The organism is Maritimibacter dapengensis (assembly GCF_019218265.1).
GTDB lineage: Bacteria > Pseudomonadota > Alphaproteobacteria > Rhodobacterales > Rhodobacteraceae > Maritimibacter > Maritimibacter dapengensis.
This window is the reverse complement of record NZ_JAHUZE010000003.1, coordinates 1-453,910: the sequence shown is the minus strand read 5'-3', so window position 1 is coordinate 453,910 and position 453,910 is coordinate 1. Positions and strand designations below refer to the sequence as shown.

The 453,910-nt window shown below is 61.0% G+C and carries 438 protein-coding genes, 4 tRNA genes, 2 pseudogenes and 1 riboswitch; of the genes and pseudogenes, 241 read left to right on the top strand and 203 right to left on the bottom strand.

Annotated features, from left to right (window positions below):
- The 8 genes from cysQ to KJP28_RS14385 all read left to right on the top strand — a co-directional run bounded on the left by cysQ (position 1) and on the right by KJP28_RS14385 (position 9,246).
- Positions 1-798, top strand: coding sequence for a 3'(2'),5'-bisphosphate nucleotidase CysQ (cysQ, locus tag KJP28_RS14420; RefSeq protein WP_218393314.1), 798 nt, complete (start codon positions 1-3; stop codon positions 796-798).
- 1 nt (position 799) lies between these two features.
- On the top strand, positions 800-1,600 hold the full coding sequence (locus KJP28_RS14415; protein WP_218393313.1) for a 3-deoxy-manno-octulosonate cytidylyltransferase: 801 nt from the start codon (positions 800-802) through the stop codon (positions 1,598-1,600).
- Entirely contained in the window at positions 1,597-2,814 is a 1,218-nt protein-coding gene (locus KJP28_RS14410) for a glycosyltransferase family 2 protein (RefSeq protein ID WP_218393312.1), read from the top strand. The genes KJP28_RS14415 and KJP28_RS14410 overlap by 4 nt, the downstream gene beginning before the upstream one ends.
- Before the next feature lie 132 nt (positions 2,815-2,946).
- Positions 2,947-3,828 (top strand): UTP--glucose-1-phosphate uridylyltransferase, encoded by an 882-nt coding sequence (locus tag KJP28_RS14405; RefSeq protein ID WP_218393311.1) that lies wholly within the window; start codon positions 2,947-2,949, stop codon positions 3,826-3,828.
- A gap of 9 nt (positions 3,829-3,837) precedes the next feature.
- Positions 3,838-5,049, top strand: coding sequence for a glycosyltransferase family 4 protein (locus tag KJP28_RS14400; RefSeq protein WP_218393310.1), 1,212 nt, complete (start codon positions 3,838-3,840; stop codon positions 5,047-5,049).
- Positions 5,050-5,116: 67 nt separating this feature from the next.
- Positions 5,117-6,097, top strand: coding sequence for a glycosyltransferase family 2 protein (locus KJP28_RS14395; protein ID WP_218393309.1), 981 nt, complete (start codon positions 5,117-5,119; stop codon positions 6,095-6,097).
- On the top strand, positions 6,094-7,791 hold the full coding sequence (locus KJP28_RS14390) for a beta-1,6-N-acetylglucosaminyltransferase (RefSeq protein WP_218393308.1): 1,698 nt from the start codon (positions 6,094-6,096) through the stop codon (positions 7,789-7,791). The genes KJP28_RS14395 and KJP28_RS14390 overlap by 4 nt, the downstream gene beginning before the upstream one ends.
- A 171-nt stretch (positions 7,792-7,962) precedes the next feature.
- Complete coding sequence (locus KJP28_RS14385) at positions 7,963-9,246, top strand: nodulation protein NodH (protein ID WP_218393307.1); 1,284 nt, start codon at positions 7,963-7,965, stop codon at positions 9,244-9,246.
- On the opposite strand, the gene KJP28_RS14380 is transcribed toward KJP28_RS14385, so the two are convergent.
- The 5 genes from KJP28_RS14380 to KJP28_RS14360 all read right to left on the bottom strand — a co-directional run bounded on the left by KJP28_RS14380 (position 9,243) and on the right by KJP28_RS14360 (position 14,400).
- Positions 9,243-9,707 (bottom strand): PTS sugar transporter subunit IIA, encoded by a 465-nt coding sequence (locus tag KJP28_RS14380; RefSeq protein ID WP_218393306.1) that lies wholly within the window; start codon positions 9,705-9,707, stop codon positions 9,243-9,245. The genes KJP28_RS14385 and KJP28_RS14380 overlap by 4 nt on opposite strands.
- 45 nt (positions 9,708-9,752) lie before the next feature.
- Complete coding sequence (gene hpf / locus KJP28_RS14375; RefSeq protein ID WP_218393305.1) at positions 9,753-10,328, bottom strand: ribosome hibernation-promoting factor, HPF/YfiA family; 576 nt, start codon at positions 10,326-10,328, stop codon at positions 9,753-9,755.
- 238 nt (positions 10,329-10,566) lie between these two features.
- Positions 10,567-11,178 (bottom strand): ribonuclease D, encoded by a 612-nt coding sequence (locus KJP28_RS14370; RefSeq protein WP_218393304.1) that lies wholly within the window; start codon positions 11,176-11,178, stop codon positions 10,567-10,569.
- Between the two features lie 107 nt (positions 11,179-11,285).
- Positions 11,286-13,253, bottom strand: a complete 1,968-nt coding sequence (locus tag KJP28_RS14365) for a bifunctional 2',3'-cyclic-nucleotide 2'-phosphodiesterase/3'-nucleotidase (protein WP_218393303.1) — start codon at positions 13,251-13,253, stop codon at positions 11,286-11,288.
- A gap of 76 nt (positions 13,254-13,329) precedes the next feature.
- Positions 13,330-14,400 (bottom strand): glycosyl transferase family protein, encoded by a 1,071-nt coding sequence (locus tag KJP28_RS14360; protein WP_218393302.1) that lies wholly within the window; start codon positions 14,398-14,400, stop codon positions 13,330-13,332.
- Between the two features lie 62 nt (positions 14,401-14,462).
- On the opposite strand from KJP28_RS14360, the gene cysG reads away from it, so the two are divergent.
- The gene (gene cysG / locus KJP28_RS14355) at positions 14,463-15,887 is read left to right on the top strand and encodes a siroheme synthase CysG (RefSeq protein ID WP_218393301.1); all 1,425 of its coding nucleotides are present in this window, start codon (positions 14,463-14,465) and stop codon (positions 15,885-15,887) included.
- Between the two features lie 58 nt (positions 15,888-15,945).
- Here the strand turns inward: cysG and infB are convergent, their stop codons facing one another.
- From infB to pip, 6 genes are all read right to left on the bottom strand, one after another.
- Positions 15,946-18,426 (bottom strand): translation initiation factor IF-2, encoded by a 2,481-nt coding sequence (gene infB, locus KJP28_RS14350; protein WP_218393300.1) that lies wholly within the window; start codon positions 18,424-18,426, stop codon positions 15,946-15,948.
- Entirely contained in the window at positions 18,423-19,061 is a 639-nt protein-coding gene (locus KJP28_RS14345) for an RNA-binding protein (RefSeq protein WP_218393299.1), read from the bottom strand. The genes infB and KJP28_RS14345 overlap by 4 nt, the downstream gene beginning before the upstream one ends.
- 21 nt (positions 19,062-19,082) lie before the next feature.
- On the bottom strand, positions 19,083-20,771 hold the full coding sequence (gene nusA, locus KJP28_RS14340; protein ID WP_218393298.1) for a transcription termination factor NusA: 1,689 nt from the start codon (positions 20,769-20,771) through the stop codon (positions 19,083-19,085).
- A 3-nt stretch (positions 20,772-20,774) separates the two neighbouring features.
- Entirely contained in the window at positions 20,775-21,362 is a 588-nt protein-coding gene (gene rimP / locus KJP28_RS14335) for a ribosome maturation factor RimP (protein ID WP_218393297.1), read from the bottom strand.
- Positions 21,363-21,499: 137 nt separating this feature from the next.
- Positions 21,500-22,084, bottom strand: a complete 585-nt coding sequence (locus KJP28_RS14330) for a class I SAM-dependent methyltransferase (protein ID WP_218393296.1) — start codon at positions 22,082-22,084, stop codon at positions 21,500-21,502.
- Between the two features lie 26 nt (positions 22,085-22,110).
- Complete coding sequence (gene pip, locus KJP28_RS14325; RefSeq protein WP_218393295.1) at positions 22,111-23,100, bottom strand: prolyl aminopeptidase; 990 nt, start codon at positions 23,098-23,100, stop codon at positions 22,111-22,113.
- 54 nt (positions 23,101-23,154) lie between these two features.
- Between pip and ubiG the strand changes: the two genes are divergently transcribed.
- Complete coding sequence (gene ubiG, locus KJP28_RS14320) at positions 23,155-23,901, top strand: bifunctional 2-polyprenyl-6-hydroxyphenol methylase/3-demethylubiquinol 3-O-methyltransferase UbiG (RefSeq protein WP_218393294.1); 747 nt, start codon at positions 23,155-23,157, stop codon at positions 23,899-23,901.
- A 3-nt stretch (positions 23,902-23,904) separates the two neighbouring features.
- Here ubiG and KJP28_RS14315 read toward each other — a convergent pair whose 3' ends face one another.
- On the bottom strand, positions 23,905-24,645 hold the full coding sequence (locus KJP28_RS14315) for a COG3904 family protein (protein WP_218393293.1): 741 nt from the start codon (positions 24,643-24,645) through the stop codon (positions 23,905-23,907).
- 2 nt (positions 24,646-24,647) lie between these two features.
- The gene (locus KJP28_RS14310; protein WP_255552400.1) at positions 24,648-25,940 is read right to left on the bottom strand and encodes a hypothetical protein; all 1,293 of its coding nucleotides are present in this window, start codon (positions 25,938-25,940) and stop codon (positions 24,648-24,650) included.
- A gap of 140 nt (positions 25,941-26,080) precedes the next feature.
- Here KJP28_RS14310 and KJP28_RS14305 point away from each other — a divergent pair, with 140 nt between their 5' ends.
- Together KJP28_RS14305 and KJP28_RS14300 are read left to right on the top strand one after the other, a co-directional pair.
- A complete protein-coding gene (locus tag KJP28_RS14305; protein WP_218393292.1) occupies positions 26,081-26,293 on the top strand; it encodes a hypervirulence associated TUDOR domain-containing protein in 213 nt (70 codons plus the stop codon).
- Positions 26,290-27,255, top strand: coding sequence for a DNA topoisomerase IB (locus tag KJP28_RS14300; RefSeq protein ID WP_218393291.1), 966 nt, complete (start codon positions 26,290-26,292; stop codon positions 27,253-27,255). Before KJP28_RS14305 ends, KJP28_RS14300 begins: the two co-directional genes overlap by 4 nt.
- Here KJP28_RS14300 and KJP28_RS14295 read toward each other — a convergent pair.
- Genes KJP28_RS14295 through KJP28_RS14280 form a run of 4 tightly spaced genes read right to left on the bottom strand, consistent with a single transcriptional unit; the run spans position 27,252 to position 29,526 of the window.
- Positions 27,252-27,698, bottom strand: coding sequence for a MarR family winged helix-turn-helix transcriptional regulator (locus KJP28_RS14295; RefSeq protein ID WP_218393290.1), 447 nt, complete (start codon positions 27,696-27,698; stop codon positions 27,252-27,254). The genes KJP28_RS14300 and KJP28_RS14295 overlap by 4 nt on opposite strands.
- Complete coding sequence (locus KJP28_RS14290; RefSeq protein ID WP_218393289.1) at positions 27,695-28,516, bottom strand: carbon-nitrogen hydrolase family protein; 822 nt, start codon at positions 28,514-28,516, stop codon at positions 27,695-27,697. The genes KJP28_RS14295 and KJP28_RS14290 overlap by 4 nt, the downstream gene beginning before the upstream one ends.
- Positions 28,516-28,770: a glutaredoxin 3 gene (grxC, locus tag KJP28_RS14285; RefSeq protein ID WP_218393288.1), complete on the bottom strand. Its 255-nt coding sequence runs from the start codon at positions 28,768-28,770 to the stop codon at positions 28,516-28,518. The genes KJP28_RS14290 and grxC overlap by 1 nt, the downstream gene beginning before the upstream one ends.
- Positions 28,771-28,809: 39 nt before the next feature.
- On the bottom strand, positions 28,810-29,526 hold the full coding sequence (locus tag KJP28_RS14280) for a ComF family protein (RefSeq protein ID WP_218393287.1): 717 nt from the start codon (positions 29,524-29,526) through the stop codon (positions 28,810-28,812).
- 30 nt (positions 29,527-29,556) lie between these two features.
- On the opposite strand from KJP28_RS14280, the gene KJP28_RS14275 reads away from it, so the two are divergent.
- Both KJP28_RS14275 and hemH read left to right on the top strand, forming a co-directional pair.
- Complete coding sequence (locus KJP28_RS14275; RefSeq protein ID WP_218393286.1) at positions 29,557-30,372, top strand: methyltransferase domain-containing protein; 816 nt, start codon at positions 29,557-29,559, stop codon at positions 30,370-30,372.
- Positions 30,373-30,399: 27 nt separating this feature from the next.
- Positions 30,400-31,440 carry a ferrochelatase gene (gene hemH / locus KJP28_RS14270; RefSeq protein ID WP_218393285.1) on the top strand — a complete coding sequence of 347 codons (1,041 nt, stop codon included), beginning with the start codon at positions 30,400-30,402 and terminating at the stop codon, positions 31,438-31,440.
- Between the two features lie 3 nt (positions 31,441-31,443).
- Here hemH and KJP28_RS14265 read toward each other — a convergent pair whose 3' ends face one another.
- Positions 31,444-32,364: a hypothetical protein gene (locus KJP28_RS14265; protein ID WP_218393284.1), complete on the bottom strand. Its 921-nt coding sequence runs from the start codon at positions 32,362-32,364 to the stop codon at positions 31,444-31,446.
- Positions 32,365-32,460: 96 nt separating this feature from the next.
- On the opposite strand from KJP28_RS14265, the gene hslV reads away from it, so the two are divergent.
- Positions 32,461-33,018: an ATP-dependent protease subunit HslV gene (gene hslV / locus KJP28_RS14260; protein WP_218393283.1), complete on the top strand. Its 558-nt coding sequence runs from the start codon at positions 32,461-32,463 to the stop codon at positions 33,016-33,018.
- Positions 33,019-33,027: 9 nt separating this feature from the next.
- On the top strand, positions 33,028-34,338 hold the full coding sequence (gene hslU, locus KJP28_RS14255; protein ID WP_218393282.1) for an ATP-dependent protease ATPase subunit HslU: 1,311 nt from the start codon (positions 33,028-33,030) through the stop codon (positions 34,336-34,338).
- 45 nt (positions 34,339-34,383) lie between these two features.
- Here hslU and KJP28_RS14250 read toward each other — a convergent pair whose 3' ends face one another.
- The 3 genes from KJP28_RS14250 to KJP28_RS14240 are packed head-to-tail and all read right to left on the bottom strand — an operon-like array spanning position 34,384 to position 36,677.
- A complete protein-coding gene (locus KJP28_RS14250; protein ID WP_218393281.1) occupies positions 34,384-34,971 on the bottom strand; it encodes a Smr/MutS family protein in 588 nt (195 codons plus the stop codon).
- Position 34,972: 1 nt separating this feature from the next.
- Entirely contained in the window at positions 34,973-36,013 is a 1,041-nt protein-coding gene (mltA, locus tag KJP28_RS14245; RefSeq protein ID WP_218393280.1) for a murein transglycosylase A, read from the bottom strand.
- Between the two features lies 1 nt (position 36,014).
- A complete protein-coding gene (locus tag KJP28_RS14240) occupies positions 36,015-36,677 on the bottom strand; it encodes a Tim44/TimA family putative adaptor protein (protein WP_218393279.1) in 663 nt (220 codons plus the stop codon).
- 105 nt (positions 36,678-36,782) lie between these two features.
- On the opposite strand from KJP28_RS14240, the gene KJP28_RS14235 reads away from it, so the two are divergent.
- Entirely contained in the window at positions 36,783-37,280 is a 498-nt protein-coding gene (locus tag KJP28_RS14235; protein WP_218393278.1) for an FxsA family protein, read from the top strand.
- Here KJP28_RS14235 and idi read toward each other — a convergent pair.
- Positions 37,260-37,781, bottom strand: a complete 522-nt coding sequence (idi, locus tag KJP28_RS14230) for an isopentenyl-diphosphate Delta-isomerase (RefSeq protein ID WP_218393277.1) — start codon at positions 37,779-37,781, stop codon at positions 37,260-37,262. The genes KJP28_RS14235 and idi overlap by 21 nt on opposite strands.
- Positions 37,782-37,883: 102 nt before the next feature.
- On the opposite strand from idi, the gene secB reads away from it, so the two are divergent.
- On the top strand, positions 37,884-38,375 hold the full coding sequence (gene secB / locus KJP28_RS14225; RefSeq protein WP_218393276.1) for a protein-export chaperone SecB: 492 nt from the start codon (positions 37,884-37,886) through the stop codon (positions 38,373-38,375).
- Positions 38,376-38,388: 13 nt separating this feature from the next.
- Here the strand turns inward: secB and dnaQ are convergent, their stop codons facing one another.
- Genes dnaQ through KJP28_RS14205 form a run of 4 tightly spaced genes read right to left on the bottom strand, consistent with a single transcriptional unit; the run spans position 38,389 to position 41,090 of the window.
- Positions 38,389-39,081, bottom strand: coding sequence for a DNA polymerase III subunit epsilon (gene dnaQ, locus KJP28_RS14220; RefSeq protein WP_218393275.1), 693 nt, complete (start codon positions 39,079-39,081; stop codon positions 38,389-38,391).
- A complete protein-coding gene (gene coaE / locus KJP28_RS14215) occupies positions 39,074-39,664 on the bottom strand; it encodes a dephospho-CoA kinase (RefSeq protein ID WP_218393274.1) in 591 nt (196 codons plus the stop codon). Before coaE ends, dnaQ begins: the two co-directional genes overlap by 8 nt.
- Positions 39,661-40,494, bottom strand: coding sequence for a shikimate dehydrogenase family protein (locus KJP28_RS14210; protein WP_218393273.1), 834 nt, complete (start codon positions 40,492-40,494; stop codon positions 39,661-39,663). The genes coaE and KJP28_RS14210 overlap by 4 nt, the downstream gene beginning before the upstream one ends.
- The gene (locus KJP28_RS14205) at positions 40,491-41,090 is read right to left on the bottom strand and encodes a Maf family protein (protein WP_218393272.1); all 600 of its coding nucleotides are present in this window, start codon (positions 41,088-41,090) and stop codon (positions 40,491-40,493) included. The genes KJP28_RS14210 and KJP28_RS14205 overlap by 4 nt, the downstream gene beginning before the upstream one ends.
- A gap of 533 nt (positions 41,091-41,623) precedes the next feature.
- On the opposite strand from KJP28_RS14205, the gene rho reads away from it, so the two are divergent.
- From rho to KJP28_RS14175, 6 genes are read left to right on the top strand one after another with little or no spacing between them, the layout of a single operon-like run.
- Positions 41,624-42,892 carry a transcription termination factor Rho gene (gene rho, locus KJP28_RS14200; protein ID WP_218393271.1) on the top strand — a complete coding sequence of 423 codons (1,269 nt, stop codon included), beginning with the start codon at positions 41,624-41,626 and terminating at the stop codon, positions 42,890-42,892.
- Positions 42,893-42,919: 27 nt separating this feature from the next.
- Positions 42,920-44,191 carry a tRNA uridine-5-carboxymethylaminomethyl(34) synthesis GTPase MnmE gene (gene mnmE, locus KJP28_RS14195; protein WP_218393270.1) on the top strand — a complete coding sequence of 424 codons (1,272 nt, stop codon included), beginning with the start codon at positions 42,920-42,922 and terminating at the stop codon, positions 44,189-44,191.
- 14 nt (positions 44,192-44,205) lie between these two features.
- Entirely contained in the window at positions 44,206-46,080 is a 1,875-nt protein-coding gene (mnmG, locus tag KJP28_RS14190; RefSeq protein WP_218393269.1) for a tRNA uridine-5-carboxymethylaminomethyl(34) synthesis enzyme MnmG, read from the top strand.
- A complete protein-coding gene (gene rsmG, locus KJP28_RS14185; protein WP_218393268.1) occupies positions 46,077-46,697 on the top strand; it encodes a 16S rRNA (guanine(527)-N(7))-methyltransferase RsmG in 621 nt (206 codons plus the stop codon). Before mnmG ends, rsmG begins: the two co-directional genes overlap by 4 nt.
- Entirely contained in the window at positions 46,690-47,469 is a 780-nt protein-coding gene (locus KJP28_RS14180) for a ParA family protein (RefSeq protein WP_418887933.1), read from the top strand. Before rsmG ends, KJP28_RS14180 begins: the two co-directional genes overlap by 8 nt.
- Positions 47,470-47,478: 9 nt before the next feature.
- A complete protein-coding gene (locus KJP28_RS14175; RefSeq protein WP_218393266.1) occupies positions 47,479-48,387 on the top strand; it encodes a ParB/RepB/Spo0J family partition protein in 909 nt (302 codons plus the stop codon).
- Here the strand turns inward: KJP28_RS14175 and hemW are convergent.
- From hemW to rph, 3 genes are read right to left on the bottom strand one after another with little or no spacing between them, the layout of a single operon-like run.
- Complete coding sequence (hemW, locus tag KJP28_RS14170) at positions 48,363-49,541, bottom strand: radical SAM family heme chaperone HemW (protein ID WP_218393265.1); 1,179 nt, start codon at positions 49,539-49,541, stop codon at positions 48,363-48,365. The two genes, KJP28_RS14175 and hemW, sit on opposite strands and share 25 nt — an antisense overlap.
- Complete coding sequence (rdgB, locus tag KJP28_RS14165; protein WP_218393264.1) at positions 49,531-50,145, bottom strand: RdgB/HAM1 family non-canonical purine NTP pyrophosphatase; 615 nt, start codon at positions 50,143-50,145, stop codon at positions 49,531-49,533. The genes hemW and rdgB overlap by 11 nt, the downstream gene beginning before the upstream one ends.
- Positions 50,142-50,855: a ribonuclease PH gene (rph, locus tag KJP28_RS14160; protein ID WP_218393263.1), complete on the bottom strand. Its 714-nt coding sequence runs from the start codon at positions 50,853-50,855 to the stop codon at positions 50,142-50,144. The genes rdgB and rph overlap by 4 nt, the downstream gene beginning before the upstream one ends.
- A gap of 73 nt (positions 50,856-50,928) precedes the next feature.
- On the opposite strand from rph, the gene hrcA reads away from it, so the two are divergent.
- The gene (hrcA, locus tag KJP28_RS14155; RefSeq protein ID WP_218393262.1) at positions 50,929-51,993 is read left to right on the top strand and encodes a heat-inducible transcriptional repressor HrcA; all 1,065 of its coding nucleotides are present in this window, start codon (positions 50,929-50,931) and stop codon (positions 51,991-51,993) included.
- Between the two features lie 11 nt (positions 51,994-52,004).
- Complete coding sequence (locus KJP28_RS14150) at positions 52,005-52,619, top strand: nucleotide exchange factor GrpE (protein WP_218393261.1); 615 nt, start codon at positions 52,005-52,007, stop codon at positions 52,617-52,619.
- Here KJP28_RS14150 and mutS read toward each other — a convergent pair.
- Together mutS and galE are read right to left on the bottom strand one after the other, a co-directional pair.
- Positions 52,606-55,230 carry a DNA mismatch repair protein MutS gene (mutS, locus tag KJP28_RS14145; protein WP_218393467.1) on the bottom strand — a complete coding sequence of 875 codons (2,625 nt, stop codon included), beginning with the start codon at positions 55,228-55,230 and terminating at the stop codon, positions 52,606-52,608. The two genes, KJP28_RS14150 and mutS, sit on opposite strands and share 14 nt — an antisense overlap.
- An 81-nt stretch (positions 55,231-55,311) precedes the next feature.
- Positions 55,312-56,322: a UDP-glucose 4-epimerase GalE gene (gene galE, locus KJP28_RS14140; protein WP_218393260.1), complete on the bottom strand. Its 1,011-nt coding sequence runs from the start codon at positions 56,320-56,322 to the stop codon at positions 55,312-55,314.
- Positions 56,323-56,548: 226 nt separating this feature from the next.
- Between galE and KJP28_RS14135 the strand changes: the two genes are divergently transcribed.
- The 5 genes from KJP28_RS14135 to KJP28_RS14115 all read left to right on the top strand — a co-directional run bounded on the left by KJP28_RS14135 (position 56,549) and on the right by KJP28_RS14115 (position 61,850).
- The gene (locus tag KJP28_RS14135; protein ID WP_218393259.1) at positions 56,549-58,807 is read left to right on the top strand and encodes an NADP-dependent malic enzyme; all 2,259 of its coding nucleotides are present in this window, start codon (positions 56,549-56,551) and stop codon (positions 58,805-58,807) included.
- Positions 58,807-59,673, top strand: a complete 867-nt coding sequence (locus KJP28_RS14130; protein WP_218393258.1) for a ribokinase — start codon at positions 58,807-58,809, stop codon at positions 59,671-59,673. The genes KJP28_RS14135 and KJP28_RS14130 overlap by 1 nt, the downstream gene beginning before the upstream one ends.
- Positions 59,674-59,695: 22 nt before the next feature.
- Entirely contained in the window at positions 59,696-60,604 is a 909-nt protein-coding gene (locus KJP28_RS14125; RefSeq protein WP_218393257.1) for a D-amino acid aminotransferase, read from the top strand.
- Positions 60,601-61,314, top strand: a complete 714-nt coding sequence (locus tag KJP28_RS14120) for a sulfotransferase-like domain-containing protein (RefSeq protein ID WP_218393256.1) — start codon at positions 60,601-60,603, stop codon at positions 61,312-61,314. The genes KJP28_RS14125 and KJP28_RS14120 overlap by 4 nt, the downstream gene beginning before the upstream one ends.
- 122 nt (positions 61,315-61,436) lie before the next feature.
- Complete coding sequence (locus KJP28_RS14115; protein ID WP_218393255.1) at positions 61,437-61,850, top strand: DUF7282 domain-containing protein; 414 nt, start codon at positions 61,437-61,439, stop codon at positions 61,848-61,850.
- A gap of 48 nt (positions 61,851-61,898) precedes the next feature.
- On the opposite strand, the gene KJP28_RS14110 is transcribed toward KJP28_RS14115, so the two are convergent.
- The 5 genes from KJP28_RS14110 to KJP28_RS14090 form a co-directional block, all read right to left on the bottom strand.
- Positions 61,899-62,318: a DUF1810 domain-containing protein gene (locus tag KJP28_RS14110; RefSeq protein WP_218393254.1), complete on the bottom strand. Its 420-nt coding sequence runs from the start codon at positions 62,316-62,318 to the stop codon at positions 61,899-61,901.
- Between the two features lie 59 nt (positions 62,319-62,377).
- Positions 62,378-62,656: a GNAT family N-acetyltransferase gene (locus KJP28_RS14105; protein WP_255552398.1), complete on the bottom strand. Its 279-nt coding sequence runs from the start codon at positions 62,654-62,656 to the stop codon at positions 62,378-62,380.
- Positions 62,657-62,661: 5 nt separating this feature from the next.
- Positions 62,662-62,823: a hypothetical protein gene (locus tag KJP28_RS14100; protein WP_218393253.1), complete on the bottom strand. Its 162-nt coding sequence runs from the start codon at positions 62,821-62,823 to the stop codon at positions 62,662-62,664.
- Positions 62,820-64,043, bottom strand: a complete 1,224-nt coding sequence (locus KJP28_RS14095) for an argininosuccinate synthase (protein WP_218393252.1) — start codon at positions 64,041-64,043, stop codon at positions 62,820-62,822. Before KJP28_RS14095 ends, KJP28_RS14100 begins: the two co-directional genes overlap by 4 nt.
- A gap of 83 nt (positions 64,044-64,126) precedes the next feature.
- A complete protein-coding gene (locus KJP28_RS14090; RefSeq protein WP_218393251.1) occupies positions 64,127-64,441 on the bottom strand; it encodes an Hpt domain-containing protein in 315 nt (104 codons plus the stop codon).
- Positions 64,442-64,592: 151 nt separating this feature from the next.
- Between KJP28_RS14090 and KJP28_RS14085 the strand changes: the two genes are divergently transcribed.
- A complete protein-coding gene (locus KJP28_RS14085) occupies positions 64,593-65,876 on the top strand; it encodes a PP2C family protein-serine/threonine phosphatase (RefSeq protein ID WP_336245342.1) in 1,284 nt (427 codons plus the stop codon).
- On the opposite strand, the gene KJP28_RS14080 is transcribed toward KJP28_RS14085, so the two are convergent.
- Positions 65,849-66,298, bottom strand: coding sequence for an NUDIX hydrolase (locus KJP28_RS14080; RefSeq protein ID WP_336245341.1), 450 nt, complete (start codon positions 66,296-66,298; stop codon positions 65,849-65,851). The genes KJP28_RS14085 and KJP28_RS14080 overlap by 28 nt on opposite strands.
- Positions 66,299-66,371: 73 nt before the next feature.
- On the opposite strand from KJP28_RS14080, the gene hslO reads away from it, so the two are divergent.
- From hslO to KJP28_RS14055, 5 genes and pseudogenes are all read left to right on the top strand, one after another.
- On the top strand, positions 66,372-67,349 hold the full coding sequence (hslO, locus tag KJP28_RS14075; RefSeq protein WP_218393249.1) for an Hsp33 family molecular chaperone HslO: 978 nt from the start codon (positions 66,372-66,374) through the stop codon (positions 67,347-67,349).
- Positions 67,327-67,950, top strand: coding sequence for a CoA pyrophosphatase (locus tag KJP28_RS14070; RefSeq protein WP_218393248.1), 624 nt, complete (start codon positions 67,327-67,329; stop codon positions 67,948-67,950). Before hslO ends, KJP28_RS14070 begins: the two co-directional genes overlap by 23 nt.
- Complete coding sequence (locus KJP28_RS14065) at positions 67,950-69,113, top strand: CCA tRNA nucleotidyltransferase (RefSeq protein WP_218393247.1); 1,164 nt, start codon at positions 67,950-67,952, stop codon at positions 69,111-69,113. Before KJP28_RS14070 ends, KJP28_RS14065 begins: the two co-directional genes overlap by 1 nt.
- On the top strand, positions 69,110-70,318 hold the full coding sequence (locus KJP28_RS14060; RefSeq protein ID WP_218393246.1) for a class I SAM-dependent RNA methyltransferase: 1,209 nt from the start codon (positions 69,110-69,112) through the stop codon (positions 70,316-70,318). Before KJP28_RS14065 ends, KJP28_RS14060 begins: the two co-directional genes overlap by 4 nt.
- A gap of 82 nt (positions 70,319-70,400) precedes the next feature.
- Positions 70,401-70,883: pseudogene (locus KJP28_RS14055) on the top strand (L,D-transpeptidase family protein); the annotation flags it as partial.
- Positions 70,884-71,197: 314 nt separating this feature from the next.
- On the opposite strand, the gene dalA reads toward KJP28_RS14055, so the two are convergent.
- Positions 71,198-71,710 carry a divisome-associated lipoprotein DalA gene (gene dalA / locus KJP28_RS14050; RefSeq protein ID WP_218393245.1) on the bottom strand — a complete coding sequence of 171 codons (513 nt, stop codon included), beginning with the start codon at positions 71,708-71,710 and terminating at the stop codon, positions 71,198-71,200.
- Positions 71,711-71,881: 171 nt separating this feature from the next.
- Between dalA and KJP28_RS14045 the strand changes: the two genes are divergently transcribed.
- From KJP28_RS14045 to KJP28_RS14035, 3 genes are all read left to right on the top strand, one after another.
- Positions 71,882-72,484: a L,D-transpeptidase gene (locus tag KJP28_RS14045; protein WP_218393244.1), complete on the top strand. Its 603-nt coding sequence runs from the start codon at positions 71,882-71,884 to the stop codon at positions 72,482-72,484.
- A 127-nt stretch (positions 72,485-72,611) separates the two neighbouring features.
- Positions 72,612-72,818, top strand: a complete 207-nt coding sequence (locus tag KJP28_RS14040; protein ID WP_218393243.1) for a hypothetical protein — start codon at positions 72,612-72,614, stop codon at positions 72,816-72,818.
- 156 nt (positions 72,819-72,974) lie between these two features.
- Positions 72,975-73,181, top strand: a complete 207-nt coding sequence (locus tag KJP28_RS14035; RefSeq protein ID WP_218393242.1) for a hypothetical protein — start codon at positions 72,975-72,977, stop codon at positions 73,179-73,181.
- A gap of 141 nt (positions 73,182-73,322) precedes the next feature.
- Here the strand turns inward: KJP28_RS14035 and trxA are convergent, their stop codons facing one another.
- The 8 genes from trxA to regB form a co-directional block, all read right to left on the bottom strand.
- Entirely contained in the window at positions 73,323-73,643 is a 321-nt protein-coding gene (gene trxA, locus KJP28_RS14030; protein WP_218393241.1) for a thioredoxin, read from the bottom strand.
- Positions 73,644-73,678: 35 nt separating this feature from the next.
- Positions 73,679-77,023, bottom strand: coding sequence for a double-strand break repair helicase AddA (gene addA / locus KJP28_RS14025; RefSeq protein WP_218393240.1), 3,345 nt, complete (start codon positions 77,021-77,023; stop codon positions 73,679-73,681).
- Positions 77,020-79,974, bottom strand: coding sequence for a double-strand break repair protein AddB (addB, locus tag KJP28_RS14020; RefSeq protein WP_218393239.1), 2,955 nt, complete (start codon positions 79,972-79,974; stop codon positions 77,020-77,022). Before addB ends, addA begins: the two co-directional genes overlap by 4 nt.
- Positions 79,967-80,662, bottom strand: a complete 696-nt coding sequence (locus KJP28_RS14015) for a nucleotidyltransferase family protein (protein WP_218393238.1) — start codon at positions 80,660-80,662, stop codon at positions 79,967-79,969. The genes addB and KJP28_RS14015 overlap by 8 nt, the downstream gene beginning before the upstream one ends.
- Entirely contained in the window at positions 80,638-81,720 is a 1,083-nt protein-coding gene (locus KJP28_RS14010; RefSeq protein ID WP_255552397.1) for an aminoglycoside phosphotransferase family protein, read from the bottom strand. Before KJP28_RS14010 ends, KJP28_RS14015 begins: the two co-directional genes overlap by 25 nt.
- Positions 81,660-82,145 (bottom strand): tRNA (adenosine(37)-N6)-threonylcarbamoyltransferase complex ATPase subunit type 1 TsaE, encoded by a 486-nt coding sequence (gene tsaE / locus KJP28_RS14005; RefSeq protein WP_418887932.1) that lies wholly within the window; start codon positions 82,143-82,145, stop codon positions 81,660-81,662. Before tsaE ends, KJP28_RS14010 begins: the two co-directional genes overlap by 61 nt.
- Positions 82,146-82,210: 65 nt before the next feature.
- On the bottom strand, positions 82,211-83,797 hold the full coding sequence (locus KJP28_RS14000; RefSeq protein ID WP_218393236.1) for a PAS-domain containing protein: 1,587 nt from the start codon (positions 83,795-83,797) through the stop codon (positions 82,211-82,213).
- An 85-nt stretch (positions 83,798-83,882) separates the two neighbouring features.
- A complete protein-coding gene (gene regB / locus KJP28_RS13995) occupies positions 83,883-85,265 on the bottom strand; it encodes a sensor histidine kinase RegB (RefSeq protein ID WP_218393235.1) in 1,383 nt (460 codons plus the stop codon).
- A 93-nt stretch (positions 85,266-85,358) separates the two neighbouring features.
- Between regB and KJP28_RS13990 the strand changes: the two genes are divergently transcribed.
- The 3 genes from KJP28_RS13990 to KJP28_RS13980 all read left to right on the top strand — a co-directional run bounded on the left by KJP28_RS13990 (position 85,359) and on the right by KJP28_RS13980 (position 87,022).
- Positions 85,359-85,997, top strand: a complete 639-nt coding sequence (locus KJP28_RS13990) for an SCO family protein (RefSeq protein WP_218393234.1) — start codon at positions 85,359-85,361, stop codon at positions 85,995-85,997.
- Positions 85,998-86,084: 87 nt separating this feature from the next.
- On the top strand, positions 86,085-86,639 hold the full coding sequence (locus KJP28_RS13985; RefSeq protein ID WP_218393233.1) for an ActR/PrrA/RegA family redox response regulator transcription factor: 555 nt from the start codon (positions 86,085-86,087) through the stop codon (positions 86,637-86,639).
- 89 nt (positions 86,640-86,728) lie between these two features.
- A complete protein-coding gene (locus KJP28_RS13980; protein WP_218393232.1) occupies positions 86,729-87,022 on the top strand; it encodes a hypothetical protein in 294 nt (97 codons plus the stop codon).
- A gap of 402 nt (positions 87,023-87,424) precedes the next feature.
- On the opposite strand, the gene KJP28_RS13975 is transcribed toward KJP28_RS13980, so the two are convergent.
- From KJP28_RS13975 to KJP28_RS13950, 6 genes are all read right to left on the bottom strand, one after another.
- Positions 87,425-87,760, bottom strand: coding sequence for a hypothetical protein (locus KJP28_RS13975; protein ID WP_218393231.1), 336 nt, complete (start codon positions 87,758-87,760; stop codon positions 87,425-87,427).
- A complete protein-coding gene (locus KJP28_RS13970) occupies positions 87,757-88,050 on the bottom strand; it encodes a hypothetical protein (protein ID WP_218393230.1) in 294 nt (97 codons plus the stop codon). Before KJP28_RS13970 ends, KJP28_RS13975 begins: the two co-directional genes overlap by 4 nt.
- Positions 88,050-88,259 (bottom strand): hypothetical protein, encoded by a 210-nt coding sequence (locus tag KJP28_RS13965; RefSeq protein WP_218393229.1) that lies wholly within the window; start codon positions 88,257-88,259, stop codon positions 88,050-88,052. Before KJP28_RS13965 ends, KJP28_RS13970 begins: the two co-directional genes overlap by 1 nt.
- Before the next feature lie 39 nt (positions 88,260-88,298).
- Positions 88,299-88,979, bottom strand: a complete 681-nt coding sequence (locus tag KJP28_RS13960) for a DUF1007 family protein (RefSeq protein WP_336245340.1) — start codon at positions 88,977-88,979, stop codon at positions 88,299-88,301.
- Between the two features lie 39 nt (positions 88,980-89,018).
- Positions 89,019-89,975: a nickel/cobalt transporter gene (locus KJP28_RS13955; protein WP_218393228.1), complete on the bottom strand. Its 957-nt coding sequence runs from the start codon at positions 89,973-89,975 to the stop codon at positions 89,019-89,021.
- 61 nt (positions 89,976-90,036) lie between these two features.
- A complete protein-coding gene (locus KJP28_RS13950) occupies positions 90,037-90,999 on the bottom strand; it encodes a zinc ABC transporter substrate-binding protein (RefSeq protein ID WP_218393227.1) in 963 nt (320 codons plus the stop codon).
- Between the two features lie 86 nt (positions 91,000-91,085).
- Between KJP28_RS13950 and KJP28_RS13945 the strand changes: the two genes are divergently transcribed.
- The 3 genes from KJP28_RS13945 to KJP28_RS13935 are packed head-to-tail and all read left to right on the top strand — an operon-like array spanning position 91,086 to position 93,114.
- The gene (locus KJP28_RS13945) at positions 91,086-91,577 is read left to right on the top strand and encodes a Fur family transcriptional regulator (RefSeq protein WP_255552396.1); all 492 of its coding nucleotides are present in this window, start codon (positions 91,086-91,088) and stop codon (positions 91,575-91,577) included.
- On the top strand, positions 91,574-92,299 hold the full coding sequence (locus KJP28_RS13940; protein ID WP_218393225.1) for an ATP-binding cassette domain-containing protein: 726 nt from the start codon (positions 91,574-91,576) through the stop codon (positions 92,297-92,299). The genes KJP28_RS13945 and KJP28_RS13940 overlap by 4 nt, the downstream gene beginning before the upstream one ends.
- Positions 92,300-92,316: 17 nt before the next feature.
- Positions 92,317-93,114: a metal ABC transporter permease gene (locus tag KJP28_RS13935; RefSeq protein ID WP_218393461.1), complete on the top strand. Its 798-nt coding sequence runs from the start codon at positions 92,317-92,319 to the stop codon at positions 93,112-93,114.
- A 79-nt stretch (positions 93,115-93,193) separates the two neighbouring features.
- Here KJP28_RS13935 and KJP28_RS13930 read toward each other — a convergent pair whose 3' ends face one another.
- The 5 genes from KJP28_RS13930 to dctP (KJP28_RS13910) are packed head-to-tail and all read right to left on the bottom strand — an operon-like array spanning position 93,194 to position 99,705.
- Positions 93,194-94,741 (bottom strand): indolepyruvate oxidoreductase subunit beta family protein, encoded by a 1,548-nt coding sequence (locus tag KJP28_RS13930; protein WP_218393224.1) that lies wholly within the window; start codon positions 94,739-94,741, stop codon positions 93,194-93,196.
- Positions 94,738-96,888, bottom strand: coding sequence for a thiamine pyrophosphate-dependent enzyme (locus KJP28_RS13925; RefSeq protein ID WP_218393223.1), 2,151 nt, complete (start codon positions 96,886-96,888; stop codon positions 94,738-94,740). Before KJP28_RS13925 ends, KJP28_RS13930 begins: the two co-directional genes overlap by 4 nt.
- 16 nt (positions 96,889-96,904) lie before the next feature.
- A complete protein-coding gene (locus KJP28_RS13920) occupies positions 96,905-98,224 on the bottom strand; it encodes a TRAP transporter large permease (protein WP_218393222.1) in 1,320 nt (439 codons plus the stop codon).
- Positions 98,225-98,226: 2 nt separating this feature from the next.
- On the bottom strand, positions 98,227-98,724 hold the full coding sequence (locus tag KJP28_RS13915; protein WP_218393221.1) for a TRAP transporter small permease: 498 nt from the start codon (positions 98,722-98,724) through the stop codon (positions 98,227-98,229).
- Positions 98,725-98,727: 3 nt separating this feature from the next.
- Positions 98,728-99,705 (bottom strand): TRAP transporter substrate-binding protein DctP, encoded by a 978-nt coding sequence (gene dctP / locus KJP28_RS13910; RefSeq protein WP_218393220.1) that lies wholly within the window; start codon positions 99,703-99,705, stop codon positions 98,728-98,730.
- A 190-nt stretch (positions 99,706-99,895) separates the two neighbouring features.
- On the opposite strand from dctP (KJP28_RS13910), the gene KJP28_RS13905 reads away from it, so the two are divergent.
- From KJP28_RS13905 to KJP28_RS13890, 4 genes are all read left to right on the top strand, one after another.
- Positions 99,896-100,807, top strand: coding sequence for a LysR family transcriptional regulator (locus KJP28_RS13905; RefSeq protein WP_218393219.1), 912 nt, complete (start codon positions 99,896-99,898; stop codon positions 100,805-100,807).
- Between the two features lie 111 nt (positions 100,808-100,918).
- Complete coding sequence (locus tag KJP28_RS13900; RefSeq protein ID WP_218393218.1) at positions 100,919-102,370, top strand: aminomethyl transferase family protein; 1,452 nt, start codon at positions 100,919-100,921, stop codon at positions 102,368-102,370.
- Positions 102,371-102,425: 55 nt separating this feature from the next.
- A complete protein-coding gene (locus KJP28_RS13895) occupies positions 102,426-103,841 on the top strand; it encodes a phenylacetate--CoA ligase family protein (protein ID WP_218393217.1) in 1,416 nt (471 codons plus the stop codon).
- Entirely contained in the window at positions 103,838-104,254 is a 417-nt protein-coding gene (locus tag KJP28_RS13890; protein ID WP_218393216.1) for an acyl-CoA thioesterase, read from the top strand. Before KJP28_RS13895 ends, KJP28_RS13890 begins: the two co-directional genes overlap by 4 nt.
- Positions 104,255-104,263: 9 nt before the next feature.
- Here KJP28_RS13890 and KJP28_RS13885 read toward each other — a convergent pair whose 3' ends face one another.
- The 8 genes from KJP28_RS13885 to KJP28_RS13850 form a co-directional block, all read right to left on the bottom strand.
- A complete protein-coding gene (locus KJP28_RS13885; protein ID WP_255552395.1) occupies positions 104,264-104,839 on the bottom strand; it encodes a MarR family winged helix-turn-helix transcriptional regulator in 576 nt (191 codons plus the stop codon).
- An 18-nt stretch (positions 104,840-104,857) separates the two neighbouring features.
- Positions 104,858-105,571 carry an ABC transporter ATP-binding protein gene (locus KJP28_RS13880; protein WP_218393215.1) on the bottom strand — a complete coding sequence of 238 codons (714 nt, stop codon included), beginning with the start codon at positions 105,569-105,571 and terminating at the stop codon, positions 104,858-104,860.
- A complete protein-coding gene (locus KJP28_RS13875; protein ID WP_218393214.1) occupies positions 105,564-106,316 on the bottom strand; it encodes an ABC transporter ATP-binding protein in 753 nt (250 codons plus the stop codon). The genes KJP28_RS13880 and KJP28_RS13875 overlap by 8 nt, the downstream gene beginning before the upstream one ends.
- Positions 106,313-107,266 carry a branched-chain amino acid ABC transporter permease gene (locus tag KJP28_RS13870; protein WP_218393213.1) on the bottom strand — a complete coding sequence of 318 codons (954 nt, stop codon included), beginning with the start codon at positions 107,264-107,266 and terminating at the stop codon, positions 106,313-106,315. The genes KJP28_RS13875 and KJP28_RS13870 overlap by 4 nt, the downstream gene beginning before the upstream one ends.
- Positions 107,263-108,126, bottom strand: coding sequence for a branched-chain amino acid ABC transporter permease (locus KJP28_RS13865; RefSeq protein ID WP_218393212.1), 864 nt, complete (start codon positions 108,124-108,126; stop codon positions 107,263-107,265). The genes KJP28_RS13870 and KJP28_RS13865 overlap by 4 nt, the downstream gene beginning before the upstream one ends.
- Positions 108,127-108,198: 72 nt before the next feature.
- Entirely contained in the window at positions 108,199-109,368 is a 1,170-nt protein-coding gene (locus KJP28_RS13860; RefSeq protein WP_218393211.1) for an ABC transporter substrate-binding protein, read from the bottom strand.
- A gap of 257 nt (positions 109,369-109,625) precedes the next feature.
- Positions 109,626-110,978, bottom strand: coding sequence for an aminotransferase class III-fold pyridoxal phosphate-dependent enzyme (locus KJP28_RS13855; protein ID WP_218393210.1), 1,353 nt, complete (start codon positions 110,976-110,978; stop codon positions 109,626-109,628).
- A 13-nt stretch (positions 110,979-110,991) separates the two neighbouring features.
- Positions 110,992-111,759, bottom strand: coding sequence for an IclR family transcriptional regulator (locus KJP28_RS13850; RefSeq protein WP_218393209.1), 768 nt, complete (start codon positions 111,757-111,759; stop codon positions 110,992-110,994).
- Positions 111,760-111,889: 130 nt separating this feature from the next.
- Between KJP28_RS13850 and KJP28_RS13845 the strand changes: the two genes are divergently transcribed.
- From KJP28_RS13845 to KJP28_RS13825, 5 genes are read left to right on the top strand one after another with little or no spacing between them, the layout of a single operon-like run.
- Positions 111,890-112,828, top strand: coding sequence for a tripartite tricarboxylate transporter substrate-binding protein (locus tag KJP28_RS13845; protein WP_218393208.1), 939 nt, complete (start codon positions 111,890-111,892; stop codon positions 112,826-112,828).
- A 52-nt stretch (positions 112,829-112,880) separates the two neighbouring features.
- Positions 112,881-113,423 (top strand): tripartite tricarboxylate transporter TctB family protein, encoded by a 543-nt coding sequence (locus KJP28_RS13840; protein WP_218393207.1) that lies wholly within the window; start codon positions 112,881-112,883, stop codon positions 113,421-113,423.
- Between the two features lie 9 nt (positions 113,424-113,432).
- Positions 113,433-114,956 (top strand): tripartite tricarboxylate transporter permease, encoded by a 1,524-nt coding sequence (locus tag KJP28_RS13835; protein ID WP_218393206.1) that lies wholly within the window; start codon positions 113,433-113,435, stop codon positions 114,954-114,956.
- Positions 114,957-114,965: 9 nt separating this feature from the next.
- Positions 114,966-116,450 (top strand): aldehyde dehydrogenase, encoded by a 1,485-nt coding sequence (locus tag KJP28_RS13830; RefSeq protein WP_418887931.1) that lies wholly within the window; start codon positions 114,966-114,968, stop codon positions 116,448-116,450.
- On the top strand, positions 116,447-117,685 hold the full coding sequence (locus KJP28_RS13825; protein ID WP_218393205.1) for a Tm-1-like ATP-binding domain-containing protein: 1,239 nt from the start codon (positions 116,447-116,449) through the stop codon (positions 117,683-117,685). The genes KJP28_RS13830 and KJP28_RS13825 overlap by 4 nt, the downstream gene beginning before the upstream one ends.
- Positions 117,686-117,797: 112 nt before the next feature.
- On the opposite strand, the gene KJP28_RS13820 is transcribed toward KJP28_RS13825, so the two are convergent.
- Positions 117,798-117,873, bottom strand: a tRNA-Lys gene (locus tag KJP28_RS13820).
- A gap of 152 nt (positions 117,874-118,025) precedes the next feature.
- Here KJP28_RS13820 and dapF point away from each other — a divergent pair.
- From dapF to KJP28_RS13805, 3 genes are read left to right on the top strand one after another with little or no spacing between them, the layout of a single operon-like run.
- Complete coding sequence (gene dapF / locus KJP28_RS13815) at positions 118,026-118,859, top strand: diaminopimelate epimerase (RefSeq protein WP_218393204.1); 834 nt, start codon at positions 118,026-118,028, stop codon at positions 118,857-118,859.
- Positions 118,859-120,121: a tRNA (N(6)-L-threonylcarbamoyladenosine(37)-C(2))-methylthiotransferase MtaB gene (gene mtaB / locus KJP28_RS13810; protein ID WP_218393203.1), complete on the top strand. Its 1,263-nt coding sequence runs from the start codon at positions 118,859-118,861 to the stop codon at positions 120,119-120,121. Before dapF ends, mtaB begins: the two co-directional genes overlap by 1 nt.
- Entirely contained in the window at positions 120,099-120,764 is a 666-nt protein-coding gene (locus KJP28_RS13805) for an FMN-binding negative transcriptional regulator (protein ID WP_336245339.1), read from the top strand. Before mtaB ends, KJP28_RS13805 begins: the two co-directional genes overlap by 23 nt.
- A 9-nt stretch (positions 120,765-120,773) precedes the next feature.
- On the opposite strand, the gene KJP28_RS13800 is transcribed toward KJP28_RS13805, so the two are convergent.
- Positions 120,774-122,609: a feruloyl-CoA synthase gene (locus KJP28_RS13800; protein WP_218393202.1), complete on the bottom strand. Its 1,836-nt coding sequence runs from the start codon at positions 122,607-122,609 to the stop codon at positions 120,774-120,776.
- A 113-nt stretch (positions 122,610-122,722) separates the two neighbouring features.
- On the opposite strand from KJP28_RS13800, the gene KJP28_RS13795 reads away from it, so the two are divergent.
- The 12 genes from KJP28_RS13795 to KJP28_RS13740 all read left to right on the top strand — a co-directional run bounded on the left by KJP28_RS13795 (position 122,723) and on the right by KJP28_RS13740 (position 133,625).
- Entirely contained in the window at positions 122,723-123,505 is a 783-nt protein-coding gene (locus KJP28_RS13795) for a crotonase/enoyl-CoA hydratase family protein (RefSeq protein WP_255552394.1), read from the top strand.
- Positions 123,505-123,981, top strand: coding sequence for a MarR family winged helix-turn-helix transcriptional regulator (locus KJP28_RS13790; protein WP_218393200.1), 477 nt, complete (start codon positions 123,505-123,507; stop codon positions 123,979-123,981). The genes KJP28_RS13795 and KJP28_RS13790 overlap by 1 nt, the downstream gene beginning before the upstream one ends.
- A complete protein-coding gene (locus tag KJP28_RS13785) occupies positions 123,971-124,858 on the top strand; it encodes an amidohydrolase family protein (protein ID WP_218393199.1) in 888 nt (295 codons plus the stop codon). The genes KJP28_RS13790 and KJP28_RS13785 overlap by 11 nt, the downstream gene beginning before the upstream one ends.
- A gap of 24 nt (positions 124,859-124,882) precedes the next feature.
- Positions 124,883-125,971 (top strand): TRAP transporter substrate-binding protein DctP, encoded by a 1,089-nt coding sequence (gene dctP / locus KJP28_RS13780; RefSeq protein ID WP_218393198.1) that lies wholly within the window; start codon positions 124,883-124,885, stop codon positions 125,969-125,971.
- 54 nt (positions 125,972-126,025) lie between these two features.
- Complete coding sequence (locus KJP28_RS13775) at positions 126,026-126,541, top strand: TRAP transporter small permease (RefSeq protein WP_218393197.1); 516 nt, start codon at positions 126,026-126,028, stop codon at positions 126,539-126,541.
- The gene (locus KJP28_RS13770; protein WP_218393196.1) at positions 126,541-127,839 is read left to right on the top strand and encodes a TRAP transporter large permease; all 1,299 of its coding nucleotides are present in this window, start codon (positions 126,541-126,543) and stop codon (positions 127,837-127,839) included. Before KJP28_RS13775 ends, KJP28_RS13770 begins: the two co-directional genes overlap by 1 nt.
- A 239-nt stretch (positions 127,840-128,078) precedes the next feature.
- Positions 128,079-129,332: an imelysin family protein gene (locus tag KJP28_RS13765; protein ID WP_218393195.1), complete on the top strand. Its 1,254-nt coding sequence runs from the start codon at positions 128,079-128,081 to the stop codon at positions 129,330-129,332.
- Positions 129,333-129,348: 16 nt separating this feature from the next.
- On the top strand, positions 129,349-129,615 hold the full coding sequence (locus KJP28_RS13760; RefSeq protein WP_218393194.1) for a (2Fe-2S)-binding protein: 267 nt from the start codon (positions 129,349-129,351) through the stop codon (positions 129,613-129,615).
- On the top strand, positions 129,590-130,075 hold the full coding sequence (bfr, locus tag KJP28_RS13755; protein ID WP_218393193.1) for a bacterioferritin: 486 nt from the start codon (positions 129,590-129,592) through the stop codon (positions 130,073-130,075). Before KJP28_RS13760 ends, bfr begins: the two co-directional genes overlap by 26 nt.
- Complete coding sequence (locus tag KJP28_RS13750) at positions 130,035-131,585, top strand: di-heme oxidoreductase family protein (protein ID WP_255552393.1); 1,551 nt, start codon at positions 130,035-130,037, stop codon at positions 131,583-131,585. The genes bfr and KJP28_RS13750 overlap by 41 nt, the downstream gene beginning before the upstream one ends.
- Entirely contained in the window at positions 131,585-132,562 is a 978-nt protein-coding gene (locus KJP28_RS13745; RefSeq protein WP_218393192.1) for an imelysin family protein, read from the top strand. Before KJP28_RS13750 ends, KJP28_RS13745 begins: the two co-directional genes overlap by 1 nt.
- A 1-nt stretch (position 132,563) precedes the next feature.
- Positions 132,564-133,625, top strand: a complete 1,062-nt coding sequence (locus tag KJP28_RS13740; RefSeq protein WP_218393191.1) for a DUF1513 domain-containing protein — start codon at positions 132,564-132,566, stop codon at positions 133,623-133,625.
- A 27-nt stretch (positions 133,626-133,652) separates the two neighbouring features.
- On the opposite strand, the gene KJP28_RS13735 is transcribed toward KJP28_RS13740, so the two are convergent.
- Complete coding sequence (locus KJP28_RS13735) at positions 133,653-134,663, bottom strand: GDP-mannose 4,6-dehydratase (RefSeq protein ID WP_218393190.1); 1,011 nt, start codon at positions 134,661-134,663, stop codon at positions 133,653-133,655.
- Between the two features lie 38 nt (positions 134,664-134,701).
- A complete protein-coding gene (locus KJP28_RS13730) occupies positions 134,702-135,868 on the bottom strand; it encodes a nucleotide sugar dehydrogenase (RefSeq protein WP_218393189.1) in 1,167 nt (388 codons plus the stop codon).
- Between the two features lie 444 nt (positions 135,869-136,312).
- Here KJP28_RS13730 and KJP28_RS13725 point away from each other — a divergent pair, with 444 nt between their 5' ends.
- Positions 136,313-137,365: an AI-2E family transporter gene (locus tag KJP28_RS13725; RefSeq protein ID WP_218393188.1), complete on the top strand. Its 1,053-nt coding sequence runs from the start codon at positions 136,313-136,315 to the stop codon at positions 137,363-137,365.
- Between the two features lie 24 nt (positions 137,366-137,389).
- Here KJP28_RS13725 and KJP28_RS13720 read toward each other — a convergent pair whose 3' ends face one another.
- The 3 genes from KJP28_RS13720 to KJP28_RS13710 are packed head-to-tail and all read right to left on the bottom strand — an operon-like array spanning position 137,390 to position 140,252.
- A complete protein-coding gene (locus tag KJP28_RS13720) occupies positions 137,390-138,202 on the bottom strand; it encodes an SDR family NAD(P)-dependent oxidoreductase (protein WP_218393187.1) in 813 nt (270 codons plus the stop codon).
- Positions 138,203-138,213: 11 nt separating this feature from the next.
- A complete protein-coding gene (locus KJP28_RS13715) occupies positions 138,214-139,125 on the bottom strand; it encodes an acyl-CoA dehydrogenase family protein (protein ID WP_218393186.1) in 912 nt (303 codons plus the stop codon).
- Complete coding sequence (locus KJP28_RS13710; RefSeq protein WP_218393185.1) at positions 139,122-140,252, bottom strand: acyl-CoA dehydrogenase family protein; 1,131 nt, start codon at positions 140,250-140,252, stop codon at positions 139,122-139,124. Before KJP28_RS13710 ends, KJP28_RS13715 begins: the two co-directional genes overlap by 4 nt.
- A 205-nt stretch (positions 140,253-140,457) precedes the next feature.
- Here KJP28_RS13710 and KJP28_RS13705 point away from each other — a divergent pair, with 205 nt between their 5' ends.
- Genes KJP28_RS13705 through KJP28_RS13685 form a run of 5 tightly spaced genes read left to right on the top strand, consistent with a single transcriptional unit; the run spans position 140,458 to position 145,693 of the window.
- Complete coding sequence (locus tag KJP28_RS13705) at positions 140,458-141,600, top strand: acyl-CoA dehydrogenase family protein (RefSeq protein WP_218393184.1); 1,143 nt, start codon at positions 140,458-140,460, stop codon at positions 141,598-141,600.
- Positions 141,601-141,602: 2 nt separating this feature from the next.
- Complete coding sequence (locus tag KJP28_RS13700; protein ID WP_218393183.1) at positions 141,603-142,520, top strand: acyl-CoA dehydrogenase family protein; 918 nt, start codon at positions 141,603-141,605, stop codon at positions 142,518-142,520.
- On the top strand, positions 142,517-143,302 hold the full coding sequence (locus KJP28_RS13695; protein ID WP_255552392.1) for an enoyl-CoA hydratase/isomerase family protein: 786 nt from the start codon (positions 142,517-142,519) through the stop codon (positions 143,300-143,302). The genes KJP28_RS13700 and KJP28_RS13695 overlap by 4 nt, the downstream gene beginning before the upstream one ends.
- 29 nt (positions 143,303-143,331) lie before the next feature.
- Positions 143,332-144,873 carry an AMP-binding protein gene (locus KJP28_RS13690; protein ID WP_255552391.1) on the top strand — a complete coding sequence of 514 codons (1,542 nt, stop codon included), beginning with the start codon at positions 143,332-143,334 and terminating at the stop codon, positions 144,871-144,873.
- Positions 144,874-144,901: 28 nt separating this feature from the next.
- The gene (locus KJP28_RS13685) at positions 144,902-145,693 is read left to right on the top strand and encodes an IclR family transcriptional regulator (protein WP_218393180.1); all 792 of its coding nucleotides are present in this window, start codon (positions 144,902-144,904) and stop codon (positions 145,691-145,693) included.
- On the opposite strand, the gene KJP28_RS13680 is transcribed toward KJP28_RS13685, so the two are convergent.
- From KJP28_RS13680 to KJP28_RS20005, 6 genes are all read right to left on the bottom strand, one after another.
- Complete coding sequence (locus KJP28_RS13680) at positions 145,674-146,300, bottom strand: TetR/AcrR family transcriptional regulator (RefSeq protein WP_218393179.1); 627 nt, start codon at positions 146,298-146,300, stop codon at positions 145,674-145,676. The genes KJP28_RS13685 and KJP28_RS13680 overlap by 20 nt on opposite strands.
- 55 nt (positions 146,301-146,355) lie before the next feature.
- On the bottom strand, positions 146,356-147,831 hold the full coding sequence (locus KJP28_RS13675) for a TRAP transporter large permease (RefSeq protein ID WP_218393178.1): 1,476 nt from the start codon (positions 147,829-147,831) through the stop codon (positions 146,356-146,358).
- Positions 147,828-148,316: a TRAP transporter small permease subunit gene (locus tag KJP28_RS13670; protein ID WP_255552389.1), complete on the bottom strand. Its 489-nt coding sequence runs from the start codon at positions 148,314-148,316 to the stop codon at positions 147,828-147,830. The genes KJP28_RS13675 and KJP28_RS13670 overlap by 4 nt, the downstream gene beginning before the upstream one ends.
- Before the next feature lie 160 nt (positions 148,317-148,476).
- Positions 148,477-149,697: a C4-dicarboxylate TRAP transporter substrate-binding protein gene (locus KJP28_RS13665; RefSeq protein WP_255552388.1), complete on the bottom strand. Its 1,221-nt coding sequence runs from the start codon at positions 149,695-149,697 to the stop codon at positions 148,477-148,479.
- A gap of 236 nt (positions 149,698-149,933) precedes the next feature.
- Entirely contained in the window at positions 149,934-151,556 is a 1,623-nt protein-coding gene (locus KJP28_RS13660) for a thiamine pyrophosphate-binding protein (RefSeq protein ID WP_218393176.1), read from the bottom strand.
- 218 nt (positions 151,557-151,774) lie between these two features.
- Positions 151,775-152,491 (bottom strand): VPLPA-CTERM sorting domain-containing protein, encoded by a 717-nt coding sequence (locus KJP28_RS20005; protein WP_255552387.1) that lies wholly within the window; start codon positions 152,489-152,491, stop codon positions 151,775-151,777.
- A gap of 411 nt (positions 152,492-152,902) precedes the next feature.
- Here KJP28_RS20005 and KJP28_RS13650 point away from each other — a divergent pair, with 411 nt between their 5' ends.
- The 9 genes from KJP28_RS13650 to KJP28_RS13610 all read left to right on the top strand — a co-directional run bounded on the left by KJP28_RS13650 (position 152,903) and on the right by KJP28_RS13610 (position 162,080).
- Positions 152,903-153,223: a hypothetical protein gene (locus KJP28_RS13650; RefSeq protein ID WP_218393175.1), complete on the top strand. Its 321-nt coding sequence runs from the start codon at positions 152,903-152,905 to the stop codon at positions 153,221-153,223.
- Between the two features lie 201 nt (positions 153,224-153,424).
- The gene (locus KJP28_RS13645) at positions 153,425-154,369 is read left to right on the top strand and encodes a hypothetical protein (protein ID WP_218393174.1); all 945 of its coding nucleotides are present in this window, start codon (positions 153,425-153,427) and stop codon (positions 154,367-154,369) included.
- Entirely contained in the window at positions 154,366-155,631 is a 1,266-nt protein-coding gene (locus KJP28_RS13640) for a 2-hydroxyacyl-CoA dehydratase (RefSeq protein ID WP_218393173.1), read from the top strand. The genes KJP28_RS13645 and KJP28_RS13640 overlap by 4 nt, the downstream gene beginning before the upstream one ends.
- Before the next feature lie 56 nt (positions 155,632-155,687).
- On the top strand, positions 155,688-156,821 hold the full coding sequence (locus KJP28_RS13635; RefSeq protein WP_218393172.1) for a CaiB/BaiF CoA transferase family protein: 1,134 nt from the start codon (positions 155,688-155,690) through the stop codon (positions 156,819-156,821).
- A gap of 36 nt (positions 156,822-156,857) precedes the next feature.
- Positions 156,858-157,871, top strand: a complete 1,014-nt coding sequence (gene dctP / locus KJP28_RS13630) for a TRAP transporter substrate-binding protein DctP (protein ID WP_218393171.1) — start codon at positions 156,858-156,860, stop codon at positions 157,869-157,871.
- A gap of 62 nt (positions 157,872-157,933) precedes the next feature.
- On the top strand, positions 157,934-158,449 hold the full coding sequence (locus KJP28_RS13625) for a TRAP transporter small permease (RefSeq protein WP_218393170.1): 516 nt from the start codon (positions 157,934-157,936) through the stop codon (positions 158,447-158,449).
- 3 nt (positions 158,450-158,452) lie between these two features.
- Positions 158,453-159,730 carry a TRAP transporter large permease gene (locus KJP28_RS13620; RefSeq protein ID WP_218393169.1) on the top strand — a complete coding sequence of 426 codons (1,278 nt, stop codon included), beginning with the start codon at positions 158,453-158,455 and terminating at the stop codon, positions 159,728-159,730.
- Positions 159,703-160,908 carry a cytochrome P450 gene (locus tag KJP28_RS13615; RefSeq protein WP_218393168.1) on the top strand — a complete coding sequence of 402 codons (1,206 nt, stop codon included), beginning with the start codon at positions 159,703-159,705 and terminating at the stop codon, positions 160,906-160,908. Before KJP28_RS13620 ends, KJP28_RS13615 begins: the two co-directional genes overlap by 28 nt.
- On the top strand, positions 160,905-162,080 hold the full coding sequence (locus KJP28_RS13610; protein WP_218393167.1) for a cytochrome P450: 1,176 nt from the start codon (positions 160,905-160,907) through the stop codon (positions 162,078-162,080). The genes KJP28_RS13615 and KJP28_RS13610 overlap by 4 nt, the downstream gene beginning before the upstream one ends.
- Positions 162,081-162,710: 630 nt before the next feature.
- On the opposite strand, the gene KJP28_RS13605 is transcribed toward KJP28_RS13610, so the two are convergent.
- The 3 genes from KJP28_RS13605 to KJP28_RS13595 form a co-directional block, all read right to left on the bottom strand.
- Positions 162,711-164,903, bottom strand: a complete 2,193-nt coding sequence (locus KJP28_RS13605; RefSeq protein ID WP_218393166.1) for a TRAP transporter permease — start codon at positions 164,901-164,903, stop codon at positions 162,711-162,713.
- Positions 164,904-164,980: 77 nt separating this feature from the next.
- Positions 164,981-165,955: a TAXI family TRAP transporter solute-binding subunit gene (locus tag KJP28_RS13600; RefSeq protein ID WP_218393165.1), complete on the bottom strand. Its 975-nt coding sequence runs from the start codon at positions 165,953-165,955 to the stop codon at positions 164,981-164,983.
- Between the two features lie 162 nt (positions 165,956-166,117).
- On the bottom strand, positions 166,118-167,032 hold the full coding sequence (locus KJP28_RS13595) for a LysR family transcriptional regulator (RefSeq protein WP_218393164.1): 915 nt from the start codon (positions 167,030-167,032) through the stop codon (positions 166,118-166,120).
- A gap of 118 nt (positions 167,033-167,150) precedes the next feature.
- On the opposite strand from KJP28_RS13595, the gene KJP28_RS13590 reads away from it, so the two are divergent.
- The 12 genes and pseudogenes from KJP28_RS13590 to KJP28_RS13535 all read left to right on the top strand — a co-directional run bounded on the left by KJP28_RS13590 (position 167,151) and on the right by KJP28_RS13535 (position 178,928).
- The gene (locus tag KJP28_RS13590; RefSeq protein WP_218393163.1) at positions 167,151-168,299 is read left to right on the top strand and encodes a tartrate dehydrogenase; all 1,149 of its coding nucleotides are present in this window, start codon (positions 167,151-167,153) and stop codon (positions 168,297-168,299) included.
- 10 nt (positions 168,300-168,309) lie between these two features.
- Entirely contained in the window at positions 168,310-169,572 is a 1,263-nt protein-coding gene (locus KJP28_RS13585; protein ID WP_218393162.1) for a glycerate kinase type-2 family protein, read from the top strand.
- A gap of 271 nt (positions 169,573-169,843) precedes the next feature.
- Positions 169,844-170,008, top strand: a pseudogene (locus KJP28_RS13580) (5-deoxy-glucuronate isomerase); the annotation flags it as partial.
- A gap of 333 nt (positions 170,009-170,341) precedes the next feature.
- Entirely contained in the window at positions 170,342-170,875 is a 534-nt protein-coding gene (locus tag KJP28_RS13575) for a hypothetical protein (protein WP_218393160.1), read from the top strand.
- A gap of 42 nt (positions 170,876-170,917) precedes the next feature.
- Complete coding sequence (locus KJP28_RS13570; protein WP_218393159.1) at positions 170,918-171,661, top strand: GntR family transcriptional regulator; 744 nt, start codon at positions 170,918-170,920, stop codon at positions 171,659-171,661.
- Positions 171,662-171,746: 85 nt separating this feature from the next.
- The gene (locus KJP28_RS13565; protein ID WP_218393158.1) at positions 171,747-173,015 is read left to right on the top strand and encodes an aminomethyl transferase family protein; all 1,269 of its coding nucleotides are present in this window, start codon (positions 171,747-171,749) and stop codon (positions 173,013-173,015) included.
- Positions 173,016-173,103: 88 nt separating this feature from the next.
- Positions 173,104-174,273: an ABC transporter substrate-binding protein gene (locus KJP28_RS13560; protein WP_255552386.1), complete on the top strand. Its 1,170-nt coding sequence runs from the start codon at positions 173,104-173,106 to the stop codon at positions 174,271-174,273.
- A 15-nt stretch (positions 174,274-174,288) separates the two neighbouring features.
- On the top strand, positions 174,289-175,161 hold the full coding sequence (locus KJP28_RS13555) for a branched-chain amino acid ABC transporter permease (protein ID WP_218393157.1): 873 nt from the start codon (positions 174,289-174,291) through the stop codon (positions 175,159-175,161).
- A 7-nt stretch (positions 175,162-175,168) separates the two neighbouring features.
- The gene (locus KJP28_RS13550) at positions 175,169-176,128 is read left to right on the top strand and encodes a branched-chain amino acid ABC transporter permease (protein ID WP_218393156.1); all 960 of its coding nucleotides are present in this window, start codon (positions 175,169-175,171) and stop codon (positions 176,126-176,128) included.
- On the top strand, positions 176,125-176,874 hold the full coding sequence (locus KJP28_RS13545; RefSeq protein WP_218393155.1) for an ABC transporter ATP-binding protein: 750 nt from the start codon (positions 176,125-176,127) through the stop codon (positions 176,872-176,874). The genes KJP28_RS13550 and KJP28_RS13545 overlap by 4 nt, the downstream gene beginning before the upstream one ends.
- Positions 176,871-177,575, top strand: coding sequence for an ABC transporter ATP-binding protein (locus tag KJP28_RS13540; protein WP_218393153.1), 705 nt, complete (start codon positions 176,871-176,873; stop codon positions 177,573-177,575). Before KJP28_RS13545 ends, KJP28_RS13540 begins: the two co-directional genes overlap by 4 nt.
- Before the next feature lie 45 nt (positions 177,576-177,620).
- Positions 177,621-178,928, top strand: coding sequence for a hypothetical protein (locus KJP28_RS13535; protein ID WP_218393151.1), 1,308 nt, complete (start codon positions 177,621-177,623; stop codon positions 178,926-178,928).
- 67 nt (positions 178,929-178,995) lie between these two features.
- Here KJP28_RS13535 and KJP28_RS13530 read toward each other — a convergent pair whose 3' ends face one another.
- The 5 genes from KJP28_RS13530 to KJP28_RS13510 form a co-directional block, all read right to left on the bottom strand.
- A complete protein-coding gene (locus KJP28_RS13530; protein WP_218393150.1) occupies positions 178,996-179,703 on the bottom strand; it encodes a GntR family transcriptional regulator in 708 nt (235 codons plus the stop codon).
- A 41-nt stretch (positions 179,704-179,744) separates the two neighbouring features.
- A complete protein-coding gene (locus KJP28_RS13525) occupies positions 179,745-180,239 on the bottom strand; it encodes a flavin reductase (RefSeq protein ID WP_218393148.1) in 495 nt (164 codons plus the stop codon).
- Positions 180,240-180,329: 90 nt separating this feature from the next.
- A complete protein-coding gene (locus KJP28_RS13520) occupies positions 180,330-181,121 on the bottom strand; it encodes an alpha/beta fold hydrolase (protein WP_218393147.1) in 792 nt (263 codons plus the stop codon).
- Between the two features lie 24 nt (positions 181,122-181,145).
- A complete protein-coding gene (locus KJP28_RS13515; RefSeq protein ID WP_218393146.1) occupies positions 181,146-181,895 on the bottom strand; it encodes an acyl-CoA dehydrogenase family protein in 750 nt (249 codons plus the stop codon).
- Positions 181,883-182,404 carry an acyl-CoA dehydrogenase family protein gene (locus tag KJP28_RS13510; RefSeq protein ID WP_218393145.1) on the bottom strand — a complete coding sequence of 174 codons (522 nt, stop codon included), beginning with the start codon at positions 182,402-182,404 and terminating at the stop codon, positions 181,883-181,885. Before KJP28_RS13510 ends, KJP28_RS13515 begins: the two co-directional genes overlap by 13 nt.
- A 544-nt stretch (positions 182,405-182,948) precedes the next feature.
- On the opposite strand from KJP28_RS13510, the gene ribB reads away from it, so the two are divergent.
- Genes ribB through KJP28_RS13495 form a run of 3 tightly spaced genes read left to right on the top strand, consistent with a single transcriptional unit; the run spans position 182,949 to position 186,494 of the window.
- Positions 182,949-184,073 carry a 3,4-dihydroxy-2-butanone-4-phosphate synthase gene (ribB, locus tag KJP28_RS13505; protein WP_218393143.1) on the top strand — a complete coding sequence of 375 codons (1,125 nt, stop codon included), beginning with the start codon at positions 182,949-182,951 and terminating at the stop codon, positions 184,071-184,073.
- 23 nt (positions 184,074-184,096) lie between these two features.
- Positions 184,097-185,932, top strand: coding sequence for a feruloyl-CoA synthase (locus KJP28_RS13500; protein ID WP_218393142.1), 1,836 nt, complete (start codon positions 184,097-184,099; stop codon positions 185,930-185,932).
- 55 nt (positions 185,933-185,987) lie between these two features.
- On the top strand, positions 185,988-186,494 hold the full coding sequence (locus KJP28_RS13495; protein ID WP_255552385.1) for a glutathione S-transferase N-terminal domain-containing protein: 507 nt from the start codon (positions 185,988-185,990) through the stop codon (positions 186,492-186,494).
- Positions 186,495-186,592: 98 nt separating this feature from the next.
- Here KJP28_RS13495 and KJP28_RS13490 read toward each other — a convergent pair whose 3' ends face one another.
- The 3 genes from KJP28_RS13490 to KJP28_RS13480 form a co-directional block, all read right to left on the bottom strand.
- Positions 186,593-187,789 (bottom strand): thiolase family protein, encoded by a 1,197-nt coding sequence (locus KJP28_RS13490; protein ID WP_218393141.1) that lies wholly within the window; start codon positions 187,787-187,789, stop codon positions 186,593-186,595.
- Positions 187,790-188,066: 277 nt separating this feature from the next.
- The gene (tpa, locus tag KJP28_RS13485; RefSeq protein ID WP_218393140.1) at positions 188,067-189,446 is read right to left on the bottom strand and encodes a hypotaurine--pyruvate aminotransferase Tpa; all 1,380 of its coding nucleotides are present in this window, start codon (positions 189,444-189,446) and stop codon (positions 188,067-188,069) included.
- A 37-nt stretch (positions 189,447-189,483) separates the two neighbouring features.
- Entirely contained in the window at positions 189,484-191,931 is a 2,448-nt protein-coding gene (locus KJP28_RS13480) for a GcvT family protein (RefSeq protein WP_218393139.1), read from the bottom strand.
- A 208-nt stretch (positions 191,932-192,139) separates the two neighbouring features.
- On the opposite strand from KJP28_RS13480, the gene KJP28_RS13475 reads away from it, so the two are divergent.
- From KJP28_RS13475 to KJP28_RS13455, 5 genes are all read left to right on the top strand, one after another.
- Complete coding sequence (locus tag KJP28_RS13475) at positions 192,140-192,694, top strand: helix-turn-helix domain-containing protein (RefSeq protein WP_218393138.1); 555 nt, start codon at positions 192,140-192,142, stop codon at positions 192,692-192,694.
- A gap of 164 nt (positions 192,695-192,858) precedes the next feature.
- Positions 192,859-194,178: an NAD(P)/FAD-dependent oxidoreductase gene (locus KJP28_RS13470; protein ID WP_218393137.1), complete on the top strand. Its 1,320-nt coding sequence runs from the start codon at positions 192,859-192,861 to the stop codon at positions 194,176-194,178.
- 11 nt (positions 194,179-194,189) lie between these two features.
- Positions 194,190-195,059 carry a dihydrodipicolinate synthase family protein gene (locus KJP28_RS13465; RefSeq protein ID WP_255552383.1) on the top strand — a complete coding sequence of 290 codons (870 nt, stop codon included), beginning with the start codon at positions 194,190-194,192 and terminating at the stop codon, positions 195,057-195,059.
- An 8-nt stretch (positions 195,060-195,067) separates the two neighbouring features.
- Positions 195,068-196,540, top strand: a complete 1,473-nt coding sequence (locus KJP28_RS13460; RefSeq protein ID WP_218393134.1) for an aldehyde dehydrogenase — start codon at positions 195,068-195,070, stop codon at positions 196,538-196,540.
- Entirely contained in the window at positions 196,537-197,559 is a 1,023-nt protein-coding gene (locus KJP28_RS13455; RefSeq protein WP_218393133.1) for an alcohol dehydrogenase catalytic domain-containing protein, read from the top strand. The genes KJP28_RS13460 and KJP28_RS13455 overlap by 4 nt, the downstream gene beginning before the upstream one ends.
- Here the strand turns inward: KJP28_RS13455 and KJP28_RS13450 are convergent.
- Positions 197,556-198,500 carry a LysR substrate-binding domain-containing protein gene (locus KJP28_RS13450; RefSeq protein ID WP_218393132.1) on the bottom strand — a complete coding sequence of 315 codons (945 nt, stop codon included), beginning with the start codon at positions 198,498-198,500 and terminating at the stop codon, positions 197,556-197,558. The genes KJP28_RS13455 and KJP28_RS13450 overlap by 4 nt on opposite strands.
- 216 nt (positions 198,501-198,716) lie before the next feature.
- Between KJP28_RS13450 and KJP28_RS13445 the strand changes: the two genes are divergently transcribed.
- The 5 genes from KJP28_RS13445 (at position 198,717) to KJP28_RS13425 (ending at position 203,260) form a co-directional block, all read left to right on the top strand.
- Positions 198,717-199,571 carry a glycine betaine ABC transporter substrate-binding protein gene (locus KJP28_RS13445; protein WP_218393131.1) on the top strand — a complete coding sequence of 285 codons (855 nt, stop codon included), beginning with the start codon at positions 198,717-198,719 and terminating at the stop codon, positions 199,569-199,571.
- 83 nt (positions 199,572-199,654) lie between these two features.
- Positions 199,655-200,722, top strand: coding sequence for a quaternary amine ABC transporter ATP-binding protein (locus KJP28_RS13440; protein ID WP_218393129.1), 1,068 nt, complete (start codon positions 199,655-199,657; stop codon positions 200,720-200,722).
- Positions 200,723-200,731: 9 nt separating this feature from the next.
- Entirely contained in the window at positions 200,732-201,559 is an 828-nt protein-coding gene (locus tag KJP28_RS13435; RefSeq protein WP_218393128.1) for an ABC transporter permease, read from the top strand.
- Complete coding sequence (locus KJP28_RS13430; RefSeq protein ID WP_218393127.1) at positions 201,559-202,386, top strand: ABC transporter permease; 828 nt, start codon at positions 201,559-201,561, stop codon at positions 202,384-202,386. Before KJP28_RS13435 ends, KJP28_RS13430 begins: the two co-directional genes overlap by 1 nt.
- A 46-nt stretch (positions 202,387-202,432) precedes the next feature.
- Positions 202,433-203,260, top strand: coding sequence for an SDR family NAD(P)-dependent oxidoreductase (locus tag KJP28_RS13425; protein ID WP_218393126.1), 828 nt, complete (start codon positions 202,433-202,435; stop codon positions 203,258-203,260).
- A 14-nt stretch (positions 203,261-203,274) separates the two neighbouring features.
- Here KJP28_RS13425 and KJP28_RS13420 read toward each other — a convergent pair whose 3' ends face one another.
- The 6 genes from KJP28_RS13420 to KJP28_RS13395 all read right to left on the bottom strand — a co-directional run bounded on the left by KJP28_RS13420 (position 203,275) and on the right by KJP28_RS13395 (position 207,621).
- Positions 203,275-203,427 (bottom strand): hypothetical protein, encoded by a 153-nt coding sequence (locus KJP28_RS13420; RefSeq protein WP_218393478.1) that lies wholly within the window; start codon positions 203,425-203,427, stop codon positions 203,275-203,277.
- Positions 203,409-203,600, bottom strand: a complete 192-nt coding sequence (locus KJP28_RS20135; protein ID WP_418887937.1) for an Arm DNA-binding domain-containing protein — start codon at positions 203,598-203,600, stop codon at positions 203,409-203,411. Before KJP28_RS20135 ends, KJP28_RS13420 begins: the two co-directional genes overlap by 19 nt.
- Positions 203,601-203,832: 232 nt before the next feature.
- Positions 203,833-203,908: transfer RNA gene (locus KJP28_RS13410), tRNA-Thr, on the bottom strand.
- 120 nt (positions 203,909-204,028) lie between these two features.
- Positions 204,029-205,552: a heme biosynthesis protein HemY gene (locus KJP28_RS13405; protein ID WP_218393124.1), complete on the bottom strand. Its 1,524-nt coding sequence runs from the start codon at positions 205,550-205,552 to the stop codon at positions 204,029-204,031.
- Between the two features lie 10 nt (positions 205,553-205,562).
- Positions 205,563-206,873 carry a COG4223 family protein gene (locus tag KJP28_RS13400; protein ID WP_218393123.1) on the bottom strand — a complete coding sequence of 437 codons (1,311 nt, stop codon included), beginning with the start codon at positions 206,871-206,873 and terminating at the stop codon, positions 205,563-205,565.
- Positions 206,874-206,958: 85 nt separating this feature from the next.
- Positions 206,959-207,621, bottom strand: a complete 663-nt coding sequence (locus KJP28_RS13395) for a uroporphyrinogen-III synthase (RefSeq protein ID WP_218393122.1) — start codon at positions 207,619-207,621, stop codon at positions 206,959-206,961.
- Between the two features lie 72 nt (positions 207,622-207,693).
- On the opposite strand from KJP28_RS13395, the gene tsaD reads away from it, so the two are divergent.
- From tsaD to KJP28_RS13370, 5 genes are read left to right on the top strand one after another with little or no spacing between them, the layout of a single operon-like run.
- Positions 207,694-208,785, top strand: coding sequence for a tRNA (adenosine(37)-N6)-threonylcarbamoyltransferase complex transferase subunit TsaD (tsaD, locus tag KJP28_RS13390; RefSeq protein ID WP_218393121.1), 1,092 nt, complete (start codon positions 207,694-207,696; stop codon positions 208,783-208,785).
- A complete protein-coding gene (locus KJP28_RS13385; protein ID WP_218393120.1) occupies positions 208,782-209,726 on the top strand; it encodes an NAD(P)H-dependent glycerol-3-phosphate dehydrogenase in 945 nt (314 codons plus the stop codon). Before tsaD ends, KJP28_RS13385 begins: the two co-directional genes overlap by 4 nt.
- Complete coding sequence (locus tag KJP28_RS13380; RefSeq protein ID WP_218393119.1) at positions 209,727-209,996, top strand: YciI family protein; 270 nt, start codon at positions 209,727-209,729, stop codon at positions 209,994-209,996.
- The gene (locus KJP28_RS13375; protein ID WP_218393117.1) at positions 209,996-210,415 is read left to right on the top strand and encodes an EVE domain-containing protein; all 420 of its coding nucleotides are present in this window, start codon (positions 209,996-209,998) and stop codon (positions 210,413-210,415) included. Before KJP28_RS13380 ends, KJP28_RS13375 begins: the two co-directional genes overlap by 1 nt.
- A 53-nt stretch (positions 210,416-210,468) precedes the next feature.
- The gene (locus KJP28_RS13370) at positions 210,469-210,861 is read left to right on the top strand and encodes a DUF1761 domain-containing protein (protein WP_218393116.1); all 393 of its coding nucleotides are present in this window, start codon (positions 210,469-210,471) and stop codon (positions 210,859-210,861) included.
- A gap of 255 nt (positions 210,862-211,116) precedes the next feature.
- Here the strand turns inward: KJP28_RS13370 and KJP28_RS13365 are convergent, their stop codons facing one another.
- Complete coding sequence (locus tag KJP28_RS13365; RefSeq protein WP_218393115.1) at positions 211,117-211,458, bottom strand: DUF2853 family protein; 342 nt, start codon at positions 211,456-211,458, stop codon at positions 211,117-211,119.
- Positions 211,459-211,640: 182 nt separating this feature from the next.
- Here KJP28_RS13365 and lysM point away from each other — a divergent pair, with 182 nt between their 5' ends.
- Complete coding sequence (lysM, locus tag KJP28_RS13360; RefSeq protein ID WP_218393114.1) at positions 211,641-212,054, top strand: peptidoglycan-binding protein LysM; 414 nt, start codon at positions 211,641-211,643, stop codon at positions 212,052-212,054.
- A gap of 48 nt (positions 212,055-212,102) precedes the next feature.
- Here lysM and KJP28_RS13355 read toward each other — a convergent pair whose 3' ends face one another.
- The 4 genes from KJP28_RS13355 to ahcY all read right to left on the bottom strand — a co-directional run bounded on the left by KJP28_RS13355 (position 212,103) and on the right by ahcY (position 216,536).
- Positions 212,103-213,041: an alpha/beta fold hydrolase gene (locus tag KJP28_RS13355; RefSeq protein ID WP_218393112.1), complete on the bottom strand. Its 939-nt coding sequence runs from the start codon at positions 213,039-213,041 to the stop codon at positions 212,103-212,105.
- A 39-nt stretch (positions 213,042-213,080) separates the two neighbouring features.
- Positions 213,081-214,061 carry a ketopantoate reductase family protein gene (locus tag KJP28_RS13350; protein ID WP_218393110.1) on the bottom strand — a complete coding sequence of 327 codons (981 nt, stop codon included), beginning with the start codon at positions 214,059-214,061 and terminating at the stop codon, positions 213,081-213,083.
- Positions 214,062-214,160: 99 nt separating this feature from the next.
- Positions 214,161-214,868, bottom strand: a complete 708-nt coding sequence (locus KJP28_RS13345; RefSeq protein ID WP_218393109.1) for a hypothetical protein — start codon at positions 214,866-214,868, stop codon at positions 214,161-214,163.
- Positions 214,869-215,147: 279 nt separating this feature from the next.
- A complete protein-coding gene (ahcY, locus tag KJP28_RS13340; protein WP_218393108.1) occupies positions 215,148-216,536 on the bottom strand; it encodes an adenosylhomocysteinase in 1,389 nt (462 codons plus the stop codon).
- Positions 216,537-216,722: 186 nt separating this feature from the next.
- Here ahcY and KJP28_RS13335 point away from each other — a divergent pair, with 186 nt between their 5' ends.
- The 5 genes from KJP28_RS13335 to KJP28_RS19995 all read left to right on the top strand — a co-directional run bounded on the left by KJP28_RS13335 (position 216,723) and on the right by KJP28_RS19995 (position 220,064).
- Positions 216,723-217,646, top strand: coding sequence for a class I SAM-dependent methyltransferase (locus KJP28_RS13335; protein WP_218393106.1), 924 nt, complete (start codon positions 216,723-216,725; stop codon positions 217,644-217,646).
- A 54-nt stretch (positions 217,647-217,700) separates the two neighbouring features.
- Positions 217,701-218,381, top strand: a complete 681-nt coding sequence (locus tag KJP28_RS13330; protein WP_218393104.1) for an FkbM family methyltransferase — start codon at positions 217,701-217,703, stop codon at positions 218,379-218,381.
- The gene (locus KJP28_RS13325) at positions 218,381-218,965 is read left to right on the top strand and encodes an HD domain-containing protein (RefSeq protein ID WP_218393102.1); all 585 of its coding nucleotides are present in this window, start codon (positions 218,381-218,383) and stop codon (positions 218,963-218,965) included. Before KJP28_RS13330 ends, KJP28_RS13325 begins: the two co-directional genes overlap by 1 nt.
- Before the next feature lie 665 nt (positions 218,966-219,630).
- Positions 219,631-219,873, top strand: a complete 243-nt coding sequence (locus KJP28_RS20000; protein ID WP_255552417.1) for a CoA transferase — start codon at positions 219,631-219,633, stop codon at positions 219,871-219,873.
- Complete coding sequence (locus KJP28_RS19995) at positions 219,861-220,064, top strand: CoA transferase (RefSeq protein ID WP_255552416.1); 204 nt, start codon at positions 219,861-219,863, stop codon at positions 220,062-220,064. The genes KJP28_RS20000 and KJP28_RS19995 overlap by 13 nt, the downstream gene beginning before the upstream one ends.
- A 22-nt stretch (positions 220,065-220,086) precedes the next feature.
- On the opposite strand, the gene KJP28_RS13315 is transcribed toward KJP28_RS19995, so the two are convergent.
- Positions 220,087-220,746 carry a FadR/GntR family transcriptional regulator gene (locus KJP28_RS13315; protein WP_218393101.1) on the bottom strand — a complete coding sequence of 220 codons (660 nt, stop codon included), beginning with the start codon at positions 220,744-220,746 and terminating at the stop codon, positions 220,087-220,089.
- A 122-nt stretch (positions 220,747-220,868) separates the two neighbouring features.
- Here KJP28_RS13315 and KJP28_RS13310 point away from each other — a divergent pair, with 122 nt between their 5' ends.
- The 6 genes from KJP28_RS13310 to KJP28_RS13285 are packed head-to-tail and all read left to right on the top strand — an operon-like array spanning position 220,869 to position 227,048.
- On the top strand, positions 220,869-221,882 hold the full coding sequence (locus KJP28_RS13310) for an ornithine cyclodeaminase family protein (protein WP_218393099.1): 1,014 nt from the start codon (positions 220,869-220,871) through the stop codon (positions 221,880-221,882).
- Positions 221,883-221,893: 11 nt separating this feature from the next.
- Positions 221,894-223,375, top strand: coding sequence for an NAD-dependent succinate-semialdehyde dehydrogenase (locus KJP28_RS13305; protein ID WP_218393098.1), 1,482 nt, complete (start codon positions 221,894-221,896; stop codon positions 223,373-223,375).
- Positions 223,375-224,394, top strand: a complete 1,020-nt coding sequence (locus KJP28_RS13300) for a dihydrodipicolinate synthase family protein (RefSeq protein WP_218393097.1) — start codon at positions 223,375-223,377, stop codon at positions 224,392-224,394. The genes KJP28_RS13305 and KJP28_RS13300 overlap by 1 nt, the downstream gene beginning before the upstream one ends.
- A gap of 36 nt (positions 224,395-224,430) precedes the next feature.
- The gene (locus tag KJP28_RS13295) at positions 224,431-225,411 is read left to right on the top strand and encodes an ABC transporter substrate-binding protein (RefSeq protein ID WP_218393096.1); all 981 of its coding nucleotides are present in this window, start codon (positions 224,431-224,433) and stop codon (positions 225,409-225,411) included.
- Positions 225,412-225,422: 11 nt separating this feature from the next.
- Entirely contained in the window at positions 225,423-226,232 is an 810-nt protein-coding gene (locus KJP28_RS13290) for an ABC transporter ATP-binding protein (protein ID WP_218393095.1), read from the top strand.
- 3 nt (positions 226,233-226,235) lie between these two features.
- Complete coding sequence (locus KJP28_RS13285) at positions 226,236-227,048, top strand: ABC transporter permease (protein WP_218393094.1); 813 nt, start codon at positions 226,236-226,238, stop codon at positions 227,046-227,048.
- 252 nt (positions 227,049-227,300) lie between these two features.
- Here the strand turns inward: KJP28_RS13285 and KJP28_RS13280 are convergent.
- The 4 genes from KJP28_RS13280 to KJP28_RS13265 all read right to left on the bottom strand — a co-directional run bounded on the left by KJP28_RS13280 (position 227,301) and on the right by KJP28_RS13265 (position 229,096).
- Positions 227,301-227,377: transfer RNA gene (locus KJP28_RS13280), tRNA-Pro, on the bottom strand.
- A 44-nt stretch (positions 227,378-227,421) separates the two neighbouring features.
- The gene (locus KJP28_RS13275; protein ID WP_218393092.1) at positions 227,422-228,369 is read right to left on the bottom strand and encodes a DMT family transporter; all 948 of its coding nucleotides are present in this window, start codon (positions 228,367-228,369) and stop codon (positions 227,422-227,424) included.
- A gap of 62 nt (positions 228,370-228,431) precedes the next feature.
- Complete coding sequence (locus tag KJP28_RS13270; protein ID WP_218393091.1) at positions 228,432-228,776, bottom strand: antibiotic biosynthesis monooxygenase family protein; 345 nt, start codon at positions 228,774-228,776, stop codon at positions 228,432-228,434.
- Positions 228,773-229,096, bottom strand: coding sequence for an NIPSNAP family protein (locus KJP28_RS13265; RefSeq protein ID WP_218393090.1), 324 nt, complete (start codon positions 229,094-229,096; stop codon positions 228,773-228,775). Before KJP28_RS13265 ends, KJP28_RS13270 begins: the two co-directional genes overlap by 4 nt.
- Positions 229,097-229,207: 111 nt before the next feature.
- On the opposite strand from KJP28_RS13265, the gene KJP28_RS13260 reads away from it, so the two are divergent.
- Positions 229,208-229,891, top strand: coding sequence for an ArsR/SmtB family transcription factor (locus KJP28_RS13260; protein WP_218393088.1), 684 nt, complete (start codon positions 229,208-229,210; stop codon positions 229,889-229,891).
- Here the strand turns inward: KJP28_RS13260 and leuB are convergent.
- Complete coding sequence (leuB, locus tag KJP28_RS13255; protein ID WP_218393086.1) at positions 229,888-230,991, bottom strand: 3-isopropylmalate dehydrogenase; 1,104 nt, start codon at positions 230,989-230,991, stop codon at positions 229,888-229,890. The two genes, KJP28_RS13260 and leuB, sit on opposite strands and share 4 nt — an antisense overlap.
- A 58-nt stretch (positions 230,992-231,049) precedes the next feature.
- Positions 231,050-231,946, bottom strand: coding sequence for a LysR family transcriptional regulator (locus KJP28_RS13250; RefSeq protein WP_218393085.1), 897 nt, complete (start codon positions 231,944-231,946; stop codon positions 231,050-231,052).
- A gap of 90 nt (positions 231,947-232,036) precedes the next feature.
- Between KJP28_RS13250 and KJP28_RS13245 the strand changes: the two genes are divergently transcribed.
- The gene (locus KJP28_RS13245) at positions 232,037-232,927 is read left to right on the top strand and encodes an NAD-dependent epimerase/dehydratase family protein (protein WP_218393084.1); all 891 of its coding nucleotides are present in this window, start codon (positions 232,037-232,039) and stop codon (positions 232,925-232,927) included.
- A 3-nt stretch (positions 232,928-232,930) separates the two neighbouring features.
- Here the strand turns inward: KJP28_RS13245 and KJP28_RS13240 are convergent, their stop codons facing one another.
- Together KJP28_RS13240 and KJP28_RS13235 are read right to left on the bottom strand one after the other, a co-directional pair.
- Complete coding sequence (locus tag KJP28_RS13240) at positions 232,931-234,010, bottom strand: endonuclease/exonuclease/phosphatase family protein (RefSeq protein WP_218393083.1); 1,080 nt, start codon at positions 234,008-234,010, stop codon at positions 232,931-232,933.
- Complete coding sequence (locus KJP28_RS13235; protein WP_218393082.1) at positions 234,010-234,849, bottom strand: hypothetical protein; 840 nt, start codon at positions 234,847-234,849, stop codon at positions 234,010-234,012. Before KJP28_RS13235 ends, KJP28_RS13240 begins: the two co-directional genes overlap by 1 nt.
- Before the next feature lie 397 nt (positions 234,850-235,246).
- Here KJP28_RS13235 and KJP28_RS13230 point away from each other — a divergent pair, with 397 nt between their 5' ends.
- Positions 235,247-236,461, top strand: coding sequence for an MFS transporter (locus KJP28_RS13230; RefSeq protein ID WP_218393080.1), 1,215 nt, complete (start codon positions 235,247-235,249; stop codon positions 236,459-236,461).
- 54 nt (positions 236,462-236,515) lie between these two features.
- On the opposite strand, the gene leuD is transcribed toward KJP28_RS13230, so the two are convergent.
- Positions 236,516-237,121 carry a 3-isopropylmalate dehydratase small subunit gene (leuD, locus tag KJP28_RS13225; RefSeq protein ID WP_218393079.1) on the bottom strand — a complete coding sequence of 202 codons (606 nt, stop codon included), beginning with the start codon at positions 237,119-237,121 and terminating at the stop codon, positions 236,516-236,518.
- Between the two features lie 123 nt (positions 237,122-237,244).
- The gene (gene leuC, locus KJP28_RS13220) at positions 237,245-238,651 is read right to left on the bottom strand and encodes a 3-isopropylmalate dehydratase large subunit (protein ID WP_218393078.1); all 1,407 of its coding nucleotides are present in this window, start codon (positions 238,649-238,651) and stop codon (positions 237,245-237,247) included.
- Positions 238,652-238,931: 280 nt separating this feature from the next.
- Between leuC and KJP28_RS13215 the strand changes: the two genes are divergently transcribed.
- The 11 genes from KJP28_RS13215 to rpe all read left to right on the top strand — a co-directional run bounded on the left by KJP28_RS13215 (position 238,932) and on the right by rpe (position 252,739).
- The gene (locus KJP28_RS13215; RefSeq protein WP_218393077.1) at positions 238,932-240,386 is read left to right on the top strand and encodes a mechanosensitive ion channel family protein; all 1,455 of its coding nucleotides are present in this window, start codon (positions 238,932-238,934) and stop codon (positions 240,384-240,386) included.
- Between the two features lie 131 nt (positions 240,387-240,517).
- Entirely contained in the window at positions 240,518-240,883 is a 366-nt protein-coding gene (gene rsfS / locus KJP28_RS13210; RefSeq protein WP_218393076.1) for a ribosome silencing factor, read from the top strand.
- On the top strand, positions 240,883-241,353 hold the full coding sequence (gene rlmH / locus KJP28_RS13205) for a 23S rRNA (pseudouridine(1915)-N(3))-methyltransferase RlmH (RefSeq protein ID WP_218393075.1): 471 nt from the start codon (positions 240,883-240,885) through the stop codon (positions 241,351-241,353). The genes rsfS and rlmH overlap by 1 nt, the downstream gene beginning before the upstream one ends.
- 181 nt (positions 241,354-241,534) lie before the next feature.
- The gene (locus KJP28_RS13200) at positions 241,535-243,415 is read left to right on the top strand and encodes a cation:proton antiporter domain-containing protein (protein WP_218393074.1); all 1,881 of its coding nucleotides are present in this window, start codon (positions 241,535-241,537) and stop codon (positions 243,413-243,415) included.
- A 359-nt stretch (positions 243,416-243,774) separates the two neighbouring features.
- Complete coding sequence (gene gpmI, locus KJP28_RS13195; RefSeq protein WP_218393073.1) at positions 243,775-245,295, top strand: 2,3-bisphosphoglycerate-independent phosphoglycerate mutase; 1,521 nt, start codon at positions 243,775-243,777, stop codon at positions 245,293-245,295.
- On the top strand, positions 245,292-246,425 hold the full coding sequence (locus tag KJP28_RS13190; protein WP_218393072.1) for a murein hydrolase activator EnvC family protein: 1,134 nt from the start codon (positions 245,292-245,294) through the stop codon (positions 246,423-246,425). The genes gpmI and KJP28_RS13190 overlap by 4 nt, the downstream gene beginning before the upstream one ends.
- Before the next feature lie 47 nt (positions 246,426-246,472).
- Complete coding sequence (locus KJP28_RS13185; protein ID WP_218393071.1) at positions 246,473-247,807, top strand: S41 family peptidase; 1,335 nt, start codon at positions 246,473-246,475, stop codon at positions 247,805-247,807.
- 119 nt (positions 247,808-247,926) lie between these two features.
- Complete coding sequence (locus KJP28_RS13180) at positions 247,927-248,424, top strand: RNA pyrophosphohydrolase (RefSeq protein ID WP_218393070.1); 498 nt, start codon at positions 247,927-247,929, stop codon at positions 248,422-248,424.
- Between the two features lie 81 nt (positions 248,425-248,505).
- A complete protein-coding gene (locus KJP28_RS13175; RefSeq protein ID WP_218393069.1) occupies positions 248,506-249,003 on the top strand; it encodes a hypothetical protein in 498 nt (165 codons plus the stop codon).
- 65 nt (positions 249,004-249,068) lie between these two features.
- Positions 249,069-251,984 (top strand): error-prone DNA polymerase, encoded by a 2,916-nt coding sequence (locus KJP28_RS13170; protein ID WP_218393068.1) that lies wholly within the window; start codon positions 249,069-249,071, stop codon positions 251,982-251,984.
- Positions 251,985-252,064: 80 nt separating this feature from the next.
- Positions 252,065-252,739 carry a ribulose-phosphate 3-epimerase gene (gene rpe, locus KJP28_RS13165; RefSeq protein ID WP_218393067.1) on the top strand — a complete coding sequence of 225 codons (675 nt, stop codon included), beginning with the start codon at positions 252,065-252,067 and terminating at the stop codon, positions 252,737-252,739.
- Here rpe and KJP28_RS13160 read toward each other — a convergent pair.
- The 5 genes from KJP28_RS13160 to KJP28_RS13140 all read right to left on the bottom strand — a co-directional run bounded on the left by KJP28_RS13160 (position 252,736) and on the right by KJP28_RS13140 (position 258,276).
- On the bottom strand, positions 252,736-253,899 hold the full coding sequence (locus KJP28_RS13160; protein WP_218393066.1) for a lytic murein transglycosylase: 1,164 nt from the start codon (positions 253,897-253,899) through the stop codon (positions 252,736-252,738). The two genes, rpe and KJP28_RS13160, sit on opposite strands and share 4 nt — an antisense overlap.
- Positions 253,900-253,926: 27 nt before the next feature.
- A complete protein-coding gene (rnr, locus tag KJP28_RS13155) occupies positions 253,927-256,182 on the bottom strand; it encodes a ribonuclease R (RefSeq protein WP_218393065.1) in 2,256 nt (751 codons plus the stop codon).
- 46 nt (positions 256,183-256,228) lie between these two features.
- Positions 256,229-256,789, bottom strand: coding sequence for a TIGR04282 family arsenosugar biosynthesis glycosyltransferase (locus KJP28_RS13150; RefSeq protein WP_218393064.1), 561 nt, complete (start codon positions 256,787-256,789; stop codon positions 256,229-256,231).
- A gap of 105 nt (positions 256,790-256,894) precedes the next feature.
- Positions 256,895-258,040 (bottom strand): succinyl-diaminopimelate desuccinylase, encoded by a 1,146-nt coding sequence (gene dapE, locus KJP28_RS13145; RefSeq protein WP_218393063.1) that lies wholly within the window; start codon positions 258,038-258,040, stop codon positions 256,895-256,897.
- Positions 258,041-258,075: 35 nt separating this feature from the next.
- A complete protein-coding gene (locus tag KJP28_RS13140; protein ID WP_218393062.1) occupies positions 258,076-258,276 on the bottom strand; it encodes a hypothetical protein in 201 nt (66 codons plus the stop codon).
- A gap of 38 nt (positions 258,277-258,314) precedes the next feature.
- Here KJP28_RS13140 and KJP28_RS13135 point away from each other — a divergent pair, with 38 nt between their 5' ends.
- From KJP28_RS13135 to KJP28_RS13125, 3 genes are all read left to right on the top strand, one after another.
- Positions 258,315-259,889 carry a Hint domain-containing protein gene (locus tag KJP28_RS13135; protein ID WP_218393061.1) on the top strand — a complete coding sequence of 525 codons (1,575 nt, stop codon included), beginning with the start codon at positions 258,315-258,317 and terminating at the stop codon, positions 259,887-259,889.
- A complete protein-coding gene (locus KJP28_RS13130; protein WP_218393060.1) occupies positions 259,886-260,974 on the top strand; it encodes a Hint domain-containing protein in 1,089 nt (362 codons plus the stop codon). Before KJP28_RS13135 ends, KJP28_RS13130 begins: the two co-directional genes overlap by 4 nt.
- Positions 260,975-261,037: 63 nt before the next feature.
- Positions 261,038-261,634 carry a hypothetical protein gene (locus tag KJP28_RS13125; protein ID WP_218393059.1) on the top strand — a complete coding sequence of 199 codons (597 nt, stop codon included), beginning with the start codon at positions 261,038-261,040 and terminating at the stop codon, positions 261,632-261,634.
- Positions 261,635-261,660: 26 nt separating this feature from the next.
- Here the strand turns inward: KJP28_RS13125 and KJP28_RS13120 are convergent, their stop codons facing one another.
- Genes KJP28_RS13120 through KJP28_RS13110 form a run of 3 tightly spaced genes read right to left on the bottom strand, consistent with a single transcriptional unit; the run spans position 261,661 to position 264,078 of the window.
- Entirely contained in the window at positions 261,661-262,665 is a 1,005-nt protein-coding gene (locus KJP28_RS13120; RefSeq protein WP_218393058.1) for a TIGR00341 family protein, read from the bottom strand.
- Positions 262,658-262,996 carry a hypothetical protein gene (locus KJP28_RS13115; RefSeq protein WP_218393057.1) on the bottom strand — a complete coding sequence of 113 codons (339 nt, stop codon included), beginning with the start codon at positions 262,994-262,996 and terminating at the stop codon, positions 262,658-262,660. The genes KJP28_RS13120 and KJP28_RS13115 overlap by 8 nt, the downstream gene beginning before the upstream one ends.
- 53 nt (positions 262,997-263,049) lie before the next feature.
- Entirely contained in the window at positions 263,050-264,078 is a 1,029-nt protein-coding gene (locus KJP28_RS13110) for a sodium:calcium antiporter (RefSeq protein WP_218393056.1), read from the bottom strand.
- An 84-nt stretch (positions 264,079-264,162) separates the two neighbouring features.
- Between KJP28_RS13110 and KJP28_RS13105 the strand changes: the two genes are divergently transcribed.
- Entirely contained in the window at positions 264,163-264,843 is a 681-nt protein-coding gene (locus KJP28_RS13105; protein ID WP_218393055.1) for a DUF4336 domain-containing protein, read from the top strand.
- A gap of 24 nt (positions 264,844-264,867) precedes the next feature.
- Here the strand turns inward: KJP28_RS13105 and KJP28_RS13100 are convergent, their stop codons facing one another.
- The 3 genes from KJP28_RS13100 to dapD all read right to left on the bottom strand — a co-directional run bounded on the left by KJP28_RS13100 (position 264,868) and on the right by dapD (position 267,116).
- Positions 264,868-265,122, bottom strand: coding sequence for a GlsB/YeaQ/YmgE family stress response membrane protein (locus KJP28_RS13100; RefSeq protein ID WP_218393054.1), 255 nt, complete (start codon positions 265,120-265,122; stop codon positions 264,868-264,870).
- A gap of 84 nt (positions 265,123-265,206) precedes the next feature.
- Positions 265,207-266,154 (bottom strand): calcium/sodium antiporter, encoded by a 948-nt coding sequence (locus KJP28_RS13095; protein ID WP_218393053.1) that lies wholly within the window; start codon positions 266,152-266,154, stop codon positions 265,207-265,209.
- Positions 266,155-266,288: 134 nt separating this feature from the next.
- Positions 266,289-267,116, bottom strand: a complete 828-nt coding sequence (gene dapD / locus KJP28_RS13090) for a 2,3,4,5-tetrahydropyridine-2,6-dicarboxylate N-succinyltransferase (protein WP_218393052.1) — start codon at positions 267,114-267,116, stop codon at positions 266,289-266,291.
- Between the two features lie 92 nt (positions 267,117-267,208).
- Here dapD and KJP28_RS13085 point away from each other — a divergent pair, with 92 nt between their 5' ends.
- Together KJP28_RS13085 and KJP28_RS13080 are read left to right on the top strand one after the other, a co-directional pair.
- The gene (locus KJP28_RS13085; RefSeq protein ID WP_218393051.1) at positions 267,209-268,057 is read left to right on the top strand and encodes an LOG family protein; all 849 of its coding nucleotides are present in this window, start codon (positions 267,209-267,211) and stop codon (positions 268,055-268,057) included.
- Positions 268,038-268,835, top strand: coding sequence for a phosphotransferase family protein (locus KJP28_RS13080; RefSeq protein WP_218393050.1), 798 nt, complete (start codon positions 268,038-268,040; stop codon positions 268,833-268,835). Before KJP28_RS13085 ends, KJP28_RS13080 begins: the two co-directional genes overlap by 20 nt.
- Positions 268,836-268,837: 2 nt before the next feature.
- Here the strand turns inward: KJP28_RS13080 and ubiB are convergent, their stop codons facing one another.
- Complete coding sequence (ubiB, locus tag KJP28_RS13075; protein WP_218393049.1) at positions 268,838-270,367, bottom strand: 2-polyprenylphenol 6-hydroxylase; 1,530 nt, start codon at positions 270,365-270,367, stop codon at positions 268,838-268,840.
- Positions 270,367-271,116 (bottom strand): bifunctional demethylmenaquinone methyltransferase/2-methoxy-6-polyprenyl-1,4-benzoquinol methylase UbiE, encoded by a 750-nt coding sequence (gene ubiE, locus KJP28_RS13070; RefSeq protein WP_218393048.1) that lies wholly within the window; start codon positions 271,114-271,116, stop codon positions 270,367-270,369. Before ubiE ends, ubiB begins: the two co-directional genes overlap by 1 nt.
- Before the next feature lie 188 nt (positions 271,117-271,304).
- On the opposite strand from ubiE, the gene KJP28_RS13065 reads away from it, so the two are divergent.
- From KJP28_RS13065 to KJP28_RS13050, 4 genes are all read left to right on the top strand, one after another.
- Positions 271,305-271,511 carry a hypothetical protein gene (locus tag KJP28_RS13065; RefSeq protein WP_218393047.1) on the top strand — a complete coding sequence of 69 codons (207 nt, stop codon included), beginning with the start codon at positions 271,305-271,307 and terminating at the stop codon, positions 271,509-271,511.
- The gene (locus KJP28_RS13060) at positions 271,512-271,967 is read left to right on the top strand and encodes a hypothetical protein (RefSeq protein ID WP_218393046.1); all 456 of its coding nucleotides are present in this window, start codon (positions 271,512-271,514) and stop codon (positions 271,965-271,967) included. It begins immediately after the preceding gene.
- Positions 271,968-272,819, top strand: coding sequence for a bifunctional DNA-formamidopyrimidine glycosylase/DNA-(apurinic or apyrimidinic site) lyase (gene mutM / locus KJP28_RS13055; RefSeq protein WP_218393045.1), 852 nt, complete (start codon positions 271,968-271,970; stop codon positions 272,817-272,819).
- A gap of 76 nt (positions 272,820-272,895) precedes the next feature.
- Positions 272,896-273,672 carry an enoyl-CoA hydratase gene (locus KJP28_RS13050; protein ID WP_218393044.1) on the top strand — a complete coding sequence of 259 codons (777 nt, stop codon included), beginning with the start codon at positions 272,896-272,898 and terminating at the stop codon, positions 273,670-273,672.
- Positions 273,673-273,675: 3 nt separating this feature from the next.
- Here KJP28_RS13050 and KJP28_RS13045 read toward each other — a convergent pair whose 3' ends face one another.
- Positions 273,676-275,706 carry a DEAD/DEAH box helicase gene (locus KJP28_RS13045; protein ID WP_218393043.1) on the bottom strand — a complete coding sequence of 677 codons (2,031 nt, stop codon included), beginning with the start codon at positions 275,704-275,706 and terminating at the stop codon, positions 273,676-273,678.
- A 281-nt stretch (positions 275,707-275,987) separates the two neighbouring features.
- Here KJP28_RS13045 and rpsT point away from each other — a divergent pair, with 281 nt between their 5' ends.
- The 7 genes from rpsT to gyrB all read left to right on the top strand — a co-directional run bounded on the left by rpsT (position 275,988) and on the right by gyrB (position 284,211).
- Complete coding sequence (gene rpsT / locus KJP28_RS13040; RefSeq protein ID WP_218393042.1) at positions 275,988-276,251, top strand: 30S ribosomal protein S20; 264 nt, start codon at positions 275,988-275,990, stop codon at positions 276,249-276,251.
- Positions 276,252-276,788: 537 nt separating this feature from the next.
- The gene (gene dnaA, locus KJP28_RS13035; protein ID WP_218393041.1) at positions 276,789-278,165 is read left to right on the top strand and encodes a chromosomal replication initiator protein DnaA; all 1,377 of its coding nucleotides are present in this window, start codon (positions 276,789-276,791) and stop codon (positions 278,163-278,165) included.
- A 105-nt stretch (positions 278,166-278,270) separates the two neighbouring features.
- Positions 278,271-279,389: a DNA polymerase III subunit beta gene (gene dnaN / locus KJP28_RS13030; RefSeq protein WP_218393040.1), complete on the top strand. Its 1,119-nt coding sequence runs from the start codon at positions 278,271-278,273 to the stop codon at positions 279,387-279,389.
- A 67-nt stretch (positions 279,390-279,456) separates the two neighbouring features.
- Positions 279,457-280,572, top strand: coding sequence for a DNA replication/repair protein RecF (gene recF, locus KJP28_RS13025; protein WP_218393039.1), 1,116 nt, complete (start codon positions 279,457-279,459; stop codon positions 280,570-280,572).
- Positions 280,569-280,985, top strand: coding sequence for a VOC family protein (locus KJP28_RS13020; protein WP_218393038.1), 417 nt, complete (start codon positions 280,569-280,571; stop codon positions 280,983-280,985). The genes recF and KJP28_RS13020 overlap by 4 nt, the downstream gene beginning before the upstream one ends.
- Entirely contained in the window at positions 280,982-281,602 is a 621-nt protein-coding gene (locus KJP28_RS13015) for a LysE family translocator (protein ID WP_218393037.1), read from the top strand. The genes KJP28_RS13020 and KJP28_RS13015 overlap by 4 nt, the downstream gene beginning before the upstream one ends.
- A 191-nt stretch (positions 281,603-281,793) precedes the next feature.
- Positions 281,794-284,211: a DNA topoisomerase (ATP-hydrolyzing) subunit B gene (gene gyrB / locus KJP28_RS13010; RefSeq protein WP_218393036.1), complete on the top strand. Its 2,418-nt coding sequence runs from the start codon at positions 281,794-281,796 to the stop codon at positions 284,209-284,211.
- Positions 284,212-284,296: 85 nt separating this feature from the next.
- Here gyrB and KJP28_RS13005 read toward each other — a convergent pair whose 3' ends face one another.
- The 4 genes from KJP28_RS13005 to KJP28_RS12990 form a co-directional block, all read right to left on the bottom strand.
- Positions 284,297-286,840, bottom strand: a complete 2,544-nt coding sequence (locus KJP28_RS13005) for a hybrid sensor histidine kinase/response regulator (protein WP_218393035.1) — start codon at positions 286,838-286,840, stop codon at positions 284,297-284,299.
- Positions 286,841-286,877: 37 nt separating this feature from the next.
- Positions 286,878-287,402 carry a putative pterin-binding protein gene (locus KJP28_RS13000; RefSeq protein WP_218393034.1) on the bottom strand — a complete coding sequence of 175 codons (525 nt, stop codon included), beginning with the start codon at positions 287,400-287,402 and terminating at the stop codon, positions 286,878-286,880.
- Positions 287,403-287,507: 105 nt separating this feature from the next.
- The gene (locus KJP28_RS12995) at positions 287,508-288,395 is read right to left on the bottom strand and encodes a UTP--glucose-1-phosphate uridylyltransferase (RefSeq protein ID WP_218393033.1); all 888 of its coding nucleotides are present in this window, start codon (positions 288,393-288,395) and stop codon (positions 287,508-287,510) included.
- Positions 288,396-288,419: 24 nt separating this feature from the next.
- A complete protein-coding gene (locus tag KJP28_RS12990; protein ID WP_218393032.1) occupies positions 288,420-289,772 on the bottom strand; it encodes a WecB/TagA/CpsF family glycosyltransferase in 1,353 nt (450 codons plus the stop codon).
- A 283-nt stretch (positions 289,773-290,055) separates the two neighbouring features.
- On the opposite strand from KJP28_RS12990, the gene KJP28_RS12985 reads away from it, so the two are divergent.
- From KJP28_RS12985 to KJP28_RS12975, 3 genes are all read left to right on the top strand, one after another.
- The gene (locus tag KJP28_RS12985) at positions 290,056-290,667 is read left to right on the top strand and encodes a response regulator transcription factor (RefSeq protein ID WP_218393031.1); all 612 of its coding nucleotides are present in this window, start codon (positions 290,056-290,058) and stop codon (positions 290,665-290,667) included.
- 112 nt (positions 290,668-290,779) lie between these two features.
- A complete protein-coding gene (locus KJP28_RS12980; protein WP_255552382.1) occupies positions 290,780-292,237 on the top strand; it encodes a GumC domain-containing protein in 1,458 nt (485 codons plus the stop codon).
- Positions 292,234-293,499 carry an O-antigen ligase family protein gene (locus KJP28_RS12975; RefSeq protein WP_218393030.1) on the top strand — a complete coding sequence of 422 codons (1,266 nt, stop codon included), beginning with the start codon at positions 292,234-292,236 and terminating at the stop codon, positions 293,497-293,499. The genes KJP28_RS12980 and KJP28_RS12975 overlap by 4 nt, the downstream gene beginning before the upstream one ends.
- A 56-nt stretch (positions 293,500-293,555) precedes the next feature.
- Here the strand turns inward: KJP28_RS12975 and KJP28_RS12970 are convergent, their stop codons facing one another.
- From KJP28_RS12970 to KJP28_RS12955, 4 genes are read right to left on the bottom strand one after another with little or no spacing between them, the layout of a single operon-like run.
- On the bottom strand, positions 293,556-294,560 hold the full coding sequence (locus tag KJP28_RS12970; RefSeq protein ID WP_218393029.1) for a glycosyltransferase family 4 protein: 1,005 nt from the start codon (positions 294,558-294,560) through the stop codon (positions 293,556-293,558).
- Positions 294,561-294,577: 17 nt separating this feature from the next.
- Positions 294,578-295,564: a glycosyltransferase family 2 protein gene (locus KJP28_RS12965; protein WP_218393028.1), complete on the bottom strand. Its 987-nt coding sequence runs from the start codon at positions 295,562-295,564 to the stop codon at positions 294,578-294,580.
- 12 nt (positions 295,565-295,576) lie between these two features.
- Positions 295,577-296,494 carry a glycosyltransferase family 2 protein gene (locus KJP28_RS12960; RefSeq protein WP_218393027.1) on the bottom strand — a complete coding sequence of 306 codons (918 nt, stop codon included), beginning with the start codon at positions 296,492-296,494 and terminating at the stop codon, positions 295,577-295,579.
- A gap of 3 nt (positions 296,495-296,497) precedes the next feature.
- Positions 296,498-297,733 (bottom strand): oligosaccharide flippase family protein, encoded by a 1,236-nt coding sequence (locus KJP28_RS12955; RefSeq protein ID WP_218393026.1) that lies wholly within the window; start codon positions 297,731-297,733, stop codon positions 296,498-296,500.
- Between the two features lie 197 nt (positions 297,734-297,930).
- Between KJP28_RS12955 and KJP28_RS12950 the strand changes: the two genes are divergently transcribed.
- The gene (locus KJP28_RS12950; protein WP_218393025.1) at positions 297,931-299,157 is read left to right on the top strand and encodes a polysaccharide biosynthesis/export family protein; all 1,227 of its coding nucleotides are present in this window, start codon (positions 297,931-297,933) and stop codon (positions 299,155-299,157) included.
- 237 nt (positions 299,158-299,394) lie between these two features.
- On the opposite strand, the gene rfbA is transcribed toward KJP28_RS12950, so the two are convergent.
- The 4 genes from rfbA to rfbC (KJP28_RS12930) are packed head-to-tail and all read right to left on the bottom strand — an operon-like array spanning position 299,395 to position 302,709.
- On the bottom strand, positions 299,395-300,273 hold the full coding sequence (gene rfbA / locus KJP28_RS12945) for a glucose-1-phosphate thymidylyltransferase RfbA (RefSeq protein ID WP_218393024.1): 879 nt from the start codon (positions 300,271-300,273) through the stop codon (positions 299,395-299,397).
- Positions 300,270-301,118, bottom strand: a complete 849-nt coding sequence (gene rfbD / locus KJP28_RS12940) for a dTDP-4-dehydrorhamnose reductase (protein ID WP_218393023.1) — start codon at positions 301,116-301,118, stop codon at positions 300,270-300,272. Before rfbD ends, rfbA begins: the two co-directional genes overlap by 4 nt.
- Positions 301,115-302,155 carry a dTDP-glucose 4,6-dehydratase gene (rfbB, locus tag KJP28_RS12935; RefSeq protein WP_218393022.1) on the bottom strand — a complete coding sequence of 347 codons (1,041 nt, stop codon included), beginning with the start codon at positions 302,153-302,155 and terminating at the stop codon, positions 301,115-301,117. Before rfbB ends, rfbD begins: the two co-directional genes overlap by 4 nt.
- Positions 302,152-302,709: a dTDP-4-dehydrorhamnose 3,5-epimerase gene (gene rfbC / locus KJP28_RS12930; RefSeq protein WP_218393021.1), complete on the bottom strand. Its 558-nt coding sequence runs from the start codon at positions 302,707-302,709 to the stop codon at positions 302,152-302,154. The genes rfbB and rfbC (KJP28_RS12930) overlap by 4 nt, the downstream gene beginning before the upstream one ends.
- 410 nt (positions 302,710-303,119) lie before the next feature.
- On the opposite strand from rfbC (KJP28_RS12930), the gene KJP28_RS12925 reads away from it, so the two are divergent.
- The 10 genes from KJP28_RS12925 to KJP28_RS12880 all read left to right on the top strand — a co-directional run bounded on the left by KJP28_RS12925 (position 303,120) and on the right by KJP28_RS12880 (position 316,684).
- A complete protein-coding gene (locus KJP28_RS12925) occupies positions 303,120-303,341 on the top strand; it encodes a hypothetical protein (protein WP_218393020.1) in 222 nt (73 codons plus the stop codon).
- Positions 303,342-303,879: 538 nt separating this feature from the next.
- On the top strand, positions 303,880-304,830 hold the full coding sequence (locus KJP28_RS12920; RefSeq protein WP_336245338.1) for a glycosyltransferase family 2 protein: 951 nt from the start codon (positions 303,880-303,882) through the stop codon (positions 304,828-304,830).
- A gap of 169 nt (positions 304,831-304,999) precedes the next feature.
- Complete coding sequence (locus KJP28_RS12915) at positions 305,000-306,766, top strand: type I secretion system permease/ATPase (protein WP_218393019.1); 1,767 nt, start codon at positions 305,000-305,002, stop codon at positions 306,764-306,766.
- A gap of 4 nt (positions 306,767-306,770) precedes the next feature.
- Positions 306,771-308,084, top strand: coding sequence for an HlyD family type I secretion periplasmic adaptor subunit (locus KJP28_RS12910; protein WP_218393018.1), 1,314 nt, complete (start codon positions 306,771-306,773; stop codon positions 308,082-308,084).
- Between the two features lie 261 nt (positions 308,085-308,345).
- Positions 308,346-309,782 (top strand): efflux transporter outer membrane subunit, encoded by a 1,437-nt coding sequence (locus KJP28_RS12905; RefSeq protein ID WP_218393017.1) that lies wholly within the window; start codon positions 308,346-308,348, stop codon positions 309,780-309,782.
- Between the two features lie 227 nt (positions 309,783-310,009).
- The gene (locus KJP28_RS12900) at positions 310,010-312,070 is read left to right on the top strand and encodes a right-handed parallel beta-helix repeat-containing protein (RefSeq protein WP_218393016.1); all 2,061 of its coding nucleotides are present in this window, start codon (positions 310,010-310,012) and stop codon (positions 312,068-312,070) included.
- A gap of 206 nt (positions 312,071-312,276) precedes the next feature.
- Positions 312,277-313,782, top strand: a complete 1,506-nt coding sequence (locus tag KJP28_RS12895; protein WP_218393015.1) for an O-antigen ligase family protein — start codon at positions 312,277-312,279, stop codon at positions 313,780-313,782.
- 382 nt (positions 313,783-314,164) lie between these two features.
- On the top strand, positions 314,165-315,388 hold the full coding sequence (locus KJP28_RS12890; protein WP_218393014.1) for a hypothetical protein: 1,224 nt from the start codon (positions 314,165-314,167) through the stop codon (positions 315,386-315,388).
- 52 nt (positions 315,389-315,440) lie between these two features.
- Positions 315,441-315,983: a DapH/DapD/GlmU-related protein gene (locus tag KJP28_RS20130; RefSeq protein ID WP_218393013.1), complete on the top strand. Its 543-nt coding sequence runs from the start codon at positions 315,441-315,443 to the stop codon at positions 315,981-315,983.
- A gap of 8 nt (positions 315,984-315,991) precedes the next feature.
- The gene (locus KJP28_RS12880) at positions 315,992-316,684 is read left to right on the top strand and encodes an SGNH/GDSL hydrolase family protein (protein ID WP_218393012.1); all 693 of its coding nucleotides are present in this window, start codon (positions 315,992-315,994) and stop codon (positions 316,682-316,684) included.
- 46 nt (positions 316,685-316,730) lie between these two features.
- On the opposite strand, the gene KJP28_RS12875 is transcribed toward KJP28_RS12880, so the two are convergent.
- The 7 genes from KJP28_RS12875 to KJP28_RS12845 form a co-directional block, all read right to left on the bottom strand.
- Complete coding sequence (locus KJP28_RS12875; protein ID WP_218393011.1) at positions 316,731-317,648, bottom strand: hypothetical protein; 918 nt, start codon at positions 317,646-317,648, stop codon at positions 316,731-316,733.
- Positions 317,645-319,081, bottom strand: coding sequence for an oligosaccharide flippase family protein (locus tag KJP28_RS12870; protein WP_218393010.1), 1,437 nt, complete (start codon positions 319,079-319,081; stop codon positions 317,645-317,647). The genes KJP28_RS12875 and KJP28_RS12870 overlap by 4 nt, the downstream gene beginning before the upstream one ends.
- A gap of 166 nt (positions 319,082-319,247) precedes the next feature.
- Positions 319,248-320,807, bottom strand: a complete 1,560-nt coding sequence (gene xrtD, locus KJP28_RS12865) for a VPLPA-CTERM-specific exosortase XrtD (protein WP_255552380.1) — start codon at positions 320,805-320,807, stop codon at positions 319,248-319,250.
- 196 nt (positions 320,808-321,003) lie between these two features.
- On the bottom strand, positions 321,004-322,266 hold the full coding sequence (locus tag KJP28_RS12860) for a hypothetical protein (protein WP_218393008.1): 1,263 nt from the start codon (positions 322,264-322,266) through the stop codon (positions 321,004-321,006).
- Positions 322,267-322,425: 159 nt separating this feature from the next.
- Complete coding sequence (locus KJP28_RS12855; protein WP_218393007.1) at positions 322,426-323,034, bottom strand: polysaccharide biosynthesis/export family protein; 609 nt, start codon at positions 323,032-323,034, stop codon at positions 322,426-322,428.
- 118 nt (positions 323,035-323,152) lie between these two features.
- A complete protein-coding gene (locus KJP28_RS12850; RefSeq protein WP_218393006.1) occupies positions 323,153-325,606 on the bottom strand; it encodes a tetratricopeptide repeat protein in 2,454 nt (817 codons plus the stop codon).
- A gap of 77 nt (positions 325,607-325,683) precedes the next feature.
- Positions 325,684-326,298, bottom strand: a complete 615-nt coding sequence (locus tag KJP28_RS12845; RefSeq protein ID WP_336245348.1) for a sugar transferase — start codon at positions 326,296-326,298, stop codon at positions 325,684-325,686.
- 643 nt (positions 326,299-326,941) lie between these two features.
- Here KJP28_RS12845 and KJP28_RS12840 point away from each other — a divergent pair.
- The 6 genes from KJP28_RS12840 to KJP28_RS12815 all read left to right on the top strand — a co-directional run bounded on the left by KJP28_RS12840 (position 326,942) and on the right by KJP28_RS12815 (position 332,858).
- Positions 326,942-327,850 carry an ExeA family protein gene (locus tag KJP28_RS12840; protein ID WP_218393004.1) on the top strand — a complete coding sequence of 303 codons (909 nt, stop codon included), beginning with the start codon at positions 326,942-326,944 and terminating at the stop codon, positions 327,848-327,850.
- Between the two features lie 85 nt (positions 327,851-327,935).
- On the top strand, positions 327,936-329,468 hold the full coding sequence (locus KJP28_RS12835) for a GumC family protein (protein ID WP_218393003.1): 1,533 nt from the start codon (positions 327,936-327,938) through the stop codon (positions 329,466-329,468).
- A 35-nt stretch (positions 329,469-329,503) separates the two neighbouring features.
- Positions 329,504-330,328, top strand: coding sequence for a CpsD/CapB family tyrosine-protein kinase (locus tag KJP28_RS12830; RefSeq protein ID WP_218393002.1), 825 nt, complete (start codon positions 329,504-329,506; stop codon positions 330,326-330,328).
- Entirely contained in the window at positions 330,309-331,193 is an 885-nt protein-coding gene (locus KJP28_RS12825; protein WP_218393001.1) for a glycosyltransferase family 2 protein, read from the top strand. Before KJP28_RS12830 ends, KJP28_RS12825 begins: the two co-directional genes overlap by 20 nt.
- 351 nt (positions 331,194-331,544) lie before the next feature.
- Positions 331,545-332,132: a VPLPA-CTERM sorting domain-containing protein gene (locus KJP28_RS12820; protein ID WP_218393000.1), complete on the top strand. Its 588-nt coding sequence runs from the start codon at positions 331,545-331,547 to the stop codon at positions 332,130-332,132.
- Between the two features lie 168 nt (positions 332,133-332,300).
- Positions 332,301-332,858, top strand: a complete 558-nt coding sequence (locus tag KJP28_RS12815; RefSeq protein ID WP_218392999.1) for a VPLPA-CTERM sorting domain-containing protein — start codon at positions 332,301-332,303, stop codon at positions 332,856-332,858.
- A 76-nt stretch (positions 332,859-332,934) separates the two neighbouring features.
- Here the strand turns inward: KJP28_RS12815 and KJP28_RS12810 are convergent, their stop codons facing one another.
- On the bottom strand, positions 332,935-333,387 hold the full coding sequence (locus tag KJP28_RS12810) for a rhomboid family intramembrane serine protease (RefSeq protein WP_418887936.1): 453 nt from the start codon (positions 333,385-333,387) through the stop codon (positions 332,935-332,937).
- Positions 333,388-333,919: 532 nt separating this feature from the next.
- On the opposite strand from KJP28_RS12810, the gene KJP28_RS12805 reads away from it, so the two are divergent.
- The 7 genes from KJP28_RS12805 (at position 333,920) to KJP28_RS19990 (ending at position 340,123) form a co-directional block, all read left to right on the top strand.
- Complete coding sequence (locus KJP28_RS12805; RefSeq protein WP_218392997.1) at positions 333,920-334,654, top strand: polysaccharide deacetylase family protein; 735 nt, start codon at positions 333,920-333,922, stop codon at positions 334,652-334,654.
- An 89-nt stretch (positions 334,655-334,743) separates the two neighbouring features.
- Positions 334,744-335,124 carry a UDP-N-acetylglucosamine--LPS N-acetylglucosamine transferase gene (locus KJP28_RS12800; RefSeq protein ID WP_336245337.1) on the top strand — a complete coding sequence of 127 codons (381 nt, stop codon included), beginning with the start codon at positions 334,744-334,746 and terminating at the stop codon, positions 335,122-335,124.
- On the top strand, positions 335,121-335,645 hold the full coding sequence (locus KJP28_RS12795; RefSeq protein ID WP_218392995.1) for a glycosyltransferase: 525 nt from the start codon (positions 335,121-335,123) through the stop codon (positions 335,643-335,645). The genes KJP28_RS12800 and KJP28_RS12795 overlap by 4 nt, the downstream gene beginning before the upstream one ends.
- Before the next feature lie 69 nt (positions 335,646-335,714).
- On the top strand, positions 335,715-337,052 hold the full coding sequence (locus tag KJP28_RS12790) for a nucleotide sugar dehydrogenase (protein WP_218392994.1): 1,338 nt from the start codon (positions 335,715-335,717) through the stop codon (positions 337,050-337,052).
- Positions 337,053-337,062: 10 nt separating this feature from the next.
- Positions 337,063-338,178 (top strand): NAD(P)/FAD-dependent oxidoreductase, encoded by a 1,116-nt coding sequence (locus KJP28_RS12785; protein ID WP_218392993.1) that lies wholly within the window; start codon positions 337,063-337,065, stop codon positions 338,176-338,178.
- Between the two features lie 117 nt (positions 338,179-338,295).
- Positions 338,296-339,198 (top strand): sugar phosphate nucleotidyltransferase, encoded by a 903-nt coding sequence (locus KJP28_RS12780; protein WP_336245347.1) that lies wholly within the window; start codon positions 338,296-338,298, stop codon positions 339,196-339,198.
- Positions 339,125-340,123, top strand: a complete 999-nt coding sequence (locus tag KJP28_RS19990) for an NAD-dependent epimerase/dehydratase family protein (RefSeq protein ID WP_336245346.1) — start codon at positions 339,125-339,127, stop codon at positions 340,121-340,123. The genes KJP28_RS12780 and KJP28_RS19990 overlap by 74 nt, the downstream gene beginning before the upstream one ends.
- An 11-nt stretch (positions 340,124-340,134) precedes the next feature.
- Here KJP28_RS19990 and KJP28_RS12775 read toward each other — a convergent pair whose 3' ends face one another.
- The 5 genes from KJP28_RS12775 to KJP28_RS12755 form a co-directional block, all read right to left on the bottom strand.
- Positions 340,135-341,280: a glycosyltransferase gene (locus KJP28_RS12775; protein ID WP_218392991.1), complete on the bottom strand. Its 1,146-nt coding sequence runs from the start codon at positions 341,278-341,280 to the stop codon at positions 340,135-340,137.
- A gap of 23 nt (positions 341,281-341,303) precedes the next feature.
- On the bottom strand, positions 341,304-342,626 hold the full coding sequence (locus KJP28_RS12770) for a protoporphyrinogen/coproporphyrinogen oxidase (protein WP_218392990.1): 1,323 nt from the start codon (positions 342,624-342,626) through the stop codon (positions 341,304-341,306).
- Positions 342,623-343,567 carry an NAD-dependent epimerase/dehydratase family protein gene (locus KJP28_RS12765; RefSeq protein WP_218392989.1) on the bottom strand — a complete coding sequence of 315 codons (945 nt, stop codon included), beginning with the start codon at positions 343,565-343,567 and terminating at the stop codon, positions 342,623-342,625. The genes KJP28_RS12770 and KJP28_RS12765 overlap by 4 nt, the downstream gene beginning before the upstream one ends.
- A gap of 46 nt (positions 343,568-343,613) precedes the next feature.
- Complete coding sequence (gene rfbC, locus KJP28_RS12760) at positions 343,614-344,141, bottom strand: dTDP-4-dehydrorhamnose 3,5-epimerase (protein ID WP_218392988.1); 528 nt, start codon at positions 344,139-344,141, stop codon at positions 343,614-343,616.
- Positions 344,142-344,259: 118 nt separating this feature from the next.
- A complete protein-coding gene (locus KJP28_RS12755) occupies positions 344,260-345,243 on the bottom strand; it encodes an acyltransferase family protein (RefSeq protein ID WP_218392987.1) in 984 nt (327 codons plus the stop codon).
- 355 nt (positions 345,244-345,598) lie between these two features.
- On the opposite strand from KJP28_RS12755, the gene KJP28_RS12750 reads away from it, so the two are divergent.
- Positions 345,599-347,032: a GMC oxidoreductase gene (locus KJP28_RS12750; protein ID WP_218392986.1), complete on the top strand. Its 1,434-nt coding sequence runs from the start codon at positions 345,599-345,601 to the stop codon at positions 347,030-347,032.
- Between the two features lie 58 nt (positions 347,033-347,090).
- Here KJP28_RS12750 and KJP28_RS12745 read toward each other — a convergent pair whose 3' ends face one another.
- The 5 genes from KJP28_RS12745 to KJP28_RS12725 form a co-directional block, all read right to left on the bottom strand.
- Entirely contained in the window at positions 347,091-347,825 is a 735-nt protein-coding gene (locus KJP28_RS12745; RefSeq protein WP_218392985.1) for a sulfotransferase family 2 domain-containing protein, read from the bottom strand.
- A gap of 272 nt (positions 347,826-348,097) precedes the next feature.
- Entirely contained in the window at positions 348,098-349,330 is a 1,233-nt protein-coding gene (fahA, locus tag KJP28_RS12740; protein WP_218392984.1) for a fumarylacetoacetase, read from the bottom strand.
- Between the two features lie 12 nt (positions 349,331-349,342).
- On the bottom strand, positions 349,343-349,972 hold the full coding sequence (gene maiA, locus KJP28_RS12735; RefSeq protein ID WP_218392983.1) for a maleylacetoacetate isomerase: 630 nt from the start codon (positions 349,970-349,972) through the stop codon (positions 349,343-349,345).
- On the bottom strand, positions 349,969-351,321 hold the full coding sequence (gene hmgA / locus KJP28_RS12730; RefSeq protein ID WP_218392982.1) for a homogentisate 1,2-dioxygenase: 1,353 nt from the start codon (positions 351,319-351,321) through the stop codon (positions 349,969-349,971). The genes maiA and hmgA overlap by 4 nt, the downstream gene beginning before the upstream one ends.
- Positions 351,322-351,345: 24 nt before the next feature.
- Positions 351,346-352,296, bottom strand: coding sequence for an MBL fold metallo-hydrolase (locus tag KJP28_RS12725; protein ID WP_218392981.1), 951 nt, complete (start codon positions 352,294-352,296; stop codon positions 351,346-351,348).
- A 160-nt stretch (positions 352,297-352,456) separates the two neighbouring features.
- Here KJP28_RS12725 and KJP28_RS12720 point away from each other — a divergent pair, with 160 nt between their 5' ends.
- The 4 genes from KJP28_RS12720 (at position 352,457) to KJP28_RS12705 (ending at position 355,427) form a co-directional block, all read left to right on the top strand.
- A complete protein-coding gene (locus KJP28_RS12720; protein WP_218392980.1) occupies positions 352,457-352,888 on the top strand; it encodes a MarR family winged helix-turn-helix transcriptional regulator in 432 nt (143 codons plus the stop codon).
- A gap of 162 nt (positions 352,889-353,050) precedes the next feature.
- Positions 353,051-354,673 (top strand): FAD-dependent oxidoreductase, encoded by a 1,623-nt coding sequence (locus KJP28_RS12715; protein WP_218392979.1) that lies wholly within the window; start codon positions 353,051-353,053, stop codon positions 354,671-354,673.
- A gap of 11 nt (positions 354,674-354,684) precedes the next feature.
- Complete coding sequence (locus KJP28_RS12710) at positions 354,685-354,876, top strand: DUF2783 domain-containing protein (protein WP_218392978.1); 192 nt, start codon at positions 354,685-354,687, stop codon at positions 354,874-354,876.
- 11 nt (positions 354,877-354,887) lie between these two features.
- A complete protein-coding gene (locus KJP28_RS12705) occupies positions 354,888-355,427 on the top strand; it encodes a VOC family protein (RefSeq protein WP_218392977.1) in 540 nt (179 codons plus the stop codon).
- A gap of 9 nt (positions 355,428-355,436) precedes the next feature.
- Here the strand turns inward: KJP28_RS12705 and KJP28_RS12700 are convergent, their stop codons facing one another.
- Positions 355,437-356,321: a LysR family transcriptional regulator gene (locus tag KJP28_RS12700; protein ID WP_255552379.1), complete on the bottom strand. Its 885-nt coding sequence runs from the start codon at positions 356,319-356,321 to the stop codon at positions 355,437-355,439.
- A gap of 163 nt (positions 356,322-356,484) precedes the next feature.
- On the opposite strand from KJP28_RS12700, the gene KJP28_RS12695 reads away from it, so the two are divergent.
- Both KJP28_RS12695 and KJP28_RS12690 read left to right on the top strand, forming a co-directional pair.
- On the top strand, positions 356,485-357,180 hold the full coding sequence (locus KJP28_RS12695; protein ID WP_218392975.1) for a DUF4386 domain-containing protein: 696 nt from the start codon (positions 356,485-356,487) through the stop codon (positions 357,178-357,180).
- A gap of 35 nt (positions 357,181-357,215) precedes the next feature.
- Positions 357,216-357,869: an NAD(P)-dependent oxidoreductase gene (locus KJP28_RS12690; RefSeq protein ID WP_218392974.1), complete on the top strand. Its 654-nt coding sequence runs from the start codon at positions 357,216-357,218 to the stop codon at positions 357,867-357,869.
- Here KJP28_RS12690 and KJP28_RS12685 read toward each other — a convergent pair.
- The 4 genes from KJP28_RS12685 to KJP28_RS12670 all read right to left on the bottom strand — a co-directional run bounded on the left by KJP28_RS12685 (position 357,866) and on the right by KJP28_RS12670 (position 361,664).
- Positions 357,866-358,702, bottom strand: a complete 837-nt coding sequence (locus KJP28_RS12685) for a DUF305 domain-containing protein (protein ID WP_218392973.1) — start codon at positions 358,700-358,702, stop codon at positions 357,866-357,868. The two genes, KJP28_RS12690 and KJP28_RS12685, sit on opposite strands and share 4 nt — an antisense overlap.
- 153 nt (positions 358,703-358,855) lie before the next feature.
- Complete coding sequence (gene adh, locus KJP28_RS12680) at positions 358,856-360,379, bottom strand: aldehyde dehydrogenase (protein WP_218392972.1); 1,524 nt, start codon at positions 360,377-360,379, stop codon at positions 358,856-358,858.
- 136 nt (positions 360,380-360,515) lie between these two features.
- Complete coding sequence (locus KJP28_RS12675; protein ID WP_218392971.1) at positions 360,516-361,478, bottom strand: helix-turn-helix domain-containing protein; 963 nt, start codon at positions 361,476-361,478, stop codon at positions 360,516-360,518.
- Between the two features lie 21 nt (positions 361,479-361,499).
- Entirely contained in the window at positions 361,500-361,664 is a 165-nt protein-coding gene (locus KJP28_RS12670; protein WP_218392970.1) for a hypothetical protein, read from the bottom strand.
- Positions 361,665-361,703: 39 nt separating this feature from the next.
- On the opposite strand from KJP28_RS12670, the gene KJP28_RS12665 reads away from it, so the two are divergent.
- The 13 genes from KJP28_RS12665 to KJP28_RS12605 all read left to right on the top strand — a co-directional run bounded on the left by KJP28_RS12665 (position 361,704) and on the right by KJP28_RS12605 (position 378,303).
- On the top strand, positions 361,704-362,288 hold the full coding sequence (locus KJP28_RS12665) for an ANTAR domain-containing response regulator (RefSeq protein ID WP_218392969.1): 585 nt from the start codon (positions 361,704-361,706) through the stop codon (positions 362,286-362,288).
- Positions 362,285-363,487 (top strand): CmpA/NrtA family ABC transporter substrate-binding protein, encoded by a 1,203-nt coding sequence (locus tag KJP28_RS12660; RefSeq protein ID WP_218392968.1) that lies wholly within the window; start codon positions 362,285-362,287, stop codon positions 363,485-363,487. Before KJP28_RS12665 ends, KJP28_RS12660 begins: the two co-directional genes overlap by 4 nt.
- 244 nt (positions 363,488-363,731) lie before the next feature.
- The gene (locus KJP28_RS12655) at positions 363,732-365,099 is read left to right on the top strand and encodes a CmpA/NrtA family ABC transporter substrate-binding protein (protein ID WP_218392967.1); all 1,368 of its coding nucleotides are present in this window, start codon (positions 363,732-363,734) and stop codon (positions 365,097-365,099) included.
- 109 nt (positions 365,100-365,208) lie between these two features.
- Complete coding sequence (locus KJP28_RS12650; RefSeq protein ID WP_218392966.1) at positions 365,209-366,294, top strand: ABC transporter permease; 1,086 nt, start codon at positions 365,209-365,211, stop codon at positions 366,292-366,294.
- Positions 366,295-366,299: 5 nt separating this feature from the next.
- Entirely contained in the window at positions 366,300-367,997 is a 1,698-nt protein-coding gene (locus tag KJP28_RS12645) for an ABC transporter ATP-binding protein (RefSeq protein ID WP_218392965.1), read from the top strand.
- 82 nt (positions 367,998-368,079) lie between these two features.
- Entirely contained in the window at positions 368,080-369,024 is a 945-nt protein-coding gene (locus tag KJP28_RS12640) for a GAF domain-containing protein (protein WP_255552378.1), read from the top strand.
- Positions 369,025-369,044: 20 nt separating this feature from the next.
- The gene (gene nirB / locus KJP28_RS12635; protein ID WP_218392964.1) at positions 369,045-371,471 is read left to right on the top strand and encodes a nitrite reductase large subunit NirB; all 2,427 of its coding nucleotides are present in this window, start codon (positions 369,045-369,047) and stop codon (positions 371,469-371,471) included.
- 112 nt (positions 371,472-371,583) lie between these two features.
- Entirely contained in the window at positions 371,584-371,916 is a 333-nt protein-coding gene (nirD, locus tag KJP28_RS12630) for a nitrite reductase small subunit NirD (protein ID WP_218392963.1), read from the top strand.
- The gene (locus KJP28_RS12625) at positions 371,916-374,543 is read left to right on the top strand and encodes a molybdopterin-dependent oxidoreductase (RefSeq protein ID WP_218392962.1); all 2,628 of its coding nucleotides are present in this window, start codon (positions 371,916-371,918) and stop codon (positions 374,541-374,543) included. Before nirD ends, KJP28_RS12625 begins: the two co-directional genes overlap by 1 nt.
- 155 nt (positions 374,544-374,698) lie before the next feature.
- Entirely contained in the window at positions 374,699-375,703 is a 1,005-nt protein-coding gene (locus KJP28_RS12620; RefSeq protein ID WP_218392961.1) for an ABC transporter substrate-binding protein, read from the top strand.
- A 61-nt stretch (positions 375,704-375,764) separates the two neighbouring features.
- The gene (locus KJP28_RS12615; protein ID WP_218392960.1) at positions 375,765-376,550 is read left to right on the top strand and encodes an ABC transporter ATP-binding protein; all 786 of its coding nucleotides are present in this window, start codon (positions 375,765-375,767) and stop codon (positions 376,548-376,550) included.
- Between the two features lie 103 nt (positions 376,551-376,653).
- Positions 376,654-377,379, top strand: a complete 726-nt coding sequence (locus tag KJP28_RS12610) for an ABC transporter permease (RefSeq protein ID WP_255552409.1) — start codon at positions 376,654-376,656, stop codon at positions 377,377-377,379.
- 87 nt (positions 377,380-377,466) lie between these two features.
- The gene (locus KJP28_RS12605) at positions 377,467-378,303 is read left to right on the top strand and encodes an arsenate reductase/protein-tyrosine-phosphatase family protein (protein WP_218392958.1); all 837 of its coding nucleotides are present in this window, start codon (positions 377,467-377,469) and stop codon (positions 378,301-378,303) included.
- 65 nt (positions 378,304-378,368) lie between these two features.
- Here the strand turns inward: KJP28_RS12605 and KJP28_RS12600 are convergent, their stop codons facing one another.
- The 3 genes from KJP28_RS12600 to KJP28_RS12590 all read right to left on the bottom strand — a co-directional run bounded on the left by KJP28_RS12600 (position 378,369) and on the right by KJP28_RS12590 (position 381,512).
- Positions 378,369-379,766 (bottom strand): TRAP transporter large permease, encoded by a 1,398-nt coding sequence (locus KJP28_RS12600; protein ID WP_218392957.1) that lies wholly within the window; start codon positions 379,764-379,766, stop codon positions 378,369-378,371.
- A gap of 3 nt (positions 379,767-379,769) precedes the next feature.
- Entirely contained in the window at positions 379,770-380,420 is a 651-nt protein-coding gene (locus KJP28_RS12595; RefSeq protein WP_218392956.1) for a TRAP transporter small permease, read from the bottom strand.
- Between the two features lie 81 nt (positions 380,421-380,501).
- Complete coding sequence (locus tag KJP28_RS12590; protein ID WP_218392955.1) at positions 380,502-381,512, bottom strand: DctP family TRAP transporter solute-binding subunit; 1,011 nt, start codon at positions 381,510-381,512, stop codon at positions 380,502-380,504.
- A gap of 311 nt (positions 381,513-381,823) precedes the next feature.
- Between KJP28_RS12590 and KJP28_RS12585 the strand changes: the two genes are divergently transcribed.
- From KJP28_RS12585 to KJP28_RS12575, 3 genes are read left to right on the top strand one after another with little or no spacing between them, the layout of a single operon-like run.
- The gene (locus tag KJP28_RS12585) at positions 381,824-382,159 is read left to right on the top strand and encodes an ArsR/SmtB family transcription factor (protein WP_255552377.1); all 336 of its coding nucleotides are present in this window, start codon (positions 381,824-381,826) and stop codon (positions 382,157-382,159) included.
- Complete coding sequence (locus tag KJP28_RS12580; RefSeq protein WP_218392953.1) at positions 382,152-382,574, top strand: SRPBCC family protein; 423 nt, start codon at positions 382,152-382,154, stop codon at positions 382,572-382,574. The genes KJP28_RS12585 and KJP28_RS12580 overlap by 8 nt, the downstream gene beginning before the upstream one ends.
- A gap of 11 nt (positions 382,575-382,585) precedes the next feature.
- Positions 382,586-382,963, top strand: coding sequence for a DUF1761 domain-containing protein (locus KJP28_RS12575; RefSeq protein WP_218392952.1), 378 nt, complete (start codon positions 382,586-382,588; stop codon positions 382,961-382,963).
- Here the strand turns inward: KJP28_RS12575 and KJP28_RS12570 are convergent.
- The 7 genes from KJP28_RS12570 to KJP28_RS12540 form a co-directional block, all read right to left on the bottom strand.
- Complete coding sequence (locus KJP28_RS12570) at positions 382,960-384,186, bottom strand: sigma-54-dependent transcriptional regulator (RefSeq protein WP_218392951.1); 1,227 nt, start codon at positions 384,184-384,186, stop codon at positions 382,960-382,962. The genes KJP28_RS12575 and KJP28_RS12570 overlap by 4 nt on opposite strands.
- Positions 384,183-385,910 (bottom strand): sensor histidine kinase, encoded by a 1,728-nt coding sequence (locus KJP28_RS12565; RefSeq protein WP_218392950.1) that lies wholly within the window; start codon positions 385,908-385,910, stop codon positions 384,183-384,185. Before KJP28_RS12565 ends, KJP28_RS12570 begins: the two co-directional genes overlap by 4 nt.
- Before the next feature lie 62 nt (positions 385,911-385,972).
- Entirely contained in the window at positions 385,973-386,710 is a 738-nt protein-coding gene (locus KJP28_RS12560) for a proteasome-type protease (protein ID WP_218392949.1), read from the bottom strand.
- A gap of 10 nt (positions 386,711-386,720) precedes the next feature.
- Positions 386,721-387,518, bottom strand: coding sequence for a transglutaminase family protein (locus KJP28_RS12555; RefSeq protein WP_218392948.1), 798 nt, complete (start codon positions 387,516-387,518; stop codon positions 386,721-386,723).
- An 8-nt stretch (positions 387,519-387,526) separates the two neighbouring features.
- Entirely contained in the window at positions 387,527-388,465 is a 939-nt protein-coding gene (locus KJP28_RS12550; RefSeq protein ID WP_218392947.1) for an alpha-E domain-containing protein, read from the bottom strand.
- Complete coding sequence (locus KJP28_RS12545; protein ID WP_218392946.1) at positions 388,465-389,889, bottom strand: circularly permuted type 2 ATP-grasp protein; 1,425 nt, start codon at positions 389,887-389,889, stop codon at positions 388,465-388,467. The genes KJP28_RS12550 and KJP28_RS12545 overlap by 1 nt, the downstream gene beginning before the upstream one ends.
- Positions 389,890-390,204: 315 nt before the next feature.
- Complete coding sequence (locus KJP28_RS12540; protein ID WP_218392945.1) at positions 390,205-391,155, bottom strand: L-threonylcarbamoyladenylate synthase; 951 nt, start codon at positions 391,153-391,155, stop codon at positions 390,205-390,207.
- 100 nt (positions 391,156-391,255) lie between these two features.
- On the opposite strand from KJP28_RS12540, the gene KJP28_RS12535 reads away from it, so the two are divergent.
- The 5 genes from KJP28_RS12535 (at position 391,256) to KJP28_RS12515 (ending at position 395,350) form a co-directional block, all read left to right on the top strand.
- On the top strand, positions 391,256-392,971 hold the full coding sequence (locus tag KJP28_RS12535; protein ID WP_218392944.1) for an acyl-CoA dehydrogenase: 1,716 nt from the start codon (positions 391,256-391,258) through the stop codon (positions 392,969-392,971).
- Positions 392,968-394,002, top strand: coding sequence for an MBL fold metallo-hydrolase (locus KJP28_RS12530; protein WP_336245336.1), 1,035 nt, complete (start codon positions 392,968-392,970; stop codon positions 394,000-394,002). The genes KJP28_RS12535 and KJP28_RS12530 overlap by 4 nt, the downstream gene beginning before the upstream one ends.
- An 8-nt stretch (positions 394,003-394,010) precedes the next feature.
- A complete protein-coding gene (locus tag KJP28_RS12525) occupies positions 394,011-394,469 on the top strand; it encodes a DUF6173 family protein (protein WP_255552376.1) in 459 nt (152 codons plus the stop codon).
- An 84-nt stretch (positions 394,470-394,553) separates the two neighbouring features.
- Positions 394,554-394,688: an aa3-type cytochrome c oxidase subunit IV gene (locus KJP28_RS12520; protein ID WP_218392943.1), complete on the top strand. Its 135-nt coding sequence runs from the start codon at positions 394,554-394,556 to the stop codon at positions 394,686-394,688.
- A 65-nt stretch (positions 394,689-394,753) separates the two neighbouring features.
- Positions 394,754-395,350, top strand: a complete 597-nt coding sequence (locus KJP28_RS12515; protein ID WP_218392942.1) for a hypothetical protein — start codon at positions 394,754-394,756, stop codon at positions 395,348-395,350.
- A gap of 60 nt (positions 395,351-395,410) precedes the next feature.
- On the opposite strand, the gene KJP28_RS12510 is transcribed toward KJP28_RS12515, so the two are convergent.
- Both KJP28_RS12510 and greA read right to left on the bottom strand, forming a co-directional pair.
- Positions 395,411-396,424, bottom strand: coding sequence for a hypothetical protein (locus KJP28_RS12510; protein WP_218392941.1), 1,014 nt, complete (start codon positions 396,422-396,424; stop codon positions 395,411-395,413).
- 23 nt (positions 396,425-396,447) lie between these two features.
- Positions 396,448-396,918 carry a transcription elongation factor GreA gene (greA, locus tag KJP28_RS12505; protein WP_218392940.1) on the bottom strand — a complete coding sequence of 157 codons (471 nt, stop codon included), beginning with the start codon at positions 396,916-396,918 and terminating at the stop codon, positions 396,448-396,450.
- Between the two features lie 131 nt (positions 396,919-397,049).
- Here greA and KJP28_RS12500 point away from each other — a divergent pair, with 131 nt between their 5' ends.
- The 4 genes from KJP28_RS12500 to KJP28_RS12485 all read left to right on the top strand — a co-directional run bounded on the left by KJP28_RS12500 (position 397,050) and on the right by KJP28_RS12485 (position 402,395).
- Positions 397,050-398,024: a phosphatase PAP2 family protein gene (locus KJP28_RS12500; protein WP_218392939.1), complete on the top strand. Its 975-nt coding sequence runs from the start codon at positions 397,050-397,052 to the stop codon at positions 398,022-398,024.
- Positions 398,025-398,071: 47 nt separating this feature from the next.
- Positions 398,072-399,727 carry an electron transfer flavoprotein-ubiquinone oxidoreductase gene (locus tag KJP28_RS12495; RefSeq protein WP_218392938.1) on the top strand — a complete coding sequence of 552 codons (1,656 nt, stop codon included), beginning with the start codon at positions 398,072-398,074 and terminating at the stop codon, positions 399,725-399,727.
- 114 nt (positions 399,728-399,841) lie between these two features.
- Positions 399,842-401,578: a tetratricopeptide repeat protein gene (locus KJP28_RS12490; protein WP_218392937.1), complete on the top strand. Its 1,737-nt coding sequence runs from the start codon at positions 399,842-399,844 to the stop codon at positions 401,576-401,578.
- Positions 401,553-402,395: a 4-(cytidine 5'-diphospho)-2-C-methyl-D-erythritol kinase gene (locus tag KJP28_RS12485; RefSeq protein ID WP_218392936.1), complete on the top strand. Its 843-nt coding sequence runs from the start codon at positions 401,553-401,555 to the stop codon at positions 402,393-402,395. The genes KJP28_RS12490 and KJP28_RS12485 overlap by 26 nt, the downstream gene beginning before the upstream one ends.
- Here the strand turns inward: KJP28_RS12485 and KJP28_RS12480 are convergent.
- Positions 402,388-403,383: a polyprenyl synthetase family protein gene (locus tag KJP28_RS12480; protein WP_218392935.1), complete on the bottom strand. Its 996-nt coding sequence runs from the start codon at positions 403,381-403,383 to the stop codon at positions 402,388-402,390. The two genes, KJP28_RS12485 and KJP28_RS12480, sit on opposite strands and share 8 nt — an antisense overlap.
- Before the next feature lie 82 nt (positions 403,384-403,465).
- Between KJP28_RS12480 and KJP28_RS12475 the strand changes: the two genes are divergently transcribed.
- From KJP28_RS12475 to KJP28_RS12465, 3 genes are all read left to right on the top strand, one after another.
- Complete coding sequence (locus KJP28_RS12475; protein WP_218392934.1) at positions 403,466-403,684, top strand: putative signal transducing protein; 219 nt, start codon at positions 403,466-403,468, stop codon at positions 403,682-403,684.
- A 2-nt stretch (positions 403,685-403,686) separates the two neighbouring features.
- On the top strand, positions 403,687-404,448 hold the full coding sequence (locus KJP28_RS12470; RefSeq protein WP_218392933.1) for a tRNA1(Val) (adenine(37)-N6)-methyltransferase: 762 nt from the start codon (positions 403,687-403,689) through the stop codon (positions 404,446-404,448).
- Positions 404,449-404,611: 163 nt separating this feature from the next.
- Positions 404,612-404,779, top strand: a complete 168-nt coding sequence (locus KJP28_RS12465; RefSeq protein WP_218392932.1) for a YdcH family protein — start codon at positions 404,612-404,614, stop codon at positions 404,777-404,779.
- A gap of 14 nt (positions 404,780-404,793) precedes the next feature.
- On the opposite strand, the gene yddG is transcribed toward KJP28_RS12465, so the two are convergent.
- The 5 genes from yddG to KJP28_RS12440 all read right to left on the bottom strand — a co-directional run bounded on the left by yddG (position 404,794) and on the right by KJP28_RS12440 (position 409,589).
- Positions 404,794-405,669, bottom strand: coding sequence for an aromatic amino acid exporter YddG (gene yddG / locus KJP28_RS12460; protein ID WP_218392931.1), 876 nt, complete (start codon positions 405,667-405,669; stop codon positions 404,794-404,796).
- Between the two features lie 68 nt (positions 405,670-405,737).
- Positions 405,738-406,460 (bottom strand): acetoacetyl-CoA reductase, encoded by a 723-nt coding sequence (gene phbB, locus KJP28_RS12455; RefSeq protein WP_218392930.1) that lies wholly within the window; start codon positions 406,458-406,460, stop codon positions 405,738-405,740.
- Between the two features lie 69 nt (positions 406,461-406,529).
- Positions 406,530-407,366 carry a patatin-like phospholipase family protein gene (locus KJP28_RS12450; protein WP_218392929.1) on the bottom strand — a complete coding sequence of 279 codons (837 nt, stop codon included), beginning with the start codon at positions 407,364-407,366 and terminating at the stop codon, positions 406,530-406,532.
- A 56-nt stretch (positions 407,367-407,422) separates the two neighbouring features.
- Positions 407,423-408,598, bottom strand: a complete 1,176-nt coding sequence (locus KJP28_RS12445; RefSeq protein ID WP_218392928.1) for an acetyl-CoA C-acetyltransferase — start codon at positions 408,596-408,598, stop codon at positions 407,423-407,425.
- A gap of 151 nt (positions 408,599-408,749) precedes the next feature.
- Entirely contained in the window at positions 408,750-409,589 is an 840-nt protein-coding gene (locus tag KJP28_RS12440) for an EAL domain-containing protein (protein ID WP_218392927.1), read from the bottom strand.
- 97 nt (positions 409,590-409,686) lie between these two features.
- Here KJP28_RS12440 and KJP28_RS12435 point away from each other — a divergent pair, with 97 nt between their 5' ends.
- From KJP28_RS12435 to KJP28_RS12410, 6 genes are all read left to right on the top strand, one after another.
- A complete protein-coding gene (locus KJP28_RS12435; RefSeq protein ID WP_218392926.1) occupies positions 409,687-410,241 on the top strand; it encodes a DNA-3-methyladenine glycosylase I in 555 nt (184 codons plus the stop codon).
- 50 nt (positions 410,242-410,291) lie between these two features.
- Entirely contained in the window at positions 410,292-411,227 is a 936-nt protein-coding gene (locus tag KJP28_RS12430) for a histone deacetylase family protein (RefSeq protein WP_218392925.1), read from the top strand.
- Entirely contained in the window at positions 411,224-411,466 is a 243-nt protein-coding gene (locus KJP28_RS12425; RefSeq protein ID WP_218392924.1) for an exodeoxyribonuclease VII small subunit, read from the top strand. The genes KJP28_RS12430 and KJP28_RS12425 overlap by 4 nt, the downstream gene beginning before the upstream one ends.
- A complete protein-coding gene (locus tag KJP28_RS12420; protein WP_218392923.1) occupies positions 411,467-412,327 on the top strand; it encodes a polyprenyl synthetase family protein in 861 nt (286 codons plus the stop codon). It abuts the gene before it with no gap.
- An 18-nt stretch (positions 412,328-412,345) separates the two neighbouring features.
- The gene (dxs, locus tag KJP28_RS12415) at positions 412,346-414,277 is read left to right on the top strand and encodes a 1-deoxy-D-xylulose-5-phosphate synthase (RefSeq protein ID WP_218392922.1); all 1,932 of its coding nucleotides are present in this window, start codon (positions 412,346-412,348) and stop codon (positions 414,275-414,277) included.
- 119 nt (positions 414,278-414,396) lie between these two features.
- Positions 414,397-414,582: a hypothetical protein gene (locus KJP28_RS12410; RefSeq protein ID WP_218392921.1), complete on the top strand. Its 186-nt coding sequence runs from the start codon at positions 414,397-414,399 to the stop codon at positions 414,580-414,582.
- A 38-nt stretch (positions 414,583-414,620) separates the two neighbouring features.
- Here the strand turns inward: KJP28_RS12410 and KJP28_RS12405 are convergent, their stop codons facing one another.
- Positions 414,621-415,502, bottom strand: coding sequence for an SDR family oxidoreductase (locus tag KJP28_RS12405; protein ID WP_218392920.1), 882 nt, complete (start codon positions 415,500-415,502; stop codon positions 414,621-414,623).
- 9 nt (positions 415,503-415,511) lie between these two features.
- Positions 415,512-417,065, bottom strand: coding sequence for an ATP-binding cassette domain-containing protein (locus KJP28_RS12400; protein WP_218392919.1), 1,554 nt, complete (start codon positions 417,063-417,065; stop codon positions 415,512-415,514).
- Positions 417,066-417,224: 159 nt separating this feature from the next.
- Between KJP28_RS12400 and ade the strand changes: the two genes are divergently transcribed.
- From ade to KJP28_RS12385, 3 genes are all read left to right on the top strand, one after another.
- A complete protein-coding gene (ade, locus tag KJP28_RS12395; protein ID WP_218392918.1) occupies positions 417,225-419,024 on the top strand; it encodes an adenine deaminase in 1,800 nt (599 codons plus the stop codon).
- Entirely contained in the window at positions 419,024-420,508 is a 1,485-nt protein-coding gene (locus KJP28_RS12390; RefSeq protein WP_218392917.1) for an AMP nucleosidase, read from the top strand. Before ade ends, KJP28_RS12390 begins: the two co-directional genes overlap by 1 nt.
- Positions 420,509-420,667: 159 nt before the next feature.
- The gene (locus KJP28_RS12385; RefSeq protein WP_218392916.1) at positions 420,668-420,955 is read left to right on the top strand and encodes an HU family DNA-binding protein; all 288 of its coding nucleotides are present in this window, start codon (positions 420,668-420,670) and stop codon (positions 420,953-420,955) included.
- Between the two features lie 59 nt (positions 420,956-421,014).
- Here KJP28_RS12385 and KJP28_RS12380 read toward each other — a convergent pair whose 3' ends face one another.
- Entirely contained in the window at positions 421,015-421,584 is a 570-nt protein-coding gene (locus tag KJP28_RS12380) for a YdeI/OmpD-associated family protein (protein ID WP_218392915.1), read from the bottom strand.
- A 91-nt stretch (positions 421,585-421,675) separates the two neighbouring features.
- Between KJP28_RS12380 and KJP28_RS12375 the strand changes: the two genes are divergently transcribed.
- On the top strand, positions 421,676-422,575 hold the full coding sequence (locus tag KJP28_RS12375) for a DMT family transporter (protein ID WP_218392914.1): 900 nt from the start codon (positions 421,676-421,678) through the stop codon (positions 422,573-422,575).
- A gap of 132 nt (positions 422,576-422,707) precedes the next feature.
- On the opposite strand, the gene KJP28_RS12370 is transcribed toward KJP28_RS12375, so the two are convergent.
- A complete protein-coding gene (locus tag KJP28_RS12370) occupies positions 422,708-423,337 on the bottom strand; it encodes a glutathione S-transferase family protein (RefSeq protein WP_218392913.1) in 630 nt (209 codons plus the stop codon).
- Positions 423,338-423,411: 74 nt separating this feature from the next.
- Between KJP28_RS12370 and KJP28_RS12365 the strand changes: the two genes are divergently transcribed.
- The 3 genes from KJP28_RS12365 to KJP28_RS12355 are packed head-to-tail and all read left to right on the top strand — an operon-like array spanning position 423,412 to position 425,278.
- Positions 423,412-424,098, top strand: coding sequence for a helix-turn-helix transcriptional regulator (locus KJP28_RS12365; RefSeq protein ID WP_218392912.1), 687 nt, complete (start codon positions 423,412-423,414; stop codon positions 424,096-424,098).
- A 59-nt stretch (positions 424,099-424,157) separates the two neighbouring features.
- Entirely contained in the window at positions 424,158-424,853 is a 696-nt protein-coding gene (locus KJP28_RS12360) for a cytochrome c biogenesis CcdA family protein (protein WP_218392911.1), read from the top strand.
- An 11-nt stretch (positions 424,854-424,864) separates the two neighbouring features.
- Entirely contained in the window at positions 424,865-425,278 is a 414-nt protein-coding gene (locus KJP28_RS12355) for a thioredoxin family protein (protein WP_218392910.1), read from the top strand.
- On the opposite strand, the gene KJP28_RS12350 is transcribed toward KJP28_RS12355, so the two are convergent.
- Complete coding sequence (locus KJP28_RS12350) at positions 425,275-426,207, bottom strand: AEC family transporter (RefSeq protein WP_218392909.1); 933 nt, start codon at positions 426,205-426,207, stop codon at positions 425,275-425,277. The genes KJP28_RS12355 and KJP28_RS12350 overlap by 4 nt on opposite strands.
- On the bottom strand, positions 426,207-427,310 hold the full coding sequence (aroC, locus tag KJP28_RS12345) for a chorismate synthase (protein WP_218392908.1): 1,104 nt from the start codon (positions 427,308-427,310) through the stop codon (positions 426,207-426,209). The genes KJP28_RS12350 and aroC overlap by 1 nt, the downstream gene beginning before the upstream one ends.
- Before the next feature lie 198 nt (positions 427,311-427,508).
- Positions 427,509-427,611: riboswitch (TPP riboswitch) on the top strand.
- A gap of 49 nt (positions 427,612-427,660) precedes the next feature.
- Between aroC and thiB the strand changes: the two genes are divergently transcribed.
- Genes thiB through KJP28_RS12330 form a run of 3 tightly spaced genes read left to right on the top strand, consistent with a single transcriptional unit; the run spans position 427,661 to position 430,885 of the window.
- Complete coding sequence (gene thiB, locus KJP28_RS12340) at positions 427,661-428,650, top strand: thiamine ABC transporter substrate binding subunit (RefSeq protein WP_218392907.1); 990 nt, start codon at positions 427,661-427,663, stop codon at positions 428,648-428,650.
- Positions 428,626-430,200 carry a thiamine/thiamine pyrophosphate ABC transporter permease ThiP gene (locus tag KJP28_RS12335; RefSeq protein WP_418887930.1) on the top strand — a complete coding sequence of 525 codons (1,575 nt, stop codon included), beginning with the start codon at positions 428,626-428,628 and terminating at the stop codon, positions 430,198-430,200. The genes thiB and KJP28_RS12335 overlap by 25 nt, the downstream gene beginning before the upstream one ends.
- The gene (locus KJP28_RS12330) at positions 430,187-430,885 is read left to right on the top strand and encodes a thiamine ABC transporter ATP-binding protein (RefSeq protein WP_218392906.1); all 699 of its coding nucleotides are present in this window, start codon (positions 430,187-430,189) and stop codon (positions 430,883-430,885) included. The genes KJP28_RS12335 and KJP28_RS12330 overlap by 14 nt, the downstream gene beginning before the upstream one ends.
- Positions 430,886-430,940: 55 nt before the next feature.
- Here the strand turns inward: KJP28_RS12330 and KJP28_RS12325 are convergent, their stop codons facing one another.
- The 7 genes from KJP28_RS12325 to KJP28_RS12295 all read right to left on the bottom strand — a co-directional run bounded on the left by KJP28_RS12325 (position 430,941) and on the right by KJP28_RS12295 (position 436,318).
- Positions 430,941-432,038, bottom strand: a complete 1,098-nt coding sequence (locus KJP28_RS12325; RefSeq protein WP_418887929.1) for a cytochrome c1 — start codon at positions 432,036-432,038, stop codon at positions 430,941-430,943.
- 17 nt (positions 432,039-432,055) lie between these two features.
- Complete coding sequence (gene petB / locus KJP28_RS12320; RefSeq protein ID WP_218392905.1) at positions 432,056-433,378, bottom strand: cytochrome b; 1,323 nt, start codon at positions 433,376-433,378, stop codon at positions 432,056-432,058.
- Positions 433,379-433,389: 11 nt separating this feature from the next.
- A complete protein-coding gene (gene petA / locus KJP28_RS12315; RefSeq protein WP_218392904.1) occupies positions 433,390-433,953 on the bottom strand; it encodes a ubiquinol-cytochrome c reductase iron-sulfur subunit in 564 nt (187 codons plus the stop codon).
- Positions 433,954-434,193: 240 nt separating this feature from the next.
- Complete coding sequence (locus KJP28_RS12310) at positions 434,194-434,799, bottom strand: glutathione S-transferase (protein WP_218393447.1); 606 nt, start codon at positions 434,797-434,799, stop codon at positions 434,194-434,196.
- 4 nt (positions 434,800-434,803) lie between these two features.
- The gene (locus tag KJP28_RS12305) at positions 434,804-435,085 is read right to left on the bottom strand and encodes a hypothetical protein (protein ID WP_218392903.1); all 282 of its coding nucleotides are present in this window, start codon (positions 435,083-435,085) and stop codon (positions 434,804-434,806) included.
- A 106-nt stretch (positions 435,086-435,191) separates the two neighbouring features.
- Entirely contained in the window at positions 435,192-435,830 is a 639-nt protein-coding gene (locus KJP28_RS12300; protein WP_218392902.1) for a winged helix-turn-helix domain-containing protein, read from the bottom strand.
- Positions 435,827-436,318, bottom strand: coding sequence for a MarR family winged helix-turn-helix transcriptional regulator (locus tag KJP28_RS12295; protein ID WP_218392901.1), 492 nt, complete (start codon positions 436,316-436,318; stop codon positions 435,827-435,829). Before KJP28_RS12295 ends, KJP28_RS12300 begins: the two co-directional genes overlap by 4 nt.
- Positions 436,319-436,492: 174 nt before the next feature.
- Between KJP28_RS12295 and KJP28_RS12290 the strand changes: the two genes are divergently transcribed.
- Entirely contained in the window at positions 436,493-437,359 is an 867-nt protein-coding gene (locus KJP28_RS12290; RefSeq protein ID WP_218392900.1) for a branched-chain amino acid aminotransferase, read from the top strand.
- A 105-nt stretch (positions 437,360-437,464) separates the two neighbouring features.
- Here the strand turns inward: KJP28_RS12290 and KJP28_RS12285 are convergent, their stop codons facing one another.
- Positions 437,465-437,818 (bottom strand): DUF2200 domain-containing protein, encoded by a 354-nt coding sequence (locus KJP28_RS12285; protein WP_218392899.1) that lies wholly within the window; start codon positions 437,816-437,818, stop codon positions 437,465-437,467.
- A gap of 134 nt (positions 437,819-437,952) precedes the next feature.
- Here KJP28_RS12285 and KJP28_RS12280 point away from each other — a divergent pair, with 134 nt between their 5' ends.
- On the top strand, positions 437,953-438,384 hold the full coding sequence (locus KJP28_RS12280) for a hypothetical protein (RefSeq protein WP_218392898.1): 432 nt from the start codon (positions 437,953-437,955) through the stop codon (positions 438,382-438,384).
- A 101-nt stretch (positions 438,385-438,485) separates the two neighbouring features.
- Here the strand turns inward: KJP28_RS12280 and KJP28_RS12275 are convergent, their stop codons facing one another.
- The 9 genes from KJP28_RS12275 to KJP28_RS12235 all read right to left on the bottom strand — a co-directional run bounded on the left by KJP28_RS12275 (position 438,486) and on the right by KJP28_RS12235 (position 450,423).
- The gene (locus KJP28_RS12275; protein ID WP_218392897.1) at positions 438,486-439,529 is read right to left on the bottom strand and encodes a cytochrome-c peroxidase; all 1,044 of its coding nucleotides are present in this window, start codon (positions 439,527-439,529) and stop codon (positions 438,486-438,488) included.
- Positions 439,530-439,621: 92 nt separating this feature from the next.
- The gene (queG, locus tag KJP28_RS12270) at positions 439,622-440,656 is read right to left on the bottom strand and encodes a tRNA epoxyqueuosine(34) reductase QueG (RefSeq protein WP_218392896.1); all 1,035 of its coding nucleotides are present in this window, start codon (positions 440,654-440,656) and stop codon (positions 439,622-439,624) included.
- Between the two features lie 24 nt (positions 440,657-440,680).
- Positions 440,681-441,346, bottom strand: coding sequence for an FtsZ-binding protein FzlA (gene fzlA / locus KJP28_RS12265; RefSeq protein WP_218392895.1), 666 nt, complete (start codon positions 441,344-441,346; stop codon positions 440,681-440,683).
- 52 nt (positions 441,347-441,398) lie between these two features.
- Positions 441,399-442,127 carry a monofunctional biosynthetic peptidoglycan transglycosylase gene (gene mtgA / locus KJP28_RS12260; protein WP_218392894.1) on the bottom strand — a complete coding sequence of 243 codons (729 nt, stop codon included), beginning with the start codon at positions 442,125-442,127 and terminating at the stop codon, positions 441,399-441,401.
- 32 nt (positions 442,128-442,159) lie between these two features.
- On the bottom strand, positions 442,160-442,678 hold the full coding sequence (locus KJP28_RS12255; RefSeq protein ID WP_218392893.1) for a DUF1269 domain-containing protein: 519 nt from the start codon (positions 442,676-442,678) through the stop codon (positions 442,160-442,162).
- Positions 442,679-442,917: 239 nt separating this feature from the next.
- A complete protein-coding gene (locus tag KJP28_RS12250) occupies positions 442,918-443,445 on the bottom strand; it encodes a dihydrofolate reductase family protein (RefSeq protein WP_218392892.1) in 528 nt (175 codons plus the stop codon).
- A 190-nt stretch (positions 443,446-443,635) separates the two neighbouring features.
- A complete protein-coding gene (gltB, locus tag KJP28_RS12245) occupies positions 443,636-448,174 on the bottom strand; it encodes a glutamate synthase large subunit (RefSeq protein WP_218392891.1) in 4,539 nt (1,512 codons plus the stop codon).
- A 35-nt stretch (positions 448,175-448,209) separates the two neighbouring features.
- Positions 448,210-448,914: a hypothetical protein gene (locus KJP28_RS12240; RefSeq protein WP_218392890.1), complete on the bottom strand. Its 705-nt coding sequence runs from the start codon at positions 448,912-448,914 to the stop codon at positions 448,210-448,212.
- A gap of 72 nt (positions 448,915-448,986) precedes the next feature.
- Entirely contained in the window at positions 448,987-450,423 is a 1,437-nt protein-coding gene (locus tag KJP28_RS12235; protein WP_218392889.1) for an NAD(P)-dependent oxidoreductase, read from the bottom strand.
- Positions 450,424-450,635: 212 nt separating this feature from the next.
- Between KJP28_RS12235 and KJP28_RS12230 the strand changes: the two genes are divergently transcribed.
- A complete protein-coding gene (locus tag KJP28_RS12230; RefSeq protein WP_218392888.1) occupies positions 450,636-451,439 on the top strand; it encodes an undecaprenyl-diphosphate phosphatase in 804 nt (267 codons plus the stop codon).
- Positions 451,440-451,489: 50 nt separating this feature from the next.
- Here KJP28_RS12230 and KJP28_RS12225 read toward each other — a convergent pair whose 3' ends face one another.
- The gene (locus tag KJP28_RS12225; protein WP_218392887.1) at positions 451,490-452,470 is read right to left on the bottom strand and encodes a complex I NDUFA9 subunit family protein; all 981 of its coding nucleotides are present in this window, start codon (positions 452,468-452,470) and stop codon (positions 451,490-451,492) included.
- A gap of 140 nt (positions 452,471-452,610) precedes the next feature.
- Here KJP28_RS12225 and KJP28_RS12220 point away from each other — a divergent pair.
- Together KJP28_RS12220 and KJP28_RS12215 are read left to right on the top strand one after the other, a co-directional pair.
- Positions 452,611-452,697 (top strand) — tRNA-Leu (locus KJP28_RS12220).
- A gap of 84 nt (positions 452,698-452,781) precedes the next feature.
- A complete protein-coding gene (locus KJP28_RS12215; protein WP_218392886.1) occupies positions 452,782-453,798 on the top strand; it encodes a hypothetical protein in 1,017 nt (338 codons plus the stop codon).
- Positions 453,799-453,910: the final 112 nt, after the last annotated feature.

The window sequence follows — 453,910 nt, the reverse complement described above, 5'->3', positions numbered from 1 at the left end:
TTGAATTACGAAGTGCTCATGGGCGTGTTGCGCCGTCTGGCGATCGAAGCTGGCGAAAAGATCATGGAAATCTATAACGCCGACGATTTCGAAGTGCGGTCGAAATCCGACGACAGCCCTGTGACCGAGGCCGATGAAGCCGCTGACGCTCTGATCCATGCCGGATTGCGCGACGCCTTCCCGGACATGGTGATCGTGACCGAGGAACAAGCCGACAGTCACAAGGATTTCGCGGACGAATTCCTGATCGTCGATCCGCTCGACGGGACAAAGGAGTTCGTGAACAGGCGTGGTGATTTCACGGTGAACATTGCGTTCGTGAAGGACGGCACGCCGATCCGCGGTGTGGTCTATGCCCCGGCGCAGTCGCGGATGTTCTACACGATGGAGGACGGCTCTTCAGTAGAGGAAACCGGTGATTTCCACCCGGACCGCCCAGGCAAGTGTCACCCGATCCGTGTGTCCCATCCAGATAATGACGCGCTTATGGTCGTGGCGTCGAAATCGCACCGCGATCAGGCGACCGATGACTATATCGGCAAATATTCCGTGAAAGACATGAAGAGTGCTGGTTCGTCGCTCAAGTTCTGTCTCGTCGCCACGGGCGAGGCAGACATCTATCCGCGCCTTGGCCGAACGATGGAATGGGACACGGCGGCTGGTCAGGCCGTGCTGCATGGCGCCGGCGGCAAGGTCGTGCGTTTCGATGATCATGAGCCGCTGACGTATGGGAAGAACATCTATGAAAATCCGTTCTTCATCGCCTACGCGCCCGGCGTGGACCTAAAACACGCCTGAGATGCCCGTTCTACTCGTCATTCCGGCGCGTTATGCTTCAACCCGCTATCCGGGCAAGGCGCTGGCACGGCTTGTGGGGGCGACCGGCGAGGCGAGATCACTTACCCGCAGAAGTTGGGATGCTGCGCAACAGGTGGCTGGCGTCGAAAAGGTGGTCATCGCAACCGATGATGCCCGCATCCGAGACGCCGCGCAGGGTTTCGGGGCCGACGTGGTCATGACATCTCCCGATTGCGCCAATGGGACCGAACGCTGCGCCGAAGCGCTGGATGCGCTTGGTGCGCGCTATGAGATCGTTGTCAATCTTCAAGGCGACGCGCCGCTGACGCCGCCCTGGTTCATCGAGGATCTGATTGCCGCGCTCAAGGCGCACCCGACGGCAGAAGTCGCCACACCGGTCCTTCGCTGTTCCGGCCGCGCGCTGGATGGATTTCGTGAAGATCGCCGCGCGGGACGAGTAGGAGCAACGACTGCGGTCATGGGGATCGAGAGCCAGGCACTATACTTCTCGAAAGAAGTCATTCCCTACACCACTGAAAACTTCGCACCGGATGCCGTGACACCGGTTTTTCACCACGTCGGCGTTTACGCCTATCGCCCCTCGGCGCTTGCTGCCTATCCGCGCTGGGTGCCCGGACCGCTCGAAAAGTTCGAGGGGTTGGAGCAGTTGCGATTTCTGGAGCGCCAGCAGCCGATGCTGTGCGTCGAGGTTGACGCCCGCGGGCGGAGCTTTTGGGAGTTGAACAATCCCGAAGACGTGCCGCGCATCGAAGCCATGCTCGCCGAAATGGGTATCGAATGACCGGGCCCCTTCGGGTTTCGATCATAGTCGTCAGCCGGGGACGCCCCGCACTCCTCGCGCGTTGTCTTGCTGGCATCAGCCAGCTTTGGCACGACGCTTTCGAGGTCGTGGTGGTCGCGGATCCGGCAGGTTGCGCTGCGGTGGATGCTTGGGCAGACAGGATCAAATGCGTGCCGTTCGACGAGCCGAACATCTCGTCAGCCCGCAATCTTGGCATCCAACACGCGGCAGGTGAGATTGTTGCGTTCATTGACGATGACGCTGTACCGGAGCCGAGCTGGTTGTCCTTTCTCACCGCGCCGTTCGACGATCCCGAAGTGGTGCAGACCGGCGGTTACGTGCGTGGACGCAATGGTATCAGCTTCCAATGGCGGGGCCGGGTGGTGGACCGGACTGGCGTCGCAAGGCCGCTCGTGGAGAAGGGTGACTTGCCGTATCAGCCTCGGGTCGGCGGTGGCGAAGCGGCAAAGACAGAAGGCACCAACATGGCCCTGCGCCGAAACGTGATTGCGGGCATTGGAGGATTCGACCCCGCATTTCGTTTCTTTCTCGACGAAACGGATGTGAACCTGCGTCTCGCGGATGCCCGCACTATGCTGGTGCCTTTGGCGCAAGTGCACCACGGCTTTGCCGCCTCACCCACGCGCAAGGCAGGCCGCGCCCCGTTGGACCTTTCGGAAATCGCCGCGTCATCGGCCGTATTCCTGCGCAAGCATGCGCCCGATTTGATAGATTTCGGCCGAAATAGAGCCTTTTTGGAGCAAAGATCCCGGCTTATCCGGTATCTGAATGACGGCCGGTTGGAACCTCGCGACGTGGGACGATTGATGCGGGGTTTCGAGCGCGGCTTCGCAGACGGGTTATCTCGTGTTCTTTCCGACCTGGTGCCAATCAAGGCGGCTTCTGCGCCTTTCCTACCGTTCGATACCTCCGCCACGGGTTCCTCGACACTGATCGCCGGGAGACGATGGTCGCGCAGCGATCTTGAGGCACAGGCACGCGAACGGGTCGCGCGCGGTGAAGTAATAACTGTTCTGGAGCTATCCGCGACTGCGCGCCCCCATCAGGTCAAATTCCACTCTGACGGGTTTTGGGAGCAACGCGGTGGAGTGTTCGGTCCATCAGACCGTGCCGACCCCTTGGTTTGCGCCACAAGCTTTGCCCGACGCGTCGCGCGTGAACGTGCAATGATCGGGCAAGTGCGCGGATTTTAGGCAGCGCGCGCAATAACTGGGTGACGTTTGGCCGCGCACAAAATATCACTGTGCCCAAAACCACCTAATGTTAACGGGGAAGCCTGCGGTTGTTACCCCGGTCCGTGACAGAAAAAATTGTAGGTACGCGATATGACAAAAAAAGTGACAAAAGCGATATTTCCTGTGGCCGGGCTCGGAACACGGTTTCTACCCGCTACGAAATCCATTCCCAAGGAAATCATGACGCTCGTCGATCGTCCTCTGATCCAATACGCGATCGACGAGGCGCGCGAAGCCGGGATCGAGGAGTTCATTTTCGTCACGTCGCGCGGGAAAGGTGCGCTCGAAGACTATTTCGACAACGCTCCGGTGCTCGAAGCTGACCTGGTGGCCAAGGGGAAGGACGAATTGCTCGATGTCCTGCGCTCGACCAATATGGGCTCGGGCGCCATCGCCTATATCCGGCAGCACAAGGCGCTTGGCCTTGGTCATGCGATCTATTGTGCGAACCGGCTGATCGGGGACGAACCTTTCGCCGTGCTTCTGCCGGACGATATTATCACGGGCGACAAGCCGTGTTTGAAACAGATGGTCGATGCGCATGAAGAGACCGGTGGCTCCATGGTCGCGGCAATGGAGGTTGCCCCTGAGAAGGCATATGCCTACGGCGTGCTCGACCCGGAAGAGCAGGTTGGCAATCTCATCAAAGTGAAGGGAATGGTCGAGAAGCCGCAGACCGGCAAACAGCCTTCGAATTATGCCGTGATCGGGCGTTACATCCTGACCCCGGAGGTCCTCGCGAACCTTGGAAAATTTCGAAAGGGTGCAGGCGGCGAAATTCAGTTGACCGACGCGATCGCAGACGAAATTACTCAGGGCCGGCCCGTTCATGGCGTTCTTTTCGACGGTGAACGCTTCGACTGCGGCTCGAAGTCCGGCTATCTGCAAGCGACGGTTCACTTTGGGCTGGAGCGCAAGGAACTGCGCACAGAGCTGATGGAGTATCTCCAAACGGTGGTCGAGAAGGGCTAGGGGCCCGGGATGACCGAGGCCGCGCGCCTGATCGACTTGTCGCGCCTGGTCTCTCGCGTCGGTCGACCAACGTGGACAGGGATCGACCGGGTCGAGGCCGCATATCTCAAACGTTTTCTTAGCGAAAATGCACCGCTCTTTGCCTTAGTGCGTTCTTCCTTCGGGTTCACGTTGTTCGACCGCGAGGGTGTCGGACATCTGGCGCAGAGAATTCTCGGTGACGTGCCGTGGGGTGAGCCGGACATATTGACGAAGGTTTTCATGCGGCCCGGAACCGGTCGTCGTGGCGCGGAGGCCGACCTACGCCGGTTCGCGATTGCAAGAACCGGGCGGCGCACGCTCGGTCAGACGTTTGCAAAACATCTTCCGCGCGGAACGATCTGGTTCAATGTCGGTCACTCGAACCTTGTGGCGAGCGTGTTCGACAACATTCACGAGTCCTGCGATGGACACTGCGTGGTGCTTGTTCACGATACGATACCGCTCGACCATCCGCATTGGCAGCGGGAAGGGACCGTCAGCAGTTTCGAAGCGCGGATGAGACAGGTCGCTGCAAAGGCGGACCTTGTGATCCACACGTCCAATGCGACCCGCGGCGTGACCGAAGCGCAATTCGAACGCTTCGGTCGTGTGCCGCCCGGTGAAGTCGCCCGGCTGGGTATTGAACGACCAACCCCGGACAAAGCGCAAATACCTATCGGTTTAAGGTTGGATAGACCCTATTTCGTAGCTCTCGGCACGATCGAGCCGAGAAAAAACCATGCAATGCTACTCAATGCATGGGCAGCGATGCGTGACACCATGAGGCCCGATGCGATTCCACAGTTGTTCATTGTCGGTGCGCGGGGTTGGAACAACGCGAAGGTGTTCGCCCGTCTCGATCTCGAACCGTCCAATGTCGTTGAACTCGGGCCGCTTTCGGATGGGGCGACGGCATCGTTGATTGCAGGCGCGCACGGTCTCCTCATGCCCAGCTTCGTCGAGGGGTTCGGTCTTCCTCCAGGTGAGGCGCTCAGCTTGGGGACGAAAGTCCTGGCCTCAGACCTGCCGGTCTATCGTGAAGTATTTGGAAACAATGTCATTTACCTTGATCCAGAGGCTTTGTATCCTTGGGTGAACGAAATACAGAAAATCGCGCGGAAAGAACGCGAAGCGTTGGTGGTGACGGGCAAGCTCCCAACTTGGGAGGCTCATTTCAATATTGTCTTAAACTGCCTATGATATCGGGATTGAGCGCCGAGGCGTCGAAAGGGCAGATTTGGGCATTGCGCGGACATACAGGCTTCGGATGCTTCGCAAGAGATGGCGCATCCGCGCGTTCCGCAAGCGACGCGAGATGAAGTCTGTCGTCAACCGCACGGAAACAATCAAACCCAACGACATTCTGGTTTTCTGCACGGCGAGGAACGAGCGAATACGGCTCCCCTATTTCCTGCGTTACTACCGAAACATGGGCGTGAACCATTTCGTATTTGTCGAAAACGACAGCGATGACGGGACGCGCGAGTATCTTGCCGAGCAAGAGGACGTGTCGCTCTGGACTTCGAAGGCGGGCTATAAAAGGGCTCGTTTCGGTGTCGATTGGCTCAACTGGCTGATGCGGCGCTACGCGCACGGTCATTGGTGCCTGACAGTGGACCCGGACGAGTTTCTGGTATTCCCGTTTTGCGACACGCGCGGACTTCGCGCCCTCACCGACTGGCTCGATGCTTCGTCGATCAAGAGCTTCGGCGCCATGCTCCTGGATATGTACCCCAAGGGCCCGATGTCGTCGCAACCGTATTCCGCAGGTCAGGACCCCTTCGAGATCGCGAGCTGGTTCGATGCCGGGAATTACATGATCGAGAAGAACACGAAATTCGGAAACCTGTGGATACAGGGCGGTCCGCGCGCCCGCATGTTTTTTCCGGACAATCCGGCCCGCGCACCGGCACTCAACAAAATCCCACTGGTCAAATGGCAACGCAGTTACACCTACGTTTCCTCGACTCACAACTTGCTCCCGCGCGGATTGAATCTGGTTTACGACGAATGGGGGGGAGAAAAGGCATCAGGATGTCTCCTCCACGCAAAATTTCTCGACACGTTCGCCCCCAAGGCTGCCGAGGAGCTGGAGAGGCGCCAGCATTACGCGGCCAGCCACGAGTACCGGGCGTACGCCGAGAAACTGGATAGCGACCCCGACCTCTGGTGCAAATGGTCCGAGAAATACATTAACTGGAGGCAGCTTGAGATTCTCGGGCTCATGTCCAAAGGAAACTGGGCGTGAGCGTCGGTTTCGCGATGCTCGTCCACACCTCGCTGGACCGGGCTGCAGAGGTGGCGCGGCACTGGGCGGTCAACAAGTGTCCGGTCGTGATACATGTCGACAAGAAGGTGGATCGACGGGCCTACAAGTCCTTCACAGCCCAGCTTGGTGATCTTCCGAACGTCAAGTTCTGCAAACGCTTCAGTTGTGAATGGGGCACTTGGTCGCTCGTGGCCGCGAGTCAGACAGCATCCGAGGTGCTCCTCGCCGAGTTTCCCGAGGTTCGCCATGTGTATCTCGCGTCAGGATCATGCCTTCCGCTTCGACCAATCGACGAACTCAAGGAATACCTTGCTGCGCGCCCTATGACGAATTTCATCGAAAGCGTCACGACCGAAGATGTCCCATGGACCGTAGGCGGGTTGGATATCGAACGGTTCATTTTTCGTTTTCCGTTTTCTTGGAAAAGGCATCGCCGCGCGTTCGACGGCTACGTCAGATTCCAACGCCGGATGAACTTCAAACGCAAAGTGCCCGAGGGATTGGTACCGCATCTTGGTAGCCAGTGGTGGTGCCTCACCAGACAAACGCTGACCGCAATCCTGGAGGACCCAGATCGTCAGAAATATGATCGGTATTTCTCAAAGGTCTGGATACCTGACGAAAGCTACTTCCAGACCCTGACCAGGCTCTATTCCACCAATATCGAAAGCCGATCGCTCACGCTGTCGAAGTTCGATTTCCAAGGCAAGCCGCACATTTTCTACGACGATCACATGCAGCTCCTGCGACGGTCGGATTGTTTCGTTGCTCGGAAAATCTGGCCGCATGCCGAGAAGCTATACAACGGGTTTCTGTCGGATGATGGTTCGATTTTTACGGGAGCGGAGCCCAACCCCGGCAAAATTGACCGGGTGTTCTCGAAGGCCGTTGAACGACGAACGAAGGGGCGCCCGGGGCTTTACATGCAAAGCCGCTTTCCAAATGAAAACTGGGAGAACGGGCTGACCTCGTCACAATACTCGATCTTCGAAGGGTTCACTGAATTGTTCGAGGACTTCGAAGAATGGCTTGGCCGGGTGACGCAGACGAGGGTTCATGGCCATCTATATGGACCGGAACGAGCGGAGTACTCTGGTCGGCAGAAGGTGTTTGCCGGTGCCATGGTCGATAGCGCGGATCTCCGCGACTACAACCCCCGCGCTTTTCTGACCAACTTGATCTGGAACACGCGTGGCGAAAGGCAGTGTTTCATGTTCGGCCCTGCTGACAATCAGGATATCTCCTGGGATGTGGCCAAGGACCCGAACGCTCAGATCAGCGTCATCAGTGGTGCATGGGCAGTGCCACTTTTCTATTCCAATGCGAATTTTTCGGACATTCGCCGCGAGGCGGCGCGGCTACAGCGTATCGAAACGCAGCATATCGAGGTCCTGCGGTCCGTCTGGACGAAAGCCCGTGTTCGTGTTTGGACCTTGGCAGACTTTATTGAGAACCCGATGGAGCCGCTTCAGACCATTATCGACGAGATTGGCGCCCGTCAGGCAAACCGGCTGACGGAGGCACCGCGCATGGTGTCGCTCGATGGGTTCGGACAGTTTCTTCAGAACCTCAAGAACCAGGGTATGCAGCCCTATCTGATGGGCGATTTCCCCGTGGATAACTCGGATCGGCAGAGCCGCCATAAACCGCGCAAACCTTATCTGGTCAAGTAGGACATCATGGATCGGCAGTTCGACTATTTCGTAATCCTCGCGGAAATGCGAACCGGGTCCAATTTCCTCGAGTCGAACCTCAAGCAGTTTCCCGGCATCTCCTGTTTCGGCGAAGCGTTCAATCCCTGGCTGCTGGTCGATCCGGACCGCACAGAACTGTTCGGTATCACGATGGCGCAGCGTGATGCCGACCCCATCGCGCTTATCGAGGCGATGAAGGCAAATGCCGACGGAATCCCCGGTTTCCGCCTTTTCCACGACCACGATCCTCGTGTCTTCGATCTGGTAATGGAGGATCGGCGGTGCGCGAAGATTGTCCTGACACGGAACCTCGTCGACGCATGGGTGAGCCAACGGATCGCATGGTCGACGAAACAATGGCAGCTTGGCGATGATGTAGACCGAAAGACATGGCGCGTGAAGTTCGATCCAAAGGACTTCAAGCACTTCTATTTCACCGTCAAGGAACGACAACAGAATATTGCTCGGAGACTTCAAATCAGCGGGCAGGCCGGATTTCATATCGACTATGAAGATATCCAAGATATTCGCGTGGTGAATGGGCTAGCGGCATACCTCGGAGAAACCGAGAAGCTCGAGCGCCTTTCGGGCCAGTTCAAAAAGCAGAATCCTGAGCCGCTGGCCGACAAAGTTCGGAATTTCGAGGAGGTCGAGAAGACGGTCAATGACATCGACCGGTACGACCTTGGTCGTTTGCCCAACTTCGAACCGAAACGCGGGCCGACCGTGCCAAGCTATGTGACTGCCAGAGAAGCCGGTCTGTGTTTCATGCCCATACCTGGGGCTATGGATCAGGAAATCAGGGACTGGCTTGGTGCGGTGGACGGTGTCCAACGGGACGAGTTGACGACCGGCTTTACGCAAAAAGACCTTCGCCAATGGAAAAACCGAAACAAAGGGAGCCGTAGCTTCACCGTGTTGCGCCATCCTGCGGAAAGGTCTCACTCGGTGTTCTGTCGCTACGTGCTCAATCAAACACCCTGGACAATGTGGGAGTTGCGGCACGGGCTGATCGAAAAATACGGGTTGGATATTCCGTGGGATACGCCTATCGGCGAGGAGTACGACCGACCGCGCCATCGGGCAGCGTTCCTGAAATTCCTGGAGTTTGTCGCCGGAACACTGGGAGGTTCGAGTGCGCATCCGGTTGAACCCATCTGGGCGACGCAGGATGTGCTCTTGCGTGGTTTTTCAGGTTTCGTCGCGCCGGACCATGTCCTGCGGGAAGCCCAGGTTCAAGAAGGTCTCGCATTTCTCTCGAAAGAAATCGGAATTGACCCGCCGCCGTTGGGTGAAGCTGTGAAGGACGAGCCGTATTCACTTGCGTCGATATATGACGAGGAAGTGGAGAAAGCCGTGAGAAATTGCTACGCGCGCGACTATATGGCTTTCGGATTTCGGAAATGGGGCCGCGAAGGCAACGAGGCGGGCTAGGCCGCGCGGATTGCCTGCGCGTCCGTCAAGATGGTGTGAAGGGTCTCGGGGTCGTTGTTCGCCCGCAATTTCGAAGCGACCGACTGGTCGCGCATCGTGCGTGAAACCAATGCGAGCGCTTTCAAGTGATCGACACCGGCTCCGTCAGGAGCAAAAAGCGCAAAGACGAGATCCACAGGCTGCCGATCCACCGAGTCGAAATCGACGGGTTTTTCAAGGCGCAGGAACGCCCCGACCACCCTGTCCAACCCCTCGATCCGCGCGTGCGGGAGTGCAATCCCCTTGCCAACGCCAGTTGGTCCGAGACTTTCACGCTCCTGCAATGCCGTGAAGGCCGCGTTGGCATCAATGCCGTAGGTCCCGGCGACGATGTCGCCGAGATCCTGAAACAGGCGCTTTTTGGAAGATACCGTGGCCACCACCTTTACAGCGGCGGGCCGAAGAATTTCCGATAGATCCATCAGTTCAACTACTACCCGACCTTAGGTCTTTCGCGCCCGCCCCACTCAGGCTTGGTTTCCCGGGTCGATCCAGCCGATATTGCCGTCTTCGCGGCGATATACGACGTTCACGCCCTTTGACTTTTCGTTCCGAAAGACAAGCACTGGCGCATGAGCCAGTTCCATCTGCATGACCGCTTCGCCGACAGAAAGCGCCGGGATCCGTGTTTCCATCTCTGCGATGATCATCGGTTCCATGCTTTCCGGTTCCGACTCGTCGGGCCCGTCTTCAGACGCGAGGATATACGAGGCTCCTTCAAAAACATCAACCGGGTTGGACCGTTCCTTGTGGTGATCTTTCAACCTGCGCTTGTATCGGCGCAGTTGTTTTTCCATCTTTTCAGCACATTGATCGAAAGCCGCGTGGATATCGTGCGCATGCGCACTGGCCTGCGCAGTCAATCCCGTGGACAGATGCACGATCGTTTCACAGGAGAACTCCCCAGCGTTTTTCGAGAATATGACGTGCGCATCCGTCGGGCGCTCGGCGTATTTTTCCACGACAGTCCCCAAGCCGTCTTTCACATAGACCTGGAGCGCCTCGCCGATGTCGATCTGTTTGCCGCTGATTTGATACTGCATCTTTCCTCCTTATGGATAGATGGTCCCTGACTCACGCCGCGGGATGCGACGGGGCCGGAAAAAGGGACGGATAACAGGAGTTTATGCTAAGCGCCACGCCCGGTTTCCCGTGGCGGCCGACGTGTTGTCCACCTTTCGGTGAACGCCACGAAGCGGATTGGCGTGCTTCATGCATCTTGGATATTGAGCGCCTGAACCTGTGACTTGTCAATGGGATCGGATCAAAGCGACCGATCGCTCAATGTGCGAAGATGTCGATTTCCGGCCAACCGGCCAGATCAAGCTGCGCGCGCGTTGGAAGGAACGCGAAACACGCCTCAGCCATCTCGGCTCGCCCTTCGCGTGCGAGTCTCGCGTCCAGTTTGTCTTTCAGACGGTGCAAATATAGCACATCCGACGCCGCATAATCGAGCTGCGCCTCAGTCAGAACACTCGCGCCCCAGTCCGATTGCTGCTGCATCTTCGATATGTCAATGCGAAGAATTTCATCGAGCAGGTTCTTGAGTCCGTGACGATCAGTGTAGGTGCGAACCAGTTTCGAGGCGATCTTGGTACAATAGACCGGCGCGGTGAGGACGCCGAAGGCATTGAGCAGAGCAGCGATGTCGAACCGGCCGAAGTGAAAAATCTTGAGCACTTCTGGGTTGGTAAGCATCTTTTCCAGATTCGGCGCGGAGGTCTGTCCCTTCGCGATTTGAACGACATGGGCGTTACCGTCTCCGCCCGACATCTGAACCACACACAGCCGGTCGCGGTGCGGGTTGAGTCCCATCGTTTCGCAGTCGATCGCCACGACTGGCCCCATGTCGAGATCGTCTGGTAGATCGCCCTTGTAGAAATGGTTCGCCATATGCGCCTCCGCTTTTCGTTGGTGATAGTGCGACCTTGAGTGAGGTTCAACGAAGGAAACGGCGTGTGTGAGAGGCGCCGGGCGCCTCTCACGCAGGCATTGATTTGTCAGAGCGTGATGCGGAACCGCGCGAATCCATCTGGGCCGTCACCGGCCGGCTCGATCGTGACGCCCTCGACCGCATCTGCGTATGCCGTCGCCGCCGGTCCGGTATCGAACAAGACTGTGGTCCCTTCCATCGACGCGAAGGTCCAGTTCGCATCCGCTTTGGGGTCGATCGTCCCCTTGTCCACGATATAGCGCACAATCACGTCGCGGTTGGTGTCCGGACCTTCAAAAATGATGTTCTCCGGGTTCGCTCCTGGGAAACTGCCGCCACCACCCGCGCGATAGTTATTGGTGGCGACGATGAACTCCATATCGTCCGTCACGGGCGCGCCTTCGAACATCAGGTCCACGATCCGGCCACCCTCCGACACTTCGGCGCCGTCAGAGTCAAACATCGACGGTTTGCTCAGGTCGATCTTGTAGGTCACGCCGTCGATCACGTCGAAATTGTAGGATGGGAAATCGGGATTCAGCAGAACCTGGTCAGGCTCGCCCGGTGTGATCTGGTTAAACATGCCGGCCGACCGTTCGAGCCAGCCTTTGACTTCCGCCCCCGTCACCTTCACCGCACGCACGGTGTTTGGATAGAGATACAGGTCAGCTACGTTCTTGATCGCCACCGGGCCGACCGGCACGTCGGTGTAATACTCGGGCCCACCACGCCCACCGGCCTTGAACGGCGCGGCAGCAGAAATGATGGGAAGCCCCTCGTACTCGGTCCCTTGCATCATCTGTTCAATGTACCAAAGCTGAGCGTTCGACACGATTTGCACGCTGGGGTCGTCAGCCACCAAAGCGAAATAGCTGTGTAGCGGCGCGGCGGTTTCGCCGACGGCCCGGCGTACATATTCAAGTGTCGCCTGATGTTCGGCCTCGACGCTTGCGAGCACAGCGGGCACATCCTCGACCAGCGCCGTGACCGAGCGATCTTCGTTCCGCTTCGAAATCGGCCGTGCCTCGGTCTCGGCCGAAAGGACGCGCCATTCGTTACCGTCTTTCTCGAGCAGAAGGTCGATCACACCCAGATGCGACCCCCAGAAGCCGCCCATCACCGCCGGCTTGCCGTGGATGGTGCCTGCTTCGGCGTCGAGCCCGACGAAATCGGCGTAGGTGGGCGACGGAAAGACGAGGTGACTGTGGCCCGTCATCAACGCGTCAATTCCGTCGACCTCAGCAAGTGGAACGCTGGCGTTTTCCATACCGTCCTCGCGCTGGGCTGATCCGATCCCGGAATGGCTGAGTGCGATGATAAGATCAGCGCCTTCTTCGCGCATTTGCGGGACCCAGGCCTCGGCGGTCGTGACAATGTCACGCGCTTCAACGTTGCCTTCCAGATGCCGACGGTCCCAAGTCATGATCTGTGGCGGCACGAAGCCGATCAGGCCAACCTTGACCACATGGGTTTCGCCGTTTCCATCGGTCACTTCACGGTCGAGAATGACATACGGCTTAAGTAGCGTCTTGTCGTCGCGAGGACTGCCGCCCATTTCACTGACGACGTTGGCGCAGACCACAGGGAATTCGGCCCCGGCCAGCGACTTCATCAGGAAATCCAGCCCGTAATTGAACTCGTGGTTGCCGAGGGTCGAGGCGTCGAAGCCCACCGTGTTCATCGCGGTGATGACCGGGTGCATGTCACCCTCTTTCATACCGCGCTCGTAGGCCATGTAATCGCCCATCGGGTTGCCTTGCAGGAAGTCGCCATTGTCCACGAGCATCGAATTGGTCGCTTCCGCACGGATTTCTTCGATGATCGACGCAGTACGCGACAACCCGACCGTGTCGATGGGTTTGTCGCTGTAATAATCGTAGGGATAGACGTGAACGTGCAGGTCCGTCGTCTCCATAATGCGTAAATGCGCCTGAGCACCCGCGGCGCGGGCCGAAAAAGGGTGAAGAGCGATCAGGGTTGCACCCGCTGTACCACCCATGAATCCCCGGCGGCTGATCTTGAAGTCCCGTGACATGTCGTCCTCCTGTTGGCGTTTTGCCAATAGCTAGGCATGGAACACGACATCCGGGCGACAGATTTTGTCCATCAGGTCAAAACAGGCGGGTTTTGTCCCGGTCACCCCAAAGTGTTTCGGCCAATTCGCGGGCGGCCTGCGAATTTTCCGCGCGCTGCATGGTCGCAATTGTCACGGCAAGGGTCGAGATCGCTGCCTCGCGCGCATAAACGTCCGAATCGCGCCCCTCCCACACGTCGAGCAGGCGGTCGGGGTTCATCTCGCTATCCGCCGGAGCATGGCCGTCGTCGAGCGTGGCGGGCCATGTTTCGATTTCGGGTTCGGAATCGGCATGTGTCGTCCAGACCGGGCAGGGCTTGTTTGGGCGCATCTCGATCTCGCCCCCGTCCCCGCGAAACACCGCCATGTTGGGTATGTTCAGGATACGCGCGGCCCCTGAATGAATGTCGAGAAAACCACGATGAAATATCCCCTGCATGACACTCGGCGCGTTGAACGGGTTGAGCAGTCGGGTGAAGCTGTTGACCGGAGATCGAAGACCCAAGACGGGCTTCAACTCGATCAGGTCGCGCAGCATCGGGTTCAGGACTTCCAGCGGAAGGTAGGTGAACCCGCTCTCCACCTGTTGCGCGCCTTCTTCGAAGCTTTCCGCGATGGGTAGCCCGAACCGCGCGAGCACGTCGCGGGTGTATATCCGCCCGGGCGTGTGCCCCTCCGCCCCGTGCATCACCACTTTGGTTCCCGACTGCACAAGGGCGGAAACCGACAAGAGAAACCACGGAAGTTGCACACGCTTGCCTGCGTAACACGACCAGTCGAGATCGACCGGCGGGATTTCGATTTTCGGAAATGTGTCACGCGTACCCGTAGCGAAGCCCGCAATTTCCTCGGGTGTTTCCTCCTTCAGCCGAAGCAGCATGAGGTAAGCGCCGATCTGTTCCGGCAAAGCCTCGCCCCGCAGGATCATCGCCATCGAATCGCGGGCCTCTTCGAAGGTGAAGGGCCGCTGCTTGGTCTTGCCACGGGCAAGTATCGCGACATACGGCGCGAAAGGGTGCGGGTTCTCGGCGGTAAAGGGGCGTTGGATGTTCATGTCTCCCATCATAAGCTTGATCCAAGCGGGCGTGTAGGCCAAGAAAACATGCATGTTTCCGCATTTGACAACGCACAGCCAAAGCAGGACATGGGCGACAAAGACAGGGGCATATCATGGATTTTCTTCCCATCTTTCTTGAAGTCGCCGGCAAGCGGATTGTCGTGGACGGCGGCAATACCGTGGCTGCTCGCCGGGTCGAACGTGCGCTGAATGCAGGTGCGTTCGTCACCGTATTCGACCCTGAACCGGGCGACGAGGTCCGTGCCTTTTTTGAGCACGAGAACCTGACGCATATCGCGCGTCTCCCGTATGATGCCGATTTCGCCGAATGCATCATTGCCTATGGCGCATCGGAAGTGCCGGAACGCGATGCGCTCCTCCATCGCGCAGCCAAGGCCGCGGGCGCTCTTGTGAACGTTGCGGATGAGAAGACTTATTGCGACTTCATCACCCCTTCTGTGGTGGAACGGGAACCCATCACGATAGCCATATCGACAGGAGGCGCCGCCCCGGTGATCGCCCGCATTCTGCGCGCTCGGATGGAGGCGATGCTGCCCGCAGCCTATGGCCGTCTCGCGTTGTTTCTCGCGCGCTTCCGTGGGCGAATCTACGAAGCGGTGCCCAATGGCCGGAACCGGAGGCGCTTCTGGGAAAACCTGATTGAAGGGCCGGTTGGGGACGCCTTCCTTGCGGGTGAAGAAGCGCTGGCTGAAGAGCGGCTGGAAGAAGACCTCGCCCGCGGTTCCGCTGATCTGAAACATGGCGAAGTCTGGTTGGTGGGCGCGGGGCCTGGGGATCCGGACCTTCTGACCTTCAAAGCGCTTCGCATGATGCAGCACGCGGACGTGGTGCTTTACGACAGGCTGGTTGGCGATGGGATCATCGACCTCGTGCGCCGGGATGCCGAGCGGATCTATGTGGGCAAGAAGCCCCGGGAACATACTCTAACACAGCGTGAAATAACCGAATTAATGATTGAACGCGCCAGCAGGGGCGAGCGCGTTCTGCGACTCAAGGGGGGTGATCCCTTCATATTCGGGCGCGGTGGCGAAGAACTTGAAGATGTGGCTGCCCACGGCATCCCGGTCGAGGTCGTGCCAGGGATCACAGCCGCGGCAGGCTGTGGCGCGGCGGCGGGTATCCCGCTCACGCACCGCGACCACGCACAAAGCTGCGTCTTTATCACCGCTCATGGCGCGGGCGGCGTATTGGATCACGATTGGACCCGCTATGCCCGCAAGGGTCAGACGGTGCTTGTTTACATGGGTCTCAACGCGCTGGGCGAAGTCGCGCAAAAGGCGCTGTCACAGGGTGTCGATCCGGACATGCCGGTGGCCGTGATCGACAATGGCACCCGGCTCGATCAACGCGTCATAATCGGTCGGCTGGACGAAATCGAAGCCAAGGTGGTGGAGGCCGACCTCCCCGGTCCTGCACTCATTGTGATCGGCCATGTCGTCAGCCTTTACGGAAAACTCGGCGTGAAGGGCTCCCGCTCCGAATACGAGATGGAGCTCAAGGCAGGGCATACGCTCTGAGCGAAAACGACAAAGGGCGGCCCGACGGCCGCCCTGTGCATCACTAACGTAACCCGGATCAGTCCAGCTGACGCTCGACTTCTTCGCGTTCAAAGATCTCGATCACGTCGGCCGGGCGAATGTCGTCGTAGTTCTCGAACGCCATCCCGCATTCTTGACCCGACTGAACCTCGGGAACTTCGTCCTTGAAGCGCTTGAGTGTCTTCAGCGTACCTTCGTGGATCACCACGTTGTCGCGCAGGAGACGCACGCCGGCAGAGCGGCGCGCAACACCTTCGGTGACGAGACAACCGGCGACCTTGCCAACGTTGGAGACCTTGAAGACCTCTTTGATCTCGGCATAGCCGATGAAGTTCTCGCGCACTTCGGCGGACAACAGGCCGGAGGCCGCCGCTTTTACGTCGTCCACAAGGTCATAAATCACGCTGTAATAGCGGATTTCCACGCCCTTCTGGTTGGCCGAGTTTCGCGCGGGCGCGTTGGCCCGGACGTTGAAACCGATGACCGGCGCGCCCGACGCTTCGGCGAGACCGATGTCGGTTTCCGTGATCGCGCCCACACCGTAGTGCAGCACGCGCACGCGCACCTCGTCGTTACCGATTTTCTCCATCGCCTGAACGATCGCTTCAGCCGAACCCTGCACGTCGGCTTTGACGAGGATCGGCAACTCCGCCACATCCTTGTCTTCCTTGGCCTTCTGCATCATCTGTTCGAGCGTCGTGGCGGCACCGGCGGCGGCGCGTTTGTCCTTGGCGGCCTGTTCGCGGTATTCCGCAATTTCGCGCGCCTGCGCCTCGGTCTCGACCACGTTCAGAACGTCACCCGCTTCGGGTGTCCCATTCAGACCGAGCACCTCGACCGGCACCGAGGGACCGGCTTCCTTCACGCGTTCGCCCCGATCATTCTCCATCGCACGGACCTTGCCCCATTGTTCGCCAACGACGAAGATGTCGCCCTGACGCAACGTGCCGTTTTGCACGAGCACGGTCGCGACTGGGCCGCGGCCCACGTCGAGCTGAGCTTCGATCACCGCACCTTGGGCGGCCCGCTTCGGGTTCGCCTTGAGTTCGAGGATTTCCGACTGAAGCGCGATGGCTTCGAGCAACTCGTCCAGACCCTGACCAGTGTGCGCCGAGACTTCGACGTCCTGCACTTCGCCCGACAGGCCTTCGACGATCACTTCGTGCTGAAGCAGGTCGGTGCGCACCTTGTCGGGGTTAGCATCGGGCTTGTCACACTTGTTGATCGCCACGATCATCGGCACTTCCGCGGCCTTGGCGTGGTTGATGGCCTCGATCGTCTGCGGCATGACCGCGTCATCCGCTGCCACCACAAGCACGACGATGTCCGTCACTTGCGCGCCGCGGGCCCGCATTGACGTAAAAGCGGCGTGGCCTGGCGTATCGAGGAAGGACAAGACTGCCCCGCTGTCGGTCGTCACCTGGTAGGCACCAATATGCTGCGTAATGCCGCCAGCTTCACCCGCCGTGACTTTGGCGTTGCGGATCGCATCAAGAAGCGAGGTCTTGCCGTGGTCGACGTGGCCCATGATCGTGATGACCGGCGGACGGGATACGAGATCCTCTTCCTTGTCATCCACGGTGTCGATCACCTGTTCCACGTCCGCGTCCGAGACGCGCACCATGTTGTGGCCGAATTCCTCGACGATCAGTTCTGCGGTGTCCTGGTCGATTGTCTGGTTTTGCGTGACCATCATGCCCATCTGCATGAGCGCCTTGACTACGTCAGCGGCACGTTCGGCCATACGGTTGGCCAGTTCCTGCACCAGAATCGCGTCCGGCACCTGGACGTCGCGCACGACCTTCTCGCGCGGTTCAGCGTTGCCCATCGCCTTCTGGCGCATACGCTCCTGCTTGCGCTTCATCGCGGCCATCGAGCGTTGCCGCCCGCCTTCGCCGCCCGAAAGCGCCTGATTCACGGTCAGCTTGCCGCCCCGGCGGCCATCACCGCCTTTGCCTTTGCCGCGGTTCCGGTCGTCAACCGTCGTCTTGTCGCGTTCCGGCTTCCGCGCCTGGGTCTTGGCGCTGCGGGCTTCGGCAGCCTGCGCAGCGGCGGGGTCAGCCTCAGGCGCAGGCTTGGCCTTGGCCGCTGCCGCTTCCTTGGCTTTGCGTTCGTCGTCTTCGGACTTCTTACGGGCGGCTTCGGCGCGCTCTTGTTCCTCGCGCTCCTTCTCCTCCTGCTCGCGGCGACGACGGTCACGCTCTTCTTCGCGCGCTTTCTCTTCTTCCTGACGCTTCTGTGCTTCCTCGGCTTCGTTCGCCTTGGCCGCTGCCAGCGCCTTCATCCGACGTTCCAGCTCGGCATCCGAGATACCGGCAGGACGCTTGGACGGATCCGTCGCAGGAGAGCCCGCACCCGCGCCGCCGCCCGCGCCCGCACCGGGCTTGGGTTTGACGACCCGCTTGCGCTTGGTCTCGACCACCACGTTCTTGGTGCGCCCATGGCTGAAGCTCTGCTTCACGGAGCCAGAATGGCCCCCTTTCAGCCCAAGAGGCTTTTTGCCGTCCGTATCGCTCATCTAGTCTTCGTACCTTTCCGGCGGGCCTTCCCACCGTCCACTTCGTCGCGCAAGCTGGCAAGCTTCGCGGCTTCCTCTACAACACGTTTCGTGAGTCCGCCACCCGCGAGTGCGGCATGTATCACATGATCGCGACCGAATGCCAAACCCAATTCATCTGCGGTCAGGCAGCTATACAGGCTGTTTTGACCCCGCGGCGGGCGCAATTTCGATTTTCCGCGTTCAGACCCGTCCGAGGCTTGCAAAAGAACATGCGCCTCGTCCTTGGCGAGCCAATCCTTGACCTTCTCGTATCCGGCCACAGCTCCGCCCGCTTTACGGGCTAAAGAGATAAGGTGGATTACGCGATCTGCAAGGCCTGCCTCCACGCGATCCGCCAAATCATCGCTCACCGTAACCTGCGCCTTGGCTGCGCGGGCGAAGCCGCCTTTCTTGGCAGCTTGCGCGAACGCGGCGCGGGTCGGGGTGATCCACAGCCCCCGTCCGGGCAGCTTGTTAAGGAGATCCGGCACCACAGACCCGTCAGGGCCGACGACGAACCGGATCATTCCTTCCGCAGGGCGCACCTCTCCCGTCCCGACGCAGCGGCGCTCTGGCCCTGCGGCTCGATCCTTGGGTGCACCCCCGCGCGTCACGCGCCACTCCAGGGCCTGGGATCAGGCCCCGGCCTCCTCGGTAATTTCGCCGTCTTCGCCCTCTTCTTCGTCGGTGACGAGATCAGCGGGATCGACCCAGCCAAGCTGGATGCGCGCGGTCATGATCATGTTCTGGGCTTCCTCGAGGCCGACATCGAAGGGCTCCAGAACCCCGTCGTCCTTGACCCGCTCACCGTCAACGGTGGTCCAACCACCCGCCAACTCCCAGTCAGCGCAGGTCGCGAAATCCTCCAGTGTGAACACGCCGTCTTTGGCCAGCGCTTCAATCATCTGGGGTGACAAGCCTTCGAACGACACAAGGCTGTCCTGCACACCCATTTCGCGGGCGGCTTCAAGTGCTTTGCGGTTCTGTTCTTCGATGAAGTCGCGTGCACGGGCTTGCAGCTCGTTCGCCGTGTCCTCGTCCACCCCGTCGATCACTAGAAGCTCGTCGAGCTCCACATAGGCGACCTCTTCTAGGTTGGTGAAGCCTTCGGAGACCAGAAGCTGCGCGAAGAACTCGTCCAGATCGAGCGTTTCCATGAAAAGCTTCGTGCGTTCGGCGAACTCGGCCTGGCGGCGCTGGCTTTCTTCTTCTTCGGTCAGGATGTCGATGTCGAGGTTGGTGAGTTGCGATGCAAGACGCACGTTCTGACCACGGCGGCCGATGGCGAGCGAAAGCTGTTCATCCGGCACCACGACCTCGATCGAACCGGCGTCTTCGTCCAGAACCACCTTGGACACTTCCGCTGGCTGAAGCGCGTTCACCAGGAAGGTCGGCACGTCTTCGTTCCACGGGATAATGTCGATCTTCTCGCCTTGCAGTTCGTTCACGACGGCCTGCACGCGCGAGCCGCGCATACCAACGCAGGCACCGACCGGGTCAATCGACCCGTCATAGGAAATCACGGCGATCTTTGCGCGCGAACCGGGGTCACGGGCCACGGCCTTGATCTCGATAATGCCGTCGTAGATTTCCGGCACTTCCATCTTGAACAGTTCTGCCATGAACTCCGGTGCGGTGCGCGAAAGGAAGATCTGCGGTCCACGCGTCTCGCGACGCACGTCCTTGACGTAGCAGCGGATGCGGTCGTTCGGACGGTAGCTTTCACGGCCGATCTTCTCATTCCGGCGCAGGATCGCTTCGCCCGCACCTACGTCGACGATAACGTTGCCGTATTCTTCACGTTTGACGACACCGTTGATGATGGTGCCCGCACGATCCTTGAATTCCTCGTACTGGCGATCACGTTCGGCCTCGCGGACCTTCTGCAGGATAACCTGCTTGGCCGACTGCGCAGCGATCCGACCCATATCGACCGGCGGCACGGTTTCGCGGAACTCGTCGCCGATCTGCGGTTCCTTCACTTCGTTCAGGTCCAGAAGCTGGCCTTCGCGGTACCAATATTCCTCACGCCCGGACTTGGCCGGCTCGAAATAAGGCTTGGCCTGAGCCACGGTCATCTCGGCTTGGTAATTCTCCAGCTCTTCCTCGTCCACGACAGTGCGAACCCGAGTGAAGGTCGCGCGCCCGGTCTTACGGTCAATGGCGACACGGATGTCCATCTCTGCGCCGTAACGCGACTTCGCCGCACGGGCGAGGCTTTCTTCCATCGCTTCGATCACGAGGCTCGGGTCGATCATCTTTTCCCGCGCGACGGCTTCCGCAGTCTGCAGGAGTTCGAGTTGGTTGGCAGAGGTAATGGCCATCTATCAGTCCTCCTCGGACGCTTCTTCGTCCGTTTCGATTTCATCGTATTTGGTTTCGTCGATGATGCCCGCGTCTTTGCGCTGTTTGAGCATCTCGGCAATCAGATCATCCGTGAGGACGAGCTTGGCATCCGCAAGCAGGTCGAAGGTCAGGCCAATTGTCACCAGAGCACCGTCTTCTTCGATCTCGATCAGGACTTCGCCGTCTTCTGTTCCGCGAACAATACCCTTGAACCGTTTGCGGCCGTCGATCAGCTCGCTGGTTTCGAGCTTGGCCGACCAACCCTCCCAGGTATCGAAATCCTTGAAACGGGTCAGCGGGCGGTCGATGCCGGGGCTCGACACTTCGAGCGTGTACTCCCCGTCGATCGGATCCTCGACGTCCAGCGTCGCGCCCAGCGCGGTGTTGATCTCGGCCAAGTCATCAACCTCGATCCCGCCATCGGGCTTTTCCGCCATGATCTGCAAGGTCTGGCTCTTGCCCGCCATGAGACGCAAGCGCACGAGCTCATAGCCCAAATCCTCGATCACGGGACGGACGAGATCGGCAAGCCGGCGGTCGATCGCGGTGCGGGCGACAAGATCGGTCATGAAATCCTTTCGGACACAAAAAAACGGGCCAGCGGCCCGTCGGTGATTTCCGGTGGAGCGTCGGGTGTGGACCCCAGCGCCTCCGCTGTTGAGGCGGGATATAGGGAAAGGTGGGTGAGTCTGCAAGGAGAATGTTGTCACACCATTTTCTGCGCAATCAGGAACAAAGCGGACCTTGGGTTCTTCTCCCACTCTTCGACGATCTCAAGCCCGGCTTCGGTTATGTAGCGGCGGATGTCGTCACCTTTGATGAATGAGAGATGCGGGACCAGTCCAAGTGCCTGTCCGACGGGCGCAATCAACCGGAGTATCGCGATGTTTCCCGTGCGCACTGTGGAGGACACGAAATATCCACCCGGCTTAAGGCTCGCGGCGATCTTTTTGACCGTTGCCGCCGGGTCGGGCAATAGGTGCAGGACCGACAAAGCCAGCACCATATCGTACCTTGCCGGTGTCGTCTCGACTTCGTCGAAATTGCCATGGACGTAACGCATGTTCGCCGGCACATCGCCCAGCGCGCGTCCGCGTTCGATCATCTCGGACGATATGTCCATCGCTGTGTAACTGCCGACCAGGGGCGCGTGCTTGCGCCCGGTATTACCCGACCCGCAGCCGATCTCGAGCACATCCATGTCGGAGCGCAGGTACTTTCGCGTCAGGTCGAGCTTATGTTCGTAAGCGTCGGGATCACCGATCGGCGAGGCAATGTAGCGCTTGGACAACTTGTCCCATATCGCGCCCTGATCCTTCACAGGCCCAAAGTCGCGCGTTGGCGTGACAGCTTGTCGGTGGTGCGAACCAGTTCGGCCGCAATCCCGGGTTCACTTACCGCGTGGCCCGCGCGCGGAATCATACGGAACTCCGAGGTCGGCCAGGCCTGATGCAGCGCCCAGGCCGATTGCGGCGGACAGATCATGTCGTGGCGACCTTGAACGATTGTGCTTGGGATATGCGCGATCCGGCCCATGTTGGACAGGATCTGCTGTTCATCGCTCAGGAACGCCCGGTTTTGGAAATAGTGGTTTTCGAGCCGCGCAAAGGCGAGGGCGTAATCGGCCGGGCTGTCGATCATCGCGCCGTCGTTTTCGATACTTGCCAGAGCGTTTTCCCACGCAGCCCAAATCCGGGCGTGTTTCAACTCTTCGGCGCGGTTTCCTGAAAACAATCGCTGATGATAGGCTTCGATGAGGTTGCCGTGCTCGTTTTCTGGGATCGGTTCCTTGAAACGCGCCCATAGGTCCGGCCAGAACTGCCCCGCGCCACCACCATAGAACCAGTCGAATTCGCGTTCGGTTGCAAGGAATACGCCCCTGAGCACCAGCCATGCAGCCCGACCCGGATGGGTCTGAGCGTATATGAGGGCAAGAGTGGCACCCCAGCTACCGCCGAATACGATCCAACGATCAATCCCCAGCGTAGTGCGAATAAGCTCGATGTCCTCGATCAAATGCCACGTCGTATTGTACGTGACACTGGCATGAGGGCGCGAACGACCGCAGCCGCGCTGGTCAAACAAAATGATACGGTAACGTTGCGGGTTGAAGAACCGGCGCATGGCAGGGGAACAACCTCCGCCAGGTCCGCCGTGGAACACAATGACGGGAATACCGTCTTCGGCACCGCATTGTTCGACATAGACGGAGTGACCATCTCCGACATCGAGCATCCTGCGGTCCCAAGGTTCTATCGGAGGATAGAGCTTGGCCCCTGCGCTGTTTTTTCCTGCGGCGTGTTCCATCTAGACCTAATATAGGGGGCAGGCACAGGCTTGCCAGAATGAAAGAGGAATACCATGACCACCGCAGAAACGACAGTCGATCCCAGCGAAGTCGCAAAGTTCGAAGCGATGGCAGCAGAATGGTGGGACCCAACCGGGAAATTCAAGCCCCTGCACATGATGAATCCCGTCCGGCTGGACTACATCACGTCGCAGATCGCAGCGGAGTTTGGCCGTGATCTGTCCGACGACAAACCCTTCGCCGGTCTCAGGCTGCTCGACATCGGATGCGGCGGTGGACTTTTGTCTGAACCTATGACGCGGCTTGGGGCCGACGTCGTTGGTGCGGATGCGGCAGCGGGCAACATACCTGTCGCGCAGGTCCATGCGGAGCAATCGGGACTGGCCATCGACTACCGCCACACCACCGCCGAAGTACTCGCGGCGGACGGAGAGCAATTCGACGTGGTCCTGAACATGGAGGTGGTCGAACATGTGGCCGATCCCCAGTCCTATCTCACCGCCTGCCAGGAACTTCTGAAACCGGGCGGACTGATGGTCGCCTCGACGATCAACCGGAACCCCAAGAGTTTTATGGTCGCTATTGTAGGCGCCGAGCATGTGATGCGCTGGCTGCCAAAGGGCACGCATGAGTGGGACAAGTTCATAACGCCGGACGAGTTGGAAGACCTCGCCACCCGCGCAGGGCTTCGGATGGTCGATCGCAAAGGTTTTGTTTTCAATCCGATCTTGTGGAGTTGGTCGATTTCGTCCCGAGACCTGTCGGTGAACTACGTGACCGCAAGCGTGAAGCCGAAATAGACTTTATTCCGTGACGAAAGAATACTCCGTCAGTTCCTCACGCGAGAGCATGTAGATCTGTTCCGGAGGTGTGCGCAAAGCATGTTCCATCACGCCCAACCCGATCCCCATGCGCGCGAGGTGCGCCATGACTTCGGCCTGACCGCGCTGCACGTCTTCGACCGCCATGAACGCGGGCAGGATCGCACTTTCCCCGAAATAATGCTGATGCACGCCGAGTTTCGCGGTTTGCGCGACCGTTCGTGCAACACCGCCAGCAAAGATGTAGGGACAGGCTGAAAGGCAGACGGCGCTTTCCTCCAAAGTGGTGGACATTCCAGAGGCGCGGATCACGTCTCCGATCTCGAGCGCATCAGAAACGGACCCGCCAGTGCTGTTGAGCCGTATCGTCTCGACCCGCTGGCCCGCATTGGCGCGGGTGGCCAGCTCCCCGGTAATCCGATCGCCGTCCCCAACCGCGATTTGTCCGGTCAGGGTTACGGTCGTGCCTTCACCGCTGATTTCCAACCGTTCCGGCATCGGCGCATTGGACGGTGCCCCATCGGGCGACGTGGTCGGGGCGCGGTCCGGTGAATAGGGCCGTGTGGCGGGGCCGGACGGCACCTGACGGGTAAGCGGGTCGATCCGCGGCATTGCGTCGGCGAGGTCGATCACGATCAAAGCGGCGGCGATGGCAACCTGTGCCCCGACGATTCCCAGTATCGCACGCTTGATACCGGTTGGTTGCGCATCAGTCGTGTCCATGACTATTCCGCCGCCCTGAGCACGCGGTCTTCTTTTTCACCATCGTCCGGCGGTGTCGGATCAGGATGATGGTCGGTCAAGTCGAGCCGTCGCGCTGCCTCCAGTGCTGCCCGCATCTCGGACACCGTCATGCGATCCTCTATGGATTGTGCGCCCATGCCCTGCCGGATCGCCGCCTGAGTGACCATGAGCACAAAGACCAGAACGGCGGGCAACAGGTCGATCGCGATCGCTCCAGCCCAAGACGGAACAAAATTGCCAGCATAGCGGATGACTGCATCGGCGGCAGACAAAGGCGTGTATTCGATCTCCTCGCTGTCAGGCAACGCCTGCACCTCGTTCGCCGCCGCTTCAAGCGTGCTCGCGCGGTCAGCCAGAAGGCCCATCACCGAATCGATTGTCGATTGTTGCGCGGCACGTCCAGTATCTGAGCTTGCGTCGAGATCGGGCAGCACGACCGAGTCTCGCAAGTCAGCCGCAGCTCGCGAAACCAAAGGTGCGACATTGAGCTGTCTGAGCTCTGAGATGATGCCCTGCAAACGAACTGCTTCTTCCGCGAAACGAACCGAACGGTCTTCGACCGCACCCGGTTCGACCGTCAGCGCGCGCATCCTCGACAAGATCGCGTTGCCTTGGGAAAACGCGTCGTTCACAGCACTGTCCTGCTCGGCGATTTGCGTCTCTAGACCAGCCAATTCGTCGGATTTCTGGGTAAGCACGCGGAACACCGCGCCGCGACCGGCAAGTCCCGAAAGATCGCCAGTCGCCTCTTGTGCCGACAGGTCTTGAAAGGTTTCGCGCGCCCGTGCCACGTCGCGTTCGAGCGACTGACCGGCGATGGTCTTGGAATGGGCGCGTTCCAGAGCCGTTTGATAAGATTGCGTGGTATGTGCCAGATGCTGCTCGACCGCCGCGGCCCCAGCGAGGGCGGCAGCGTTCAGCCAAGACGACATGGCGACAATTGCAACAGATCCCAGCGCCATCGACAGCATCAGACCGATCCGCGACGCGGCGGACCGCATCGCCGGCAAGAGGCGCAGCATGTATGACCAGAACACGAAGATACCCACAGAGACGGCGAGCGAATAGGAAAGTGCGGCAAAGGTCGTCCAGGCACCGATGTCATCGAGAAGCGATCTGACGCCCAAGTAGGTATAAATTCCCGAAGCCGCCGCCAGGACTCCTAGCGCTAGGCCGGTGAAGCTGTCCAACCACGTCAGGTGGCGTCCCAGCTCTCTGGCATAAACCACCCCCTCGCGCTCACGTCCCGGCGCACGGTCCTCTTGCTTGGTCAAATCGAGCCCTCTCAGCTGTCTGTTCACAAATAGATAAGAGCGAATCGGAGGTATCCCAAGTCACGAGCTTGTTTGGGGCTTCTTCCGAACGGCAGGAACCCCGACGCAGCATTCGACGTTTCACGCCGGGAGGATAAGAAATGAGCGTTAAGACCGGCGATAAAGTAGAATGGGATTGGGGCAACGGCACCGCGTGCGGCACAGTCCGGAGTACATACACGAAAAAGATCACCCGGAAACTGAAAGGCTCGGAATTGACGCGTGAGGGTTCTGATGATAACCCGGCGCTCTATATCGAACAGGATGACGGGGACGGCGTCTTGAAGCTCGCATCCGAGGTGCGCCGCACATGATCGACGGGCTTATTTACTATCCCGATTCCCGGCCTGGCATCTCACGCCATCGACACGGTCGCGGCTTTACTTATCGCGGGCCGGACGGCACGACCATCGCACGCGGCCCGGAACGCAAACGTCTCGAAGCGATGGCGGTCCCTCCTGCCTACGAACGCGTATGGATGTCACCTCGCAAGAATGGACATCTCCTCGCCACTGGTTATGACGCCCGAGAGCGCAAACAGTACCGTTATCACCCTGAATGGACGGAAGCCCGGTCGCGCACCAAGTTCGACGATCTCGCATCGTTCGGTCGCTGCCTGCCCGCGATCCGCCGTCGGGTTGCGCGTGACTTGGCTGACGACGCGGGGGAACGTGATTTTGCCCTCGCCGCCTGCGTCGCGCTCGTCGACAAACTGGCGATCCGGGTGGGCGACAAGAGCTATGCCACTGAAAACGGATCGTATGGCGCAACCACGCTCCAAAGACGTCATGTACGCGCGACCAAAGACGGCATATCGCTTAGCTTCACCGCGAAGGGCGGACAAAAGGTCCGCGAAAAGGTGGACGATAAACGTCTCATGAAAGCTCTCGAAGCGTGCCGCGACTTGCCCGGTGCTGACCTTTTGACGTGGCTCGACGATGACGGCGTTGCGCACGGCGTCTCGTCTCATGCCCTCAACGCCTATCTTTCTGAGGCGTCAATGTGCGACGGGGTCACAGCCAAGACCTTTCGCACCTGGGCGGGGACCTTGGCTGCTTTTCGACTGGTCGAAGCAGGCGAAGCAAACACCATAAAGTCCATGTCAGAAGCAGCGGCGGAACGGTTGAACAACACCGTCACCGTCGCGCGCAATAGCTACATCCACCCGGATGTGATTGACCTTGCGGGCGTGGAGGCGCCCAAACTGCCGAAACCGGCACGTCTACCGGGTCTGGTCGCAGGCGAAGGCGCGCTCCTTGCGTTTCTCGAACGCTAGCCCAACTCGTCGAACTTCGTGCGCACTTCGCGTAGCACCGGGAGAACCGAACGCACCTTTTCGGAACCGATCTGCTCCACCACATCTCCTATGATTGGAGTAATCGCGGCAAGCGCCGCATCACGCGCCTTGCGTCCAGCCGGTGAAATAGTGACTTGTTTGCGCCTCGCATCATCCCAATCCGGGTGAATGTGAACATGGCCGGCCCATTCGAGTTTGTTCAATGTATTGGTCATCGCGCCTCTTGTGACGTGGAACGATTTGGCCAGTTGTGCCGGCGACCGAGGCTCTCCGGCTCGTGCCAGATGGTTGAGGACCGAAAAATGGCTCAACTCCATACCCTTAGGCAACGCTTTCGACAGCGCCGTGCGGGCCAATTGGTCGGCCATGAACATCTCTGAGAACAAGGCCACCGGCAGGCTGTCTTTTGGATTGTCGTTCATGCGGGACCGTCGAACTCCCGGTCATGTGCAAGGGAGGGAATGCGTTGGCGCGACCTTTCCACGTCTGCAAGGTCAAGATCAACCAAAGTTATTCCAGGATCGGTTCCGCCATCCGCAATGACTTCGCCCCAGGGTGAAACAACGAGAGAATGACCGTACGTCGCCCGCTTCGGCGTATTCTGCCCGGATTGGGCCGGCGCAATAACGAAACAGCCGTTTTCGATTGCACGGGCCCGGAGCAACACCTCCCAGTGTGATCGGCCCGTTACAGGCGAGAATGCTGAGGGGACGGTCAGAAAGCGCGCACCCGCCTTGGCAAGCGCTCGATACAAATGCGGGAAACGGATATCGTAACAGATACTCAGGCCAACGTCGGTTCCGTCGACCTTTGCTAGGACGGACTTGGATCCCGGACGATAGCCCGCGCTCTCACGGTAGCTTTCGGTTTCGGAGACATCGACGTCGAACATATGAATCTTGTCGTATCGCGCCGCCACGTTACCAAGCGGGTCGATAAGCAAGGATCTGTTTACGAACCTCCCGCGCGTGTCGTCCGGCTTCAAGGCGAGTGAGCCGATCAAAAGCCATATGCCCGCCTTTTCTGCTTCGGTCCGCAAGCATTCCAACGTCTCGTCGTGAGCTTCGGTCCTGAGCACTTCGTGCTGCCGGATGCCGCTGGTGGACACGCAGTTGGTTACTTCTGGAGTAAGCACGAATGTTGCGCCCGCGGAAGCGGCCTGTCGAACGAGTCCCACCGTTGCAGGAAGGTTCTTTGCAGGATCATCACCTGAACAAAGCTGTACGACACCTACGCGCATCAGGGCACGAGCATGGAGTCGAGTTTCCCGGCACGGTCGAGTTCATAGAGCTCGTCGCAGCCGCCAATGTGGGTCTCACCAATCCAGATCTGGGGCACCGTGTGGCGGCCGGACTTGTGCATCATTTCCTGCCGCAACGCTGAATCGCGACCCACATCAATTTCATCGAACTCGACCTCTTTGGCCTTGAGCAGACGTTTCGCGGCCGCACAAAACCCGCAGAACTGCGTGGTATAGATCGTAACTGTTGTCATAAGATATCCTCGCTGGGCGATACGCCCGTTGTGGGACATCTAGGTATCCTTCGCAACGCGCGCCAGTGTCACAATATTGACTTCCGATGCTCCGGCAGATCGTGCTGCCTCCGTTGCGGACGCCAATGTTGCGCCCGATGTCATGACGTCGTCAACGATCAGAACGTTTTTGCCGTCTAGCACGAGGCTCTTGCTGGGATGGGGACGAAACGCTTCCTGCATGTTCGCGAACCGGGAATCCAGATCCTTTCCTTCCTGTGTTTCACCGCTTTTGACCCTGACCAAGGCGTTTGGCGCAAAGGTAAGGCCTTTCGATCGCGCTATCGCACGACCGAGTTCTGCAGCCTGATTGTATTTGCGGCGAAACATCCTCGTCCAATGTGAGGGAACCGGGACGACAACCGAAGAGGACGCGATCAAGGGCTCGGCCGCTCGGGCCATCCACTCTGCTGCGGCGGGAACGATGTCGAGCCTGTCTGCGTGTTTCAGAGCGAGTACGAGTTTCCGGCCCTTCCCGCTATAAACAAGCGCCGTTCGGCCCTTCGACCACGGTCGTGCAATGGCGATACAGTCATCGCAATAGTCCACTTCCCCGTCAGTTTCGCCGGGCAACGACACCCCACATTTGTCGCAGACATGCCCAAGCACGAATTGCGTTTCACGCCAGCACGGGCCGCACAACCCGCCGTCGCCTTCAACGATCTCTCCGCAACTGGCGCATTGAGCCGGGTAGATGGCCCGGACGAGCGATTGCATTTCACGCGCCTCCTCTTATGGTCACGCGCCATGACCCAGCGCCTGACCGACCCTGACCGACTTTCCCTGACCCGCGCCCGTGCCACGGAGGACGGCATGTTCCTGCAGGAAGAAGCGGCATTCGAGGCTCAGGATCGCTTAGCTGAGGTTAACAAACGGTTTACAAGACCGGCCGTCGTGACGGCTTTTCCAGAAATCTGGAGGCGCTTTTTCAGTGGGGCGCGGATTGTGGCGGACACCGAGACGCTCGATTTGACTCCGGGTGCGCATGACCTGGTCATCCATGGTCTGTCGCTCCATTGGGCGAACGATCCCGTGGGACAACTCATCCAGTGTTTCCGGGCGCTGGAACCGGACGGGTTCTTTCTGGGCGTGATGTTCGGGGGAGAAACGCTTTCCGAACTGCGTGCCGTGCTGGCCGAGACCGAAATCGCGCTTTCCGGCGGACTGTCGCCCCGGCTCTTGCCAATGGGCGAATTGCGCGACTTGGGTGCGCTCCTCCAAAGAGCGGGCTTCGCGCAACCGGTGGCCGACAATTCCAAACGAACCGTCACATATTCAGATGCACTGGCGCTGCTTCACGATCTTCGGAAAATGGGCGAAGGCAACGCGCTCGCCACCCGCTCGAGCCGAACCCCACGCGCTCTGTTTCCAGCCGCAGCCGCGCGATACGCCGAAGCGTTTCAGGACGCGGAAGGGCGGATACCTGCGACATTCGACCTTGTATTTCTCGCAGGTTGGGCTCCGCATGAAAGCCAGCAGAAACCGCTTCGACCCGGGTCTGCCAAGGCCCGGCTTGCCGATGCGCTACGGGTCGATGAAACCAAGTTGAAAGACGGGCCGTAACAGGCGAAGCCAAGCCAGGGACAGAGAATGAAAACTGATCACATGCCCGAAGACCATCCGCAGGTCCCGATGCCGAAGACCGGCGTACTGTTCTCCAACCTCGGGACGCCCGACAATTACGACTACTGGTCGATGCGCCGTTACCTGAACGAGTTCCTGTCGGACAAGCGCGTCATCGACTATCCGGCGTGGAAGTGGCAGCCGATCCTGCAAGGCCCGATCCTGACGATCCGCCCGTTCCGTTCCGGCGCGAACTACAAGACGATCTGGAACCACGACAAGGGCGAGAGCCCGCTGATGACGATCACCCGAAACCAGGTGGCAAAGCTCGACGCCGTCCTCACCGAACGCTTCGGCGAACAGGTCATGGTCGATTTCTGCATGCGGTATGGCAACCCATCAACCCGCTCCAAGGTAGATGCGATGGTGGCAGCCGGCTGTACCCGCATCCTGTTCTTCCCGCTCTACCCGCATTATTCCGCTACAACCTCGGGCACCGCGAACGACCAGTTTTTCCGAGCGTTGATGGCGCAAACCCGGCAACCCGCAGTGCGAACCGCGCCCGAGTATTTCGACCGCGCCGACTATATCGACGCGCTCGCAAAATCGGTCGAGCGTGTCTATCCGAGCGAAGTCGACGCGCCCGAACGCCTGATCTGCTCCTATCACGGGATGCCGGAGCGCTACCTGATGGAGGGCGACCCCTATCATTGCCAATGCCAGAAAACGACACGGCTATTGACCGAGCGACTGGGTTGGTCGGCAAGCCGCATCCAGACTACGTTCCAATCGGTGTTCGGACCCGAAGAATGGCTGAAACCCTACACGGTCGAAGAAGTCGCGCGCCTCGCCAAGGAAGAAGGCGTGAAGCGCATCGCGGTCATGGCGCCTGCATTCTCGGCCGATTGCATCGAAACGCTAGAAGAAATTCAGGGCGAGATCTGCGAGGCGTTCGAAGAGGCGGGGGGCGAGAGTTTCACTTACATTCCCTGCCTCAACGATGATGACGCGCATATTACGGCATTGACCAGCGTGGTGACAGAAAACCTCAACGGTTGGCTGGATTAGAGACTAAACCATCCAACCATGGTCACGACACGTGGCGAGGATCTTCGCCTCGGCTTCACCCTCGACATCCGCCTTGATCGAATTGAGTTGGAGGAACCAAAAAAGGTACCTGGCGTAGTCCGGCGTCACCTCTTGTGCCCTGCGCCACGCCTCCGATGCCCCGAGTTTCGCGACGCGCTGCATTTGGTGATGGAAATCACTCTCGCCGTAAAGGACTGCTGGTTTTTGGAAGAAGAACCCTGACAATGCTGCGGCCGAGTTTTGCGTCACCACCAGATCGCAGGATCGAAGCGCGTCATCCATCCCACCGGTCTGGATTTTTACACGAGAGTCGGCGGCGGCAGTCTCCTCAAGCGCTTTTCGTTCAGCCTTGGAATACGTTTCGCCGGGGTGAAGCCCCAGAAGAATACGCAGGTCCCCCGCGCGCTCTTGCACGTCGCGGACCATGTCGAGCGGCGACATGGTCTGAAACGAGCGATGGTCCGCAAGCCTACCTTGCAGTGCGACGTAAACCATGCCGCTCTGTTCCGCGATTTCCGGGCCACGCTTGAAGAGCCAGCGTCGCCACTTCTCGAACCATTGTTGCGCGACAACCGTGTCTATTCCGCCCGGATCAAAAGGTTTTCGGGCGACCTCGAACTCCCACCTCTTGGCGGTCTTCTCGATCCTCCAGAATGGAAAATAATAGGCTTTGCGCATGGTCAGCGCCTTGGAGTGGAACGGGTCATCCATCAGAAAAAGCGAGTAGCCGTTCCGCGCTCCCGATTTCATCCGCTCTTCAAACGAATTTCGGCGCAGTTCGACGCGATATCCGGCCTCCTTGAACGCTTTGCTGACCCTCGCGCAGAAGCCGAATGTCCCCTGGCGCGCCTGCCAGAGCATCGTTTCGTCCAGATAGATCCGCAGGATTTTCGCCTCGCTCATGCGCCGGACCCTAGCCGTGCGCCGCGCCGGGTCAAGCGCGGTGGTTGTCGCGGCATCACCGGGGGTCCATATAAGCGAAAAGCCAAAGGAGGCATCATGGCCGAGAACGAATTCCCGGGTTGGCACGGCACCACGATTTGCGGCGTGCGCAAGGGTGGTGAAGTGGTGATTGCAGGCGACGGGCAGGTAAGCCTGGGCGACACCGTAATCAAAGGTTCGGCCCGTAAGGTCCGTAGACTTTCGCCGGGCGGGTACGACATTGTCTCAGGTTTCGCAGGTTCGACGGCCGATGCCTTCACCTTGCTTGAACGGCTTGAAACCAAGCTTGAGCAAACGCCTGGCCAGCTGGCTCGTGCCTGTGTCGAACTGGCCAAGGATTGGCGCACCGACAAATACCTTCAGAAACTCGAGGCCATGCTGATCGTGACGGATGGAACGGATCTGTTCGTCGTGACCGGTGCAGGCGACGTGCTCGAGCCGGAACATGACGTGGCCGCGATCGGATCGGGCGGGAACTATGCCCTCGCCGCGGCGCGCGCCATGATCGACACCGACAAGAACGCCGAGACGATCGCTCGCGAAGCGATGGCGATTGCCTCTGACATTTGCGTTTACACCAACGGCAACCTGACCGTTGAAAAAATCTCCAAATAAGAGGCGGATATGACCGACCTGACCCCCCGCGAGATCGTGAGTGAGCTCGACCGTTTCATCATCGGCCAACGTGACGCAAAACGCGCGGTCGCCGTGGCGCTGCGCAACCGATGGCGGCGCAAGCAGCTGTCCGACGATCTGCGCGACGAAGTCTACCCGAAGAATATTCTGATGATCGGGCCGACGGGCGTCGGCAAGACCGAGATTTCCCGGCGACTTGCCAAACTCGCCCGCGCTCCGTTCATTAAAGTTGAAGCCACCAAATTCACCGAGGTGGGTTACGTTGGACGCGATGTCGAGCAGATCGTCCGAGATCTGGTGGATAGTGCGATCATCCAGACGCGCGAATATATGCGGGACGAGGTCAAATCCGCGGCCGAGCACAATGCCGAGGAACGCGTGATCTCGGCTCTGGCAGGCGACGGTGCTCGCGACGGGACGCGCGAGATGTTCCGAAAGAAGCTTCGAAGTGGCGAGCTCGATGACACCATGATCGAGCTTGACGTTCAGGATCAATCGGGCGGCGGTCTGCCGATGATGGACATTCCCGGCCAGCCCGGAATGTCGATGGGCGCGATGAATCTGGGCGACATTTTCGGAAAAGCCTTCGGTGGTCGAACCGTGCGGAAGAAGATGAGCGTGGCGGAAAGCTACGACATTCTTATGGGTGAAGAAGCCGACAAGCTTTTGGACGACGAGAGCGTGAACAAGGCGGCGTTGGAAAGTGTCGAACAGAACGGCATCGTATTTCTCGATGAAATCGACAAGGTGTGTGCGCGCTCCGATGCGCGTGGTGGTGATGTAAGTCGCGAAGGCGTTCAGCGCGACCTGCTCCCTTTGATCGAGGGCACGACGGTCTCGACGAAGCATGGTCCGGTCAAGACCGACCACATATTGTTCATCGCCTCTGGCGCTTTTCACATCGCCAAGCCCTCGGACCTCTTGCCGGAACTTCAAGGCCGGTTACCGATCAGGGTCGAGTTGCGCGCGCTGACCGAAGACGACTTTGTTGCGATTCTGACAGAAACCGACAACGCGCTGACCCGCCAGTATTCCGCGCTCATGGGGACCGAAGAAGTGACCGTGACGTTCACTGAAGACGGGATCAAGGCGCTCGCCCGGATCGCTGCCGAGGTGAACACGTCGGTCGAGAACATCGGCGCTCGGAGGCTGTACACCGTCATGGAAAGAGTCTTCGAGGAACTCAGCTTCAACGCCCCCGACAAGGCGGGCGAGGAAATCACTGTAGACGCAGGTTTTGTCGAGGCGAATCTCGGCGAGTTGATGCAAAGCGCGGATGTCAGCCGCTACATGCTTTGACCTGCCTAAGGAGAAAGTCGCGCTTAGGCCCCCGTCCCGTACGTTTCAGCGCTGCCGCCTCAAGTAAACGTAGTACGCACCCATGCCACCGTGTTTCGCATGCGCTTCCGTATATTGCAGCACATGTGGCCTGAGAGGCGGGGTTCTCAGCCAGTGGGGGACCTGATGACGTAACGCGCCGTGGCGTTCGGGGATTGGTCCAGTGTCGTGGCGCGGTTTGCCCTTTCCGGTGATGACCAGGACGAACCGCCGACCATCCGCTACTGCCTCGAGGATGAAACCGATCAGCGCCGGGTGCGCCTGCGCCAACGTCATGCCGTGCAGGTCGATCCTCGCCTCCGGCTTCATCTGCCCACGCTTCATTCTTTGGAACCGTTTTCGATCCATCACCACCGGTTGGGCGGCGACCTGCTCGTTGATCGGGGCCGCGGTGTCATGCGCGGGAGGAGCAACCTTGGCCTTCTGCCCGATTCTGAAACGTGGTGAACTCGTAACCGTTATAGGCTGGATAAGAGCCTTTTCTGCACTTTCCGTCGCGGGCTGCGTTGGATGAAGCGGTGTTGCGTCTTGCACGACCTTCTCCCACAAGGCCCGCTCCTCATCACTCAAATTACGAGGCGTTCGACGGGCCAAACTAGTCCTCCTCCGGTGCGATCGCATACGCACGTTGTATCGGGAGCAGTACGACCATTCGTCCGGCGTCTTTGATCCGCCCGGCTTCCTTTCCAGCCAGGTCACCCGTGCCCCAGAAAATATCAGCGCGCTGCGCCCCTTTGATCCGCGATCCTGTGTCCTGCGCGACCATGAGGCGGGAGAATGGTTGTGCACCTTCTTTTTCGATCCAAACCGGTGCGCCCAAAGGGGTGAACGCTGGATCAACGGCGAGCGTCCGATGCGCAGTGATTGCCCGGTTCATCGCGCCGACCGGGCCACTTTCGGGCTGCAAATGCTCGCGTTTCACGAAGAAGACGTAGGAGGGGTTGTGCGACAGGAGACCGCGGCCTTCCGTCGGATTGCGCCGCACCCAATTCTTGATGACCGCCGCCGAGACCTGGTGCTTGTCATATACGCCACGGCGCACAAGTTCATCGCCGAGCGATTTGAACGTGTGGCCATTGTGCCCACCGAAGCCCAGACGCAGCGACGATCCATCAGGCAGCCTGATCCGCCCTGAACCCTGAATTTGCAGAAATTGGAGATCGACCGGGTCTTCGACCCAGGCAATTTCCAGCCCACGTCCGGCAAGGATTCCATCCTCTTCGATCTGCTGACGGGTATAGTTCCGCGCCCCCGACGCGACCTCGCGTGGCATACGGTAGACTGGGACGTTGAACCGGTAGCTTCGCGAAAGCGAGCCAGGGATTTCCGGCTCGTAATATGCGGTGAAAAGGGGTTGCTGTCCGTCCTCGATCAGGACCGGACGAAAGAAAAGTTCAAAAAAATTCTTCGGAGGTCCCTGGAACCCAAAGCCCAGCGCACAGACTGGCCGCCATTGAGGATCGTCCAACAATTCGCAGGTGTGCAGAAAAGCCTCGAGCGCGGCATGGTGGTCGTCTTGTTGCCAACCGTTCAGGTCTTCGAACGGGAGAATTGCGATCTCGGCTTCGTCCAATTCGGCGCGGGCGGGCCCTGCGAACGCGATGACCGCGGCGACGAGACACGCGACCGCGCGCATCTCAACCGCCCGTTGCGACCAGTTGCCAGTTCGGGTTGTCCGATCCCATGATACGGGCGAAAGTCCAGATGTCTTTCTGCTTCTTCACCTCGTTCGGGCTTCCCTCGACAATCTCGCCGCTCTTGTCACGCACGACCGAGGTCAGTTCTCCCACGAATTTGACGGTGATTTCGCCTTCACTGGTTTCCGGATCGAACTCGGCCTCTACGAGCTTCATCTCGCGGACGCCGACAAAATTCGCATCAATAGTCAGCCCCTGTTTCTCGCGCTCTTCGACCACTGTCGCGAAGCTTTCATAGACTTCGGTCGACAGGAAGGGCTGGATCGCAGCCATCTCGCCGGCTTCGAATTTCATCAGGATCATCTCGTATGCGCCACGTGCGCCCCCCAGAAACTCGCTGACCGAGAAACTCGGCTCGGCGGATTTCATCTGAGCCAACGCCTCGGCATTGTCGCTTCCGTCTTCAACGTGGTCTGTGATGTCGGTATCCGGGCCACCTTCAATCACCTCGAACCGGTCGCGGTTCTTGATGCGCGTCGCTTCGTCGCGTGTCACCACGGGTTTTTCGAACCCTTCGCGCGTTCCCAGCACGTCACGCAGGCGCAGGATCAGGAAAATTGCGATCGCGGCGAGGACGATCAGTTGGATGACGGGAGTTGACATTCTTACCTCTTTTCGGGACGCGGTTTGAAACGGGCGCCGTTGAGCCATATGTAGGCATTGGCTCGGGCCAAGTCCACTGGCCCGCAATACTTGAATGAGGATGCCATGTGGCTTCTGTTTGCGTTCATCGCGGTTCCGCTCATTGAAATCGGCCTGTTCATTCAGGTCGGTGGTTGGCTCGGCCTGTGGCCGACACTGCTGATCGTTCTGGTTACGGCGATCATCGGTTCCTGGATGGTTCGTCAACAGGGTGCGTTGGCTTTGGGTCAGGTGCGTGACAGCTTCAACCAGCTTTCCGATCCGTCCGAGCCGTTAGCGCATGGCGCAATGATCCTTTTTTCAGGCGCACTCCTGCTTACTCCCGGCTTTTTCACCGACACCGTCGGGTTCTTGCTTTTGATACCGGCTTTCCGCGCCTTCGCGTTTCGCGAAATCAAGAAGCGGATCAAAGTGCAGAGCTATTCCAGTTTCACGGTTCACGAGACCCATCGCCCGCATCGACCTGGCGAGGATGTGATTGACGGTGAGTTCGAAGATGTGACGCCCGACAAAAAGCCGACACATACGCCGGTCCAGGGCCCGTCAGGCTGGACCAAACACTGACAACTTGTGGTCTGCGAGGTAAATGCGCAGCCAGGGCGTAAAGCGTTCCGGATGCGTTGCAACTTCTCGCTCAAGTTCCGCCAGCTCGATCCAGCGCACGCCATCAACCTCATCAGGGTTTAGTGTCAGCGCCGGGCGTTTGTCGGTCTGAACCAGAAACAGGTCCACGACCTCGTGTTCAATCATCCCTCCGCCGACCTCGGCTCGGTATTCGATCTGATCTCTCCAGATCGGTGAGACTCCCGAGATTCCAAGTTCTTCGGCCAATCGCCGCACCGCGCAGTCTTCAGGCGTTTCGTTCCATGATGGGTGGGTGCAACAGGTGTTCGCCCAGAGGCCCGGCGTATGATATTTTCCGGCCGCACGCTGCTGTATCAGGATCTCGTCGTCGTGAACCAGAAACACCGACACCGCCCTGTGGCGCAGCCCATTGAGGTGAGCAGCAATTTTTTCGACCGGCCTCAGTTCGCCGTCGATCCAGGCGGGTATCATGTCTTTCATTCTTCGCTGATAGCCTGCGACGATCGGCGAGGAAAGGGTGGGCGTTGAGGCCCGTCAGCCTAGCTGATAGAAAGTCGCGAGATTTCATTCAGGAGGCCGGAAATGGCGGACGAAAACGGCGCGGGCGCCGCACAGCAACAACCCCAGATCGGGATGAAGATCCTCGGTCAGTATATTCGCGATATGTCCTTCGAGAACATCCTCGTTCAAAAGGGTGTCACGGGCGAAGTTCAGCCAGAGCTGAAGGTTGAAGTCGCAATGGATGCCAAGAAACGCACGGCTGAAAATCAGTATGAAGTGCTGACGAAATACAAGGTTACATCGACGAACAAAGACGGTGGTGCGCAACTCTTCATTCTCGAGCTGGAATACGCCGGCTTGTTTCTTATCGAGAATGTGCCGGACGATCAGCTTCACCCATTCCTGCTCATTGAATGTCCGCGTCAGCTTTTCCCCTTCGCGCGCCGTATCGTATCGGACGTGACCCGGGATGGCGGCTTTCCCCCGGTCAATCTCGACAACGTCGACTTCGTGGCCCTCTACCGTCAGGAGCTCGCGCGTCGGCAGCAGGCTGAAGCAACGCCGACGAATTGACCTTTTTCCAGGATCACGCCCTTTTCCAAAGGGCGTTTTCCCCCAGCTTCTCGACGAAAGCCTCGTGAGCTGACGTTTCGGTTTCGGTAAGCCGAGGCGGAAGGGCATCTGGCCTAGGGCGCGGGCGCCAATTGCTGTCAGCCACGCCAGACGTGGCTGACCGTTCAACGCCACCACCGAGCACAAGATCAGGCTGACGCCCGCCGATCAACTCCAGGTACACTTCTGCGAGGATCTCGCTGTCAAGCAACGCCCCGTGCAACTCACGGTGCGAATTGTCTATCCCGAAACGGCGACACAGCGCGTCGAGAGAATTGCCCGCTCCGGGAAACTTCTTTCGCGCAATCATGAGTGTGTCGATCGCCTGATCGTCGGGTATCAAACGTCGTTTGCACCACCCGAGTTCGGCATTGAGAAACGGCACATCAAATTTCGCGTTGTGAATGACCAGCTTCGACGTTCCGATGAATTCGAGAAACGCGTCGGCGATCTCTTCGAACACCGGAAAGTCCCGTAGAAACTCTTCGGACAGCCCGTGAACCTGAAACGCGCCATCGGGCATGTCACGTTTCGGGTTTATGTATTGGTGATACGTGCGACCGGTCGGCATGTGGTTCATCAACTCGACACAGCCGATTTCCACCATACGGTCGCCTGTCATTGGATCGAAACCCGTGGTTTCCGTATCCATCACGATTTCACGCATTCAATTTACCTCGAATATCCTCGAGCACTGATCGCACGGCATCCCGGGCTTTCTCAAGTGTCACCGTCTCGATCACGTAATCTGCGCGATCGCGTTTCTCGGCGTCCGGCATTTGTTTGGACAAGATGGTTTCGAACGTCGCCTCGTCCATAGTGCCACGGTCGAGCACGCGCGCGCGCTGTACGTCAGACGGCGCTGTGACAACGACGACTGCATTCATACCCGCCGCGCCGCCGCCTTCGAAAAGCAACGGAATGTCCAATAGCACGATGTCTGCGTCGGTTTCGGTCAAGAACGCCTGACGATCCTGTGCAACAAGTGGGTGAACCACGGCTTCGATCTGGGCGAGAGCAGCGCTATCCCGTGCGATCCAGTCCTTCAACGCCTGCCGATTTACGGCTCCATCCACGACCGCCTCGGGGCAGAGTTCACGGATCGGTGCGACCGCCGCGCCGCCGCGTGCATATAGCCGATGCACCGCAGCGTCAGCATCCCAGACCGGTACACCTTCTTCCGCGAACATCTGCGCTGTGGTGGATTTACCCATGCCGATGGAGCCGGTCAGGCCGAGAATGAAGGTCATGTCATCAACGCCTGCCGGATATTGTCATCGACGGGTGGACGTTGCCCGAACCAGCGCTCGAAACTTGGAGCCGCCTGATAGAGGAGCATTCCGACCCCATCGGCCACGCGACAGCCATACGCCGCCGATTGGCGCAAGAACCGGGTGTCAGGAGGATTGATGGTCAGGTCACAAGCGACCGCCCCCGGAGCGAGCCCGTCCATTGGCACGCGGAATTCGGACATTCCCTCACGCCCCAAAGGAGTTGCGTTGACGACAAGCCCGGCACCATCCGCAAGATTGCCTGCTTTCAACCAATCGAACACCTTGATCCTGGACCCGAATTCATGCCGGAGCATTTCAGCTTTCGGTCGGTTCCGCGACGCTATCCTGATCTCTTCGACCCCGACCTCCATCAAAGCCGTGACCACGACCCGCGCAGCACGACCGGCGCCATAGATTGCAGCGGGGCCCGCCTTGGGATTCCAGTCCGGTACCGATTGACGCAGATTCTCGATGAAGCCGTACCCATCAGTATTGTCGCCGTGAAACTTTCCGTCCTTACGAAAAATGATGGTGTTGACGCCCGACATGAGCGCAGCGCGGTCGGTGATGATGTCGACAACGTCCATGATCTGATGCTGATAGGCGGGCGCGACATGCAGCCCCATGAAACCGGCTTTCGGCAAGGCCGCGATGACCTGCTCCAAGTCTTCGGGCATCACTTCGAGAAGCAGGTAACGTCCGTGCACTCCGGTCGCAGTGAACCAGGCCCGGAATACGCTCGGCAACACGCTGGTTTCGCCCGGCGGAACCAGCACGGCCGCAAGTGGCCTGCCTGCTTCGTTCATATCGCCACCTCTTCTCTTGCGATGAGATAGGACAACAGTTCAATGAGCGGTAAGCCAAGTACATCAAAGTAAGACCCCGAAACTTGGGCGAAAAGCCGCACACCCTCTTCCTCGAGTTTGTAGGCACCGACCGAATGCCGAATGGAATCCCAGTTTCGTGACACGTAATCCTCGATGTAGGACTGGCTCAAAGCGCGCATCGTCATGCGTACGACGCCGACATGTCGCCACAATGGCTCGTTCTGGTGATAGATCACCGCAGCTGACAAAAGCTGATGAGTCTCTCCTGATAACCGAGAAAGCTGATCGCATGCTTCGTCGGGGGTCGCAGGTTTCGCCAGCACGTTCTTTCCAAGCGCTGCGACCTGATCACACCCCAATACCAGCGACTCAGGGTTCTTCGTTCCGCCTTTGCGCGCCTTGTATTCCGCGAGGGTGTCGGCCATGTCCCGCGGACTTGCGCCTTCTGCCTCCATCCCCGCCCGAATCGACTCTTCATCGACTCGCGCGGGCACGACCGAGAACGTAAGCCCTGCATTCCGAAGAAGCGTGGCACGAATTTCGGACCCGGAGGCAAGGATCAGGTCTGCAGGCATGTTGGCAACCTTGTGGAAAATCTCTGTTTGTTCCGGCGTGCGCGATTGTGCACCCGATGGGAGAAAAAGTGAATCCCAGCCCGTTCGCAGCTTTCCGACATTTCATCCCTCACCGACGCCACATGTGAACTCTGAATCATGTGGGTCGTGGACAGTTCTCTTTGTGCCCAAAAAGTTGCATTGCATAATCCACACACTTCATTTCTGTTAAATATTTGATTTTGATAGGAAATTTAGATACTATCTGGATTTATCGCCCGCCTTTCCCAGCCTCTGGAAGTGTGTGGACAGCTCAGGGAACAACTCGGTAATCCCCACAATCCACAAGCCCTACAATCTTCAAAAACCTTTTCTAAATATCATTTTTATTTTTTGTGAGGATCAGCGCGTATCCAAGAACGCCTTGCTAAGAAGGGCCAGATTGACTTGTGAAAGACTGCGCCCTATATCGTTGCGCCAAGCGGTCGTCCGACCGAAGTCTTTCCACGAACAATATAGACAAGGCGCTTTGACGCCGATTTCTGGTGATACCAATGACTGAACGTTTGAACCTGTCTGACCTGAAATCGCAGAGTCCGAAGGACCTCCTTGCGATGGCCGAAGGCCTTGAGGTCGAGAACGCATCGACCATGCGCAAAGGCGAAATGATGTTCCAGATCCTTCAGGCACGCGCCGAGGACGGCTGGGAAATCGGCGGAGATGGCGTTCTCGAAGTTCTGCAGGACGGCTTCGGCTTTCTGCGTTCCCCCGAAGCGAACTATCTTCCCGGCCCGGACGATATCTACATGTCGCCCGACATGATCCGAAAACATTCGTTGCGCACCGGCGATACGGTCGAGGGCGTGATCGCCGCACCGGGCGAAAACGAAAACTACTTCGCGATTACCAAGGTCGAGAAGATCAACTTCACCGATCCGGAAACAGCCAAGCACAAAGTGGCTTTCGACAACCTGACGCCGCTGCACCCGGACGAGCGGCTGAAGATGGAGCTGGATGATCCGACGTCCAAGGATCGCTCGGCCCGGATCATCGACCTTGTGGCACCTATCGGTAAAGGCCAGCGTTCTCTGATCGTCGCGCCGCCACGCACGGGTAAGACCGTGCTCTTGCAGAACATCGCCCAGTCAATCTCGCTCAACCACCCCGAGGTCTATCTCATCGTTCTCCTGATCGACGAGCGGCCAGAGGAAGTCACCGACATGAAACGGTCGGTAAAAGGCGAGGTCGTGGCATCGACCTTCGACGAACCGGCTTCGCGCCACGTCGCGGTGTCAGAAATGGTCATCGAGAAGGCCAAGCGTCTTGTTGAACACAAGCGCGATGTCGTCATCTTGCTCGACTCGATCACCCGACTGGGTCGTGCTTTTAACACGACCGTACCCTCGTCAGGCAAAGTGCTCACGGGTGGCGTAGACGCCAACGCGCTCCAGCGCCCGAAGCGGTTCTTTGGTGCTGCACGGAATATCGAAGAAGGCGGGTCACTGACGATCATTGCGACCGCCCTGATCGACACGGGCTCGCGCATGGACGAAGTGATCTTCGAGGAGTTCAAGGGCACTGGTAACTCCGAGCTCGTTCTCGACCGCAAAGTTTCGGACAAGCGCATTTTCCCGGCTATCGACATTCTCAAGTCGGGAACTCGAAAAGAAGAGCTGTTGGTCGACTCGAAAGATCTGCAAAAAACCTACGTGCTCCGTCGCATCCTCAATCCAATGGGGACTACAGATGCGATCGAGTTCCTGATCTCGAAGCTCAAGCAGACCAAGAACAACGACGAGTTCTTCGACTCGATGAATGCTTAATCCCTGTTTTAAAACAACAGGTTAAACATGGATACGATTTTTGCACTCGCTACATCACGTGGCAAGTCCGGCGTTGCCGTCATCCGGGTATCCGGTCCAGACGCACTGATTGCGGGTCGTCGGATCGCGGGGTCTTTGCCATCACCGCGCGTATCCGCAGTGCGGACGTTGGAAGGTGAAGACGGCCCGATCGACGAAGCGTTGATCCTGACTTTTTCTGCCCCTCATAGCTTCACCGGTGAAGACGTGGTGGAATTTCAGGTTCATGGCTCGACGGCCGTGGTGAATACCCTTCTCGACACATTGGGGCGGATCGACGGATTGCGCCACGCGGAGCCAGGAGAGTTCACCCGACGAGCGTTGGAGAATGAGCGCCTTGACCTGGCACAGGTCGAAGGCCTTGCCGATCTGATCGACTCCGAGACAGAGGCTCAACGTCGCCAGGCGCTGCGCGTGTTATCCGGGGCATTGGGACAAAAAGCTGAATCCTGGCGCACCGATTTGATCCGGGCTGCGGCTCTGCTCGAGGCGACCATCGACTTCGCCGATGAAGAGGTGCCGGTCGATGTTTCGCCGGACGTGTTCGACCTGATCGACCGGACTCGTTCGAGCCTAGAATCCGAGGTTGAAGGCGCCAAGATTTCCGAACGCATCCGCGAGGGGTTCGAAGTCGCCATTGTCGGAGCACCCAATGCTGGCAAGTCAACGCTGCTGAATGCGCTGGCAGGGCGCGAGGCAGCGATCACGTCAGACATCGCCGGCACGACGCGCGATGTGATAGAGGTGCGGATGGACCTTGAGGGCTTGCCGGTTACGATGCTGGACACGGCAGGACTTCGCGACAGCACGGACAAGATCGAGCGCCTGGGCGTAGAGCGTGCCAAGGAACGCGCGCTTGGCGCCGACCTCAGGATCTTTCTTTTGTCCGGTGAGCCTCTGGATCTCGAGCCGCTTGACGATGACATCCTGGTTGAAGGTAAGGCGGATATTACGGGCCGTGGTGTATCTGGAAAGACAGGGGAGGGTATCGACTTCCTTGTGAGCCAGGTAACCAAGATCTTGTCCGAGAGGGCTGCTGGGTCCGGTACAGCAATCCGCGCAAGGCATCGCCACGCGATAATACATGCGCGAGAGGCTTTGGAAAAAGCCCGAATCGAGGTAGAGAGCGGCTCTGATCGCTCGGAGATTGCGGCCGAAGAATTGTGGTCCGCGATACGCGCGTTGGATTCGCTGGTCGGGCGGGTCGATGTCGAGAACGTCTTGGATGAAATATTCGCCAGTTTCTGCTTAGGGAAATAGGCGAAAGGTTGGGAGTGTTTCACGTGAAACATTCATACGATGTCATTGTCGTCGGTGGAGGTCACGCCGGTGCAGAAGCCGCCCTGGCGTCAGCGCGGAGTGGAGCGCAGACCGCGCTTGTGACTCTTCGGCGCAGCGACCTTGGCGTGATGTCTTGCAACCCTGCAATCGGTGGGCTGGGCAAAGGTCATTTGGTGCGCGAGGTCGACGCGCTTGACGGCGCAATGGGGCAGGCGGCAGATCGGGCGGGAATTCAGTTCCGCCTGCTCAATCGGTCCAAGGGACCAGCCGTGCAGGGTCCACGTGCGCAGGCAGACCGCAAGCTATACCGTGCAGCGATGGCAGAAATCGTCGCATCGACCGAGAACCTCGAGATCGTCGAAGGCGAAGCGACAGAACTCGTAATGCATGGTGATCAGGTCACCGGGCTTCGCCTAGGGGATGGATCGGAGCTGATCGCGCGTGCTGTGGTGCTCACGACTGGCACATTTCTACGCGGCATTATTCACATCGGTGAAGAAAGGCGTGAAGGCGGACGTATGGGTGACCGACCGTCGATACGCTTGGCGGAGCAAATCGATTCGTTCCAATTGCCGCTTGGCCGGCTCAAGACAGGAACGCCACCAAGGCTTGATGGTCGCACGATTCGATGGGATGCGCTTGACTTGCAGCCGGCGGATGAAGAGCCGGAGATGTTCTCGTTCTTGAACAAAAGGCCGTTTGTCCGCCAGATCGCTTGCGGTATCACCCACACGAATACCCGGACCCATGACATCATCTCGGCCAATTTAACCAAGTCCGCCATGTATGGCGGGCACATCGATGGTGTCGGTCCGCGGTACTGTCCGTCGATCGAAGACAAAGTGGTTCGCTTTGCCGAGAAGGAATCCCACCAGGTCTTCCTCGAGCCCGAAGGATTGGACGATCACACGGTGTATCCCAACGGGATTTCGACGTCGTTGCCTGTCGACGTGCAGGAGGCCTATGTACGCTCGATATTTGGATTGGAGGATGTAAAAATTCTCCAACCAGGGTACGCGATTGAGTACGACTACGTCGATCCTCGAGCGCTGCGGCAAACTTTCGAACTTCGCAACGTGCCGGGCCTATATCTAGCGGGTCAGATCAACGGGACCACGGGATATGAGGAAGCGGCGGCGCAAGGTCTGGTTTCTGGTCTGAATGCAGCTAGGGCAGCACTCGGGCGGGAGCCCGTAATCTTCTCGCGGGCGACATCGTACATCGGTGTCATGATCGACGATCTCGTGACGCGGGGTGTGACCGAGCCCTACCGTATGTTTACGTCTCGCGCCGAGTTTCGCCTTGCCTTGCGGGCTGACAATGCGGACCAACGGCTGACCCCGCTTGCCATAGAGCTTGGCGCGATCTCCGCGAAACGCCAGGAAGCTTTCAATCGGAAAATGGAACGGCTTTCGGCCGCAACACATGCCTTGACCGCTCAAACCTTTACGCCGCAGCAGGTGAATGCAGTCGGGGGGAATGTGCGTGAAGATGGGACGCGTCGCTCGGCATACGACCTCTTGTCTATTCCGGGGCTGACTTTCGATCACATTGAAAAGTTGGACGACTCCTTTGCGACGATCCAAGCGGGAACGCGGGCTCAAGTAGCGAAAGATGCTTTATACGCGAAGTATATCGAACGGCAGAAACGCGAAGTCGAAGCCATGCAACGCGACGAAGGCCAAGCCATTCCCGAGTCATTTGACTATAGTTCGCTGGATGGACTGACAAAGGAGCTGGCAGGCAAGCTAGCGCAAACCCGGCCCGAAACTTTGGCACAGGCAGGCAGGATCGAGGGGATGACGCCCGCGGCATTGACCTTGATCCTTGCAAAAGTTCGTCAGGCGCAACGCGCCAAGAGCGCATGACAGCGGAATTTTTTGCGGACCAGGTCGATGTTTCACGTGAAACACTGGAGCGGCTCGAGATCTACGCGCGACTTATCGAGCGGTGGAATCCGAAAATTAATCTGGTGTCGCGCAGAACCCTGGACGATCTCTGGAACCGTCATTTCCTCGATTCCGCGCAGGTCTTTGATGCCGCGCCGCTAAACGCTTCGACGTGGGCTGATCTTGGGACAGGGGGCGGATTTCCTGGCCTTATCGTTGCGATCATGGCGGCAGATGTGAGACCCGACTTGCGAGTGACTTGCGTCGAAAGCGACTCGCGAAAGGCGACGTTTCTGCGCACGGTTCTCAGAGAAACCGGCGTTTCGGCGACGGTCCTGAACAAACGGATTGAGGCGGTCGAGCCACTCGCTGCCGATGTCGTCAGCGCACGGGCACTCGCTCCATTACCCAGGTTGTTGGATTTTGCGGACAGACATCTTGCCGAGAATGGGACAGCCCTGTTTTCTAAAGGTGAGGGCTACGAGAAAGAGTTCCAGGATGCGCTTGAAACGTGGCGTTTTCAGGTCGATAAGATACCGAGCCGGACGAATTCAGAAGCCGTCATTTTGAGAGTTGGAGAGATCGAGCGTGCCTGATCCCAAGATCATCGCTGTTACCAATCAAAAGGGCGGTGTCGGCAAGACGACCACGGCCATCAACCTTGCTGCGGCTCTGGCGATGGCCGGTCAGAAGGTCTTGATCGTCGACCTCGATCCGCAGGGAAACGCGTCGACCGGGCTCGGCATCGAGCCGCAGGACCGGCTGATGACGACCTATGATTTGCTGCTGGAAGAGGCACCTCTACAAGATGTAGTTCGAGAAACAGGCATCGAAGGCTTGATGATTGCGCCAGCGACCACCGATCTCTCCTCTGCCGACATCGAACTGGTGGCCAATGAGAAGCGGTCGCATCTGCTCCATGATTCCCTTCGAGCGGTCGATGCGCAGGCGCTTTCGTTCGATTATGTTCTGATAGACTGCCCGCCGTCGCTGAACCTCTTGACGGTCAACGCATTGGTGGCCAGCCACTCGGTATTGATCCCGCTCCAATCCGAGTTTTTTGCGCTCGAGGGTTTGAGTCAACTCATGTTGACGATCCGCGAAGTTCGCGAAGCGGCCAATCCGCGTTTGCGGATCGAGGGTGTGGTGCTGACCATGCACGACAGCAGGAACAACCTTGCCCAGCAGGTAGAAGCGGACGCGCGGGAAACCTTGGGCGAACTGGTGTTCAAGACGGTCGTGCCGCGCAATGTACGGGTCAGCGAAGCCCCGTCTTTCGCGCTGCCGGTGATATCTTATGACCCGACATCGAAAGGCAGCCAGGCTTATGTTGCGTTGGCACAGGAATTGACCGCGAAGGCGGGATGAGGAGGCAGAATGGCTGAAGCAAAAAAACCGAATCGGGGCCTTGGGCGCGGCCTGTCCGCGCTGATGGCGGATGTTCAGACCGAGCCGGGACAGAGCGCTGAAACGGGTGCACCACGCAAGCCGGACATGATGATCCCAATTGAAAGGGTCAGTGCGAATCCGGATCAGCCGCGGCGGAGGTTCTCTCAGGACGCGCTGAATGAACTCGCGGATTCGATCAAGGAAAAGGGTATAATTCAGCCGCTGATCGTAAGGCCTCACCCCGAAAAAACAGATAGTTACGAGATCGTTGCGGGCGAGCGTCGGTGGAGGGCGGCGCAGCAGGCGCGGCTGCACGAAGTGCCAGCGCTGGTGCGCGAATACGATGATACAGAAGCCTACGAGGTCGCCATCATCGAAAATATCCAGCGTGCAGATCTGAACGCGGTGGAAGAGGCAGCTGGATACAAAGAGCTCATGGAGAAGTTCGGCCACACACAGGAAAAGCTGGCCGAGGCCCTGGGGAAATCGAGATCCCACATCGCCAACATGATGCGGCTTCTGAACTTGCCGAGGGAAGTTCTTGAATACGTGCGCGAAGGACAGCTATCGGCGGGCGCAGCGCGGGCGCTTATCACAGCGGATGATCCGAAGAAACTTGCCAAATACGCGGTTGGTCAGAACCTTTCTGTGCGCGAAATAGAAAGGCTGGTGAAGACCGGGGTTCCCGGTGGATCAGGCTCTAACTCGTCCAAAAACTCAAAGAAGTCCGAGAAGGATGCTGACACGGTGGCATTGGAGCGAACATTGTCGGCGGCGCTCGGCATGAAGGTTTCGATCGATCACAAAGCTGGCGGGGAGGCCGGGGCTGTGACAGTGCGATACGGCAATTTCGATGAGCTGGACGATATCTGTCAGCGGCTGGGAGCGGATGTTTGATCCGGCAATAGATCGGAAATGACTGCGTTCAGCACCGCTCTTCCGTCTCGGGTGGCGATAAGGTGGTCTCTGTCCGATCTTAACAACCCAATTTCAGTTAAGTCTTTGATTTTATTATCATCAATTGGCAGGCCCGCGATGATAGAGTAGCGTTCCAGGTCAAGCCCTCTCGTCGTCCTTAGCCCCATCATCAGGTATTCCGCTGCCTGATCTTGACGACTGAGGCGGCTTCGACCCGCTTCGCCTCGGCCTGCGGTGATGTCGGCAAGCCATTTGTTCGGGGACAGCTCGGTCCAGGTGGCATATCGAATGTCATCCAACGTAAGTCGGCCGTGCGCGCCGGGGCCAATTCCGGCGTAATCGCCTGCGGACCAGTAAATGAAGTTGTGCCGGCTTTCTTCGCCTGGGCGTGCGTGGTTCGAAACCTCGTAAGCCGGCAGGCCAGCAGCTTCGGTCAGATCCTGCGTCAGAAAAAACATGTCCGCGCCCAGATCATCGTCAGGCAGACCCTTCAGACGACCACGCGCGAAGCGATCTCCAAATGCCGTGCCATCTTCGATGGTGAGTTGGTAGAGCGACAAGTGGTCCGGGTCGAACGACAACGCACGCTCCAACTCGCCTTTCCAATCCGCGAGCGTCTGGTTCTGCCGTGCATAGATCAAGTCAAAATTGATGCGATCGAAGTTCTGGCGTGCGACATCGAGCGCGCGTAATGCAGTTTCCACGTCATGGAGTCGCCCGAGCGCCTTAAGATCGCGATCGTTGAGAGCTTGGAACCCCATCGACACACGATTCACGCCGCTGGCGCGGTATCCTGCAAAACGATCGGCTTCGATCGACGAAGGATTCGCCTCGAGCGTGATTTCAATGTCATTGGCGGCGGTCCAGTGGGAAACAGCACGGTCAATGATCGCCTCAACCAACCGAGGCTCCATCAAAGACGGCGTGCCTCCTCCGAAATAGACACTGTTCAGCACCCGGTCGGGTGTTTCGGCCGCGACGCGGTCGATTTCAGCCAAGTAAGCGGCAAGCCAGCTGTCTTGGTCGATCGATGACGAAACATGGCTGTTGAAGTCGCAATATGGGCATTTGGCAGCGCAGAATGGCCAGTGGACATATAGCCCGAAGCCCCCGAGCCGCCATTCAGCGGTCAAAACAGCCCTCGACCAATTTGGCAAAGGCCACGGCCCGATGGCTCATCGCGTGTTTCTCGGACGGGTCCATTTCGCCGAAGGTGATGTCGTGTCCATCGGGAATGAAAATCGGATCATAGCCGAACCCCTGATTGCCCCGCATCGGCCAGGTCAGACGACCAGAAACGCGGCCCTCGAAAATTTCGTCGTGCCCGTCAGGCCATGCAATGCATAGGGTGCAGTTGAATGATGCTGTGCGCGGCTCTGGTGCGCCGCGTTGGTCGAGCAAGTCCCATGTCTTCTGCATCGCCATCGGAAAATCACGGCCATTCGGGGTCTCGGCCCAATCAGCGGTATAGACACCGGGTGCGCCGTCGAGCGCATCGACCATGATTCCACTGTCATCAGAAAGGGCAGGGAGACCGGTTTCCCTCGCCGCGAAATGTGCCTTGATCCGTGCGTTCCCGGCAAAGGTGTCTTCGGTTTCGTCCGGTTCTGCCAATCCATATTCGCCCGCCGATCTGCAGGTCACGCCGAAGGGCGCCACGAGCGCCGAGATTTCACGCAGCTTGCCTGCGTTGTGGCTGGCGATCACCAGTGTTTCGGCGTCGAACTTTCGGGTCATGCGCAGGCGGCCCTTTGTGCGGCGACAAGCTCGGCCACGCCTTTTTCGGCCAGTCCCATAAGCTCGTCCATTTGTGCACGGGAAAAGGTCGAGCCTTCAGCACTCATTTGCACCTCGATCAAACGGCCCGTGCCGGTCATCACGAAATTCCCGTCAACGCCTGCTTCGCTATCCTCTGGATAGTCGAGATCCAGCACCGGTTGACCGGCGTAAATGCCGCAAGACACGGCAGACACAGGATCAAGCAGCGGGTCAGAAACGATGTCGCCCGCCTTCATCAGCTTGTTCACCGCGAGCCGAAGCGCGACCCAGCCGCCGGTGATCGACGCGCAACGCGTGCCGCCGTCAGCCTGAATCACGTCGCAATCCACGGTGATCTGGCGTTCGCCAAGAGCCTGCCGGTCCACGCCCGCTCGTAGCGAACGACCAATAAGCCGTTGAATTTCAACCGTTCTTCCGCCCTGCTTACCAGCAGTAGCTTCACGGCGCATGCGCGACGATGTTGAGCGGGGAAGCATCCCGTATTCCGCTGTCACCCAGCCTTGGCCTGCGTTGCGCAGCCACGGCGGGACGCGTTCCTCGAGCGAGGCGGTGCAGAGTACATGCGTGTCGCCCATCTTGATCAAACATGATCCTTCGGCGTGTTTGGTCACATCCGTTTCGATTGAAACCGACCGCATTTCATCTACATTTCTCCCAGAGGGGCGCATGGACGTGTCCTTCCTTGTTTTTCGCGCTTTGCGTCTCATGCGACGTGCGAAAAAGCAAGGGCAGGGAGAATGGATGACTGGTGGCTCACCGCAAATGGACGCGCTGAACGATCGCTCGCGGGAAGTCTTTCGCAAGCTGGTTGAGGCGTATCTGGAAACCGGCGACCCCGTAGGGTCGCGGACCTTGACCCGTGGCATGAACGAAAAGGTCTCGGCGGCTACGATCCGGAACGTGATGCAGGATCTCGAATACATGGGGCTTCTGGACAGCCCGCACGTATCTGCGGGGCGTATCCCGACCGAATTGGGGCTGCGAATGTTCGTAGATGGGTTCCTCGAGGTAGGAAACCTGACGCAGGACGACCGGGGAAAGATTGAAGAAACGCTTGGGTCCAATGCCGCAGACGTGCCGGGTCTGTTGAACTCCGTCGGCAAAGCCTTGTCGGGGATCACCTCCGGGGCGAGCCTCGTTCTGACGCCCAAGCATGAAGCGCCGATCAAGCATATCGAATTCGTCAACCTGGCACCCGACCGGGCGCTCGTGGTATTGGTCTTTGCGGATGGGCACGTCGAGAACCGGGTGTTTACGCCTCCACCGGGGCAGACACCCAGTTCGATGCGCGAGGCCGCGAATTTCCTCAATGCGCTGGCCGAGGGACGAACGCTTTCCGAACTCCGCGACGTGATGAAACGCGAGATTGCGGCACGGCGTCAGCAGATCGACACGCTTGCACGTGACCTTGTCGAAAGCGGATTGGCGCTCTGGGATACCGAGGGGTCCGGTCCGGACCGGTTGATCGTACGGGGTCGTTCGAATCTGCTCACCGACCCGGCGGACGAGGCCGAGCTTGAGCGCATCAAAAGGCTGTTCGACGACCTCGAACGTAAGCAGGACATCGCCGAATTCCTCGAACTCGCCGAAGATGGCGAGGGTGTGCGCATTTTTATCGGGTCCGAGAACAAACTTTTCTCACTTTCGGGTTCCTCTCTGGTGGTTTCTCCATATATGAACGCTGACCGAAAGATCGTCGGTGCGGTCGGGGTGATTGGCCCCACGCGGCTCAACTATGGGCGGATCGTGCCGATTGTGGATTACACGGCGCAACTGGTCGGGAAACTGATCTCGGACCGGGGCTGAAGAGGACGATAATGGCAGATCCGAAGAAAGAGCCGATTGACGATATCGAAGCGGCAATCGAGGAAATCATGGGCGACCAGGGACAGGGCGATAGCGACGAAAAGCTCCAGAGCCTGGATGAAATGGCCGAGGAAGAAGTCGATCACGACGCGGCCGATGCTGAAGAAATCGCCGCGCTCAGAACCGAGCGCGATGAGTTACGCGACAAGTTCATGCGCGCGCTGGCGGATGCCGAGAACGTGCGCAAACGGGCCGACCGCGACCGTCGCGAAGCCGAGAACTATGGCGGCTCCAAACTCGCGCGCGACATGCTCCCTGTCTATGACAACATGAAACGGGCGCTGGATGCGATTGACGACGAACTGCGCGAAAAGGCGACTGGCCTGACCGAGGGCATCGAACTGACCATGCGGTCACTTCTCGACATTTTCTCGAAGCACGGGATCACCATTCTGACCCCGGAAGTCGGCGACAAATTCGACCCGGAACACCACGAAGCCATGTTCGAGGCTCCGGTCCCGAACACCACCAAAGGCCACATTATTCAGGTGATGGCCGAAGGCTTCCTTTTGCACGACCGCTTGTTGCGACCGGCGCAGGTCGGCGTTTCGTCTAATCCCGGCTGAGATCCTTCAACTGGTAGATCAGATCGAGCGCCTCGCGAGGCGTAAGCTCGTCGGGGTGAACCTCGGCGAGCTTTTCCTTGAGCGGTGAGGGCCCGGCGGGTGCAGGGGCTTGCTGGGGTGTGACCGCCGAGAAGAGAGGCAAATCGTCGATGAGCGCCTTTTGCGCGGTGCCGCCTTCTCGCTCACCCTTTTCCAATGCGTCAAGCACGACTCGCGCGCGGGCGATCACGCTTTCGGGTAGGCCGGCGAGTTTGGCGACTTGCACTCCATAGGACCGATCCGCTGCGCCCTTGATGACTTCGTGCAGGAAGATCACCTCGCCGTTCCATTCCTTGACCGCAATCGTCGCATTGTCGACACCGGAAAGCTTGTCGGCAAGTTGGGTCAGTTCGTGGTAATGGGTGGCGAAGAGCGCGCGACAAACGTTGGTTTCGTGCAGGTGCTCGAGCGTTGCCCAAGCGATGGACAGACCGTCATACGTCGCGGTGCCGCGCCCGATCTCATCGAGGATAACCAAAGCACGGTCGTCTGCCTGGTTCAGGATGGCCGCGGTCTCCACCATCTCGACCATAAACGTGGAACGGCCACGCGCGAGATCGTCGGACGCGCCCACGCGTGAGAATAACTGACTGACAATCCCGATACGGGCCTCCGTCGCGGGCACGAAGCTCCCGGATTGCGTGAGAAGTGCGATCAACGCGTTCTGGCGGAGGAATGTAGATTTACCCGCCATGTTCGGTCCGGTCAGCAGCCAGATATCGGCACCGTCAGAACCATCGGACAAAGTGCAGTCGTTGGCGATGAACGGCTCGCCGCCTTGGCTGCGAAGGGCGCGTTCCACGACTGGATGACGCCCGCCCGTGATCTCGAATGCACGGCTGTCCTCGACCTTCGGTCGCACCCAGTTCTCGGTCACGGCAAGATCGGCAAACCCCACGTTGAGATCGAGCTCAGCCAACGATCGCGCGGCTTCCCCCAATGGTCCTGCGCGGTCAAGAATGGCGCCTTTCAGGCTGTTATAGAGACGTTTCTCGATCTCGAGCGCCCGGTTTCCAGCATTCAAGATCTTGGTCTCCATCTCCGACAATTCCACGGTCGTGAACCGTACCGCACTGGCTGTGGTCTGCCGATGAATGAAGGTTTCCGAAAGCGGGGCCGAGAGCATTTTTTCTGCGTGGGTCGCGGTGGTTTCGATGAAATAGCCCAGCACGTTGTTGTGCTTGATCTTCAGCGAACTGATCCCGGTTTGCGCAGCATAATCCGATTGCATCCCAGCGATAACGCCGCGCCCCTGGTCCCGCAGCTTGCGCGCTTCGTCCAGCTCGTCGTCGTGACCTTCGGCAATGTACCCACCGTCTCGGGCAAGCAATGGCGGTTCGGCAATCAATGCACGGTCCAAAAGGTCCAGCAGCGCGTCGTGTCCGCTCAAACTGGCCGCGGAGCGGGTCAACACCTCCGGCGCTTCCTGCTCACGGAACCGGTCGGCGATTTCCTGAGCAGCGCCGAGCCCATCGCGGATCGCAGTCAGGTCTCGAGGACCGCCGCGGTCAAGCGCGAGGCGCGATAGGGCACGGTCTATGTCTGGCACTTTCCGAAGGGCGTCGCGCAGGTCGGTCCGAAACCTCGTGTCTTCGACGAGGTAGGTCACCGCGTCGTGCCGTGCGATGATCGTCGCGAGATCACAGGAGGGGCTTGAGAGTCGACGCTCGAGAAGCCGTCCGCCGCCGGCCGTCACGGTGCGGTCGATGGTCGACAGCAACGATCCGTCGCGCCCGCCAGCGAGTGCATGGGTAATCTCAAGGTTTCGGCGGGTTGCAGCGTCGATCTGCATAGTTCCGCCCGGCTTTTCCTGAACCGGAGGACGCAAGAGCGGCAGGTTTCCTTTTTGCGTGATATTGAGGTACTCGACGATTGCACCCATGGCACCCAACGGAGCGCGCCCGAAACTGCCGAAGGCCTCGAGCGTGCCGACCTCGAACAATTCACATAGGCGCTTCTCGGCGGACGTGCTGTCAAAGGCCGCTCGGCCCAAGGGGGTAATCGAAGCGCCCATATCAGAGACTATTTCGGCTAAACTCGCTTCCTCCGCATCGCTCACCACCACCTCGCGCGGGGCAATGCGCGCAAGCTCTGGACCAAACCTGGCGCGCGAGCAGGCCATGACGCGAAACGCGCCGGTCGAGATATCAACCCAGGCCAGCGCGCCTTCGTCACGGACCTCGGCATAAGCGGCGAGAAAATTGTGCCGCCGCGCATCAAGCAACGAATCCTCGGTGAGCGTCCCGGGTGTAACGAGCCGCACCACGTCACGTTTGACGACCGATTTCGAGCCGCGTTTTTTCGCTTCTGCCGGATCTTCCATTTGTTCGCAAACAGCGACGCGAAACCCCTTGCGGATCAGGGTCAGAAGGTAGCCTTCGGCGGCATGAACCGGGACGCCACACATTGGAATGTCTTCGCCAAGGTGCTTGCCCCTTTTGGTCAGCGCGATGTCGAGCGCTTGTGCCGCCGCCACAGCGTCATCGAAGAACAGCTCATAGAAATCGCCCATCCGATAGAACAGGAGCGCATCCGGGTACCCGGATTTGATCTCCGTATATTGCGCCATCATCGGCGTGACGGTGTTCGGTTTGTTCACGAATGCCCCCAGGCGATTTTCACCGAATCTAACGGTGGACGAGCCGGGGTTAAACTAGGAATTCCGCAGTCGGCTGACCCAGTTCCATGATGTTTGGCACATGTCGTCCAGCCCACGCTGGGCCTCGAACCCAAGGTAGTCGCGCGCGGATGCAGGATCGGCATAAAAGCAATCAATATCGCCCGGACGGCGCGGTGCGATCTTGAAGGGTAGCGTCTCGCCGCATGCTTTCTCGTATGATCGAAGCATATCGAACACGGAATACCCCGTGCCTGTCCCGAGATTCAGAACATGCGTAGCGTCCTCGTCGATCAGCTTGGCGACGGATTGAACGTGACCTCGGGCGAGGTCGACGACATGGATGTAATCACGCACGCCCGTTCCATCCGGCGTGTCGTAATCGTCCCCGAATACATTGAGGTGCGGAAGTTCACCCGTTGCGACCTTCGCAATGTAAGGCATCAGGTTGTTGGGAATGTCATTGGGGTCTTCGCCGATAAGCGCGGAGTCGTGAGCGCCCGCCGGATTGAAATACCGAAGAACGCCATAGCTCCAACGATCGTCCGACTCCTTCAGTTGGCGGAGCAAGGTTTCGCAGGTCACTTTCGATTGCGCGTACGGTGAAACCGGCGCAAGGCGGTGATCTTCGGTATAGGGAAGCGATTGCGGTTCACCGTAGACGGTCGCGGTGGATGAGAAGACCACCCTGAAAACGCCCGCGTCTCTCATTGCCATCAGGAGGTTTGAAAAGCCGGTGCAGTTCGTCTCGAAGTAATCCAGCGGTTTCTCGACGCTTTCGCCCACAGCTTTCTTGGCCGCGAAATGGATCACGGCGTCGAATTCCTGCTGCGCGAAGACGCTCGCCAGGAATGACTTGTCCAGAACGTCGCCTTCGTGGATTTTCACAGGCCCGTCGGTGATCTGCGCGAGTCGGTCCGCAACGTCCCGGCGAGAGTTCGAGAAGTTGTCGATGATGACGACGTCATAGCCGGCCGCTTTCAGCTCCACATAGGTGTGTGAGCCGATATAACCCGCGCCCCCGGTCAGAAGGATCGTCTTCGCCATCTCGTTCCCCGAATGATTCGTCAGCAATGTATGGCGATGTGGCGTCGGATTCACCCCGGGAATGCTGTTCACGACCGAGAACTGCTGTGAAATGATATTGCTCATTCTAACTCAAAACTTTAGGGATGTTGCTCCGAGCCTTGGCATTGCGCAAGCCAGACGCAGCAACGTGGTTGTGTGATCAATGCTGCAAAGTTAAGGACGCCGAGACCACGGAGGACAGGACATGGCAGGCAAACCCCGGATCACGCGCGAAGAGGCGTTGGCGTTCCACATCGAGCCCCGACCGGGTAAATTCGACGTTTCGCCAAGCGTCCCGATGACCACACAGCGCGATTTGTCGTTGGCCTATTCCCCCGGCGTGGCGGTTCCGTGTGAGGCGATCCACGAGAACCCGGAAACCGCCTATGACTACACGAACAAGGGCAATCTCGTCGCCGTTGTGTCGAACGGCACCGCAGTGCTGGGTCTCGGCAATCTCGGGGCGCTGGCGTCAAAGCCGGTGATGGAGGGAAAGGCGGTTCTGTTCAAACGCTTCGCCGACGTCAACTCGATCGACATCGAGCTCGACACGGAGGACCCGGACGAGATCATCAATGCGGTGCGGCTGATGGGGCCGACCTTCGGGGGGATCAACCTCGAAGACATCAAGGCGCCGGAATGTTTCATCATCGAGCAGCGGCTCAAGGAAGAGATGGACATTCCCGTATTTCACGACGACCAGCACGGGACCGCGGTCATCTGTGCTGCCGGGTTGATCAATGCACTCCATATCTCGGGCAAGAAGATCGAGGATTGCCGCATCGTTCTGAACGGTGCCGGGGCCGCCGGGATCGCCTGTATCGAACTGCTCAAGGCGATGGGGGCGAAGCACGACAACTGTATCGTCTGCGACACCAAGGGTGTGATCTATCAAGGCCGCAAGGAGGGCATGAACCAGTGGAAATCGGCGCATGCCGCCAACACCGATCTGCGCACACTCGAAGAGGCGATGGACGGCGCAGATGTGTTCCTTGGCGTTTCCGTCAAAGGCGCCGTGACACAGGAGATGGTCAAGTCGATGGGGCCGGATGCCGTGATCTTCGCCATGGCGAACCCGGACCCGGAAATCACGCCGGAAGAGGTGCACGAGGTCCGCGAGGACGTGATCGTTGCGACTGGGCGCTCGGATTACCCGAACCAGGTGAACAACGTCCTCGGCTTCCCTTATCTCTTTCGCGGGGCGCTCGATATCCACGCTCGTGCCATCAACGACGAGATGAAAATTGCCTGCGCCGAGGCGCTTGCAGCACTCGCGCGTGAGGATGTGCCCGATGAAGTCGCCATTGCCTATGGCAAGAAACTGACATTTGGGCGGGATTACATCATCCCGACGCCGTTCGACCCGCGCCTGATCCACACCATTCCGCCAGCGGTGGCAAAGGCGGGGGCGGACAGCGGGGTCGCGCGTCGGCCGATCATCGACATGCCGGGTTACGAGAATACGCTCAAGGCCCGGATGGACCCGACTGCCTCGATCATCCGGTCGCTCAACGCCCGCGCACGAGCTGCGCAGGCAACCATGATTTTCGCGGAAGGCGACGATCCCCACGTCCTGCGCGCTGCCGTGGCGTATCAGCGCAACGGGTTCGGCAAGGCATTGGTCGTTGGCCGCGAGTCGGATGTGAAAGAAAAGCTCGAAGGGGCCGGTTTGGGCGATGCGGTGACGGAGTTGGAGGTGATCAACGCCGCCAACACCCATCACCTCGCCAGCTACAAGACGTTTCTCTACGAACGGCTTCAGCGAAGCGGCTTCGATCGCCACGACATTCATCGGCTCGCGGCCCGTGACCGCCACGTCTTCGCGTCCCTGATGTTGGCGCATGGGCATGGCGATGCCCTTGTCACAGGGGCGACCCGAAAATCTGCGCATGTGATGGAGTTGATCAACCACGTCTTCGACGCGGGGCCGGAACATGGTGCTGCCGGGGTTACGGCGCTCCTGCACAAAGGGCGGATCGTGCTTGTCGCCGATACACTGGTGCACGAGTGGCCCGAGACCGAAGACCTCGCGAATATCGCGCAGGGCGCGGCGGCGGTCGCGAGGGATCTCGGGCTCGAGCCGCGCGTGGCGTTCGTGTCGTTCTCGACCTTCGGATACCCGCGATCAGAGCGCGCGGAGAAAATGCACCTGGCGCCCGCGATCTTGGAAGCGCGCGGCGTGGACTTCGAATTCGACGGTGAAATGGCCGCAGATGTGGCGCTGAACCCTGACGTATTGGCACAATACCCGTTCTGTCGCCTGTCCGCCCCGGCAAATATCCTTGTTGTGCCCGCCCGTCACTCGGCCTCGATCAGCGTCAAGATGATGCAGGAACTGGCCGGAGCAACGGTGATCGGCCCGATCCTGACGGGTGTGGACAAGCCGATCCAGATCGCCTCTACCACCTCGACCGCGAACGACATACTGAACATGGCGGTTCTGGCGGCCTGCAAGGTGAAGTGATGACGATCTATAACTTCGGGTCAATCAATGTGGATCACGTCTACCGCGTGCCGCATTTGCCCGTGGCTGGGGAAACGCTCACTGCCACTTCGCTAACCAGTGGTTTGGGCGGTAAGGGGGCGAACCAATCCGTCGCAGCGCGGCGCATGGGGTCCGAAGTCGTGCACATCGGCATGGTCGGGCCGGACGGTGCAGGGCGCGACGCGTTGGAGCGGTTCGGTGTCAATGTCCGGTTCACCGGGACTGATGGCAGTGTCACGGGTCATGCCAATATCTATGTCGACGACGCGGGCGAGAACCAGATCGTCGTCATGCCCGGCGCGAACCATCAACAGTCTCTAACTCTACTGAAAACGGCTTTGCTCGAGGCCAGCGAAGGAGATTTGTTCCTGCTTCAGAACGAGGCAAATCTGACGGCTGACGCAGCAAGGCTGGCGCGCGAGGCCGGATGTTTCTTGATCTATTCCGCCGCGCCGTTCAAAGCCGAAAAGGCCGAAGCGATGCTGCCGCTTGTCGACCTGCTCGTCGTGAACCAGATCGAGGCCGATCAGATCGCCGGGCATCTGGGAGTCTCGATCGAAGAGATGGACGTGCCCAACATCCTCATCACCCGCGGCGCGAAGGGCGCGGAATGGCGAGGAACCGAGCGATACGAACAACCGGCTTTTCCGGTCGATCCGGTCGACACAACCGGCGCAGGGGATTGCTTTATCGGAGCCGTGGCGTCGGGGCTGGACCAGGATCTGACGATTGCGGATGCGTTGCGGCTCGGCGCTGCCGCGTCCGCCATCCAGGTCACGCGCCCCGGCACGGCGGATGCGATTCCGACGCGGGCCGAGGTAGACGCTTTTCTGTCGGGGTCGTAGCGTGGCGCCAAAGGAGCGCCCTATGACCGAAGAACAGACCACCCACGACGCCGAACATGACCCACGCAACGATAACCTTAAATTCTGGCTGAATGGACGGATCGTTGGCGACGATGAGGCGGTCGTTTCGATCTATGACAGCGGCTTTATGCTCGGTGACGGTGTCTGGGAAGGACTCCGGCTGTACGATGGGCGCTGGGCATTCGTGGATGAACATCTCGACCGGCTGTTCGAGGCGGCCAAGGCGATCGACCTCGATGTCGGCATGACGCGCGCCGAAATCCTCGCAGCGCTCGAAGACACCCGAATGGCGAACGGCATGGAAACCGACGCCCATGCTCGCCTGATGGTCACGCGCGGACGCAAATCGCGGCCCTTTCAGCATCCGTCGCTCTCACGCTCGGGGCCGACCGTGGCAATCATCATGGAACATTCAGTCCCCGCGCTGGGCCGTCCCATCCGACTGGCCACTGTGCCGCACATTCGCGGGCTGCCGATGTCGCAGGACCCCAAGCTCAACAGCCATTCCAAGTTGAATTGCATCCTCGCCTGTATCGCGGCGGACAAAGCCGGGGCCGATGAGGCGCTCATGCTCGATGTCCATGGCTTCGTGAACACCACCAACGCCTGCAATTTTTTCATAGTGCGCGGAGGTGAGGTTTGGACCTCGACCGGCGACTACTGCATGAACGGGATCACGCGGGCCAAGGTCATTTCGCTTTGCCGGGAGAACGGCATCCCGGTGTTCGAGAAGAACTTCTCCTTGGTCGAGACTTACGGCGCGGACGAAGCGTTCCTGACCGGCACATTCGGCGCGCAGACACCGGTCAGCGAGATTGACGGGCGCAAAATCGGGACGGGCGAGATCGGACCGATGACCGAACATATCCGAAGCCTCTATAAGTCTCTAATCCAGCGGAATACGCTGTGAAAATCGCTGCTTGGTCAGGACCGCGCAACATCTCGACTGCGATGATGTATGCGTTTTCCAATCGGCGCGATTGCACGGGAGTGGACGAGCCGTTCTACGCCGCCTACCTTGACGCAACCGGACTCGAGCACCCGATGCGGGACGCGATATTGGCGAGCCAACCGCAAGATCCGGCGCAAGTGATCGCCAATCTCAAAGCGCCGGACGCGTCGCCGCATGTTTACCACAAGCACATGGCGCAACATATGATCCCGCAGGTGCCTCGTGACTGGTTCGACGGCTTCCGCCACCTCATTCTGATCCGACACCCCGCCCGAGTGGTCGCAAGCTTTTCGGCGAAGTTCGACGATCCAACGCTCGCAGACATAGGATTCACGCAACAAGCGGAGCTGTTCCAGCAATTGACCGATGACGGACACGAACCGTTGGTCGTGGACAGCGTCGACCTGCGTCGGAATCCCGAAGCTATGCTCCGCCGCATCTGCGAGGCTTTTTGCCTCAGTTGGGACTCCGCCATGCTCCAATGGGAACCGGGACCAAAGTCCGTCGACGGCGTTTGGGCGTCGCATTGGTACGACAGCGCCCACAAGTCCACTGGGTTTGCAGGACCAGAAGGAAATCTGCCGGTCCTCGCCGGGCGACAGGCGGACCTTGTGGCGCAAGCGCTTCCATATTATGAGCGACTTTTTGACCACCGATTAGTGACTTAGCAGATACTCACGCCGCTGTGATCAACCGTGAAGGCGCCGGGAAAAACTTTCTCATCAGCATTTACGTGCCTTCTTTCGACTGCGCGGGACAAGACGCAGTTTGCAACAGAAGGAGTTTGGAAATGAAATTCGCATTCGCAACTATCGCAGCTACCGCCGTCGCCACGACCGCCTTTGCGGCGAGCCACTCCATGGCGCCCGCCGTGGAAGCCTCGGATCAATCCGTCGAGAACGGCGTTGTATCCGCAGATATGGTCAACGCGCCTGCAAACGGCTGGTTGGTCGTACACCGCACAGACGCGGAAATGGCACCTGGGCCGGTCGTCGGCTATGCGCCGCTGCGCATGGGCGAAAACACCGACGTCGCTGCGATCCTGCAAGAAGAAGTCGCGGCCGGTGACATGCTGATGCTGATGATCCACTCGGAAGAAGGCGGCACTGCCACGGGCGTGTTCGAATATACACTGGGCGCGACCGAAGACGGCCCGATCAAGCCTGACGGCGAGTTGGTGATGACGACGATCACTGCACAATAAAGTTGTGCTGGTAACGAGTGAACGGGGCGGCCGCGAGGCCGCCCTTTTTTATGCGATTTCGTCCAGCGTTTGAGGGCAGCGTTCGCCACCGTAGAACGCGTTGAGCACATTCCCGAAAACCTCGTGCGCACCGGGCACCTCTGCGAACAGAGTCATGGACGAGCGGAGTTTCTTTGCATCGACATTGCCAAGCACATCTTCAGCGCGCTTTCCGACATGATCCAGCATGAGCGTTGATACCTCGACCAACCGCGGGCCAAGCGTGGGTTCTTCGAGGTAATCCTTGGCTTCACCCAGATCGTGCAGACCGAAGAGTTGCGACATGTTGGATTGGCCAAGGCTCGCGAGTTGGGGAAAGATGAACCACATCCAGTGGGTCGTTTTTCGCCCGGCCTTGAGCTCTGCGATCACGTCTGACCATACACCGTCCTGCGCTTCGATGAACATTTCCGCTTCGTCGGGGTCCATTTCGCCTCCTGCATTTGGCCCAAGTTTAGGCGAGCCAAATCTGACCGCAACCAATCGGCTCAGGCGTCACGAACCATCTCGACTTCGCCGTCCATCATGCGCCCCGTGCGGCGAAAACCACAGGCAGAATAGAATCCTTCTGCGCTGCCGGGCGCGTCAACGAAAGACAGGTTCACGCGAGGAAGACCCCACTCGCGGGCGACTGTGCGCGCGATTTCGATGGCTTGCCGGCCATATCCACGGCCCTGATAGGCCTCGCCAATCATCAGCCGCCAGATAAAGGCCGCGCCAAGATCGTCGCCTGGTTCGTTGTCGGGATACTCGCCGGGATGGACCATCGCGATCAGGCCGACGAGCGTGTCCCCAGCCCAAAGGCTCCAGACTCGTATGCCTGTTGCGCGAGCGTGATCTCATTCGGGGCCACGAAGCGCTGCTGATCCTCCGCCACCTTGAGCGCGAACAGGTCGCGCAGGTGGTCGCGGTGGATCGGGCGGCGTTCGATCATTTCAATCGGCGGTTCCGCGTCGCAAGGAGTTTGAGCCGAAGTGCGTTGAGCTGGATGAACCCCGCCGCGTCCTTCTGGTCATACGCGCCCGCGTCGTCTTCGAACGTGACATGCGCTTCGGAGTAAAGCGAATGATCCGACCAGCGTCCCACGCAGAACACCGAACCCTTGAACAGCTGTAGGCGAACGGTGCCGGTCACGTGCTCCTGGCTCTTGTCGATCAGGGCCTGAAGCATCTCACGCTCGGGCGAGAACCAGAAACCGTTGTAAATAATTTCCGCGTAGCGCGGCATCAGGCTGTCTTTCAGGTGTCCCGCGCCGCTGTCGAGCGTGATCTGTTCGATTCCGCGATGCGCTTCCAGCAGGATCGTGCCGCCGGGCGTTTCATAGATCCCGCGGGATTTCATGCCGACGAAGCGGTTTTCCACGAAGTCGAGCCGCCCGATCCCATGTTTCTTACCAAGCTCATTCAGCTTGGTGAGCATCTCGGCAGGCGTCACGGCTTTCCCGTCAATCGCCACCGCGTCGCCCTTGTCAAAGGTAACTTCGATGTATTCCGGCTCATCCGGCGCGGTCACCGGGTTGTCGGTGCGCTGGAACACATAGTCGGGCGCCATTTCTGCCGGGTCTTCCAGCACTTTGCCTTCGGATGAGGTGTGCAAGAGGTTCGCGTCGACCGAGAACGGTGCTTCGCCGCGTTTGTCCCTGGCAATCGGAATCTGGTTCTTTTCCGCAAAGTCGATGAGCTTGGTGCGCGACGTCAGGTCCCATTCCCGCCACGGTGCGATCACCTTGATCTCGGGATTGAGCGCATAGCAGGCCAGCTCGAATCGAACCTGATCGTTCCCCTTGCCGGTCGCACCATGCGCCACGGCATCGGCCCCGGTCGCCTCGGCAATCTCGACCAGCCGCTTGGAAATCAGCGGACGGGCGATGGAAGTGCCGAGCAGGTACTGACCTTCGTAAACGGTATTGGCACGGAACATCGGGTTGACGTAATCGCGCACGAATTCCTCACGCAGGTCCTCGATGAAGATGTTTTCAGGCTTGATGCCAAGCATGATCGCCTTTTCGCGCGCCGGCTCGAGCTCTTCGCCCTGTCCGAGATCTGCGGTGAAAGTCACGACCTCGCAGCCGTATTCGGTCTGCAACCATTTCAGAATGATCGAGGTATCGAGGCCACCGGAATAGGCGAGCACGACTTTTTTCGGCGCGGACATGGAAAACTCCGTTCGTTCACTGTCCGGCGCGGTTTATCGGCAGGTGCGAAGCTGGGCAAGAGCGGGAGCCCGAAAAGCCCCGCCTAAGCTGGCGCACCGGTCGCGAAATCCGCCTTGGACGCAATGTAGCAGTCGATTATCGGACCAAGCGTTACGTCTTTGCCGGCTGCCGCGATGCTTTCACCCTCGGCGCACAGGGTCGCAAACCTACTGAACCCCAGATTGAGCGCCGAGGATTTCAGGGAATGCAGATCTTTTTCCAGTTCGGATGCGACCGAAGCGGTGCGTAGTCTGTCGATCACCTCCTCGACCTCTTCCAAAAACATCTCGGCGACCTCTGTGAAATCATTCTCCCCAATTTCCGATTTGAGCTCGTTGACGCGGGACCAGTCGATCATAGGCACCTCCTTCGCTCATGTTGGCGGCACGGGCTTAAAACTCGGTTACCTACTCCCGGAAAGCTCAAGTTTTACGTTTAAACCGGCATTAATCGGCGACTGTCACAAGTAGCGCACGGGCGGTTGGTCCCGAGCAAGACGGGGGGCGTTCGTGCCGCTGCTTTCGAAGAACATCAAACCTGATGATGCGGGCCCCTCCGGCAACGTGATCCGACGCGTGCTTGTGGTCGATGATAGCCGCGCCCAGCGCCGCCTTCTTGTCGCGACGTTGACGAAGCTAGGCTTCGACGTGATCGAGGCCGAGAGCGGCGAAGCAGCCTTGGCCATTGCCCGAAGCACCGAAATCGAGCTGGTTATTTCCGATTGGATGATGCCGGGTATGGATGGGCTGACGCTGTGCCAAAAGTTCCGCGCTTTACCGCGTGAGACTTATGGATACTTCATCCTGCTGACGTCCAAGAACGAAAAGGGTGCAGTGGCGCAGGGGCTCGACATCGGAGCAGACGACTTTCTGACCAAACCAATCAATTCCGAAGAACTCAGGGCGAGAATCGCCGCGGGCGAACGCATCCTCAGGATGGAGCGGGAGTTGAACGAAAAGAACCGGCTGGTCGTCGCAACGTTGGAGGAGATTTCATTACTCTACGATGCACTGAATCGTGACCTGATAGAAGCTCGCAAGATGCAGCAGTCACTCGTGCGCGACAGGCTTCGGACCTTCGGCACCGCCGAGGTTGCGCTTCTCCTGAAACCATCGGGGCATGTTGGCGGCGATTTGGTCGGCGCGTTCGAACTTCCAGACAATCGGATCGGCATATTCGCCATCGACGTCTCCGGGCATGGCATTGCATCTGCTTTGCTGTCCGCGCGGATTGCCGGCTACCTGTCGGACGCGGCCCCGGCGCAGAACGTCGCCCTTATCCAACAGCCAGAGGGCGGGTTTCGCGTCAGACCGACAGCGGAAGTCGCCGACATGCTGAACAAAATCATGCTCTCTGACATGAAATCGGATCTCTATTTCACAATGACGCTCGCCTATGTGTGTCTATCGACAGGCGAAACCGAAATCACGCAGTGCGGGCATCCGAACCCAGTCGTGCTTCACGCAGATGAATCGGTCAGTTTCCATGGGAATGGCGGGCTCCCAATCGGGCTCGTAACCGATGCTTCCTATGAGAGTTTCTCGCTGGTCTTGGAGCCACAGGATCGTTTGATCCTTTACTCCGATGGTTTCACGGAATGCCCTGACAGGTCTGGACAGGAACTCGAAGAAACCGGGTTCGCGGCCATCGTCGCGAAAAGCGCAGCTTTGCCTGCGCAAGAGATGATCGAGGCGATGGTCTGGGATCTCGACAGTTTCGCGGGAGGGGATGGTTTGATGGACGATCTGTCTTGCGCCGTCGTGACCTATCGCGAACCAGACGCCAGAACGTGATTGGCGACGAACTGGGCGTCTCCATCGTTCCCAAGCTGCACAAGCGCGAGGTCGGCATCCATCCATACGGCCTCATGAAGCGGTTCGGTGGGCTCGTGCAGTTGTCGGACGGGATCCGCAATATAGATATGGCAGACCTTTTCGGCCCAAAGTTCGTATTCCGGCATATAGGTAAAACGGCGGAAAAAGCCGAGCCGACGAGGTTGCGCAATGCGCCATCCGGTCTCTTCAAGCACTTCGCGGTGCAGTGCCGCGAGGACGGATTCTCCGGGGTCTATGCCGCCACCCGGAAGCTGGAATTCCGGGGTCGGTTCTGCCTGATGGGTCAATAGCAGCCGGCCGCGTCGCGGCAGGATTGCATAGGCACCCGGTCTTGGGCGGTAGCTTTGACCCTTCACGATCGGTTCACCAAATCGGCGCACGGCTCGACCTCGCTCTGTTGCCCCCCCTATATCGGTGCGGTATGCCACGCCAGAACAGCAAGGAAAACCGACCATGAGCCTAGGCTCTCAAATCGCATGGGATGACACGATCCTTCCCTTTCAACTCGATGCAAGCGATGTCCGCGGTCGCGTCGCACGTCTTGATGGCGTGCTCGACGAAGTGCTTGTGCAGCACAACTACCCGCCAGCAGTCGAGGCACTAGTGGCCGAGGCGACGCTCCTGACCGCGCTGATCGGCCAGACGATCAAGCTGCGTTGGAAGCTGTCACTTCAGGTGCGCGGCGATGGGCCCGCGCGTCTGATCGCAACGGATTACTACGCACCCGAGCGCGCAGGTGAGCCCGGACGCGTGCGGGCCTACGCAAGCTTCGATGAGGAGCGGCTCGACCCTGAGGGTGCACCGTTCGCGCAGATCGGACGCGGGTATTTCGCCATCCTGATTGACCAGGGCAAAGGCACGACGCCCTATTCCGGGCTCACGCCCATTGCCGGGCAAAGCCTGTCCGATTGCGCTCAGAGTTATTTCGCCCAGTCCGAGCAATTGCCGACACGGTTCATCCTGTCGTTTCTCAAGGAATCCGGCATGTGGCGCGCTGGCGGCGTAATGCTCCAGCATATGCCCAAGGCGTCGCCCCTGATGAAAGACGGCGGATCGGGTGAAGAGGGGCTACTGACCGCCGAAGACATATTCTCGGACGACAATGAGCGTGAGAATTGGAGCCGCGCGAACATCCTTCTCGACAGCGTGGAACAGGACGAAATGATTGGTCCCGAAGTTCAGCCGACCGAACTGCTCGTGCGCCTGTTCCATGAGGAGCGACCGCGCGTGTTCGATCCTCAATCCGTGGAATTCGGCTGCACCTGTTCATCCGAAAAGGTGATCCAGAGCTTGTCGATCTATTCGGAAAAAGACATCGCGACGATGACCACGGATGAAGGAATCGTAACGGCGGATTGCCAGTTCTGCGGCGCGCATTACGAATTCGATCCAAAGGTTCTGGGTAAGGATGCACCGGGTGGCGGTGACTGACGCGGACAAGGCACAGGCCGCGCTCGAACGCGCGGTGCGGGGTGGCCGGGGAAGCGGGTCGTCCGATTTCGACCTTAATCCCCAGTTCCGTCCAAAGGTACAGACGCTTCGGCCAGCGGGCGTGCTCGTCCCGTTCTATCGGGATACGCGGGGCGGTCTGTCGCTTATCCTGACCCAGCGGTCCTCGGCGCTGAAGCATCATCCAGGTCAGATCGCTTTTCCAGGGGGCAAGGTCGACCCGGTCGATACCGATGAGATCGCCGCCGCAATGCGAGAGGCTGATGAAGAGATCGGACTTGCGCCGGACAACGTTGAAATCATAGGTACTTTGCCGCCTCATGAAACGATCACGGCGTTCAACGTGACGCCGGTCGTTGGTCTGGTTCGAGAGCCATTTGTTTGGCGTCCCGAGCGCGGCGAAGTGGCCGAGATCTTCTCTGTCCCGTTCGACCACGTCATGAACCCCGAAAGGTATGTCGTTGAAGGTCGATACTACCGGGGCGTGAAGCGCCACTATTTCACCGTGCCGTGGGGACCATATTACATTTGGGGCGCGACGGCCCGGATGCTCAGGGTCTTGGCCGATCGGGTGGCGTCATGATGTCGCCCGGGCGAATCGAGGCGGATTGGATCGAGGCGCCGGTTTCCCAAGCTGTGTGTGCGATGCTGACCGAAGCCGGATATGAGGCACATTTCGTCGGAGGCTGTGTGCGCAATGCCCTGATGGACAAGCCGGTAACGGATCTGGACATCACAACGAACGCGCGACCGGAAATGGTCACTAAGCTAGCCGAAAAGGCAGGGTTTCACCCGGTCCCGACGGGTATCGAGCACGGCACGATCACGGTTGTGGCCGAAGATACTCCGTTCGAGATCACTACGTGGCGGCGCGACGTGGACACCGATGGTCGAAGGGCCGTCGTGGTGTTTGCAGACCGTCTGGAAGATGACGCTCATCGGCGCGATTTTACAATGAACGCGCTCTATGCGGAACCTGACGGCACGCTGGTCGACCCGCTTGGCGGATACACGGACCTCAAGGCCCGGCGCGTGCGGTTCATCGACGATGCACATGCAAGAATACGTGAGGATTTCCTTCGTATCCTTCGTTTTTTTCGGTTTCACGCTTGGTATGGCAATGAGGACGAGGGTCTTGACCCTGACGCTCTGGCTGCGATCGCCGAGCTGTCCGAGGGGATCAAAACACTCAGCCGGGAACGGATTGGGGCCGAGATGCTCAAGTTGCTCGCCGCACCCGATCCCGCACCAGCCGTCGCCGCAATGGAACATACCGGGGCACTGGGTCAGGTAATGACGGGCTTGACGACCGTGGCGCTTGCCCCCCTTGTGCATTTCGAGGAGGAGGCAGGTGCGAAACCCGCCGCGCTGCGGCGCCTCGCGGTTCTGGGCGGCACAGACCACCGGGAAGCGTTGCGCCTGTCCAAGGTGGACGACCGACAACTCGGGCTCTTGCTTGCCCACCGTGGTGATCCCCAACCTCCGGCCGCGCTGGGCTACCGTCTGGGCCGTGATACGGCGCTCGACGTGGTTTTGTTGAACGCGGCCCTACTGGAATCCCCACTGCCGCCCAACCTCACCGCCGAGATCGCGCGGGGGGCCGAAGCGCGATTTCCGCTTTCCGCCGCCGACCTCATGCCGCGCCATGAAGGCGCCGCGCTGGGCGCAACGCTCAAACGGCTGGAGGCCGATTGGATCGCGTCAGATTTCGCGTTGGATCGGCAATCTCTGATGGATCGGGCATGAGCATCTTCGTCGAGAGACTCGGGCATCAGGGCGACGGGATCGCGGCAGGTCCGGTCTTCGTGCCACGCACCCTGCCGGGCGAGGAAGTCGACGGCAGCGTGCATGACGGCCGTATTGCCGAGCCGAAAGTGCTCACTCCTTCTCCGGATAGGGTGAAAGCGCCCTGTCGCCACTACAAATCCTGCGGCGGATGTGCGTTGCAACACGCCAGCGACGAATTCGTGGCGAATTGGAAGGTGTCTGTGGTCGAGGCGGCGCTGGCGGCGCGAGGGCTCGCGACCGACGTCCGGGGCATAGCGACATCGCCGCCACAGAGTCGACGGCGCGCGACTCTCACGGCACGCCGGACCAAGAAAGGTGCGCTGGTCGGGTTTCACGCCCCGCGGTCAGATGTCCTGACTGAGATCCCCGATTGCCATTTGCTTTCCCCGGCCTTGCTTGCCGGGATCGAAACCGCGCGGGCACTCACCATCGCCGGAGGGTCGCGGAAGGGCGAATTGCGGCTGACGTTAACGGAATCCGTCGCGGGACTTGATATCGCGGTCACCGGGGGCAAGCCGCTCGACCTGACGTTGGAGACCGCTCTTGCGCAGATCGTCGGGGAGCATGGACTTGCGCGCCTCACTTGGAACGGCGAGGTCATTGCGATGACGGGAGCGCCAGCGCAAAAGTTCGGCACTGCGCCCGTCACGGTGCCACCCGGCGCGTTTCTACAGGCGACCCGTGAAGGTGAAGCCGCGTTACTTGCCGCCGTGCGCGAAGCGGTCGGCGATGCAAAACGGGTGATAGACCTTTTTGCAGGCGCGGGGACGTTCACCCTCCCACTCGCCGCAGCGGCCGAGGTGCATGCGGTCGAGGGCGACGCGGCGATGCTTGCCGCGCTGGATGCCGGATGGCGTCATTCGAGCGGTCTCCATAGCGTCACGACCGAGACCCGGGATCTGTTCCGACGCCCGCTCCTCTCCGACGAGCTTTCCGCCGACGCCGTGGTCATAGACCCACCTCGCGCAGGTGCCGAGGCCCAGGTACGTGAAATCGCGAAGAGCGGTGTTCCGCGCATCGCGGCCGTGTCGTGCAATCCCGTGACTTTCGCGCGCGACGCAGAAATATTAACGACTGCCGGATACGATCTGTCGTGGTTGGTCGTGGTGGACCAATTCCGCTGGTCTGCGCATGTCGAGTTGGCGGCGACGTTCACGCGCTGAAAGCCTTCTCAGCCTGTGGAAAATAGAGTAAATGGAAGCAGGCAGTTCAATGAGAATGGGACATATGATGACCCGCGGAATTATGGCAGTCTTGGCTGTGGTGACGGCATTCGGGCTTGCGGCCTGTTCGTCGAAGTTCAAGACATACAACGGGCCGGAAGTAACCGAAATCTTCGTCTTCAAGGGTACGCGCAAGATGTACTTGATGCACCATGACAGGGCGCTGGCCACGTATGATATCGACCTTGGCTTCGCCCCGGATGGTCACAAGGAACAGAAGGGCGATGGCCGGACGCCCGAAGGCACGTATTACATCGACCGCCGCAATCCCGATTCCGCCTATCATCTGTCGGTGGGCATCAATTATCCCAACACCGAAGATCGGGAACGGGCGAAAGAGGCGGGTGTCAGCCCCGGCGGTGATATCTTCATTCATGGTGGGCCAACCAAGTCGTCGGACCGAAACAAAAAGGATTGGACGGCGGGATGCATCGCCGTCACCAACAAGGAGATCGAGGATATCTATGCGATGGTGCGGAATGGCACGCCAATCCACATCATTCCTTCCTCGACCCCGATTCCCGTGATGGAAGGTGGCGAATCCACCGTTTTGGTTGCGGGAATGGCACCAGAAGTCGAAGGCACACTGGCTCCGGTTCCGGCGACGGGCGAGTCCGCGATCGTCACGGACGAACTTCCTTCGATAGACGATGTTCTGGCGGCAGAGGCCGGCTCTGCAACCGGCACGGTCGTTATCGGAGAAGACGTCGACCTGATCGGTGAGGGCGAGCCCGTCGAGTGACCGCATTTGGATCGGCGGAAAAGACAAAGGGGCGCCCGGCGCCCCTTTTTGAATTTCGGTTCGACCAGTTCGCAGGCTCAACCACCCATGAGCAGCGTCCACCAGATCTTGCCGTTTTCTTCCTGATACCAGGCGAGACCCATGTTGGTCGCGCGGCGATCCAGAATGATGGCACGGGTGTCGGGCTGGCTCATCCAGGCCGAGAGGGTCTCGAGATCGGTCTCGAAGGTTTCGGAAATCGTTTCGCCGATCATCATCCCGCCGTAACCCGCGCGACGGACCCGGTCGATTGGCGACGAACCGTCCGAACCGAAGTGCCAGGGACGGTTCTGCACCGACATGTCCCGCGCATGGGTGGCGGCGGCGGCGGTCAACTGGCTGTTCAACTGCACCGGGGCGACCCCGGCCGCCCGGCGAAGTTCATTGACGGAATCGAGGACGCGATAAGGAATGCGGCTCTCGTCGCTAGCCGAGATGCGATTCACCGTCGGCATGGGCCGACCGTCAGCGCCCATGCGCATCGGCTGGGTCGAGCTGCAAGCCACGAGGGCCAGCATGAGGGTGACGAGAAGTGCGCTTCGGGTGATCATGTTCGTTCGTCCGGCAGTGATCCTGATGACGGGGTCGTCCTAGCCGTTCTCATCCCGACATTCAATTTCGGATGCGCAAAAATCGGCGCGTTGACATTGGATTGATTTGCGATCGGCGGTGCTCCGCCATATACGAAGCCGTGAATTCCAGAAAACCTGAGGTCTCGAGCAATGACAGGCTCATTCGACTACAAATTCAGCCGCCGGGGGTTTCTCGCATCCAGCGTGGCCGCTCTCGGCACGGCGTCGGCCGCTCCGGCCCTCGCGCAGACCGAAAACTCGACCGAGGTCGAGCGCGATCTGTCCGAAGTTGTGCGGCGCAATATCTCCAGCTTCCGGTCGCTCGACTGGCGGCCCTATTTCTCCAATCTCGACAACGGCGCGATCCTGGTCGATATCACCTCGCGCGCCTTGCACTATTGGAACAATGACGGGGTCTACAAGCTGTACCCGACTTCGGTCCCGCTGACCGAGGATTTGACCCGCAAGGGGCGTACCAGCGTCGTGCAAAAAGTCGAAGGCCCGTCCTGGCGTCCGACCCCGGCGATGCGCAAGCGCAATCCCGAATGGCCAGAGTTCATCGGCCCTGGCCCGGATAACCCCTTGGGTTCGCACGCACTTTATCTCAGCTGGACGTATTATCGCATCCACGGCACCCACGACACCCGCAAGATCGGGCGGCGTTCGTCGAACGGCTGTATCGGCCTTTACAACGAGCATATCTCACAGCTTTTTGCCCTCGCGAATGTGGGAACACAGGTGTTGCTTATCTGACACCCCGGACCTGTTTCGCCCTAAACCAGTTGCATTTTTTCGGTGTTCCTGTTTTCTGCGAAACTACGAGGTACAGAACTACCCTTGTTCCGGCGTGTAGGCGTCGGAAGGACAATTGGAGATTGAAATGAAAAAAGTCATGCTGGTTGCTGCCGTTGCAGCTCTCGCCGCTACCGCCGCTCAAGCCGGTGCCCTGGTCGACCCGATCGTCGAGCCGGAAATCATCGTGGAACAGTCGTCGTCGTCCTCGAACGCCGGCATCATCGTTCCGCTGATCTTCCTCGCCCTCGTGGGCGTGGGCGTGTTCTGCGCAGTGAACACCACCATCTGCTAAGGTTTCTTTTCGGACACAGTTCCGAAAAATTCCGGGACCCCGCCGTCAGGCGGGGTCTTTTCTTTTGCAAATCCCTAAAATTCCTGATTTTCTCGGTCTTATCCAAGCGCAACCGAAACATTCCCGGATAATCCGGGGGGACATTGGAGAACCGAAATGAAAAAAGTCATGATCGTTGCTGCCGTTGCAGCTCTCGCCGCCACTGCCGCTCAGGCTGGTGCACTCGTCGACCCGATCGTCGAGCCGGAAATCATCGTGGAACAGTCGTCGTCGTCGTCGAACGCCGGCATCATCGTTCCGCTGATCTTCCTCGCTCTCGTGGGCGTGGGCGTGTTCTGCGCGGTGAACACCACCATCTGCTAAGGATCGCTTCCGGGGCCACCCCGGTTCGATCGGAGACCCCGGCCAATCGGCCGGGGTTTCTTTTTGCGCATCAGAATGACGCAAAGAAAAACGCCCGGGCCAATCGGTCCGGGCGTTCAAGTTGATCCTGCAGGATAAGCGTCAGATCGATTCGTCGATCCAGCTTTGCAGCGCCGCTTTCGGGGCCGCGCCCACCTTGTTCGAGATCGGCTGACCGTCCTTGAACATGAACAGCGCCGGGATGCCACGAACGCCAAGCTGCGCCGGCGAATTCGGGTTCTCGTCCACGTTGACCTTGGCGATCTTCACCTTGTCACCGTATTCGGCAGACAGTTCTTCCAGAGCGGGTCCGATCATCTTACACGGGCCGCACCACTCTGCCCAGAAGTCCACCACGACGGGGACATCGGATTTAAGCACTTCCGCTTCGAAAGTGTCGTCGGTGACAGCGACGGTCGACATGAGGAGTTCTCCTTGAATGATAGCTGATGAGGAAACTAGGTAGCGACATCATCCGCGTCAAGGCGACCAAATGCGCGCAGGGCCAACCCTTCGGGCACCTGCATCAGCGTCGCGGTCTTTGTCCAAAGGACGGCCGAGACGATTTCGTGGTCCGGATACAAGGCCGCCAATGCAACTTCGTAAGCGCCGAGTTGTCGCAATATGCCCTCCGGGATGTCTTCAGCTCTTTCGGGAACGTTCGGATTCGACTTGAAATCTATGGCGATGACGCGATCTGACTCGATGACCAGCCGGTCAATCACGCCATGCATGCGGGTGTGTCCGGCAATATCGACCGGCGCCGAAATTCCGACTTCGGCCAAGGTCCGGTCCTCAAACAGATGTGATAGGTGCTCGGCTTCCAGCACGGAACGCGCCTCGAGGATAAGATCTTCCAACTCGTCCTCCCGCGCCGCATCTTCGCCGAAAGCGAGCAAAGCGGATGCATGATGGTCCCATTCGCTTGTGGGGTAGCTTGGCAGAAACTCGAGCAATCTGTGCAACTGCCGTCCTCGTCTCATGGCGGCGTCACCGTCCAAAGTCGCTCCAGCGCCTGTAATGACCTTGTCACCACCCAGTTGTGACGGGATCAGAGGCTTCGGCTGTTTGGCCCGTCCCTGCTCTGGCAGTTCCAGCCAATCGGGCAAGGCCGTCACGAGGTCCGCATCCGCTACAATGTCGTGGCGCTCCGGTGCAGGCCACGACCCTCTGCTGTATCGTTGGCCGGTGCCCAAAGGTGTTTCGGTCGCCTCTGGCTCCAGCTTTCCAAACCCTGATCCGATAATGCCGTGCCAGGAATCTTCGGCCTCTTTCCCATTGTCTCCCGCCCCGGCCACGATGAGCCAGCTTTCTGCACGGGTCATCGCGACATAAAGCAGACGCGCTCTCTCTTCGCGCTCGCGGTCCTTGGCGGCATCCAGTCCCGGCAACAGGATCTGGGGCGTTTCGTCTGCCTTCGGCTTCCAGACTGCATGCCCATCGAAGTCAAAAATCTCGCCCCGGCCACGAATATCGCGCTTGGCGGTATCTGGCAGGATTACGACGGGCGCTTCCAAACCCTTGGAACCGTGCACTGTCATGACACGAACTTCTTTGGCATCCGTGTCCATCTGTCTCTTGATCTCTACGTCATCGGCCGCAAGCCACGTCAGAAACCCAGTCAATGAGGGCACTTCCATTCGCTCGTAGGCAAGTGCCTGCGCCAGCAGTGCGTCTATCCCGTCCTCCGCTTCCGCGCCAAGCCGTCCCGTAAGCAGCCGACGACCGTCATGACGCGTCAGAACCCGGTCGATCAGGTCATAGGGTCGCAGATAATCCGCGTTGTCCCTCAGGTCGGAGAGCATATTCAGGGCGGCCGAGGGCCCGGCGTCCCGCAATGCCCGGAAAAGGTACCTCTTGCGACCGCGTGCAAGTCGATACAATTCGTTTTCGGACCAGCCTATCAGGGGCGAACGCAAGACCGCGGCGAGCGAAAGATCGTCCTCCGGCGTGGCAAGCACATTCAACAGCGCGGTCAGATCCTTGACGGCCAACTCGCCACCGATTTTCAACCTGTCTGCACCGGCGACAGCGATACCCCGGGATTTGCACGCTCGAATGATGTGATGGAACAGCTCCGACCTGCGCTGCACCAGAACGATGATGTCGCCGGGAGTGACTGGCGCAAAGCCGATTTCCTTGGGGACCTGTTCGAACTCGAGCATCCGGCTGATTTCATCCGCCACCGCTTTCGCCAGCACGACGTTGTGGTCGGTCGGGGCGGCCTCGTCTACCGGTTCGTGCCACGGCTTCGCTTCCGGCTCTTCGGTCTTCTCCAAGAACGGCCACAGGTCGACCCGCCCGGCCTTGTCGCCAAAAAAGGCAAGATGATCCGGTTTTGCGTCACCCAACCCGGGCGTCGCTTCCAAGGCCGTATCCACCAAGGAAAGGATCGCCGGCGATGAACGGAAGGAATGCTTTAGGGGGAGTTCCTTCAGCGGGCTTTGAACTGCCAGAAGCTTTTCGCGGAACCAGTCCCTCATCCGCAGGAACTCTGCCGGGTCCGCGCCTTGGAACGAGTAGATGGATTGCTTCGGGTCGCCCACGACGAAGAGCGACCAGGTCCTTCCCGCATGGCTGCCTTCACCGGACATGAATTCCTCGGCAAGGCGTGCGATGACTTGCCATTGGGCCGGGCTTGTGTCCTGACTTTCGTCGACAAGAATGTGGTCGATGCCGCCGTCCAACCGGAAGAGCACCCATTGGGCCAGGTCGGAATGCGTCAGCAGGCGCGCGGTGAATTGAATGAGGTCGTCGAAGTCGAGCCATCCGCGTTCTGCCTTTCGGCTTTCCACAAGCTGGACGAAACGACGCGCGAATCGATGAAGCGCCAATGTGCGCTCGGCTGCGCCCAACGTTTTCAAGCGGTCGAACGCGTCGGCAGCATCTTCTGCAAGGTCGCGGTAGCGCTCCGCGTCGTCCCCCATCTTGGCAATCGCGTCCTTGGTGAGGAGCGTCTTCTTAGGTGTGCCGGACTTGATGAGCACGGCGTCGAACAGTAACTGCAAGTCAGAGATACCGGGCTCGTCGAGGTCGATCTCGGCAAGCAGCGCCGCCTGTGACTGCATGGTCGAAGACAAGCCTGAAAGAATTGGCACGGCGCGTTCGAACAGGGTTTTTACGTCCGACGTGAAAACGCCTGCGATCAACTCGGCTTGCGTGTCCCTGGGGCCAAGCCCGAACCATCCCGCCACGGTTTCGTATGAAACCTCATCAACGAATGCGAGCCGGTTTGAGGAGACTTCGGCGAGGGAGGCATCCAGCTCCGCTCCCGTAAAGTGCCGCAAGAACGCTTCGACACGTTCACGATCTCCACCGAGCGCCATCTCTTCGACCACTTCGTTTCGAAGAAGAACGCCCGATCGTTCGTCCATCTCTTGGAAATCCGGGCTAACCCCTGCTTCCATCGGAAACCTGCGAAGGATCGACGCACAGAAAGCGTGGATGGTCTGGATTTTCAGCCCACCGGGCGTCTCGACCGCTCTGGCAAAAAGGCGTCGTGCTTCCTTCAGGTCCGGTTCGCCGGAAACACCGAGCGCGGCCAACTGTGTCCTGAGGCGCGTATCTTCGAGCATCGCCCATTCGCCAAGGCGTTTGAACAATCTGTTCTGCATCTCGCTGGCCGCAGCCTTGGTGTAGGTGAGACAGAGCACATTTTGTGGCACGACGCCTGAGAGGAGGAGCCGGGCGACCCTGTCGGTCAATACCTTGGTCTTGCCCGAGCCTGCATTCGCCGAGAGCCAGGTGTTGGTGTCAGGATCCGCGGCGTCAATCTGGGCCTGCGTTGCATCGTCGAATTTCATCCCCCGACATCCTCCGCGTGCGCCGCGTCGCTGTGGTCCCATTCCCCGAACCTGGCGAGATGGTCGAAGTCGCCAGCGAACTGGGCGCTGCTTCGGAAAACGACACGGCGGGACTCGTATCCGCGGCTCCGAACACCAAATTCGGCAATGATAGAGACAAATTCCTCTTCAATGCGATCCAGCGTATCAATGTCGACCGGAACTTCGGTGGTTTTCGCGTCAGAACCCAGACCGATATAGGCGACCATGGACGTCGCGGCGCGACCGACGTTTTCGAAACCACCGTGCCGCGCGACCATCGCTTCCAGCAGAAGCTGCTTGTCGTAGGCCAGCTGCTGCTTTTTTGTCGGCACCGAACCGGTCTTGTAATCGTAAATGGCAAGGCTTCCATCGTTCAGCCGGTCGATCCTGTCCGCGCGCCCGTGCAGGATGAACCCGTTCGGGCCGATCTGTGCTCGCCCTTTCTGCTCCGTGAAGATTGTTCTCGCCGCGTTCATGCGGGTCGCCTCATCAGCCAGAAATGCGTCGGCCGCCCTTTCGAGCTTCGCTAGCCACATCAATCGCGCAGCAGGCCAGGGTGCCTTTTCCTCGAATACGTCGCGCGCGGTCTGCAATAGGCGCGAACGCTGCTCGACGGGCGTTTCACCTTCGACCCGTTCGTTTACGAACCGTTCCAGCGCATCGTGAATTGCAGTTCCGCGCAGGGCGGCATCAGGCTCCTGATGCAACGGGTCAAGCGGCCTGAGACAAAGAATCCGGCTTGCATAAACCGCATATGGATCGCGGATCAACTTCGCGACTTCGGTGAAGCTCAGATCGGGCGGGCGATCAGCCACAGGCGGTCTTGGTGCAGGTCTCTTCGCTTGCGGCTTGCGATGCACATGTTCCTGCGGCGCATCCAGACGCCGCGCGAGCGTGAGCCAGGCGTTTCCGCGATCACGCATCCCCTGCAACGCAGCCATGCCTTCGTTCGACATGCCCTGCAAAAGGTAAGTGATCCGATTCATCCAACGTGACGGAACGGTTTCGGCTTCATCGTCACGGGTCGCCCGTGTCAGGACGACTTCCGGCGCACCGATGGCCTGTTGGAAGTCATGCGCGGAAAGGCCGATCTCCCGGTCCGGGAGCAAGAGCCCGACTTTGTCCCTCATGTCGCGGTTCATCCAAGGGTCTGCGCCAGGTTTCTCGGGCCAGACACCTTCGTTCAGGCTGGCGAGGATCGCGAGATCTAGCCCCTGAACGCGGGCCTCCAGTGTCCCCCAAATTCGGATCAAAGGGTGCGGTTCATTCGGGTCGCGCACTTCTCCTCGGTTCAGAACGCCGGTGAACAGGCTATGGAAGTCCGCGACCGACATATCACCACCGTGTTCCGCCTCGCGCATCAATTCACCCGAAATGTGTGCGGCCTCTCTCCCGGCTTCTCTCTCCCACAATCCACCGCTGCCACTGGCCGCGGATCCAGCGGCGATCTTTTCGGCAATGTCGATCACGTGTGTGACGTGATCGGTCAAGGCATCCGAGCTTGAATCGGCGAGTTCAGCTAGAATAGAGACGATCCATTTGACCCAAGGCCCACGATCCTCCTTGTGCTTTGCCCAATCGAACAGGTTTCGCTCATTTGGAAAGGGCATGTTCTTGCGCAACGCTTCAAGCTCGAGGTCGCGTGTCAGACGAAGGTGATCGCCACGGTCTGCACCCGAATGGGTCAGGGGGTGCTTGAGAAGGGTCAGCAGATCGACACCTGACAAGGTTCTTCCCCGCATGTCAGAAACGTGGCGCAGCAATCTGCCTGGAGCGGACAACGGGAGAGGGCGACCAGCCGAATCGTCGGGTCGAATGCCCCAGCGATCGAGCGCGGCCGTCACTTGTCGCGTGAGAACGCGATCCGGCGTGATGAGGGCCGCCGTCCGACCTGCATCAGCGGCCTGCCTCAGGATCAGCGCGATGGATGCAGCTTCGGCACGCGGCGATGGCGCCTCGATAAGGGTCAGTCCCTTCGTTGCCTGTTCGACGCCTTCGAATGCCGGCCCTTCCTCTTGCCATTGGTCCGTGACCGGTGCGGGGCGCAGGGCAAGTGACACCAATGCGTTGCGACGCGGCGCGGGTGCGTCGACGGAATGCCACGTTCGAATGTCGCTGTGTGTCAGACCGATCGCGTCCATCAACGACCGGTAACGAAATTGCGGATGATCGGACGCGGTAAGCGTGGTCTTCATCGAATTCCAGACAGATCGCGGCAAATCGAAATCGAAGCCGGGCAGGATCAAAGCACCCTGCGGCAGCATGGCGACCGCCTCCATGAACATGCGAGTCGCGCCACGGGATCCGGTCGAACCTGCAACAATGACCGGGTTGGTCGGCGGCGTCTCGCCCCAATTGTCGACCAGCCGCTGGATCACCATTCGCTGACGTGCCTCCAGATCCGGCGGCTCATCGCCGTCCGCACCGAAGAAGCGCTCGACGACCTGAACGAACGCCAGACTCCGTCTCCAATGGTCGGCATGTCCCGAAACGTCGAGCTCTCTCAAATCCGACGGGTGGACGCCCTCGCCCTGCATTTCGTCCATGAGCCGCGCAAGGCTGTCGGCCAGAGGATAGATCGCTGCGCGCGGGGCAAGGTCGGGCTGACTTTCGAGCAGCCGCGAGACAAGCGCCGAAATTTCAAGTCGACGTCTGAGCGGTGAGACTGCGGGCGGCAGGTCGGCCATGGACGCATCCTGACCAAGATCCGTTATGAGCCGGATCCGGGGCAACAAACTCGCTTCGCCCTCATCGAAGAGGGCAGCCATACGCCGTGCCATCCGCGTCGTGTTCACAAACAGCGTGACGCGGGACATCGCTTCGGGTGGTTGATCCGACAGTCGCTTGCGCAGGCCATCGACGACAGCTTTGGGAAAGTCAACGCCGGGTGCTTGAGCGAACACGCGGGGGATCGGGCTGGGGTCAAACATCTCCGGCAGATTGAAGGAGCGATTCTGCCAGCGCAATCCCTTCCGGTCGACCGACGTCGCACCAGCCACCCTTATGCACGATTCCGAACAGGCGGTCGTGCGTGAGCATCTGGTCCCACAAGAGGTTCAGGGAGAAGACGTCCTCTCGGATCGCGTCCAACCCGTCCGTCTTGATGATCTGCGCACCGGAATAGATAAGCCCGGGTCCCCGCGACAGGCGACCGTCGCCGTCACGCAGGAAATCCCCCGGCCCGGTGTGGCCATTCGCATCCTGCGGCTCGAGCAGCATGAGAAGCGCATCCATCTCTTGTGGGTTCCAGGCCTGCGCCAAACGGGTCAGTGGATTCTGGCCTGTCCAGACCGCGTCGGAATTCAGGGTGAAGACCGGATCCGAGCCAAGAAGGGTTCTTGCCTGCCGCAGGCCACCGCCAGTTTCAAGGATGCGTTCGGGTTCGAGTGACAGCGCCACGCCCTTGGGGGCAAGGTGCGCAGCAAGGACATCGGGTTTAAAGTGGAGATTGGCTACGACGGTCTTAATCCCTGCTGCACGGATGAGGTCGAGCGCATGGTCGATCAACGGTTGCCCGCCGACCTCGAGCATCGGTTTGGGCCGGTCTTGCGTCAGGCTCCCCATCCGCGTTCCGAAACCGGCGGCGAAAATCATCACAGCGTCGGGACGGTCGCGCATTTCGCTCTCAATTCGTTTAGGATCGCTTCGGTGGGTTCTGGCAGGTGCATGCGCACCGTTCGGTCCAGGTCGGCCAGGTTTTCGTGCGACACATCGCCAAGCAGGTTCGACCAGACCGTCGGGATCAGGTCGACATATCGCGGCTTTCCGAAATGCATGGATAGTCGGGCAAAGACGCCAAGAATGCGAAGATTGCGCTGGGCCGAAACCGTGGCGCAGGCCTGTTCGAAATCGACACGGTCCAAGTTTCGGGCTTCAGCATATCGACGGATCATCGCGGCGCGGGTCTCCGGTGCCACTTCGCGGCGTACGTCATGGGCCAGCGACATGAGATCATATGCTGGGTGTCCCAAACCCGCATCCTGGAAATCGAGAAGCCCGACTTTCGCATGAGAAGGTTCCCGATCCGGAAGCCAGATGAGGTTCTCTGCATGATAGTCACGCAGGACGAGAACAGGCGACCACGGTGCCAGACAAGCGAACGCGTTCGAGAGCGCATTTGCGATGGCCGCCTTTCCTGCCGTAGAGCGCCGCCCGGTCGCGCCATAGGCGTACCAGTCCGACGCGAGCCCTGCGGTCTCGACCATCTTAGCGGGCCCATAATTCGGCGCGTGTTCTGGGTGGTTTGCGCTATGCAGCGCGATCAAGGCATCGGTGGCTGCAAGATAGAGTGGCTGCTCTGCCAATGGGTCCCGGCGCAGGACGGATGAGAAAAGATCGTCGCCAAGATCCTCGATCAGAAGAAGCCCGTTCTTACGGTCCTCTGCAAAAATGCGGGGCGCAGACAATCCGATGCCGCAAAGATGCCGGGCAAGTTCGACAAATGGCCCTACACTCTCGTTCTTGTCTGTCGGGGCATCCATCAACACCGCGGGTTGGCCACGCAGATCGAGCCGCTCATATCTTCGGTTCGATGCGTCACCGGCCAGCATATGCCGCGTCGCGTCGCCCCAGCCAATTCGCTCCAGAAAGCCGGTGATGATCGTGCCCCGGCCGCTCATGCGTGGGCCTTTCTCAGAGCGGCTTCCAGGATTGTCGTCCACTTCGGATCCTGCCATGTGAGCGTCATAACGCGCCTTTCCGGAAAAACGTCGACATCTTCCGGTTCGAGGGTGAGCGAGAGAGCATTCGAGGGCGCCAGATCGCCAAGCCGGTCGGGCCACTCGACGAGGCAGATTGCGGTGTCGAACGCGTCCATCAAGCCAAGTTCCTCGACTTCGTCGGTATGCGTAAGGCGATAAAGATCCGCGTGCCAGATCTCGGTTTCACCAGAATGGTACGTTTGAACGAGCGTGAAGGTGGGCGAGGGGACGTCCTCGACGAAGCAGCCGGATCGTTTCAGATGAGTCTGTATGAGGCTGCGTGCGAAATGCGACTTGCCTGCTCCGACCGGACCGGACAAGAGCACGACATCGCCGGGAGCCATCAACTCGCCCAGACAGGCGGCGAATTCGGAGGTGCCCTCCGGGCTGTCAAATGTCACGGAACGTATCGCCGGCGAATTCATGTGATCTTTGTAGCCCGCCGACCCAGCAGGACAAGCCCAGATCAGCCGGAACGTTCCTGCAACAGCCCTTCGTGTGGCAAGCCTTCTTCCCGGTTTCCCCGCACGATGCGCCTGAACTCCACCAACGTATTGTTGTTGGGCATAGGAACGACTCGTATTCTGAGCGCACGGCCGTCGGTCAGTGATACGTTCGTGCTCCAAGCCTCTCGTGGGCCGAGTTGGGTGATGAAGGCACGAACATCCTGCCAGGCTGTCGTCGGGGTGCTTTCGGCGGTCCAACGTGTCGTCGCATCGAGAATGGACGCCTTACCCCCGAAGCCATTCGGATCGTAGCCCCACAAATCCGCATATGCGCGGTTGAAGACCGATAGCATACCTGAGCTCGAAAACGTCGCCGTGGCATTCAGATTGGCGTCGAGCACCGCCTGCATGGTCTCGATTTCCGCGCGGAAACGTCTTGCGTGAGAGATCTCGGTTGAAATGTCTTCGAACAGGAACGCGACCGCGCCATCGGGGTGTGGTCGCCCGGTGACCCGGTAGGTCTGCCCGCCCACAAGTGTCCAGTTCTGTTCATAGGTTCCGTTTCGCGCCTGCGTGATAAGCTCTGCTACCTGCTGACGCCAGGTTTTGTAGTCCTTCGGTTCTGGCATCATCTGCAACTCACGCAGTCGATCGAGAAAGGACGAAAGCGTCGGCTTGGCGCACAGGAAATCGACCGGAAGAGCGGTGAGATCCAGCAAGGCAGGATTGAACATCGCCAGTTCCCGTTCGCGATTGAAAATCGCGAGTCCGATGGGGAGGGTCGCAAAGGTCTTGGTCAGTGTCGTGACGAATTCGTTCAAAGAGCCCTCCACGCGAACGATTTCGTCTGCCGGTAACGCCGTGCAAAGCTGGCCGTCCGAAAATGGGCGGCGGTCCACCTCGTACCAATACCGTTGTTCCGCATCCGGGGGTGACAATGCGATCCGTACGCGGTTCTCCCCGTCATTCGATGTATTGCCTGAGAGCGGGATGTCGAAAATCCGGCGCGGTGGCCAGTTGGTGGTCTCTTCGGGACCGTCAATTGCATCCAGAAGGTCCAGATAGGCCTTGTTGCACCAGGAAATATTCCCGTTGGCGGCCTCGTGCCAAATTGCAAAAGGCGTTCGCTCGGTGGCCGCCCGAAGGGTTTCCAGCTCTCGGTCCATCGCGGCGAGCGCGTGTTGATCAAGCGCAAGCGTCATCTGAGAAGTGCCGGTCGACCTGAGCGTGATCCGGGCGATACCATCGTGCCATTCCGCATGAAGCTGGCTCGTTCCGTCTTTCGAAGGTCTGTCCATCACGCCCGTTTCGGCCAGATCCCCGATCCATTCATTCAACCGGGGAAACCGGGGTTCGAGCAGGAACACGAGACGCGACCAATCGCTGCCGCGCGCGGGTCCGCTGGCGAGCAGGTCGCGCGCCGCCGGAGTTGCATCGCACAACGTTTCGTCATCGAAAATGAACGTTATGGAGGTCCGTTCTTCCGCCGTCTGGTCGCGCATCGCGGAAATGTGCCGTGTCTCGAGGTGTCCCATCACGACAAGGATCGAATAGGCGACCAGAAAGGCGGCGAGCACGAGAGTGATGGCGAGCAGAGGTGTTATCATCGAGGCCAGGTTCTTTGTTCCCTGAAACCCTAACGCCGCGTTGGTTAACGAAGTTTTAATGTGCCACGATCAGGCGTGGTTCGTGTCAATGCTCGGAAAACCGCAGGTTCTCGCCAAGCGCGGGAAGCCGTTCTGTCGCCTCTATCCCCGCATTCCCGCGAGGCCACGTGACCTCGACAATGGCCCCGCTACGTTCGCCGGGCTGCGAACGCCCCGTGTAGGGCTCTGTCCCGTTCGTGAAGGTGAGCGTCGCACCCGTGCGTTCAAGGAGCGTCTTCGCGATGAACAGGCCAAGTCCCATGCCTTCGTATTCCGGGCGGCTCCTGTCGGGCGACGATCGGCGCCGCCGTATGAACGGGTCCCCGATTCTGCCGATCAGGTGCGGCGGGTATCCCGGACCGTCGTCCATGATTTTCGCCGTCATCGCTCGATCGCTCGCGCTCAACTCGACCCAGACCGTCGTGGCGGCGAAATCGACGGCGTTCTGTATCAGGTTTCTCAACCCGTGAATGACTTCGGGCTGGCGCACGATCATGGGGGCCTCGCCTTTCGTCACGTCGATGGAAACTGTCTTGCCGCGGTCCCTATGTGGCTCGGCGGCTTCTTCCACGACGGCAATGAAGGGCGCCTGGTGCAAGTGAAGGTCGTCCTTACCGGCACGACCCATGTCGCGAAGGATATCCCGACAGCGGTCCGCCTGGTCTCGGATCAGTTCGGCGTCTTCCCGCAAGTCGGAGCCGGACTCAAGCTCTCTCGCCATTTCCGTAGAGACCAGCTTGATCGTTGCAAGGGGCGTTCCGAGTTCATGTGCCGCGGCGGCGACAACCCCGCCGAGGTCAGTCAGCTTCTGTTCCCGCGCCAGCGCCATCTGCGCGGCGAGCAGGGCCTGGCTCATGCTTTCGGTTTCCGTGGAAATCCGTCGGGTGTAGGCGGCAATGAACCCGATGGCGACGACGATTGCGACCCAGGATCCGAAAATGAAGACGTCCGGCAGGAGCATTTCGGTGCCGTCAGCGCGCAGGAGCGGCAGATATACGTCAGCCGAGAAGCTGGTCAGAGCAACCGCGACCGCACCCGCGAGCAGAGCCGATCGCAGCGAGAGAGCCGTGGCAGCGACCGTCACAGGTGCGGCTATCAACACCGCGAATGGATTGTTCAATCCGCCTGTGAGGATGATGAGCAAACCAAGCTGCGCGGTATCGAAAAGAAGCATCAGAATAGCTTCGCGTTCATCAAGCCGCTTGTTCTCGGGATAGATGAAGTGAAGCGCGATGTTCAGAATGATCGACAACCCGATAACCGCGGCACAAAAGCCCAGCTCGACCCTCAGATCGAAGACGCGGTCGGCCACGCCGATAGCCCCGGCCTGACCGGCGATGGCAACCCAGCGGAGTGTCGTCAGCGTGCGAAGCCGAATCCAGCTTCGCCGCTGGTCCTCGTCAAACAATGCCGCGCCTGTCTCTGGCATGTTCGCACCTTTGTGAGCATGTGGGACAAATTCTCACCTTGTTAGACCCTGGCAGATGGTCGATCAATGCGCGGAAATTTCGAGGAGCGCGACATGGATAGAACTGTGGCAATCATTGGGGCCGTCGTTTTGGCGGCTGTGGTGGCGGGTGGTGCCGTCTGGGTTTACCAGAACGGGCGCAACAACCAGTTCGCTCAGTGCAGCTCCAGTACAGTGGCGTCCGGGGCCGCCGCGATAGGCGGTCCGTTCGAACTTGTGCGGGAAGACGGCGAGACGGTGACGGATCAGGACGTCTTCACAAAGCCGACGCTTCTCTATTTCGGCTACACGTTCTGTCCCGACGTCTGCCCTTTGGACAACACCCGCAACGCCGAAGCGCTGGATATGATACAGAGCGATGGCTACGACGCGCAGATGGCCTTCATCACAATCGACCCGGAACGCGACACCGTCGAGCAAGTGGCTGATTTCACATCCTATATCCACGACGACATGATCGGTCTCACGGGGTCTCCCGAGCAGGTCAAAGCGGCGTCGCAGGCATACAAGACGTACTACAAGAAAGAAGAAAACGGGGACCCGGAATACTATCTGGTCGATCACTCCACCTTCACGTACCTGGTGCTGCCCGAAGTCGGTTTTGTCGAGTTCTTCAAGCGCGACGACAGCCCGCAGAGCATTCGCGAAACGGTCGAGTGTTACGCGGATGCGGCCGGATACGGTAGCAGTTAGATTTCCTGCCTTTGACATACATCAATTTGACCGGGCACAGGTTGATGCATAAAGCTTCGTGAATGCGAACAGGCAGGAGGGCACGCCATGAGCGAGGCCGTTGAACTGGATATTGGCGAAGACAAGTCTTTGTTGCTTCTTGACGATGATGAACCATTCCTGAAGCGACTTGCCCGCGCGATGGAGAAACGCGGCTTTTCGGTTGAAACAGCGGATAGCGTGGCCGCCGGCCGCGCGATCGCGACGGCACGTCCGCCGGCTTACGCGGTTGTCGATCTGCGACTCGGGGACGGCAACGGGCTCGATGTCGTCGAGGCGATTCACGAGAGGCGTCAAGATGCGCGGGTGGTAGTTCTGACCGGATACGGCGCAATCGCGACGGCCGTGGCGGCTGTGAAAATCGGGGCCAATGACTACCTGTCGAAACCGGCGGATGCCGACGACATTACCAAGGCGCTTCTCAATCGTGGCGATGAACTTCCGCCGCCTCCGGAGAACCCGATGAGCGCGGATCGAGTGCGTTGGGAGCACATTCAGCGGGTGTATGAACAATGCGACCGTAACGTGTCCGAGACCGCCCGGCGACTCAATATGCACCGGCGCACGCTGCAGCGGATTCTGGCCAAACGCTCGCCCAAATGACGCGTATGTTTCGCGTATGGAATACGTATGGAAAGCGTACATACGTAGGTCTGGTTGTCGCCGCCGCATTATCGGGATGCGGTAACGACATGACCGGCAACCGTGCGGCGGGAAATGCCCGTCAGGGCGTGACTTTTGTGCCGGATGCGCAAGGCCTGGCAATCTCAGGGCGCAGCGAGAGGATCGACTTCGGACGATCGCCGCGCGGCGTCATTCCGATCATGGATCGCGAGGTCGGGAATCGACAGGAGCTCGGGGTCGCCGGCTGTCCTGCGGGCGTGGTCAGGCAAGTTGCGTGGGGCGATCTCGTTCTGACATTCGGTCGCGAGCGTTTCGTCGGCTGGAAGAAGGGCTCTGAGCAATCAGGCTCGGTCTGCGCATAATTCTTCAAACAGGTCAGTGGCCGCGGCGCGCTCGCCGCTTTCAGACACAAGGGCAAGGGCGGATAGGCACGCCGAAGCAATTCCGCGCCGCGTCACCCCGCCAGTCAGCAGGCAAGGGCCGAGACGAAGGTGATCGCTCCATCGCAGCGTTTTACTTGGCCGGTCATCCTCCAAACGTTCTGGTTCCGGCTCGCTCCAAAGCTGTTTGGACGTAGGTCGATGGGGGTGCGACCCATCACATTGACGCAAAAAGCCCGCCGCAAGGGCGGGCCTAGTTGTCATGACAGCATCCGGCAGAACCGTCCGTTCGGTTCGCTCTGACTCATCAAAGAGCAGGCTGGATCGTTGCCAGCCCCCGACGCAATCCCAGTGCCGACACATTGCATCGAGACGACTGCGGCTTCAACCTGTGCGTCGTTCCTCCGCCTGCCGGCGCTCCCAATCCATAAGCTGAGCGTGTGTGATGTCCGGTGTCCCGTGCGCGCGCATCGTGGCCCGTGTCGTTTCACGGATCATGCTGGCGTTTGCCGAGGTCAACTCGCCGCGCGACTCATTCTCGTTCGCGAGGTCCAAGCTGTACAGCCAAAGGCCATGCATCGCGCGATCCTGAACGCTCATCGCATGCAACGCCAACTCCCATGAGTCCTTTCGCGGGAGGCCAAGCGGCGCGGGAACGGCGGGTAGGGCAGGTGCCAGGCTTGCGGCGGCAGCACTTGCAATGAAGGTACGGCGTTTCATGTCGGAATCTCTAAATCGTAGATTTTGCGCAGTTCATGGGGCGGCGGGTTCACGTCGATGATTTCGATCAGCGTGTAGCCTTCGTAAGCTGCATTGGCACGGAGCATACAGAGGCACCTGAGATCGTAGGCAAACCAGAACTCGCCATCGCTTGAGAAATCGTCGCGGTCGGCATTCGCGACCGCCATGCCAGCCGCTTCGTTCGCGTCCCCGTCTGAAAACGCCAGCAGATCGTCGGCGGCCTTGCGCAGCACAGGTGTGATGGTGACTGTTTCGCGCCGATCGCTCATCAGTAGCCCTCCATCATGGCAACTTCGAGTTGCCCAATCCGGTCCACAAAGTAGCACAGAAGACAGGCCACGTCCTTTGCGGGATCGGTTGTACGATGCTCGAAGACCTGCCCGCAGGCATCGCAGCTTCCATCGAACGTCTGGTACATGAGCGCCCGCTTGAAAAACGGCGCGGTGTGGCGTTTGTCAGGAAAGGTGAGTTTGGTCATCTCGGCCTCGCTCGATGTTCTGGGCCTGTCTGGGCTTCCTCAGTTATCGCACCGGAGTGTGAACCTGTCGGCGAAAAGAATGCCAATATCCGGAACCTCGATCACTTCGAACGGATCTTCCGTTCTGTCGATGGCGTCGAGCGCCTCGCCGTATTCCGCCTGTGCCGCTTTTCGGTCGGCTTCCTCGCGCTCGAACGTGCAGTTCGCGCCCGTGACGGCGGGAGGCTTCGGCACGTCGTAGGCCACGAAATACGTCGGGTCATAGGCGCGGGCGGTTACGCGATGTGACGTTATCGGAAATGGGGTTTCGATCGGGCGGACATGCGACGTGATAACGCGATTGTCCTCGAACCGGGCTTGATGGTGCACGGCACTTCCCAAGGAAACCGCTCCATTGTCGAGGGAAAGTACGAAGTGTCCGGGAAATCCAGCGTCCCAATCGACGTCATGCCCGGCTAGGGCATCGAGTTCGGTCTGTTCCGGCAACCCGTCGCCGTCCGCGTCGAGCCTATATTCCTCGATCATCAGCATCGAATAGAAGGCGTCATAGGCCCAGTCGATCTGGACGGCCGTTGCCATCCCGTCTTCGATCACCAGCGTGAATGCGGTGTCGATGAAGATATGGGGATGTGCGAGGCTCGGGCCAGGCGAGCAGGCGACGAAGAGGCATGGCAACAACGTTTTTCGCATGGACAAGGCATAGGGTGGAAGCAGCAGCACGGCAACATATGCCGCTGCGCGCCGGCCGCATTCCGCGCGTCAGATGTAGAGAACGAGCATGCCCACCGATGCGGCGACGACGATCAGACCGGCGGTGAGCTGCGCGACGGGCGACACGAGGGGTGAGATGCGGGCGCTCGTGCCGACCACAGACAGGAGTGAATGGGCACCAAACCCGGAACCAGCGACGATCAGGTTGAAGCTGGCGGTCCCCAAACCCATTGCGAATGTCGCGAGGATGGCGGCGGGCAAAAGCCCGAGGCTCCAGGCGATGACCAGGAGGAACAAGGCACCGGTGCAGGGGCGTATCGCGATGCTTCCGACGAGCGCCGCCATTTCGCGCAGGCTCATCCGGTCGCGAACCTGCTCGAGCGTGGGGCCGTGGGCATGACCGCAACCGCAATCCAAATCGTCGTGGTGATGTCCCTTGTGGCTGTGGTCGTGTTCCGTCGGCGTTGCGGGCATCGACGCGAGGGCATGCCAAAGGCTGCGCGCACCGCGCAGGACGAGGTATGCGCCGATCAGACCGATCGCGCCGTAGCTGGCGGGTGCAAGGATGTCCTCGGTGACGGACACGAGGTAGGAACTGGTGAAGGACAGGAGGCCCGCGCCGATCAGGACGAGGACGATCGCTGTCATGGACTGTGCGAGGCTTGAGATCACTGTCAGTGCTGTCAGCCGACGCAAGGATTCGCGATTGGCGAGGGCCGCGCCGCCGAGAAGGAATTTGCCGTGGCCAGGACCGATTGCGTGAACGAACCCGTAGGCAAAGGTCAGTGAGCACAAAGTTAGAAGTGCCCAGGGGTCTCCGGCCCGGATGGCGCGAAGGCTGTCCGCCATCGCATTCTGAACGTCGCGCTGAACGTCTGAGGCCCAAGCCAATAGGGCAGGCGCATCGAAGAGACGCGTCGCTGTCGCAATGACGACAGCAGCCACGATGACGATCAGAAGGAAACGAGCAAGACGCATGAGGTAAGTGGTATCAAGTAGCTCCAAGGGGCCGCAATGGCGCACGTGCACAAGAGGGAGCGCCGGCCATCCGACGCTCCGGAATGGGTCACTCGAGGCAGCCGGCAAAGGTTGCCGACAGGTTCGCGATCAGCTGAGGGTAAAGGTTCGGGCCGAGTTCCAGCTCGGTGCCGAGCGGATCCATGATGCCGATTTTGGCATCCGCTCCCCTAAACACCGTCTCAACGAGATCCCGGTTGAACTGCGGTTCCGCGAAGGCACAGGTGGCACCGAGTTCCTTGATCTTGTCGTGAACCTCTTCGATTCGTGCGGGGCCGGGATCAGTCGCGTCACCCAGCGTGATCGAGCCTGCCGCCGGGATATCGAAACGGTTCTCGAAATACTGGTAGGCGTCGTGAAAAACGATGAAGTTGGTATCCCGAAAAGGCTCTAACTCACCCGAAATCCGGTCAATTAACGCGGAAAGCTCTGCGCGGCCTGCTTCGGCATTGGCTCGGTAGGTGTCGGCATTGCCCGGGTCGTGCTCGGACAGCTCCGCGGCGATGACCGACAGCCAGACGCGGGCGTTCTCGGGATCGAGCCACGCGTGGGGGTCGGAACCACTGTGGTCATGGTCGTCGTGACCTTCTTCGGCATGATCGTCATGATGATCGTCATGGCCCTCTTCGTCGTGGTCTTGGCTGTGTTTTTCGAACGTCGCGCCTTCGCGGAAAGGAAGTTCGATTGCGCCGTCGACTTCGGCAAGCTCGACCTTCTGCGCATTGGCTGCGAGAGCTTCCAGCGGGCCTTCGAGCCAGGGTTCCAGCCCTTCGCCGATCCAGAACACCACGTCTGCCTTATCCAGCGAAGCGGCTTCGGAAGGCCTCAGAGAGTAGCCGTGCGGTGATGCTCCAGGCTGGACAAGCAAAACCGGCGAACCTACGCCATCCATCACTTTCGCCACGAGCGAGTGCACAGGGGGAATGTCGGCGACGACAACAGGAACGTCTGCATTGGCCGCGGTGTTGAGGCCGAGGACCGACACAGTCCCGAGAATGAGGCTTCTTGTCATGGGATGCTCCATGTTAGATTATAACATTCTGGACAGATAGATGATATATTATTACGTTGCAACCCGAAGAAGTGGAGATGCAAGACATGACGATTCCTGCTGTGGGTTTCACGGATCATGATCACACCACCTGTGTCGCCGAAACGCTGGCGGATGCCGAACAGCATTGCGCGGAACACGAACTCAGGTTCACGGAGATACGCAGGCGGGTTCTGGAAATACTGCTGGACGATCACAAGGCTCTCGGTGCCTATGAAATCCTTGACCGGTTGAAGAACGAGGGGCGGGCGGCACAGCCCCCGGTTGCCTATCGTGCGCTCGATTTTCTCGTGACCCACGGATTCGCGCACAAGATCGAGCGGCTGAACGCCTATATTGCCTGTGCCGATCCGCGCCATGCACATTCTCCCGCTTTCATGATCTGTCGGGTCTGTGGGTCGGTCGCGGAAGCCGTCGCGGCACCGTCCAGGGGTTTGCTTGGTGCCGCCGCGCGTGATGCGGGCTTTCAGATCGAACAGACCGTGGTCGAGGCTTTCGGCGTCTGCCCGGCCTGCGCCGAGGCGGAGCGCGCGCAATGAACCTGTTCCAGATGAAAGGCGTGGGCATCAGTTTCGGCGGAAACCGGATTCTGGGTCACGTGACGCTTTCGATGGAACCGGGCGAGATCGTGACAGTCGTCGGTCCGAACGGGTCCGGGAAATCCACGCTTCTGCGCATTCTCGTCGGTGCGCTGCCCGTCGATGAGGGCGAGGTGATCCGCAAGCAGGGATTGCGGATCGGCTACGTGCCGCAGCGGCTTCAACTCGACCCGACGCTGCCGATGACGGTGTCCCGGATGATGCGTCTGAGGCGCAAGGTGAGTCGGGCGGATGTTTCCGATGCACTGGAGCAAGCAGGTATTCCGACGCTGGCAAACCGCCAGATGTCCGAGCTTTCGGGCGGACAGTTCCAACGGGTGATGCTGGCCCGTGCGTTGCTCGGTCGTCCCGAGCTTCTGATCCTCGACGAGGCGACGGCGGGGCTCGATCAACCTGGAACCGCGTCGTTTTATCGCCAGATCGAACAGGTTCGGCAGGACATGGGCTGCGGCGTTCTCATGGTGAGCCACGATCTTCATGTCGTGATGAGCGCGAGCGACCGGGTGATATGCCTCAACGGCCATATCTGCTGCGAGGGCGAGCCCAGTCACGTGGCCAGTGCGCCCGAATACCGTGCGCTATTCGGCGAAGGCACGAAAGGCGCGCTCGCGCTCTATGCCCATCATCACGATCATAACCACACACACGAGGCTGCCGAGTGAGCTTTCTGGACGATTTCATGATCCGCGCGATCCTTGCGGGCGTCGGTGTCGCCCTGGCCGCGGCACCGCTGGGCTGTTTCGTCGTCTGGCGGCGCATGGCCTATTTCGGGGACGCTACGGCTCATGCCGCGATCCTGGGTGTCGCGCTGTCGCTCACCTTCTCGGTGTCGATTTTCGCCGGTGTGCTGGTCGTGTCTCTCGCCATGGCGCTCACCGTTTCATCTTTGACCGGGCGGGGCTTCGCGATGGACACGATGCTGGGCGTGCTCGCCCATTCCGCTCTCGCTTTCGGGCTGGTGGCGGCATCGTTCTTGTCGGGTATCCGCATCGATCTCATGGCTTATCTTTTCGGGGACATCCTTGCCGTCATGCCCGATGACCTTGCGGTGATCTGGGGTGGTGCGGCGATCGTCGTGGGACTCGTGGTGTGGCGCTGGTCCGCGCTCCTGACCGGAACTCTGAACCCCGACCTTGCCTACGCCGAAGGTGTCGACCCGAAACGCGAGCAACTGGTGCTGACCATCGCGCTCGCCATCGTCGTCGCGGTGGCGATCAAGGTGGTCGGCGCGCTTCTTATCACGGCGATGTTGATCATCCCTGCAGCAACCGCGCGATCCTTCAGCCGCACCCCCGAGGTCATGGCGATTCTGGCCGCTGCGATCGGTGCGGGGTCCGTTTTCGGCGGCATTCGGGCGTCTTACCATTTCGATACGCCGACCGGTCCAACCATAGTCTGCATCACCGCAATTCTTTTCGTGCTATCGGTCTCGCTTTCTCGCCTCGGGCGAAATTCGACTGCCCGGAACGATGCCTGACCGGCCCTGCATGGGGGTCTCGCCGCTCTAGGCGAAGAGAAAAACGACCTGTCGTTTGCTCCGTCGTGTCCTGCGACGCTCAACCGGCGTCGAGAAAACTGTCCACGGTTTTAAGCGCATCGCGCAGAGGTTGGTCTGAAGGGTCCGACAGGGCTGCGGTGCGGAGCCGGCGCAGCCATTCGGCGGCGTCCGCACGACCCTCGAGCTTGCGCGCGCCCTGCATGGCCAGATCGAACTTGGATAGTCCCCGAGCATGGGTGTCAGAATAGCCCTTGATCAATCGCCGACAGGCGAGGACCTCGACCGCCAAATCATAGTCGCGTGGCAGCAGGTGGCGGGCATAGGAGAGCCACGCCTCGCGGTGTTCCCGCTCCTGTGCGTCCCGTAGCGTGAAGCGCCGGATAGGCTTCAACCCGCCAAGCATATAGAGCGCGACAAATGCAACGATCCCGTCGCTGCGATAGCGCCGCCCCTTGTTCACCCGCCGGTCGATCCACGCGAAGAGCTTTGGCGACGCTTCGACCTTGCGGCCTAGTGCAGCAGGGAACATCCCGACCACTTCCTCGGCGCGGGGGTGCATGTATTCGGTCGTGCGTAGAAGGGCAGTGTCACTCGGATCCGCATGGTCGCGCACACGGGCGAACCGCGCCGCGCGGGTCTTGAGGTCCGCGACGCGGATCAGGTCGTCGTAACACAGTGCGTTCGCAAGATACTTGGCAAACGTGGTGGAATAGAGCCACATATGATCCGCATCATCGCCCGCTACGGCCTCTTCGACGGTGGTCAGGTAGTCGCCTGCAAGTCGTTCGTCCTGAAACTCGGCCACTTTGCGCAGTCCGGCCTTGGCCATTTCGGCAACCGGCCCAGGAAGAGCCTCGACGCGCGTCAGAAGCCGCTGCCATTCGGCGCGTTTTTTCTCGGGTCCACGCACTTCCGCGCGTTTGGCCACAGGCGCGTTCGCGGCCTCGTCTACACCGGTTTGCGCCGCCTCCCGCGCCTTGTGAAAGGCATCGAGCGACGCCGCGACCCCGCGCCCTGACGCTTCGATCACGGACACGTAGCTCTCAACCGGAAAGGGCAGTGCTCCAGAACCGGCAAGCGCGCCGAAAAGGCTGGCCGAGACATGGCTTTTCGACCGTTTGGCAAAGTCGTGCATGTCAAAGGCAACCGTACGTTTCGCGGACGCGCGGGTCAGCTCGAGCACACGTTCTCTGTCGGCCCGACCGTCACCCGGGATAAGCTTTTCAGAGGTGGCATAGACCCTATGGGTCGAGGTGATGACCGTGGTACGGCCGGCCGAGACGAACCCGCGCTCGACCGCGCGCCCCGCTTCCATCATCTCGGACGCCACGACCACATCCACGTCTCCCGGCGCGGGCATCAGGGCCAGCACCGGGGTGGTTTCGGTCGCGGGCATCATCTCGACATAGTAAATCGTGGAACCGGTCCGTTGGGCCAGACCCGGCACGGACGTGGATTGCGCGTAGTATCCGTTGGCTTCGGCCAAGGCGACGATCCAGTTGGTCAGCACACCCCCGCCTTGTCCGCCGACGGCATGAACCGAGAGTTTCAACAACCCCTCGGCGTGGGTAAAGCTGCCTACGGGCAGGATGAATTGATCGTTCATGCCGCGACCTCCTCGAACATCAGCCGCTTGGCGGCGCGGCGGTTCTGCAGCCAAACGATGATCCGGCGTGTCATGCGGTCGCGCGCGGCTTCCCACCGGCCCGGATTCTCGATGACGTCGGCTTGATAGAACGATGGGCACAGCACGGCGGCATCCGCCACCTCGCCACAATTGCCGCAGCCCACGCAGCTTTCGTCAATCGACGCGACCGGATCATCGCGCAGTGGATCGTCCAGTTCCTTGAGTGTCAGAGACGGACAGCCCGATAGCCGCATACAGGCGTGGTCGCCGGTGCAGACATCTTCATCCACCCCGAATTTCGGGCGCAGGACCCGTCGCCCCTCGGCAATCGCCCTTGCCTTTTCGGGCCGCTCACGGCGCTGACGGTTGAGCATGCATTCGGACGAGGCGATGATGACCTTGGGGCCTTCGGCATCGGTGGTCAGCGCCTCGCGCAATGTGTCGCGCACCTTGGCGACGTCATAGGTACGGTCAATGGTGCGAACCCAGTTGACGCCGATTCCGCGCACGGCCCCTTCAATGGAATTGCCGGTCTGTTTGGTCGGGTTCTTCGAGCGGGACGAGGGAATGTCCTGCCCCCCTGTCGCCGCGGCATAGTAATTGTCGACGATGACGATCACGTTGTCGGACTTGTTGAACACGGCGTTGCCCACGGACGAAGCAAGCCCGTTGTGCCAAAACCCCCCGTCGCCCATCACCGAGATCGCCCTGCGTTCGCCGCCGCCATCGAAGGCGGCATTGGAGGCAGGGCCGAGACCGAACCCCATCGTGGTGCCGCCAAGATCGAAGGGCGGCAGGACGGAGAACAGATGACAGCCGATGTCGCAGGCGATCTGGTGCGGGCCGATTTCCTCGTCGATCAGCTTCATCCCTGCGAAAATCGGACGCTCGGGGCACCCCGTGCAGAACCCCGGCGGGCGGGCGGGCACCGCGTCGGCAATCTCCGGCACTTCGGTTTCGCTCCGGTTCGGCGCACGAAGCGCGGGCGAGAGCATGTCGGGCGCATGATCGGCGAGGAACCCGCGCAGACCCTCCAACATCACAGGCGCCTGATACTCCCCGGCCATTGGCAGGTAGCCTTTGCCATAGGCGCGTGTTGGCAGGTCGCTTCGATGCAGCATCCCGCCGAGCGCCTGTTCGATGTAATTGGGCTGGCCTTCCTCGACCACCAGCACCGCGTCCTTGCCTTCGCAGAACCGCAGAAACTCCGGCTCGGCCAAGGGATAGGTCACGTTGAGGCAGTAGATTTCCACGTCCGAATTGCCATAGGCATCGGCCAGTTCCAGACGCTCCAACGCGCGGTTCAGGGTGTTATAGAGACCGCCCTGCACCACCACGCCGATCTTGGCGTTTTTTGGTCCCATGCGCTCGTTCAGCCCGTTGTCCATGATGTGCTCGATCGCACGTGGCCAGCGGCTTTCGACTTTTTCATGTTCATGCGCATAGGCGAACGGGGGCAGGGCCAGGCGGCTGGGATCGCGGCGCGGGGCCGACAGTGCCTCGCGCACGGACAAGGGCGGGCGTTGGTTGTCCCGGGCCTCGAACGTGCCGTGGACGTGACAGGCGCGGATGCGGAGTTCCAGTATGACGGGGGTATTGGTGGCCTCCGACAGTTCGAAACCGTCGCGCACCGCCTTGGTCATGGACACCAGATTTGGGCGCGGATCCAGAAGCCAGACCTGCGACTTCATTGCGAAGGCATGGCTGCGTTCCTGCATGATGGCCGAGCCTTCGCCGTAATCCTCGCCCACGATCAACATCGCCCCACCGGTGACCCCGCCCGACGCCAGGTTGGCCAGGGCATCCGAGGCCACGTTCACCCCGACTGGCCCCTTGAACGCCACGGCGCCGCGGATCGGGTAGTGCACGCTGGCGGCGAGCATCGCGGTCGCGGCGGCTTCGGATGCGTTGGCCTCGAACCGAACGTCAAGCTCGCCAAGAATGTCCTGCGCATCCGCCAGCACATCCATCAGGTGTGAAATCGGCGCACCCTGATAGCCGCCCACATATCCCACACCGCACTCCAAGAGCGCCTTGGTGATGCCGAGAATCCCCTCACCGCGAAAGGTCTCGCCTTCCCCGATCCACAGGTCCTGGACTTCTTTTGCGAAGGAACGTTCAGCCATATCAGTCTCTAATTCGTCAGTTTGCGAGGAGCAGCTTGGGTAGCCACAGCGCGATCTCGGGCCAGATCACGATCAGCACCAGGACCGCCATTTGAATGCCGAGGAACGGAAGCGTTGCCATGGTTATGGTGCCGAAGGATATCTCTTTCGGTGCCACGCCTTTCATCACGAAAAGCAGGAGCCCGAAGGGTGGCGTGATGAGCGCGATCTCGAGGCTCAGAAGATACACCAGCCCCAGCCAGATGAGATCGACCCCGACCGAATTTGCCAGCGGCAGAAAGAACGGCAGCGTAATCATCATCATGGACACCTGGTCGATGAAGCAGCCCAGAAGCAGCAGGACGACCAGCACCAGAAGGATGACTTCGAGCGGCGTGAGTTCGAATGCGGTTATGACCGACAGCAGGCCAGACGCCGCGCCGGAAAAGGCGAGGATCTGCGAGAAGGTAATCGACCCAACGATAATGAACAGGATCATTGCCGAGATCTTGGCGGTCTCCATCATCGTCTTGCCGATCACGCCAATGCTCAGACGGCGATAGGCGAGGCCGGCGATCACCGTCGCGGCCACACCGATGGCGGCGCTTTCGGTTGGTGTGGCGATTCCCGCCAGTAGGCTCCCGACCACGGCCACAAAAATCAGAAACAGCGGCAACACGTCGCGCAGGAACGGCCAGGCGCGTTGGAAGAAGCCACCCCCGTCCGGCGCCACGTCCTCCTTCACGTCGTCGCCGGCCAGGGCACGGATCAGGATGTATCCGACAAAGAGCACCGCCATGATGAGCGCTGGGACAATCCCCGCCACCAACAACGCGGCGATCGAGATCTTGGCGAGCGACCCCAGAAGCACCGCCAAGGCAGACGGCGGAATGAGGATGGCGATCCCGCCGACCGCCACCATCGGGCCGATGGCCAGCCGCGGGGCATAGCCGGACTTCAACATCTGCGGCAAGAGTGAGCTTCCCAGCATCGCCGTGTTCGCCATAGACGACCCCGACAGAGCGGCAAAAAGCGTACCCGCCACGACCGAGACAATCGGCATCCGTCCGGGCACCTTTCGGATCAGCCGCTCGACCGCATGGATCGCGGCCCCTGCCATGCCGGAATGGAGCATGAGTTCGCCCATGAGAATGAACATGGGTATGGGCGCGAGCGAGTAGTTCTGAAGCGATTGCACGCCGTTGCGCACCACCTGCCCCAACCCCATCGTGCCGCCGAGAAACAGGTAGGCTCCGACAACATTCACACCGAGGAACACGAAGGCGACCGGAAGCCCGATGACCATCAGGAACACGACCAGCCCGACGAGAAGCGAAAGCGCCCAATACCATTCCATGGTCAAATCCCCACGGTTTCGCGCCTGTCTCGCACGCCCAGCGTGCGCAGCGCGAATTCGACGGTCAGGGTGACGAAGGCGAAGGGTGCGACGGTCAGCACCCACCATTCGGGAATGACGAAACTGCGGATCATCAGGCTCCCGCGTGTGGCCGAGCCTGTAACCTCCTGCCATGCGTAGACAGCAAGAACCGCGCAGATGAGGGTGCCGAGCAGATTGGCGATACGGTTCAATGCCGCGCCCATCCGCATGGGCAGCATTGTCACAGCCACATCCACGCGCACGTGGGCGCCGAGCGACAGGAGCCACGGCGCAATCAGAAATGCCGACCCCATCAGCGCAAGTTCGACGAAATCGACCTGCCAGTAAAACAGCTTCGATCCGATCTGACGGGCGATCACATCCCCCACCGTGGTCACCACGGTGAGGGCAATGAGCGCCGCGCCAATCATGGCCGCACCTTTCAGCACGGCATCGAAGATACGCAGAAACACCGCCACGGTTTAGCTGGCGCTCTCAGGAGCAAGAAGCTCTTTCAGCTTTGCGGCGTTGTCGGGTGCGAGCTCTTCGATTTCCGCCCAGCCTGCGTCAGACGCGCGGCGCAGAAACTCGTCCCGCTCCTCGCCTGTCAATTCCAGGGCCTCGATCCCGGCTTCGGCCTGTCTGGCAAGGTCCTCCACGGACAGGTCCGCCATCTCCTGCCCCTGACCTTCGATCCAGACGGCAGCTTCGTTCAGACAGGATTGCGCGGCTTCGGACAGGCCGTTCCACTTGTCCAGGTTCACCAGCACGTTGCCGTCCGACAGGTAAAAGCCAGGTTCGACCCGGTATTTCAGATGCTCTTGAAGTCCGAAATCGAAGATGCCCAGGCTCGTCCAGCCAAGCCCCTGAACGACACCGCGTTCGACCGCAGTGTACATCTCCGACGGAGGAGTCTGGACGAGTTGCGCGCCGAGCGTATCGAAGAAGGCGCGGTAGACGGGGGCGATCCGCAGGCTCTTGCCGGAGAGGTCGAGCGGATCGGCCTCCTCGGTCAGATACAGGTAGAACGGCACGTCCTCGTGAGTCCGTGCGAGATAGACCGCGTTCATCCGTTCCTGGTGGATCTGGTTCAACAGCTCGTGGCCACCGTTCTCGCGCTGTTCGGCGACGGTGTTGGTGGACAGCTTGATCGCGGCGGCTTCGGGTACGATCGAGGCGTAGAACGACTGCGAACTGTATCCCACATCCACGACACCGCGCCGCACGGCTTCGCCCAGTTCGAAGGTGGGCACCGCTTCGGGACCCCCGACGAAATCGAGCTGAACGCTATCGGTGCAGGTTTCGTTCACGTGGTCCACAAATCCTGTCAGCGGGATGTTTTGTGGTGTGTTTTGCGGAAAGGCGGTGACGACGCGCAGCGTGGCAACCTCTGCGGTTGCCGTCTGACTGGCGACGACCAGAACGGCTCCGGCCAGAGCCGGTGCAAGTTTGTTGAACATGGTTTTCCTCCCAATGGTGGGACTCATGATTTTTCGTTCTGACGGCAACTCCTCCTAAGTCGCCGGCAAGACCATCAAGCCCCGATCTTTCTCCGGTTTCCTGTTGTTTTTGGCCCGGATGCGCTCAAGTCTTTCCTTGACGGGTTGATTGCGCAACTGCTTATCTCGTTAAAAGCCATGCAATAACGTTATGACTCTCAACAATCGTCACCTTTCGGCCTTCGTCACAGTCGCGCAGGTCCGCTCGCTCGGACGGGCTGCCGAACACCTGCATATCACGCAGCCTGCCCTATCGCGGATCATCCGCAATCTTGAGGAAAACGTGGGAGCGCAGCTGTTCGAACGGCACCCCTTGGGCATGACGCTTACCCCCCATGGTCAGGCGCTTCTGCCGCGCGCCGAGCTGTTGCTCGCGGATTGGGGATCGGCGCTGGAAGAGCTTCGGTCGATCTCGGGCGCGACCACGGGCACGCTCAGGATCGGCTGTGTGGCAGGGGCGGTCGATCCGCTTCTGCGGCGCGCCATGGACGAGATGTTCAAAGCGCATCCCAACATCCATCTCAGGATCACGGACGCCATCGAGGACCGTTTGATCGACGATCTTCTGGCTGGGAAGATCGACCTCGCCATTGCGGGGACGGTGTCGGGGACCAGCCAGTTCGATCTGGAGCAAGAATACATCACAAGCGACTGGTGGCAGGTCTATGTGAACCGCGACCATCCGCTGTGCGATCACGCCCGTCCCACGCTTGCGGACTTGTCGCGTTATCGCTGGGTCATGGTCACCGAGGACAGCATCGCGCATTACAAGCTGCGCGAGGTCTATCACGCCCAATCCGCACCCGCGCCGGAGTTGGCGGTGCAGACCCGTTCACTCACCGTGGCGATCAATGCGCTTCTTGCCGGGCCCCTGGTCACCTTGATGCCGGAATCGCTTCTCACCCATCAGGTGGACCTCGGCCTGATCCGGAAACTCGATGTTCCCGCGCTCGCGTGGAAGCGGGACCTCTACATTTACCGCCGCCGTCGCGGGTCTTTGACCTTTGCAGCGCGGGCGTTTCTCGACCTGTTACGCGCGGTCGGGGCGCAGGCTGGAAAATGACGTGTTGACATTGCAACTCGATCCCGACATTGTCACGGCGTTGACATCGCAACAAGCTTGTGTCGGTCTATCCGGACACGGCCGCGATGCCGGGCCAAGAGGGAGGAAACCATGGCACAAGATGAAAAAGGGCAATCGCTCTCCGATCTTCTCGAAACGATTCCCAACGTCACCGACCACCTGTTCAAGAACGCGCCTAAAGCGGCGCTGACGATCTACAGCCAGATGATGCCGGGCGATGGTGTACGCCCCGAGTTCACGACATGGCGCGATGAGCAATGGGCATGGCGCAACACCATCGCGGTGCATGACCAGAGCTATCACATGAACTCGACCCATGTGCGCGGCCCAGATGCGCTCGCCTTCACGCAGTACCTGTCGGTGAACAGCTTCAAGAATTTCGAAATCGGCGCAGCCAAGCAGCTTGTCTGTTGCTCGCCCGAGGGCTACCTCATCGGCGACGCGATACTCTACCGGATGGGCGAAGACGATTACATGGTGGTCGGCAACCCCGCCACCAACGAATGGGTCGAATACAACGCGCAGGTGCTCGACTTCGATGTAACCACCGAAAGCGACCCGATGTGGACCCTGAACCGGGGCAAACGGCGCGAATTCTACCGCTTCCAGGTCGAAGGCCCGAAAGCATGGGAGCTGCTCGAAGAGCTGAACGGCGGCCCTCTGCCGGAGATCAAGTTCTTCAAATCCGCCGAAATCAAGCTGGGCGACTTCACTGCCCGCGGCATGCGCCATTCGATGGGCGGTATGCCGGGTCTGGAAATTTCCGGGCCTTGGGACGACTACCGCGACGTGAAGCGGCTCATCATGAAAGAGGGCAAGAAATACGGCCTTCGCATGGTCGGCTCCATCGCGTATTTCACGACCGTTATCGAATCCGGCTGGTGGGCGGTTCCGGTGTCCGCCGTTTACACCGGCCAAGGCACCAAGGGCTACCGCGATTGGATGTCGGCGAAGAATGCTTCGATGCGGATGTCGCTCGGCGGCTCGCTTTATTCCGAGAATATCGAGGACTACTACCTCACGCCCTATGACGTGAATTACGGCCATATCATCAAGTTCGACCACGACTTCATCGGTCGCGATGCGCTGGAAGCCATGGCTGACAAGAAACACCGTCGCAAGGTGACGCTGGTGTGGAACGCCGAAGACGTGATGGGCGTGCAGCAGTCGATGCTCGAGGACACGGGCGAGGTGAACCCGTTGCCGATCACCATGCCGCTCTCGGCCATTGCGCGGATGCATTATGACCGTGTCGAGGACAAGGACGGCAACATGATCGGCATGGCTACCTATCCTGGCTACACCACCAACGAACGCGCGATGATGTCCTTGGCGTCCGTCGATCTCGACTTCGCCGAACCCGGGACCGAGGTGGTGCTGGTCTGGGGCGAGGATGGCGGCGGCGACCGTTCGGCCGGCAATATCGAGCCGCACCGTCAGGTGAAAATCCGCGCCACGGTCGCTCCCAGTCCGATATCGAAAGCGGCGCAAAGCTACCGCTCGGATATCGGTATCAAACGCGGCTCGCTCGAAGACGCTTAAGCCACGTTCCCCCGGCGGTGCATTCATCGCCGGGGCTTTTCTAGGGAGGGAAAAGATGACGCATACCAGCGCCCGCGCGGAGGAGACGCGCAAGACGTGGAAAGCGGTGCTCTCGAAATATCACGAAGACCGCTCGAGCCCGCTCACCGCCGATTACTGGTCGGACAAAGACACGTGGTCCCGCGACCGGATCGAAGCGGTTCAGAACGAGAAAATTGCCGCAGTTGCGCCGTTTCTGTACGAAAACAGCGCCTTTTACCGCCGCCGTTTCGACACGCTCGGTGTCGCGCCTACGGATCTGACGGACACCGCGAGCCTTGTCGCCAACTGGCCCATCGTCACCAAGCAGGAGATGATGGAGGACGCGACCGAAAACCCGCCCTTCGGCACCTATACCACCTGCTCGGATGACGACTGGAACGATCGCGGCTGGATGCTTTTCTCCTCATCCGGTTCGACCGGCACGCCGCGGGTGTTCCGCTATACCCATTTCGACCGCACCATGTGGGAACAGGCCAACGCCCGCGCACTCTACTCCGGTGGGCTGCGCCAAGGTGACAGCGCGATACCCATGGTCGGTTTCGGCCCGCATGTGTTCGCCTGGGGCGTGCAATACACCTTGGCCAAGATGGGCCTGCCGGTGGTGCCCGGTGGAGGCGTGGACGGTCACGCCCGCGCCTCGTTCATCGACAGGTTCAAACCTACGGTACTGGTGTGCACCCCGTCCTACGCGCTTTATCTCGGGCGCGTGATGCAGGATATGGGGATGGATCCCGCAAAGACTTCGGTGAAATGGATGGTCACGGGGGGCGAGCCGTTCTCGGGTGTCTCGGGCACGCTCGAACGGTTGCAGGATCTCTGGGCTGCGAAAGCCGTCGAGTTCTACGGTTGCACCGAAGCGTCGCCCCATTGCGGTGGTTACTCCTGCCCGGAATATCAGGAGGGCGATGAACCCTTCATCCACCTGATGGAGGACATCCAGTTCTGGGAAACCGTGGACGCCGACACGCTGGACCCCGTGGCCGCTGGCGAAAAAGGGCTTTCGGTCTGTACCAATCTCAATTCCGAAAGCTCGGCGCAGCTTCGGTTCCTTGTCGGCGATTACACGCGCCTGTCGTATGAGCCCTGTGCCTGTGGTCGGAATCACGTGAAGGGACTCGGCTGCATGACGGGGCGTTCGGACGACCTCATCAACCTGCGGGGGATCAAGTTCTTCCCCGTCCAGATCGAAGAGGCCGTGCGCGCCGTGTCCGGCACCGGAGACGAATTCCAGATCCGCCTCACCACCAAGGACGACGGCTTGGACGTCATGACCGTCCTGGTCGAACACGACAGCGACGTGTCCGATCAGGTGGCCCGCGAAATCCGCTCGCGGTGTGAGGTGCGCTGCGCGGTCGAGACCGTTGCGCCGAACACGCTCCCCAAATCCGAGATGAAGGCGAAACGCGTCTTCGACGAGAGGAACAAATGATGCTGTCCAGCACCCTGACCCGCCGCGTGGAATGGGGCGATTGCGACCCTGCCGGAATCGTCTTCAATCCTCAGTTTTTCCGCTGGTTCGATCATGGCACCGCTATGCTCTACGAAGCCGCAGGTTGGCCGAAGCAAGAGATGCTGGCCCATTTTGGCGCCGCCGGTTGCCCGCTGGTCGATACCCGTGCGGTGTTCAAAGCGCCCTGTCGATACGGCGATGATGTGGAAATCACGACCGCGTTTTCCGAGATCAAGGACCGGAGTTTCGACATCACCCATACACTGACCAAGGATGGCAAGATCTGTGTCGAAGGCACGGAAACCCGCGTCTGGACCGTGAAAGACCCTGAACGCGGGATCAAATCCGCGCCGATTCCGGCCGAGCTCGTGGCCCGTTTCAAAGGCGAGTGAAGGGGCGCGTCAGAGGTTGTCCACGTTCCTACGCATCACGCGGATGACGCGCAGGAAAGCCTCCAGATCGTCGGGGTCCGCTCCGTCGATCAACTGGCGTTCGCGCTCCAACGCGGCGGCAAGAATGGTGTCGTGCATCTCGTATCCCGCTTCACTCAGCGTCCAGATGCGGCGGCGCGGATCGTTTTCCATCGCCTCGAAGGTCACAAGCGCCATGTCGCTCAGTTTCGACAGAGATCGGCTTGTGGCCCCTTTGTCGAGGGACACGACATTGCAGATCCGTGCCGCCGGAATGCCCGGTTCGATGGAGAGCATCGAAATAACGCGCCAATCCACGATCCCGATTCCGTAGTCGCGCAGGTATTGAGCCGAGGCCCCCGACGACAGGGCGTTGTTTACGGAAGACAGGAAGTAGGGGATGTAGGTGTTGATATCCAACACCGTGTGCCCGTCATCCAGCACTTTGGTCGGGCTTGAAATCCGCGCCTCGGGGCATGTCTTGCCCGTGCTGGTCTTGTCGTCCTTCGCCATGTCTTCGGCCCCATAGCCATGTTTCGTGCCGAACTGCGTTGTGACGCGCGGCAAGTCAAGGGTAATGGGCGGCTACGTCGCGCCCATTCCTACGCCCACATGCCGTTCGATCCGCGTCGGATCGCGGCGCAATTCCTCGGTGTTCGCGTCCTCGACGATCTCGCCTGCGTCCAGAATGACCACCCGCTCGGCGAATTCCAGCGCCAGCTCGGTGTGTTGTTCGACCAGAAGCACCGTGTGTTTCCCGTCCGCCGCAATCCGCTCGAACGTTTCCATCAGCATGTCGCAGATCACCGGAGCCAGCCCTTCGAGTGGTTCGTCCAGCATCAAGAGCGAAGGGCGCCCCAGAAGCGTGCGCGCAATGGCGAGCATCTGTTGCTCGCCGCCGGAAAGCTGCCCGCCCCCGTTGGTGCGCCGATCCGCGAGCCTGGGAAACAGTTCGTACGCCTCTTCGAGCCGCGCATCCTCGCGTAGCCCTGCAATCAGGTTTTCCTCGACCGAAAGGCTCGGGAAGATATCGCGCGTCTGGGGCACCAGCCCGAGGCCGGCCGAGACCCGTCTGTGAGCGGCCAGTCCGCTCACGTCCTGTCCGTTCGTGCAGATGGTTCCGGAATGCAGCCGCGTCAGCCCCATGACGGTCGCCAGAAGCGTGGTCTTGCCCACCCCGTTACGTCCGATTATGGCCAAGCGCTCGCCCTGCGCCACGGTCAGGTCGAGGCCATGCAACACGGTCGTGTCACCGTACCCAGCCACTACACCTTTCAGGTTGAGAACCGGCTCAGTCATGATGGCGCGCCCCCAGGTAGAGGTCTCGGACCCGTTCGTCGGCGGCAATCTCATTCGGTGCGCCTTGGGTCAGGATACGCCCGTTCACCAGAACGATGATGGATCGCGCGACGCGGAAAACGAGCTTCATGTCGTGTTCGATGATGAGCACGGCCAGATCATCGGGCAGCCGCTCGATCGCGTCGGTGATCAGATGGCTGTCCGATGACGGCACACCGGCGGCAGGTTCGTCGAGTATAAGAACACGGGGTTTCAGCATCAGCGTCATCGCCATTTCCACCAGCCGTTGCTGACCATAGGCCAGATCAGACACCCGTTTGTCGCCGAGCGCCTCCAGCCGGAAGGCGGCAAGTTGCGCGTCAATTTCGCGTTCAACCTCGGCCCAGCTGTCGGCTCGTTTGAACCATGCCCGCGCTCGTCCGTCCCGCTCCTGCGCGGCAAGGCGCAGGTTGTCACGCACCGTCAGGTCGCGGAACAGCGTGGTGATCTGAAAGGTCTTGGCGATCCCCGCCTTGACACGATCCGCCTCGCCCAGTGGGCGGATGTCCTGCCCATCGAGCGTGATCTCTCCCGCGTTCGGCGTCAGTTTGCCAGTGATAAGGCTGGAGAACGTCGTCTTCCCCGCCCCGTTGGGACCGATCAGCGCGACCCGAGCACCCGGCGCGAGGTCGACATTGATGTCATCGGCGACGATGATCCCGCCAAAGGATTTTTGCAGCCCCCGGACCTGCAACCCCGCGCTCATCGCTGCCTCCCAAGCCGCAAGAGCGCCTGTGGCAGTCGGATCATCCCGCCCGGAAGGAAGAACACGACGCCCAGCACCATGAACCCGATGAAGAAGAGCCAGTTGTATGGGTCCGCGCTCGCCGCGACATGGTGCACGGTCATGAACAGAACGACGCCCACGATCGCCCCCCAGAGCCGTCCGGTCCCGCCAAGGATCAGCATGATCAGAGCTTCGGCGGAGAGGGTGAAGGAATAGACCTCGAGGCTCACGAGTTGTGTCACTTGAGCTGCCAGTGCGCCCGCGATGCCTGCGATGCCCCCGCCCAGAGTATAGGCCAACACCTGACGCCGATAGACAGGCGCACCGATGGCCAGCATTCGCTCAGGGCTTTCGTGTATTCCCCTCAGCGACAGGCCCAAAGGCGCCGCTGCCAGTCGCTTGAGCGCGAGGAAGACGATGAACACGACGATCGCGACATACCAATAAGCGGTGATCCCGATGAAATCGAACTCGAACAATCCCAGCACCGGCTCCATGCGAATACCACGCAGACCGTCCGCACCGCCGGTCACGTCCCGTGCCTTGTTGGCGACCTCCTGACAAATCTGCGCAACCGCGATGGTCAGCATGATGAGCGTCAAACCCTTGGTCCGAAGCAGCACAAGCCCCGACAGGAATGCCAATGCCGCCCCGGCGACCATGCCGATCAAAAGTCCGGGCAGGGGCGCCGCTGTCACATGAACGGCAAAGAGCCCTGCAGCATATGCGCCGGTCCCGTAGAGCGCCGCCTGTCCCAGCGTGGCGATGCCAGCAAACCCCAACACCAGATCAATGGACAGCACGAACAGCACCATGATCAGAATGCGGGTCACGAAGGCGAGGTTGTACGGAAATGCGAAGAACGCGATCACCAGGAGCGCGATCAGCAGCGCCTCGACAGCAAAGGGAATACGCATGAGCCGCGTCATGCCAACCTCCCCCATAGCCCTTTGGGCCGAAGCGCCAGAAACAGGATGATGCAGGCGAAGTAGAAAATCGTGCCGAACTCGGGCACCAGATAACGCGACGCGGTCTCGATCAATCCGAGCCCGAGCGCGGCCAGGAAACTCCTGCCGATGGACCCCATGCCACCGACCGCCACGACGACGAGAAACAGCACCATGTATCGCAGCGGGTAGTAGGCCTCGATGGGTAACATCTCGGCTCCCAGAATTCCGCCAAGCGCGGCAAGCCCGGCACCCAGACAGAAGGTTGCGGTGTAGATCAGACCGGTGTTGATCCCGATGGCCCCTGCCGTCGCTCGGTTATCGACAGCAGCCCGCAGCTTGATCCCGAAGCGCGTGCGTTCGATCAACAGCCACAGGCCAACGATCACCACTGCCCCCACGCCGATCACGATGACCCGATGCAAGGGCAACGTGCGGAAGCCAAGATCAACGGATTGCGCCAGCACCGTGGGCAGCGGCAACGCGAGCAACGACGAACCCTGAAGCCGGTTCACGGTCGCGATCATCAGGAAGGTCAGCCCTATGGTCGCCAGCACCTGCTGCAAATCTCCAAACCCGTAAATCCGTCGGTAGATCAACCGCTCCAGTGGCCAGGCGAGCGCCACGGTCGCCACGATCCCGAGCAAGGCCGCCGGCACATATCCGATGCCCGCCTCGCTCATCAGCACGTGCGCCACGACACCGCCGACCATGGCGAACCCGCCGTGAGCAAGGTTGATGACCCGCATCAGGCCCATCGTCACCGACAGACCGACCGAAATCATGAACAGGATCATGCCGTAGGCGACCCCGTCGATCAGAATATTGAGAAAGAGAGACATGCCGCCCCTTCAGTCCTGCCTGCACGCGCGTCGGGCACGCGGGATATCATTCCCCCGCGTGCCCTGCGTTTGTTACTTGCCCCAGCCGAGATCGCCCACGGTGGCGATCACGCCCTTCTCGCGGTTGACCAGAAGCCCGCTTTCTTCGTCGCGTTCCACTTCGCGGATATATACGTTCTGCACGACGGTCCGCGTTTCCGGGTCCATGACCAGCGGGCCACGCGGGCTTTCCCACTCCAGTCCCTTGGCGGCCTCAATCGCGGCCGGTCCATCGGTGCCGGCAGCTTCAACCATTTCGTAGATCAGGTGCGTGCCGTCATAGGCTCCGATGGTCGCCCAATTGGTTACGCTATCCGGGTGCATCTCGGTGTTCTTCGCAATGAACGCGCGGTTCAGGTCGCTGTCGTGGTCGGCGGAATAATGATAGGCCGTGGTCAACCCGATTGCCGCATCCCCGAACGCCTGAAGGTTCGATTCCTCGGTCTCAGCCGTGCCCAGGAACATGATTCCCTCGTCGCGCAGACCGTTTTCGTTGTAGGTCTTTGTGAAGCCGAAGGTCGGAGGCCCACCGGGCAGGAACGTGAACAGAGCGTCAGGCGCCTGATCGCGGATCGACTGGATGAAGGGGGTGAAGTCCGTGGTGCTCATCGGCATACGGATCGAATCCTTGATCTCGCCGCCAGCCTCCTGGAATGCAGCGACGAATGCGTTCTCGGCGTCGATTCCGGGGCCATAGTCACTGACCGCAGTCACCACCGACCGAATCCCCTGGTCATAGGCCCATTCCGCCATTGGCATCGACACCTGCCACAGCGTGTAGGAGGTGCGCAGGTAGTAGTCCGACTGCGCGTTGATCGCGCTGGTCGCGGCGTTGAAGATCACGAGCGGTGTCTCGGATTGATCGAGCAGCGGCGCAACCGCCATCGCATTCGGCGTGAATACGTAACCCGCCAGATAGTCGACCCGATCCTTGATGAGCAGTTCTTGTGTCAGACTGCGCGCCTGATCCGGGTTCGGCCCGCCCGAATCCTTGTAGATGAATTCGATTTCATGCTCGCCTGCGGTTGTGCCATGCTCGGCCTGGTAGACCTGAATGGCTTCCTGGAATTGTTTGCCGTAGAGCGCGAAGGGGCCGGAAAAGGGCGCGACCACGCCCACTTTGATGGTATCTGCCTGGGCACCAAGGCTGGTTCCAAGCAAAAGCATAGCGGCGGCCGAAAGGCCGGAAATAGTACGTTTCATGATGTCCTCCCTGCGCCGGAACTCTGGCTCCGGCTTGAGAAACAGGATTCCCGCGCTGAGTTGCAATGTCAACAACTAATTGACATCGCAACACGCGCAGCGCACGGCAGATATCTGACACGAACCCGGTTGGGCAAACGGATGCAAGCGGTCGCAGGAAGCTGCTCTGCGCGCTCATTCAAAAGAGCGGCAAACGAAAGGCGACGAATTGATTGAGCGAACCAAAGCCTGCTCGAAAGCTTGGACGGGCCTTCACGTCAGATAGAGGCAAGGCCCGCGTCGACGGCAGAAAGGATCGTGTCGATCTGGTCGGCTTCGATGACGAGAGGAGGAGAGAAGATGACGTTGTTGCCCGAAACCCGGAGCATCGCGCCCGACTCGTAGGCGGTCTGATGCATCTTTCCGATGGTGGCCTTGTCGATGGGTGTTTTGGCTTGCCGATCCGATACGAGTTCGAGTGCGCACATCAACCCGTGACCTCCGCGCACATCGCCGATGACGTCATATCTTCGGCCGAGATCCTGAAGCCCTTCGAACAATTGTGCGCCCCGCGCAGAGGCGTTGTCTTTGACGTTCAAGCGTTCAGTTTCCTTCAGGCAAGCGATCGCAGCGGCGGCCCCGACAGGATGACCTGAATAGGTGTAACCCGAGCCGATATTCGCCTCGCCGGACGTGTCGTTTTCAAAGACCTCCGCGACCTTTTCGGAAATCAATACCGCACCGAAGGGGAAATAGCCGTTGGTGATCGCTTTCGCGGTCGACATGAGATCCGGCTGCACCCCCCAATGACGCGAGCCCGACCAGTCGCCGGTGCGCCCGAAGGCGGTGATGACCTCGTCCGCGATCAGAAGGATGCCGTACTTGTCGCAGAGCGCACGGACTCCGGGCATGAAGCTATGGTGCGGAGGGATGACGCCCCCAGCACCCAAGACCGGCTCCATGATGAAGGCGGCAATGGTGGAGGCGTCCTGAAACTTGATCTCGTCTTCGATGGCGGCGAGGCAAAGCTGCGCCAGCCGTTCGGGGTCGGTTTCGTTGAACGGATTGTGGTACGTGTAGGGTGCCGGCACATGGAAACAGCCGGGCATGAGCGGTTCGTACTGCGTGCGGAAATTGGCGTTGCCGTTGACGGACGCACCCAGCGTGTGGGTGCCGTGATAGCCTTTCTTCAGCGAAAGATATTTCACGCGACCGGCTTCGCCCCGGATCTTGTGGTATTGTCGTGCGAGGCGCAGGGCGACTTCGACGCTGTCAGAGCCGCCGGAGGTGTAGAACGCGCGCGTCAGGCCGTCTTCGGCGAAGAAGTCACGCAGCATTTCGGCCAGTTCGATCACGTTGTCGTTCGAGGTGCCACGGAAGATCGAGTAATAGGGCAGCCGGTCGAGCTGGTGCGCGATGGCATCTTTCACCGGCTGGCAGGAATAGCCGAGGTTCACGTTCCACAGGCCGCCCACGGCATCCACCATGCGGTGCCCGTCGACATCGGTGATCTCGACCCCTTCACCGCCGGTGATGATCGCGGGCGGGTTTGCTTGACTGTCCGCCGGATGCGCCATCGGGTGCCAGAGGTGGCGTGCATTGTGTTCCTTGAGGAAATTGGCGTCTTTCATCTTCGTCTCCGGTTCAGGCGGGATAGGTCTCGGGAAAGCTGCCACCAAGAGCAGCCGTGATGCGGGCCATGCCCGCACGCAAGGCGTCGGCATGTCGGATTTCTGTTTCAGCTGTCAGGCGACCAGCGGGCACCGCGATGGCAAGCGCGCCGGTGACCTGACCTTCCGGCCCGAAGATCGGCACCGCTTGGCTGGCCACTTCGACGTCGAACCCTTTTTCGACCCGTGCGCAGCCGGTGCGCGCGGTTTGCGCGATGAGCTCGGACAACGTGCCGGGGTCGGTGACCGTGGTTTCGGTAAACGGCGTCAGCGGTCCATGAAGAACGTCATTTCGCAACGCATCGGGCGCAAATGCGAGCACGGCGAGGCCGGATGATGTGGCGTGAAGAGGAAGCACTTCGCCTTCGTCGAAATGCACCTGTGTGCCGTGACGCCCCGGATCCTTGTGGTAGATCGGGGATAAGAAAGCGCCTTGCAGAAGCGAAAAGTGAACGAGTTCGCCCACATCTTCGGCCATCGCTTCGACGATTGGGCGCACCAGGGAGCGCGTCGGGGTTGTCGCCTCGCGCACCGCCGTAAGGCGCAGGATCGCGGGGCCAAGTCGGTAGGCGCGAGTCGTGGAATTCTGCTCGACGAATCCGTTTTCAGCCAATTCGGTCAGGTGGCGATGCACCGTCGCCTTGTCACGGCCCGACAGGCGCACGAAGTCCGACAACCCCAGTTCAGGCTGCGAACGTGAGAAGAAATTGAGCATCTCCAACGCTTTGGTGATCGTTCCCATGGCATTTTCCGTTTCAAGCGCAATGAATCTGCGCCGCTTTCGAATCCAATCGTTGACAGAAAGAGAATCTATCTGCAAGAATTTTGATACCACGGGTTCAAATAATGAACCTACAACAGGGAGACACGTGATGAAAAAGTTTCTGGCCAGCACCGTCCTCGCGACGGCTGCCGCCCTGCCCATGGCCGCGCAAGCGGAATACCCCGAAAAGCCCGTCGAATTCGTGGTGCCGTTCCCGCCCGGCGACCTTGAAGACGTGCTGACCCGCATGATCGCGGACGAGTTCCAATCGACCTACGGCGTGCCCGCCGCGGTCGTGAACAAGCCAGGTGGCGGCGGTGGCCCCTTCCCTGGTGCTGCGGAAGTCGCAAGCGCGGATGCGGATGGCTACACCATCGGGTCGTTCGTGATCGCCGTGCCGATCGTCGGCCCCGAGGTCGGCATTCCTGCGCTGTCTCCGAACCCGTTCGATCCCATCGGTATCTTCCTGACGTATCCCTTCGTGATCGCGGCGTCGGGCGACGCTCCCTACAGCAGCGTCGAGGAATTGGCTGCCTATGCGCAGAACAACGACGTGGCGCTCGGCCATTTCGGCGCGCCTTTGGTCCCGACGCAGGTGACGCTGGCACTCGCCAAGGATCAGGGCTTTTCCTTCGGCTCAGACGCCGCCTTCGATGCACTGGATTGCAACACGCTCGCTTCGGGCGATGCGGACGTGATCAACACGACGCTTCAACTGATCCTGCCCTGCCTCGACGAGGTGAATATCCTCGCTTCGATCGGCGCGGACCGCATTCCGCTGACCCCGGACGCGCCGACCGTGGGCGAGATCGCGCCTTCGCTGGACGTGTCGCTCTGGAACGGCCTGTTCGTTCACAAGGATACGCCGCAGGAGGCGCGCGACAAGATCGCGGAGATCGCCGAGAAGGTCGTGAATTCGGACGCGGCGAAGAAGCTCGCCGAGGAAACCGGCGCGCTGGTTTACTGGCAGGACGCGGCGGCTTCAGCCGACCAGATCGCCAAGGACACCGAGACGCTCGGGACCATCAGCGGCATGTTGGCCGAGTAAGAAAAGACGCCCCGGCGCGCTCATGCGCCGGGGTTTTTTGATGGGGGCAGATGTGAGCCGTTCTCAAACCTTTCAGGATTTGTTCAAACGATACCGCCGACCCGGCGATTTCGTCATATCGCTCATGTCGTTCGTGTTCGCTCTGGTGCTGCTGGCAACGATGCCCGAGCAGGTCGAATGGGTCGACGGCGTGGCGCTTTATGCCCAACCTGCGTTCTGGCCGACGGTCGCGGTGATCGCGATGGTGGTCTTTTCGGGGCTTCATCTGTTCGGCGCGATGGTGTCGGAGCGCATCCGGGGCCGCACGCAGGAGATCCTCTACTGGTTGCGGTCATTGGAATTTGCGGTGTGGTTCATCGCCTATGTCATGGTCGTGCCGGTGATCGGATACCTGCCCTCCACCCTGCTCTTCACCGCCGCACTGACCTTTCGGCTGGGATACCGGAACTGGCGGTACTTCGCGGGCGCGGCCGTGTTCTCGGTTGCGGTGGTCGTGATCTTCAAGGGCTTCCTGCAAGTGAAGATCCCGGCGGGGGACATCTACTCGCTCCTACCGGCGGGTGATTTTCGCCTGTTCGCGATGATTTGGCTTTGAGGGCGTATCATGGGTGATTTCGTCTCCGGCCTAGGGCTTCTGGCCGATCCCGCCGTCCTGTTCGCACTGTTGATCGGTTCCGTCGGCGGTGTCGTCATCGGCGCGATCCCCGGTGTCGGCGCGGCGGTTGCCATTGCTATCTTGTTGCCCGCGACGTTCGCGCTGGAACCGCTGGTCGGTCTGACGATGCTGCTCGGCATCTACGGGTCGTCGATGTATGGCGGTTCGCTTCCGGCGATCCTCATCAACACCCCCGGAACCGCCGTGAATGCGCTCACGACCTATGACGGCTACCCGATGACGAAACGGGGCGAGGCGCTTCGCGCGCTCGGTCTGGCCTACGGCGCGTCTTTCGTGGGCGGGGTTCTGTCCATCGTCGCGTTGATCCTTTTGTCGCCCGTTCTGGCGAAGGTCGCGCCGCTGTTCGGCAGTCGAGAAATCTTTCTCGCCGCCCTGCTTGGCATCGTGCTCGTCGTCATCGCGCATCGCGGCCAGACGCTGGTCGCCGGGTCGCTCGCCGCCTTCGGCATTCTCATCAACACTGTGGGGTTGGAGCCGGTGCGCTACACCCAGCGCTTCACCTTCGGGCAGGACTGGCTTTCGTCCGGCGTCGATCTGATCGTCGTGGTGCTTGGTCTGTTCGCCCTGTCGCAAGCATTCGTCCTGCTGACCGATCCGGAGCGCGCGCCCACCACGCAGCGCGTGAGCGGCAACATGTGGGCCGCGATCCTGGGGGTGTTCAAGTTCAAGCGCATCGCCGCGTCCGGCGGGGGGTTCGGCGTGCTCATGGGGATCATCCCCGGCGTGGGCGAGTTCACCGCGCAGTTCTTGAGCTACACTTACGCGCAGAAGACGTCGAAAGACCCGGATGCCTTCGGCAAGGGCTCGCCCGAGGGCCTCGTCGCCTCAGAGAGCGCCAACAACGCCGTTCCGGCCGCCGCAATGATCCCCCTGCTCGCGCTGGGCATACCCGGCGAGGCACTGACGGCCATGATGTTGTCGGTGTTCTATGTTCACAACGTCGTGCCGGGACCGGGGCTGTTCCAGAACCAGATGGATTTCGTCTACGCGCTCTATGTCGCAATGATCCTGCTTAACGTGCTGGTCGTCGTATTCATGCTGTTCGCGTCGAACCTGCTGATCCAGATCATCCGCATCCCGACCCGCTTTCTTGGCGTCATGATCCTGACGCTCAGCTTCGTGGGCGTCTATTCGCTGCGCAATTCGGTGATCGATTGCGCCATTGCGGCAGGGTTCGGTGTGCTTGGCCTCGTGCTCAAGCGTCAGAACCTTCCGGTCGTGCCGATCGTGCTCGGCATGGTACTGGGCGGTATCATGGAGGTGAAGCTGCGGGCGGCCATGGCGCGGGTCGATACGCCTTTGGACTTTGTTAGCCGACCCATCGCCGCCATTCTCGCCATCGTCATCGTGCTCCTGATCATCGGACATTTCGTCGGGCTGATCCGTGAGAAACGCGTGGGGCTGGCCGAGGACGCGCACGATCACGACATTCACGACAGCCAGACACGCTGAGGAGGAGCCATGCTGGACCAGACCCGGATCGAAGCGCTCAGGGACGCCCCGGTGCCGCCCGCCACTCTCCTGATCGATGGCGAGCCGCGCAATGCGTCCGACGGCGCGACAATGGAGGTTATTTCCCCACTCGACGGCCAGGTTCTGACCACGATCCCGGCCGGAACCAAGGCGGATGTGGACGATGCGGTCACCGCTGCACGCCGGGCGTTCGATGACGGGCGCTGGTCAGAGTTGCCTCCGGCGGCACGAAAGGCGGTGCTGCTGAAATGGGCCGCGCTGGTCGAGGAACACGCGCTGGAACTTGCGGTGCTGGGTGTGCGCGACAACGGGACCGAGATCGGAATGGCGTTGAAGGCCGAGCCTTTGTCGGCAGCCGGCACGATCCGCTATTACGCCGAGGGACTGGACAAGATCTACGGCGAAATCGCGCCCACGGACCCAAGTGTTCTCGCGCTTGTGCATCGAGAGCCGGTGGGCGTGGTCGGGGCGATCGTTCCGTGGAATTTCCCGTTGATGATCGGCGCGTGGAAGCTGGCACCTGCGCTGGCCGCTGGCAATTCGGTGGTGTTGAAGCCGGCCGAAACCGCTTCGCTCACGCTGATCCGGCTGGCGGAACTGGCGCTGACAGCGGGACTGCCGCCTGGCGTTTTGAACGTGGTGACCGGTGCTGGCGCCGTGGTAGGCGAGGCGCTGGGTTTGTCGATGGACGTCGATGTGCTGGTCTTCACCGGATCGGGGGGCGTAGGTCGACGTCTGCTTGAGTATTCCGCGCGTTCGAACCTCAAACGGGTCTATCTGGAACTGGGCGGCAAGAGCCCCAACATCATCTTCGGCGATTGCCCCGATCTGGACGAGGCGGTCAAAGTCTCGGCCCACGGGATTTTCCGCAACTCGGGACAGGTCTGCGTGGCGGGGAGCCGTATTCTGGTCGAGCGGGGGATCCATGACGAGTTCGTCGCCAAACTGGCAGAATTCACGAAGACCATGAAAGTGGGCGACCCGCTGGACCCGACGACCAACGCAGGTGCCGTTAATTCTCTGCGCCAGTTGGAGCAAAACCTGGGGTTCGTGGCCGAGGCACGCGAGGCCGGGCGCATCGTCATCGGGGGAGAACGCATACTTGAGGATACCGGCGGATATTTCATGGAGCCGACCATCGTGACGGGCGTGACCCCCGAGGATCGCATCGCACGTGACGAGGTGTTCGGTCCGGTCGCGGCGATCATTCCGTTCGACAGCGAGGACGAGGCCATCGCAATCGCCAATGGCACGGATTACGGGCTGGCCGCGGCTATCTGGACCGCGAACCTTGGCCGAGCCCATCGAATGGTCCGCGCCGTCAAGGCGGGTGTGGTCCACGTGAACACCTACGGCGGATCGGACAACACGGTGCCGCTGGGCGGCGTCAAACAATCCGGCAACGGGCATGACAAATCTCTCCATGCCTTCGACAAATACCTCGACCTTAAGACGGCCTGGATCAAGTTATGAGTGATACGCGCACAATTCTGGTCGTTGGCACCTATGACACCAAGGACGACGAGTTGAACTATATCGCCGACGTCATAAGGGGGCAGGGTGGGCGCGTTCTGACCATGGACGTGAGCGTATTGGGCGACCCGTCAAAGCCGGCAGATTACTCGAAACATGATGTGGCCGAAGCCGGGGGGCATTCGATTCAGGAGGCCATCGACGGAGGTGACGAAAACCTCGCCATGCAGATCATGGCCAAAGGGGCCGCGACGTTGGCTGCGCGCCTCCACCATGAGGGCGCTCTTGACGGGGTCCTGGTTCTCGGTGGCACGATGGGGACCGATCTTGCCCTCGACGTTTGTTCAGCGTTGCCGCTTGGCGTGCCGAAATACATTGTTTCGACGGTCTCCTTCTCGCCGCTCATTCCGCCTGAACGTCTGCCCGCCGACGTTCAGATGATCCTCTGGGCTGGAGGTCTCTACGGCCTCAACTCTGTTTGCAGAGCCTCTCTTTCGCAGGCAGCCGGAGCCGTTCTCGGGGCCGCCCGCGCGGTCGAGCCCCCCAAGCGTGACCGCCCTCTGATCGGGATGACCAGTTTCGGCAAGACGGTGCTGCGCTACATGGTGGCACTGAAGCCCGCGCTCGAATCGCGCGGCTTCGAGGTTGCGGTATTTCATGCCACCGGAATGGGTGGTCGAGCGTTCGAGAGCCTCGCCGAAGAAGGGGCTTTCGCCGCAGTGCTGGACTTTGCTCCCCAGGAGTTGGGCAACCACATCATGGGGTCGTCCATCAGTGCCGGGGCAACCCGGATGACGGGAGCGGGGAAATCCGGCACTCCACAAATCGTGTCGATCGGCTGCTACGACCTCGTCGATTTCGTCGGCTGGCAAGAGGTACCGCCCAAACTGAATGGGCAAGAGGTGCACGCCCACAATCGTCTTTTGTCCTCCGTCATGATGACTCCCGACCAACGCTGTGAGATGGCTCGCGCGATGGCGGGCCAATTGGCGCAAGCTCTTGGTCCGACCACGCTCCTGCTGCCTATGCACGGGGGCAACGAATGGGACCGGCCCGGCGGTCCGCTGTCCGACCCGGAAGGGCTCGTCGTCTTCATAGAGGAATTGCGAAACGTCTGCCCCGAAAATGCGGAGCTGATCGAGTTGGAGGCCCATATCAATGACGAAGGCTTCGCGCGGGCGGCGCTCCGCCAGATAGACGATTGGATCCAGCAGGGAGTTCTGAACGTCCAATGACGCAAACCGAAGGGTCGTCTGGGTAGCCGTGGAGTGGCCCCATCTGGAGGTCAGATTTCTGGTGTCAACGCATCGTGGGCGTCTGGCCCATCGGGTAACGCTTTGATGTAAGTGGTGAGCCGTGCAGGATTCGAACCTGCGACCCACTGATTAAAAGTCAGTTGCTCTACCAACTGAGCTAACGGCCCACTGTGGCGCGCTAGGTATCGCCGCCCTTTGCGCTGGTCAAGCCCCTTATCCAGCAAAAACACAGGAATCTTTCCAAGGCGTTGCATGGCTCTGTCGCGGCTTATGCGGAGTCTTCTGGAAAAGCGGGACCATGGGGCGTATATGCCGCCCCATGAGCACCGTGCGCGACCAGACGGGCCTTGCCTTCATGAAATGGCATGGGGCCGGAAATGACTTCGTGATCTTCGATTCACGGGGGCGGGATGCCGTGACCACGGAAGCGCTCGCACGGAGGCTGGGGAACAGGCACCGGGGCGTGGGCTTCGACCAATTGGCCGAAATTCGTGACAGCGATACGGCCGACGTCGAACTCGACTTCTGGAACAGTGACGGAAGCCGGGCGGGGGCTTGCGGCAACGCGACCCGATGTGTTGCCCGGTACCTGTTCGACGAGTCCGGGCGCGATGCACTGACGATCCGCACTGAGCGGGGCGTACTCGAGGCGCGGCTGATCGACGGCGACGTGCATGTGAACATGGGCCAACCTCAGACCATGTGGGACGAGGTGCCTCTGTCAAAACCGATGGATACCGAACATCTTCCGCTCGACGGCGACCCGATGGCGGTCGGCATGGGGAACCCGCATGCGGTGTTCTTCGTCGATGACGTGAGCGCGGTAGACGTGGCCGAGCGTGGCCGCGCGGTGGAGTTTGATCCGCTCTTTCCCCAGCGGACGAACGTGGAATTCGCCGAGGTGCGCGCGCGGGATGAGATACGTATGAGGGTGTGGGAGCGGGGCACGGGCATCACGCTGGCCTGCGGGTCGGGCGCCTGCGCGACTGCCGTTGCGGCGGCGACCCGTGGTCTGACGGAACGCAGCGTACGGATGGAAGTCGATGGAGGGTGGCTCGCGCTCGACTGGCGTGATGACGGCGTGTGGATGACCGGTCCGACTGCGCATGTGTTTGATGCGGTGTTGACCGAGGCGTTTCTGGAGTCCCTGTGATGGACGCGAAAGCTCCTATATTTGCGACGCTCGGCTGTCGTCTGAACGCCTATGAAACCGAGGCGATGAAGACCCTCGCCGAAGGTGCAGGGGTAGAGGGTGCCGTGGTTGTAAACACCTGTGCCGTGACCGCCGAGGCGGTGCGCAAGGCACGGCAGGAAATCCGGCGGCTGCGACGCGAAAACCCGGAAGCCAGGGTGATCGTCACCGGCTGTGCCGCGCAGACCGAGCCTGAAACATTCGCGAGTATGGACGAGGTCGATCTCGTGGTCGGCAACGCCGAGAAAATGGAGCCTGCGACCTGGTCGAAGCTTGGGCCGAATTTCATTGGCGAGACCGAGCGCGTACAGGTGGACGACATCATGTCCGTCACCGAGACCGCCGGTCACCTGATCGACGGGTTCGGTACGCGGTCCCGTGCCTATGTACAGGTTCAGAACGGCTGCGATCACCGCTGCACATTCTGCATCATCCCCTATGGTCGGGGCAATTCGCGCAGCGTGCCTGCGGGTGTTGTGGTCGATCAGATAAAGCGGCTGGTCGACAAGGGGTTCAACGAGGTCGTGCTGACCGGGGTCGATCTCACAAGCTGGGGCGCGGACCTGCCGGGTGAGCCGCGGCTTGGCGACCTTGTCATGCGGATCCTGCGGCTGGTGCCGGACCTTCCGCGTCTGCGGATTTCCAGCATCGACAGCATCGAGGCGGACGACAACCTGATGCTCGCTATCGCGACCGAGCCGCGCCTGATGCCGCATCTGCACCTGAGCTTGCAGCACGGCGACGATCTGATCCTCAAACGGATGAAGCGGCGGCATCTGCGCGACGATGCGATTGCGTTTACAGAAGAAGCGCGGAAGCTTCGCTCCGACATCACCTTCGGAGCCGACATCATCGCGGGCTTCCCGACCGAGACGGATGCGCATTTCGAGAACTCGCTGCGCCTTGTCGAAGAGTGCCACCTGACGTGGCTGCACGTTTTCCCTTATTCCGTGCGCGAGGGTACGCCCGCCGCGCGTATTCCGCAGAAGGTGAATGGCGCTGTCATCAAGGAACGTGCGGCTCGTCTGCGGGACGCAGGTAACAGGGCCGTGGCGCGCCATCTGGCGGCGCAGCACGGTCGGGCGCACAAGGTGCTCATGGAGAACCCGCGTATGGGCCGCACCGAGCAGTTCGCAGAGGTCACTTTCGCGGTCGATCAGGTCGAGGGTGCGATTGTGGATGCGGTGATTACGGGGCACGATGGCGTTCAACTCACCGCTTGAGGCCACTGCCATGCACACCTATCCGCTGTTCGACAAAGCCACGCGTGAGCAGAACGTGGCCTTCGCCCGGTCGCGCGGGTTCGGGACTCTGGCCGTGAACCATGAGACCGGCCCGCTCCTGTCCCTTTTGCCGTTTCTGATGGATGCGGAGGGCCGGGTGGCAGAGATGCACCTTGCGCGATCGAACCCTATCCTGAAACTCCTGTCAGAGCCGCAGCCCGCCGTTCTGTCCGCGACTGGCCCGGATGGTTACGTCTCGCCCGATTGGTACGGCGTGGATGATCAAGTGCCGACGTGGAACTACGTTGCCGTGCATTTTCGGGGTCGGCTCGAGCGCCGCCCATCCGACGCGCTTCGGACGCAGATCGACGGTCGTTCCGCACATTTCGAAGCGAAGATCGCGGGCAAAGCGCCGTGGACGTCTGACAAGATGAGCGAAGGTTTGGTCGACCGGATGATGCGCGGCATCGTCCTCGTCCGCCTGAATATCGACGCAGTCGAAGGCACCTGGAAGCTGGGCCAGAACAAGCCCGATCTGGCGCGACGCGGCGCTGCCGACCGTATCGAGGACGGCAGCGGCACCGAGCTTGCGCTGCTTGCCGAGCTCATGCGCTCGGTTCCCGACCGCGCGACCGAAGGCTGAGGCGCAGCGTCAGGTGCGCTTCGACTGGATCACCCGTGGATCGTCGGAATAGATCGCCCGTGCAAGATCCGCCCGTTCGCGAAGGACCGCCCGCTGGTTGACCGACCCTTTGTCCGTCACCTCGCCCTTGTCCATGTCGAGCGGCTCGACCATCACCATCGCAAGCGGAACGCGCATGGAGGACCCGGTCGCCTTGGCGTTGTAGCTGCCGAGGCGTTCCGCGATCACGTCGCGCAGAGCTGGGTCGGTGAAAAGATCGGCATCTGCCATATCCTTGCCACCCGGCACGAGTTTCTCGATCTCGGGACGGAACGGCACCAGGAGTGCGCCCAGTTTCTCTTCCCCGTCCCCGGTCAGAACCACGTCACGTGCCAGACCGCCCAACGCATCGGTGAGCTTGGCCCGGACAGCGCCGACCGACACCCAGGTACCGGTCTGAAGCTTGAAGTTTTCCGCCACGCGCCCGTCGAAGAAGAACCCCTTGGACGCGTCGCCCTCGATCGCGTAACGCAGGGCGTCGCCCAGCTTGTAGAAGCCTTCCTCGTCGAACGCTTCTTCGGTCAGCTTTTCGTTGCGCCAATAACCGGGCGTGACGTTCACGCCCTTCACCCGTGCTTCCAATTTGCCCTCGTTCGGCACAAGCTTGAGCGTTTGTCCTTTGGCCGGAACGCCGATGTTGCCGGGGCTGTCCTGCGGTTCGCATTGGAACAACGCAAATGGCGCGGTTTCTGTCGCGCCGAGACCTGTCGCGAGCAGGATTTCCTCACCCGTGGTTTGGATCGCGAGTTTCTTCAGGTCGTCCCATGTGTGCTGCGCCATTGCCGCGCCCGCGTAATACATCAGCTTCATCTCTGCGAAGAAGAACTTGGCGAACTCCGGGTCTTTCTCCATCTCGTGCAGGATCATCTCGAACCCCGCAGGCACGTTGAAATACCAGTTCGTCTGGATTTCACGCAGATTGCGGATCGTCTCTCCGATCATGTCCTTGGTCGGCCGACCGGCGTCGATGTGGAAGGTGCCCCCGTTGTAGAGCACGATGTTGAACATCAGGTTGCCCGCCGCGACGTGGTTCCAGGGCGCCCAATCGAGCACCATCGGCGGCTCATCCCGCAGGTATGCGTAGCAATCCGTGACCATCTCGATATTCGCGCAGAGCATGAGTTGGGTCTGGATCACGGCCTTCGGCGTGCCGGTGGTTCCGGAGGTGAACAGGAACTTGGCCACAGTATCTGGTGTGATGGCCGCGTTGGCCTGGTCCACGGCATCCGTCACCGGCGTTGCGTTCAGGTCGTCCCACGATATGGCGAGTCCGGGGCCGTCCACGCCGAGGCGGGGAAGGTTGGGGAACACGACTTCGATGGCCGCAACGAATGGCTCCATGTGGTCGCAGAACACGGCACCCGGCGTGATCTGTTCGTTTACGCCCTTCAGCTTTGCGTAATCTGTCGAGACCAGCGCATAGGCCGGGGCGATTGCGGCCGAGGGGATGCCAACGTATTGCGCGCCCAGCGCCATGAGCGCGTGCGCGATGGAGTTGCCGGATAGAATCACCAACGGCCGTTCGGTGGAAAGGTCGAGATCCAGCAATGCCTGGCCGATCGAGCGGACGCGTTCACGCAGCGCGCCGTAGGTGACTTCGTGCCACTCGGTTTCTCCGACGCCCCGCTCCGCCATCCAGACACGGTCCGGCGTTTCGGCAGCCCAATGATCGATTCTGTCAGTGATTTTCGCCGGATAGTCGCCAAGCGGCGCGTCCTGCCATACGAGCGTCGTGCCGTCGTCCCGCGTCTCGGTTTTGATCACGGGGTCCCAGAGCGCCACGGGGCGCATTGGTGCGTTTGCCATTTCTTCCTCCCTTGGTGCCGGGTCCGACACCATCGAGAAAATAGTTTACGCGGAAACTAAATACGTCAATAGTGAATCTGCGACTCGCCGGTATGAGTCGCGAGGGAGGACAATTGGAAAGCTTTACCTACCTGACCTACGAGGTCCGGGGAGACGTCGCGATACTGGGCCTGAACCGCCCCAAAAAACGCAACGCCATATCGGACGCCTTCGTCGAAGAACTCGCGACGCTCATCCGCCGCGCCGAGAGCGAAGCGAAGGCGGGTGTGATCCATGGCCATGGTCCGCATTTCTGCGCCGGGCTCGACCTTGCCGAACATGTCAAGAAAACGCCGTTCGAGGGTGTTCACGGCTCACGCCGCTGGCATGAGGTGTTTGGATGGATACAGAAAGGCAAGCTGCCGTGGTTCGCCGCGCTTCATGGTGCGGTCGTGGGCGGGGGTCTCGAGCTCGCCTCTTCCGTTCAGGTCCGCGTGGCCGACCGCAGCGCGTTTTTCGGCCTGCCCGAAGGTCAGCGCGGCATCTTCGTGGGTGGCGGCGCCTCAGTCCGTTCGGCGCAATTGATGGGCGTGGCGCGTATGCAGGACATGATGCTGACTGGGCGCACGGTGGACGCCGATACGGCGGAACGCTGGAACATCGTGCAATACGTTGTCGACGAGGGCGCGGCGCTCGACAAAGCTGTCGAACTGGCCGCCCACGCCGCAACCAATGCCGAAATTTCCAACTATGCGATCATCAACGCTCTTCCCCGGATTCAGGATATGGGGTCGGACGACGGCCTGTTCGTGGAGAGCTTCATAGCCTCGTTCACGGCAACCAGCCCCGAGGCCGAAGAGCGGCTCAACGCGTTCCTCAACAAGAAGGTGGGCAAGGTCGCCCGTCCGGAGGGCTGATGCAGGACACGCTGACGGAAACCACGGACGAAACGACCGTTCGCATGGGCGAGATCCAGAACTCGCTCGGTTTCCTTTTGCGGGTCGCTCAGATCCAGACCTTCGAGCGGTTCTTCGAAACGCTCGGAGACTACGGGTTGAAGCCCGGTGAATTCACGGTTCTCTGGGTCATAGGTCTGAACCCCGGCCTGCGTCAGGGCACCATCGCCGCCACGCTCTCGATCAAGCCCGCACACATGACCAAGCTCATCGGGCGGCTGGCGAAACAGGGTCTGGTTGCAAGAACCACGCCGGCAGACGACCGACGTGCCGTGCGCCTGACGCTGACGGATCAGGGCCGAACGTTCGTGGCCGAAAACAAGTCCGCGTTTCTCGCGCAGAACGCGTTCGAACGAAACCAGATGTCGCCCGAGGAGATGGAAACGCTCATCGGGCTGCTTCGGAAACTGACAGGACGAGAAGCCGATGCCTCTTAATATCGACGAACTCATCGCCATCGACATTCACACCCATGCCGAGGAGCCGTGCAAGCACGGCGAAGAGCGTGACGACGGCTATATGGAATTCCAGGCCGGCATGGCGCGGTATTTCAATAACCCCGCCGGGGCGGACGGGATGCTGCCGTCGCCGGGCCAGACCGCCGCATACTTCCGCGAACGTAAAATCGGCGCTGTGATCTTTCCGGTCGATGCAGAACGCGAAACCGGTTTCCGGCGTTATTCGAACGAGGAAGTTGCCGAAATCGCCGCGGAGAACGACGACATCCTTATCCCCTTCGCGTCGATCGACCCGTGGAAGGGCAAGATGGCCGCCCGCGAAGCGCGTCGCCTGATCCGTGATTTCGGGGTGCGAGGGTTCAAGTTCCACCCGACCATGCAGGGCTTCTGGCCCAATGACCGAATGGCCTATCCGTTCTACGAGGTACTGGAAGAAGAAGGCGTCATCTCGCTGTTTCATACCGGACAGACCGGTGTGGGTTCGGGGATGCACGGTGGCATGGGGATGCGGCTGAAGTACTCGCACCCGATGTCCATCGACGATGTCGCAGTGGATTTCCCCGATCTCAAGATCATCATGGCCCACCCCTCGTTCCCTTGGCAGGAAGAGGCGCTGGCCGTCGCTCAGCACAAGCCGAACGTCTATATCGACCTGTCCGGCTGGTCGCCGAAGTATTTTCCCGAGATTCTCATCAAGTATGCGAATTCGATGCTGAAGAAAAAGATGCTGTTCGGCTCGGATTGGCCGGCGATCACGCCGGATCGCTGGTTGGCCGATTTCGAGAAAGCCCCATTCAAGGATGAGGTACGTCCGCTCATCCTCAAGGAAAACGCCAAGCGTCTCCTTGATCTATAGGACGTTCAATTGGGAGGAAAAAACATGAAACTCTGGACAATCACCGGCACGGCCTTCGCCGCCGCGCTTTCGTTCACCGCAGTCGCCCAGGCGCAGTCGTTCGTGGCCGCTCCGGCTGCACCGCCGGCTCACCCGGCGAACTATATGTATCAGCAATTCGCCACCTTCCTCGACGAGGAAACGGGCGGCGAAATGTCCGCGAACATCGTCGGGCCGGAAGTCGTTTCGCTTCCGCAGATGAAAGACGCACTTCAGACCGGGCTTGCCGCCGTCGGCAACTCGCTCCCGCTCTACTTCGCGGCGGACTTCCCGGAAACCGGCGTGGCCGGCGACCTCGCACTCGCCGGTCGCAGCCCGCATGCGATGGGCTGGGCGATGACCGAGTTCGTGGTCAACTGCGCACCCTGCCAGGAAGAATACAAAGCCTTCGGCGGCGTGTTCCTCGGCTCCGGCTCGTCGGACGTTTACGTGCTGATGACGACCAAGCCGGTCGAAAGCATCGAAGACCTGCAAGGCATGCGCCTGCGGTCGGGCGGCGCCCCCTATTCGCGCTGGGCTGAAAACTTCGGTGCGACCCCGGTGAACCTGCCGGTCGGTCAGACCTTTGAAGCGCTGAGCCAAGGGACCATCGACGGCACCATGGCGTCTATCGCCGACATGCTGTCTTACCGCCTTGTGGACGTTGCGACCAACGTGCTCCGTGTGCCGCTGGGCACCTACCACGTGACGTCGAACTTCACCGTGGCCGCGGACTCATGGGCGGACATGTCCCCCGAGCAGCGTGAGATGTTCGCGAAAGCGGCCAACCGCGGCAACCCGCAGCTCACCGACCGCTGGGGTTACCAGATGCCGGAAGAGGCGAACGCTGCCGTGGCCGAGGCCGGGATCACCGACATGGAGCCGTCGGAAGAGTTCCTCGCCGCCTCCAACGCCTTCGCGGATCAGGACGTGCAGTCGCGCATCGACGCCAACCCGCTTGCCGCCGATTTCGCGGCACTCATCGAAAAGTGGGACGGCATCGTCGAAGAAGTCGGGACCGACCCCGAAGCACTCGCTGCCCGCGCTTGGGACGAGATCTGGGCGAACGTCGATTTCTCGACCTACGGTATGTAAGACCATCGCCCCGGCCCCCGAAGAGGGCCGGGGCTTTCCAGCTTCAGGTGCCTTATGGGTAAGCTCATCACGACCGCCATGTGGACCGCAAGGATCATGGGCTATATCGGCGCATTCGCCGTTGTTGCCATGATGCTTCACATCACGCTCGACGTGATCCTGCGCAACCTGTTCAACATCTCGATGAACACGGTGCCCGAAATCGTCGCCCGCTATTACATGACCGCGCTCGCCTTCCTTCCCTTGGGATGGCTCGAGTTGAAACGGCAGATGATCTCTGTCGAGCTGATCGACTTCGTGCTGACCGACCATCTGCGCCGCATCTCCGATACCTCGGTGATGGCGATTGCCGCGGTGATCTACGGCTTCCTCGCCTGGACCAACTGGGACAAGGCGATCTCGGAAACCCGCGTCGGTACTCTGGTGGAAATCGCGACCTACAAAATGCCGGTCTGGCATAGTTTCTATTTCGCGCCGATCGGCTTCACCCTTGCGGCCTTCGTCTCGGTATTGCTCGCTTTCGGGTATCTCGTTCCGAACCTGGGCGCCAAATTGGAAGAGGCAGAATAATGAGCGTCGAGATCGGTATCTGGGGCGTCGTCGCGCTCGGCATCCTGCTCATCATGCGGCTCCCGGTGGCGTTGGCGCTGATCCTCGTTTCGTTCTCGGGGATCTGGGCCATGATCGGGTTGAAACCGGCGCTGGGTATCCTCGAGAATACACCCTACAGCTTCGTCGCCTCCTGGACGATGAGCGCGGTGCCGATGTTCCTGCTGATGGGCTTCGTCGCGTTCCATACGGGGCTGACAGCGGGGCTGTTCGACGCGGCCAAGGTGTTTCTCGCCCGATTGCCCGGCGGGCTCGCGATTTCGTCAATCTTCGCCTGTTCCGGCTTCGCGGCCCTCTCCGGCTCGTCGATTGCGACGGCGGCCGCCATGGGCCGGATCGCGATCCCTGAAATGGTGACCGCAGGCTACCGCCCGTCAATTGCCTCAGGCGCCATCGCGGCAGGCGGCACCATCGGCGCGCTCATTCCACCTTCGATCCTGATGATCATCTACGGGATCATCGCGGAAACCTCGGTGACGCAGGTATTTCTCGGCGGCGTCTCGATCGGGATTGCCACGGCCATCGCCTATACCATCGTCGTGCTGATCATCAGCCTCCTGCGGCCCGACATCATCCCGCGCAGCGCCGACGTGGAAAAAGGCGAAGGCATGAAGGTCTTCGTCTCGCTCCTTCCCGTGCTCGTCCTGATCCTCATCGTGTTCGGGGGGCTGTTCTCGGGCCTCTTCACCGCGACGGAGGCGGGTGCCATCGGCGCGTTCGGCACCTTCGTCGTCGCCGGGGCCACCGGAAAACTGACCCGAAGCGCGATCTCCCGTTCGCTGATCGAAACCGTGACGACCACCGGCTCGCTGCTCATTATCGGCTTCGCGGCCACCATGTTCACCCGCTTCCTCGGGCTTTCCGGGCTACAGAGCTTCATCGCGCAGGCCGTCGCGAATGCGGATCTGAGCTATGTGATGCTGATGCTGATCATCGTCGCGATCTACCTCGCGCTCGGCACTTTCATGGAGCCATTCGGCGCTATGCTCGTGACGCTGCCTGTGTTCCTGCCGGTCCTCGAAGCCCAGCAAATCAACCTCGTCTGGTTCGGCGTGCTGGTGGTGAAACTGCTCGAGATTGGGATGATCACACCGCCGGTCGGGCTCAACGTCTTTGTCATCAAGAACGTGGCGAGCAAATATGTCTCTGTCGTTCAGGTGTTCAAAGGCGTGATCCCATTCATTCTGTCGGACATCGCCGTCGTCGCCGTGGTTATTGCGTTCCCGGCGCTCGTTCTGTGGCTCCCTTCCTTCCTGTGACCTCTTTCCGGTCGTGAAAATATCCTGGGGTGAGACGCGCCCCCCGGGGCGCGGCGAGGGGCAACGCCCCTCTTATTCAAGGAAAATGCATGGGCGGCTTCGGGCCGCCCATTCCGCTTTAAAGCCCCCATTTGTTTGGAACGATTCCAAATCCGACTAAATTTGTCGGATTGACATTCCATACTAAATCTATCAGGAAACGTGGGACATTCGAAAACAAAGACTCCAAAGGGATGGATATGAAACGGACAACTCTTACGGCATCGGCACTTATCCTCGCCGCTGTTCCCGCGTTTGCCGCGACCAAGGGCGAGGTGTTGACCACCTATGCCGACATTGCGCACGCAGGTTACGAGGACAGCCTGACCACTGCGCAGACGCTCAATGAAGCCGTTGACGCTCTGATCGCCAACCCGTCTGAAGAGACGCTGGCAGCCGCCCGTGAAGCATGGGTTGCCGCGCGCGAGCCTTATCAGCAAACGGAAGTCTACCGCTTTGGCAACGCGATCGTCGATGACTGGGAAGGCAAAGTGAACGCCTGGCCGCTGGACGAGGGCCTGATCGATTACACCGAGAACCAGGAACCGACCGACGAAAACCCGTTCGCCACACTCAACGTGATCGCGAACCCGAACCCGACCGTGGGTGGCATCGAGATTGACGCCTCGACCATCGACGCTTCGCTCATCGGCGAAGAGATCAATGAGATCGACGGCATCGAATCGAACGTGGCACGCGGATATCACGCCGTCGAATTCCTGCTCTGGGGTCAGGATCTGAACGGCACAGAAGCTGGCGCGGGCGAACGCCCCTACACCGACTTCGTCGAAGGCGAGGACTGCACCGGCGGCAACTGCGATCGTCGCGTGGATTATCTCGAAGCTGCAATGGATCTTCTGATCGCTGACCTCGAAGAAATGGTCGGTTACTGGGCCGAAGGCGGCGAAGCCCGCGAAGCCGTGATGGAAGACGAGGACGCAGGCATTACCGCGATCCTGACCGGCATGGGTTCACTCTCCTACGGTGAACAGGCTGGCGAACGTATGCGCCTTGGCCTCCTCCTGAACGACCCGGAGGAAGAGCACGATTGCTTCTCGGACAATACCCATCGGTCGCACTACAACGACGGTTTGGGCGTTCAAAACGTTTATCTGGGCTCCTACACCCGGGTTGACGGCTCCACCGTCGAAGGGCCATCGCTGTCCGACCTCGTCGCGGAATCGAACGCCGATCTCGATGCGGAGATGAAGAGCAAGCTGGACACCACGATGGGCGCCATGACCGCGCTGTCCGATGCCGCCGAAGGTGGCATGGCCGTGGACCAGATGCTCGCGCCGGGTAACGAGGAAGGCGAAAAGTTGATGATGGACGCCATTAACGGCCTCGTCGACCAGACCGCCACCATCGAGCGCATCGTTGCCGACCTCGGTCTGTCCGCAATCGACTTTGAAGGGTCCGACAGCCTGGACAACCCGGACGCTGTTTTCCAGTAAGTTTGGAGCAAAGAAGATGATCGTCTGCCACTGCCAAAACATCACCGACCGCGACATTCATGCCGCCATCGACTGGATGCGGGCAGCGGATGAACAGACGATCATCACACCCGGGCGCATTTATCATGCGCTCGGAAAAAAAGCGGACTGTGGCGGCTGCATGTCCCACTTCGTTGCGACCATGCGTTCGAATGATAAGGTAGAAGTTCCAGCAGAGTTGCGGAATCTCCGCGACCGCCAGAAGAAGGACCATCGACATGAAGGGCAACGACAAGGTTATTGAGTGCCTCAACACGGCACTCCGCATGGAACTTACCGCAGTCAGCCAGTATTGGTTGCACTATCGTCTTCAGGAGGACTGGGGGCTCAAGAAGATGGCCGAAAAGTCGCGCGAAGAAAGCATCGAGGAGATGCAGCACGCCGACAAGCTCATTGAGCGAATCATCTTTCTCGAGGGTCATCCGAACCTGCAGAAGCTCGACCCGCTCAGAATTGGCGAAACGCCGAAAGAAACGCTGGAAGCCGACCTTGCCGCCGAACAGGAAGCCGCAGCTTTTTACCGCGAAGCCCGCGATGTCTGTAACGACGCAAAAGACTATGTCTCGCAGAAGGTCTTCGAAGATCTGCTGGCCGACGAAGAAGGTCACATCGACTTCCTCGAAACCCAGCTCGACCTTTACGCGCGTCTCGGCGATGTGGGCTATGCCCAGATCAATGCCGCAACGATGGACGAAGGCGAGTAACCTTGCGCGCGTGGTGGCGCTCGTCGCCGCCACACCCGCGTTTTCCGGCTCGCTCCCTGCCGATGGTCATCTGAACGTCATCCCGCGAACGGCCGAGGAAATCGCACGTATCGAAGCGGTGACGCGCCCGACCGACGATTTCAGCACCCCTGAACAATTCGAACTCTTGCCCGCAGGCGCAGCGACGTCGCTTGCGCCGGTGACGGAGCAGTCCTTTACCCATCCGTCGGCGAACATGAACCTGGCGCGCCGGCTCGATTTCGTCGCGGGCCATTCGCTTTTTGAGAAGATCTGGGTGCAGGCACCGACGGTCACTCGGGCAAGTGACGGCCTCGGCCCGCTCTACAATGCCCGCGGTTGCCAGAATTGCCATATCCGCAATGGGCGGGGGCATTTGCCCGAAGGCCCCGACGACAACGCGGTGTCGTTCGTCATGGCGCTTGCGGTTCTGGCAGAAACAGACCCTGATACAGCCGAAATCGAGGATTACGTCGCGCGAGACCCTGAGCCGACATACGGTCGGCAGATCCAGGATTTCGCGGCCGCCGGCCTCCCGGCAGAGGCGCAGATACGTATCGACTGGGACGAGGTCGATGTGCCGCTTGCGGGGGGCGAGGTCGTAACCTTGCGAAAGCCGATTTATTCCCTGACCGGGCTTGCATACGGCCCTCTGCGCGAAGACGTGATGATGTCACCCCGAATTGCGCCGCAGATGGTCGGACTGGGGTTGCTCGAAGCGATCCCGGAGGCGGACATACTTTCCAACGTCGACGAGGACGACGCTGATGGAGACGGCATTTCGGGGCGCGCGAATTTCGAGTATTCCCCGGAACATGGCCGCGTCATGCTGGGCCGGTTCGGGCGCAAGGCCTCATCAGTCACGGTGATGCACGAAAGTGCTGCGGCCTTTTCCACGGATGTCGGCATTTCAAATATGCTGTTTCCCGCAGCCGCAGGAGATTGCACCCCGGCGCAAGCCGAGTGCCTCGCCGCACCTCAAGGCGATGACGAGATACACGACGGGCTCGAGATCAACGTCGCCGGAATGGAAGCGCTCGCCTTCCACGCTCGTAATCTTGCCGTGCCAGCACGTCGCGCACCCGACGCGCCGGAAGTTCTGCGTGGCAAACAGGTCTTCTACGAAGCCGGTTGTGTTGCCTGCCACACCCCCAAATTCGTGACCCATCGGCTTGCCGACCGGCCCGAGCAGAGCTTTCAGCTGATCTGGCCTTACACCGACATGCTCCTGCATGACATGGGCGATGGGCTTGCGGACGGGTATGTCGAAGGCCGTGCAACAGGTCGTGAATGGCGCACCGCGCCGCTGTGGGGTATCGGACTTACAGAAACCGTGTCGGGTGTCGCAGCCTATTTGCACGACGGTCGCGCTCGCAGTCTTCTGGAAGCCGTGCTCTGGCATGGCGGCGAAGCTCGGGCCAGCCGCGATGCCATCGTCGCCCGACCGAAACCTGACCGCGACGCGCTCGTGGCATTCCTGGAGTCCCTTTGATGCGATATGCCCTCGTCCTTGCCCTTGTCGCCTCACCTGCCCTCGCAGGGCCGCAAGAGGCCATCGAGAACCATATCCTGCCCAACCTGACCGCTTTCACGGAAGCGGCCGGGGCGCTCGATGATGTGGCGCAGGCGAACTGCGAGGCGGACGCGCTCAAGGGTCCGTATAACGCTGCGTTCGACGCATGGATGCGCATCGCGGATATTCGATTGGGGCCGTCGGAGCAGGGCGTGCTGACGATTTCCTTCTGGCCAGACACCAAGGGGCACACTCAACGAACGTTGAAACGCCTGATCGAAGCCGAAGATCCGGTGGTTGAAAACCAGAAGGACTTCGCGGAGATTTCGGTTGCGGCGCGCGGGTTTTTCGCGCTCGAGCGGATGCTCTATGACGAGGATTATTCCGATTATGGAGAAGCGAGCTATGCCTGCGCCCTGACCCGTGCCATGACACATGATCTGGCACAGCAGGCTGCTGCGCTGGAGAATGCGTGGCGCGAGGATTTTGTCCCTGTGATCCTGAATCCCGGAGTCGAAGGCAACACGACATACCTCGACGAAACCGAGGTGGTGCGCGCGATCTATACACAGGTGATGTCATCCCTCGAAGTGACCGCCGATACGCGGTTGGGACGACCATTGGGCGAGCCTACGCGCCCGAGACCGAGCCGGGCCGAAGCGTGGCGGTCTGAAAGGAGCCTCGCGAACACCATGATCGTCACGCAATCGGCATACGATCTCGCGGTGGAACTGGCGGATTGGGAGTTGCCTGAAACCGCCGCCGCAATGGAACAGGTTCATGCGGCCGCGGAAAAGATCGAAGATCCGGGATTTCAGAATATCGACGACCTTTCCAGTCGGTTTGACCTCGAAATCCTGCAACAGGCGATCGACGGTGTGGAGAACGCGCTCGAAGCCGAGCTGGGTGTGAGATTAGGTATCCAGCCGGGATTCAATTCGACGGATGGCGACTGACATGACAACGCGACGCGGCTTCATCGGAGGATTGCTTGCGGCCAGCACCGCCCCCCGGCTGGGATGGGCGAGCGTCGGCTCGCCGGCCTTTCTTGCGGCGGCGCGTGAACCGGATGGAAGTTACGCGCTCCATGGCCTGACTTCTGCAGGGATAGAGACGTTTTCTATTCCGCTCCCGGACCGGGGACATGCGGCCTGTGGTCATCCGACACGCGCCGAGGCGATCGGGTTCGCGCGTCGGCCGGGTCGCTTCGCGCTGGTGCTCGATTGTGCGACCGGGCAGGTGATCCATCAACTCGGCCCGCCGGACGGACGCGTTTTCCAGGGGCATGGCGCTTATTCTGGTGATGGTTCACTTCTGTTCACCTGCGAGCAGGAGGAGCAGGGTAGCATTGGACACATCGGCGTGTGGGAGACGGATGGTTACCGGCGGATCGACAGTTTTGCGACCACCGGGATCGGGCCCCATGAAATTCGGCTCATGCCGGATGGTCGATCGCTCGTCATTGCGAACGGCGGGATCGAGACGGTCGGGCGCGAGAAGGTCAATCTCGACCGAATGCGACCGTCGCTGGTCTATACCGATCTGTCCGGACGGGTGATGGATAGGGTCGAGTTGGAACCGAGCCTTGCTCGCAACTCGATCCGACACCTCGCCATCCGGCAGGACGGGCTGGTTGGCTTTGCCATGCAATGGCAGGGCGAACTGGGGGCGACCGTGCCGCTCCTCGGTCTGCATCGCGTGGGCGAGATGCCGACATTGGCCGCTGCGCCATCCGAGGATGAGCGTGCGATGGAGGGCTATGCTGGAAGCGTGGCTTTTGCCGGAACGGGCGCGGAAATCGCCATCACATCACCGCGAGGCGGACGGCTGCACAGGTTCAGCGCGAGCGGCGAATTCATAGCCGCGTTTCGGCGTTCAGATGTCTGTGGTCTTGCCGCACTGGGCGACGGCTACCTTGCTTCGGATGGGTTGGGCGGATTGATCGCACTGGACAATGACCGCCCGCGCGTGCTGTCGCGTGCGCCTTGCTCGTGGGACAACCATCTGATTGCGATCTGAGGGGTCTTTTTTGGACCTCTTGAGGGTCTAGACTGCGTAGTAGTCTCGATACCATTCGACCAACGCGCTAACGCCATCCTTCACGCCCGTCCTGGGGGTGTATCCGGTCAGTGCAGTCAAAAGCCCGGCATCGGCCCATGTCGCTGGAACGTCGCCAGGTTGCATCGGGAGGAGGTTCCTGACGAATTTCTTGCCGGTCGCCTCCTCGATCGCGTCGATGAAGTCGGTGAGTTGCACCGGATCGGAATTGCCGATGTTGACAACGCGGAAGGGCGCGACGGGCGACAGGCTGTCGCCCTCGGGCACGACGCCGTCCTCGGGACGGATCGGGACGACGTCCATCAACAGCCGGATCGCGTGCACCAGGTCAACGACATAGGTGAAGTCGCGTTTCATGTCGCCGAAGTTGTAGACGTCGATCGGCCTGTCTTCGAGGATGGCCTTGGTGAACTTGGACGGCGCCATGTCAGGCCGCCCCCAAGGGCCATAGACAGTGAAAAACCGGAACATTGTTATCGGCAGGTTGAACAGGTGGGCATAGCTGTGCGCCATGCTTTCGGTCGATTTCTTGGTCGCGGCGTAAAACGACATCTGGTGATCGGCTTTGTCGGTTTCCCGGTAAGGCATCGTTTCGTTCGCCCCGTAAGCTGACGAGGTCGATGCGAGAAGCATGTGGCGGGGCGGATGGGCGCGAGCGGCTTCGAGCAGCTCGAAAGTGCCGACGATGTTACTTTCCAGATAGGCGCGGGGGTTCTCGATCGAATATCGCACGCCAGCCTGTGCGGCGAGGTGGATCACCACATCTGGCCTCTCCTCCTCGAAAAGGCTCATGAGCAGCCCCGGAGTCTCGACCATGTCATGCACTGAGCGGTATTGGTCCGACCCGACAAGCCGCGCTTCACGCGCCTCTTTCAGCGACACGTCGTAGTAATCCGACATGCAGTCGAGACCGACGACGCGCCAGCCTTCGTCGAGGAGAGCTTGAGCTACGTACGAGCCAATGAAACCTGCTGCGCCTGTGACGAGTGCTGTGGGCATCTACAAAGTCCTTTTCGAAAACAAGGCGTTGGCTGGTCCTAGTCTGCGCCGAACAGGTCGCGTGTGAACACCTTGTCCGACACGTCGTGCAGGTCGTCGGTAATACGGTTGGCAACGATCAGATCGCTTTCGGCTTTGAAGGCTTCGATGTCGTTCACGACGCGCGAATGGAAAAAATGGTCTTCCTCCATCACCGGCTCATGGACGATGACTTCGATCCCCTTGGCTTTGATGCGTTTCATGATCCCCTGAATGGACGATTGTCGGAAGTTGTCGGACCCGGCTTTCATCACAAGTCGATACACGCCGACGACCTTCGGTCCCCTCATGAGGATCTGATCGGACAGGAAATCCTTGCGGGTGCGGTTGGCGTCGACGATCGCACGGATGAGGTTTTGAGGCACATGGTTATAATTTGCGAGAAGCTGTTTGGTATCCTTTGGCAGGCAATAACCGCCGTAGCCGAAGGACGGGTTGTTGTAATGCGCCCCGATCCGGGGATCGAGCGAAACGCCTTGGATGATCTCCCGAGAATCCATGCCGCCCGAGAGCGCATAACTATCGAGTTCGTTGAAGAAAGCGACACGCATGGCGAGGTATGTGTTTGCAAAAAGCTTGATCGCTTCGGCTTCGCGTGGGCCTGTAAAGAGGAGTTCCACGTCTTTGCTCACTGCACCCTCGACCATCAATTCGGCGTATTGGCGTGCTCTATCTGTGCGTTCACCGACGATGATACGGGAGGGATGCAGGTTGTCATACAGCGCTCGCCCCTCGCGCAGGAACTCGGGCGCGAAGACGATGTTCTGCGAGCCGGTCTTCGCGCGAATATCCTCGATATAGCCAACAGGAATGGTCGACTTGACGACGATCAGGGCCTCGGAATTGACTTCCAGAACCTGCGAAATCACCGTTTCGACCGAGGACGTGTCGAAATAGTTGAGGTTCGGGTCATAATTCGTTGGAGTGGCGACGACCACGAGATCCGCCTCTTCGTAAGCACTCATGGCATCCGTCGTCGCAGTCAGGTCGAGTGCGACTTCGCCAAAAAACTTTTCGAGGTCTGCGTCAACGATCGGGCTCTTCTTCGCGTTCACGAGTTCCACACGTTCAGGTAGGATATCGACGGCAATGACCTTGTGGTTCTGGGCCAAGAGGGCGGCGTTAGACAGCCCGACGTAACCGATACCCGCTACTGCGATCTTCATTGTAATGTTTCTTTCGTCCCAAGAGCCGTTACGGACCGTGCACGATCCGCTCGACCTATTTGCGGTTTCTCGAGTGCCAAATCGACCAAACGCTTTGCGCGACGTTGTTTTAGTGCCTGTTGGCGGGTTTTCCAACATCAAGACTTCCAGGACCTGGAGGTCGGATTAGAGCCAACGGATAGGTTCTTCTTGAGCCGCCGTGTGTTCCGGGGCCAACATCAGGCGGAACTGGTTACCGCCGGGAGGCGTTGCCATAGCTAGAGATACAGGCCGGGGATGGGAGTCGAAGGCCATGCAAGTGCTTAGCCCGGCGCTGTCCCTGTCACGGGGTGCGACGGAGACAGACATTTTGAGAAGCGCCGGATGGTGAGCCGACCTGATATTCCGTCTTCGGCAAAAGAACCTGTTGGGTTCAGGCTTTCTCCTCCGGAGTGGGCCATCGTCGTGCTGGCTCTGCTTGCTTTGATTACGGCCCTCGCCTTGGCACGGGAGTTTCTGGTCCCGGTGCTCATGGCCTTTCTCCTTGCGCTGGTATTTTCGCCGATGTGCCGCTGGCTTCGCCGCCGGGGCATCCCCGAGCCCGTTTCAGCGACCGTCATCGTCGCGGCGCTGATTGGGGGTTTGGCGGCTGCGATTACGGCATTCGCGATGCCGATTTCGGATTGGGTGCAGCATGCGCCGGATCACATGCGGGAAATCGAGGAGAAGCTTCAGTCATGGTCAGGCGTTGCCGAAGCCGTTTCGGATGCAGGCAAGGAAATTGAGAACGCCGCAGATGCCGCGTCCGGCAGTGAAGGTGCGACGGAAGTGGTCGTCAGGGAGGGCGGCCCAATGTCGCGGATCGCGTTCGAAGCGCCGTTGGTCGCCGCACAGACCGCTTTGGTTCTCATCGTGCTCTTTTTCGTCCTCGCCTCTGGCAATCTATTCTACGAGCGGCTCGTGCGGGTCATGCCGACGTTCGCAGACAAGCGGCGGGCCCTGACCATCGTGTATGATGTCGAGCGCGAGGTTTCGCGATACCTGCTTTCGATCACGATCATCAATGCGGGCCTTGGTGTAGCCGTTGCGATTGCGCTTTCCCTGCTCGGAATGCCCAGCCCTCTTATCTTCGGGTTACTGGCCTTCGCGTTGAACTACGTTCCCTTCATTGGTGCCTTGGTCGGGGCCGCTCTCGTTTTCTCGGTCGGTCTGGTCTCCCAGGATACGTCGTTCGATGCAATCCTCGCCGCGCTTACCTATTGGGGGCTGACGGCAATCGAAGGGCAATTCATCACGCCAATGCTGGTCGGCAAACATCTGCGGCTCAATACCGTCGTGATCATCATTTCAGTCGCATTCTGGGCCTGGCTCTGGTCGGTCATGGGAATGCTTATGGCGGTTCCCCTGTTGGTTACCTTCCGGGTCTTTTGCAAACATGTGCCTCAGCTTTGGGCTATCGAGGAGTTTTTGTCCGGCCCGGAAATCGAGAGGCGCTCCGAGGATCAGGACGAGGCCTGAGGGCAGCCAAGCCCGAAGATCGGGTCAGGTCCGCCTTTTCCCGGAGTGCGTCCAGTCCGCGGGTTGATCGTTCCGCTCCGACGAAAGCGCGGATTCGGTCAGGAACTTGGTTGAACTCCATCCGCCGTCAACTGCCAGAACCTGTCCGTTGATCCAACCGGAGGCAGGCGAAGACAGGAACCATACTGCTTCCGCTACATCCTCGGCTGTGCCCCATCGGGCGGCGGGGGTCATGTCGTAATTCATCCGGCGGAACGCCTCGACCTCAAGACGATGTTCCGTCATCGGCGTAGGTATCACACCCGGTGCGACCGCGTTCGACCGAATACCAGCGGACCCGTATTGCGCCGCCATGTGCAGCGTCAGCCCGTTCAGCCCGGCCTTGGCAGCGGAATAAGCCCCACCGCGCAATCCTCCCACAAGCGCGTAGGTGGACGAGACATTGACGATGGTTGCGGTATCTCCGAAGGCCGTCAGTGCCTCGCGTGCAAGCCGAAAAGGCGCACGCAGCATGAGGCCCAGGAACCTGTCCAGCGTTTCGTCATCGGTGGAATGGACCGGCTCAGGGCTGCCCACGCCCGCGTTGTTAACGAGGTGGTCGAGGCGCCCGGTTTTTTTCGTCGCGTGTTTTACGATCTCGAGGGGCGCCGCGTCATCGGTGATGTCTGCGGCAAAGGGAAGGAAGTCCGCGCTATGGCTTCGGGTCTTGGCGCTGACCGCGTCGAGTTTGCCTTGATCGCGCCCGACACCGACCACCGTGATCCCTTGCGACAGAAACTTGAGCGTCGTCGCGAGGCCGATTCCGCTGGATGCGCCGGTGATGATCGCGGTGGGCATGATCTGTCCTTTCAGTAGGGGGCGAGGGGGGCCTTGTGTTCGAGCATATCGTCGGGTCCGAGAAACGCGCGCAGGATGTGCGCTCTCTTGAGGAACAGGTGAGCATCGGCCTCGGCAGAGAAGCCGATCCCGCCATGTATCTGGATCGCGCCTCGGGCCGTTTCCACCGTGGTACGTGGCGCGAGCCGGGCGAGGGCTGAGCACAGGAATCCCGCGTCGGGTGACGCGTCACGTGTCGCGATCGCGGCCATATCGAGAAGCGCGGACACTTTCTCGATCCCGATGCTCATGTCGGCGGCCCGGTGCTTGATTGCCTGAAAGCTGGCGATCGGGCGTCCGAATTGCTCGCGGTCCCGGGCGTAGGCCAAGGCAAGGTCGCGTGCGCCTATCGCGACACCCAATAGCTGCGCCGATGTCAAAACCTGCGCGACGAGGTGCGTCGCGGCATCGGCCCGTCGCGCATTTTGTGAAGGCGGTGCCTTTGCGAAGGCATAAGTGCCACCGAGTGCCGGGGTCGTTTCCGTCGCCTTGGCGGGTGCGAGCGTCAGACCGTTTCCGACGCGTATCAGCGCCTGTGCGGTGTCTGGTTGAGGCAGCCAAAGCCACGCATCTTCTTGCGAAAAACCGAGCGCAGCGGTCGCAGTCGGGTCGATGCGCCGCGCGATGGCGGTGGCGAGGGCTGCTGGCGGGGCGAGGTGGCGGCCCAAGGCGACATGCAGATGCGCCTCTTCGACCAGAGTGAAGCCGGCACCACCTTCGGTGTCGGGTCGGGCAAGATCGAAGGCGCCGAATTCGTCCAACGCCGCGAGGCTGTCATCAGACCCATCCCGCAGCCGCGCGACAGGATAATGCGTGTCCAGCATGGTCTGCGCTGCGTCGAGGATTTGGCGCAGATCGTCGCTCGGTGTTAGATCGAAGCTCATGCCCGTGGCTCCCGCGGCATTGCAAGGATACGCTCTGCAATGATGTTGCGTTGTATTTCGGCCGTACCGCCCGCGATCGTCTCGGAAAAGCTTTCGAGATAGTCGTGCGACCAGCGCGGGTCGGCGAGGGCAGCGGGCCCGAGTATGTCCATTGCGGCGCGGTGGATCTCTTGTGCGAGCTCGGCGAAGGCCAGGCGAACGAGAGAGCCATCGAAGGGCGTGTCCGGCTCACGCAGCGCTGTGCGCCACGTCATCGCGCGCAAGGCGGCGGCTTCGGCCCGGAGGTCTGAAAGACGCGCGGATGTGGCAGAACCTGCGGGCGCATCGGCCAGCCGGATCAGGTCTTCCACCTTCACCGACAATTCAACCTGGAGTGCGAGCGCGGCGGTCCGCCGCTCGAACGCGAGCGTGGTCATGGCGACCGACCACCCATCATTCAGATCGCCGACGACTTCGGTAAGAGGGATGCGGACATTGTCGTAGAACACTTCAGCGAAATGCGTGACGCCCGCGATATTCTTGATCGGGCGCACGGTGATACCGGGTAGGCTCATGTCGCAAATGACCCAAGAGAGCCCGTGGTGACGGGATGCGCCCGGGTCTGTGCGGATCAAGAGCTCCTGGTAGTCCGCGATGTCGGCATAGCTCGACCAGATCTTCTGCCCGTTCACAACGAGTTCGTCGCCCTCAACGCGGCCCGTGGCGCGCAAGGCGGCAAGGTCCGACCCCGCGCCTGGTTCAGAAAAGCCCTGACACCAGATCGAGCGGCCTCCGAGAATCCGAGGCAAGTGGAACGCCTTCTGAGCATCCGTGCCGCGTGCGATCAGGGTAGGGCCTGCGTGGTTCAACGCGACAAAGGTGCAATCGAGGGTCGAGGGTGCTCGGGCGCGGACGTATTCCTCATACCAGAGCATGAGCCGGGCCGGGGGAAGGCCTTGTCCGCCGTAAGCCTCTGGCCAGGCGAGCCCGGACCATCCGCCCTTGTGGCAGCGCGCGAGCCAGTCGGTCGCGTATGTGCGTGAGACAGGACCGTCGTACGGGGCGGGTTCAGCGGGGCGGTTCGCGCAAAGCCAGTCGCGGGCGCGGGCACGAAACGCCTCGTCTTGCTGCGTCGCTGTCAGGTCCATGCGCTCCCCCCCATCATCGCTGTTCCATATTGTGATATGGCAATCCGGATCGGCCTTCCGACCCTTTGGCCACCGATTGCTGCCAAGCTACACCTATGAAATTGGCGTGGTCAAGCTGTGCAGTGTTGACAGTGCCAAACACCAGCGCCATTTTCTGATAGTGTGCGGCACGACGTGGTGTCTCACAATATGGGAGGAATGCAGTATGGATTTCGCGTGGACCGAGGAGAGCGACGCGTTCCGCATGACAGTGCGCCGCTTCCTCGACCGCGAATTGCCGGTCGACTGGTCTGATATAGCACGCCACGGACCCGGTTCGCACGAACAGACCGAGTTCAGCCTGTCCTTTTGCCCGAAGCTGGCAGAAGCCGGTCTGCTGGTCCCGCATTGGCCCGAGGAATGGGGCGGCAGGGATCGTCCGACGTGGGAGCACTTTATTCTCGGTGAAGAGATGTGGGCGGCGGGTGAGCCGCGCGGCGGGCAATACATGAACGTCAACTGGATCGGCCCGGTTATTATGCGATTTGGATCGGACGATCAGAAACAGAGGTATCTGCCTCAGATGGCGGAAGGCAGAGCGATCTGGTGTCAGGGTTTTTCCGAGCCGGGGGCGGGGTCGGATCTTGCGTCGCTGCGCACAAAGGCGGTCCGGGATGGGGCCGACTACGTCATCAACGGGCAAAAGATCTGGACTTCATACGCCGGTCTTGCCGAGACCTGTTTCCTACTGGCACGAACCGGCGAGGGACGTTCGGGCATCGCGGTATTTCTTGTCCCAATGGATACGGCCGGTATCGAAGTCCGCGCGATCCCCAGCCTGATCGGACATGGCGATATCCACGAGGTTTTCTTTACCGATGTCCGAGTGCCGGAAACCTGCCGTTTGGGCGAAGAGGGCGAAGGATGGACAATCGTGTCTTACGCCCTCTCTAACGAAAGGGTCGGGATTCCGCGGTATGAGATGTCGGCGCGCGAACTCGACGCGATGGTGGCCGAGTTGCAGGGACGAGGTGGTTTCGGCAATGCTGTGATCCGAAGCCGTGCGGCCGAAGCGGCTGCGGCCTGCGAGGCGGCCCGGATGCTGGTCTACCGTGTCGTCGATGAACGCGCCCGTGGCGTGGCGCCCGGAACGGCTGCAAACCTCGCGCGTGTCGCTGTGGTGGAGGCCGATCACAAGGTGACTGATTTCGGGATGGATTTTCTGCCGGATTGTTTTTCGGGATCGGAGCATTCCCGATTTCTGTCGCACCATGAACGCGCCATCGTGACCGGCATCGCCGCGGGCGCTGCGGAAATCCAGCTCAATATCGTGGCGCGGCGGCACCTCGATCTTCCGAAAGGCCTTTGACCATGCGGCTCGCACCCAATCAGGATCAGACGATCTTTGCCGGTGTCCTGGCGCGGCTGCTCGAAGACGACGGCATTGCCGGGTTCCATACGGTAGCGAACTGGTCGCGCTACGAGTACGGTGAAGCACTCGATGACCGGCTTGGGGAAGCGGGTTTCTTCGAAGCCGCGCGTGAGGCGGACCTTGGCCCGGTTGCCGCGGCGATGATGGTGCATGAGATCGCGAAAGCGCCGGTGGTGATCGAATGCGCGGCCTCGGCACTTGTGAGACCATTCCTCGGGGTAGAGGTTCCTCGGCCACTCGCAGTCGTGGTGGATGATGCACCGGGTGCGATCCGTTTTCTTCCGCAAGCGAAGACGCTCTTGTCGATCAGCGACCAAGGTCTTCGGGTCGCTCCGGTCGAGGGGCAGTGCCGCGCGGTCGAAAGCCTTTTCGCCTATCCGATGGGTTGTCTAGACGTGTCGCCGGATTGGACCGCGCTCGACACCGACCCGGTCGAGGTCAGGACGCTGTGGCAAATCGCACTCGCCTCTGAGCTTGCCGGTGTGCTTTCAGGCGGCTTGGCGGCGGTGCTCGCATATGTGCGTGACCGGGAACAATTCGGGCAGGCGCTGGGCAGCTTTCAGGGCGTGCAGCATCGGCTGGCGCAGGACGCGGTCTGGATCGAGTCCGCACAGCTTCTAGCGCTCAGGGCGGCGTCGAGCCGCGATCCTGCCGATGCCGCACTGGCGCTGGGGGCGGTTCAGGAACGGGCTACGCGGATCGGCTACGATCTGCACCAGTTCACCGGTGCAATGGGCTTGACGCTGGAACATCCGCTGCACCGCTGGACGTATCGCGCCCGTTCCCTGCGCTCAGAGATGGGGGGCGCGTCGCAGGCGTTTCTCGACTATGCTGATGCGAAGTGGGGAGGCCGATGAACGACACGCCGAAATTTGAGACGCTGCGGCTCGAACGATCCGGGCGGCGGCTGACCATTACAATGAATCGGCCCGATGTGCTCAATGCCTTCGGCGGACAAATGCACCGAGAGATCGTCGAAGCGTTCGCCTACGCGCGGGACGACGAAAACTCGGACGTGGTGGTCATGACCGGCGAGGGGCGCGCGTTTTCGGCAGGGGGCGACATCGAGGGCATGGCCCGCGTCATGGAAGACCCCGCGCTGTTCGATCAGGAGATGGATGAGGCGCAGGCACTTATCCTCACGTTGTTGGACATTGAAAAGCCCGTGGTCGCCCGGATCAACGGCCCCGCCATCGGGCTCGGGGCAACGATCGCGCTTTTCTGTGACGTCAGTTTCGCAGCAGAAAGTGCCAGGATCGGTGATCCTCATGTCTCGATCGGACTTGTCGCGGGAGACGGAGGAGCGGTGATCTGGCCAGCTTTGATCGGGCTCAATCGCGCCAAGGAATTTCTGCTGACCGGCGACATCCTGAACGCCAAGGTTGCGGCTGAGATCGGCTTGGTGAACCATGTGCTGCCGGATAGCGAACTCGACGCCGCAGTGGACGGATTCTGCGAACGGATCGTCAGCGGAGCGAGACCGGCAATCCGGGGAACAAAACGGCTCTTGAATATGGAATTGCGTCGTCTCGCGGAAGCGTTGATGGCGCCGGGCCTCGTGCTGGAAGCCGAGACCGTGCGCAGCGAGGAACACCGCGCACGGGTCGAGGCATTCCTTGCGAAATCCGCAAAGTCATGACGGACGCGCCGGGCAGGTTGGCGAGACGGATGGACGCGCTTGCCGTTGCCGGACGTCACCGGGCCGAGCGACGCCCCACGCTGGGTGAGATTGCGCTGGCGCTCGCGGAAGAAGCTCCCGAGCAAGAGGTCCTGCGTCAAGGCGAGCGACGACTGACTCGTCGTGAGATGGTCGATATGGCCCGCGCTCTGGCCGGGGCGCTTGACCGGCTTGGGCTGACGCCGGGTGCAGCGATCGCGTTCCAGCTTCCGAATTGGTGGGAGGCGACGATCATCAACCTCGCGGCTGCCCTTACCGGGTACCGGGTGGTGCCACTCTTGCCGATGTACCGCCGGGCCGAGTTGAACGCGATTCTTCCGGTCTGCGGTGTCGAGGCAATTTTTATTCCGGCAGATGGCAAGATCGACCATGCTGCGCTTGTCGCATCGCTCGACGCGCCGCCAAAGTTCGTTCTGTCGGTGCGTGGCGAGGGTGCCAGAGATTTCTCGCAGCTTGTGCGTGCGACTCCTGCCGAACCGAGACTGCCGGATAGCCGCGACGCGAAGCTGATCATTTTCACCTCGGGAAGCACCGGCCAGCCCAAGGGGGTCATCCACACCCATGACAGCATGGACGCCGTCGTGCGGCGCACGGCGCATTTCTGGGACATGGGCGCAGACGATGTGCTCTACGTTCCGTCCCCCATCGGACATATCGGTGGTTCGATTTATGCGTTCGAGTTTCCGTGGATTACCGGGTGCCGAACGATCCTCGAAGACCACTGGGATCCGAACCTGGCCGCCGCCCGGATCGAGGAGGAGGGGGTCACGTTCATGGCGGGGGCCACGCCTTTTCTGGCGGGGCTCTTGTCGGCGACGAAGGCGTCAGGGCGAACGCTCGAGTCTCTCGATCGTTTCGTATGCGGTGGGGCCGCAGTGCCGCCGGAGCTGGTCCGCGCGGCGCTGGAGGCCTGGCCGGGTACCATCGTGTCGCGGGCCTATGGCTCGACCGAGATCCCGCTGGCCTGCCCCGGTATCCGCGACCGGGCTTCTGCCGAGGCCCATGCTGATACCGACGGCGAATTGGCGTTAGATATTCGGCTCGACGACGGGGAAATCCTTTTGCGCGGGCCCCAGATGTTCCCTGGATACTTGGACCCCGCACACGACCTCGGGGCTTTCACCGATGATGGGTTCTTCCGTATGGGCGACCTCGGTCAACTCGTCGATGATCGGTTTGTCGTCGTCACCGGCCGGAAGAAGGACATCATCATCCGAAAGGGCGAAAACATCAGCCCGCTCGAAATAGAGAACGCGATCCTCGCCCACCCGGATGTTCATGCGGTCGCGGTCGTAGGGGCACCGGACCCCGCGCGCGGCGAAATGGTGGTCGCCTTCGTCGTTGCGAGGCCTGACTTTTCCATGACGGCGATGACCGAGTATCTGGACCAGGCGGGTATGGCGCGCCAGAAGTTTCCAGAGCACCTGGAACATGTCGAGGCGCTTCCGATGAATGCGATTGGAAAAGTTCAGAAGCCGGACCTCCGAAAACGCGCGGCGGAGTTGGTGGCGGCGCGTGCTCAGAGCATGTAGCTTGGCCGAAACCACAAGAGGACGGGGCATGAAGGACGAGAATCAGGATGGAACGCAGGCGATCCGACGCGCGGCCTCGATCCTGAAGCAGATCGCGCATGTTTCAGGTGACGCGCCGCGCAACCTGCGCTCGATCTCGGAGGCCGTGGGGTTGCCACGCTCGACCACGCACCGGATTCTCAAGAGCCTCGCAGACACAGGTCTGGCAGCCTACGATCCCGCGTTGCGGCGCTACGAAGTCGGGATGCTGAGCTACGAACTGGGGCTTGCGGTCAGCGACCGTGTTCTCGAGCTCTCGCCCTGGACCGCCTGTGTTGACCGGGTGGCCGAGCGGTCGAACGTGACGACCTACCTCATGCGGCGCTCGGGGTTCGAAGCCGTTTGTGTTCATAAAGCGGAAAGCCGGGCTGTGATCCGGGTGATCCCTGTCGAAGTTGGTCAACGAAGATACCTTGGTGTTGGCGCGGGTGCGACTGCCTTGCTTGCGGGTCTTCCGGATGAAACATCGGACAGGGTTATCGAAACCATCGCACCGGAATTGGTGTCTTTCGAAAACCTTGACGCGGATACCGTCAGGGCGGCCGTGGCGGAGGCGCGCGAGACCGGGTTCTCGGAAAGTCGCGGGCGGGCGTACCGCTCGATCTACGGACTGGGAACGGTGGTGCGTTCTCTTGGCGATGAACCAGAGCTTGCCATTTCCATAGCGGTCCACGCCGAGGGTGTGGATGCAACCCGGATCGAGACCTGGAAGACGATCATGAGGGAAGAAATCGACGAGACGGAATCCCGGTTGGACTCGGTCAACGGATCTGCGCAGTAAGCACCGGGGCGAGCAACAGGGTGGCGAGGTCTGAGGCTTCATCGCCAAGCGCCTTCGTTCGGTCTTCCACGATTGCTTGTATCGACATCCCGCTGATCGCCCCGGAAATGACGCGTGCTGCCTGTTCGACGTCGGTGCCATGGGCAAGTTCGTCCGCGTCTTCGGCCTGTCGAAGATAGATGATCAGATTGTCGCGATATGCAGCCTGAAGCCGCACGACACCGGGCCGAAGATCCGGCATGGATCCGGTGCTTTCGATAATGAGGTGGTAGAGCGCGATCGCGCTTTCGGGCATGTCGCGCACGGCCTCGAGCTGGAGCGTGATGCGCTCTGCCAGGGCCGCGGCTCCGCGTCGAGCGCCCACACGTGTTTCGACGTGCCGGAGAAAGCGTTCCTCGATACCGTCCAGTACGGCAATCAAAAGGGCCGTCTTCGTCCCGAACCGTTGCACGGGCAGGTTCGGGCTATATCCCGCGTCAACGCCGATCTGCGCGAGCTTCGCGCCGCTGATTCCGTTTCGGCTGATGAGCGTCGTCGCGGCGCGCAGCATCCTGCGGTCGGAGGCTTCGCGCCGCTCCTTCTTTGGTCCGAGTTCTGTTGCCGTCATGGTCGCCTCGCTTCGTCCGGGCATTTGCACGTGACATAGGTCGTGGTGCAAGACGTCATCGGCCCGTGCTCGCGCCCGGCAACCAGGTGACAAGGTCGGGGATTAGGATCATCAGGATCACGACGCCAATCGCAGTGAGCGCGAAGGGCAGGACTCCTAGAAACACGGTTCCGAGCGAGATGGGTTTGCCGAGATTGGCCTCGGGATCTGATGCGATGCGATGGACGATGAAGGTCAGGATGCCAAGTGGCGGGGTCAGAAGTCCGACTTCGGCCATGACCACGAGGAAAACGCCGAACCAAAGCGGATCGACCCCGACCGAGGCGAGCGGTGCGAGCAGGACCGGGATGGTCAGGAGCATCATCGCCAGCGTGTCCATGAACATGCCGAGTATCAGGTAGGCGCCGATCAGGATGAACAGAAGCTCCACGCGGCCGAGCCCCATCTCGGCGATACCGCTCGCGATGAAGTTCGGAACCTGGCTCAATGCCATAGCGCGTGTCAGGACTGCGACGCCGACGATCAGCAGGAAGACCGAGGCTGTGCCGGTCAAGGTGCCGATAAGCGCCTCGCGCAGCATGGCGAGGATTTCGCGCACGTGGGTCCGCAGACGAAGCTGGTGGATAACGCCAAGGATCAGGGCCGCGATCATACCGCAGACGCCGGCCTCGGTGGCGGTGAAGATTCCGGCGAACAGGCCGCCGATCACGATGATGATCACGATGGCGATGGGCAGCCCCTCGATCAGCGCGCGCCAGCGCATCGGCCATGTCACGTCCGATAGATCCGCGCGCGGGGCAAGGCCGGGGCGCAGGAGCGCATGGACCACGATCATTACCCCAAAGGCGAGCGCGAGGATTACGCCCGGCACTACGCCCGCGAGCAATTGCTGACCGACAGGAAGCGACGCGGCTCCGGCATAGACCACAAGCAAAAGGCTCGGTGGAATGATCTGACCCAGCGTACCGGCGGCGGCCACGCTGCCCACGGCGAGTTGCGGGTGATAGCCGGACCTGAGCATCTCCGGGATCGAGACACGCCCGAGCGCATAGGTGATGCCGATGGTGCTCCCGGAACTCGCAGCCAGCGCTGCGCCCGCGAAGTTGGTCGCGACGGCCAGCCCGCCGGGCATCCATCCAAGCCACATGCGCGCGGCGCCGAAAGCCGATGTCGTCAGCCCCGATTTCCACAGGATCATGCCCATGAGAATGAACATCGGAATGACCGAGAGCGACCATGACGCGGTCGCGTCGAAGGCGACGCTTTCCATCGTGGAGCGCACCACGCGACCACCCGAAAGAGCGTACAGCCCGATCACCGCCGCGCCGAGCATTGCGACGCCCACCGGGATTCCCATGAGCAGAAGCACGATGGAAAGCAGTATGACCAGGATGCCGACGATCTCTTTCGGCAGGTCCGCCCCGAGCATGCCCCAGAGCGACCCTGCCGCCACGAACAGCCCGATCACGAAGATCGCGACGCCAATCCGGGAGCCTGTACGCAGGGGTATGGTGTTGGTCTCGCTTGTCATGCCGCTTCGCCTGCCGAACCGGTCAGGTCCTGGGGCAAATGGCCTGCGAGATAACGGAAACTCGTCGCCGCCGTTTGCAGGGCGAGTGCCAGAATGCCGAGGGGAGCCGCGAACTTGAACATCCAGATTGCGACAGGTGGGCTTGATGCTGTCGTCTGTCGATATTCAGCGGCCTCCATCGCCTCAGATAGCCCGTGCCAGGCGAGGACGATGAGAAGTATCGTGGCAATCGCGCCGAAGATGCCTTCGACGATCCGCCGCATCGTCGGGGGTAATGTGTCGAGAAGAATCGTCACTTTGATATGTTCCTGCCGGTATTCCGTGAACGCGAAGGCAAGAAGCGTCAGCGTCGGCATCCACCAATTCTCGGTATATTCCAGCGTGCCGGTGAAAGGCCTGTTGAACGCCGCGCGTCCGATCACGTCGACCAGCACGTTGAGCGCAAGAAGCACCAGCGCAATTCCCGCGATGATAGCGAGCACCATTGCAATCCTGTCGATTAGACGAATTGCGCGCGGTACGGGGCGCGGGGAGCTATGGCTGGAGTGATCGACGTGGGTCATCTCGGTCGAGTGTCGCGCGGGCGGGACGCGCGGGCAAGTAAAGGTTGCCCGCCCCGCGAAACGCGGGACGAGCGGGGAGGCTTCATTTCATCAACTCGGGCGTGACCTCGGAATTGAACTTCTCATAGAAGCTCGAAAGGTCGACGTCCGACAGGCCCGCGAAGGCTTCGAGAATGGCTTCCGGCGTGCGTTCGGCCACCTCGTAGCCATCTGCCACAAGCGCCTCGGTCCAGTAGTCGATGCGAGCTTGATATTCGTCGACGAAGGCCTGCGGATCAGACACGGCGTCCGGCGCGGTGTCCGCCAGTCCGGCCACGTAATTGGCCCGCTGCTCACGCACGATTGGTTCAAGGGTAGAGACATCATTTGTGTTGATCTCCTCACCCGCCGCGATCAGGTCGCCGGCCTTTGCCTCGATCTCCATGTAGCCCATCCAGATGTCATAGGCCGCTTTCACGTTGGCTTGAGTGATGAAATCCTGAAGCTCTTTCGGGAAATCGTTCCAGACTTCGAGGTTCATCACCCAGGTCGATGCCTGAAGCTGCGCCATCGTCACCGGCACGAATTCCGGCGCGACGTCCTTCAGGACAAGACCATCGGCATACTGGTTCGGGTTGATGACCATGCAATCGAACACGCCACGCTGGAGACCCTCATACGCCTCCCCCCAGGCAATCGAGACAGGCGTCATGCCCAGCGCCTCGGCCGATTGCGACCAGACGGCGCCGATCGCCCTTGCACGCTTGCCCTCAGCCTCTTCCGGCGACGAAATCGGCGTGTTGCACAAGAGGTTGTAGGCGGGCGTCGCGGTGGCCTGGAGCACTTTGACGTTGTGGCGTGCGTATTCTTCCGTGAGTGGTTCGAAGGTCAGCACAGTTTCCAGAGCAGTCGCCCCGCCAGCGGCGACGTCATGGACGGTGGAGCCGGACAGGGCTGCGCCCATACCGAACAGCCAGGAGCCGACAGGCAATTCCTGCGGCATGTAGGATGGGATGATGAGGCCAATATCCGCAACGCCATCACCGACGCCCGACAACGTGTCCAACGCGCCCAGAAGGGACGAGGACCAGTAGTTCTCGAACGTGATCTTGCCGCCTGTGAATTCAGTGATCGACTCCTCCCAAGCGACCATCGCCTTGCCGAAATTGGCATCCTGATTGCCCGAGAAATCGGCAAGCTTGAGTGTCATGGGCTCGAGATTGTCGAGCCATTCCTGCGCATGTGCCTGAGCCCCCGCCAACATGGTTGCGCCGGCAAGCAACGCGGCTGCGGACATGCGCGTCCGTATCGTGTTGAGTTTCATTTTTTCCTCCCTGCGCCGTGTCCGGCGTTTTTTTTGGCGCAGCATGACGCTGCGATTGTGAAAAGTTAACATCTCCTACTTTGTGGGACAAGATAAGTAATCAATACACACTGCTTAGTCTTGGAGATTCAGAGATTCTTGCGGATAAATCAACGATTATTCGAAAAGTCGGTGCCATTTTCAGCCCATTCTGTGAGACGCTATTGTTTTAGCTGTCCCGTATTGTGGGAAATACGCTACCACATCGCCACATGATCCGGGTCGAGTCTCACGTCGATCAGGAAAGGCCGTGTTCGGTCCCGGGCTTCGATCTTTCGCGACAGCGCGTCCAGATCGGCGGCAGTCGTAATCGTGACTCCGTCGCCGCCAAGCGCGCGGGCAAGAGGCAGAAACTCGGGCCAGTCGAAGAGGGTGATGGCCGGGTCGAGCTGCTTGTCCCGGAACTGGATGTGCTCGGCGCCATAGCTGCCGTCGTTGAATAGCACGATGATCAGATCCAGATCGGCCCGCACCGCTGAATGAAACTCGCCAAGGTTGCCGAGCATGAAACCACCGTCACCGTTGAACAGGATCGTAGGCCGGGATGGGTTCGCCACGCCTGCGCCGATGGCGGTGGCGAGGCCCAGACCGATCGCTCCGTAACTCGCCGACGTGACCATGTCGCGCGGACCGGGTGCGGTGAGGAAGCCGTAACTCTTGACCATCCACCGCCCGGCATCCGTCACGATTGTTCGATCCGCGGGCAGTATTTCATTCAGACGCGATAGCGTGCTCAGAAAATCGACCGTGCCCTCACGGGGCTTGGTCTGTTTCGGCGTTGGGGGTTTGTCGAGGCCGCGTGCCGGTATGTCGGCTGTAAACCCCGATCCGGGAACTTCGGCCTCATCGAGCCAATGGTGGAACGTATTCGCAACCGACGCGGGCTGTCCGAGGATCGACACGTCAGCGACAACTCCGGTCCCAAGATCCTGCGCGCGATCCATGACTTGTATCACGCGCTTTCCCTCCACGAAGCCACCGTCGCCCGTCGTATGAAAATTGAGCGAAGCACCGAATGCGATGAGGCAATCCGCGCTCATGAGCACCTCGGTCGCCTGTGGTGTAGACACCGTGCCGCAAACGCCGAGTACGTGGTCTTCATCCCGAAACAGGTTTTTCGCCCGCATCGTCGTGGCCAAAGGCGCATCGAGCCTGCGGGCGAGACGGAGAAGGGATGCACGAGACGCGTCGTCTATCGCACCGCGTCCTGCAAGAAGCACGGGCCTGCGTGCCGCCGCGATTATGCCGATTGCGTTGTCGAGTGCAGGCCCTTCAATCACCGTAGGTCCAAGATCGGGCAAATCCCAGCGATGGTCTTGGGGATCGACGTCCTGCCATTGAAAATCCGCAGGCATATTGAACGCGATGGGGCGGCGTTCGGCTTTCGCGCGTCGCACGGCGCGGGCGAGATCCTCAAGAGCAGTTTCTGGTTCGCGTAACTGCTCGAAACCTGCGCCGGCCGCAAGCACGACCATTTTCTGGTCCGTGTTCTGGAGGTTTTCGCGATCATTGGTCGGGGTGTCCCCGCACATCAGAACGATAGGCGTATTGGAGCGAACTCCCTCGGTCAAAGCCGTGACGCAGTTGGTGAGGGCGGGGCCATGTGTGACGGTCGCGAACCCCACGTCGCCGGTCACCATCCCGTAACCGATCGCCATAAGAACAGCGCCGTTTTCGTTCGCCGCGCTTGTGTAGCGCGTACCATCAAGGCGCGAGAAAGCGTCGACGAAATAAGCGTTCGCATCACCCAAGACTCCGAAGAGGTCTTTCACACCATGGTCACGAAGGGCCATCGCAAGGGCGGCATGAAGTTTCGGCATGTTCTGACTGCGCTCCTTTGACTAACTCATGAGTTAGTGAAATAGCAGTGCAGATTCAACTACGCATTTTTGAAGCGGTCCGACGGCGCGGGCGAAACGAATTTTCTTTTTGTTGCAGGAAGGTTTCTCGAGACATGAAAAAAGCCTGCAACACCGGGTGTGCTGCAGGCTCCTGATACGTGATAAAAAAGGTGCGACCTGAAAAATGCCCCCTTAGGTCAATTGGATTTGCGACGCCGTGACGCAAAACCCAGCCCGCCGAGCGCCATGATGAGCAATCCACCTGCCGCAGGGATCGGAACCGGCGCGATCGTCACGAGGTTCTGATACTTTTTCTCGTAGCGGCCAGGCGTGCTCTCGAGGAACGTGAGGCGGTATGCCTTGTCCCCCGTGAAGCTCGCTGCTTCGGCCAGATAGTCGTTCGCGAGTGACATGACGCCCGAATCGGCGGTCACGGCGAAGGTGCCACTTCCTGCGTCGGCATCGTCATCATAAACCATGTTCCAGAGCGCGACCTGGAACGCGGCGGCCTGTTTGCCATCCGAAGTGTCGACACTTGCGAAATTGGCGTCGAAGACAGATTGGATCCGCGACTTCGTCACGCCGAAGCTGTTGCTGAACGGCGCATCGGTCGTCGTGTACGGACGGCCAGCAGTCGAAGACGTCGACAGGTAGCTGCCGATGTCGAGGCACCACGCCATGAAATCGCCGAGCGTGCTCGGTGTAGAGACATCGGACATGTTGAAGCCGTAGGCATATGCCCGGGTCCCTTGGCTTACGGGAGCCGTCGAGAATGTCACGATTTCCCGGTCGCCGGGCGCGACATCCGTTCCGTTGTAGACCAATGAGATCGGTGCCGCAGAAGCGGAACCGGCAAGTAATGTGATTCCCATCGTCGCGATGATGGTGTGTAAATTCGTTTTGTTGCCGAACATGGCAAACCCCTTTCCTCAAACCCACCGCATTGTGGACACATTCTTGCCATTTTCAGAACCACCAGAATTCGAAACTCACTGTTTCGCTGCGAACGGCGTTTGTCGCCCAAACTGACGAACGACGATGCGAAAAACGGTCGATTTGTAGAGGATTCCGGCACAATCCGGGACGACGCGACATCGTTCGCGAGAAGTTCCCCGCAGAATCGACAACAGATCGGCGCGTAGTCCCGTCACCCTCGCAACACTGCGCAGACGACCAACAGCCAGTCCGTCCACCAGGATGCGGACATGGTGCGCCGAGCTGTCTGCCCCGACTTCGGCAAACTCACATCATCTTTTTGCCCAAGGCCAGAGGTAGGTCTTCACCATGCCTAGCCGAATTGATGAGTCCGAGAGGGGGGTTGGCCGATGAGAAATACGCAGTCCGCTCTCAGGGTGTTCCTGAAGCACGAATCCGGCATTGTGACCGTTGACCTGTCGGTGTTCCTGGGCGATTCGATTGCGCTCGCCATGGTGGTGACCGGCGTCGCACCACGCGGGTCGCGCATCGCGGCGAATGAAAATGCGGCACCGAAAGGGGCGGCACAAGAATTTCCGAAGGCCGGAGGGGCGACCCGGGGCATGATCCCCTACGGACATTGGTTGTTCAATGACATGCGGAACCATCTTCAGCAGGTCCCATTGTCCGCCGTCAAAGTTCCGTCTCTCGCGCCGTGGACGTTCATCTAGGCGCAATAGGCGCAACTCTGTCTCACCTCGTCGACGATTACTCGATATCCGCAACTGTTTCCGAACAGGGCGTTCCGCCAAAGTGCCGGGGTGCAACCTGATCCGTTCTGCATGACCTGTCACGGACGACACCGGTTACTGGCGGGGCGTTGACGGGTCATGGTGGTTCATTTAGTGAACGATCTGGTGAGGGAGGAAATCGTGCGCATCGGTGTTTTCGGCTTCGGCGTTCCATACGGCGTCCTTGCGGCGATCGGACTTCGACCGGTCGATATAACGCTGAACAGCGCGGAACCGGGCACACCGGTCGATCGGTATCTCGAACCCTTCCTTGACCCTTTCGCCAAATCGGTGCTGCGCGGCATGTCGACCGGCGCGTTCGATGATATGGCCGCAATCATTTTTCTGCGCGAAAGTCCGGGGGCGATGATTTCCTGCCAATACGCATTCGAACTGCGGCGGCGTGGCGTCATACCCACGACTGCGCCAGCGCCGATCATGCTCAACATCTTACCTGCCGATCATCCGGCGGCGGATAGGTTCAACCGGGCGGAACTGTCCCGGTTGGCCGATACGCTGGGCCGACTTGGGTGGGTGGCAGATGCGGCGGTCGGGTCGATGGCCGAGGAATTGGACGCCTTGATCGCGGCGCAAACCAACGGCGAAATCACCAGTGCTGCTGCGTTCGAGGCGCGGGCCGCGCTGTCCACGGGTGAAGACACGGCGATCTCGACGCGTGCGCGCGAAGGTGAACGGATTGCCTTACTGGGCGCTCCCCTCGGCAACGCGACGCTCCATGCCGCGCTGGACGGGATCGGCGTGCTCGCGTTGGACCAGCAGGCGCTTGATCAGGCGGAAGCCGCGCGGGGCAATGGCTTGGATGCGGCGCTTGCGGCGCAGGCTGCGAACCCTTTCGCCGCACGTCAACCCAAGCCGATCTTCGGGCAGGCCATCGGAAACACATTGGTCACTCATCGCATCGACCGCGTGGTCTGGCAGGTGGATCCGAACGACGATCTGTGGGGATGGTTGATGCCGCAAGTGCGCGACCTGTGTTTGTCGCGGGGTGTCGGGTTTACCGATCTGGGCTTCCTGCCGCGTTGGCCAGAAAGGGCCGATCTGCCGATTGGGGAGGGCATCGGATGACCTATGAACCGCTTTCCATTTCCGCCGACGCGATGGCGTATCAGCGCGACTGGGTCAAATCCCTTCGTTTTCAGATCGAGGGCGGCGCCAGATACGCGTTCGTCAATGCCGATACGCCGCACGAGGTTTTTCATGCGATGGAAATGCCGGTCGTCGTGAACCAGTGGTGGTCATCGGTGATCGCGGCCAAGCAACTTTCAAGCCATACGCTCGACCGGGGGGCGGCGATGGGGTTTCACGACAGCCTCGCGAAATACTCGGCAATGGGCGTGATTTCGGCTCTGGACGGCGACCCGGATAAGCAACCGTGGGGCGGCTTGCCGGACCCGGCGATCTTGTGCGCGCGCCAGTCTTCCGACGACCAGCAGCGTCTGTTCCAATTGTATGCGGACAAAGCCGATGCGCCCCTCGCCCTGCTTCACTGTCCTGCCCCGCCTGAGAACCTGAACCCCTGGTGGGACCTGGCACGGGACGATTGGGAGAGGCTTTATGGCACCGAGCGGCTTGACCTCATGCAGTCGCAAATCAGGGACCTTATCGGCCAGGTCGAGGAGATCACCGGGCGGGATTTCGACCACGAGGCTTTTGGCGCTTACATGGAAGAAATCGAGACGCAGGAGCTGATCTTCGAAGAGGCGAGCAGGATGATCGCTGGGGCCGAGCGGATGCCTGTGCGCATTGGTGAGCAGATCCCGAACGTGATGATCCCGCAGTGGCACCGAGGTTCGGATTGGGCCGTCGCCCATGCCGGGAGGTTTCGCGACGCTGTGGGCGAACGGATCGAGGCCGGACGGGCGGTGGTGGACGACGAACGCGTGCGCATGATGTGGATCGGCGCAGGGCTGTGGTTCGACACCAGGTTCTACACCGCGTTCGAGGACGAATTTGGGGCGGTCTTTGCGTGGTCGATGTATCTCCCCTTCGCTGCCGACGGTTATGTCCGTCGCTCAAAGGGCGACTATCTGCGCGCGCTCGCCGCTCGCGTCGTGACGATGAACGAGCAGTTGCACCAAGCGCCCTGGGCGAATGCGTGGCTGGTAAAACAGGCGCGTGATTACCGGATCGACCTCGCGGTCGTTCTGGTGCCCGAGGCTGACCGTCAGTCCGGCTATGCCACCAACTTCATCACCGAAGACCTGCGGGAAGCCGGGGTCGAGGTGGTCGAAATACATGCCGACATGGTGGATGCGCGCAAGTGGGACGGAGCACGGGCCAAGGCCGATGTCGCGGACGGAATTCGCCGCGTTCTGGGTGCGACATAATGTCATTGACTCGCGGATAATAGTTCACAAAGATACATAAATAGGGAGGACGAGTCATGGCGCGCGCGCTTGAGGGCTACACTGTTGTCGACTTCAGCCACGTCGTGGCCGGTCCGCTCGCAACCCATTTTCTCGCTCTGAACGGTGCACGGGTCATCAAGGTCGAGACACCGACGGGCGATCTCTTGCGTAACTATTCCCCCAACCGTGACGAGTGGGGAATGGCGCCCGCATTCCGGGGCATCAACATCGGCAAGGAAAGCGTGTCCCTGGACCTGAAGTCCGACGAGGGGTTGAGCACAGCAAAGCGGCTGATCGAAGATGCAGACATCGTGGTCGAGAACTTCCGCCCCGGCGTGATGGATCGACTCGGGCTTGGATACGATGCGGCGAAAGCGCTGAACCCCGGCGTGATCTACTGCTCAATCTCGGGGTTCGGCCAGACCGGCGAGATGCGCGACGTGGCCGCAATCGACCAGATCGTTCAGAGCTTGTCCGGTCTGATGCGTCTGTCGGGCGAAGAGGGCGATCCGGCGATGCGGGTCGGCTTTCCCATCGTCGATACCTATTCCGGCCTTCTGGCCGCTTTTGCGATCCAGACCGCTGTCATTCAGAAGGAGCGCGGTCTGGTCGAAAGCCAGAACGTCGATGTCGCGATGCTGGATGCGACGTTGGTCATGCTTTCATCGGTGGTCAATCCGCTGGTCATGGCCGGGCAAAGACACAAACGCACCGGGAATAGGGGTTTCAGCCGCGCGCCGACCGCCGACACATTCGCCTGCAAGACCGGCGAGATCACTGTCGGGGCGGTTGAGGATCACCACGTCGTAAAGATGCTCGAAGTGCTGGGGGTGACGCATCTGTTGAACGATGCACGCTTTGCGACGCGGATCGACCGGCTCACCAACGCCGATGCGATGCGGGTAGAACTGGCCGCGGCCTTCGACACGCGTGGTGCCGTCGAATGGGAGGCCGCGTTTCGCGAAGCGGGCCTCTCTGCGGCGCGGGTCATGGATATCGAAGAGACGGTTGCGATGCCGCATCTGGCAGGCCGGGATCTGTTTCTCGACATTGCAGGCGAGCGAGTGCTGAACGCAGGCTTTCGGATGGAGACCGGGGGGCCCGGGACCGAAAGGGGCGCGCCGGAACTGGGCGCGCAGAACGAGAAAATACCAAAAGTGGCGGTCTGAAACCGCCAAATATCAACGACCTTCAGGGAGGAGAATATGAAGGACTTCATCAAGACCACGGTGCTTGGCGCCCTCATGGCAACGGCGGGATCCGCCGTCATGGCCGAAACGGAAATGCGGCTGTCGGTTGAAACCCCGCCGGGCCACGTCCGAAACCTCGCAGCAGAACGTTGGGCCGACGCCATTTCCGAAGCTTCTGGCGGCGAATTGACCGTCGAGGTTTTCCCGGCGGCACAGCTTTACAAGTCCGCCGACGCGATCCGCGCGCTCGCATCAGGCGCGTTGGACATGTCGATTCAGGCCAACGTGACCATGAGCCAGTTCGAGCCGAACCTGTCGTTCTCGATCCTCCCGGTTTTCTTCGGGCGCACGGCCGAAGAGGCGAGTGCCATCCTCGAGGGGCCGATTGCGGATGAGACGGGCGAGATGCTCGCCGCCAAGGGCATTCATGTGCCGGGTGCCGCGTTCCTGTTCGCGCCGCAACACACGGCTTTCACCACCGAAACGCCGGTCGAGAGCTATGACGACCTCACCGGCCTGAAACTTGCCACACCGCCGTCGCCGGTTGTCGTGGGCGTGCTCAAGGAAATGGGCGGCGCACCGCAAGCCGCGCGCCGGTCGGAAATTCCGCTGCTTCTGAGCCAAGGCCAGATCGACGGGATGGGCGGCGTGACCGAGCTGACCATCATCGGCGGCAAACTCTGGGAGTCGGGCATCAAGAACGTTTTTGCCGACAACGCCGGCTGGGGCTTTTACATGCCCGTCGTGTCGCAGCGCACCATGGACAAGCTGACCGAGGAGCAGCAGGCCATCATCCGCGACACCTGGGTCGAAGTGCATGACTGGGCCGCTGCCCACGCCGCCGGAGAACTGGAGACGGCACGCGAAACGCTGGCCGAGAACGGCGTGACGGTGGTGGATGCAGACCCCGACATGGTGGCCGAGAAGCGTCAGGCCCTGCTGGACCTGCAGGACAAGATCGTGGCCGACGGCGGCATGGACGCCGAGTTCATCGGACGTGTGACCGAGGCGCTCGACGGCTCGATGTAATGCGAGTTTCGCGTCGCCCCTGACCTTCGGGGCGGCGCGACCAAACACCTGACAGGTATCGAATGATCCCCCGCATTCTCAACGTATGGTCTCGGGTCGAGACCTTCCTGATCGGCATTCTGCTTATCATCGCGCTCGTGGTTTTCCTCGGTGGCGGTCTTTTGCGGATCGTCGCACCCGGCTATGCGATCGACTGGGCGACGGAAGTTTCGATCTACTTCATCATCTGGGCCACAGTTCTGGCCGGGGCCGCCATCGTGCAGGAGGATCGCCACCTGCACACCGAGGTGTTCATTGCTGCCCTAAGCCCGCAACTACGCCGGATCCTCGGCTGGGCCATGTCGATCCTGTCCATCGCCTTCATCGCCGTGATGCTGGTCTATGGCTGGCAAGCCTATGAGTTTTCGAACCTGTTGGATGAACGCTCCGGCTCGTCATTGCGAGCGCCCCAGGGGTTTGCGGTATTCCTACCGCTTCCAATCGGAATGGCGCTGATCCTCGTTCGCTGCGCATTGATGCTGATGAACGGTCAGCGCCCGTTCGGCCATCTCTCAAGTACGCCGGAACGGGGAGAGTAACCGATGGATGCTTTTATCGGACTCGGGGGAATGCTCTTCCTCATGGCGCTCGGCGCACCGATCTTCGTCGCACTGGGCGCAACGGCGATGATCATGATCGCTATCGAGGGCCGCCCCTTGATGGACGCTGCTGCGCATACGGTTTCGGGACTGAACTCACCAACATTCGTCGCGGTGCCGTTCTTTGTCCTCGCTGCCACCTTTATGCAAAAGGGGGGTATCGCGCGGATCATCATCGACGCTGCCGAGACATGGGTCGGTCATTTCAAAGGTGGCCTCGGGCTGGTCGCCGTGATCGCGACGACGCTGTTCGCTGCCATTTCCGGTTCGTCCGTCGTAACCGCGATGGCGATGGGGACTTTCCTGATCCCGGCTATGGTCGCACGCAACTATGACCGGCCTTTCGCTTTGGGTCTTGTCGGCGCATCGGGAACGATGGGCATCCTCATTCCACCGTCGCTTTCGATGATCCTTTACGGCCTGATCGCCGAGGAAAGCGTGCCGCGCCTGTTCATCGCCGGGGTCGTACCCGGCTTGATACAGGCAATACTACTTGCCGCGTGGGTCATGTTCTATTCGCGCCGCAAAGGCTACGCTTCAGGCGAAAGGGCGACGCGAGAAGAGTTCATCCGCAAGAACATCAGGGCGATCCCGGCCATCTCGATCCCGCTGTTCGTCTTTGTGGGCATCTACTCAGGCTATACGACCGTGACCGAGAGCGCAGGAGTGGCGGCCGTGGCGAGTATGCTGGTCGCGGTCTTCGTCTACCGGGAGGTGTCGTTGAAGGACGTTTTCGCGATGACCGCGGAGGGCATGAAAGCCGCATCGGCCGTTTCGTTCATCGTCATGTTCGCGCTCCTGTTCGCGCATTGGATCACGGGGTCCGGGGTCCCGACAAAGCTGGTCGAGTTCGCCATCGGGCAAGACCTCAAGCCCTGGCAATTCCTGCTCGCCCTCAACATCATGATGCTGATCCTCGGTATGTTCCTCGATGCTATCGCGGTCATGCTCATCGTGACGCCGATCATCCTGCCGGTCCTCGCACCCCTGGGTATCGACCCGGTTCACTTCGGCATCGTGCTGATCGTGAACATGGAGATTGCATTCCTTACACCGCCAATCGGCCTGAACCTGTTCGTTCTGTCGTCGATTTCGAAGGCGCCGATGTCGGAGGCCATGCGCGGCATGATCCCCTTCGTCCTGATCATGGCGTGCTTCCTCATCCTTATCACCTACGTTCCGGAGATCACTCTATGGCTGCCGAACAGATTGATGAACTGAGGTCCGTGTGGGACCCGCACGATCAGGAGACGATCGACAATTACCCGGCGGTCTGGCGCGAATTGCGTGAAACCCATCCTGTCGCCTACAGCGATAAATGGGGCGGGTTCTTCACGGTGATGCGGTACAAGGACATCCAGACGGTTGAAAAGGATCATGAGACGTTCACGGCAACCAAACTGTCCATCGTGCCCGCCTCGCCCAAACTCGGCTTGCCGCGTTTGCCGCTGCAGAAAGACCCACCAGAGAGCGAACGCTATCGCAAGGCGATGAACCCGTCGTTCAAGGCCAACAAGGTCGCGACCTTCGCGCCGCAGCTGCGCGATCTGGTGGACCGGCTATTTGCCGAGGCGAAGGCCGAGGATCCGGGCAACGTCAATTTCCCCGAACAGATCGGCGAGCCGATGAGCCAGGGCTCGCTTGGCCTGCTCGTAGGGTTCGACACGGAGGAATCGCTCGAGATCGGGCGGCTATCGGCCACCTACGTTCACGCGATCCAGAACCGCGACATGGGCACCGCCGCGCGGATGTCGAAAGGCGTCGACGCTTTCGCGACCAAGCTGGCGAAAAGCCGGATGGAAGAGCCGCGCGACCCGGACGAAGACATGGTGTCCTCGATCATGGCCTATCCCGGGAAAGGCGAGCCGTTCGATGAGCGCGAACTTGCGGGGATGGTGCGGCTGCTGCTCGTGGGCGGTCACATCGCGTCGCGCTGCCTGATGAATTCACTCGCCTGGCATCTGGCCACCAACCCCGAGCACGTGCGGCTCCTGCGCAACGAACCGGAGGTGAAAGCCACCTTCCGCGATGAAATCCTGCGGTTCTATCCGGCGAACCAGAGCCTTGCCCGCGTGGCGACCATGGACACTGTCCTGAACGGCACGTTCATTCCCAAGGGCACGCCCGTCGCGATGAACTATGCCTCGGCCAACCGCGACCCGCGGATGTTCGACGATCCCGAGACATTCGACCCACGCCGAAGCCCGAACCGCCACATCACTTTTGGGTATTCCACCCATATGTGCATGGGGCAAGCGATGGCGAAACTGCAACTCGAAGTGATGATCGAAGCGCTGATCGTCCAGCCGGGGCTGGCTGTCGTCGGTACCCCAACATGGGGGCGCTGGACCGAGTTCGGCATCAACACCCTTACACTCGACCTGCGAGGCGACGCATGACCCACAAGGTGGATTTCACGGTTCCTGAGATTGAGGATTTCGACAGCCCGCACGCGCTGTTCGCCGAGCTTCGCAACCATTGCCCGGTCGCGTGGAGCGACGACATGGGCGGGTTTTGGGCGGTGACGAAACACGCGGATGCACGGCACGTTCTAGAAAACTGGGAGATGTTCACGACCACGATCCAGAACGTGGTGCCGCGTGTGGCGACGACCCAGCGCCGGCCCCCGCTGCACCTCGACCCGCCACACAACAAACCCTATCGCAACGCGATCCAGCGTCACCTGACCCCGATGAAACTAAGCGACTGGGAAAAACGGATGAAGCCGATGGTGGCCCGGTTCCTCGACCCTTGGATCGAGGCGGGCGGCGATATCTGCAAGGATTTCTCGTTCCATTTGCCCATCGCAATGCTGGCCGATTTCTTCAATCTCGATGCAGACAAGGCCGAATTGATCCGCGTGGTCGGAGCGGAATTCAACATGGCGCTGCAACGAATGGATTTCGATCTGTTGCGGGCGAAGTCGGACGAGCTTTATGACATCGCTGCCGATCTGATCGCGGACCGCCATGCCACTCCGCGCGACCCGGAGACTGATCCGGCGGCGAGCCTTCTCGCAGTGCGCGTCGAGGGTGAGCCACTGCCCGACGACATGATTCTTGGCGCGCTGCGTCAATTCCTGCTGGTGGGCATCATTGCGCCCACGACTTTCATCGGCTCGATGGCGGTGCACCTTGCACGACACCCGGAACATCACGCAGAGCTGACAGCAAACCCCGATCTCGTACCCGAGGCGCTTGAGGAACTCTTGCGTCTCTACACCCCGTATCGGGGGTTTGCGCGCACGGCGCGGGAGGATACCGAGATTTCGGGCTGTCCGATTTCCAAGGGCGATCCGGTGGCCATCGTGTTCACCTCGGCCAATCGCGATGCGGAGGTCTTTCCCGACCCCGATTCCTATCGACTGGACCGAGAAGCCCGCGACCTGCTGACCTTCGGACGCGGTCCGCATATGTGCCCCGGCGCACCGCTTGCGCGCGTTCTGCTTCGCGAGACGCTTTTGCAACTGACACAGAAATCCGTGCGATTGGAGCAACGCGGTGAGATCGAGATGACCAACTGGCCGGAGTACGGCCCGCTGAGCGTCTCGTTCGACGTAAAGAAACGCTGAAGCGGGACTGTCGCGCGGCCCCAACGGTCAGGAGCGTCGCACAACTCAAAGCCATGGCGAGCGGTATCGCGTGTTTCGTGTGCCATGAGTGTTGGCGCGGCGTTCCGGCTTTGATGACAGCCAACTATTCTCATGAACCCCGAAGTGGTGCGCTGAAGGGACTAGATTGGTATCTGTAATTTGTTGAAATAGTTTATTAAATTCAGGATGTTTTCAAAGCATACCCCCAAACTTACCCCCATAGTGATATCCTATATTTTTCAGAAACTCAGCAGACGCGTGCAACTTTTGCTGGAACTCGACACGAGAACCACTCTTCTGAATCAATTCGCGCACATTGCCGCCCTTTCTCAAGTTGTCTGATTTGAGCGCCAATTCTTAACCGGACTTAGGTCCATCGGACCCACGATGTCGTGGACGGCAGGGAACAACGCAGAACATTGCGGGATCGTTTGGTCGAAAAGACGGTTGCGAGGATCGCGCCCGCCGCCTTTGCGTCTCTCACGTCGGTCCGGCCGTGCGGAGACTGTGCCTAAGGTTTGCTTGTCTAGTAGCATAGGCTATTGAAAAGGAGGGCCTTTAGGGCAGTCGGAGGCCCACAAACGGGCGGGATTTCCGACGCACCATTTTTCAGTCTGTGCCGGGTGAAACACCGGCAGACAAACCCACCTTTCTCTGCACTACAAGAAGCGCAGAGGCGATCCCGGCCCCGACCAGATCGGTCGTCCAACCGGCATATATCATGGCAAGGCCTGAGACCAAGAGCGCGACACGCGCCGCCCATCCTGCACGTCCGAAGAACCAACCCTGAACGGCCGCAGACAACAGGAAGACTCCGGCGACCGCTGTGACAGTCACGTGGGCGATGTCGATCCAGCTTCCATCGAGAAGCATGGCAGGTGAGAAGAAGAACATGTAGGGCACGACAAAGGCGGCCAGTCCAATCTTGAAGCTTTCTACGCTGGTGCGTATTGGATCAGAACCTGCGAGCGCAGAACCGGCGTAGGCGGCGAGCGCCACGGGCGGGGTGATCGCCGACATCACGGCGAAGTAGAAGATGAACAGGTGAGCGGTGAGCGGCTCAACCCCAAGGTTGATGACACCGGGCGCGATAACGCTGGCCGCAACCGCATAGGCCGCGGTCGTGGGCATCCCCATGCCAAGGATGATCGACACGACCATCGCAAAGAAGAGCGCCAAAAACTGGCTCTGATCCGCCAGCGTCAAAAGTACGGTCGAGAACCGGGAGCCGATGCCTGTCAGCGCAATCACACCCACGATGATCCCCGCCGTGGCGCATACCGCGACCAGTTGCAGGACCATCCGCGCCCCGTTGTCGAGCGCATTGAAAAGCTGCTTCGGCCCCATCGCGTGCGGCGTGAGCCACGACACGACCGCCGCCGTCGCCATGGCCAGCGTGCCGCAGCGGATCACCGAATACCCCATGAACAGCGCCCCGATCAGCACCACGATAGGGCTAAACAGGTAGATCTGCTTGATGAGAACGTCGAGTTTGGGCAGGAGCTCGCGCGGGAGCCCTTTCATGTTGGCCTTCTGGGCCGCCATGTCGACCATGAAATAGACCGACACGAAGTAGATGATCGCGGGGATGATCGCGGCATAGACGATGTCCATGTAGGCGATGCCTGTGATCTCGGCCATGATAAAGGCACCGGCGCCCATGATCGGCGGCATGATCTGACCGCCGGTTGAGGCGGCCGCTTCGACCGAGGCCGAGGTTTGCGGCTTATAGCCCACCTTCTTCATCATCGGGATGGTCAGCGATCCGGTCGCCACGACATTGCCCGCCGAGGTGCCGTTGATCATGCCCATGAGGCCCGAGGCGAAGATCGCCACTTTCGCAGGGCCGCCGCGCCGGTGGCCCGCGGCCGCGAAGGCGAGATTGACGAAGTACTCTCCGACCCGCGTGGTTTGCAGGAACGCCGCGAAGATGACGAAGAGGATGATATAAGTCGACGAAATCGCGATGGGCGCGGACAACACGCCGTTGTCCGTGAAGATGTACGAGAAAAAGCGTTTCGGATCATAGCCGCGATGCTCGAATATCCCCGGCAGCCACGGCCCGAGAAAGGCGTACGCCACGAAGACGCCCGCGATGATCACGAGGGCAAGGCCCGCAAGACGCCGTGTCAGTTCGATGATCAGAAGAACGCCCGTGACGGCGGCCCACATATCGCCTGGCAGGGCCATGGGCATCCCCGCGCGCAGCTGAAGCTGGCGGGCGAAGAAGATGAGATAGGCGGTCGCGGCCAGTGCGGCCAGCGCCAGCAGCGTATCGCCAAGGTCATAGACCTGCCGTTTGGGCCCGGGCGCGAACCAGGCGGCGGCGATCACCAGAGCGGACCCGCCCGCAAGCGGGATGCCGAAGGTGCTCATGGCCCAGGCGGGGGGCAATGCCTCGCCAAACACGCGTCCGTTGATCCAGATGGCAACCACACAAAGCAGGCCGTAAAGGATGCCTGCGCCGCCGACAGCGACCGCACCTTTGGCCCACAGGGGCCGCCCGCCATGGCGATCCCCATGATAGCTGTGCGCCGAGAACAGGAGGAACCCAAGGATCAGGCCGCCCCCGACGTGGCTGAGCCGATAGCTCCAGGTTTCCAGCGGATAGACGTTCATCACCATCAGGTGAAAGACTGAATATCCGACGGCGAGCCACGCGATGACGTGGCCGCGAAGACCCGCAAAGTCGCGTTGGTTCGCTGAGATCGGATCGGTATCGACATTCGCGCGGGCCGTTTCCTTTTCGATCTCGGACAGATCGGACGCGCCCGACGCGGCGTTGCTCGGCTGCTGGGTCATGGAAACCTACTTCTCAAGAGAGTTCAGGTGCGGACACGGCCAGCGCAAGGGCCAGCCGTGCCGCGGGTGTGGCTAGGTTACTTGAGGTTGTCGGGGATCTGATGTCCGTTTTCCTCGAACCACTTCACGGCCCCCGGATGGAACGGGATCACCTGATTTTTCAGCACGTTTTCGGCCAGCGTTTCCTTGGCCGCCGCGTGGTTGGTCACCATGCGGTCATGGTTTTCCATGGCTAGCGCGGTGATTTCATAGGCAAGGCTGTCCGGCATGTCCTGATGCGCGATGGCGAAGTTCCAAAGCGACACGGTCTGCAGGTCGGCGGGCTGATCCTCATAGGTGTTGGCCGGGATCGTGAACGGCGCCATGGCGGGCACGATCTCCATCATCGCGTCGAGCGTTTCCTGATCCATCGAGATGAAGCGCACGTCGTTTTCGACCGCAAGCTGGGCATAGGCGCCCGTCGGCAGACCGGCGGCATAAACGAAGGCGTCGATCAGGCCGTCCTTCAGCTGCCCTGCGGTGTCCGACCCACCGGCGTTCGAGATTTTCACGCCGTCATAGCCTTCGGCGTTCTCGAAAAAGCGGGTCCAGTAGGTGGCTGAGGTGCCGCCCGCCGGGCCGACGCCCACGCGTTTGCCTGCCATGTCTTGAAAGCTCTCGATATCCGAGCTGGCCAGCACGGCGGCTTGCAGCGGGGTCTGGTACATCGGGAACAGGGCGCGCACGTTTTCATGCGGCACGCCGGGCATGAGGGGGCTTTCGCCCTTCCGTGCTTCGTCCGCCGGTCCGAGCGTCACGAAGCCAAGCTGATGCTCGCCGGTTTCGACAAGCGTCACGTTCTGGACGGGGCCGCCGGTGATCTCGGCACCCGCGTTCACGCCGAGCGCTTCGGTGATCATCGCGCCGAAGCCCGAGCCATAACCAAAGTACGTGCCGCCCTGCGACCCGGTGCCGATAGTGATCGACGAGGGCCAGCCGTCACGGTCCTGAGCCGTGGCGGCAACGGCGCTGACGGCAAGCGCGCCAGCCGCGAGAATTACGTTCATTTTCATCGTGCTTTCCTCCTCCGTTAGCCTTCCTGCGGGCATTTCCAAGCCAGCAAGGAAGTGACGTTCAAACATGAGCAGCGGAGCGGATTTCGCTCAATGCATGTGAGATTATATTCAAGATTGATATAATTTATCATGCGCCGCCGGATGCGTGATCCGCCTCGGTCAGGCCGACGCTTCTATCTCGTCAAGGTGCCGTTCCAGCACGTCAAGCACCTGATCGCGCCTTGGGTCACGCGCCCCCTGCGGCCAAGCGGCGGCCAGGATCAGTTTCGAACGGGTGACGCCTTCGCGCGTGACAAGCGGCACGAAGACGACGCCTGCCACACGCAGCCGTTCCGTCCAGCGCGGGACGATGGCAAGCCCGGCGCCCGAGGCGACAAGGTTGACGATCGTGTGCTTTTCCTCGGCCATCTGGGCAATGCGCGCGGTCAGCCCGGCATCCATGAACAGCTTGATGGTCAGGTCGTGCGAATGGGGGCGCGAGCGACGGTCCGGCACGATCAGATCCTGATCATCGAGGTCTTCGATGCGGATCGCGGATTGCGAGGCAAGTGGATGGGTTTCCGGCAAGGCGACGACCGCCGTTTCGAAAAACAGGGTGCGGAAGATGATCTTGGGGTCGCGCACGTCGGGCGGCCTGCAAATCACGAGGTCAAGGCTTCCGCTCAAGAGCTTGGGCAAAAGGTGAATCGTTTTCTGCTCGATCAGCTGCACTTCGATCTCGGGCGCTTCGGCCCTGAGGTGGGCCAAGAGCTGGGGCATCAGACCCGCGGCGGCGCTGTCGATGACGCCGACACGCAAGGGATGTCCTGCGGTCAGCCGAACCGCGCGCGCCTTTTCTTCGAACGCGTCGGACAGGGCGACAAGGTGGCGGGCGTCCTCCAGTATCGTCTGGCCTGCTTCGGTCAGCGACACGGCCCGCGTCGTGCGGTGGAAAAGGGGCGTATTCAGCCGCGCCTCAAGGGCCTTGATCTGCCTGCCCAGCGAGGCCGGAAGCATGTCGAGCGCGCGCGCCGCACGGCCGAAATGCAGCGTGTCCGCTGCTGCCAGAAAGCACCTGAGTTGGTCGGTATCCATGCCGCACCTCGGAATTATACGAGATTTGTATATAATCGGCTGCGAATTGAGAAGCGCCTTGATCCTTCTTTAGACGTTTGGGCAAAGCGAACGTAAAATAACCGTCGGGAGGACGAACATGTCGAAGGTCTACAGAGCGCCGGCCGATGGCACATCCGGGCAGGCGGGCGAGGCGACGCGCGATACCTCGGCCAGCAAGACCTACAAGATCGCAGCCATTCCCGCAGACGGGATCGGGCCCGAGGTGATCGCAGCCGGATTGCAGGCCCTCGAAGCCCTCGCGCGGCGCGATGGCGGTTTCACCATCGACGTGACCGAGTTTGACTGGTCGTCGGAACGTTACAAAAAGCTGGGCGCCCTGATGCCCGAAGACGGCCGCGACCAGCTGAAAAATTTCGACGCGATCTTCTTCGGGGCCGTCGGCGCGCCGGATGTACCGGATCACGTCACGCTTTGGGGTCTGCGTCTGCCGATCTGTCAGGGCTTCGACCAATACGCCAACGTGCGCCCGACCAAGATCCTTCCCGGCATTTCCTCGCCTCTCGCAGGCGTCGGGCCGGGCGATCTGGATTGGGTCATCGTGCGCGAGAACTCCGAAGGGGAGTACTCGGGCGTCGGCGGGCGTGCGCACCGCGGGATGCCCGAAGAGGTTGCAACCGAGGTGTCAATCTTCACCCGGACCGGCGTCGAACGGATCATGCGCTACGCCTTCGCCCTGGCGCAGTCGCGTCCGCGCAAGTTCCTGACCGTCGTGACCAAGTCCAACGCGCAGCGTCACGGCATGGTCATGTGGGACGAAATCGCAGCCGAAGTGTCGCAGGATTTCCCCGATGTGACCTGGGACAAGATGCTGGTCGACGCCATGACCGTGCGCATGGTCAAGGATCCGAAGTCGCTGGATACCATCGTCGCCACCAACCTGCACGCCGACATCCTGTCGGACCTTGCTGGGGCGCTGGCGGGTTCGCTTGGGGTGGCACCGACGGGCAATATCGACCCCGAACGGCGCTTTCCCTCGATGTTCGAGCCGATCCACGGGTCTGCCTTCGATATCACCGGCAAAGGGATAGCCAACCCGGTCGCGACCTTCTGGACCGCTAGTCAGATGCTTGATCATCTGGGCGAGGCAGACGCGGCGACGCGTCTCATGCGAGCTGTCGAAAAGGTTTGTGCCGACGGGGTTCTGACACCAGATGTCGGTGGGACGGCCACGACGCAACAGGTGACTGACGCGGTCTGCGAAGCCATACGTGGCGAAAACATCTGACTCGACTACAATGAGCCGTGAGAAAGCGCAGGAACTTCTCCTGACAATGTTTCGGGCCGCCGTGTCGGCAGCCGATCCCCGAGATGTACTGAAGCACTACCTGCCGGAGGTGCCGACGGGCCGCGTTATCGTCGTAGGCGCCGGGAAAGCATCCGCTGCGATGGCCCAAACGGTCGAAGACCTTTGGCCTGATGCAGATGTGACAGGCGCGGTGGTCGTACCCTACGGTCACGTAGTCCAGACCCAGCGCATCTGCATCATGGAGGCTGCACATCCGGTCCCGGATCGTGCTGGCCTTGAGGCAGCAAAGACCCTTTTGGATATCGCCTCTTCAGCGACAGCCGAGGACGTCGTGCTCGCGCTCATCTCGGGTGGTGGATCTTCACTCCTCCCATGTCCCAAAGCTCCATTGACCTTTGAGGACGAAGTCCACGTCAACCGACTGTTACTGAGATCCGGCTTGGCCATTGACGACATGAACAAGGTGCGTCGTCGAATTTCCGCGATTAAAGGCGGCGGACTTGCGCGTGCAGCAACCCCAGCAAAGGTCGTGACTTTGGCCATTTCGGATGTGCCTGGCGACAATCCAGCAGCGATTGCCTCTGGTCCAACGGTGCCGGACCCCTCGGCATCCGAGGACTTGTCGTCCCTGGCAAAAGCTCTGGGGCAAGACTTGCCTACAAAGGTGAAAGACATCCTCAGCCAGACGAATGTAAGCGACACCATTGGTAGTGTCGATTTCCGTCTGATCGCCGCGCCACAAAAGTCACTCGAAACCGCTGCGTTACTCGCGAAGAAGTCGGGTGTTCTTCCGATCCTGTTGGGAGACGCGCTGGAGGGAGAGGCGCGCGACCTTGGGGCATTTATGGCCGGGATCGCCCGATCGGTCTCAACACACGGCACGCCGGGGCATCCGCCCGCGGTACTTATCTCAGGTGGCGAAACAACCGTCACGATTGGTGACGAGACGCCGGGACGGGGCGGCCGCAACACCGAGTTCCTTTTGTCTTTGGCTCTTGAGCTGAATGGAACGGAGGCTGTCTACGCAATTGCGGGTGATACCGACGGCATCGACGGGACCGAGGATGCGGCAGGTGCGATCATCGGTCCAAACACTCTTCGGGACATGCGACGCGCGGGCATCGATCCTGTAGCGGCTCTCGCGGACCACAACAGCTATGCTGCATTCGCCGCGATTGGCGCACTCGTCAAAACTGGCCCGACCCTTACAAATGTAAACGACTTTCGGGCGATCCTTGTCGAGTGTGCTTGACCATGGTTCAAACCTAGGCTTTGGGCGGATTGTATGACGTGTTTTCTTCGGGTACCTCGGTTGCACCCGAGTACTTCCAACCGAAATCACAGAAACTGGTTTTCGTCAGGCATATGTATACGACAGCTAGTATTACTTCCTAATCAAATCCGCAGAACGTATACGATCCGGAGTAGAGGGTTCTTGCGCCTGCTACAGCTGTTATCAAGAAAAGCGTCAGCTCAACCGATCACGACACCGTCTATTTGGAATGCCTACTCCGGATGAACTGCGCGGCTACCACCCCTGCGGCGCACCCTACAAGTTCGAAATGCTCTACTTCAAAACCATGGCTGGCCCGCTGCGCAAATGGCGCCCTATCCCCGTCCCAGCCGTGAATTGGATGATGGACCGCGAGGTAGTGCACGGTGGGGTCGCGGCAAAAAACGACAAGTGACCCGTTATGCTCTGTAGGTCGCGTGCCTCCCGACACGAGGGATCGTCGCTGCGATTGCAAATCTCCCCGCCGATCAAGGCTGCAACATCACCGACAGCTTGCCATTCGACGACACGGGCACTGATTGATTTTTGGTGCATGTAGTTTCGTTGCCGAATCCGTGGTCTTGTCGACCGTCCAGACCGAGGACTCCGCGGCGACCGCAAATGACTTTGAATTGGGCAATGCGGTTTATGGCGGGCGAAAAATTCGAAGGTCGTGGTTAACGATGGCATTCCCGTCAATTGCATGAAGGTTAGTACGGGGAACAAGCCCGAGGTTGGATCGTCGTTCATGAAGGGCCGGCGCGGCACCGATCTTGCTGGCGTGCTATATGCAAACCTTGTGCGACGAGATGTGTCACGCAATGGCCGGCAAGATCACCGACATCAACTACTCATCCCACCTTCGTTCAATGTGGCCAACCCCGAAATTAGGTGTTCGAGCAGATGTAAGCTGATTGGGGCGATCTTCTATTTCATACCCGCCGATATGGGCAAAGTGCCGATTATTGAACATGACGTTGTGCGCATCAGCCTTGCGCATCGAGCAAACAGCTATGGGCCCTTGCGTCGGAACGTAAGACAGGCAGGTTCTGGCCCGCGCCATCCGTGCGTGTATCCAACACCATTTCCTTTTCGCCAGCAAAAAACCGTGGGTTTCCCAGCCTCTCCCCGCTCCAACCACTCACAAAAGATAGAGTTGGTCATGGAATCTGATGGCTTCTTTGAAGTGCCGAAGTCAGCAAGTATCCGTATACGCATCGTGCATGTTTTTGCTCTTTGTGGCGCTGAGCTGCAAAAAACGTATACGTTTTTCTTTCTCTGAAGCGTTCTATGCTGTAACGAAGATCATAGGGAGAGCAAAAGAGTGAACGAATCAGACAGCACAAACTCACAGACCCTCGCAGCATTTCTTGGTTTGCGGGGCCTTATCGTTGACGGCACGCTTGCCCCTGGGTCTCGTGTCAATGAGCCGCTCATTGTGGAGCGTTTTGGTGTCTCGCGAACACCAGCGCGCGCCGCTTTGGCTCAACTGGCCGAAGAGGGGCTGCTCGCGAAGCGAGAAAAAAGCGGTTACGAGGTAAAATCGTATACCGAGCAGGATGTTTTCCAGGCTATCGAAATCCGCGGCTTGCTCGAGGGTATGGCGGCGCGTATCGCCGCAAGTCGTGACGTTTCCGCTTCGACAATACAGCAGATGGACAGTGTTGTGTTGCAACTCGATGATGTCGTCGCCCGCCTGACGACCGATAGCGAGCAGACCGAATATGTCCATCTGAACAACGAATTTCACAGGCTCTTGCAGGAAGCGTCGGACAGCGAAATGCTCAAGATGTCGCTCGACCGTATCAAAGCGTTACCCTTTGGTTCACCTAATGCATTCGTCGAAAGCCTGACCCTGAATCACGTCGCGGTGAAGAAGGTTCTTATCATGGCGCAGGAGCAACATCGCGCCATTGTTGATTGTATCCGTTCCGGCGATGCCACTCGCGCCGAACGACTGGCACATGAACACTCATTCTGTGCGGCGCGATACTTGCAACTCCTGCGCGCCAAGGACGAGCCCATACCCTGGATTACTGAAAAGGCGAAGCGCGCCAGACGTAAATAAACATCGAAATCTCTAATTCTTCTGACGCTCCGAATTCTCGGCAGTGAACGGAGAGCTTGTACCTGAAAGACACGGAGGACGAACTATGACCGCAATCAATAGGCTTCGGCAAACGCCGGAAGGCTACTTCACCACGCGCTGGGGCCAGCCGGAATACACCGACTGGCAGGACGAAAGCATGTCGTGGAAGGAAGGCTGCTACATCGGTGACTGGTCGTTCCTGTGGGAGCGGCGGTTCCGGGGTCCGGATGCGCTCAAGCTGTTCGCGGATACGTCCGTCAACAACTTCGAAAAGTTCGAGCTGAACCAGTCCAAGCACGTCATTCACACCGACAAGAACGGCAAGCTGATTGCCGAGGGCGTGCTGACCCGTCTGGGCGAGGACGAGTTCATGCATTTCGGGCGCGGTACCTTCTGGGTCGACTACAAGATGCGTCATGGCGACTACAACGCCACCTCGGAAGCGGACGATTGGTTCAACTTTCAGGTGCAGGGGCCGGACGCGATCCACGTCGTCGAAAAAGCCTGCGGGCAAAAGATGCGCGACGTGAAGTTCATGTACAACGGCCACATCAAGATCGCCGGCTGCGACGTGGTCGCGCTACGTCAGGGCATGGCGGGCGAACTTGGGTTCGAACTTCAGGGCGACATCAAGAAAAGCCAAGACGTTTACGATGCCATCATCGAAGCCGGTAAAGAGTTCGGTATTCGCAAGCTTGGCGGACGTGCGGCGTTCATCAACCATCTCGAGGCGTGCTTCCCGACCATCGTCACCGACTACCTACCCGCGATCTTCGAGCCGGACATGGCCGGGTATCTGGACGAGTTCCGCTCGGCCATGCCCGCCTTCGCCTCGACCTTCAACGTCGCGGGCAGCTTTGAGGGCAAGAAGGTGTCCGATTGGTATCGCTCGCCCGTCGAACTGGGCTGGGCCAACCGCATCCATCTGGGTCACGACTTCATCGGGCGCGACGCACTGGCCGAGGAAAAGGCGAACCCGCGCCGCGTCATTCGCACGCTGGTCTGGAACGCGGATGACATTGGCAAGGTGTTTGCGTCCCTCTTCGGCAAAGATCAGCCCTACGACTGGATGGAGATCCCCCGCGATCAGCGCGGCTTCATGTACTGCGACCGCGTGCTGAAGAACGGGCACGACATCGGGACGACCACGTCGCGCGGCTACTCCTATTTCTTCCGCGAAATGCTGTCGCTGGCGACCATCGACGTGGCCGAGGCCGAGATCGGGAACGAAGTCTCGGTCCTGTGGGGCGCCCCCGGCAACCCGCAGATCGAGATCCGCGCGACCGTGCAGCCGGCGCCTTACAAGCAGGACAACCGGCGCGCGTCTTACTGAGTTTCTTCGGCCTGGTCATGACGCCAGGCCGGATCAACGGGGCAGGCCCTTCGCGGGCTGCCCGACCTCATAAAACTGGGAGGAACCAATGACGACCAAACGACTATTGGCAGCCACGCTCGTCGCTGCTCTGACAATCCTGCCGGCCCTTGCCGAGACCGTGAAGGTCGGCGTGGTCGGCCCGTTCTCGGGGCCCTTCTCCGGCTCGTTCGGGGAACCGTTCCGGCAGGGGATCGAAACCTATGTCGCGATGAACGGCCAGCCCGCCGACGGGATCGAGGTGGAGTTCATCTACCGCGACCTGCAATCGCCCGATCCGGGCCGCGCCCGTGCGCTGGCGCAGGAACTGGTGGCGCGTGACGGGGTGCAATACCTTGCGGGCTTCGTGTTCACGCCGAACGCCATCGCCGCGGCTGGCATCTCGGCGCAGGCTAAGATCCCCACGGTGATTTTCAACGCTTCCGCCTCGACGGTCGTGTCGCAGTCGCCTTACTATGTGCGCACCTCGAACACGCTACCGCAGGTGTCGGTGCCGACCGCGCAGAACGCGCTGGACAAGGGCTACAAGACCGTCGTGACGGCGGTGAGCGATTATGGCCCAGGCGTCGATGCGGAAACCAGCTTTGTCAAAGCCTTCACCGAGGGCGGCGGCGAGGTGCTGGAATCGATCCGGATGCCGCTGTCGACCACCGACTTCGGCCCCTACCTTCAATCGATCCAACTAAAAAAACCCGACGCGTTGTTCGTGTTCCTGCCCTACGGGCCGCCCACCTTCAGTTTCGTGAACGCCTACCGCGACAACGGTCTGGACGATGCGGGCATTGCCTTTGTCGGCACGTCCGAGACGCAGGAAGTGGACCTTCAGTCGCTGGGCGTGGCCGCGATCGGGCTTGAGACTGGGTATTTCTATTCGGCCGCGCACGAGTCCGCCGAGAACGACGCGTTCAAGGCGAAACTCGCAGAGCTTTACCCCGACGCCGAACCGAACCCGGCTACCGTGTCGGCCTTCGACGGCACCCATGCGCTTTATGAAATGATACGCGCGACCGGGGGCGAAGCCGATCCTGACGGGGCCATCGCGGCCATCGCCGGGGCAAGCTGGGAAAGCCCGCGTGGACCGATCAGCATCGACGCCGAGACGCGCGACATCGTTCAGAACGTCTATATCCGCGTCGTCGAGCAGGAAGAGAACGGTCGTCTCGTGAACCGCGAGATCAAGACCTATGAGGCGCAGCCCGACTACGGCGCGGCGCAATAAGACGGGGGCGGCCGCATGTATTCCCTTATCGCAAGCATCCTGATCGACGGAATCGCATACGGGTTGGTTCTGTTCATGGTGTCGGTCGGTTTGACGGTCACACTCGGCCTGATGCGCTTCGTGAACCTTGCTCACGGGACCTTCGCGATGATCGGGGGATATGCGGCCGCAACCGCCATCACGGCGCTGGGTCTGCCTTATGGTCTGGCGCTGATTTGTGCCGCACTTGCGGCAGGCGCGATTGCCTACGGGCTTGAGATCGCGCTGATCCGGCGCCTTTATCACCGGCCCGAACTGGATCAGGTTCTTCTGACCATCGGGCTGGTGTTCATGGGCATCGCGCTGTCGGGCATGATGTTCGGCAATTCGCTGGTGCCCGTCCGGCTGCCTGAGTTTCTGAGGGGTGCCACCGACCTTGGGTTCCGGCAGGTGCCGACCCAACGCTTCGTGCCGCTGGTTATGGGTCTGGCGACCCTGATCGGTATCTGGCTTTTGTTCGAGCGGACGCGGTTCGGCATCCGCCTGCGCGCCACGGTCGACAACCCGCGCGCGGCGGGCGAACTGGGGATCAACACCCGGCGCATTTATGCCGCCGCTTTCGCCATCGGGGCCGCGCTGGCCGGGCTGGGCGGTGTGGCCGGGGCCGAGCTTTTGCCGGTCGAGCCATACTATCCGCTGAAATACCTCGTGCTGTTCCTCGCCGTCGTCGCGGTGGGCGGGCCAGGTAACATGCTGGGCAGCTTCGTGGCCGCGCTTTTACTGGGCATCGTCGAGACGGCGGGCAAATACCTTGCCCCCGACTTCGCCACCATCGCGCTTTACGCGCTCATGCTTCTCGTACTCAGCTGGCGGCCCGAGGGTCTGTTCCGGCGGACGTCCAAGACCTGAGGCCGTCATGACGAACCTTCACCGATCCATCGGCGCCGCGGCGGTGATCCCGCTTGCCGCCGTCGCTTTGGCCCTGATCTTTCCCAACCAGCAGGCGTTTCTGGCGCAGATCGCGATCACCGCGCTGGTCGTCCTGTCGCTCGACCTTGTCGTGGGCTTCGCCGGGCTTGCCACGCTGGGCCATGCGGCGATGTACGGGGCGGGGGCCTATGGCGCTGCGCTTTATGCGCTGCATGTCTGGGCCGAGCCGCTGACCGGCCTGATCGTCGGCGGGCTGGCGGGGGCGACCATCGCGTTCCTCTCGGCGCTGATGCTGATGCGGGCGCATGGCCTGACCTTCCTGATGATGACCGTCGCGATCACGCAGATCCTGTATGAGATCGTGAACAAGTCCCGCGCCGTGACCGGAGGGGATGACGGGCTCTATGGCATCGTGATGCAGCCGCTTTTGGGGGTGTTCGAGTTCGATTTCTACGGACGGCTCGCGTTCTGGTATGCCGCCGTCGTCCTATGGCTCGTGTTCCTCCTCCTTCGTCACATCGTCGCCTCGCCTTTCGGGCTGACCGCGCGGGCGGTGCGTGATGACGGCGACCGGGTCGCCACGCTCGGCGGCAACATCTTTGGCCACCGGGTCGCGCTTTACACGCTGTCGGGCGCAATCGCCGGGCTGGCCGGGGCGCTGTCGGCGCAGACCGTGCAGGTCGTGGGCCTTCATTCGCTCAGCGTCACCTTCTCGGCCGATATCCTTGTCATGCTGGTGATGGGCGGGGCCGGGCGGCTTTGGGGCGGCCTGCTCGGCGCGCTCGTCTTTATGATGATCCACCACTACGCCGCCGAGATCGACCCGGTCCGCTGGATGCTGTTCGTCGGCGCGATCCTCGTCGTGATCGTCCTCTTCCTGCCCAAGGGCCTGTTCGGCGGGCTCGAGGCGCTGGTGAACCGCCTGCGTGGGAGGGCCCCGGCATGAGCGCACTTCTTGAAACCCGGAGCCTGTCCAAATCCTTCGGCGGTCTGAACGTCACCAACAACGTCGATCTGGCAATCTCGTCCGGCGACCGCGTGGCGCTGATCGGGCCGAACGGGGCGGGCAAAACAACGCTCGTCAACCTGATGAGCGGCGCGTTGCCCGTCTCCTCGGGCGAGGTTCTGATCGGGGGCGACACCGTCACGCACATGTCGCAGCAGGACCGCGCCCATCGCGGCCTGATCCGCACGTTCCAGATCACCCGGCTGTTCGAAAGCATGACCGTGGCCGACATTCTTTGTGTCGCAGCGGTGCAAAAGCACAAGGCCGGGCTGAAGCTGCGCTGGGGCCGCGCGCGCACCGATCTGGTCGAGCGCGACGTCGAGCGTGTGCTCAGGGACATCAAGATGCAGGATCGGCGCGATAGTCCCGTGACGCTTCTGGCCTATGGCGAGCAGCGGCTGGTCGAGCTGGGTGTCGCCCTTGTCATGCAGCCGCGCGTTCTGCTTTTGGATGAACCCGCGGCGGGCGTGCCGCAAAGCGAAAGCCACATCATCATGGACGCGATCGAACGGCTGCCCAGCGATCTGGGCGTGGTGTTCATCGAACATGACATGGACCTCGTGTTCCGCTTCGCCGAACGCATCGTCGTTCTGGTGAACGGCGGCGTGTTCGCCACCGGCACACCGGACGAAATCGCGGCGAATGACGATGTGCGGGCCATCTATCTGGGTGAGGCGGACGAATGACGGACAATATCGCATGGAACGCCGTTCACGCAGGTTACGGGCGCACCGTCGCGGTCGAGGATATCTCGGTCAGTGTCGCCCCCGGTGAAAAGCTGGGCATCCTTGGGCGCAACGGGGCGGGCAAGACCACGATCCTGCGCGCGATGATGGGGGACGCCAAGGTGCATCGCGGCACGGTCCAGGTGGGCGGGGCCGATGTGACCCAGCGCCCCGCGTTCCAGCGCAACAAGCTTGGCGTCGCCGTGGTGCCGCAGACCCGCGATGTGTTCCGCTCGCTGACGGTGCGCGAGAACCTGCTTTCGGCCAGCGCGGATGCCGGGCGGCTGGATCATGCCGTCGCGGTGTTCCCGCGTCTCGGCGAGCGGATGCGCAACCTTGGCGCCGACCTGTCGGGCGGCGAGCAGCAGATGCTGTCGATCGCGCGGGCGATCATGACCGCCCCGCGCTTTTTGATGTTGGACGAGCCGCTCGAAGGCCTGTCGCCCACCGTCGCCCACGCGGTGATGGACGCGGTGCGCCGCATGGTGACGGACGAGGGGCTGGGCTGCGTGCTTGTCGAGCAGCATGTGCGCACGGTGCTGGAGTTCTGCGACCGCGTCATGGTCATCGAACGCGGGCGCTGCGCCTTCCTCGGCACACCGGATGAGCTGGAAGCCGAAGGTACGATCCTGTCGCGCGCCGTCGGGATCGCGGCGCACTAGTTCCCTTTTCGAAACATAGACCTAGCACGAACGAGAGATTTTCACATGTCCAGCAAGATCGACGCCCGCCTCGCGCATCCGTTCTACACCGACCACGTCTTTTATCACGCGCACGGAAAGGGGCTGACCATTCCCACGGTGCGGGCCTGGGCGTTCAACGGTTGGCGGCAAGAGGGTCTGTCATGGCACGAGGGCTGTTATATCCACGCAGGCCTGTCTGGGTCCGGGCCATTGCGGATCAAGGGGCCGCAGGCCAAGGAATACCTGCAGTCCATCGTCGTCAACAGCCTTGAAAAGTTCCCCGTGGGGTCGATGAAACACGCGGTGCAGTGCAATGCGGATGGCCTGATCACGGCGCACGGCATTCTTTCGCGTCTCGGGGAGGATGAGTTCGAATCCTGGGCCGGCGGCCCGCCCGGGCCCGTGGTGCCGAAGTCGGTCGACTACGACGTTGAGATTACGGATACGGACAAGTACCTGTTTCAGGTCGCCGGGCCGAAGTCACTCGAGGTCCTTGAGAAGGTGACCGGCGAGGATCTGCGCGATCTGAAATTTCTGCGATTCCGGAACACGGCCGTCGCGGGCCACACGACAGAGGTGGCGCGGCTTGGGATGGTCGGAAGCCTCGCGTTCGAATTGCGCGGACCCATGGCGGACGCAGCGGACGTCTATGATGCCGTCTACGAGGTGGGCAAAGCGTTCGGAATGGAGCGGCTTGGTTGGGGCACCTATCTGGTCAACCACATCGAAGGCGGCTTCCCGCAACATACATGGACCTTCATTTCGGCAATGCCCGAAGAGATCTGGCCGCGCGCGCGGCGGCGCTGGGAAGTCTCGGGGTCGGTGGACCCTGCAGAGCTACGCCCTCGCCTGCGCACGCCCGTCGAAGTGCGTTGGGACAACATGGTAAAGTTCGACCATGACTTTACCGGGCGCGATGCCGTGGCGGCCGAGATCGAGAACCCCAGACGCCGGACCGTTACTTTGCGCTGGAACCACGACGATGTGCTGGACCTCTATGCCTCGCTGGTGCGGGAGCCGGAGCCGTACAAGACCATCGACTTTCCCTATGCGCCGCAACGCTGGCCCATGGCTCATGCGGACCATGTGACAAAGGGCGGTCGTCAGATCGGCTGGTCATCGGGCACCGTCTACAGCCCGTTTTATCGCGAATACCTGTCCCATGGCTGTCTCGACATATCCGAGACGGAGATCGGGGAAACCGTTTCGGTCCATTGGGGCGATCATGGCGGCCCGATCAAGGAAATCCGCGCAACGGTCGAGCGCTTTCCCTACTACGACGGCGTTCGCAACAGCGAGGTCGATCTGCAAACCGGCGCGCCCAAGGGTTGAGCGGGATGTGACAGGACACAGGGCGGGCTTTGACGGGCCTGCCCGCCGCCGCCGCATGGGTCATCGGTTAGGCTGACTTGGCAAGGCTCTCGGCAACCATGTCGCGGATTTCGACGTAGGCGTGGCGGATAGCGGCTTTCATCTGTAATTCGGCCAGTTCCGGGTCGGCTGTCCAGTCGCCACGCAGGAAAAAATCGGACTGGTCCCGCAGCCAGCGTGCGCCATGTTCCGAACGGAAATACAGCCCGTAAATCCGGTGCATCTGGCACGACAGCCGCCGGTTGATATAGGTCAGGTTGGGGCTCCGGGTCGCTTCCGTCAGGATGTCGAAGATGATCGCTGACACGCGGAGCCATTCGTCAAGCTCCGTGCCGGCAGACATTTCCCGCGAGTACCTTTCGAGCAGGCTCTTCTCATCGTCAGTGATATTCTCCGCCGCCTTGCGCACAATTTTAGGGCCGACGAAACGCCAGACGAGGAAGTGATCTTCGATCGCGGCAAGATCGATCTTGGACAGCACGTAACCGGCGCGAGGCATCGTCTGGATGATGCCTTCCATGTCGAGCCGTGCCAGCGCCTCGCGGACCGGGGTGCGCCCGAAGCCCACTCGTTCGATCAGTTCCTTTTCGTTGAACCGCGACCCCGCCTCGATCTCGCCGTCAAGGATCAGTTTGCGGATATGCTCGTAGCATTGCTCGGCAAGGCTGATTTTGGTGGTCTCAAGGTTCATCTGGGCGAAGCTTTCTGTCGGGTCCGGCCCTAAAATCCGCGACATTGCGCAAGACTTCAAGGGAGGAGCCCGATGGGGCCCGGCGGTCAGTGCGCGGCAAAGGCCCCGAAGGCCCGGTTCAGGTACAAAAGCGGCGCGCGCGTCTGATCCGCCACGTTCACGGCGACGATTTCGACGATGAAGATGATGTGGGAGCCAAAAGCCTTGGCCTCGACCACCCTGCCTTCGAATCCGGCGACCGCCGTCCGCAGGAGCGGCGCGCCGGTGACCGGGCCTTCGTCCCACATGTCGGGGCGGAACTTGTCATCCGCCTTGCTTGCAAACAGGGCGGCGGTGTCGTTGTCGGCGCTTTCGCACAGGTTCACGCCGACGATGCCGGAGGCTTGAATGAGCTGCCCGGTGCTGCTGCCCCGATTGAGGCAGACGATCAGGGACGCGGGCGTGTCCGACAAGGAACAGACGGCAGTGGCCGTGCAGCCGCGGCGGGTGCCGTCAAGTTCGGTCGTGATGATGTTCACGGACGCGGCCAGACGGCTCATCGCGTCACGAAACAGGGCGGGGTCGATGTCGGGCGTGGTCACGGCACAGTCCTTTGATCGGAGTGGTCTGCCCGGTACAGGGGAGGCGGGGCAGGGTGGCCGGGGCGCAACGCGCGCACCCCGGCCCTTGGCTTAGCCGATATGGGCTTTCACTTCGGCCACGAACGCATCGGGGACCGAGTTCTGAAGGTCGTGAATCCCGCCCTCCAGAATACTGACCTTGCCGTTCGGCACGCGCGATTTGAAATGCTCGGGGTAGCCTTGGTTCAGGATCTCTTCCTCGGTTCCGAACAGAAGCAGGGTCGGGATCTCGGACGTCTGCGCGAAGGCCCGAAGCTCGGGCGCGTCGTAGGAATGGTCAGACTTCGCCATCATGACGAAACGCCGCCGCATCTGTTCGCGAAAAAACGCCTCGTCCGCCCAAGGTTTGTTGGGATGGGGCGGCGGGGCCGGGTAGCCGGACATATCCGGAATGGGCATCCCGCCGACCAACGCCTCGATCATCTGAAGCCCGCTGGGGTCGATCAACTCGTCCGGGCCGGTGAACAGCATCGGCGCCTCGAGAATGATCGACTTGATCCGATCAGGATACTGCGAGGCGAGCCAATAAGCATTGGTCCCGCCCATCGACGTGCCCAGCAGGTGGTAGCTGTCGATCCCCATTTCCTGAATGGCCGCCGCCAGAACGATGGCCACGTCGCGTTGGCGCATCCGGCCCTCCAGCGGCGTGGTTTCGCCCCAGCCCGGCGGGTCCAGCTCGATGACGCGATAGGATTTGGCAAGCTCGTCCTTGGCCGTCGACATCTCAAGCCCCGCAGAGCCCGGAAGGCTGATCAGAACTTCGCCTTCGCCAGCCTCGATATAGGGGACCTTGTAGCCGAAGGCCTCGACCACGCCGCGCGTGAAATTTTCACCCAAACTCATGTCATGTGTTCCTTTCGTGGGCGATCAGGCTGCGGGAGCCGACGGCATGGGACCGAAGTCGAACAGGCCGAGCCAGATGTGGTCGTCCGGCGCGCCCATCAGTTCGAAGCCGACGTTCACGTAGTTCTGGTCGTTCGCGAAGAAATGCTGACACCCGGCAAGCGTGTCGCGGATGATCCGCTGAAGCCGGCCTTCGCGCAGGGCATCGCCGCCACCGCGCTGGAACGCCCATTCGGCAATGTCGCGCGTCACGTCGTGGGCGTGGATGTTGACCGCGCGCAGCATGGTGCTTTGGCGGGTCGACAGTTGCTCGCCCTTGCGAAGGGTGTTGTCCACGCTTTCCATCACGTCGTCGACCAGCGCACGGGCCGCCGCCGCTTTCATCGCATGTTGGGCGTATTCGATGCGGAACGGGTCTTTTTCCCCAATGGATTTCGCGCCCGGCACCGGCGGCTTTTTGTTGCCCACGGTCTTCATCTCGTCCAGCAGGCGCTCGGCGGTGCCGATGGCGAAACCCAGGTGCATGGTCGGGATCAACACGTTCATACCGCCCGACACGGCGCGGCCACCCCGTTTCGGCGGCGACATCACGTCGACCTCATGGTTCAGTGGGATCAGGTGATCCTTGACCTCGATGTCCACGCTGCCGGTCGCTTGCAGACCGATGGTGTCCCAGTTGCCGCGATCCGTGACCGCCGAGATCGGGATCAGGAAAAAGCCCATACCGAAGGGCGGCGGGACCGGGTTGCCGTCGATAACCTTCATCGCGGGCATGAAGACGTGCGTTGCGTGCTTGATCGCGCTGGCATAGCGGTACCGACCCGACCCGACACGACCCAGCCGTCGTCCGTCTTGACCGCGGTGCCCTGACCGTTGCTGACCGCGCTGAAGGAAATCCGTTTGCCGCCCGAGAACAGCTCTTCGGACACGTCTTCGGGCAGGTATGACACCATCAGACCGGCGCAGGCGAAGATTGTGTTCACCCAGGCGAGCGAGCCGTCGTAATAGGCGACGCGGCTCAGGAACGATTGCGCTTCGCCGGGAAAAAGCCCTTTGCCGCCCAGTTCCTTGGGGATGTAGGCCTGCGGCATCCCGGTCGAGAACAGAAGATCGACGGCTTTGTCCGTCAGTTTTCCAAGTTCTTCCGAGGGTGCGGCTTCTTCTTCCAGAGCGCCGCTGATCTCTTCGACCTTCGCTAGGATGTCATCGACGATCTTCTGATGGTCCTGCTTTTCGCGCGCGAGATCGGCCGACAGCGCGTCTGCGCTAACGGAAATATTCATTTGGTATTCCTCCCAGTTGTCCTGTCCGGCGGCGCGATCTCCTCATCGGTGCCGGACTTCGTTTCTGATATATCATAAAGATGATTCCAGCAAAGAGAATTTTTTGTGAGGGCGACTCGCTGGGTGTGGCGCGCGCCGCTACGAGGCGGCGAAATTTGGTGGGGGCTTTGGCGCATACGCGTCTGAGGATCACCTCATCGGCAGGGCCTGCAACAGCTATAGAGCGATATATTATTGATGTATTTTAAGACTTCGATCTGCATGCAGACGGCGCCTCGCATCGTGAGCGGGGTCGAGCCGGGGGCCGCAGGCTGGCGAGCGGAGCGTTAACCGACAGCCTCCCTTCATAGCGCCAGCGAAGTTCATTCTGGACGAAACGCAGCTAAAGATATATCAACGACTCCGGAGAACGATAATCGAATTGTGCTCGGGGAGGGGCTGATTGCGATGAACCACATACAGATGACATACATGAATGGTCGCGCGCCGCGCCGCATAGCCGTGGACGGTCTGCCGCGCCGCCCCGTGATTCTGGCCGCCTGACATGTACATGGGCACCGACACCTTTTCCCCGCTCGCCTCGGCTGAGGAAATCATCGAAGAGGCGCGCAAGGGCCGGATGTTCGTTCTCGTCGATGACGAGGACCGCGAAAACGAGGGCGACCTTGTCATCCCGGCTGCGAAAGCGACCCCGGAGGCGATCAACTTCATGGCCACACACGGCCGCGGTCTGATCTGCCTCGCCATGACGGCGGCGCGGTGCGACTCGCTGGGGCTGGCTCCGATGCCGCAGACTCACGCCTTGCCGTTCGAGACCGCGTTCACCGTGTCGATCGAGGCGCGCCACGGCGTGACCACGGGGATTTCCGCCGCCGACCGTGCCTGCACCATTCAGGCCGCCATCGACCCGCAGAACGGGGCCGAGGCCATTTCGTCGCCTGGTCACGTCTTTCCGCTGCGCGCGCGCGACGGCGGCGTTCTGGTGCGCGCGGGGCATACCGAAGCCTCTGTCGACATCGCGAAGCTTGCCGGGTTGGAGCCGTCCGGCGTGATCTGCGAGATCATGAACGACGACGGAACGATGGCGCGGCTGGACGATCTGATCCCGTTCGCCCGCAAACACGGGCTGAAGATCGGCACGATTCGCGACCTGATCGAATACCGGCTTCAGAACGATCACCTCGTGACCTGCACCGCCGAGACTGAGATGGAACTTGAGGTGGGCGGCACATGGACCGTCAAGAGCTTCCACGACGCGGCCTCGGGCCTGACGCACGTCGCGCTTCAGAAGGGGCAGGTGCGCGAGGGTGCGCCGACGCTGGTGCGGATGCACCACCTGTCCATCGTCAGGGACCTGCTGGGACAGGGCGACGCCGGTTCGGCCGTTCTGCGCCGCGCGATGGAGCAGATCTCACAGGCTGGGTCCGGCGTCGTCGTCCTCTTGGTTCCCGACGGCCCGGACGAGGTCCAAGCCGAGGTCCGCCTTGGCCGCCCTGTCGCGATGGACGCGCGGGCCTATGGCACCGGCGCGCAGATTCTTGCGGCGCTCGGGGTGCGGGACATGCGGCTTCTGACCAACACGCACCACGAAGTGCCGGGTATTCAGGGCTATGGACTTACCATCCTTGAAGACGTGAAACTCACAGCGGGTCACGGCGCTTCGACGTGACCGCGCATTTGGGGGAGAGAGCAATGAACGACATGACAGCGGCCGAGGGCGGCCTTTTTGCTGGGCCGAACGTGGTCTCGCGCACCGCCGAGGACGGCACGATTTATCTGAGCAGCGGCTACACGCTTCCGGCGGCTTCGGAGCGGGTGTCCGACTGGCTCGTCGACGGGGCAGACGCGCACCCCGACCGCGTGTTTCTGGCCGAGCGGATGGGCGACGGTTGGCGTAGCGTGACCTATGCACAGGCGCTTGCCCGTGCCGAAACGCTTGGCGCGTGGCTGCTTGAACAGGCCAAGGGCAAGGATGGCCCGGTTCTGGCCCTGTCCGAAAACGCGGTCGATCTGGGGCTTCTGACACTGGCAAGTTTTCATGTCGGCATCCCCATCGCCACCATCTCGACGGCCTATTCGTTGATCTCATCCGACCACGCGAAGCTGAAGGCGATGGTCACGCTATTGGACCCGGCGGTGGTGTTTGTATCCTCGACCGCTGCTTACGCCAAAGCGCTTGCCGCCATCGCGCCGCACCATTCCGGTGTGCTTCTTGCCTCCAAGACCGACGGTGATCTGGACGCCACGCTGTTCGAGAATGCCAGCCGCGACGACAAGGACGCGGTGGCCCGTGCGAACGCGGCGATCGGGCCTGACACGCTTGCCCGACTGCTGTTCACGTCGGGTTCGACCGGGACGCCCAAGGCGGTGATCAACACGCATGGGATGCTGACCTCAAACCAGGAAGCGCATCGGGAAATCTGGGTCTACCAGCGCGAAAAACCGCCCGTGATCGTCGATTGGCTACCGTGGAGCCATACCTTCGGCGCCAACTTCGCCTTCAACATGGTGCTGCGCAATGGCGGTTCGCTCTACATCGACGACGGCAAGCCCGCGCCGGGGATCATCGCGCGCACCATCGCGAACATCAAAGACGTGCGGCCCAACATGGCGCTGAACGTGCCGCGCGGTTTTGAAATCCTGACCGAAGCGATGGACGAGGATGCCGAGCTGCGTGAAGCGTTCTATGCGATGGACGTATGCCTCTGCGCGGCGGCAGCCCTTCCGGCGTCGACCTGGACCAAGCTGCGCCGCCAATCGACCGAGACGACCGGGCGCGAATTGCCGGTCGCGACCGCTTGGGGGTCGACAGAAACGGCACCGCTCGCCACCCACTGCCATTTCCCCGTGGACAGCGTTGCCAACATCGGCCTGCCGGTGCCGGGCGTGACGCTGAAGCTGGTGCCGAACGGGACCAAGCTCGAAGTACGGGTCAAGGGGCCGAACATCACGCCGGGTTATTTCAAGAACCCCGAAAAGACGCGCGAGGCGTTCGACGACGAAGGCTTTTACATGATGGGGGATGCGCTGCGGCTGGCCGACCCGGATGATCCGTCCAAGGGTCTGTTCTTCGATGGCCGCGTCGTCGAGGACTTCAAGCTGACGACGGGAACATGGGTATCGGTCGGCAGCCTGCGGGTGACGGCGATCGACCACCTCAGCCCCTGCGTGCAGGACATCGTGGTGGCCGGTCACAACCGCGACGAGGTCGGCTTTCTTCTGATCCCGAACGAACCTGCCTGCCGCCGCATCGCCGGTCTGGCCGAGGGCGCGCCGCTGGCCGATGTGCTCGCGGCGGACGCGGTGCGCGCGCAGGTGCGCGAGGGTTTGAAGGCACTCAAATCCGCGCAATCCGGGTCTTCGATGCACGCCAGACGCGCCAGGTTCCTTGTCGCGCCGCCCAACCCGGACACCGGCGAAATCACCGACAAAGCCTATCTCAACCAGCGGCAAATCCTTGAGAACCGCGGGGCCGAGGTCGAGCTTCTGTTCTCCGAAGACGAGGGGAATATCTACCCGGCGGCCTGAATTACTGCGACGGATCATCACCCAAACACCGCCGCGCCGGATGGTGCGGCGCCGAATGAGCGGGCCGCCGTCCTTCCTCGTGTGGCCCGTTCCCCGCGCGGTGCGCGCCCTGCAAGGCCGCACCGCGCAACGCATAACCCTGACCGTGGCCCTGTGCGGCTGCACCTTAAAAGGAAACGAAAAGATGAGCGACGATTTCAAACCTGTTCTTTATTTGAAAGAAAACTGCCCCTTCTGTCTGAAGGTCCGTATCTTCGTGCTGGAATCGGGCAGCGCGGATCAGGTGACGGTGCGCGATTTCACCGAAGGTACCGAGGGCGAAACGTCGGTCAAACCCGAGCTGTCGGCCCACCTCGACAAGGTGTCCTTTCCCGCCGCGCAGATGGCGCCGGGCATCTTCATCAATGAATCTGACGACATCATCGCCAAGCTCGAGGCGCTTTCGGGCAAGCCCGCCGCTCAGATGACGGTTTACCAGAACTATGTGAACGGGGCCTTCAGTCTGGCCATGACCCTGTGGCGCGAAAACGTTGAGTTGAAACAAGCCGCCGCTTCGGCCTGACCCGGCGAAACTGCGTCAACCGGATCACGGGTCTGACGCACCCCGTGTTGTTGTCGGTCTCCGCCGGACCCCTTAGGAACCGGCGGACACCACTGCCGTCAACGAACCTTCAGGATCACGGCCATAGCGCTGTCTCCGGCAGCGCAGCCTTGGAATAACCCGGTTCCTCCGCCGCGGATCTCAAGCTCTTCTATCATTTCGATCAGGGCGCGCAGGCCGGTCGGGCCCTGCGGATGGCCCCAGACGAGGGACGAACCGAAGTTGTTCATCTTTTTCCAGTCGAGGTCGAAGGCACGCGCGAAGGCGATGTCGTTAACGGCAAAGGGATTGTGCGACTTGATTACGTCAATGTCGTCGATGGTGAGTGCAGCCAGATCCAATGCCCGATGCGCGGCGCGGATCGGGGCTGCGGGCATATGGGCCACGTCGTCGCGACCTTGCGCCACCGCCAGCACTTCGATGATCGGCGCGCCCGGCTTTCCCAGATCGCGCGCACGGTCCTCGGTCGCGCAGACGACAAGGGCCGCCGAGCCATCGGCCGGATGCGTTTGCCCGGCGAACGTCACCGACCCTTCAGGCATCACCGGCTTGAGCGAAGCCATCTTTTCGGGCGACGAGGGATATATGCCCTCGTCACCGTTCAAAGTTTTGATCGTCTTGCGAAACCCCGCGTCGGGCACGGCGAACGCGGCCGCCATGTAGCGTTTCTGGAACGCGCGGTCGTCCTTAAGCGCATCTTCGTATTGGGTCGCCCGATAGGCGGCCACCTCATGCTGTTCCTCGGTTGTGATCCCGACCTTCCGCGCGACGTTGTCGGCCGTGTCCACCATCGCACATTTGGCAAAGGGATCGCGATTGAAGCTTTCCATCACGATGTTTTCGCCGATGCCGGTGCCGCCCGGCTTGTCCGGGGCCGGGTAATAGGCATGGGGTCCGTTCGATGTCCGATCGCCACTGGCGATCAAAGCGGTCTGAACCCCAGATGTCGCCATTTCACCCATCGCGGTCGACAGAAGGCGGGCGCCGGTCGCGCAGGCCTGGTTCACCGTCGGTCCTGCAAGGTGGGTCGCCCCGATCATCGCCGTGAACCACGGCGTGCCGTAGAAGCTGCGGTATTGCGGCACCGTAAGGCCATAGGCTGCGAAATCGAACGCTTCGACGCCGATGTCACGTTCGGCAAGCGCCGACTTCGTTACATGAGCCGCAAACTCGATGGAATGGAGATGGGCGAAAGAGCCCTGCCAACGGGCGAAGGGGGTGGACCAGTAGGCACCGTAGGGGATGAAAGCGCTCATGAGCGTTTCCTTTGCGTCCTCGGCCGTCCCGCAAATCAAGCGCGCAGGACGCTCGGCTCGACAGGACGAAGAAAGCGCCTGGCTCAAGGGCCGGGCGCGTCAGTCATCTTTCCCGCCGACAACGAACCTCAATCGTCGCAATGTGGAGAGAATCGATTCCTGCTCTATAGTGCCATTTGTGCAGTATATTGCAACTATTTGTGGCCGAAGACAGGCCCGATGACGCATGTTTGGTTTTCTCGTAGGACGGTCTTTTTGGCGAGGCCAACGGCGCACATTACCCGAAGACAGCCGTCAGGGCCGCGTCGATCGCGCCGGTGATGCGGTCGATCTCGGCGGCGGTCACGGTCAGGGCAGGGGACAGGCAGAGCGTGTTGTTGTAACCCGGAAGCGAACGGTTGGTCGCCCCGATGATGACACCCTGCGACAGGCAATGCGCCACGACGGCCTGAACCCGCGCTTCGTCCATCGGCTCTTTCGTGTCGCGATCCACCACAAGCTCGGCCCCGCAGAACAGACCCATACCGCGCACGTCCCCGATCACCGGATGACGGTCCATCAGGTCGCGAAGGTTGGCCAGACACCGCGCGCCCATCGCTTTCGTGTTCTCGAGCAGCCCTTCGTCCTCGATGATCCGCATGTTCTCAAGCGCGGCGACGGGGCCGGACGTGCAGCCGCCGAAGGTCGAAATATCGCGGAAATGCCCAAGCGGGTCGGCGGCGTCGTCCTTGAACAGATCGAACACGGCTTGCGTCGTGACCGTACAGGCGATGGCGGCGTACCCCGACGCCACGCCTTTCGCCATGGTCACGAAATCCGGTTCGATCCCGAAGTTCTGATACCCGAACCACGTCCCGGTGCGGCCAAGACCGCAGACCACTTCGTCGATGTGGAGAAGAATGTCGTACGTGCGGCAAATCTCCTGCACGCGCGGCCAGTAGCCTTCGGGCGGCACGATCACGCCGCCGCCTGCGGTGACGGGTTCGAGCACGAGGCATCCCACCGTCTCGGGCCCTTCGCGCAGGATGACCTCTTCGATGGCATCCGCCGCGCGGCGTCCATAGTCGGCCGTATCCCACTGGGCGCGGTATTCCAGGCAATGCGGCACCTCGACGAAGCCTTCGGGGAACGGGCCGTACTGCTCGGCGCGTTGCTTCTGACCCGATGTGGCCAGCGTGCCGATGGTGGTGCCGTGATAGTCGCGTTCGCGGTAGAGGATCTTGGACTTCTTGCCCGCGTGATGACGGTGCGAGATCTGGCGCACCATCTTATAGACCTTCTCGTTCGCCTCGGACCCCGAGTTGGAATAATAGGCCCGGCTGAGACCCGGCATTTTTTCGATCAGCCGTTCGGCGAACAGCGCGCCCGGCACGGTCCCGGCGGCGCCTGCGAAATAGTTCAGCTTCACTAGCTGATCGCGCACCGCATCGGCGATGCTTTCGCGCCCGTAGCCCACGTTCACGGTCCAGACCCCGCCCGAAACCGCATCCAGAAATTCGCGCCCCGTCGCATCCCACAGGGTCAGCCCCTTGCCCTCGACATAGACGCGGGGATCGGTCGTCTCATACGGCTTGTGCTGGCTCAGGTGGTGCCAGACATGCGCGCGGTCGGCGGCGACTATGGCGGAAAGATCGTTGCGTGTGTCGGTCTGTGTCATGGTCGTCTCCACGTCTGAAAGGGGCGAGGGCCGGGCGTCAGGCCCGCACGCGGGTCGATTTCGGGTCGTACATGGGCGCAAGGCTGACCTCGGCGGCAACGGTGCGCCCCGCCACGTCGATGCTGTAGGACGAGGCAAGCATGTCGGCCCTCGTCTCGCCCGGCGCGCAGGGCACGTAGCCCAGCCCGATCGCGCCCCCAAGCGCGTGACCGTAGTTGCCCGAGGTCAGGAAGCTCACGATCTTGCCGTCGCGCAGGATCGGCTCGTTATGAAACAAGAGCGGTTCGGGGTCGGTCAGCTTGAATTGCAGCATCCGGCGGTCCAGCCCCGTTTCGCGTTTGCTGAGAACCGCGTCCCGGCCGATGAAATCGCCCTTGTCCGTCTTGACCGCGAACCCAAGCCCGGCTTCGAGCACGTGATCCTCGTCGGTGATGTCGTGGCCGAAGTGACGAAAGCCCTTTTCGATCCGGCAGCTGTCCATGGCATGAAGCCCGCACAGCTTAAGGCCGACATCGGCCCCCGCGTCCGCGATCGCTTCAAAGACATGCGCGGCCTGATCGGTCGACACGTAAAGCTCCCACCCCAGTTCGCCCACGTAGGTCACGCGGTGGGCGCGGGCCAGACCCATGCCGATCTCGATCTCGCGGGCCATGCCAAAGGGATGCGCGTCGTTCGACAGATCGTTCGGGGACACCCGCGCGAGCAGATCGCGCGCCCGCGGCCCCATGATCGGGATCACCGCTTCGCTGGCGGTGACGTCCGTGATCGTCACCCATTCGTCGCCCAGATGACGCCGCAACCAGACCAGATCGCGTTGCAGCGTGGCACCGGGCACGACAAGGAAGAACACGGTTTCCGACAGGCGCGTCACCGTCAGATCGCACTCGATCCCGCCCCGGCCATTGAGCATCTGGGTATAGACGATCCGCCCCGCCGCCACGTCCATATCGTTGGCACAAAGCCGTTGCAGGAAGGCGAGCGCATCGCGCCCCTCGACCCGGATCTTGCCGAAGCTGGTCATATCGAGCAGCCCGACACCTTCGCGCATGGCCATATGCTCGGCCCGCTGGTTGTCGAACCAGTTCTGGCGTTTCCAGCTGTATTCGTACTCCGGCGTCTGGCCCTCGTTTGCGAACCAGTTCGCCCGCTCCCATCCCGCGACCTCACCGAAGACAGCGCCCCGTGCCTTGAGGTGGTCATGAAGCGGCGAGCGGCGGATCCCGCGCGAGGTGGCCATCTGACGATAGGGGAAATGGTCGGCATAAAGCAGGCCCAGCGTCTCGCTGACCCGTTCCTTCAGATAGCGGCGGTTCATCTGGAACGGTTGCGCCCGGCGAATATCGACCTCCCACAGATCGAAAGGCGGTTCGCCGTCGTGCATCCACTGCGCCAGCGCCATGCCGGCGCCCCCCGACGAGACGATCCCGATCGAATTGTACCCGGCGGCCATCCAGTATCCGGCAAGATTGGGCGCTTCGCCCAGATAATACCGGTCGTCCGGCGTGAAGCTTTCGGGACCGTTGAAGAAGGTGTGAATACCGACCTCGCCCAAGAGCGGCATCCGCGACACGGCCTTTTCAAGGATCGGCTCGAAGTGGTCGAAATCTTCGGGAAGCTGGTCGAAACAGAAATCCTCGGGGATCCCGTTCATGCCCCACGGCTTCGCCTTGGGCTCGAACGCGCCAAGCAGCAGCTTGCCCGCGTCCTCCTTGTAATACGCACACTCGTCCGGCACGCGCAGAACCGGAAGCTGGGCGAGGCCGGGGATGTTTTCCGTCACGATATAGAAATGCTCGCAGGCATGAAGCGGCAGGGTCACGCCGTTCTGGGCGGCAAAATCGCGACCCCACATGCCGCCGCAGTTCACGACGTTGTCGGTCGCGATCTGGCCCTTGTCTTCGCCTGCTTCCCATTCCACGCCAGTCACGCGGCCATCCTTGGTGACGACCTTGGACACCTTGACGTTCTCGATGATCTTCGCGCCCAGCATCCGCGCGCCCTTGGCCAGTGCCAGCGCGATGTTGCCGGGGTCGGCCTGACCGTCGTTGGGCAGGTGCACCCCGGCGACGACATCGGAAATCTCAAGATGCGGATACCGCTCAAGCACCTCGGCGGGCGACATTTCGTTCACGTCGATGCCGAAGGCGCGGGCCAGTGCGGCCTGCCGGAAAATCTCTTCGCGCCGCTCTTCGGTCAACGCGACGGTGATCGAGCCGCACTGGCGAAACCCGGTGGCCAGCCCGGTTTCCTCTTCCAGCTTGCCGTAAAGGTCGGTCGAATACTTGGCGAGCCGCGTCATGTTCTGGCTCGCCCGCAACTGGCCGACAAGCCCGGCGGCGTGCCATGTGGTGCCGGAGGTCAACTGTTTGCGTTCCAACAGAACGATGTCCGTCCAGCCAAGCTTGGCAAGGTGATAGGCAACGGAGCAGCCTGAGATACCACCGCCGATAATGACGACGCGGGCTTTGCTGGGAAGTTCGGTCATGGGCACGTCCTCTCGGGCCGGTGTGTTAGGTCTGGCAAGCGCAGGGCGACTCGCGCAACTTTCACAGTGCTAGCCACACAAAAATGAAAAATCTAATGATTTTTTCATTTATGAATGAAATGCACTATGAATTTATGGCTGGAATCGTCGTTCCACGTTGAATTTTTCCGGCAATATCGGCAGCTTGGGCAAAAAATGGGGTAACGCCGTGGCACATCACGTTGGCGAAGACATCCGGTCGTTGCGCAAGACCCGCGCAATGACGCTGGCCCAGCTTGCGGGCGCGGCGGGGCGCTCGGTCGGCTGGCTCAGTCAGGTCGAGCGCGGGCGAACGACGCCATCGGTGCGCGATCTGGAACAGCTTGCCGATCTGTTGGACGTCAACATCAGCTTCTTCTTCCGCTCGTCCCGGCGTGCCCCCGAGGAACAGGGCCTTGTCCTGAGGGCGGCGGATCGGCCCACCATCGGCTCGGACGAAACCGGACTGGTCGAGGAGTTGTTGTCACCGACCCTCTCAGGCAGCTTCGAGATGATCCGCTCGGTGTTCGCGCCGGGAGCGTCCAGCGGCGATCCGCGCAAGGCCCGGCCAACCGAGGACGGCGGCGTGCTGATCTCGGGCGCGCTGACGATGTGGATCGGAGAGACCGAGGTTCACCTGTCCCCCGGCGACAGTTTTCAGTTCGCGGGCGCACCCTATGCCTGGCGCAACGACGGGTCCGAGCCTGCCGTCGTGATCTGGGTCGTGTCACCGCCGATCTACTGACCCGCCGGCACATTTCATAGATAAACCTGATCTTTGGGCGGCCAAAATGCTTTAATAGGCGGAATTTTTATAAGCTGGGTTTATGGATGAGGTGATTTTTCCAGCATGGGGCGACGGGCCGGGCCGATGTAGTGTCGGGGGAGTAACGAAAGCCTGGTGCGCCCATGAAAATCATGCCTGTCCATATGGAGCCGACCAAGTCGGGGTGGTTCGCCGCCCTCGGTCCACGCCCGCCCGCAAACGTCCTTAGCGCCGATCTTGACTGCGATCACCTTGTCATCGGTGGCGGCTGGATGGGCCTTCACTGCGCGCGCCGGCTAGGCGAACTCGACCCCGAGGCGCGGGTGGTGCTGGTGGACGCGGGCCGGATCGGAGACGGGGCGGCCGGACGCTGCGCTGGGTTCGCCATCGACCTTGCCCACAACCCCCGCAACAAGCACTTCGCGGAAGACCAAAAGGGCAACGAGGAAGAGTATCACGTCAACGTCGAAGGCATCGACTATCTGCGCGACGCGGTCGAACGTCTGGGCGTGGACTGCGACTGGGACCCGTCGGGGAAATACCACGCCGCCGCCACGCCGCGCGGAAACGACTGCCTCAAGGAAATGTCGACCGCGCTGACCCAGATCGGAAAGCCGCACACCTGGCTGGACCGCGAAGAGATTCAGGCGCGCACCGGGTCCAGGCATTACTTTGCGGCGATCCACACCCCCGGCACCGTGCTGATGCAACCCGCGAAGTATCTGGTCAACATGGTCGCGGCGCTGCCCGAGAACGTCACCGTTTACGAAAAGACGCAAGTGACCGACATCGACTACCGCCCGCAGCAGCACGTCTGCCGGACCTCCGGCGGCGAGATCAGGGCGCGCAAGGTGTTCCTGTGCAACGCGGCCTACCTGACCAAGAGCGGTTTTTACGACAAGACGGCGATCCCGGTGTACACCTATGCGTCGATGACCCGGCAGCTGACGCCAGCCGAACTCGCGCAGGTCGGGGCGAGCGGCCCGTTCGGCGTGATCCCGGCGGAAAGCTTCGGCACGACGATGCGCCTGACGAACGACAACCGGCTTTTCCTGCGCAACGTCTATTCCTATGCCCGCGGCTTCCGCTCGGGCCAGAGCGACGTGGATTACGCCAAGACGCATCACGAAGAGGCGTTCCGCCGCCGGTATCCCGACCTTGCCTCGATCGGGTACGAGAACAGCTGGGGCGGGCTTCTGACCATGGCCGAGAACGGCGGCATGGTGTTCGGCCAGCTGGCCGACCGGGTCTATGGCGCCGCCTTCTGCAACGGCACCGGGGTCGCGCGCGGCACGGGCTTCGGCAAGGCACTGGCCGAGCTGGGGCTGGGCCACAGTTCGCGCTCCATCGACATTCTGAACGCCCGTACCAAACCCAACCGCGGCTACCCTGCGTGGCTGACCGAAATCGGCGTGCGCGCCACAACCAAATGGCGGTTCTTGCGGGCCGGCAAAGAAACCTGAAGGAGCTTAACATGGCCAATCTCGCTGGTATCAACCTTGCGATGCAGACCCCGTTCCGCGCGGACGGCTCGATTGATTTTGCGGAATGGGATCGCCTGATCGACGCCTACATCGACGCCGGTATCCACGGGCTGGTGTTGGGCGCGGGCACCGGGCAGCATCCGTACCTGACGGAGGCGGAAGCCAACGAGCTTTACGAAAAGGGGATCAAGCGCATCGATGGCCAGTGCAACGTGATCTGCCAGACCTCGGCGCTGAACATGGATGAGGTCGTGCGCCGCTCGCGCCACGCCGAAAGCATCGGGGCCGATGCGCTCATGATCCTGCCGCCCTACCTCGAAGGCCCGGACGACGACGACGGCATCTTCGAGTTTTACCGCACCATCGACGCGGCGGTCGGGGTCGATATCGTGGGCTACAACATCCCGCAGGCGACCGGCCTTTCGGTGTCGCCCGAACTGCTCAAGCGTCTGTCGCAGCTTGAAAACTACAATTACATCAAGGATAGCGGCGGCGATCTTTCCGTTCATCAGGCCTATCTGCAAACCGACTGCAAGGTTCTGAACGGCGCCGATCCCACGACGGTCTACGCCATGATGGCGGGCACCGTCGGCACGATCTGGGGCGCGGCGAACTATATGCCGTACGAAGCGGTGCGCCTTTACGACCTCGTGACCGCCAAGGATTACGACGCCGCGCTCGAACTGTGGGGCAAGATGCTGCCCTCGCTTCTGTACGTCTGGTCGCATCGCTACGTGCAATGCGTGCTGGCCGCCGCTCATCATCGGGGGTTCGGCCACGGCTACGTGCGGGCGCCGCTGCAACAGATCAGCGACGAGATGCGCGCCGAGATGCTGGCCACGCTCGCCCCGCTGTCGTGAGTCGCGCCATGTCCGAGTATCACAAGATTGCCGAAAAGCTGTTCCTGCCGTCCAAGATCCTGATCGGCGGGGAATGGCGCGATGCCGCCTCTGGCGCGACCTTCGCCACGGTCGACCCGGCCACCGGGCGCACGCTGGCCCAGCTGCCCGCCTGTGCCGCCGAAGACGTGGATGCGGCGGTCGCTTCGGCCCGCGCGGCGTTTCGCGCGGGCGTGTGGTCGGACCTGCATCCGAGCGCGCGCAAGGCCGTGCTCGCACGGCTTGCCGACCTGATCGAAGACAACGTGACCGAGCTTGCGGTGATGGAGGCGCTAGACGCCGGCAAGCCGATCACCGACTGCCTGACCATCGACGTGCCGGAAACCGCGAACTGCATCCGTTGGCACGGCGAAGCTCAGGACAAGCTTTATGACCAGATCGCCCCCAGCGCGCCCGATGCGCTTGGCCTGATCGTGCGCGAGCCGATCGGGGTCGTCGCCGCCGTTCTGCCGTGGAACTTCCCGCTGATGATGATGGCGTGGAAGATCGGCCCCGCGCTTGCCACCGGCAACAGCGTGATCGTGAAACCCGCCGAAGAAACCAGCCTGACCGCGCTGCGGCTGGGCGAGCTTGCGATTGAGGCCGGGGTGCCGCCCGGCGTTCTGAACATCGTCACCGGCATGGGCCCGGACGTGGGCGAGCCCTTGGGCCGTCATCCCGATGTCGACGCGTTGACCTTTACCGGATCGACCGAAACCGGGCGTCGGTTCCTGACCTACGCGGCAGAGTCGAACATGAAGGAAGTCTGCCTTGAGATGGGCGGTAAAAGCGCGGCGGTCGTGCTGGAAGGTGCCCGCGACATTCCCAAGATCGCGGAGATTCAGGCGGGCGCGATTTTCTGGAACATGGGCGAAAACTGCACCGCGAACAGCCGGATCATCGCGCATCATTCGGTGTACGACGAACTGATCGACGAGCTTGCGAAACAGGCGAAGACGTGGGTGATCGGTGATCCGCTCGACCCGAAAACCCAGAACGGCCCGCTGGTCAGCGACGCCCATTTCGCCAAGGTGTCCGGGCTGGTCGAGACCGGAAAGGCGCAAGGCGCGCGGCTGGTCACCGGGGGCGAGCCGGGCGAGGGGCTGTCGTTCCAGCCCACGATCTTTGCCGACGTGACGCCGGACTTGACCATCTTCCGCGAAGAGATTTTCGGGCCAGTCGTGACCGTCACCCGCGCCGACAGCGACGATCACGCGGTCGAGCTTGCCAACGACAGCGCCTATGGGCTGGCGGCGACGCTTTACACCTCGGACGTGCGGACCGCGCACCGGCTAGCCCGCCGTCTGCACGCGGGAACGGTCTCGGTGAACAGCTACAGCGAGGGCGAGATTTCGACGCCGTTCGGCGGGATGAAGGAATCCGGGTTCGGCGGCCGCGACAACGGCATTCACGCGCATGAGCAGTACACCGAGCTCAAGACAATCTGGTTCGATCTCGCATGACCCGGATGACCGCCGTTCAGATCCGCGAAGGCGACACCGATTTCGCCGTCTGCGAGGTTGCGAAACCCGACTGCGCGCCGGGGGCTGCCGTCGTGCGGATGGAGGCGGCCATGGTCGCCTCCTACATGGGGGCGCTGCCTTCGGGCGCCTGGACCACACCGCCGCGCCCGTTCACGCCCGGTCAATGCGCCATCGGCATCGTCGATGCGGCGCAGGGCGATCTTGAACCCGGCCAGCGCGTGTATTTCGACGCCTTCACCGGAAGCCGCTCGGCGGACGATCCCGCGCCGGATCACGGCTTTCTCGGGTGTTTCGGGCTGGGCGAGGGAGCCAAGGGGCCGATGGCCGACTGGCCCAACGGCAGCTTTGCCGAATTCGTCCACGCCCCCACCGCCTATTTCACGCCCCTGCCGAATTGGTCCATAGAGCCTGCGCTTTTGTGCCGGATCGGCTGGCTCGGCACCGCGCTGCGGGGCCTGCGCGAAGCCGGGTTCCGGCCCGGGATGCGGATCGCGATCAATGGCGCCAGCGGCGTCGTCGGGGCGAGCGCTGCGGTCCTTGCCCTTGCGATGGGGGCTTCGCGCATCGAAGTGGTCGGCCGAAACCCGGACCGGCTTGCCGCGCTCGTGGCTTTGGACCCTGCGCGGATCGTGGCCAGCACCGATGGCAACGGCTCGGCGCTCGATCTTGTTCTCGACTGCGCCTCGGGGGACGCCGGGGCCATCAGCACGACCCTGATCGGACGCCTTCGCCGGTTCGCGAAAGCGGCCTTCGTCGGCGGGTTGTCGTCGCCGCTCATGCTCGACGCCGGGGCGCTCATGCGCAACAGCAACGCGGTGATCGGATCTTACTGGTTCACGAAGGCTGATCTGGATCAGGTGATCGCCATGATCGACAGCGGGGTTCTGGACATGTCGGTCTTTACCGCGCGGCCCTTCGCGCTTGGCGATGTGGCGCAGGCCATCGACCACGCCGCCGGCCACGCCGGGGGCCTTGTCCACACCGCGCTGGTCCCTTAGGCCGAGCCGTCCCCATCGGCCACCCGCGCCTGAATTTCGGCCCCCTGCGCCACGATCCAGTCGCGAAACCGCTTGGCGGTCGCGGTGAGCGTGGTCGACTTGGGCGTGACGAGGTAGAACGCGCGGTCGGTCCTGATCTGAATGCCTGTCGGGTTGATGAGCGAGCCATCGTTCAGAAACCCGTCGGTCATCCCCATCCACCCCAGCCCGATCCCCTGCCCGGCCACCGCCGCCTGTAGCAGCGTCTGCTGGTCCGAGAAGGTCATCCGCGCATGGACGTTCAGCGCAGGCGCCCCGGCCTCGGCAAAAAAGGTCTTCCAGTCGTCGCGCGACCGGAACCGTTCGCGCAGGAACAAAAGGTTGCGCCCCTTCAGCTCGTCCAGCGACACGCCCGACGTGCGGCCCTCGAAAAAGTCCGGCGCGCAAAGCGGAAAATACACCTCGTCGAAAAGCCGCCACGCCGTCAGATCCTCCCAGTCCCCGTGACCCAGCCGGATCGCGAAGTCGGCATTCTCTGCGGCGGGATTGATGTCCCGGCTCATGATCTTGAGGCTGAGGTCCACGTCCGGCAGCGCCGCCGAAAGCACGGGGTGGCGCGGCAGAAGGAAATGCGCGGCTGCCGAGGACGAAACGCACAGCGTGACCAGATGCTCGTTCGCGCGCTGCGCGATCTGGGCAAGCCCCACCTGTATTTCGGCAAACCCGCGCTCGACCGCACGGAACAGGATCTTGCCCTCTTCGGTCAGGGCCACGGCGCGCCCCCGGCGTTCGAAAAGCCGCGTGCCGATATGCTTTTCAAGGTTCTTGACCTGATACGAAATCGACGGCTGCGTGACGTTCAGCTCCGTCGCTGCATTCCCGAAGCTTCCCAGCCTTGCCGCGGCCTCGAACGCGATCAAGGCGCCGGGCGACGAAATCTGACGTCTCAGTGTTTCGGACATGCTGTCCCCCTTAGGTCTTACATAGATTTCATCAATGAAGCGAAACGGTGCGTCGCACATATTCCTTATCCAACAAGATACAGATCAGAACAAGACGCACATTACCCATAAATTCAGTTTATGGGTTGTCGCCTTTTTTCGACGCCGGCCAAACGCCCTCGCGTGATACCGTGCAGAACAAGAACAAAAGCGCCGCAAACTGCATGGAGGTTGAAAATGCGTGGACTGCTGAAAACTTTGATGGCCAGCGCGATGGCTCTGGGTCTGGCGACGCCGCTGGTCGCACAGGACGATGTCATCAAGATGGGCACCTTGTTGTGGGAAGACCTGACGCCGATTACCGGGGTCACCAAGCGTGTTCTCGAAGATCGCGGATACACGGTCGAAGTGACCGAGTTCTCCGAGTGGGGCATCGCCTATGCCGCGCTCGCCAAAGGCGACATCGAGGTTCTGACCTCGCACGTCGACTACGTCGCACATGACTACTGGGACCGAAACAAGAATCGGCTCGAAAAGATCTCGCCGGTGTCGCATGGGCTGTATCAGGCGATCGCAGTACCGAGATACGTGACGATAGACTCCATCGAAGAGCTGAACGAGAACGCCGATAAGTTCGACGGCAAGATCGTAGGGCTCGAGCCAGGTTCGGGCCTGATGCGAGAAGCGGCCGAAGTGGTCGAGGAATACGAGCTCGATCTCAAACTGATCGAAGGTAGCACCGCGGGCATGACCGCCGCACTCAAGTCCGCCGTGGACCGCGAAGAATGGATCGCGGTCACGCTGTGGGAGCCGTCGTGGATGGTGCAAAAGTATAACACCAAGTTCTTGGCCGACCCCAAAGGCATCTTCGCGCCGCCCCAGACTTACTACTGGATCGCCCAGAACGGGTTCTCGGACACGAAGCCCGGCGCGCGCGAGGCAATCGCCTCGGTCTTTCTGCCACTGCAGGACATCACGGCCATGAACGCTGCGGTGAAAGACGGCCAGACCATGGATGAGGCCGTGTCCGACTGGCTCGACGAACATGCCGATCTACTGTCGCGCTGGGAAACCATCAAGTCCTACGACTGACACGATTGGGAGGGCCGCTGTCCGGTGGCCCTCCTGCCCAATACGATCCGGTAAAAGCCAGACGAGACACGACGGGGACGACCATGGAAAACGCAGAAGTTCTGATCGATTGTCAATCGGTCTGGAAAGTCTTTGGCGACCGGAACGCCGAAGCCATCGAAGCGATCACTTCACAGGGCTTATCCAAACGCGACGTGTTGCGCGACTACGGCTGTGTCGTCGGGGTTTCGGACGCGAGCCTTCAGGTTCGCCGGGGCGAGATTTTCTGCATCATGGGCTTGTCGGGGAGCGGCAAATCGACCCTGATCCGGCTTCTCAACCGCCTGATCGAACCCAGCCTTGGCACGGTTCTGGTCAAGGGCCAGGACATTTCCAAGATGGACGCCGCCGCGCTGCGCCGCACCCGCGCCGAGCATATCGGCATGGTGTTCCAAAGCGTCGCCCTGCTGCCCCAGCGCAATGTGCTTGAGAACGCGGCCTTCGGGCTTGAGGTGCAGGGCATCCCCCGGGACGAGCGCAACCGAGCCGCCGCCGCAGCGCTTGCCAAGGTCGGGCTTTCGGACTGGACCAAGCACTATCCGTCCGAGCTTTCGGGCGGAATGCAGCAGCGCGTCGGGCTGGCCCGTGCGCTGGCCGCCGACCCCGAGATCATTCTGATGGACGAACCCTTCTCGGCGCTCGATCCGCTGATCCGGCGGCAGTTGCAGGACGAGTTTCGCCAGCTGACCAAAGAGCTGGGCAAATCCGCCGTCTTCATTACCCACGATCTGGACGAAGCCATCCGCATCGGTGACCGGATCGCGATTATGAAGGATGGCGCGCTTATTCAGGTCGGCACCGCCGAGGACATCGTGATGGACCCGGCGGATCAATATGTCGCCGATTTCGTCGCCGGAATTTCGCGCCTGCATCTGATCAAGGCTCATTCGGTGATGGTGCCGGTCGCCGATTGGGACGGACCCGTCGACGACTTGCCGCGCTGCGACCCCGAGGCCGACATCGACGCCCTGATCGCCCAGATCACCGAGACGTCTGCCGACGCACTTGCGGTCGAAGAGGACGGGCGCGTGGTCGGCGTGGTGTCGGTGCGCAACCTGCTTTTGGGTGTACGCGGCGAGGCTGGCGCGGACCCCATCGGCGCGGAGGCTTGAGCCGCAACCATGGAAGATTTCGTTGATAGCTTCGACAGGCAGGTGGACGACATCCTGTACTGGCTCACCGACAACGCGGCCTTTCTGTTCGACGCGGCCCGCTACGCGCTCGAGGGTCTTTATGACGGTGTGCTCTGGGCTCTGATCGCCGCGCCGTTCTATGCGGTCGCGGTGGTTCTCGGCCTTGCCGCGTGGCGGATGATCGGCCTTGTGCCGGGGATCGTCACCGCCCTTGCTCTTGCGGCCTGCTACGCCATGGGGCTTTGGGCCGAAACGATGGAGACGCTGGCACTCGTCTTCGCCGCAAGCGTGATCGCGCTGGCCATCAGCCTTCCGGTGGGGATCCTCGCGGGTTTCTTTCCGCGGCTCGACCGGGCGCTTATGCCGACGCTCGACCTGATCCAGACGATGCCACCTTACATCTACCTTCTTCCCGCGATCGCCCTTCTGGGGTACGGCCCTGCGACAGCGCTTGCCGCGACAGTAATCGTCGCCATGCCCCCAGCGATCCGGCTGACATCGCTCGGCATCCGAGAGACGCCGCATGAGTTCGTCGAACTCGGGCAGGCGTCTGGCGTCACCAATCTTCAGATGTTCTTCAAGATCCGACTGCCCTTTGCGGTCCCGTCGATCATGGCGGGGATTAACCAAAGCCTGATGATGGCCTTCGGCATGGTCGTAATCGCCGGGATCGTCGGATCGGGCGGCTTGGGCGAAACGATCTATGGCGCGATCCGCACGCTGGACATTTCGACCTCGATCAACGCCTCCATCGCCATCGTGGTGCTGACCATGGTGCTCGACCGCATAACGCAATCGGCCGCTAGGAAAAAATGATGCGTTTCGATCCCGGTGCCTTCATCGCCCCCGTCGTCGACTGGCTGAACGCCAATTTCCACCCGATCCTCGCCGTGATCTCTGATGTGATTGAAGCGGTGCTGGGCGGGATCGAATGGCTGTTCCTGCTGCCGCCGCCCTTCGTTCTGATCGCGTTGGTCGCCGTCGCGGGCTATGCCCTTGGCGGCGTGAAAACGACCATTCTAGCGGCGCTCTGCCTTACCTATTGCTGGGTCATGGACCTCTGGGACGCCTCGATGCAGACCATCGCGCTGGTGCTGGTAGCCGTGACCATCTCCGTCGGCATCGCGTTTCCGCTTGGGATTTACGCGGCGCGTCACCGCCGGGTCGAGGCGGTGCTACGCCCCATACTCGACGTGATGCAGACCGTACCGCCCTGGGTCTATCTGATCCCGGCCGTGATCATCTTCAGCCTCGGGACCGTGCCCGCCGTCATCGCGACCATCGTCTACGGGGTGCCGCCGATGCTGCGCCTGACGACACTCGCGTTCCGCGGCGTGCCGACGGACCTCAAGGAACTAGGCCAAGCGATCGGGGCCAAGCCGCGCACGATCCTGTTCAAGATCGAACTTCCCGCAGCGACCCCCACGCTTGTCGTCGGGCTCAACCAGTGCATCCTTCTGTCGCTGGCCATGGTCGTTCTGGCCGGGCTGGTCGGTGCAGGGGGGCTGGGCGCCGAGGTGACGCGGGGTCTGACCCGGATGGAGATGGGCCTTGGCCTGCGCGCCGGGCTGGCAATTGTTGCGGTTGCCCTTCTGCTCGACCGTCTGTCGCGCGGCGCGCTTCAGGGCCGTCGCAAGGCCTGAGGCCGAAATGCCATTCGGGGCAACGACACGACGCGAAAGGGCGCACATGAAAGTCTGGTTCATCACGGGTGTCTCGCGCGGTCTGGGCAACGCCATCGCGGTCGCCGCGCTGGCCGCCGGCGACCAGGTGATCGGCACCGTGCGCAAAGGCTCTGCGGCATTTGAGAATGCCGGGGATCGGCTGCATCTTCTGACCGTAGACCTTGCCAAGCCGGGGGCGGCCGAAGCAGCGGCCCGTCAGGCGCTGTCGGTCCATGGCAAAATCGACGTCGTGGTAAACAACGCCGGGTTCGGCGTCATCGGTGCGCTGGATGATCTGACCGACGATCAGCTCGAAGTGCTGTTCGAGGTGGACGTGTTCGCGGGTATCCAAATCTGCCGCACGCTCTTGCCCCACATGCGCGCGCAGGGGGCTGGCCGCATCCTGAACATCACATCCGTCGCGGGCCGCGCGCCCGGTGCCGCCACCGCCGCCTACGCCGCCGCGAAAGCTGCGGTCGAGGGGTTTTCGGCCGCCCTCGCCGCCGAGCTGGACGGCACGGACATTCACGTGACCGCTATCGCGCCGGGCCAGTTCCGCACCGACTTTCTGGACAACGCGACAATGCCCGAAGATAGGCAGGTTGGTGCGGATCAAGGGGGCGCCACAGCAAAAGCTCTGTCGTCACTGCGCCAGATTAACCAAAGGCAACTGGGCGACCCCACCCGCGCCGCATCGGTGATCGTTCGGCTTGCCCAGGCCGCAAATCCGCCCACGCACCTGCTTCTGGGGACCGATGCCCTGAACCGTGTGCTGCAACAGCGCGATCGGATGGACGCCGAGATGAAGGCGTGGGAGGCGCAGACACGTAGCACAGACTTCGGCGAAGACTGAACCGCCTGACGGTGTCACACCTGCTGTGCTTTTCGCCACAGCGAATCCCAAGCGCTCTTCAGAAGTTGGAACTTCTCACCCTGCACCGCGACAAGATCGTGCAGCGCACGGGCGGCTCCGTCCGGGTTTGTGGCTTCGACGGCCTCAATTAAGCGGCCGTTCTGCAAGGGACTGACCCATCGGCCTCGTACCCGCAACTGCTTTGGCTGATACGCGCTGTAGCACGCTTTCTTCGCGCACGAGCGAGCCCCACATCCGGATACTTTCCGATCGACAAATGCGTCTCGCGACCGTCAATCCGATACTTGAACGGCCAAAGTTTTGAGCCTTTGGGGTTCACCAACAGGTATCAGCGGGCGGAATCTCCTTTTTTGTATGGAGTATCCTTTCATTTCAGATTTCGAATCCGGGTGTCATGCAGTGCCATTCGAGCAGCCTAAGCTCGGTCAAGCTACCCCGACACAAGCCGGATACCACCGGATTTTCCAGGACCATAGGGGACAGAAAAACACTGAAGTCCCACTACAAACAGGGCCTTTTTGGCTTTCAAAAATCCAGACTGAACCCCGAAGTGGTGCCGCTGAAGGGACTCGAACCCCCGACCCCATCATTACGAATGACGTGCTCTACCAGCTGAGCTACAGCGGCACACCGCTTCGGTGCGCGGTGATTATCACTCCCGGTGCGGGGTGTGTAGCCCTTTTTTGCACTAATCCCGATCACACACGAAGCGCGGCGCCCTTGCGCAATTCGCGACGAACTGGCGTGCTAGCCGGTTGTTTTTGCGGGCTCTTCCTCGTCGGCGTCCGAAGCTTCGCCTTCGATCACGTCGTCGGAGGCTTCAGCGACCTCCGGGATTGGCTCGGCGGGATCTTCTTCAGCACTTACCACCGTCTCTGGCTCAGGCGCGATATCTGGCGCGCCGACAAGAAGTGCGTCCATCCCTGCGCCGCCCGGCATTCTTACGTCGGACGCTTCGGGTTCGCGCCAGGCCAGCGTGTCGAAGGCACCGCAATTCCCGCAGATCGGCGTCCAGTCACCATGGATGTGATTGCACTTGTCGCAGACCCACTGAGGACCGCGCGGTGCAACAACGGCTTTGGCCAGCAATGCGCGGATGTCGCTGTCGGGGGCGCCCTGTCCCCTTTCGATCGCCGCTTCGAGCGTCAGAACCCTCTGGGTCGGATGCTCTGTCGCAAGATCGCCCAGGGCTGCTTTGGCTTTGTCCCACTCCTGGGCGGCGACATGCAGTTCGGCAAGAAGCATCTTCGTTTCCGGATGGTCCGGATGCGCTTTCGTCAGTGTCCGGAAACGCTTGATGCGTTCGGCGCTGCTCTCATCCGGTTTGATCTCGGCGTAAGCGGCTGCGAGGTCGGGATGCGGCGATGCCTTCCAGGCCTTCGACAGAACACGGGCGGCATAGCGCGGGTTTTCTTGCTCCAGGTACGCGCGCGCAGCCAGAATCGCGGCCGGGATGAGGTCCGGCGATTTCTGGTTGGCTTCGATGGCGGCTTCTCTGGCCCGGATCGAGTTTCCTTCCTCGAACACGCCCTTGGCTTCCTGCAAGGCCAGTACCGCGTCACGGCGCTTCCCGACGTCCTTTGGCAAGGCGCCGTGACGAACCTTCGTGCCCAAAGTCTCTCGCGCACCATGCCAGTCGTTCTGCGTCGCCTGCAATGCCAGCAGCACGTCGCCGGTTTCGGCATGTTGCGGTTTCAAGGCGAAGGCCTTCTCCGCCAGTTTCATCGCTGTCTCGGTGTCGCCTTCCTCGAGCTTTTGCTTCATGAGTCCGCGGACCCCGACGAACTTGGTGCGCTCGTCCGTGAGCAAACGTTTGTAGACCTCCGTGGCCTTCTTTCGGTCGCCGGCCATCTCTGCGGCTTGGGCGGTGATCAAATTTGTGAGTTCGGGTCGGCGGAGATAACGCTCCGCCCGCGCGGCATTGGTCATCGCGGTACGTTCTTCGCCCGAGGCGAGCGCCATCATACCTTCGGCCAACGCTGCGTAACCCTTGCGTTCGCGGTTGCGGTCGAAATGGCGCGAAATCGCGGTTTCATCGCCATTCAGGAAGCGCACAGTTGCCACGATCAAGCCGACAAGCTTTAGGAGAACCCAGAGCGCAAAGACAAGTACGATGAGTGCGATGACGGCCTGCAAGGCTCCGAGGTTGAACTCGGTAGCGCCCACATCAATGCGGATACCGCCATCGGTTTCTAGCAAATACGCTGCACCGACCGTGGCCGCACCGATCAGAACGACAAATAGAATGATCTTGAAAAGGGACCAAATCATGTGTGCGTCCTCATTGATTCAAAGTTTGGCTGAGTTCCGACCCGGCCGATAGCGCGCTCTGCCGGGTTTCGGCTGCGGCGATGAAATCCGCGAGTGCAGGTTGAGCGGCCTCGGGCATCGCAGCGAGTTCGTCCAGCGTCTCTGCGATGCGGCCATTGGCGAGGGCGAATTCGGCGCGGGACAGGATCGCATCCGGGTCGTCGCCTTCCTGCGGTTCGAGTGACCGGGTGCCGAGTTGCGTGCGTAGAAAGGCCTCACCGCGCCCGATCTCGCCAGCGTCCACCATGCCTCGTATCGCATCATCCAGTGCTTCTCGCGCGGCTGCCGGGAATGCGGATTGCAACTCGCCCAAGGTCGGAACACCTTCGGACGCGACGGAAGCGAGGCCTTCGGGCGCCTCTGTCCCGGTGGAGGTCGTCAGGTCGAACAGGGCGTCTTCAAAGGGTTGGCCGCTGTCGAGTGCCGCCATGATCCTGCTCATAGCAGCGCGTGCAGATGCCGCCTGCGCGGCTTCGGCCGCATTCACTTCGAGCGTCTGGGCTTCTTCCTGCTCGGCCTGCAATGCAGCAAGCTCGGCGTCGAGCATTTCCCGAATTTCCGCAAGCTCGCGTTCATACGCCTGGGCAGCAGCCTCGGCAGCTTCGGCGCTGTCCCCAGTTGGCATCTTTTCAAGGTCGCTGACGCGACCCGCCAAGTCGTCCAGACGTCCGTTCAATTCCTCGATCCGGCTCTGCGTTGCGACGATGTCGGCGCGGATCTGACCACCAAGATCGTCCAGTGACGTGTCGCCCTGTAGCGCGCCGAGCGCTTCGCTATTGGACGAGACCTGGTCCTGAAGTGCGGCGATGTCGGACGACTGCGCGTCCAACGCCTGCGCCACAGGGTCTTCTGCATCGCTGCCGGTCATATCGAATGGCCAACCGCCGGACACATATTGGGCGGCACCGAAACCGATCGCGCCCGCGATTACACCACCTAGTACGAAGCCAATGAAGGCGCCGCTTCCGCCCCGTCCCTCAGACGCGACCGGAACGGGCATCGGTGCGTCCTGCACGACGGTTTCACGCTCACGTTCTTCGCCGGTTTCATCCGAGTGGGTCTCTTCGACGCTGTCCGAGGCCGCGTCCTTTGGTGCGTTGGATGGCGAACTCTCGGCGTCTTCGGGTTCGTGCGCGTGGTCGGCATCGTCGTTGGACGGATCGCTGTCGTCTGTTTCCGTATCGTCCATCACCACCGCATCTTCGATCGCGTCCTGCGCGACAGAATCCTTGTCATCCTCCTGGGATTTCGCCGACTTGTCGGTTTTCGGTGATTTCGCCACGGCACACCTCTCGAATCTCAACGCGCCGCGTTTTGCGGCTTACGCCTTTGACCTTAACGAGGGGCCGAATGGGCCTCAAGGCAACTTACCCGACCTTCGCGACGTCAACCTGACGCAGCATTTCTTCCCGCGTCGGCTCGGCACATGTCACGCAATCACCGCCAGTCTCATCAAACCAGGCTTTCGCAACCGCAGGGCTGAAGGCGATCACTCGCACACCGGGGGAAATCGTCTTGATCTGTCGCCCGACAAGCTGTGCGCTTCGCGGCGACCACAGGGGCAAGATGACGGCCTCCCCGTTTTCGATCAGGGCCTTCGCATCTTCGGTGAGGTCCTGCGCGCGCTGTTCGTAGATGACAACGGAATCAGTGCCTATTCCAGCCGAACTCAGACGATGCGCGATGTCACCGCGCGTCTCGCGCCCGCAAAGGTGCAGGAGCGGTCCACGGGCGGTGACCCGGGACACCAGATCATCAGCGTCACGCGCTACGAGGCGCACATCCGCCTGGCAAGCGGCCGCTGTTTCCTGCCCGACCACGTAGGCCGGTACACCGTGTAGATCAGGCAGAAAGGGAATGGCATTGGCCGAGGTGAGGATAACGCCGGCATACCCGGACAATCGTATCGACGCGTCCGTGCCCACGATCTGCAGAACCGGAGAGACGACGACCGGACCGTCGTAGAGCCGTGCAATCCGCTCGGACGCTACGATGGGCCGCGTCAGGACGAGCGTCGGGGTCCGGGTCATTGGGCCTCACGGGATTGTCTGGAACCGTTCCTGTTGGTATCCCGACGTGACCCCCACCGCAACCGGCGTGCCATGTCCGATACGATCACCATACTTGGGCTGGAAAGCTCGTGCGACGATACGGCGGCAGCCGTTGTCCGGGCCGGAGATAAAACCGAAATCCTGGCTTCGGTCGTCGCGGGGCAAACCGATCTGCACGCTGAATTTGGCGGCGTGGTTCCGGAAATCGCGGCGCGTGCCCATGTCGAGAAGCTCGATCTCTGCGTGGAAGAGGCGTTGGCGCAGTCGGGCATGACATTGTCGGACCTCGACGCCATCGCTGTCACCGCCGGCCCGGGTTTGATCGGAGGCGTTCTCGCGGGTGTGATGATGGCCAAAGGCCTGTCGGCCGCAACCGGCCTTCCGCTTATCGGGGTCAATCACCTTGCCGGCCATGCGCTCACCCCGCGGCTAACGGATGGGGCGGCCTATCCTTACCTCATGCTGTTGGTGTCAGGCGGACATTGCCAGTTTCTGATCGTGAAGGGGCCGGAGGACTTCACGCGGCTCGGTGGCACGATCGACGACGCGCCGGGTGAAGCGTTTGACAAGACCGCACGCCTGCTTGCGCTTCCGCAGCCCGGCGGCCCTGCGGTCGAGACCGAAGCCGCCATGGGCGATCCGAAGCGCTTTCGCCTGCCACGCCCGCTCCTCGATCGTCCCGGATGCGACATGTCTTTCTCCGGACTGAAGACTGCGCTTCTGCGTGAGCGCGACAAGATCGTGACCGTAAAAGGCGGGATCACCGTGCAGGACCGGGCCGACCTCTGCGCCGGCTTCCAGGCTGCCGTGGCGGACGTGCTGGCCGAGAAATCCCGCCGCGCACTTGCAGAATACATGGCGCTTTCGCCTGCCGAGCCACTTCTTGCCGTGGCGGGTGGCGTCGCCGCGAATATCGCCATTCGCGCGGCGTTAGAGACTGTTTGTGGCGAGGCTGGTGCCGAGTTTCTCGCCCCCCCGCTCGCCCTTTGCACCGACAACGCCGCCATGATCGCGTGGGCCGGGATCGAACGGTATCGCGCTGGACATACCGACGACTTGACGCTTGCCGCCCGTCCCCGATGGCCGCTGGACAATGCCGCCCAGCCGATGTTGGGTTCAGGCAAGAAGGGAGCAAAGGCATGAGCGTTTCGGTCCTCGGCGCAGGTGCATTCGGCACGGCGCTCGCCATCGCCATCGCGCGGAGCGGCACGCCAGTCACACTCTGGGCGCGTGACCCCGGCGACATGGCCGAGACGCGCGAAAACACGCGACGGCTTCCGGGCTTTGCCTTTCCAGACGCATTGACGGTCACGGACGACCTGGATGCGGCTCTGTCCGACATCGTGCTGATCGCGGTGCCGATGCAGAAGCTCGCGGGGTTCCTGACGGATCATGCCAACAAACTGTCCGGTCGCACGCTCGTCGCGACCTGCAAAGGGATCGACCTGACGACCGGAGAAGGCCCCGCCGAGATCATCGAGCGGACCTGTCCGAACGCGACGTCCGCGCTGCTCTCCGGCCCGAGTTTCGCGGTCGACGTCGCGGCCGGTCTCCCAACCGCGCTCACCATCGCGGCCGCAGACCCCGAGCCGCTTCAAACCGCGCTCTCCGGGTCCAACCTGCGGCTTTATCGGGCCACCGACATGACGGGTGTCGAGATCGGCGGCGCGATGAAGAACGTGATCGCCATTGCCTGCGGTCTCGCCATCGGGGCCGGGTTGGGTGAAAGCGCACGCGCCGCCCTCATGACCCGCGGATTTGCCGAAATGAACCGCTTCGCCGTCGCTCGTGGCGCCGAGCCGGACACGCTTCAGGGCCTCTCGGGGTTCGGAGACCTGTCTTTGACCTGCACGTCCGAGAAGTCGCGCAACTATGCCTACGGCCTTCATCTCGGCCGGGGCGAGGTTCAGCCCGAAGGCGTGACGATCGAAGGGCAAGCGACGGCGAAAGCAGTCTCTATTGCCGCGCAAAACGCCAAAATCGACATGCCCATTACCGATATGGTCGTCGCCGTGATGGCGGGACATATCACCATCAACGAGGCGAGCGACCTGCTCCTCGCCCGCCCCCTCAAGGAGGAATGAATGTTCGCACTGATCTGCACCGACAAGCCCGGGCACTTTGAAACCCGCAAGGAAAACCGGGACGCTCATCTGGACTACGTTTCAGAGACGGGGCTGGTGCTTCAGGCTGGGCCGTTCCTCGACGTGAATGGCGATATGTGCGGCTCGCTCGTGATCCTGTCCGTCACGACCCGCGAAGCTGCGCAGGAGTGGGCGGATGGCGATCCCTATGCCAAAGCTGGCCTGTTCTCGGACGTCCGTATCGAAGAATGGAAAAAGGTCGTCGGCTGATGGCATATTGGCTCTTCAAATCCGAACCGAACACCTGGGGCTGGGACGATCAGCTTGCCAAGGGTGAAGCGGGCGAGGAATGGGACGGTGTACGCAACTACCAGGCCCGCAACAACATGCGCGAGATGAAGCTGGGCGATCAGGGGTTCTTCTACCACTCGGTCAATGAAAAGCGCATCGTCGGGATCGTCGAGGTCTGCGCCGAGATCCACCCCGACAGCACCACGGATGACGAGCGCTGGGAATGCGTGGACATCAAGGCGGTGCGCGCAATCGAAAACCCGGTGACGCTCGACATGATCAAGGACGAGCCGCGCCTCGCGGACATGGTCTTGGTGAACAATTCCCGGCTTTCGGTGCAGCCCGTGACCGAAGCCGAGTGGAACGTCGTTCTCGAGCTGGCGGGTGAAAAAGACTAGGCCAAATTGTCGCACCCCTCCATATTGTCCCTATCGTTTCAGGAGGGACTAACATGGGTATTCTCGCAATTCTGGTCGCCGCGGCCGGGTCGTGGATCTTCGGCGCGGTCTGGTACATGGCGCTGTCCAAACCGTGGATGAAGGCCGCCGAGGTCAAAACGGGGACTGACGGCAAGCCGCTGGGTGGCGCGCTTCCGTTCATCATCTCATTCATCGTGATGATCATCGTCGCCGGCTTCATGCGCCATATATTCGCGATGGCGGGCATCGACACGGTTGGCAAGGGGCTGACGTCGGGGCTTGGGATCGGACTTTTCTTCATCGCGCCCTGGACACTCATCAACAATGCCTATGCCGGGCGGCCCTATCTGTTGTCGGTGATCGACGGCGGATACTCGGTCTTCGGCTGCGCGATCATCGGCATCGTGCTTACGCTTTTCGGCTAAAAAATATGGAGGGCCCGACCACCCCGACCGGACCCTCCATCCACCCCACGCGCTCCCTCAGCACCGCACGTGTCTCTTGAATAAGGGTCCGACCGTCCTGGTCGTCGGGAAATTCATATCTCGCGTGAACGAGTCGCTCAACAAGCGAGTGATTAAGATTCTCGGCAAATTGCGTTGACTGGTCGCGAACGCGGTCGACCGCCAAACGACAAGGGGCGCCCCGACGGGCGCCCCATCTTGCAAACCGAACGCGCGTTACTTGTAGACCGACTCTTTGCCGAAATGCTTGACCAGCATGTAATAGACAACGGTGCGGTATTTGTTCCGTTCGGAACGGCCATAGGTTTCGATCACCGCATTGATCGCGTCCATCAACTGAGGCCCGTCCGCGAGGCCGAGCTTCTTGACGAGGAAGTTGTTTTTCACCGTCTCGAGTTCGCTTTGCTGAGATCCCGCCACCGTCGATGCGTCAGCGTCATAGATGGAGGGTCCGCATCCGATTGTCACTTTCGTCAGCAGGTCCATGTCCGGCGACATGCCACACTTACTTTTTAGATCGTCGGCATATTGCGCGATCAGATCGTCACGTTTGCCCATGTAATAGCTCCCATTTCTGTCCACGGGCCTCCGGCCCCGAGGCAAGCCTAAGGTCAGGGAGGCCAAAAACAAGAAAAAACATGGCTGCCAGGCAGGCGAAGTTGTCGCGCCATAATTGAGACTTGTCCAACCCTCGGCCACGGCGCAACATGGGGCCGGACTTATTCGCATTGGAGAGTATCATGGGTCTTTGGAATTTCGTGAAGGGTGCTGGCAAATCACTGTTCGGCGGTGAGGACGCGAAAAACGAAGAAGCTTTGAAGAAGGAAGTCGAAGAGCTCGGCGTCTCGACCGAAGGGCTCGATATCAAGGTCGATGGAGACAAGGTGACGGTCAAAGGCGGGTCGATGTCGACCGCCGAGAAAGAAAAGGTGATCCTGGCTGTCGGGAACGTCGACGGTATCGCCGAGGTCGAGGCCGATGTGGAGACGGAGACGCTTTTCCATACGGTCGAAAAAGGCGACACGCTTTGGGCAATCGCGCAGAAAACCCTGGGCGATGGCAACCGCTACAACGAAATCTTCGAGGCGAACAAGCCGATGCTCAAGCATCCGGACAAGATCTATCCCGGACAGGTGCTTCGGATCGAGACCTGAGGTACGCCTCACGCTCAAGCGGCGCTGCCCGGGGTCCGGGCAGCGTTTTCATTCGGCGAGAAATGCCGCGATCCGTTGCGCCGTTTCGGGATCATTGAGAATGTCGAGATGACCGAGGCCTTGCATCAACTCATAGCTTCCCGCATCCGAAACCCCTGACATCACCGGCTCGTATTGATCGGCTCGAAATGCCTCGTCCAGTTCGCCAGCGAGCAACAGGAAAGGCGGAAGCGCAGCGATGTCTTCAAGATACTTGGCGCGTGGGGCGAAGCCGGTATTGAGCCGGTAGGAATAAGACTGCGTCGCCCATTGCCCCTGTTCGCTGTTCAGAACCTCTTGCGGCAGATTGAATTCGATCACCTTGAGGCCGTTCAGGGCCCGGATACCTGCCGTATTCAACATGGACAGACCGATGATGCGGCGAATTTGCGGTTCCGCCCAGTGGCTGTCGTCACGTGCAGTCGGTGCGTTGTAGCGGAGGAAGGGCGCGATCAGGACGGCCTTGTTCATCAGGTCGCGGTATGGGCCGCCGGCGAGCCGGATGGTCAGCCCACCCCCAGAGCTGTGTCCAACGAAGTCTGCGCGCTCGGCCCCGATGTGCGCCGCGAGGTCCGCCATGTCGTCCTCGAGTTGTCGAATGTAGCGGATGTCGCCGCGTGGGTTCGCGAACGGTCCGTGGCCCCGCAAGTCCGGGATGACCACGCGCCGTCCTGTGCGATCCGCTACTGCGCGACCGAGCGTTTCATAAGCTGCGCCATGCCAACCCGAACCGTGGATCAAGACGATCGGCGGTTCGTCTCCGGGCAGATCGCGAAAGGCAAGCGTCGCGCCATCGCGCGCGGTGAATTCGGTGAGGGGAACCACGGGCGGCGGTCCTCCGGTCTGAAAACCGAGGCTCTCGCCTTCCACGATGCCATCAGGTTTCTGGCTCAGGATCAGAACGCCTGCGATGATGAGGAACACGCCGCCGGAAATTGCCGCGGCCATCAGAATTTTTGCAATCAAAATGAAATCCCGTGGTTGTAGCTAGCCGTTACTCTTGTCGATCTCGGCGTAAATGTCCGCAACAGAGACGGATCCCACCTTCTGCCCCTCCTGCGCCATGCGTGCCCCGATACGTGTGAGCGCGGCGTTTACCGGTGTCGGCACGTCATGAAGACGACCCAGCAGGACGATCTCGCCATTGAGCCAATCGGTCTCGACACTGCCGGTCCCACGGACGAGGCTTTGCGCGGTCGATGTGCCGACCGCCTCGACACCGGGGACGCGCGTCCAGTTCATATGCGCCTTCCGATCGGGGTGATCCATTCCTACGTCTTCCCAAGACACCCCGGCCTTTCTGAACACGGCAATCGCTTCAGCTTTCGCCGCCTCACGCAATTCCTCGCCTTCGGGCGCATTGTGACCCAGGGCGGCCCCTATGATATTCGACAGGTTCATGATGAGCTTGCCGTGTTTCGACGCCATGACGTCATTGCGGGTGAAGGCCGCGAACCCGGCTTTTGTCAACGCACCGGCGAGTTCGTCATCGGCGCTGTCCGCACCGGAAGGGTAACGACCGATGTAGAAAAGGCCCAACTTGGGTTGGCTTTGGACGGCGACCTCTCCGGGTTGCACGAATATTGCGGGCATCATGACCGTCACGCCATGAACGTTTGCGAAGTATCGCAGCGCGCGCGGCTCGTTTCCGACGCCGTTCTGCAGGCAGAAGATCGGCTGCGTTACGACACCGGCCGCGCGCAGGTCTTCGAGCGCAGCAGCGGTATGCTGGCCTTTCATGGCGAGCAGGATCGCGTCGTCCGGTCCGATACGCGCCTCCCGCGGGGTCGCGACCACGTCGAGCGGTTGCGTGAACGTTTCCGTCGGGGTGCGCAGCGTAAGACCGTGTTCGCGGATGGCGCTTAGTTGCGCACCTCTCGCAATTGCCGTTGTTTCATGGCCGGATCGCGTGAGTGCGGCGGCAATCCCGCCTCCAATCGCACCGGTCCCGTATATGATGATCCGCATTTGCACCCCCCGATTTCGCGCGATCCTGCGCGGGGGTGCTCGAACATGCAAGAGGCGCGCCCCGAAGGACGCGCCTCATCGCCAAAGTACGATCGCAGATCACTGCGTGGTCGTCTCTTCGGTCTCTTCTTCGGCGGGCTCTTCCATGGTGTCACCTTCAGCAGCCGGTTCTTCCATGGTATCGTCTTCCGCGGCTTCCTCTTCCATGGCGCCTTCTTCCATGGTGCCTTCTTCCTCGGTCATAGCACCTTCTTCAGGTGCTGCGTCGTCCGAAGCCGTGGCGTCGGAGCCAGAAGCATCCATGCCTTCTTCAGGCGCTTCCGCGACGAGCAGGTCCGAAATCGGCGTTTCGTCCGGCAGGCCCTCGACATTGGATTCGTCGAATTCAGGCGTTTCCTTCAAGGTCTCCTTGTCGGTCGCCAGTTCGAAGCCCATACCGTCGTCGGTCAGTTCGAAGTCGGACAGGGGCAGGGCGACGGTGTATTCACCAAGGCCGAGGAAGCCACCGATACCGATCACGGCTTCAGGCTCGGAGCCGGTATCGATCACATAGTCGATCTCACCGATGCGGTTGCCTTCCGGATCGTAGGCCACGAAGCCGACAACGTCGCCGACAGTCATCTCTTCAAGCGACGTAAAGGACGGAGCCGGGGCCATTTCGGTCTCGGTGCCGGTCGCTTCGCCAGTCATTTCACCTGTTTCGGGTGCCTCGACCGTGCCGGTTTCAGCATTCGTGTCCTGTGCAATCGCACCGCCTGCAATAAGGGCAGCGATGCCCGCACTCATCATAAATTTCTTAAGTTCCATAGCGTGCCTCCTTTTTACACGATTTGGGTAGGCAACGGCGGCGTGAGCGTTCCGTTCCCGCTGCATCGCGGCGGAATCGGTTGCGTGGCGGATTTCAGCCCGCAAGACACGACCCATTGAGCGGTTTCTGGCGCATAACCAGAGCGGCGGGAACCTTCGCGAGCCCAGAATAAAGGACTGTTTTATATATAAAAATTTAGGCGCCGCGCTTTTCCGCGCGGCGCCCTGTCTCAAGTTCCGATCGAATGACGGGCTTTTTCGACGCCCGCGAGTGATCAGTCAGTAGCGGTAGTGCTCAGGCTTGTAAGGCCCCTCCGGCGTGACACCGATATAGGCGGCCTGTTCCGGGGTGAGTTTCGAGAGTTTCACACCGATCCGGTCGAGGTGAAGCAACGCTACCTTCTCGTCCAGATGCTTGGGTAGGATATAGACCTCGTTCCCGTAATTTTCGCCGCGCTGCCACAGCTCGATCTGGGCGAGCACCTGGTTCGTGAAGGACGCCGACATGACGAAGGACGGATGGCCGGTCGCATTGCCCAGGTTCAACAGGCGACCTTCGGACAGGAGGATGATGCGATTGCCCGAGGGCATCTCGATCATGTCGACCTGTTCTTTGATGTTCGTCCACTTGTGGTTCTTCAGTGCGGCAACCTGAATTTCGTTGTCGAAATGACCGATGTTGCCGACGATCGCCATATCCTTCATCGCGCGCATGTGCTCGATGCGGATGATGTCCTTGTTGCCAGTCGTAGTGATGAAGATGTCGGCGCTGTCGACCACGTCTTCGAGCGTGACGACCTCGAACCCGTCCATCGCCGCCTGAAGCGCGCAGATCGGGTCGATTTCGGTCACTTTCACCCGTGCTCCCGCGCCCCGCAGCGATGCCGCCGAGCCTTTGCCCACGTCGCCGTAGCCGCAGACCACGGCGACCTTGCCGGCCATCATGGTGTCCGTGGCGCGCCGAATACCGTCAACCAGCGATTCCTTGCAGCCATACTTGTTGTCGAACTTTGACTTGGTGACGCTGTCGTTCACGTTGATCGCCGGGAAGGGAAGCCGCCCCTCACGCTGAAGCTCATACAGGCGGTGGACGCCGGTGGTGGTTTCTTCCGACACGCCCTTGATCGCGTCGCGTACCTTGGTGAACCAGCCGGGGCTTTCCTTCATCCGCTTGGCGATCTGCTTCTTGATGACTTCTTCTTCTTCCGACTGCGGGGCCGGGATGATGTCTTCGCCCGCCTCGGCACGCGCGCCCAGCAGGACATAGAGCGTCGCATCGCCACCATCGTCGAGGATCATGTTGGGGCCCTCGTCGAACTGGAAACTCTTGTCGAGGTAATCCCAGTGCTCTTCGAGCGTCTGGCCCTTGACCGCGAAGACCGGAATATCCGCCGCTGCAATCGCCGCCGCCGCGTGATCCTGCGTTGAAAAGATGTTGCAGGACGCCCAGCGCACATCGGCCCCCAATGCCACGAGCGTTTCGATCAGAACCGCGGTCTGGATCGTCATGTGAAGCGAACCGACGATACGCGCGCCCTTGAGCGGTTTCTCTTCACCAAACTCGGCGCGACACGCCATCAGCCCCGGCATTTCCGTCTCGGCGATATCGAGTTCCTTGCGCCCGTAATCGGCGAGTGAAATGTCCTTCACAATGTAATCGTTTGCCAAGGTCTGTGCCCTTCGTTGTTGGGAAATTCGGTTCGGCGATACCATTGCGTTCTCATGACTGCAACATTCTAGGATTCACGGCAGCATTCAGAGGTATGAGACGCAATATTTCGGCTCGATGGTTTCTTTGCTCCTCGAACTGGTGTTTACAGAGCGGGTATTTCACATTCTTGCGGAGGTTTGATTTTGAAACAACTTGATGATTTGTCTGACGAAACGATCCGCTCGGACGATTGGTATTACAAGATCGAACTTCGCCCGGATGTCATGACCGGTGGTCGCGTCCGGGGCACGAGTTCGATGACCAGGCAGATCGTGCGCAACATCGACCTCGAAGGCCAACGGTGCCTGGATATCGGCATGCAGGAAGGCCTTCTGTCTGTCCTGATGGCTCGTCAGGGTGCCGCCAATGTGTCTGGCTACGACAGGTTGAACCTGACCGATCGACTCGCGCTGGTACAGGAGGCATATGACGTTTCATTTGATTACTACCATTCGCTCGAGCTTACGGATCTTGCCGACCGCTTGCGCGCACAGGACGTTCCCCTGTTCGATGTGGGCGTATTCGCGGGTGTCCTCTATCACATGGTCGATCCGCTCGCCGGGCTCGCAGCGGCGCGTGCGCATGTGCGGGAGGGCGGTATCATGCTCCTCGAGACTTCAGTGACCGCGACCGGAGACTATGCCGCCCAGTTCAATGCCGGAGGCCGATTTTACGGGGGATCCAACTATTTCCAGATCTCTCTGGGGTGCTTCGATTACTTCGCTCGGATGCTTCGCATGAAGCCGATCGATCTCCTTTTCAAGGCGCCAAGCAAAGACAACATCAGCCGCGTTTGCATCGTTTGTCGCGTGACCGACCAAGCGATCCCGAACGAGGGTGATACCTGGATGGATGGACCTTGGGTCGCGCAGGATTTCCGTGTCGCGGGGTTGGATTTCGCAAACAACCGATCGGATCTTGCACCCGTGGGGTATACGCCCATCAACCCGGATCTCGTATATCGGAAAGGAACCGATTGCGTCGACGTCTGGGAAACCTTCGAGGCATCGAAACCGCACCGCGGCAAGGCCTCGGAAGGCGAATTGTATCTGTCCGATACCGAATGATCCGCTCCCATCATCCCGATTGACAGCCATTGCCGTATCAGGCCTTTTGCATCCATGTCTGAGCAGGTTTTCGAAAACGAGTATGGGCGCTATTCGGTGCCGGAACAGCTGGATACACGACCCGCTGTGAGGAGGATCAAGGCCGGCGAAGTGTATGAGCCGAAAACGATCGCCTTCATGCGCGATGCGGTCGGAACCGGGGATATCATTCATGCCGGCACGTTCTTCGGCGATTTTCTCCCCGGCCTGTCGTCGGCCCTCGCGCCCGATGCTCGTATCTGGGCGTTCGAACCGAACCCGGCAAGCTACCGCCACGCCACCGAAACTATCCAGCTTAACGATCTGACCAATGTAAGCCTGACGAATGCGGCACTATCAAACCGCTCCGGTTCGATCCATTTCCGGACCCATGACGAAGCGGGCGCGGCTCTGGGCGGGCATTCGCATTTCGTTGACGGTTCCGGACTGGGCGTCGAAGAAGTCGCCTCGGTGATGCTCGATTTCGCCGTTCCGCTCGACAGGCCTGTTTCGGTCCTTCAGTTGGACATCGAGGGGCATGAGATCGAGGCCCTGTGGGGCGCTTACCATATCATCAACCGCTGGAAACCCATTCTCGTCCTCGAAGAATTCGACCGGCCGCGATGGATCCGAAAGCAATTCCCGCGCGTGAAGTATGAACGCCGCGGCCGGCTTCACGGCAACGTCGTTTATCTGCCCGAGGGGCGCGAACTCTGATGGCACGCGCATGGCAAAGGATGCTGTCGGGCCGACGTCTCGATCTGCTCGACCCGACGCCGGTCGATATCGAAGTCGAGGATATCGCGCACGGGCTGGCCTTCGTTGCCCGGTGGAATGGCCAGACCCATGGCGATTTTCCCTACAGCGTTGCCGAACACTCGATCCTGGTCGAAGAGCTCTTTTCCCGGATGAACCCGAGCGCGCCAGTGAAGTGGCGTCTGGCTGCCTTGTTGCACGATGGCCCCGAATACGTGATCGGAGACATGATATCGCCGGTGAAGGCTGCCGTGGGACCCGGCTATGGTGAACTTGACGAAAGATTGCAGGCGGCCATCCACATGCGTTTCGGGCTGCCCGCAAAAGTCCCCGCGACCGTGAAGAAAGCGATCAAGAAAGCCGATCGCGTGTCGGCCTGGCTCGAAGCGACGCAGATCGCGGGATTTTCCATCGTGGAATCGGACAGGTTCTTCGGCCATCCCGACGAAGGCCTGATCTCCGACATCCAGATCGAACCCCGTCCTCCGGTCAAAGTCCGCCGGGATTTCGTCCAACGTTTCGAAACGCTTCTCGGGGATGTGTAGCCGGGTCCGTGCAGAGAGAATGGCCGACGTCGCTCTGACGAGCCGCGCCCACGGGTTTCCCAGACGTTCCCCGGACTCCCACAGACCTCCCGGCACCGCGCATATCCTACACGACCCATCCGGAGCTGCCTGAAATCCTATACCCTGCATGTTATCTCAAAACTGAAAGCGTGCGCTCTCCGGCAGCACACATGCCGCAGGGCCACGCTCTACGCTGCGTACCATGTGCCTGACATGGCGCTTAGGGAACCAATGCTCCTGTTGGATTCAGGAGTTTTCGTTATCTCGGAAGCCATTTCCATTAATACCCAGAGGTAATACGGCGTGTCGTAGGTGGACCGTTTTTTGTAAGGTCGCATCCCGCCGAACGTGTGTTTGTTTTCCACCGAAACTTGCGCCATCCATAGACTGACAAGCAACTCGAACTGCCGCAGTGTTGCGACTGAATCTCTGTCTTTCCTTTTCATAGTCATTCTAAACCTCCGATCTTTCACAGTCCGGTGGTCCAATTCAACGAGACTGTAACAAGGGCCGTCAGTCACTCCTGCAAAATCCAAAACGGTTCCGGCAATCGTTCCAAAACCCAGAACCAACCTTTAGAAATGTTATGATTTTAAGATACTCCGCCTTCCCTATGGTATGAGGTGGGAGGAAATGTCGTGACTATGCACAAGCCATTGTCTGGAAATCGCGTCGTTGCGATGAGCCATATTGTGATGGGGCCGTCGGCGGGGATGTTACTAGCCTTCCTCGGGGCGGAAGTGATCAAGGTTGAACCACCAGAGTATGACAAGACGAGGCACGTGACCGGTATGGGATCGGAGTTTTATCCGACCTTCAATCGCGGCAAAAAGTCCGTCCCGCATGATGTCAAAGGCCCCAACTCCTTGCTGCTCTGCACAACTTAATCTCTACGGCCGATGTCTTCGTCGAGAACTTTCGTGACCAGACGCTCGACCTGCTTGGCTTGTCCGCCGCCGCACTGCGCGAAGAGCATCCGCGCCTACGGCGCCGGGTCTTGCAAAACCAATTGGCGACCGGTGTGACGCCCAAGGCGCGCACCAGAGCGCTTGGTGTCGCGATCAACTGTTCTTTCTGAGGCGCCAGCTCTCGTTGACGCCCTATCTCAGCCCGAACAATTGCTCCCGGACCGACGTCAGGTGCTCTCGCATTGCGTTCTCGGCGCTTTCGGGGTCGCCGTTTCGGATTGCGGCAACGATGGCCTCATGCTGGCGGTTGGTGGCGGAGGGCGCGGTCTCTTGGCCGAACACGGCGTTCAGCCGGGTGTCGAGCCCGCTGCGACCCTGGCCGCGCAGCGTATCGTGCAGCAAAAGCAACAGCGGATTGCGGGTCGCCGTCGCGATCAGGCGGTGAAGCCGTTCGTCCAGCCGTTTCCATTGTGCGTATGACGCCGCCGTTTCCATTTCGGTCAGGCATTTCTCCATCGCCGACAGGTCCGCGGGCCGCGCATTGATCGCGGCCTGACCGGCGAGCATCGGTTCCAGCAGGCGCCGGGCATCCATGATGTCGCCAAGGCTGACGTCCGCCGCCCATTCGGGCGCGGTCGGGTCGATTTCGCGCTCGCCGATAAAGGTGCCCTTGCCGACGTGTCGCCAGATCAGCCCCTCGTCCTCCACGCGCTTCAGAAGCGTGCGCAGACGCCCCCGCGACACGTCGAGCGCCTCGGCCAGCTTTGGTTCGGGCGGAAGCTGGTTATTTCCGCGTTCGGCCTCGCCTTCGATGAAGGCGCGCAGCCGGGAAAGATCGTCGATACCGTCCAAGAGGCCTCCTGTGATTGCCCGTTTTTAACGGGTGCCGCCGCTTCGCTCAATCAATATCAATCATTTTATTGACATGCATCAATAATGCATTTACCACGCTTCGACATGGGAATGAGGGTGGTATGAGCGGAACAAGCGCGGAATTGACCTTGGGCACCCGGTTCGTCGGCGGCGACGCTGTCGAGCGGGCGTTCGATTGGGGGCAGGCCATCGAAGCCTTGCGCGCGGCCTATGCGGGCGAGGTGACCGAGGCGATGTTTCCTGACCGGACCATGGCGCGGGGCGAGGGGCTTTGGCTGCGCACCCTCAGCGGTATCGCGCCCGACGGCGGGATGATGGGTGCCAAGATGATCGCCGCGAACTTCCGCGCGGGCCGGGTGAGCTATCTGATCCCGCTCTTCGATCAGCAATCGGTCGAACTGCGTGCGCTCTTGGACGGGAACGCGATCACCGGGTTTCGCACGGCGGCGACCACCGCGCTGGCGCTCGACGCCCTCGGCCGTCCGGGCGCGGTCAGGGTCGGGCTGCTCGGCACCGGGTTCGAGGCACAAAACCATCTGCGCGCGCTTGCCGCCCTGCGGGACATCGTCCGGGTCGAGGTGTTCAGTCCGTCACCGGACAGTCGGGCGCGGTTCATTGCAGCGGTGGCGGATCTGGGTCTGGACGTGGCAGGGCGCGACAATGCGAATGCCGTGGTCGCCGCCGCCCCCGACATGCTGATCTGCGCCGCGCGGGCGCGGGACGAACAACCGCTCTTCGACGGCGCGCGCCTTGCGCCCGGCATGACGGTCGCCTCCATCGGATCGACCCTGCCGGAGCAGCGCGAGGTCGACGTGACGACGCTCAGCCGTGCCGCGCGGATCGTGGCGGACATGCCGAACGAGGTGGCGCATGACACGGGCGACCTGATCGCCGCGAAGGCCGACGGTGCTGACCTGACAGACCGGATTGTCGCGCTGGCCGATGTGATCGGCGGGCGCATCAAGGGGCGCGAAAGCGCGGATGAAATCGTGCTCTACAAATCGGTCGGCGGGGCCATTCAGGACCTGGCCGTCGCGGCAATGTGCTTTCACAGGGCCGAAGCGATGGGTCTGGGCGTGATGCTGCCGGACACCATCCGACCGGTTCTGAAATGAGGGCGGGGCGAATGACGGGCAGAGATATCCTTTCTGATACCGGGCTCTGGCGCGATGCGGCCTATGTGAACGGCGCGTGGGTGTCGGACGGCAAGGCGGGGACCATGGACCTGTGCAATCCGGCGACCGGGGCCATGCTCGCCAAGCTGCCGCAGTTCGATGCCGGGCAGGTGCGGGGCGCGGTGGATGCGGCGGACGCGGCGTTCGGGCCGTGGCGGCTGCGACCGGCCAAGGACCGCGCGAAGCTCTTGCGCGGCTGGTTCGATCTGATGACCGAGCACGCCGAGGATCTGGCGCGGCTCATCGTGCTGGAAGAGGGCAAGCCGTTTGCCGAAGCCAAGGGCGAGGTCGCCTATGCCGCGTCCTTCGTCGAATGGTTCGCGGAAGAGGCCAAGCGCATCCGGGGCGACGTGATGGCCGCGCCCGAGGCCGGGCGGCGGATCGTCGTCCTGAAGGAACCCGTGGGCGTCTGCGCCGCGATCACGCCGTGGAACTTTCCGGCGGCGATGATAACGCGCAAGGCTGCGCCGGCGCTGGCGGCGGGCTGCACGATGGTCGTGAAGCCTGCCGGCCAAACGCCGCTGACCGCGCTGGCGCTTGCGGAACTCGCGGACCGGGCGGGCATCCCGGCGGGGGTCTTCAACGTGGTGCTGGGGCGGGCGAGGGTTGTGGGCGGCGAACTGACAGCCAACCCCAAGGTGCGTAAGATCACCTTCACCGGGTCGACCGAGGTCGGGCGGCTGCTGCTCGAGCAATCCGCCGCGACGATCAAGAAGGCGTCGATGGAACTGGGCGGCAACGCGCCGCTTCTGGTCTTTGACGATGCCGATCTGGACGAGGCCGTCGACGGGTTCATCGCCACGAAATACCGCAACACCGGACAGGCCTGCATCAGCGCGAACCGGGCCTATGTGCAGGCCGGTATCCACGATGCTTTCGTCGCACGGCTTGCGGAAAAGGTCGGCGCACTGAAGGTGGGCGAGGGGTTCGAGGACGGCGTCCAGCAAGGCCCGCTGATCGACGCGGCGGCGGTCGAGAAAGTCAAGGATCACATCGCAGACGCCGTGGCCCATGGGGCGCAGGTCGTCTGCGGCGGGGCCACGCACAATCGCGGGCCACTGTTCTTTCAGCCGACCGTGCTGTCGGGCGTCACGCAGGCGATGAAGATCACGCGGGAAGAGACGTTCGGCCCCATAGCGCCGGTCGTGAAATTCGAGACCGAGGGCGAGGCCGTCGCGATGGCCAACGACACCGAGTTTGGGCTGGCCGCCTATCTGTTCGCCCGCGACGGCGCGCGGCTCTGGCGCGTGTCGGCGGCGCTTGAGGCCGGGATGATCGGGGTCAACACCGGCCTCATCTCGAACGAGGTCGCGCCGTTCGGCGGGATCAAGCAGTCGGGGATCGGCCGCGAAGGTTCGGTCTACGGCATCGATGAATTCATGGAACAGAAATACCTGGCCTGGGCCGGGGCAGGAGAGGCGGAGCTGGTCTGATGGCACGATATACGAAGGATGAGGCGCGCAAATGGGTGCGCGAGACGCTGGTGGGCGCGGTCAACTGCACGATCCCGTCGTTCTCGAATGACCTCACCCGGATCAACGAGGCCGCGATCCGGCACGACACCCGGCTTGCCATCGAACACGGCTTTGTTGGTTCGCTCGCCGTGTCCGAAGTGTCGATCACGCTGCCGGAGTACATCGACTTCATGCGGATCATGAAGGCCGAGGCGGGCGACGATCTGGTCATCGTGCATCACGCAAGCTGGAACACGCTGGAGCAGAACATCGAGGCCGTCCAGTTGGCCGAGGAGGCGGGTGCGGAGTTCGTGCTCCTGTCCTATCCGCCCGCGTTCTATCCCGAGAGCGAGGATGACATCTACGATTACACGCGCGCGATCTGCGATGCGACGAACCTCGCCGTGATGCTGTTTCCGATGTTCCTGTGGGGCTTCAACACGCGGGTTCACCCCTCGGATATTCCGACCAGCGTGATGCGGCGGCTCATCGACGATTGCCCCAACGTGGCGGCGATCAAGGCCGAAGGGGGCTTTCCGTCGATCCAGAGCGTGATCGAATGTCACCGCCTGTTCGGGGACGAGGTGGTGATCTCGATGCCGATCGAGGGCGAGTTGATCCCGCTGTCGCAGGTCATGCCGCTGCAATTGTCGGCCACGTCCGATCACGAATACTGGGGGCCGCTCATCCCGCAGGTGATGCAGCATCTGCAGAGCGGCGAATACGACGCGGCGACCGAGATTTACTGGCGGATGCACCCGGCGCGAAAGGCCAAGGGGATGGTCGCGCAGCAGATGCACGGCGGGTTCTTCATCAACCGCTACGTCTGGAAGTTTCAGGGCTGGCTTCAGGGCTACAACGGCGGGCCGCTTCGGATGCCGACCCAGCGCATCCACGATCCGCAGATGAACGCGCTGCGCAAAGGGCTGATCGACGCCGGGTTGTCCCCGTCGATGGAGCCGTTCCGCGACTTTTTCATCGGACGTCATCCGATGTGACCGCGCCCGACACGGCGCATTTTCAGGGAGAGAGAGATGAAACGACTGATCGCAACGCTGGCCATGGCCGCGGGCCTTGCCGCCCCCGCGCTGGCCGAGGACGTGGTGAAGTTCGGCAGCCTCAGGGTGCCGGTGCAGGTCTATGCCGGGATGGGAAAAGGCTTCTTCGAGGCCGAGGGGATCACGGTGGAACCGACGTTCTTCAAGTCAGGGTCCGAGATCGCGCCTGCGGTCGCCACGGGTCAGGTCGATGCGGCCATCACCACCTCGGGCGCGGCGCTGTTCAACGCGCTGGCGCGGGGGGCGGAGTTCACAATCGTCGCCGAGGCACTGAACATCGAACCGGGCGCGCCGGGCGGTGATCCGACCGCTATCATGGTGCGCAGCGACGCCGGGATCGATAGCGGCGCGGACCTTGCCGGCAAGAAGATCGCGGTGACCGCGCCGGGGCAGATCCTCGACATGATCGTGAACGAATACATCGTGCAGTCGGGCGTAAACCCGGAGGACGTGACCAAGGTGGGCATGGCCCCGCCCGACATGGTGCCTGCGCTGACCAACGGATCGGTCGACGCCGCGATCATGATCGACCCGTTCCAGTCCATCGCGCTTGGCGGCGGCACCGTCACGCGGCTTGTCCGCGCGTCCGAGGTGATGCCGGGCACCTCGCAGGCCTTCATGGTCTATTCGAACGGGATGATGGAGCGCGAAGACGTCGCCGTGCGGTTCCTGCGCGCCTACAAGGCCACGAACGACTGGATCCGCGAAGCGCTCGCCACGCCCGAGGGGCGCACCGAACTTGCCGGATACTATCAGCAATACGTCCCCGCGAAGGACGCGAGCGTATATGAGAAGATCGCGATGGGCACGGCGTCCGAAAGCCTCGCCGTGAACGTGGACGGCGATTATGGCCTGCGCTGGCAGATGCAGACGCTCATCGACGCTGGGCTTATCCCGCAGGCGCCCGATCTGGACGCGCATCTGAACACCGCGCTTCTCGAACAGGCGATGAACTAGGTCCGGGCGTGATGACAGGCAAGATCGAAGTGGACGGGGTCGCCAAGGTGTTCGGCGACCCCCAGCGGGGCTTCCGGGCCATCGACAAGGTGGACCTGACGATTGCGGACGGCGAATTCGTCTGCATCGTCGGCCCGTCGGGCTGTGGTAAATCGACCCTTATCCGCATGTTCGCCGGGCTGGAGCATCCCTCGGAGGGGCAGATCCAGATCGCGCATGACAATCCAGACCGGCCCGTGACCGCGATGATCTTTCAGCAGGAAAGCGCGTTTCCGTGGCTGACCGTGGCCGACAACGCGGCCTATGGCCTGCGCGCGTCGGGCACGTGGAAGGGCGCCGAAAGCCAGGAGCGGGTGGATTACTTCCTGCAAAAGACCGGGCTTTATTCCTTCCGCGGTTTTCGCCCCGACCAGTTGTCGGGCGGGATGAAACAGCGCCTCTCCATTGCGCGCGCTTTCGCGACCAATCCCGAAGTGCTGCTGATGGACGAACCCTTCGCCGCGCTCGACGAGCAGAACAAGCTCATCATGCAGGAAGAGCTTGCGACGTTGTGGGAGGAGTTCCGCTCTACAGTCGTCTTTATCACGCACGGGTTGGACGAAGCGGTGCTTCTGGGCGACCGCGTCGTGGTCATGTCGTCGGCGCCGGGGCGGTTCATTCACAGCCTCGACATCGACCTGCCGCGTCCGCGCAAATCGGCCGAGATCCGGCGCACGCCGGAGTTCGGGGCGCTCACCGCCGAGCTTTGGGACATTCTGGGGCATGAGGTGCGCACCGCGCGCCAGCAGGAAGCCGACCGTATTCAGGCGGCGGGGAGGTAAGCCATGGCCACCATCGAAACCATCGACGTCAGCCGCGCGCCGCGCAAGGGCACGCGGCGGGTGCTGGGGATGCCGATCGGGCTGATCTCGCCCATCGTGCTTCTGGGACTGTGGGAAATCGCCGCGCGGACCGGGGCGATCAACGTCACGTTCTTTCCCGCGCCCTCCACCATCCTTGCCACAGGGTTCGCGCAGGCACAGACCGCGCAGTTCTGGGGCGACCTTGGCATCAGCCTGCAACGCATCGCGGTGGGTCTGGTTATGGGCGCGGTGCCGGGCGTTCTGGTCGGGTTGGCCATGGGCCTGTTCCGCCCCGTGCGCGAGGCGCTGAACCCGCTGATCGCCGCGCTGTTCCCGATCCCGAAAATCGCGCTTCTGCCGCTCCTGCTTCTGATCTTCGGTATCGGTGAGACGTCGAAATACGTCACCATCGCGATCAACGTCTTTTTCCTAATGACGATCAACACATTCGCGGGTGTGGTCAGCACGCCGAAGATATATTTCGAGGTTGCGCAGAACCTGAAAGCTTCGCGCCTCAAGACCTATCTCACCGTGGCGCTGCCCGGTGCGCTTCCGGGCATCTTCACGGGGCTGCGCATCTGCATGGGCACGGCGCTGATCCTGCTGGTGGCGGTCGAGTTCTCGACGGCAGACAGCGGCGTCGGCTATCGCATCTGGTGGGCGTGGACGGTGTTCTGGGTCGACACGATGTATGTCGGCTTCCTCGTCATCGCGATCCTCGGGCTGGGCTTCTCCTACGCCGTCGATTTCCTCGAACGGCTGGTGATCCCGTGGCATCGCAAGCACGAGCGGTGATCGCCCTCTGGACGGGATTGTGCCGCGTCCGTCCAAGGGCTGCCGTTGGCGGAGCAAGACAAGACGCTCCGCGCCACTGCCCGCCACGGTGCCCCTGACGGCGTGACACCTGACACAGCCGACAACGCGCCCGCATCGTGATCCGGGCGCGCTTCCTGTTCATATTGACTAGATCGAACAAAATCCCGATCCAAACTGTCGCAGTCGGAGCCCAGAAAACAAAAAAAGACGCCCGAAGGCGCCTTGTTTTATTGGTCGGAGTGAGAGGATTCGAACCTCCGACCCCTGCCTCCCGAAGACAGTGCTCTACCAGGCTGAGCTACACTCCGACCGTGGCGGGCGGGATAGCCCAAGCGGGTCGGCTTGGCAAGCGTTATCCGCGTGCTTTTTGGCGGCGCAGAAACACGGATATGCGGAAACTTGCAGCGGTCATGCCGCGCGACCGGGTGCGCAGCACCGGGGTTTGCGATTTCGCGCCTAGACGGGTTTCGCGGAACACGATGTAGAGGCCGGACAGGATGATGATTCCCGCGCCTATCACGGTTGCACGCTCGACCTCTTCACCGAACAGGAAATAGCCAAAGATGCTGGCCCAGATGATCTGCGAATACTGCATCGGGGCGACGATGGCCGCGTCTCCGTTCCGGTAGGCAGCGATCAGGACAAGTCCGGCGGTGAAGCCGAGCGCCGAGATCACCACGACCCCCCCGAGATCGACGAGCGGCATCGGCACATAGACGAAGCACATCAGGATGCCCATGACGATAAACGCGGCCACCATCGGATAGAGCATGAGCACCACGGGGCGCTCATCCTGCCCGATCTTGCGAACGATGATCGAGGCCATCGCGTTCGACACCGCAGACGTGATCCCGGCGAGATGGCCGAGGGTCAACTCCGTCGCGCCGGGTTGCAGGACGATGAGCACGCCGATCAGGCCGAGGAGCACCGCGCCAAGCCGATGCACGCCGACCTTTTCGCCAAGAATGGGGATGGACAGGAGCGTGATGAGAAGCGGGGTGGCGAACAGCAGCACATAGGTCTGCGCCAGCGGCAGCACCGAAAACGCGTAGAAGGCGGTAAAACCCGTGATCGTGGCAAACCCGGTGCGGATCGCAAGCCACCACGGATGCACAGGCCGCAGATTCCCGTGACTCGCGTCCTTGATCAGCATGAACATCACCAGCGGGAACGAGAACAGCGTGGTGAAAAAGATCAGCTGGAACGGCGAATATGTCCCGCCGAGGAATTTGATGACCACGTCATGGGTCGCAAATATCGCGAACGCCAAAAGCGCGTAGAGGGGTCCTGCGAGGTTCATGGGTGCTCCGTTTTCAATTGAACGTAACACCCAAGTTTTCGCGATGTTCAACCCGCGAAATGTTAACCATTCAGTTCCCGGCTGTCGGCTGGCGCTTGGTCACGGTCATTCATGCCGTAGTCCCGCAAAACATGCGCGATGCGTAAACGATAATCAGCGAAGAGACCATTTCGGCCCGCCGCCTGTGCGCCCCGGTGTCGGGTCGTGTTGCGCCACTCGGTCACCGCCTCCTCGTTCTCGAACACTGAAAACGAAAGCAACTTGCCGGGCGTCGTCAGGCTCTCGAACCGTTCGACCGAAATGAAGCCGGGTATCTTCTCGACCTCGGAGCGCATCTTTGCGGCCAAGTCGAGGTAGTCGGCTGTGCGACCTTCGGCCGGGGTCACTTCGAAAATCACTGCGATCATGTCGGGTCTCCATGCGGGGCGCTGGCGAGCTTGAGAAACGTTCGGTCCTCTCGCCGGATGAAACGTCGTGCCTGCGCGAATTCGTAATTCTCGCGCCCCAGCGGATCAGCTGCAAGTGCGGCGCGGTAACCTTCGTAGGCAGCAAGGGACGGGAGCGTGTAGACGCCATAAGCCAGCGTGGATGAGCCTTCGTGTGGCGCGTAATAACCTATGAGGTCGGCACCGCACCGCGGGATGCACCGGCCCCAGGTGCGGGCGTATGTCTCGAAATCGGCCTTCTGGGACGGTTCGATCTCGTACCGGATGAAACAGGTTATCATGGGCGGGGCTCCTTTCTCGGTGACGATGCCACACGCTGCAATCGCAATGCTTCGGCGGCGGCCGAACGATCCGCGCTTGACCGGGGAGGGCGGCCCGGCGACGCTCATGACATGAAAGAGGGCCCCGACATTTCCCGCCTCGGCGCGCTGATCGGCGATCCCGCGCGCGCCAATATCCTGACCGCGCTTTTGGCGGGTCGAGCGCTCACGGCGTCCGAGCTTGCGAACGAGGCCGGTGTCACCGCGCAGACGGCGTCTGGCCATCTCAAACTCATGGAGGACGCTGGGCTTTTGTGGCGTCGAAGACAGGGGCGGCACCATTACTTTGCGCTGGCGGGCGATGAGGTCGGCTACATGCTGGAAAGCCTCTTGGGCTTTGCCGCCGGAATGGGTCACCTGCGCACCCGGACCGGACCGCGCGACGACGCGATGCGCGAGGCGCGGGTGTGCTACGACCACCTTGCGGGCGCGGCGGGCGTGCGGATGTTCGACAGCCTCGTGACTACCGGCGCGATCCGGGCCGAGCGTGAGGATTTGCGTCTGACCGATGCAGGTCGCGGGCAAATAGCCGTGCTGGGTATCGACCCCGCTTCGGTTGATACCAGCAAGCGTCCGGTATGTCGCGCCTGCCTCGATTGGTCCGAGCGGCGCACGCATCTTGCAGGAGCGTTGGGCGCTGCCCTGCTCGACCGGATCTACGACCTGAAATGGGCGAACCGCGCACCCGAAGGTCGCGCGGTTCTGTTTACGAGCAAAGGGCGGACGGCATTCGAAGCCGCCTTCCCGCTGGGTTAGAGCGAAGCGTCCAGCGCCGCGAGTATCGCGTCGCCCATATCCGACGTCGAAACCGGCGTCACGCCTTCATCGCCCAAAAGGTCGGCGGTCCGTTTGCCATCTGCCAGCACCGTCTCGACGGCGGCTTCCAGACGATCCGCTTCTTCGCCAAGATCGAAGGAATAGCGCAGCGCCATGGCGAAGCTGGTGATACAGGCGATCGGGTTCGCCTTGCCCTGACCTGCGATGTCCGGGGCCGACCCGTGCACGGGCTCATAAAGCGCTTTCGGGCGACCGTTTTCCATCGGTGCGCCCAGTGACGCGGACGGCAACATCCCGAGCGACCCGGTCAGCATCGCGGCCACGTCCGACAGGATGTCGCCAAAGAGGTTGTCGGTCACGATCACGTCGAACTGCTTGGGCCAGCGGGTGAGCTGCATGGCGCCAGCGTCGGCATACATATGCGAAAGCTCGACCTCGGGGTAATCGCGTGCCACTTCCGTCACGATTTCGCGCCAGAGAATGCCGGATTCCATCACGTTGGCCTTTTCCATCGAGCACAGGCGCTTGTCCCGCTTCATCGCAAGCTCGAACGCCGACCGCGCCACGCGGTCGATCTCGCTTTCCGTGTAGCGCTGGGTGTTGATCCCCACACGCTCGTTGCCTTCTTCGAAGATCCCTCGCGGCTCGCCGAAGTAAACACCCGAGGTCAGCTCACGCACGATCATGATGTCCAGACCGGCAATCACCTCTTCCTTGAGCGACGAAAAATGCGCCAGCGCGTCAAAGCACTGCGCCGGCCGCAGGTTCGAGAACAGGTCCATTTCCTTGCGCAAACGCAGAAGGCCGCGCTCGGGCTTCACCGAGAAGTCCAGATCGTCATATTTCGGGCCACCCACGGCACCGAGCAAGACCGCGTCGACCTCCTGAGCCTTCGCCATCGTCTCATCGGCCAGCGGCACGCCGTGCTTGTCATAGGCAGCGCCGCCCACGAGGTCTTCGGACACGTCGAACGACAGGTCGCGTTTGTCGGCGTACCAGTCGATGATGCGGCGCACTTCGGCCATGACTTCGGGGCCGATCCCGTCGCCGGGGAGGATGAGGATGGAGCCAACGCTCATGGTCACTGTCCTTGCTGAATGAATGTTGGCGAGGGCGTAGCCTGACCAAGCGGCAGGGTCAAGAAACGGCGCGGGGCAGTTCCTCGACCAGCATGTCCCAGACGCGGGCGACACGCGGCACCTTTCGCATCGCTTCGTGCGCCGTGAGCCAGATCGGAAGCGCGGGCAATTCCATGTCCGGGAACAACCGTTCGACCGCAGGATTGGTGTGTGCGGTCGCGACCTGGGCGATCCCAATGCCGCACCCAGCCGCGATCAGCCGCCAGTTCCCTGCCTGATCGTCGGTGCGCGTGGCAAAGAAATTGCGATCCACCGGCCACCCAAGCTCGCGCATGCCTCTGAGCATGAGGTCCGAGCGGTCGTATCCGACCCAGTCCATCTCGAGCATCTCCGTGACCGTGTCGGGTCGCCCCACGCGATCGAGATAGGAGGTCGCGGCATAGATGCCGAGCGGCAGATCCACGACATGCCGCGTCACCATGTCGAGTTGATCCGGGCGATACATGCGCAACGCAATGTCGGCTTCGCGGAAAAGCAGGTTGTCGGTGCTGTCCGTCGCCTCAAGTTCGATCTGTATCCCCGGTTCATCGGCGCGCAAACGGGCGAGGATCGGAGGCAGCACGAAATGCGACACGATCACGCTCGCGGTCAGCCGCACGGTCCCGGTGGGCACGCGATCCTGCCCGGCGGCGATCATGTTGATCTGTCCCGCGGCGTCCCGCATCGTCTGCGCCGAGGGCAGCACGGCATGACCTATTTCGGTCAGGGTCAACCCCTTCGCATGTCTTTGGAACAGCTCGACCCCAAGCGTTTCCTCGACCTCCCTGATCTGCCGTCCGACAGTGGGCTGGCTGGAGCCGAGCACGCGGGCCGCGCCGGAAAGCGATCCTTGTTCCGCGACCGCAAGGAAGGCGCGGATCAGTGTCCAGTCGACGGATGTAATCATTTTGTCCATTCAATCCTGAATACCAGACCTACGGTTTGAGGCAATTCCGGTATGCATTTGAACACTTATGTTCTGTTCATGACATTCATGGAGACACCAATGACCCGAACCGTTCTTATTCTCGGTGCATCCGGCAAGATCGGCACCCACGCCGCGCGCGTATTCGCCGCCGCGGGCTGGCACGTGCGCCGCTTCGACCGCGCCCGTGACGATATGCTCGAAGCTGCACAGGGCTGCGACGTCATCGTCAACGGGATGAACCCGCCGAATTATCACAATTGGGAAGAGATCATTCCCCTCATCACGACACAGGTCATCGCCGCCGCTCGTGCTTCACACGCCACGGTGATCGTGCCCGGCAACGTCTACAATTTCGGAGACACACCGGGCGAATGGTCCGAGCAGACACCGCATCGTCCCGTGTCCAGGAAGGGCCGCGTGCGCACCGAGATGGAAGAGACCTATCGTGCATCGGGTGTGAAGACGATCATCCTGCGTGCGGGCAATTTCATCGACCCGGACAGCGCCGACGATGTGGCGTCGCTCATGATCCTGAACGGGATCGCGCGTGGGAAGATCACCTATCCCGGCAGCCCGGACGTGAAACAGCCGTGGTGCTACCTGCCCGACTGGGCCCGCGCCGCCGTGATGCTGGCAGAACGACGCGACCAGCTTGATACATTCGAAGACATCCCCTTCCCGGGCCATGTCTTTACGCTTGCCGAATTGCGACAGGCCGTCGAAATGCAGCTCGGTCACGACGTGCGCGTCACGCGGTTTCCGTGGTGGGCGATGACGCTTGCAAGCCCGGTTTGGGAACTTGCCCGTGAGTTGCGCGAAATGCGCTATCTGTGGGAAACGCCGCACACGCTTTCGTCCCGTCGACTGGCCGAGGTTCTGCCGGACTTCGAGCCGACGCCATTTCACGCCGTCGTGCGTGGGATGTTGCCCGAAGCCGAGGCGCAAGTCGCATCCCCTGCGCCCGCCTGAGCGTTACGGGAGCAGAACGTCGACCCAGACGAGCCTGTGGCGGCTCGCCGTCGCCACGACCTTCGCCATCGGGTCGGCGGACAGGGGCCAGAACACGCCTGAATCCACCAGCGTCAGGCCCGCATCCGGCAGAACATAATCTACACGAAGGTTTCCCGGCTCAGGATCGTCGAAATCGGCGGTGTCCAGAGCCGGGTTGCCCTTGTGCTCGGGATTGGAGGCTTCGGTGCCTCCAGCGCTCACCGGCTGCGGATCGCGCAGTCTCGGATCATCCAGAAGAGCCTGCATCGCGTCGTGCCAACCATCGCCATCGGACGGATCTATGTTCGATACGCCCGCAAGAACGACGGGGCGTTGTGGCGGGTCGAACGGCAGGTCGCCGTCAAGGAACATGCGCCAGAATCGTGCTTCGTCGGCCCCGCGCCGACCGTTGAGGTCCTCTGGCCCATCGAACACCGGCGTATTGCCATGCCAGACCATGAGGTCGATTTCTCGTCCGCCAAGGTCGACCGGAACAACCCAATGCCCCACCGATGACAGGCGTTGCACGGCACGTGCTTCGGCGGATGGAAACGGTCCGCCCGGAGCTTCGGGAGCGAGGTTGTCGGGGAGATCGGCCCAGAGGAAGCCAGAGAAACTCCGGGCGGCCCCCAACGGACGCTTCGAGAGGACGGCCATTCCGCCCTGACCCGTGAACCGGCCATATCCGAAGGCATCCTCCGGTCCGTCATCATATCCGTCGCCGTTCAAATCGACGCCCGAAGGGACACCCGTGTTGGGCTGAGGTGCGTAGGCATAGGGATAGTCATGGCCCAGCTCGGCCAGGAGTTTCGTGAACGCGCCTAGTGCGTGGCTTTCAAGGTCGTGATCGAAACCGGCGAGGTGAACGATGTCTGGCGCGATGTGCGCAATCACATTGGCGACTGCGACCACCTGTGCGTCTCGGTCGAGAATATCGGCGAGCAGGACCCCCGGCCCGTCCCGGGTCAATTCCGTGTGGAAGGTCGCGATGCGGATCGGGTCGGCTCGTCCAGTCGTGCCGGCCAAAGCCAGAACGACCACGATCAACGCCCCCCAGCGCATCAGGCCGGTTGTAATCCAGGCGCGTCGGCTTTCGCCGAGTTGCGCGCTCGCTGTTCGCAGATGAGCGTGGCCACCCTTTGCATTGCGATGCCGCGCATAAACAGGGATGCGGGGAGGAAGGCCCAGGCAGAGATCGTCCAGATCATCGTCTGATCGTTGGTGATGACCACCGACCCGAACATCCCCGAAGCCGCCTTGATGATCGCGGGCGTGATGAACGGTAGCAAGAAGCCAAGCGCCACGTTGAACCGGGCGTCACGCTCCAACCGATCGACCACATCGCCTCCGGCCGTCGGATCGAACATCGGCAAGTTGACCCAGACGTTGAACCCACCGCGACGTTTTGGCCAGCCAGTCACGCGCAGCGAGATGATGAAGATCGCCAGCGAGACCAGCGAGATCAGGTAAGACATGCCCGCTGCCATCCGAAGCGTTATGATTTCCTGCGCGGTCGCGCCTTCGGGAAGCATGAGCACGATCAACCGCACGGGCGAGTAGGGGAAATCAATCGCATTTCCGATAAGGGAGCCAATGGCGGCGACGAAATGCGCATATGTCGACGCCTCCGGATTGCCGCGCGCAACGGTGGAGAGCAGGATCACGGTGATGAACAATGAAAAGAAGCGAATGCGGTTGAACGGCGGCGCTTCACGGAACTCGACCAGACCGGGATACGTCGAGGCGTACTCGAACGTCGTCAAGGCAAAACCGAAAATCGCGGCGAGCGCGACGATCTGCGATGTTTCCTGGTGAATTCCTGGGAGCATCAGCGATGGGGTGATGATCAGCAAGACCACCATGAACGCACGGATGAGTGCCCCGACGACACGAGAAGTCAATGCCCTATTCCCTCGTACTGGCCGCGCGGGATTCGATGCCCCGTCGCTTGTTCCATTCCGGGTCCGTCAAATGTGACGGCCTGCCTTATCATTGCCATAATCTTGCCCAAATCTATGCCTCGCATCAAGCAACGCATTGACCCAACGAAAGTTTTTGGGCGGTTTTGGGTTGGGAGTGGTGCTTTTGTGCACCGATCCGGCGGCAGAAATTTGGCGGGCTTGTGTGACTCCACTATGGGTCGCTGTTAATGCAGAAAACCCAACAAAATATAGGTTTTGGTCGTTGACGAACACGCAACGATAAGCGGGTTGAGCGGTCCGTGTTTGCGCGTGTACGCGTGTCAACTTGCCGAAAAACCGGTTTTGTCTCGAAGTTCGGCCATTTAAGGGCAGTCAGATGTTAACGTTTTTGGCAAAAAATTTACGCTGGCTCGCGACCGGACTTCTGCTCACGTTCGCGTCGTCTTTCGGCCAGACATGGTTCATTTCCCTCTTCGCGGGAGAAATCCGCGAGACCCACGGGCTGACCAACGGCGGATGGGGTGGGCTCTACACGATCGCCACGCTCGCCTCCGCAGCACTCCTGTTCTCGCGTGGTGCGCTGGTCGACACGATGCGGCTTTCGCGCCTGTCGCTCGGCGTGAGTCTACTGTTCGCGCTGGCCTGTGTCGGCATGGCTGTCTCGCCGAACGTGGTCGTTCTGGGCTGTGCCGTGTTCCTGCTAAGGTTCTGTGGACAAGGCATGTTTTCGCACATGGCCGTCACCTCGATGGGCCGCTGGTTCATCGCAACGCGGGGACGCGCAGTCGCCATCGCATCGCTCGGGCATCCGGTGGGCGAGGCGCTTCTCCCGATGGTCTTCGTCGCCCTTATCGGCACGCTCGGCTGGCGCGTGTCATGGGGCATCGCGGCGGCGGCGCTTCTGCTGATCGTCATCCCGCTTCTCGCGGTTCTCCTCGCGCAAGACCGCCAGCCACAGGGCGAGGCAGCGGCCCCGGAAGCCAGCGCCGGTCTGGGTGGCAAGCACTGGCTGCGCCGGGACCTTGTGCGCCATTGGTTGTTCTATGCGATCCTGCCGCTTTTCCTCACCCCGCCGTTCATCGGAACCGTGATCTTCTTTCAGCAGGTGAACGTCGCTGAGACGAAAGGCTGGACGCTGGCGCAGATGGCACCGGGCTACGTGATCTGGGCCGCTGTTTCAGTAACCTTCGCGCTCATCGCAGGCTGGGCCAGCGACCGTTTCGGGCCGGAGCGGCTACTTCCCATCCTGCTGATCCCGATGGGGCTGTCTCTGTTCCTGCTGGCCCCGGCCGAGACCCACACGACATGGTTCGCCGTGCTGGGTATCATGGCGATGACACAGGGTGCCGCGCAGAGTTTTCTGGGGGCGTTTCTGCCGAGGGTCTATGGCACGCGGCACCTCGGCGCGGTGCGGTCCCTTCAGACCGTCATCATGGTCATTTCGACCGCGATCGGGCCGGGGATCACGGGCGTTCTGATCGACGCGGGCGTGGACTTTCCGACGCAGGGCATCGGGTTCGGCATCTGGTGTCTGGTGCTGAGCGCAGCGATGCTACCGGTCGTGGCGAAGCTGCGCCGCGAGCTGACATAGCCAACAAAAAAAGGGCGGAGCCGCGGCCCCGCCCTTTGGTTCCTTTCCCAGGTCTCAGACCCAGGGGCGTTCCTGAGCGGCTTTCGCTTCGAACGCGTCAATGGAAGGTTTCTTCTCCATCGTCAGACCGATGTCGTCCAACCCGTTCATCAGGCAATGCTTCTTGAAGCTGTCCACTTCGAACGAGAAGCTTTCGCCGTCCGATGTCGTTACCGTCTGTGCCTCGAGGTCGACGATCATGCGGGCGTTAGAGCCTTTTTCGGCGTCTTTCATCAGCACGTCCACGGCGTCTTGCGGCAGGACGATCGGCAGGATGCCGTTCTTGAAGCAGTTGTTGTAGAAAATGTCCGCGAAGCTCGTCGAGATGATCGACTTGATGCCGAAATCCGCAAGCGCCCAGGGCGCGTGTTCGCGTGACGAGCCGCAGCCGAAATTGTCACCGGCGACGAGGATCTGCGCGTCGCGGTATTGCGGCTGGTTCAGCACGAAATCGGGGATCTCGTTGCCTTGGCGGTCATAGCGCATCTCGTCGAAGAGATTCACGCCGAGCCCGGTGCGTTTGATGGTCTTCAGGAAGCCTTTCGGGATGATCATATCGGTGTCGATATTCACAAGCGGCATGGGGGCGGCGATGCCGGTCAGGGTCTCAAACTTATCCATTGGGTCATACCATATGTTGAAGTGTTAACGACGGGGGGCCGAGCCTGAGCCACGTATGGCCGACGTATGGAATACGTATGGAACCCATACATACGTCGATAAGGAAAACGGCCCCCTGCGGCATCAGTTAAAGGTGCGAACGTCGGTCAGGTGACCGGTCACCGCAGCCGCCGCCGCCATGGCGGGGGACATGAGGTGGGTGCGGCCCTGATAGCCTTGACGCCCCTCGAAGTTGCGGTTCGATGTCGATGCGCAACGTTCGCCCGGCGCGAGTTGGTCGGGGTTCATGGCGAGGCACATGGAGCACCCGGCGAGACGCCATTCGAACCCGGCTTTCTCGAAGATCTCGGCGAGACCCTCTTCCTCGGCTTGAGCGCGCACGAGGCCGGAGCCCGGCACGATCATGGCGCGGACACCGTCGGCGACCTTCTTGCCGTCGACGATCTTTGCGACTTCGCGGAGGTCCTCGATCCGGCCATTGGTGCAGGAGCCGATGAACACGGTGTCGATCTTGATCTCGTTCAGCGGCGTGCCGGCTTCGAGCCCCATGTATTCGAGCGCGCGCTGGGCTGCGCCGACCTTGCCGCCCTTGAAGCTGTCGGGTGACGGGACGAGGGCCGAGATCGGCAGCACGTCTTCGGGCGAGGTGCCCCAGGTGACGACCGGCTCGATCTCTTCGCCCTTGAGCGTCACGACCTTGTCCCACTGGGCGTCATCGTCGGAAAAGAGCGTTTTCCACCAGTTCATCGCGGCTTCCCACTGAGCGCCTTTCGGAGCATGGGGGCGGCCGTTGACGTAAGCGAACGTCTTTTCATCCGGCGCGATGAGGCCGGCGCGTGCGCCGCCTTCGATGGCCATGTTGCAGACGGTCATGCGGCCTTCCATCGAAAGATCGCGGATCGCTTCGCCGCAATACTCGATGACATAGCCGGTGCCGCCGGCGGTGCCGGTTTCACCGATCACCGCAAGGGTGATGTCCTTGGCGGTCACGCCCGGCTTCAGTTTGCCGGTGATCTCGACCTTCATGTTCTTGGACTTCTTCTGGATCAGCGTCTGGGTGGCGAGCACGTGCTCCACTTCGGAGGTGCCGATGCCGTGGGCCAGCGCACCGAACGCGCCGTGCGTCGCGGTGTGGCTGTCGCCACAGACCACGGTCATGCCCGGCAGGGTCCAGCCCTGTTCCGGGCCGACGATGTGAACGATACCCTGACGCACGTCGGAGACCGGGTAGTAGTGCACGCCGAAGTCCTTGGCGTTCTTGTCGAGGGCTTCGACCTGAATGCGGCTTTCCTCGTTCTCGATCACGCCGTTGATGCGGTCGAGCGTGGTGGGCACGTTGTGGTCCGGCACCGCGATGGTCTTGTCGGGCGCGTGGACCTTGCGGCCCGCCATGCGCAGACCTTCGAAGGCTTGCGGCGAGGTCACTTCGTGGACGAGGTGGCGGTCGATATAGAGCAGGCAGGTGCCGTCGTCGGCTTCGTGGGCGACGTGGGCGTCCCAGATTTTATCGTAAAGTGTTTTCCCGGCCATGGGTTTTCTCCTAGGGGAAATGTTCGGTTTTCAGGTGATTGGACGTGCGAAAAGGCGCGCGCCGATCAAAGTCGGGCGAGGATCGTCAGGGTCGCGCCGAAAAACCGCCAGGGCAGGCGGGCGCGGTCATCCATATCGAAAACGCGTGTCATGGCGGGTCACATACGCTTTGGCGCTGAGTCTCGCAAGGGTTTCGCGCTCTGGTGAGTGAGGTGCTTGTGAACGCATCGGACTGGACCGAGGCCCGGCAATTCGCCAAACTCCTGATAAAGGAGACGAAATGGCGTCACACGACCAGACGGCAGCAGGACCGGGCAGCGAACAGGGGCAAGCGGCGGCGGATGGGTCCGCAGGCGCAACCACGGCGGGGCAGAACGCGACCGGCGCGGGCGACGCGATCCCGCGTGCTGCACAGGCGCCCGCACCCGAGGACGTGGCGCTCGACCTCTTCGATCAGGCACAGACGTTCGTCGAAGGCCTGCTTCGCCCCTGGAACGCCTATCAGGTTGGAATCGCGCTACTTATCGCGCTGATCGCGTTCGTGGTCGGGCGCATTGCAGCGCCTGTGTTCCGCGATTGGCTGGCACGGCGCGAAGGCTGGCCGAAATGGCGAATTCGACTGGGCCTCATGCTGCATCGGCGGATGAAGCTTATCATGTTCGTCGCACTGATCTGGCCGGTAATCTGGGTGATGCGGGAGGTGACGTGGCCGTCACGATCCTATCTGCTCACGATCATCGGGCAGCTCGCGTTGGCGTGGCTCATCATCGCGCTTCTGGCTCGGGTGATTGCCAACAAGTTCCTGCGGGGTCTGGTTCGCACCGCTGGCTGGATCTGGGTCACGGTTTCGATACTGAACCTCGAGGAAGAGGCCGTCGCACTGCTCGACGGTATCGCGATCAACGCAGGTGCGATGCGGTTGTCGCTCTGGATGGTGGTGCAGGCCGTCGCGGTGCTGGGCGCACTTTTCTTCGCCGCGAGGTTCATCTCGCGCAATTCCGCGACGCGTATCCACAAGAACGAGGATATCAGCCCGTCGATGCAGGTGCTGGTCATCAAGTTCCTGCAACTGCTGCTCTATGGCGCGGCGATTTTCATCGGGTTGCGCGTGGTGGGCGTGGACCTGACCGGGCTTGCGGTTCTGTCTGGTGCAATTGGCGTGGGTCTTGGCTTCGGCTTGCAGAAGGTGGTGTCCAACCTCGTCTCGGGCGTCATCATCCTGTTGGACAAGTCGATCAAGCCCGGCGACGTCATCAGCCTTGGCGATACCTTCGGCTGGATCGAACAGCTTGGCGCGCGCTATGTCTCGGTCGTCACGCGGGACGGCAAGGAATATCTGATCCCGAACGAAGACCTGATTACCGGGCAGGTGGTCAACTGGTCCCACACGAACGCCTTCGTGCGGCTCGATATCTTCTTCGGCACCGCTTACGGCGACGATCCCCACAAGGTGAGAAAAGTCGCAATCGAAGCGGCGGCGAGCGTGGACCGGGTGCTGTCGTTCCGCCCGCCGGTCTGTCACATCATCGGCTTCGGGGACTCGTCGGTCGATTACATCCTGCGCTTCTGGATCGACGACCCGACCGGCGGTTTGACGAACATTCGTGGCAACGTGTACCTCGCGCTCTGGGACGCATTTCAGGCCAACGACATTTCCATTCCCTTCCCGCAGAGGGAGGTGCGCCATCTCAACGATCCGCGAAAAGTGGCCGAACCAATCGAAACCGAGAATTGAAAATCAAGAAAACGGTGATACTTTTAACCTATCCCGGCGTTGGGGAATAGCAGCGCGCAGCGAAGGAGGACTATGTCCTGTCTCATCATCCAGACGTGGCCGACATCTCGGCCGCAGGATCGGGCCGCCGTATGACGAGCGGACCCAAATACACAACGAGCGAATTGCTCGACCGTATCCTCACATCACTCGACGACGACAAGGCCGAAGACATCGTGTCCATCGACCTGGCTGGCAAGTCCAGCATGGCCGATTACATGGTGGTCTGTTCCGGGCGTTCGACGCGGCAGGTTTCGGCGATTTCCGAAAAGCTGACCGATGCGCTCAAGCAGGAGCTCGGCGTGATCTGCAAGGTCGAGGGCAAGGACCAGGGCGATTGGGTGCTGATCGACACAGGCGACGTGATCGTCCATGTGTTCCGCCCCGAAGTGCGCGAGTTCTACCAGATCGAGAAGATGTGGATGACACCGCAGACGGCCGCTGACGCGAAAGCCTGATGCGCGTACATATCGTCGCGGTGGGGCGGCTGCGCACCGGCCCTGAGCGCGACCTGATCGACGATTATGCGACCCGGTTCGATCGCACCGGGCGCGCGCTGGGTCTCGGACCCCTGAACATCCACGAAGTCGAAGACAAGAAAGGCGGCGGAATGGCCGCCGAAGCCGCGTTGTTGGAGCGCGCGCTGCCCGACGGGGCCGTGCGCGTCGCGCTGGACGAGCGCGGCAAGCTGATGACCAGCCCCGAGTTCGCCGACCAGCTTGGCGGCTGGCGGGATCAGGGGCGCGGCGACGTCGCCTTCATCATTGGTGGTGCGGACGGGATCGACCCGAGCCTGCGCGCATCGGTCGATGCCAAGCTGTCGTTCGGCAAGATGGTCTGGCCCCACATGCTTGCCCGCGTGATGCTTGCCGAACAGCTTTACCGCGCCGCTTCGATACTGGCCGGAAGCCCCTATCACCGGGTCTAGCGGTCGCGCGGTGTCCAGTCTTCGGGCGGAACAAGGCTTGGCGTCGAAATTGGGCTGAAATCGAGACTATTCTAGCCAAAGTCGACAATTAGTCGCGTTACAACAGGCAGGTCTTCGCAGGGCCCTGCTTTACAAGCCCGCACATTTCGCCAAGCTGAACATGCGCGACGGGGGACATTTCATGACCGATTTTCTGCTGCTGGCTTTCACCTTTCTCATCGCCGGAGTGCTGGCCGTGCCCATCGCTTCGCGGCTCGGGCTTGGGTCGGTGCTGGGCTATCTGATCGCGGGAATCGTGATTTCGCCGATCCTCGCATGGCTGCATGTCGACGTCGTGCAGATCCAGCATTTCGCGGAATTCGGCGTGGTGATGATGCTGTTTCTAGTGGGTTTGGAGCTGGAACCCAAGGCGCTCTGGTCGATGCGCGCGCGGCTTCTGGGGCTTGGCGGGGGACAGGTCGGGCTGACCGCGCTCGCCGTGATGGGGGTCGCCATGATCTTCGGTCAGCCCTGGACCGTCGCGCTCGCCGTGGGGCTGGTTCTGGCGCTGTCCTCCACCGCGATCGTGCTTCAGACGTTGGGCGAGAAGGGGCTGATGAAGAGCGACGGGGGGCAGGCGAGTTTCTCGGTGCTCCTGTTTCAGGACATCGCGGTGATCCCGATGCTGGCGCTCATCCCGCTGCTTGCAATGCCCGAGCTGGTCGAGACGATGTCGCATGGCGCGGGGGGCGAGGGCGATCATGGCGGCGGCATGAGCCTCGTCGACGGGCTGCCGGGCTGGGGTGTGGCGCTGGTCACCGTCGGGGCGATCGGCGTGGTGCTGGCGGCGGGCATCTACCTCGTCGGCCCGGTGTTCCGGTTCATCGCGGCGGCACAGCTTCGCGAATTGTTCGTGGCGACGGCGCTGATGTTCGTGATCGGCATCGCGCTTCTCATGTCGCTCGTCGGGCTTTCGCCTGCGTTAGGGACGTTTCTTGCCGGCGTCGTGCTGGCCAACAGCGAATACCGCCACGAGTTGGAGAGCGATATCGACCCGTTCCGGGGGCTGCTTCTGGGGCTTTTTTTCATGACGGTGGGAGCGGGGATCAACTTCGCGCTGCTTTGGGATGATTTCGCCCTCATCTTCGGGCTGACCATCGGGCTCATCCTGCTCAAGACACTCGTCCTCTTTGCTCTCTCCGTCGTGTTCAGGGTCGGTGGGTCCGACCGCTGGCTCTTCGCGCTCGGTCTGGCGCAGGCGGGCGAGTTCGGTTTCGTGCTCCTCTCGTTCACCGTGGCGAATGCGGTGTTACCGCAGGCGCTTGCCGATCAACTCCTTCTCGTCGTTGCGCTGTCGATGCTGCTCACGCCGGCGCTCTTCATCCTCTACGAACGGGTGATGGCGCCTAAGTTCGTGGGCGCGGAGGACCGCGACATGGACGCGATCGACGAAAAAAGCGGGATCATCATCGCGGGTCACGGGCGTTTTGGTGGGATTGTTGCGCGCATGATGCGCGGCGCGGGGCTGTCTCCCACCGTGATCGACTTTTCCGCCAGACAACTCGAGATGCTCAAGCGGTTTCAGGTGCAGGCCTATTACGGTGACGCGACCCGTCCCGACCTGCTCCATGCCGCCGGGATCGACGAGGCGAAGCTCTTCGTGATCGCCATCGACGACAAGGATCAGATCACTGAACTGGTGCGCTACATGGTCAAGCACCACCCGGATGTGCATGTCATCGCGCGTGCGGTGGACCGGCCCCATGTCTATGACCTGTGGTGGGCGGGGTGCCGTGACATCATTCGCGAGACCTATGACAGCTCGCTGCGGATGGGCCGTTCTGCGTTCGAAGCGCTGGGGTATTCGCGCGAACAATCCGAAGACGTCGCCAATATGTTCGCGAAGATGGACCGCGAGGCGATGCTGATCGCGGCGGAGCATTACGATCCCACCGTCCCCATCCTCGAAAACCAGGCCTATATCGAAGGGCTACAGGCGGCGCGCGGCGATATCGAAGCAGAGTTTCTGTCTCGGGCGCAAGCGGTCCTGTCTGAAGGCAAGCGCGGGTCGGGCGCGTCCTAGGGGGCGCTGCCCCCATCGGAGCATTTGCACGCAAATCCTCCGATTCCCCCGAGGTATTTCTGGAACGATGAAACAGGATCAGGTCCGGGATCCGCCCCTCGCCCCGAAAGACGAGGGGTTTCACCGTTCGCGATCATCGGCTCCTCAGCCTGTACCGCCCCTGGAATGTGGCGCATCAACCTCAACCAGACGTGAACGGGAGCCATTTCATCGTTCCGAAAATACCTCGGAGTGGGTCCGGGGGAGGTAGAACCTCCCCCGGTTGGTCGTGGCGCGCAAGCGCCGCGAAACCTCTTGGCCGCATTGCGCGTGCCGGGCGCGGGGTCTAGAACGGGTGCAGGCAAGAGCGAGGCTGACCCATGACCACCCCGAAACCCGTCGTCCTTTGCATTCTCGATGGCTGGGGGCTGCGCGTCGAGAGCTCCTTCAACGCGGTCGCGTTGGCCGAGACGCCGGCTTTCGACGAGCTGATGATGGTGTGTCCCAACGCCCAGCTCATCACGCATGGGAACGATGTGGGGCTGCCCGCCGGGCAGATGGGCAATTCGGAAGTCGGGCATACGAATATCGGGGCCGGGCGCGTCGTGGCGATGGATCTGGGACAGATCGACCTCGCCATCGAGGATCGGTCGTTCTTCCAGAACGCGGCGCTCATGGCATTCATCGATGATCTGAAGTCCTCGGGCGGGACGGCGCATCTCATGGGGCTGGTCAGCCCCGGCGGCGTTCACAGCCATCAGGATCACGTCGTCGCGGCGGCCAAGGCGATCCGGCAGGCGGGCGTGCCGGTGGTCGTCCATGTCATCACGGACGGGCGCGATGTGCCGCCGAAGTCGGCGCGCGAGCAGGTGGCGAAATTCGTCTCTGATCTGCCCGAAGACGTCTCTGTCGCGAGCGTTTCTGGGCGCTATTTCGCGATGGATCGCGACAATCGCTGGGATCGGGTGCAGCGCGCCTATGATGCGAGTGTCAAGGCCATGGGCGAGACGGCCGACAGCGCCGACGCCGCCATTGCGCAGGCCTACGAGCGCGGCGAGACGGACGAGTTCATCCAGCCCACCGTCATCGACGGCCACACGGGGCTGCATGACGGGGACGGTGTGTTCTTCATCAACTTTCGCGCCGACCGCGCGCGGGAAATCCTCAGGGCGATTGGCGAGGCCGGATTTGCAGAGTTCGATCTGGGCGTGAGGCCGAAGCTCGCCGCACTTCTGGGCATGGTCGAGTATTCCACGGGTCACAACGACTACATGACCACGTGCTTTCCCTCCGAGGACATCGAGAACACGCTCTCGGCCTGGGTCGCCAAGCAGGGCAAGACGCAGTTTCATATCGCCGAGACCGAGAAATATCCGCATGTCACCTTCTTCCTCGCAGGCGGCAAGGAAGAGCCGGAGGACGGCGAGGTGCGCTACATGGCGGCGAGCCCCAAGGTGGCGACCTACGACCTTCAGCCGGAGATGAGTGCGCCCGAGGTCGGGGCGCATCTGGTCGAGGCGATTTACGAAGGTTACGACCTGATCGTGGTGAATTTTGCCAATCCCGACATGGTTGGACACACCGGCGATCTGGAAGCGGCGATTGCCGCAGTGGAAGCGGTGGACGAACAGGTGCTTGCGGCGATGTATGCCGTGAAGGATATGGGCGGCGCGATGATCGTGACCGCAGATCATGGCAATTGCGAACAGATGTGGGATCCTGTGACCAACGGCCCGCATACGGCACACACCACGAACCCGGTTCCGGTGGCTCTGTTCAATGGGCCCGAGGGAGCGAAGATCAAGGACGGTCGCCTTGCCGATCTCGCGCCTTCGCTTCTCGATCTCATGGAGATCGACAAGCCAGCGGAGATGACCGGCGAAAGCCTGATCGTCCGGTGAAACGTCTCGCGCTCATCTTCGCATTGCTCGCCGCGCCCGCGTTCGCCCAATCGGACCCAACCGAGACCGCGCGTGTGGCGATGGAAGAGCTCGAGGCGGCGTCCGAGGCGCTTCAATCGGCTGAGCGGTCGAGCGACCGGGTCAAGGCGCTGACCCAGACGGTTCAGGCATATGAATCCGGGCTGGCGGCGCTGCGGGAGGGCTTGCGGCAGGCGCGGGTGCGAGAAGCGGCGATTCAGGGCGTTTTCGAGGCCGAAAGCGAGCGGCTCGCACGGTTGCTCGGCGTGCTGCAAAGCATCGAGGCGGCACCTGAACCGCATCTCCTCCTGCATCCGGAAGGTCCGATCGGGACGGCGCGCACGGGCATGATCCTGTCCGAAGTGACGCCGGGTCTCAACCGTGAGGCGCAACGCCTTCGGGCGGCGCTTCAGGAGGTCGCGCTTCTTCGGGCGTTGCAGGAGTCCGCCGTCGGGACACTCGAGGAGGGGTTAAGGGGCGCGCAGGAAGCGCGGACTGCCCTGAGCCAGGCGATTTCGAACCGCACGGATCTTCCGAAACGGTTCATCGCCGATGAGGATGCGATGGCCAACCTCGTCGCCACGGCGGATACGCTCGAGAGTTTTGCGAGCGGGTTGATGTCGGCGACGGTCGAGGACACCAGCATTTCCATCGCGCAACCTGACTTTACCGAGGCGCGGGGCACTCTGGAACTGCCGGTTCTGGGCCGTGTGGTGCGGGCCGTGAACGAGGCCGATAGCGCCGGTGTGCGCCGTCCGGGCTGGGTCATCGCTACACGGCCGCTGACCCTGGTCACACTTCCGTGGCCTGCCACGATCCGCTATCTGGGACCTTTGTTGGACTACGGACTCGTGGCGGTGGTGGAGCCGGGCGAGGATTATCTCATGGTGCTTGCGGGCCTTGGCGAGCTTTATGGCGAGGTCGGGGACGTCCTGCCGGGAGGTGCGGCGATCGGGCTCATGGATGGTCCTGACGCACAGGACGATCAAGCGGTTTTGATTTCAAACCCGAGCGCGTCTGGCGCAGAAGCATCTGAGAGCCTGTATCTGGAGCTGCGCCATGAGGGAGAGCCTGTGGACCCCGCCCAGTGGTTTGCTGTAACGGTTGATTGATCGGAACGATCCGCACGATACGCGACGAAAAGAGAGAGCAGACGACGATGAAAAAATTCTTGATGGCCGCCGCTGTCGGCACGATTTCAGGGGCCGTTCTGACGACCCAGGTCGCGGGTCCTTTGCTCGCACAGGACAGTGGCAGTGCCTCGGTCTACCAGCAACTCGACCTGTTCGGTGACGTGTTCGAGCGGATCCGGTCGCAATATGTCGAGGATGTGGATGAGTCCGAGTTGATCGAAGCGGCGATCAACGGAATGCTCACCGCGCTCGATCCGCACAACTCCTACCTTCCGCCCGAGGATGCGGATGCGATGCGCGTGCAGACGCGAGGGTCGTTCGGGGGTCTTGGTATCGAGGTCACGCAGGAAGAAGGTTTCGTCAAGGTCGTGACGCCGATGGACGATACGCCGGCGGACGAGGCGGGTGTCGAGGCCGGCGATTTTATCACGCATGTGGATGGCGAGAGCCTTCTCGGGTTGACGCTTGACGAAGCGGTTGAGCTGATGCGGGGGCCGATCGGTTCTGAGATCATCATCACCGTGGTGCGGGAAGATGTCGATGAACCGTTCGATATCTCGATTATCCGCGACACGATCAAGCTGACCGCCGCAACGGTTCGGCAGGTGGGCGATACCGTCGTCATCCGGGTGACGAAGTTTACCGACCAGACGTATCCGAACGTCGAGGATGGGTTCAGAGAGACCGTCGAAACGATGGGCGGGCTGGAAAACATCGAGGGCGTGGTGCTCGATTTGCGCAACAATCCCGGCGGGTTGCTGCAACAGGCCGTGGCGGTTTCGGATGCCTTCCTCGAAAGCGGTGAGATCGTGTCGACGCGTGGACGGGACCCGCAGGAAAGCGACCGGATGAACGCTTCGGCGGGTGATATTTCCGAAGGCAAGCCGCTGGTCGTGCTTATCAACGGCGGTTCGGCGTCCGCGTCGGAAATCGTTGCCGGTGCGCTTCAGGATCATCGCCGGGCGGTGGTCGTGGGCACCAAGAGTTTCGGCAAGGGTTCGGTTCAGACCGTCATGCCGCTTCGGGGCGACGGCGCGATGCGTCTGACCACGGCGCGGTATTACACGCCGTCGGGACGCTCGATCCAGGCGCTTGGCGTGTCGCCCGATATCGTGGTGGAGCAGCCGCCGCGCGACCCTGAGGCCGAAGAGGACGAGACCGAGGACACTCCGCGTAACCCGCGCACTGAGGCCGATCTGCGCGGATCGCTGGACAACGACAGCCTGACCGAAGACCAGATCCGCCAGATCGAGGAAGAGCGGGCGGAAGCCGAAGAAGCTGCGCAGTTGCGCAACGAGGATTTCCAGCTTTCCTATGCGGTGGACCTGATCCACGGCCTGTCGTCGCTCCGCTCGGAGTGATCCGCGATAGGTGAGACGAAACGAAGGCCCGTGGCGAAAGCTGCGGGCCTTTTCATTTCGCGCGGCGGCTCTGGCCTTTGGCAGACCGGCGTGTAGGGTGGCCGCAAAAGGAGTGCGCCATGTCCCCGGAAGAGATCGAAAAGCTGCCGTACCGCCCCTGCGTCGGCGTGATGCTGGTCAACGCGGCGGGCGAGGTGTTCGCCGGACAGCGGATCGACGCACCGAAACTCGGCACTGACGCGACCGCGTGGCAGATGCCGCAGGGCGGTGTCGACCCCGGCGAGGATGCTCGCGACGCGGCGTTGCGCGAATTGTGGGAGGAAACGGGGGTGACTGCCGATCTGGTCGAGATCGAGGCGGAACACCCGGATTGGCTCGCCTACAATCTGCCGCATGACATCGTGCCGAAGATCTGGAAGGGGCGGTTTCGCGGGCAGGAGCAGAAATGGTTCCTGATGCGGTTCAAGGGCAGCGACGATCAGGTGAACATCGAGACCGATCACCCGGAGTTTTCGCAATGGCGCTGGATCGACGCGGACGAGATCATCGAACGGATCGTGCCTTTCAAGCGCGACATCTACCGCGCCGTGATTGCAGAGTTTCGCGACAGGTTGTGACGCTCGGCTGACCTTCGCCGTTTTCATCGGGTCGTGCAGGTGAGGCGAGACAAGTGGGCTGCAATGTCTCAGGAATACATCATGTTGAGCAGAATTATCGGATTGATCGCGGTCTGTGCCGCCTCCCCCGCGCTGGCGCTGTCGTGCCTGCCGTTCGGACCCGTTCAGGCGTTCGAGGAAGCGGATGCGGCGGAAGATGTTTACACGGTGGTGCATGGGTCGTTGGCCTTCGACCAAGCCAAGGCGCCGGAGAGCTACGAGCAATCGCGCGAGCAGACCGGGCTTGGGAGCGAATCCGAGCCGGTGACGATCCCCGCGCGTGTGGCGGGCGAGGCGTTGACCCGTGAGGGGTTCGCGGGGCCTTGGGCGGCGGATGTGACGCTCGAGATCAGCTGCGTCGGGCCGTGGTGCGGCATGGTCGCGCCGGGCGACGATGTGCTGATGTTTCTGAAACGGGCTGGCGAGAGCTATGTGCTTGAAGTCGGAGCCTGCCGCTCGATGGCGTTCGGGGATGCGCGCGATGAGGATTTGCGCGCGATGGAGGCCTGTCTTGCAGGCGATTGCCCCTCGACGGAGTGAGGGCCGGTCGGCTGTTTTCTTCGACTCCACATGAGAACAAAAGGTGAATATAATGCTGATTCACCATGTTCGTCGAACTCTGCATAACCTCCAATTTCACCTTTCTGACCGGCGGTTCGCACGCCGAGGAATACGTGGACCGTGCCGCGCTCATGGGGATGAGTGCGCTGTCGATTGCGGACGAGAATTCGGTCGCCGGGATCGTGCGGGCCCATACGGCGGCGCGTGAAATCGGCAAGATGATCGCGGCGCGGGATCGATTTGAGGCGGAGCAGGGTCTGATTGGGCCGGAAAAGCCCGCCCATATCCCCGCCGCGCCCTCGGCCCCGATCCGAAACGTTCCACGTCTGATCCCCGGCGCGCGGCTGGTCACGGAGGAGGGTGTCGAGATCACCGCGCTGCCCCGCACGCGGGCCGCCTGGGGGCGGTTGTCCCGCCTGATCTCCAAGGGGCGGCTTCGGGTCGAGAAAGGCACCTGCCTGATCCGTATCGCGGATGTGGTCGAGGCGCTGGGCGAGATGGAGATGCTTTTGCATCCGCCCGACCGCCCCGCCGACATTCCCGGCTGGCAGGATCAAATAAAGCCGCTTTTTCGCAAGAATAGGGTCGATTTCAGTCTTGTCATGGCCCCCCGCTATGACGGGCGCGACCCGGCCCGGTTCGCCCGGGTCACGCATCTGGCGGCATCGCTGGGCCTGCCCACGGTCGCCTCGGCCGAGCCGCTCATGCATCACGGGCGCAGGCGCAAGATGCTCGACGTGCTGACCGCCATTCGCACCGGGCGGCGGGTCGAGGCGCTGGGGCGGCTGGCCCAGCCCAATGCCGAGCGCCGATTGCGGTCAGAGGCCGAGATGCTGAGGTTGTTTCGGGGATACGAGGACGCTGTGCATCGCACGGGCGAGATCGCGGCGCGCACCAGCTTTTCGCTGAATGAGTTGCGATACGAATACCCGTCCGAGATCAGCGGGGACGAAACGCCAGATCAGCGGCTTTCCCGGCTTGCCCGCAAGGGGCTGCGTGACCGCTATCCGGCGGGGGCACCAGAGCGGGTGACGAAAATGCTGGAGCATGAGCTCGCGCTGATCGCCAAGTTGAAATACGAGCCCTATTTCCTGACCGTGAGCGATATCGTCGCCTTCGCCCGGTCGCGCGGCATCCTGTGCCAGGGTCGGGGGTCGGCGGCGAACTCGGTTGTATGCTATGCGCTGGGTGTGACCAGCGTTTCGCCTGAAATAGGGACGATGGTGTTCGAGCGCTTCGTGTCCGAGGCGCGGGACGAGCCGCCGGATATCGACGTGGATTTCGAGCATGAGCGGCGCGAGGAGGTGATCCAGCATATCTATGAGCGCTATGGGCGGCACCGCGCCGGGCTGTGCGCCACGGTGATCCATTATCGCGGCAAGCGGGCGATCCGCGAGGTGGGCCGTGCGATGGGGCTGACCGAAGACACGATTTCCAGCCTGTCGAGCCAGGTCTGGGGCTGGGGCGGATCAGGGATGCGGGCGGCGCGGCTGGCCGAGATCGGATTGGACCCAACAGACCCTAAACTTGCCCAAATCATGGATTTGGTGGACGAGATACAAGGCTTTCCCCGGCACCTGTCCCAGCATGTCGGGGGGTTCATCATCACCGAAGGGCGGCTGGATGAACTGGTCCCGATCGAGAACGCGACGATGGAGGATCGCACCGTCATTTGCTGGGACAAGGACGACATCGACAGCCTGGGCATCCTCAAGGTCGATGTGCTGGCGCTGGGTATGCTGACCTGTGTGCGCAAGGCGTTCGAGCTGATCGACCAGCATCATAGCGACGACTACACGCTCGCCACGCTGCCGCCCGAGGATCCGGCGGTTTACGATATGCTCTGCCGGGCCGACAGCCTCGGGGTGTTCCAGGTCGAAAGCCGGGCGCAGATGAATTTCCTGCCACGGATGAAGCCGCGCAATTTCTATGACCTCGTGATCCAGGTGGCGATCATCCGGCCCGGTCCCATTCAGGGCGACATGGTGCATCCGTTCATCCGGCGGCGAAATGGCGAGGAAAGCGTGGAGTTTCCCTCGGACGCGCTGGGCGAGGTGCTGGGCAAGACGCTGGGCGTGCCATTGTTTCAGGAACAGGCCATGCAGATCGCCATCATCGGGGCCGGTTTCACGCCGGAGGAGGCCGACCAGCTTCGCCGCTCGCTCGCCACGTTCAAGAAACACGGGCGGGTCAGCGATTTTCGCACGCGGTTCATCCGGGGGATGCGGGCGAATGGCTATGACCTCGACTTCGCGGAGCGGTGTTTCAGCCAGATCGAGGGGTTCGGGTCATACGGGTTTCCCGAAAGCCATGCGGCGAGTTTCGCGCTGCTTGTCTATGCCTCGTCCTGGATCAAGCGGCACCATCCCGGCATTTTCGCCTGTGCGTTGCTCAATTCGCAGCCGATGGGGTTCTACGCCCCGGCGCAGATCGTGCGCGATGCGCGTGAACACGGGGTCGAGGTGCGGCCTGTCGCGATCAATGCGAGTTACTGGGACAACGTGATGGAGCCGGATGGTCGCGGGGGGCTCGCGCTCCGGCTCGGGCTTCGGCAGATCCGGGGGCTGGCCGAGGACGAGGCGCGGTGGATTACGGCGGCGCGGGGGAACGGGTACCTGACGCTGGAGGACGTGTGGCGGCGGGCGGGAACCAAGCCCGCGCTGCTGACCCGGTTGGCCGAGGCGGATGTTTTTGCCGAGATCGGGCTGAGCCGGCGTGACGCGATGTGGGAGGCGCGGGCGATCAAGGGGGATGCGCCCCTGCCGCTTTTCGCGGGCGATATGGACGGCGAGGGGATCGAGGAGCCCGCCGTCACCCTGCCCGAAATGAGCGAGGGCGAGGCGGTGGTCGAGGATTACGCGGCACTTCGCCTGACGCTTCGGGCGCATCCCATCGCGCTTATTCGCCATATGCTGACGCCGGGGATGGGAGTGGGCAGCGCGGAGGGCCGGGGCGGGTGAGGCGTAGGCGCCGACCGAGACGGTGGACCCCCGGTCAAACCCACGCTAATAGGCTCCTAGCTGCCAGCCGAGGACCTGCCATGACCCGTTCGATCAAGATCGCCCCTTCCATCCTCTCAGCCGATTTCGCCAATTTCGGGGCCGAGATCCGCGCCATCGAGGATCAGGGCGCGGATTGGGTGCATGTGGACGTGATGGACGGGCATTTCGTGCCGAACCTCACCTTCGGCCCGCCCGCCGTGAAGGCGTTTCGCCCGCATGTGACGACGGTGATGGACGTGCATCTGATGATTGCGCCGGTTGACCCCTATATCGAAGCCTATGCCGAGGCTGGAGCCGACGTGCTCACCGCCCATATCGAGGCCGGGCCACACCCGCACAGGACGTTGCAGGCCATTCGCGCCGCCGGGATGAAGGCGGGTATCGCGTTGAACCCCGGAACGCCGGCGGAAAGCGTGGAGCATTTGCTGGATCTCACCGACCTGATCTGCGTGATGACCGTGAACCCCGGCTTCGGGGGGCAGAAGTTCATCGATATGACCGCCAAGATCGCCCGCTTGCGCGAGATGATCGGGGATCGCGATGTGCTGATCGAGATTGACGGTGGTGTAGACCCCACGACTGCGCCACTCGCGGTCGATGCCGGTGCGGATGTGCTGGTTGCCGGAAGCGCGGTCTTCAAGGGCGGCTCGGTGGACTGCCCCGACGTCTACGGTGCGAACATGCGCGCGATCCGCGAGGCCGTCGCAGGCTAACGCCCCATGTGGCGGAGGCGTTCAAGGAGGTTCACGGTCATGAATCCGTCGGGATCAAGACCCTGTTCCTGCTGAAAAGCACGCGCCGCGCGTGTCGTGTTCGGCCCGCGAATGCCGTCGGCCCCATGCGTATCGAAGCCAAGTTTGCTAAGTCGGACCTGAAGCTCGCTCACCTCGTCGCGCGACAGCATCGGGTCATCGAGCGGCCATGACGCATTGAACACGCCCCCGCCAACGATCCTGTCGGACAGATGCCCGATACCGATCGCATAAGCTTCGGAACGATTGTAGCGCATGATGACGTGGAAATTGCGAAGCACCAGAAGCGCGACGCCCTGTGCTCCGCCCGGCAGGAGGATCGACCCGGAACCGTAATCGGGCAGGCGACCGCCGCCCGGGAGCGTCACGCCCAGATTGTGGAGTTCCTTCGTGGTCAGCAAGTAATCCAGCCCCGAGAGCCCGAAATCGAAATCGTCCGGCAAAACGATCTCGCACCCCCAAGGCTGCCCCTGCCGCCAGCCATGTTTGCGCAGGAAATTGGCGATCGAGGCAAGGGCGTCGTCAGGGGCGGTGCCCCATATATCCGCGCGCTGGTCGCCATCGTGATCGACCGCGAAATCCAGGAAACTGGTCGGCATGAATTGCCCATGCCCCATGGCGCCCGACCATGAGCCGGTCATGTTCGCGGCGTCGATATGGCCGGCTTGCAGGATACGGAGCGCACCAATCAACTCGTCTTCGAAGAAGCTCGCACGTCGGCCCCAGAACGCCAGCGAGGCGAGGGCGGAAATGACGTGGTAGTCGCCCATGTTGGTGCCGAAACCGGTTTCCACCCCCCAGATCGCCGCGATAATGACCGGTTCGACGCCAAAACGACGCTCGATCTCGATGAAGAGACTGCGGTTCCGACGAAGCGCCTGCCGCCCGTTTCTGATGCGGTCTTCGGTCGCGACGATGTCGAGGTATTCCCAGATCGGAACGATGAATTCCGTCTGGTTCGACTGGCGCTCGACGACCTCTTTTTGAAACTCGGCCTGTGCGAGGACGCTATCGAACAAGTCCGGTGCGATCATGCGACCCATGGCGCGGGGTTTAAGGCTCTGCTCGATCCATGTGCGGAAGCTTTGCTCCACACCGTTGGTCCCGTTCTCCGGGGGCATGACGGACTCCAACTGACAGGCCGGACCTCACTTCCGGGTGCGCCGCACTTTCTTGCGGGTCTTTGCCGCTTTTTTTCCTTCGCGCGAAGGCTTCCTCTTTACGCCGGAGCCACGGGCGCCGCGACCTGTCGTTTTGATAGTTTTTCCGTCCACTTCAAGGAGTTGGAAGGTGAGACCGCCAGTCACAGGTATCGCCTCGTCGATGCGGACGAGGACCGGCTGGCCGACGGTCAGGGTCGTGCCCGAACGCTCCCCTTCAAGCGATTGTTCGCGCTCGTTGAATCGAAAATATTCGGTGCCGATTGTGGAGATCGGGACCAGCCCGTCCGCCCCGGTTTCGTCGAGTTTGACAAAGATGCCGAAGCGCTGAACCCCTGCGATCTTGCCGGTGAACTCGTTGCCCACCCGTTCGGACAGGAAAGCGGCGAGGTAGCGGTCTGTCGTGTCGCGTTCGGCCTCCATCGAGCGGCGCTCGGTCTGCGAGATATGCGTGGCCGTCGCTTCGAGTTGGTCGATGTCTTCGGGGGAGAGCCCGTCATCGCCCCAGCCATGCCCGGAAATCAGTGCGCGATGCACGATCAAATCCGAATAGCGGCGGATCGGCGAGGTGAAATGCGCGTAATCCTTCAACGCGAGGCCGAAATGCCCGAAGTTCTGCGGGAAGTAATAGGCCTGTGTCATCGACCGGAGCGTCGTCATGTTGATGAGCTCGTCGAATTCGCTTCCCTCGGCCTGCCCGAGCAATTGGTTCAGGTGGCGGGTCTTGAGCACTTGGCCCTTGGCGAGCGTGAAGCCGGACGCCTGGGCGACTTCGCGGAGGGCTTCGAGTTTCTCGGCGCTTGGCTCTTCGTGGACCCGGTAGAGAAGCGGCCGCCCAAGGCGCTTGAGCTCCTCGGCTGCGGCCACGTTGGCGAGCACCATCATCTCTTCTATCAGCCGGTGGGCGTCGAGCCGTTCGGCCACGTTCACGCTTTCGACCTGCCCATCGTCAGACAGCACGATCTTGCGCTCCGGCAGGTCGAGATCGAGCGGTTGGCGGGCTTCGCGGGCCCGTTTCAGGGCGAAATAGGAACTGTAGAGCGGTGAAATCACCTCTTCCATGAGAGGTGCGCATTTTTCGTTCGGGGCACCATCCTGCGCCGCCTGCACTTCGCGGTAGTTCAGCGAGGCGTGGCTTTTCATCAGGCCGCGGATGAAGGAATGAGACCGCTTTTCACCATCGGCCCCGATCACGATACGCGCGGCGAGCACGGCGCGCGGCACGCCTTCGTGCAGCGAGCAGAGATCGCCCGACAGCCGGTCCGGCAACATCGGCACCACGCGGTCGGGGAAATAGCTGGAATTCCCCCGCTTGCGTGCCTCGCGGTCCAGCGCCGATCCGGGCGTGACGTAATGGGCGACATCGGCGATGGCGACCCAGATCACGAACCCACCGGGGTTCTTGGGGTTCTCGTCGGCATGGGCATAGACCGCGTCGTCGTGGTCGCGCGCGTCCGCCGGGTCGATGGTGACGAGCGGCAGGTGGCGAAGATCTTCTCGCCCCGCGAGGCCTGCCGGTTTCATCCGGTCCGCTTCGTCAATCACCTCGTCGGGGAAGTCGTCGGGAATGCCATGCTGATGAATCGCGATGAGCGAGACGGCACGGGGCGCGGAGGGGTCGCCAAGGCGGGCCACGACCTGCGCCTTGGGCAGCCCCATGCGCGCCTTTGGTCCGGTTTGCTTGGCCTCGACCAGTTCGCCGTCCTTCGCGCCATTACTGGCCCCGGCAGGCACCATCCATTCCTTGTCCGCGCCCTTGTCGATCGGAACAATGCGGCTGCTGTCGGAACCCTGGCGGAAAATGCCCAGGATGCGGCGCGCGTTCTGCCCGATGCGGCGGATCAGGCGCGCTTCGTATTCATACTCGTCCGTGTTGACCTCGGCCATCCGGCACAGGATGCGGTCGCCCTTGCCCAGCGCCGGATCGCCCGATTTAGGGACGAAAAGCACGCGAGGCGCGTCGCCCTCGCCCTGCCATTCGATCGGATCGGCAAAGACATCACCGTCCGGCGTGATCTCGGACACTTCGAGCACCGAGACGGGGGGGAGCTTGTCGGGGTCGCGGTAGGTTTTCTTGCGCTTTTCGAGGTGACCTTCATCCTCCAGTTCCCGCAGGAGCCGCTTGAGGTCGATACGGTCAGCCCCCTTGATCCCGAACGCACGCGAAATATCGCGTTTCGAGGTCTGGGTCGGGTTCTCGGAAATCCAGGCGAGGATTTCCTCTTTCGTCGGAATACGTGCCATGGGTTTGGCGTATCACGGGGCGCAGGGCGCGTCAGTCGAAAACACCTTACAAGTCTGCAACCGTATCGACGTCGGCGCGTTCCGGCAGAAAGGCCGGGTCGTGCAGCGTGCGGAGTGTGTCTGCGAGGGCGTGTTCGGTGGACCAGCGCGCATCGGCGAACAGGTCTGTCGGGAACGGGCGGCGGGTGTCGAGGCCGACAGCCCAGAAGCCGCCATCGGGTGCCGGGCCGATGACCCGGCGATGGCGTGACAGGAGGCGGAAACCGGCGGCGATGTCGGTGCGCGAGACACCCTGGATGTCGCTCCCGATGATGAGGACCAGTCCGCGTGGAGCGGTCGCCAGCACGTGCGCCATGCGGTCGCCAAGATCGCCCGGACCTTGTGAGAGGCGGGGCAGGTCGGGAAGAAGTGGCGAGGTCAGGTCGGAATCAGGCGCGACCGCGAGGGCGGTTGTCCAGCGAGGCGAGACAAGGTCGCGGGCCATGCGGGCGAGTTGACGTCTTAGCCACCACGCGGCCGGAACGGAGCCGATCCCGGTCGCGAGGCGTGCCTTCACGCGCCCGGGGCGCGGTGACTTCGTCATGATGACGAGTGTGGCGCGGGTCATGTTTCGCAATGTGTGGGTTCGGATTGGAGTGGAGCTGCTGCGCAACGGCGCGGTGCGACACGCTTCTCCGAGGTGGGCCCGGCCAAGTTGCCAAGAGCAGCGTATTCAGGCGAAATAGTCACGAATGATCCGGCGATAGATCGTGGCGAGTTGACCGATTTGCGCGATCTCCACACGTTCATCCACCTGGTGCATCGTCTTGCCGACAAGTCCGAATTCGACGACCGGGCAATGGTCTTTCACGAAGCGCGCATCGGAGGTTCCGCCGGAGGTCGACATCTCGGGCTTAAGGCCGGTTTCGGCCTCGACCGCAGCGGCGACGAGATCCGACAAATGGCCCGGCGGGGTGAGAAAGCTTTCACCGGAAACCTTGGTTTCCATCTCGATCGCGATATCCGTTTCACCCGCGACCGTGTCGGTTTCCTGCTGCAACCAAGCGACGATCCCGACTGCGGTGTGTGCGTCGTTGAAGCGGATGTTCACCGTGGCGCGGGCCTCTGACGGGATCACGTTGGTGGCCGGGTTGCCGACATCCATCGTCGTGACAGCCAGGGTCGTAGGGTCGAAATGCGCAGTGCCTTCGTCAAGTACATGCGCGTCGAGGCGGGAAACCAGCCGGGCCAGGGCCGGGACCGGGTTTTTGGCGCGATGCGGATAGGCCGCGTGCCCCTGCACACCGCGGGCGGTGAAGAAGGCGGTCAGCGATCCGCGCCGCCCGATCTTCATCATTTCGCCCATGCGGTCAGGGGAGGTCGGCTCACCCACGATACAGGCATCCATCGCCTCGCCTTGTGCCTCCATCCAATCGAGCAGGGCGCGGGTGCCGTCGGTCGCGTCGCCTTCCTCGTCCCCGGTGATGGCGAGGATCAGGGCACAATCGGAAGCAAGGTCGGGCGCGCTGTCGATCGCAGCGGCCACCCATGCGGCGACGCCGGATTTCATGTCGGTTGCGCCCCGCCCCCAGAGGAACCCGTCTTTCTCTTCGGCACCGAAGGGCTGAACCGTCCAGGCGCCCGTGTCGCCCACCGGCACGACGTCAGTATGGCCATTGAACCCGAGCGTCCGCGCTGCGTCTTTGGGTCCGAAGCGGGCGAACAGGTTCGCGATGCCGTTTCGATCGACGCGCGTGCAGGTGAAGCCGGCCTGTTCCAGCAGACCTTGCAGATAAACGAGTGCGCCAGCTTCTTCGGGCGTGACTGACGGGCATTGGATCAGCCTGCGCGTGATCTCTACCGGGTCCGTGCTGCTCATGACATCTTCTCCCTGATTGCCCATGTGATACTGTGCTACCCGGTGCGCCGCAAATGTGACTTGTCTGCGACAGCCGCAACGCTTGGCGAATTTGTTTGTACTGACGCGTTAACAAAAGCGATTTTCTGTTTCATAAAGAAGGCAATAACAAAACCCGAGGCAGGGTTTCGAACCGCCAGAGGCAAAAAATTGTCCACGGTTCGGTCGAGCGGATACCTTGAAATGGCGCGCGCCATTGGTTCCGTCCTGTCTCAGAGGGGCAGAGGCAGGACATATGGCGACAGCGAGCGAGCTGCCGATCGATGCGGGTGCGTCGGCCATGGAAATGGCCGAAACGATCTTCGGCGCGGGGATCAGCGTTGAATCGGCGTCCTATACCGGGGATTTCCGGTCGTCGGGCATTTATACCAACGGCGACAGTGTCGCGCCGGGGGTCACGCCTGCGGATTCGGGCGTCATGCTGTCGACCGGGCGACTTACCAGCTTCACGAACTCCGGCGGTGATCCCAACAGGTCCGGCAGCACGTCGTCGAACACCAGCGGTCAGAACAACGAGGCGGGGTTCAACGCGCTCGCGGGCACCAACACTTACGATGCTTCCTATCTCGACGTCGACATCATCCCGGACGGCGACACGGTTTCGCTCCAGTTCGTGTTCTCGTCGGAAGAATATCCGGAATATGCAGGGTCCATCTACAACGACCTTGTCGGTATCTGGGTGAACGGTGCCCCGGCGGAGCTGACCATCGGGGATGGGAGTTCTTCGGTCGGGAACCTCAACGACGCCACGAACGAAAACCTGTACGTCGACAACACAGGCGACGATTACAACACCGAGATGGATGGTTTTACTGTCACCATGACGGTGAAGCTGACCGTCAATCCTGGCGAGGTGAACTCGATCCGCATCGGTATCGCGGATGTCGGCGATAGCTCTTACGATTCCACGCTTCTGATTGCAGCGGAATCCGGTCAGTCCGTCGTCTTGGCGAATGACGACAGTTTTGATATCGCGCCGGGGTTCACCAAGGTCGTGGACGTGATCTCGAACGACGAGGCGCCGAGCGGTTCGACCATCACGATCACCCACATCAACGGGGTCGAAGTCGTCGCGGGCGATACGGTCAACCTGACCACCGGTCAGAGTGTGACGCTCAATGCCGACGGGACGTTCACGGTGGTCGCGGACAGCGACATCGAGGCGGTCAATTTCTCGTACACGATAGATGCTGACGGAATATCCGACTCCGCTTTCGTCACGTTGAACTCGATCCCCTGTTTCGTGGCGGGAACCCGGATCGCGACCCCGACCGGTTGCGTACCGGTCGAGACGTTGCGGCCCGGTGATCTTGTCGAAACCCACGATGACGGGCCGCGTCCGTTGCGTTGGATCGGTGCGCGACAGGTCGCGGCGACCGGGCATTTCGCGCCAATCCGTATCCGGGCGAACACGTTCGGGCAGCACGGAGAGCTTCGGGTTTCGCCTTTGCACAGAATCCTGATCCGCGATGCTGTGGCCCAGCTGTTGTTCGACGAGCCCGAAGTGCTGGTCGCGGCGCGGGACCTTGTGAACGACGGCAGTGTTCGGCCTCTGGAAGGTGGGCGGGTCACTTACGTTCATCTGCTCTTCGACCGGCATCAGGTGGTCTATTCCGAGGGTCTGGCGACCGAGAGTTTTTTGCCGGGACCGCAGACACTCGCCAGTTTCGAGCGCGAGATGGTCGAGGAGATTTGCACCCTTTTTCCGGAACTGGACCGGGAAACGATGGATGGTTATCCGCCCGCGGCACGCCCCATGTTGAAGCAATTCGAGGCGCGACTCCTGCTCAGTCGGAGGGTAGCCGCATGAGCTGGATCGGCATGACGGACCACGACCGGAACCTTTTCAACCCGGCCGGCATTGGCGCGCCTGTCGACAATTCGGTGAATGCGGGCCACGACATCCTGACGCAAGGCACGCTTGTGGCCGAGACGCAGTTCATCGCGACCGCTGGCTCGAACCAGACCGTTCTGCATTATCGCCGCGACAAGGAGTGGCTTCGCGAGTTGATCATGGAGCTCACAGCCGATGGGCGGTTGAGGATGTTTTTCCGGCAGGGCGGTGCGACTTTCGATGCGGAGATCGACTTTCCTGCACCGGAGCGGGACACCCGGATTAGGCTCTATTACAGCTGGAATGGACCAGAGCGCTGGGCAAGGCTCGCCGTCAAGATCGTCGAGACCGGCGCGTTTTACATCAAGAAGGTGCGAGATCCGCTGCCTATGCCGATGCTCGATGCGCTTACGATCATGCGGAACGGCAAGGCGACGGCGATTGCGTCGAATACCGTCTTTGTCGCCATTTCGAATGAGATCGAGCCAGTGGGGTTGTCAGCGGGGATCACCGCTGGAACACCGGTCGAGACACCTTCCGGGGCCGTTCCCGTCGAGCGGCTCAGGTTGGGCGATCACGTGCGGACGGCAACATCGGGCGTTCGCCCGGTTCGGTGGATTACCAAGCGCACGGTCCCTGCGCTCGGTGCGTTCCGGCCGGTGCGTTTGCGGGCCCCGTTCTTCGGTCTGTCGCAGGACATTCTGGTCGCACCGGATCACCGGATCCGGGTCGATGGCGCCGATGCGGAATACATGCTTGGCACCGACGAAGTGCTGCTCGAAGCCCGGCGGCTGATCGGGAGCCATGCGGCGCTTGCCGAACCTGGTCTCAAGATGGTCACGTACTACCATGTTCTGCTGGATCGGCACGAGTGCCTTCTGCACGATTCCCTGTGGTCGGAAAGTCTCTATGTCGGTCAAATCGGGGGTGATCGGGACCGATTGAACGCAACTGCGCTGGCCGAGATGCCGGCGTCGGCGGTGCCCACGCACCAAGGGTTCGCACGTCAACGCTTGTCGGATGTGGAAGCGCGGTCTCTCGCCGCCGTTCTGCATCGCTGAGGCGTAACTGGACAGCCGCGGGTCCCGCTGCCAGAGTACACGAAAGTCATTCTGGAGACATTCATGCGTTCTGTACTTCCGGGCCTCGCTCTTGCCCTCACCCTGCCGCTGGCAGGTTGCTTCGATGCCGATGTGACGGCGGATTTCACCGATCGTGAAGCGGTGACCCTGGACGCTGTCCTGACAATTGAAGCCGAGGGCTACCAGATGATCGCGGGCATGGGCCAGGATCCGTGCGAGGAGGGCGTCAGCAAGGTGAACGATGACGGGTCCTATACCTGCACGATGACCGATCAGAGGACGCTGGAGCAACTGCTTGCCGCGATGAACGACCCTGAGGACGAGTTGGGGATCGGGGACGGTATCACGGTTACGGAACTGAACGACGGGAACCTGTCGGTGTCTTTCGACCTCACCGCCATGACGAGCGATCTGCCGCCCCCGGAAGAGCGTGCGCAGGTGGCGGCCATGTTCGGGGCGGCGTTCGATGGTCATGCGATCACGATGAGCGTCGTGGCCGAAGAGATCATCGCGACAAATGGCGAGATCAGTGCGGACGGCACGACGGCCAAGCTCGTGATACCGTTGACCGAGATGTTCTCGGCGGGGGTGCCGAACGTTCCGAATGCGTTCGATGTGGAACTCGTTCCCGGCGGCTAGGGTTTCGGCCTGATCGTGAAATCAGGTCAACCGAACCACGCCCATCCGTTCTGCGAGGCGTAGACGGCAAGCGCCATCACCGCGACGAGGGCCATGGAAGCGCCGAGAGAGACGCGCATGGATGTGGCGTAATTGTCGGATTCCCATGAGCGCGGTCGGATGCCCTTGATCCAGAACACGACGAGCGCGGCGAGGTTTATCGCAGCGATGTTGATGATGACCGTCGAGATGGCCCGAATTGCGCCGAAATAGTCACCATTTCCGAGGAGCAGGCCGAACGCAGATAACGGGGGCAAGAGCGCGGCGGCGACCATGACGCCGACGAGCCCCGAGGTCTGACCACCCGCGACCATGAGGGCGGCAGCGGCCCCTGATGCCAAGGGCAGGGCTACCGTCATCAGCGACAACGAATGCGAATAATCGAGAAGGTCGCTTTCCCCGTTGAAAGGCACGACAAAGGACAATGCGATCCCTGCGACGACCGCCAGCGCGAGACCCGCGCCCAACGCCCGAAGCGCGACCAGCATGAGCTGCACGGTCCCGATGGTCTGCGCGAAGGCAAAAGCGAGGATCGGACCGAGAAGCGGAGCGATCACCATTGCGCCTATGACCACGGCGACCTGATCCTGAATCATTCCGATGGCCGCGACGATCGTGGCGAGGAAGGTCAGGACGAGATAATCGACAGTCAGTGCTGTGCCCTGCCGAATGTCGGAATAGATCTCTTCGCGCGCGTTGGCCTGTTCGGCCTGGGCGACGCGTTCGGTCTCGTCCTCATCCTCGATCTCTGGCAGGCTCGCTTCGGTCGGGAGTGCATGGAGCGACCAGTTCTCGCGGCCCTCCATTTCCTTTGATATGCCGTCGAGCACGTCCTGCAGGTCGACATGGTCCAGAAACGCGACAATCGCCTGCCTGCCGTCGTCGCCCGAGGGGTAGCAATACCAATGTTCGGGGGGCAGCTCGTCGAGTTTGCCGGTGATCCGTTCGACGTCGTCCTTGGGGACGATGATCTGCAAGACGCGGTCAGCCATCGTCGCCCTCGAAGAACGGGGTCATCTGGGCGACGATCACCGAGTTTTCCGCAAGCGCGCGGGCCATGAGTTCGCGTTCTTCGTCCGAGATGTCGTGGCCGTCGTCGAGCCTTTCGTCGAGCGTGCCGAATCCGGTCACGTCGAGCGGGGCGAGGTCGGCCTGTTTCAGGATTGCGACGGTCTCGCGCACGGCTTCGGCTTCGTCGACACCCGAGGCGTAGCACATGAGCGCGGCGCCAGTGCTGTCTTTGGGCAGGCCGTCATCTGCGGAGCGGCCCACTTCCACGAGCAGGGTGTAGACCTGTTGTTTGTTCTTTTTCTTCTCGGCCATTGCGCGTCTCCTTTGCGCCAACGGGTGCGCGGAGGCGGCGGTGAAGTCAAGGCTCATGCCGCGACCTCGACGGCGACAGCGGTGGCGTAGATCCCGATCATCAGGGCGCTTTCGATGCCGATGCGCGCAGGGCCTTCGCGTTGGCGCAGGATCAGGCCGCCGAGCAGGATCGCGGTCATCAGCATGCCAGTGGCGAGCCAATAGAGATCGTTCATGCCGACCGCGTGGTAGATCGAGCCTTCGCGGTAGGCCGCGTCGGAGAACACGAGGAACAGGGTATCGAAGGTATTGCCGCCGATGATCCCGCCCACTGCGAGCTGAAGCGCGCCGCGCCGGACCGCGACGAGCGTGGTGACGAGTTCGGGGAGGGACGTGACGACGGCGGTGATGAGCGACCCGACCAGCGAGGACGACAGGCCGAAGCGGGTGATGAATTGCCCCCCCGTCTGGCTGATGACCCACCCGGCGGAGGCCATGATGACCACCAGCATCGCGAATACGGTCGCCGGTCCGCGGGCGGAGCGATGCAATTCGGCCTCGTCCTCGGGCTCGTCGCGCCGGGTTTCGCGAGTTTCGACCGGCGTCCACATCGGCGCTTCGGACACCGTGGTCGAAAGCCGCACGCCGGCGAGGTAGGCGAGGAACAGCGCGACCGAGATCGGGTGGATGCCGAAATAGGCGATATCCGGTCCGGCAATGGCCGCGATGGGGAGCGACAAGAGGATCAGAAGCATCACCGCCTGGAACAGGTTGGCGGGTTCTGCGGCGGCATGTTCGAGATTGGCGCGGCGGTAAATCAGGTCGGCAATCGCCAGAAACAGGGTCTGTGCAGCGATGCCGCCGACCGCGTTCGAGAAGGCGAAACTCGCGTCGCCCGAAGCTGCCCCGGTCACCGAAACGACGATGCCGGACAGCGATGTCGCACCGCCGAGGATGATGCCGCCCGCCATGGCCTCGCCCATCCGGGTGCGGTCGGCGATGGTGTCGGCAAGTTTGGTCGCGCGGATGGAGGCGATGACCACGACGAGACCGGCGACGGCGAAAATGGCGAACAGCGGGAGGGCGGCGAGGCGGTCGAACATAGCTCACTAACTTTCTGCGCCTCTACGGGGTTCCGCTGGACCCCCGCGCCGGGGCTTTCTAGGGTCTTCGCAAAGGGGGGCGGGATGGAGCCGTTCGGCGAAGGTCTATGGATTTGCGATGGGATGCCGATGGAGAGTTTCGGCCTTTCCTATCCCGTGCGAATGGCCGTGTTCCGTCTGGGCGACGGGCTGGCGCTCTGGTCGCCGGTGCAATTCACGGAGGAGCGTCGGGCTGCTGTCGCGGCGCTGGGCAATGTGACGCATATTCTGTGTCCCAATTCCTTTCACCACATACATGCAGGCGATTGGCACGACGCGTTTCCGGACGCCGCTTTGTGGGGCGCCGAAGGGCTTGCCGAAAAGCGCCGCGATCTTGATTTTGCTGGCGTTCTGGGTGTTGACCCATTGCCCGGCGCTGATGATGACCTCGACACGGTGGTGTTCGACATGCGTTTTACGAAAGAGGTCGTGCTCTTTCATCGGCGGAGCCGCACCGTCATTGTCTGCGACCTTCTTCAACAGGTTCCGCAAGACATGCTTTCGGGTCTGAGGCTGTTCATTGCGCGGCTTGATCTGATGGTGGGTGACGCGCCACAGGTGCCACGCAAGTTCCGGCTCGCCATGCGCAATATGCCGTCCGTAAAAGAAGCCGCACGCGTGATGCTCGCATGGCCCGCTGAACGTATCCTGATGGCACACGGCACGCCGGTGGCGGCGAACGGGGCGGCTGTCCTTGCAAGCGCGTTTCGCTGGCTTAGGCTCTGACCGCCCCGCTGCATGTCTCTTCGATCAGGTCGAGCGGCGAATGGCCCGAGCGAGGAAAATGAGAATGCAGGCACCGATGAAGCCGATGACAAGTTGACCGATCCAGCCGCCCAAGGTCGAGCCGACGATGGCCATGAGGATCGCGTTCAAGAGAAGCGCGCCGACGATGCCGAGAATGATGTTCATGAGAATCCCCATATTGGATTTCATGAACTGTTCCGCGAGCCACCCGGCGATCCCGCCGATGATGATGGCCGCAAGCCAACCGATACCAGTCATTTCAAAACTCCCGTCAATTTGGTCCGGGTCCGCCCCGGCGTGGTGGGTCAACGTGGAATTCGTGGCACGGTTCCCGAAACGATTTCAGACACTACGTGACAGGACAGCGAGATAACCGGCATATCCTACAAGGAGCACGAGGCCTTCTATACGGGTGATACGGGCGCCGGTTACTGCGAACACGACCAGGGCGGCCGTTGCAGCGAGCATGATCCAGATATCGAAACGCACGATCTCGGACGGGACGGTCAGGGGCTGCACCATCGCGGTTATGCCGAGAATGCCGAGCAAGTTGAAAATGTTCGACCCGATGATGTTGCCGAGGGCCACGTCGCCCTGGCCTCTGCGCATCGCGACCACGCTGGTGGCCAGTTCTGGCATCGATGTTCCCACCGCGATCAAGGTGAGGCCGATCAGAGATTCCGACAGGCCAGCCGCCTGGGCTATTCCGATCCCGCCCGAAACCAGAACTTTGGCAGACAGAATTGTGCCCACGAGGCCGGCGACGGTGAAGACCAACGCCTTGGGGGTCGAGAGCGGGGCGGGCAATTCCGCTTCGCGCGTATAGACAGCGGCGGCGGCCGTGCGGCGGCGCTCCGTGATGAGCGTGTAAGCGAGATAGGCGGCAAGCGCCAGAAACAGCACCACGCCGGTGCCGCGCGTCATCTCGCCTGTGAGGAAAACCGCGAGGACAGCGAGGCTGGCCACGGCCAGCGTTGTGCCGTCTCGGCGCAAGGCGGCCCGGTCGACCAAAATCACGCCCATAGCGGCGGCGAGGCCGAGGATCAGGAGAATATTTCCGATATTCGAGCCGATGACATTTCCGATCGCGATCCCCGGCGATCCGGCAGCGGCGGCTTGCAGTGAGGTCATGAGTTCCGGCGCGGATGTTCCGAAACCGACCAGTGTCAGGCCGATGACCATTGGCGACAGACCTGCGGCCCAGGCAATTGCGACGGAACCGCGAACCAGCAAGTCGCCGGCAAGGATCAGGCCAAAAAGGCCCAGGACGATAAGGATGACGTCATGCATGGGGGGGGTGCCCGGGAAACCAGCGCGGGATGCGCCAACTTCAAATGACCCTGCCGTGCCGGTTTTCAATGGGTCGCAAGAAAAAGCCCCGGCCCAATTCCGGGCCGGGGCGGCAAAGTGCCGAATCTGCTGGATCAGTCGCGGAGAAGCTCGTTGATGCCGGTCTTGGAGCGGGTTTTCTCGTCCACGCGTTTCACGATTACCGCACAATAGAGGTTCACGCCGCCGGTCGAGGGCATGGAGCCTGCAACGACCACCGAGTAAGGCGGCACTTCGCCCATGAAGACCTCGCCGGTTTCGCGATCGACGATCTTGGTGGATTGGCCGATGAAGACGCCCATGCCGAGGACCGAGCCCTCGCGGACAATGCAGCCTTCGACGACTTCCGAGCGCGCCCCGATGAAGCAATTGTCCTCGATGATGGTCGGGCCCGCCTGCATGGGTTCCAGCACGCCGCCGATCCCGACGCCGCCCGACAGGTGGACGCCCTTGCCGATCTGGGCGCAGGAGCCGACGGTGGCCCACGTGTCGACCATGGTGCCTTCGTCCACGTAAGCGCCGAGGTTCACGAACGAGGGCATCAGCACCACGCCGGGGGCGATGTAAGCAGATTTGCGCACGATTGCATTGGGCACGGCGCGGAAGCCGGCTGCGCCGAACTGGTTTTCACCCCAGCCTGCGAATTTGCTGTCGACCTTGTCCCACCAGCCGGAGCCCTGCGGGCCGCCCGGTTGAAACTCCATGTCCTTGATGCGGAAACCCAGAAGCACGGCTTTCTTGGCCCATTGGTTCACGTGCCAGTCGCCGTTTGCCTGCCGCTCCGCCACGCGGAGTTTGCCGGAATCCAGCGCGTTCAGCGTGTCTTCGATGGCTTCGCGGGTTTCGCCGCCGGTGGAGGGCGTGATCGTATCGCGGGCGTCCCACGCGGCTTCGATGGCGACTTCTAGCTGTTCGTTGGACATGGTCTCTCCCAAAATCGGCGTTTTCGTCTCGTTCGGCGCAAGGCTATAAGGGCTGTGACAATCCCGCGCAATGCGCAGAAAAGGACGAGCAGATGACAGAACACAAGCGCGCGCACCCGTTTCGACATTCGGTCGAGGATCGGGAAGCGAGCCACCACATTCCCGACACGCCGCAAACACGCTCGCCGACCTATGCGTTGGCGTTCGACGATACGGACTTTCTTCAGCGTGAGGAGTTGCGCCCGGTGCGGCTTCAATTGGAGCTTTTGAAGCCCGAGCTGGTGATGAACGAAGCCGGGATCAAATCGACGGTCGTCATGTTCGGCGGTGCGCGCATCCCCGCGCCGCGCCAGAAGGACAGCGCCCGGACCGAGACGCTTCGCGATCTGTCGAAATATTACGACGAAGCGCGCAAGTTCGCGCGGCTGCTGACAGAGGAGGGGCTGAAGACCCCCGAGCTTGAGAAAGTCGTCGTCACGGGCGGTGGACCGGGCGTGATGGAAGCTGGAAGCCGCGGCGCGTTGGATGCCGGTGGCGTGTCCATCGGGCTTAACATCGTGTTGCCGCACGAGCAGGCGCCGAATGAATTCGTGACGCCGGAGCTTTGCTTCAACTTCCATTATTTCGCGATCCGGAAGATGCATTTCCTGATGCGGGCCGAGGCGATTGCCGTGTTTCCCGGCGGGTTCGGGACGCTTGACGAATTGTTCGAGAGCCTGACGTTGATCCAGACCGGACGGATGAAGCAGATTCCCATTCTGCTGTTTGGGCGCGAATTCTGGGAAACCATCGTGAACTGGGATGCGTTGGCTGATGCCGGAACGATTTCGCCTGACGATCTGAAACTGTTCCGGTTCGTGGAAACGGCCGAGGAGGCGATGGCAGCAATGGAGAACTGGGCCGGAAAAGGGGAGAAGCGCGGTGTCATCCCCGGACGCTGAATTCAGGCATTTTTGGATCGCGCGAGGCGCGGTCGATGGTGCCGAGACGTGGGAGCTTTTGACTGGCGGCAACACGAACGAGACGTGGCGTGTTGGCAGTCGGATCGTGAAGCGGTTTCGGGAGGGCGGCGAGACGCCGATCTTCGGCAATGACGTGAGGTCGGAGCGGTTGGCGCTCAAGGCGCTGAAGGGCACCGGGCTGGCCCCGGAACTCGTGGATGCGAAAGGCGATACGGTCGTCTACGAGCGCGTCATCGGGCACGGGTGGCGTCCCGAAGACGGGGTCGAGATGGTGGCCGAGGCGCTTCGTGCGCTCCATGCGCAGCCGATCCCCGACGAATTGAGCCATGTGGACCTGCGCAAGGATGCGATGGCGCGGCAGACGCTTTCAATGAACGGGAAAGTGCCGCGCGTGCCTGCAGAGTTGCCGCCGGAAAAGCAGGTGTTCCTGCATGGCGATGCGACTGCGGCGAATGTGCTGGTCGACGAGAGCGGAGTGACCTTCATCGACTGGCAATGCCCGGCCTACGGCGATGCGGCGAGCGATCTGGCGGTGTTCCTGTCACCCGCGATGCAGTTCATGTCTGGCAACGAGCCGCTGGACGCGGCGCAGGTCGACGCGTTTCTCGAAGCGTATGGGGAAGAGGACGTCACGGCGCGCTATCGTGCGCTTGCGCCGCTCTATTCCGCGCGGATGCGGGCGTATTGCCAATGGCGCGCCGCGCGGGGCGATCAGGGATACGGGCGTGCTGCCGCGCTCGAACAGACGGCGAACTGACGTCAGAGGAAAGCGGTTATGGCGACGCCGATCAGGGCCATCGTGCCGCCGAGCGCGAAATAACCCATTGCGCGGAGCGGGCGGGCGCGGTCGAGGTCCTTCGGTGGTTCTGCCTGCCGGATCAGGGCGGCTTCGGCAAGGCCGGGCAAGCGCGGGCCGAAACGGGACAGCACCTTGAGCGTTTTCAACAGGTCGTCGGCCACCGCGCGCGGGCCAATCGCGCCGGCGATATAACCTTCGACAACGGGTTGGGCGACCTGCCAGATGTTGATGTGCGGGTTGAGCGAGCGCGCCACGCCCTCGACGATTACCATGGTGCGTTGCAAGTGGATCAGTTCGGTTCGGGTCTGCATCCCGAATTTCTCGGTCACCTCGAACAGGTAGGCGAGCAGTCGGCCCATGGAGATACGCGTCGCATCCATGCCGAAGATCGGTTCGCCCACGGCACGGAGCGCACGGGCGAATTCGTCGACGTCCTTGTCTGCCGGGACGTAACCTGCTTCGAAATGAACTTCGGCCACGCGCTTGTAGTCGCGCTTGATGAAGCCGTAGAGGATCTCGGCATAGACACGGCGGGTGTATTCGTCGATCCGGCCCATGATGCCGAAGTCGATGGCGACGATGTTGCCGTTGCTGGTGAATTTCAGGTTGCCGTGGTGCATGTCGCCGTGAAATAGGCCGTCGCGAAGTGCGTGGCTGAGGAAGAGACGCAGCACGCGGTTCCCGAGGTCTTCGAGATCGAGGCCTGAATTCGCGAGTTTTTCCTCCTCGTTTGCGGCGATGCCTTCGGCCCAATCCATCGTCATGACCCGGCGCGAGGACAGGTGCCAGCGGATCTCGGGCACGACGAAGCCGGCGTCGTTCCTGGTGTTCTCGGCGAACTCGGAAGCGGAGGATGCTTCCTGGCGGAGGTCCAGCTCGCCCATCACGACGTTCTCAAAGTGGTTAACCACGTCCTGAGGCCGCAAGCGGCGGGTCTGGGGCAGGAGGAATTCGATCACCTTCGCGGTGAAGTGGAATGCGTCGAGATCGGTGCGGAAGGCGCGTTCGATCCGGGGGCGCAGCACCTTCACCGCGACTTTCTCGCCCGTGTCCCGAAGATGCGCGGCGTGGACCTGGGCGATGGAAGCGGCGGCTATGGAATCGGAGAAGTCCGAGAATACATCGTCGACCTTGATGCCGAGCTCGCGTTCGATCGTTGCGCGCGCGACCGAGGTCGGGAATGGGTCGAGCTTGTCCTGAAGGTAGGTGAGTTGTTCGGCCATCTCCTGCCCCACGACATCGGGGCGGGTCGACAGGATCTGACCGAATTTCACATAGGCCGGGCCCAGTGCGGTGACGGCGCGTGTGACCGGCGGGAGGGACTTGTCGCCCTTCTTGCCGAGCCAAGCGAACGCCCAGCTTACGGCGCGGCTGGTCACACGCACCAGAACGGGTGCGTTCATCGCGTCGAGGATTTCTCCGAGCGCGCCGGTCCGCGCAAAGGTCGCGCCGGTGCGGATCAGCCGCCAGATGTTGATCGGGCCGCGCATCAGATTTTCCAGCCGGAATGGAGCGCCGCGATACCCATGGTGAGATTGCGATACTTCACGTTGTCGAATCCGGCAGTGCGGATCATCTGGGCGAAGGTTTCCTGATCCGGGAACTTGCGGATCGACTCGACGAGGTATTGGTAGCTTTCGCTGTCATTGGCGATGACTTTGCCCATGCGCGGGATGACGTTGAAGGAATAGAGGTCGTAGACCTTCTGCATCATGTCGTTGGGAATCTGGGAGAATTCCAGGACCATCAGCCGGCCTCCGGGGCGCAGCACCCGGTAGGCTTCGGACAGCGCTTCGGGGATGCGGGTCACGTTCCGGATGCCGAAGCTGATCGTATATGTGTCGAACGTATTGTCGGGAAAGGGCAATGCCATCGCATCGCCCACGACCCACTCGAGGCTACCGGCCATCTGTTCTGCTTCGGCGCGCTTGCGGCCCTCGATGAGCATGGACTCGGTCATGTCAAGCACTGTCGCGTGTGCGCCCGGTGCGCGTTTCAGGAAGCGGAAGGACACATCACCCGTGCCTCCGGCGACATCGAGGAGTTTTTGACCGGGACGCGGCGCAAGCCAATCCATCATGGCGTCCTTCCAGACGCGGTGGATGCCGAGCGACATGGCGTCGTTCATCACATCGTATTTCGAAGCGACATTGGTGAAAACGCCATGGACCATTCCGGCCTTCTGGTCTTCGTCCACGGTCTGAAACCCGAAATGTGTGGTTTTCTGCTCGTCCGTCATGGTCCTGCCTACGCTCGTCTTCGACCTTTTGGTCAAACAGGGGGATATATTGCCGGAGCGCAAAGGACAAATCCTCATTGTGCCGCAGGGCGTTGCCCCGTCGGAAGTGACGTGGAGATTGCGCCAAACTTTCGACAGGTTCCTGTGGGAGGAGGCGTCTGAACCAAAACAACCCGGACAGGACGTTCATGAATTTCGATTTGCTCGAGGGCACCGGTGTCGATGGGCCGGGTTTCAACCCACTGTTTATGGTCGTGAGTTTTGCTGTCGCTGTCCTGCTCGCGGCGGCGCTTTTGAAAATCGTCCTCAGGCGGGTGGGGATCGGGCGCGCGAAAACCGTTCGGCTCGACCCGATGACGGAGCCGTCCCGCATACCGACGGTCGGTCAGGACTAGATGGAGATTGGTGCGACCACGCGGACTTACCGCGCGGCGTCGGGGATCAAGCTCTTGACGCTTTTCGGGGCTGCTGCGGTTCTGTGGCTGGTCCGGCCCGATCTGCCGGGTGAAGTGGCGCGTGGTGTCGGCAGTGTTCCGGGGTTTCTTCGGGTTCCCGGACTTGCACTTTCGGGGCCGAACGCATGGTACATCTTTTCGGCGGTCGCCTTCGTCGCGTTTCTCTATGTTCATTACATCTGGACCTATCGGGTCGAGCTTGACGGGACGCAGATCACCTTTTCCCGCCCGGGCTTCCGAATGGCCCGGCATGACCTTCGCAAACTTGATCGGATCGAGGATGGTGGGCCGCATGGGCTTCGCCTATATTTCGAGGATGGTCGCAAGGGCGATCTGATGAAGCAGGTCAGGGGGATGCAGGACATGATCAATCGTTTGCGGGCGCATCTCGTCTGAATGCCCGAACTTCCCGAGGTTGAAACGGTGCGCCGGGGGATGGAACCGGCGATGACAGGTGTGCGGATCGCGCGGGCTGAAACGCGGCGCGAGGGGTTGCGCTGGCCGTTTCCGTCCGGGTTGGCGGACCGCTTGACCGGCGCGCGGGTGGAACGTCTTCGTCGTCGTTCGAAATTCATCCTTGGCGATCTGGACACGGGTGAGACGTTTCTCCTCCACCTCGGGATGTCCGGGCGTATCCTGATTTCAGGCGATCCGCTCGGGCAGTTCGTGCATGACCATCCGGCGACCGAAAAACACGATCATGTCGTGCTCGACATGGAGAACGGGGCGCGGGTGACGTTGAACGACGCGCGGCGGTTCGGGGCGCTGGACCTGATGACGACCGGCACAGAAGACGAGCATATGCTTTTAAAGCGGCTGGGGCCGGAGCCGTTGGGGAACAGGTTCGACGAGGCCTATCTCGTCGCGGCGCTCAAGGGGCGGAACACGCCGATCAAGGCGGCACTACTGGACCAGCGAATCGTTGCAGGGCTGGGCAATATCTATGTCTGCGAGGCGCTACATCGGGCCGGTGTCCATCCGGCGCGGAAGGCGGGTCGGATTTCTTCCAGCCGCGTCGCGGCGCTTGTTCCGATCATCCGGGAGGTGTTGACGGAAGCAATTGCCGCTGGCGGTTCGTCGCTTCGTGATTACCGGCAAGCCGATGGAGAGCTTGGATATTTTCAACATACGTTCCGGGTCTACGGTCGCGAAGGCGAGACTTGCCGAAAGCCGGATTGCGGCGGTGTCGTCGCGCGGATCGTGCAATCGGGGCGGTCGTCGTTCTATTGTCCCGCATGTCAAAGATGACTTGAACCGCGACGAACAAAGTGGGTAGGCAGGGCTTCGTGACATCTCTGAACGACGCCGGGAAGGGCAGGCATTCATGGCTTACGACAACATCATTGTCGAAATCGAAGAACACATCTGCACGGTGCGGCTGAACCGCCCGGATGCGCTTAACGCTCTGAACCTCGAATTGCTTCGGGAGTTGGGCAAGGCGCTGGGCGAAGCGCAGAAGAACGACAAGGTGCGCTGCATCATCATCGCGGGGTCGGAAAAGGCGTTTGCGGCCGGGGCGGACATTAAGATGATGTCGGAGAAGAGTTTCACCGACGTTTTCCTTGGCGATCTGTTCACGCCGGAAGAGGCGGCGGTCATGCGCATTCGCAAGCCGATCATCGCGGCGGTGTCCGGCTATGCGCTGGGCGGCGGTTGCGAGCTGGCGATGATGTGCGATTTCATCATCGCGTCCGACACGGCCAAGTTCGGTCAGCCCGAAGTGAACCTCGGGGTCATGGCCGGGATGGGCGGCACGCAGCGTCTGACACGGCTGGTGGGTCGGGCGAAGTCGATGGACATGAACTTGACGGGTCGTTTCATGGACGCGGAGGAAGCCGAGCGCGCCGGGCTCGTGAGCCGCGTCGTGCCCTGCAAGGAGCTGATGAAGGAAGCGACCGGGGCGGCGAAGAAGATCGCCGAGAAGTCGATGATTTCCGTAATGGCGATCAAGGAAGCGGTGCACCGCGCCGATCAGATGCCTTTGACCGAAGCGGTGCTGTTCGAGCGCCGGCTGTTTCACTCGATGTTCGCGACCGAGGATCAGAAAGAGGGTATGGCGGCCTTCGTCGAAAAACGCGAGCCGCAGTTCCGGGATAAGTAACCTTCAGCCTTTGCGCTTGGGTTTATCGAAGCCGCCCTGCCGGGGCGGCTTTCCTTTTGCGCCCTTTGGCCCTTTCGCTCCGCCGGGTTTGCGGAAGCTTTTTGAGGTGTCCAACGCGCCGGGTTTGCCCTTGGGTTTCGGCGCGGGTTTCGGGGCGGGCTTGGATGCGGGTTTCGCAGCGGCGCCTTTGGGCTTGCCCCCCTTCGGGCCGTTACCCTTTGGTTTGTCCCATTTCGGCTTGGCATCCTTGCCGCCCGGCTTGCCTTTGGGCTTGTATGGAGCGGTGACGCCTTCGGCCTCTTGGGTCCGGCGCTTGTCGTCGAATTTCTTTTTCGCCCCGCCGTGGTCGCGTGGCTTGCGCTCGCCCCGGTCTTCACGGGGATTGCCGCCCTTGCGATGAGGCTTGCCGGAGGGTCCGTCACGGCGCGGACCACGATCCTGCCGCGGCTGCGGGGCGAGGTCGGGGGCGGCGTCGAGGACACGGGCCTTCACGCCCTCGTCCAGCTCGCCATCCGCGCCGAGATTGCCGAGGAAACCATCAAGGCTCGCCTCGGTGAGTTCCACGAAGGTCTCGCTGTCCTGAACACGGATTGCGCCAATGGCCGATTTGTCGAGATTCCCCGCGCGGCAGAGAAGCGGCAGAAGCCAACGTGCTTCTGCGTTGTCGCCGCGCCCGACCGACAGTGCGATCCAGCGAGACGGGCCGAAAGGCGCGCGTTCCTTGCGCTCGGGTCTGGTGTCCGGGGGTAGCAGGTCTTCGGGCGCGCCCTGCCCGGATTGATAGAGCCGCAGATAGGCTGCCGCGATGGTTTCGGCGTCATAGCGCTCCAGCAGTTTCGTGGCGAAGCTGCGCTGCGCCTCGGTCGGTTCCTCGGTCCATGCTGGATCTGCGAGCAGGCGCTCTTCGTCCCGCACGGCGATATCGTCGGCAGAGGGTGGCGTCGTCCACTCGGCGGTGATCTTGGCCCATTTCAGAAGTCGCTCGGCTTTCTTGGTCGCCTTCGGGGGCACGATGAGTGCCGAGATCCCCTTTCGCCCAGCGCGGCCCGTGCGCCCGGAGCGGTGCAGGAGACCTTCGGTGTTAGAGGGCAGGTCGGCGTGAATCACGAGGTCGAGGTTCGGCAGGTCGATGCCGCGTGCGGCCACGTCGGTCGCCACACAGACATGCGCGCGTCCGTCGCGCATCGCCTGCAATGCATGGGTGCGTTCGTTCTGGCTGAGTTCGCCCGAGAGCGACACGACGGCGAGGCCTCGGTTCGACAGCCGCGCCGTCAGGTGGGCGACGGCGGCGCGGGTGTTGGCGAAGACGATGGCGTTCTCGGCGTCGTGGAAGCGCAGGAGGTTGAAGATCGCGTTTTCGGAATCGCGGTCGGCAACGCGCAGCGCCTGGTAGGCGATGTCGGTGTGCTGTTTCGCATCGCCGACCGTGTTCACGCGCTTGGCGTCGCGTTGGAATTCGCCCGCGAGTTTTGCGATCATCGGCGGCACCGTGGCCGAGAACATCAGCGTCCGGCGATCTTCGGGTGCTTCACCAAGCATGAATTCGAGATCTTCGCGGAAGCCGAGGTCGAGCATCTCGTCGGCTTCATCGAGCACCACGGCACGCAAAGCGTCCATGTCGAGCGAGCCGCGCTGGATATGGTCGCGCAGGCGGCCAGGTGTGCCGACGACGATATGCGCGCCACGTTCGAGCGCGCGGCGTTCGTCTCGCATATCCATGCCGCCCACGCAGGAGGCGAGCCGTGCGCCGGTTTTGCCGTAGAGCCAGCCAAGCTCGCGCTTCACCTGAAGTGCCAGTTCGCGTGTAGGCGCGACGATGAGCGCGAGGGGTGCGGCGGCGGGTCCGAAGCCGTCATCGCCCGACAGAAGCGTCGGTGCAATGGCGAGGCCGAAACCCACAGTCTTGCCGGATCCGGTCTGCGCGGACACGAGCAGGTCTTCGTCCACGAGTGCGGGATCCGACACGGCCTCCTGCACGGGGGTCAAAGTCTCGTATCCGCGCTCGGCCAGCGCTTCGGAAATCAGGGGGTGCATGGGGTCGTCCAAATCTGCGGCGCGGAGCGCGCCATGGGGCGCAGATTCTCTGCGCTGAGATCGGGCCGTTTAACGCGCCGGACGCGCTTTGTATATGGGGAATACGTGGTTACAGGCGATTGCGCGCCATTTATGGCTTCACAAGCCAAGCGATTCCCCTTATACGCCGCGCATCATGCGTGTGAGACCCGCTTAGGTCGGACTGTGCCGGTACTGAACCCGGTCGGGTCGTTTCGATCACGCAACCGAATTTGAAACAACCCGATGAAGGGAAACACACCATGGCGAATACGCCCCAGTCCAAGAAGCGCGCCCGTCAGAACGAGCGCCGTTTTGCTGTCAACAAAGCCCGCCGTTCGCGCATCCGCACCCATCTCCGCAAGGTCGAAGAAGCCATCGCTTCGGGCGACAAGGATGCAGCGCAGGCCGCGCTCAAGGAATGCCAGCCGGAGCTGATGCGCGGCGTCACCAAAGGCGTTTACCACAAGAACACCGCAGCGCGGAAAATGTCGCGTCTGTCGGCGCGGGTCAAAGCGCTGGCCTGATCAAGACGATTCTTTTCGATGAAGGGCGCGGATGTTTCTCCGCGCCCTTTTTCGTGCCCTACGACCGCGTAGGGATGATGCGCCGCTGCCACAATTCACACGCCTCAGGTCTGTGGCGTCCGGTCGCACGATTCGGCTCGCTGCCCAAAAACTCAGGGAAATAATCGGTTTTGTGAAACGCGACCGGGATTCGTTTTCCCATTGTCGGAGTCAAGCGCATTGATGAGTTGAAGTGCGGTCGCGCACCTTTCTATTTTGGTCCTGCGATTCACATCGCTGACTTGGGACGGAGCACAGACGAAGGACGGGGTGGGGACCTCAAATTCGTCGTGCTGCAAAGGAAAATCAGGGGAAAACCCCTTATCTGTATCGCGCGACCGGGTGCAATCCATGCACCGGGCAGTGCTCGATATGCCGTTGAAGTTCAGTCAAATGAGTCGTGACCCGGTGCGCTTGTATCGGGTGGGTTCCGGAAATCTTGCGGTCCGGGGTTTGATTGTGATTGCGCGACGTAGATCGAGAGACAGGTAATAAACGATGGCAGATAGCATGTGGGGACAGGTTCGCGAAAAGCTCGAGCATTCGGTTGGGCAGAACAATTACCGGAACTGGATCGAACCTCTGGAATTCGCGGAGATCGACGGGGGAGTCGCGACGTTCCTCGTGCCCACGACCTTCATGGCAAACTGGGTCGAGCGGAATTTCGGAGACCAGATTCTGCGCCAGATGACACATGCGGGGGCCCGCGTCACGCGTCTGGACTTCCAGGTTCCGAAGTCCGGGCCGCGCACCAGGCAAGCCGCCCCGTCTGAACCGACCGCAAGTTCGACCGGCAATCCGCGCCCTGTTGCGCAGTCCGATCAAGCCGAGGATCTTCCCGGCGCGCCGCTCGACAAGCGTTTCACCTTCGACAGTTTCGTGGTCGGCAAGCCGAACGAGCTTGCCCACGCCGCTGCCCGCCGGGTGGCCGAGGGCGGGCCGGTTACGTTCAATCCGCTGTTTCTTTACGGCGGCGTCGGGCTGGGCAAGACGCACCTCATGCACGCGATCGCATGGGAGATTCAGGAGCGGAACCCGGAGCTTCGGGTCGTCTACCTCTCGGCCGAACAGTTCATGTATCGCTTCATTCAGGCGCTGCGCGACAAGACGATGATGGATTTCAAGCATCTGTTCCGCTCGGTCGACGTGCTGATGGTGGACGACGTGCAGTTCATCGCGGGCAAGGATTCGACGCAGGAAGAGTTTTTCCACACCTTCAACGCGCTGGTGGACCAGAACAAGCAGATCATCATCTCCGCCGACCGCGCGCCGGGCGAGATCAAGGATCTGGAGGAGCGGATCAAGAGCCGCCTGCAATGCGGGTTGGTCGTCGACCTTCACCCGACCGATTACGAGCTTAGGCTCGGCGTCCTTCAATCCAAGGTCGCGGCCTACAAGGATGCCTATCCTGACCTCACCATTGCGGACGGTGTGCTGGAGTTCCTTGCGCATCGGATCACCACGAACGTGCGCGTTCTCGAGGGCGCGCTGATGCGGCTATTCGCCTTCGCGTCGCTGGTCGGGGGCGAAATCACCCTGGAGCGCGCTCAGGAGTGTCTGACAGACGTGCTGCGTGCGTCGGACCGCAAGGTCACGGTCGAGGAAATACAGCGCAAGGTCGCCGAGCATTATGGTATCCGGTTTTCGGACATGATCGGTCCGAAGCGCCTTCGTTCCATCGCGCGGCCGCGGCAGGTGGCGATGAAACTGTCGAAGGATCTGACCACCCGTTCCTATCCCGATATCGGACGGCGTTTCGGCGGACGTGACCATTCGACGGTGATGCACGCCGTGAAGCGGGTCGAGGAGCTTGTCACTACCGACCAGCAGATCGCGGAAGACCTTGAGCTGCTTCGCAAGGCGCTGGAGCACTAAGCACCTCTTGACCCCCCGTGGTTTCCCAAAGAAAGTGCCAAAAAACCTTGAGACGGATGGTGGACCCGCTATGGTCGCCGTCCCGATTGGTGTCAGGAGTGGGACATGAAGATTTCCGTTGAACGTGCCACGCTGCTCAAAGCAGTGGGACAGGCGCAGTCCGTCGTCGAGCGTCGCAACACCATCCCGATCCTCGCCAATGTTCTGATCGAAGCCGAAGGCGATACGGTGAGCTTCCGTGCCACGGATCTTGATATCGAGGTTGTGGACAAGGCCTCAGCGATGGTCGAACGCGCCGGCGCTACGACCGTGAGCGCGGTGACGTTGCATGAGATCGTGCGCAAATTGCCCGATGGGGCGATGGTTCAACTCACTGACGATGGGGCCGCCGGGCGGCTCACGGTCGAGGCGGGGCGTTCCAACTTCTCGCTCGCGACGCTGCCCAAGGAAGATTTCCCGGTCATGGCCTCGTCGGAATACGATGCCAATTTCTCGGCCAAGGCGCCGGTCTTGCGGCGGCTGTTCGACAAGTCGAAATTCGCGATTTCGACGGAAGAGACCCGCTACTACCTCAACGGCGTCTACATGCATGTGTCGGATGCCGACGGCGGCAAGGTGCTTCGCTGCGTCGCGACCGATGGTCACCGGCTGGCCCGGATCGACGCCGAGCTTCCTGCGGGGGCCGAGAACCTGCCGGGCGTGATCGTGCCGCGCAAGACGGTGGGTGAGCTTCGCAAGCTGCTCGACGACGACGACACCGAGGTCGCTGTAAGCGTGTCGGAAACCAAGGTGCGGTTCGCGACGCCGGATATTACGCTGACCTCGAAGGTCATCGACGGCACGTTCCCGGATTACACGCGGGTCATTCCGCAGGGCAATACCAAGAAGATGGAAGTCGACGCTTCCGAGTTCGCGCAGGCCGTGGACCGCGTTGCGACGGTTTCATCCGAACGTTCGCGTGCCGTGAAACTGGCGCTGGGCGAAGACAAGCTGGTGCTTTCGGTCAATGCGCCGGATGCCGGTGCGGCCGAGGAGGAGTTGGTCGTGGCCTATGGCGACGAGCCGCTCGAGATCGGGTTCAACGCAAAGTACCTGTTGGAAATCGCGAGCCAGGTGGATCGCGAGAATGCTGTTTTCATGTTCGACAGTTCGGGCCAGCCGGTGTTGATGCGTGAAGGCAACGACACGTCCGCGGTCTACGTCGTCATGCCGATGCGCGTGTGACACGGGTCGGCGCGGAAACTTTCTTGCCTCCGGCGGGGATATTTCCGGACCGGAAACCGGGGCGGTGATGACCGGCCTCTACCTGAAATCCCTCACGCTCAGTCATTTCCGCTCGCACCGTCGCGCGGAGCTGACGCTTGACGGGCGGCCCGTCGCCATTTTCGGGGCCAACGGAGCGGGCAAAACCAATATCCTTGAAGCCGTGAGCCTTATGTCCCCCGGTCGGGGCCTTCGCGGGGCGGCGGCGGAAGATATGGGGCGCAAGCCGGAGGGCGTTGGTTGGAAGCTCAGCGGCGTGCTGCAATCGCTTCACCAGGTGCATGAGGTGGTCACATGGGCCGAACCGGGTGCTTCGCGGCAGGTGACGATCGACGACAAGGCGGCGGCGCAGGTGGCGCTGGGCCGGATCGCGCGGATGACCTGGCTGGTCCCGGTGATGGACCGGCTTTGGATCGAGGGCGCGGATGGACGCCGGAAGTTCCTCGACCGGCTTGCGATGAGTTTCGAGCCGAACCATGCGCAGGCGGTTCTGACCTATGAAAAGGCAATGAGAGAGCGGAACAGGCTCTTGAAAGATCAGCAGCGGGACGCGCATTGGTACGCCGCGCTCGAAGCGCAGATGGCCAAAGCGGGGGGTGATATCCAAGCCAACCGCGCGCGGACCGTGGCGCTTATCATCGGCGCGCAGATGCAGGCGGAGACCGCATTTCCGGCTGCCGAGTTGCAGTTGCTTCATGCCGAGGGGGCCGCGGACGGTCCCGAGGGCGAAGAGGCGCTGGCAGATGCTTTTGCCGAAAGCCGTCCGCGTGACCTGATGGCCGGCCGGACATTGGTCGGCCCGCATCGTGCCGATCTGGCCGCGGTCTATGCCGAAAAGGGGATGCCCGCGAAGGAATGTTCGACGGGGGAGCAGAAGGCGCTGCTCGTCTCGCTCATCCTGGCCCACGGTCGCGCGCTGTCGCAGGATTTCGGGGCGCCGCCGATGTTGCTTCTGGACGAGGTGTCGGCGCATCTGGACGCCGACCGTCGCGCCGCGCTTTATGACGAGATCGTTGCGCTGGGCGCGCAGGCGTTCATGACGGGAACTGGCCCGGAGCTGTTTACAGAGCTCGGCGACCGGGCCATGCATATTCACGTGTCGGAGGATGCGGGGCAGAGCCGTATCGAGGAGGTGGACCCATGAAGACCAATCGCGTGACGCTCATTACCCTTGCGGTCGCGGACCCGAAGCGTGCCCGTGCCTATTACGAGGCGCTGGGATGGGAGCTTGAGGAAGATGTGGGCGAGGCCGTGTTTTATGCCATGGATGGCATGAAGTTCGGGTTTTTCACGCTCGAGGGGCTGGCGGCGGAGACCGGGCGCCCTGTCGAGGCGCTCAAGACCGGGGCGATGACGCTTGCCCAGAATTTCGCCTCGCCGGAGGGTGTGGACGCGATGTTCGCGAAAGCGGTCGAAGCCGGGGCGGAGGCGGTTCGCGAGCCGTTCAAGACGGATTGGGGCGGGTATTCGTCCTATGTCGCGGACCCCGACGGGCATCTTTGGGAATTCGCGCACAATCCATTCTGGACGCTCGACGGGGATGGGCGGATCGCGTGACGCTCTCGCTTGGTGATGCGGGGCTTTATGCCTTCGCGCTTCTGGTTCTTTTCCTGACACCGGGGCCTGTGTGGATGGCGCTCCTGGCGCGCGCCATGTCGGGGGGCTTTCGCGCGGCCTGGCCGCTGGCGCTGGGCGTCACGGTGGGAGACGCACTGTGGCCGCTGCTCGCGATCCTCGGGATGAGCTGGGTGGCGACGGAGTTCGAGGGTCTCACCGTCGTCTTGAAGTTCGTGGCCTCGGCATTCTTTCTGTGGCTTGGCTGGACCATCATTCGCCATGCGGACAAGCAGATCGCGGCGGACAGCCGCTTGACGCGACCCGGTATGTGGGCGGGGTTCATGGCGGGCGTGGTCGTGATCCTGGCAAACCCGAAGGCGATCCTTTTCTACATGGGGATGTTGCCGGGGTTCTTCGATCTTACTGCGCTGACTTGGCCGGATATCGGCGTGATCGTCGCACTTTCGATGGCTGTGCCGCTGTTTGGTAATGTCATCATGGCGGCGTTTATCGGGAGATTGCGGGCTCTCCTCACGTCACCCACGGCGCTGAAGCGGCTGAACATCTCGGCGGGTGCGCTGCTGATCGTCGTTGCGGCGATCATTCCGTTTACCTGATACGAAGTCCGCATATTCCTTCGAAAAAGCGCCGTACGGCACACCGGTGATGGGCGCGTCTTGCGGGTTGCTGTGCGGCAAACACGATTTCGTCTGTGCTTGCGCGGAGGCCCGCGAAATATGGTGTCATTCGCGTGACATTCCCCCCCGAAAAAGATAGAAACAGGCAACAAAAATACAGGAAGGCTCGCATGGCCGACGACGCGCAGAACAATTCCGAATATGGTGCAGATTCCATCAAGGTTCTCAAGGGCTTGGAGGCGGTTCGCAAGCGCCCGGGCATGTATATCGGTGACACCGACGATGGCAGCGGTCTGCATCACATGGTCTACGAGGTCGTGGACAATGGGATCGACGAGGCGCTGGCAGGCCATGCGGACTTCGTGAGCGTCACGTTGCACCGCGATAATTCGGTCTCGGTTCGCGACAACGGGCGCGGGATTCCGGTCGACATGCACCCCGAGGAAGGGGTTTCGGCGGCTGAGGTCATCATGACCCAGCTTCATGCGGGCGGTAAGTTCGACTCCAACAGCTACAAGGTGTCCGGGGGTCTGCACGGCGTGGGCGTGTCGGTCGTGAACGCGTTGTCGGATTGGCTGGAGCTGACCGTCTGGCGCAATGACAAGAAACACTCGGCCCGGTTCGAACGGGGCGAGACGGCCAAGCATCTCGAAGTGCTCGAGGACACGCCGGGTGAAAGCGGCACCGAGGTTCGATTCCTTGCTTCGACGGACACGTTCTCGAACCTCGATTACAACTTCAAAACACTTGAGAACCGGCTTCGCGAACTTGCGTTCCTGAACTCGGGTGTGCGGATTATCCTGCGCGACGAGCGCCCCGAAGAGCCGCTGGAAGCCGAGCTCTTCTACGAGGGGGGCGTCAAGGAATTCGTCAAATATCTCGACCGGCACAAGCAGCCGATGCTGGAGGAGCCGATCTTCATCACCGGCGAGCGCGACGATATCACCGTCGAGGTCGCGATGTGGTGGAACGACAGTTACCACGAGACGGTGCTGCCGTTCACGAACAACATCCCGCAACGCGACGGCGGTACGCACCTCGCCGGTTTCCGGGGTGCTCTTACGCGGACGATGAACCTTTATGCCAACTCGTCCGGGCTGGCGAAGAAGGAGAAGGTCGCCTTCACCGGGGACGATGCGCGCGAAGGGCTGACCTGTGTGCTGTCGGTGAAAGTGCCGGACCCGAAATTCAGCTCGCAGACCAAGGACAAGCTTGTCTCCTCCGAAGTGCGCCCGGCGGTCGAAGGTTTGATGAACGATGCGCTGGCGATCTGGTTTGAAGAGAACCCGAACGAGGCCAAGCAGATCATCGGCAAGATCATCGAGGCGGCGTTGGCCCGTGAAGCGGCCCGCAAGGCGCGTGAATTGACGCGCAAGAAGTCGAGCCATGATGTCGCGTCGCTGCCCGGCAAGCTTGCGGATTGCCAGGAAAAAGACCCTGCGAAGCGGGAACTCTTCATCGTCGAGGGTGACTCCGCTGGCGGCTCGGCCAAGCAGGGCCGGTCACGGCACAATCAGGCGGTCTTGCCTCTGCGGGGCAAGATCCTGAACGTCGAACGTGCGCGTTTCGACCGGATGCTGTCGTCCGAGACGGTGGGCACGCTGATTACGGCGCTGGGCACCGGGATCGGGCGCGACGAGTTCGATATCGAAAAGCTGCGCTACCACAAGATCATCATCATGACGGATGCCGACGTCGATGGCGCGCATATTCGGACGCTGCTTTTGACGTTCTTTTATCGCCAGATGCCCGAGATCATCGAGGGCGGCTATCTCTATATCGCCCAACCGCCGCTCTACAAGGTGAGCCGGGGGCGCTCCGAGGTTTACATCAAGGACGTGCCGGCGCTCGAGGATTATCTCATCAATCAAGGTCTGGAAGGTGTCGTCCTGCGGCTCAAGACCGGCGAGGAGATCGCGGGTGCAGACCTTGCCCGCGTGATCGAGGGTGCACGCAGCTTCAAGCGCGTGCTGGAGGCGTTCCCGACACATTATCCGCGCAATATCCTCGAGCAGGCCGCACTTGCAGGCGCGTTCGATCCGGGAGCCGTGGACAGCGATCTTCAGGCCGTTGCGGACCGCGTGGCCGAGCGGCTCGACATGGTCGCGGTGGAATACGAACGCGGCTGGCAAGGGCGGATCACGCAGGACCACGGCATCCGTCTGGCCCGTATCCTGCGCGGTGTCGAAGAAGTTCGCACGCTGGACGGGGCCATTCTTCGCTCGGGCGAAGCCAAGCGACTTTCCGAAGTGTCGATGGAGTCGCGTGACTATTACAAGGACCAGTCGACGCTGGCCCGCAAGGACCGCGAGCAATTGATACACGGACCGACCGAGTTGCTCGAAGCGATCCTGCAGGAAGGCGAAAAGGGCCTGACGCTGCAACGCTACAAGGGGCTGGGGGAGATGAACCCGGACCAGCTTTGGGAAACCACGCTGGACCCGGAGGCGCGGACTTTGTTGCAGGTGAAGGTGGACGATCTGGCCGAAGCCGACGACTTGTTCACCAAGCTCATGGGCGACGTGGTCGAACCGCGCCGCGAGTTCATCCAGCAAAACGCGCTGAGTGTGGAGAACCTGGACTTCTAGGGTCTTGTAGGATCGCCGAGGAAGGTCTCGTCACAAACGTCAATCGGTGAGTATTGATGTGACCGACGACGGTGCTTGATCGAGACTACTCTTTGAAGGCTCGATCGAGCACGGCTTCGGTGCTTTTCCAAACGCCTTTCGCGGCTTCGACTTTTTTCAGAATGAGGGTCGTGTCCTCGTTCGACGTGGCGTCCTGTTCGATGTCTCTCAAGGATTGCACGAATTCTTCGGCGCCGAATATCGAAGCGCTCCCCGCGAGTTTATGGCTCAGGTGTCCGATCTTCGGTCGCGGGTCGGTTTGCGGCGGATGTTCCGACATGTCGTTCAGGATCGTCGACGCATCGGTGCGGAATTTCCTGTAGAGATTTGAGACGGTTTCGATCCCGATATCGCGGCGAAGCCCCTCCACGCTCTTCTCGTTCACGATGACAGTCTGAGTTGATTGTTGCGTTGGTTCGAGTTGCCGAGACGCCAGAATTTTTCGAAGTTCGGCCCTGTTGATCGGCTTTGCCAGGACGCCGCTCATGCCGGCTTGCAGGAACCTGTTAATTTCGTCGGGCATCGCGTGGGCGGTCACAGCGTAGATTGGCGTCGTATGATTTGGCCCGTGCTTCTCGCGTATGACCTGTGTGGCGGCGATGCCGTCCAGCACGGGCATGGAAATGTCGGTCAGGATGAGGTCGAATGGCTGTTGCTGCGCGTGGTCCACGCCCTCCAGCCCGTCGACGGCTTCCGTGACGCGATGCCCTTCCGCAAGAAGCATGTCTTTCAGCACGATACGGTTGATCTCGTTGTCTTCGATGATCAGGACATTTCGGCGTTCGGCGTGATGGTTGTCGGCAGTTGCCGCGGTTTCGCGAGTCTTGCCCACTGGCGCTGCAAGTGTGACGGGAAGGCGCACCCAGAACGTGCTGCCCTCACCCAGTTCGCTCTCGGCGCCAATCTTGCCGCCAAGCGCCGTGACGAGACGCCGCGCAATTCCAAGGCCCAGTCCAGTGCCGCTGCGCGCGCGGCCGTAGGAGGTGTCGGCGGTCGCAAAATCCTGAAACATGCGTTCGATGTCTTCCGGTGCGATCCCGATACCGGTGTCCTGAACGAGAATTGTCAGATCAGCCCCGGTGTCTGTGTTTTCCGCAAGCAGTTCTATCGTGATCGTGCCGTTCTGGGTGAATTTGACCGCGTTCCCGACAAGGTTGATCAACACCTGGCTCAGCCGCATGGGTTCGGTCATCACATGGTGCAAAGGCTCTCCAACCCAGCGCCACTGGATCGTATTGCCCGCTTCGGAGCCGAGGTCCCGCTGGCTGTCGACCACGTTCTGCACAAGGGCCGAGAGGTCGGTCGGCACAGGCTTTATGGTCAGTGCGCCTGCCTCATATTTCGTGACGTCCAGAACGTCGTTGATATGCGACAGCAACAGGTCGCCCGAGACCTGGAGGTTGTCGACATAATCCGCCTGTTTCGATGTCAGGCGCGTGTCTTTGAGTAGGGAAAGCGTGCCCAGAAGACCGTTCAGCGGCGTACGCATTTCGTGGCTCATGACGGCAAGGAACTCGGACTTCGCCTTCTCGCCGGCGACCGCCTTGTCTCGTGCTTCGACCAATTCGCGTTCGGCGGCCACACGGCGGGAAATGTCGCGCAGGAACCCGACGAAAATCTCTCCATCGCTGCTGTCGGCGGATTGGATCGATATCTCGACCGGAAAGACCGTGCCATCGGCACGGATGGCTTCGACGTTGATCCGGCCTTTTCCGGCGACACGCTTTTCGCCGGTCTCGCGATAGCGCGACATGCCCGCTTCATGAGCGCCGCGCAGGGCGTCTGGCACGATGATCTCACCCATGTCGCGCCCGACCACATCGGATTTCCGATGCCCGAAAATTTCTTCGGCTGCCGCGCTGAACTCAATAATCCTGCCAGCGCGGTCGACGGCGACGATGGCGTCGAGCGACGATTGCACGATCGTCGCCATTCGGCGCGACGACATCTCGATTGTCGCCGCCCGTTGCACGTTTATCCGGTTCACCCGGAACAGGACGATGGAAACCAATGCGAGGGCGGAAAGAACCGCTAGCGTTACGGCTGCGAGAAACGCGAGTGTATCTGCGGTCTCGCCTCGGCGCATGTCGGCTTGTTCCGCGAAATAGGTGAGGCCTGTCGCCGACAGTTCCCGCACGGGCAACCGGATTGCGTCGATGTCGCGGCTGAGTTCGGGGAGGTCGGCCTCCATTTCGGAGTCGGTGCTGTCGATGATCGGCACCGCAGCCTCGAGAAACCCGCGAATGGTGGCGAGCGCGTCGGCAAAGGTTGTTTCGTTTCGAAGACCGAGATACAGGTCGCCTTCGGACAGGGTTCCAATCCGGCTGTAGAATATATCGAACTCGCGCCGGATCACGTCGAGATCGTCGATGTCGCCGATCATGTAGGATTTGGTTGCCAGATCGAGATCCAGGAATTCCACCTCGACCTGGCTGAGCGTCCATTGCACGTTGTCCGACGCCGCCGTCTCCAATAGGTTCAATTTTCGCAGGACCTCACCGCCAAGATACACCGCGACCGCGATCCCGAGGACCGCGGCGAAGGCAATCGCGAGATTGCGGAACACGTAGCTTTGGCGCAGATTTTCCATGCCGGTCCTGTATTGACATGAGCAGTGCCCGTCAGGGTTAATCCTGCACGTCTATCCGGTCCAGTTGCCAGATCGATCGCGAATAGATCGTTTCGCTCGCGTAGTCATCGTTGGAATCGTAGGGATAGACGATCCAGAGCGGGCCCTTGTCACGGATGGACATGGCGTTATTGTTGCGGGCGTAGGCCACGATTGGACCCCCGTCGACGGCGTCGGAAACAGGAATCTCGACGGCATAGTCGTTGAGCGCCCTGGCCTCCAGCGTACCGTTGTCCACGCCGAGTTCGTCAAGAAGGTCTTTCAGCGAAACGCCGGTGAAACTCTGAACGCCATCGGTCCAGATCGTGGTCGTTTCAAAGGTCGTTTCGCCAAGGGCGCGTAGCATGTCCTCGTCGAAGATTGCCGCATTGCCGTCATTGGTGGCGGCGATGTTGCCGGTCACGCTGAGAACAACATCGCCTGTCGGCATCTGAAGGTCGTTCGCCCCAGCCGCTAAGGGATGGAAGATGATCCATGCGACAAGCGCGAGCTTGCCGCTGAGGGTTCCTTGAGTCGTGCTCATTTCGACAACCTTCAACTACCGATGTGGTTTCCTACCACAGTGGACCTTGAGGGCGTTAGCGGACCATGGGATAGAGCGACTACCCGAACGGATAGTCGCTTTGGATCAACCGGCCAGAGCCACCGGCGCCTCCGACCGGTCAATCGTTCGATGCACGACGGATGCCAGTTCGGGGCAGGCCAGCGCGTACCGCAATGTGGCGGCGACGTAACCCGCTTGTGACCCGCAGTCGAACCGCTCGCCCGCAAAGCGCCACCCGTGAATTGGTCGGCTTGCGGCGTCTGCGTTGATGGCATCGGTCAATTGTATCTCGCCGCCCGCGCCAGGTGCCGCATCGGCCAGTCGGCCGAAAATCGACGGGTCTAGGATGTAACGTCCGACCACGGCCTCACGCGAGGGCGCGATGTCGGGGCGCGGCTTTTCGACCATGCCTGCGGCAAGGGTCAGCGCGCCATCCCGGCTGGCCACGTCGAGCACACCGTATTTCGAGACATCCTGACGCGGAACTTCCATCGTCGCGACCATGTGGCCCCCGGTGTTGCTATATGCCTCGACCATCTGGGCGAGCGCAGGGCGATCCGCGCGGATCACATCATCGGGGAGCAACACGGCGAAGGGTTCGTCCCCGACCGCACGACGGGCGATCCTCACGGCGTGACCCAGGCCGCGCGGGCGGTCTTGGCGCAGAATTGTCAAGGCGCCTTCTTTCATCCGGGTCTGCTCCAGCCGCGCGAGAAGTTCGGTCTTGCCGGATGCCTCAAGGCGTTTCTCCAGCATTTCGGCGGTGTCGAAGTAATCCTCGAGCGCCCCCTTTCCTACGGCGGTCACGAAGATGAATTCTTCGATGCCCGCCGCACGTGCTTCATCAATGGCGTATTGGATCAACGGGCGGTCGATGAGCGGCAACATCTCCTTGGGCACCGACTTGGTGGCGGGCAGGAACCGGGTGCCGAGACCGGCGACGGGAAAAACGGCTTTACGAATACGGGTCATGAATTAACTCCTGTTTCTTGAGTATCAATAGGCACCGCGACCGCCGATCACGGCGCGGAAGGTGAGTGCGAGAAGGACGACGTCGAGCAGGACCGAGCGCGAGCGGACGTAGGCCAGATCCATGTCCACCATCTTGTCGAACCCGATCTCGGCACGGCCCGAAACCTGCCAGACACCGGTGAGACCAGGTTTGACGCTGAGCCGCTCGACGGCGCGTTTGGGGTATGCCGCGACTTCGCTCGGAAGCGCTGGGCGGGGTCCGACGATGGACATTTCGCCTTTGAGAACGTTGAAGATCTGCGGCAATTCATCGATGGAATAGCGGCGCAGTATACGACCGACACGTGTGATGCGCGGGTCGGTGCGGGACTTGAAGCAGACCCCGGTCCGGTCCGATTTGTCGAGGAGCGCAGCGCGCCGCGCCTCGGCGTCGACCACCATCGACCGGAACTTCAGCATGGAAAACGTCTGGCCGCCGCGCCCGACACGGGTTTGACGGAAGAACACCGGCCCCCGAGTTTCGGTTCGGATCGCAAGCGCCGCAATGGCAAAAAGCGGCGCGAAGGCAAGGATCACTGCCGAGGCCACAAGAATATCGAAGACGCGCTTGGCGATGGTGTCGCCTGAAACCTGTGTCAGCGCCCGCAGGATGAATTCCGGATTGCCGATCACGTAGCGGCGAAACATCCGGCGCGGTTCGGACGCCAGCCGCCAGAGCCACTCGCCACGCATTGCCCGGAGCGCACGCGGCGCACGGGAAACGTTGCCGGCGAGAAAATCGAAAAGCGCACCGACGCCGATTAGAAGGCCGGGCCTGAGCAGATGCCCATTTTCGGCCAGCCAGAGGTCCTGGCGGGGTACGCCCATGGCGACAAGCAGGATATCTGCTTCGCTCGCATTGATCGCCCGGATGGCTGCGTCGGTGTCGACTGCGCCTCCAAACCCGTCCCGCGTGCCTGCTATGACGAGGCCGGGAATATCATCCATGAGTTTTTCGGCGGCCGCCTCTGCGGTGCCCGGGCGACCGCCGAACAGAAAAACCGATTTCCCGCGCTGCGCCGCTTCGGCAAGTAGAAGCGGTGTAAAATCGGTGCCGTTGAGGTTTTCGGTCATGCGGCTGCCGATGAACTTATGCGCGATTTCGATACCGGCTCCGTCGGGCAAGATCGCGTCTGCCGACCTGAGCGCATTGGCATAGGCCCGATCCCGTGCAGCGACGTTGACGCAATGTGCGTTCAGAAAAGCCACGCGAGAACGGCCGCCCGACAGCAAGACGTCAATGGTGTGGGCACGGGTTTCGTTAACCACGTTCAGCCCGAACAGGGATTTTGTGGTCGGTGCCAGCGGTTGGAGATCGAACTCGCGGATGTGTTTCATTGCGTGGGTCCTTCGGTTGCTTGAACCTAAGGTCCTGAAACGAGTGATGTATTTCCACTGAGCAGAGGGACAGGACGGCAGCCAAATCGGATTCTCGAATGCTCCGACGAGTGACGGTTGCCGCGTTCGTCGTTGGCGACTATCCATTCGGGTAGTACACCCGCCGGAATTGCCTTTGCCGAGAATCCAATCAACCGATAAGTGTTACCTGCACCTAAATTTTGACCCAATTTCGGTTCAATTTGGCGGAACGACCGACTGACCGATCCCAAAGAGCAGACCAATGCGAATTCTAATTGCCGACGATCATGATCTTCTGCGCGACACGCTCGTCGCTTTTCTCGATACGGTGGACGGATTCGAAACCGAGACCGCTGCTGATTTTCCAGGTGCGATGACGGCGATGGATGAAGGCGATGCCTTTGATCTGGTTCTGCTCGATCTGAACATGCCTGGCATGAACGGGTTCGACGGGCTCGAATCGGCCCTTGCGCGTGAGGGCGACCAGAAGGTCGCGCTTATCACCGGGAACGCGAACCGCGGTGTAGCGGAGAAGGCGTTGGCGCTTGGAGCGGCCGGATTCTTGCCGAAGACCCTTTCTGCAAAGTCGTTGATCAATGCAGTGCGGTTCATGGCGATGGGTGAGCAATACGTGCCGATCGACTTCATGCAGGCGAAAGCGGAACAGAAGCATCCCCTTGCCGAGAAGCTCGCCGATCGCGAAATGCAGGTTCTCAAAGGGTTGACCGAAGGCAAGTCGAACAAGGAAATCGCGCGTGATCTCGACCTGACCGAGCCGACGATCAAACTCTATCTCAAGACACTGTATCGAAAGATCGACGTCAACAATCGCACGCAGGCTGCGCTCGTCGCCCGCGAAGCGGGGCTTTACTGACACCGGACTACCCGACCGGATAGGGGGCCACGCATCCGCGCCCGCCCGCCCGCCTTTTCCACCCGCGCAGGACCGCGACGCGTGACCTAAAGTCTCCGCGAAGGAGACCGTCATGACCGTGTCGATATTGCCCTTTCTCGCGCCCCTGCGCGCCTTGCGCCCGATCCGTATGCCGCTGCGTCAGCTCGGCCTCATTCGGCTCCTGCTTGGTGGGCGGCTGGATGATCTGCAAAGGCTCCCGCGATATGCCGGCGTCACGCTCATGGGTGCTGCAATGATCTGGTCTCCGATCCTCGGCTACCTCTCGACCGCGCCTGCCCGCTATACCAGCGACGCGGTTCTGATCCTGCCGGGTTCCGGGGCCTCGGCTTCGGTCACGCTCGACAGTATCGGTCAGGCATCCTCGCACGCCAGTTCCCCGTTCGCGAATTCCGCGGTCAGCCCGACAGTGACCTACAAGCGACTGATCGGCGCGGACCGGATCATCGTACGGGCGGCAGACGCCGTCGGGACGAGCCGCCGTGATTTCGGCGCGCCGCGGGTGGAACTGATCGACCAGACCGGCATGATCCGCCTGTCACTCACCGCAGGTTCGCCGGACGCCGCGCAGGAGCGCGGAACGGCCTTGATTGCGGCCTTTTTCGCGGAACTCGACGTGTTGCGCGCCGACGAGCTTGGCACCCGTGAAACCAGTGGCGAAGGCGCGATCGGCGATTACCGTGCCTCGGTCGCCGCGACCCGCGCCGAGATGGAGGCGTTGCAACGTGAGACCGGCCTGATCTCTCCCGATCAATATGAACAGATTGTGGAAGAAACCGACACCCTGCGCCGCCGCGTGCTCGATCTGCGGTCGGAGCAGGACGAGGCCGAGCAAAAGGTCGCGGCCCTTACCGCGACACTCGGCCTGTCCCCGCGCCTTGCAGCGGCGACGATCAAGCTCCATGCCGACAGCGAATTCGCTGCGCTTGCCGAGCAGATGGCCTTGCAGAGCGCGACGCTCGCCATCGCGGCACAACAATATGGGCCGGCGCATCCGGTGCGCGTGGGTCAGGCAACGAATTACACAGCGACACTGGAGGAAGCCCGCAATCGCGCGCGCCACATCACCGGTCTGAGCGGGGATGAAATCGAAAAGCTTGATCTCGCGCCGATTGGTGGCCGCGCGGCGCTTCTGTCCGATCTCGTCGCGGCGGATGTGGCGCGCGCGGGCACCGGGGCCGAGCTCGCCACACTCGAAGCGCAACTCGCCGCCGACGAGGACAAGGTCGCGGCGCTTATGGAGCCCGCCGCCCGTCTCGAAGACCTGCAACGGGACTTCCAGGTGGCAGAAGCGGTGTTCGCCTCGGCAATGGCGCGGTCCCAGACAACGAAATCAGATGTCTATGCCTCATATCCTCTGGTGCAGGTGCTGGAAGATCCGTCGTTGCCGGACACGCCGTCTTCCCCTCGCGAGAAGCTGGCCTATGCGGCCGGTTTTGCGGCAACGCTGATGCTTCTAATGGGCCTTGGATTGGGCTGGATGCGGCGACCGCTGATTTCGAAACTTCTCGCCAAGCCTGACCCCGCATGAGCGATATTGTTCCGAGAAATCTTGCCGAGCGGATCGTCTACAAGACCCAGACTTTCACATGGGGTTTCTATGCCGTCGGGGCACTCTACGTGGTCGGCCCGGTCCTCGGCTGGACGCTGGCGGGCCTTGCCGTTTTGGTCCTTTACCTCGGTCCTGCGATCCGACCGGACCTGCGCGCGACGGGTCGGGTTCCGCCCGTGGTCTGGGCGTGGATCATCGGTATGGGTGTCATGCTGATCGCGCTTTGGGTAGGGCATCTCAACTGGACTTACTCGACCGGCCAGATCATCAAATCGACTATCGGCTGGGCCAAAGGCTGGGCGCTGGTCGCATTATTCCCGCTGGCAGGCGCTGTGCTTCCCATTCGCCGCGAGATCTATGTCCGAGGGCAGATGGTGATTGGTCTGTGGACCCTGATCCTCGCCCCGATCATGCTCGCCGCACCCTATATCGGGTTGCCCGAGCGCATCTTTACCTCGCCGCTTAAGGCCGTTGGTGGGCCGGGACCGGAATATTTCAGTGTCTATTTCTTCACCTGGGATCCCGGAAGCTGGACGCCGCGCTGGCAGTTCTATGCCCCGTGGTCCCCCTTCGCGGCCCTTCTGGGCGTCGTCATGGCGCTGTTTGCGTTGGAAGAACGCAATCCGCGCTGGAAAGCTATCGGGCTTGCCGCCGCGACGCTCATGATCCTCGCCTCGAAGTCGCGCATGGGGCTGGTCGGCCTGACCGCCTGCACCATCGGGCCACGACTTCTGCCTTTTCTGCTGAAAGGCTGGGCCTGGAAACTCGCGGCGGGGATCGCGGCCTCCTTCGCCGTGATCGGTCCCGCCGTCGCCCGGCTTGCGGGTGACGCCGTGCGCACCTTCAAGGAGGCTCGGGCCGACAGCACGCGGGTGCGCGAAACGCTGCAACGCATTGCCGGAGAACGCTGGCGCGAGGAGGCCGTGTGGTTCGGCCATGGCCGTGTCCAGCCGGGACCGCATATCGTGGAATACATGCCCATTGGCAGCCATCACACATGGTGGGGTCTGTTGTTCGTCAAAGGGTTGGTTGGTTTTCTGGCGTTGCTCGTACCGATGGTCTGGCAAACCCTGATTGCCGTGATCGATTCCACCCGCAATCCGCGCGGTCGCTTGCCGCTGGGGATCATGATGACCCTGATCCTTCTGAGCTTCGGCGAGAATGTCGAGATCGAGGCCTACATGCTTTGGCCCGGTCTGATGATCCTTGGCCTGCATGCGCGTGAAGTGTCTGACGACTGAAACGAAAAGGCCGCGCCCGTGGTTACGGACGCGGCCATTGGCGAGCATTGTCGCTATCAGGCGGCTTGCGCTTTATCTTCGGGCGCAAGGAGATCATGAAGGAGCAGCGTCCAGCTCTGCGCAAACCGGGCCGAGGCGGCGTTTGCATCGGAACGGGCACGGTCGAGTTTCGCGATGTCCGGGCGGTCGAGAGCGGTCAATGTCTCACTCCAGCCACGGACGGAATTGTCACGAACGGGGTGGGCACCGGCGGCGATGTGGTCATTGAGCCCGTCAAGGGGAGACGCCAGAAGCATCCGTCCAGCCGCCCGCGCCTCTAGTGCGACAAGGCCGTAGGCTTCCCATCGTGACGGCATCGCGACCGCATCCACAGACGCCATCGCTTTGGCCGGTTCCGGTACAAAGCCACCGAAGCAGATGCGTGGGTCAGCCCCGGCAAGGGACGTGAGCGCCTCGCGTTCGCTGCCTTGGCCGAAGATGTGAAGCTGAAGGTCTTGCCGCGGACTTGCCCGCATCGCCCGGATCAGGACATCGAAGCCTTTCTGTGGCTCCAACCGGCCAAACGCGCCAATGACCTTAATCGGACCGGTGGCAGACGGAATCGAGTCGAATAGCGACACGTCGACCGCTGAGGGTATCGTGGTGATTTGGGACGGATCGGCGAGGCCCTTGTCCAGAACCCAATACGCTTGCGTATCGCTCACAGGAACGACCCGGTCGAACAGGGAAAAAGCGACGCGCACCATGGTCATAAAACGGGCCGGATGCGGTACATTGTGGCGCAGGAAGCCAGCGGTATAGCTGTGCTCGACGTGCACCATCGGCGTTGTCGCATGCGCCGCGCGAAGTTGGATCAGCCACGGCAACCGACGCCAGTTCATCGTGAGATGCGATACGATGACGTCTCCGTGGATGCGAGTTGGACCGCGCCCGGTTTTGGGGATCATAACGACACTATGCCGCCCCAGATGTCCCAGGCCCGCTGCGGACTGGACGTGTTCGATGACGCGCATGACGCCGCCCGGAGTCGTGTCGTCGACCAGATGGATGATTGTCGTCATGGTTTTACCTTTCAGGTTCAGGCGCGACGCAGTCGGCGCAGGGTGGATTGGGCCGCGTCCACGAGCACCGCTCCGGGCGTCCCGACGAGGATGCAGGCGACAAGCGTGGCAATGGTCTTGGCCGGCTCATGGACGAGGGGATGCAATGAGGCGCGGAACGAGCGTGTGATCAACGCCCGCGCCCGGTCTCCGTCACGGGCGCTCACGGCGCGGCGTGCAAGGTATCGCAGCTGATAAGCACGGGCCGGGCTGGCATGTTTCGCGATAAAGACGGGCGCAATTCCTGCATGTTTCTCGACCATCCGCTCCCAACTCGCGAGTTGACGCTCGGTCCCGGCCGACAATCCTGCACCATTCACTCGGTAGAGCGTCAACGGATCGTCGATCCCCTCAACTTCCCAATCGGTGGTGAGCATCAGGCGCATCCAGCACTCGATGTCTTCTGACTGGGAAAACGTTTCATCGAAGACCCAATCGCGCATTGTTTCCCGGGACGGTCGGTATGCCAGGTCATCCAGTGCGGTCCGACGAAAGACCGGCGACGACCCGTTGCCGACCGGATTTCGCAAGAACATGTGCTTGGCCGTGATACGCCGCGTGCGCGGTTTCTGGAACAATCCGAGCGAGGTTCCATCGTCGTCGATCAGTTCCGAGCCGGAATAGCTCATCCCCAGGGACGGGTTCATCTGAAGATGGTGGACATGAGCGGACAGCTTTTCGGGGTGCCAGAGATCGTCAGAGTCGCAGAACCCGATGATCTGCCCCTGTGCCGCGGCGATTCCGGTGTTCCGGGCGCCCGCCAGCCCACGGTTCGACTGGCGCACGACCCGCACGCGGGGATCGGCGCAAAACCCATCTGCGATCTCGGGTGTCCGGTCGTAACTGCCGTCATCTACAACGATGATCTCTAAATCGAGAAAGCTCTGCTTGAGGAGCGACACCATCGTGTCGGCCAGCGTGGCCTCCACGTTGAACGCGGGGACGACGATTGAGGCATGGGGCATGGTCGGATCCTTTCAGGTGGCGAAAAGCGCGCGGCGCAGGCGTTTGGGCAAGAGCGGCGCGATGAGGGCGGCCGTTGCCGTTGGGACACCGCGCCGCGCCGGGGTCAGAAATGCACAAGGCGCGGTGGACAAACCTTCGAGCGCGAAACGAAATGCGGCGTGGGCCCCGTCGTCCATCCGGAGCGCACGGCGGGTGAGGTAGCGAAGGAACACGGTATGGTGCCGGTTGTCGGGTTGGTATCCCATCGCGGCAGCACGCCGCAGCACTTCCTGCCGCCCAGCCCGCATCTTGGTAAGACTCGACGACAACCCGCGCGCATCGGTGCGGTATCGCAGGTGCAGCCGGTCGTCGCCGAGAATGGTCGCACCCCCGGCGACGAGCCGCACGAGCAGGTCGAGGTCTTCGTTGTGAACCATACCCTCATCCAGCCCGGCGTGCGCCTGGAGAACGTCCGCCCTGATCGACAGATTCGACATGGTACAGACCGGGTTTTCTGCAAGCAGCATCGGCACCGTCAACGCTTCCTCCGGCACTGTGGACAAGCGTAGCGGCCCCTGTTTCCCGGTTGGATAGAAAGCGACCTTGCCGAACACGGCCGAGACATCGGCGCGCGCGAGTATTGCAGCGACACGCGCGAGCTTGTCGCGTTCCCAAAGGTCATCGGCGTCGCAAAACGCTATGACCTCGCCCCGGGCGCGGACCACGCCGTAGTTCCGTGCGGCGCTCGGCCCCTTGCCGGGGTTGTTTAGCTGGCGAAAACGGGGGTCTTGGGTGATGGCATCCATGAGAACGCGTGATCCATCCGTGGATCCGTCATCCACGAGAAGCACCTCCCAGTCAGTGCAGGTCTGGGAGCGGATTGCCTCGATGGTTTCGGTCAGTGTGTCCGCGGCATTAAATACGGGGATAACGACGGAAAAACGCGGCATCGGTCAGACCTCCTGCGAACGTTGGACGAAGGCCGCTGCAAGAGCGGGAAGCGATAGGGTCAGTTGTGTTATGGCTGCCGTCACGAGATATCCGGTCGCGATTGCGACGAGGCCATGGGGCGCCATGACGATCGTGCTGCCCAGCAGTGCGAGCGCCATGATTACGGTGGCGCGGAACTCGGTCCCGGGCCGGGCTTCGGCCCGCAACCAACCCGCCGCCGTTGTCCAGACGATGCCAGGGATGGCGGCAAGGCACAGGATCGAAACGATCTCGGACAGGTGCGCCCACTCGGACCCGAACAGGATCGGCACATAGAAGGGGGCGGCGAGCGATTGGAGGACCACGACCGGCGCGATCACTCCGATGCCGAGCGCGAATGCCTGCCGCAATGCATTCATGCGGCTTTCCGAGGTGACGAGGTGCGGGAAGAGGACGCTGGCGAAGGCGAACGAAAAGGAGTTTGCGAGACCCAGCCCCGCATTGAAGGCCATGAAATAAAGGCCCAGCGCCTCTGGCCCCAAAAGCGCACCGACAAGCAGCTTGTCCGCATGAAGCCGCATTGCTTTGACCATCTCGACCCCCAGAACGGGCGCGCCGAACGTCATGAAGGGGCGGACCGGCGACGGCGCGATGCAACTGTCCGGCGACCAGGGATGAAGGCGGCGCATCGCGATCAGCCAGATCGGCGCGGACAGGAGCTTTGGAACGACCAGCGCGAGAGGTGATGGCCAGATCAGGACCAGTACGACGGTGAGGGCATTGGCCCCGACCACCTGCACTCCGGCAATAGCGGCGGTCTGTTTCAGCTTGCCTGCCCGCATGGCGAGCGCGGCCTGCACGAGCCCCGCGGGCATGAACAGAAATTCACCCGCTAGAACCGCGACAAGCAGCAGAAGCATCGGATCGCCAGACAGCCAGGTAAGGGTCGCGCCGATGCCGAGCTGAACGACGAACAGCCCGAGCGCCCAGACCCAGAAGATGCGCAATGCGGTGCGGCAAAGCGCGGCGAGGTCGCTGTCCCGCGCCGCGATGAGACGCTGGCCGACCCCGTTTTCCGTGAGGGATTTCAGGATGTCCGAGGCCGCCATCGCCGCTGCCGCTATCCCGATCTCTTCAGCACCCAGACTACGGGCGACTGCCATGACAACGAAAATACGCGACAGCTTTGCCGCGACTTCGGACGCGCCGTAGGCGGCGATGTTTCTCGCGAATGGGCCTGTAAGATGTGAGCGGTGCATTGGGGTCTCGGAACAGATTGGATGTGTTCTGTTCTTGCGCACATGCCCCGTCGTGTCCTGTGCGCACCGGGTGAGCCGGATCGGACAGGAGGGTAAACGACTATCCGGCAGGATAGCCGAACCATCCCCTTGCTGCCGTGTCCGACTCGTTCGCCGGGCTTAAAAGACATCCACACGCTGAAACGAGATAGATTGACATGCCCCTTATCAACGCCCCCCGCGCGGCCACTTTTCTTGCTGCGCTTGGTCTGAGCGCCTGTAGCGCGACCATCGAACACGACAACCTTGAACCCGTCGCCCAAGGTGACGGTTACCAAGCGCAGTATCGCACACCGGAACGACGCGGCACCGAGGCGTTTCTGCGCGCCCGCGACATCAACGCATCGAAATGTCTCCCCGAACGTGGGGGCGCGGTCGGAGACAGTTTCGAAGGCGGCAAAGGGATTGTCGGCAGCATGGTGGCGCTTCAGGGCGAGTTTCTTTCTCGCGGAGATCTGGTCGAAGTGCTCGTATCGGGCGACGAGACCTTTTCGGACCGCTACGAGGTCTCGCGCGACGGTGTGATCCGGCTCCCATTCCTTGACCCCGTGCCCGCGCAGGGTCGCCGGATCGAGGAAATCGAAGCCGACATCGAGGCCGCGCTCATGGAAGCCGGGCACTTTGCCACCCGACCGCTCGTCTCGGTTCGGCTTCAGGACTACGCCTCTGCCAGTGTCGGTGTGACCGGCGCCGTGTTCGAGCCGCGTCCCGTCGAAATCGGTGGCATACGTGGCGCAGAGATAGACGTGGGACGTCAGGAAACGCTCGGCGCTTCAACCGAGGCCCGTGATCTCGCGAATGCCTTGCGTGCGGCCGGTGGGATTAGGCCGGACGCCGACCTCTCGGCCGTGGAACTGCGCCGCGGCGGACGGCTTCATACCCTTGACCTGCGCGAGGTCATCACGGGCCGTGACCGTGCCGACATCATGCTCTTGACCGGGGACGAACTTCATGTGCCCAGTCGGCAGTGCTTTCAGGATCACCTGATGGTTCCGAGCCCGATCAGCCCGCCGGGGATCTCGCTGTTTCTGTCGAACCTGACCCAGCCTGCTGCCGGCAACGCTCTGGCCGGCATTGGCAAGGACGTTCGTGAAGTGCCCTATGGCACGCGTTACATGCAGGCCGTGGTGGATACGAACTGCGTCGGCGGGGCCCGCATGACCAACGGGCACCGGTCGGCGGCGCTGTATTCGCGCAATCCGCTTACGCAGGTTTCCGTGGTCATTGAGCGCGACATCGAGGACATGATGCGTCGGGCGGATCGGGACGACTACGATCCCTTTGTTCTCCCAGGTGACGCGATTGCTTGTTACGACAGTGCTGTCACCAATGTCTCGGGCCTCGGATCCGCAGTTGCCGCCGTGCCACTCGCTTTGCTTCCGTAGGTCTCGGGTAGGGGCGGGCGGTCGCGGTCGATGAATCGGCGGATGAGCGTTATACGCCGTGACCTTTAGCAGCATCACAGGGCACCAGGGTCGCAAATGGACTTTGGCTCCTGCCGTCATGAATTGATCGCATGCGATGCGCTACACATTCAGTCAGGTGACACTGAGCGACATGGCGAGAGAACATTTCAAGTCATTGCGTGCAGCGCCCCAGGTGCTGGAGGACTGATTTGGCCATCAACGTTCCAGCACTTGTTTGAGGAAGTCGCCGTACGACGTCTTGGAGAACGTCTCTGCGTGCTCCTCCATCTGTGCGTGGTCGATCCAGCCTTGTGTGTAGGCGACTTCCTCCGGTGAGCCGATCTGAAGACCCTGACGATCCTGAAGGGTGCGGACGAAGTTGCCCGCGTCGAGCAGGCTGCCGTGCGTTCCGGTGTCGAGCCACGCGTACCCGCGCCCCATCTTCTCGACCGTCAGACGTCCTTCCTCGAGGTAGGTGTCGAGTAGCGACGTGATCTCGATCTCGCCGCGCGGGGAGGGTTTCAAGCCGCGGGCGCGGTTAGGTGCGTCGCCGTCGAGGAAATAAAGCCCCGTGACCGCGTAGTTCGACGCGGGTTTTTCAGGTTTTTCGACAATGGAAGTGGCCCGTTGTCCGCCCTCGTCGAAGCTGACCACGCCGTAGCGCTCCGGGTCGCGGACCTGGTAGCCGAAGACCGTGCCGCCAGCATCGGATGTGTCGGCTCTGGCGAGGATTTCAGGCAGTCCGTGTCCGAAGAATATGTTGTCGCCCAGCACCATCGCTGATGGCGCGCCGTCAAGGAAGTCCTCGGCAAGCAGGTAGGCCTGTGCGAGCCCGTCGGGGCTGGGTTGTTCGATCCAGGTAAAGGTCAGGCCCCATTTCGACCCGTCGCCCATCAGCCGTTGGAACTGACTTTGATCCTCGGGCGTGGTGATGACGGCGATTTCGCGGATACCGGCGAGCATGAGGACGCTCAGTGGGTAATAGACCATCGGTTTGTCGTAGAGCGGAAGAAGCTGTTTCGACACGCCCATGGTGATCGGGAACAGCCGCGATCCGGTGCCGCCAGCGAGTATGATGCCCTTGCGTTTCGTCATGCGTTCAACTCTTTGATTACGTCTTTCAGCCCGGCGCGCCAGTCAGGTCTTTCAATGCCGAAAGCTGCCTCCAGACTGCTGCAATCCATCCGCGAATTGAGAGGTCGTGCGGCAGGTGTCGGGTAGTCTGTTGTGGGGATTTCTTCGACCGCGACGGAAAGACCTGCTTCGTCGAAGATCGCTTTTGCAAAGCCCGCCCAGCTGGTGTCCGGCGCGCCGGAATAGTGGTAGGTGCCGTACAGGTCCGGTTTGGTGGCGATGGTGTCGAGGGCTCGGAGAGCAGTCGTGGCGATGTCAGCCGCGCCGGTCGGCCCGCCGATTTGGTCGGACACGATCCGAAGCGCATCGCGTTCGGCCCCGAGGCGGAGCATGGTTTTCACGAAGTTGCCGCCATGTGCCGAGAAAACCCATGACGTGCGCATGATCACGTGAGTTCCACCCGCTGCGCGCACTGCGTCTTCGCCGGCGCGTTTCGAACGTCCGTAAGCGCCGATAGGCGCAGTCTGGTCATCAGGGCGCCAAGGGTCCTGTCCTGATCCGTCGAAAACATAGTCGGTGGAGATGTGGACGAACGGGATGTCCAGTTCTGCACAGGCACGCGCCATGGCGCCGGGCGCCTCGCCGTTGATTACGGTCGCCAGAGGCTCTTCGTCTTCGGCCTTGTCTACGGCGGTGAAAGCGGCGGCGTTGATGACGCCTGTCGGCGCGTGGCGCTTGATTGCAGCAACGCAGGCCGCCGGGTTCGACAAGTCGGCGTCGTCACGTCCGAGAAATATTGCATCCGGGGCCAACCGAGCCAATTCGGTCGCGACCTGTCCGGTCTTTCCGAAGACGAGAAGGGTCATGCCGACACCCCCAGCCGTTCACCTACGCCTTGCCGCTCCTGAAGCGGTCGCCACCAGTCTTCGTTGGCAAGATACCAGTCCACCGTGCGCGCCAGCCCCTCTTCGAGCGTGACCGAGGGTTTCCAGCCCAATTCCTTGCCAATCCGGCTTGCGTCAATGGCATAACGGGCGTCGTGTCCGGGGCGATCCGTGACGAAACGGATCAGACGGTCGTGCGGTGCGTTTTCCGGGCAGCGCTCATCCAGGATCGCGCAGATGCGGGTTACGAGGTCGATGTTGGATGCCTCGTTATGCCCGCCGATGTTGTAGCTCCGGCCAACGACCCCGTCCCGAACAACGCGCAATAGCGCTTCGGCATGGTCCTCGACATACAGCCAGTCGCGTACGTTGGAGCCGTCGCCATAGACCGGAATATCGCGGCCGGCGAGCGCGTTCAGGATCACGACGGGGATCAGTTTCTCGGGAAAATGATATGGCCCGTAATTGTTGGAGCAGTTCGTCAGGATCACGGGCAGGCCGTAGGTTTCGCCCCAGGCCCGGACGAGGTGATCGCTCGACGCCTTTGAGGCTGAATAAGGCGAGCGGGGGTCGTATGGGCTATCTTCGGTGAAAAGTCCGGTAGGGCCGAGAGAACCGAAGACTTCGTCGGTGGAAATGTGGTGGAAACGAAACGTTTCGGGCTTCCCCTGCCCGGTCCAATACGTGCGGGCAGCCTCGAGCATGTTGTAGGTGCCGTTGACATTGGTTTCGATGAAAGCGCCAGGTCCGTCGATAGAGCGGTCGACATGGCTTTCTGCGGCGAGGTGCATGACGGCGTCGGGCCTGTGGTTTGCGAAGATTCGATCGAGCGCCTCGCGGTCGCGAATGTCTGCGTGTTCGAACGTGTAGCCGGCTGCCTTGGCCACGCTCGCTACGTTTTCGAGGCACGCGGCGTAGGTCAGAGCGTCGAGATTCACCACCTCATGCCCGCGTGCGACCGCCAATCTGACCACGGCGGACCCGATGAAACCGGCCCCGCCGGTTACGAGGAACTTCATGGGGCGTTCTCCTGAAATGGCGTCTGGAACGCGTCGAATGAAATCGCCTCGGCATCCTTGTCGCTCAGGACGGGGGTGCCTTCGAGAGGCCAGTCGATGCCGCAGCTATCCCACCGGACGGCGCCATCGCTTTCCGGCGCATAATAGTCAGAGCATTTGTAGATGATTTCGCAATCATCGGTCAGCGTTACGAACCCGTGCAGAAAGCCCTCGGGGATAAACAGCTGCCGGCCATTCTCGAAGCTCAGTTCGACACCGACCCATTCGCCGTATGTGGGTGACCCTTTGCGGATGTCGACGGCAACGTCGAAGAGTGCGCCGCGCCCGCAACGCACGAGCTTGGCCTGCGCATCGGGAGGCGACTGGTAGTGGAGGCCACGCAGGGTCCCTTTCTTCGCGGAGAGGGAATGGTTGTCCTGCACAAAATCGATATCCAGACCAGCCTCGCGCATACGCCCGCGATTCCAGCTTTCGGAAAAGAATCCCCGCGAGTCGCCGTGGCGCTGCGGAGTGATGATCAGCACGTCGGGCAGGTCAGTCTGCTCGATCTCCATTCAATGTTCTCCTCAAATCTTCGCCGCAACCGTCGAACGCTGCGACCCGTTCTGCAACCAAAAAGCTCAAATTAACCGCATCTTAACTGCTATGATCCAGATTCGCTGTGCAGCATTTCGCTTAATCGGTCCAAAGTCTGTTTCGTTTGAAACGACAATCAAGTATTCAAGTGTGCGACTCTGGAACCGGACACATGGGCAAACTTTTGCCTCATTCTTGCGCGATGTTCGAGATCTAGGGCCGAAATGGAGCGTGGACGGGACTATGCGCACATTGCGACAACAGCGTTTTCTCACGGGTCATGAAAAAAACATGACCGCTATGGTTGAAAACCATGCCTTTGGAGCGTGGACAATACATCCATTGGTTGTATTGTGTGCTAAGGCGAAGGTGTGAGGAGACCGAGAGCATGGTGATTGGTGTTTTGGCGTTAGCGATGATCTTTGGAGCCACGGCTGCAGTGATGTTCGCGGGCCAATCTATCGTGTTCGGAATTGTTCTATACTCCATTGTCGGTTCGGGAGCTGCGATCGTTCTCTTCACAGGGCTGTATTTCTGCAGAGCGATGGCCAACCGCTTGACGCGAAACGAACAGGCCGATCTGGAGCCGTTTGGCCATCGCGCGGGTTGAAGCTTCCTAAGTATCTAGCGACACAGCAATTCCACTATGGAGCAGAACGAGATACTCGATCTGCTGCAAACGCGATGAAAAGAGCGTCGCCTGTACCCACTACTCTTTGGGGTTCCGTTGCTCGGTGAAAACTGTGCAAGGCGTGTCCTGTTGATCAGAACAGGCTAACAAAAAGCATTTGCGCGAATACTTATCTTGACGCCGACATCGCAGTCGGCTGGGCTGATGGAATGGAAGGAAACGCCGCGCATTATAAGGGCCTGACGCGCATTTTGATCGGCACCTGAAAGCGGGTCTTGATGGCAACAAGCGTCGGGGTGGACTCAACATGGTTTCTGAACTTGTCTCAAGTCTCATGGTGGTGAGCCCGTACCCGAAGCATTTCCGCTGGTGTAATACGTCCGTTCCTTATGAAGAGCGCGGCATCAGGACTCTTGCAATCAAACACCTCGCGTAGGGTCAATTGCAATCGGGAGCGAAACGTGCGACGTGCATTGTACCGTCCGTTAATGATCAATCCATTATCGAAGGAAAGTGTGTGAAAGAAGTGCGTCCAAGAGTCTCGGTCCTGGTGGTTAGCTACAATACCCGCGACATGACGCTAGAGTGCCTCCGTTCAGTAACCGCGGAAACTACGGAAGCCTTCGAGATTATCGTGGTCGATAATTGTTCGGACGATGGTTCAGCGGAAGCAATCTCGGAACACTTTCCGGATGTTAAATTGTTGGCGGAAAAACAAAATCACGGATTTGCCAAGGGAAACAACATCGCGGCTTCAAAGGCGCGAGGCGACTATTTGTTGCTGCTGAATCCCGATACGATTGTTCTCGATGCGGCGATCGACAATTTGGTCAATTACGCGGATCGCCATCCTGAAGCGCGGATTTGGGGCGGACGTACATTATTCGCGGATGGGAGCTTAAATCCAACGTCCTGCTGGAGAGAAATAAGCCTTTGGACGATATTTTGCCGTACTTCCGGTCTCACAGGCGTCTTCCCAGAAAGCGACCTGTTCAACCCTGAAGCATACGGCGGTTGGATGAGAGACACTGAACGGCAGGTAGAGATCGTCTCGGGGTGCTTTTTCTTGATCCGGCGCGACGACTGGAATGCACTTGGTGGCTTCGATCTCACATTTTTTATGTATGCCGAGGAGGCAGATCTTTGCATGCGCGCGCGCCGCACCCTGGGAGCAACACCTCGGATTACTCCAGAGGCCACAATTGTACACTACGGTGGCGCATCTGAAACGGTACGGGCCGACCGCGTAGTCCGAGTCCTGAGAGCGAAGAGCGAATTGATGAAACGCCATTTCCCATACTTAAAAAGGAACCTCGCGATTTGGCTTCACAAAGTTTTTCCTTTGACGCGGTATCTTGTAGGTAGATTGCAAGTACGGGGAATACGTGGAGAAGCAGCTGACGTCTGGAAAGAGGTCTGGCAGCGACGCGGAGAGTGGTCAAATGGCTTCACTGAGCACTCGAGGTAGATGCCACGAAGCGCACGGTCCTCGTTGAACGCTTGGCTACCCATCTGTTCTTGCATAATTCCGCCCATCGCCTGACACTGGGTTGGACGAGTGGGATGTTCGGACATAGAAGGGCGCCTTCAGGCGGTGCTCCGTGTAGTAGCATCAGTCGATATCTGGGGGCAGGCGATTGGCGAAGAAAGAACCAACCAATGAGGCGGAAAATCCGTATCGCATCGCGTTACGGCGTTTGAAGCGTGCGTTCCTGATCGTGGGCTTTTTCAGCGCCGCGATCAACGTGCTCATGCTGACCGGACCGCTCTACATGTTGCAGGTTTACGACCGGGTCCTGTCGAGCGGGTCCGTTGCCACCCTGCAAGGGCTCTTTGTCATCGTGGTGATCCTTTACGGGTTTCTCGGTATCTATGAAGCGCTGCGCACGAAGCTCTTGTCCCGTGCGAGCTACCGCGTGGACCAGGCCGTAGGCGAGGCGGCGTTCGGGTTCTGGCTCAAGGCCGGGATGATCGAGAACCGTGAGAATTTCAATCCGGTCCGCGATCTCGATATGGTCCGGAACTTTCTGGCCAGTCCAGCAATCCTTGGATTGTTCGATCTCCCGTGGATCCCGATTTTCCTGACCGTCGTCTTCATTATTCATCCCTGGCTTGGCTGGCTGACCGTGTTCGGTGCGCTTGTCGTGCTGGTGGCTGCCGGGTTGAACCGGTTGATGTCACGTGGTCCCACGAAAGAGGCCATCCAGCGGGACAATGTGGAGCGATCGTTCGTCGAGCACACGCGGCGCAATGCCGAGCCCATCCTCGCGATGGGCATGATGGACAGCTTGACCGCGCGGTGGCGTGACATGCATCGGGCGACCTTGTCCCGCTATCAACAAGGCGGCGACAGGTCCGAGTTGTTCGCGGCGTTTTCCAAGGCCTTTCGCCTTCTTCTGCAATCCGCGCTTCTGACACTGGGGGCATTCCTCGCCCTGCGGCAGGAGATCTCCCCGGGCATGATCATCGCGACGTCGATCATTGCGGGTCGCGCCCTCGCCCCTGTCGACCAGGTGATCGGGCATTGGCGCACCATTGCACGAGCGATCGAGGCGCATACGAGGTTGAAGGGCGCGCTGGATCTGCTTCCGCCTGCGAAGAAGCGCGTGGACCTGCCGCGCCCGAACGGGCATCTGAAGGTGATCAACGTCACCAAGCTTGCGCCGCGCGGCACCGCGGTGAGTGACCGTCCGCGTATTCTCGAGCGGGTCAACTTCGAACTCGAGCCGGGTGACGGGCTTGCCGTGATGGGTAATTCCGCGGCAGGTAAATCAAGCCTTGCGCGTCTGCTCGCAGGCGTCTGGGAGCCGAGCCTCGGTGAGATAAGGCTCGATGGCGCGACGCTCGACCAATGGCACCCGCGCGAGCTGGGTAGCTACATCGGCTATCTGCCGCAACGGGTCGAAATGCTGCCGGGCACCATCGCCGAGAATATCGCTCGTTTCGATATCAGGGCCCAGGACAAGGATGTGATCGAAGCGGCCAAGGCGGCGAACATCCATGAAATGATCCTGAAGATGCCCGACGGGTATGCGACGCATGTCGGCACGTCCGAACAGCCCCTTTCAGGCGGTCAGATCCAACGTCTGGGTCTCGCACGTGCACTATATGGCAGGCCGCGGTTGTTGATCCTCGATGAACCGAACTCGAACCTCGACACTAAGGGGAGCGAGGCGCTCGACAATGCGATCCGTTCCTTGAGGGCGACCGGCACGACGGTGATCGTGATGGCTCACCGCGCGAGCGTCGTGCATGCAGTGAACAAGATCCTCATCCTCCACGAAGGCAAGCTCGCCCGGTTCGGCCCCAAGGAAGAGATTTTCCAACAGGCCATGCAGACCGTCCCGTCAGGATCCGAAGTCGATGACGAAGGCGACGTAGAACCCACGAAGAAGAGCGGCTGACAGCATGGCTAAGACGGAACAGATCGATAATACCGTGCGTACGGGATTGGCGGCGCCGGCGCGACTGGGAGCGCTTGTGAGCCTCATGCTCCTCGCCTCGGCATTCGCGTGGATGTGGTTCACCGAAATCACAAGCGCGGTGATCGCGCCGGGCCAAGTGGTCGTGCGCGGTCAGACGAAACAGGTCCAAACGCTCGACGGCGGTGTCGTGGACACGATCCTCGTGCGAGACGGCGATGTGGTTCGCAAGGGCGATGTGCTGATCCGTCTGGATCCGAGCCTGTTGCAGATCAATCTGGAAATGTACCGCAACCGGCTGGCCGAGCTCACGGCGCGCGAAGCACGGCTCAAAGCGGAATATCAGGGGATGTCCGAACCGGATTTCGAGGTCGACACGACATATCTGGACGGTATCGACATGGAGCCGCATTTCGCCGGACAACGCGAAGTGTTCCGTGCGCGGCAAGAGGTCCTCGACAGCCGGAAAGAGCGGCTCGCCGAACGTATTCGGCAATTCGGCAACCAAACCGAGGGTGTCGAAGCGTTGATTTCGGCCAAGGACGAACAGCGCGGCCTTATCGAACAGGAATTGGAGAACGTTCGTAGTCTGAATTCCCAGGGACTCGCACGTGAAAGCGAGATGCTGACGTTGCAACGCAATCAATCCGGTTTGCTGGGTGAGATCGCCGAAAGCCAGTCCGAGCTCGCGCGTATCCGCAATTCGATCCGCGACACCGAGCTGGAAATGCTGCAAGCCGACAGCGAGTTCAAGGAAGAGGTTGTCAGTGAACTGCGCGAAGTAACAGCGCAGCGTGAGGAAATGATCCTGCAGATCGTAACCGTTCGCAAGCAGCTCGAGCGGGTCGATATCCTCGCGCCCAACGATGGCATCATCCACCAGATGCAGGTGTCGACGGAAGGCGGGGTGGTCCCACCAGAAGGTACCGTGGCCGAGATCGTGCCGCTTTCCGATGGTGTCGAGTTCAAAGTGCGCGTCGATCCACGCTCGATTGACCAGGTGTTCGTCGGGCAGACGGCCCGAGTCGTGTTTCCTGCGTTCAACATGCGCACGACGCCGGAGTTGTTCGGCAAGGTTTCAGGTGTCGCGCCGGCTTCGGTCGAGGACCCGGAGACCGGAGAAACCTATTTCCCGATCGAGCTGAACCTTTCGGAGGCGCAACTCGCGCTTCTGGGTGAGGTCACGTTGATCCCGGGTATGCCTGTGGAAGCGTTCCTGCAGGCCGGGGAGCGGTCGGTCTTTGCCTACCTTGTCGAACCGATCATGCAGCAGATCGAGCGTGCTTTCCGGGAAAGCTGAGTTCGCGGCGGACGCGATCTGATGCCTTCGGTTTGGTTTCAGGATTGTGGTCGGGCTCCAACCAAACCCGACATCTGGTGTCCTATCTCGGCCGGCGTCGTGAAATTGTGGCTTTTCTGCAATGGCTTTCGCCGGATTGGTTGCAAAATGCCAAGTTCTTGTCCGAAAACCGATCTTATGTCATCCTTGCCTCAATAAAAGCAGTAAAAAACATACACCAGAAGGCCACAAAGATGGCCTCAGAGGCAGACGGGCAGTGACATGAAACGATTCAGGGTGCGCGGAGCGCACGCTCAGCGAATGGGTATGGTTGCGCTATTGGCGCTTGCGGCCTGTTCGACTGAAGAGCCTTACCACAAGCCGATTTTCGATTTTTCCAAAGGATATCGGTCTGCGCCGCATCATGGGCCACGGCACCAGTCGGACGTCCGCTGGTGGCAGGACTTCAAGGACCCCACGCTTAATACGCTTATGGTTCGATCACTGGAAGGCAACCTCGATCTCGCGCTTGCGCGCGAAAGGGTCATCGAGGCGCGCGCCAATGTCGACAGCGTATCGTCGCCGTTCAGCGCGACGCCTTCGGCATCGGCAACGGTTGAGAAGCAGCCCTTCGGTGGCGTTGTGTCGCGCGGAGATGCGTCGCTGAATTTTGGTTGGATCCTCGATCCGTATGGGCTTCGCCGTCAGCAACTCCTCGTGGCCGGCGCACAGCGCGAGGCGACCAAAGCGGAAGTGGATGCGGCGCGCCAGGTTCTGACGCTGAATGTGGCGAACGCCTATGTCGATCTGCGTTATTATCAGAAACTCATGGATCTGCGTCATCAACAATTGCGGTCGCGTCGCCGCGCGGTCGCATTGACAGAGACTCTTTTCCAGGGTGAAGCGGCGACGCGTCTGGACGTCGTCCGCACGGAAGCGCTTCTTGCAGAAACCGAAACGCAAATCCCGCCGGTCAGCGCATCGATCCTTGCCCGCAAGAACGAGATCGCCGTGCTAACCGGGCTTGCGCCCGATCGCCTGGATGTGAACCTTTCGGCGAATGCGAGCCAACCGCGCCCTACGAAAGCGCCGGATCTGGGGATTCCAGCGGATGTCCTGCGCAATCGTCCAGACATCCAGATCGCGGAACTCAATTACTACGCCGCCGTGGCCGAAATCGGCATCGCGCGCGCGGACCTTTATCCACAGCTCTCGCTGACCGGCCTCATCTCGCAGGTTCTGGTGGGGGGTGCTACGGGAACGCAACTCGTGTTCGGGCCCGCAGTGGACTTCCCGTCCTTGTTCAATGAAGCAGGGAAGGCGCGGGTCGCCGCCGCTCATTCGCGGGCGCGTCAGGCACACACGACGTGGAAAGCGACCGTGCTGTCGGCGATCGAGGAAGTCGATACGGCCTATGCGGCCTATCAGGGTAGTCTGCGTGCTGTTCAGGAAGCACAAAATTACGCAAGGCTACAGCGCGAAGCCCGCGATCTGACGTTGAACCTGGTCGAACGTGAGGGCGCAACCGTACGCGATCTCATCTCCGCCGAGGGGAGCGTGGCCGATGCAGACGTGATTCTGGCGGATTCCATGCGCCAATTGGGCCGAGACTTCGTCCAACTCAACGTCGCGCTGGGCGCCGGCAGCCAAGTCGGCCGCCCAACCGGTGACCCAATTCAGACACCGGAAGACCTCATTCAAAGCATGTCGAAAACTTAACAAGGAAAAAAGTCCCAACAAAACAAGGCGGATTTGCCCGCAGCGATTGTCAAGCCCCAAACCGAGCAATGGATGGAAACAATCCGTCCATTTTGGCGAAAAACCACTTACCTGCCAAAAGCTCGGCGTTTTTCTGCCCCGAATTAGGGAGAAGTTAAGGGGGGGCGGGCAATTGCGAAAAGGTCAAGTTAAGAGACCACAGGGCAAGAAACCAAAGAGGGACTTCCATGACTGTTTTCAATGTGAGCTCCGCGAGCGAGCTGACGGCTGCTTTGAACAATGCGAGCGGCGGAGATGAGATCCGGCTTGCGGGCGGGAGCTACGGTGACTTCTCGTTCTCCGACAAGAATTTCGGCTCGGAAGTGACAATCACCTCCCAAAGTGGGAGCGACCCTGCCGTTTTCAATACAGTTGACCTCCATGAAGTGAGCTATCTCACGCTGGACGATATTGTCGTAGATTTTACCCCGGACCGAAACACGACTGACCATTTCGGCGCATTGACCGTCAAAGATTCTTCCAACATCACCATCAGCAACTCCGTTTTTGATGGTGGCGTATCCGTAGACGAGGGTGAATATACCGCGCGTGGGATGTTCTTCTTCGACACGACGGACATCGTGATCACCAATAACGATGTTTATAATTTCCGCAGGGGTATTCACACCGTTTCGGTCGATACAGTCGAAATCAGCTACAACCATGTGCACGACAATCGCACCACGGTTGTCGGCGGCAGCGATGCGACCAACGTGACAATCGTTGGCAATCACCTCTCAAGTTCTCACCCTGTCGATTTCGGTGGAAGCGGCGATCACGGCGACTTCATCCATTTCTGGAACAAAAAATCCCAAGATGGTCCGAGCGAAAACTTCGTCATAGAAAACAACTTCATCGAGCAAGGCTCGGGAACGGCGCTTTTGGGCATCTTCCTCGAAGGGGGATACGGTGTCGGCTTCGAGGACGTAGTTATCAACAATAATGTCATCCACAATGGCAACGGCACTGGCATGCGGCTGACCAGCGTAGATGGCTTGGTAGTTTCCAACAATACCCTGATCGGCACGGATACTGAATCGCGGAACCTTCCGCGCATCCGTCTCGAAGACGATACCCAGAACGTGAAACTCATCGACAACGTGGTCTTCAGTGAAACAGTTGGCGAAGCAGTGGACGACGCGGCCGGAAGGAACATCTCGGAAACCGGCACGATTATCGTGCAACGCGACTCCCCGATGGAACCCAATTACATTGGAGACCTTTACCGAAATGGACTCGTCATGAATGGCGATCTGGAGGACTTCATTCCAAAGTCGGGGTCGATTGTGGATGGCGTTGGTGCTACGTTGACATCTGATCAAATCGCTGGCGGCAGCGACACAAGTTGGCAAGCCGACGAAGGCGATAGCACCGGATCGGAAACGGATTCCGGGAGCGATGACACTGGAGAAGACACGACGACGGACCAAGGTTCTGCGGGCGGTACGAATGGTGGTGAGGCCACCGACGAGGACGACGCGGGCTCCGATGGCGGCAGCGAGGAAGCTGGCGCGGGGTCCGAGACCGGATCCAACAACGGTTCTGAGACAGACACCGAAACCGATACTGGCGACGACCAAAGCGAGCAAGCTGATGAAGACGAATCGGATAGCGGCTCTGTCGGCGGCAGTCTTGAAGATGCCGAAACCTTCCTGAACCAGTTCGACGACTATGTGTTCGATATTGCTGCTGGCCTGAATGACAATCCGCAAGTCGACAGAGTAAAGGGTGACACACACGTCGCACTTGATGGCTCTGAATTGTGTGTCGTTTTTGACGGCGATGGTGACTCCCTCAAACTTGGCCGCATCGAGCAGTTCGAAGAATCCGAACAGATAGCGGTTTCTGTCGAGTTCACTCGGGACGAAGCAGATGGAAGTTTGCAGCGTCTGGTGTGGAACCACCAGAAGATTGGCATCGCCGTCAACGATGATGGCCTTCGTCTCCGAATTGGAGATGAGAGGATTTCTATCGACGACATTGGTTTGAACGATACCGAAACCCATCGTATCACTATGATTGTGGATCAAGAATCCGATCATCTTCAAGTACTTGTCGACGATGCCATTGTGCTTGATCAGACTGATACTGATTTGGACTTTGTCGGCAACGGCGGAAGAGAGTGGGGTTGGATGTTGGGCACCCCATGGAGCGCCGACGTGGATGGTGTTATCTCGGATTTCCGAATTGACGATGATATCGCATTCGTTGAAGAAGGCTCGTTCGCGGACGCGACCATGTTCGGCTAACATTGCTAGGAACTGAAGCATGCTTCAACAGGCGGTGCGATACGCGCCGCCTGTTCGCATTCCCAAGGCCGGTCTGGCACCTTGTTCGAGTCTGACCTGCCGCTGTTTCTTCTCGCGAAACGCTAAATCCGTTACCTGTTTCTTGTGCGACAGATACGCTAAGATTACTTTTTGAGAACACACATCTCCAGAGAGGCCCAGGACGATTGGCGACGAGTGAGCAAAGCTTCGACTTGGGGAAAAACAGTTCCGAACTGGCCAAGTACGTAACTGACATGGGCAATCGGGTGCGCCTCCCGATTCCCGTGCTGATCTATCTATTGACGGTCGTAACGCCAATACTAGTAAACGTTGGCCCCCTCCTACTGTCGGGGCTAAGGATTTTTTTGATCATCATGGTCGTGCCTTTGGGCATCAACCTGTTGAGAGGCAAATACGGGCGGATCCTGGTCACGGACATTCTTTTCGGATTGTACGTTGCTTGGGCAATGATCGCTCTCATCGTCAATAATCCTGACCGAGTCGTTGAGTTCGTTGGAGCATACGCCGTCGAGTTTCTGGGCGGGTATTTGATCGGTCGAGCTTACGTGCGCAAGAAGGAAGACTTTGTCGCTCTGATCCGCCTTCTCGTGATAATTATCGTGTTGCTGCTTCCATTCGCCATATTCGAGTCACTGACTGGACGGCCGCCGATTATCGAGACGATTAGGAAATTGCCAGGCGTTTCCAGCGTCGGCATCCTGGATATCTATCAAAGAATGGGGCTCGAGAGGGTGCAAGCCGTCTTCGCACACCCAATTCACTACGGACTGTTCTGCTCTGCTGCGTTCTCGTTCGTGATGGTCGGTTTCCGCGGTATTTGGTCGATGACTATGCGCCTGATTGTAGGGGCGCTGATCGGGTTGAGCGTCTTCCTGTCGCTGTCCAGCGGTGCCCTGCTCCCAGTTATCCTTCAGCTGTTTTTGATTGTCTGGGCAACTGTCTTTCGGAATTTCGAACGAAGGTGGCTACTACTCTTAGGCCTCTTCGCGTTCCTTTACGTTGCGATCGATCTAGGTTCGAACCGCACACCCCTTAAGGTTTTCTTCAGTTATGCGACCTTCTCGGCCCATAATGCCTACTGGCGGGGCATCATATTCGAGTGGGGAATGATAAACGTCAAAGGAAGCCCAATTTTCGGGATTGGGCTTCATGATTGGGTGCGGCCGCACTTCATGCGCAGCGCAAGCGTCGACAATTTTTGGCTACTGAACGCCATGACCTATGGGATACCTGGTTTTCTTCTGCTCTTTTCGGGGTTTGTGGTGGGGGTGCTGCGCGTAAGCCTTCGCCGTTTTACGGGTGATCCGATACTTTGGCAGTTAAGGCGCGCCTGGGTATTTTGTTTCATCGGGCTCTCATTCACGCTCGCCACAGTTCATATTTGGACCGCGGTACTGTCCTTCGTGTTCTTCCTTTATGGGGCGGGTATGTGGTTCGTAACGGCGAGCGATGCGCAAACGATGAAAGGCGAATTGCCCGATAACCCCGAAATGACCAAACGAGGCATGGCTTTCCGCCACAATCAGATTGGTGATGAGAAACGTTTCTCTAGGGACATGCATGTTGCCGAGCCCACCGTTTCCGTCGAGGGGAACAGGAATGGCAAAAGCCACGTGCGGTCTGAAGCGCCTAAATATACTCGGTTCGATCCCAATGACGACAGGACATAGCATGACGACAACGCACGGCATTGCTTACGATGTATGTGTGATTGATCAAAATACAGTTCAATAAAACCTACAATTCAAAGACAATTCCTCTAGACATCTTAGTGATTGCCAGAGCAAGAATACTGACAAGAAAGGCAAGAAATTGGGCCAGATTGATTTCACGAGGTACCCGAAACAGTGGATAGTGACAGCCACACGTTACGAAGACCCTCGTCTGGGAAATTCTGATCTCTTCTCAGATTGGAATATCCAAGCAGCGAATGATGTCCCCATAGTCAAGATTAGAGATAGCAAAGGGAACGACATAGGGCGAATAATCGGTTGGGCGATTTCGCAAGGTAGCTTCCTTAAGGAAAGTCAATCAATAAGCCTAAACGCGGGAATGACGTTCGAAAACTTTTACAGGGACTTAAGTGGTAAGTTCGTTGTAATTTGGCGCGTCGCAAACGGAATGCTCAAGGTTCGCGAGGATGCGTCAGGCGGCTACCCCGCAGTGTTCTCAGGTGACCTAAGATCAGTTGCCTCCACCGTTTCAATACTGCAGGAGCTTGAGACGCTAGAAGAAGACAAGGACGTCACGAGCATCTTCAATTTTCCGGAGAACCGGGGTTTCCTGCCGTTCGGACTCACATCCCGCAAAGGTGTCCATAGGTTGATGCCCAATTTCGAGTTGGATTTGGAAAGCTTTGAGTCACGTCGATTCTGGCCTTCGGCGGAATTCCTTGGCAATCGAAAAAGTGACGAAGAGAGCTTCAGACCCCTGATAAACGATGCGGCCGAGCATGTAAAAAGCGTCGTCAATGCGATCCTGAGCACTGGAAATACGGTGATGTACCTCAGTGGTGGCCACGACTCGCGGATGACTATTGCTGCTTGTAAAGGGCACGAGAAAAAGCTTTTCTGCGAAACGTTTGGCGATAAAAAAACCATCAACGCCTACTTGGCACAAAAAGTCGCTGAGTTGGGCGGTTTCAATTTCCGCAACGTGTCAGTAGTTACTGCACCAAGGGAAGATGTAAGCGCCTGGTTGCACAGGACCGGATACGCGATGTACGATCCGGTATCTGAGTTGACAACGACAATTTCCAAAGAAGAAACGCCCGGCGCGTTCCAAATAGGTGGGACCGGTGCCGAACTTGCTCGAGCAACAAATTGGACCGACAGAGATATTGGTAATCCCGAGATAGACGTTTCTACGTTGTTGAAGCGTATCAGGGTTCCAAACACAAAGGTCATCCATGATGCAGCCGAAGATTGGTTGGCTGGCATTCCTGGGAGTCCAGACATCGCCACGATTATGGATCTCGCAAAAATCGAGCAGATACATGGTTGTTGGGCCGGAGCGGCGACTTATGGACATAATATACCCTTACCCTCTCTCTACCCATTCTCGGGACAGTGGTGGAATGAAATTTGTTTGACGTTAAGCCCTACAGAACGGGCGAAAGGGCGCGCTTACGTCGAGTATATGGACATCGTCTGGCCAGAGATGCGGCAACTTCCGGTGAACAAAGCGATTGGTTTAGACCGCTTTAAATTTTGGAAAGAGGAGGCCAAAGCCATGATCCCGAGTCGTTTGAAACGATTGATCAGGCCTTTGCGGTAACAAGAATAGGATTGCCTTTCTTGCTGACAAGCAAGTTACATAGAGCCGCAGAATGGAATTCACCGGCAATTATCACTTGAAGGAAAAGTTGACCCCAATGTCTGAGAAACCTAGGAAGAAGGCAAAGCGGTCCGGATTGAATCATCTATGGATTCTACGATCCGCTCTTGTGACAATCAGGCGGTTAATCAATGTGCATGTTTGGGGAATGGATATTCATCCGACCGTTCAAATGTCGTTGTCCGCCAAGCCCGATCGAACTTTTCCAAAGGGTATACACATTGCGGAGCACTCCTACATTGCGTTCAATGTTCGGATACTTACTCATGATCGAACCCGCGGTCTATACCTCAATACTCATGTCGGCCGAAACTGTTTTGTGGGCGGGTGCAGTATTATTTTACCGGGTGTCGAGATTGGAGATAATTGCGTCGTGGGTGCAGGTTCGGTTGTCACAAAGTCGATACCGCCGCGAAGTCTTGTTGCAGGTAACCCCGCCCGCATCCTGAAGTCGGATATTGACGTAGTAGAATATGGGCGTTTTCGGGGTGCTGATGCCACAGAGAGCGATTTGGTTGATCAAGGCCTCGTATGATGGCGTGCATGGGTGTTCGAATTTTCGCTAGCATAGCATTTCTCGCCGGACTAATGCTTGCTCCTGGAGAATCCGCCGCCGATAGTATGACTGTCCAGCGAACTCTTGAAGACAGCACGCGAAAGCCCGGATTGAAGATTGTGGTTTCTGGAACCAGCCTCAGCGCCGGATATTCGTGGCCGAAAGTGGTCGAGCGGCGACTGGGGGAGCATCTTGATAGAGAGGTTCGCGTTGAATCCATTTCTCGACCGGGCGCCACCTCTGAATGGGGCGTTGAGCAAGTTGGAACAATTATCCGAAGTCGGCCAGATATTTTGATCTTGGAGTTCTCAATTAACGATTCGGATCTAAGGCAATGGATTTCACTCTCTGGAAGCCGAGCGAACCACCTTCATATAATCGAGGAGGTTCGTCGCGAACTGCCGGCGACACAGGTGGTCCTCGCCTCAATGAGCCCCGCATATGGCCTTCGTCGCCTCATTCGTCCGCGCTTGCACCGATACTACGGATTGTACGAGGACCTTGCCGACAAAACGGGAGCTTCGTTTCTCGATTTGGGAGCAGCATGGACAGAAGTCGACGAAGTTCGTACGCATTTTCCAGATGGCTTGCACCCGAAAGACTCTATTGCAACTGAAGTCATCGTCCCGGTCCTGGTTGATTACGTCAGATCGAATGCCGAGGTTTCGCACGAACCTTAGAAGATCGCAGAAGGTAAAGGGATGCCAATACCATTTGGTTTGTCCTTCAAGGGTATTTTGAGAGATCAAGTTCGCCACCCAGAAGTTCGCGAAGCCTTTGATTGCTTTCTGTAAACCGACCAGAAAACTCTGTAGCGACATATCGCGAAACTGGGCGGTAGGAATCGAATGCCTTCTTGAAAAAAGGCCCTTTAAGCAGGAACCCAACTCCTTTGTACAGGCCGCCTGGTGTCGTACCAAAACTCACCAGAGGATTTGGATCCAAGACGCTTTTCTGAAAATAATTGGAACGCCTAAGAAATGGCGCAGCGTATTCGGGGTAGCTTGCCATTCTGACTTTCTTTTTCGCGTCTGAAATCCCCTTGAAGTTGCGATTGGCACAGAAGCTGGCAAGATCCTGTATCGATTGATCCATATTCCCCTGCAATGCTTCCTGCGGCAACACGAGGACTTTGTCGTCACCAAAGAGCTTGCGGTAGTGGGCGATCAGCCAGTCATATTCAAAGTGGGTTGCAGAGAAAGCGGGGAAGCTGGCGGTTTTCGGCATGTTAAAAAAAAGTTCAGGTGGCATCGTACCACCGCGGGAAACGTACTGCATGTAGATCGATCGAAGCACTTTGTCTTGCGCTCTAATGGTGATCAGGACATAGGCGTCAGGGAAAGCCTGATGTAGCCGTTCTGCATAAACGTCGCTTTCCCGCCCGCCAAAAAAAGGGTTGCCGACAAGAAGTTCCGACGAGATCACTGCCGTACTTCCTTTTGGCACTTCGGAGGATGCTTCCAGAATGGCGTCCCTTGGCACTTCATGGTCGAACTGGAGACCATGGATATCTGTGAAGTATCTTGAAACCTCCTCATGCCCCGACACCTGGTGATATCCATGTTCAGGTAGAAAGAGCTGTTTCTGCATCCAAGTTGTCGCGGTTTTGTGGTACCCGATATGCAAGAGAAGAGGCGTGGTCATGAGTTCGGGTCTTTCTGCTTAAAGGGTATGAAAGTTGAATGGTTCTTAATGTATCTTCGAAATTCGTACATAGAGTATAGGGAGAGTATCAACAATAATGCTACAGGAACAAACCCAATGATCTGCGGGAGCGAAAAAGGTATATTAGACTCTTCCAAAGAAGTTTGCGCCAATGTGTATGTCAGCAGTACGCCTGTCGTAATTAGCGGAAGGATCATGCGCCCCAGTATCACGCCGACTTTGTAATGGACGAGTGCCAATGCCACCAAATATCCAAGCATCTCACCAACGATTGCAATTATTATGACTGCATACAGGTCCGCGCCCGAAATCAGGGCGAACCAGGAAATCGGTAGGGTGGCCACTCTGAACATATTCGATATCATCGCATTGGTAGTATGCGCCTTTGCCAACGCGACGACCGCGCAGCCGGCTTTGAATACTCGTAACGCGTTTAGAAGTGCTAGCCAGGGCAGATATGGTATGAGTGCCGAGTATTTCGGCCCAAGCACGAAGTGAACGAGTGGGCCGCCGAACAAGAAAATCGCAGTTACGAGCAGAGCCCCATTTAGCAAACTTGATTGCATTGTGACGATGGACAAATATTGAAAATCGTGTTGAGCGTTCTTTGCTCTCGACAGTTGAGGAAGAAAGAATGACCTTGCGCTACTGGCAAGAATAAGTGTCGGTGTGAGTGTAAGAGTGAAACCCATCGCAAGAAGGGCAAGTTGCTCCATACCAAGTTCACGTCCAACAATGATTTTCTCGCCTTGGAAGACCCCGAACAATAAAATGCTGTTGAGCAGGAGGGGCCATCCAAATGAAATCGCTTCGGTCATTATCCCTCTATCAAGTGTCACCCTGTAGGCACGCTTTGAAAAGGCATGCGAAACCCCTGCCAATATCACTGCTTGAATAATCAGTGCGAACAACATCACACGATAGTTAGGAAAAACGAGATAAATGGGCCAGACCAATGCAGTTGAAACCAAAGCAGGTGCCAAGGCGCTAGACACAAGTGGGAGAAACTCCATCTGTCTTTGGAGCCGGTAAATGTCGAAATGGACAAAGCCTCGAACCAGCGGCACGATTGCAAGAACTTGGAAAGCCCATGCGATTTCCGGCACACCCATGAATCGCGATATCGGTCCAGACAAAAAGAACAAAATTGCTGCGGACAGAAATCCGCGTAACAGATGGAAACCTTGAAGACCCGCTTGTTTCTTTGGATTATCTCCGTCGTCATCTTGAATAATAAGATGCTGCAGCCCTATTGCTCCCAACATCTCCACCGCACCCATGCTAATGGCAAAGGTGGCGGCAATACCATAGTCTTCTACGCTGATAAGTCGGGCGATCAGCAAGTTGCGAATGAATAACACGGCAGAGGAAGACGCGTTTCCTGAAAGCAATAATAGAGCTGACTTAAGCATATTGGACTCAGAAACCATATCTGACTTGGTTGGTATGTTGCGCCCAAACGGTTGATATAACCGTTTTGATCGCACCCGGCATTGCTTCTGCATAAGCGAGAACGCGCAACTCTGTTTTATGCAAATGGACGAAAATCACGTTCCCCAATTCGGAGGAGAATTCTCATTACATCGGAACGAAACGCGGTAGGTTCGGTAGGCTTTCCTCTAAAAACCCTTGGATCCTTGCGTCGGCGTCTGCCTCGGTTTCGCCAGGCAGGATTGGGGTCGAGTAGCGTACGAGGGCGCCGTCTGTGCGGCCCATCACAAGCCCGTCTTTCAGCACGCCCATCTTCGCGACGAAATCGTTGATCTGACGTTTGCCGCGCTGCTCGAACCAGTAGTAGACAAGCTGCTGGTTCGTGCCCTTTTGGATGACGGCGCGGTTGACGGGGAACGTCTCGTAACCGGCCACGCCCGAGCGCACCTCGTATGGGTCGAGGCTGAAGATCTCCCAACCGCCGACAGGCAAGCACACTTCCGGAGAGTGGATGCCATCGCCTTCGGTCTGGTTCTTGTAGAATGCAACGAACATGCTGACGTAGCCGCTTGCCTGTGCGGAGGCGTAGGTCGACTGCAGGTAATCGGACGCGCCTAGAGTTTTCTCGACCTTGGGGTCGAGCCTCGACGTCGATCCGGACCATTCACCGATCTGGCGCGGGAAGATCGCGAAGGGGTCACGGTCTGGCGTTGCAGAATCCGGTGCCGGCTGAAGCATCCAGGCCGCGGAAACGATGAGCGTGAGAAGCGCACCGGCCGCAAGAGCGCGCGACGGGCGAATGCCGAAGATGCGCAGGAAGATCGGCGCGAAGCCCTTGGTGTCGAGGTCGATCACCTCGGCCAGAGGTTTCGGGTCCCGCGTCAGGCGTTGCAAGGCGATGGCCATGATGAACAGGATGATGATGCAGAGAACGAAAATCACCCAGCCTTCGAAGAAATGCAGGAAGCCTTCGGCCTGTTCGATCCCGTGCTTGTTCACGAGCATCCCGATCACGCCGATGCGCACCGAATTCATCAAGACGGTCAGGGGTGCTGCCGAGATCAACAAAACGAGCTTATGCCAGAGCGGACCACGATAGAGGATCGCGAAGAGATACGAGAAGCTCAGGATCGGGAAGAGATAACGCAGGCCCGAGCAGGCTTCCGCGACCTGGAGCTTGTAGACGCCAAGATCGATCACGTTGCCTTCGAGGAAGACCGAGACACCGGCGAGCTTGAGGAACCAAACGCCGAGTTCGGAGGACACCCATTGCAGGAAGATGGTGAGCTGCCAGTACACGAAATTCGGCAGAGGCAGCATGAACACAAGGTGTACGACCGGGAGGAGGTGGTGCCTCCCACGTTCCCAGCCAAACACGGTGAGCATGACGCCACCGACCCATATGATCATCGCGTAGGTGACGATGTCGGGGATCCGGGTCAGGTTGCCGAGGACCGCGACCAGTAGGCCGAACACGATGACCGCGACGCCGACACCGCGGTCAGTCACAGTGTCACGTGGCAAGGGTGTTCGGCGCAGTTCGCGAAGGAACAGGTATAGCGAGATCAGCGGGATCAATGGCCCATGACTGTATTCCGCCGTCGACCACGCTTTCGCGAGCGAAACGAACCCGATCCAGAAGATCGGGACCGAGCCGGCCAACATGAGGATGTACCAAAACAGGCCCGTCACGTTCAGCGCAGGCATGATTGAGGACGGGGTTTTCAAACTCTCGGAAGAGGACATCAAAGACTCATCAGACAATGCAGCAGCAAGGCAAAACCGCCTTTCGTTGATACTCTATTCGCAAGAAAATGGAAAAGCGATGACGAACCTCGGAAAGGGTCTTCAAACTTTCGTCTGCGCAGCCATTTTGGCCGCGCAGACGAAACAATTCATGAGTTCAGGGGCGATTGCCGAAGGTGTAATCGAGCACGACGAAAACCTCGTTGGAATGACGTCGACCCAGGGCAGAATCACTTCGAATCCTATGCTCGTATCCGGCGGAGATATCCCAGTCTTCGGTCAGCTCGTAAGAGTAGGTCGCGCGCAGGCTGGCGAGGATGGTGCGGTCCACTGGCGCGACGCCGAAATCCTCGACCGCGGCGAAGTCCGCTTCGAAGGCGAGCGAGGACACCTGGTTGATATCGGTCGTATAACCGAGGTTCAGATTGGTCCTGACGACATCGTTCAACGCGTCACCCGTCGTCACCCGCCGTTGGGCGCCCGCGGTGATCTGTCCACGTGGCAGATCATAGACGTAGGCCAGGCTCCCGACCGGGAAGAACATGCCGCTTGGTCCGCGTGTGACGCCGAGGCTCGCATCAAGCGATCCAGTGGGAAGCTCGTAGGCCCGGCTGGCGGTCAGCGTGTTGCGTCGACCGTTGATGGAGAGGTCGCTGTCGAGCATCAGCCCATATGAGCCGGTCGGCACTTCACGGGTCAGGCCGAGCGAGCCGCTGAAGCCGCTGCGTACCGTGGTCGTCGGCACGTTCGTCGTCTCGGTGATGTAGTCATATCCGAGGCTGGCCTCGAACACCGTAATCGGATCGAACTCATACGTCAGGCCCGCGGTCGCGGCGAGTGTGTCACGGTTCGTCATCACGGCGTCGTTGGCCGAGTAAAGCGTCTTGCTCGCCGCAAGCCGCCCTTCGAGGACGGGCGAGAAACGGAATCGCGTGAACACCTCGGCGGAGTTGGTCATGGAATCGAACAGGGCGGGGTCCGTGGTCCCGGTATAGGTCGTGCGATTGTGGTCGAGCGCGATGCCGTAACCGAACGGGTCCTGTAATCCGCCTTCGAAAAGGACGCTGGCCTGCGTCGTCACCCGCGAACCGCTGTCGATAATCAGGTCGGTGTCATCGAGTTCGTCGTCCTCGTCGATCAAGGTGAGAGGATCGGCGAAGTCGAGGTTGATCTGCCGATAGCTCGCAGCGAGTTCGAGCCGCGAATTGACGCCCTCGCGGACGTAGGTCGCGTTTGCGAAAGGTTCGTCGAGGAGGCCGGTGAACGGTACGGTCGGGAGCGCCGCACCGCGCGCCGAAACGCCAGCGTTGAACGTGAAGGTGGAGATCGGCGTTCCCGTCTCGAACCCCATCGTGAATCGGTTGGTCCAAAGGGCCGAGACGCCCGGCGATGGGTTGCCCAGACCAAGATTGTCATTCACGCGCAATTCCGAATTCACGCCGAACGTAAATGCACTGCCACCGAACAGATCCTGTCCGGTGGCTGGAATTGCGAAAGATATGATTGCGGCGGTACTCGCGAGGCGAGCCGTCTTCCTAATTGTCATGTCCACCTGCTCACCTCTCTTATGGGGGTGTTGTTATTCGAACAGCCTTCTTTGCGGAACAACGATCACGTCGCCGGGCGCAAGCATCGTGCTGCCCGAGATGCTGTTGACGCCGCCGTTGGCGTGGTAGTTGTAAGGATAAATCTTGTCACCGCGACGCAGCTGGATGCGTTTTCCGGCCGCGAAACGGGTCAGGCCGCCACCTTGCGCGATGGCTTGAAGAATGGTGATGCCCTGCGAACCGGCCAGTTTGCCCGGATTGGCGATTTCGCCGGTGACGTAGATGTCGGTCGTCGGAGGCACGAAGGGGCCTGCTGCCAATGCCGCGGGCCGCTCGGCCAGCTGACCGACGGAAACGAAAACCGTGGGCGTCGACGCGAAGTTCGAAGACAGGCGATCCGCGATGTCGCTCGCGACTGCTCCGGTGGTGCGGCCTGCAACCGGGACGTTGCCGGCAAAGGGGAAGCTGATCGTCCCGCCCGGCAAGACGAGGGCGCTGCGATTGAGGTTGTTGTCCTCGACGACCTCGATCTGAAGAGTATCCCCGGTGCGGATCTGATACCCGTTTTGTGCGGTTGCGGCATTGCTAAGCAACAGCACGCTCAGGATGGCGGCAAAGGTCCTGGTGAACACCTTGATCATGATTAGTCCCCTTCGACAGACAGTCGGCTCATAGGTTTATAACAAGATTCGAACAATCGCACAAAACAAGCAACGTCAAACGCTTCTTTTTGCGGCAGAAATGTCGCAAAGTCGTGGCTCAGTTGTTTTCGGTCGTGGACGTGTCCGGGTTTTCTTCGGCGAGAGCGGTGAGTCTTGCGATCTCTGTCTCGACCACCTCCGATATTTTATCATCGGTTTCAAGGCTTTGCACAACCTTGAATTGCTCGAGAGCTTCGGCGTTCTGACCCGCTGCAGCGTAGGTCGCGGCCAGATGGTACTGCACGTAGGGGTCTGACGAGAGAGCCTCGGCCGCCGGTATCAGATACTTGAAAGCTTCCCTGTGATCGCCGCGCCGCGACATGATCCAGCCATAGGTGTCCTGAAAAACCGGTTCTTCGGTATCGACAAGCCGACGGGCGATTCGCCATGCGCGTTCCAGATCCTCGGGGTCGTCGCTGTGATCGGTCAGCAGGGAGGCAAGGTTGTTGGCGACAACGGCGCTGTCGCTGAAACGATCATAGAGCGCGTCGTAAACGGAGATCGCGCCTTCGAAATCCCCAGCGGTTTGAAGCCGCTCGGCTTTCGCCCACATGAGTTGTGGGTTTTCAGGCAGTGTGGCCAATGCGTCGTCCAGTACGGCAGACGCCTTCTCCTGGTCGTCCAACATCAGTTGCAGGCGATAAAGGGCGAGCCATGCGCCCTGATTTTCCGGGGCGTCTTCGAGAACTTCGCGGTATTCCGTTTCAGCCTGGTCCGTGCGTCCATGCAGGACGAGCACCGCGGCATGCACCGACCGCAGCACCACATCGCCGGGTTTGCTTTCGAGCGCGTTTTCGATGTGGGACAAAGCGCCATCGAGATCATCCCGGGCGACGAGCGACCGGACCACACCCAGCGTCGCGCCAGAAGGACCGCTGCCCTCTGCTTCGAGACCTTCCAGGAAAGACATCAGGGCATCTTGCCGCCCTTGAGCTTCGAGCATCCGCGCTGTGAGCTCGTTGGCCCTGTTGGTTGCATCGGGGAGCGTTTCGAGCTTGTCGATCACGCCCTGTGTGCGTCCCCAATCCTCGATCTGAATGTAGAGCGTCCCCAGCGTCATCAGGATCGAGATGTTTTCGGGCTGGAGGCGCAGGGCGTCGAGGAGCACGCTTTCGGCCGCGATTTCACGATCGCTTTCAGCGAGGAAATTCGCGTAGCGGAGGGATTCCTCTGGCGCATTCCCGGATGCTTCGACCGCGAGCGACAGCATTTCAGCCATGAGGGTCGTGTGACCGACCCGTTCATGCGCACGCGCAAGAAGCGTCATGAGTTCTGCGTCGCGAGGTGCTTCGCCCAGGGTTTCGCGAAGCAGAGCGATCGCTTCGTCCGTTTCGTCGTCTTCGATCAGCCACGTCGCCTTGAGCTTGCTGGCCTGAACATGCGACCGGTCGTTTTCGAGCACCATTTCGATCTGCGACCGTGCGACAACCGGGTTCCCGTTCGCGACCAGCATGTGCGCCAAGGTCACGCGCGCGTCATTCACATCGGCAGACGGTTCAGCCCCTTCGAGCATCGCTTCCATTTCGGCAATCGCTTCGTCCTTCGCACCAGCATCGAAGATCAGCGCGGCGCGCAGGGCGCGAAAGGTCGCCTCATGCGGGGTGCCATTTTCGATGATTTTGTCGAGCTCGGCACGTGCAACGTCGCGCCCGCGAACCTCGGTCAGAAACTCGACGAGCTGGACTTGCTGGTCCGGTGTTTCTGCGTTCGGATCAACCTCGCTGCGGAGGAACTCTTCGGCCGCATCCGCATCGTTTCGGTACATGTACCAACGCAGTAGCGTGTCGCGGACGTTTTCATCCTCGGGAAACTGTTCGACCATCGCGAGCAATTCCTCGACGATCGCATCCTCGTCACCGATCTGGTTCATCACTCCAAGACGGAGCGTTCGAAGATCCTGGCGGTCCGGCGTCGCTTCGATTGCCGAGTCGAGCGCCGCAAGCGCGCCCTGCCAGTCCTGCCGCAGAAGAAGCTGGTCGATGACGACCCGCAGCGCGAGCCGTGCATCAGGATGCTCTTGAAGCAGGGCGGACGCCTCTTCGAACACCTCTTCCTTGCGTTCGGCGTCGTCAGCTTCAAGCGCATCCCGGTAATCAAGATTGACCAACACCGCGCGAACACTGGGATCTTCCGGGCGAAGTTCGGCGGCGACGCGACCATCCCGTTCCGCTTCTTCCCAGTCGCCGGCTTCGATGGACATTTCAGCCAAGGCGAGCCGACCGTTGAAATTTTCCGGGTATTGTTCGATCAGGCGAAGATATTGCCGGAACGCTTCGGATGTCTCGCCGCGCCTGCGTTGAAGGCCTGCATATGTCTCACGTGCCTCTTCATGGAAGCCGTCGAGCTGGAACACGTTGCGCAGTTCGATGACCGCACGCTCCTCGTCGCCTTCTTCAATAAGTTGCAATGCGGTCTGGAAGTGCTGTTCCGCGCGCTCCTCATCAGATTCGCAGGCCGACAGAAATGCCAGGCCGGCAACGAGAAACAGCCCAGTAAAAAGGCGTCGCAGCATGAGAGTATCCCTTCACGCGGCCTGTCACCCTGGTAGGCCGCTTCGACCCGCAGCATACGCCGCGGGTCGTCTTTCGCTCAATACCCCGTGCAGTTCAAAACTGCGCGAAAAGTCTTAAGCAGGATCGCGGTGTCTGTTTTCAGCGACAGAGACCGGTAATAGTCCGCATCGTAATGCGCACGTGCGGCGAAAGCCGTGTTGTTGCGGTCGGAGACCTGCCACGCGCCGGTAATGCCGGGGCGAAGTGCATAGTATTCCGTGCCAGGATAGAGGTCTTTCTGGTCCTCCATCATCGGGCGCGGACCGACCACGGACATTTCCCCGGTCAACACGTTCCAGAGTTGCGGCAACTCGTCCATCGAGGTGCGACGAAGAATGCCGCCAATGCGGGTGATGCGCGGGTCGTTCTTTAGTTTCTGCGTCCGCTCCCATTCCGCGCGAGCGGCGGGATCTTCGGCAAGATGTTGAGCCAAACGACCATGGGCGTCACGCACCATGGAACGCATTTTCACCATCCCGAACGTTTTCCCATGACGCCCGACGCGCATCTGGCGGTAAAATGGCCGCCCACCGTCGAGTGCAACGAGAAACGCCATCGCGGCGATCAGCGGCACCGCAATAGGCGCCACTGCGATCACAAACGCGATATCAAGCCCGCGTTTGAAGTGTTTACGGTATGTAAGTCGCCCCACCGACTCACGTTGCCGATCAGGAATCGAGACAGGCCGTCCCGTGATCGACGAAACGTCTTTGAAATGAGTGGTCATAATTACCCCAGCAAACCTTATGCTCCCCCAGCCGGCAATGCCTCGCCGACCAGCTTTTCGTTAACTGCCCGAAGCCTCGAAATGTTTCTAATTTTTATGTGCAGCAGCACTAACTTGACAGTTAAATCCCTCTTACGAATCCGAGCCTAACACCATTTTGCCACATTTGTAACGAATTTGATCCACTGAGTGCCACATTCTGGATAAGCTCATGAACTTCATGGATAAAATGGGCGTAAACAGACTGTTCTCACCCTCGCATTGTTTCCTAAATGGCAACGGTTGAGCACGCAAGGGTCAACTGGCTTTCAGACGCGCAAATTGGCCGCTGTTGTCACGGTCTCGTTGTTTTCACTTCACACAGAATCGCCTTAATGAACGGGTACGCGAATGGCGCAAGGACTCGAATCGTAGCGCGATGCCATCCCTTGGGGGGGTGCCCGCCACCGGAAGCAAGGAAAAGGTTAAGTGCCGGTTTGCACATTTTGCACCATTTCGGCAGCATGTAGGCTCGACGTCGAGGCAGAGGACGTCGCACAATAAATTGACTCGTTAGTTAGTGAGCAGGATGAATTCCGAAGAACTTTATGCCGGGTATTTCGGCCTGGACGAGAGGCCATTCACACTTGTGCCCGATCCGAGCTTTCTGTTCTGGTCTGGACAGCACAAGCGTGCACACTCCATTCTCGAGTTCGGAATCATGTCGCGCGCACCGATCACGCTCATCACGGGCGAAATCGGGTCGGGCAAGACGACGCTCCTGCAGAACTTGCTCAAGCAGCTCGACGACACCGTGAACGTAGGTCTGATTTCGAACGCTCAAGGTGGACGAGGGGAATTGCTGCAATGGGTTCTGAACGCATTGTCGGTGCCCGTCGATCCCTCCGCTTCTTATGTCACGATGTTCCAGAAGTTTCAGGACTTTATGATCGAGGAATATGCGGCCGGCCGTCGCGTCGTGCTCATCATCGACGAAGCCCAGAACCTTTCCACGGAAGGTCTCGAAGAGCTGCGGATGCTCACCAACATCAACAGCAACAAGGACGAACTGATCCAACTGATCCTCGTCGGTCAGCCGGAACTCAAGGGCATGGTCCTGAACCCGAACATGCGGCAACTTGCGCAACGCGTTGCGGCCAGTTTCCATCTGAACGGCATGGACGAGGAAACTGTCGGGAAGTATATCGCGCATCGGCTCAAGGTCGCTGGCGGCACGGGCGAAGAGTTCAGCGATGAGGCCGTTGCAAAAATTCATGAAGCGACCTGCGGGATCCCGCGATTGGTCAACCAGCTTTGCGAGTTCTCGATGCTCTACGCGTGGGGGGAAGAAGTGAAGCAGGTGAACGCAGGAATTGTCGAGGACGTCTTGAACGACGGTGTTTTCTTTGGCGGATTGTCACTGAAAGAGGATCCAAGCTCGGATTGCCTGTTCTTGAGTCAGAGATATCGCGCAGATGCGACGGAGGAAAAGAACTGATGACTTCCGCGCAAAGTCTGAACACATTCGGTATGGCCGCAGATGCTTGCGCGGTGATGTCGGACCACTGCTGGGGCAGGATTGAATGAAAAGCACGCTGAAATTCTACTGGTCGATCTTCCTGCGGCGGTCGCCGTACTTCCTGATCGTCGCAATCCTCGTGGCTTCGGTCTCGGTGATCGTCGCCAGGTCGCTTCCACCGGTTTACGAGTCGCAGATGCGCCTGATCGTGGAGTCACCGCGAATTCCATCGGAACTTGCAGCCTCGACGGTCCGCACACCGGCGGAAGAGCAGCTTCAGATCATCGAACAAAGGTTGCTGACACGCGCCAACCTTCTGCGCGTGGCCAACGAGTTGAAGGTTTTCGACGACCAGCCACGGATGCTGCCTGATCAGATCGTGCGCAACATGCGGGCACGGACATCGATCAGGAGTTCGGCGGGCCGCAACGAAGCGGCGCTGATGACACTGACGTTCGAGGCGACGTCGGGCGAAAAGGCCGCCGGTGTTCTGAATCAGTTCCTCACCATGATCCAGCAGGAGGACGTTGAGTCCCGGACTGTTCGGGCGGGCCAGACGCTCGAGTTCTTCGAACAGGAAGTGTCCCGACTGAGTGAAGAGCTTGCGACGCGGAGTGCGCGTATTCTGGAGTTCAAGAGCGACAATATCGATGCGCTCCCAGAAAGCCTCGACTACCGGTTGAACCAACAAACGCTTCTGCAACAAAGTCTCAACTCGCTTGACCGCGAATTGACGAGCCTGGACGAGCAGCGCAACCGCCTGATCCAGATATTCGAATCCACCGGGCAGGTTTCGGGAGCCGCCGGCGCGGCGCAGACCCCCGAACAGCGGCAATTGGAAACGCTGAAATCTGAATTGAACGAAGCGTTGGCGGTCTATTCACCGGAAAACCCGCGGATCAAGATGCTCGAAGCCCGGATCGAACAACTCGAGAAAACCGTTGGTGCTCAGGCAGCATCAGAAGAGCCGACCGAAGGAACAGGGAATTCTCTGCTGGATGTCCAATTGGCGGAAATTGCCGCTCGGCGATCCGTGCTTGAGCAACAACGTGATGATACGGAGAAGCAACTCGGCACTTTGTCGGAGACGATCTCGAAGACGCCGACCAACGCGATCCAGCTCGATGAACTTGAACTGGACTACGAGAATGTTCAGCGACAATACAATATCGCGGTGGACCGTCTTTCGCAGGCCAGCACCGGCGAACGGATCGAAGTCATGGCGCGCGGGCAGCGCATTTCCGTGATCGAACCGCCAGCCGTGCCCAACCAACCTTCAAAACCCAATCGCACGGTAATTGCCGCAGGTGGTGGTATCTTTGGGATTATCCTCGGGCTGGCGCTTGTCGTTTTGCTTGAAGTTCTCAATCGTTCGGTCCGCCGACCGGAAGAACTCGTAAACAAGCTCGGTATCACGCCGCTTGCGACAATACCGAACTACGGAACGCCGGGCGGGTCGCGTCGTTGGGGAAGGATCGTTTTGCTTGTCGCGGTGCTGATCCTGATCCCGATAGCGATGTACGTGATACATGAATACTATCAACCGTTGGACGTCATCGTGCAGCGCGTCATGAACCGACTGGGCCTTAGCTGGTAGTAGCCAGCCGATCGTAAACGAAGGAAGACACGGGAATGGAAAAACTTCAGTCGGCAATCGAAAAGGCCCGTTTGCAGCGAGAGACCGCGAACGCGTCGGATGCCGTCAAGACAGCGAAGAAAACCACAGTCGCGCCAAAATCGAACGATCTGACGGATATCTGGACCGCTTTGGAACAGGTGTCGGTTTCCTCGCAGGTGGTCCGGGACAACCACCTTCATGCACAGGCTGGTGGTCACGAGGCTGCGCCTTTCGACATGTTGCGCACACGCATTCTGCAACAAACCCGCGCGAATGGATGGAAACGCGTCGCCATCGTTTCGCCCGACAGTGGCTGCGGCAAGACGACAATGGCGGCGAACCTTGCCTTCAGTTTTGGCCGTAGAACGGATTTCCGCACGATGGTGCTGGACCTCGACCTGCGGCGCCCGCAATTGGCGTCAAAGTTCGGGTTGAAGCCGCAACACACGATGGCAGACGTGCTTCAAGGCCGTTTGGAGTTTTCCGGTCACGGGGTTCGGCTGGGAGACAATGTCGCGCTTGGGCTCAATAACGGGCCAGTCGAGAATTCCTCGGAAATACTTCAATCCGAGACGACCAAGGATGCACTTACCGTCCTGCAGGATACATATCAGCCCGATCTGATGCTCTTCGACATGCCACCGCTCCAGGCCGCTGACGACAATTTCGGGTTCCTGAACAACGTGGATTGCGCAATCCTCCTGGCCCAGGCCGAGCATACGACCATCAAGCAGATTGATGTGGCAGAGCGACAGATCGCAGAATTGACGAATGTGCTGGGCGTCGTTTTGAACCAGTGCCGATACACGGACGACGCCTATGGATACGGATATTACTGACGCCGCTATCGACGCTGCCGTCATTATCCCGCACTTCAACGATGTAATGCGGTTGGAACGTTGTCTCGCGGCGCTTCGTCAGAACGACCGCGCTGGTGTCGAAATCGTCGTTGTCGACAACGGATCGACGCAGTCTCTCGATGAAGTTCGAGCTGCCTACCCCGAAGTTCAGTTCCTCGTTGAAAACGAAAAGGGCGCGGCGGCAGCACGAAATCTCGGTGTGGCTGAAACCGACGCTGAACTTCTCTTCTTCTTAGACGCTGATTGCGTGGCAGCGCCGGACTGGATCGCGACGGCACGAGCAGTTGCCCCACTCGCCGACCTCATCGGAGGACGTGTCGACGTATTCGATGAAACACCGCCTCCGCGAAGTGGTGCTGAAGGGTTCGAGGCGGTCTTCGGATTCAATTTTCGACGCTATATCGAGGAGATGGGTTTCACGGGTGCCGGCAATCTCGTCACCAACAGAACCGTATTCAATAAGGTCGGCCCATTCCGTAATGGGGTATCCGAAGACCTGGAATGGAGCACGCGGGCGGTGGCGAAAGGGTGCTCGCTGATTTATCGGGACGATATGGTTGTCGGACACCCGTCGCGTTCCGACTGGAAGGCTCTCCGGCACAAGTGGAATCGGATGACACGTGAGCTTTTTGCGACACATGAGGCTTCCGGGAAATCGCGACTTGCGTGGGGCGTTCGTGCACTGGGGATGCCGTTCAGTGCGTTCGTGCATCTGCCAAAGGTCTTGACCTGTCAGAAACTTGACGGCGTCGGTGAAACGACGAGGGCGGTCGTGACATTGTTTCGGCTTCGGGTCACCCGTATGCGGTGGATGTTGGCCCAGGCCGTCGGTGGATCGATCTAGCTCGACGTCCGATTCAAGATGCGGTTTGACCGACTCATCGGCATGACGACACGTGCGCCAATTTTTGCTTACCGGAAACAATGTTTTTCGAACACGGCTTCTCGGGAGCGCCGGTGATCGATCCCCGGAATGGACTATCATTGTTTCCAAAGCAGCGACATTAGTATTCCTTGCTTCCAGACTACGCATATGAAATTACAATGAAAACTCCGAATCACTTCCATATTGAAGCGACTGGATGTGATCGGAGAATCACAGGTGACCTATTCTTCTTTGGAACATTTCCCTTTTCGGCGGAATTGTGCTAAGAACAAGGCAAGGATGGGGTAGAGTTTGGAATTGGGGAAAGAAATGAAGATTGGATTTATGGTGAAATCGGCTGTCGCAGCCGCGTTCGCCGCTTTGGTATCGACCGCTCCCGCTTCTGCAGTAACTGTCACGAAATTCGATGGTCAGCATTGCGGCACGGGCGCAGCATACAATTCGTGCACGTTCGACGACTCGACGGCTGCGATCATGTTCAATGTGAACATGCGTGGGACGACCGAGTTCTCGCTTCGCCGCGCAAACCCGCTTTTCGCGTCGCTTGACGGAAGCGAGTTCAAATTCGAGGTGACCCACCGCAAGCACGGTAATGCACTGGCCGGCAAGTGGACTTACACGCCGGGCGAAGGTGACCCGATCATCACGGCAATGCTTCTCAACACGCCTGGTGGCGGGATGATCGCGTCCGATCTGAACAAAGACGGCACGGTAGGTGGCTTCTGGTCGCCGGGCGGTGACAAGCTCCGTGTGATCAACTTCTTCGCAAGGGTTACTGACACCGGTGGCGGCAGCTCTCCGGACATCTCGGCTGCAGTTCCTCTGCCAGCCGGTGGCGTGCTTCTGCTTTCGGCATTGGGTGCTTTCGGGATCCTGCGACGTCGCCGCGGGGCCTGATTACGCAGACTTATCTACTGAGCACGGGCGGCATATTAGCCGCCCGTTTTCGTTGGGTTATCCTGTATTGACTCGCATTCACGCTATTGCAGAGAATCAGTGACTGAACAAAAAAAAGACGCTAAGTATTAGGCTTGTAGAGTGTTTGATTTTCTACTGGGGGTAGGAATGACTATTATGAATGCAATGAAGACCGCTATCGCGTCATCCCTGATCGGGATGATGACGGTAGGTGCCGCATCTGCGGCAGTCATGAAGTACTATGACGGAAAAGAATGCGAGGGAGGCAAGGGCGGCTTTAGCGCTTGCACCTTGCTCGGCGATCCTGACGGCTCGCCGACGATCGTGAAATTCGGCGCTAGCCTGACCTTGTCGGAGGTGAGCACGCGTTTCCCGTCGATCACCGGAGACGAGTTCAAGTTCAAAGTGACCGAAACGAAGAACGGGTCCGAGATCATCGCCGGCTCATGGACCTACACGCCAACGGGGAGCGACCCGAAAATCACGGCGTTCGCCGTGAAGGCCGGCAACGGATACTATCTGTACACCGACCTGACGGCAGACGAGGCGCTCGGCATGTCCTGGGTGACGCCGGAGCGTAAGGGCGTGTCACATATAACCTTCTTCGACACGGGAATGTCGGCAGTGCCAGTGCCTGCGGGTGGCGTGCTCCTGCTTTCTGCATTGGGAGCTTTCGGGTTCCTGCGGCGTCGCAAGTCGGCCTGACGGTCTAGCAAAGTTTGCAGGAAGGCGGCCCTCATGGGCCGCCTTTTTGTTTGTGCGTTGAAGCGACTTAATACGTTCACGCGACGTGGCGACGTCTTAGCGGCCCGCCGCGTTTCCATTCGATGAGTGCGGCGGCCAGCCAGCCGGCGACGAAGCCGCCGAGGTGGGTCTCCCACGCGAGTAGTCCGCCCTGAAGCACCCAGACGACTGCGTTCAACGCAACCAGCACGGCGATCGTTTGAAGGACAGGTCGAAGACTGCGCCGAGCCCTGCGGCGCCCCGACCAGCGCCAGTATTGCCACGTCCCGACGAGGCCGAACAATGCACCAGACGCGCCAACCATCGGTTGCGGGCTGGAGGTCAATAAACCGAACAGAAGCGCGCCTCCGACCGCCGAGACGAGATAGACGAAGAAAAACCCCTTCACACCCAAACGAAGTCGTAGGATCCGACCGACGACCCACAGAACGAGCATATTTCCGATCATATGGACCGGCCCGCTGTGCAACAAAGAGTAGCTGAGGAACATCGTCCAGGGTTGAGCTGGGAAGTTGGGTCGCCAATCATGCAGCAATCCTGCCCAGAAAGCACCGTTCTGATAGGCGATAGCCCGCCAGCGTTGAGTCCCTAACACACCGTAGTCGGCTGCAGTCAAAACAAGTTCAATCCCGACGTTCGCTAAAACCAGCGCGACGATTGCGGCGCCAAGGGGAGGGACGTGTTTTTGTCGGGAACCCATATGGTAGCTTTGCCCCGGCCCGCAGGTCGGTGCAAGCCAAGTTGCAGCGCATTCGAAGTTGCTTGTCGGAAGGCCTTCGCGGTTGCCGAAGCGGTGGTGGCCGTGGCCATAGGGAATTTGCCGGTACCAGCGGGAATAACGCTAATTGATCCCCGAAATTCAACGACTTCGCGGTAATTTCCGGATTGTCGTGTTCCGCGAAACGCCAACTTCGAAACATCGTTTCAGCCGTGCATAATTGTTGAAATAAGCCTTGACGTATTGGGTGCCGAAACGACACTTGTGACGTTGGGGTATGGGCAGAGGACGGCAGGGGACCTGCATGTTGGATCTAATCCTCATAGTTGCTCTCGCGGTGGTGTTTGCGAGCAGCCTTTGGTACTTCGTGCCCTGGGTCGTACGCCGTGTGCAGACGAGGTCGCTGCGACAACTATGCGCACAAAAGCGCGCGATAGTATTGACGTTCGACGACGGGCCATCTGAATCCTTCAGTTCAAATCTTGCGGACTTTCTCGAAGCCCGGAACGCTCGTGCCACCTTTTTTCTAATCGGTGAAAACGCCACGAACCACAGTGATTTCGCTCTGAAATTGCACGATTCCGGACATGAAATCGGGAGCCATACCAGACATCATACCAATGCTTGGCAGACCCCACCTGTTCGCTCGATCCGTGACGTAATGGCGGGACGCGAAGACTTAAAAGGCATTGGGATTCAAACGCACTTGTTCCGCCCACCCTTCGGAAAAATCACGCTCGGTAGTCTCATCTACGCGAGCCGTGTCAGGGATCGACTTGCTTTTTGGACCATCGACAGCCGCGACAGTTGGGCTCCCCGGCCGGTAAAAGATGTTCTGAAAGACGTGCAGTCCCAAGGTGGTGGTGTCATTCTCATGCATGATTTTGAAAGGCCTCTCAGAGGCCCTAATCCAGAGGGCCACAAAGACTACGTTATTTCACTGACAGGCGCACTTCTGGATTTTGCAGACAAACATGACTTCGCTATCATGCGGTTTGGTGATCTCTTCGACAACGCGGCTGGAGCCAGTGCGAGATGACACGGAGAAATCATGTATTGGCGGTTTCTTCGGCGGGGGGCCATTGGGTGCAGCTTATGAGGCTCCGCCCAGCGTGGGACGATTGCGTAGTGACGTATGTCACGACGGACGCAGGTCTGGAAAAGGTCATAAGAAAGCATGAACGTTTGGATGAGGCTGGGTTTTGCCTGATTACCGAAGCCAATCGTTGGCAGAAAGCCAGATTGGTGAAGCAGTTGATCGAACTTCTGATTGTGTTCATTCGCATTCGTCCTGAAGTTGTCGTCACGACCGGGGCCGCGCCTGGATATTTCGCCTTGCGTCTCGGTCGTTTGTTTGGCGCTCGAACCATTTGGATTGACAGCATTGCAAACGGGGCGGAAATGTCTTTGTCCGGTAGGCAAGCGCGCCCCTATGCTGATCTCTGGCTCACGCAGTGGGAACACTTGGCCTCTCCCGACGGTCCGGATTTTCTGGGAGCTGTGCTTTGATATTCTTGACCATTGGGACCCATGAACCATTCGACCGCCTAGTGCGCGCGGTCGACGAATGGGCCGGTGGTGCATCGAATGCGGACACCGTCTTTGGCCAGATAACGAGCGAAGGTGCTGAGAGCTACCGGCCTCGGAACTTTGAATGGGTCGATAAATTGACCCCCGACGAGTACGGCAACCGTTTTGAACAAGCCGACTTGATTGTCTCGCATGCCGGTATGGGATCAATTCTAACGGCCCTCCAGTTGGCCAAACCAATTGTCATCATGCCACGACGTGGCCATCTGCGGGAGACGCGGAATGATCACCAATACACCACCGTTCAAAACATCGGTGAACGCGCCGGGATTTACGTTGCAGAAACTGAGGTTCAATTGCCGGGCGTAATTGATCTTGCCGTTGCCGAGCTTTCTTCATCATCGTACTCGGATCGCATTTCTGAGTTCGCTGAGACACGTCTGACAGATGCTTTGAAGGCGTTTATTCATCGAGATGAATCTTGGCGAGCCTCAACTTGAGCATTTGAACTATCCAACCAACCTCATCTTCGCACCACCGGTGTCAGTCATGTTTCTAGGAGCTAAACTTTGTCCGACAATTATTTCGAAAAATTACTCGATTCCATCCAACACAAGTCCGCTCGAGTTGGTGTTATCGGGCTTGGATACGTAGGGCTGCCGCTTGCCGTGACGACGGCGAAGCGAGGATTTCCTGTTACCGGCTTTGATGTCGCTCCTGACAAGATCGAGAAACTCGAAGAGAGTAACAGTTACATCGAAGCGGTTGCGTCGGGTGACCTTCAAGCATTGAATGCGTCTGACAGCGTGGATTGGACGACTGACTTTGCGGAACTGAGTAAATGTGGCGTGATCGTAATCTGCGTTCCGACTCCCTTGACCAAATATCGCGAACCGGATCTCTCGTTTGTTAGGCAAACAGCCGAGGTGATCGCTGAACACGTAGCGCCAGGAAGCCTGGTCGTTCTGGAATCCACAACTTATCCAGGCACGACGGTAGAAGTCCTGAAGCCGATCATTGCGAGCTCCGGGCACGGGGTCGGTAGTTCTGTCTTTCTGGGCTTTTCACCGGAGCGCGAAGACCCGGGCAACGCGTCTTACCGAACCGCGACCATACCAAAAATCGTCGCAGGCGATGGCAAAGAGGCCGGCGCGTTGGTTCAGGCTTTCTATGAAAATGTAGTTGATAAGGTAGTCCCGGTATCGACAACCCAAACTGCAGAAGCAGTCAAGATCGCGGAGAACGTCTTCCGAGCCGTGAACATTGCTTTGGTCAATGAACTAAAGGTCATCTTCGACGCGATGGGAATTGATGTTTGGGAAGTGATCGACGGCGCTTCGACGAAGCCCTTCGGTTTCATGCCATTCTATCCTGGGCCCGGGCTTGGCGGTCATTGCATTCCGATCGATCCGTTCTACCTCACATGGCGTGCTCGTGAACTGGAATTGTCCACTAAGTTCATAGAACTGGCTGGCGAAATAAACACGGACATGCCCCATTACGTCGTAACCAGACTGCGCGAAGTGCTCGATCGTGAATGCGGTATCGGCCTGAGTAGAGCCAAGATCCTGGTTGTCGGCATTGCATACAAGAAGAACGTGTCGGACATGCGCGAAAGCCCTTCTATGCGCTTGATGGAGATCCTCAAAGGTTACGGTGCTCACGTCGAGTTTCTTGATCCGCATGTCCCTGAAGTACCTCCCATGCGCGACTATCCGGATCTGGTTGGACTTCGTTCTATTGATACTAAAGACTTAGAGCACTCAACATTTGATGCGGTGCTAATTTCGACGGATCACGACAACGTTGACTACAGCGCTCTACTTGAACTTGGTGTTCCGGTGATTGACACCAGAAACGCGATCGCTCGGCGTGGACTGTCCCTCGATAATGTTACTAAAGCGTAGAGCTTGACCAATGGACACTTTCGAGGTCGACGTTGTCGTCGCCGGAGCGGGCGTGGTGGGCATCGCGATCGCACGCGCGTTGGCAATGTCTGGGCGGGAGGTTTGGCTACTCGAGCGCGGTCCGCGTTTCGGAGAGGAAACCAGCGCACGGAACTCGGAAGTGATACATGCCGGGATCTACTACGACCCCGGCTCGATCAAGGCGCGGCTGTGTCGGCGTGGGCGGGACTTGCTCTATGATTTCTGTGCGCAGCACAACGTGCCGCACGCGCGTTGTGGCAAGCTGATCGTCGCGACGAATGAAGACGAGGCGGCAAAGCTCCCCTCGATCGCGGCGCGCGCGTTGGAGAATGGCGTGGAAGACCTTGTCCCGATCGACGGAAAGATGGCGAGACGGATGGAACCTTCTCTGGGAAAGGTCACGGCAGCACTTCATTCGCCATCGACGGGGATCATTGACAGTCATAGCTATATGCTCGCGATGCTGACTGAAGCAGAAGCACACGGCGCACAGCTTCAACTGCAGGCACCCGTGGAGGGCGGGCGCATCGAAGAAGGCGGTCGTATCCTCCTTAACATCGGCGGCGCTGAACCGGTGCGGCTAAGCGCACGCAGCTTCATTAACGCGGCCGGGCTTTGGGCCGCGTCACTCACCGATCGGATCGAAGGATTCCCGCCCTCGCCAGACATGGCTTATGTAAAAGGGAACTACTTCACCCTGTCACGCAGCGCCCCGTTCAAGCGGCTTATTTACCCGGTTCCGCGCGAAGGCGGTCTCGGCGTCCACCTCACACTTGATCTTGGCGGGCAGGCAAAGTTCGGACCCGACACGGAATGGGGCGGTTCCAACGACCCCAATTCCCTCGACTACCGTGTCGACCCCGCCCGCCGCGCAGCTTTCGCAGAGGCGATCCGGCATTACTGGCCAGATATTCAAGAAGAAGACCTTGCGCCCGGTTATGCGGGTGTTCGCCCGAAGCTCGCCGGTGGCCTTTATCCTGATTTCCGGATCGACGGCCCGGCGACACACGGTGCCGGGTCGCATGTCCTTCATTACGGTATTGAATCACCGGGGCTTACGTCGGCTTTGGCAATTGCTGAGGAAACAGTAAATTTGCTGAATTAAAACAACGAATACCAGATTCTGGCGGCAAAACTGGTTAAGGTGATTGTGAAATCGCCGAGTCGCATTCAGACTCAACGGGGCCGGTCTGTCCGGTCGCAGGAGGGCATATTGAAAACAGTGATTTTTGCAGGCGGCAAGGGGTCGCGTCTTATTGAAGAAACGCGGGTCCGACCGAAACCATTGGTCGAGGTCGCGAACCGGCCAATCCTTTGGCATATCATGCAGCATTACTCGACCCACGGTCATCATGAGTTCGTGCTGGCGCTCGGCTACATGGGCGACATGATCAAGAAATACGTTTCCGACCTTTGCCAATATGGCGGAAACCTCAGAGTGGATTTCGAAAACCGGGAGTTGTTTGGCGAGCCAGAAGGCGAGCTTCCCGATCCCGCTCCGGTGCCGCCTTGGACGATTGACATGATCGACACCGGGGTCGACACCATGACCGGTGGCAGGTTGGCCCGGTTGGAGCCATATCTCGGCGGCGAGACGTTCATGCTGACGTATGGTGACGGCGTTTCAAATGTCGACATCAACGAACTGATCGCTTTCCACAAGTCGCATGGCAAGTTGGCGACCATGACGATGGTGCGGCCACTGACGACCTTCGGACACCTCTCTGTAAGAGAAGACGGACTTGTCTTGGGGTTTGAAGAGAAGCCTGAGACGGCGGTCGATTGGATCAACGGTGGTTTCTTCGTCCTGGAGCCAGAGGTTTTCGAGGCGATTGCGGATGTGAATGGCGACGAGATCATGTGGGAAGAAGGCCCTTTGCCCAAGCTCATGGAACTCGGCGAACTGATGGCCTACCGTCATCAGGGATTTTGGTATTGTATGGATCATTTGGCCGACAAACGGCGGCTTGAGGAGATGTGGAAAAATGGCAACCGACCCTGGGCAACATGGGAAGATCAATCGGGTTCTGGTAACGGGACATCTGGGTTACGTGGGGACAGTAACCGTGCCGGTATTGGCCGCGGCGGGCATCCAGGTGACTGGGTGCGATATAAATCTCTTTGACCGAGCAGACTTTCCACCTGGCGGTGAGATCCCCGAGGTCGAAAATATCGGAAAGGACATCCGTGATCTGACGCCGGCGGACCTTGAGGGGTTCGATGCGGTCGTCCACCTCGCGGCCCTGTCCAACGATCCGCTCGGGCAATTGCGCCCCGGTCTGACGCAGAAGATCAACCACGAAGGTTCCGTCCACGTGGCGCAATGCGCAAAGGAAGCTGGCGCGTCTCGTTTCGTATTCGCGTCGTCCTGCTCGAACTACGGCAAGGCGGGTGCCGACATGATCGACGAGAGCGGTCAGCTCAATCCGCAAACGGATTACGGGCGCTCCAAGGTTCTCGCGGAACGCGATCTGAAGCCGCTGGCTGATGAGACCTTCACGCCGGTCTTCCTGCGCTTCGCGACGGCCTACGGTGTCAGTCCCCGGATGCGGTTCGACATCGTGCTGAACAACCTCGTCGCGCATGCCTACACGTCCGGGAAAATCCTGATGATGTCCGACGGCACGCCGTGGCGTCCGATCATTCACGTGGAGGACATGGCCCGCGCGTTCGTCGCCGCTCTTAACGCCGATGCGGATGCGATCCGTGGTGAAGCGTTCAACGTCTGCCGCACCGAGAACAACTACCAGATCAAGGATCTGGCCGAAATCGTCGCCGATACGGTGCCCGGCGCCAAGATCGACTACGCTTCGGATGCTGGACCGGACAATCGGTCATATCGGGTTAGTTCGGCCAAGATCGAGCGCCTGATCCCTGACTTCAAACCGCAATGGGACGCCGTGCGCGGCGCGCAGCAGCTCTTCGACGCGGTCAAGGAATACGGGCTGAAGCCCGAAGACTTCGAAGGCCGGAAATACAAGCGCCTCGCTCAGCTCGAAGCGTTGGTGGCGGAAGAACGGCTTGATGCCGAATTCAGAAAGACAGGCTGAAAAATCAGAGGTTAACTGGCGGCTATCGAGGTGGAAACACCTTGCGCCAGTGCCTCCAACTCATCGAGCTTGATCTGGCGTGCGCTCATCTGGGGCGTCGTTTCAAGACCGGCCAATTCCAAGACCCGGCGCCACCTGTCCAGGTGATCGTGCCGTTCGATACAAGTGACAATGTTCCTCTGACTGATTGCGGCCAGCCGTTCAGGTTCTGCATTCAGGCTTTCGATCACCTTATCGATCTCCGCGCAGTCGTAAGGCACGTCAATAACGGAATCTTCCCAATCCAGGTGTTTCCGGAAAGCGTCGCTGTCGATTTTGCTTCCCAGGATAACCGCACCGGCTGCCATACCCTCGATGTAACGGAGACCAAACTCTGTTTGCAGGGCGCGTTCTTCTGGTCGTTCGATTTTCGCGATGTAAGAAAAAAAGTAGCGCGACCGCTGCAATTGACCGACGTAGTTTTTCCGATGTGCACGATAATCGGTCATTTCGGCGCGACCGGATATCGTTTCATATGAATAGTAACTTCCAGTGCGATCTGCATGGTCGATCAGCGCTGCATGGGTATTGGGATGCCGGACGCCAATACCCAGGGCTTCGATCGCCCGTTCGGGAGGATTCGGCCAGGGGCAGAAATGAACCGCGTCGAGCCCCCAGGGTATTGCATGTACCGGGACTTTCAGCCGCCCTTTAAGTGCTTCTGCCGTGCCTGCAAATGAACAGATGACGAAATCAAATTCGTTCAGACGTTCAAGCAGTGCTGCGTGCTGGTCAAGATGTGCAATCCAAAGCTCTTGGATCCAGCAAATGGCGCTCGCAGACCTTTCGCGCCAAGACCGCACAGCGTCCAGCGCATTGAGATCACGAAGCTGAGCGATACTGTAGAAAAACAGATCATAGTCTTGACCGAGTTCCACCTGTTTCAGTCCGGTTGGCAGGTATCGCGCGGCTTGGGAACGGTAGGACAGTCGGTTCTTTATTCCGGTAACGATGCGCTGGGATTGGATGGCTTCCGGCGCAATCAGGTCCGCCTGATCCATTTCCAGGATTGTATCTTCGAACTCGTAACCGTGTGATCGCGAGACGTGGTTCTCGATATTCCGCAACGAAAGCAGCGCGACCCGCGCGTCCGTCCTGGATTCGAGATTCTCGACCATTTCGTTCCTACCTTGCCCCACGATCAAGCATCGACGCGGCGTTCAAGGACTTGGCGCGCGCCTCGTTCGCCAGACTTGAATGCTTCGTCCGTCCATTGGTATCCCCACTCCCCAAACCGACCAACGTAGGTAATGCCGATTTCGTCAAGCCATTCGTGAACGATCGGCAGAGCGGTTTCCCGGTCGAGATCGAAGATAATGTTCGCGTGCGGGATCAGTCGCGCATCGGTATGCAGGATTTCTTCGTCCTCGCGGATTAGCCCGATCTTAACGAGGTCGTCGATGACAGGTTGGATCAGATCATCCGGCGTCACGTCCAGCGGGCGGTATTTCCAGGAATAGTAGCATTCCGCCTGGATCGAACCGGTGCCCGGTGGGCACGTGGACGGCGACATCTTGTGCGGGAAGCTCAGTCGCGTGAACACGATGTCTTCGTCATAGATGTAGGTCCAGGTTGCCGGCGTGAAGTCGTCCCGCGCGAGGCCGATATTGACCGTAACGCAAGTCGTTGCGCAAAGCTGAGCAGCAGCGGCTTTTACGTTCTCGGGTGCCCCGTCTATCAGGGGAATGAGGTCGGGCAGCGGGATCGAAGAAACCAACTGCTTGTATTCCACCGTTTCACCATTGGCGAACCGAACGCTTTTCGCTTTTGGGTCTATGTGGACGACCTCGTGGTCGAGCTTCATTTCGGCCTTTTCCATGAACGGTTTCAGATACGAAATGAACCCGCCTTCGCTGGGGTATCGGAAGTCGGAAATGTAATGAACATCCGGCGTTTCGGCGAACAGTGCCCCCCGAATGACTTCTTCCATCGAGGGGCGATACAGACGGGGACCCATCCAGACGGTGCTCATTTTCTCGGCATCGACTGTGTGATACTTTTTGCCGTAGACTGCCGGGAAGTGGGTCGCAAAGGTTTTGCCGAAGACGCTGATCAGCCACTCAAGATAGTTTGCCGGCTTTTCAACCACGTCCGTTTTGCTCGCCTCGATGAAATCGAGAACGCATTGCGTTTTAAGTTCCGTTGGCAGGTTGTGGAGATTTGCCTGGGCCGGGTGCTTCACCCAAGCTCCATGATAGTAGTTGTTAACGTACGCCTGCAGTTTCTCGTAATGACCATCGACGTTGGATGCGAAGAGGTCCTGGATACGGGGATCCTTCGAGAATGAGATGTGCGGACCATCGTCGAACACGAAGCCGCTGTCATGCACGAATGTCGCGGTGTGACCGCCAGGATAAGAGTTCTTGTCGTACATACGAGCTCTTACGCCCTGGCTATTAAAGTGGTGCGCTGCACCCAATCCAGCCATACCGGTGCCCAGGATAACGATATCATCGTCGCTCATTTCAAACCCTCTTTTTCCAATTCCTTGCGCCACCACGCGATCGTGTCAGCCAAACCTTCATTCAAATCGAATCGCGGCTGCCATTTGAGTGTAGAGTGAAGCTTCGTAGTGTCCGCCTCAACCAGTGGCGGATCGCCGGGACGGCTTTCTCTCGCACCAAGGCGAAGCAGATCCGGTCTTCCGATTTGTCTTCCTATCTCTTTGACCACGTCGGCCACCGCTGTTGCGGTTCCACTTCCTATGTTCAAGGGACCTTCGATGTCGCTGAGAAGGAGTTCCGACATCGCGCGCCCGACATCGCCGGAATGTAGGAAATCGCGTTTCTGGAGGCCTTCCGTGCAGAGAGCCTCTCGCCCCTCGAGCAAGGACACGATGACATCAGCTACGAGCCGGCGTCGATTTTCTTCGGGGCCATAGAGGAAGAACGGTCTTGCCCATGCTGCCGAAAGTTCGAGTTTGCGGCAAAGGGGCCCGTATGCCGTGAACAACGCTGATTTGGCGGCGCCATATTCGGTGTCAGGCCTCAAGGGCGTGTCGGTTTCGTTCAGTTTCTTTTCTTCTGACCAGTCGTATTCCATGCAGGAACCACAAAAGACCACGCGTTTGCCACCAGCTTTCGAGAACTCGAAAAGAAGGTCGATCGAGTGTTGGATCCACCGGAAATTCTCGAGCGCCTGCTGGTTTCCCGGCCCCATGTACCATGCCAGAGCCAATAAATGTGTTGGCTGGTGGTCAAGAAAGACGGCTTCGATACCCGCGCGAGTCGTGAGATCCGCTTGAGCCCAGCTCAATTTTTCATGCGTCAGTTCCGGTTCTTGGCCGCCTCGATACGTTCCGATCACCTCTGCGCCAGATTCGAGTAAGGCCTTAACAGCGGCGCGGCCAATGAAACCGTTCGCGCCGGTTACCATAACTCGAGGCTTGTCCATCGGCTGGTTCATTGACACGTCACGCAGGTGATTTCTGATCGGTCGGGCTGCATCTCCATCATCCTAGCAGGGGCCAACTGGCGTCTTTTTCCGAGACGATTTCGACAGGGATCGGCCAGTCGATGCCAAGCGCGGGATCATCGTAACGTAGGCCACCCTCCGCGCCTGGTGTGTAGAAGGCACTTGCAGAATAGAATGCTTGAGCCCCATCGGTGAGTGCGAGATAGGCATGCGCAAACTGCTCCGGAACATAGAGAGCCTTTTGGTTTTCCGATGAAAGCTCGATCCCGAAATGCTTCAGGTAAGTGGGAGAGTCCGGCCTCATGTCCACGATAAGATCCCAGATCGCACCATTGATGCATCGCATGACTTTGACTTCTGAATGCGGTGGAGCCTGATAGTGCAAACCTCGGATCGTGCCCTTGGCGAAATTCCCCGACAAGTTGACCTGTGCAATGGTCGGGTCAAGACCGTGTTCCTCGAACTCCCGCGCGCAATAGGCGCGACCGAAATAACCCCGGTCATCTTCGATCTTGTCGAATTCAACGACAAAAGCACCCGATAAGGGTGTTTCAGTGAAACGCATGACCCTCAATCCCTGCAGCAAAAAAAAAGGCTATGTCAAATACCCAAATGAAAACGTAGCGCATTATCGGCTTGGTAAAAATAGCTTTTTGCGGTGAATTGCTTACAGGTCTGTTTCATCATCCGAAACGATGGAGACGGCGCGCGATGTACTTCGAAAGCGCTTCGCGCCTGCGATCCAGCGGTCGATCGACCAGGAGATACGGTATCAAGGCGATTGGCATCGTCGCTGCCAGCAGCGCAAGCTTTTCCACTGGATTGGCACCGCCCAGCTGGTGGTCAGCGATCGAATACAGCGGATAATGGACAAGGTAGATACTGTAAGACAGATCTCCCAGTTTTCGATCGAACGGCGAGCTGCTCTGGCGAACATTCCAGTGGACGAGAGGTGCCAATACGAGCACCCAGACGACTGAAAACCACCGGTCGTTGAACGGGTTAGCCTGCGTCCGATCAAACAAAGCTGCGAGGGGCGTCTGTAGCGCAAGGAGTCCGATCAAGACGAAAACGATAGCAGAAACGATTGCTGCTCGACCGCTTGGTTTCAATTGCGACGTGTAAGAGAGCGCACCTGCAAGAAAGAGGACGATGTAGGCCAACAGAACGTCGATGCCGTAATTGTCCGCAAGGAACCACCCCAATACGGTAAGGGCGCACGCTGTGACCAGTATGACCGAGTTTCGCGTGTTACCGGGCGACAGCAGCAAGGACGCAAGAAATGGCACCGTGAGGTAGAACTGCACCTCGATGTCGAGACTCCACGATATTCCCAGAACGTCCCTGCCATGCGCGGCCGTTCCCAGCAGGGGGAGCGCAATCCAGTTGGATGGATTGTAGCGACCGAGGATGATCGCGAATGCCGCAATCGAGACCACTGTGCAAACCGAATATAGCAGCCATATCCTCAGGAAGCGTGAGATCAGGAACGTCGCGTTTGGAAATTGAAGGTTGGCGTATTTCTCATGATACATTCGCACGACCCAGTAACCGCTTAGCATGAAAAACAGGCACACCGCGGTCTCTCCGATGTTCACGCGGGACAGGTGACTGACGCACACGCAAAGTGCGAGAAAAAGGCGAAACTGGCCCGGACCGATTGGCATTTTTGCTCCTAGCAAAGCTTCTCGCCCGTCGATCCCAGATCACGCAGAATTGCTTCGTCGGTAGGGCGTACACCATTCTGGTGTTCCGATTTGAAGGCTAGCGTCTCAACTGTCTAATGCACAAGACCGCGAAATTTGATAACATCATCAAGAAGGTGATTTGTTTGAGGGGATTAATAATGGCTCATTCCATGGGGAAGGGCGTCCGAACGCGCCCCGCGAAGTCGACTGTATCCGATGGCGGACGTCGGCGCTTCTTGGCCAGTTTGTTGTCAATGTCTGTCATGGCGATTTTCCCAGCCGTTCGTGTTTTTCGGGTCAGATCTCGCTGGGTCTTGCGAGAGGATGATCTCTGATGTTTCTCGAGCCGAAGACTTTTCCGTCGGACCATGTCGAGTCCGCGCAAATTTGTGTTTTCGGATCGGGTCCGGCCGGTTTGACGCTCGCGCAGGACCTGGCGCGTCGCGGCGTCTCGGTCCTACTAGTCGAGGCCGGTGGACTGTACTTTGAAGACTGGTCTCAGCAATTATACGCCGGAAGCGTTGTCGGCGATGCGTATTACGACCTTGCCGAAGCACGGTTGCGAATGTTTGGAGGGACCTCGAACCATTGGGGTGGGCGTTGCATTCCTCTCGATTCGTACGATTTCGAACCGCACCCCGGTTTTCCCGAAACCGGGTGGCCCATCAGCAAAGGCGATCTTGATCCTTATCTTGCTGGGGCCTGTGAAGTCGTTGAAATTACTAACGATTTCAAGGTTGAGCAATATACGGAGAATGTAGTCAAGAATACGTTCCAGTACTCTGCGCCTGTGCTCTTCGGCGAGAAGTACATGGAGTTCTGCGAGTCGTCGGATGCCTTGAAGGTTTGCCTTGAAACCGCACTGATCGATCTTGAGCCGGAAGGAGATGCGATCCGTCACGCGACCGTCAGGACCCGCGATGGTGAAACCTGGAGAATCCAAGCCGACAATTTTGTCATGTGTCTGGGCGGAATTGAAAACTCCCGCATGTTGCTCTGGTTTGATGAACAACATGGTGGGGCCTTGAATGCGAACAGGGATGTTCTCGGGGCCTACTGGATGGAGCATCCCCACGCGAATCTTGCCGACGTTGTTTTTCGCGAGACAGGTGAGGGTTTTTTCAAGGACGGAGAGGCGACGTTCGCCCTGACGCGTGAGGCACAGGTCAGTGCGGGGATTTTGAACGCCGGATTGCAGATGACGGAAGCGGCCTACGGTTCGGGCTCCAAACAATTGATCGCCGATCTTCTGTGCGTCGCTCCTGGCTTGGGTGCGCGAATCCTGAAAAGTACGCAAGGCAAGGCGCTTGTCTGTGGGTCACGACTTGAGAGTCATTGGGAACAAGCTCCTGTCCGAACAAATCGCGTGGCGTTGGGTGATGAGACGGACGCTCTCGGCATTCCCAGGCCGCAACTCCATTGGCGGCGGAGTGAGCAGGACCGACTCACGGCCACGATGTCCACATTGATATTCGCCCAAGACCTTGCGCAGGCTGATCTGGGGAGGGCCCGCCTCGCTGAATGGATCGCTGAAGATGGTGCGATCCCAAATGGCGGAATGATTGCCGGTTGGCACCATATGGGCGGCACACGTATGCACGACAGCCCGTCACATGGGGTCGTGGACAAAAACCTGAAAGTCCACAAACTTCAGAACCTTTACATCGGCGGATCTTCGGTCTTCCCGACGGGGGGGTATGCAAACCCGACCCTGACGATTGTTCAAATGTCCTTGCGACTAGCAGATCATCTGGCGACTTTGGTCTAGGGCAACGGCGTTATCGGTGAGAGATGCGGTCGAGCGCGTTCCGAGTTCGACCTTGACCTCACGATCCTCCGAACGACCGCAGAAATTTTCGCAACGAGTTCGTCGTTGTGGACGATTTAGAGTGGTTTGGCGTGTGCGGTTTCTTCAATTCAGAAACATCGGCCGAGTATCCGAAGCGATCGAAGTCCATCTGGTAAATATCCATGATTTTCTCGATCTCTTCGTCAGTGGGCTTCGTCTTGGGTTTCTTTCCGTTCTTGCGCGACCCTTGTTCATTCACTTTCGGCAATTCACGGGGACCACCGTTGTTTCCAGTCAATTCGTCGAGCCAATCGATGAAGGGAGCTGTCCCTTCTTCCAACCGAAAAACCTTTGCGTCTCCGGGAACGATTTCGCTCATCGGGCGAACGTGGTTGTCGAAGACAAACGGGTCAGCCTTGCGCGCTTCTGTGATGCTGTCGAGCCATTCGAGCAGCGTTACATCCGGTGGCACGGAACGCTCGATGTCCTGTTGGAAATGATATGCGCTGACCATGCGTGACACGGGGTGTCGAACAAAAGCGAAAGTGGCGTCGAAAAAATTCTTCGGGAAAATGCGCTCAAAGGTCGCGACGTCGATATGCTGTGGTGATGAGCGGGACCAACGCTCCTGTTCGGGAAGAAAATGCATCCTTCCATCATAAAACGCGACTGACCCGAAGCGCTCTTCAAGGTACTTAAACATTGATGACCCTGCACACTTCGGCACGTGAGCAAAAAAAATCAATTTTGAATCTGCACGAAAGAACGGCACTCTCTGCTCTCCTGTGTTCCGATCTGGCGACTGGTCGGGCTTTCCCTCAAAATAGCAGCCGTCCGAGCGTGTAACACGCCTACAAAATTTTTTTTGGGCGAAAATGTGACTTGATCGTCAAGTATGTCAAGTCAGTGCCTCGGTCCATAGTCCTTATCGTCCGAGAGGTGAAACCAGACAGACAATGGGCGGAGGCATCTGTAGTGACTGAAGTCGCCGTGTTTCAGTTCCTTTTCGTGTGATAAAGTTTGGGTCGACCTAGTGTGCCGATCTTACACTTCTCGCGCGGGTTTCAGCCTCCCGACGCAATCGCCAAAGCCGATCTGGTACCCGTCACCGTGGGCCGCGCCCTTGAGGGTAAGCGTATCGCCGTCCTGAATGAATGTGCGGGTTTCGCCATTGGCCAGCTCGACCGGTTCCTTGCCGCCCCACGATAGTTCCAAAAGCGACCCACGACTTTCCTTGGTCTCACCCGAGATCGTGCCGGAGCCGAGGAGGTCGCCAACCCGCATCGGGCAGCCCGACGTCGTGTGATGAGCCAGTTGCTGCGCGGCGGAGTAATACATCACGTTGTAGTTGGTACGCGTGATCGTGGTTTCCGCGCCGCCGTCCGGCGCCATCGTAACTTCGAGGTCGATGTCATACAGCATCGGCCCCGGCTCTTTCAGGTAATCGAGGAGCGGCTTTTCCCGTTCCGGCGTCGACGTGCGGAAGGGCTCCAGCGCGGCGGCGGTCACGATCCACGGGCTGATCGTGGTCGCGGTCGCCTTGGCTTGGAACGGACCAAGTGGCTGATACTCCCACGCCTGGATGTCGCGCGCCGACCAGTCGTTCAAGAGCACGTAACCGAAGATGTTCTCAAAGGCCTCGGCCACCGAGATCGGCCCATTCGAAGCGGTGCCGACGATGGCCCCCATCTCGAGCTCGATGTCGAACCGCTGCGAGGGACCGAAGCGTGGCATCTCGTCATCCGGACCCTTGAGCTGGCCGTTGGGACGGATCACGTCGGTGCCCGAGAGCACGACAGACGAGGCGCGGCCGTTGTAACCGATAGGAATGTGAAGCCAGTTCGGCGGGAGCGCGTTCTCGGGCCCACGGAACATGGTGCCAACGTTGAACGCGTGGTGCTTGCCCGCGTAGAAATCGGTATATTCCGACACGGTGAACGGCATGTGCAGCGTCGCGTCCGTCTGCGGAACGAGGTATTTCGACAGGCTTTCGTCGCCGTCCTCGGCGAGCCGCTCGGTCAGCGTGTCACGGAATGCTGCCCAGGCCTTATTGCCCTGCGCCATGAACGCGTTCCAGCTCCCGGTCTGAAGCGTGCCGCCTGCGTCGATCTCCCCATCCGCCTCCATCGCGGCGAGGTCGAGGATCTGGTCCCCGATGGCGGTCCCGCAACGCGGTTCCCCGCCGGTCGAGAAGACGCCATAGGGCAGGTTGTTTAGCGGAAAGGGCGTGTCCGCGCTGTTCGCGCTGTCCACCCAGGAGCGTTTCAGGTCTGTCATGTCATGTCCTTTTCAGGTCGCGTCGGCCTGCGCCTCGGGGCGCGCGGCGTCGAAGGCGGGAAGGGCGAGGCATCGCCCTTCGATCTCGGTGAGGCGGGCGAATGGGGCAAGGTCGGTGCCCCAACGCCGCGCGTTGTAGAGCTGCGGAACGAGGCAGATGTCAGCCAGCCCCGGCGTGTCACCAAAGCAGAACGGCGTATCCGGCCGAATCAGCGTCTGAAACGCGGCGAACCCCTCCGTCATCCAATGGTTCATCCAATCGATGGCCTCATCCTGCGTATGGCCCATCGACTTGAGCCGTCCGACCACGCGCAAGTTGTTTACCGGATGGATGTCCGTTGCGATCCCGAGCGCCGCCGCGCGCGCGTGGGCGCGCTCAATGGGGTCCGTGGGCAAGAGTGCAGGCTCAGGATGGGTGTCTTCCAACCAGTCGAGGATCGCCATGCTCTGGGTCAAGGTTGTCCCGTCGTCGAGAACTAGAGCGGGAACGCCCAGCCCCGGATTGACGCCGGCATACGCGTCGGACCGCTGATCGCCCGCCACCAGATCGACGGGGACAGACGTGTAGTCGACCCCCTTCAGGTTCAAGGCGATCCGCACCCGGTAAGACGTCGTGGACCGCCAGTAGGTGTAGAGCTTCATTTGAGCCCCGGCGTGCCGTCGAACTTCTTCTCGAGACTGTCCCAGCAGTCGATGTAGTCGTCCTGAAGCGGGGCTTCCTTGCCGGCGAACTCGGTCAAGTGCTGCGGGAACCGGGTCTCGAACATGAAGGACATGGTGTTTTCGAGCTTCTCCGGCCCGAGGTTAGAATTGGACGCGCCTTCGAAAGCGTTTTTGTCCGGCCCGTGCGGCAGCATCATGTTGTGAAGCGACATACCGCCCGGCACGAAGCCCTGCGGCTTCGCGTCGTATTGGCCATAGATGTTGCCCATCAACTCGGACATGATGTTCTTGTGATACCACGGCGGGCGGAACGTGTTTTCCGCCACCATCCAACGATCCCGGAACAGCACGAAGTCGATATTCGCCGTCCCCGGCACGCCCGAAGGTGCGGTCAAAACCGTGAAGATCGACGGGTCCGGGTGGTCGAACAGGATCGCACCGACCGGGCAGTAGGTCTTCAGATCGTATTTGTAGGGCGCGTAATTACCGTGCCACGCCACCACGTCGAGCGGGCTTTGCGCGATCTTCGTTTCGTGGAACTGGCCGCACCACTTGATCGTGAGCGTCGAGGGCACTTCGCGGTCCTCGTAGGCCGCGACCGGCGCCTTGAAGTCGCGCGGATTGGCAAGCGCGTTGGCTCCGATGGGGCCACGGGCCGGAAGCTCGAATTTCTGACCGTAGTTTTCGCAGACGAAGCCACGGCAGGGCCCCTCTAGCACTTCGACGCGATAGACCAGCCCGCGGGGCAGGATGGCGATTTCCTGGGGCTCCACGTCGATCACGCCTAGTTCGGTTGCGAAGCGAAGCTTGCCCTGCTGCGGCACGACGAGCAGCTCACTGTCGGCAGAGTAGAAGTATTCATCGACCATCGAGGTCGTCACGAGGTAGACGTGGCTCGCCATGCCCACCTGCGTATTCACGTCACCCGCCGTGGTCATCGTGCGCATGCCGGTCAGCCACGTGAGGTCACCCTCGGCCTCCACCGGGTCCCAGCGATACTGGCCAAGACTTGTGACGTCCTCCGGCGTATGGGGAGCGGACTTCCAGTAGGGCAGGTCAATCCGGGTGTAACGGGTCGAATGCTTCACGCTCGGACGGATCCGATAGGTCCAGGTCCGCTCCGGGGGGTGCGCCGTAAACGCGGTGCCCGACAGCTGCTCACCATAAAGGCCGTAGTTGCATTTCTGCGGCGAATTCATGCCCTGCGGCAAAGCGCCGGGCAGCGCCTCGGTCTCGAAGTCGTTCCCGAAACCGGGCATGTAGCCTTCATGCGTGCCCGTCGTGTCCGTCGCGCGGATCATGCCCTTGGGAAGGTCGTGAGTCGTCATGGTCATACTCCCTGAGTTTCAGGATCAGCCTTGCAAGTCATTCCACATCTGTTGGTCGCGCTCGGCGGTCCAGACGCGGGGCGTGTCGATGCCGCGGGCTTCGTCATAGGCGCGGGCCACGTTGAACGGCAGGCAATGCTCGTAAATCGCATAGTCCGCAAATTTCGGGTCGCAGGATGCGCGCACTGCGTCCCAAGCTTCCTTGAGCGTGCCGCCCCGCGCCACGATGCGGGCCACTGGCGCATAGGTCGAGTCCACGAAATCGCGGGTGTTTTCGAGCGCCTTTGCAACCATCTCTTCACCCACAAGTGCGTCTCCGCGCCCTGGCGCGATGCTCTTCGGCTCGAAAGCGGCGATCGCGTCGAGAGTGTTGCCCCAATCCGCGAAATGCCCGTCGCCGCAGTAGCAGGCGGAGTGATATTCCACGATGTCACCGGTGAACATGACCTCCTGATCCGGCACCCAGATCACCGCGTCGCCCGCGGTGTGGGCGCGTCCGAGCTTCATGATGTCGACGCGGCGCTTGCCGAGATAGACTGTCATCTTGTCCGAGAAGGTCGTGGTCGGGCGGGTCAGGCCTGGGATTTCCTCGTGGCCCTCAAACAGGCGCGGGAAGCGGCCGAACTCGCTGTCCCAGTCCTCTTGCCCGCGCTCTTCGACCATGCCGGCAGCGACGTCGGACATGATGATTTCGCGGGCGCCATAGGCCGAGGCGCCCAGCACGCGCACCGCGTGATAATGGGTCAGAACGACATGGGAAATCGGCTTGTCGGTCACGCCACGCACACATTCGATGACCTTGCGCGCAAGGCGCGGTGTGGCCTGCGCTTCCACGATCATGACGCTCTCGTCCCCGATAATGACCCCGGTGTTCGGGTCGCCCTCGGCGGTGAAGGCGTAAAGCCCGTCACCGACCTCGGTGAAAGAAATCGTCTTCTCGGTCATGTCGCCTTGCGACGCGAATGCCTTTGCCATTGTCCAATCCTTCCATGCTCCCGCGGGAACGTTGTATCGCTTTCCGCTCTATATCGTTGCAAATGCAACAAAGTCAAGACGTCGCCTTGATCGTGATCAAGGGCTTGTGAGTTGGGCTCTTATAGTTTCACCTGCAACGATAAAGGTAAGAGGCTAGTCAATGAGTATCGAATCCTTCTTCCCTTACCAACTCGCTGTCGCTGCCGCTGCCCTTTCGCATGAGCTCGAGGATGTCTACCGACGAGAAGGCGGGCTATCGCGGGAGGAATGGCGTGTCCTTTTCCTGCTCGCCGACGTCGAGTGCTTGACGTCCAAGGCGCTGTCCCAACGCTCGTCCCTCGACAAGGTTCAAATCAGCCGCGCAGCCCAGAAGCTTGAAAGCAAGGGCCTCATCAGCGGTGAGGCTTCGACGACGGACCGGCGATTGAGGGACTATCGCTGTACCGAAAAAGGGCGTCGGCATTTTCGCGAGCTTTTTCCACGGGTCGAAGCGCGGGCCAGAAATGTATTGGCGCGTATGGCGGACGCCGATCGCACTGCCTTGGAGCGCGGTGTGGATGGGTTGATTCGTGCTGTGAAAGAGCCAGACTGACACCAGAATTGCCGCGTCCGGGCCCTGCCTCACATGGATTTGAGACCTGCGCAAATCAAAAACGTTGCATTTGCAATGAAAATGCGGCATCCACATCGCGAAGCAGGAATTGCGTTCCGCTGAGCGGGGCCATCCTCGGCACGGTAATTGGGAGGAGCCATCATGCTGGATTTCGACGACCGCTACACTCTGGCGCACAAGATTTATCCGTATGAGAAGCATGCGGATCAGGACAAGGCGGAGGCAGTGCGCCATCCGGTCGTTGTCGTGGGCGGCGGGCCGATCGGGGTGGCGACGGCGCTCGATCTCGGGATGCAGGACATTCCGGTCGTGGTGCTCGACGACCACGAAGGCATCGGCATGGGCAGCCGCGCGATCTGTTTCGCCAAGCGCTGTCTCGAGGTTGCGGATCGTTACGGCTGCGGCGAGCCGATGGTCGACAAGGGCGTCGTGTGGAACCTCGGCAAGGTCTTTCACAAGGAGGGCCAGATCTACGAGTTCAACCTGCTCCCCGAGGAGGGCCACAAGTACCCGGCCTTCATCAACCTGCAACAGCCCTATTTCGAGCGCTTCATGGTCGACCGCCTGCGCGCGCTTCAGGCCGAGGGCAAGCCGATCGAGATCCGCGGCAAGAACCGCGTCGATGCGATCGAGGTGAAGGACGACCACGTCGTGCTCGACGTGATGACGCCGGACGGGCCCTACAAGATCGAGGCCGACTGGCTGGTCGCGGCCGACGGTGCCAATTCGCCCCTACGCGACATGCTTGGCCAGGACTTCACCGGCAAGGTGTTCCAGGACAGCTTCCTCATCGCCGATATCAAGATGAAGGACGTGGAGTTCCCGACCGAGCGCTGGTTCTGGTTCGAACCGACCCACGGCTCGGGCGCTTCGACGCTCCTGCACAAACAGCCCGACGACGTCTGGCGCATCGACTTCCAGATCGGCTGGGACGTGGACCGCAAGGAAGAAATGAAGGAGGAGAATATCCGCCGCCGCCTCGACGCCATGCTGGGGGACGTGGAGTACGAGATGGTCTGGTCCTCGATCTACACGTTCCAGTGCAAGCGGATGGGGAGCTTCCGCCATGGCCGTGTGTTCTTCGCGGGCGACGCAGCGCACCAGGTGTCGCCCTTCGGCGCGCGCGGCGCGAACTCGGGGATGCAGGACGTGGACAACCTGGGCTGGAAACTGGGGATGGTGCTGAAAGGGCAGGCGCCCGAGGCGCTGCTCGACAGCTATTCCGAAGAACGGGTCTACGGCGCGGACGAGAACATCCTGAACTCCACCCGCTCGACCGATTTCATCACGCCCAAGTCCGAGGTGTCCAAGACCTTCCGCGATGCGGTGCTGACGCTCGCGGCCAAACACGAGTTTGCCCGCCCGCTGGTCAATTCGGGCCGCCTGTCGGTGCCTTGCGTCTATGACGGGCTGTCTCTCAATGGCCCCGACTCGCTTCCCGGTGCGCCCGCGCGCACCCGTGTCGGCGCGCCGATGGTGGATGCACCGATTGGCGACGACTGGCTGCTGTCGATGATCGGTAACCGCTTCATCCTGATGACCATCGACGCCGACGCGCCCGAGAGCCTCGACGTGGACGGGATCGAGGTCACGCGCCTCGCGCTGTCCTCAAAGGACAACCCGGAGCTGGCCGAACGTTATCTTGGCGAGGCCAAATCCGCTGTCTACCTGATGCGGCCCGATCAGCATGTCGCCGCCCGCTGGGCGCATTTCGACACGGCCTCGGTCAACCGCGCCGTCAACATCGCCACCGCCCGCGCGTGAGGAGCACAGACATGAGCGACCTGAACACCAAGCCGAACATCACCGCCCCCGACGATTTCTACGCGACGCTTCTGGCGGTCCACGAGGGCAAGACGAAAGAGGAAAGCGATGCGATCAATGCGCGCCTCGTCCTGATCCTGGCCAACCAGGTGGGTGATGCCGACATTCTGAACCAGGCCATCGCGCTGGCCGCCGAAGGCTGAGGAGAGAGACCATGAAGATCGAGAAAATCCACCACGTCGCCTATCGCTGCAAGGATGCGAAAGAGACCGTCGAATGGTACGGAAAGATGCTGAACATGGACTTCATCCTCGCCATAGCCGAGGACAAGGTTCCCTCCACGCATGAACCCGACCCCTACATGCACCTGTTCCTCGACGCGGGCGACGGCAACGTCCTCGCCTTCTTCGAACTGCCGACCAAGCCCGAGATGGGCCGCGACCCGAATACCCCGGAATGGGTCCAGCACATCGCCTTCAAGGTGAAGGATCGCGACACGCTGATCGAATTCAAGGAACACCTGGAGGCCAACGGCGTAGACGTGCTTGGCGTCACCGACCACTCGATCTTCCACTCCATCTACTTCTTCGATCCCTCGGGGCACCGTGTTGAACTCGCCTGCCCGGATCCGGAGGAAGAGGCGATGCTTGCGCGGCTGGACGACGTCAAATGGGACATGCTCGAAGAATGGTCGCGCACCAAGAAAGCGCCACAGCACGCCGATTGGCTTCATGCGAAAGAGTTGGAGAAATAGAGGCGCTTTCTAGCGCAGCGCGACCGAGAGGAAATCCCAGACGAACCGCAGGCGCCGGCTTTGATGGATGTCCCGATGCGCGACGAGGAAGAGCGGAAACTCCAGAGGCGGCATGTCGGGCAGAACCCGGACCACGTCGGGGTCATTATCCCCGATGCGATCGTCCAGCACACCGATCCCAAGCCCGCGTTTGACCAGCGCCCACATGACGAGGAAGTTGCCGGTTCTCAGCGGGATATTGTCGTCGGTTATCGGAAATCCGAGTTGCTGCAACATGCCCAGCATCAGGCCGGTATCGTCTAGCCCGATGAAGCGCGCACTTCCGAGCTCGCCCGGCTTCGTCACCTCGCCCAGCGCATCGACGTAATCGGGCGAGGCATAAAAACGCGCGTGCGCGGTGCGCAGGCGTTTGGCGATCAGGTCTGGTTCCTTTGGTTGGAAATTCCGGATAGCGATGTCTGCTTCGCGGCGAAGCAGGTCCGCAGCATCGTTCGATACGACGATCGAAACGGAAATGCGCGGCTCCTGTGCCTGTAGACGTTCGAGGATCGGGGGGAGCAGTATGCCGGCATAGGCATCTGAGGCGGCGATCGTCACGCGGCCGTCGATTTCGTCGTTCTGTCCATACGCGACGCGTGACAGCCCGATCGCGGCCTCACCCATCGCGCGTGCGTGGTCGAGGAGCGCGTGGCCAGCCGGCGTCAGGGTCAGGCTGTGCCCCGCCCGTTCGAACAGGACCACGCCCAGCTCGTCCTGAAACGCCTCGACCTGCCGCCCGACCGTCGGCTGCGCGAGGCCAAGGGCGCGGGCCGCCGCGGACAGAGAGCCTTCTTCTGCTGTGACGAGAAACGCGCGGGCGCGGTTCCAATCGAATGTGGTGGCGGACCAGTCCATGCATATACGCATAACATAGTCGCGAAATTGGTCAATTCTCTTGGTCCGTCCGTCAGTCTAAACCTTGGTCATCGGCCCCAACAGGGCCTCACCAAACACCAGATACACCGGGCCAAACACCGCTTCAGGCGGAGGGATGCCCCTTTGACTGAAAGGAACGACCATGTCTGTTTTCAACGATCCCACCCAACGCTCTTTCTCGCGCCTCACTGGGGCCGGGTACACCGCCATCGCAATCTTCGGTGCTTTCGCCATCGGTTATGTGCCGAGCCAAATCATCACCGACGATCCCACCACGACACTTGCCGCAATCAACGACAAACGCGGCCTGTTCAACGCCGGCATCGGCGCGGACGGTATGGTGATGATGATCGAGGTGATGGTCTCGACCATGCTCTACCAGATGTTCCGACGCGTGAACGAGACACTGGCATTCGCCGCCATGCTCGCCCGCTTCGGCATGGTCACCGTCATGGCCGCCATGCTCATGTTCCAGGCCGGGCTTTCCGGGATGGCGTCGGGAACGATCCCGGCGGACAGTGCACTCACCGAGCTGCTGCTTCATATGCATCATTCGGGCGTCTGGGTCTGGCAGATCTTCTTCGGCCTGCATCTGCTTCTGCTTGGGCAACTCGTCTGCAGGACCGAAGCGCTGCCGAAAATCTTCGCATACGGCCTGACCATCGGTGCCTTCGGCTACTTCGCGGACAGCCTTTATGCCTTCGCCTTCCCGAATGCCGACCTGCTCGGCTGGGTGCGGGTCGGTCTGCTGGTGATCGTGACCCTGTCGGAAGTGGGCTTCGCCCTCTGGCTCCTGATCCGCGCCCCGCGGATCGGGGCAACCACCCCCACCGTCTGAAACGATCCCTCAACCCAAATTCAAAGGAGAACGTCATGAAAATCGCAATCATCGGAATTTCCGGCAAGCTGGGTCAGTATATGACCCAGCACTGCCTCGACCTCGGATACGAAGTTGTGGGTGTTTGTCGACCGGAAAGCGTCGGGAAACTCGCACGGTTCAAGGATCGCATCACGGTCTTTCCCGGTCGCACGAATGACCCGGAAGTGGTGCGCCGGGCCGTCGAAAATGCGGACGGCGTGCTTACGGTTCTGGCTCCTTGGGGGGTCGAAGATTATGCTTCCGGCACGGTGCGAGCGGTCATGGACAACGCGCCAAAGGATGCACGGCTGATCTTCTCCAGCGGCTGGCACCTTTCAGTGGACGGAAAGGATCGCTACAGCTGGAAAATCCACTTCTTCGAAAAGGTCGTCGGGCCGGTCGTGCGAGCGCTCCGCGTCGTGGACCTGAACGATCAGCATCGCGCCGGGAAGCTGATCTTCTCGTCCGGTCGCAGATGGACGCTGGTGCGCGGCTCGGATCTCGAAGAAGGCGAAAGCGAAGGGCTCCCGATCTGGGCTGAACGCGCCCACGATCCCCGCCTTGCCGCCAATCGGACCCGCCGCACGGACTTTGCGCTGTTCATGGTCCATGCCCTGACCGACGAGGGGCTCGTGCAGAAGGCACCCGCGATCTCCGCGGCAGCCTAGCAGTCCGAAAAACCGCGATAGCCCGCCGTCGGCCCCGGTTCGAGCGACCAGACCAGTTCGCTATTCGCACGGAAATCGGCCTCATCGCCAAGCGCGGTGAGGTCGATCTGCATCCGCTCGGTCGAATAACTGCCGTTCTCACCTTCAAGTGCGATGAAGTACCCGTTCAGCCGGATGGCCGCTTTGTCACCGTCCTCGGTCGCCCACAGGATCGGCTCTTCGGACGGCTCACGCCGGAAGTTGCAGGTGGGCGTTTCCTCCAGCGCGGCGGCGGCCTCGGCTTCGGTCAGCGGGGCGGGGTCCAGCCCGGCGAGTCGAACGGTCGAAAGGGCATCGTTCACGCTGCCGACTTCGGGCTCCGGGTCCCGATAGACGCTTTCGACGCGCCCATCCTCGCGGATCGACGCGATCATGTAGCGCATCTCGGAGATTTCCTTGTTTTGTGCCGCCGAAATATCCTCGGCCAGCTTCGCGGCCCGCGCATCCTCGATATCCGCCCGGGTAGATGTCATGATCGCGATCGAGTGGTGCGGGATCATGGCGCGCATGTAGCTTACCCCACTTACTGTCGCCTGTGACCTGACGAGCCAGAGCGATAGGGCAAAAAGCACGATGGACCCGGTGAATATGGCGATGTTGACGCCACGGCTCGGGTACATCTTCGCCATGAACGCCATCATGACGAAAGCCATCGTCGCGCCCATAAGGATCGCCATATAGGCACGGGTTTCGGAAAAGAAGATGTCCGGCGAGGCGTATGTGTTCAGATACATCAGCCCGAACATCACAAGCGTCGACGTCGCGATCATTGCCGCGAACTTCCCATAGGTCATGTCCGCCTCCTTTCTGGGATAACGCACTCACCTCAGCCTGGTGTTCCGAAGAAAAACGCCGGGCGGCAAATGGCAACCACCCGGCGTTCGCTTGGGCCTGTTTGGGAGGGGGGCCCGGACGAGGGCGAATACCGCCCCCGGTTTCGCGTCGTCCTAGAAGAACCCGAGCTTGTTCGGGTTGTAGCTCATCAGGATGTTCTTGGTCTGTTGGTAATGATCCAGCATCATCTTGTGGGTTTCGCGCCCGATGCCGGATTGCTTGTAGCCGCCGAAGGCCGCATGAGCCGGATAGGCGTGGTAGTTGTTGACCCAGACCCGACCCGCTTCGATGGACCGCCCAAAGCGATAACAACGGTTCGCATCCCGCGACCAGACTCCGGCACCAAGGCCATACATCGTGTCGTTGGCGATCTCGAGCGCCTCTTCCTCGGTCTTGAATGTCGTCACTGACACAACAGGGCCGAAAATCTCCTCCTGAAACACGCGCATCTTGTTGTGCCCCTTGAGAATCGTGGGCTGGATATAGAACCCGTTCGCAAGCTCGCCATTGAAGCGTGCGGCATCACCTCCGGTCAGCACCTCGGCCCCTTCCTCGCGCCCGATGGTGAGGTAGGACAGGATCTTTTCCTGCTGCTCCGCGCTCGCCTGCGCACCAACCATCGTCTCCATGAGCCGCGGGTCGCCGTGTTTGATGGCTTTCACACGCTCGATCGCCCGCGCCATGAAGTCGTCGTAGATGTCCTCCTGGATGAGCGCACGGGACGGGCAGGTGCAGACCTCGCCCTGGTTGAAGGCGAACAACACGAAACCTTCGACCGCCTTGTCGAGGAACGCGTCGTCCTCGGCCATCACGTCGGAAAAGAAGATGTTGGGCGACTTGCCCCCGAGTTCCAGCGTCACCGGGATCAGGTTCTCGGTCGCCGCCTCCATGATCTTGCGCCCGGTCTCGGTCGAGCCGGTAAAGGCGATCTTGGCGATACGCGGCGAGCGGGCGAGCGGCGCGCCCACTTCGGCCCCGAACCCGTTGACGATGTTCAGCACACCGGCAGGAAGCAGGTCAGCGATCAGTTCGGCCAGCACCATGATTGCGGCGGGGGTCTGCTCTGCGGGCTTGAGCACGATGCAGTTCCCGGCGGCGAGCGCTGGGGCTAGTTTCCACGCCGCCATCAGGATCGAGAAATTCCACGGGATGATCTGCCCGACGACGCCAAGCGGCTCATGGTAATGATAGGCGACCGTATCCGCGTCGATCTCGGACATGGAGCCTTCCTGACCCCGCAGCACGCCCGCGAAATAGCGGAAGTGATCGACCGACAGCGGAATGTCGGCGGCCGTCGTTTCGCGGATCGGCTTACCGTTGTCCCAGGTTTCGGCGGTCGCCAGCAGGTCGAGGTTGGCTTCCAGCCGGTCGGCGATCTTCAGCAGAATGTTCGAGCGCTCCGCCGGGCTGGTCTTGCCCCAGGCGTCCTTTGCGGCGTGCGCAGCATCGAGCGCGGCTTCGACATCGGCCTCGCCCGAGCGCGCCACTTCGCAGACCGGCTGGCCGGTGATCGGGGTCACGTTGGTGAAATACTTGCTCGACTTCGGCGCAACGAACTTGCCGCCGATGAAGTTGTCGTAGCGGGCTTTGAATGGCGACGTGAAGTAATCCACGGCCAGTTGGGTCATCTCGTTCATGGGGTATCCTCCCGGAAAATTCCTCTCCGGGTCCTCCGCCCGGATTGGCATGACCATGACGCGCCGCACCGCCCTGGTCAGCGGGGGCAATCACGTGGGGGAGTGGGAAGTGTCTCAACCATGAGACAGGTTCGGCTCAGCGACCTTCGATCCCGAGCCGTTTCATGCGCCGATAAAGCGTCGCGCGACCGATTCCTAGCGCGCGGGCGGCCTCCGATACGTTGCCATCCGCGCGGGCCAACGCCCGAATCACGGCAGCGCGTTCGGCTTTCTCGAACCCTGTGGGGCCATCCTCCCGCCCGAGGATGTCTGCCGCGGGCCGCGGCGTGATCGCATCGCTGCCCAGTTCGAAGACCCGCCGTGCCTCGCGCGTGGCACCGACGACGAGGTCGTCCGCATCAAGAGCAAGCAGCACGGCGGCGTCGGTGTCGTCACTGTCACCCACGACGATCCGCGCAGATGAGAACGCGGCGCGGAAATTGGCCTCTTCGATGGCGCGCGCGGTTTGGGCGACCTGCGCGGCGATCAGGCGGTTGAAGCCCTCGGTCTGGTCAGCCCGCGCCGACGACACGTCGAGCGCGGCCACGATCCGCCCGTCCGGGCCATAGATCGGCGCGTCGATGCAGGACATGGCAGTGTTGCGGGCGAAAAAATGCTCCTCACGGTGGATGATGAGGCTGCGGTTCTCGGCAAGGCATGTGCCGATCCCGTTCGTTCCCTCTCGGGCCTCGGACCAATCCGCGCCGGTCCTTAGGCCCCAATCCGCAAACGTGTCCTTGTCCGCATCCGTCGTGCGCTGGTCGAGGATCACGCCCTCGGTATCCGTCAGGAACACCGCACAGCCCGAATTTCCGACCAGCGAGAACAGCCGGTCCAGACGTGGCGCCGCGACGGTCATGAATTTGTCCAACGCGTCGCGCCGCTCGGACAGCGTGCTTCCGTCGACCACATTGGTCGCGCGACCTTCGGACGGATCGAGCCCGTGCTTGACCACAGAGCGCCGCCAGCTCGCCGCAAGCCGCGACCGCGCCGCTGCCGAATTGGATTGCGCTGTCGCGAGAACTCTCTCGATATGTGCGTTCTCGACCGGTCTTGTCATGATGTTGCGCTCCTCCGGCCATCAGACTAAGGCCAGATCGGCCTTCATAGCAAGGTCGTTGCCTGCCCGCCCGGTGGTGAAGGCGAAGTCGCGCATGGCGAATTTCATGCCAAAGGTCGCATTGGGGAACGGGCGCTGCTGAAATTTGAGGCATTCGCCAAAAAGTAGATCGATGGCCTGCGGCAAACTCTTTACATTCGACCCCGCCGCGCGTCTCTCGGGCCAATGAAGCAAAACCTCCACGTCGTCATCGTCGAAAAAAGCGCCGAACGGGGCGTGCTGATCGAGCAGTCATTGCGCGCTGCCGGCGATTTCGATGTGTCTATCGTGGACGATACACACGGACTGAAGGCCAGGATCGCGGACCTGAATCCTGATGTCGTTCTGATTGATATCGAAAATCCGTCGCGCGACACGCTCGAGGAACTTGCTATCGCCTCCGGGCCGCTCGAACGCCCGGTCGCCATGTTCGTGGAGCGTTCGGACGAGGGCCTGACCCGTGCCGCGATCGAAGCCGGGGTATCCGCCTATATCGTTGACGGGCTGAAGTCGGACCGGGTCAAGCCGATCCTCGACGCCGCCGTGACCCGGTTCAACATGTTCCACCGGATGCGCGCGGAGCTCGAGACGACAAAGCGCGCCCTTGAAGAACGAAAGGTCATCGACCGGGCCAAAGGCCTTATCATGAAGGCCAAGGGGCTGGGCGAGGACGAAGCCTATGCGCTCCTGCGCAAAGCCGCGATGGATCAGAACAAGCGGGTCGCGGACGTGGCCCAGGCTCTGGTCAACTCAGCGGGGCTGTTGTCATGAAGGGGACTGTGCTCTCGGTCGGGTTCATACCGTTGGTCGATGCCGCGCCGCTCATCGTGGCGCAGGAGATGGGGTTCGCGGCGGAAGAGGGGCTGGCGCTTGATCTGGTGCGCGCGCCGTCCTGGTCGTCTCTGCGCGACATGCTGGTGTTCGGGCGGGTCGATGCCGCGCATATGCTGTCGCCCGTGCCGGTCGCGACGGCAATGGGACTTGGTGGTGCCGGTACCGATCTTGCCGTTCTGTCCATCCTGTCGGTGAATGGCAATGTCGTCGGCGTCAGCCGCGAACTGGAATCGCGCCTGCGCGATCACGGGCACGATTTCGCATTCGATGATGCCGAAGCCGCTGGCCGTGCCTTGATCGCATGCGCGGGCGGCGGCTTGCGTATCGGGGTGCCGTTCCCGTTCTCGATGCACGCCGAACTGCTATACTACTGGCTGTCGGCGCTGGGCCTGCCTGCACCGCAGGGCGTGGACATCCGAACCGTGCCGCCGCGTCTCATGGCCGATGCGATCGAGGCAGGCGAGATCGACGCGTTTTGCGTGGGTGAACCCTGGGGGTCGATCGCGGTCGAAAACGGCGTGGGTGCGCTGCTGCTGCCAACAAGCAGGATCTGGGCTTTCGCACCGGAAAAAGCTCTCGCGGTCCGCGCGGATTGGGTGGCATCCGAGCGCAACCTGTCGGCCCGGCTGATACGGGCGACATGGCAGGCGGGTCGCTGGTTGGAGAGGGGTGACAATCGGCTCCTCGCGGCCGAGCTTCTGGGCCGTCCCGAATACCTGGATCTCGCGCCCGAGGTGATCGACCGCGCCCTGTCAGGCCATCTCATAATCAATTCGTCGGGCGAGACCCGCAATGTCGAGGGTTTTGTCGGATTCAGCGACGCGGCCGCCAATTTCCCCTGGCGGTCGCAGGCAATGTGGATCGCCGGTCAACTGGCCGCACGAACCGGGCTGGACAGAGTCGCTGCGATGCGGTCCGCCGAAACCGTGTTCCGCCCCGATCTGTTCCGGGCGGCTCTCGACGCGAGCGGCGCGGACCTGCCCGGTGCCTCCTCCAAGATCGAGGGCGCGACAAGGGTCGAAACGCCGGTCGCCAGCGGGACGGGCAAACTGTTCCTTGGCCCCGATTCCTTCTTCGACGGTCGAACTTTTGACCCGGATGAGGCAGTTCGCGGGGAAAACGCGCTTAAAAAGTGAGCGCTCTCTGCACCGCAGCAAAAACTCTGCCGCTCTTACATCTGCGAAATTGATTATCCCGATCCAAGCCGTCACTCATGATGTCAGGCGGGCAACGATGCCTGCCTACGAATTTCTCCCAGTGTCTGGGACCAACAGGGCAAAGCCGCTCGATTTGTATTCGCGACCTCCTCCCCGCGAATCCGAATCGGGCGGTTTTCTCGTTTATGGGCTTCACGCTCTCACCGATCATAAGGGACTGATCATGAAGAACTTTATCGCTGCACTCGCAACAACCACGGCGCTGACTGCACCGGCCATGGCCGAGATGCTGGACCTGGAAAAAGACGAGCTGACATTCGGCTTCATCAAGCTGACCGATATGGCGCCCCTCGCGGTCGCCTATGAACAGGGCTTTTTCGATGACGAAGGCCTCTTCGTTACACTCGAGGCACAGGCCAACTGGAAAGTCCTCCTGGATGGCGTCATTTCGGGCACGCTCGACGGCGCGCACATGCTCGCCGGACAACCGCTGGCGGCGACAATCGGGTACGGCACCGAAGCGCACATCATCACGCCCTTTTCAATGGACCTGAACGGCAACGGCATCACCGTGTCGAACGAGGTGTGGGACATGATGAAGCCGAACCTCCCGATGGACGGCGACAAGGTCGCGCACCCGATCTCGGCCGAACATCTCAAGCCCGTGATTGAAGAGTTCAACGCCCAGGGCAAGCCCTTCAACATGGGCATGGTGTTCCCGGTCTCGACCCACAATTACGAGCTGCGCTACTGGCTCGCCGCAGGTGGGATCAACCCTGGCTATTATTCGCCCGAAGATGTCACCGGCCAGATCAACGCAGAGGCCTTCCTCTCCGTCACGCCCCCGCCGCAGATGCCCGCGACGCTCGAGGCTGGCACGATCTCGGGTTACTGCGTGGGTGAGCCGTGGAACCAGCAGGCTGTGTTCAAAGGAATCGGCGTGCCGGTTATCACCGACTACGAGCTGTGGAAGAATAACCCGGAGAAGGTTTTCGGCATCACCGCCGAGTTCGCCGAGGAGTATCCGAACACCACGCTCGCGGTGACCAAGGCGCTGATCCGCGCGGCCATGTGGCTGGACGAGAACGACAACGCCAACCGCCCGGAAGCCGTGGAAATCCTGTCGCGCCCCGAATACGTGGGCGCCGATTACGAAGTCATCGCCAACTCGATGACCGGCACGTTCGAATACGAAAAAGGCGACAAGCGTGAAGTGCCCGACTTCAACGTGTTCTTCCGCTACAACGCGACCTACCCCTATTACTCCGACGCCGTCTGGTATCTGACCCAGATGCGCCGCTGGGGTCAGATCGCCGAAGCCAAGCCGGACAGCTGGTACGACGAAGTCGCCAAGTCGGTCTACAAGCCCGAAATCTACATGGAAGCCGCCCAGCTTCTGATCGAGGAAGGCCACGCGACTCCCGACATGTTCCCGGCTGCCGAAGAGGATGGCTACAAAGACCCGACCCCGGCCGAAGACGTGATCGACGGCATCGGTTTCGACGGCTCGCAGCCCAACGCCTATCTCGAAAGCCTGCCGATCGGCCTCAAGGGTGCGCAGCAGGTCGTGGGCAACGAGATCCAGGGCTAACGAACAGGAGCCGCTCATCCCCTCCACTGCCGCGTCCACGTGAAGACGAGACAATGGCTTGGACGGGCGGCTCCCCTCCTGACCAAACACTTCCTTCGAGGACGAGACCATGACCACCGTCGATCCCAATTTCGCAGCCGATGAAGCGCGGGAAGCGCGTCGGGCCCGCATGTTCACCCGCATCAACAAGGCGGACAATTATTTCAAGGTTCTCGGCCTTGCCTGGATCACCCCGATCCTGAAGGCATTGGCGGGTGACAACCCTCGAGCGCAGGGTAAGGAGATCTGGCAGCTTCTCGGTGTTCCGCTCGTCGCTATCGCAGTTTTCCTCGTGGCTTGGGGCGTGCTTGCGCCAAAAGTTCAGACCTCTCTTGGCGCGATCCCCGGACCCGTGCAGGTCTGGCAGGAGGTCGTTTCGCTGCACGAAGACTCGCGTGAGAAGGCGGTGAAGGAGCAGACACACCGTGAACGCGTGGACGCGCGCAACCAGCGTTACATCGACGCGGGCGAGACTGATAAGGTAAAGGACATCCCCTTCACCGGTGCGCCTAGTTACTACGACCAGATCTGGACCTCGATCCAGACCGTTTTCTTCGGGTTCCTGATCGGGTCGCTCATCGCCATTCCGATCGGTATCCTCGCGGGCCTTTCGCGCACGGCCAACGCCGCCGTTAACCCGCTCGTCCAGATCTTCAAGCCCGTGTCGCCGTTGGCGTGGCTCCCGATTGTCACGATGATCGTATCGGCCGTCGCCGCCGAAGGCACCTCGGGTCTCTTTCCCAAAAGCTTCATCATTTCGGCCATCACCGTGACGCTCTGTTCACTCTGGCCGACTTTGATCAACACCTCGCTGGGTGTGGCTTCGATCGACAAGGATCTCGTCTCGGTCTCCAAGGTGCTCAAGATGAACACCTGGACAAAGATCACCAAGCTCGTGCTGCCGTCCGCTCTCCCGCTGATCTTCACTGGCCTGCGCCTGTCGCTGGGCGTCGGTTGGATGGTCCTCATCGCGGCCGAGATGCTGGCCCAGAACCCGGGTCTTGGGAAGTTTGTCTGGGACGAATTCCAGAACGGCTCATCCCAGTCGCTCGCCCGGATCATGGTCGCCGTGTTCACCATCGGGATCATCGGCTTCCTGCTCGACCGCGTGATGTTCGCGCTCCAGTCGCTCTTTACCTTCTCGAACAATCGGTGAGCCCCATGTCCGTGATCGAATTCAAGAACGTCTCAAAGTCTTTCGGGCAAGGCACCGAAGAAACCCCGGTTCTCCAGAACGTCGATCTGGCGGTCGAGGAAGGAGAGTTCCTCGTGCTCCTCGGGTTTTCGGGCACCGGCAAGACCACCCTCATCAACCTCATGGCGGGGCTGGAATTTCCGACCTCGGGAGCAGTGACCTTCAAAGGCGAAAGGATCGAGGGCCCCGGACCCGAGCGTGGCGTGATCTTCCAGAACTACTCGCTCATGCCGTGGCTCACGGTTCATGGCAATGTCATGCTGGCGCTCGAAGCGGTCTTTCCGAAGATGCCGAAGGCCGAGAAAGAGGAAAAGGTCGCCCATTACATCAAGATGGTCGGTCTGTCCCATGCCGTCGGCCGCCGCCCTGCGGAGTTGTCGGGCGGCATGCGCCAGCGCGTGAACGTGGCCCGTGCCCTCGCCATGAACCCCGAAGTGCTCTTGCTCGATGAACCGCTTTCGGCGCTCGACGCGCTGACCCGCGCCAACTTGGGCGACGAGATCGAGGCGATCTGGCAGGCCGACAAGAAAACCTGCGTGCTGATCACCAACGATGTGGACGAAGCCATTTTGCTGGCTGATCGCATCATCGCGCTGAACCCGGACGGAACGCTGGGCCGCGAGTTCAAGGTGGATCTCGAACGCCCCCGCAACCGGGGCGAAATGAACCATGACGACACGTTCAAGAAACTGCGCGCCGAGGTGACGAAATATTTGATGGATGTCGGAATCGAAGCAAAGACCGAAGGCTCCCGCCAGCTTCCGAACGTCACCGCGATACACAACCTGCCGACCGCAGTAGCAGAGGCAGCCGCGTCGCGGCTCGAGGACAAATATCTGGAGTTCTCCAGGATACACAAAATTTATCCGACCCCCAAAGGTCCGCTCACCGTGGTCGAGGATTTCGACCTCAACGTGAAGAAGGGCGAGTTCATCTCGCTGATTGGTCACTCGGGCTGCGGCAAGTCTACTGTTTTGACAATGACCGCCGGCTTGAACGCGATCTCCAAGGGCGGGATCATTCTTGATGGTAAAGAGGTGGTCGAAGCCGACCCCGAGCGCGCCGTCGTGTTCCAGTCGCCGAACCTGTTCCCCTGGCTGTCGGCGCGCGAGAACGTGGCGATCGGGGTGGACAAGGTCTATCCGAAAGCATCGCGGGCCGAGCGCCAGGACGTGGTCGATTATTACCTTGAGCGTGTCGGACTTGGCGACGCGATGGACAAATCCGCATCGGATATGTCCAACGGAATGCGCCAACGTGTCGGCATCGCCCGCGCCTTTGCCCTGTCCCCGAAACTGCTCTTGCTCGACGAACCCTTCGGGATGCTCGACAGCCTGACCAGATGGGAACTCCAGGAGGTGCTGATGGAGGTCTGGGACCGTACGAAGGTCACCGCGATCTGCGTGACGCACGACGTCGACGAAGCGATCCTTCTCGCTGACCGCGTGGTGATGATGACGAACGGGCCGCAGGCCACGATCGGCCAGATCACCAACGTCGATCTGCCCCGCCCACGCACCCGCAAGGCGCTTCTCGAACACCCCGATTACTACCTTTACCGCGAGCAGGTGCTGAATTTCCTCGAGGAATACGAGCACGGAAAACAGGGCAAGTCGGAAACGGCGAAAGCACCCGCAAAGCCCGGTTCGCAAAAGGCCGCCTGAAGGCCCTGAGATGAGTGTGGTTCTCAGGGTCATCGAAGGCGGTCGTCAGGGCTCAGAGCCCGAGTATTGGAAAGGAGGCGGCATGATGGATGTCGCGATCGAAGAGAAAACCCGAACCTTCATCCAGGTTTCTGAAATCTGGGTGCCGGACGGGGATACGCTCATCCACGGGGGTGGCAGCTATGGCGACCTTGGCGCATTCGAAGCGGCCTCTGTCCGCGAAAGCTTCGCGCTGGGTGAGGGACTGCCGGGCAAAGCCTGGGCTGAAGGAAGCCCCGTGGTGCTCAAGGAATTCGACGGTTCGTATTTCAAACGCACCGAGGTTGCCACCGAGGCCGGCCTGACAGCCGCCGTCGCGATCCCGGTCTTCGACGGCAAGACGCTCATGGCGGTGCTTGTCGTATTGTGCGGCGACGACGACGAACATGTCGGCGCGATCGAAGTCTGGGAAGAGACCGACAAGCTCTTGATGCTGAAAGACGGCTACTATGGCGCCGCCAAGCATTTTGAATGGGTCAGCCGGCATACGCATTTTCCCATAGGGCAGGGGCTTCCCGGCGGGGTCTGGTCCTCCGACACGCCCATGCTGTTCCGTGACCTCGGCGCCGGCTATCGCTTTATCCGCGCCGACAGCGCGGGCAAGGCGGGGCTCACCACCGGGCTTGGCCTGCCGGTTCCTGTTCCAGATGGCGCGACCTTCGTCCTGACACTTCTGTCCGCACGCGGCACCCCGATTGCACGGCGTTTCGAGATCTGGGACGCGCGACGGCAGAAGGTCGGCAAAGCTGGCGGTGCGGTGCTGGTCGATGGGGTCTGCGAACGCAATGGACCGCTCTGGACCGACGAAAACATTTCCGCGCCCCGCACCGCCGCGCGGAACCAGGGCAACATTGGCAAAGTGCTGGCAACCGGCCTTCCGGTCATCGTCTCCGGCACCCCCAAATTCACCGAAGGGTACGACACGATGGTCGCCCTTCCGATCTATGGCGACGGCGACATTGCGCACATCGTCGCCTGGTACGTCTGACGGGAAGCAGGGAGAGCATCATGCAGAAACTCGTCATCATAGGTGCCGGCATGGCTTCGGGCCGCGCAATCGAGCACCTGCTCGAAGCTGCGCCGGGGGCATTCGACATCACGCTGTTCAATGCCGAACCGCGCGGCAATTACAACCGCATCATGCTGTCGCCGGTTCTGTCCGGCGAGAAAACATACGAGGAAATCGTCACTCACGACGCCGATTGGTATGAAGCAAACGGTGTCACGTGCCGCTTCGGCGAAAAGGTCGTGGAAGTGGATCGCGCACGCAAAGTGGTGGTCGGCGAGAAAGGCGAAGTGCCTTACGATCAACTGATCTTCGCGACCGGCTCCAACGCGTTCATCATCCCGATGCCAGGGCATGATCTGCCCGGCGTCGTCACATTCCGCGACCTGGAAGACACCGGCGCAATGATCGAGGCCGCCGGAAAGCCGGGCAGTCGTGCCGTTGTAATCGGTGGCGGGCTTTTGGGATTGGAAGCGGCTGCGGCGTTGCGTCTGCGTGGAATGGACGTGACCGTCCTGCACATCGCCACGCACCTCATGGAGCGGCAACTGGATCCTGCTGCAGGGTATCTGCTCAAGAAGGACCTTGAACGCCGCGGGATCAACGTGATCCTGGAAGCGCAGTCGAAAGAGATCGTCGGGAACGGCAGGGCCGAACAGGTGAACCTTGCCGACGGCACCGAACTTCCCTGCGACATCGTCGTCATGGCGGTGGGTATCCGCCCCGCGGTGTCGCTGGCGCAGGAATGCGGCCTCGCTTGTGGGCGCGCAATCGAAGTGGATGCGCAGATGCGCACCAGCGACCCGAGCGTCTTTGCGCTCGGGGAATGCGTCGAATTCGAGGGCAATCTCTTTGGACTCGTTGCGCCGCTCTACGATCAGGCCAAGGTCTTGGCTGCGACGCTGACCGGCGGTGAGGCCACATTTGCCATGCGTGAACTGTCGACCAAGCTCAAGGTCACGGGCTGCGACCTGTTCTCCGCCGGGGATTTCGCCGAAGGCGAAGGGCGTGAAGACATCGTTTTCCGTGATCCGGCGCGCGGCGTTTACAAACGTCTCGTGATCGAGAACGACACGCTCGTGGGCGCTGTGATGTACGGTGACACGGCGGACGGAAACTGGTTCTTCGGGCTGATCAAGGATGGCGAGGATATCTCGGACATCCGCGAGACGCTGATTTTCGGGCCGGGTTTTCTGGGGGGCGACACTGCGGACCCTCTGTCAGCCGTTGCAGCGTTGCCGCCTGAGGCGGAGATCTGCGGCTGCAACGGCGTATGCAAAGGCGATATCGTGGCGGCGATTGACGGCGGCGCGACCGACCTCGGCGCCTTGCGCGCGACGACCAAGGCAAGCGCGTCTTGCGGCACTTGCACGGGGCTCGTCGAACAGGTGCTCGCAGTTACCTTGGGTGACGGGTTCCAGATGCCCACCGCGCAGCCGATCTGCGGCTGCTGCGACCTCACCCACGAGGACGTCCGGCGGCTCATCAAGTCGCAGGAGCTGAAATCGCAAGAAGCGGTCTGGCAGGAACTGGGCTGGAAGACGCTGAACGGTTGCCACGTTTGCCGACCTGCTGTGAATTATTACCTGCTGGCCGATTGGCCGATCGAGTATCAGGACGACCCGCAATCGCGGTTCGTCAACGAACGAAACCACGCCAATATCCAGAAGGACGGGACTTACTCTGTCATGCCCCGGATGTGGGGCGGGATGACCGATGCGGCCGAATTGCGTGCGATCGCGGATGCGGCCGAGAAATACGGCGCGGCCGTCAAGGTCACGGGTGGCCAGCGCATCGACCTGCTCGGTATCACGAAAGAGGACCTGCCGCATATCTGGCGCGACCTGAACGAGGCCGGAATGGTCTCGGGCCATGCGTATTCAAAGGGTCTGCGAACGGTCAAGACCTGCGTGGGATCGGATTGGTGCCGGTTCGGCACGCAGGACAGCACGGGGCTTGGAATCAAGCTCGAGAAGCTGCTCTGGGGGTCCTGGACACCGCACAAGGTCAAACTCGGTGTCTCTGGCTGCCCGCGAAATTGTGCCGAGGCGACGTGCAAGGATGTGGGCATCGTATGTGTCGACAGCGGCTATCAGATTTCGGTCGCGGGTGCCGCCGGGATGGAAGTCAAGGAGACCGAACCTCTCGCCACGGTCAAAACCGAGGACGAGGTGCTGGAATGGACCGTGGCTTTCATCCAGCTCTATCGCGAAGGCGCGAAATATCTGGATCGGCCCTACAAATGGGTCGCCAAGGTCGGGTTGAACTGGATCGTCGAACATCTCTCGGATGCCGACACGCGCCGCGCCCTGAACGCGCGGTTCGAACTGTCGCAATCCGTCTATCGCACCGATCCCTGGGCGGCGGAAGTCGCAAAATCCGAACGCTATACGCCGCTTGCCGACCTGACTTTGGAGGCCGCCGAATGAAGAGCTGCCGCTCCCGATCCGGTCATGATGCGGGCCTGCTTGGCGCGCTGGCCAAGTGGCCCCTGCCCGAAGTCGGGGCGGGCAACCAACCTATCGAAACGGAGGTCTCATGATGAACTGGATCGACATCGGAACCATCGACGACATTCCCGAACGGGGCGCACGGCTGGTCAAGACGCCCGTAGGCTGCGTCGCCGTCTTTCGCACATCGGGTGACGAAGTGTTCGCCGCCTCGAATTCCTGCCCGCACAAGGGCGGGCCGCTCTCGGAGGGGATCGTTCACGGAAACAAGGTGACCTGCCCCCTGCACAACTGGGTGTTCAGCCTGGAAACCGGAGAAGCGCAGGGTGCCGACGAAGGCCGCATCGCGACCTATCCGATCCGCATCGAGGATGGCAGGCTCCTGCTGGACGCTTCGGCCCTCGCCGCGAAAGACGCCGCCTGATGGACGGGGCGGGCCTCCCCACGACCCGTTCGACTTGCCCATATTGTGGCGTGGGTTGCGGCGTGCTCCTGCGCCCGGACGGGCAGGGCGGGCTAGACGTACGCGGCGACCCGGATCACCCCGCCAACCGAGGCAAGCTCTGTTCGAAAGGGTCTCAACTGGGTCAGACCCTCGGGCTGGACGACCGCCTGCTTTCACCCAAAATCGACGGTGAAACGGCCGACTGGGACAGCGCGCTTGGGACCGTCGCGTCCCGCTTTGCCGCGACCATCGCCGAGTATGGCCCGGACAGCGTGGCGCTCTATGTGTCTGGCCAGCTCCTGACCGAGGATTATTACGTCGCCAACAAGCTCGCCAAGGGCTTTTTCGGCACGGCAAACATCGACACGAACTCGCGGCTTTGCATGGCCTCGACCGTTGCCGGACACAAACGCGCCTTCGGGACCGATACTGTGCCGGGCACGTATGACGACCTGGAGCAAGCCGACCTGATCGTGCTGACCGGATCGAACCTCGCATGGTGCCATCCAGTGCTCTACCAGCGCATCCTTGCGGCCAGGAAGAACCGGGGAACCAGGATCGTCGTCATCGACCCGCGCCGAACGGCCTCCTGCGACGGGGCCGATCTGCATCTCGCGCTTGCACCCGGTTCGGACGTGGCGTTGTTCAACGGGCTGCTGTCCGAGATCGCGCAGCGCGGCCTGATCGACGCCGACTTTGCCGGAAACGTCACAGGGCTGGACGAAGCACTCGCCACTGCGCGGTCCGAAGACCTGTCCGTCACGGGCCTGTCCGACACCGACCTCTCGGCGTTTTTTGATCTCTGGTGCGGCACTGAAAAAGTCGTGACGATTTTCTCCCAGGGCGTGAACCAATCCACATCGGGGAGTGACAAGGTCAACGCGATCCTGAACTGCCACCTTGCCACCGGGCGGATCGGCCAGCCGGGGACGGGGCCGTTTTCCGTCACAGGACAGCCCAATGCAATGGGCGGGCGCGAAGTCGGCGGGCTGGCCAACATGCTCGCCTGCCACCTCGACATCGAAAATGCCGAACATCGCCAGACCGTGCAGGGTTTCTGGTCGGCGCCTGCCGTTCCGACTTCAGCCGGCCTCAAGGCCGTCGACATGTTCCGCGCGGTCGGCGAGGGCCGGATCAAGGCGCTCTGGATCATCCACACCAACCCCGCGGTGTCGATGCCCGAGGCCGACCGGGTGCGCGACGCTATCGACGGTTGCGATTTCGTCGTGGTGTCGGATGTGACCGAACGAACGGATACCGCGCGGCTTGCGAATGTTCTCCTGCCCGCGACGGCGTGGGCCGAAAAATCCGGCACAGTGACCAATTCCGACCGCACGATCAGCCGTCAACGTGCCGTGCTCCCCGCGCCCGGCGACGCGCGCCCCGATTGGGCGATCCTTGCCGAGGTCGGGCGGCGCATGGGCTGGCAATCCGCATTCGATTACCAGAGCCCCGCCGAAATCTTCCGCGAATACGCGGCCCTTTCGGGGTTCGCCGCGAGGTTCGGTCGCGACTTCGACATCTCCGGGCTCCAAAATCTGTCCGACGAGGAATACGATACGCTCGCGCCTGTTCGCTGGCCGGTCACGGCGACGCGGGTGGGCGGCCGGTTCTTCGGTGACGGGCGGTTTTTCACGCCGGATGGCAAAGCGCGGATGCTCGCCGTCAACCACCGCGCCCCCGCCGCGTCTCCCTGCGATGCGCGACCCTTCGTGTTGAATACCGGGCGCTTGCGCGACCAGTGGCACACCATGACGCGCACCGCGAAATCGTCGCGCCTGTCCGCCCATTTGCCAGAGCCTTTCCTTGAAATTCACCCCAAGGATGCCGCCCGTCTTCGCCTGTCACCCGCTGCGCTGGTCCGGGTCGAGAACGATCTCGGCAGCGCGATCCTGCGTGCGCGGATCACCGACGCCGTTCGCCCCGGTGAGGTCTTCGCCCCGATGCACTGGACCGGCGAAACGGCCCCCTCTGCCCGGATTGACGCGCTGGTCGCGGGGGCTTGCGACCCGGTGTCCGGCCAGCCGGAGAGCAAGGCGTCCACCGTCAGCATCTCGGAATATCGTGCGCGGTGGTATGGGTTCGCTGTGTGTTCGGGCGATTTGCACCCGACCGCGCCCTACTGGACCCGCACACGTACCGACGCAGGCTACCGTTCCGAATTGGCGGGCAAGGCAGAGCCGGATGATTGGGAAGAATTCGCGCGGGACCTTTTCGCGACGGATGCCGCGGTTCAGATCGTCGACGACCCGAAGCGCGGCAATCATCGGTTCGCATTTCACGCCGAGGGCCGTCTCGTCGCCGCCCTGTTCGTGTCGCGCAGCCCGACCGCGGTGACGCGCGATTACATTGCCACCTTGCCCGGAACCGAAGCGCCCGCGGTGTTGTCGGGACGCGCTCCTGCAGATCGCCCCGACCCGGGCCCCACGATTTGTTCCTGCTTCGGAGTTGGCATGAATACCATCGTGCAGGCCATCGAAGAACAGGCTTTGACCAGTGTCGATGCGATCGGTGCACATCTGCAGGCCGGCACGAATTGCGGCTCTTGCCGCGCCGAACTCGCGTTTCTGCTCGAAAAATCGCGTCCCATGCAGGCTGCCGAATAGCGCGATCCGTGCGCAAAAAACTGGCAAGCATTGGCGCGATCTGCACAATACTTAACCAGGTTTACCAGTTGTTTGATTCTATGTGCCCAGAACTGGACGTCGTCTGGGCGACAGACGAAATCTTGCCTGTCTAATTCAATGAGGGAGACCCTTAAGTGTTTCAACGCACCATTCTGACGGCTGCCGCCGCTTCGCTCTTCAGCACCGCCGCCTTGGCACAGACCGAAGTGCCTTTCGCGCTCGACTGGAAATTCGAAGGCCCGGCGGCCCCGTATTTCGTCGCGATCGACAAGGGCTACTTCGCCGAGAAAGAGCTTTCCGTCGAAATCTCCGCCGGGTCCGGGTCGCTCGACGCGATTCCGAAAATCGCGACCGGCGCTTTTCCCGTCGGTTTTGCCGACATCAACTCGGTCATCAAGTTCCTCGACCAGAACCCCGGCGCGCCGGTGACTGGCGTGATGATGATCTACGACAAGCCGCCGTTTGCCGTGATTGGCCGCGCTTCGCAGGGGATCGAAGGACCGAAGAGCCTCGAGGGCAAGATCCTCGGCGCACCGCCGCCCGATGGTGCCTGGGCGCAATTCCCGATCTTCGCGGCCGAGAACGACCTCGACATGGAGGCCATCACCGTCGAGCCGGTAGGCTTCCCGACCCGTGAGCCGATGCTGGCGGATGGCGCGGTCGACGCGATCACTGGCTTTTCCTTCACCTCGTTCCTCAACGCCGCCCGCCTTGGCGTGCCCGAAGACGACCTCGTGACCCTGTTGATGTCGGACTACGGCGTGGACCTCTACGGCAACGCGATCATCGTGAACACCGATTACGCCGCCGAGAACCCGGACGTGATCGAAGGTTTCCTCGAGGCCGTCGCCATGGGCTGGAAAGACGCCATCGCGGACCCCGAGTCTGCCATCGCCAGCCTGATCGAGCGCAATCCTGCGGCCGATGCCGAGCTGGAACAGCGCCGCCTCCAACTCGCCATCGACGCCAACGTGATGACCGACGCGGTCATGGCCAATGGCTTCGGCGTGATCGACGAGGAACAGTTCGCCAGCGCGATCGAGCAGATCAAGTTGACTTACGAGTTCGAGGGCGAACCTGACGCATCGCTCTACTTCACCGAAGACTACCTGCCCGAAGCAGGCTTCGCGCTGAAATAATCAAAAAATCGGGCGCGGGGTCATCCCGCGCCCGGTCTCTATCCGGGGCAGGGGCGGACCGATGACCTTTCCAATGATCAAGATCGAGGGCGTGCGCCACGCCTACAAGACACCATCAGGCCCGCTCCCGGTGCTCGACGGTCTGGACGTGACCGTGGAAGAGGGCGGTTTCGTCGCCGTCGTCGGCCCGTCGGGATGCGGCAAGTCCACCCTGACAAAACTCGTGGCCGGGCTGATGAAACCGGATCAGGGGATGGTGATGGTCCACGGCGAAAAGGTCACCGGTCCACGTTCGACGGTCGGCATGGCATTCCAAAACCCCGTCATGCTGGAATGGCGCACCATCATCGAAAACGTCATGCTCCCGCTCGAGATTGTTTCGACCAAAATGTCGAAATCCGAACAGAAGGACCGTGCCAATTACCTTCTCGAGCTCGTCGGGTTGGAGGGGTTCGGAGACAAGCGGCCTTCGGAGCTGTCCGGCGGCATGCGCCAGCGCGCCTCATTGTGCCGCGCCATCGTCCACAAACCCGACATCCTCATTCTTGACGAGCCGTTCGGGGCGCTCGACGCCTTCACGCGTGAAGACCTTTGGCAAACCATGCACAAGGTGAAGGACGAAGAGCCGTTCACCGGCGTCCTCATCACCCACGACCTGCGCGAGTCGATCTTCCTCGCCGATCAGGTGGTGGTGCTGTCGCAGCGACCCGCCCGCACCCAATACGTGCTCGACGTGCCGAACATCGGCCCGCGCGACCTCGACCATCTCTACACACCCGAAGCCGCCGAGATGCTGAACATCCTGCGTCACCAGATCGAAGTGGCCCAGGGCCGCGCCGCGGCTTGAGGAGAGACTGATGGCCTATGTTCCCGACATGAAGACCCGCTCCACGGGCGGCTCCGTCGCCAAATTCCTGACCTCCCGCGCATTCCTCGCCCCGATCATCGCGATGATCGTCTTCGTGGCGCTTTGGGAGTTCCTCGTCTGGGTGAACAACTGGCCCGACTATGTCATGGCCTCGCCCTCGGACCTTCCGGCGGCTTATGCCGAATATTGGGGTCTGTTCGTCAAATATGGCTGGCAGACGCTGTGGCGCACGGTGGTCGGACTGGTGCTCGCGGTGATCGTCGGATTGTTCCTTGGCATGATCATGGGTTTCTCGCGTCTCATGCGCGACGCGCTCTACCCGCTGCTCGTCGGCTTCAACGCGATCCCCAAGGCCACCGTGGTGCCCATCGTCGCGCTGCTGTTCGTTGGTGCGCATGACTTCAACACCATCCTGATCGCCTTCATGATCTCATTCTTCCCCATTGCCGTGTCGGTCAGCATCGGCCTGTCGACGTTGGAGCCGGAATATCGCGACATCCTGCGCGCGCTCGGCGCGAGCCAAGGCACGATCTTCTGGAAGATCGCACTGCCCAAGACGCTGCCGGAATTCTTTGGCGCACTGAAGGTGGCCGTGACGCTCGCCTTCATCGGCACCAACCTGATGGAGATCGTCTCGCCCCATGGGCGCGGGCTGGGTGCTCTGTTCGACAGCGGTAAGACGAATTCGGACTACCCTCTGATGTTCGCCGTGCTCATCGCGCTCGCGATCCTCGGGATCGTTCTTTACTACGTCGTGGTCGCGCTGGAGAAAATTTTCGCGGGATGGGCGGATCGCCAACCGGGTTGACCGTCAAAACCAGTCCAGAAAACGTCTGACTCTCGCAGGTCGGGCGTTTTCTTTTGACTCGTCACTTATTTCGTATATTCACGAAATATGGAAATAGATATCGTTACCCGACTCACGACCCTTGGCCATCCCAACAGGCTGGCCATCTTTCGCCTGCTGATGCGGCGCTACCCCGACCCCGTCCCGGCGGGAGAGATCGGCACTGCACTGGATCTAAAACCCTCGACCCTTTCGGCCTATTTGGGCGCGCTGGTCAGGGCCGGGCTGGTGGAGCAGGAACGGGTCGGCACGTCGCTCCGTTACAGGATCGTCATGGAAGCGGTGCAGGGGACGTTCGACTATTTGTTGAACGATTGCTGCCGTGGCCGTGCCGACCTTTGTTCCCCCGTCTCAACCCCTCTCACGACAGGACCGAAACCTATGTCCAAGACCTATGACGTGCTCTTCATCTGTTCGGGCAATTCCGCCCGTTCGATCTTTGCCGAATGCATCCTGCGCGACCTCGGAGGTGACAAGTTCCGCGCCTATTCCGCGGGAACGCGCCCGCAATCGGACCTCAATCCGTTCGCGGTCGAGGTTCTGAAATCCAAAGGTCACGACGTATCTGTCCTGCGCTCGAAACATGTTTCGGAGTTTCAGGGGGACGACGTGCCAAATCTGGATTTCGTGTTCACCGTCTGCAACCAGGCCGCCAACGAGGAATGCCCGCCGTGGGATGGGCAACCGGTCTCGGCGCATTGGGGTCAGGACGACCCGGTGAAAGCGACGGGGAGCGACGCGGAAAAAAGCCTCGCGTTCCAGCAGGCCTACGGAATCCTGCGCAACCGGATCTCGGCCTTCGTGAACCTGCCTTTCGACAGCCTCGACCGAATGTCGCTTCAACGCGCTGTGGACGACTTGGCGCAGGAGCTGGCGCGGGCCTAAGGGGGTGGGCCCGAAACCGCGCTCGGAAAATGAAAGGGCCGGGAGATGATCCCGGCCCTTCGCGTCTAATTCGTTATGAGCTCTGGCCCCATCAGGCTCGTCGGCAACCACGTCGAAATCCATGGCACGTAGGTGACGAGGATCAGGAAGACGAAGAGGATGGCGAGGAAGGGGAGTGCGGCACGCACCACTTTCATCATCGGCATCCCGGCCACGCCCGAGGTCACGAAAAGGTTGAGACCAACCGGTGGCGTTATCATCCCGATCTCCATGTTCACCACCATGATGATCCCGAGGTGAATCGGGTCCACACCAAGCTCGATGGCGATGGGGAACACCAGCGGGGCGACGATCACGATGAGGCCCGAGGGTTCCATGAATTGACCGCCGATGAGCAGGATCACGTTCACCATGATGAGGAACATGATCTTGCCGAAACCCGCCGACAGCATCGCATTCGCGATCTGCTGCGGGATCTGTTCATCGGTCAGCACGTGCTTCAGGATCAGCGCGTTGGCGATGATGAACATCAGCGTGATGGTCAGCTTGCCCGCATCGAAGAGCGTGTCGCGCGTGTCGCGGTGCCAGAGCGCGGTGACGATGGCCTGCGGCTTGGACAGGAGCGACTTCTTCTGGCCGTCGTTGTTCTTCTCGGCCAGCGGTCCCATGTCGCGGTAGACGAAGGTCGCCACGATGAAGGCATAGATCGACGCAACGGCGGCGGCTTCGGTCGGGGTGAAGATCGCCCCCGTGACGCCGGGGATGCCATAGATGCCGACCATGATGATGACGATGAGCATCAGGCCCCAGATCGCGTCTCTGAACGAGGCGAAGATCTCGCCCCAGCCCGCCCATTCGCCTTTCGGCATGTTGCGGATACGGGCGATGACATAGATCGCGGCCATCAGAAGCAGACCGGCGAGGATGCCGGGGATCACACCTGCGAGGAACATGCGGCCCACCGAAACCTCGACCGAGGAGGCGTAGACGACCATCACGATGGACGGCGGGATCAGGATGCCCAGCGTACCTGCGTTGGCGATGACGCCTGCGGCGAAGTCCTTGGTGTAGCCGACCTGCCGCATAGCCGCGATGACGATGGAGCCGATGGCGACCACCGTGGCCGGGGATGAACCGGAAAGCGCCGCGAAGAGCATACAGGCGAAGACGCCCGCAATCGCCAGCCCGCCGCGCATGTGCCCGACGACCGCGATGGCAAAGCGGATGATCCGCTGGGCCACGCCGCCGGTCGACATGAAGGATGAGGCGAGGATGAAGAACGGGATCGCGAGCAGCGTGTAGTGGCCCGCCATCGCCTGATAGAAGCTCTGCGCGATGGATGCGAGCGAGGTGTCCGAGAACACCAGGAGGAACATGATCGACGAGAAGCCGAGTGCGATGGCGATCGGCACGCCAACGAGAAGCAGGCCAATGATGGCCACGAAAAGAAGAGCGACTTCCATGGATCAGTCCTCCACGCGAGCGGCGTCGACATCGTCTTCCATCTCGTGGGAAACGATGAGGCTATCGGCGTCGCCCCGAAGGATGCGGATCGTCGCCTGAATGATACGGAACAGAAAAAGCGCCACTCCGATGGGCAGGATGATGTAGGGAATGACGCGCGGCAGCTTGTCGTATTCCTCGCCGAAGTTGATCCAGTCCTCGAGGAACTTGAGGAACCCGGGCATCGGCACCTGGTCGGTCATGTAGAACGCCCGGTCGCGGGTGTTTTCATCGAAGCCCAGCGGGAACCAGCGGCCTTCGGTCTGGTAAAGCCCGGCATAGGGCGCCCAGTAATCCCACGCGCCCTTCATCAGAAGAAATGCATAGGCGAGGCAGATCACGGCCGAGAAAATGGCGAGCATCCGTCTTGGGCGTGTGGAAAGCATCCCGGTGATCGCATCCACGCCCAGATGCATGGTCACGCGCACGCCATAGCTGATCCCGAAGATGACCAGCCAGGCAAAGAGGATCAGGGTGACTTCCAGCCCCCAGATCAGAGATTCATTGAAACCGTAACGCAGGACCACGTTGATGAACGTGACTGCGGTCATCAAGCCAAGGATCACGGCGATCGCCGTTTCCTCGAACCCGCGGCGGTGGATTGGTCCGCTCATGCTGTCCCCCGATTGCCCGTCCCGAATGGCAAGTGAGGGCGGCGCGAGACCTTCCCGCGCCGCCCGGTCGCCCAAAGTGGCTTACATGCCCGCGTTGATTTCCTGCGCGGCGGCGATGTTCTCGGCGCCAACGTCGCCTTCGAACTGCTCCCACACCGGCTTCATCGCGTCGACCCACGCCTGACGCTGCTCCGGCGTCAGCTCACGGATCGTGCCGCCTGCGTCGAGCACGGCCTGACGGTTCTCGGCGTCGACTTCGGCGATTGCGGCGTTGCGCTCTTCGGTCACCTCGTCGAGGATCGTCATGAACTGGTCCCGCACACCTTCGTCAAGGCTGTCGAGCCAGTCGACCGAGGCCACGACCATGTAGTCGAGCAGGCCGTGGTTGGTCTCGGTGATGCCGTCCTGCACCTCGAAGAACTTCTGGCCATAGATGTTGGACCAGGTGTTTTCCTGACCGTCGACAACGCCGGTCTGAAGCGCGCCGTAGACTTCCGAGAAGGCCATCGGCTGCGGCGAAGCTTCGAGAGCTTCCATCTGCGCGACGAGCACGTCGGAGGGCTGCACGCGGAACTTGAGGCCAGCGGCGTCGCCCGGCATTTCGAGCGGCTTGTTGGCCGAGAACTGCTTCAGACCGTTGTGCCAGAACGCGAGACCCTGAAGGCCGCGACGCTGCATCGCGTCTTTCATCTCTTCGCCGGTTTCCGATTTCTGGAACGCTTCCACCGCGTCCATGTTCTTGAACATGAAGGGCAGGTCGAAGATGCGGTAAACCTTGGTGAAGGTCTCGAACTTCGACAGCGACGGGGCGGCAAGCTGAACATCGCCCTGAAGCATGGCTTCGAGCACCTGGTCGTCGTTATAGAGCGTCGAGTTCGGGTAGACTTCCATGCACGCCGTGCCGTTCATCTCTTCGTTCACCCGCTCCATGAGCAGGTTTGCGGCGATGCCCTTGGGGTGCTTGTCGGTGTTGGTCACGTGGCTGAACTTGATGACCATTTCGCCGTCGTCACAGGCCGCGATTGCGGCGGTGCCGGCGAAAGTGCCGGCGGTGAGAGTGGCTGCGGTAACGGCAGTCGTAAGGAATTTCATGCTATCTCCTCCATGTATTCCGGCCCCGAAACGGGGTCCGCGGTTATCTGGCTGAGAGCCATGCATTGCGGCAAGGACAGAATTGACGTCGGGGCATGGCTCGTAAAATGGCAATTATATCAGTTTGTTAAGGTGCGCCTCGGCGGCGCGGTCCGACCGCACTCACATTGCCTGTGTGAAAGTTCGCACTTTGTTAGCGCCTTTCTGTGCGGAAAGTCGCACATATCGACTCACTGCCTCGCTGGCGTATAATTCACCCAAAAGGTTGACTGACAGGTTGCAGAAGGTTATTCACCCATATGGTTGAACGAATGGACGACGACTCGCTAAGCGCCATCCTCAAGGCCGCAAGTGACCCGACCCGCCGAGCGATCCTCACGCTTCTGGCGCAGCAGGGACCCATGCGGGTCACGGATATTCACAGCCAATTCGATATGAGCCTCAATTCCGTCTCCAAGCACATCAAGGTGCTGGAGCAGGCGGGGCTCGTGAAACGCCGCACGGAGTGGCGCGAACATATGATCGAGGTCGAGATGGGGCCCATGTCCCACATCGACGCCTGGTTCGCGGCGCTGCGTTCAATCTGGGAGCTTCGGCTCGAAGCTCTCGATGACATTCTGACAAAGGACGACCCTGACAATGACTGACCTTAGCCTCACCGTAGACCGCATCATCAAGGCCCCGCAGGAACGGGTGTTCAACGCATGGCTTGATCCCGAAATGCTGGCCCGTTTCATCATACCCGGACCGGGCATGACCGTGCCGCACGCCGCATCGGATGCGCGCGAGGGCGGGCGCTTCGAGATCGTGATGAAAGCGGGAGACGACGAAATTCCCCATGCGGGTGAATACCGCGAAATCAAGCCACATGAGCGGATCGTCTTCACGTGGGAAAGTCCGTTCTCGGTCGAGGACAGTACCGTGACGCTGACCTTCGACCCGGTCGAGGGCGGCACCCGGGTGACCCTGACCCATGTGCGCTTCCCCGATAAAGAGTCGCGCGACAACCACGAAGGCGGTTGGAACGCCATCCTCGAAGCCCTTGACGGCGTGATGGTGTGATGGAGGGCGCCATGGATTTTGCTGCAATGAACTGGGGCGCGGTGGCGCTTGGCACCGTGCTCGCTTTCGGGCTTGGCATGATCTGGTTCAGCCCGCGGATGTTCGGCAAGACCTGGTCGGCGGGGAGCCACAACATCCAACCGCCCGACAGCCCTCCCGTCGCGGCGATGGTGTTCCAGCTTCTCGCCACCGCGCTACTCGCCGTCGTGATCGGAATGACCGAGACAGCCGGGGCAATCGGCACCGCCGTCGCCATGATCCTGACCGTCGCGCTCTTCGTCGCGGGGATGGACCTGTTCAGCCAGAAAAGCGGCAGGGCGACGTTGGTGGATGCGGGCTATATCCTTGCCGGCGGGCTTCTCATGATCGCGGCACAGGCTGTGCTTTAGCCCCGGAATTCCTCGGGCTTCAGCCCATGGCGCGCCAGCTTGTCGTAAAAGGTTTTGCGCGGAAGCTTCAGGCTCTCGGCCGTGGCTGTTGCGTTGCCATTATGCCGGGTCAGCGCCTCGACGATCACCGAGCGTTCGAACTGCGCGACCTGCTCGGCGAGGCCGGGGTCGTCATCCGCGTCGATTTCGCCCAACCCCATCGCATAGCGCATCGCCGTGTTCATCAGCGCGCGCGCATTCCCCGGCCAGTCCTGCGCGATGAGCTTCTGGGTCACGTCCTGCGGAATATCCGGCACGGGGAGCGCCGCCTGTTCACAGGCGATGGCCACGTAATGCCGAAACAGCGTCGGAATATCCTCACGTCGGTCGCGGAGCGGAGGTATGTGGATGCGCGCCGCGTCGAGCCGGTAATAGAGATCGGGGTTGAACTGCCCTGTCTCGGCGCGCGCGGCCAGATCCTGATACGTGCCAGCCAGAACGCGGGGCGCGTCGGGGCGTTCCAGACGTTCGAGAAGGGCGAATTGGGTGCGCGCATCGAGCCCCGCGACCTCGTCGATGAAAAGCGACCCGTTCTCGGCCTCCCTGAGGGTGGCGTCCAGCGCGGCAACGTCGGTGCTCGCTCCGGCGATCTTGATGAAGGGGCCGCGCGATTGGGCCGACAAAAGGTGGACGACCTCGGCCATCTTCGCCGTGCCCACGCCGGGTTCGCCGGTGATGAGAACGTCGGCCATCGTGCGCGCGACCTTTCGCGCATCGGCGCGCATCTTTTCGGACAGGGCGGAGGTGCCCCGCAAAAGGCGCGCGGCGGCATCCCCCGCTTCGACCTGCGCCTTGAGCGACCGGTTCTCAAGCACCAGTGCGCGGGTCTTCAGCGCCTTTTCCACCACCGTGAGCAGATCGGCGGGCGCACAGGGTTTTTCGAGGAAATCAAAGGCACCGGACGCCATGCCGCGCACGGCGGTCGGCACGTCGCCCTCACCGGTCAGAAGCACCACGGGCAAATCCGGATCGACGCCATGCGCATAGTCGAGAAGCGCGAAACCGTCTTTGCCCGGCATCCGAATGTCGCTCACGATCACACCGGGGAAATCGGCGACGATGTGATCCTTCGCCTCGATATAGCTTCCGGCCAGCACCGCCTCCAGATCAGCGAGTTCAAGAGTCTGGCCGAGCGCCTCGCGCACAGCACTGTCATCGTCGACGAGAAGGACGCGGGTCGTCATGCTGCGGCCTCGAGCTCGGCGGGAACGAGGTCTACGGTGAACTCCGCGCCGCCCTCGGGATGGTTGGCGCCGCGAATGCCGCCGCCGAAACTCTGCACCAGCCCGTAGGAGATCGACAGGCCAAGCCCCATGCCTTCTGCCGCGCCGACTTCTTTCGTTGTGTAGAACGGATCGAAGACGCGATCGGGGTTCGTGATCCCCGGTCCGGTATCGCGGATGGTCAGTCGCACCGCGTCGCCCGTGTCGATCCTGATCTCGATCCGGCGATTGTCGGTTTCGCTCATCGCATCGACGGCGTTCGAGAGAAGGTTCACGATCACCTGTTGCAGCCGCACTTCGCCGCCCCGCACCATAAGAGGCGCTTGCGGGGCCTTGTAATCGAGCGTCACGCGGTGGCGCTTGAGCTTGTCCGCTGTCACTTCCAGGGCCGCCTGGATCACCGCGATGAGGTCCACGTCGGTGATCGGGCCACTTTCCTGCCGCGCAAAAGCTCGCAGGTTCTGGATGATCCGTCCCATTCGTCGGGCGAGTTCCGAGATGCGGCCCAGATTATCGCGCGCCCGTTCGGGTTTGCCCCGGTCGAAGAATTGTTCGCCGTTCTCGGCAAAGGATCGGATCGCCATAAGAGGCTGGTTCAATTCGTGGCTGATCCCGGCGGACATCTGCCCCAAAGCGGAAAGCTTGCCCGCCTGCACGAGCTCGTCCTGCGCACGTTTCAATGCTGCCTCGGTCTCCTTGCGTTCCGCCACTTCGCGGCGCAGGTCGGCGTTGACAGCCGTCAGTTCACGGGTGCGTTCTTCCACCCGTGCCTCGAGCCGGGCATTGGCGGCGGCTTCGACAGCGAGCTTGTCGGCAAGCGCGCGTCGGTTCTGGCCGACCAGGAACAGAATCGCGCCGAACGTCAGCAGCGCACCTGCGGCGATCAACCCCCATGACAGGGCAGCGGTCAGGGCCGAGGCGCTGTCGATCAGGATTTCCGCGGTCAGCCCTACGGTCGGCAGATCCCGCGCAAGGTGGAGCGCACGGTTCGGAAGGTAGGGACCACCGTCCATGCTCCAGTGGACATGGCCCGCGATAATCTGTTCCCGGTAGGCGGGCATCCCTTCGGCCCGGTTCGCAAGGATCAGGTCCGAACGGTTTGTGACGAAAACAGTGCCGCCCGTATCCGTAAAGAAGACCGGCGGCGCGTCACCCGGCCAGTTGTCCTCGATCTGGCTCACCGGCACCCGCGTCATGACAGCGCCAAGCACCGTGCCGCGCGCGTCCTGCACCGGCGCCGCGAAGGAAAACACCCGCGTGGGGTTTCCGGCATCTGCCACGATTTCGTTGTTCGTCCCGAGCGCGCCGTCCAGAGCGCGCGCGAGCGGCGGGTCTTGCGGGTCGCGTGCCGCGCTGCTGCCCGAACTTCCCGCGACGATCCTGCCAGACAGGTCCACCACCGAGATGTCCCACGCACCGGTCATGTCCGCCATGTTCTGAACCACCGATGCGGCGCGTGCCGATCCCGCGCCGGTCGCGAGTCGTTCGGTCAATTCGGGATGGCGCGACAGGACCACGGCAAGCTCGCGATACCGGAACAGTTGCGCGGTCACGCGGTCCGCGGCGAGCGCGAGGTCCGCTTCGCCTCGTTCGCTCAGCCGATCGACGCGGTCCACATAGGCCGACCAGCCGATCGCCGCCGCAAGCAGGGCGGAGGCGCAGAGAAACAGGATCGGGCGGATCATGGCGGCGTCGTCACTCCCGGTAGGACGCGCATATCATATGGCCGCGCCCGGCGCATGGCGAGTCACCCGCCCAGATCGAAGTCGGGCAACACGTCGAGCGCCTGCTTCAGCGCCTCGCCCCAGCCCGACGAGATTGTCTGGTAATACGGGTCGTCGGCATGGATGCGCGAACGATGTCCGAGTGTCAGCCGATCGATCTCGTAGAGCTGGAAATCGAACGGCAGGCCCACCGAAAGGTTTGCCTTCACGGTGGAATCGAAACTCACGCAGAGCAGTTTCAAGGCCGCTTCGAAAGACATCTCCGGGTCGTAGGCACGCACCAGAATCGGACGGCCGTACTTGGTTTCGCCAATCTGGAAAAACGGGCTGTCTGCTCCGGCCTCGATGAAATTCCCCTCGGGATAGATCAGGAACAGGCGCGGTGGTCCGCCGTCGATCTGCCCCCCAAGGATCAAGGTCGCGCCGAACGAGCTTTCGGCTTCTTCCCCGGCGCGCTCGTGCTGGCCGATCACGTCGCGCAGCGTCTCGGCAATCAGCCGCGCCGCCTGAAACATCGAAGGCACCTCGAGAAGCGACGGCATCCGCTCTTCATGGGCCTTGGTGCGCTCTTCGAGGATGGAGACGACAGCCTGCGTCGTGGCGAGGTTCCCGGCGCTCATCATGATGAGCACGCGTTCGCCCGGCACCTCCCACGAATGCATCTTGTTGAAGGTCGAGACATTGTCGACGCCCGCATTCGTGCGCGTATCCGACATCATCACCAGCCCACGGTCGAGCATCATTCCGACGCAATAGGTCATTTGGCGGGACTCACTGCTGTGCGACCTGGATCTGGACGTCGAGCGCCTCGTGCGCCCCGCCAAATCGCGTTCCGATGACCGGCGCGGCTTCGGTGTAATCGAGACCCGTCGCGACGCGCACATATCGCTCATCGGGGGAGTAGCCGTTCGAGATGTCGAACCCGACCCATCCCAGCCCGTCGACATGCGCTTCGGCCCATGCATGCGTCGCATCCTGATCGACCCGGTCATTCATCATCAGATACCCCGACACATATCGCGCGGGATAACCAAGGTGACGCGCGCAGGCGAGAAAGATGTGAGAGTGGTCCTGACAGACGCCAACGCCTTCGGCTACGGCCTCTTCGGCGGTCCAGTCCGGGTGCGAGGCACCGACCTCGTATTTGACGGCATCACGGATCACTTCGGACAGCGCGTGAAGCTTTTCGAGGTCGGTCCCACCGTCGGCTTCACGAGCAAGCGCCCGACAGCCCGGGCCGAACTTGGTCAACGGCGTGTCGCGTTCATAGAGCCAAAGGGGGGAAGGGCCGGGGTGGCGGCCCACGATACCGGAGCTTCCCTCGATCTCGACCTCGCCCTCCGAGATGACAGTAACCTGCGTTGCGTCCCGATCAATCGAGATAAGCTCGACGACGTTGTGGTGATTGTCCTCGAACGTGACTTCTTTCTGCCCGCCCTCGACATGGGTGGACCAGGAAATCACTTCCTGCTGGTGCCCAGTCTTAGGTGTCTTGCGCAATTGCTGGAGCCCGTAGATCACCGGCTCCGCGAATTGGTAGCGCGTGGCATGTCTGATTTTCAGCCGCATCCGGGCTCCTACACGTAGAACCGATAATCCTGCTCGATCTGCCCCCCAAGCTCACCGAGAGCCGTGAGGACTGTCTGGATGTATTCATGCAGACCGAAGTCGAAGATTTCGTCAATATCGTGCATGGACAGACGTTGCGCAAGTTTGTCGGCAAGGTCGTGCACGGGCATACGCGTGTCGTAGTCCGATGCGAGATAGCCGAGGTTGTCACGGATTTTCGAGACGCAGAAATTGAGGCTGCGCGGCATGCGTTTGTCGAGGACGAGAAAATGGGCGATGTCGCGCGCGTTGGGCTGGCTGCCATAGACCATGCGATATCCGCCCTTGGCCGAAACCGATTGCAGGATCGAGTCCCATTGCACGTTATCTATGGTCGATCCCACCGCGAACACCGATGGCAGCAGAACGTAATACTTCACGTCGAGAATGCGCGCCGTGTTGTCGCCGCGTTCCAGAAATGTGCCGATGCGCGCGAAGTCATAAACGTCGTTGCGCATCATCGTTCCGTGCGTCGCACCACGCACAAGCGCGGTTCGCTGGCGAACGCTCTTCAGGACACCGGGAAGGTCGCGCTCGCTCACCTTCCTGCCCATCAGGTCTTTCGCGTTCATGAAGCAGGCGTTGATCGCTTCCCATACGTCATGGGTGAGTGCCGTGCGGACCATCCGCGCGTTCTGCCGCGCTTCCGAAATGGCTGACAGGACGGATGACGGGTTCTCCTTGTCCCTGAGCATCCAGTTGATTGCTTGTTCCTGAACGACCTCTTCGCCGTAGTGCGCGGTATACCCGCTCAGGACGCCGGCGGTCTGCATGACCGACCCCCACTCTGTCGCGCCGGAACGGGTGATCGACATGCGAAGCCCGGTTTCGATCAGGCGCGACGTGTTCTCGGCCCGCTCGAGGTAGCGGAACATCCAGTAAAGTCCATTTGCCGTCTTGCCGAGCATCAGTCTTCCAGAACCCAGGTGTCTTTGGTGCCGCCGCCCTGTGATGAGTTGACGACAAGCGATCCTTTCTGCAACGCAACGCGGGTCAGGCCACCGGGCGTGATGTTGATCCCCTCCGGGCTGACCAGAACGAAGGGCCTGAGGTCCACGTGCCGTGGCGCGAGTCCCTTGTTGGTGAAGATTGGCACGGTCGAAAGGCTCAGGGTCGGTTGCGCGATGTAGTTACCGGGGCGTGACTGGAGCTTCTTGCGGAATTCCGCGATGTCCTTCTTCGTCGCAGTGGGGCCGATCAGCATCCCGTAGCCGCCTGAGCCGTGCACTTCCTTCACGACGAGGTCCGCGAGATTGTCGAGCACGTAGGCAAGGCTTTCGGGTTCCGAACAGCGCCAGGTCGGCACGTTTTCAAGGATCGGACGCTCGCCGGTGTAGAATTCGACGATCTCGGGCATGTAGGAATAGACAGCCTTGTCGTCCGCAACCCCGGTGCCGGGCGCGTTCGCAATGGTGATCCCGCCCGCGCGGTAGACATCCATGATTCCCGGCACGCCGAGCTGGCTGTCGGGGTTGAAATTGAGCGGATCGAGGAAGTCGTCATCGACGCGTCGATATAGCACGTCGATTGGCTGGAAGCCCCGCGTCGTGCGCATCGCGACCCGCCCGTCGACCACCCTCAGGTCGTGCCCCTCGACGAGTTCGGCACCCATCTGGTCGGCAAGGAAGGCATGTTCGAAATAGGCCGAGTTGTAGATACCCGGCGTCAGCACGGCCACCGTCGGCGGCCCATCTGTCGCATCCGGCGCGCAGGCCCCGAGCGAGCGCCGCAGATCGGACGGGTAATTCGACACGGGCTGCACGGACGTTCGCGCAAAAAGCTCGGGAAACATCTGGAGCATCGTCTCGCGGTTTTCGAGCATGTAGCTCACGCCGGATGGTGTGCGCGCGTTGTCTTCGAGAACGTAGAATTCATTGTCGGCCGTGCGCACCAGGTCGATGCCGACGATGTGCGTGTATACGCCGCCAGCGGGTTTGACGCCGATCATCTGCGGCAGGAATGCTTCGTTCCGGGCGATCATTTCGACCGGGATGCGCCCCGCCTTGATGATCTCCTGCCGCCCGTAAATGTCACCAAGGAAGGCGTTGATCGCGCGGACGCGTTGCTCGATCCCTTTGGACAGTTTTAGCCATTCGCGTGCGGAAATGATCCGAGGCACGATATCGAAAGGAATCAACCGCTCTTCGGCTTCCTGTCTTCCATAAACGTTGAACGTGATACCGGTCAGCCGGAACAGCTCATCCGCCTCGCGTTGTTTGACGCGGAGCCGTTTGGGGTCCTGTTCTTCGAACCAGGTCTGGAACTCGGAATATGGATCACGCAGGGCTTGGTCTTGCCCCCACATCTCATCGAAAATGGAACCTTCGCTCATGACCCCATACTATCGACGGGGCCGCGATGAACAATTGAATTGGTAAGTATTTTACCAAAAACCGGCGCATACCGCCCGGTTTCCGTCTGGAATTGCACAGAAAATAGGCGGCGAAGCGGCTGGTGGAATCGTGTAGAGGAGGGGCTGAGCGGGCCGTTTCGCGAATTGCCGGGCAAAGGCGTATTCGCGTGTCGGCAGATGCGCGACTCAGTCAAAAATCCACATATGGAACACGTATGTATTACGTATGGAACGCATATGGATGAAATCGGGGTTCGCCCCCGCAGGCCCATATTCGTTAACGAATGGAAACGCTCAGCGCGGTGCGGCGGCGCGGTGGAGGCGATCGTTTATGGCGCGCCCCAATCCGGTGTCGGGGATCGGCGAAACGGCGATCGGTGCGTCACCGGCGCGGTCCATCTCGTGCAACATGCGAAACAGGTTCGCGGCGGCCTCGACCAGATCGCCACCGGGCGAGAGATTCCACTCCGCATCGACGGGACCGAAGCCGAGGAGGCGCTCGCCCGGGCGAGGGGTTTTCACATCAAGGCGCACCCGCGCGTCGGGGGCATAGTGAGACGTCATCTGGCCCGGCGCATTGATGTCCGCCGTTTCGTCGCGCGTGGCGAGCGGTGAGCCGAGCGCCGCTTCGATGGCTTCACGCGGGAGACCGCCAGGGCGCAACAGGGTGCGTTTCGGATCGAAGCCGATGATCGTGCTTTCAATCCCGACCTCGCAAGGACCACCGTCGAGCACGGCCTCGATCCGGTCCCCGAGGTTGGAGACCACATGCTGCGCCGTCGTCGGGCTGATGCGGCCGGACGGGTTCGCGGACGGAGCGACGACCGGGCGACCCACGGCCTTCAAGAGCTTTTGCGCCACCGGATGCGCCGGGATTCGCACGGCAACGGTCGGGAGCCCCGCGCTGACCAGTCGAGACAATTCGGCGCCTTCGCGGATCGGGAGCACCAGCGTCATCGGACCGGGCCAGAACGCCTGCGCCAGATCGCGAGCGACGCCCCCGAGCAATGCGATCTGTTCGACGGCCTCGACGTCCGGCACATGGGCGATCAACGGGTTGAAATGCGGACGGCCCTTGGCCTCGAAAACGCGCGCGACGGCACGATCGTTGGCGGCATCGGCACCCAGACCATAGACGGTCTCGGTCGGAAAACTCACTAGCCCGCCGGCCCGCAGAAGCGCTGCCGCCTGTGCGACACCGCCCGTTCCGGGGATCAGAATCTGCGTCTCCAGCCTCTCGGTCATGACGCGGCGTTCTCCTTGTCTGGGCGGCGTTTTTGCATACGTTCTGGTCAACTGCCTATCCGGCAGATCATGACAGTTCAAGCCAACGAAAGGTCCGCCCATGCCCTTCGCCGCGCCCGTGAGAGATTTCCGCTTCCTGCTCGACCACGTGGTCGGGTTCAAGGCGGTGACCGAGACCGAAAGGTTCGCCGACACCGATGACGACACCGTGGGTGCGATCCTGTCGGAAGCGGCCAAGATGGCGGACGAGGTGATCGCGCCTTTGCAACGCAACGGCGACCTGAACGGCGCGGTTCTGGAAAACGGGGTCGTGCGGACGAGTCCCGGGTTCAAAGACGGATACGACGCCATCGCCAATGGCGGCTGGGTCGGCATTTCCGGCAACCCGGAATATGGCGGCATGGGGTTGCCCTTCACGCTGGCGGCCAGCGTCAACGACATGCTGTCGGGCGCTTGCCTGGCATTGGGTCTGAACCCGTTGCTGACGCAAGGCCAGATCGAGGCGCTGGAAGCCCACGCGTCGGACGCGATGAAGGACCTGTACCTGCCCAAGCTCAACTCGGGCGAATGGACCGGGACAATGAACCTGACCGAGCCGCAGGCCGGGTCGGACGTGGGTGCGGTGGCGACCAAGGCCGTGGCCAACGACGACGGCACTTATGCGATCACCGGGCAGAAAATCTATATCTCCTGGGGCGACCATGATGTGGCCGGCAACGTCTGCCACCTCGTGCTGGCGCGGTTGCCGGACGGCAAGCCCGGAACGAAAGGCATCAGCCTGTTCATGGTGCCGAAGTTCATTCCCGATGACGACGGCAACCCCGGCAAGGCCAATGATCTGCGCGTCGTGTCGCTGGAGCACAAGATGGGCCTGCACGGCTCGCCGACCTGCGTGATGAGCTACGAGGGCGCGACCGGGTGGATCGTGGGCGAGGAACATGCCGGTATGGCAGCGATGTTCACCATGATGAACAACGCGCGGCTGTTGGTCGGTATTCAGGGGGTCGGCGTTGCAGAAGGCGCGTATCAGCACGCGCTGGCCTATGCGCTCGAGCGTAAGCAGGGCCGTTCGCCCATCGAGAATGGGCAGGGCACGATCGTGGATTTCGCGGATGTGCGCCGGATGCTGATCCAGATGAAGGCCGAGACCTATGCGGCGCGGGCCATCGCGCTCGCCTGTTCCGTCGCCATCGACATGAGCCACGCCACCGGCGAGGACGAGTGGGAGGCGCGGGCGGCGTTCCTGACCCCCATCGCCAAGAGCTATGGCACGGACACCGGGATCAAGGTGTCCGAGCTTGGCGTGCAGGTGCATGGCGGCATGGGCTATGTCGAAGAAACCGGCGCGGCGCAATATTCCCGCGATGTACGAGTGACCTCGATCTACGAAGGCACCAACGGCATTCAGGCGATGGACCTTGTCGCGCGCAAGATGATGGACGGTGGCGATATGGCGTTCCGGTTGCTCGACGAGATCGAGACGGACGCTGAAGCCTGCCGCGGGACGTTCGGAGATATGGCGGATGCGGTGTTCGGCGCGGCCGAGACGCTGCGCGAAGCGACGGAATGGTTGCTGGAGCAGGAGCTTCAGGATCGGTTCGCGGGCGCGGTGCCTTATCAGGCCGCGTTCGCCCGTGTTCTGGGCGCGCACTTCCACCTGCGCTCGGCGGTCGCGGAAGGCGGCGAAGGGCCACGCACGGAGCTGGCCCGGTTCTATATCGAGAGGGTTCTGCCGGAGCATGACTCGCTTTTGAAGGCGGCGCAGGCCGGGGCGGAGGGGCTTTATGGCCTGAGCGTCGAGGCGCTGGCATCGTGAATTCGCCGCTGGTCTTTCCGTGGGAGCGTGCGCCGGAGCCCGGTGAGGCGGTCGAGATCGCGGATGGCGTGCTCTGGGTGCTTTTGCCGCTTCCGATGAAGCTGGACCACGTCAACGTGTTCTGTTTTCGCGACGACGACGGCTGGACCATCGTGGATTCCGGCTTCAAGTCGAAAAAGACCATCGCGATGTGGGAAGAGATCATGGCCGGGCCGATGGGGGGCGCGCCGATTGCGCGGGTGATCGTGACGCATCACCACCCCGACCACGTCGGCCTTGCCGGATGGTTCCAGCGCGAACATGGCGCCGAACTCATCACCACGCGCACCGCGTGGCTCATGGCGCGTATGCTGCAATTGGACGTGCAGCTCGAGCCGGTAGACGAAACGCTGGCCTATTGGCGCTCGGCCGGGATGGATCGCGAGATTTATGCCAAGCGGCTGACCGAGCGGCCCTTCAACTTCGCTGACGTGGTGGCGGATCTTCCGCTCGGATACCGGCGCGTGAAGGAGGGCGACACGATCCGCTTTGGCGGGCGGACGTGGGACGTGCATATGGGCAATGGACATGCGCCCGAACATGCGACGTTCTGGAGCCAGGATGACGATCTGGTGCTGGGTGGCGATCAGCTCTTGGCGACGATCAGCCCGAACCTTGGTGTTCACGCGACCGAGCCCGAGGCGGACCCGGTCGGCGAATGGCTCGAAGCCTGCGAGCGGCTGATGCAATATGCCGAGCCGACGCAGCTTGTCCTGCCCGGTCACAAGCTGCCATACCGCGGTCTGCCGACGCGGATGCGGCAACTCATCGATAACCATCATTCCGCGCTGGCGCGGCTCGAGCGCGATCTGGCGGAGCCGAAAACGGCGGTCGAGTGCTTCCCGTCGATCTTCAAGCGCAAGATCGGCGAGGGGGAATACGGGCTTGCCTTGGTCGAGGCGATGGCCCATCTCAATCACCTCTATCAGACGGGCAAGGTCACGCGGACCCGCCGTGAGGACGACGCCTTCGTCTGGCAAGCCAAGGGGTGAGACCGGCGATGAATGGTGCGAACAAGAACCGGCCACCGGCGCATGTCGCGAAATGCGACGAGGATTCACCGCTGACCGCCGAGCAGAAACCGCTGCCGGATACGGTCGCGGAGAAGCCGATATCCGAGAAGAGCCCGGCGGAATGGGCTTATGAGCGGATCATCCTCTATATCCAGAACTTCGAGGAACAGCTCGACAACGAGCACGAAGTGGCGATGGGGTTCACCGGGTCGGATGCCGGGGTGCTCAGGATCGAGGGCATCGGGTATTTCGACCCCGACATCGTGACCTTCTACGGCACCGACGGGGCGGGGACGAAGACGCAGCTCGTCCAGCATGTCAGCCAGCTCAACGTCATCCTGCGGGCGATGCCGCGTAAGGCGGACGAAGACGAGCCATTTCGCATCGGCTTTCGCCTTGCCGCCGATCTCGAGCGCGACTCTGAGGATACGCCTAAGGGAGAATGACCCGGGTGGCGGCCATAAGGCCGTGACAGGGCGTGCGGAATCGTCTAATCGACTTCTCGACATTGAACATGCGAGGGACGAGCGATGGCTGAGCATAAACACGGCACCATGGATATTCAGGTTCAGGAAAAGACCTTCGACGGGTTCGTGAAATTCACGGTGCGGTCCGTGATCGCGATTATCGTGGTTCTGATCCTTCTGGCGATCGTCGGCGCCTGATCCGTGCAAACCGGTCCATACGGGATCGGAACCCAAGGTAAATCCTTTCAGGGGTGGTTGCCGTCATGAAACGTATCTTTCTTTCCATCGTCGTGATGCTCGGACTGGTCGGATGTACCGCCGAGAGCGTCTGGGCGCCTGCCGAAGAGGTGGCGCGGGCGCGTTACGTGCATGGCGGGCAGCCTTCGTTGACGCTCGTCACCGTCATCTCCAACTCGTCGGGAAGCGGGGGTCATACCGCGCTTCTGGTCAACGGGTCGCAGCGCGTGATCTTCGATCCGGCGGGGACGTTCTATCACCCGCATCTGCCGGAACGGAACGACGTGCATTACGGGATGACGCCGCAGGCGATGGATTTCTACATCGACTACCATGCCCGCGTGACCTGGCATGTCGTCACGCAGGAAATCGCCGTAAGCCCGGCGGTCGCCGAACAGGCGCTCCAACTCGTTCAGGCGAATGGCGCGGTCGGGAAAGCGGCTTGTGCGTCGTCCACGTCAGCGATCCTGCGGCAATTGCCGGGGTTCGAGAACATCCGCTCGACGCCGTTCCCGGTGCCGCTGATGGAAAGCTTCGGGAGGCTTAGCGGCGTGACCGAGAAGGTCTATCGCGACAACGACCCGGACAACAACGAATACATGGCTGCCCCCGCGCTACGGTAACTCGCGGCACGGATCGGACCTTGAGACACGGCGCGGGCGACCCCCGCGCCGTTCGTCGTTTCAGGAAAATGTGCCTGTGACGCGACCGAGGAGCATGAACGCGCGGGCGGTACGGGTGTTGGCGAAGCGGGCGATTTCTTCGTCGCTGGCCTCGGCTTCGAAATTGACGAACATGGAATCGAAGCGGCGCAGGAAATGGTGGGCGGCGTCGCGAAACACCGGATCGTTCTTCATCCGCCCGTTGGTGAGGGCGAGCGAGGAGCGGTCGCGGATACCGCCCAGCGCGGCCACTTCGCGGCCTCGTTGACCGGCGGCGAAGCGGCGCCAGATGTCGGGGCGGGCTCGGTCAGGGCGCAAGTCGTCCATGTAAATGCCGTCCTGGCTGAGCATGGTCAGCACGTCTTGTGCGGCTTGCACAAGTCCGGCCAACTGTCGGTCTTTCAAGGCGCGACGGAGCGCGGCGAAGCCTGCGAGGTCCTCGGCGTTTTCAGGAAAGTGCAGGGCGCGGATCAATTCGTCGGTCTCGAGCGGCGGCGTTTCATCGCCCGGCTGCGGATCGAGAGCGAGCAGACCCTGTCCGCCTGCCCCTTGCAAATTGCTTGTCAGAACGGACGATTGCTCGACTTCCCGGCGCACGAGGTCGCGCGTCGTCGAGAAGGTCGCGACAGCCTGTTCCGTCTGTTTCTGGGCTTCTTCGAGACGCGCGAGCTTTGCCTCGACCGCCGGATCGTGGCTGCTGTGCGGCAAGCTCTGTGTCAGGTAAGTCTGCCGCATCGCGTCGATGGTCGACTGCAATCTTTGGGTTTCCTCGCGCATGATACGGGCGGAGCGGGCCGCCGAGACAGCGAGCCAGATCACCGCGACCGGCAGGAACACCGCGAGGATCGTCATGATGAAACCGGCCGCGCCCTGATTGGTCATCCCGTTTCCGAGCACCAGGAAGAATATCAGGCATGCAAGAAGCCAGAGCGCCGAAAGTGCCCCGGCGATGACCTCGGACGGCGCAAGCGCGCGACGTCTCAACGGCGATTGGCCGCTGAGTTGAAATTCCTGATCCGTGTCTTTTGCCGCCATCTAGGCCCTCGACTGCTCACGAGTCATTTATACTCGATTTCGAGGATTTCGTAAGATTTCTCACCACCCGGCGTGCGCACCTCGACGCTGTCGCCTTCGTCTTTGCCGATCAGCGCACGGGCGAGCGGCGATTTGACGTTGAGTTTGCCTTTTTCGAGATCCGCTTCGGGCTCGCCGACGATCTGGTAGGTCTTTTCCTCTTCAGTGTCCTCGTCCACCAGTTTCACGGTCGCGCCGAACTTCACGCCGCCGGACAGTTTCGCGGGGTCGATCACCTCGGCCAGCCCGATGATGCCTTCGAGCTCCTTCACGCGCCCTTCTATGAAGCTCTGCTTCTCGCGGGCGGCGTGGTATTCGGCATTCTCCGACAGGTCGCCGTGTTCGCGCGCGTCGGAGATGGCGGCGATGACGGCGGGACGCTCCACCGACTTGAGATTTTTCAATTCGTCATTGAGCGCGGTGTAACCCGCGCGGGTCAGGAGTATCTTATCCATGGGTGTCTTGCCTCAGAGGCTTCGAGTTGTCTTGGCCCGAACATGTGCATCTGTTCAGGCTTTTTAATAGGCAGCGCACGGAATTTACGCTAGCGTCTGCTCAAAAGAAAAGCAAAATCGAGCGGTTTGCAATGGCGATTTTTTTCCGGTGGACGGCGATTTACGTGGCCCTTGGCGCGATCTTCGTACTTGTGGTCCGTGACGATCCGATGCTCAAGCTCGAACAGATGGTCGCCTCGGTCCCCGGCATGTTTTCGCGGTTCTGGCATCTGGCGTGGTGGATTCTCATTCCGCTTGCCGCGATTGCCGTTACGCAATGGAACAAGGGGTTTCGCGAGCGGGTGCCGGCGATTGTCGGGACCTTTTTCGCATGTTCGGCAATTTCGGTGATCTTTCCGATGGTCAAGAGCGCCCTGCCGCTCGTCAACGACTTCTGGGCCGATCCGCTGTTTGCGCAGATGGACCGGGTGCTGCATCTCGGGGTCGATCCCTGGCGGTTGACACATGCGGAGTGGATCGCGTTTCCGGCGGTCTATGCCGATGTGCTTTATGTCGGCCTCTGGGTAATCCCGGCGATTTATTTCCCGCTGCTGCTGAGCTTCTTCGATCCGAATACCAAACGGGTGGCGCGCTATTCGCTTTATTATCTTTTCATCCTGTTCTTCCTGGGCAACGTGCTTGCTGGTCTGTTCATGTCGGCGGGGCCGATCTATTACGACAGGCTTCTGAGCGGCTCTGATTTTGCCGAGTTGCTTGCGTCGCTGGAGGCGCGGGGGATCACGGAGTCGTCCACTGGTGTGCTCCATGAACGGCTCTGGGCCGCCTATTCGCAAAGTGCGCAGGAGTTCGGGTCGGGGATCTCGGCCTTCCCGTCGGTGCATGTCGCCATGACGGCGCTGTTCGCCTTCTACATCACCGAGATTTCGCGCAGGTTCCTTCCTGTCGCCGTCGTCACGGTCGTGGTGTTTCAATTCCTGTCTGTCTATCTCGCATGGCACTATGCGGTGGACGGATATTTCTCGATTGTTCTCGTGGCCGTGATGTGGGCGCTAACACGCAAGATGGGCCAGCAAACTAACGTGGCGACGCAATTGACCACCACCTGACCTGCCTGTAGCAACACGGGAACCGAATGCTGAGGGAGTGCCCGGATATGGCAGAAGTCGAACGCGAAAGCATGGATGTGGACGTCGTGATCGTTGGCGCGGGGCCAGCCGGTCTGTCCGCTGCGATCCGTCTGAAACAACTCGACGAGAACCTGATGGTCGTCGTGCTGGAGAAGGGTTCGGAAGTCGGGGCGCATATCCTGTCGGGTGCGGTTCTCGATCCGTCCGGACTCGACGAGCTGATCCCGGACTGGAAGGAAAAGGGCGCACCGCTGAACGTGCCGGTGAAGAAGGACAACTTCTATATCTTCGGTGAAGGCGGGCAGATGCGGCTGCCGAACTGGATCATGCCGCCGCTGATGAACAACCACGGCAACTACATCGTCTCGATGGGCAACGTCACCCGCTGGATGGCCGAACAGGCCGAAGCGCTGGGTGTCGAGGTCTATCCCGGCATGGCCTGTTCCGAGCTGGTCTATGGCGAGAACGGTGAAGTCAAAGGCGTGGTCGCGGGCGAGTTCGGCAAGAATCCCGACGGCACCCCGGGTGACGGTTACGAGCCGGGGATGGAGCTTCTGGGCAAATACACGATCATCTGTGAGGGCGTGCGCGGCTCGCTCGCCAAGGAGCTGATCGCGAAATACGACCTTGCGAAGGGCCATGACGTGCCGAAGTTCGGCATCGGGCTCAAGGAAATCTGGGACGTGAAGCCGGAGAACCACAACGAGGGCGAAGTCACGCACTCGCTCGGCTGGCCGCTCGGGTTCAAGAATGGTGGCGGCTCGTTCCTCTACCATATCGACAACAACCAGGTTTACGTGGGTTATATCGTCGACCTGAACTACAAGAACCCCTACCTGAACCCGTATCAGGAGTTTCAGCGGTTCAAGCATCATCCGCGGGTGAAGAAGGTGCTCGAAGGCGGCAAGCGCGTCGCCTATGGCGCGCGGGCCGTGACCAAGGGCGGGTTCCAGTCGATCCCGGACACGGCGTTCCCCGGTGGGATGCTGGCTGGTTGTTCTGCCGGCCTCGTCAACCTGCCGCGCATCAAGGGCAACCACAACGCCATGCATTCGGGCCGTCAGGCCGCGGACGCCGCCTATGCCGCGATCCAGGCGGGGAGGTCGGGCGATACGCTTACCGAATACGACGAGGCGCTGCGCACCGGGCCGGTGGGCAAAGACCTCAAGCGTGTGCGCAACGTGGCCCCGCTCAACGCGCGGTTCGGACCGGCGGGCGGCATGGCGCTTGGCGGGTTCGACATGTGGTTCCAGACCATCTTCGGGGGCTTTTCGCTCTTCGGGACGCTCAAGCACGGCAAGTCCGACGCAAAGGCGACCGAGCCGGCGGACAAACACAAGCCGATCGACTACCCCAAGCCCGATGGCGTGTTGTCCTTCGACCGGCTGACGAACGTGAGCTTCTCGAACACCAACCACGAAGAACAGCAGCCCTGTCACCTGACGCTCAAGGACCCGTCGGTGCCGATCGACGTGAACCTCCCGAAATTCGCGGAACCCGCGCAGCGGTACTGCCCGGCAGGGGTTTACGAGGTGGTCGAGGGCGACGACGGCAAGCCGAAGTTCCAGATCAACTTCCAGAACTGCGTGCATTGCAAGACCTGCGACATCAAGGACCCGTCGCAGAACATCAACTGGACCGTGCCGCAGGGCGGTGACGGGCCGAACTATCCGAACATGTGATCCTTTCACATGTCCGACAGCGGGGCGCGAGAATGCGCGCCCCGCGTTGAACCGCCTCGCGCGAAGGGTTACGCTCCGCCCAGAAAACAGACGCGAGGTCGCCCTTTGTCCCCGATGAATCATCCTCTTGTACGCGCAGCACGCGCGTTGACTTTGTCCGCTCTGGTGGTTGCGACTCCGATGGCGCTTCCGGCGCAGAACGTGACGGGGTTCACGGGCGCCTATCTTGCCGCAAGGTCTGCCGACCAGAATGCCGACTTCAAGGCTCTGGTCGAATACGGGTCTCGCGCCCTCGCGCAACGCCCTGACAATCCCGGCATCATGGAAGGGCTTCTGATCGCTCATCTCGGGCTTGGTCAGATCGACGAAGCCGTCCCGATTGCGCGGCGGTTGGCCGACATTTCGCCCGAGAACGAGCTTGGCCAGCTTGTGCTGCTCGGCGACGCTATGGGCCGCGAGGACTGGGCGAGCGTGCAGGAGACGCTTGACGGCACGTTTTCGGTCGGAGGGTTGATGGACCCGCTGATCCTTGCCTGGGCCGCGATTGGCGAAGGCCAGATGTCGCGTGCTTTGGAGATTTTCGACGAGCTTGCGCAGGACGAGGTCGCGCGTCAGGTCTCTGCCTTTCAGAAGGCGCAGGCATTGGCCTATGTGGGAGATTTCGAAGGTGCGGCGCGGATTTTGTCGGGTGACGAAGTCGACCTCGAACTGAATCGGTCGGGCGTCATCGCCTATGCGCAGATCCTGAGCCAGCTCGAACGCAATCAGGACGCGGTCGATATGATCGACGAGCGGTTGCCGAACACGGGCGACGAAGAGATCGAGACGCTGCGCGAGGAATTGTCGGCGGGCAAGCCCATCGAGTTCGACGCGATCCGGTCGCCCAAGGACGGGCTGTCTGCGCTGTTCTACAATGTCGGCGAAGTGCTTGCGGATGAGGCCAATCCGAGCCTTGTCTTGATCTACGCCCGGCTCGCGCAACATCTGAACCCTGACAATGTCTCGGCCACGCTGCTGACGGCCGGTGTGTTCGAGTCGATGATGAATCACGAACTTGCGGTCGAGACCTATTCGTTGGTTGCCCCCGACAGCCGGGCATGGCCGCAGGCGATGTTGGGCAAGGCGCTCGCCCTGCGCCGTTCCGACCGGACGGAAGAAGCCATCACGACCCTGCAGGAGGTGGCGGACGCCTATCCGAACCTCGCGCCGATCCACGTCGCGCTGGGCGATGAGTTTCGGTTCGGTGAACGTTGGGAAGAAGCGACACTGGCCTACGACACGGCGATTGCGCTTTATGAAACGGAAGTGCCGCAACAATGGGCGGTCTATTTCTCGCGCGGGATCACGAATGAGCGCATGGGTGCCTGGGACGAGGCCGAGGCCGATTTCCTCAAGGCGCTGGAATTACAGCCCGATCAGCCCGCTGTCCTGAACTATCTCGGTTATTCCTATGTCGAGCGACGGGAAAAGCTCGATACCGCGCTGGAGATGATCCGCACGGCCGTGGAGGCGCGGCCTGACGAGGGCTATATCATCGACAGCCTTGGCTGGGTCTATTACCGGCTGGGCCGGTATCGCGATGCCGTAGAGCCGATGGAGAAGGCCGTGCAACTCATGCCGGTGGACCCCGTGGTGAACGACCATCTCGGCGATGTCTACTGGGCCGTGGGCCGGACTCGTGAGGCCGAGTTCCAATGGGCGCGCGCGTTGTCTTTCATCACTGACGACACCGACCTCGAGGAAGTGAAGCCGGATCGCATTCGTCGCAAGCTCGAGGTCGGGCTCGACAAGGTGCTTGAGGAAGAAGGGGCCGACCCCATCGAGTATGAGGAACGGGCCGCTGTTCAGTAAGTTTTTCGCGCCTGCAAAGGTGAACCTGACGCTGCACGTCACCGGGCAACGCAAGGACGGCTATCATCTTCTCGACAGTCTCGTGGTGTTCGCGGATGTGGGCGACCGGGTGGCCGTGCGGGAGGCCGAGGCGATGTCGCTCGATGTGTCCGGGCCGATGGCCGCGGGTGTGCCGACGGATGCGAGCAATCTCGTCTGGCAGGCCGCCGCGCTCTTTGACAGGCCAGTGGCGATTACATTGTCCAAACATCTTCCCGCGGCAGCCGGGATCGGAGGCGGATCGTCGGATGCTGCCGCTACGCTTTTGGCGATGGCGGAACTGACCGGCGAGAAGCGGCTTCCGGACGGGTCGGTCGAGCTTGGCGCGGATGTGCGGGTGTGCCTGATGCGGCAGGCGGCGCGGATGTCGGGGATCGGGGAAGTGGTCGAACCGGTCGGGAATGTTCCACCGCTCCACGCCGTTCTGGCGAACCCCCGCGTGGAGGTGCCAACGCCCGCCGTGTTCAAGGCGCTTGAGACGAAAGAGAACAAGCCGATGTCCAAGGCCTTGCCGCGTTGGCAGGGGACGAAAGCGTTGATCGACTGGCTCGCCGCACAGAGGAATGACCTTGAGGCGCCCGCTATGGCGGCAGAACCCGTGATCGCTGAGGTGATTGCGACGTTGCGCGCGTTGCCTCAGGCGCGGCTTGCCCGCATGTCCGGGTCCGGCGCAACCTGTTTCGCGTTGTTCGAGACGCGTGACGCGGCGGAGGCAGCTGCGGCTACGCTCGTGGATACTCTGCCGGGTTGGTGGGTTACGCCCGCGACGTTCAGTTGATCCGCTCGACCACGTAGTCGGCGATATCGGAGAGCATATCGCGGATCGGATCTTCGGGCAGGATCGCCAGCGCGTCCTTGGCGGTGTTCGCCCAGCCGAGCGCGGCCTGCCGGGTTTCTTCGAGCGCGCCGTGACGGTTCATGATCTCGAGCGCTGTGTCGAGATCGCCTTCGGTCTGCTGGTTCTTTTCCAGCGTCCGCTTCCAGAACGCCATTTCGTCGTCGTCGGAGGCGGAGATCGCCTTGATGAGCGGGAGCGTCAGTTTGCGGTCGCGGAAATCGTCACCGATGTTCTTGCCCGTCTCTTCGCCGCCCCAGAAATCGAGCAGGTCGTCGACCACCTGAAACGCGATGCCGAGTGCGTCGCCGTAATCGTAGAGCGCCTTGATCTGGTCTTCGGACACGCCCGCGAGGATGCCTGCGGCTTCGGTGGCGGCGGAGAACAGCGCCGCCGTCTTGCCGCGCACGACCTTGAAATAGATCTCTTCGGTGGTTCCCAAGTCTTGGGCCGCCGTGAGTTGCAGCACTTCGCCCTCGGTGATCGTGGCCGATGCGTTGGAGAGAACGGCGAGGATGCGGAGGCTCTCGGTGTCCGTCATCAACTGAAACGCGCGGGCGAGGAGGTAGTCGCCCACCAGAACGCTCGACTTGTTGTCCCAGAGCAGGTTCGCCGTCGGGCGACCCCGGCGCTGGGCGCTTTCGTCCACGACATCGTCATGGAGGAGCGTTGCGGTGTGGATGAATTCGATCGCGGTGGCGAGGATGACGTGCTTTTCGCCCTCGTACCCGCAGAGCCGGGCGGTAGCGAGGGTGAGCATCGGGCGCAGACGCTTACCGCCCGCCTCGACCAGATGTGCGGTCACTTCCGGAATGCGCGGGGCGTGTTCGGACACCATGCGCGTCCGAATCATATCGTCGACCGCCGCGAGATCTTCACTCAGATGTGCGGCAAGCCTTTCGTGCGGCTTGTGTGCCTTTTGATCCAGCATGGTCATCGTCCCGTCCGCCTTGCCCCGTCCCGGTCGGCGTTGCCCCTCGACATGACGACCAATAACGCTTTAGGACCTTAGCATGAAAGAGCTTTTGCGCACGAATGACCCAACTTTGATCGCTTTTGCACAGGCTCTTCTGTCGGGCGAAGGTATAGACTGCTTTGCGATGGACGTCCACATGAGCACGCTGGAAGGGTCAATAGGAATTTTACCTCGCAGGCTTATGGTCCGGGCAGACGAGTGGGAGCGTGCGCGGCGCGTTCTCACCGATAACGGCGTCGAGCTCGAGGAGAAATGAGCATGGGATTTGCCCGCCAGATGATTACCGAGGACAAGTTTCTTGGGGGGCAACTCGTGCTCATGCAACCGCGAGACGGGTATCGGGCCGGGGTCGACCCGGTGTTCCTTGCGGCGTCTGTCGCGGCCCATGCCGGCGAAACGGTTCTGGACCTTGGTTGCGGGACCGGCGCGGCGGGCCTGTGCCTTGCCACGCGGGTCGAAGGGCTCAAGGTGACGGGTATCGAGCGGCAGCCCGACTATGCCGATCTGGCCGCCAGAAACGCGTTCGCAAATGGTCTGGACATGCGGGTCGTGATCGCCGATCTCGCAAATCTGCCGCCCGAGTTGCGGGAGGAGAGCTTTGACCACGTGATCATGAATCCTCCCTATCACCTGCGCGATCGTTCCACGACGTCGGACGATGCCGGACGCGAGGGCGCGTTGTTCGAGGAAACGCCGCTGGCCACTTGGGTCGATGTCGCGACCCGGCGGCTGAAGCCCCGCGGCTATATGACGCTGATCCAGAAGGCCGAACGACTGCCGGAAGTGCTTAAGGCGATGGACGACCGGCTTGGGTCGGTTCTGGTCAAACCGCTCTTGCCACGAGAAGGGCGCGCTGCGGTGCTGGTGCTCGTGCAGGCGCGCAAGGGCGGGCGGGGCGCCTTCCGGCTTGCCGCGCCGCTGATTCTGCATGACGGGGCCGAGCATGTGGGCGACGTCGAAAGCTACCGGCGTGAGGTTTCGGCGATCCTGCGCGATGGCGCGCATCTGCCGCTTTGGTAGGCACCCGGTCCGAAGCGGATAGGCCGGTTTTCAGATTCTGACGCAGGGTAAGCTTAATCTTTAGCATTTGTTTGCCGGGACACCGATTTTTGCAACGAATTGGTGACAGCCGAAAAATTCTGTGCTGCTATATCCGGGCTTTCAGACAAATAGGAGGACCCCCATGGACATGAGCGCACGCTTGCAGGAGCTCCGTCGGAAACACGCCACGCTTTCCGACCAGGTCGATCACGCACAGCGAAGCCCGGGGGTGCCTGACGCGGAAATCGCCGCGTTGAAGAAAAAGAAACTTCGCCTCAAGGACGAGATCGAGCGTCTCGCAACGACCTGAGAGAAGGGCCTTTTTTACGCGACCGGTCGGCCAGCCCGTCCGGCGCGTGCTGCGAGCCAGGCACCTAATGTGACAAGAAGGGCGGCGGCCACGAGCATCGGGCTCGGTTGGGCCGCGCCCACCAATATCAGGACGAGGGTGGACAGGAGCGGTGCGGCGTAACTTGCCGTGCCGAGCAGTTGAATATTGCCGCGCTTCACGCCCACGTCCCATGTGTAGAAGGCCAGCCCCACGGGGCCGAGGCCAAGCGCCGCGACGGACGCCCAGCCGAGCGCGGTTGTGGGCCATTGCGTATCCTCGATCGCGACATGCGCGGCGGTCGACAGGATGGCGGTTGCCACGCAGAACACCGCGACGCTGTCGGTCGGTGTCGTGCCCAGTCTTCGTGACAGGACCGAATAGCTCGACCATGTGAGTGCGCAAAGGATCGCCGCGCCGTAGCCGAGGGAAGAGTTGGCATCGAACCCCGAGAAACCATTGCCGAGGATAAGCGCGGCCCCTGCGAAGCTGACAAGTGCTCCGATGATGTGGCCGGGTCTTAGGCTCTCGCCGGGCAGGAAGCCGGAAAAAAGAACGATCAGGAGTGGCCAGAGATAGGCGATCAGGCCCGCCTCGGCGGCCGGCGCGAGGCGAAGGGCCGTGAAATAGAGCGCGTGGTAGCCGAAAAGCCCAAGCGTGCCAAAGGCATAGACCCGCCACGACACTCCACGCAGACGCACGATGCCGCCCGTTGCCAGCACCCAGATCACGCCGATCGCGCCGCCGATCGCAAAGGTCATTGCGTTGAGTTGCAGGGGCGGCACCGGTGAGCTTCCCACCGTGAACACGGCGAGGAGCGCCCAGAGCAGGACGGCGGAAAATCCGATCAGGGTGGCGCGGTTCTCGGTCATGCCGCTCTATTGGCACGAAAAAACCGGCCTCGAAAGGCCGGTTCTTCCCCCCTCCCAGAGTGGGCGCGTCACACGACGTGTTGCGCGCCGTTGGCAGAAATCGTGGAACCGTTGATGAAGCCGGCGTCGTCGGAGGCGAGGAACACCACGCAGCGTGCGATTTCCTCGGGCTCGCCCAACCGGCCCGCCGGGATGCCGCCGATGATCGACTCGCGCACCTTCTCGGGCACGGCCATGACCATCTCGGTCGCGATATAGCCGGGGCAGATCGCGTTGGCGGTGATGCCCGCGCGCGCGCCTTCCTGTGCCAGCGACTTGATGATCCCCAGGTCGCCCGCCTTGGTTGCGGCGTAGTTGACCTGTCCGAACTGGCCCTTCTGACCGTTGATGGAGGAGATCACGATGATGCGGCCGAACTTGCGTTCGCGCATTCCCGGCCAGACCGGGTGAACGGTGTTGAAGACGCCGGTGAGGTTGGTGTCGATCACCTGATGCCATTGTTCGGGCGACATCTTGTGAAACGGCGCGTCACGGGTGATGCCGGCATTCGCCACGACCACGTCGATCGGGCCGAGGTCGGCTTCGACCTGCTCCAGCCCCGCTTTGGATTCGTCGTAATCCGCGACGTTCCATTTGTAGGTCTTGATGCCGGTCTCTTCGGTGAATTTCGCGGCGGCTTCGTCATTGCCGGCATATGTTGCCGCAACCTGATAGCCCGCATCCTTCAAAGCTTTGGAAATCGCTTCGCCGATGCCGCGCGATCCGCCTGTCACCAGTGCAACTCGTGCCATGATGTCTCCTCCCTTAAATTAACTGTCCGGTAACTCTGTTACTCAATACACCAACAAGGCGCAACAATATTACTCGCGTTTAAGAAGATATCTTTCCGCGTCTTGTGCCCCCAAGTCCCATGTATCGCGCAATTTTTGCGGATTTGTGAAGTCGATTTTGTCAGCCGGCGTTTCCTCGCTTGGCCAGACATAGGTTCGGCCCGGCACATCCGGCAGCTTCTTGTAGGGACGGGTGAGCAGGATGAGCGTTTCGCCATCGTCCGGGTCGGGCAAAGGGGCCTGATCGGCCATGCCGCCATCGACGACGCGGCGATCGTTCCACAGCGGTGGCTCGAAGACCGGGGGGATGACGGCGGCGGCGCTGACCAGTTCGGTGAGCTTGCCGTCCCGCGCGGCGCGGTTCGCGTCGACGAGGCTGGCGGTCAGGCCCATCTTCTCGGCCCAGTTGAAGTGGGGCGAGCCGACGATGTGCAGCTCGGCCTCATAGGCGGCAGCGAGTGCAGTGCCGGTCAGGGTGGGCAGACCGGTGTCGGGGGGATGCGCGATCTGGATCTGGAACGCGGGGCCGCTCGCGATCTTGCGCGCCGTATCGGCGTCGAGCACGCGGTTCACGACGTCGCAATAAAGCTCCTGATGCGGCGTGATGCCGTTCTCGTCCGGGTCGAACAGGTCGAGATTGCTGTCGCGATCCTCGAAGGCTGCGCACATTTCATCAAGCAGGCGTTGTTCGATATCGGCGATCCAGGCTGATCCGGCGAGTGCGCCTCCGCTGACGCCGGTGATGCGTTGCGGGTCGAAGTCGTATCCTTCCTTTGCGAGCCGGGTCATGAAGCCGCCCTGCCAGAAGCAGCGCAGCCCGCCGCCGGAAAAGACGATCTGAGCGGGGTTCGTTGGTAAGTCGTCCATAATAGAAAACGGGGGCCGAAGCCCCCGGTTCCATTCGCTACTGGAAAAGCGTTCCCTTACGGGCGTTCGAGGCACATGGCCACGCCCATGCCGCCGCCGATGCAGAGGGTCGCGAGACCCTTTTTCGCGCCGCGACGCTGCATTTCGAACAGGAGGGTGTTCAGGATACGCGCGCCGGAGGCCCCGATCGGGTGGCCGATGGCGATGGCGCCGCCGTTCACGTTCACGATCTCGGGGTCCCATTCCATGTCTTTGTTCACCGCGCAGGCCTGCGCCGCGAATGCTTCGTTGGCTTCGACGAGGTCGAGGTCAGAGGCTTTCCACCCGGCCTTTTCGAGCGCCTTGCGCGAGGCATAGATCGGGCCGACGCCCATGATCGACGGGTCGAGGCCGGCGGTGGCGTAGGAGGCGATGCGGGCGAGCGGCTCGATGCCGCGTTTCTCGGCTTCGGCGGCCGACATGAGAAGCGCACCGGCAGCGCCGTCATTGATGCCCGAGGCGTTGGCGGCGGTCACGGTGCCGTCCTTGGTGAAGGCCGGGCGCAGTTTCTGCATCGCGTCCATCGTCGCGCCATGGCGGATGTATTCGTCGTCCTCGACCACGGTCTCGCCCTTGCGGGTCTTCACGGTGAAGGGGACGATTTCATCCTTGAACTTACCGGCTTTCTGGGCGGCCTCGGCCTTGTTCTGCGAAGCGACGGCGAATTCGTCCTGATCATCGCGGGTGATCTGCCATTTCTCGGCGACGTTCTCGGCGGTCTGACCCATGTGGTAACCGTTGAACGCGTCCCAGAGCCCGTCCTTGATCATCGAGTCGATGAACTTCATGTCGCCCATTTTGTGGCCCGCGCGCAGGTGCGCGACGTGGGGGGAGAGAGACATGTTTTCCTGACCGCCAGCGGCCACGATGCCCGCGTCCTCGAGTTGGATGTGCTGGGCGGCGAGCGCCACGGCGCGAAGTCCGGAGCCGCAGACCTGGTTGATGCCCCAGGCGGCGCTTTCGATGGGCAGGCCCGCGTTCACATGCGCCTGACGCGCGGGGTTCTGGCCCTGACCGCCGGTGAGCACCTGACCGAGGATGGTTTCGTCCACGTCCGATTTCTCGATCCCCGCACGTTCGACCAGCGCGTTCAGCATGGTTGCGCCCAAGTCATGGGCGGGGGTGTTGGCGAACGCGCCATTGAAGCTGCCGACAGGGGTCCGGGCAGCCGATGCGATAACGACGTTGGTCATATGAAGTCCTCTCCAGTGCGGTTCCGATCCCGTCGTGGGCAGGGAACAAATCTGTTCGGATGCGATCGCTTACGCGATTCTCCTCCCGCACCCGTGAGGGAAAGGGGTATGCCGCATTGCAGAGAAATTCAAGGGACGAGTGGACGCGGCGTCAAGCACGCTGAGCGGAAGCCTGATCCCGCCACCACGGGCGCACGGTCGGGGCGCCGAAGAAGTAGCCTTGTAGAAAATCGCACCCGGCGTCGGCCATGAACTCGGCATCCTCATAGGCCTCGACGCTTTCCGCCACCGTCATCATGTCGAATTGCCGTGCGACAGACAGTATCGCCTGCGCGATTACCTGATTGTCCGGGCTGTCGGCGATACCCTTGATGAAATCGCCGTCGATCTTGAGAATATCGAAATAGAAATCGCGCAGGTATCGGAACGCCGTGTATCCGGCTCCGAAATCGTCCAGCGCGAACGAGATGCCATCGGCCTGCATCTCCGCCATGAAAACCTGCACGAGTTCGGGCATGACGATCGCGGTCCGCTCGGTGATCTCGAGGATCAGCCGTTCTCCCAGTGTCGGATCACGCTCAAGCCCTTGTCGCAGAACCTGTTTCCAGCGCGGATAACCGATGGACCGGGCCGACATGTTGACCGAAAGGCGCAGACTCGGCTCTTCTTCCAGCGCCGCGAGGCCAAGTTCCAGTGCCAGAGTGTCGATGATGCGACCGAGTTCCTGCGCCTCGACCACGTCGATGAAATCTCCGGCCGGAATGATCCGACCGGTGTGATCGAGCACCCGGATGAGGCCTTCGTGAAACGCGATGGTATCGGTGCGCCCGGCCCTGACCACGGGTTGGAAGGCGAGCATCACCTGTTTGGCCTGAACCGCACGCCGCACCATCGCAATGGTATCGCGATCGCGCGACCGGATCGCCATTGTCAGAGGCGACGACAATTCGAGGTCAATGTCGGTCGGGTTCAGGATGTCGGGGTTTGGCATGTCACTCTCTCGCGCCGATACCGCGCCACTTTTGCGCCCAAGCTGCTAAGAAGCAGTAAAATTCGGTGGAATAGGTAAATTGCGGGAGAGTTTTCCAATGGGTGACAGATGCGGTTGGTGCGGAGAGGATCCGCTTTACGTCTCTTACCACGACGAGGAATGGGGCGTGCCCGAATATGACGGGCGGGCGCTGTGGGAGAAGCTCATCCTCGACGGGTTTCAGGCCGGCCTGAGCTGGATCACGATCCTGCGCAAACGCGATGCCTTTCGTGACGCGTTCGAAGGGTTCCGGCCCGAGGTGATCGCAGGATGGGGTGAGCCTGAGGTGGCGCGGCTCTTGCAGAACGAGGGGATCATCCGGCATCGAGGCAAGATCGAGGCGACGATCGGCAATGCGCAAGCCTATCTGGATATGGGCGGGGCCGATGTGTTCGCCGACCGGATGTGGGGATACGTGGGTGGTTCGCCGCTGATCAACAGTTTCCGGACATTGTCCGACGTGCCGCCGTCGACGGCGCTTTCCACGCAGGTCTCGAAGGATCTCAAGAAGGCCGGGTTCAAGTTTTGCGGGCCGACCATTGTCTATGCCTGGATGCAGGCCTGCGGGCTGGTCAACGATCACATTGTCGGCTGCCCCGCGCGACGGGTCTGACACGCACGGCGATTCTTGCGGCCCGCGTGCTATTGGCCTAGCGTCCGCGCATGACAACTGCGCTTTATTCCCACCCCGACTGCGACGCCCACGTGACCCCGCACGGCCACCCCGAACAGGTGGCTCGGCTCGAAGTCGTGCGGCGGGCTTTGGGGGGCGAGGATTTCGAAGCACTCGATCGGCGCGACGCGCCTCTGGGTGAGGAAGCGCAGGTTCGGCTGGCGCACCCGCTGGTTCATTTCGACCGCATCCGCGAAACGGAGCCTGCGACCGGGTTGGCGCAGATCGACGCCGACACGTCGATGGCGCCCGGGAGTTTCAATGCGGCGCTGCGTGGGGTCGGCGCGAATACGGCCGCGGTGGACTCCGTGCTGGCGGGAGAGGTGCGCAACGCTTTCGTCGCCTGCCGCCCGCCGGGGCACCACGCCGAGAAGGCGCGGGCGATGGGATTCTGCCTGTTTTCAAACGTGGCGATTGCGGCGCTTCATGCGCTCGAGGCGCATGGGCTGGACCGGGTCGCGGTGCTCGATTTCGACGTGCATCACGGGAACGGGACGCAGGATGTTCTGTGGAACGAGAGCCGCGTGCGGTTCGTGTCGTCCCATGAGATGCCGCTTTATCCAGGCACCGGCGGACCCGACGAACGCGGGGCCTATGACCAGATCATGAACCTTGCCATGCCGGGCGGTTCGGGCTCGGCCAAGATGCGCGAAGCCTGGGCGGAACATGCGCTGCCGTGGGTCGAGGAGTTCGAGCCGCAACTCATCCTCGTCTCCGCCGGTTTCGACGCGCATGGGGCCGACCCGCTTGCGAGCCTGATGTGGACGACCGAAGACTTCGGCTGGATCACCGCGAAACTTCTGGAATCCGCCGAGCGTGTCTGTGAAGGCCGGGTGGTCTCGACACTCGAGGGTGGATATGATCTGGACGCGCTGGGGCAAAGCGTCGCATTACACGTTAAGACATTGATGGAGCACGGAGCATGACCGACAGGCCGGTTGAAGAGATGAGTTTCGAGGACGCGATGCGGGAACTCGAAACGGTTGTTGGCCAGCTTGAACGCGGCGACGTCGCGCTGGAAGACTCGATCAAGCTCTATGAACGCGGCGCGGCGCTCAAGGCGCGGTGCGAGGTCAAGCTCAAGGAAGCCGAGGAAAAGGTCGCCGCAATCACGCTGGATCGCGACGGGCAGCCGACCGGCACGCAGGCGGTCGAGGACCAGTAGATGTTTCTCGACGAGCTCGAGCGTGCCAACAGGGTTGCGCGTGATTGTCTGAAGGCGGCGCTTCCGACGTTTGGCCCGATGGCGGAACCGATGGCTTATGCGGTGCAAGGCGGCAAGGGCCTGCGCGGGTTTCTCGTGATCGAGGGCGCAAAACTGTTCGGTATCGGTGACGACAGGAGCCGCTTTGCGGCTGCCGCGATCGAAGCGATGCACGCCTGTTCGCTTGTGCATGACGACCTGCCGTGCATGGACGACGACGACCTGCGCCGGGGGCAACCGACCGTTCATGTGAAGTGGAACGAGGCGGTCGCCGTTCTCGTCGGGGACGCGCTGCAATCCATCGCATTCGAGCTGGTGGCCGATCCCGCCGTGGGTCCGGGCGACGTGCGCGGGGATCTGTGCGTCAGCCTTGCGAAGGGCGCCGGGGGCGAGGGCATGGTCCTGGGACAGGCCCTGGATCTGGCCGCGGAGACGGCCGATATTCCGTTGACGCTGGACGAAATCATCGCGTTGCAGGCGGGCAAGACCGGGGCCTTGTTCGAATGGTCCGCATGTGCCGGCGCGCGCATGGCGCAGACCGATATCGAACCGCTCAGGAAATACGGCGAGGCGCTTGGCCTCGCGTTCCAGATTGCGGACGATATCCTCGATATAGAGGGCAACATCGAGACCGTCGGCAAGGCGGTGCACAAGGACGAAACTGCCGGCAAGGCGACGTTCGTTTCGCTTCTCGGCATGGAAAGAGCGAAAAGCCGCGCATCAGAGCTCGTGGATGAGGCTTGCGACGCGCTTACACCCTATGGTGATAAGGCCGGGAGCTTGCGTGACGCAGCGCGTTTCGCTATTTCCCGCAAAAACTAGCATATTGAGGCAAGCGAAATGACAGACCGTCCAGCCACGCCGTTGCTCGACCGGGTGAAATCCCCCGCTGATCTCAAGGGGTTCTCGGATGCAGAGCTCAGGCAAGTGGCCGACGAGCTTCGCGCCGAGACGATCTTCTCCGTATCGCAGACAGGCGGGCATTTCGGTGCGGGGCTGGGCGTCGTCGAGCTGACCGTCGCGATCCACAGCGTTTTCGATACGCCGCAGGACCGGTTGATCTGGGACGTGTCGCACCAATGCTACCCTCACAAGATCCTGACCGGACGCCGCGAGCGCATGGGCACGATCCGTCAGAAGGATGGATTGTCGGGATTCACCAAGCGGTCCGAGAGCCCCTATGACCCGTTCGGCGCGGCGCATAGCTCCACGTCGATTTCTGCCGCGATGGGCTTTGCCGTCGCGCGCGATCTTGGCGGTGCGCCCGAGCCCGCGCTGGGCGACGCCATTGCCGTGATCGGTGACGGTGCATTGACCGGCGGGATGGCGTTCGAGGCGATGAACCACGCAGGCCACGAGAAGAGGCGCCTGTTCGTCGTGCTTAACGATAACGACATGTCTATCGCCCCGCCGGTTGGCGCGATGTCGTCCTATCTGTCGCGCCTTTATGCGGGCGAGCCGTTCCAGGAGTTCAAGGCCGCCGCCAAGGGCGCGGTCAAGCTTCTGCCGCCGCCGTTCCAGGAGGGCGCGCGCCGGGCCAAGGAAATGCTCAAGGGCATGACCGTGGGCGGCACGCTGTTCGAGGAGCTTGGCTTCTCCTACGTTGGTCCCATCGACGGCCACGACATGGGCCAGCTTTTGCAGGTTCTTCGCACCGTCCACGACCGGGCGACCGGTCCGGTGCTGATCCATGCCATCACGAAGAAGGGCAAGGGTTATGGTCCTGCGGAAGGGTCCAACGACGGGGGCCATGCGACCGCGAAGTTCGACCTCGCCACAGGCAAGCAGCACAAGGCCGCTTCGAACGCGCCGAGCTATACGTCGGTGTTTGGCAAGACGCTCACGAAACTGGCCGAGATCGACGACAAGGTGGTTGCGGTGACGGCGGCGATGCCGGGGGGCACCGGGCTGGACCTCGTGGCTGAGCGGTTCCCGAACCGTGTGTTCGATGTGGGGATCGCGGAGCAGCATGGCGTGACCTTCGCCGCAGGCCTCGCCGCGGGCGGGATGAAGCCTTATGCGGCGATTTATTCGACCTTCCTGCAACGGGGGTATGACCAGGTCGTGCATGATGTCGCCATTCAGCGCCTGCCTGTCCGCTTCATGGTGGACCGCGCCGGGCTTGTCGGGGCGGACGGGGCGACCCATGCGGGGAGTTTCGACATCGCCTATCTGTCGAACCTGCCGGGTTTCACGGTGATGGCGCCCGCCAACGAGGCCGAGCTGATCAACATGGTCGCCACCGCGCATGAGATCAACGACGGCCCGTCGGCGGTTCGTTATCCGCGTGGCGCCGGTGTCGGATGTGATCTTCCGGAAACGCCCACGCCGCTCGAGATCGGCAAGGGGCGGATCGTCCGTGAAGGTGCAAAGGTCGCGATCCTGTCGCTCGGGACGCGGCTCGAACAATCGCTGAAGGCCGCCGAGATGCTGGAGGCCAAGGGCCTCAACCCGACGGTTGCCGATGCACGGTTCGCCAAGCCGCTGGACGCCGAGATGATCATGGGCCTCGCCCGCGACCACGAGGTGCTCATCACCATCGAGGAAGGCGCGATCGGCGGGTTCGGTAGCCACGTGGCGCAGCTTCTGGCCGAGAACGGGGCATTCGATGCGGGGCTGAAATTCCGCTCGATGTTCCTGCCAGACACGTTCATCGACCAGTCCAGCCCAGAGGACATGTATCGGACCGCCGGTCTGATGGCCGAGGACATTGTTGAAAAAGTGCTCGCCGCCCTCAGTATTGCAAACATCGGAAGCGCCAAACGCGCCTGAATTGCAGTTGCTCTGCAACACTTGTGCCTTTTTGGACTGAGCTTTGCGCCGACCTTCTGGACACTCTCAAGTGTGCAGGCAATATCGGCGCAAGTTGTACATTTCATTTGGGGGTAACAATGAAAAAGCTAGCCATCGGTCTGACTCTTGCACTCGTCGCCACCGCTGCTTCTGCGGGCGCGCTGGTCGAACCCATCATGGAACAGGAAGTCATCGTCCAGTCGACGTCGTCTTCGGTGGATCACGGGATCATCCCGCCGATCTTCTTCCTTCTCTTCGTCGGCATCGGGTTCTGGCTCCTGTAATCAGGGCCGCAACCGAAGTGTGAGACTTGAAGGGGCGCTCAGGCGCCCTTTTCCGCGTTTTCGACCGCGAGCAAAGCGGCCAGTCCTTCGCGATAGGTCGGGTAGCTCAGTCGCACGCCCAGTTCGCGCTTGATGAGGACGTTCCGCACGCGTTTGGATTCCGCATAGAAGCTTCGGGCCATGGGGGTCATGTCGGCGTCCTCAAAGGCCTCTTCTGGCGGGAGCGGCGCGCCGAGCAATTCGGCGGCATGGGCGATCACGTCTTCGGGCGGCGCGGCCTCGTCATCGCAGACGTTGTAGATACGGCCGGGGTGCGGGCGCTTGATCGAGGCTTCCAGCACGTTCGCGATGTCTTCGACATGGATGCGGGAGAACACCTGACCGGGTTTCACGATCCGCCGCGCGGTGCCTTTGCGCACCTTCGCGAAGGGGCCGCGCCCGGGGCCATAGATCCCAGCCAGCCGAAAGATGTGGAGCGGGAGCATCCGCGTTTCCTTGGCCAGCATCCACCATTGGCCTTCTGCCATGACCCGTTGCTTGCCGCGTCTCGTGCCGGGGGTGAGGGCGGTTTCCTCGTCCACCCAGCCGCCGTCATGGTCGCCGTAGACGCCGGTGGTCGAGAGGTAGCCAACCCATTCGAGCCGGTCCGCGACCGCCGCGATGTCGTCCCGCCATTGGGCCAGCACCGGGTCGCCGTCTTCGCCGGGCGCGGTGGAGACCAGGATGTGGGTCGCGGATTTGATCGCGTCGCGAAGGTCCGCGCCGGGCCAGACCAGCGCTTCGATTCCATGCGCGCGGAGCGCTTCGGCCTTGTCCTCGGACCGGGTGGTGCCGATGACGCGCCAGCCTTGGTCAAGCAATCGCTGGCCCAGCGCCTGTGCCGAAAAGCCGTGTCCGAAGGAGAGCAGGGTTCGTGTCATGGCGGCACCCTATGGCGCGAGTTGGCCGGCGTCGAGACGTAGAGTTCGGTCGATCCCGATGGCGTCGAGAAGCGCGGTGTCGTGGGACACGATCAGAAGCGCACCGGGGTAGGTGGCGAGCGCGTCTTCCAGTGTTTCCACAGCCTCGATGTCGAGGTGGTTCGTCGGCTCGTCGAGGATGATGAGCGACGGCGGCTCGGTGCCGCCGAGGATCACGGCGAGGCCCGCACGGAGTCTTTCGCCACCGGACAGCGTTCTTACCTGCCGTTCGGCATCGGTGTTGCGAAAGGCGAAGCGGGCGAGGGTGGCGTGGGCGTCGTTGTCGGTCAGCTCGGGGTGGGCGCGTTTGAGGTTGGCGAGGATCGTGTCGGCGGGGGTCAGGAGAGAAACGTTCTGATCGAGCAGGGCCAGGCGCCCCTTCGTGGCTCCGTGGCCGTGCAGGGCGGCGATGAGGGTGGATTTGCCCGATCCGTTCGGTCCCGACAGCGCCACATGCTCGCCCGCGACGATGGTGAGGTCCAGCGGGCCAAGCGTGAAGGAGCCGCGACGCCGGGTCAGGTCGGTGACAGTCAGGACCACGCCATGTGTCGCCCCCGCCGCCATGTCGATGCGCAGGTCGCGCGCCACTTCGATCTTGTCGGCGGCGAGTGCGCGCGCGCGGTCCGCCTGTGCTTCGAGCTTTTCCGCGAGTCGCGCGTCGCGTCCGCTGGTGCGGTCGGCGCGGTCCTCCATCGCGTCGAGAAGCATCTTGGGTTGGCCGCCTCGCGCCCGGATCGCACGGCCGTGGCGGTCACGCCGGGCCTTTTTCTCGGCCTGCGCGCGGATGGCGCGGCGCGTTCGGGCGAGGTCGCGCTCGGCTTCTTCCAGCGCGGCGGCCTCGCGTTCCCGACGTGCGGCCCGCGCCTCGGCAAAGGACGACCAGCCGCCACCAAAAAGTTGCGCGCCCTTGGGGGTGAGTTCCACGATACGGTCCATGGTTTCGAGCAACGCACGGTCATGCGACGCGAAGACAACGCCGCCCGACCAACCCGCGATGAGGTCACGGACCAGTGCGCGGCCTTCGTCGTCGAGGTTGTTCGTCGGTTCGTCCAGAAGGATCAGGTCCGGCGCTTCGAGCATGAGCCTCACCAGCCCCAACCGCATCACCTGACCGCCCGAGAGATCGGCCAGCCGCCTTTCGGCGGTGTCGGCGGGCAGCCCGATGCGATCCAGCGCCTCGGCCAGTCGCGTGGGGAGCATCCAGTCGGCGCGTTCGATGTCATCGCCCGTGCCGGTTCCCGCTTCGATCCGCGTGAGCCGGTCCATTGCGTCGGCTATTCCGAGGGCTTCGATGGTGCGGAGGTGAAGATCCGTCCAGTCCTGAACCAGCCGCCCGACCGTGCCGCTCCGCGAGACACCGGGCGTGTCGCGCATCATCAGATCGAGAAGCGTCGATTTGCCGGAGCCGTTCTGACCGACTATTCCGGTGCGCTCGCGCCCGAAGGCGAGCGTCAGGTCGGGGCAGAGGACGCGGTCGTCAGGTGCGGTAAGGGTGATATTCGTGAGTGTGAGATAGGCAGACATGGGCATTCCAGACCGATTGAGCCGAAGGGCGAAGCGGGGTGGAATGGATGTTCATGTCGGATCACCTTCACAAATGCGATTTAAGTGAACTTATACCTGCAAAGCGGGTTTCGCAACGCGACCCCTTGCGCCCGGAAGGAATCGGCGAAAGATTGACCCATGACGGAAACTTCCCTGAAAAGCTGGCAAGAGGTCGCCCCCCATCTTATCGCCGTGGCCGCTGGTCGCGAAGCGGCGGATCTGGTGATCCGTGGTGCGCGGGTGGTCAACGTGCATACACGTGAAGTGCTCGAGAACTGGGATGTGGCGGTGGCGCAGGGTCGGATTGCCTATGTCGGGCCGGACGCGAGCCATTGCCTCGGGCGCGAGGTGATCGACGCCGAGGGCAGATACCTGATCCCCGGCCTGTGCGATGCCCATATGCATATCGAGAGCGGGATGCTCACCCCTGCCGAGTTCGCCGCCGCCGTGATCCCGCATGGCACGACGAGCATGTTCACCGACCCGCATGAGATCGCGAACGTGCTGGGGCTGGAAGGTGTGCGGCTGATGCATGACGAAGCCGCTTTGCAGCCCGTGAACATCTTCACCCAGATGCCCTCCTGTGCGCCGTCGGCGCCGGGGCTGGAAACCACCGGGCGTGAGATTACGCCCGAGGACGTGGCCGAGGCGATGACATGGCCGGGGATCATCGGTCTGGGCGAGATGATGAACTTCCCCGGCGTGATCCACGGCGACGACAAGATGCTGGCCGAGATCGCTGCGACACAGGCGGCGGGCAAGACCGTGGGCGGCCATTATGCCAGCCCCGACCTTGGCCCGGATTTCCACGCTTATGCCGCAGGTGGCCCCGCAGACGATCACGAAGGCACCTGCGAAGCCGACGCGATTGCGCGGGTGCGGCAGGGGATGCGCTCGATGATGCGACTGGGCTCGGCGTGGTACGACGTGGAGAGCCAGATCACGGCGGTCACGGAAAAGGGGCTGGACCCGCGCGGGTTCATCCTGTGCACCGATGACAGCCATTCCGGGACGCTGGTCAACGACGGTCATATGAACCGGGTGGTGCGCCACGCGATTGCTTGCGGTTGCGACCCGTTGATCGCGCTTCAGATGGCCACGATCAACACCGCGACGCATTTCGGGCTTGAACGTGAGCTTGGCTCGATCGCGCCGGGGCGGCGGGCGGACATGATCCTGACCTCGGACCTGACGGAGTTGCCCATCGAGCGCGTGTTCGCCCGTGGCGTGACCGTCGCGCAGGACGGGGTGATCGCAGTCGACTGCCCGCATCTCGACTGGCCCGCCCATGCGCGTGACACGGTGAAACTCGGCAAGGTGCTGGAGGCCGGTGATTTCGTCATCGAGGCCCCCGAGGGGGCCAATTCGGTGACGGCGAAGGTGATCGGCGTGGTCGAAAACCAGGCCCCGACCAAGACGCTCACCGCCGACCTTCAGGTTGCGGACGGCACGGTGGAGCCGGACGAGGAGAACGACATCGCGCAGATCGCGCTGGTCGAGCGACACCGGGGCACCGGCGGCGTGACCAACGGCTTCGTGTCGGGCTTCGGATACAAAGGTCGGATGGCGATGGCTTCGACCGTGGCGCATGACAGCCATCACATGATCGTCGTGGGGACCAGTCGCGACGACATGGCGCTCGCCGCGAACCGGCTTGGCGAGGTCGGCGGCGGGATCGTGGTGTTCAAGGACGGTGAGGAGATCGCACTGGTCGAATTGCCGGTGGCGGGCCTGATGTCCGACGAACCCGCCGCGACGGTTGCCGCGAAGGCGGGCCGCATGGTCGAGGCGATGGCCGAATGCGGCTGCACGCTGAACAACGCCTACATGCAGCATTCGCTGCTCGCGCTCGTGGTGATCCCCGAGCTCAGGATTTCGGACCTCGGCCTTGTCGATGTCACGAAATTCGAACTGACCGAGTTATTCGAGGAAAATTGATGTCCGCCGATCTGACCCTGCCAATCGAGACACCGCAGACTGGTGAGCCGGAGTTTTTCACCGATGCTTCGGAGGCGGTCGAGAAGCTTTGCACGCTTTACGATGAAGCCTGCGATTTTCTGGCCCAGACGTTTTCAGAGATGGCCCTCAGCACGACACAGCCGGAAACCCGGTTTCGCGCGTTTTATCCGGAGTTGCGCATTCGGACGACAAGTCATGCGTCGACCGATTCCCGCCTGTCGTTCGGCCATGTTGCCGGGCCGGGAACCTACTCGACAACGATTACACGGCCCGATCTTTTTCGAAACTACCTGACACAGCAGATCGACCTGCTTCTGACAAATCATGGTGTCCCGATTTCGGTCGGATGGTCGACGACACCCATGCCGGTCCATTTCGCCGTTGCGGGGAGGTCGGACATCACCATTCCGCAGGAAGGCGCAATGCCGTTTCCCTTGCGCGATGTGTTCGATGTGCCGGACTTGTCGAACACGCATGACGATATCGTCAATGGGCTGGAATACGTGCACGAGGACGGGTCGCATCCACTTGCGCCGTTCCTGGCGCAGCGGGTAGACTACTCGCTCGCTCGCCTGTCGCATTACACCGCGACCCGCGCGGAGCATTTCCAGAACCATGTCCTGTTCACCAACTACCAGTTTTACGTGGACGAGTTCGAAGCTTTCGCGCGCAAGGCGCTGGGCGATCCCGACAGCGGATACACGTCTTTCATCGGGCCGGGGAATGTGGAAATTACGACACCCGACGGCGAAATCCCGATCCTGCCGAAGCTGCCGCAGATGCCGGCGTATCACCTCAAGCGGGCGGGGAACGCGGGGATTACGCTAGTCAATATCGGCGTCGGCCCGTCGAACGCAAAGACCGCGACCGATCATATCGCGGTGCTGCGCCCCCATGCCTGGCTGATGGTCGGGCATTGCGCGGGGCTCAGGAATTCGCAGAGCCTTGGGGATTTCGTGCTGGCTCATGCCTATCTGCGCGAGGACAAGGTGCTCGACGCCGACCTTCCGATCTGGGTGCCGATCCCGCCGCTGGCGGAGATTCAGGTGGCGCTGGAAAACGCGGTAGCGGATGTGACCGAGTTGGAAGGCTTCGAGCTTAAACGCATCATGCGGACCGGCACGGTGGCGAGCCTCGACAACCGGAACTGGGAGCTGCGTGAGACGCAGGGCCCGGTGCAACGGCTGAGCCAGAGCCGGGCGGTGGCGCTCGACATGGAAAGCGCGACCATCGCCGCGAACGGATTTCGGTTCCGCGTTCCCTACGGCACGCTTCTGTGCGTGTCGGACAAGCCGCTCCACGGTGAGCTGAAGCTTCCGGGCATGGCGAGCGAGTTTTATACCACGCAGGTCAGCCGCCACCTGCTCATAGGGATAAGGGCGATGGAGCGTCTGCGGGATATGCCGCTGGAACGGATTCACAGCCGGAAATTGCGGGCGTTCGACGAAACCGCGTTTCTGTGACTGTGTGACACCGCGTCACCGGGAAAAAACCCCGGAATCTGGCAAGAAAAGCGTTGTTTTCTTGCCTATTCGACCCACAGACCATTGTGCTGCCCGCGCGCTTTCCATTAAATGCCGCCAATGAAACCCCCTCTGAAGGGACAGTGAGGAGAAAAGTACATGACGAAACCGATGACCAAGACCCAGCTCGTCGCCGCTTTGGCCGATGAAATGGACGCCGACAAGAAAGCTGCCTCGAACGCGCTGGACGCCATCGTTTCGATTATCACCAAGGAAGTGTCGGGCGGCGGTGCCGTGACCCTCCCCGGTGTTGGCAAAATCTACTGCCGTGAGCGCCCGGCGCGCATGGTTCGCAATCCCGCCACGGGCGAGCAGATCCACAAGGACGCCGACAAGGTGGTGAAGATGACCATCGCCAAGGCTCTGAAGGACAGCGTGAACGGCTAAGCCGAGCGCAGATCGAATTCGCAAAAGGGTCGCTTTCGGGCGGCCCTTTTCGTTTCGGGCTATCGTTTGACCGGCGGCTCGCCTTGGGCCATGCGCGCGATCATGCGGTCCATCCGGGCGGCGCGGGTCTCGGGTTTCCTGGCGGAATGAAGCTGGTGATAGATCGAATAGAGCCAGGATCGGGTCAGCGCGTCATAGGTCGCTTTCGCCGCCGGGTTGGCCGCCACCGCCGCGAGGAAATCGTCGGGGATCACCATGTCTGCGGGACCGGCATAGGCTGCCTCCCACCGCCCATCGGCCCTGGCGGCGTCGACATGGACGAGGCCCGCGGGCTGCATACGGCCTTCCGAGATCAGCCGTTCGACATGGGCGACATTCGCCTTGGACCAGTTTGAACGCGGTTTGCGGGGCGTGAGGCGTTGCAGGTAGCTGACATCGTCATGGGACCGCTTCAGACCGTCGATCCAGCCCCAGCACAGCGCGGCTTCGACCATCTCGCCCCAGGTGATGCTCGGGATGCCGCTCGCCTTCTTGTAGAGCTTCACCCAAAGCTCCGTCTCGCGGTCATGGTTTGCGGCAAGCCACGCGTCGAGATCCTTGGGTGTGGCGAAAGCGATCGGGTCGGTCATGTTGTCAGTTTATCCGGGTTTTCGGCGGTCGTCGCCTCTTGTGCTGCGCATTTCATCCGATAGGGTCGCCCGGCGGGAGAGAGGGGATCACATGGATATTCGCGCAATCGTCATGGGGCTTGTATTCGCCCTCGCATGGTCTTCGGCTTTCACATCGGCGCGGGTCATCGTCGCGGACGCACCGCCCATGACCGCGCTTGCGATCCGGTTCGTGATCTCGGGCCTTATGGCGATGGGGCTGGCACGGGCGATGGGGCAGCGCATCCAGCTTACGCGTGGCCAGTGGGTTTCGGTCGTGGTCTTCGGCGTATGCCAGAACGCGCTTTACCTCGGACTGAATTTCATAGCGATGCAGACCATCGAAGCGGGGTTCGCCTCGATCATCGCGTCGACGATGCCGCTCGTCGTCGGGCTTCTGGGCTGGATCGTCTTCCGTGACCGCCTGGCCCCGCTCGCCGTGGCCGGGTTGGTGATCGGGTTCATCGGTGTGGCGCTGATCATGGGGAGCCGAATCACGGGTGGCGTGGACATGTATGGTCTCTCGCTCTGCGTGATCGCCGCCATCGCGCTCGCCGTCGCCACGCTGTCGGTTCGGACCGCGTCGGGGGGCGGAAACCTGTTGATGGTCGTCGGGCTCCAGATGCTCGTCGGTGCGGTCGCTCTGGCGCCATTCGCCGCCGCATTGGAGCCGTTCGAGGTGAACTGGAACCCGACACTGCTGTTCGCCTTTGCGTACACGACGCTCGTGCCGGGGTTGGCGGCAACGTGGATCTGGTTCGAGCTGGTGAAACGCATCGGGGCTGTGCGCGCGGCGACGTTTCACTTTCTCAATCCGTTTTTCGGGGTCGCCATCGCTGCGGTTCTGCTGGGTGAGCGGCTTGGCTGGCTCGACGTGATCGGGGTCGCGATCGTGACCGTGGGCATCCTCGCCGTGCAGCTTGCCAAACAGACGCCGAAGTCACCGGTGAACGCGGATCGGGCGGCCACTTAGGGATCGGTTTCCGGGGCCGCATTAACCTTTTCCGTTAACCATTCGAAATTCTGCTAGCGTTTTCAGTCGCTCGAAGATTCCGGGATTCTAGAATTCTAGAATTCTAGAATCCCGGAAACCCTCGGGTTTTTCTTAAGCCTGAGTTTCCATGTCGCTCGGTGCGTGTTCCGCGTCGATCTTTTGCGCCCAGGCTTGCGACGGCCGAGACCCGACGCGGTCGATCCACGCTTGCACCTTCGCATCCTCCGGCGCCCAGTCGCGCATCCATTGGAACGGGGATTGCACCATCAGGTCAGCGGCCGTGAACCGATCCCCGAGCAGGTATTCGCGCCCGTCCGCAAACGTGTCGACCAAACGTTGCGACACCTCCGGCACGCCGCGGAACGACGCCCGGAGGATCGGGTGGTCCAGCGCGGCGGCATGGTGGTTGTAGACAGGCTCCATTACCGAGACCGAATATACGAGCCAGGTCAGGAACGGGCCGCGATCCGCTTCGCCGGGCGACGGCGCCAGCCCCGCCTCGGGGAAAAGTTCGGTCAGGTAAAGCGCGATTGCCGCGCTTTCGGTGATCACCGCGGCGTCATGGACAAGCGTAGGCACCTTGTGATCCGGGTGCGGATTGCGGGCGTCGAATTCGCCCTGACCGGCCTGCCGGGCAATGTCGATATGAACGCGCCTCACCTGATCCACGGCATCCAGCTCGTGCAACAAGGCAAGCATCCGCGTCGCACGGGACCAGTAAGCGTGATATAGCGTGAGCATCGCGTCTCTCCTTTGCAAGTTGATCTGCAGGCAGTATCGTCCTCATACCCTGTCAGAAACCGTCAGGAGGACACATGGCCCGTTCCGACCGCCTGTTTCGTCTGCTCGACGCGCTTCGACGCCTGCCCAGTCCGGTGACGGCCGCGCGGCTGGCCGAGACGTTGGAAGTGTCCGAGCGCACGATTTACCGCGACATCGACACGCTCCGCGCGTCGGGGGCGCTGATCGACGGGGAGTCGGGGTATGGTTATGCGCTGACCGAAGACCCCTCGATGCCGCCCCAGATGTTCGACCGGCTCGAGCTTGAAGCGATCGTGCTCGGGCTGGGCTGGCTCGGGTGGCAGGGCGACAAGGCGCTTGCCGATGCCGCCGCGCGCGCGTTGTCGAAGATCACCGCGTCGCTGCCAGACCGCAAGGCCGCCGAAGCAAAGCACGTTGCGCTGCTGTCATACGCGTTCGAGCCCAAACCAGAGGTGCCGGAACACCTAGCCACGCTTCGCGATGCCGCTTGGGAGGAGCGGGCGGTCGAGATCGACTATACCGACCGAAAGGGCGCCGACACGCACCGCCGTGTCTGGCCGCTCTCCGTCGTCTACACCGACTACAAGCCGTGGCTTCTTGCCTGGTGTTGCCTTAGACGCGATTTCCGGCGGTTCGAGATGACCCGAATTCGTGCCGTTTCCCAGACGAGCGAAAGCTTTCGCCCCCGCCGCGCCGCGCTCCTGCGTGACATGCTGGGCGCGTATCAGGGCGGCGCTTGAAACATCGCCTCACGCCCTTGTCGGGTGACGGTGAGCGATGTCTGGGGGCATAGAAAGGCATGGAACCGATCCTTGCATACGGCGCGGGCCTTCTGACGCTCATCAATCCCTGCGTTCTGCCGGTTCTGCCCATCGTGCTCGCCACGGCGCTTCAGGCGCATCGCCTTGGCCCGGTCGCGCTCGCTGCCGGCATGTCGGTCAGTTTCGTGACGTTCGGGATGCTGATCTCGACTGTGGGCTACGCGATCGGCCTGACCGAAGAAACCGTCGCGACCGCTGGCGCAGTGCTGATGATCCTGTTCGGGCTTGTTCTGCTCGTCCCGCAGGCCAACGCGGTCTTTGCCAGCGCGACGGCGGGGCTCGCCGCGCGCGCGGACAGCGGGGTGGACAGCTTCGACCGCTCGTCGCTCTGGGGCCAGTTCGGCGCGGGGCTTTTGCTCGGCGCGGTCTGGAGCCCCTGCATCGGGCCGACGCTGGGCGGGGCCATTGCGCTTGCCAGCCAGGGCGAAAACCTCGGCTGGGCGTTCGTCATCATGGTGATGTTCGCGCTTGGTGTTTCGACCCTGATCCTCGCCATCGGCTATGGGCTGCGTGCCACCGCGCTTCGAAAGTTCGCCAATGTGTCCCGCCCGGTGCTTGGCGTCGCGTTTTTATTGGTCGGGGCGATGATCCTGTTCCGTATCAACCACGTGATCGACATCTGGGTGCTGGAGACACTCCCGCCCTGGCTCGTTGATCTGTCCGTATCCATCTAGGGAGGATTTCCATGAACCGCCGTGCATTCCTGACCACCGCAGCCGCTGCTGCACTCGCCCCCGCCTTGGCTCATGCCGCGCAGATCGCTTATACCGAGGGCGCGCTTCAACGCGTACTCGCCGGCGGGTCGCCTGTCGTGCTCGACTATTACGCGGATTGGTGCCCGACCTGCCATGCGCAGCGCCGCGTGATCTCGCAGCTCATGTCCGAGAACGCGGACTACAAGGACAAGGTGACCTATATCGAGGTCGACTGGGACACCTACAAGAGCGCGCCGATCACGACGGATTTCAAGGTTCCACGCCGCTCGACCCTGATCGCGGTCGGCACCGACGGGACCGAGCTTGCGCGTGTCGTGGCGCAGACCGGTTACGACGAGATCAAGGCGCTGTTCGACGCGGCCTTGTCGAGCGTGACGAGCTAGGTCAGCAGGTAAAGCACGAGGTTGAGCGTCACGAAGGACCCGACCGTGCCGATCAATAGCGCGAGGGAGGCGAGGCCCTCGTGCTTCGTGCCGTCGACCAGCAAGGTGTAAATCGCGAAGGACGAGATTGCGGCGGAAATGATCGCCGCCGCCCGCATGTCTGCATCGAGCCCGATACCCATCGACATGAGCGCGACCGCGGCGAGCGCGACCATCGCCGGGTGGACGATCAGCTTCATCGCAGCGATTTGTGCGGCCATGGCGCGGTTGCCTTTCGTCGACAGTCCGGCGAGCGACCCGCCGATCACGACGAGCGCGATGGCCGACGCGGAATTGGCGAACATCGTGGTGAGCCGGTCGACGGGGGCTGGAAGCGTCAGTCCGACAACCGACACCACCAACCCGAGGATCAGGCCGATGATCATGGGGCGCTTGAGCACGCTCAGAAAAACCTGACCCAGATGCACACCGCCCGTCCCCTCGGCCCCGCGCGCCATTTCGATGGCAGCGAGAAGAAAGGGGATCAGGATGACGTTCTCGATCAACAGGTTCATCGACAGGATCAGACCCGCGTCGTCAGGGAACACCATCACCATGAGCGGGAAGCCGATGAAGGCGGAGTTCGGCACGACCGCCCCCATCAGCGCCACCGCGCGGCGGACCGGCCCCGTGCGCGAGAACCACGCGAAGCAGATCAATAACGTAAGGACTCCGCCAACCAGCATCGTCGCCATGTAGGGAAACGAAAACACCTCGCCGATCGGTCGGCTCGCCACGGCGTTAAAGATCAGAGCCGGCAGCGCGATGTTTATGACGAATTTCGACAGCGTCCCGATCTGGGGCGGAGTGAAGAACCCGAACCGGCCCAGCCCAAAGCCCAGGGCGATGGCGGCAAAGATCGGAAATGTGATCCCAAGGATCGCGAGCATCAGCCGATTGTCCCGCGCGGCCCGTTCCCGACCTGCGCCCTGTGGAGCAGAAGGTGATCGAGGATCACACAGGCGGCCATCGCCTCGCCCACCGGAACGGCGCGGATCCCGACGCAGGGGTCGTGGCGGCCCTTGGTGACGATCTCCGCAGGCTCGCCCGACTTGGTGATCGTCTTGCGCGGGGTCAGGATCGACGAGGTCGGTTTGACGGAGAACCGCACGACGATGTCCTGCCCGGTGGAAATTCCGCCGAGAATGCCGCCGGCATGGTTCGAGGAAAACACGGGCTTGCCATCATTGCCCATGCTGATCTCGTCCGCGTTCTCTTCGCCGGTCAATTCGGCAGCCCGCATGCCTTCTCCGATTTCCACGCCCTTCACGGCGTTGATCGACATCATCGCGGCGGCGAGGTCGGTGTCGAGCTTGGCATAGATCGGTGCGCCAAGGCCGGCGGGCGCGCCGCGCACGACCACTTCGACCACCGCGCCGACGGATGAGCCCTGCTTGCGCAGATCGTCGAGATAGACGGCCCAATCCTCGGCCGCTGTCGCATCCGGGGTCCAGAACGGGTTCTGTTCGATCTGATCCCAGTCGAACTTCTCTCGGTCAATCTCATGCACACCCATACGGGTCATGTAGCCCTTGATGTCGAGGCCCGGCGCGAGGGCTGCGAGCGCTTCACGCGCCAGTCCACCGGCGGCGACCCGTGCCGCGGTTTCGCGCGCTGATGATCGCCCGCCACCACGCGGATCGCGGATGCCGTATTTCTGCCAATAGGTGATGTCGGCATGGCCGGGCCGGAATTTCTCGGCGATCTCGGAATAATCCTTGGACCGCTGGTCGGTGTTTTCGATCATGAGCTGCACCGGCGTGCCGGTCGTCTGCCCCTCGTAGACCCCTGACAGGATGCGCACCTCATCCGCTTCGCGCCGCTGGGTTGTGAACTTGTTCTGACCCGGCTTGCGCCGATCCAGCCAGTGCTGAAGCATCGACGCCTCGAGCGCCACGCCGGGCGGCACACCGTCCACGGTCGCGCCAAGCGCGGGGCCATGGCTCTCGCCCCATGTCGTCACGCGAAAGATATGCCCGAAGCTGTTCATCATGGCCTTGTCTCCTTGTCCCGCTTCGGTAGCCGACGCCCCGCAAAACCTCAACTTCATTGTTCCCCAAATACTTCGGGGAGCGCGAGGGGCTGGCCCCTCGCTTCGCCCGTGACCCCAAAGGGTCGCGGGCTTGTACATGCGCGCGTCAGCGCACATTTCGGCAGCCCCTTGCAAGCGCGCCGGGTCGTGCATAGTGTCTGGCTCACCTCGGGGTGCCATGTGACGTGGCTGAGATGCAATGCGCGAACCCGTTGAACCTGAACCGGCTCATACCGGCGGAGGGAAGGTTTGGACCAAAGCGCGAAACGCCACGGTCATCCCCCTTTCGCCCAAAGCACATGGAGGATGACATGAAGACCACCACCATCATCGCTGCGGGACTCGCAACTCTGGCCACAGGCGCCAGTGCCGAGACGCTGACCGTTTACACATACGACAGTTTCGTCGCGGAATGGGGCCCCGGCCCGATGATCGAAGAAGCGTTCGAGGCGCAATGCGACGGCTGCGATCTTGAATTCGTCGCCGTTGGTGACGGGGCCGAGATCCTGTCGCGTCTGCAACTCGAAGGCACCCGTACCGAGGCGGACGTGGTCCTGGGGCTCGATTCGAACCTGACCGCCGCCGCGCGGGACACGAAGCTTTTTGCCCAGCATGGCGTGACGGACCCTCAGCTCGACCTGCCGATCGAGTGGGACGACGATATGTTCCTGCCGTTCGACTGGGGCTATTTCGCCTTCGTCTACGACAAGACCAGGGTCGAGGATGTTCCGGCGTCGCTTGAGGAACTGGCCGCATCGGACCTTACCGTCGTTATCCAGGACCCGCGCTCCTCCACGCCCGGTCTCGGGCTGATGCTCTGGGTCAAGTCGGTCTTCGGCGCCGAGGCGCAGGGCTACTGGGAGGATCTGTCGGACAACATCCTGACTGTCACCAAGGGCTGGTCGGAAGCCTACGGCATGTTCACCGAGGGCGAGGCCGACATGGTCCTGTCCTACACCACGTCGCCCGCCTATCACCTGATCGCCGAAGATGACGACACCAAAGCTGCGGCGGCGTTCGAGAACGGGCATTACCTTCAGATCGAAGTCGCGGGCAAGGTTGCCTCGACCGAGCAGGACGCATTGGCCGATCAGTTTCTCGATTTCATGCTGACGGACGGGTTCCAGTCGGCGATCCCGACGACGAACTGGATGTATCCAGCGAAGACCCCGCGTGACGGTTTGCCCGATGGGTTCGACAGGCTTCATGTCCCGGACACGGCATTGGTCTATCTCGGCTCCGAAGCGCAGGACATCCGGGACGAGGCGCTGGAAGAATGGCGCACGGGCCTCAGCCAGTGATGTCCATGTCGGGGCGGGTCGTCGCGGCGGGGGCGGTTGCGCTCGCCGTGGTGCTTGCCCTGACCTTGGGCACCATCGTCGCGGTGTTTGTTCGTGCCGAGGGCGTGGGCGGGTTCGATCCGGCGGATTGGGCGGCGTTGCGGTTCACCGTGACGCAGGCCACTTTGTCTGCCGCGCTGTCGGTGGCCCTGGCGATCCCTGTGGCCCGCGCCATCGCCCGACGGCGGTTCGTCGGGCGCGGCGCTTTGGTGATGCTGCTGGGTGCGCCGTTCATCCTCCCGGTGATTGTTGCCGTTTTCGGGCTGATCTCGGTTTTCGGGCGCTCCGGCTGGGTGTCGCAGTCCCTTATGGCCTTCGGTTACGAGCCGATCTCGATTTACGGTTTTCATGGCGTGATCATCGCGCATGTCTTTTTCAACCTGCCGCTTGCCACGCGGCTCGTCCTGCAGGGCTGGCTCGCCATTCCGGGAGAGCGGTTCCGGCTTGCCGCAGCCCTCGGGTTCACGTCCCGCGACATCGCACGCCACCTCGAACGCCCGATGCTGCGCGAGGTGTTGCCGGGCGCGTTTCTCGTTATTTTCCTGCTCTGCCTGACCTCTTTCGCGGTGGCGCTCGCGCTCGGGGGCGGGCCACGTGCCACGACCATCGAACTTGCGATTTACGAGGCCTTCCGGCTGGACTTCGACCTCGGCAAAGCGGCGCTCCTGGCTTGCGTGCAATTCGGGCTGGGGGCGGCGGTGGCAATTGTCGCGCTGCGCGTGGCGCTTCCCTCTGGCTTCGGCGGTGGGCTGGACCGCGCGGTGCAGCGGTGGGACCAGCGCGGGCCGCTTCGCACCGCGTTGGACGCGAGCTGGATCGCGCTTGCGGCGCTGTTTTTGATTCTACCCATCCTTGCAATCGCATTCGACGGCATTGGCGCGCTCGCCACGCTGCCGTCGCAGGTCTGGACCTCTGCCGCGCGCTCGCTCGGCGTTGCGGCGGTGTCGGTCATCGTCACGCTCTTACTCGCCCTGCCGATCGCGGCGTGGTCGGTGACCTCGGGGTCGAAGCTGGTCGAGGGGTTGGGCACGCTCACCATCGTTGCTTCGCCGCTCATTATCGGGATGGGCCTGTTCATCGTCATCAACCCGTTCCTCGACCCCTTCGCTCTCGCGCTTCCCGTCACCGCGCTGGTTAACGCGATTATGTCGCTGCCCTTTGCGCTGCGCGCTCTGGTCCCCGCGCTGAGTCAGATCGAGACGCAGTACGGGCGGCTGGCGGACAGCCTCGGGATGAGCGGGACCGCGCGACTGCGCCGCTTGTGGCTGCCTCGGCTGGCGCGCCCGCTCGGATTCTCGGCGGGCTTGGCGGGAGCGTTGTCCTTGGGCGATCTCGGGGTGATCGCGCTTTTTGCCAGCCCCGACACGCCGACTTTGCCGCTCCAGATTTTCCGTCTTCTGACGTCATACCGGATGGACGACGCGGCGGGGGCGGCGCTCGTGCTGCTGGCGCTGAGCCTTGCCGTGTTCTGGCTACTCGACCGGGGAGGGCGCGTGAATGTTGACGGTTGAGGACCTGCGGATCGTTTATGAAGACTTCACGCTGACGGCGGATTTCACCGTCGAGACGGGGCGCAAGGTGGCGATCCTCGGACCGTCGGGCGCGGGTAAATCGACGCTTCTGTCCGCCATCGCCGGGTTCGAGACGCCGGCGGCGGGCCGGGTGCTTTGGGATGGCGAGGATCTTGGCCCCAAGGCGCCGGGTGCGCGGCCCGTTTCGGTGATCTTTCAGGACAACAACCTGTTTCCCCACCTGACGACTGCGCAGAATGTCGGTCTTGGCCTGTCGCCTGCGCTGCGCCTGTCTCCCGCCGATGAGACGAAGGTCGAAGAGGCACTGGGGCAGGTCGGGCTGGAGGGGTTGGGCGGACGCAAGCCGGGGGCGCTCTCGGGCGGGCAGATGGCGCGGGTGTCGCTGGCGCGGGCACTACTGCGGCACAAGCCGCTCCTCTTGCTGGATGAGCCGTTCGGAGCTTTGGGTCCGGCACTCAGGGTTGAGATGCTCGATCTCGTGGCCGACCTCGCCGAGCGAACCGGGGCGACGCTTCTCATGGTCAGCCATGAGCCGGGTGACGCCCGCCGGATCGCGGATGACGTGGTTCTGGTCCATGACGGCGAGGCCCATCCGCCGGTCAATACGGCCGAGATTTTCGCCAATCCGCCTGCGGAACTCGCCGCTTATCTCGGCGATTCCTGATACGAAAAAGGGCGGCCCGTGAGCCGCCCTTCTTGTCTGTCCCTCAAGGAATGGATCAGAGATCCATGTCCTTGCCGTATTTGTGCGGCGCCCAGAGCTTCTTGTTCGTGAGATACAGAAGCGAAGCGAGCACGACGAGGATGATGACACCCACGAAGCCGGCCTGTTTACGGGCCATCATCTTGGGTTCCGCCGTCCACATCAGGAAAGCGGCGACGTCGCGCGCCATCTGGTCTGCGGTGGCTTCGGTGCCGTCGTCATACTCGATCAGCCCGTCTTCGAGCTGCGGAGGCATGGAGACCCAGCCGCCGTCGAAGGCCGTGTTTTCGTAGAGGTACTGACCCGCGACTTCCTGCTCTTCACCGGTGAAGCCGGTCAGGAAGGCCGCGATGTACTCCGCGCCACCCATGCCCTTGAAGAGCTGGGCGAGGCCGGTGCCGGCGGGGCCGTGGAAGCCTGCGCGGGCTTTCGCCATGAGCGACAGGTCCGGGCCCATGCCTTCGCCGGACACAGCCGGGAAGTTGTCACGCGGGAGCGCGGCGCGGAAATCGTCGAGCTCGGCATCGAACACTTCGAAGTTGTCAGCGGCCCATGCGCGCACTTCGTCTTCCGAGTAGCCAAGGCCACCCGGTTCGGCGAGCGTGCGGATCGGCACGTAGCGCAGACCGTGGCAAGCGCGGCAGACTTCGGCGTAGACCTTGAGGCCGCGCTGAAGCTGTGCCTGGTCGTAGGTGCCGAACGGGCCTTCGAACGAGAATGCGATGTCCTCGATATGCGCGCTCCCGTGGGAATCTTCGGCATGCTCTTCTTCGTGCATTTCTTCGCCGTGTTCCTCGGCCATTTCCTCGGATGCTTCCTCAGCGGGGGCTTCTTCCTCGGTCATTTCCTCGGATGCTTCCTCGGCGGGAGCTTCTTCCTCGGTCACTTCCTCGTCAGAGGCTTCCTCGGCAGGGGCCTCTTCCTCGGTCGCGTCTTCTTCCGCAGGCGCTTCCTCTGCCGGTTCCTCAGTGGTCGTTTCTTCGGTGGCCGGAGCCTCCTCCGTCACGGTTTCCTCGGCCGGAGCCTCGTCGGTGGCGGCATCGTCCTGCGCAATCGCTCCGGAGAGCGAGAATGCGAAGGCGGTGATCGCGGTCAGGGTGAGTTTCTTCAACATTGTCTCTTTGCCCTTTCTCACTCGGCCGCCGACGGAGCGTCGGGGTAATGGGCCTTGAAGTCGTCCTCGATGGTTTCCGGCGGCGTTTCGGGCTTTTCGAACACGCCAAGGAGCGGAAGGATCACGAGGAAGTAGGCGAACCAGTAGGTCGCACCGATCAGCGAAATCCAGTCATGCGGGAAGTTCGTGTCGCGCGCACCGACCCACATCAGGACGATGAAGTCGATAACGAGCAGACGGAACCACCACTTGAAGGCCGGACGATACTGACCCGAGCGGACCGACGAGGTGTCGAGCCACGGAGCCAGCGCCATCACGAAGATCGCGCCGAACATCGCCAGAACGCCGAAGAACTTGGCGTCGATGATGCCGCCGGTGATCCAGCTCACGAGTTGCACGGCCCAGACGTCGGCGGTGAAGGCACGCAGGATCGCGTAGAATGGCAGGTAGTACCATTCCGGCACGATATGTGCGGGTGTCGCCAGCGGGTTCGCTTCGATGTAGTTGTCGGGGTGGCCGAGGTAGTTCGGCATGAAGCCCACGACAGCCCAGAAGATCAGGAGAACGATCGCGAGGGCGAACAGATCCTTGATCACGAAGTAGGGCCAGAAGGGAAGCGTGTCTTTCTTGGCTTCTTCCTTGGACCCGCGACGCACCTCGACACCGGTCGGGTTGTTGTTGCCCGTGGTGTGGAACGCCCAGATGTGGATCGCGACGAGTGCGGCGATCACGAAGGGCAGCAGGTAGTGCAGCGAGAAGAAGCGGTTCAGCGTGGCGTTGCCGACCGCCGGCCCGCCGAGGAGCCAGGTCTGGATGCCTTCGCCGATGAACGGGATCGCGCCGAACAGGCCGGTGATCACCGTGGCGCCCCAGAACGACATCTGACCCCAGGGCAGAACGTAGCCCAGGAAGCCGGTCGCCATCATGGCGAGGTAGATCAGCATCCCGATGATCCAGGTGATCTCGCGCGGCGCCTTGTAGGAGCCGTAGAAGAGACCGCGGAACATGTGGATATAGACCGCCACGAAGAACAGCGACGCGCCGTTGGCGTGCATGTAGCGCAGGAAGAAGCCGCCGTTCACATCGCGCATGATGTGCTCGATCGAGGCGAAGGCCATTTCCGTGTTCGGGGTGTAGTGCATCACGAGAATGATGCCGGTGACGATCTGCAACACGAGGCAGAAGGCCAGAACGATGCCCCAGATCCACCACCAGTTCAGGTTCTTGGGGGTGGGGATCATCAGGGTGTCATATGCGAGCGACACGATCGGGAGACGTTCGTGCAGCCATTTTTCGAAGCCGGTCTTCGGCTCGTAATGGTCGTGGGGGATACCAGCCATATTGTCCTCCGTTAGCCCAGCTGAATTGTGGATTCGTCGACGAAGGCTGCGACCGGAACCGGAAGGTTCTCAGGCGCGGGCCCGCGGCGGATGCGGCCAGCCGTGTCGTAATGCGAGCCATGGCAGGGGCAGTACCACCCGCCGTAGTCACCAGCCCCGTCACCCAGCGGCACACAGCCGAGATGGGTGCAGACGCCCATCATGACGAGCCATTTCTCGTCTTCGTCGAGCGTGCGGTTCTGGTCGGTCGCGGGAGAGCCCGCTTCGATGTTCTCGTTGCGCGCTTCGGGGTCGGGCAGGGTCGACGGATCTTCGGCATTCGCCGCGTCGATCTCGTCCTGCGTGCGGTAGCGGATGAAGACCGGCTTGCCGAGCCACTGAACCGTGAGCTGGCTGCCTTCGGCCATGCCCGAAATGTCCACGCGGATCGAGCTCAAGGCCTTCACGTCGGCGGACGGGTTCATCTGGTTGATGAGCGGCCAGACGGCTGCGCCCGTGGCGACAACACCGGCTCCGGCGGTAGCGTAATATAGGAAATCCCGGCGGGTCCCTTCGTGATCGTCAGTGTGCGACACGATTGCTCTCCCTTTCTGGACCGCGCGCGCGGCCAATACGTCCCGGGCCGGGGAAGCCTCCGGCCCATCGCGGCGGTGTTTAACCGCGAAAATTGCACCCGTCCAGCGGACAAACGCGCACAGGGGTCAGAATTTACAGGGGAAAGGTTGAATTCGTGGATTCGTGTCCCGATGTGAGCCGGTTGCGATACGCCGAGTCTTTTTGTCGGGTTGCAGCGATTCCCGGCAACGTCCCTTGGGTTATCCGGCAGGCACCGTCGCCTTCATCGCCTCGCGCTCGGAGAATACGGCATACCAATCGTCCAGTGCGCCGTGGCTTTTGCGCCATTCGCGGCCCCCGTGCCGGAAGTCGAGATAACCCAGCGCGCAGCCAATGGCGATCTGCCCGGCATCGAGCGGGCCGGAGAGGTGGCTCATCCAGCGGGCCTCAAGTGCTTCGAGGGCGTTCGTCACCTTGCCCCATTGCGCCTCGACCCATCCGTGATCCTGCTTGTCCTCCGGGCGGCAGCGGCCCTCGTAGACCATGAGCACAGCGGCATCGAGAATGGCATCGCCGGTGGCTTCCAGGGTCAGGACTTCCCAAATCCGGTTGTCGCGGTAGAGCTTTGCCCCGGCGCGCGCGTCGAGAAACCGGGTGATGACCCGGCTGTCATAGAGCGTGCAGCCGTCCGGGCGAATGAGCGCGGGGATCTTCTTGGTGGCATGGGCGGCGGTGACTTCGGGCGCGCTGTCGATGGGCGAGGTCGCGACTTCGATCAGTTCGACTTCATCCGTCTGGCCGGTCTCCTCCAGCACCACGCGCACCTTGCGCACGTAAGGCGAGGCGTTGTTGCCCAGAAGTTGCATCATGTCAGTCGACCCTTTTCACCGTGATCCGCCCGATTGCGGTTGCGTCGATCTCTACCGCAGATCCTTCGGGGCCGAAACGAAAAGTGCGCCGGATGCGAGCGGTGGCGTTGGTCTGATCCGGCGCGCGGCGCAGGGTGACGCCTTCGGGCGTATCGTCCAGCGCATCCTCGGCGCGCTGGTCGCGACGGCCCGGATCGACGGTGCGGACGAAACGATACGTGGCGAAGGCGGCGGAACCGGAGGCGGCAAGCGCGATCGCGACGGGAACGAGAGGCAGAGGCATGATGTTACACTCCTTCACATTGAAGCTTAGGAGAGGAAGCCGCGCCTGTCTACTGTTCTTGTATCGCGCTGCTTTCGGGGACGGGATGCGCGCCGCCGAAATCGGTTCAGTCGGGGGCGAGCATATAGCCGGTGCCGCGCACCGTTTGCAGATAGCGCGGCATCTTGGGATCGGCCTCGAGTTTGCGGCGGAGCCGGGTGATCTGCACATCCACGGCACGGCTCGCCGGGTCCGCATCGACCGCATCGGCCAGTTCCGACCGGGTCAGCGGCGCACCCGGACGCTCGGCCAGCGCGCGCATTAGTTTCACCTCGGTCGCCGTAAGGCGCAGGCGGGTCTCGCCGTCGAACAATACGGCTTGTTCAATCACATAGCGCAGGGGGCCGAGGTTCAATTCCTTGGGGCGCACCACGACGGGCGGGGGGCGGCGGTTCAGCACCTGGTTGATCCTGTCCGTCAGCATCTGAGGCTCAAACGGTTTAGCGATGGTTTCGCCGGTTCGCGATGAGTGACCCGACACGAGCCAAATGGCCGGGGCCTGCGTGATGTCGCACAATTCCTCGTCCGGCTCGCTCTCATCCATCACGATGAGATCGAATTCCAGACCGGCAAGAAGTCGCCTTGCATGGTCGGAATCCCGCGCCGCGCTGACGAGAAACCCCTGTCGTTTGAGATATGTCCGGAACAGATCGCGCCGGTCGGCGTCGCCGTCGATCAGGAGGAGATGGGCAGGTGCCTCCATCAATCCGGGTCCTTCAGCGTGTTGAAATGGCGTCTCATGTCCGGGTCCATCATCGCTTCGAGCACTTGCCGGAAGCCTTGCACCGCTTCGGGCCCTGCATCGCGGTAAGCCGCGCGCATCCGGGCGCGCTGCGCCTCGGCAAGCTCCGCTTCGAGCGCCTGGCCCTTTTCGGTCAGGTACATGTTGCGCTCCCGTTTGTCGCGGGTTCCGACCCGACTGTCCACCAGCCCGTCTTCGATCAGCGTGCGCAAAACCCGGTTCAGTGACTGCTTTGTTACGCTGAGGATCGCGAGCAGGTTGTTGACGTTCGTGCCCGGCGTGCGATGAATGAAGTGAAGCGCACGGTGATGCGCGCGTCCGTAGCCGTATTTCTCGAGAATGCGGTCCGGGTCGGCGGTGAAGCCCCGATAGGCGAAATACATCGCCTCGATGCCCTTCTTGAGCTGCTCGTCGGTCAGAAACAGCAGCGACGGTTCGCGGCGGTCATCCATTCGGGGCCTCTCTGTCGTTCACAAATTGCTTCATCCTTGGGCAATTTACGTCAGCCTTGTTGACTTTCCAAGGGGTGAATGTTACCGAATCGACGCTTTGGCGCAACTTTCGGTCCGGTTCGGACCTAGTTTGCGCAACATATGGAAATTCGTGAACCCGCGAAGGAGAGAGACATGGCTGGATATGATGACCGCGACGGCAAGATCTGGGTCGATGGCACGCTGGTGGATTGGCGTGACGCGAAGGTACATGTCCTGACCCATGCGCTGCATTACGCCTCGTCGGTGTTCGAAGGCGAGCGCGCCTATGGCGGCAAGATTTTCCTGACCCAAAAGCATTCCGAGCGGCTGCTGAAATCCGGAGAGCTGCTCGACATGCCGATCCCGTGGACGGCGGACCAGATCACGGCGGCCAAGGACGAAGTGCTGAAGGCCAACGGTTTCTCCGACGCCTATGTGCGCGCGGTGGCGTTCCGGGGCGCGGGCGAGGACATGGGTGTCAGCTCCTCCCGCAACCCGGTCCGGCTTTATATCGCGGCGTGGGAATGGGGGAGCTATTACGGCGACGCCAAGTTCAAGGGCGCGAAGCTCGATATCTCGAAGTGGAAGCGCCCGTCGCCCGAGACAATCCCGACGGCGGCAAAGGCTGCGGGTCTTTACATGATCTGCACCATGTCGAAACACGCGGCCGAGGCGAAAGGCTGTTCGGATGCGCTTTTCTACGATTACCGCGGCTACGTGGCCGAGGCGACCGGGGCCAACGTGTTCTTCGTCAAGGACGGCGAAGTGCACACGCCGCTGCCCGATGCGATCCTGAACGGGCTGACCCGCCAGACCGTGATCGGGATGCTCGAAGAGCGCGGCATCAAGGTACATGAGCGCCACATCATGCCCGAAGAGATGGAAGGCTTCGAGCAGTGCTGGCTTACCGGGTCGGCCGCAGAGGTCACGCCGGTCGGCCAGATCGGCGACTATACCTTCGAGGTCGGCGCGCTCACCCGCGAGATCGCGGAAGCCTACGAACAGCATGTCCGCGCCTGAGGCCCGCCAATCGTGACGAAACCCCGCCCGTAATGGGCGGGGTTTTCATTTTTGCGAGGTCCGCTCCGCTGTTAGCCACCCGGCGCGAACCATCGAACGTCCATTTCACGTATAGCGGATGACTTTTTCCAGTGCCTTGCCGCGCGCCAATTCGTCCACCAGTTTGTCGAGATACCGGACTTCGCGCATCAACGGTTCTTCGATCTCTTCGACCCGCACGCCGCAGATCACACCTTTGATCTGGTCACGCGCCGGGTTCATCTTCGGCGCTTCGGCAAAGAACGTTTCGAAGTCCGTTCCGTCATCGAGCACGCGCTCGAGTGCGGCGGTGTCGTAACCTGTGAGCCATTCGATGATGCGGTCGACATCTTCTTTCGTTCGGCCTTTCTTCTCAGCTTTGGTGACGTAATGCGGATAAACCGCGCCGAAACTCATCGTGTAGATACGGTGCTTTTTCATGCTCGCCTTCCTCGTTCGGGTTTTGGACGCCCGGCGTGGTCCTGGATTCCCGGGTCATCTCAAATCCATTCGTTTGTCTTCAGGTTTTGAGAAGAATTTCGAGCGATGATACCGCGAAAGCGCGGGGTTCCGAAATGAAAAGCCGATTCAGTCTTGTCTATGTCATTGGGCTGATCGCGCTGATCGTTTTGCCGACCGCAGTGACACTTGCGGTGTACCACGTCACGAAAGACCCGAATTGGCGTCCGCTCGGAGTGACGGAGGAAAGCCTTGCGGCCCATGCCCGACAAAGCGGTCGTTCGGAAGGCGTCCAGATCGTCGCACAGGTCGAATGGGTCGGGCCTGTGGCGGCGCGAATGTCACGGCGGCAATTCGAACGATCACTGACCAACGCGTTTCGGGCGAAGGGTGTCGATGTCTACGTTTTCTTCACGTCCGGAATCGAGACGACCCAAGTGACCTATGTCGTGGGGTATTCCCGTATCGGACCGTTCCCAGTGCATCGCGCGAGCCAGGGCGTGCGCGCTGCGGTCGATGCATATCATATGTACGTGCCTGCCGGCTGAAGACGATCTTGCTTTGAAAGCGTTTCCGGCATGTCGCAAACGAAAAGCGGGGCCGACCGAATGGCCGACCCCGTCCTTGTTTCCATGCGCCTGGCTTCACGTCATTCCGGCATGATTTCTGCGCTCGGACGTGGCGTTGCGTCGGTCTCCGCAGGAAGCGGGGGGACCGTCACCTCGGGCACTTCGCCGGTCAACGCATCCAGGAACGCGACAATCTGCGCGGCCTCTTCGTCGCTCAACGCCTCTCCCAACTGGCTTTCGGCCATGATCTGCACAGCGGTCGTCAGGTTCCAGACCTTGCCGGAGTGGAAGTAGGGCGCCGTCACACCGACGTTGCGCAGCGGTGCTGCACGGAAGACGTATTCGTCGTCCACCGTTTCCGTGACCGCAAACCGGCCCTTGTCGCCTTCGGGAAGGACGTCTGCACCCGGTTTCTCGATCAGGCCGAACGGGTAGTAACCGTGGCCACCGACGTTGACGCCTTCGTGACAGGATACGCATCCCTTCTCGACGAAGAGCGCAAGGCCTGCCTTCGCATCGTCCGTCATCGCGGCATCGTCGCCATTCAGCCAGGCGTCGAACGGCGCGGGGGTGATGAGTGTCGCCTCGAAGGCTTCGATGGCCTTCGCCATATTGTCGAAACTGACGGCATCGTCGCCTTCGAACGCGGCCGAGAACATGGTGACGTAGTCAGGCATGGACGACAGCGTGGCGACCACGTTGTCTGGCGTGTTCGCCATTTCCACACCCGCCTGAACCGGCCCCTTCGCCTGTTCCGCGAGGTCGGCGGCGCGACCGTCCCAGAATTGCGCTTCGTTCAGGACCGAGTTCAGCACGGTCGGCGCATTGCGCGGGCCTTTCTGCCAACCGTGGCCGATCGAGGTTTCAAGGTTGTCGTCACCGCCGGTGGCGAGGTTATGGCATGAGTAGCACGAGAAAACCCCGGATGCCGAAAGGCGCGGATCGAAATAGAGCGCCTTGCCCAATTCGATCTTCTCGGGCGTGATCGGGTTTTCGTTCACGCTCGGGATAGTCGACGGCAGGGGTTTGAACAATTCGGCGGCCTCGGCACGCAAATCGTCCTGCGCGAGGGCCGGCGTGGCGAGGAGTGAAGTTGCCAATAGGGTGGTGATGACACGTCTCATGATGAGCCTCCATAGCTGTCGACTCAACAAATCACGTTTCGCGCAAAGATTCTTTGATTTAGAACAATTCTAAAACATGTATCCCGAAAGTGCTATTTAGAAATCAATGCCTTGGCCCATTTTGCCGCATCGACGAGGACGGGATTCTCGTCTATGATTAGGGGTTCGATCACTGGCAGGTGGGTCGGATCGCCCGCGTTTCCGATCGCATAGCAGACATTGCGCAAGAACCGCGCCCGGCCGATGCGCTTGATTGGAGAGCCAGAGAACTTCTCCCGAAATCCGGTATCGTCGAGTCGTGCCAGATCGCCCAGTTTCGGCGCCGCGAGATCGTCGCGCGCTTTGTATCGCGCTTCGTGGGATTGGGCCGCAAATTTGTTCCAGGGACAGATCGCGAGACAATCGTCGCAGCCATAAATCCGGTTGCCCAGAAGCGGGCGCAGGTCTTCGTCTACGGGTCCCTTGTGTTCGATTGTAAGGTAGGAAATGCAACGCCGCGCATCGAGTTGGAACGGGGCCGGAAAGGCGCCCGTCGGGCAGATGTCGAGACAGGCGGTGCAGGAGCCGCAATTCTCTTGCCCCGGCGCATCAGGCGGCAATTCGACCGTGGTGAAGATCGCGCCGAGAAAGAACCAGTTCCCAAGATCGCGCGACAAGAGGTTGGTGTGCTTGCCCTGCCAACCCAGCCCCGCGGCCTGTGCGAGCGGTTTTTCCATGACCGGCGCGGTGTCGACGAACACCTTGATCTCGGTGTCGGCCCCAGCTTCGTCGATCAGCCAGCGTCCGAGCCGTTTGAGCCGCTTCTTCACGATGTCATGGTAATCGCGGTTCTGGGCATAGACGCTGATCGCGGCGCGGTCGGGCTGATCCAGCACCGCCATCGGATCGTGCTCGGGCGTGTAGGTTTCGGCCAGCATCACGAGCGAGCGCGCCTCGGGCCAGAGTGCCGCCGGGTCGCCGCGCCAATGCATCCGCTCGGCCATCCAGTCCATGTCGCCATGCCGCCCCTCGGCAACGAACCGGGCAAGCCGTTCGGCCAATTCGGGCACCGCATCGGGCCGGGTCACGCCGAAGCCGGAAAACCCCTCGGCCAGCGCCTGCGCTTTCATCCTGTCGTAAAGGCTCATGAGATTATTGGTCCCACGCGGGGATCAGAAATCCAAGTCCGCGTAATGTTGCGGCGGCGGGAAGCTCGGCACCTGGTCGGCCAGAAGCGAGCGGAAGGCGGGCCGCGATTTGATCTTGGCATACCATTCGCGCACGTTCTCGTTGCGGTTCCAATCGACGTCGGAGATGTAGTCGAGGCTGGAGAGATGCGCGGCGGCGGCAAAGTCGGCAAGCGTCATGGCGTCACCGGCAAGCCAACGGCGTTGATCGAGAAGCCAGCCCATGTAGTCGAGGTGATACTTGATCGCCTTGGCACCTGCCTTGATCCGCCCGCTGTCGGGATAACCCGCGCCGGTCAGTTTCTTGTTCACCCGTTCGTAAAGCAGGTTGGCTGTGACCTCGTGGTGGAACTTGTCGTCGAACCACGACACCATCCGCCGCACTTCGTAACGTCCATCGGTGCTTTTCGGCATCAACGGCGGTTCGGGGTAGCGGTCTTCGAGATACTCGCAGATCGGGGTGCTTTCGGTCAGTGTCTTGCCGTCGATGCGAAGGACCGGAACCTTGCCCGCCGGGTTGCGGCGCAGAAAGTCCACGTTCTTTTCCCAATACCGCTCTTCCACCAGCTCGACCTCGAGCCGCTTTTCGGCCAGCACGAGGCGCAGCTTTCGGCAGAACGGGGACAGGGGCGAATGGTAGAGGGTAATCATCGCTGCTCGTGAAATTGGCTTTCCGTTGTCATGCCTTGAAAACCGCGGCTGTTCAATCCTCGAAGCAATCGGCGCGTCCGTCCCGGCGGATTGTTTCCGCCCCGTCCGCGATGCTCGCGGCGCGGCGTTGGGTGAACTGCCCGGGGCGGGAGGCGGAGCGCGTTTTGGGGCTGGGCAGAATTGCGGCGAGTCGGGCAGCCTCGGTCGCGGTGAGATCGGCGGGGGATTTGCCGAAGTAATGGTCCGTCGCAGCACCGACGCCGAACACGCCTTCGTCGAATTCGGCCACGTTGAGATAGACCTCGACGATGCGGCGTTTGGTCCAGACCAGTTCCATCACCGGCGTAATGATCGCCTCCAGCGCCTTACGCAGCCAGGACCGCGCCGGCCAGAGATAGACGTTCTTCACGACCTGCTGGCTCAGGGTGGAGGCCCCGCGCGTCTCGCCTTCCTCGATCACCTGCCGGATCGCATCCATGTCGAAGCCCCAGTGCAGGCAGTAATTGGCATCCTCCGCCGCCACGACCGAGCGGGCCATGACCGGGGCCATGTCGTCGATGTCGACCCAGTCATGCGCGACGCCGCCGAGCCGCGAGGATTCGGACGCCATGTAGAGCGTCGTGGGTGGGTTCACGACCGCGTAGAGCGAGACCATCAGGCAGATAAGCGCGACGAAGGCCAGAAGGCCGCGAAGCGCCCATCGCCGCACGAATAGCCGCGCAGCGCGGACAGGGCCCACGCGGCGCGGTGATTTTTTCTTTTTGACTGCCCGTCGCGCCATGTCTGCTAAAGACCACGGCGCGGCTCATCCGGTCAAGCGAGGTCGGGCTGATTGCGAATGTCGGCCTTCTCGCTCTCCGGGTCGTGGGGGGCGTAGGTCTTGATCTGCGCCCCGTCGAGCGAATTGCGCATGACGTCTCCGCCGTGCCGGGCGATGGTTTCGGCGATGGCGCCGGGGTCGGCCTTGCGGGCAAGCAGCGCGACGGCGGCCTGACCCGGTTTGATCGCTTCACCGATCTTGCGCAGGTAATCGTGGCTGATGCCGACGTCGCTGGCACGGCCCGTGACATAGCCCACTGCGGAGCCGATCGCGGCACCGAGAACGGGCATCAGGAACACGGCACCGATCACGGCACCCCAGATCGCACCGCCTGCCATATGGGCGAGCGTCAAGTTCACTTCCGGATAAACGCGTGCCGTGGCGCCGGTGCGGGCGACGACCTCGATATCTTCAGGTTCGATGGTGAAATCCCGCCCCATCCGCGCGAAGTCCTTTTTCGCGGCATTGGCGTGGGCGCGGTCGGGGAAGCGGGCGACGATGATCTCTGACATGGGAACCTCCGGGTTACGGGATGGCAACGCGCATGCGCGCCGTCCAGTTCCCCAAGGTCAATTTCCGGCATAGACCGGAAGGCCCGCCGCGAGCATCGAGCCAAGGAACAGACCGACGACGAGGCCGAGCATGACCCGTGCAATGAAATTCGCAAAAGATGCGACGACATGAAACATGTTGAATTCCCCCAAGACAGGCCGAGCCTAGCATGGCGGATGCGAATGTCACGCCTTCGGTGTCAGGGCAGAACGTGGTAGGTGGATTGCACGAGCCCGGAGGCGAAGCTCCGTGTCGCCACGTGTTGGAGCGCGATGTCATTCGGCAATGTGCCGAACAATGGAAGACCCGAGCCGATCAGGACGGGGATCCGGGTGATCGTCATGCGCGTGATCAGGCCGCCTTCGAGGAACGAGGTGATGAGCGCACCACCGTCCACGTAAGCACGCCGCCAACCTTCGTCGGCGAGCGTGTTCATAACCTCCCGCGGGCTTTGCGAAACGAGCCGGACCTTGCCATCCAATGCCGAGGGAACCGTCTCGAGACTGCGTGACATGACCACGACGGGCTTTTCGTATGGCCAGTCGCCGAAACCCAAAACGGTTTCGAACGTGCCGCGCCCCATGATCAACCCATCCATATCGGCCATGAACGTGTCATAGCCGTGGTCTTCGTCGGCGCCGGGCACGTCGAGCCAGTCGAGCGCACCGTCCTTGCGTGCGATGAACCCGTCCATGCTTGTCGCGATGAAGACATGACCTTCGATCATACGGCCTCCCTTTCACCGTTCTACAAATACCTTTGGGGGTTCTCCAAGGGGGCAAACGGCCCCCTTGGGCAGGGGGTTTGGGGGAATGGTCCCCCAAAAGACGCCGCGACGCAGGCCCGCCTGCGGCGCAAACCCAAACGTGAAAGGGGCGGACCGTCGGCCCGCCCCTCATGTCGTCTGGTAGGGCGGATCACTCCGCCGGGATCGCGCCCTTGTCGAGGCTGAGCGGCGCGTCCAGCGCCTGTATCATCTCTTTTGGGCAGACCTGTAGGAAGTTGTCCTTCTCGGTCTCCCAATGACGCAGGATTTCCTGCGCCTTGCGGCTGCCGGTTTCCTTGGCATGCATCTCGACGAGGGTTTTCAGCTCGTTTTCCCAATGATTCACGGTCACGGGGCAAGTCACCAGCGTTTCCATGTTCATATAGGTCTCGGCCTTCGCCTCGGGATCGTAGAGATAGGCCATCCCGCCGGTCATTCCCGCGCCGAAGTTGGCCCCGATCGAGCCGAGTATCACCGCGACACCGCCGGTCATGTATTCACAGCCGTTCGAGCCGCAGCCCTCAATCACCACATGCGCGCCGGAGTTGCGCACGCAGAAGCGTTCGCCCGCGCGTCCCGCGGCAAACAGGTAGCCTGCGGTCGCACCGTAGAGCACCGTATTGCCGATGATCGTGTTCTGGTCGGCCACAAGTGGGCTGTCCATGGTCGGGCGCACCACGACCATACCGCCCGAGAGCCCCTTGCCGACGTAGTCGTTGGCATCGCCCGCAACTTCGATCTTCAACCCCGGTGCCGCGAAGGCCCCGAGCGACTGACCGGCGGACCCGCTGAGCTTGATCGTCAGGTGATCGGGCTGAAGGTCGTTGTTCATGCCGAAGTTGCGCACGATATGCGACGAGGTCCGCGTGCCGATGGTCCGCGCGGTGTTCTGCACGGCGTATTGAAGCTGCATCTTCTCGCCATCGTTGAGGAAGCGGGCTGCGTCCTTGACGATCTCGGCGTCGAGTGTGTCGAGCACTTCGTTGCGGCCACGGTCACGGTTGTAGGTGTCCTGCCCGACGCCATCCACGCTGATGAGCAGCGGGTTGAGGTCGAGGTCGTCCAGATGCGCGGAGCCACGGCTGACCTGCGACAGAAGGTCGGCGCGGCCGATCACTTCGTCCAAGCTGCGCGCGCCGATCCGGGCGAGGATTTCGCGGACTTCCTGCGCGTAGAAGGTGATGAGGTTTACCACCTTGTCGGCATTGCCCGTGAATTTGCCACGCAGCGCTTCGTCCTGCGTACAGACGCCCACCGGGCAGGTGTTCGACTGGCATTGGCGCACCATGATGCAGCCCATCGCGATCAGGGCGGCGGTGCCGATCCCGAACTCTTCCGCGCCCATCATTGCGGCCATGACGATGTCACGACCGGTGCGGAGCCCGCCATCCGTGCGCAGCGTCACGCGTGAGCGCAGGTTGTTCATGGCGAGCACCTGATGCGCTTCGGTCAGACCCATTTCCCACGGCAGACCCGCGAACTTGATCGACGTGGCGGGCGAGGCGCCTGTGCCGCCGTTATGACCCGAGATCAGGATCACGTCGGCCTTCGCCTTGGCGACACCGGCCGCAATCGTGCCGACGCCTGAGGAGGCCACCAGTTTGACCGTCACCTTACAGCGCGGGTTGATCTGCTTGAGGTCGTAGATCAGCTGCGCGAGGTCTTCGATCGAGTAGATGTCGTGGTGCGGCGGGGGCGAGATCAGCGTGACGCCCTTGGTCGAGTGGCGCAGGCGGGCGATGAGGTCGGTCACCTTCATCCCCGGAAGCTGGCCGCCTTCGCCGGGCTTGGCACCCTGCGCGACCTTGATCTCCAGCTCTTCGCATTGGTTCAGGTATTCGGCGGTCACACCGAAGCGGCCCGAGGCGACCTGCTTGATCTTTGCCGACGGGTTGTCGCCGTTGGGTTCCGGCACGAAATGCGCCGGGTCCTCGCCGCCCTCACCGGAATCGGATTTCGCGCCGATGCGGTTCATCGCGACGTTCAGCGTCTTGTGCGCTTCCGGCGACAGGGCACCGAGCGACATGCCGGGGGTCACGAAGCGTTTGCGGATCGACGTGATGCTTTCCACCTCTTCGATCGCCACGGGTTCGCCCAGCGGCTTCATGTCGAGCATGTCGCGCAGGTGGATCGGCGGGTTCGCCTGCATCCGGGCCGAGTATTGCTTCCAAAGCTCATAGGACGCGCGGTCACAGGCGGATTGCATCAGGTGCATGGTCTGTGCGCCCCACGCGTGGGTCTCGCCACCCTTGCGGGCTTTGTAGAAACCGCCGATGGGGAGGATGTCCTTGCTCTGACGCCAGCCCTTGTCGTGGATCGCTTCCATCTTTTTCTGGATGCCGCCCACGCCGATGCCGGAGATCCGGCTGGTCATGCCGGGGAAGTATTCGTTCACCATGGCGCGGCTGAGACCTACGGCCTCGAAGTTCAGCCCGCCGCGATAGGACGAGATGACCGAGATGCCCATCTTGGCCATGATCTTGAGCAGACCCTGATCGACCGCTTCGCGGTAGTTGCGCACGGCTTCGGTGAGCGAGCCGTCGAGCAGGCCGCGTTCGATACGGTCGGCAAGGCTGTCTTCGGCGAGATACGCGTTCACGACGGTCGCGCCGCAGCCGATGAGAACCGCGAAGTAATGCGGGTCGATGGCCTCGGCCGAACGCACGTTGATCGACGAGAAGGTCCGAAGACCTTTGCGTGTGAGCCAGCTGTGCACCGCCGAGGTCGCAAGGATCATCGGCATCGCGACGCGCTCGACCCCCTGATGCATGTCGGTCAGGACAATGTGCCCGGCACCGGACCGCACAGCGTCTTCGGCTTCCTGACGGATGCGGGCGAGGCCGTCGCGCAGGGTCTGGTCGTTCCCGCCTGCCGCGAAGGTGCAGTCGATCTCGACCATCGGCGCGTTGAACTGCTCGACCAGCTTGTCGAATTGCGCGTTGCCGACGAAGGGGCTTTCCAGCACGAGGATCTCGGTCTGGCTCCCGGTTTCGTCGAGTACGTTGCGCAGGTTGCCGAACCGGGTCTTGAGGCTCATCACCCGGAATTCGCGCAAGCTGTCGATCGGCGGGTTTGTGACCTGGCTGAAGTTCTGTCGGAAGAAGTGGCTCAGCGGCCGGTACTCGTTCGACAGGACCGCGCTGGGCGTATCGTCACCCATGGAAGCGAGCGTTTCCTTGCCGTCCTCGGCCATCGGCGCGAGGATGCTTTCCAGCTCTTCGAGCGAGTATCCCGCCGCGACCTGCCGCTTTCGAAGCTCGGTGCCGGAATAGAGCGCCTTTTCTTCGGCAGCGGTCAGTTCTTCTTCGATATCGGTGACGCGACCGACCCATTCGCCGAACGGCTGTGAGGCGGCGAGTTTGTCCTTGATTTCGACGTCGTGGTACAGCTTGCCCTCGTCCATGTCCACGGCGAGCAACTGCCCCGGACCCAGAGCGCCTTTCTCGACGCAGGTGGCCTCGTCCACCGGGACCATGCCCGCTTCCGAGCCAGCGATCACCAGCCCGTCACCCGTGACGACATAGCGCATCGGGCGAAGACCGTTGCGGTCCAGACCGGCGCAGACCCAACGGCCATCGGTCATGGCGAGCGCGGCGGGGCCGTCCCACGGCTCCATCACGGAGTTCGCGTAGGAATACATGTCGCGCCAGGCTTTCGGCAGTTCCTCGGACTGTTTCGACCAGCTTTCCGGGACCAGCATCGTCTTGGCCATCGGGGCCGGGCGACCGGCGCGCACGAGCACTTCGAACACGCTATCGAGCGCGGCAGAGTCCGACGACCCATGCGCGACGATCGGCTTGATGTCTTCGGCGAGGTCACCAAAGGCCGAGCTTGCCATGCGGATCTCGTGGCTCTTGAGCCAGTTCAGGTTGCCCTTGAGCGTGTTGATTTCGCCGTTATGGGCCAACATGCGGAAGGGCTGTGCCAGCCACCATTGCGGGAACGTATTGGTGGAATAGCGCTGGTGATAGATCGCGAAGGCGCTCTCGAACCGCTCGTCTTTCAGGTCGGGATAGAATTCCGCAACCTGCTCGGCGAGCATCATGCCCTTGTAGATGATCGAGCGGCAGGACAGCGAGGCGAGGTAGAGTTGCCCCACGCCAGCAGCGGCGGCGGCTTTCTCGATCCGGCGACGGATCACGTAGAGCTCGCGTTCGAAGGTTTCCTCGTCCACGCCCTTCGCGTTGGAGATCAGGATCTGTTCGATCTCGGGGCGGGTGGCGTTAGCCTTCTCGCCAAGGCAGGAAATGTCCACGGGTACGTGGCGCCATCCATAGATGTAGTAGCCCATCTTCAGGACTTCGGTCTCGACGATGGTCCGGCAGGTCTCCTGCGCGCCGAAATCGGTGCGCGGCAGGAACACCTGGCCGACCGCGATCAATTCGTTCATGCGCGGCTCGTGACCTGTGCGGCGCACCTGGTCATAGAAGAACTCGACGGGGATCTGCACATGGATGCCCGCGCCATCACCGGTCTTGCCATCGGCATCGACCGCGCCGCGGTGCCAGATCGCCTTGAGCGCCTCGATCCCGCTTTCCACGACCTTGCGGCTTTTCTTGCCGTCGATGGACACGACGAGACCCACGCCGCAGGAGGCGTGCTCGAATTCGTCGCGATACATGCCGTTCTCGGCGAGGAAGGCGCGCTTGGCTTCTTCCTGAGCTACCCAGTTTTCATCATACTTGGTCATGGCGTTCTCCTGGTGAGACGGTGTTCTGTCGTCGCTCATCCCGCGTCGACTTTCAGCGAGGCTTCGAATTCATCGCATTCGTAGAGCGGGACGGTCTGTGCAAATCCGGCTTCGCCCTCGTGGATGAAATCCACCGGCGAATTGTCATAGGGTGTCGCGGTTCCATCGGCGTCGATCACCTCTTCCTGTCCGAGAAAGAAATGCCCGGTCTGGATGTTGAGGTATTGGATGCCGCGTGCGTGGTATTCCACCGTGCCGTCCTCGGCGAGGATTTGCAGGTCGGTATTCACGACGGCGAGCTCCACGCCGTCGATCGTCCGCGTTTCCTCGGTCAGGACGTCTGCCCCCACGACGGTGACTTCGCGGTCTTCGCCGGGTGCGGTGCGGTGCAGTGTGAAGCGGAACGTGTCGACCCCGTCCCTGATCAACGTCTGTATGTCGATGGCGTCCTCAGCGGGCGGGCTGAAGACTTCGCGCGACTGGTCCCACATGTAGCGGGCGTCGAGCCATTGATACTGCGCGTCGTAGGACACGAGACTGTTGAGCCCGTTCCCGCCGAACACGGCTTCCGAGAACGCACCCTTCTCGTCGCCGTCGCAGCGGTAAAGGTTGGACACGGTGCAGGATTTCGACTGCACCGTGAGAAAGGTTTCGCAGCCTTCTGGCTCTTCGAAATCCGCGGCGAACACGGGGAAGGCCGGCGCGGCGGCGACAGCGGCGATTGCGATCAGCTTTTGCATCATTGGCCCTCCTCGGGTTCGTGGTGTCGGTTAGGGAAGGTCTCTTGCGGCCTTCCCGGTTTCAGGCGCGTTTCACTCGGCGGCGACGCTGGCGCTCGCCATGTCGAAACGCTCGAGCATGGCCTGCGCCGCTTCGCGACCGTCCTTGATCGCCCAGACGACGAGGGAGGCACCGCGCACGATGTCGCCCACCGCATAGACGCCATCCATATCGGTCGCGCCGGTGCGGAAATCGGCCTTGACCGTGCCCCAACGGGTCACGGGAAGCTCGTCCTGCCCCCAGAGGGTCGGCAGGTCTTCCGGCTCGAACCCAAGCGCCTTGATGACCAGGTCGGCCTCTTCGGTGTATTCCTCGCCCTCGATCGGTTCGGGGGAGCGGCGGCCAGAGGCGTCAGGCTGACCGAGACGCATACGTTGCACGATCACGCCGTCCACCGGATCTCCGGTGAAGCCCTTGGGCGCGGCCATCCAGACGAATTCGACGCCTTCTTCCTCGGCATTGGCGACTTCGCGCTGCGAGCCGGGCATGTTGGCGCGGTCGCGGCGGTAGAGACATTTCACGCTCTTCGCGCCTTGGCGGATCGCGGTGCGCACACAGTCCATCGCAGTGTCGCCACCGCCGATGACCACGACCGACTTGCCTTCGGCCCAGAGCGAGCCGTCCTCGTGCTCGGGCACATCGTCTCCGAAGGACGCCTTGTTCGAGGCGGTGAGGTAGTCGATGGCGCGGACGATGCCTGCGGCGCCTGATCCGGGGCCCTGAAGGTCGCGGGTCTTGTAGACGCCGGTGGCGATCAGGATCGCGTCATGCTTTTCGCGCAGGTCCGCAAAGGTGATGTCTTCACCCACATTGCAGTTCAGCACGAATTCCACGCCGCCCCGCTCGAGCTGTTCGTTCCGGCGCATGACGATGTCTTTTTCGAGCTTGAAGCCGGGGATGCCGTAGGTCAGCAGACCGCCTGCGCGGTCGTAGCGGTCGTAGATCGTGACCTTGACGCCTGCGCGAGCGAGCCAGTCGGCGGCGGCGAGGCCACCGGGACCGGCCCCGATGATGCCGACGGTTTCGGCGCGGTCGGCGATCGGTTCGATCTCTTCGACCCAGCCTTCTTCGAAGGCCGTGTCGGTGATGTATTTCTCGACGGCCCCGATGGTGACGGTGCCGTGGCCGGATTGCTCGATCACGCAATTGCCTTCGCACAGACGGTCCTGCGGGCAGATGCGGCCGCAGATTTCCGGGAAGGTGTTCGTGGCCTGGCTGATCTCATAGGCTTCCTTGAGACGCCCGGTTGCAGTCATGCGGAGCCAGTCGGGGATATTGTTGTGCAACGGGCAGTGGCTCTGACAATAGGGCACGCCACATTGGCTGCACCGGCTCGCCTGTTCCGCTGCCTTGGCCGACGCGTATTCGGCGTAGATTTCATGGAAATCCTCGCGGCGCACGCCTGCTTCGCGCTTTTCGGGCATATCGCGCTCGACACTGATGAATTTGAGCATCGGTTGCTTGGCCATGGAGTCCTCCGTTCTTCGAGGCGCCTGTCTAGCAGGGTTTCCGGAAAAGAAAAGGCATATATGCTGACCTAAATGTGTGTTTTTTGTAGTTTTGCATCGGGAAACTCAGATACCTAAGCAAAAAATGGTCAGTATGTTTGCCATAAATTTATGCTTTTCATTGTTTTCCAGATGGTTAGCTTGTCGCCATCATTCGAAGGATTTCGCGCTCCATGTCGCTGTTCCATCTTCTCATCGTCGCGATAATTCAGGGGCTTACCGAATTCCTCCCGGTTTCCTCTTCGGGCCACCTGATTCTCTTGCCGAATCTCACGGGGATGTCGGATCAGGGTCAGTTTATCGACGTCGCCGTGCATGTGGGAACCCTTGGGGCCGTCATTCTGTATTTCTGGCGGGATGTGCGCGAGGGGCTCCTAGGTGTGCCGCGTATGTTGACCGGGCGGATCGACACGCCGGGCGCGAAGCTCGCCTTCCTGCTGGCCGTCGCGACGGTGCCGGTCATCCTGTTCGGCCTTGTGCTGAAGGTGACGGGGCTCGACGAAGGGATGCGATCCATCGCGGTGATCGGCTGGACCATGCTCGGCTTCGGGCTGGTGCTCTACTGGGTTGACCAGAAGGGCGCGGAAGCCAAGACTGACGCAGACTGGTCGCTCAGGGACGCGATCATCATGGGGCTATGGCAGGCCGTGGCACTGATCCCCGGCACGTCACGATCCGGCGCAACCATCTCGGGCGCGCGGGCGCTGGGCTACAAGCGTGAAGACGGAACTCGGCTTGCGATGCTCATGTCGATCCCGACGATCCTCGCCTCCGGGCTGCTGCTCGGGTTGGAAGCGGCGGGAGACGCGGATTGGGCGGCCTTCCGCGACGGCGCGATCGCGGCGGCAATGGCTTTTGTCGCGGCGCTATTGGCCCTGAGCCTGATGATGCGGCTGCTCCGCTCGGTCAGTTTCACGCCTTATGTGATCTACCGGGTCATCCTGGGCGTCATACTGCTCATCATCGCCTATTCCTGACCGTCGCCAGATTGCCTCCGGCGGGGATATTTCAAGACCGGAAAGCCGGGTCAGGTGCGCAGGTTGCGGGCAGATGCCGTGATGTCGGCGTACTGCCCGTCCTTGCGGAACCGCCAGAGGTATTCAGGCAGGATGATCTCGGTCGCGGTCGGTGTGATGCCGAGATCGGCGAAGCTCTTCGCGTCGTCGCTGACCACGTTGTCCACGCCGAGTTGCGCGACCTGATCCTGCGAGATCGGCATCGCGAAGAGCCGGCCCGTGATCGCGTTGGCGACGTCGAACCCCCAGCCCATGATGCGAGCGATCCAGAACGGGATGTTCACGATCAGCCGGCGGCGCTGCACCACGTCGAGCATTTCCTCCATCCACTCGCGGAAGGTCGAAACGTCCGGGCCGCCAAGTTCATAGATGCCGGGGGCGGCTTCGCCCTTCGCGCCCATCTCGGCGGCATGGGCCACGTCATCGACATAGACCGGCTGGAACCTTGTATCCGCCCCGACGATCGGAAGCACCGGACCAAACCGGGTCATGCCCGCGAACCGGTTGAAGAACCCGTCGCCCGGCCCGAACATCACCGAGGGGCGCAGGATCACGGCATCGGGGAAATGCGCGAGGATCGCGGCTTCGCCCTGTGCCTTGGATTTGGCGTAAAGGCTCGGGCCATCCGCGTCGGCTCCGACGGCGGAGATATGGACGAGGTTGGAAACGCCTTCGGCTTTGGCAAGCCGCGCTACGCGCTCGGCGCCTACGTGCTGTACAGCGTCGAAATTGTTCTTGCCGCCCTTGTCGAACGTGCCGACGCAATTCACCACCGCGTCCGCACCCTTCATCGCCGAGGCGACCGACGCGTCATCGCGGATGTTGCACAGGATCGGGGCGACTTGGCCGACTGTGCCGTAGGGCTTCACGAAAAGCGCTTCATTCGGCCGACGCACCGCGATGCGGACCCGCCAGCCCGCCTTGGCCATGCGACGCGCGATGTAGCGTCCAACGAAGCCGGATCCGCCGTAAATGGTGACGAGTTTCGACATCCCGATCTCCTTAGTTTTTCGCACACTTCCATAGCCCTGTGCGCGCGGTGGGACAAGGCGAAACGCCGGTTCGGAGAATTGGACGCGAATCCCGTTGACACCCCGAAATCCAAGCGATAAACGCCAGCCTCACGACACCTGCCCAGGTGGCGGAATTGGTAGACGCGCCAGCTTCAGGTGCTGGTGTCTGTATGGACGTGGAGGTTCGAGTCCTCTCCTGGGCACCAAAACACAACAGCTAAGCTCCTGATTTTCAAGAGATTTGTTGTTGGGGGTGACGGGATTGGGTCCAAAATTGGGTCCAAAAACGAATGTCTAAACGCCTCCAGTTGAGATATGTACGCGAACTGAAAGACGGACGCTTTAAGTACCGTCGAGTGTTGTCAGGCCGACTAGCACGAGTTCTGCGGGCGAACGAGTACACTAGAGCGCTCGGTCGAACCGAACGTGAAGTATTAGCCAATTATTCAGCTATCCACAGCGAGTTTGAGCGGCTGAAAGAACTGGCTGAGCGTCAGTCAGACATTGAGAGCCCCAGCGAGATTGAAGCCTGGGTCGCAAGTATCTTCGAGGCAAACAATCTGGACCTGCACTCGCCAGGAAAGACCGATGACGAACAGACAGCCCGTGACGCCGAAGCCGACCGTGTTGAGGTCAAGTATCGTCCTTATGCCAGTGAGGACCCAAGGGAACTCATGGGGCATCGGGATCGCGCATATGTCGACGCACTAAGGGGCGGTTGGGGCAATGTGGATCTACCTTGCACCGTGAACATGGCCTTTGACCTTTACTTGAAGGAAAAAAGGAAGCCGGACAGTTTCCTCCAAGAAAAGCAAGAGAAGCGCATTGGTCGCGTGAAGGCACATCTCTTTGACGTCATCAAAGTAGATCTACCCCTCGAAAATGTCCGCAAGAGCCATGCAAGGAAAGTTCGAGATCGATTGATTCAAGGCCGCGCTCCGGGAACGGTTCGCCGGATGATCAACGACCTGAAAGCGGTCTTCAATTTTGCGATTCAGGAGTTTGAAATTGAGGGGAAGCAGAACCCATTCTCAAAACTGGAAATTCCAGCGCCCAAAGTCACATCCATTGATGCGCGCAGTCCTTTGCCCGACACACTCATCCAAAAGATCTACGAAGAACTGGACTTTGGATCATTGTATTTTGATGTCTGGACGACATCTCACCATACCGGAGCTATCGCATCGGAAATTCTTGGATTGAAATCAAAGGACGTGAGAGAAACTGAAGCGGGATTGGCGATTTCTATCGAACCTAACGAAATCCGTGGCGTGAAACAGATTGTCAGGGAGCGCACCATTCGGTAGTGCCCCGTGGGGTGGTGTAAGAGGCCGCGCGCGAAGCCCTTGGCGTAGCGCAGCGCGCGGCCGGGCTGGCGGCCATCGCGCTTCTTCGTAGTCTGAGGTTGTTCGAAGACCG

Coding starts and splice junctions, on each gene's coding strand:
- pip (WP_218393295.1), bottom strand. CDS start 23,100: ATGGAACACGCCGCAGGAAAAAACAGCGCAGGGGCCAAGCTCTATCCT.
- yddG (WP_218392931.1), bottom strand. CDS start 405,669: ATGACCGAGAACCGCGCCACCCTGATCGGATTTTCCGCCGTCCTGCTC.
- KJP28_RS13565 (WP_218393158.1), top strand. CDS start 171,747: ATGACCGCAATCAATAGGCTTCGGCAAACGCCGGAAGGCTACTTCACC.
- KJP28_RS14290 (WP_218393289.1), bottom strand. CDS start 28,516: ATGCGCGTAGGTGTCGTACAGCTTTGTTCAGGTGATGATCCTGCAAAG.
- grxC (WP_218393288.1), bottom strand. CDS start 28,770: ATGACAACAGTTACGATCTATACCACGCAGTTCTGCGGGTTTTGTGCG.
- KJP28_RS13695 (WP_255552392.1), top strand. CDS start 142,517: ATGAACGACACGCCGAAATTTGAGACGCTGCGGCTCGAACGATCCGGG.
- regB (WP_218393235.1), bottom strand. CDS start 85,265: ATGCCAGAGACAGGCGCGGCATTGTTTGACGAGGACCAGCGGCGAAGC.
- mnmE (WP_218393270.1), top strand. CDS start 42,920: ATGGATACGATTTTTGCACTCGCTACATCACGTGGCAAGTCCGGCGTT.
- KJP28_RS13860 (WP_218393211.1), bottom strand. CDS start 109,368: ATGAAACGTACTATTTCCGGCCTTTCGGCCGCCGCTATGCTTTTGCTT.
- mutS (WP_218393467.1), bottom strand. CDS start 55,230: ATGATGGCGCAATATACGGAGATCAAATCCGGGTACCCGGATGCGCTC.
- KJP28_RS12365 (WP_218392912.1), top strand. CDS start 423,412: ATGGCCCGTTCCGACCGCCTGTTTCGTCTGCTCGACGCGCTTCGACGC.
- KJP28_RS13270 (WP_218393091.1), bottom strand. CDS start 228,776: ATGATCGCAGTGATTTTCGAAGTGACCCCGGCCGAAGGTCGCACAGCC.
- KJP28_RS12445 (WP_218392928.1), bottom strand. CDS start 408,598: ATGACCAACGTCGTTATCGCATCGGCTGCCCGGACCCCTGTCGGCAGC.
- rho (WP_218393271.1), top strand. CDS start 41,624: ATGACTGAACGTTTGAACCTGTCTGACCTGAAATCGCAGAGTCCGAAG.
- KJP28_RS13700 (WP_218393183.1), top strand. CDS start 141,603: ATGCGGCTCGCACCCAATCAGGATCAGACGATCTTTGCCGGTGTCCTG.
- KJP28_RS12685 (WP_218392973.1), bottom strand. CDS start 358,702: ATGACCTATGGGAAGTTCGCGGCAATGATCGCGACGTCGACGCTTGTG.
- KJP28_RS13635 (WP_218393172.1), top strand. CDS start 155,688: ATGGCGCGCGCGCTTGAGGGCTACACTGTTGTCGACTTCAGCCACGTC.
- hslO (WP_218393249.1), top strand. CDS start 66,372: ATGAGCCTAGGCTCTCAAATCGCATGGGATGACACGATCCTTCCCTTT.
- dapF (WP_218393204.1), top strand. CDS start 118,026: ATGAGCACCGTGCGCGACCAGACGGGCCTTGCCTTCATGAAATGGCAT.
- KJP28_RS12700 (WP_255552379.1), bottom strand. CDS start 356,321: ATGGACTGGTCCGCCACCACATTCGATTGGAACCGCGCCCGCGCGTTT.
- KJP28_RS13940 (WP_218393225.1), top strand. CDS start 91,574: ATGAACCTGTTCCAGATGAAAGGCGTGGGCATCAGTTTCGGCGGAAAC.
- KJP28_RS13000 (WP_218393034.1), bottom strand. CDS start 287,402: ATGAGCACGACTCAAGGAACCCTCAGCGGCAAGCTCGCGCTTGTCGCA.
- KJP28_RS13665 (WP_255552388.1), bottom strand. CDS start 149,697: ATGAAACTCAACACGATACGGACGCGCATGTCCGCAGCCGCGTTGCTT.
- KJP28_RS13975 (WP_218393231.1), bottom strand. CDS start 87,760: ATGAAACGCCGTACCTTCATTGCAAGTGCTGCCGCCGCAAGCCTGGCA.
- KJP28_RS12900 (WP_218393016.1), top strand. CDS start 310,010: ATGACTGTTTTCAATGTGAGCTCCGCGAGCGAGCTGACGGCTGCTTTG.
- addA (WP_218393240.1), bottom strand. CDS start 77,023: ATGAAATTCGACGATGCAACGCAGGCCCAGATTGACGCCGCGGATCCT.
- KJP28_RS12755 (WP_218392987.1), bottom strand. CDS start 345,243: ATGCCAATCGGTCCGGGCCAGTTTCGCCTTTTTCTCGCACTTTGCGTG.
- KJP28_RS14090 (WP_218393251.1), bottom strand. CDS start 64,441: ATGATCGACTGGTCCCGCGTCAACGAGCTCAAATCGGAAATTGGGGAG.
- rdgB (WP_218393264.1), bottom strand. CDS start 50,145: ATGACCCGAAAGTTCGACGCCGAAACACTGGTGATCGCCAGCCACAAC.
- KJP28_RS12410 (WP_218392921.1), top strand. CDS start 414,397: ATGAAAAAGCTAGCCATCGGTCTGACTCTTGCACTCGTCGCCACCGCT.
- nirD (WP_218392963.1), top strand. CDS start 371,584: ATGAACTGGATCGACATCGGAACCATCGACGACATTCCCGAACGGGGC.
- KJP28_RS13495 (WP_255552385.1), top strand. CDS start 185,988: ATGAGCGGGCCGCCGTCCTTCCTCGTGTGGCCCGTTCCCCGCGCGGTG.
- KJP28_RS12830 (WP_218393002.1), top strand. CDS start 329,504: ATGGAAAAACTTCAGTCGGCAATCGAAAAGGCCCGTTTGCAGCGAGAG.
- KJP28_RS13175 (WP_218393069.1), top strand. CDS start 248,506: ATGTTGAGCAGAATTATCGGATTGATCGCGGTCTGTGCCGCCTCCCCC.
- KJP28_RS13920 (WP_218393222.1), bottom strand. CDS start 98,224: ATGGAATGGTATTGGGCGCTTTCGCTTCTCGTCGGGCTGGTCGTGTTC.
- dalA (WP_218393245.1), bottom strand. CDS start 71,710: ATGATCACCCGAAGCGCACTTCTCGTCACCCTCATGCTGGCCCTCGTG.
- KJP28_RS13585 (WP_218393162.1), top strand. CDS start 168,310: ATGAGCCGTGAGAAAGCGCAGGAACTTCTCCTGACAATGTTTCGGGCC.
- dctP (WP_218393171.1), top strand. CDS start 156,858: ATGAAGGACTTCATCAAGACCACGGTGCTTGGCGCCCTCATGGCAACG.
- KJP28_RS13800 (WP_218393202.1), bottom strand. CDS start 122,609: ATGGCAAACGCACCAATGCGCCCCGTGGCGCTCTGGGACCCCGTGATC.
- KJP28_RS12870 (WP_218393010.1), bottom strand. CDS start 319,081: ATGCTTAAGTCAGCTCTATTATTGCTTTCAGGAAACGCGTCTTCCTCT.
- KJP28_RS13060 (WP_218393046.1), top strand. CDS start 271,512: ATGGAGATTGGTGCGACCACGCGGACTTACCGCGCGGCGTCGGGGATC.
- hslU (WP_218393282.1), top strand. CDS start 33,028: ATGACCGACCTGACCCCCCGCGAGATCGTGAGTGAGCTCGACCGTTTC.
- KJP28_RS12595 (WP_218392956.1), bottom strand. CDS start 380,420: ATGAGCGGACCAATCCACCGCCGCGGGTTCGAGGAAACGGCGATCGCC.
- dctP (WP_218393198.1), top strand. CDS start 124,883: ATGAAACTCTGGACAATCACCGGCACGGCCTTCGCCGCCGCGCTTTCG.
- KJP28_RS13925 (WP_218393223.1), bottom strand. CDS start 96,888: ATGGCTGAACGTTCCTTCGCAAAAGAAGTCCAGGACCTGTGGATCGGG.
- KJP28_RS13440 (WP_218393129.1), top strand. CDS start 199,655: ATGGAAAACGCAGAAGTTCTGATCGATTGTCAATCGGTCTGGAAAGTC.
- KJP28_RS12810 (WP_418887936.1), bottom strand. CDS start 333,387: ATGTTCCTCAGCTACTCTTTGTTGCACAGCGGGCCGGTCCATATGATC.
- KJP28_RS12815 (WP_218392999.1), top strand. CDS start 332,301: ATGACTATTATGAATGCAATGAAGACCGCTATCGCGTCATCCCTGATC.
- KJP28_RS13375 (WP_218393117.1), top strand. CDS start 209,996: ATGGCATATTGGCTCTTCAAATCCGAACCGAACACCTGGGGCTGGGAC.
- KJP28_RS12305 (WP_218392903.1), bottom strand. CDS start 435,085: ATGCCTCTGCCTCTCGTTCCCGTCGCGATCGCGCTTGCCGCCTCCGGT.
- KJP28_RS13555 (WP_218393157.1), top strand. CDS start 174,289: ATGTATTCCCTTATCGCAAGCATCCTGATCGACGGAATCGCATACGGG.
- KJP28_RS12465 (WP_218392932.1), top strand. CDS start 404,612: ATGGACATGAGCGCACGCTTGCAGGAGCTCCGTCGGAAACACGCCACG.
- KJP28_RS13430 (WP_218393127.1), top strand. CDS start 201,559: ATGCGTTTCGATCCCGGTGCCTTCATCGCCCCCGTCGTCGACTGGCTG.
- KJP28_RS12280 (WP_218392898.1), top strand. CDS start 437,953: ATGAAAAGCCGATTCAGTCTTGTCTATGTCATTGGGCTGATCGCGCTG.
- KJP28_RS12510 (WP_218392941.1), bottom strand. CDS start 396,424: ATGGCGGCAAAAGACACGGATCAGGAATTTCAACTCAGCGGCCAATCG.
- KJP28_RS13240 (WP_218393083.1), bottom strand. CDS start 234,010: ATGCGCTGGGGGGCGTTGATCGTGGTCGTTCTGGCTTTGGCCGGCACG.
- cysG (WP_218393301.1), top strand. CDS start 14,463: ATGGATTTTCTTCCCATCTTTCTTGAAGTCGCCGGCAAGCGGATTGTC.
- trxA (WP_218393241.1), bottom strand. CDS start 73,643: ATGTCGACCGTCGCTGTCACCGACGACACTTTCGAAGCGGAAGTGCTT.
- KJP28_RS13575 (WP_218393160.1), top strand. CDS start 170,342: ATGAAGGGCCGGCGCGGCACCGATCTTGCTGGCGTGCTATATGCAAAC.
- dapD (WP_218393052.1), bottom strand. CDS start 267,116: ATGTCCAACGAACAGCTAGAAGTCGCCATCGAAGCCGCGTGGGACGCC.
- KJP28_RS13895 (WP_218393217.1), top strand. CDS start 102,426: ATGACGCATACCAGCGCCCGCGCGGAGGAGACGCGCAAGACGTGGAAA.
- KJP28_RS13865 (WP_218393212.1), bottom strand. CDS start 108,126: ATGTCTCTCTTTCTCAATATTCTGATCGACGGGGTCGCCTACGGCATG.
- KJP28_RS13110 (WP_218393056.1), bottom strand. CDS start 264,078: ATGTTCGACCGCCTCGCCGCCCTCCCGCTGTTCGCCATTTTCGCCGTC.
- KJP28_RS12535 (WP_218392944.1), top strand. CDS start 391,256: ATGCCCTTCGCCGCGCCCGTGAGAGATTTCCGCTTCCTGCTCGACCAC.
- gltB (WP_218392891.1), bottom strand. CDS start 448,174: ATGACCAAGTATGATGAAAACTGGGTAGCTCAGGAAGAAGCCAAGCGC.
- KJP28_RS12500 (WP_218392939.1), top strand. CDS start 397,050: ATGGCGATTTTTTTCCGGTGGACGGCGATTTACGTGGCCCTTGGCGCG.
- KJP28_RS12645 (WP_218392965.1), top strand. CDS start 366,300: ATGTCCGTGATCGAATTCAAGAACGTCTCAAAGTCTTTCGGGCAAGGC.
- KJP28_RS13470 (WP_218393137.1), top strand. CDS start 192,859: ATGAAAATCATGCCTGTCCATATGGAGCCGACCAAGTCGGGGTGGTTC.
- KJP28_RS13250 (WP_218393085.1), bottom strand. CDS start 231,946: ATGGACAAAATGATTACATCCGTCGACTGGACACTGATCCGCGCCTTC.
- KJP28_RS13490 (WP_218393141.1), bottom strand. CDS start 187,789: ATGAGCGCTTTCATCCCCTACGGTGCCTACTGGTCCACCCCCTTCGCC.
- infB (WP_218393300.1), bottom strand. CDS start 18,426: ATGAGCGATACGGACGGCAAAAAGCCTCTTGGGCTGAAAGGGGGCCAT.
- KJP28_RS12615 (WP_218392960.1), top strand. CDS start 375,765: ATGACCTTTCCAATGATCAAGATCGAGGGCGTGCGCCACGCCTACAAG.
- KJP28_RS12295 (WP_218392901.1), bottom strand. CDS start 436,318: ATGGATGACCGCCGCGAACCGTCGCTGCTGTTTCTGACCGACGAGCAG.
- KJP28_RS12545 (WP_218392946.1), bottom strand. CDS start 389,889: ATGAGCGAAGGTTCCATTTTCGATGAGATGTGGGGGCAAGACCAAGCC.
- tpa (WP_218393140.1), bottom strand. CDS start 189,446: ATGACACAGACCGACACACGCAACGATCTTTCCGCCATAGTCGCCGCC.
- KJP28_RS14045 (WP_218393244.1), top strand. CDS start 71,882: ATGACAGGCTCATTCGACTACAAATTCAGCCGCCGGGGGTTTCTCGCA.
- KJP28_RS12690 (WP_218392974.1), top strand. CDS start 357,216: ATGAAAATCGCAATCATCGGAATTTCCGGCAAGCTGGGTCAGTATATG.
- KJP28_RS12240 (WP_218392890.1), bottom strand. CDS start 448,914: ATGCAAAAGCTGATCGCAATCGCCGCTGTCGCCGCCGCGCCGGCCTTC.
- gyrB (WP_218393036.1), top strand. CDS start 281,794: ATGGCCGACGACGCGCAGAACAATTCCGAATATGGTGCAGATTCCATC.
- KJP28_RS13845 (WP_218393208.1), top strand. CDS start 111,890: ATGAAAAAGTTTCTGGCCAGCACCGTCCTCGCGACGGCTGCCGCCCTG.
- KJP28_RS13100 (WP_218393054.1), bottom strand. CDS start 265,122: ATGACTGGTATCGGTTGGCTTGCGGCCATCATCATCGGCGGGATCGCC.
- KJP28_RS13265 (WP_218393090.1), bottom strand. CDS start 229,096: ATGATAACCTGTTTCATCCGGTACGAGATCGAACCGTCCCAGAAGGCC.
- thiB (WP_218392907.1), top strand. CDS start 427,661: ATGAAGACCACCACCATCATCGCTGCGGGACTCGCAACTCTGGCCACA.
- KJP28_RS12435 (WP_218392926.1), top strand. CDS start 409,687: ATGGGTGACAGATGCGGTTGGTGCGGAGAGGATCCGCTTTACGTCTCT.
- rpsT (WP_218393042.1), top strand. CDS start 275,988: ATGGCGAATACGCCCCAGTCCAAGAAGCGCGCCCGTCAGAACGAGCGC.
- rsmG (WP_218393268.1), top strand. CDS start 46,077: ATGACAGCGGAATTTTTTGCGGACCAGGTCGATGTTTCACGTGAAACA.
- KJP28_RS14035 (WP_218393242.1), top strand. CDS start 72,975: ATGAAAAAAGTCATGATCGTTGCTGCCGTTGCAGCTCTCGCCGCCACT.
- KJP28_RS13325 (WP_218393102.1), top strand. CDS start 218,381: ATGGCACGCGCATGGCAAAGGATGCTGTCGGGCCGACGTCTCGATCTG.
- KJP28_RS12775 (WP_218392991.1), bottom strand. CDS start 341,280: ATGGTCGAGAATCTCGAATCCAGGACGGACGCGCGGGTCGCGCTGCTT.
- KJP28_RS13480 (WP_218393139.1), bottom strand. CDS start 191,931: ATGACCGAACTTCCCAGCAAAGCCCGCGTCGTCATTATCGGCGGTGGT.
- KJP28_RS13990 (WP_218393234.1), top strand. CDS start 85,359: ATGGATAGAACTGTGGCAATCATTGGGGCCGTCGTTTTGGCGGCTGTG.
- KJP28_RS12970 (WP_218393029.1), bottom strand. CDS start 294,560: ATGACGACAATCATCCATCTGGTCGACGACACGACTCCGGGCGGCGTC.
- leuC (WP_218393078.1), bottom strand. CDS start 238,651: ATGGCCGGGAAAACACTTTACGATAAAATCTGGGACGCCCACGTCGCC.
- KJP28_RS13385 (WP_218393120.1), top strand. CDS start 208,782: ATGAGCGTTTCGGTCCTCGGCGCAGGTGCATTCGGCACGGCGCTCGCC.
- KJP28_RS12840 (WP_218393004.1), top strand. CDS start 326,942: ATGAATTCCGAAGAACTTTATGCCGGGTATTTCGGCCTGGACGAGAGG.
- KJP28_RS12835 (WP_218393003.1), top strand. CDS start 327,936: ATGAAAAGCACGCTGAAATTCTACTGGTCGATCTTCCTGCGGCGGTCG.
- rimP (WP_218393297.1), bottom strand. CDS start 21,362: ATGACCGATCTTGTCGCCCGCACCGCGATCGACCGCCGGCTTGCCGAT.
- KJP28_RS13770 (WP_218393196.1), top strand. CDS start 126,541: ATGAGCGTCGAGATCGGTATCTGGGGCGTCGTCGCGCTCGGCATCCTG.
- KJP28_RS13735 (WP_218393190.1), bottom strand. CDS start 134,663: ATGCCCACAGCACTCGTCACAGGCGCAGCAGGTTTCATTGGCTCGTAC.
- KJP28_RS12555 (WP_218392948.1), bottom strand. CDS start 387,518: ATGCGGCTGAAAATCAGACATGCCACGCGCTACCAATTCGCGGAGCCG.
- KJP28_RS12400 (WP_218392919.1), bottom strand. CDS start 417,065: ATGTCTGCCTATCTCACACTCACGAATATCACCCTTACCGCACCTGAC.
- KJP28_RS13295 (WP_218393096.1), top strand. CDS start 224,431: ATGAAACGACTGATCGCAACGCTGGCCATGGCCGCGGGCCTTGCCGCC.
- KJP28_RS12405 (WP_218392920.1), bottom strand. CDS start 415,502: ATGACACGAACCCTGCTCTCCTTCGGACACGGCTTTTCGGCACAGGCG.
- KJP28_RS12275 (WP_218392897.1), bottom strand. CDS start 439,529: ATGAGACGTGTCATCACCACCCTATTGGCAACTTCACTCCTCGCCACG.
- KJP28_RS14040 (WP_218393243.1), top strand. CDS start 72,612: ATGAAAAAAGTCATGCTGGTTGCTGCCGTTGCAGCTCTCGCCGCTACC.
- KJP28_RS14265 (WP_218393284.1), bottom strand. CDS start 32,364: ATGAGCGAGGCGAAAATCCTGCGGATCTATCTGGACGAAACGATGCTC.
- rlmH (WP_218393075.1), top strand. CDS start 240,883: ATGCGCGTACATATCGTCGCGGTGGGGCGGCTGCGCACCGGCCCTGAG.
- KJP28_RS14380 (WP_218393306.1), bottom strand. CDS start 9,707: ATGGATCTATCGGAAATTCTTCGGCCCGCCGCTGTAAAGGTGGTGGCC.
- KJP28_RS13620 (WP_218393169.1), top strand. CDS start 158,453: ATGGATGCTTTTATCGGACTCGGGGGAATGCTCTTCCTCATGGCGCTC.
- KJP28_RS13105 (WP_218393055.1), top strand. CDS start 264,163: ATGGAGCCGTTCGGCGAAGGTCTATGGATTTGCGATGGGATGCCGATG.
- KJP28_RS12990 (WP_218393032.1), bottom strand. CDS start 289,772: ATGAAACACATCCGCGAGTTCGATCTCCAACCGCTGGCACCGACCACA.
- KJP28_RS13590 (WP_218393163.1), top strand. CDS start 167,151: ATGTCGAAGGTCTACAGAGCGCCGGCCGATGGCACATCCGGGCAGGCG.
- KJP28_RS13120 (WP_218393058.1), bottom strand. CDS start 262,665: ATGGCTGACCGCGTCTTGCAGATCATCGTCCCCAAGGACGACGTCGAA.
- KJP28_RS12675 (WP_218392971.1), bottom strand. CDS start 361,478: ATGACAAGACCGGTCGAGAACGCACATATCGAGAGAGTTCTCGCGACA.
- KJP28_RS13765 (WP_218393195.1), top strand. CDS start 128,079: ATGAAACGGACAACTCTTACGGCATCGGCACTTATCCTCGCCGCTGTT.
- KJP28_RS12570 (WP_218392951.1), bottom strand. CDS start 384,186: ATGACGACCCGCGTCCTTCTCGTCGACGATGACAGTGCTGTGCGCGAG.
- KJP28_RS12525 (WP_255552376.1), top strand. CDS start 394,011: ATGAATGGTGCGAACAAGAACCGGCCACCGGCGCATGTCGCGAAATGC.
- KJP28_RS14125 (WP_218393257.1), top strand. CDS start 59,696: ATGACCGAAGAACAGACCACCCACGACGCCGAACATGACCCACGCAAC.
- KJP28_RS13740 (WP_218393191.1), top strand. CDS start 132,564: ATGACAACGCGACGCGGCTTCATCGGAGGATTGCTTGCGGCCAGCACC.
- ubiG (WP_218393294.1), top strand. CDS start 23,155: ATGACCACCGCAGAAACGACAGTCGATCCCAGCGAAGTCGCAAAGTTC.
- KJP28_RS13160 (WP_218393066.1), bottom strand. CDS start 253,899: ATGCCCCCGGAGAACGGGACCAACGGTGTGGAGCAAAGCTTCCGCACA.
- KJP28_RS12350 (WP_218392909.1), bottom strand. CDS start 426,207: ATGCTCGCGATCCTTGGGATCACATTTCCGATCTTTGCCGCCATCGCC.
- KJP28_RS13680 (WP_218393179.1), bottom strand. CDS start 146,300: ATGACGGCAACAGAACTCGGACCAAAGAAGGAGCGGCGCGAAGCCTCC.
- KJP28_RS13465 (WP_255552383.1), top strand. CDS start 194,190: ATGGCCAATCTCGCTGGTATCAACCTTGCGATGCAGACCCCGTTCCGC.
- rsfS (WP_218393076.1), top strand. CDS start 240,518: ATGACGAGCGGACCCAAATACACAACGAGCGAATTGCTCGACCGTATC.
- KJP28_RS12925 (WP_218393020.1), top strand. CDS start 303,120: ATGGTGATTGGTGTTTTGGCGTTAGCGATGATCTTTGGAGCCACGGCT.
- KJP28_RS14405 (WP_218393311.1), top strand. CDS start 2,947: ATGACAAAAAAAGTGACAAAAGCGATATTTCCTGTGGCCGGGCTCGGA.
- KJP28_RS12820 (WP_218393000.1), top strand. CDS start 331,545: ATGAAGATTGGATTTATGGTGAAATCGGCTGTCGCAGCCGCGTTCGCC.
- KJP28_RS13890 (WP_218393216.1), top strand. CDS start 103,838: ATGATGCTGTCCAGCACCCTGACCCGCCGCGTGGAATGGGGCGATTGC.
- KJP28_RS12585 (WP_255552377.1), top strand. CDS start 381,824: ATGGACGACGACTCGCTAAGCGCCATCCTCAAGGCCGCAAGTGACCCG.
- ribB (WP_218393143.1), top strand. CDS start 182,949: ATGTACATGGGCACCGACACCTTTTCCCCGCTCGCCTCGGCTGAGGAA.
- KJP28_RS13595 (WP_218393164.1), bottom strand. CDS start 167,032: ATGGATACCGACCAACTCAGGTGCTTTCTGGCAGCAGCGGACACGCTG.
- KJP28_RS13260 (WP_218393088.1), top strand. CDS start 229,208: ATGAAAGAGGGCCCCGACATTTCCCGCCTCGGCGCGCTGATCGGCGAT.
- KJP28_RS13535 (WP_218393151.1), top strand. CDS start 177,621: ATGTCCAGCAAGATCGACGCCCGCCTCGCGCATCCGTTCTACACCGAC.
- KJP28_RS13310 (WP_218393099.1), top strand. CDS start 220,869: ATGAGCGGAACAAGCGCGGAATTGACCTTGGGCACCCGGTTCGTCGGC.
- KJP28_RS13985 (WP_218393233.1), top strand. CDS start 86,085: ATGAGCGAGGCCGTTGAACTGGATATTGGCGAAGACAAGTCTTTGTTG.
- hpf (WP_218393305.1), bottom strand. CDS start 10,328: ATGCAGTATCAAATCAGCGGCAAACAGATCGACATCGGCGAGGCGCTC.
- KJP28_RS12650 (WP_218392966.1), top strand. CDS start 365,209: ATGACCACCGTCGATCCCAATTTCGCAGCCGATGAAGCGCGGGAAGCG.
- KJP28_RS13135 (WP_218393061.1), top strand. CDS start 258,315: ATGGCGACAGCGAGCGAGCTGCCGATCGATGCGGGTGCGTCGGCCATG.
- KJP28_RS14240 (WP_218393279.1), bottom strand. CDS start 36,677: ATGTCAACTCCCGTCATCCAACTGATCGTCCTCGCCGCGATCGCAATT.
- KJP28_RS13450 (WP_218393132.1), bottom strand. CDS start 198,500: ATGTCCGAAACACTGAGACGTCAGATTTCGTCGCCCGGCGCCTTGATC.
- KJP28_RS12440 (WP_218392927.1), bottom strand. CDS start 409,589: ATGCCAAACCCCGACATCCTGAACCCGACCGACATTGACCTCGAATTG.
- hslV (WP_218393283.1), top strand. CDS start 32,461: ATGGCCGAGAACGAATTCCCGGGTTGGCACGGCACCACGATTTGCGGC.
- KJP28_RS12325 (WP_418887929.1), bottom strand. CDS start 432,038: ATGTTGAAGAAACTCACCCTGACCGCGATCACCGCCTTCGCATTCTCG.
- KJP28_RS12520 (WP_218392943.1), top strand. CDS start 394,554: ATGGCTGAGCATAAACACGGCACCATGGATATTCAGGTTCAGGAAAAG.
- KJP28_RS12255 (WP_218392893.1), bottom strand. CDS start 442,678: ATGTCAGAGATCATCGTCGCCCGCTTCCCCGACCGCGCCCACGCCAAT.
- KJP28_RS14205 (WP_218393272.1), bottom strand. CDS start 41,090: ATGCCTGCAGACCTGATCCTTGCCTCCGGGTCCGAAATTCGTGCCACG.
- KJP28_RS14275 (WP_218393286.1), top strand. CDS start 29,557: ATGACCCAGCGCCTGACCGACCCTGACCGACTTTCCCTGACCCGCGCC.
- idi (WP_218393277.1), bottom strand. CDS start 37,781: ATGAAAGACATGATACCCGCCTGGATCGACGGCGAACTGAGGCCGGTC.
- KJP28_RS12285 (WP_218392899.1), bottom strand. CDS start 437,818: ATGAAAAAGCACCGTATCTACACGATGAGTTTCGGCGCGGTTTATCCG.
- KJP28_RS13285 (WP_218393094.1), top strand. CDS start 226,236: ATGGCCACCATCGAAACCATCGACGTCAGCCGCGCGCCGCGCAAGGGC.
- KJP28_RS12550 (WP_218392947.1), bottom strand. CDS start 388,465: ATGCTCGGCAAGACGGCAAATGGACTTTACTGGATGTTCCGCTACCTC.
- KJP28_RS13020 (WP_218393038.1), top strand. CDS start 280,569: ATGAAGACCAATCGCGTGACGCTCATTACCCTTGCGGTCGCGGACCCG.
- KJP28_RS13530 (WP_218393150.1), bottom strand. CDS start 179,703: ATGTCGCGGATTTTAGGGCCGGACCCGACAGAAAGCTTCGCCCAGATG.
- KJP28_RS12725 (WP_218392981.1), bottom strand. CDS start 352,296: ATGGCAAAGGCATTCGCGTCGCAAGGCGACATGACCGAGAAGACGATT.
- dnaQ (WP_218393275.1), bottom strand. CDS start 39,081: ATGCGTGAAATCGTGATGGATACGGAAACCACGGGTTTCGATCCAATG.
- KJP28_RS13545 (WP_218393155.1), top strand. CDS start 176,125: ATGAGCGCACTTCTTGAAACCCGGAGCCTGTCCAAATCCTTCGGCGGT.
- KJP28_RS20000 (WP_255552417.1), top strand. CDS start 219,631: ATGCACAAGCCATTGTCTGGAAATCGCGTCGTTGCGATGAGCCATATT.
- rfbB (WP_218393022.1), bottom strand. CDS start 302,155: ATGAAGTTCCTCGTAACCGGCGGGGCCGGTTTCATCGGGTCCGCCGTG.
- mtgA (WP_218392894.1), bottom strand. CDS start 442,127: ATGGCGCGACGGGCAGTCAAAAAGAAAAAATCACCGCGCCGCGTGGGC.
- KJP28_RS14235 (WP_218393278.1), top strand. CDS start 36,783: ATGTGGCTTCTGTTTGCGTTCATCGCGGTTCCGCTCATTGAAATCGGC.
- KJP28_RS13345 (WP_218393109.1), bottom strand. CDS start 214,868: ATGGAACTTAAGAAATTTATGATGAGTGCGGGCATCGCTGCCCTTATT.
- gpmI (WP_218393073.1), top strand. CDS start 243,775: ATGACCACCCCGAAACCCGTCGTCCTTTGCATTCTCGATGGCTGGGGG.
- KJP28_RS13690 (WP_255552391.1), top strand. CDS start 143,332: ATGGACGCGCTTGCCGTTGCCGGACGTCACCGGGCCGAGCGACGCCCC.
- KJP28_RS12770 (WP_218392990.1), bottom strand. CDS start 342,626: ATGAGCGACGATGATATCGTTATCCTGGGCACCGGTATGGCTGGATTG.
- KJP28_RS12425 (WP_218392924.1), top strand. CDS start 411,224: ATGACCGACAGGCCGGTTGAAGAGATGAGTTTCGAGGACGCGATGCGG.
- fzlA (WP_218392895.1), bottom strand. CDS start 441,346: ATGATTACCCTCTACCATTCGCCCCTGTCCCCGTTCTGCCGAAAGCTG.
- KJP28_RS13760 (WP_218393194.1), top strand. CDS start 129,349: ATGATCGTCTGCCACTGCCAAAACATCACCGACCGCGACATTCATGCC.
- KJP28_RS13170 (WP_218393068.1), top strand. CDS start 249,069: ATGTTCGTCGAACTCTGCATAACCTCCAATTTCACCTTTCTGACCGGC.
- KJP28_RS13350 (WP_218393110.1), bottom strand. CDS start 214,061: ATGCGGATCATCATATACGGGACCGGTGCGATTGGAGGCGGGATTGCC.
- KJP28_RS13610 (WP_218393167.1), top strand. CDS start 160,905: ATGACCCACAAGGTGGATTTCACGGTTCCTGAGATTGAGGATTTCGAC.
- nirB (WP_218392964.1), top strand. CDS start 369,045: ATGCAGAAACTCGTCATCATAGGTGCCGGCATGGCTTCGGGCCGCGCA.
- dapE (WP_218393063.1), bottom strand. CDS start 258,040: ATGAGCAGCACGGACCCGGTAGAGATCACGCGCAGGCTGATCCAATGC.
- KJP28_RS14010 (WP_255552397.1), bottom strand. CDS start 81,720: ATGGCAGGATCCGAAGTGGACGACAATCCTGGAAGCCGCTCTGAGAAA.
- KJP28_RS12390 (WP_218392917.1), top strand. CDS start 419,024: ATGTCCGCCGATCTGACCCTGCCAATCGAGACACCGCAGACTGGTGAG.
- greA (WP_218392940.1), bottom strand. CDS start 396,918: ATGGATAAGATACTCCTGACCCGCGCGGGTTACACCGCGCTCAATGAC.
- KJP28_RS13140 (WP_218393062.1), bottom strand. CDS start 258,276: ATGGCGCGCGCCATTTCAAGGTATCCGCTCGACCGAACCGTGGACAAT.
- KJP28_RS12470 (WP_218392933.1), top strand. CDS start 403,687: ATGGGATTTGCCCGCCAGATGATTACCGAGGACAAGTTTCTTGGGGGG.
- KJP28_RS13130 (WP_218393060.1), top strand. CDS start 259,886: ATGAGCTGGATCGGCATGACGGACCACGACCGGAACCTTTTCAACCCG.
- KJP28_RS13945 (WP_255552396.1), top strand. CDS start 91,086: ATGACGATTCCTGCTGTGGGTTTCACGGATCATGATCACACCACCTGT.
- KJP28_RS13300 (WP_218393097.1), top strand. CDS start 223,375: ATGGCACGATATACGAAGGATGAGGCGCGCAAATGGGTGCGCGAGACG.
- KJP28_RS14300 (WP_218393291.1), top strand. CDS start 26,290: ATGATCGACGGGCTTATTTACTATCCCGATTCCCGGCCTGGCATCTCA.
- KJP28_RS14175 (WP_218393266.1), top strand. CDS start 47,479: ATGGCTGAAGCAAAAAAACCGAATCGGGGCCTTGGGCGCGGCCTGTCC.
- KJP28_RS13640 (WP_218393173.1), top strand. CDS start 154,366: ATGACCTATGAACCGCTTTCCATTTCCGCCGACGCGATGGCGTATCAG.
- KJP28_RS13965 (WP_218393229.1), bottom strand. CDS start 88,259: ATGACCAAACTCACCTTTCCTGACAAACGCCACACCGCGCCGTTTTTC.
- KJP28_RS14070 (WP_218393248.1), top strand. CDS start 67,327: ATGCACCGGGTGGCGGTGACTGACGCGGACAAGGCACAGGCCGCGCTC.
- KJP28_RS12705 (WP_218392977.1), top strand. CDS start 354,888: ATGAAGATCGAGAAAATCCACCACGTCGCCTATCGCTGCAAGGATGCG.
- KJP28_RS12720 (WP_218392980.1), top strand. CDS start 352,457: ATGAGTATCGAATCCTTCTTCCCTTACCAACTCGCTGTCGCTGCCGCT.
- lysM (WP_218393114.1), top strand. CDS start 211,641: ATGGGTCTTTGGAATTTCGTGAAGGGTGCTGGCAAATCACTGTTCGGC.
- KJP28_RS13455 (WP_218393133.1), top strand. CDS start 196,537: ATGACCCGGATGACCGCCGTTCAGATCCGCGAAGGCGACACCGATTTC.
- KJP28_RS13125 (WP_218393059.1), top strand. CDS start 261,038: ATGCGTTCTGTACTTCCGGGCCTCGCTCTTGCCCTCACCCTGCCGCTG.
- KJP28_RS14210 (WP_218393273.1), bottom strand. CDS start 40,494: ATGAACGAAGCAGGCAGGCCACTTGCGGCCGTGCTGGTTCCGCCGGGC.
- KJP28_RS13600 (WP_218393165.1), bottom strand. CDS start 165,955: ATGAAAATGAACGTAATTCTCGCGGCTGGCGCGCTTGCCGTCAGCGCC.
- KJP28_RS12215 (WP_218392886.1), top strand. CDS start 452,782: ATGTCTAAACGCCTCCAGTTGAGATATGTACGCGAACTGAAAGACGGA.
- KJP28_RS13405 (WP_218393124.1), bottom strand. CDS start 205,552: ATGATTTGGTCCCTTTTCAAGATCATTCTATTTGTCGTTCTGATCGGT.
- tsaD (WP_218393121.1), top strand. CDS start 207,694: ATGTCCGATACGATCACCATACTTGGGCTGGAAAGCTCGTGCGACGAT.
- KJP28_RS13445 (WP_218393131.1), top strand. CDS start 198,717: ATGCGTGGACTGCTGAAAACTTTGATGGCCAGCGCGATGGCTCTGGGT.
- KJP28_RS14305 (WP_218393292.1), top strand. CDS start 26,081: ATGAGCGTTAAGACCGGCGATAAAGTAGAATGGGATTGGGGCAACGGC.
- KJP28_RS14150 (WP_218393261.1), top strand. CDS start 52,005: ATGGCAGATCCGAAGAAAGAGCCGATTGACGATATCGAAGCGGCAATC.
- leuD (WP_218393079.1), bottom strand. CDS start 237,121: ATGGATAAGTTTGAGACCCTGACCGGCATCGCCGCCCCCATGCCGCTT.
- KJP28_RS14060 (WP_218393246.1), top strand. CDS start 69,110: ATGAGCATCTTCGTCGAGAGACTCGGGCATCAGGGCGACGGGATCGCG.
- KJP28_RS12355 (WP_218392910.1), top strand. CDS start 424,865: ATGAACCGCCGTGCATTCCTGACCACCGCAGCCGCTGCTGCACTCGCC.
- KJP28_RS12430 (WP_218392925.1), top strand. CDS start 410,292: ATGACAACTGCGCTTTATTCCCACCCCGACTGCGACGCCCACGTGACC.
- KJP28_RS13705 (WP_218393184.1), top strand. CDS start 140,458: ATGGATTTCGCGTGGACCGAGGAGAGCGACGCGTTCCGCATGACAGTG.
- KJP28_RS12655 (WP_218392967.1), top strand. CDS start 363,732: ATGAAGAACTTTATCGCTGCACTCGCAACAACCACGGCGCTGACTGCA.
- KJP28_RS12450 (WP_218392929.1), bottom strand. CDS start 407,366: ATGGACGACTTACCAACGAACCCCGCTCAGATCGTCTTTTCCGGCGGC.
- KJP28_RS13675 (WP_218393178.1), bottom strand. CDS start 147,831: ATGACAAGCGAGACCAACACCATACCCCTGCGTACAGGCTCCCGGATT.
- addB (WP_218393239.1), bottom strand. CDS start 79,974: ATGTTTGACCCCAGCCCGATCCCCCGCGTGTTCGCTCAAGCACCCGGC.
- dnaA (WP_218393041.1), top strand. CDS start 276,789: ATGGCAGATAGCATGTGGGGACAGGTTCGCGAAAAGCTCGAGCATTCG.
- KJP28_RS13775 (WP_218393197.1), top strand. CDS start 126,026: ATGGGTAAGCTCATCACGACCGCCATGTGGACCGCAAGGATCATGGGC.
- KJP28_RS13395 (WP_218393122.1), bottom strand. CDS start 207,621: ATGACCCGGACCCCGACGCTCGTCCTGACGCGGCCCATCGTAGCGTCC.
- KJP28_RS13290 (WP_218393095.1), top strand. CDS start 225,423: ATGACAGGCAAGATCGAAGTGGACGGGGTCGCCAAGGTGTTCGGCGAC.
- KJP28_RS13710 (WP_218393185.1), bottom strand. CDS start 140,252: ATGGACCTGACAGCGACGCAGCAAGACGAGGCGTTTCGTGCCCGCGCC.
- KJP28_RS13855 (WP_218393210.1), bottom strand. CDS start 110,978: ATGAAAGACGCCAATTTCCTCAAGGAACACAATGCACGCCACCTCTGG.
- KJP28_RS14115 (WP_218393255.1), top strand. CDS start 61,437: ATGAAATTCGCATTCGCAACTATCGCAGCTACCGCCGTCGCCACGACC.
- KJP28_RS13870 (WP_218393213.1), bottom strand. CDS start 107,266: ATGACGCGGCTCATGCGTATTCCCTTTGCTGTCGAGGCGCTGCTGATC.
- KJP28_RS13875 (WP_218393214.1), bottom strand. CDS start 106,316: ATGAGCGCGGGGTTGCAGGTCCGGGGGCTGCAAAAATCCTTTGGCGGG.
- KJP28_RS13425 (WP_218393126.1), top strand. CDS start 202,433: ATGAAAGTCTGGTTCATCACGGGTGTCTCGCGCGGTCTGGGCAACGCC.
- KJP28_RS12985 (WP_218393031.1), top strand. CDS start 290,056: ATGCGAATTCTAATTGCCGACGATCATGATCTTCTGCGCGACACGCTC.
- ubiE (WP_218393048.1), bottom strand. CDS start 271,116: ATGACGGACGAGCAGAAAACCACACATTTCGGGTTTCAGACCGTGGAC.
- KJP28_RS13200 (WP_218393074.1), top strand. CDS start 241,535: ATGACCGATTTTCTGCTGCTGGCTTTCACCTTTCTCATCGCCGGAGTG.
- KJP28_RS12495 (WP_218392938.1), top strand. CDS start 398,072: ATGGCAGAAGTCGAACGCGAAAGCATGGATGTGGACGTCGTGATCGTT.
- KJP28_RS14415 (WP_218393313.1), top strand. CDS start 800: ATGCCCGTTCTACTCGTCATTCCGGCGCGTTATGCTTCAACCCGCTAT.
- KJP28_RS14095 (WP_218393252.1), bottom strand. CDS start 64,043: ATGTCCGCGCCGAAAAAAGTCGTGCTCGCCTATTCCGGTGGCCTCGAT.
- xrtD (WP_255552380.1), bottom strand. CDS start 320,807: ATGCCTGCGCTGAACGTGACGGGCCTGTTTTGGTACATCCTCATGTTG.
- KJP28_RS12905 (WP_218393017.1), top strand. CDS start 308,346: ATGAAACGATTCAGGGTGCGCGGAGCGCACGCTCAGCGAATGGGTATG.
- KJP28_RS12610 (WP_255552409.1), top strand. CDS start 376,654: ATGATCGTCTTCGTGGCGCTTTGGGAGTTCCTCGTCTGGGTGAACAAC.
- KJP28_RS20130 (WP_218393013.1), top strand. CDS start 315,441: ATGGAATTCACCGGCAATTATCACTTGAAGGAAAAGTTGACCCCAATG.
- bfr (WP_218393193.1), top strand. CDS start 129,590: ATGAAGGGCAACGACAAGGTTATTGAGTGCCTCAACACGGCACTCCGC.
- KJP28_RS12385 (WP_218392916.1), top strand. CDS start 420,668: ATGACGAAACCGATGACCAAGACCCAGCTCGTCGCCGCTTTGGCCGAT.
- nusA (WP_218393298.1), bottom strand. CDS start 20,771: ATGGCCATTACCTCTGCCAACCAACTCGAACTCCTGCAGACTGCGGAA.
- KJP28_RS13005 (WP_218393035.1), bottom strand. CDS start 286,840: ATGGAAAATCTGCGCCAAAGCTACGTGTTCCGCAATCTCGCGATTGCC.
- KJP28_RS13605 (WP_218393166.1), bottom strand. CDS start 164,903: ATGACCCAGCAGCCGAGCAACGCCGCGTCGGGCGCGTCCGATCTGTCC.
- KJP28_RS13905 (WP_218393219.1), top strand. CDS start 99,896: ATGACTCTCAACAATCGTCACCTTTCGGCCTTCGTCACAGTCGCGCAG.
- dxs (WP_218392922.1), top strand. CDS start 412,346: ATGACAGACCGTCCAGCCACGCCGTTGCTCGACCGGGTGAAATCCCCC.
- hrcA (WP_218393262.1), top strand. CDS start 50,929: ATGACTGGTGGCTCACCGCAAATGGACGCGCTGAACGATCGCTCGCGG.
- KJP28_RS13805 (WP_336245339.1), top strand. CDS start 120,099: ATGGCGTTCAACTCACCGCTTGAGGCCACTGCCATGCACACCTATCCG.
- KJP28_RS13650 (WP_218393175.1), top strand. CDS start 152,903: ATGAGAAATACGCAGTCCGCTCTCAGGGTGTTCCTGAAGCACGAATCC.
- ade (WP_218392918.1), top strand. CDS start 417,225: ATGACGGAAACTTCCCTGAAAAGCTGGCAAGAGGTCGCCCCCCATCTT.
- coaE (WP_218393274.1), bottom strand. CDS start 39,664: ATGACCTTCATTCTCGGCCTGACCGGCTCCATCGGCATGGGTAAATCC.
- KJP28_RS13970 (WP_218393230.1), bottom strand. CDS start 88,050: ATGAGCGATCGGCGCGAAACAGTCACCATCACACCTGTGCTGCGCAAG.
- KJP28_RS13520 (WP_218393147.1), bottom strand. CDS start 181,121: ATGAGTTTGGGTGAAAATTTCACGCGCGGCGTGGTCGAGGCCTTCGGC.
- KJP28_RS12950 (WP_218393025.1), top strand. CDS start 297,931: ATGCCCCTTATCAACGCCCCCCGCGCGGCCACTTTTCTTGCTGCGCTT.
- mutM (WP_218393045.1), top strand. CDS start 271,968: ATGCCCGAACTTCCCGAGGTTGAAACGGTGCGCCGGGGGATGGAACCG.
- KJP28_RS20005 (WP_255552387.1), bottom strand. CDS start 152,491: ATGTTCGGCAACAAAACGAATTTACACACCATCATCGCGACGATGGGA.
- KJP28_RS12910 (WP_218393018.1), top strand. CDS start 306,771: ATGGCTAAGACGGAACAGATCGATAATACCGTGCGTACGGGATTGGCG.
- KJP28_RS13085 (WP_218393051.1), top strand. CDS start 267,209: ATGACAGAACACAAGCGCGCGCACCCGTTTCGACATTCGGTCGAGGAT.
- rfbA (WP_218393024.1), bottom strand. CDS start 300,273: ATGACGAAACGCAAGGGCATCATACTCGCTGGCGGCACCGGATCGCGG.
- aroC (WP_218392908.1), bottom strand. CDS start 427,310: ATGATGAACAGCTTCGGGCATATCTTTCGCGTGACGACATGGGGCGAG.
- KJP28_RS13880 (WP_218393215.1), bottom strand. CDS start 105,571: ATGACTGAGCCGGTTCTCAACCTGAAAGGTGTAGTGGCTGGGTACGGT.
- KJP28_RS13370 (WP_218393116.1), top strand. CDS start 210,469: ATGGGTATTCTCGCAATTCTGGTCGCCGCGGCCGGGTCGTGGATCTTC.
- KJP28_RS12855 (WP_218393007.1), bottom strand. CDS start 323,034: ATGATCAAGGTGTTCACCAGGACCTTTGCCGCCATCCTGAGCGTGCTG.
- KJP28_RS13050 (WP_218393044.1), top strand. CDS start 272,896: ATGGCTTACGACAACATCATTGTCGAAATCGAAGAACACATCTGCACG.
- KJP28_RS12825 (WP_218393001.1), top strand. CDS start 330,309: ATGGATACGGATATTACTGACGCCGCTATCGACGCTGCCGTCATTATC.
- KJP28_RS13500 (WP_218393142.1), top strand. CDS start 184,097: ATGAACGACATGACAGCGGCCGAGGGCGGCCTTTTTGCTGGGCCGAAC.
- KJP28_RS12605 (WP_218392958.1), top strand. CDS start 377,467: ATGGAAATAGATATCGTTACCCGACTCACGACCCTTGGCCATCCCAAC.
- KJP28_RS13355 (WP_218393112.1), bottom strand. CDS start 213,041: ATGGCCGCGGCAATTTCCGGCGGCGTGTTCCTCATCATCGCAGGCGTT.
- KJP28_RS13685 (WP_218393180.1), top strand. CDS start 144,902: ATGAAGGACGAGAATCAGGATGGAACGCAGGCGATCCGACGCGCGGCC.
- rfbC (WP_218392988.1), bottom strand. CDS start 344,141: ATGCGTTTCACTGAAACACCCTTATCGGGTGCTTTTGTCGTTGAATTC.
- KJP28_RS14400 (WP_218393310.1), top strand. CDS start 3,838: ATGACCGAGGCCGCGCGCCTGATCGACTTGTCGCGCCTGGTCTCTCGC.
- KJP28_RS12660 (WP_218392968.1), top strand. CDS start 362,285: ATGAAGGGGACTGTGCTCTCGGTCGGGTTCATACCGTTGGTCGATGCC.
- KJP28_RS12250 (WP_218392892.1), bottom strand. CDS start 443,445: ATGATCGAAGGTCATGTCTTCATCGCGACAAGCATGGACGGGTTCATC.
- KJP28_RS12695 (WP_218392975.1), top strand. CDS start 356,485: ATGTCTGTTTTCAACGATCCCACCCAACGCTCTTTCTCGCGCCTCACT.
- mtaB (WP_218393203.1), top strand. CDS start 118,859: ATGGACGCGAAAGCTCCTATATTTGCGACGCTCGGCTGTCGTCTGAAC.
- KJP28_RS12665 (WP_218392969.1), top strand. CDS start 361,704: ATGAAGCAAAACCTCCACGTCGTCATCGTCGAAAAAAGCGCCGAACGG.
- KJP28_RS12750 (WP_218392986.1), top strand. CDS start 345,599: ATGTTTCTCGAGCCGAAGACTTTTCCGTCGGACCATGTCGAGTCCGCG.
- KJP28_RS12375 (WP_218392914.1), top strand. CDS start 421,676: ATGGATATTCGCGCAATCGTCATGGGGCTTGTATTCGCCCTCGCATGG.
- KJP28_RS13095 (WP_218393053.1), bottom strand. CDS start 266,154: ATGCATGACGTCATCCTTATCGTCCTGGGCCTTTTTGGCCTGATCCTT.
- rph (WP_218393263.1), bottom strand. CDS start 50,855: ATGCGCCCCTCTGGGAGAAATGTAGATGAAATGCGGTCGGTTTCAATC.
- maiA (WP_218392983.1), bottom strand. CDS start 349,972: ATGAAGCTCTACACCTACTGGCGGTCCACGACGTCTTACCGGGTGCGG.
- KJP28_RS14135 (WP_218393259.1), top strand. CDS start 56,549: ATGGCAGGCAAACCCCGGATCACGCGCGAAGAGGCGTTGGCGTTCCAC.
- KJP28_RS14385 (WP_218393307.1), top strand. CDS start 7,963: ATGGCGCAGCGTGATGCCGACCCCATCGCGCTTATCGAGGCGATGAAG.
- KJP28_RS12540 (WP_218392945.1), bottom strand. CDS start 391,155: ATGACCGAGAGGCTGGAGACGCAGATTCTGATCCCCGGAACGGGCGGT.
- KJP28_RS13935 (WP_218393461.1), top strand. CDS start 92,317: ATGATCCGCGCGATCCTTGCGGGCGTCGGTGTCGCCCTGGCCGCGGCA.
- KJP28_RS13950 (WP_218393227.1), bottom strand. CDS start 90,999: ATGACAAGAAGCCTCATTCTCGGGACTGTGTCGGTCCTCGGCCTCAAC.
- KJP28_RS14315 (WP_218393293.1), bottom strand. CDS start 24,645: ATGGACACGACTGATGCGCAACCAACCGGTATCAAGCGTGCGATACTG.
- KJP28_RS12975 (WP_218393030.1), top strand. CDS start 292,234: ATGAGCGATATTGTTCCGAGAAATCTTGCCGAGCGGATCGTCTACAAG.
- KJP28_RS12580 (WP_218392953.1), top strand. CDS start 382,152: ATGACTGACCTTAGCCTCACCGTAGACCGCATCATCAAGGCCCCGCAG.
- KJP28_RS14105 (WP_255552398.1), bottom strand. CDS start 62,656: ATGGTCCATCCCGGCGAGTATCCCGACAACGAACCAGGCGACGATCTT.
- KJP28_RS13540 (WP_218393153.1), top strand. CDS start 176,871: ATGACGGACAATATCGCATGGAACGCCGTTCACGCAGGTTACGGGCGC.
- KJP28_RS13045 (WP_218393043.1), bottom strand. CDS start 275,706: ATGCACCCCCTGATTTCCGAAGCGCTGGCCGAGCGCGGATACGAGACT.
- fahA (WP_218392984.1), bottom strand. CDS start 349,330: ATGACAGACCTGAAACGCTCCTGGGTGGACAGCGCGAACAGCGCGGAC.
- KJP28_RS13305 (WP_218393098.1), top strand. CDS start 221,894: ATGACGGGCAGAGATATCCTTTCTGATACCGGGCTCTGGCGCGATGCG.
- KJP28_RS13435 (WP_218393128.1), top strand. CDS start 200,732: ATGGAAGATTTCGTTGATAGCTTCGACAGGCAGGTGGACGACATCCTG.
- KJP28_RS12715 (WP_218392979.1), top strand. CDS start 353,051: ATGCTGGATTTCGACGACCGCTACACTCTGGCGCACAAGATTTATCCG.
- KJP28_RS12485 (WP_218392936.1), top strand. CDS start 401,553: ATGAGGAACGGGCCGCTGTTCAGTAAGTTTTTCGCGCCTGCAAAGGTG.
- KJP28_RS12490 (WP_218392937.1), top strand. CDS start 399,842: ATGAATCATCCTCTTGTACGCGCAGCACGCGCGTTGACTTTGTCCGCT.
- secB (WP_218393276.1), top strand. CDS start 37,884: ATGGCGGACGAAAACGGCGCGGGCGCCGCACAGCAACAACCCCAGATC.
- KJP28_RS14015 (WP_218393238.1), bottom strand. CDS start 80,662: ATGCGCGACCGTCCCGACGCTGTGATGATTTTCGCCGCCGGTTTCGGA.
- KJP28_RS14395 (WP_218393309.1), top strand. CDS start 5,117: ATGCTTCGCAAGAGATGGCGCATCCGCGCGTTCCGCAAGCGACGCGAG.
- KJP28_RS12880 (WP_218393012.1), top strand. CDS start 315,992: ATGGGTGTTCGAATTTTCGCTAGCATAGCATTTCTCGCCGGACTAATG.
- KJP28_RS12480 (WP_218392935.1), bottom strand. CDS start 403,383: ATGCTGGATCAAAAGGCACACAAGCCGCACGAAAGGCTTGCCGCACAT.
- KJP28_RS14000 (WP_218393236.1), bottom strand. CDS start 83,797: ATGATAACACCTCTGCTCGCCATCACTCTCGTGCTCGCCGCCTTTCTG.
- KJP28_RS12230 (WP_218392888.1), top strand. CDS start 450,636: ATGTCGCTGTTCCATCTTCTCATCGTCGCGATAATTCAGGGGCTTACC.
- KJP28_RS13835 (WP_218393206.1), top strand. CDS start 113,433: ATGGGTGATTTCGTCTCCGGCCTAGGGCTTCTGGCCGATCCCGCCGTC.
- KJP28_RS12290 (WP_218392900.1), top strand. CDS start 436,493: ATGGCTGGATATGATGACCGCGACGGCAAGATCTGGGTCGATGGCACG.
- KJP28_RS12980 (WP_255552382.1), top strand. CDS start 290,780: ATGACCGTGTCGATATTGCCCTTTCTCGCGCCCCTGCGCGCCTTGCGC.
- KJP28_RS13330 (WP_218393104.1), top strand. CDS start 217,701: ATGTCTGAGCAGGTTTTCGAAAACGAGTATGGGCGCTATTCGGTGCCG.
- KJP28_RS12335 (WP_418887930.1), top strand. CDS start 428,626: ATGGCGCACGGGCCTCAGCCAGTGATGTCCATGTCGGGGCGGGTCGTC.
- KJP28_RS12890 (WP_218393014.1), top strand. CDS start 314,165: ATGACGTTCGAAAACTTTTACAGGGACTTAAGTGGTAAGTTCGTTGTA.
- rnr (WP_218393065.1), bottom strand. CDS start 256,182: ATGGCACGTATTCCGACGAAAGAGGAAATCCTCGCCTGGATTTCCGAG.
- KJP28_RS13230 (WP_218393080.1), top strand. CDS start 235,247: ATGTTAACGTTTTTGGCAAAAAATTTACGCTGGCTCGCGACCGGACTT.
- KJP28_RS13550 (WP_218393156.1), top strand. CDS start 175,169: ATGACGAACCTTCACCGATCCATCGGCGCCGCGGCGGTGATCCCGCTT.
- KJP28_RS12380 (WP_218392915.1), bottom strand. CDS start 421,584: ATGACCGACCCGATCGCTTTCGCCACACCCAAGGATCTCGACGCGTGG.
- KJP28_RS12785 (WP_218392993.1), top strand. CDS start 337,063: ATGGACACTTTCGAGGTCGACGTTGTCGTCGCCGGAGCGGGCGTGGTG.
- KJP28_RS12805 (WP_218392997.1), top strand. CDS start 333,920: ATGTTGGATCTAATCCTCATAGTTGCTCTCGCGGTGGTGTTTGCGAGC.
- dctP (WP_218393220.1), bottom strand. CDS start 99,705: ATGTTCAACAAACTTGCACCGGCTCTGGCCGGAGCCGTTCTGGTCGTC.
- KJP28_RS13515 (WP_218393146.1), bottom strand. CDS start 181,895: ATGCCCGCGATGAAGGTTATCGACGGCAACCCGGTCCCGCCGCCCTTC.
- KJP28_RS13825 (WP_218393205.1), top strand. CDS start 116,447: ATGAGTGATACGCGCACAATTCTGGTCGTTGGCACCTATGACACCAAG.
- KJP28_RS12515 (WP_218392942.1), top strand. CDS start 394,754: ATGAAACGTATCTTTCTTTCCATCGTCGTGATGCTCGGACTGGTCGGA.
- KJP28_RS13745 (WP_218393192.1), top strand. CDS start 131,585: ATGCGATATGCCCTCGTCCTTGCCCTTGTCGCCTCACCTGCCCTCGCA.
- KJP28_RS13785 (WP_218393199.1), top strand. CDS start 123,971: ATGCCTCTTAATATCGACGAACTCATCGCCATCGACATTCACACCCAT.
- KJP28_RS13065 (WP_218393047.1), top strand. CDS start 271,305: ATGAATTTCGATTTGCTCGAGGGCACCGGTGTCGATGGGCCGGGTTTC.
- KJP28_RS12995 (WP_218393033.1), bottom strand. CDS start 288,395: ATGACCCGTATTCGTAAAGCCGTTTTTCCCGTCGCCGGTCTCGGCACC.
- KJP28_RS13715 (WP_218393186.1), bottom strand. CDS start 139,125: ATGAGCTTCGATCTAACACCGAGCGACGATCTGCGCCAAATCCTCGAC.
- KJP28_RS13670 (WP_255552389.1), bottom strand. CDS start 148,316: ATGGTGCTCGCTATCATCGCGGGAATTGCGCTGGTGCTTCTTGCGCTC.
- hemH (WP_218393285.1), top strand. CDS start 30,400: ATGAAAACTGATCACATGCCCGAAGACCATCCGCAGGTCCCGATGCCG.
- adh (WP_218392972.1), bottom strand. CDS start 360,379: ATGAACGAGATGACCCAACTGGCCGTGGATTACTTCACGTCGCCATTC.
- recF (WP_218393039.1), top strand. CDS start 279,457: ATGACCGGCCTCTACCTGAAATCCCTCACGCTCAGTCATTTCCGCTCG.
- mltA (WP_218393280.1), bottom strand. CDS start 36,013: ATGCGCGCGGTCGCGTGTCTCGTCGCCGCGGTCATCGCGTTCGCAGGG.
- KJP28_RS13380 (WP_218393119.1), top strand. CDS start 209,727: ATGTTCGCACTGATCTGCACCGACAAGCCCGGGCACTTTGAAACCCGC.
- KJP28_RS13660 (WP_218393176.1), bottom strand. CDS start 151,556: ATGCCGAAACTTCATGCCGCCCTTGCGATGGCCCTTCGTGACCATGGT.
- KJP28_RS14130 (WP_218393258.1), top strand. CDS start 58,807: ATGACGATCTATAACTTCGGGTCAATCAATGTGGATCACGTCTACCGC.
- KJP28_RS13245 (WP_218393084.1), top strand. CDS start 232,037: ATGACCCGAACCGTTCTTATTCTCGGTGCATCCGGCAAGATCGGCACC.
- KJP28_RS13830 (WP_418887931.1), top strand. CDS start 114,966: ATGCTGGACCAGACCCGGATCGAAGCGCTCAGGGACGCCCCGGTGCCG.
- KJP28_RS12575 (WP_218392952.1), top strand. CDS start 382,586: ATGGATTTTGCTGCAATGAACTGGGGCGCGGTGGCGCTTGGCACCGTG.
- rfbC (WP_218393021.1), bottom strand. CDS start 302,709: ATGGAGATCGAGCAGACTGACCTGCCCGACGTGCTGATCATCACTCCG.
- KJP28_RS12330 (WP_218392906.1), top strand. CDS start 430,187: ATGTTGACGGTTGAGGACCTGCGGATCGTTTATGAAGACTTCACGCTG.
- petB (WP_218392905.1), bottom strand. CDS start 433,378: ATGGCTGGTATCCCCCACGACCATTACGAGCCGAAGACCGGCTTCGAA.
- phbB (WP_218392930.1), bottom strand. CDS start 406,460: ATGGCACGAGTTGCACTGGTGACAGGCGGATCGCGCGGCATCGGCGAA.
- KJP28_RS14280 (WP_218393287.1), bottom strand. CDS start 29,526: ATGCAATCGCTCGTCCGGGCCATCTACCCGGCTCAATGCGCCAGTTGC.
- KJP28_RS14110 (WP_218393254.1), bottom strand. CDS start 62,318: ATGGACCCCGACGAAGCGGAAATGTTCATCGAAGCGCAGGACGGTGTA.
- KJP28_RS12560 (WP_218392949.1), bottom strand. CDS start 386,710: ATGACCTATTGCGTCGGAATGATGCTCGACCGTGGGCTGGTGATGATG.
- KJP28_RS13215 (WP_218393077.1), top strand. CDS start 238,932: ATGGCGTCACACGACCAGACGGCAGCAGGACCGGGCAGCGAACAGGGG.
- KJP28_RS14295 (WP_218393290.1), bottom strand. CDS start 27,698: ATGAACGACAATCCAAAAGACAGCCTGCCGGTGGCCTTGTTCTCAGAG.
- KJP28_RS13980 (WP_218393232.1), top strand. CDS start 86,729: ATGACCGGCAACCGTGCGGCGGGAAATGCCCGTCAGGGCGTGACTTTT.
- KJP28_RS12475 (WP_218392934.1), top strand. CDS start 403,466: ATGAAAGAGCTTTTGCGCACGAATGACCCAACTTTGATCGCTTTTGCA.
- KJP28_RS13560 (WP_255552386.1), top strand. CDS start 173,104: ATGACGACCAAACGACTATTGGCAGCCACGCTCGTCGCTGCTCTGACA.
- ubiB (WP_218393049.1), bottom strand. CDS start 270,367: ATGCGCGGCCCGATCAACATCTGGCGGCTGATCCGCACCGGCGCGACC.
- KJP28_RS13510 (WP_218393145.1), bottom strand. CDS start 182,404: ATGAATATTTCCGTTAGCGCAGACGCGCTGTCGGCCGATCTCGCGCGC.
- KJP28_RS13150 (WP_218393064.1), bottom strand. CDS start 256,789: ATGACCCGCGCCACACTCGTCATCATGACGAAGTCACCGCGCCCCGGG.
- leuB (WP_218393086.1), bottom strand. CDS start 230,991: ATGAGCGTTGGCTCCATCCTCATCCTCCCCGGCGACGGGATCGGCCCC.
- KJP28_RS12710 (WP_218392978.1), top strand. CDS start 354,685: ATGAGCGACCTGAACACCAAGCCGAACATCACCGCCCCCGACGATTTC.
- rpe (WP_218393067.1), top strand. CDS start 252,065: ATGACCCGTTCGATCAAGATCGCCCCTTCCATCCTCTCAGCCGATTTC.
- KJP28_RS13460 (WP_218393134.1), top strand. CDS start 195,068: ATGTCCGAGTATCACAAGATTGCCGAAAAGCTGTTCCTGCCGTCCAAG.
- KJP28_RS13930 (WP_218393224.1), bottom strand. CDS start 94,741: ATGAACGATCAATTCATCCTGCCCGTAGGCAGCTTTACCCACGCCGAG.
- KJP28_RS12640 (WP_255552378.1), top strand. CDS start 368,080: ATGATGGATGTCGCGATCGAAGAGAAAACCCGAACCTTCATCCAGGTT.
- KJP28_RS13365 (WP_218393115.1), bottom strand. CDS start 211,458: ATGGGCAAACGTGACGATCTGATCGCGCAATATGCCGACGATCTAAAA.
- KJP28_RS13720 (WP_218393187.1), bottom strand. CDS start 138,202: ATGCCCACCGCGATCATCACCGGCGCATCCAGCGGAATCGGCCTCGCG.
- KJP28_RS12420 (WP_218392923.1), top strand. CDS start 411,467: ATGTTTCTCGACGAGCTCGAGCGTGCCAACAGGGTTGCGCGTGATTGT.
- KJP28_RS12360 (WP_218392911.1), top strand. CDS start 424,158: ATGGAACCGATCCTTGCATACGGCGCGGGCCTTCTGACGCTCATCAAT.
- KJP28_RS13750 (WP_255552393.1), top strand. CDS start 130,035: ATGCCCAGATCAATGCCGCAACGATGGACGAAGGCGAGTAACCTTGCG.
- KJP28_RS12850 (WP_218393006.1), bottom strand. CDS start 325,606: ATGCTGCGACGCCTTTTTACTGGGCTGTTTCTCGTTGCCGGCCTGGCA.
- KJP28_RS12765 (WP_218392989.1), bottom strand. CDS start 343,567: ATGAACCAGCCGATGGACAAGCCTCGAGTTATGGTAACCGGCGCGAAC.
- KJP28_RS12960 (WP_218393027.1), bottom strand. CDS start 296,494: ATGCCGCGTTTTTCCGTCGTTATCCCCGTATTTAATGCCGCGGACACA.
- KJP28_RS12955 (WP_218393026.1), bottom strand. CDS start 297,733: ATGCACCGCTCACATCTTACAGGCCCATTCGCGAGAAACATCGCCGCC.
- KJP28_RS13115 (WP_218393057.1), bottom strand. CDS start 262,996: ATGGCCGAGAAGAAAAAGAACAAACAACAGGTCTACACCCTGCTCGTG.
- hmgA (WP_218392982.1), bottom strand. CDS start 351,321: ATGACGACTCACGACCTTCCCAAGGGCATGATCCGCGCGACGGACACG.
- KJP28_RS12310 (WP_218393447.1), bottom strand. CDS start 434,799: ATGCAACTTCTGGGCAACAACGCCTCGCCTTACGTGCGCAAGGTGCGC.
- KJP28_RS14065 (WP_218393247.1), top strand. CDS start 67,950: ATGTCGCCCGGGCGAATCGAGGCGGATTGGATCGAGGCGCCGGTTTCC.
- KJP28_RS12235 (WP_218392889.1), bottom strand. CDS start 450,423: ATGGCCAAGCAACCGATGCTCAAATTCATCAGTGTCGAGCGCGATATG.
- KJP28_RS12370 (WP_218392913.1), bottom strand. CDS start 423,337: ATGCTCACGCTATATCACGCTTACTGGTCCCGTGCGACGCGGATGCTT.
- KJP28_RS13790 (WP_218393200.1), top strand. CDS start 123,505: ATGCAGGACACGCTGACGGAAACCACGGACGAAACGACCGTTCGCATG.
- KJP28_RS12625 (WP_218392962.1), top strand. CDS start 371,916: ATGGACGGGGCGGGCCTCCCCACGACCCGTTCGACTTGCCCATATTGT.
- KJP28_RS13615 (WP_218393168.1), top strand. CDS start 159,703: ATGGCTGCCGAACAGATTGATGAACTGAGGTCCGTGTGGGACCCGCAC.
- KJP28_RS13900 (WP_218393218.1), top strand. CDS start 100,919: ATGGCACAAGATGAAAAAGGGCAATCGCTCTCCGATCTTCTCGAAACG.
- KJP28_RS13730 (WP_218393189.1), bottom strand. CDS start 135,868: ATGAAGATCGCAGTAGCGGGTATCGGTTACGTCGGGCTGTCTAACGCC.
- KJP28_RS13850 (WP_218393209.1), bottom strand. CDS start 111,759: ATGGGAACGATCACCAAAGCGTTGGAGATGCTCAATTTCTTCTCACGT.
- KJP28_RS13185 (WP_218393071.1), top strand. CDS start 246,473: ATGAAAAAATTCTTGATGGCCGCCGCTGTCGGCACGATTTCAGGGGCC.
- KJP28_RS13275 (WP_218393092.1), bottom strand. CDS start 228,369: ATGAACCTCGCAGGACCCCTCTACGCGCTTTTGGCGTTCGCGATATTT.
- dnaN (WP_218393040.1), top strand. CDS start 278,271: ATGAAGATTTCCGTTGAACGTGCCACGCTGCTCAAAGCAGTGGGACAG.
- KJP28_RS14100 (WP_218393253.1), bottom strand. CDS start 62,823: ATGATCGAACGCCGCCCGATCCACCGCGACCACCTGCGCGACCTGTTC.
- KJP28_RS12225 (WP_218392887.1), bottom strand. CDS start 452,470: ATGTCGAAACTCGTCACCATTTACGGCGGATCCGGCTTCGTTGGACGC.
- KJP28_RS13625 (WP_218393170.1), top strand. CDS start 157,934: ATGATCCCCCGCATTCTCAACGTATGGTCTCGGGTCGAGACCTTCCTG.
- KJP28_RS13180 (WP_218393070.1), top strand. CDS start 247,927: ATGTCCCCGGAAGAGATCGAAAAGCTGCCGTACCGCCCCTGCGTCGGC.
- KJP28_RS14410 (WP_218393312.1), top strand. CDS start 1,597: ATGACCGGGCCCCTTCGGGTTTCGATCATAGTCGTCAGCCGGGGACGC.
- rfbD (WP_218393023.1), bottom strand. CDS start 301,118: ATGACCCTTCTCGTCTTCGGAAAGACCGGACAGGTCGCGACCGAATTG.
- KJP28_RS14365 (WP_218393303.1), bottom strand. CDS start 13,253: ATGTCACGGGACTTCAAGATCAGCCGCCGGGGATTCATGGGTGGTACA.
- KJP28_RS12965 (WP_218393028.1), bottom strand. CDS start 295,564: ATGCCCCATGCCTCAATCGTCGTCCCCGCGTTCAACGTGGAGGCCACG.
- KJP28_RS12590 (WP_218392955.1), bottom strand. CDS start 381,512: ATGAAATTCCTTACGACTGCCGTTACCGCAGCCACTCTCACCGCCGGC.
- KJP28_RS12875 (WP_218393011.1), bottom strand. CDS start 317,648: ATGACCACGCCTCTTCTCTTGCATATCGGGTACCACAAAACCGCGACA.
- galE (WP_218393260.1), bottom strand. CDS start 56,322: ATGGCGAAGACGATCCTTCTGACCGGGGGCGCGGGTTATATCGGCTCA.
- KJP28_RS12565 (WP_218392950.1), bottom strand. CDS start 385,910: ATGATCCGCCCGATCCTGTTTCTCTGCGCCTCCGCCCTGCTTGCGGCG.
- KJP28_RS14370 (WP_218393304.1), bottom strand. CDS start 11,178: ATGGCGAACCATTTCTACAAGGGCGATCTACCAGACGATCTCGACATG.
- KJP28_RS12600 (WP_218392957.1), bottom strand. CDS start 379,766: ATGGAAGTCGCTCTTCTTTTCGTGGCCATCATTGGCCTGCTTCTCGTT.
- KJP28_RS14360 (WP_218393302.1), bottom strand. CDS start 14,400: ATGCATGTTTTCTTGGCCTACACGCCCGCTTGGATCAAGCTTATGATG.
- queG (WP_218392896.1), bottom strand. CDS start 440,656: ATGAGCCTTTACGACAGGATGAAAGCGCAGGCGCTGGCCGAGGGGTTT.